Here is a 461,373-nt window from a genome sequence, read left to right as displayed (position 1 = left end):
AACTCATAACCCCGCATGGGGATTCGTAACAATCATCGGCAAAATGGTGTCGCCGAGTTGGGTCATCTCATAACCCCGCATGGGGATTCGTAACGGATTTGCACGCCTTTGCCGATGTCGGCTTGGAGCTCTCATAACCCCGCATGGGGATTCGTAACGAGCCAGCTCAATGGCTCCTCTTGTGCCTTTAATGCCTCATAACCCCGCATGGGGATTCGTAACGGATTTGCACGCCTTTGCCGATGTCGGCTTGGAGCTCTCATAACCCCGCATGGGGATTCGTAACGTTTTGGCACATCCACCAAGACCCGTCCCCCATGATCTCATAACCCCGCATGGGGATTCGTAACCAACCACTTTTAAGACACCCCGAACGCCCGTATCGGCTCATAACCCCGCATGGGGATTCGTAACCCGGTGCAAGCCGTGCCGGGTTTGCAACAGCCAATCTCATAACCCCGCATGGGGATTCGTAACCGATCAAGCAGAATTACTGAGCAACCTGTTTGGCGGCTCATAACCCCGCATGGGGATTCGTAACTTAAATTGATGGAAGCCATTGATATAGTTGATAAGACTCATAACCCCGCATGGGGATTCGTAACAGATGCTTTGGTTGATCCTGCCGGTGCTGAATATATCTCATAACCCCGCATGGGGATTCGTAACTCTTAACCTTGCGGTCAGCCAACACTTCACCGGCGCCTCATAACCCCGCATGGGGATTCGTAACATAACCATGCCCGGTTACATCATGCCGCTTTATTGCCTCATAACCCCGCATGGGGATTCGTAACATGCCCCAACGCCATCGTGTCCGCTAATACGTCAGCCTCATAACCCCGCATGGGGATTCGTAACGGTCACTACATCCGCAGCGGCGTTATTGTCCCAGAGCTCATAACCCCGCATGGGGATTCGTAACAAAGGCACGATTGTTACCAACGAGGAGGAAACCGCACTCATAACCCCGCATGGGGATTCGTAACGGGAGGCACTCGCAACATTTCAGCGACCGCAGGATCCTCATAACCCCGCATGGGGATTCGTAACCAAACGGAAATAGGGAAGTAGCACCCGCGCAATTGCCTCATAACCCCGCATGGGGATTCGTAACAGTGCTTCCAGCCGTCATGTGGCTGAACCAGTTCGCCTCATAACCCCGCATGGGGATTCGTAACCCAACTGCACCGCTTGACCTTCCGGGAATACCGCCGCTCATAACCCCGCATGGGGATTCGTAACCCGGGCAAACTATCGAGATAAAGAATGCCAGCGGAAACTCATAACCCCGCATGGGGATTCGTAACCAGGTGGAAGTCATCAATGATTTCAGCCGCGACGTCTCATAACCCCGCATGGGGATTCGTAACTTCAGGTTGTCGAGTGTTAGCCGGTCACGCTTGACGCTCATAACCCCGCATGGGGATTCGTAACCTGTTGGTTTGCGCCCAAAGCTGCCCGCATCGGTGCCTCATAACCCCGCATGGGGATTCGTAACTTTCGTCCTTGTCGGCTCCAATGTCCCTTAAAAACTCTCATAACCCCGCATGGGGATTCGTAACCGGTTGAATATCCTACTATGTAAGTAATCGCGGAAATCTCATAACCCCGCATGGGGATTCGTAACCCAATTTTATCGGACAAATCGCTATTGTTTTGCACTCTCATAACCCCGCATGGGGATTCGTAACATGTACGAACTAAGCGCGGTCGTATCAATGCTAGTCCTCATAACCCCGCATGGGGATTCGTAACCTGCATGGCGATAACGCCAAGATGCAATTGTCGCTGCTCATAACCCCGCATGGGGATTCGTAACTCCGCGCCAGTTGCGCGGTTTCGTCGGTCGTTAATTCTCATAACCCCGCATGGGGATTCGTAACTACCACTTTTACGCGAAACAGTACCACTTTTACGCCTCATAACCCCGCATGGGGATTCGTAACGCTGAGCTTTTCAGCTTTTCCGTCACGAGATCGTCAGCTCATAACCCCGCATGGGGATTCGTAACCCGTTCCTTGCATCTCCTGCTGGGGGAAGTATCACAGCTCATAACCCCGCATGGGGATTCGTAACCCATAAACAAAAACAACCAGCAGACAGAAAACAACCTCATAACCCCGCATGGGGATTCGTAACCAGAATCAGAACCGCCAACAGGTAGTGAATCAATACTCATAACCCCGCATGGGGATTCGTAACTAAACATAATTAGGAGATTGCATTAAACCGTTTACACTCATAACCCCGCATGGGGATTCGTAACGCCTGATTTCAAGCGGATTTTGGGTGCTTTTGCTTGAAACAGACGACCTAAACATAGCATGAAAATGTGGTGGGAGTTCATCAAACATCAGGGATTTTTGCTTCAGTAGCGAGTGAAGTTGCTACAAAACTGAGAAGTCACGGCGGTGGTCATCTATCGGTGTCTGTTTTAGCTCGCCTTTGCCAGAGCTGCTTTTGGACAAATGATTCACCTCGATATTTTGGCGATTGGCAGCACTGATTTGTGTCACGCGGTCGCCGGGGATCATCAATTGGCTCAATTCACGCCGTAATTTGATTGCCTGCGCATCGGTAATATCGCCGGTGAACACCGAATATTGATCGTGATTCAAATAACGCCGCAACAACTTCTTGAATTTTTCGGTACGCTTGGCTTCGACATCGTAAGTCATCAACATGAACATTCACACCCTCCGCTTAAACGCTTCGTATTCTGCTACGCCCAATACCTCTCGTTCCAACCCCAGTGCCTCACGGTAGATCCATTGCCGGAAACTGTGCCCTTGATAATGCTCTTCCAAACGCAAGGAAAACTGTTCAGCGACATTGCGCCGCCCCGTTTCTGTTAGTAAACACACCGCATCATGTTGCTCGAACCAACTGTCATCCAACATCCGCCGTTGCACCATGCGGAAAATCAACATATCCGTTAACACCGGCTTGAACGGTTCCGCTAGATCAAGACTCAATGAGGCACGCCCATAACCCGGCGAATGCAACACGCTAAATGTCTCTTCCAAATGCGTTTTACTGATTTCATGACGCACCACGGTGTAAACCAACTGATTGAGGAAGGACAATAAGCAATTGATCGGATTATTCGGCGGACGACGTACCCGCTTACCAAAATCCAGTTCCGCATGAATAGCAGGCCATGCCGCGTAATAATACTGGTGTAACTGCCCCTCAATCCCCATCAAAGTATTCGTATCCAAGGCTTTGGGCAGCGTCGTCACCAGCTTTTGCATATCGGCAATGGGCTGCTTTACCGCCTCATTGCCCCGATACTGGTGATAACGCAAATTTGCCAGCATATTATGCGCGGCTCCTCGTACCACCTCACGCGCCACACTCATTCGCCGCTCCGTGTTGAGCAACAATTCTGCTTGCTTGAGTTTCACCTTACCTGCTGGATTGTGATCGTAAGGCTCGAATGCCCCCTTGAAATAACCGTAGTAATCAAACACCGACAAGCGCACCCCATGCTTGCCACACAAACCCAACAAACGTGAATTGAGGCGACTTTCCGCTAACAACACCACATGCGACAATTTTTCAATCGGCAACGAGCGGACTTGATCGCCGACTTTAATTTGCAGCGTATTTTCATGCTGCCTAAGCTGTGCTTCCCGCGAGATAAACAAGGTTTCCATAACGTACTCAGTCAAAACCACAGAAAGCAGCCAACGAACAACTGCTACACAAGCCGATTTTTTTCGCAGCAGGCACTGCGTCTTGCTCCCCCAATTGCGCCAAACGCACCGATGCATCCCACAATGTTTGTAAACGTGCGGCATCCAACACCACTTCGCGCCGCCGCCGTGAACTCAGCACATGCGTAAACGCCCGCCACTGTTTGCCCGTACTGATCGACAACATCAACGCATAAAATGCCGTTTGATTGCTGGAAGCCTCGACCGCACCGCCCGTTCCCTTATTTTCGTACACAATGCATTCATCCCATTCAATCCGATCCGGTGCTAATCCAAACAAACCACGTACCGAATGATCACGCTGATAACTGGCATCGTGTAACGCCGCTCCCGTTTGTACCCGCGTGTACCATTGCGCAAAATTCACCTTATGCAAATACATCCACGCCCGCCGTTCGCACAATTCCACATGCTGGAAGTGCAAACCGTGCAAGTTGAGGTTGTCGACTCGTGCGAGAAAAGCAGGAGCATGTTCCCAGATGAAGGTTTCAGGCATTACCTACGACTCAAATCAGTAGGCTGGTGGTGGAAGCTGATAAATCCGCATCATTGCCCGGTATTAATCCGGTTAGACTCACCAGTAATTCAGCGGCTTTCATGGCTTCAGGGTGATCATCCCACGCCGCTTCTGCGTCCATATCGCGCTGGTTTTGCAAATGGCGTACCCATTCACGTAGCAATCCTGTGCCCGCCTCCAATTCCACGGTGCGTTTGGTATAGGGGACATACACCGTTAGGCGGCGACTGGCGCGATTCTTCTCATCCAACAAGTAATGTTCCAGCTCAAAATGCAGTTGGAAATACAAAGCATCGTTAACGCCGTATTGCCCAGTAATGCGCGTCATAATGTCGGTTTCACGCTCTAACCAAACCCTATCCACCTGTAAACGCCGTCCATCACCTTCGATAACCAATACCCGTGTGCCAATATCGCGTAAGTTCAGGGCTTGGGCAAACAAGCGTTCCCGCCATTGCACAGCGGCTTCACGGTAATAATCATCGGTTTCCAACGCAGCAAACTGTTTCAGCAAAGCATAAAGGTGCTTACTGCTTGACGGTTGGTGCTGTAACAAATGCGCCCGCCGATGTTTATGGCTGCTTTTATGACTCAACAGGACTTGCCAATACAAACCACTCGTATAAATCGCCTGCTGCGGCAATGAACCAAAATACAACGTTTCGCTGGTTTTACCCATTTCAGTGCTGTCGCCATTGAATGACTGTTGGGCTTCTCGACTCAATACTTCGGTCAATTCTCGGATGGAAACGTGTTGGTTTTGGTGGGTGCTTATCCAGCGATTCAGTTCCCGTAACCACGGGTTGCGATCCTCCAAAGCCGTATCCGTGCGTACTACCACGGTTCCATCTTCCCCGCGTCGCGCTGCTCGCCCATAGCGTTGCAGGAAATTCATCGGCGCAAACCCCGGCTCCATTAACATCACATTGGCAGCACGGAAGGTCACGCCCATTTCCACACTGGCGGTAGCAATCAGGACATTGAAATCATCAGGATTTTGCCGCCTCCCGGTATGGAAGCCGTAACCTGACCGGCTATTTTCCCCGCTATCGTCAATACTATTAATGACCAGCACCTTATCAGCCGCAATACCCGCACTTTTCAGTAAACGTACTAACGTGGGCATATCCCGCTTCAATGCAGCCAGTGCATTGTAAATCAGCACCACCTGACGATTATGCGTTACCTCTTCCTTCACCAAAGCAAGTTGTTGTTCCAGTACCGCTGGCATATCCGATAATGCCGCCAAACGCAAACACACATCGCCATGCAATGCCCGCCCGTTAGTCGTAATCACCTCGTGTAATTCCGCTATTTCCGTGTCAGGCACACCCAATTTCAACAAGGTCGGTTTAATATCCAATGGCGTAGCAGACAGTAAACTGACTTTAGCCCCGCCATACCCGGTTGTGCCATGCTCCGTGGGTACGCTGGCAAGTTTGGCGAACAAAGCTGCCAATCCAAACCCTCGCGCTTCAATGGTGTGAAATTCATCGAAGACAATGTGATCAAAATCGTCTAACACATCGAATACGCTTGTACCCGCTTGCCCTTTGTCCAGCCTGTAACGATGTAAAAGCTGGCTGACCACTTCAGGCACGGCAATAATCATTTCTCCACCGGAACGGGTAGTGTCCAATGCCTGCATCTGCCTGATTCGATAACCACGGATATTGTCGATACCTTGTTCACGCAATACCGCTGTTTGGTCTGAACTCCAAACCTGTACCTTTTTCTCGGCAACCGCTACTTGCCAATGCGCGGTTTTCACCAAATCGTCAATCAAGCTGGCAGCAATGTTCTGCGCCAAGCGACGGGTTGGCACAATAAACAAAATACGTTGCTGCTGTAACAATGCTTTTTGGAAAGCGTAAGTCTTCCCCGCGCCTGTGGGTGCATCCACAATCCGCACCCGTCTCGGTTCATGCAGCAAGGCTTGCTGCAACGGCGACAAGCCATTGTCCAGTTGTGCAACACAATGGCGCGTGATGGTTAGTTCCATTGTTGTACCGCCTGAAGTGCATCTTTAACCGGCATTCGTTCAGTCAGTTGCAATCCGTACAGTAAGTAACGCTCGACAGATAACTCATGCCCAAATAACGCAGCCGTGGCAGCATTCAAGCGCACTTGTTCTACTTTGACCGGACGTAAACGCAACATGCCATTGCGATGCAAACCAATGCGGATCACCAGCTCATCCTGACCGCTATACGCGAACGGATCAAAGCCAAACAATGCCCCGGTAAATACCACGCTAGGTGGTACTTCTTGGGTAGTGAAAAAATCTTTCAGGTTCCCTTTTTTCACCACATCCTGAATCCGACGTTTATAACCCGCCTCTTCGGTGAGATTCAGCCGACGAACCACAGGCGATAGCAAACGGGGTTGTTCAGTCATAAGAACAGAGGCTCGCCAAGGCATTGCCTCCATGTCACGGCGGTAATCTTTCGTTGGCAAGCACACACTGGAGCGCATCATGCCCAGTGTTGCGGCTAATCCAAACATTAGTGCCTGATCGCTCACCAATTCCGGCAATGTCGCCGTACCGCCTTGTACCATCAGCGAGTGGTAAGCAAAGGGAGTCAGGGTTTCCGCCTGAATGCCGGTGATAATGGCTTTCATGGCAAGCTCCTATTGAAACCATTGATCAAACAGCTCTGCGACGTGAGGTTGTGCCTGCCGGTACTCTTGCTCCAACGCACTACCACTTTGATTAAACGCGGCGATCAAATCAGTCTGCCATGCTGCCACTTCATCACCTTGAATGACCAGCTCATGGGCAGCTTGCAACAACTCATGCAGGCTGGCTTTCGCTGCAAGCACATCATTACCGTCACGACCTTGCAGTCCACGCAATAGCTCGTAAGGCGAGGTGATTGCCTGTTCAAACTTACCACCATACAGACCTACGACATGAGTACGGATATTGATGCCCGTAACGGAAGTTTGCCCGCCATAACTACCCGCCATCCCGACACTCAATAACAAGTGTTTTAAGCCGATTTCTGGCAATACCTGACCACGGGTACTTAATACCTGCACCATGAGCGTTCCCGGTTTAATAAAATGGCGGGTAAACAGGTTGTCACTGTTCTTTTTACTTTCCGCATCAAACAGTGTGCCATCTTCCATAGCGCGATTATGAAAGGTTTCATCCACGCACTTATCTTTAGGCAACAAACTCAATGCATCGGAATAATTGACAGCGGCACGTACTGGCAACACGCGATTGTCGTAGTTGGCAGAGTCACCAAATACCAGCGTATTCAGATCAAACGCAGCGGATGGATTTTGCCCCTTGTACAAGACGGTTTTGTTTTGCGGCAAACGCCCACCGATACCCAGTGCTCGCAGAATTTGCAACCCACGGTTGCGCTCAATGTATTTAAATTTATTGGGCACAGCACGAACGTACAAATCATCTAGCCATTCAATATCGGTAATTTCCTGCTCCGCATTACGGAATACCACAGGCGCGACCGCTTCGCGGATGAGGACTAAACTGATCGACCCCAGATTTTTTAGCTTAGGGTGAATATAGGTTTTCTTGTCGTCAATCGGGCTTTTGGTGGTTAATGCACTGATGTTTGCTAAATACGGGGCGAGTGCTTTCATAACAAATCTCCTTGTGTCGGTTCGAGGTTGGTAGTGTCTTCAATCAGTGGGGTGGTTTCGTTAATGGCGGTACTACGGAATGCTTGTAAAAAAGCCATGCGATAAACACTGCCCAATAAGCGACGGGTTTTCTGAGCGGGTGGTTTGCCATGCAACACGCCCAGCCAAACCTCGTGAACAAATTGGTGGGCAAAGTCCATACACGCCGCTTCTAGGGATTGTTCCTCACGGTGCTTCTTGGCAGCGGCTTCATCCTTACGTACCAAATTGGTTTCCAATTCACCGGCTATCCCGTGAATCAATGAAGCCGGATCAGATTGCCCAGCACTGCGCAACGCTAACGCACTGTCGAGACAAATTTTAAACACGCGCATTTCTACATTGGTAGATACTTGCCCTATTGGGCGACGTTGAATACGGGTAGCGGCTTGCCCTAGCCGTACTAATGCCCCATCGGAATCTGACATAGCATGTTGCTCCTCTAATTGCTGAAACTCTTTGAAAAGGCGTGCAGCCAATGGCTTCATTGCAGCCGTTTTTGCATTTTGATGTTGCTTTAGCGCATCGTGGGCATGACACCACGCCAAACAAATGGCACTAAAGCGAGTACGCGGGAAGGCATAAAGACCGAGTACGTCGTAACCTAAACCCGGTGTGGAAATCAGTGTTTGTGCCATGTTCAAGGTGGCAATAGCATCGGGGATTTGCTCCAAGCGCAATGCTTGATAGCCAATTAATGCCTTTAACACAGGTGGCATGGCATCAAAATAGAAAAAAGCTTTTTGGGCTGTCGGTAAACCACGAAATACATGAATCGGGCGACCAATACGCAAACAAGCCGAGAGTAGCAAGCGCAACATATTAATCTGATCTTCAGTTTTTTCTGGAATGCGCTCCAAGCGTGCCATACGGTAACGCTGCCGATAGACTTCCAAGCCTTTGTAATGTGCTTTACCCGGTTCAACTTTTTGACGGCTTAAGTCATATACCGACAAAGCAGCGAAAGTCTGCTCATTATTCAGAATCAAAGCACCAAACAAACCCGTCGTGACAGGCGAAGATAACATGCTGGGGACACCAGAAGGCTTGCCACCTTGAATGCTATACACATCGCTTCTCAATTTGTGTTCTGCCAGTGATACATGCCCAATGGGTACTTGTCCGTTTGCGGGAGCAGTAATGGAATCGGGTTTTCCGTCACGCCCGCTAAAAGCGGAAACCTTGACTTCGTACAAACCAAGATTACTGGCTATTAAGGTACTGGCGGGTTCATCCGTAAACAAACAGCGACCGATAACCCCTTCATCATTGGGAAAAGCGCGTTGTTTTGCTAGTAACTGTCCAAAATGCCGCTCGACCGCTTGTTGGACAGCAACACCTTCGCCCTCAAAGAATTGGCTAAACCCGACGGCTTCTTCCGTACCTTCCAACCATTGTTGCAACAAGCCGGTATCACCCCAAATGCGTTGATTTAACGTTGTTTCAACCTCACTCACTGCTGTAACCCACAATGCAACTAATACATAACGTGATTGTTTGTCACCCATGTTTTGCAGCCATTCCGGTAGCGTTGTATCAACAAGCTCCAATAACTGGCGTTCACGTTCCGCATAATCCGGTAAGCCATTTTTCTTGCTGACGGGCAATTTCAAGTTAATCAACAAGGTAAGATGCGCCGCTTTCAACAAGTACTGTTGCGCTGAAAATTCCAAAACATCAGGATCTGGATAAGGTGTACTGGTTTGTCCGCTTACTTTAGGCCAGCGGGGTGCTAAACCAATAATCTTCAGGCAGTCATCCAGCGGCTGTTTAATGGATTCAATCAAACTGTTACTGATACGAAACAGTTGCCCGATGGTGCGGCGTGGTTCTTTTTCCAGAAACGCCTGCAATCCTGCATGATCGGGTTTGCCATTTAATAGCTCAGGCAAACCACGGTTAGAAATGCTGATTTCCAGTTTGAAAGGTAAATGACTGATCAAACGTTTCAGTCCATCTGCCTTAATCTTCTCGGCTTGTGCTTTGGGCAGCAGCATGAACAAACGCCCATCCTGATGTACTTCTAACAAAGGAGGAATGCCCGCAATCCGTTGACAAGCAAAGGATAAACGGCGTTGCAATTCATCCAGTAAAAACGGGTGGTGCGGGTCAAACACATCCAGCGTTTCCCACTGCGACAACAGGACGGAACTAAAACTTTGCTCTTGTTGTAAACGTTGAATAATGGCTTCTAAGCCACCTTGCGCCCCATGCTCTTGCCACAAGCCATCCAACTTATCGGCTAATTTGACGTAGCGTTCGACTGCATGTTTGTAATGACGTGGAGGAGAAACCACCGCAGGATGTCGATAACGCTGGGAATCTTCCGCCTGTTCAATCAAAAAGCGAATTTGATCAGGCGTAAGTACAACCTCCTCACTTGCTAAAAATTCAGTGATACCGTAACGCTTGACCGCCATTTCAACGTGTTCCACCGTCAATTCTGCATCACGTGACAGTTGCAACATCTTGTCGAGATCGTGCAGGAATGCGATGGTCGCCAATACGGTTAAACGTTGACGCAACTCGCGTTCATCCATCTCCGGGTTTTCTAACAACCAATCCAAGGCTGCCAGCATTAATGCCCCGCGCACCACCGATAACAGGTGATCCAGCAGCGTAATATTCTGATTTTTCAGGTAACGCTCGCGTTTGCTTGCGTCATCATCCCAACCACCTTTACCGCTAATGCTCATCAGGTAGATGACACGTGGGTCGATAGACTTTTCAGCGTGAATGGCTTTCTTTAGCTCTTCACCCAAAGGTGCTCCGGCGCGTTCCTTCAGCACATGCTTTTCTAAAATGTCCTGCATGAAACGGCTGTAAATCTCACCCGCCAGCGCATTGGCTCGTTGCATTGCAGTACTCATCGTCCCACTCCTTCTTCCAACAAGCCCAAACACCCAAACCCGCTACGGGTCTTTTCCCCAATTCCCGCATACCATGCCAGTCGTAGATCGTCTTCACTGCCTTGCAGCAGTAACGGGGCTTGCATCCCAATCACAAAACTCTTACGTCTATCCTGAAAAATTTTTAGATTAACCAGCACAGAATGCTTAGGGGTAGCTCGTAAATACAGCGAGTCAGGGTGCAGTTCCAAGTTCACTTCACGCCCAGCAAGAAACGACAATTTACGGTTAATCGTGGCACTCAAGCCCAGTGTCGGCGCATCCAAGCGGTCATGCCAACGCTTGCCTTTGCCTTGATGCGCTTCATCGCTAAGCACCAAAGGTGAATAGCAAATACACCCTAATTGTGTTTGCTGCGGTAAGATCGGGTCAGGTTCTATCTGCACCCGCGCCGCCGCAAAATTGACAAACTCTGCATCCCAACGTCGTTTGGTGATATGTTCGGGTTTGAGGCGTGATAAAATTCGTGCGAGTGCTGGATCAGGGGTGGAAACAACCAAACTGTGAGCAAAACCCTGATGTCCACGATGCCAGCCAAGGGCAGCGAAATTCCACGGTTTGGCTTGATGCCCAATGATGTCGCTGCTGTTTGCACCGGCTTCTACCCAAGCATTAACCAACGCATCATGGATTAAGTCTTGATGAGAATAGACCTGTACAGGTTCGCCCTTGGGAATTTGTAGTCGGATTCGTAACATTGCTTTGTCCTGACGCTATGATTTTGTACAATCATTATCACACCATTTTTACGACCATAGCAAACTTGAATAAGTCATGAATCGCGACACATACAGACGTTTCGTCTACATTGAAACCTGCTTATACTGGGGAGCCGGTATTACCGCCAAAAAACTGGGCGAAACGTTTGAAATTGCCCGCCAGAATGCGCAAGCCAGCATCAGTGCTTACCGCGAATTACACCCCAGTAATATGCATTACAATCCCTCACTGAAGCGTCACGAAGCCAGCACAACTTTCGAGCCGCATTACATCAGTGATAAACCTGAACTGTATTTGAATTATTTACGTGGCAACTACCTCACCAGCCGTTTCTGGAAAGATGAAGACTGGAGTGAACTCTCGATTCACGATGTCGATACCTTATTTCGCCCACATCTGCACACCGATATTACCCGTACCGTGGTGAGTGCTATCCAGAAACAACAAGTCTTGCACTTGTATTATCACGCCAAACGGCAAACCCATTATTTAACCATTGCCCCTAACCAACTGGTCTATGCCAGCCGTCGTTACCATATCCGTGCTTACCATTACGAAGCCAATAAGTTCATTGACTTGGTATTGTCACGCATTCTTGAAGCTAGTGTGTCTGAAGAAGACGATTGGGTGTCGTCGGCGGAAGATAATGAGTGGAATACGTATGTGGATTTGCACTTTAAACCCAACTCCGATTTACCTGAGCAACTACGCAATACCTTGTTGGTTGACTTCCACTTAGAGCAAAATATTTACACTATTACTGTGCGCAAGGCATTGCAAGCTTACGTTTTACGTGAAATGGAACGGCTGGATTGGCAGCATAAGATTCCACTATGGTTTCCCGTACAGAATCACTCACCTAGTGAATAAAACCGCCAAAATATTGCAACTGGTCATCAATTTTACGAAAATCTTGGTGTTTCAAGAAACACAACAAAGAGGTGACAATGACTGAAGAATTGGAAACGTTAAACAAACTGCAAACTCGCCTCAAACAAGAGACACAATGGCGAATCAATGCCACTAAAGTGGCTGAGCGACGTAAAGTGCAGATTGATAAACTCAAGCAAGAATGTGCGGATCTGACTGCGATGTTGAAAATTACCGGTGCAAAATCCAATTATCTGTATGGTGAAATTTTGAAGGCTGAACCCACTTTTCGGCTACCTAAACACCTGCTAGAGTAGCGACTTATTTCGTGGTTCCGAATCCCTAAAATCGAGAAGCCATCCACTGGCACAGCCCGACTGACCAACGAGAAGCCACTATTCAAGGTGGTACGCACGCAGCCCGGAAGCTGCAACAAAAAACCATCCAACCACATCTACCGCCGCCAAGTTGCGCCTACAGGTACACGCGACCAACGGGAGTGCGGCATACAAACGAAGTATTGGCACAGCTCACAGCCTACCGAAAATTGCGGCAACGTCTTTGCGCCTGTCTCTTTACCAAAAGAGACAGGCGCGGGATTCCTGCCGCAACCGTTTGTTTTGTAACAGCAATAAGGTTCATGGCGCAGCGCATAAACCTGCACTAAAACCCTTGGGATGCTGCTAGGGCGACTGATCTTTGATCAATCCGCAGCTTAGCAACCTGCCATGCACTGGGCAGCTACCACGGGTTTTAGCGGGACACTCTGCCAGTAGCAACGCTGGCAACCATCCACTACCGCCGGAAAACCGGAAACGCGATGGGGAGGATACCGACCCTGACAACAGCACTGGCAACATGCCGCCAGACCAAGAAGCATGTAAAAACCGGCTCAACGAGCAAACCACGGCATGGGAGGTGCTTAATCCTCTTTTTCACTCAACAACCAAAAGGGTAGTGGTAGTGGTTTACTTAATGACCAATCTTGAACAGATGGATAACAACAATGGGGAAATACGCATCAACCCGTAACTTTGGCTTTGGTAAATCGCTGGCCTATGCGGGTAAACAAGCCCTCACCGCACGTTACGGTGGTGGACATTTCGGCACAACAGCAGCGCATACCTCACGCTTTGCGCAATTTGCTGACTACACTAAAAGCCTAGGCATCCGTGATGCACAGGATATTAGCCAACAAACACTGGAAAGTTACGGGCAAACCTTAGCCGAACAGGTGCAAGCCGGTGACATGAGTGTGTCTTATGCACAAAACCTGCTATCCACCGCCAATGTCACCTTGTCAGCGATGCGCGGCGACAATGCGATTAGTGTTAGCCCTGCGGCATTAGTGGGCGAACGCTCCCATGTACGCACTGACATACCCGGCGGCATTGATCGGGCAGCATTACAAGCTGCTACCACCAGCATGAAGCAAGCAGGGCTAGAGCGTGCTGCTGCTGTCAGTGAACTGGCACGTGAGTTTGGAATGCGGGAACGTGAAGCCACGCTAGGCAATTTAGGACGCTGGATCAGCGAAGCCAGAAAACACGGCGCAATTAATATCACTGAAGGCACAAAAGGTGGACGCGGACACGAAGTCGACCGCTGGGTTGCCGTCACACCGGCAGGAAGGGACGCACTACAGACAGCATGGAATGCCAGCCCTTCCGATTCCAACAACCTACTGACCAGCCACGAATCCTATATCAGCTTTGTGCGCGGCGAACTGAACAGCGCACGCGAACACATCAAAGAAGCCGGTATCGCGAAATACCATGATTTACGCGCCGCTTATGCCTGTGAGCGTTATGAACAACTCACTGGACACGCAGCACCCGTGTTAACCGAGGGCATCATGACGGCTGATCGGGAAACCGACCTAGCTGCGCGTGAAACACTCACCCAAGAGCTAGGGCACGGGCGGGTAGACGTGGTGGCTTCCTACATTGGTGGACGCAAATGAATATTACCTTGCTCATCGCAGCCGCAATCCCCGGCTCAAAATCCACTATTCATAACCACGTCCAACGGGGGGAAAGGATAGCCACCGCTATTCAACAACGTTACCAAATCAGTACCCCCCACCAATGGCAAGCCAAACATCTGCGTTGGTTTTTGGAAGTACAAACGGCGGGGATGTCCCATGCCAGCCGTTATGATTACTGGCGCACCTGTCGGGCACTTGCTTCGGTTCTGGGGAAATGGCCTGCATGGGAAAACCATTTGCGCGGCAACTGGAATATACACGCAGCCAAGCAACGCGGGGGGAGGCCAGCGAAGCTGGCTAATCGGGTGACGGTTCCATAAGTCCCGATAAAGCATTTCATTCCGTCTTTATCGGCTATGTGGGTCTTGCTGAGTTTGTGTAGGAAATGTAGGAATTTGTAGGAACGCTTTCCTACATGAATAGAATCAACAAGTTGAATAGTTAAAATCAAATAGTTACGAGTGATTTTTTTCGTGTAGGAAGTTTAGGGTAAATGCGTCGAATTATGCCTGCTTGCTCTTGGCTTTGGTGAGTGTTGGCGGTCACATCGGCAGGCTAAAAAGCGGGGTTTTGAACGATAAAAAACGGTAAAAGTACACCGTGAAGTACACCGTAAACGGTGCAGAAACAAAAAAGGGTTGCAGCTTAAATGTTGCAACCCTTTGTATTTGTTGGCTCCTCGAACTGGACTCGAACCAGTGACCCACGGATTAACAGTCCGTTGCTCTACCGACTGAGCTATCGAGGAACTGTCGGTTTGAGGCGCGTATATTATTTAAGAGTTGAGATTACGTCAAGTAATTTTTGCTAAAGCATCGCGTAATAATTTCACACCAGCATCCGGCTTGTGTGCGTTCTCGCTGATGAGCCGCCGAAACGCACGCGCCCCCGGCATTCCTTGAAATAATCCTAGCAAGTGGCGGCTGATATGCCCCAGTGGTACGCCCGCATCAAGTTGCGCCTGCACATAGGGTAACATTGCCAGTAACGCCGCCTGACGCGATTCCAGCGGGGCAGGTGTGCCGTAAAGCAGCGGGTCAACCTGCGCCAGCAGCCAAGGATTATGGTAAGCCTCACGCCCGACCATGACACCATCGACGTGCTGTAAATGCTGCTGGCATTGTTCCAGCGTGGTAATGCCACCGTTAATAATGATTTCGAGCGTGGGGAAGGCTTGCTTGATTTGGTACACCAGATCGTAACGCAGCGGTGGAATTTCGCGGTTTTCTTTGGGGCTTAAACCTTTCAGCCATGCTTTACGGGCGTGGATAATAAATGTCTGGCAGCCTGCTTGTGACACCGTGTCAATGAAGTGGTGTAAATCGGTGTAATCTTCTTGGTCGTCAATGCCAATGCGGTTTTTTACTGTGATGGGAATAGCAACAGCGGCTTGCATTGCACTCACGCATTCCGCAATGAGTTGTGGTTCAGCCATTAAACACGCGCCGAATGCACCTTTTTGCACGCGCTCGCTGGGGCAGCCGACATTCAGATTGATTTCATCGTAGCCGTAATCTTGTGCAATACGGGCGCACTGGGCTAATTCCTGCGGTTCACTGCCACCGAGTTGTAATGCGACGGGGTGTTCTTGCGAATTAAAGCGCAATTGCCGCGCAGGATCGCCGTATAAAATCGCGCCAGTTGTCACCATTTCTGTGTATAAAATCGCTTCTTTTGTAAGCAATCTATGAAAAAAACGGCAATGCCGGTCAGTCCAGTCCAACATTGGGGCTACGGTAAATTTTCGGTTAAGCTTCTTCATATACTATTTTGCGGTATGGGCTTTCGACAACAACACAAGATGTTAAGAGGATAATCTTATGCTGGACATGGATACTATGATTAATTTCCTACTGGGTCTCGCTATTATTGGTGTTCCCGCCTTCGTTTTTTACCGTTTGGGGATGCAAGTCGGCGTTGATAAAGGCGTGCGTCGTCAATTGGTGCGTGAACTGATGGCGAACGGCATTCTCGAAGAAGCAGACATGAGCATTCGAGGCACACGTCACTGACTCAGCCGTAAGCCGCAAGGCGATGCTTCGGCTACGCTCAGCAACCAAGAGAGTGGCACACCGACTCCGCCAGATGAGCGCGGGTCAATGCTGACAAACAGGGCAGAACCAAGTGGAACGTTGGCCTTGGGTGAGGTGACGGATAGGGGTTTGGCAAACGCGACAGGGTTCATCCGCCCGTCCGTAAACCTTCAGCTCCAGTTGAAAATACCCCGGCGACCCATCTTCACGTACAAAATCGCGCAGGGTTGTTCCCCCGCGTTCAATGGCGTAGGTCAAAATCTCGCGGATACTATTCGCCAGCTTGAGGTAACGTTCACGGGATATGCGTCCTGCTACACGGCGTGGGTCTATCCCGGCGAGGAACAACGCTTCGCAAGCGTAAATATTGCCCACGCCGACAACGATGTGAGCATTCATAATGAACGCCTTCACATTCACTGTGCGTGAGCGCGATTGGGTGAACAGGTAATCCCCATCAAATCCTGCCTCTAACGGTTCAGGCCCCAATTCACGCAGCAACGGGTGTTGCTGCACGGGGTCTGCCGTCCATAACAATGCGCCAAAACGACGCGGATCGTGGTAACGCACGATGTTACCGCTGGCAAGCAATAGATCGAAATGGTCGTGTTTACGCGGCAATAGCGTCGCATCGACAATGCGTAAACTGCCCGACATTCCCAAATGGATTAACGCTACCCCAGCAGGTGTGTGCAGCAGGATGTATTTGCCGCGCCGGGTTAATTGCTGCACAGTTTGCCCGACGAGGCTTTGAATGCTGTCGGGAACTTCCCAGCGCAAGCGCGGTTGGCGCACTGTTACCCCGGTGATGGTTTGCCCCAACAGATACGGCTCAATGCCACATCGGGTGGTTTCGACTTCGGGTAATTCAGGCATAAATTCCTTCCATTTCCACCATTAAATCAGCGCGGCATACATCGCCTTGCAAATACAACACGGTCGGTGCGTGCGGCTGCTGGGCTAAATAGCTGTCTAACGCGGCTTGTAGCAAGGGCAGGGTAGCGCGGTCATGCACATACACTTTGAGCTGGGTTAATGCGCCAACGCCGCGCACTGGTAAACCCAAAGTATCATCGCCGTGTTCGAGCAACGCTTCCAGATTGCGCAAGGTTTCGTGAAGCTGTGCGAGCGGATCACCCGTGTGCAAGGTTTCATGCCCGACAATGCTAGTCGTGCCGGAAATGTACAGGTGTTGGGTTTTCCCCCACGCTTTAACCGTAGCGCGTGAAAACGCGGGGCTAACCGGGCCGTATTGCCGTGGGTACAAAAACGCGCTGGTTTGACGCGGGTTTTCCAACTGCATTCCGGCGGCTTGCGCGGCAATAAAGTACAGTTGTAACCCTGCTTGTTGCGTGCCAATCGCGGTGGCTGCGGGTGGGGAATAGGCGAAATTACCGTGTGCGTCGAGTGCATCTTGCCGCCCTAAGCAAAACACTTGGTAACGATTGAGTTCACTTTGTTGCGCGGTAATCGCTGGGAAGTAGTTCCACATCCGCAATAAATACGGGTAGCCGCGCTGTTGCAGCAGTTCAAACACTTGCTGGTAAGCATCCCGGCTGGCTTGGCGAAAATCGCTGAAATCCGCTTCTTCCAACAGTAAATGCCCGAATAGCACCTGATCATTTTCACTATAGGTAATACTGGCGTGTTTGCCGTAGCGCACTGGGGTAGGGCTTAACCATTGCTCAGTACAAGCAACGGCGTTTAACAGCGGTAAACCGATGTTGAAAATCGGGCGGTTAGCATCCAGCGTTGCCGCTTTATCCGCAAAGCCAACCGCAGCTAACAGGTGCAGCCCCTCGTGGAGCTGGGCTGAATTTTTTTCCGCCAACATCGTGATGGAAAACGGCGCGGCGTGGGTCAGGGTAGGTGCTTCTCTCACAGACGTTACAGGGTTAAGCTGAAAACGCCGGATTATGTCACGTTTTGCGGTGTGATGCTGTAAGCGAAATTAGACAGCAAAACCGGACTCACGGATTTTACACAGGGCTTTGAGCACGTCTAAGCGCGTAACCACACCTACCACGCGGTTATCATCCAGCACGGGGTATCGGCGGTAATGGTCGTCCATGAACATTTTTGCCACGTCGAGAATATTATCTTCCGCATCCACGGTGCGAATATCCCGCGACATACGTTCACCCACAGTGCCACGCCAGCCGGAGTGATAGCCTGCGCGTAACGCGGCATCAATGCAGTCGGTGACAGATAGAATGCCCACCAGATTGCCGAGGTTATCGACTACCGCACCACCAAACAGGTTGCGTTCGGTAAAAATGGTGACGACTTCGCGGATGTCTTGGTTTTCGTGCAAGGTCGCCAGTCGGTTGGACATGTAATGGCGTACTGATAAAGAAATCTTCGACATGGTTGGCTCCTCCTGCCAGTGTTTTCGGGTCTTTTATGCCTGCTTACGTGAGGCTTGTTGTTGTGCAAGTTGGCGTTGACGCTTCTCACAAGGATTAGAACAGGAACAATCGCTTTTTTCTATGCCCGGAATGCCAGATAAACCGCCACAGCTTCCTTTTAAGCTACGATTATTGAGCAGCCAGCCAATCGCAAGTCCAATGATTGCCAACCCAAAGATAAGAAATGTTAATAGAAAAACTTTCATGGGTATTTAACCGTTAATCTTAGTAATTTGGAATATTATCATGCTGCACTGCAAAAACATTTCACGTTTGCGAATTTTGCGTTAGTATTAGCACGGGTTAGGCAACTAGCCCATTTCCTCCTAGCGGTTCGGGGTGGGCTTTCCACCCCGCTCTTTCCGATAAGAATCAATTATTTGCACTAAAAAAGTGCTAACCGCCAAAATCATCCAGCAAAATATTTTCTTTTTCCACGCCAATATCCAATAGCATCCTTACGACTGCGGCATTCATCATTGGCGGCCCACATAAATAATATTCGCACTCTTCCGGTGCGGAGTGATCCTTTAAATAATTTTTATAAAGTACATCGTGAATAAATCCGACGTATCCCGTCCAATTATCTTCAGGCTGCGGTTCTGATAAACCCATGTGCCAAGTAAAGTTTGGATTTTCTGCCGCTAACGTATCAAATTCATCCACGTAAAACGCTTCCCGCAAACTCCGTGCACCGTACCAGAATGACATTTTGCGCTTACTTTTCAAGCGGCGTAGCTGGTCGTAAATGTGCGAACGCATCGGAGCCATGCCCGCGCCACCGCCGATAAACACCATTTCATTATCCGTCTTGCGTGCAAAGAATTCACCGTAAGGCCCTGAAACCGTGACTTTATCACCCGGTTTGAGGTTGAAAATGAACGACGACATTTTGCCCGGTGGCAGATCATTCTTACCCGGTGGCGGGGTCGCAATGCGCACATTGAGCATCACAATGTCGTCTTCTTCGGGGTAACTTGCCATTGAATAAGCACGCAATACCGGTTCTTCGACATGCGATTCAATATCCCACAGCTTGTATTTGTCCCAATCGTCGCGGAACTTGGGTGGAATATCAAAGCTGGAATACTTCAAATCGTGCGGCGGGCATTCGATCTGAATATAACCCCCGGCACGGAAGTCGATTTTTTCGCCCTTTGGCAATTCCACCACCAATTCCTTGATGAAGGTGGCTTTATTGTCATTGGAACGCACTGTGCATTCCCACTTTTTCACGCCGAATACGTCTTCAGGCACTTCGATTTTCATGTCCTGCTTGACGGCAACCTGGCAGGCTAAACGTTCACCTTCGGCTGCTTGACGGCGGTTAATGTGGCCTTCCTCAGTCGCCAGTAACGTACCGCCGCCTTCCAGCACTTTTACGCGGCATTGAGCACACGTACCACCGCCGCCACAGGCAGACGACACGAACAAGCCTTTTTCCGCTAATGCGCCCAGCAATTTCGTGCCGGGTTTCACGATCAGTTCTTTTTCGCCATTTACCAGAATGCGAATATCGCCCGTTGCCACCAGTTTGGAACGCGCAAACAAAATGCCGTATACCAAGCCAATAATCATCAGGGTAAACAGGGCTACGCCCAACATAACGGTTGTCATTGCGTGTTACCCCTTATAACTGAATGCCGGAGAAGGACATAAAGCCCAACGACATCAGCCCGACTGTAATAAAAATTATCCCCAACCCTTGTAAACCGGCGGGGACATCGCTGTATTTCAGGCGTTCGCGTACACCCGCCAGCACTACAATGGCCAGCATCCAGCTAAAACCGCTGCCGAAACCGTAGACCACGCTTTCGGTGAAAGTATAATCCCGCTCGACCATGAACAGCGTACCGCCCAGAATCGCGCAGTTGACCGTAATCAGTGGCAAGTAAATCCCCAGTGCCTGATACAACGATGGCACGAATTTATCCATCGCCATTTCCAGCACCTGCACAATCGCCGCAATGATGGCGATGTAGCTGATCAAGCCCAGAAAACGCAGATCCACACCTTGCAGCAAGGCATTTTCCTTGAGGAATACGTTCAAAATCAGGTTATTGGCAGGCATGGTAATCGCTTGAACAATCACCACTGCAATTCCCAAACCCACTGCCGTTTCGATCTTTTTGGAAATGGCGATAAACGTACACATCCCCAAAAAGAACGTCAGTGCCATGTTTTCAATGAAAACAGACTTAACGAAAAGACTTAATAAGGCTTCCATATCAGCGATTCCCCAAGCCGTGTTTCTCATGAATCTTGAAGTCGTGGACTTCCTGCTGTTCCGGGTATTTGGTGCGGATCATCCAGATCAGCAGCCCAATCAGGAAGAACGCACTCGGCGGCAATAGCAGCAAACTGTTGGGCGTATACCAACCATCGTGTTTGGTTAGTGTCAGTATTTCGTAACCGAACAACGAACCTGCGCCAAACAATTCACGCACAAATGCCACACCTACCAAGATAATGCTGTAGCCCAAGCCATTGCCTATCCCGTCAAGGAAACTGATTCCCGGCGGATTTTGCATGGCATAGGCTTCCGCCCGCCCCATCACGATACAGTTGGTAATGATCAAACCGACGAACACCGAAAGCTGTTTTGCGGTACTGAACGCATAGGCTTTCATTAACTGATCGACCACGATAACCAAGGAAGCGATGATGGTCATTTGCACAATAATGCGAATGCTACCGGGCGTGTGATTACGCACCGCACTGATAAAGGCATTGGAAAACGCTGTTACCGTGGTCAAACCGACGGCCATCAGCAGCGCGGTTTTCATGGAGCTGGTCACTGCCAAGGCGGAACAGATACCCAGAATTTGCAGCGTAATCGGGTTATTGCCGATCAGCGGACTGGTTAATACTTTGCGGGCTTCGGGGCTCATACGCCACCTCCCTGAGAGTTGGTACGGAATTTTTGCAGGTAAGAACCAAAGCCGTTTTCACCCATCCAGAAATGCACAAGGTTATCCACGCCCCGGCTGGTTAGGGTTGCGCCGGACAATGCGTCGATTTCATGCACCGCTTTCGGGTCGCCCGCCGGGGCTGCACCTTTCATGACGCGCAAGGCAACTTGACCATCGCTGTTGAACACTTGCTTGTCTTTCCACAAAGCTTTCCAGGCGGGGTTGTCGACTTCGCCACCCAAACCGGGCGTTTCAGCATGTTCGTAGAAACCCATGCCCACCACAGTGTTCGCATCGCCTTTGAGGGCAAGGAAACCGTATAAGGTCGACCACAAACCGTAGCCGTGAATCGGCAAAATCAGTTTTTCCACCTTGCCTTGCGGGTCTTTCACCAGATACACCGTGGCGTATTTGGCGCGGCGTTTGATCGAGGCAATGTCCTGTTCTTTGGTCAGTACCAGGTTTTGCTTGGGGTCAACCGAGGCGGCACGTGCATCGAAGGTATTGGGGTCAATGCCGGATACGTAGTCGCCGGTTTGCAAATCCACCACTTTGGCTTCGATTTGTTTGAAAGCTTCATCGACGGATTTACCGGGTTGATCCAGCCCGGCGATTTGCAGAATGTTCTTTTTCTTGTCCAGCAACTTGTTTTCGTCCTGCACCGGCTTTAAGGCCACGGCTGCGGCGGAAACGGCGACCGAACACACCAGACACAACAGCAACGCTACCCCGTAGGTTTTCACTTTGCTGTCGTTGGGTAAATCTAAAAATTGACGCACGAGTTTCATGATTTAGCCCCCGCATTGGCTGCTTGACGCTTCAGGCGGCGTTTGATGTTGGCTTTCATCACCCCGTAATCCATCAGCGGCGCGAACATATTCGCAAACAAAATCGCCAGCATCATGCCTTCGGGGAACGCCGGATTCACCACCCGAATCAGGATGACCATCACCCCAATCAGCACGCCGTACCACCACCGCCCGGTGTCGGTATGCGCCGCTGTTACCGGATCAGTCGCCATGAAAATCATCCCGAACGCAAAGCCACCCGTGACCAAATGCCAATACCAAGGCATCGCAAACATCGGGTTGGTATCGCTACCAATGGTATTCAGCAAAATCGTCATCATGACCATGCCGAACATCACACCCGACACAATGCGCCAGCTCGCAATCTTGGTGAACAGCAAAAATGCCCCGCCAATCAGGATTGCCAGCGTTGAGGTTTCGCCCAAAGAACCGGGTTCCAGCCCGATAAACGCATCCCACCAGCTCACTGTTACCGCCTGCATTCCACCCGCCGCTGCCGCAGACAACGTGGTTGCGCCGGAATAACCGTCAACCGCTACCCACACCGCATCGCCGGACATAAACGCGGGGTACGCAAAGAACAGGAACGCCCGCCCCGCCAGTGCCGGGTTGATGAAGTTTTTACCCGTACCGCCAAACACTTCCTTGCCAATAATCACCCCGAACAAAATGCCCAAGCCCACCATCCACAACGGAATATCCGGCGGCATTACCAGTGAATACAAGATGGAGGTGACAAAGAAACCTTCGTTGACTTCATGCCCACGCACCAGCGCGAACACCACTTCCGCAATCCCACCCACAATAAACGTGGTCATGTAAACGGGTAGGAAATACAGCAAGCCGTGGAAAAAGTTATCGAAAAAGCTTTTCGGGTCGTAGCCAATCATGTCCATGATCGTGCCGCGCCAGCCTTCCGCGTGTTCCAGCCCCATGCCTTGCATCGCCAGATTCGCCTGATAGCCGGTGTTGAAACACGCCATGAACATCACGGGGAAGGTTGCCAGCCACACATAGCCCATGACCCGCTTCAGATCGAGCGCGTCGCGCACATGCGGTGCGCCGATGGTGCGGTTGGGTGGGCTGTACAGCAGCGTATCGACCATTTCAAACAGGCCGTAATACTTGTGATATTTGCCGCCTTTGGCAAATTTCGGCTCAACCTTGTCGAGCAGGCGGCGTAATTTATCCGTCATCGCTTATTCCCCCTTTTCCAGCATTCGCAGGCAGTCGCGTAACGCGGGGCCGTATTCGTATTTGCTGTGACACACGAAAGTACACAGGGCGAGGTCATCTTCATCGAGTTCCAACGCGCCGAGTTGTTGCGCCATTACCGTGTCGCGTACCAGCAAGGAACGCAGCAATTGCGTCGGCAAAATATCCAGCGGCATGATTGCCTCGTAATTGCCAATCGGCACCATCGCGCGGTGACTGCCGTGTTGCGTGGTTGTCATCGCAAAACTGGCGTGCCGCACATCCGGGCGCAAAAACACATTGAGGATGGAAAACTGCTTGAGCAACGGGTTCAACCAATGCAGGAACAAACGCGGCTGCCCTTCGGCAATCACCGCGACTTGCACGGTGTAACGCCCCAGATACGCACTCCAACCCGCTGCGCGGAAACCTGCCAGCAACGAACCGGCAATCACGCGGCATTGCTGGCAATCGAGTTGCCCTTCCACAATGTCATCGGTGCTTGCGCCCAAACGGGTACGCAGCAAGCGCGGCTTTAATACCGTCGGGCCTGCCAGCGAAATAATGCGTTCCACATACAGCGTGCCGGTGGTGAAGAGCTTGCCAATCGCAATCACATCCTGATAGCCGATGTGCCACACGGTTTTGTGTTCGCTGACCGGATCAAGGAAGTGGATGTGCGTACCGGGTAAACCCGCCGGGTGCGGCCCCGACCAACCGTTGTAACGGATGTGGTTGGCTTCAACACGCGGTATCGTCGCCCCTTCCGCATGATTAACAAACACTTGCGGCGCGAGTTTGGCAATGACTTGCAAACCACTGCGAAACGCTTCTGCCTGTTCGTTAATCACGATCAAGGGGGCGGCTGCCATCGCGTAGGTATCAATCGCGGTCACGAAAATAGAGGAGGGAATGCTGTCCGCTTTAGGGACTTTGCTGTAAGGCCGGGTACGGAACGCAATCCACTGCCCGGAATCCAGCAATTGTTGGCGGATGGTATCCGCATCCAGTGTCGACAATTGCTCAGGGGAATAAGCGGGGAAACTGACCGCCTCTTCCTGCGCATCCAACTGAATGACGACCGAGTTCAGCACCCGCTTCGCCCCACGGTTAATCGCTTTGATGACACCGCCGCCCGGTGAAGTGAAATTAACGCCCGGACTCTTGCGGTCAGTGAACAGAACTTGTCCACGTTTTACCCGATCCCCTTCCTGAACTTGCAAAGCAGGGCGCAAGTCGTGGAAGTCACGCCCCAACACGGCAACCGTCTGGGGGGCAGGGTGTGCATAAACCGCTTGTTCCGGCTTACCCGTAATGGGCAAATCCAGACCTTTTGTGATTTTCATGTGCTGCAACAACGCTCTTGAGGGGAAATGCGCCCGCACCCTAAGCAGACGCTAGAAGTGGTGGATTATCAATAAATGTCGACAATGTTGCAAGCGCACATGGGAAATAATGCGGTTTTTTGGGGTTTTTCGTAAATAGTGTCAGCACTTTAATGGTGCGGGGTTCATCATGACCGTTAATGGCTTGGGCTGAATGCGGATGCACTGCTCACGACACCTAGGCGTTCCACCAAATACAAGGGCAACGACACCAGCTTGTAACTAACATCCTTGCGCTGATTATCGCTGTTCACCACCGCATTGACGGTACTGACCGCAGGCAAACCCGCATCAAACCGCACGGCAAACGGTGCTTGTTTCTCCGCCATAAACTGGTGCAGTGATTTCATGCTGCCACTTGCGCCCGCCTTGACTTCAACCGGGATAATTTGCCCCTCTAGTGCCACCACAAAATCCAGTTCGGCATTGGCAGAGCGGCCTTCCCGCAGCCAGTAAGTCAATTCCCGATTGGGTGATTCCGCCAGCAATGCCTGCAAGTGTTGACCGACGAACTGTTCGGCAATCGCCCCTTCGTTGACCAGCTTGAGGTCATCGAATTGGGACAGCGTGCGCCAATTGAGGCCGCAAATGGCATTCATCAAACCAACATCCAAAAACAGCAGTTTGTAAACCTTTTCTTCAAGGCTGGCTTGTAGCGGCAATCCTGAACAATGGCTGTGAACGACCTTGCTGATGACCCGCGCCATGCACAACAATTCCAGATCTTTTTTGAGGACAGCACTCTGATCTTCCCGCGAGATATTGCTGTATTTAACTTTTACACCCACGTTACGAGCGGCGAAGTTAAAAACATCCAGCATCCGGTTCTGGTCACGGTTTTTGCCGTACTTGGGGAAATCGTCACGGTAGGTTTCAATAATCGAGTTATGAACGTCACTCACTGATTGGTAGCTGCGTGTTTCCGCAAATGCGGCGACCGCTTCCGGCATTCCGCCCACGAAATAGTAGCTGCGCAACAGTTGCAACAGCCGTTGATGTGCTACTTCACCGATCTCGTCGCTCGGTTGGTATTCCGTCACCACTTGATACAGCTTGTCTTCACCCAATGCCAGCAAGAACTCGGAAAAGGTCATCGGCCCCATGTGTAGGTATTGCACCCTGCCTACTGGCATCGAAAACTGGTGTGCAGCCAATACAAATTCCAGCAGTGAACCTGCACACACGAGTGGCAATTGCGGGTGGTCTTCGTAGAAGTAACGCAGGGCAGGGATGGCTTCCGGTACAGCCTGAAGCTCGTCCAGAAATAGCAATGCCGATTCATTGACGGCGGGCATACGCGGTAAGGCTTCGATTTGTTGCAGGATTTGTTCCGGGTCATTGCTGGCAAACGTGCTTGCCAAGGTTGGGTAGCGTTCCAGATTGGCGGTCATCAAGGTCATGTCTTGCTGCGCGGCGAATAATTGCACCAAAGTGGATTTTCCGACTTGTCGTGCTCCCCGAATAATCAACGGTTTGCGGTTTTTATTGTGTAACCAGCGGGTCAGGAATTGTAGCTGTTGGCGTTGCATAAAGGCTTGCCTCAGTCAGGTGATGAGGTCATCACTATAGCACAAATCCACAGTTAGTATGATTTTAGGGGTGTCTTTTCATGTGGTCACCATGATTTTAGGGGTGTGTTTTGATACGAGTGATCAAGCTCTGTCATTGGCGAGTGCTTGATATGAAATATATACTTTATGTATTATACAAATAATCAGTATTTGAGGTAATGCGATGGCAAATTTGCTCACCCCCCGGATTTCCGCCACCGAACTGGCGCGGAATCTCGCTTCCGCCATTGATCAGGTGCGCGTATCCCGCTCCCGCCTGATCATTACGCGCGGCAATCAAGACGTTGCCCAGCTTGTTCCCGTGATTAGCAATGGCGCAACCTTGGCAGACTTGGATAGGTTATTAAAACGCCATAGTCTCAGTCAGGAAGAAAAACGCGCCTTCAGCCAAGACCTGCGCACCATCCGTGAGGCGGCAACATTGCCGACATCAGCATGGGATTAATCATCGACACCAACGTTTTCATTGATGCTGAAAACGGACGGCTGGAATTGGGGGCAATCCCGGTATTGCAAACCGAACCAGTGTTTATTGCGGCGATCACGGTATCAGAACTGCTTGCTGGGGTTAAGCTTGCCAAAACCCCGGAGGAATACATGCACCGGCATACCTATGCCGAAAGCATCCTTAACACCATTCCGGTGCTGGATTTTGATACCGAAGTGGCACGCACCTACGCTGAGTTGTATGCGCAAGCCTTGGGGCAACAGCTGCGTAGTAATTTGAATGTGCATGACCTGCAAATTGCGGCGACGGCGTTGGTGCAGGGTTATAGCATCCTGACTACCAATGTTGATGATTTCAATGGTATTCCCGGTGTGAGGCTGATCAGCCCTTATGCATTGCAGGGGAATACGATTCACGAAGATCAGGCACGTTACGCCCCAAGTTCTTAACATCCTTGAAAAGAAGTCTAAATTTATTGCTATTTGCACGCCTTGGAATGCATAGCCGCCAAGCAAGACAGCAACTACTTCCGCCGATGCTCATAAACCCCATCCCACGAATCCGGCAAGCTTTGCGGAATAAGTGCGGCAATCCGTTGTAAATACATCCCCGCGATATGTTCATCGGGCGATTCAATCAAAATGCGTGCAAACAGTTTCGAGGCGTGTTCCCAGTCGCGACACCAGTAACAGCGCATCGCACGCTCGTGTAATTCGTGCAGGCGTTGCAATGCCGGGGAAAGTTCAGCAATTAAGCCCAGCGGTTGATACAGTAGCACGGTTTCGCGTTTGCCTTTAACCCGTACCCGGTCAATGGTGCGGAAGGTGATGCCTTGGCATTGCGCGGCGGTGTGTTCACTGACCAGAATATCCACCGCGTAAAAGCGCGTGAGGGATTCAATCCGTGCCGCTAAATTGACCGCATCGCCCAGCACTGTATAAGCGCGGCGGTGGTCGGATCCCATGTCACCGACGTTCATTTCCCCGGTATTAATGCCGATGCCGAGTTGTAGCGGGGTAATCCCGAACTGGCGGAATTCGTCGGCTTTGTCGGTGAGCATTTTGCGTAAACCCATCGCACATAATACCGCTTGGCGGGCATGATGCGGTTCGCGTAACGGTGCGTTCCAAAACGCCATGACCATATCGCCGATGTATTTATCAATTGTGCCGCTATTGTGGAAAATAACTTCGGTGGCGGCATTCAGATAGCTGTTGAGTAAATGTTTCAGCGTTTGGGTATCAAGGCGTTCCGCAATTGAAGTGAATTCGTGCAAGTCAGCAAACAGCACGCTCATTTCGCGTTTTTCCCCGGCGAAGGTAATGGCCTGCGGTTGCTCCAGAATACGGCTGATGTGTGCAGGCGGCACGTATTGCCCGAATAGGTATTGTAACTGGTGGCGTGTGCGGTTTTCGCGCAACAGATCGTAAATAACAAATAAGCCGGTCAAAAATACAATCAACACTAAGCTGGGTAATAAATCCAAGCGAATCTGTTGTTCGCGCCATACCCATACATTAGCTACGGTGATGATCAGTGCGAAAAACGTGCCGCCAATGAGCAATTGACGCGGGCCACATTGCGGATACATCAATAAGGTCAATAAAGCGATCGCGCCTAACAGCAGCAATTCAGCAGTAAGCCCCCACGCTGGTTCGTGCAACAGCATACCGGGGTTGAGCAAACCGTTGATGGCATAGGCGTGAATAAACGTTCCCGGCATTTCAGTTTGTATCGGCGTTGTTTTCAAGTCGCCCAGCAAGATGGCAGATGCCCCCACGATGACAATAGCCCCTTCGAGACTGTCGAGGGTATTGTCAGTGTTGCGCATAATATTGGTCGCTGAAATGACCGAAAAGGGTGCTTTACCCGCGTTAAACGGGATTAAAATATTACCCGCCTGATCCGTTGGAATGTTTTTGTTGCCGACGCTAATACCCGCGTAAAAGGTTTGACCAGCCATGCTGGCGGTGTGCAGTTGCCAGTCTTTTTCCATCAAAAAGCGTTGTGCCGCCGCTAAAGCCAAGGATGGATACAAAAAATCGTCGTAAGCTTGGAAAAGCGGTAAACGTCGCGCCATGCCATCGTCACCTAAATAGGTGTTGATGAAACCTTCCGCTTTGCTGGCTTGCTGAAGCAGTGGTGGGTTCGTGGCGTAACCCGTGGGTTCTTGAAAGTTCAACACGTCATCTGGCTGGGGTTTGGCTGTGGCGGGCAATGCGCCTGTGACGAATTTTCCCGAATGAAACAAAAAGCCGGACACAACATCGTATTTGGCAAATGTGGCGGCTAGTTGGCGATCTTCGTCGGTAATGCGTGAGGTGATTGGGCAGTAATCCGCTGTGCATTGACTGCTGGGGGCTGTTTCCACGGGCTGCGGTTCGGTTAAGCCAAAGAGCACGTCGAGCACAATCACGGCGGGTTCTTTGGCGCCGATGCGTTCAATTAAGGTGACGACCCGATCGCGAGTCCAAGGCCAGCGGCCTTCTTGTTTTTGGCTTAATTCGTCAATGTCGATAATGACAATCGGGGTGTTTGGTTCAGCCACGAAGCCTTCACCCAGCCGCAAGCGCAGGTCGTAAAGTGCCATTTCGGCGCGTTCCAGTACGTGTGCAATCGGGTTGGGTGGGGTTGCCAATGCCACGATTAACACAATACTAAACAGCAAGCCGATGAGGATTTCGGGGGTATGTTCTCGGTATTTCTGCCACATCACGCTTTAAATGTGGCACAGATTTGTGAAAACGGCGACGCGAAACTTTACGCAATCGCCGGGTGGAGTGCGATTACCAACGTGGAGGCAGCTTTTTTTCGATTTTAATTTGTTTGTTTTCAATGCGAATGTAACCGCCTTTGCGTAAATCGCTCAAAATCCGGCTAACCATTTCGCGTGACGAACCCACCATTTCTGCAATGTCTTGATGGGTTAAACGCGGCGTGGTTTGGTGTTGCTGCTCGTGGGACTCGGCTTCGCTGAGCAATACCCGCGCCACGCGCCCGTAAACATCCAGCGTCGATAAGGAGCGAATGGTGTCATCCAGTGCGCGTAAGCGTCGCGCCAATACCCGCAACATCGGCAGCAATTGTTCGGGGTACGCTTCCACAAAACGCTTAAAAGCATCTTGGGTCAAACACAATAAGTGGCTTTTGGCGACAGTCATTACCGAGGCGGAACGCGGTTCGTCATCCAGCAGACTGAGTTCTCCGAAAAAGTCCCCGGCATTGAGAAATGCCAACAGGGTTTGGCGACCGTCGGCATCGGTGGCATACACTTTTAGGCGGCCTTCTATAATCAGATAAAGCGAATTGCTGCGCTCGCCTTGGGTAAGAATCACGCTGTTTTTGGCGTAGTGGAAGTCGTGGGTCAGCGTCAGCAGGTGTTCAATTTGTGCTGGGGTAAGTTTTTCAAAGAGCGGGATGTCTGAAAACATAATGCCTTCTCCAATTTGATAGCACAGAGTATGGCATGAATTCCAAAATATGCCATTCGACGGGACGTTTACGCAGTTGATCTGCTGCGCAGGGGGATTTCGCGCAGAAGCTGCAAGGTGAACTATGCTTAATACAGGGTATTGCACGGTGATCTAAATCTAAAGGGAGTTGATTTATGCCAGCAACAGGACGTGAGCAGGCGGGCGTTGTACTTTCCAAGCGTGGAAAAGTAACGGCTAAAGGTGCTGATGAAGAAGCACGGATTCTCAAACGCGGCGATCCAGTGTACGCCGATGACGTGGTGTACACGGTACGCGGAGCCAATGCGCAATTAAAAATGCGCGACCGTAATGTGGTGATGCTACGCGGTGGCAGTAGCTTTCGCGTGAATATGTACCGCCCGCACTACGCGGCGAGCAGTCTGCGTTATGAATACATCAGTGGGGTTTTGCGTGAAAGCCGCCGCGACTCGGTGTTAAGCGGTTTGGGTATCACGGGTTAGGGTGTGCCATTGCAAATCCAAGGTTGAACTTGTGATTTGCAATGGCATTGTCTAAGCTTGTGATTCTACAAGTTAATTAGTTGAAAACTGTCCCATGATAAAGCGCAGTATCGTTCCTGAGTTGCTGGAAAGCAGTAGGGAGTATCCGGTTGTCACCGTATTCGGGCCACGCCAATCCGGTAAAACCGTGCTGACTCAACAGTGTTTCCCGGATAAGCCTTATTACCTACTGGAAGATCCTGATACGCGCCTAGCCGCAGAAACTGATCCGCGTGGGTTCCTTGGGCAAATGCCAAACGGTGCGATTCTGGACGAAATTCAGCGTTTGCCACTGTTGTTATCCTACATCCAAGGTATCGTCGATAAAACCCAGCAACCCGGTATGTTCATCCTGACAGGTAGCCATCAACCGGATTTGCACATGGCGGTTAGCCAGTCACTGGCAGGGCGCACTGCGTTATTAACGCTATTACCGCTGGCGCGGGAAGAGTTACAATAGATTAAAACCGTTTGGAATGCTTTTGATCTCATTTACCAAGGAGCTTTTCCGCGTTTGCATAGCCAACAATTGCAGCCTAATCGCTTTTTTAACGGCTACTTGCAAACCTACGTAGAGCGCGATGTACGAGCTATTTTAAACGTCAAAGACCTCAGCCGTTTCCAGCAGTTTTTAGTGTTGCTGGCGGGGCGTGTTGGGCAAGTGGTGAATTACGCGGCACTTGCTAATGATGTGGGGGTTTCTGCTACCACGATCCAGCAGTGGATTAGCGTGCTGAAAGCTTCTTATATTCTGTTTGAGTTGCCGCCTTTTTTCGCCAATATCCGTAAACGTGTGGTCAAATCACCCAAGCTGTATTTTACTGATACGGGATTGGCTACTTTCCTTCTCGGTATTCAATCCGCTGAACAGGTGGCGCGTGACCCGTTACGCGGCAATTTATACGAAAATCTGATGATTATCGAAATCCTTAAAGCCCATTTGAATCGAGGATTGCGCCCCGAATTGTATTTTTACCGTGACTCTCAAGGAAATGAAGTGGATTTACTCATTCGTCAGCGGGGTGGTTTACTACCCGTTGAAATCAAATCCTCTGCAACTTTTTCCACCGACTTCCTCAAAGGCATTGAAAACTTTCGGGCAGCTTCACCTGACTGTCTGCCGGATGCACTGGTGCTGTATAACGGCGAACAGTCATATCAAGTTAATCAGGTGCGAATTTTTAATGGGATGCACGCCGAATTATTGACTCAAGCATTGGGTGAAACTGTCAGCCGCGCTTTGCAATAAAGCGGGGTAAGTGTCTGCGTTTAGCGGAATTTTCATGCCCAGTGGGTCGAGTTCCCCAATCCGCAAATCCGTACCTTCCGCCAAGGTTTTTACCAAAGCGGGGGGGAATTGCGGTTCTTGAAACAGGCACACCGCCTGACGTTCAGTGATGAGGTTGCGAATGTCTTGCACATGCCGCGCACCGGGCAGGCGCGATACATCCAGTGTTACCGCTCCGGCAAATTTCAGTTCATAGTGGGTATCAAAATGTTGCCATGCGTCGTGAAAAGCGAGGTAAGGCCGTGTTTTTACCGCTGCTAATTGCGCTTTAATGCGTTCGTCGGTGGCGTTAATCTGCTGTACTAACAATGCCGCATTACGCTGGTAAAGTTCACGATTGGGCGGGTCAATTTCGCTTAACGTCTGTGCAATCTGGTGCGTCATGGCAATGGCATTAACCGGGTTAAGCCACACATGCCAATCTTCCCCATCTTTATGGGTTTCGTGTCCATCATCGTGCGCGGTTTCTGCTTTGCGGCGGGCGTGTAAGTGCTGGATGCCTTGTGCTTGAGCTAACGCGACCCGCTGGGTGTCAGGTGCTAAATTGCTTAACGATTTACTTAAGAAATTTTCCAAACCCTCGCCCACGTAAAAAACCGCGCTGGCCTGTTCAAGCAGGCGGCGATCTGATGGTTTAAGGGCGTAATGGTGCGGCGATGCGCCATCGGGTAATAATTGGTGTAACGCAATCGCTCCCTGATCCCCTCCGGCGACGGCGTAAACCAGTGCTTGTACCGGCTTGATAGTGCTGACGACTAGGGGTTTGCTGGCTGTTTCTCGTTGGCACGATTGCAAAACAGGAACACACAACAACAGGAATACCGTTAGAATACGCAGCATTTTTTCACTCTTTAAAACATTAGCAGGCTATGTCTACCACAATACTGGCAAAACTGGCGCATATTGGCTTGAGTTTCGGGCAGCGTGTGATTTTGCATGATGTCAGCCTCGAAGTGTACCCACAACAGGTCATTACGGTGATTGGCCCTAACGGCGCAGGGAAATCCAGCTTATTGCGGGTATTGCTGGGTTTGCAAAAACCCGCGCAAGGCACAGTCTGGCGAATGCCGGGGTTACGCATTGGTTATGTGCCGCAAAAGTTTCAAGTTGACCCCTTATTACCGTTAACCGTCGCCCGCTTTTTGAGCTTAACCCCGCAGCAAGCTAGTCGCGCTGCTATTGAGCAATGCGCGGAAGAAGTGGGGGTATCGCCGTTATTGGGGCAGGCGGTGCAATCGTTGTCTGGGGGCGAATGGCAGCGGGTATTGCTGGCGCGGGCGTTGCTCAACCAGCCGCAAATGTTGGTGCTGGACGAGCCGGGGCAGGGTGTGGATGTGAGCGGTTTAAGCGAGCTTTACCAATTGGTGAATCGTTTGAAACAAACCCATAACTACGGGGTGTTAATGGTGTCGCACGATTTGCATTTGGTCATGGCGGCAAGCGATCAGGTGTTGTGTTTGAACCGCCATATTTGTTGCTCTGGTAAGCCCGAATCGGTGTCGCGTCACCCGGAATATTTACGTTTGTTTGGCGGTTTACCAGCGGCAGGTTTGGGCATTTACACCCACCATCACGATCACCAACACGATATGCACGGTTGCGTGTTACCGCTGCATGAGCAAGGGTGCAAGCATGGATGATTTTATTGTACGGGCGTTATTAGCAGGTTTCGCGGTGGTGCTGATGGGCGGGGTGCTGGGGGTATTCTTGCTGTGGCGGCGCATGGCGTATTTTGGTGACACGTTGGCGCATTCGGCTTTGCTGGGCGTGGCCTTGGGCTTAATGACGGGGATGAATGTCAACGCTTGGATTGTGGCGGTGTGCGTGTTGGCGGCGTTATTAATGCTGTATGTGCAACACACCCCGGCACTCGGCAGCGATACGGTGTTGAGTATTATCGGGCACAGCGCGTTGGCACTGGGAACGGTGGCATTGACGTTTTTACCGGATGTGCGGGTGGATTTAATGGGGTATTTATTCGGCGATATTTTAGCCGTGACCCGCACTGATATTGGGTTAACGTGGGGCATGGCTTTGCTAGTCGTTGTTGCTATGGTGTTTTTGTGGCGACCATTGCTGGCAATTGCAGTACACGCGGAATTGGCGCAGGTCGAAGGGGTGCGCGTGTGGTGGGTTAGCGCGGCTTATATGGTGTTAGTCGCGTTAATGGTAGCGGTGGCAATGAAAGTGGTGGGCGTATTATTGTTGACGGCATTGTTGATTATTCCGGCGGCAGCGGCGCGGCGATTTGCCCGAACCCCGGAACAAATGGCGATATTTGCCGTGGTGTTGGGAGCATTAGCACTCTTGGGTGGCGTGGGAACCTCGCTGCAATGGGATACGCCAACCGGCCCTAGCATTGTGGTGGTTGCCAGCGCGTTGTTTGTGTTGGTGCAGCTTGTACCACGCCGCGATACCTAAGTGATTTACTGCGGATAGGATATTGTGCATCGCACAATAAAGTGTTACAAATTAATGGCTAGGAGTCCATCGTCGGGCGCGTTTTTGCGTCAGGTTGTCTTAAGTCCTTAACTTATGTGGCGTTATTTATGGAAATTACCGCAGTCTATCCCGGAACGTTTGATCCCATTACCAAAGGTCATCTTGATCTCATTAAGCGTGCGCGTAATTTGTGTGCGCATGTCGTTGTGGGCGTGGCTTCCAATCCAAAAAAGAAACCGTTGTTTTCGTTGGAAGAACGGGTTGCTATGATTCAGCAGGAATTGCTTGAGCAAGGGCTGACGGATGTGCGTGTCGCCGGTTTTGAAGGTTTGCTGGTGGATTTTGCCCGCAAACAAAATGCGAAAGTGTTGATTCGCGGAATGCGGGCGGTGTCGGACTTTGAATTTGAATTTCAACTGGCGAGCATGAACCGTAGCCTTGCCCCGGAAGTGGAGTCGGTGTTCCTGATGCCCGGTGAAAGTTTCGCGTTTATTTCTTCCACATTGGTGAAGGAAGTTGCGATTTTACACGGCGATGTGGGGCGTTTTGTTGCACCGCACGTGTTGAAAGCCTTGCAGGGGCGGATTTCACACATCCGTACCGAACGTGGTATCGGGCAAAAAACTGGGGAATTGTAATATTGATAGAAGTTAATGTTATGCTCCCAATCAGCCTGATAGAATCACGCGGAATAAGATTTGAGAGGAACTTTTTATGGCATTGATGATTACTGACGAGTGCATTAACTGTGATGTTTGCGAGCCGGAGTGCCCGAATAACGCAATTTCTGCGGGTGATGAGATTTATGTAATTGACCCTAAGCGTTGCACTGAATGCGTAGGGCACTACGACGAGCCACAGTGCGTGTCGGTGTGTCCGGTGGATTGCATTCCGCTTGACCCAACTCACCCTGAGACTAAAGACCAGCTTCAACTGAAATACGAAAAGCTGATGGCGGAAAGTTAAGCCATCAAGCCGACACGTTCTGCAAAACGCCTGCCCTGTGTGCAGGCGTTTTTGTTGGTGCGTTGGGGTTTGCGTGGTTGTTGCCGGTGGTGAGTAACACCGAAAAACTCAGCAACAAGACTGGCAAGAGACGCACTGATTTCATAGGCGTTTAGTCGCTGGTGCGCTGATAAATGACAGCAAGACTTTACGTTGTGCGTCCAGTAATTGCAGTTGATCACGGTTAACCGCATAAGATTTGGCTTGCGCTAAACGCTCCAAGTAATCGCGTTCCAGTTGATCGCGCTCACCCATGCACGCCATTTTAGTCGCGCCGATGGCTCCTGTACCAAACACCCCGTCGCGGCTGGCGTTGTAACTGCCAAAGAAACTATTGCAGCCTGCGTAACCGTTCATACGATTGCCGTCAAAACTGATGGAAAGCGGGCGTTCGGCATTGATCGTTGCTCCGTTAAGGGTTTTTAACTGCCATTGTGTGCCGTTCAAATTTAAGGTGGCGTGCGGTTTGGTGTTGGCTTCAAGGCTGCACGCGGAAATCACCGCCAAGCCTAATAAGACCAGCAGTAATTGCCCGACCAATGAAGTTAGAAAATTCTTTACCATCACTCATCTCCTCCGATTTGTTGTTATGCTTTATAGAGTGGTAAAACAGCGGAAAGTTTGCATTCAATCATCAGCGGTTTGCTGACGGGATGCAAAATAAAGCAGATAAACTGCGCGGCGATTCGATAAGAGGACAACATCATGGACAAATCCCCACAGCAGGTGTTAAGCCACTTGTTGACGCACACCCAAAGCCTGCAATTGGCTACGTTAAATGCCGAGGGCGAGCCAAGTATCAGTTACGCCCCGTTTGTGCAGGATGAAACGGGTGGTTTCGTGATTTTCATCAGCGGTTTGGCGACTCATACCCACGATTTGCTGCGTCATCCTACCGCTGCCGTGCTGCTGATTGCAGATGAGCAAGCGACCCGCCAAATTTTTGCCCGAACCCGCGTTTCCTACAGTTGTCACGCCAGCGTCATTGCGCGTGATGCGACGGAATTTCCGACACTGCTAGATGCGTTACAGGCGCGTTTCGGCGAAGTGGTCGGGGTATTGCGCGGCTTGGGAGATTTCGTGTTGTTTCGTTTGCAACCGCAGGTGGGACGCTTCGTGATGGGCTTTGGACAAGCGTTTGTGCTGGGTGGCGAAGATTTGCGCGAGTTACAGCCTATTGGCGCGGGAAGTTTGTAATGTTTCTTTTTAAAAAGTTGTTAACAAACAGTCTGATGCCATTAAGTTTGACGGTGCTGCTGTTGGTTGTTGGGCTGTTATTGCTGTGGTTTTCACGGCGGCAGCTCTTGGGTAAAGCGTTGGTGACAATGGGTGTTATGTTGTTGCTGGCGTTAGGTTATGGCTGGGGATTTTCTCCGGCACTTAAGACTTTAGAGCGCGAATATCCACCGGTCGTGGATGCCAGTAATTTGGCAGGGTTAAAGTGGGTAGTGGTTTTGGGTGGTGGCACGTCATCGGATGCTGCGTTACCGCTGGCGACGCGCTTGTCGGATGCATCCTTGGCGCGATTGGTGGAAGGGGTGCGGCTCTATCGGCAAATGCCGGGGGCAAAGTTATTGGTATCGGGCGGTAGTGTGTTTGGTTACGGTTCCGATGCTGATGCAATGCAGGCATTGGCGATTGGATTGGGGGTGAATCCAGCGGATATTGTACTGGATATGGAATCACCGGACACCGAAACGCAGGCAAAGCTGATTCGGACAATGGTGGGTAATGAACGGGTAGTATTAGTGACATCAGCATCACACATGCCGCGTTCGATAGGTTTGTTCGAGCGTGCGGGGGTTGGGGTATTGCCCGCGCCTACACATTATTTGGCGCAAGACAATACCGGATTTAGTCCCACTGACGTGTTCCCTTCACACAAAGGTTTTTTGGAGGCACAGCGAGTCGTCCATGAGGAATTGGGCATGTTATGGGGGCGGTTGCGTGGGCAATAATTCGCAAGGGTTGTGTGACTTTTTTCCTATTGTGTTGCCGCTCTTCGGCGTAATCTGAAGGTGTTGAAACGAAGGAGAATAGTGTGATGAAACCAATATTGTTAACCGCAGGTGTCGTGGCTTTATTGTTTAGCCCGGTCGCCGCATTGGCGGATCAGTGCGCTTACGTTACCCAAAAGCAGGCGCAGGCAGCCGCTGCGTATTTGCCCGCTGGTAAGGCGTTCGTGAATTTTTGTGAGCCGTGCGGTGATACCTTGTTTCCGGCAAAAGACAGTGTGGCTGCGGCGAGTTCTGTGGTGAATGCGTTGCCTGCCAGTACCACGGGGTTGGATCAGGATTACTGGGAACTCCAGATCAATGGGGGGGGCGTGGATTTGGCTTATGTTTACGCCAAGCAGCCTAACGGCACATTTATCAATTTGGCGAAATTAGCGCATTGTCCAACTCAGGGTGTTTGGAGCGCGTATGACGCTAAGGGTCGCAAAATGAAACTGCGTAAATTGCCGGGTTTGCAGCGTTGATGGTTTTGTGGGACGGACGGTAATTTTTTGGGAGTGCATCGCAGAACTTTTCTTGTTATCATCTAATCATAACGACAATGACGGGAGTAGGTGGTGAGTGAGTCGGGAGATGCTAATAGTGGTTTGGAAACCTTACTGTTATTGCATGATGAAATATTTCCTATGGATAACGGTTGGTGGACAAAAATAGAAGCTTGGCAAGTAGTTCCCAATGAGCATATGCCACACGGTATCCGTTATTCACTCACCTTGCATGACCGTCATAATGTCAGAATATTGGGCTATGACAATGCGCATGGAATAAAACCTCAGCGCAAAAAATACGGTGCTAAACGTCAAACTTGGGATCATAAGCACCAGCGTAAAATCGTTGAGCCTTATGAGTTTGAAAGTGCGGCGCAGCTTTTGGAGGATTTCTGGCAAGATGTCAGTGAGATGATGGGAGAAGAATGATGGTAGCTAAAGTTTTAAATGTCGGCGTTATGTCACGGCAGGATTATGTGCGTCGTACCATCGCGATTGCCAAAGGCGAATATATACCCTCACCCGATGAACCTAAAATTTGGTTTGAGTCATTGAAGTCAATGGCGCAAGTGCTGAGTGACGAAAATCAAGTATTGTTAGATGTCATTATCCGTCACAAGCCAGCTTCGCTTACTGAGTTGGAACAGCTCGCACACCGCAAAAAACCCAATCTTTCGCGCACCTTGAAAACATTGGAGCGTTACGGGGTGGTGGAGCTGCGTAAACAGTCAGGTAAACTCATACCCACGGTGAAGGCGACTGATTTTCGGGTGCAATTTGGGTTACACCACGGAAACGCTGCCTAAGCGCGATTTTTCCGCCCTGCTCCGTTACAATCAGCACTACTTATGGAGGTGTGCTGATGTTGGAACCCAAACCCGAAATTACCTACAGCGATTTAATATTTAATCCCATCGGCATCATTTCCTCCCCCTACAAAGAAAAATTCGGTATCCCCCGTCAGCCGGGTTTAGTCACCGAAGCGCAAGCCACACTCACCCTATTGCCGCCCTATAATCAGCCAGAAACGGTGCGCGGTTTGGAGCAGTTTTCGCACGTTTGGGTGATTTTTGTGTTCCACGCTACCCACGATCAGGGTTGGAAACCGACAGTGCGTCCGCCGCGTTTGGGGGGTAATGCGCGGCTGGGGGTGTTTGCGACGCGCTCGACTTTTCGCCCGAATCCATTGGGGTTGTCGGTGGCGAAGTTATCCGCCATTCAGGTGCAGGGGCGTACTATCAGCTTGGTGTTGACAGGGGCGGATTTGCTGGATGGTACGCCGGTATTGGATATTAAACCGTACTTGCCGTATGCTGACGCGCTTTCGCAAGCCAGCGCAGGTTTTGCGCAAGAGACACCGCCAGCAATGCAAGCGGTGAGTTTTAGCGCGTTGGCGAGTGCGCAATGTGAGCAGCAGCAAGCCCGTTGGCAAACCAATATGCGCCGTTTAGTCGAGCAAATTTTAAGTCAAGATCCCCGGCCTTCTTACCAACAGGGGCAACCGCAAGGGCGGGTGTATGCGATGCGCTTGTACGACTTCGACCTGCGTTGGCATTACACCCCAGCGGGTATTGAAGTGCTGGAATTATCCTCCAACTAATACAATTCGATTTATGCTAAAAACTGTTTTTTTGTCTGGGCTACTGTCTTTGTTTACTTGCTCCGCTGTGTTCGCGGCTGACGCGCCCGTGGTGTTGCCGATTCCGGTAACTGCGCCGCCACAACCGGCAGAATTGACCCTGATTCGTCAGCAACACACCACCGGCTTGCCTGATGAAATTCGTGAATGGATGCAGCAAAACGCTATTCCAGAGGCGAATTTGAGCGCGTATATCCGCGATTTGAACGCTAATGGCCCGCTGTTGGCGCATAACGATAGCGTGCCGCGCAATCCCGCATCGACCATGAAATTAGTCACCACTTGGGCAGCGTTAAAATTGCTGGGGCCTGCGTATACTTGGAAAACCGAGAGCTGGTTGCGCGGTGAACTCAACGACGGGGTATTAACCGGCGATTTGATTCTCAAGGGTTACGGCGATCCGTTTTTGACCGATGAAGCGTTCCGCGAAATGCTGCACGATTTACAACTGAAAGGCTTGAAGGAGATTCGCGGTAACTTGGTGGTGGATAACAGCTACTTTAATTTACCCCCGCAAGACCCCGCTGCTTTTGATGGTGAGCCGTCCAAGGTGTATAACGCGCCGCCTTCTGCGTTGATGTATAACTTTCAGGCAGTACGTTTTTTGTTAGAGCCGGACGCGCTGAATAAACGTGTCAAGGTCACACCGTTTCCAACGATTCCCGGTTTACAGGTGGATAATCAACTGAAATTGTCGGTGGGTGGCTGCAATAAAGCGCATTACAAACCGGGCGTGCGCCGCGAAGGCAATGTGGTGAAACTGGTGGGTTCTTACGCCACAGGTTGCGGGCAGAATTTTATTTTGCGGGTATTGTCGTCGCCGGAGGAAAACGTGTTTCACGCTTTTCGGGACGTGTGGCATTCGCAAGGCGGGGTATTTAACGGGCAGTTGCAAACAGGTGCTGTGCAGCAAACTGATGTGCGCTTTCATACCCACGAGTCACGCACTCTCGGCGAACAAATCCGTTTTGTGAATAAATGGAGCAATAACGTGATGGCGCGGCATTTATTCTTAACGACGGGTGCGCGTAGCGGCGGAGAACCTGCTACGCTTGAGAAGGCGCGTGTCGCGATGAGCGGCGTATTAGAGCAGGCTGGAATCAATCTTGATGGCATGGTGGTTGAAAACGGCTCAGGATTGTCGCGTCAAGAACGCATTAGCACCCGTCAGTTGGGGCAGTTATTGGAAGCCGCGTGGCGTGACCCGTACATGCCGGAGTTTATGGCTTCGATGCCGCTGCTGGGTGAAGATGGTACGTTGGCTCAACGTTTTGACGGTACGGAATTGCGCGGGCGCAGCCACATGAAAACCGGCACGCTCAAAGACAGCAGCGCGATTGCGGGTTATATGTTGACCCGTTCTGGTAAGCGTCTGGTAATTGCCCTAGTACACAACGGCTCAGAAGCAGGGCATGGTTTACAAGATGCGCTGTTAAAGTGGGCATTTGAGCAATAAACATCATGAGGACAATGGAGCCGCCCAATGAAAAAAATAGTGTGGGGCTTGTGTTTGATGGGGGTAGCCGCGCCGGTTTCTGCGGCGTTTTTTCAACAAAAAGCGGATGAACAAGCCGAAGCCAAAACTGAATCGCCGGTAAAAGTTAACGTACAAGGCGCGGATGAGGCTTTGGCGGAAAATCTGCGGGCGTTATTGCCGTCATTACGCGCCCTGAAATGCGACTCCCCGACTGATCGGGTAGCGCGTTTTATTGAAGCCTCCGATGAAAAGTTGCAGGAAGCGGCCGAGGCAATGGGGTATTACGATGCGCGTTTTAACGTAACTCCGGTGCGGCAGGCGCAATGTTTGGTGTTAAATGTCGCGGTCGTGCCCGGTGAGCCGGTGAAAGTGACCGATGTTAAGGTGCAAATCAGCGGTGTGGGTAGAGATTTACCCCAGTTTCGCGAGTTAGCTGCCGCGCCGCCGTATCAGGTGGGCGATATATTGATTCACCAAAAATACGAAGATTTTAAAACCAGCCTGAATCGCACCGCGAATAGCTTGGGCTTTTTCGATGCCGAATATGTTACTCGCACTATTGAAGTGAACCCCGATACCCGTCAGGCACAGGTGCGCATCCATTTTGATACGGGCAAGCGTTACCGCGTTGGTAAGGTGGCGGTGCAACAAGACGTGCTGGATGGCAAGCATTTGCAGCGTTTTATGCGGGTGCGTCAAGGCGATACTTACGATGTAGAGGCGATTCGTAAACAACAACAATTGCTGGAAGGCGGTAATTATTACTCGGAAGTGCTGGTTAGCAGTGATTACGAAAAAGCAGTTAACGGCGAAGTGCCGATCAAGATCGAGGCCAAACGCCGCAAGCGTTACAGTTACACCGGAAAAGTAGGTTACGCCACCGACAGCGGAGCGCACACCGAAGCAGGCATGGATATTCACTGGGTCAACGCCAAGGGGCATAAACTCAATACACGCGGTAGCATTGGTCAAACCGAACAGTCGGTGGAGGCCACTTACAAAGTACCGCTGTGGAACCCGGAACACGAATACACCAGCCTTGCGGTCGGTTGGAGGAAAAGCGACAGCGGTGATATTGAAAGCCGTGCTACCAAAGTGGGATTGGATTACAACCGCCGTAATAAAAGCGATTGGCAGCAAACCGTTTTCATCAATTACCTCAACGAAACCACCCAAGTAAAAGGCGAAGCCGCGACCAATGCGCAATTAACCTTGGTCGGTGCACGAGTCAAGAAAACCAAAGTGGATGACACCCCGTTTGCCCGCAATGGCTGGACGCTGGGGGCAGAACTACAGGGGGCGCAACAAGGCGTGTTGAGCGATCAAAGCCTGCTGCAAGCCAAGTTACAAGGCAAACGCTTGCAAACCCTGAGCAATAACGGCAAAGTGATTGTGCAAGCCAATCTCGGCACGACCTTGACCGATGATTTGAATGAAGTGCCAAAGTCGTTACGTTTTTTCGCGGGCGGAGCTAATTCGGTGCGCGGTTATGGGTTCGAGTCTTTGGGTGAAAAAAATGCCGATGGTGAGGTTATTGGCGGTAAGCATTTGCTCACCAGCAGCGTGGAATACGAACATCCGCTGGTCGATAAGTGGAGTGCTGCCGCTTTCGTGGATGCGGGGAATGCGTTTGACGATACCAGTAAACTGACCATGAAAGTGGGGGCGGGTTTTGGGGTGCGTTGGAAATCACCGTTGGGGCCGGTTCGCGCTGACCTTGCCGTGCCGAAAGACGACACCAGTGACGTGCATTTTTACTTCAGTTTAGGGCCTGATTTGTGAAGCGTTGGTTGCACTATCTGTTGATTCACCCCTTGGCGGTGATACTGCTGTTGTTGCTATTTACGTTGGTGGGCGCGGCATTGCTGGCAGTTTCTGGGGGCGGTACGCGCTTGTTAGTCAGTACCTTGCAGCGGGTTGTGCCGGATTTGGTATTGGAAGGCGTGGATGGCGCATTAATCAATCACCTCAATGTACAACGGGCGCAATGGCACGACGCAGGTTCGCAAATCGAGATGCAAGGTGTCGCCCTGCAACACGAAATGGATTTAGGTTCACGCTTAACCTTACGCATCGTGAGTATGCAGGTGGATAAGCTAGTGATTCACTTATCACCCGCAACTCCTTCCGCCACCTCGTCCGTATTTGCCCCGCCAACGGTGTCGTTACCTTTCAATATCAATGCTGAAAACGTCAGTGTTAAAACCCTCGAAATCTGGCAGGGCGATGTGCCGTTGGCTTTTCGCGATGTGCACTTGAAAGGTACTACCCGCGCTGGCGCATTGCATCTGGACACCTTGCAAGCGCAATTCCACGACGCTAACGGCAAGACAGATCTGACGGTGCAAGGCGATTTGGAGTTGCGTAAACCGCACGCGCTGGATTTGAAACTGGCGGTGGATTCCGCCAGCAAAGCGTGGGGCACGGGAACCAGCACCCTGCAACTGGTTGGCGATTGGCAACATTACACCGTCAATGCTAATGCTGATTGGCAATACGCACATTACCCGCGTTATCAGGGCAGTTTACAGGGCGACGGCACGCTCAGTGCGTTGCAAGTAGCGCGGCTACAACTCAATGGCAAAGCCGGGGATGTCACCGTTTCCGGTGCGCTGGACTGGAAAGACGCGTTACGTTGGGATGCAACTCTTACCGGCACCAAACTCAACCCGGAAATTTTTAGTAAAGATATGCCCGGCAGCCTCAATGTGGCGTTGACCTCACAAGGCCAGTGGGCAGCAGGCAAGCCGCAACTCACCTTAGACGTAACCCAGCTACAAGGCCGTTTGCGCGAATACCCGGTAGAAGCCAAAGGCAAAGCCGCGTGGGATGGCAAGCAACTGCAATTGGAAAAAGTCACCGCGCAAGTGGGCAATAACCAATTACAAGCCGAAGGCGGTGTGGGCGAGGTGCTGGATTTACGCTGGAAAATCGACGCAAACAACCTCGCGAATGCGTGGAAAGGGCTGGAAGGCAGTCTCAAAGGCGCGGGCACATTGCAAGGCACGCTGGCAAAACCGCAACTGCAAGCCGATTTAAAAGGCAATAAATTACGCTACCAAGATTACCGTCTGGGGGCGGTGGATGCGCAAATCAGTCAAAGCGGCGACGTGTATACTCTCAAAGCGGATGCGCAAGATTTCCGCAGTGGCGACACGCTGTTGAAAACCCTCAAGCTCGACGGCAAAGGTACGCTGGAAAATCACACCGTCAGTGCGCAATTGGTTCACGCCGAAGGCAAAGCCGAATTTGCCGCAACCGGTGCTTGGCAAAATCAACAATGGCGCGGCACGGTGCAAAATTTAGCATTGCGCAATACCGCCGCAGGCGATTGGACAATGGCAAGCGCGGTCAAGCTCGAAGCATCCGCAACAGCGTTTAATAGCTCTGAAATTTGTCTAGTGAGTCGTGGGTCACGCGCGTGCGGCAAGCCTACGTGGTCGCCTCAGCAGGGTGTGACCTTGACGGGTAAGGTGCAGCAAATCCCGCTACTGATGTTGCGCCCTTGGTTGCCGGAAGGTTTGAATCCTGACGGGTCGGTCAGTGCTGATTACCATTTTGAACAGCGCGGCGGTAAGCCAGTGGCGAACGCTAACGTGCGTTTATCCGATGGCAGCATCACCTTGCGTGGCGAAAAAGGTAAGCCTGAAACCGTGCGTTACAGCAATGCCCGTGCCGATTTAACCTTGAACGATCGGCAATTGGAAGGTAAAGCGCAGGCCGATCTCAGCGGTTATGGCACGCTGCGAGCCGATGGCGGGTTAACCTTGTCGCCGCAAGACGGTAATCATCGTATCAATGCGCGTTTGGCTGCGACTTTGCCGGATATTGCTTGGTTGGAACGCTTCTCGTCGCAAATTGAGCAGTTACAAGGCAATATCACGGCGGATTTGCAAATAACAGGTGCGCTCAGCAAGCCCAATGTGGCAGGTACGGTGCGTTTAGCCAACGGGCAGGTGCATTTGCCCGAAGCCGGGGTAACGTTAGAGGCGATTAATGCGGTGATGCAAGCCAGCGGCAGTGACCGTGCGACATTGACCGGTTCGCTGCGTGCAGGGCAGGGAGTGCTGAATGCCAATGGCACGCTGTCATTAGCCGATTTAGCGCGTTGGCGGGCAGACGTGAGCTTGCAAGGCGATAATCTGAAACTGATGGATACCCATGAAGTACAAGCATGGTTTTCGCCACGTTTACAGTTTCAGGTAAGTCCGGGCAGTGTGGCAGTGACGGGTGATGTGGTTATTCCGCAGGCAACAGTGAATTTGCGTGAAATTCCACCGTCAGCAAGTGTGCGTTCCAGTGACGTGATTATCGTCGGGCGGCGTGCGGCTCCTCGACCCACAGGTGTATTGGTGAAAGATGCGCCGCTGGATATTCAACCGAATGTCAGTATTACCTTGGGCGATAAGGTGAAATTCAACGGTTTTGGCCTAGATGCACGTTTGGAAGGCAAGTTACGGGTCTTGCGCACCCGTCAGGACATTGTGGCAGAGGGCGTGTTAAGCGTGGTTGATGGCGTGTACAAAGCTTATGGGCAAAACCTTGCGATTGAGCGCGGACGTTTACTGTTCAACGGTGCGTTGGATAATCCCGGCTTAGACGTGCGTGCGGTGCGCGAAGTCGATGGTGGCGATATTAAAGTCGGCATGGCCTTGGCGGGTACGGTGCGCAAACCGGAATCGACGCTATTTTCCAGCCCGCAACAAACCCAGAGTGATACCTTGAGTTACTTGTTGACTGGGCGTGCGATGTCAGGTCTCAGTGGTGATCAATCTTCCTTGTTGGTGGATGCGGTGACGCAACTTGGCGTGGCTGGTGGTGAAAGTTTAGTGCAGCAACTCGGCGGCAGTCTGGGTTTGGACGATGTGGGCTTGAACAGTAAAAGCGGTGATATTAGCCAAAGCGAGCTGTCTTTGGGCAAACGCTTGGGACCGCGTTTGTACGTGCGCTACATTGTGAGCTTGTTTGATTCGTTGCAGCGCGTGGCCTTGACGTATCAGGTGAATAAGCGATTGCAGGTGGAAGTGAAGTCGGGCATTCATCAGAGTGTCGATTTGATTTACAAAATTGACACCAATAAAGGCCCGCTTGGCCGTTAATCATGAGTTTTGTGGGGTTGGGTGAGTTTTTTATGCAGTCAGGGCTGGATTTTTGAGGCGTACAGCGATTATGATTGCCGCGTTCCATTGTGATGGTGCAAGGCAGTCAGTAATACCGTTTAGCTGCTCCAAATTAATCACAAAATTCTGCTTTCTCAAGGTTGACATTGGCGGGTGATTCACTCAGAATGTCGTCCTTTCCAGTCGGAGGGGTTCCCGAGCGGTCAAAGGGGACAGACTGTAAATCTGTTGGCTCTGCCTTCGAAGGTTCGAATCCTTCCCCCTCCACCATATTTTATTGGTTTACACGTCCAGCTTGATTCATTCCGTGATCCGGCGTGAGTAGACGGCTTCAGGCGGGTGTAGTTCAATGGTAGAACCTCAGCCTTCCAAGCTGATGGTGTGGGTTCGATTCCCATCACCCGCTCCACTACTGGCTGAGTCGTTAAATGGTTTTGCTCTCATAGCTCAGGTGGTAGAGCGCATCCTTGGTAAGGATGAGGTCGGCAGTTCGACTCTGCCTGAGAGCACCAATTATTCAGAAATGTAACGGGAAGTTATCGGTCATGGCAAAAGGTAAATTTGAGCGTAATAAAACGCACGTAAACGTCGGCACGATTGGTCACGTTGACCACGGCAAAACCACGCTGACGGCGGCACTGACGGTTGTTCAGGCTAAGCTGTATGGTGGTGAATCTAAGGCTTACGATCAAATCGATGCTGCTCCTGAAGAAAGAGCGCGTGGTATCACTATCTCCACAGCGCACGTAGAATATGAATCTGCAACACGCCACTACGCACACGTAGACTGCCCAGGCCATGCTGACTATGTTAAAAACATGATCACGGGTGCGGCTCAGATGGACGGCGCGATTCTGGTTTGTTCTGCTGCTGACGGTCCAATGCCACAGACACGTGAGCATATCTTGCTGTCTCGTCAGGTTGGCGTTCCTTACGTTCTGGTTTACATGAATAAATGTGACTTGGTTGATGACGCAGAGCTGTTAGAGCTGGTTGAAATGGAGCTGCGTGAGCTGCTGAGCAGTTATGACTTCCCTGGTGATGATACGCCAATCGTTCAAGGTTCAGCGCGTCTGGCTTTGGAAGGTGATACGTCAGAAATCGGTGTGCCATCTATCGCACGTTTGATCGAAGCAATCGATACCTTTATTCCAGATCCAGTGCGTGCAGTTGACGGCACATTCCTGATGCCAGTTGAAGACGTATTCTCCATCTCAGGTCGTGGTACAGTAGTTACTGGTCGTATCGAGCGTGGTTTGGTTAAAGTTGGTGAGACCATCGAAATCGTTGGTATCCGCGAAACTAAAGCGACTACTGTTACGGGCGTTGAAATGTTCCGTAAGTTGTTGGATCAAGGTATGGCGGGTGACAATGTTGGTTTGTTGCTGCGTGGTACTAAGCGTGAAGACGTTGAGCGTGGTCAGGTTCTGTGTAAGCCGGGTTCAATCAAGCCGCACACTACGTTTGAAGCAGAAGTTTATGTTCTGTCTAAAGATGAAGGTGGTCGCCATACGCCATTCTTCAAAGGCTATCGCCCGCAGTTCTACTTCCGTACTACGGACGTGACCGGTGCTTGCGAACTGCCAGAAGGCGTTGAAATGGTTATGCCGGGTGACAACGTTAAATTGGTTGTTACGCTGATTAACCCAATCGCGATGGAAGACGGTCTGCGTTTCGCTATCCGCGAAGGTGGTCGTACCGTTGGTGCTGGCGTTGTTTCTAAGATCATTGCGTAAATAGCATCTTGTGTTTTGAAAGAGTAGGGAGTAGTCTCCCTGCTCTTTCTTTCCCTTACAGGGCAATAGCTCAATTGGCAGAGCGGCGGTCTCCAAAACCGCAGGTTGGGGGTTCGATTCCCTCTTGCCCTGCCATCTTTAATAGATGGCTTTGGATAGTGGATTGTAAGTTAACGTTTTTGCAGTGGACTGCCCAAAGTCATACGGCTTCAGGTTTTTGGATAAGAATATGTCAGTAAATACCGAAGAACAGGGCTCCTCACTTGATACGGTAAAGCTCATTGTTTCCCTCGCCCTGCTAATCACAGGTATTGCGGGGTTTTACTATTTTGAGACTTGGCAGGGTGAGGCGGTATCGTTGCTTCTCCGCGTATTAGGTTTGCTTGCTATCGTAGGTGCTGCTGTATTTACAGCATTGAGTACATTGAGTGGTAAGCGGTTGTTAGGCTTTATGAAAGACTCCCGTTTGGAAGTCCGTAAAATGGTCTGGCCTACCCGTGCTGAAACGCTCCAGACAACCCTAATGGTAATGGTGATTGTGCTAGTTTTGGCGATTTTTCTCTGGGGTGTTGACTCTCTGCTTGGTTGGAGTGTTAAAAGCCTGCTCGGTGGAGGTTCCTAATGGCGATGCGTTGGTATGTTGTTCAAGCCTATTCCGGGTTTGAGAATCAGGTAAAACGTTCGCTTGAAGAGCGTGTTATACGTTTTGGATTGCAAGATGCTTTTGGTCAGGCGTTGGTTCCCACTGAAGAAGTGGTTGAGATGCGCGATGGTCAAAAACGCAGAAGTGAGCGTAAGTTCTTTCCGGGCTATGTATTAGTCGAAATGGAAATGAATGACGAAACTTGGCATATGGTAAAGGAAACACCAAAAGTTTTGGGTTTCATCGGCGGTAAAGCAGACAAGCCAGCTCCAATTACGCAAAAAGAAGTCGATAATATTATGCGTCGCGTTGAAGAAGGCGCGGAAAAGCCACGTCCGAAGGTTCTCTTCGATGCTGGCGAAGTGGTGCGTGTAACTGACGGGCCATTTAAAGACTTCAACGGCGTGGTCGAAGAAGCAAATTACGAAAAAAGTCGTCTGTTAGTGGCAGTGCAAATTTTTGGTCGCTCAACGCCCGTTGAGCTTGAGTTCTATCAGGTCGAGAAAGCCTGACTCGGTAGTCACGGGGAGCCGTAAGGCGTTATTACCCATTTATAGGAAAACATCATGGCAAAGAAAGTCATTGCTTTCATCAAGCTGCAAGTTCCGGCTGGTAAAGCAAACCCAAGTCCACCAATCGGTCCTGCACTGGGTCAACGTGGTTTGAATATTATGGAATTCTGCAAAGCGTTCAATGCCGCTACGCAGGGTCTCGAAGTTGGTTTGCCAACACCTGTTGTAATTACAGCATACAGCGATAAAAGCTTTACGTTTGTAATGAAAACAACACCTGCTTCTGTATTGTTGAAAAAGGCCGCTGGCATCCAGTCCGGTAGTGCCAAACCTAACAGCAATAAAGTAGGTAAAGTCACGCTGGCGCAGTTGGAAGACATTGCTAAAGCTAAAACCCCTGATTTGACTGCGGCTAGTTTAGAAGCTGCGGTACGTACTATCGCAGGCACAGCCCGTAGTATGGGTCTTGAAGTGGAGGGTGTGTAAGATGGCAAAATTAACCAAACGCCAAAAAGCAATCGCAGAAAAAATCGACCGCACCAAGTCTTATGTTGTAGCTGATGCGCTTGATACCCTGAAATCGCTGCCACGTGCAAAGTTTTTAGAAAGCGTTGATGTCAGTGTTAACTTGGGTGTTGACCCGCGTAAATCTGACCAAGTTGTGCGTGGTTCTACGGTACTGCCAAACGGCAACGGTAAAACTGTGCGCGTTGCAGTATTCGCACAAGGTGCAAATGCTGAAGCAGCGACGGCTGCTGGTGCTGACATCGTAGGTTTCGATGATTTAGCTGCTGAAATCAAAGCCGGTAAGATGGACTTTGATGTGGTTATCGCCAGCCCAGATGCAATGCGCGTCGTAGGTCAGTTGGGTCAAATCCTCGGTCCGCGTGGTTTGATGCCTAACCCTAAAGTTGGCACAGTAACGCCAGACGTTGCAGGTGCAGTGCGTAACGCAAAATCGGGTCAGGTACGTTACCGTACTGATAAAGCCGGTATCATCCATTGCTCTGTTGGCAATGTTGATTTTGATACTGACAAGTTGGTCGGCAACATCAATGCATTGGTATCCGACTTAATGAAGATGAAGCCATCCACTTCCAAGGGTGTTTATCTGAAGAAAGTTTCTGTATCCACAACGATGGGTACAGGTTTGACAGTCGATAACGCATCACTGTCTTACTAACAGAATTGGGACGGTTAACCTGTCCCTTTCTCCCGTTCCCAAGGATGGGGACTGCCGCAAGGCAAAAAGATATACAGGATGTATGTCGTCAAAGACCGCAGGTGCTTAAAGCCTTAAGCTTAATGGTTCTGCATAATCTGTAGAGAACCTGCGCAGATGGCGTTCCCCGAGTCAGTAAGATGGTTTGGGACGCTGTTTCCTTCGCAAGCCGGATTTCCGGCAAGTGATCGATAAATGGTGGATTATCCGCCAAACCAGGAGTAGATAACGTGGCATTAACACTGCAAGAGAAAAAAGAGATTGTCTCTGAAGTGGCCGCAGTTGCTGCAAGTGCTTATTCTGCGGTAGCTGCTGAGTACCGTGGATTGACCGTAGCTCAACTCACTACGTTGCGTCAAAACGCACGTAAGAATGGGGTGTACCTGCGTGTTGTGAAGAATAATCTGGCGCGAATCGCTGTTAAAGGTACTGCTTTCGAGTGTATCCAAGACGGTTTGGTTGGTCCGTTGGTATTGGCGTTTTCTCAGGAAGACCCAGGCTCAGCGGCACGTCTGATTAAAGACTTCAAGAAAGACAAAGCCCATGACAAGATGGAAGTAAAGTTCGTCGCTATCGACGGTGCTATGCTCCCAGCTTCTGAATTGGATCGTCTGGCGAAATTGCCAACCCGCGATCAGGCACTGGCCACCTTGGCTGCTGTCCTGCGTGCACCGTTGGATAAATTCGCTCGCACTCTTGCTGCATTGCGTGACCAAAAAGCTGAAGCCGCTGGCATTAGCTTAGATTGATTACTGATTTAGGTTTTGGAGAAACAAAATGGCTTGTACTAAAGAAGATATGTTGGAAACGTTTGCCAACATGACTGTAACTGAAATCGTTGACCTGATTTCAGCAATCGAAGAAAAGTTTGGCGTAACGGCTGCTGTTGCTGTTGCTGCTGGCCCTGCTGCTTCTGAAGCGGCTGCGGTAGTTGAAGAACAAACTGAATTCAACGTTGTTATGACTAGCTTTGGTGCTAACAAAATCAACGTTATCAAGGTTGTCCGTGGCGCAACTGGTCTGGGCTTGAAAGAAGCGAAAGACATGGTTGAAGGCGTTCCTTCCGTTGTGAAGGAAGCTGCAAGCAAGGATGATGCTGCTAAGTTGAAGAAAGAACTGGAAGATGCAGGCGCAACTGTCGAACTGAAGTAAGGTTTGTACGTTGCTCTGCGATTAGTTCTGCTACTCGCTACAGGCTGACAAGGCGTTTTGCATTGTCGGCCTTTTCTCGCTTATTAAGCTTGCCTAAAGAACCGGCATGAGTTGGCCGGAGTTCTGATTCCAGAAGAGGAAAGACGATGGGACTGAGTTATACCGAAAAAAAACGAATCCGCAAAGATTTTGGGAAGCGACCACAAATTCTGGAAGTACCCGACCTGCTCACGATTCAGTTGGAGTCCTATCGGCAATTTTTGCAGTTGGACAAGCTGGTTGATGATCGTCGCAGTGTTGGTCTTCATGCGGCCTTTTCCTCTGTTTTTCCAATCGTCAGTTACAACAACTATGTTGCGTTAGAGTATGCTGATTACCGTTTGGCAGAGCCTGTGTTTGATGTGCAGGAGTGCCAATTGCGTGGCTTGACGTTTGCTACGTCGCTGCGGGTGAAATTACGTTTGGTCATTTACGATAAAGATGCCCCTGCGGATGCCAAAGTTATTAAATCCATCAAGGAACAAGATGTTTACCTTGGTGAGTTGCCCTTAATGACAGATAAAGGCACCTTCATTATTAACGGGACTGAGCGCGTCATTGTTTCCCAGTTGCATCGCTCTCCCGGTGTGTTCTTTGAACACGACAAAGGCAAATCTAACTCAGCCGGTAAGCTGCTGCACAGTGCGCGGGTTATTCCTTACCGTGGCTCGTGGTTAGACTTTGAATTTGACCCGAAAGATTCCATTTTTGTGCGTATCGACCGTCGCCGTAAATTGCCTGCGACTATCTTGCTGCGTGCGTTGGGAATGCAAAACGAAGGAATCCTTGATTATTTCTTCGATAAAATTGCTATTCATCTGAGTGATAGTGCCATTGAGATGGAACTCGTTCCTGAGCGTTTGCGCGGTGAATTGGCATCATTCGATATTATGCTGGATGGCGCAGTGTTGGTGGAAACCGGTCGTCGCATTACTGCGAAACACATCCGTCAACTGGAAAAGTCAGGTCTGGCGCGGCTGGTTGTGCCGCAGGACTATATGGGCGGCAAGATTTTAGCGCACAACATTATTGATTCCAGCACGGGCGAATTGTTGGCTAAGGCTAACGATGAAGTGACTGATGCCCTGTTGGAAAAGTTACGTGACAATAGCGTGAAAAGCTTCAGCGTGCTGTACACCAATGAGTTGGATCGCGGCCCGTTTATGTCCAACACCTTGAACATTGATAGTTCAAGCAGTGCATTGGAAGCGCAAATTGAAATTTACCGGATGATGCGTCCTGGTGAACCGCCGACCAAAGAATCGGCTGAAAATCTGTTCAATAACTTGTTCTTCACTGACGACCGTTATGATTTGTCGGCAGTAGGTCGTATGAAATTCAACCGCCGTTTAGGGCGCGAAGAAGCGACTGGTGCGGGCGTGTTGGATCAGGGCGATATTCTGGCGGTGCTGAAAAAGCTGATCGACATCCGTGATGGTCGTGATGACGTGGACGACATTGACCACCTCGGCAACCGTCGTGTACGTAGCGTTGGTGAGATGGCGGAAAATGCTTTCCGGGTTGGCTTGGTGCGCGTTGAGCGTGCGGTCAAAGAACGCCTGACAATGGCTGAAAGCGAAGGCTTAATGCCACAAGAGTTGGTGAATTCCAAACCGGTTTCAGCGGCAATCAAAGAATTCTTTGGTTCCAGCCAGTTGTCACAGTTTATGGACCAAAACAACCCGTTGTCAGAAGTGACTCACAAACGTCGTATTTCTGCATTGGGGCCGGGCGGTTTGACCCGTGAGCGTGCGGGCTTTGAGGTACGTGACGTACATCCAACCCACTATGGTCGTGTTTGCCCAATCGAAACGCCGGAAGGTCCGAACATCGGCTTGATCAATTCCTTGGCGGTGTACGCGCGTACCAATGACTACGGTTTCTTGGAAACGCCTTACCGCAAAGTTATTGACGGTAAGCCGACCATGCAGATTGATTATCTGTCAGCGATTGAAGAATCCAATTACGTTATCGCTCAGGCGAGTGCGGAACTGGATGAAAGCGGCTCCTTGTCTGATGAGTTCGTCTCTTGTCGTCATCGTAATGAATTTACCTTGATGCCTGCGGATAAAGTTCAGTACATGGACGTTTCGCCAAAACAGATTGTTTCTGTGGCTGCCTCGCTGATCCCGTTCTTGGAACACGATGACGCGAACCGCGCATTGATGGGTTCCAACATGCAACGTCAGGCCGTACCTTGTTTGCGTGCGGATAAACCGTTGTGTGGCACAGGAATGGAACGTGCGGTTGCGCAGGATTCCGGTTCAGCCGTTACCGCGCGTCGTGGCGGGGTAATCGACTCTGTGGATGCGAGTCGTGTGGTAGTGCGGGTTAATGACGATGAAGCCAATGAAAAAGGCGGGGTCGACATTTACAGCCTGATCAAATACACCCGTTCCAACCAAAATACCTGCATTAACCAACGTCCGATTGTGCGCGTGGGTGATCTGGTAGCGCGTGGCGATGTGCTGGCTGATGGTTCTTCCACTGACTTGGGTGAACTGGCGTTAGGACAGAATATGTTCATCGCGTTCATGCCTTGGAATGGCTACAACTACGAAGACTCGATTTTGCTGTCTGAGCGCGTGGTTGATGAAGATCGTTATACTTCGATTCACATCGAAGAAATGGCGTGTTTGGCGCGTGACACTAAGTTGGGGCCGGAAGAAATTACGGCGGATATTCCTAACGTTAGCGAAAGTTTGCTGGCGAAGTTGGATGCCTGCGGAATTATCCACGTTGGTGCGGAAGTGAAGCCGAACGACATTCTGGTTGGCAAGGTAACACCTAAGGGTGAGAGCCAACTGACACCGGAAGAAAAATTGTTGCGTGCAATTTTCGGTGAGAAAGCTTCTGACGTAAAAGATACCTCATTGCGCGTGCCAACAGGCATGGCGGGTACGGTTATCGACGTGCGCGTATTTACCCGTGATGGCGTTGAGCGTGATGCGCGTGCCTTAGCGATTCAGGAAGAAGATTTAAAGAAAGTCCGTAAAGACTTACGCGATGAATTGCGTATTTACGAAGCTGACATCTTCGACCGTTTTGCGAAACTGGTGGTTGGTAAAGAAGCCGTGGGCGGCCCCAACCGTTTAACTTCCGGCACAGTGATTACCCAGATGTATCTGGATAATCTGGAGCATAAGGATTGGTTCGCGATTCGTATGCAAGATGAAGACATCAATGTGCAGTTAGAAGCGTTGAGTCAGCAGGTTGACGAGAAGAAAAAGCACTATGAAACGCGCTTACAAAAGCAGCGTGACAAACTGATGGCGGGTGATGATCTCGCTCCAGGTGTGCTGAAAATGGTCAAGGTTTACATTGCGGTTAAACGCCGGATGCAGCCGGGTGACAAAATGGCGGGTCGTCACGGTAACAAGGGTGTGGTTTCACGCATTGTTCCGGTAGAAGACATGCCGTATCTGGAAAATGGTCAAACCGTTGACATCGTGCTGAATCCACTGGGCGTTCCGTCACGGATGAACGTCGGTCAGGTTTTGGAAACCCACTTAGGTTGGGCAGCTAAAGGCTTGGGCGAGAAAATCGGACGCATGATTGATGCGAAAGCACGCATTGACGAGTTGCGCCAATTTATCAGCGAAGTTTACGCTACCGGCGGTAATCCTAACCAAGATCACGTCATTGAAGAAATGACGGATGATGAAGTGATTGCGCTGTCTGCCAATTTACGCAAAGGCGTGCCGATGGCAACGCAGGTGTTTGACGGTGCGGCGGAATCTGAAATTAAAGCCATGTTGCGCTTGGCAGATTTGCCGGAAAGCGGTCAAACCTTGCTGCACGACGGGCGTACTGGTGATGCATTTGAGCGTAAAGTAACCGTAGGTTACATGCATATGCTCAAACTCAACCACTTGGTTGATGACAAAATGCACGCACGTTCAACCGGGCCATACAGTCTCGTTACGCAGCAGCCATTGGGCGGTAAAGCACAATTCGGTGGTCAGCGTTTCGGGGAGATGGAAGTCTGGGCACTGGAAGCTTACGGTGCGGCTTATACCTTGCAGGAAATGCTCACGGTTAAGTCGGATGACGTGAACGGACGTAACAAGATGTATAAAAACATCGTTGACGGCGATCACTACATGGAAGCCAGTATGCCTGAGTCCTTCAACGTGTTGATGAAGGAAATCCGCTCGCTGGGTCTGAATATCGAACTGGAACGGGATTAATCAGCCATGAAAGATTTATTGAACTTCCATAAGAAAGAGCAAGAAACGCAAGATTTCGACGCGATTAAAGTTGGTTTGGCTTCGCCTGAAGTGATCCGTTCGTGGTCGTTTGGTGAAGTGAAAAAACCGGAAACCATTAACTACCGTACTTTCAAACCGGAACGTGATGGTTTGTTCTGCGCCAAAATTTTTGGCCCGGTTAAGGACTATGAATGCTTGTGCGGTAAGTACAAGCGTTTGAAGCACCGTGGCGTAGTGTGCGAAAAGTGCGGCGTTGAAGTAACCCAGACCAAAGTGCGTCGTGAACGCATGGGTCACATTGAGCTGGCAAGTCCGGTAGCGCACATTTGGTTCTTGAAGTCATTGCCTTCCCGTATCGGTTTGATGCTGGATATGACGCTGCGTGACATTGAGCGCATCTTGTATTTTGAGACCTTCGTTGTCACCGAGCCGGGCATGACCACGCTGGAGCGCAACCAGTTATTGAGCGATGAGGCTTATCTGGAAGCGGTAGAAGAATTCGGTGACGAATTTGAAGCCAGTATGGGTGCTGAAGCGGTTTACGCACTGTTAGGTTCTATCGACCTCAAAGATGAAGTCGCTAAGATGCGCGAGGAAATCGCTGAGACTGGTTCCGAAACCAAGTTGAAGCGTTTGGGCAAGCGTCTGAAGTTGATGGAATCTTTCCTCAGTTCTGGCAATAAACCTGAATGGATGATCATGACCGTGCTGCCTGTGTTGCCGCCGGATCTGCGTCCTTTGGTTCCGTTGGACGGTGGGCGTTTCGCCACATCTGACTTGAATGACCTGTATCGCCGCGTTATTAACCGTAACAACCGTTTGAAGCGTTTGTTAGAGCTAAACGCCCCGGACATTATCGTGCGCAACGAAAAGCGTATGCTGCAAGAGTCTGTGGATGCGTTACTGGATAACGGTCGTCGTGGTCGTGCCATTACCGGTTCTAACAAGCGTCCGCTGAAATCTTTGTCAGATATGATCAAAGGTAAGCAAGGTCGTTTCCGTCAAAACTTGTTGGGTAAACGTGTCGACTACTCTGGTCGTTCGGTTATCGTGGTCGGGCCTACGCTGCGTTTACATCAGTGCGGTTTGCCAAAGAAAATGGCGTTGGAACTGTTTAAGCCGTTTATTTTCGGTAAATTACAGCGTCGTGGCTTGGCGACAACGATCAAAGCCGCCAAAAAGCTGGTTGAACGCGAAACGGCAGAAGTTTGGGATATTCTCGCGGAAGTTATCCGCGAACATCCAGTCATGCTCAACCGCGCACCTACCTTGCACCGTTTGGGGATTCAGGCGTTCGAGCCGACCCTGATCGAAGGTAAAGCGATTCAGTTGCATCCATTGGTGTGTTCAGCGTTCAACGCGGACTTCGACGGCGACCAGATGGCGGTACACGTACCATTGTCACTGGAAGCGCAGTTGGAAGCACGTACTCTGATGATGGCGACTAATAACGTCCTGTCACCAGCGAACGGCGAGCCGATTATTGTGCCGTCGCAAGACATCGTTTTGGGCTTGTATTACATGACCCGCGATGCCATCAATGCGAAAGGCGAGGGCATGGTGTTTGCGGATCCGATGGAAGCGCAACGTGCTTATGAAACTGGCAATGCCTCTTTACACGCCAAAGTAAAAGTACGCATTACTGACAGCATCAAAGACGAAGACGGTGAATTGATCAAGCGTACCCGTTTGATTGATACCACGGTTGGACGCTCATTGCTGACCAGTATTATGCCGGAAGGTTTGCCTTTTGAACTCTTCAATACCGTATTGAAGAAAAAAGCGATTTCTAAACTGATTAATGAATCGTACCGTCGGGTGGGTTTGAAATCAGCGGTTATCTTCGCTGACCAACTGATGTACACCGGGTATCGCTACGCGACGCGCTCCGGCGTTTCTTTCTGTTCCGACGATATGATGATCCCTGAAAAGAAAGTCGAATTGTTGGCGGAAGCTGATGCAGCGGTATTGGAAATTCAAAACCAGTTTGCCAGCGGTTTAGTGACTCAGGGCGAACGTTACAACAAGGTCGTTGACATCTGGGCGAGTACCAATGAAAAAGTCGCGAAAGCGATGATGGAAAAAATTGGTAAGCAAGAAGTTGTCGATGCTGAAGGTAAAACGGTTTACCAAGAATCTTTCAACTCCATCTACATGATGGCGGATTCCGGGGCGCGGGGTTCCGCAGCCCAGATTCGTCAGTTGGCAGGGATGCGGGGTTTGATGGCGAAACCGGATGGTTCCATCATTGAAACACCGATTACCTCCAACTTCCGCGAAGGTTTGAGCGTATTGCAATACTTTATCTCGACGCATGGTGCGCGGAAAGGTTTGGCGGATACGGCACTGAAAACCGCGAACTCCGGTTACTTGACGCGTCGTTTGGTCGATGTGGCGCAAGACATGGTTGTTACTATTGATGACTGTGGCACGACCAGCGGTATCCTGATGCGTCCTATCATCGAAGGTGGTGATGTGGTCGAAGCTCTCGCTGAGCGCGTGTTAGGCCGTGTGGTTGCGCAGGATGTAACCAAAGGTGACGAAGTATTGATCCCCGCAGGAACCTTCCTCGACGAAGGCTGGGTCAAGCAGATTGATGCAATGGCGATTGATGAAATCACCGTGCGTTCCGCGATTACCTGTGAAACCCGTTATGGCGTGTGTAAACACTGCTACGGTCGTGATTTGGCACGTGGGCATTTGGTTAACAAGGGTGAGGCCGTCGGTGTTATTGCAGCGCAGTCCATCGGTGAACCGGGTACTCAGTTGACCATGCGTACCTTCCACATCGGGGGGGCAGCGAGCCGGTCAGCAGCGGAAAACAGTATTTGCGTTAAATCTTCCGGTCAGGCGCACCTGATTAACGTCAAGACAGTTCGCAACAAAGAAAACAAACTGGTGGTGGTATCCCGCTCCGGTGAATTGGGCGTTGTCGATGCTGACGGGCGTGATAAAGAACGTTACAAGCTGACTTACGGTGCGATTTTGTCGGTTGACCAATACGCGCAAGTGCAAGCCGGTCAGGAAGTGGCGACATGGGATCCGCATACCCACCCGATTATTTCCGAGGTAACGGGGCGTGTGGATTTCAGCGACTTCATTGATAACGTGACAGTACAAACCAAAGTCGACGAAATGACCGGTTTGGCCTCCATTGAAATCATTGACCCGCGCAACCGTCCTGCGGCAGGCCGCGAATTGCGTCCAACTGTGCGTTTGCTTGACTTGAATGGCGACAGCGTATTCTTTGAAGGCACAAAAATTCCGGTGCAGTACCCACTGCCAGCCGGGGCGATTGTTAGCTCGACGAATGGTGCAAGCGTGCAAGTCGGCGAAGTTATCGCACGTTTGCCGCAAGCGTCCTCTAAGACACGTGACATCACGGGTGGTTTACCACGGGTAGCCGACTTGTTTGAAGCGCGTAAACCGAAAGACGGTGCGATTCTGGCGGAAAAAACCGGCACAATCTCCTTTGGTAAGGAAACTAAAGGTAAGCAGCGCGTCATCATTACCAGTGAAGACGGTGAGCAGTACGAAGAGCTGATTCCGAAATGGCGTAATCTGGACGTGTTTGAAGGTGAAAAAGTCAACCGTGGTGAAACCATTGCTGACGGTGAGCCTAATCCGCACGATATTTTACGCTTGCTGGGTGCGCGTGCGCTTGCAGAATACCAAGTCAAGGAAATCCAAGACGTTTACCGTCTGCAAGGCGTTAAGATCAATGACAAGCACATTGAAGTTATCGCCCGTCAGATGATGCGTAAAGTGGAAGTCATTGATCCGGGTGATAGCAACTTCTTGCGCGGCGAACAGAGCGATTTCTGGCGCGTAGTGGAAGAAAATAAACGTTTGGACAAAGAAGGCAAATTGCGTATTACGTTTGAGCGTTTGCTCATGGGTATTACCAAAGCCTCGTTGGTGACGGATTCCTTCGTATCCGCTGCCTCGTTCCAAGAAACAACCCGTGTACTGACAGAAGCAGCAGTACGTGGAGCGCGTGACGAATTACGTGGCTTGAAAGAAAACGTTATCGTGGGTCGTCTGATTCCGGCAGGAACCGGTTTGGCGTATCACGATGATCGTCGCAGTCAGCGTAATGAGTTTGCTTATGAACGCCCCGCGCCCACTGAAACGATCAGTTTCGGTGAGCCGATGGACATGGATTCCGATTAAGTATCCGGTCATCGTCGGGTTTAAGTGATTGGTACGGAAAACTTTCTTGACATGAGGTTTTCCGACCCCTAAAATCTGTCGTCCTCAAACAGACCGATTTTCGGTCTGTTGTCTTTATGGGGACTAGGCAGGCCAGGCAAGTTCCTCGTGGCAGGTTAGGAGACATTTTAGATTTATGGCAACAGTTAACCAGTTGGTGCGTAAGCCGCGCCAGAGCAAAGTAGAGAAGAGCAAGGTTCCGGCGTTGGAAGCTTGTCCACAACGCCGTGGTGTTTGCACTCGTGTGTACACCACTACGCCAAAGAAGCCAAACTCCGCGATGCGTAAGGTTGCGCGTGTGCGTTTGACCAATGGTTTTGAAGTCACTAGCTATATCGGCGGTGAAGGTCATAACCTCCAAGAGCACTCGGTTGTTCTGATTCGTGGCGGTCGTGTAAAAGACCTGCCAGGTGTCCGCTACCACACTGTTCGTGGCAGTTTGGATACGCAGGGCGTTAAAAACCGTAAACAGGCGCGTTCCAAATACGGCACAAAGCGTCCTAAAAAGTAATTCACAGGTGATATGAGTCATGCCTAGAAGAAGAGAAGTCCCCAAGCGTGTTGTACTGCCCGATCCTAAGTTCGGAAGCCAATTGCTGACTAAATTCATGAATGCCATCATGCAAGATGGTAAGAAGTCTGCTGCCGAAAAGATTATTTACGGCGCATTGACAGAAATTTCTGGCAAGAAAGGCGGTGACGGTATTGAAGTGCTGGAATACGCACTGGATAACGTTCGTCCTGCGGTAGAAGTTAAATCCCGTCGTGTTGGTGGTGCAACTTACCAAGTGCCAGTTGAAGTACGTCCTTCACGTCAAAACGCGCTGGCTATGCGTTGGTTGATTGATGCCGCTCGTAAGCGTGGTGAAAAATCCATGGCTCGCAAGCTGGCAGGTGAATTGATGGATGCTTCTGAAAAGCGTGGTACTGCTGTGAAGAAGCGTGAAGACGTGCATCGCATGGCAGAGGCTAACAAAGCTTTCGCACACTTCCGCTGGTAATGATAAGAGTGACCATCAGTGGCGCGTAGCACACCTATTGAGCAGTACCGTAATATTGGCATCATGGCGCACATTGATGCTGGTAAGACTACTGCTACTGAGCGTATTCTGTTCTATACAGGTGTGTCTCATAAGATTGGTGAAGTGCACGATGGTGCGGCGACCATGGATTGGATGGAGCAGGAGCGTGAGCGTGGTATTACGATTACCTCCGCTGCTACCACTTGCTTTTGGTCGGGGATGGATAAGCAGTTTCCGCAGCATCGGATCAATATTATCGACACGCCGGGGCACGTTGACTTCACGATTGAAGTCGAGCGTTCATTGCGGGTGTTGGATGGTGCGATGTTTGTGTTGTGCGCCGTAGGTGGAGTGCAACCGCAATCGGAAACTGTATGGCGGCAAGCAAACAAATACCATGTGCCACGCATGGCGTTTGTTAATAAAATGGATCGCTCTGGTGCAAACTTTCTGCGCGTTTACGAGCAGTTGAAGAGTAAGCTGAAAGCGAATCCAGTGCCGTTGCAATTGCCGATTGGTGCGGAAGAGCATTTCGCTGGTGTTGTCGACTTGATTCGTATGAAAGCGATCATGTGGGGCGATGCTGATAAGGGTGTCACCTATGAGGCTGTCGAGATTCCGGCTGATATGGTGGCTTCTTGTCAGGAATGGCGTGAGAAAATGGTGGAGGCTGCGGCTGAAGCTGATGACGTGTTGATGGATAAATACCTTGAAGAAGGTGATTTGTCTGCTGATGAGATTATTGCGGGTTTGCGTAAGCGCACCATTAATCTTGAAATTGTGCCAATGACTTGTGGTTCAGCCTTTAAAAATAAAGGCGTGCAGGCGGCATTGGACAAAATCATTGAATTGATGCCATCACCCATAGACGTTCCTGCTATTAAGGGGCATCTGGATGATAAAGCTGAAACCCAAGCTGAGCGTCATGCGAGTGATGATGAGCCGTTTGCAGCGTTGGCATTTAAAATTGCAACGGATCCGTTCGTTGGTACGTTGACATTTTTTCGCGTTTACTCCGGGGTTTTGACATCGCAAAGTGCGGTATATAACCCAGTAAAAGGTAAGCGTGAACGCATTGGGCGTTTGGTGCAGATGCACTCTAACTCTCGTGAAGATATTGATGAGGTTCGTGCGGGTGATATTGCAGCCGCTGTCGGACTTAAAGATGTAACAACTGGTGAAACGCTGTGTGACATGAATCATGTCATCACTTTGGAAAAGATGGATTTTCCTGAGCCGGTTATTGCAGTGGCTGTTGAACCGAAATCACAAGCGGATCAAGAGCGAATGGGAATTGCGCTGAGTAAACTCGTGCAGGAAGATCCTTCGTTTCGTGTTCGCACTGATGAGGAAACAGGGCAGACCATCATCGCTGGGATGGGTGAATTGCACCTAGAGATCATCGTTGATCGGATGTTGCGTGAGTTCAAGGTGGGTTGTACTGTGGGTGCTCCTCAAGTGGCTTATCGTGAAACCATCCGTCAGTCGGTTGAGGTTGAGGGTAAGTTCATTCGTCAATCGGGTGGTCGCGGGCAGTACGGTCATGTGTGGTTGCGTCTGGAGCCTTTGGGTGAAGCTGAGGGTTACAAATTTGAAAACGCCTTGGTGGGCGGTGTTGTGCCGAAAGAATTCGTGCCAGCCGTTGATAAGGGTGTTCAGGAGCAAATGGGTAACGGCGTTTTAGTCGGATTCCCGCTGGTCGATATGAAAGTAACCTTGTTTGATGGTTCTTATCATGATGTCGACTCCAGTGAAATGGCATTTAAAATTGCAGGCTCTATGGCGTTACGTCAGGGTGTTATGCAAGCGGCTCCCGCTTTGTTGGAGCCTGTTATGAAGGTTGAAGTAACAACGCCCGAAGAGTACATGGGTGATGTTATTGGTGATTTAAATCGCCGCCGTGGTGTCATTCAAGGTATGGATGAGGAAAGCGGCAGTTTGGTGGTGCGTGCAGAAGTGCCTTTGGGTGAGATGTTTGGTTATGCAACTGACCTGCGCTCTGCCACACAAGGGCGTGCTGCTTACAGCATGGAATTTGTACGGTATTCGGAAGCGCCTGCGGCTATTACTCAGGCGGTTATAAAGAAAGTAAAAGGTGAGTAACGATGGCAAAGAGTAAATTTGAGCGTAATAAACTGCACGTGAACGTCGGTACAATCGGCCACGTTGACCACGGCAAAACCACGCTGACAGCAGCACTCACTGTTGTACAAGCTCGCAAATTTGGCGGTGAAGCAAAAGCTTACGACCAAATTGACGCGGCTCCAGAAGAAAAAGCGCGTGGTATTACCATCTCGACTGCACACGTCGAATACGAATCCGATACCCGTCACTACGCCCACGTAGACTGCCCAGGCCATGCTGACTATGTTAAAAACATGATCACGGGTGCGGCACAGATGGATGGCGCATTTTGGTTTGTTCTGCTGCTGACGGCCCAATGCCGCAAACGCGCGAACACATCCTGTTGTCCCGTCAGGTTGGCGTTCCTTACGTTGTCGTTTACATGAATAAATGTGACCTCGTTGACGACGAAGAGCTGCTGGAGCTGGTCGAAATGGAACTGCGTGAACTGCTTTCCAGCTACGACTTCCCCGGTGATGATACCCCAATCGTCAAAGGTTCCGCGCGTATGGCGTTGGAAGGCGACCAATCTGATATTGGCGAGCCATCCATTGCCCGCCTGATTGAAGCGATTGACACCTTCATCCCGGATCCAGTACGTGCTGTTGATGGCACCTTCCTGATGCCAGTAGAAGACGTATTTTCCATCTCCGGTCGTGGCACGGTTGTTACCGGTCGTATCGAGCGTGGTCTGGTCAAAGTGGGTGAAACCATCGAAATCGTTGGTATCCGCGCCACCCAAACCACCACCGTTACTGGTGTTGAAATGTTCCGCAAATTGCTGGATCAAGGGATGGCAGGTGACAACGTAGGCTTATTGCTGCGTGGCACCAAGCGTGACGACGTAGAGCGTGGTCAGGTGCTGTGCAAGCCGGGTTCCATCAAGCCACACACCAAATTTGAAGCGGAAGTCTATGTCCTGTCCAAGGATGAAGGTGGTCGTCACACGCCATTCTTCAAAGGCTATCGCCCACAGTTCTACTTCCGTACCACTGACGTAACTGGTGCTTGCGAGCTGCCAGAAGGCGTTGAAATGGTCATGCCCGGTGACAATGTCAAGTTGGTCATTTCCCTGATCAACCCCATTGCGATGGAAGATGGTTTGCGTTTTGCCATCCGTGAAGGCGGTCGTACCGTCGGTGCGGGTGTTGTTGCTAAGATTATTGAGTAATAGTTATGTCTGATCAAAGAATCCGTATTCGCCTGAAAGCATTCGATCATCGTCTGATTGACCGTTCTGCGACTGAGATCGTCGAGACAGCCAAGCGGACGGGTGCGCGTGTCAAAGGGCCAATCCCGCTGCCTACGCGCATAGAGCGTTACACAGTGCTGATTTCACCGCACGTTGACAAGGATGCGCGTGATCAGTATGAGATTCGTACTTACAAGCGTCTGATGGATATTATTGATCCGACTGACAAGACCGTTGATGCCCTGATGAAGCTGGATTTGGCTGCGGGTGTTGATGTGCAAATCAAACTTAACTGATTTGTAAAAAATAGTTTAACGGCGGAATGATTTCTGCTATAGTGCGCGGCTTTCCACGGCTCGACCTAGGTCGAGCCGAGTTTTTCTAAAAGATAGAATGAAAGTTGCTCGGCGTGAGTAATTTTGAAGAGGTATGCAAATGGCTATCGGTCTGCTGGGTCGCAAAGTAGGTATGACCCGGATATACGGTGAAGATGGAGGTTCAACCCCCGTCACTGTGCTTGAGATTGCTGCAAACCGCGTTTCCCAAGTCAAGACGGCGGAGACGGATGGTTATACTGCCATTCAGTTGTCTGTAGGTGAGAAAAAATCTTCCCGTGTTTCTAAGTCAGAAGCGGGTCATTTCGCCAAGGCCGGTGTTCCGGCGGGTACGTTTGTGCGTGAGTCACGTACAAATGATGTCGCTGGCTATGAGTTGGGTTCTGAGCTTGCAGTAACGATGTTTGAAGCTGGTCAGAAGGTTGACGTAACTGGTGTAAGCAAAGGTAAAGGTTTTCAGGGTGTCCTGAAACGTTATCACTTTGCTGGTCAGGATCGCACCCACGGTAACTCTTTGTCGCACCGTGCGCCGGGTTCAATCGGTCAAAACCAAACGCCGGGTCGCGTATTTCCTGGTAAGAAAATGTCAGGTCACATGGGTGCGGTACAACGCACTTCGCAAAACCTGGAAGTTGTGCGTGTAGATGCAGAACGCAATCTGTTGTTAGTTAAAGGTGCTGTTCCAGGTGCTAATAACGGCGATGTGGTTGTCAAGCTGTCGGTTAAGGCATAAGGTGACGGCAATGGAATTACAGGTTGCAAATGGTGGCTCTATCGCAGTAAACGAAGTCGTTTTTGCGCGTGAGTTCAACGAAGGTTTAGTGCATCAGGCGGTAGTGGCTTATTTGGCTGGCGGTCGTTCTGGTACTAAGGCTCAAAAAAACCGCTCTGACGTGAGTGGTGGTGGCGCAAAGCCATTTAAGCAAAAAGGCTCAGGTCGTGCGCGTGCTGGTAGTACTCGTAGTCCTTTGTGGCGTTCTGGTGGCACAACATTTGCTGCTCGTCCACGTAGCTTTGAGCAAAAGTTAAATAAGAAAATGTATCGCGCAGCAATGCGTTCTATTTTTTCTGAACTGGTTCGCCAAGAGCGTCTGGTTGTGGTTGAGGGCTTTGATATTGCTGAGCCTAAGACCAAGTTAATGTTAGCCAAGTTGAAAGAGTACGGCTCAAACGATACATTGCTGGTTTCTGATATTGATGATGTCAATGTTTTGTTGTCATCACGTAACATTCCCTATTGTGAAGTTGCGACAGTTTCTGCTTTGAATCCTGTTAGCTTGGTTGGTCACGAAAAAGTCGTCGTGACGACGGCAGCTATCGAGAAAATTCAGGAGTGGCTGGCATGAGTGCTGAGCGTCTTTATCATATTTTGGTTGCGCCGCGTGTAACAGAGAAGACTGTTGCATCTGCTGAAAAATCAAATCAGTACGTGTTTAAAGTTGCTAAAACGGCAACTAAGCAGGAAATTAAAGAAGCTGTCGAGACTTTATTTGAAGTCAAGGTTGATAAAGTTCGTACTATCAACGTGAAAGGCAAGCAGAAAAACTTTAGCCGTCGTAGCGGTCAGCGCAGCGACTGGAAGAAAGCTTACATAAGATTGGCTGAAGGTTTCTCTCTGGATGCGGCAGCAGAATAAGGCAAGGGTGAATCATGGCAGTCGTTAAGGCAAAACCAACCTCCCCAGGGCGTCGCTTCCAGGTTAAGGTTGTTAACAAGGAATTGCACAAAGGTGCACCTTGTAAGAGTTTATTGGAAAATAAGCGCAAGAGTGGTGGTCGTAATAATACGGGTCGCATTACTACACGTCATGTGGGTGGTGGGCATCGTCAACATTACCGTCTTGTTGATTTTAAGCGTCGTAAAGATGATGTTCCTGCGCGTGTTGAGCGTTTGGAATACGATCCAAACCGTAGCGCGAATATTGCATTGTTGCTGTATGCGGACGGTGAACGTCGCTATATTATTGCTCCAAAAGGCTTGAGTGCAGGTGCTGAGGTTGTTTCCGGTGTTCATGCGCCGATTGCCACAGGTAACTGCTTGCCAATGCGTAATATCCCTGTTGGTACGGTTATTCACTGTATCGAAATGAAGGCGGGCAAAGGTGCGCAATTAGCACGTAGTGCTGGTGCTTCCGTGCAGTTAATTGCGCGTGAAGGTGCTTATGCGACTATCCGTCTGCGTTCAGGTGAGATGCGTAAAGTTCCTATCGACTGCCGCGCTACGATTGGTGAGGTTGGTAACTCTGAGCACGCATTGATTAAGTTGGGTAAGGCTGGCGCAAAACGTTGGCGCGGTGTTCGCCCAACGGTTCGTGGTGTGGTTATGAACCCGGTAGACCATCCGCACGGTGGTGGTGAAGGTCGTACTTCCGGTGGTCGTCACCCTGTTACTCCTTGGGGTGTTCCAACCAAGGGTTACAAGACTCGTAGCAACAAACGCACTGACAATATGATTGTCCGTCGCCGGAACAAGAAGTAAGAGGATTAAACAGTGCCACGTTCACTCAAAAAAGGTCCTTTCGTTGACCATCACCTGATGAAGAAGATCGAAACTGCTAAAGCTGCTAACGATCGTCGTCCAATCAAAACATGGTCACGCCGCTCTATGATCCTGCCAGAATTTATTGGCTTGACGGTAGCGGTGCATAACGGCAAGCAGCATATTCCGGTGCTGGTTAATGAAAATATGGTAGGCCATAAGTTGGGTGAGTTTGCTCTGACCCGTTCTTACCGTGGTCACGTTGCCGACAAGAAGTCGAAGTAAGAGGTAGAGATGGAAGTTGCAGCACATTTACGTTTTGCGCGTATTTCACCTCAGAAGTGCCGACTGGTTGCTGATCAGATCCGTGGCTTGCCGGTGGATAAAGCTTTGAATATTTTAGCGTTTAGCCCGAAAAAGGCTGCTGAAATGCTGAAGAAGGTTCTGGAATCCGCGATTGCTAACGCTGAGCATAATGATGGAGCGGATGTTGATGATTTGCACGTTACTCGTGTTTTCGTTGATCAAGGTCCTACCATGAAACGCATCATGCCACGTGCTAAAGGTCGTGCAAATCGCATCCTGAAGCGTACCAGTCACATTACCGTCGCTGTTGGCGAGAAATAAGGTTTTAGTATGGGTCAGAAAGTACATCCAACCGGCATCCGTCTTGGTATCGCGGCAGACTGGCGCTCCAAGTGGTACGCGGAAGGTAAAGATTACGCCAATTTCTTGTATAAAGACTTGGAAATCCGCACATTCTTGAAGAAGAAGTTGAAAGAAGCTTCTGTTAGCCGCATTCAAATTGAGCGTCCAGCAAAGTCTGCTTTTATTACCATTCACACGGCACGTCCGGGTGTGGTTATTGGTAAGCAAGGTGCGGACATTGAGAAGTTGCGTGCTGAAACTGCTAGTATCCTTGAGCTTAATGTCAACAATGTTAAGTTGAATATTGAAGAAATTCGTAAGCCTGAGCTGGATTCTCAACTGGTTGCAGAAAGTATCGCAAGCCAGCTTGAGCGTCGCATTATGTTCCGTCGTGCTGCAAAGCGTGCCGTAGCAAATGCAATGCGCTTGGGTGCATTAGGTATCAAAGTTTGTGTTGCAGGACGTTTGAATGGTGCGGAAATTGCTCGTACAGAGTTCTTCCGTGAGGGCCGCGTGCCTCTCCATACTTTACGTGCCGACATTGACTATGCAACTGCGGAAGCTCTCACCACCTATGGTATCATCGGTGTGAAAGTTTGGATCTACAAGGGCGAAGTCTTCGACCTGGAACAGAAACAGCAATCTAGCCAAAGCCACGGCCAACAAAGCCAAGGTCAAGGCAGAAAGAAGAAGTGATAGAGGTTTGAGATGTTACAACCCAAGAGAACCAAGTTCCGCAAGCAATTTAAAGGCCGTAATCGTGGTCTTGCTTTGGCGGGAAGTAAAGTCAGCTTCGGTGAATTCGGTTTAAAAGCAACAGAACGTGGTCGTTTGACAGCGCGTCAAATTGAATCAGCGCGTCGTGCAATTAACCGTTATGTACGCCGTGGCGGTAAAATCTGGATTCGTGTATTCCCTGACAAGCCGATCAGCAAAAAACCGCTGGAAGTTCGTCAAGGTAAAGGTAAAGGGAACGTTGAATACTGGGTTGCACAAATCCAGCCAGGCAGGGTTCTTTATGAAATCGAAGGTGTGGCAGAAGAAATTGCACGTGAGGCGTTCCGTCTTGCTGCTGCCAAACTACCGATGAAAACTACATTCGTTTCTCGTCAGGTGATGTGATGAAAGCAGCCGAACTTAAGCAAAAGACAGCAGCCGAGCTGAAAGCGGAATTGCTGGAAAATCTGAAAGAGCAGTTCAAGCTGCGTATGCAAAAAGCCGCTGGTCAGTTGTCGCGTCCTTCCGAAGTGAAGCGTGTGCGTCATCAAATTGCCCGGATCAAGACAGTGCTTGCTCAAAAGCAAGTTGCAGGTGAGTAACGATGAGCGAAGAAGCAAAAGTCGAGCGCAGCTTGATGGGTCGCGTAGTTAGCGACAAAATGGACAAGTCAATCGTGGTACTGATGGAACGTCAGGTTAAGCACGAGATGTACGGTAAGTTTATTAAGCGTTCTAAAAAATATCACGTTCATGATGAAAATAATGAATGTCATGAAGGTGATACCGTACTGTTCAAGGAATGCCGTCCTTTGTCTAAAACAAAGCACTGGACCTTGATCAAAGTTGTTGAACGCGCCCCAGGCCAGGCATAAGGGACGGAGAACATAAATGATCCAGATGCAATCTATTCTGCAAGTTGCAGATAACAGTGGTGCCAAACGAGTTATGTGCATCAAAGTTCTGGGCGGTTCTCATCGTCGTTATGCAGGCATTGGTGACATCATCAAAGTCAGCATCAAAGATGCGATCCCGCGTGGTAAAGTGAAAAAAGGCGATGTTTATAGTGCTGTTATCGTGCGTACTGCGCACGGTGTTCGTCGTAACGACGGCTCTAAGATTCGCTTTGATAACAATGCTGCGGTTCTGCTGAACAATAAATTGGATCCGATTGGTACTCGTATCTTCGGGCCTGTCACCCGCGAATTGCGCGGTGAGAAGTTCATGAAAATTATTTCTCTAGCACCTGAAGTGCTGTAAGACTGCAACGACAGAAGTAGGTGACAAAATGCGTAAGATTCGCAGTAGTGACGAAGTGGTTGTCATCACCGGCAAAGATAAAGGCCGTCGCGGCAAGATCATGCAGGTGTTGGAAGAAGGTAAAATTTTGGTTCAAGGTGTTAACCGTGTTAAGAAACACGTTAAGCCGAACCCAAATGCAGGTGTTCAAGGTGGCATTATTGAAAAAGAAATGCCAATGGATGCCTCAAATGTGATGCTGGTCAATCCTGCCACTGGCAAGGGTGACCGCGTTGGATTCAAGCTCCTGGACGATGGTAAGAAAATCCGTGTCTTTAAGTCCAATGGTGAGCGCGTAGACGCTTAAGGTGTAAAATGTCGAGACTGCAACAGTATTACCGCGATACTGTCGTCAAGGAATTGACGGACAAGTTCGGGTACAAAAATGTGATGGAAGTGCCGAAGCTGGTGAAAATCAGCCTGAACATGGGTTTAGGTGAAGCTGTCGGTGATAAGAAGATTATCGAACACGCAACAGGTGATATGTCAAAAATTGCAGGTCAAAAGCCCGTGGTTACATTGAGCCGTAAGTCTGTTGCTGGTTTCAAAATTCGTGATGGTTGGCCGATTGGCTGTATGCTCACTCTGCGTAGTGAGAAAATGTACGAATTTTTAGATCGTTTGGTTAATATTTCCATTCCGCGTATCCGTGACTTTCGTGGTCTTAGTCCGCGTGCCTTTGATGGTCGTGGTAACTACAACATGGGTGTCAAAGAGCAGATCATCTTTCCAGAGATCGAGTACGACAAAATTGACGTATTGCGTGGTATGAACATTACGATTGCCACCACCGCAAAAACTGACGCAGAGGGAAGAGCATTGCTAGAAGCATTCAAATTCCCTTTCAGACAGCAGTAAGAGGATAAAGATCTAATGGCTAAGAAATCCATGATCGCTCGTGAAACACGCCGGACTGAATCTGTTGCGAAATATGCAGCCAAGCGTGATGCACTCAAAGCTATCATCAGCAATCCAGAAAGCTCTTATGAGTCAGTAATGGAAGCTGTTGAAAAACTGCAAAAGTTACCACGCGATAGTAGTCCAGTTCGCCAAATGACCCGTTGCAGATTAACAGGTCGTCCACACGCTGTTTATCGTAAGTTCGGTTTATGCCGTAACAAATTGCGTGAAGCAGCGATGCGCGGTGACGTTCCGGGTCTCACTAAGGCAAGTTGGTAAGGGAGAGATAATATGAGTATGAGTGATCCTATCGCCGACATGCTGACTCGAATTCGTAACGGGCAGCGTGCTAATAAGGTGAATGTTACTTTCCCTGCCTCGCGGCAGAAAAAGGCTATTTTAGCCGTGCTGGAAGAAGAAGGTTATATTGCGGGTTTTGAAGCGGGTGAAGCCGAAGGCAAGCCTGTAACCACAGTAAAGCTGAAGTATTTCCAGGGCAAACCAGTCATCAGTAGCGTGAAGCGTGTAAGCCGTCCGGGTTTGCGTATCTTCCGTGGTAAAGATGAGCTGCCTAAAGTAATGGGTGGTTATGGTATTGCTATTATTTCCACGTCCAGAGGTGTCATGAGTGATCGCGCTGCCCGTGCGGCTGGTCAAGGTGGCGAAGTCCTCTGTGTGGTTGAATAAAAGGCGGACTTTGACATGTCAAGAATTGCAAAGAAAGTGTTGGATCTGCCTAAGGGCGTAGAGGTCAGCATTAGTGGTCAAAACCTCAATATCAAAGGCAGTAAAGGTGCTTTTGATTTCACTGTTCATGAAGCAGTCGAGGTTTCCCAAGAAGATAACACCTTGAAATTCCGTGCTAAGCAAGAGAATGACTCTAAAGCTTGGGCATTGGCTGGCACAACACGTGCTTTGACCAATAACATGGTAATGGGTGTCAGCCAAGGTTTTGAAAAGAAATTGCAACTGGTTGGTGTCGGCTATCGTGCCCAAGCCCAAGGCAATAAACTTAACTTAAGTCTTGGTTTTTCCCATCCGGTCGTGCATGACATGCCGGAAGGTATTACCGTCGAAACCCCAAGCCAAACAGAAATTTTGGTACGTGGTAGCGATAAGCAGAAAGTTGGTCAAGTTGCAGCAGAAATTCGTGCTTACCGTCCACCAGAGCCTTACAAGGGCAAAGGTGTTAAGTATGCAGATGAAGTGATTCTGCGCAAAGAGACCAAGAAGAAGAAGTAAGGTGACATAGATGGACAAGAGAACATCCCGTATTCGCCGTGGCAAACGCGCCCGCATGAAAATGCGCGAGTTGCGCGTCAACCGTCTGAGCGTACACCGTACTTCCCTGCATATTTATGCACAGGTAGTATCTTCCGACGGTTCTGAGGTTTTGGCCTCTGCATCGACGCTAGATAAAGACTTGCGGACAGGTTTGGAGTATACAGGCAACATCACTGCTGCAACTGCGGTAGGTAAGTTGGTTGCTGAGCGTGCGTTGGCAAAAGGTATTGACTCCGTTGCTTTTGATCGCTCTGGTTTTAAATATCATGGTCGCATCAAGGCACTGGCAGATAGTGCACGTGAAGCCGGTCTGAAATTCTAAGGATTTATCCAATGGCGAAGGCAGAAAATACATCAGCACCATCTGACGGTTTGCAAGAAAAGTTGGTTCAAGTGAACCGTGTTGCTAAGACTGTTAAAGGTGGTCGTATCATGAGCTTCACTGCGTTAACCGTAGTGGGTGATGGTAATGGTCGCGTAGGTTTTGGTTATGGCAAAGCGCGTGAAGTGCCTGCTGCAATCCAGAAAGCTATGGATCAAGCGCGTCGTAGTTTAGTGACTGTTTCTTTGGTAGACGGTACACTACAATATCCGCTCAAGTATGAGCAGGGTGCTGCACGTGTTTACTTACAACCAGCATCTGAAGGTACGGGTGTTATCGCAGGTGGTGCGATGCGTGCAGTACTAGAAGTTGCAGGCGTGCGTAACGTATTGTCTAAATGTATGGGAACTCGCAACGCAGGTAATGTTGTGCGTGCTACTATCGCGGCTCTGGCCTCTATGCAGGATCCTGAAATGATCGCTGCTAAACGTGGTAAGAGCGTTGAGCAGATTAAGGGGTAAGAAGATGACTTCTGCAAAGCAGCTTAAACTCACGTTGGTGCGCAGCCTGAATGGTCGTCTGAAAAGTCACCAACAGTGTGCCCGTGGTCTTGGTATCCGTAGGATTCATAATCCTATCACTGTTATCGACACCCCAGAAAACCGTGGCATGATCAACAAAATTTCCTACATGCTCAAGGTTGAGGAAGCTTAAGATGAAACTGAATACACTACAACCTGATCTGGGAAGCCGTCCTGTCCGTACTCGCGTCGGTCGTGGTATTGGTTCCGGTTTAGGCAAAACGGCTGGTCGTGGACATAAAGGTCAGCACGCTCGTAAAAGTGGCTTCAACAAGCGTGGTTTTGAAGGCGGTCAGATGCCTATGCATCGTCGTTTGCCAAAGTTTGGCTTTACTTCACGCATCGGTCGTCGTACTGCCGAAGTTCGTTTAAGCGAATTAGCGAAAGTTGATGGCGATATGATTGATATGTTGAGTCTCAAAGCAGCAAATGTGATTGATGCTCAAGCTCTGCAAGCTAAGATTATTCTTTCTGGTGCGGTTGATCGTGCAGTTACTGTAAAAGGTCTGGGCGTAACTAAAGGTGCACGTGAAGCAATCGAAGCAGCGGGCGGCAAGATCGAAGAATAACGGACAATAAAACTCATGCGCAAAAACCCGACAGCTTCTCTTGGGGGCTTTGGAAACATGGTCGAAATTCGCCAGCGGTTAGTATTTGTACTGCTGGCGTTGATCGTTTATCGGATTGGTACTTATATTCCTGTTCCTGGTGTAAATCCTGCGGCAATGACGCAGTTTTTTGACCAGAACAACGGTACTATTCTCGGCGTATTCAACATGTTTTCAGGTGGTGCGTTGGAGCGTCTGAGCGTCTTCGCCTTGGGCATTATGCCTTATATTTCTGCCTCTATTATTGTGCAGTTAATGACTACCGTTGTTCCTTTTTTCGAGCAACTGAAGAAAGAAGGTGAATCCGGTCGGCGCAAAATTACGCAATACACGCGTTACGGCACTGTTGGTTTAGCCTTATTTCAAAGTTTCGGTGTTGCCGTGGCTTTGGGTGGTCAAGATATTGGTGGTGGTCAGACGATTGCATTGAATCCGGGTGTGAGTTTCATTATTACCACTGTTGTTACTTTGGTGACTGGCACATTGTTTTTGATGTGGTTGGGTGAGCAGATTACCGAGCGTGGTATTGGTAACGGTATTTCCTTGATTATCTTTGCAGGTATCGTCGCAGGCTTGCCAGCCGCAATTGGCGGTACTTTGGAGTTGGTTAATACAGGTGAACTTTCGCCGTTCTTGATTATCTTGTTGTTGGTTTTGGTCTTACTGGTGACCGCGTTGGTTATCTTTGTGGAGCGCGGTCAGCGTCGTATCACGGTTAACTATGCAAATCGCCAGCAAGGTAGAAAAATGATGATGGGGCAGTCTAGTCACTTGCCTTTGAAGTTGAATATGGCTGGTGTTATTCCGCCTATCTTTGCTTCAAGTATTATTTTGTTTCCAGCGACTTTAGGCCAGTGGTTTGGTGAAGGTGAGGGCATGGAGTGGTTGAAAAACTTCTTCAGTATGCTGCAACCTGGTCAGCCGCTGTACGTAATGTTCTATGCAATGGCTATCGTTTTCTTCTGCTTTTTCTATACGGCACTGGTGTTTAACTCCCGTGAAACCGCTGAGAATTTGAAGAAGGCAGGTGCATTTATTCCGGGTATTCGTCCGGGCGAGCAGACTTCTAAGTACATTGATGGTGTAATGACGCGCTTGACTGCGGTTGGTGCCATTTACATTACCTTGGTTTGCTTACTGCCAGAGTTTTTGATCTTAGGTTGGAATGTGCCTTTCTATTTTGGTGGCACTTCATTGTTGATTATCGTAGTTGTAGTCATGGACTTTTTGTCTCAACTGCAAGCGCATATGATGTCACACCAGTACGAAGGCTTGATGAAGAAAGCCAACTTTAAAGCGCAGACACGCCCAGGCACAGTGCGCTGATTTGAATCACTTGGAGAGTTTTTGTCATGAAGGTTAGAGCTTCAGTTAAAAAATTGTGCCGTAACTGCCGGGTTATCCGCAGAAATGGCGTGGTACGTATCATTTGCTCTGATCCGCGCCACAAGCAGCGTCAAGGCTAGTAAGTTTTTGTCCCGATGCTGTGCGATGGGATTTATGAAATAACCTCTGCTGGTCAGAGGTTATTTGTTGATAATAGCGAAAGGTTCCGGCATAATCGCTGGCTTTTCCGGTAGTCTGGAGAGTTTTTAATGGCTCGTATTGCGGGTATTAATCTTCCTGTCAATAAACACGTGGTAATCGGCCTTACTGCCATTTATGGTATTGGTCGTCCACGCGCGGCGGATATTTGCAAAGCTGCGGACATTGTCCCTAGCACCAAAATCCGTGACTTGACAGAAGAACAAGTTGAGCGCGTTCGTCTTGAAGTAGGCAAATTTATTGTTGAAGGCGATCTGCGTCGTGAAGTTTCCATGAGCATCAAACGTTTGATGGACATGGGTTGCTACCGTGGCATCCGCCACAGACGTGGTTTGCCACTGCGTGGACAGCGCACTAAAACGAATGCGCGTACCCGTAAAGGCCCTCGTCGTCCGATTCGCAAATAAATAGATCGCAGGTAGAGTAAGTAATGGCAAGACAGCCTAAGAAAGGTGCAACTGTTAACCTTCGTAAGAAGGTCAAGAAAACTGTCACAGACGGTGTTGCGCACATCCATGCATCATTTAATAACACTATCGTGACCATCACTGACCGTCAGGGTAATGCACTGGCATGGGCAACCTCCGGTGGCTCTGGTTTCCGTGGTTCACGTAAAAGTACCCCGTTTGCAGCGCAGGTTGCTGCCGAACGTGCTGGTAATGCAGCTAAAGATTATGGTTTGAAGAACCTTGATGTTGAAGTCAAAGGTCCTGGCCCTGGTCGTGAATCTGCTGTCCGCGCGTTGAACAACGTCGGTTTCAAGATCAACACTATCGTGGACGTTACGCCTATCCCGCATAACGGTTGCCGTCCACCTAAGAAACGTCGTGTGTAACGGGAGATAATCATGGCACGTTATATTGGCCCTACCTGCAAACTCAGCAGACGTGAAGGCACTGACCTTTACCTCAAGAGTCGTGGTGTCTCTCTGGAGAAGAAGTGCAAACTGGATAAAGTTCCAGGGCAACACGGCGAAAATAAAGCACGCTTGTCTGACTACGGTGTGCAGTTACGTGAAAAACAGAAAGTTCGTCGTATTTACGGTGTGCTGGAACGTCAATTCCGTAACTACTTTAAAGAAGCGGCACGTCGCAAAGGCTCCACCGGTGAAAACTTGTTGGAACTGTTAGAATGCCGTCTGGATAACGTCGTTTATCGCATGGGCTTTGGCTCCACTCGCGCGGAATCTCGCCAGTTGGTTAGCCATAAGGCAATCAGTGTGAACGGTCAAACCGTCAATATCCCTTCTTACCAAGTGAAGGCGGGTGATGTTGTCGAAATCCGTGAAAAGTCCAAGAAGCAAACCCGCATTCAGGACGCTGTAACTGTTGCAGAACAGATCGGTTTCCCTGCATGGGTTGACGTGGACGGGAAAGCACTGAAAGGCACATTTAAATCTGTGCCAGACCGTAGCGACCTGCCATCCGAAATCAATGAATCACTGATTGTGGAATTGTATTCCAAGTAATCACTGATCAGGTTCGAGAGACCAGTATGACCTCGAAAACAACAGAATTGCTGAAGCCGCGCAACGTTCAAGTGCAAGAGGCAGGTTTAAACACCTTCCGCATTACGCTTGAGCCGTTGGAGCGTGGCTTCGGTCACACGTTAGGTAATGCGTTACGTCGTATTCTGCTGTCCTCTATTCCGGGCAGTGCGATTACCGAAGTACAAATTGCTGGCGTGGTACATGAGTACACCAGTATTGAAGGTGTGCAAGAAGACGTGGTTGAGATTCTGTTGAATCTCAAAAAGTTGGCGATTCGTTTGAATGCGCGTGACGAAGCTACCTTAACTTTGAAAAAGAAAGGTAAGGGCGTAGTCACGGCGGCAGATATTGAACGTGATCACGATGTTGAGATCATTGATCCTTCACACGTTATTGCTCACATTACCAAAGACGATACTGAGCTGGAAATGAGCTTGACCATTACCCGTGGTCGTGGCTATCAACCAGCTTCTGTACGTCGCGGCCCGGATTCTCCAGAGCTGCCATTAGGCACGTTAGTATTGGATGCTAGTTATAGCCCAATCATGCGCGTTGCTTATAACGTAGACAGTGCGCGTGTTGAACAGCGTACTGACATGGATAAATTGGTTTTGGAAATCCAAACCAACGGTTCTGTGAATGCTGAAGAATCCATCGGTATGGCGGCGCAGATTCTGCAACAGCAGTTGGCGGTTTTCTTTGATCTGCGGATTGAAGAGCCTGTACGTCGTGAAGAGTCACAACCAGAAATCGACCCAATTTTATTGCGGCCGGTAGATGATTTGGAACTCACTGTACGTTCAGCTAACTGTTTGAAAGCAGAGAACCTGTTCTATATTGGTGATCTGGTGCAGCGTACTGAAACTGAGTTGCTGAAAACACCGAATCTGGGCAAGAAGTCCCTGACCGAAATTAAAGATGTGCTTGCACAGCATGGTTTGACTTTGGGAACCAAGTTAGATAACTGGCCACCCGCAGGTCTTGATCACCGTGAAAGCAAAGTGGCTTAACCACGGGTTTTGAAGGATATAGAAAATGCGTCACCGTAATACTGGTCGTCAATTAAGCCGCGATAGCAGTGCCCGTAAAGCCTTGCTGCAAGCTTTGACAAATTCACTGCTTCGTCATGAAGCGATCAAGACTACTCTGCCTAAGGCCAAAGAATTGCGCCGTGTAGCAGAGCCGCTGATCACTCGTGCTAAAGAAGATTCTGTACACAACCGCCGTATCGCTTTCTCACGTTTACGTGATAAAGAAATCGTTGGTAAGTTGTTTACTGACATCGGCCCGCGCTTCAAAGAGCGTCAAGGTGGCTATTTGCGTATCATTAAGTGCGGTTTCCGCGCTGGTGACAATGCGCCGATGGCTTACGTTGCGCTGGTTGATGAAGCAGATGCTGGGCAGCAAGCCGCAGCGGAATAATTCCTGCTGTTGCATGTGTTCAGGAAGGCCGACATTGTTCGGCCTTTTTGCGTTTTTAGATGGAGTGCCCCATGCAGGATAATCAACAGGTTGTCGAAGCAGCCAGCTCACGCAAAACAGCCAAAGTCTTTTATTATGGCAATATCCTTTCGGTGTTGATCCCTTTTCCGGTGTTTATTTTGTGGTTTGGTGCGGGTATTTTGGTGTACGCCATGTTCCGTCATCATCCCAATGTACGAGTGGGGTACTATACCCAAATTGCGGCTTATCACTATTACGGTTTGGCGGGTGGCTTGGTTCCGATTTTGACGTTCGCGCCCGGTGATTTTTTTGTGAACTGGTGGTGGGCATTATGGATTGGCTGTATCGTTATTTTATTGCCGCTGTCCATTCGTCAATTGCTGCTGATTAACCGTGAAACATGGCAAGATACGCCTAAGTCATCGCCCCACTGAAGGAATAAAAATGTCTGAATTACGTCACGATTGGCGCATCGAAGAGGTTAATGCCTTATTGGCAATGCCATTCAGCGATTTGATGTTCAAGGCGCATCAGGTGCATCGGGAACATTTTGCCGCGAATCAAGTGCAAATTAGCACCTTGCTAAGTATCAAAACCGGGGCTTGCCCAGAAGATTGCGGTTATTGTTCGCAAAGTGCCAAAAACGATACCTCCTTGGAGCGCGAGAAATTACTGCCGTTGCAAGAAGTGATCGACTCCGCTAAAACCGCACAAACCCAAGGTGCAACCCGTTTTTGTATGGGTGCTGCATGGCGTAATCCTACTGATAAGAACCTTGAGCGCGTCATCGAAATGGTGCAGGCGGTCAAGGGGTTGGGCATGGAAACCTGCGTAACCTTGGGCATGTTGACGGATCGTCAAGCGTCGCGTTTGAAAGACGCAGGTTTGGATTACTATAACCACAACCTTGATACCTCGCCGGAGTTTTACGGCAACGTGATTTCTACACGCACTTACCAAGATCGTCTGGATACCTTGGATCATGTGCGTAACGCCGGTATTAACGTGTGTTCCGGTGGTATTTTAGGTATGGGTGAAACCCGTCAGGATCGTGCGCGTTTATTGCAGCAATTGGCGAATATGAAATTTCACCCTGAATCTGTGCCAATTAATGATCTGGTGAAAATCGAAGGCACGCCATTGTCAGGTGTGGATAAATTAGACCCGTTCGAGTTTATTCGGGTGGTAGCGGCGGCGCGGATTATGATGCCGAAGTCCTACGTGCGCTTGTCCGCAGGCCGCACCGATATGACTGATGAAATGCAGGCATGGTGCTTTTTTGCGGGTGCAAACTCGATGTTTTACGGCGATAAATTGCTGACTACTGACAATCCGGGCGAAAGCCACGATCAGCAATTATTCACGCGCTTAGGCATTCAAACTGAAGCAGGACAGCCGGGCAGCACGTATTTGTGAGGTTATAGTCAATGCATTACCCCCAATCTTTCGATGTCATCGTCATCGGTGGCGGACACGCCGGAACTGAGGCCGCGCTTGCTGCTGCACGTATGGGGCAGCGTACCTTGTTGTTGACCCACAATATCGAAACCATTGGTGCAATGAGTTGTAATCCTGCCATTGGCGGTATTGGCAAGGGTCATCTGGTCAAGGAAATTGATGCGATGGGCGGGGCAATGGCTCACGCAGCCGACCGTGGTGGTATCCAATTCCGCATTCTCAATTCCAGTAAAGGCGCGGCGGTGCGTGCCACTCGCGCCCAAGCTGATCGTATCCGTTACAAATCTGCGATTCGCACTATTGTTGAAAATCAGCCCAACTTGTACCTGTTTCAACAGGCGGTGGATGATTTATTGCTGGAAGGCGAGCGCGTGGTGGGGGTGCGTACCCAAATGGGTTTGAGCTTCACCTCTCGTGCCGTGGTGCTGACTTCCGGGACGTTTCTTGCCGGGAAAATCCACATTGGTTTGAGCAATCATGCGGGTGGACGTGCGGGTGATCCGCCTTCGTTGGCGTTGTCGCAGCGTTTGCGTGAATTGCCGTTTCGTGTGGATCGTTTGAAAACCGGTACGCCGCCGCGCATTGATGCCCGCAGTATCGACTTTAGTAAAATGGAAGAACAACCCGGCGATACACCTACGCCAGTGTTTTCGTTTTTGGGGTGTGCGGATGAGCATCCACCACAAATTTCGTGCTACATCACTTATACCAATACCACGACGCACGAGATTATTCGTGGCGGTTTAGATCGTTCGCCGATGTATACCGGGGTGATTGAGGGGATTGGTCCGCGCTATTGCCCGTCGATTGAAGACAAGGTGGTGCGCTTTGCGGATAAAGACCGTCACCAGATTTTTATTGAGCCGGAAGGCTTAGATACCCACGAAGTTTACCCCAATGGTATTTCCACCAGCTTGCCGTTTGATGTGCAATACGCGCTGGTGCGCTCGATGGCCGGGTTGGAAAACGCGCACATTACCCGCCCCGGTTACGCGATTGAATACGATTTCTTTGACCCGCGTGATTTGAAGCCGACGCTGGAAACCAAGGCGGTGCAAGGTTTGTTTTTCGCCGGGCAAATCAACGGCACAACAGGCTATGAAGAGGCGGCTGCACAAGGTTTGCTGGCGGGTTTGAACGCGGGTTTGTATGCCCAGGAAAAAGACGGGTGGTATCCGCGTCGCGATCAGGCTTACCTCGGTGTGTTGGTGGATGATTTAATCACGCTAGGCACGAAAGAGCCTTACCGGATGTTCACCAGCCGTGCGGAACACCGTTTATTATTGCGTGAAGATAACGCCGATTTGCGTTTAACCGAAGCCGGGCGCGAGTTGGGTTTGGTGGATGACACCCGCTGGGCGGCTTTTTGTGAAAAGCGCGAGGCAATTGAACGCGAACAGCAGCGGTTACGCGCCACGGTATTACAGCCGACGGCAGTGAGTGCCGCAGACAGTCAGCGGGTGTTCGGTGATGTGTTGTCGCGTGAATACAAGTTGTATGACTTATTGCGTCGCCCCAATGTGACTTACGCCGCGTTAACCAGCTTGCCAGCGGTGGGCGAGCCAGTGGCTGATGAGAAAGTTGCGGAACAAGTGGAAATTCAATGCAAATACGCCGGTTACATTGACCGGCAGCAAGAAGAAATTCACAAGCAACGCCGCAACGAGGAAACTCGCTTGCCGGATAGTTTAGACTACGCCTTGGTACGCGGGCTTTCCAACGAAGTGCGCCAGAAGTTGCAAAATCAACGTCCGGTCACGCTGGGGCAGGCGGCACGCATTCCCGGCATTACGCCCGCCGCGATTTCGCTGTTGCTGGTCTATCTGAAAAAGGCGGGATAAGCGTGGAACAGCAGCAACAACTCCAGCATTACCTGCAATTATTACAACGCTGGAACAAGGTTTATAACCTGACGGCGGTGCGTGACCCAGCACAAATGCAAATTGTGCATTTGGACGATAGCTTGAGTGTCGCGCCGTTTTTGCGCGGTGAAACCTGCCTTGATGTGGGGAGCGGTGCAGGTTTGCCCGGTATTCCGTTGGCGATTGTGCAACCACAGCGGCAATTTACCTTGCTGGATACCAATGGCAAAAAAACCCGCTTTATGCAGCAAGCGGTGTTGGAATTAGGTTTAAAAAACGTCAAGGTGGTGCAAACCCGTGTCGAAAGTTGGCAGCCTGAGGTGTGTTTTGACGCAGTTATCAGCCGCGCCTTTGCCTCACTCCATGATTTTGTTACCTTTACCGGCAAACAGGTGTGTGAAGGTGGTATCCTCTACGCCATGAAGGGACGTTACCCCGCCGATGAGTTGGCAGCACTGCCCACCGGTTGGCGCGTCGTGGCGGAGCATCCCCTGCAAGTACCCGGTTTGGATGCGCAACGGCATCTGTTGGAACTACAGCGAGAGTAAACCATGACGCGAGTCATTGCGGTGACGAACCAAAAAGGTGGCGTTGGTAAGACGACTACCAGTGTCAACTTGGCAGCCTCCTTAGCGGCAATGAAGCGGCGGGTGTTGCTGATTGATATTGACCCTCAGGGGAATGCGACGACCGGCATCGGTTTGGAAAAGCACGGGCAGCAGGTATCGTTGACCGACGTGTTGTTGGGGGATGCGCACGTTTCCGAAATTTTACGCAAATTACCCGACAGTTCCTTGCACGTATTACCTGGCTCGCCGGATGTTACCGCAGCTGAAGTTAGTTTGATGACCAAGGAGCGGCGCGAATACCATTTGCGTGAGGCGTTGGCTCCGATTCGTGATAATTACGATTACATTTTGATTGATTGCCCGCCTTCGCTGAATATGTTGACCGTGAATGCACTGGTGGCGGCGGATGGCGTGTTGATTCCGATGCAATGCGAATACTACGCACTGGAAGGTTTGAGCGCGTTGGTGGACACCATTGAACGCATTGCGCAAACAGCGAATCCAGATTTACAAATCATGGGTTTAGTGCGCACTATGTATGACCCACGCAGCAATTTATCGCGGGATGTATCGGATCAGATTAGCGTATTTTTTAAAGACAAAGTTTATAACACCTCAATTCCGCGCAATATTCGTTTAGCAGAAGCCCCCAGCCACGGTTTATCGGCGTTGGATTACGACAAAAGCTCACGCGGCGCATTGTCGTATCTGGCACTGGCGGCTGAAATGTTGCGTAAAGATGTGAGTGCCGCCGCTGGAGTTAATCCATGATTAAGAAGCCGGGGTTAGGGCGCGGCTTGGATATGTTGCTGAGTTCCGCCCGCAGTCAGTCCACTGATACCGAAGACACCGTACTCAAGCGTTTGCCGGTTGAGCGGGTACGCCCCGGTCAATACCAGCCGCGTACCCGGATGGATGCGGATGCCCTGCAAGAGCTGGCAGACTCCATTAAGGCGCAAGGTTTAGTGCAGCCCATCGTGGTGCGCAAACTCAACGGCGGTGAATACGAGCTTATTGCTGGGGAACGTCGCTGGCGTGCGGCACAACTGGCAGGGTTACACGATATTCCGGCGGTGGTGCGTGATATTCCTGATCAAGCAGCGGCGGCAATGTCGCTGATTGAAAATATTCAGCGCGAAGACCTCAATGCCCTCGAAGAAGCGGGTGCATTACGCCGTTTGATTGATGAGTTTGGTTTGACTCACCAGCAAACTGCCGAAGCCGTGGGGCGTTCACGGGTCGCAGTAACGAATTTACTGCGCCTGCTAGAGTTGCAGCCTGAAGTCAAAGCCCTGTTAGATGCTGGGCAGTTTGAAATGGGTCATGCCCGTGCGTTACTGGCTTTACAGGGCGCGAAACAGGTAGAAATCGCCAAGTTGGTGGCACAGCGTCAATTGTCAGTACGTGATACCGAGCGGTTAATCAAGCAAGTGCTGGAAAACACCAATGTGGAAATTCCAGCCTTCAAACCTTCGCCCGATGTGGTGCGCCTTGAGCAGCGTCTGGCAGATACCTTGGGTGCGAAGGTGGCGATTCGCTACAATCGCAGCGGTAAAGGTAAATTAGTGATTGAATACAATAGCTTGGATGAGCTTGACGGCATTCTTGAGCATATTCAGTAAATATTTAGTGGTAAGGTGTTGAAGCGTGCCGTGAATTACTGCACAATACGCGCCTTATTTTCGGATTGGTTTTTCGGGAGAATACCCTTGCCTAACATAGCATCAGCCAAAAAACGTGTACGCCAGAGCGAAAAAAACCGCGTGCATAATCGTCACCTGCGTACCCGTCTGCGTACTCAAGTCAAAAACGTTCTGAAGGCTATTGCTGCCGGTGATCGTGAAGCTGCGATTGCTGCTTTCAATGTTGCTGTTCCAGTGATCGACTCCATTGCGGACAAGGGTATCGTTCATAAGAATAAAGCGGCACGTCACAAGAGCCGTTTGAATGCCCATATCAAAGCACTGCAAGCTTCCGCTTAAATCGCTTTATATCGCAGATACCAAGGCCGGTTATCTTAACTGGCTTTTTGCGTTGTTGGCGATTTCATGTTGAAAATCGGTTTAACAGGTGGTATTGGCTGCGGTAAATCGACTGCCGTAAAGCGATTTCGTGACTTAGGTATTCCCATCGTTGATGCCGACATCGTAGCGCGTGAAGTGGTGCAAGCAGGGCAACCCGCCTTGCAAGCGATTGCCGAGTTATTCGGGGGTGCTGCATTGTTAGCGGATGGCTCGTTAAATCGTGCGTGGTTACGCCAGACAGTGTTTAACGACACAGCACATTTACAGCAGTTGGAAGCAATATTGCACCCGCGTATTCGTGAGGCGATTGTGCGCGATATGACGGCGGCGATGGCGGCGGGTTCGCCTTACGTGGTGGTTGATGTGCCGTTGCTGTTTGAAAAGCATTACGACACCTTGTTTGACCGCGTGTTAGTGATTGATTGTCTGCCTGCGCAACAGCACGAACGTGTTAGCCAGCGTGATGGCAGTACTATCGAGTTGGTTGAGTCGATTATGCAGCGACAAATCCCTCGCGATGAACGTTTATTCCGGGCTGATGATATTATTGAAAATGTCGGTTCACTGGCTGATTTTAATAACAAAATTGACACCTTACACCACAAATACGCAGGAAATACCGCCACTTAGTTGATCTTTTTGTGGTTTTCTTGGTATATAATGGGAACCTTGCTGCGCTTCGAGTATCCTATGGCTATCTACAAGCAACCGTTAAGCGAAGAAATTCGCCGAATGTCAGAACTCCGCATGATTAGTTACGAACAGCCTCTCAATGAAAAAATTCGCCTATTTATGCGTCTTGAATTGTTGATGGCACGATTTCAATATCATGTTTCTGATGACCCCCGCCCTGAAAATACCGTTGCCGCGCTGCACTTGTTGCTGGATTTATACAATCTTTCAGCGCGACAAGATGTCAAAAGTGAAATCCTCAAAGAAATTGACCGCGTAGGGCAGTCCGCACGTTTATTGCTGCGTGACGAAGCTGCGGATGCTGCCAAATTGGATCAGGTCTTAGAAAAGCTCAATCATCACAGCGATGTGTTGTATCAGCAGCGCGGGCAATTGGGTAATCACCTGAAAAATCACGCCTTCTTTAACAGCTTGCGGCAGCGTTCCACCTTGCCGGGTGGTATCAATGGGTTCGATTTGCCATTGTTTAATTACTGGCAAGATCAGGCTATTGCGGTGCGTTTAGAAGATTTGCAGGAATGGTCAGCCCCTTATGAGGCGGCGAACGCAGCAGCGCACGATATTTTGGACATAATCCGCGATTTTGGTGAACGTAGCGATGAAGTGGGTAAGGACGGTTTCTTCCAATCAACTTTGGAAGGGCGTAAACCTTATCAGATGATGCGGGTGGAATTACCCGTCAGCTTGGATTGTTTCCCGGAAATCAGTGCGGGCAAACAACGCTTTACCTTGCGGTTTGTGAATGCGGATATGATGGCAGATCGTGGTAAACAAATTAAGAAAGACATTCAATTTACCTTGGTCTTGTGTAATTTCTAATGCATGAGCGGGATTGTGAAGCAACAAACGGGCGATTAGCCCGTTTGTCGTTTTAGGGGGTTAACGCGACAATGTTTCCCAAATGGGGCGTTTATCGCTACTTGATGGAGGCACAGCAGGCGTTGGTGCGGCAGGTGGAACTACTGCTGGTGGCGTAACCGTGGCGGCAGGTGTTGTTGCTGTAGGTACTGATGTACTCGCCGGTGTTGCCGGACGTTCCGCTGGTTGGCGTTGCAGTTCCGGTGGAATAGCCGTTAAGGGTTGCGCTGGCGGCGGAATCATCGGTGTAGGCACGGCATTTGTCACGACCGGATCAACGATGAGGGTTTCGCGCTTGAGAATAGTGCCATCGTCGTTTTGGACAGTCACTGTCCATGTACCGGGCAAGTTAGGGGAAATGTTTTTGCTGGAATGTACCCGCCAAGGGCTGCCCGTTACCGGGAATTGCAAACCCAATTGAAATGCGCCATCGCGTTCCCAGCGGTGATTAACCACGCGCCCTTGTAAACCCACTAGCTCGGTGAAGTAATACACTTGTTGCCCGGCGTTAATGCGGGTTAACTGATTGGTGGGTTCACGCGCCGCAATCGCCGAAGTGAAAGCTGAACGCGCCACGCCGGGTGCGGTTGTTACCGCAGCGGGTGAAGCCACGGGTGCAGGTGATGCAGTTACGCTGGGTGCGCTTGGAGGTGTAGCCGGTGTGGGTGCGGTGACGGGTGGAATGGGGTTGATCGGTGCATGTTGAAAGGTTTCCGCCCATGCATTAGGGAGCAGCAGGAATACGCACACTAAGCTGCCTAAGGTTTTGTTGGTTATGTTGGACACGAATGCAGTTCTCCGTTACGGATAGTCGTAAGCTGGTTAGTCTAGTGCATTTCTGCCAAGTTCCCCAAAGATTGCGTGTGTGGACTTGCCCCCCGGCGACAGTTACGCTTTACTAGCGCATTTACGGTTATCGGGGCAGGGTCAAGTGATGCCAAAAAAGCAAACGGATGCCGCCGCAGCGGTGCAGCCAGCGAATTTTGAGACGGCGATTGCGGAATTGGAAGCGTTGGTGCAGCGCATGGAAAGTGGTGATTTGACACTGGATGATTCGTTGCAGGCATTTGAGCGCGGGGTGCAGTTAACTCGCCAGTGCCAAAGTGCTTTGAAGGCAGCCGAACAGCGCGTGACCTTGCTCACGGCGGATGGGCAGGAGCGTGATTTCCCAGCATTGGGAGAAGTTTGATGTTAAATGTGCATACGCGCCTGCAAGGTTGGCAAGATCGCATTGAAACGGTATTAGACAGCGTGTTGCCTGCGGCTGCTACACACCCGTCGCGTTTACATGAGGCGATGCGTTACAGTGTGCTGGACGGTGGTAAGCGGATGCGCCCGTTGCTGGTGTACGCAGCAGGTGAGGCGTTAGGCATTGCTCAGGTGCATTTAGATATTCCAGCGGCGGCGGTGGAGTTAATCCACGTGTATTCGTTGGTGCATGATGATTTACCCGCGATGGACGATGACGATTTGCGACGCGGTAAACCGACTTGTCATAAAGCCTTTGATGAGGCGACGGCGATTTTAGTGGGTGATGGTTTGCAGGCGTTGGCGTTTCAATTGTTGGCGGCACACCCGAAACAACACGCATCCCCTGCGCAACGTTTGCGCATGATTGAATTGCTGGCGCAAGCGGCTGGTTCACGCGGTATGGTGGGCGGTCAGGCGATTGATCTGGCAGCAGTCGGCAAGGTGTTGGGCGAAATCGAGCTGGAAAATATGCACATCCACAAAACCGGGGCGTTAATTCGTGCCAGCGTATTGTTGGCGGCTTACAGTCTCGAAGTGGTGGATGCCTTGGCGGTGCAACGCCTTGATCATTTTGCCAAATGTTTAGGGCTGGCCTTCCAAGTGCAAGACGATATTTTGGATGTGGAAAGCGACACCCAAACTTTGGGTAAAACCCGTGGTGCAGATGCCGCCGCAGGCAAGCCAACTTACCCTTCTATTATTGGCATGGCTGCTGCTAAAGCGAAATTACACGATTTACACACAGAGGCGTTGCACGCATTAGAGCCGTTTGGTGATGGCGCACACGCGCTGCGCGAAATAGCTGATTTTACCGTGAAGCGACTACGATGATAAAAACGACGGATACTTACCACAATGCTAACAACCAAAATCCTACCTTGAGGGGTATCGTCAGGTGCTTGAGAAAATAAATGCTCCCGCTGATTTGCGCGAGCTGGGTATAGAGGCGTTACCTGTCTTATGCGATGAGTTACGCCAGTTTTTGTTAACCTCGGTTTCGACCGGAGGTGGGCATTTTTCCTCCAATTTGGGAACGGTGGAATTAACGGTGGCGTTGCATTATGTGTTCAATACGCCGCAAGACCGTTTGGTGTGGGACGTGGGGCATCAGGCTTACCCGCATAAAATCTTGACGGGGCGGCGTGAGCGTATGGATAGCATCCGCCAGCAAGGTGGCTTGGCGGGTTTCCCCAAGCGTTGTGAAAGTGAATACGATACCTTTGGGGTGGGGCATTCCAGCACGTCTATCAGCGCGGCGTTGGGGATGGCGTTGGCAGCCCAGCACAAAGGCGAAGATTACCAAGCGATTGCGGTGATTGGTGACGGTGCGATGACGGCGGGGATGGCGTATGAGGCGTTAAACCATGCCGGTGACTTGGACGCGAATCTACTGGTGGTGCTGAACGACAATGAAATGTCGATTTCACCCAACGTAGGGGCTTTGCGTAAATATTTAACGCGCCTGCTGTCTGGTCGGATGTATTCCACCATGCGTGAAGGTGGCAAAAAAGTGCTTTCCAGCAGCCGTTCTTTATCGAAACTGGCGAAACTCACCGAAGAACACATGAAGGGCATGGTGTTACCCGGTACGTTGTTTGAGGAAATGGGCTTTAAATATTTTGGTCCGATTGACGGTCATGATGTGCAGGAAATGGTGCATGTGTTGCGCAACCTGCAAAAAATCAAAGGCCCGCGCTTATTACACGTGCTGACCCAAAAAGGTAAAGGTTACGAGCCAGCGGAAGAAGACCCGTGCGCCTATCACGGGGTATCGCCGTTTAATTTGGCGACGGGTTTGGTAGCGAGTAACAAGGTTTCAACGCCGACCTATACCCAGGTGTTTGGGCAGTGGTTGTGCGACATGGCGGCACAAGATCCGCGTTTGGTGGGCGTTACTCCGGCCATGTGTGAAGGGTCGGGGCTGGTGGCGTTTGCCGAGCAATTTCCTGAGCGGTATTTCGATGTGGGGATTGCGGAACAACATGCGGTAACGTTGGCAGCAGGGCTGGCGTGTGAAGGCTTGAAACCGGTCGTGGCGATTTATTCGACTTTTTTGCAGCGTGCTTACGATCAGTTGTTGCACGATGTGGCGGTGCAAAATTTACCCGTAGTGTTTGCGATTGACCGCGCGGGCTTGGTGGGGGCGGATGGCCCGACGCATTCGGGTAATTACGATCTATCGTATTTGCGCTGTATTCCCAATATGGTGGTCATGGCTCCGGCGGACGAAGATGAATGTCGGCAAATGCTTTACACCGCGTTTTGTTTAGACGTACCGACGGCGGTGCGTTACCCGCGTGGCAAGGGTGTGGGCATGATGCCGCAAACCGGCATGACGGCGATTCCGTTGGGTAAGGCGTTGCGCTTGCGTAGTGGTGAAGGCATTGCCATCTTGTTATTTGGTTCCTTGTTGGATACCGCGCGTGCGGTGGCTGAATCACTGAACGCAACTTTGATCAATATGCGCTTTGTGAAGCCGTTGGATGAGGCAATGGTGCGCGAATTGGCGCAAACTCACAGTTTATTGGTGACGCTCGAAGACAATGCGGTTATGGGTGGGGCAGGTAGTGCGGTGAACGAATGTTTACACGCGGCTGGCTTAAACGTGGCGGTATTGAATTTGGGTTTGCCTGACAGTTACATTGATCATGCACAGCGCGAAGAGCAATTGGCGGCGTGCGGTTTGGATGCGCCGAGTATTGTGCAGCGGATACGCGCACATCAACCTTGAGGACAGCATTATGCAATACGACATCATCATCGCCGGGGGCGGTATGGTGGGTTCCACCCTCGCTTGTTTATTGGGCAACGCCGGTAAGCGCGTGGCAGTGTTGGAAGCCCATGCACCCGCGCCGTTTGCGGCAACCGACCCTTACGACTTGCGGGTTTCTGCGATTAGCCGTGCGTCACAACGTGCGCTGGTGAATGCGGGAGCGTGGCAAGGCGTGGTGGCGCGACGGGCGTGCGCTTACGAGGCGATGCAGGTGTGGGATGCGACGGGTTCGGGGCAAATCCGTTTTGATGCGGCGGATCTGGGCGAGGCAGATTTAGGGCATATTGTGGAAAATCGTGTGATTCAGTGCGCGTTACTGGATGCGATTCAAGCACTGGATAATGTGGATTTATACTGCCCCGATAAACTGGCGGCATTTGAAGTCGGTGCGGATAGCGTGAAAGTGCAGTTACACAGCGGCACAACGTTACAAGCGCAATTGCTGGTCGGCGCAGATGGTGCGCAATCGAAAGTGCGCCAATTGGCGGGAATCAGTTTAGCAACCAATGATTACGGGCAAAAAGGTTTGGTGTGTGTGGTGCAGACGGAACTGTCTCACCAAGACACCGCTTGGCAACGTTTTATGCCGTCTGGGCCGCTGGCGTTTTTGCCGTTAAGCGATGGCAGCAGTTCAATTGTGTGGACATTACCCGCTGACCGTGCCGATGCGATGTTGCTGCTGAGTGATGCGGATTTTTGCCGGGAAGTAGCGCAAGCGTTGGATTACCGTTTGGGTGAGGTTACGGCAGTCGGGGAGCGTGCGGCGTTTTCATTGCGTGGTCGTCATGCGGAACCTTACATTCAGCCACGCCTTGCTTTGGTGGGCGATGCCGCGCACACGATTCACCCATTGGCGGGGCAGGGCGTGAATCTGGGTATCAAAGACGCGTTGGGTTTAGCTGAACAATTATTAAAAAGCAGTGGCGATGTGGGTAGTGTGGCAGTGTTGCGTGCTTATGAGCGGGCGCGGCGCGGTGATAATGTGTTGACGCAAAAGGCGATGGAAGGTTTCCGCCTGCTCTTTGGGAATACCTTAGCCCCTTGGAAAATACTGCGTAATACAGGGTTATCGTTGGTGAACCGTTTGGATTTTGTAAAATACCAAATCGCTAAACAAGCGATGGGCATTTAACCCGTTTAACTCGGCAGGAGGATGATAATGAGCGTTTTTTCTCGCATAACGATGACTGTGGCGTTGGCTTTAGGTGTACTGTTTGCTCCGGCATACGCGGAAGAAATCACCGTGAAGCAAGGTGATTTAACTCTACGTGGTGAATTGACTTTAGCCGAAGGTAAAACCGCTAAAGACGGGGTGATCTTGATGTTGCACGGCACGCTGGCGCACAACAAGATGGAAATCATGCAATCGTTGAGCGATTTGTTGAAAGACAAAGGCTATAACACCTTGCGTGCCAACCTGAGCTACGCCATCGACAAACGCGCTTCGGATATGTTGGATTGCACCATCGAACACCGTCACCAACACGCCGATGCAGTGGCAGAACTGGAGACGTGGATGCAATGGTTGAAACAACAAGGTGCTACTAAAGTGGCATTACTGGGGCATTCGCGTGGCGGCAACCAAGTCGCATGGTATGCTGCTGAAAAAGATTCAGAGTTGCTGACTAAAGTGATTACTGTTGCGCCTGCCACCGCTGACCCAGAGAAAGCGGCGAAAGAATACGCGGAACGTTACGGCAAACCGCTTGCTGATATTGTTGCGGAGGCTAAAAAATTAGTCGATGCGGGTAAAGGCGATAGCGTTATGGAAGTTCCCGGTTTCGTGTACTGCGAAAAAGCCAAGGCTACCGCAAAAGCAGTGCTGGGTTATTACCAAGATGATGCGCGTTTGAATACCCCAAGTCTGTTACCGAAAATCAAAAAGCCGATGCTGATTGTGATGGGTTCGGAAGACGAAGTGGTGGCTGATCTGCCTGCGAAGTTGGAAGGCGTTAAGCAAGATAATCTCAGCGTAGCAACGGTGGATGGTGCGGATCACTTCTTCCTCGATTTATACGCGGATGAATTGGTGGATAAAGTGACCGAATTCGTTGCTTGGTAATAAATAGCGACTTCATCGCGGAGAGTCTACCGGCTTTCCGCGATACTGACGGTGGCGAGTGTAATGGCCTATAATGCGACGATAACGAAGTTAACGAATGGCCTAATTATGAAACGCTTGCTGCTGACCTGCCTGTTATTGCCTTGGCTGACCGCTTGTAGCGTGTTGCCTTGGTCGTCTGAAGATGCCGATGAAGGCGTTACTCCTGAAAAACCGTTGACCATTCTGGTCATTAACGATGTCTACCGCCTAGATAATTTGCCTTACGTGCGTCATTTGCGTGCCAGTTTGGAGCAATCCGAAGGTGAGGTGTTGATGCTGCACGCGGGGGATTTCCTGTTTCCCTCGTTATTGAGCCAGCGTTACGACGGTGAGCAAATGGTCGACGTATTAAATTACCTCGATGGTGATGGGGCAGCCTTTGATGAGCATATGTTTATTACCTTTGGCAATCACGAATTTGAGAAAGGTAAACTGAAACACGCGCAGTTGCTGCAAAGCCGGATTACAGAATCACAGTTTGCATGGCTGGGAACCAACGTTGAGTTTAAAAGCATTGAACCGGGGCGACAGATGGTGCAAGCCGATAATTTATTGCCCAGTAAGTTAATCACGCTGAATGGGGTCAAGGTCGGGGTATTGAGTGCAACGACGGATGTAAAAGGGGCAGACTACATCCGTCGTTTCATTCCGCCAATGCAGGCGGTGCGCACCACCAGTCGGGCATTGCGCCAGCAAGGGGCGCAGGTGGTGATTGCATTAACCCATTTAACCCTGAAAGAAGATCGTGCGCTGCTGGAACAATTGGGCGATGACGCGCCCGATTTGATTGCGGGTGGGCATGAGCACGACCGTCAAAGTGTGCAAGTTAACGGGCGACGCATTGTCAAGGCCGATGCGGATGCGATGAGTGCTGCCGTCGTCCGTTTAGATGCGGCAAATCCCAAACAGTCATCTGTCACCTTTGTCGATTTGCCGGGTAAATACACCCCAGATGCTGGGGTGGTCGCACGAATTAACCAGTGGGATGCACGTTTTGCCGAAGGTTTTTGCGGTGAAAGAGGTGAATCCAACGCTTGTTTGACCCAAGTGTTGGGGAAAACGGCGGTGGATTTGATCGCTGAAGAATTAACCATTCGCCGCTTTGAAACCAATCTCGGTAACTGGTTGGCAGATACTGCCCGCACCAGTTTTGCCGATCAGGGGGCGCAGATTGCGTTTTTGAATGCGGGTGGAATGCGTTTAAACCAAAATATTCCAGCGGGTGAATTGAACCGTAGACACCTCGATACCTTGTTTGCTTATCCCACCCGTTTGGCGATGATTCGCTTGAGTGGGGCGCAATTGCAAGCAGTAGTGAATCACGCCATCACCGATTGGACGGGTAATGGGCGTTGGCTACAAGTTAGCGGCTTTGCATTTAAGCACAATCCGGCAACCGGTACGGCGGAGCAATTGAGTTTGATCACCCCGCAGGGGTTGCGTCCGATTCAGGCGGACGAAACCTTGCTGGCAGTCACCAACGATTATTTGCTGGATGCCAGTGGTGATCAGGATGGTTATCGGATGTTGGGCGAAAATCTCATTGTTGCCCCCGACCAGCCCCGCCTTGAACTCAAGGACAAAGTGCTGGAAGCCTTGCAGCAGGCAGGGAGTGCGGGCATCGCACCGCGTGTTGAAGGGCGGGTATGCAATGCCAGTAAACCGGGTGTGTGCTTGCTGAAATGAGCGGCATTAAGGCTTTTCTAAGCGTTTAAGCCGCGCTTCCAAACGGTCGGTATCCGCACGCAGGGTATCGACCGCATCCAAATATTGGCGAATTTCCGCATCGGCGGGAACCACTCGCGCCTCTTCCTGCAAATATTCTTGGGTATTTAAACGCATCGCATGGGACGAATCGCCCAGCCAACCTTGGGCATTGCGTACTACTTGACCTAAGTGATGCGCCACAACATCGCCAACGGCACGCGACAGCAGTTCTTCCCAATCCACGTCGATTTCGCGCAAGATCTGACTAAAGTGATTGCCCAATCCCATGTCGCCGTCGATTTTAATACCGTGTTCCAACATGGCTTTACCGGCATCGTTGCTGGCAGACAGCCGCATTAACCCCAAGGCACTACCGTGTATGGTGACATCCGGTGCGGCGGCGTAACGGGTGGTTACACGCACCTGATCAGCCGTGGGCAAAAAGTACAGTTGCACATCCGGGTTGCTGATGTGCAGGCAAATCAGCTTACCTTGTAACGCCTGCAAACGGCTGCGGGCATTGCCGTGTGTTTGGGCATCCAACGCCAGCCATGCATTGAACGCGGTTTCGAGAGTGGCAGTAAGGGCGGCAAACAACATGACTAAATCCTTGTGGGCAGGTTTTAAGGTGAAATCATACTACAGCCACGGGTGTTTTTTGTGAGCTATTGGTGTTTAATAAACGTCCATTTACACCAAAGGCAAGGGAGCGCGTATGAAATACACACTGATCAAGGGTTCTTTTCACGTTGTCGGGTTTTCACCAGATGGCGATTCCATGATGTTTCGGGCGCGTAACGCCGCGCATTGGGAAGCACTTGGTGGTGACAATAAAGACTTGTTTGACACTAAGTTGCAGGCAGGTGAAGGCGCGGTGCAATTGCGTTTGCAAGGTATTGACGCGCTGGAAACCCATTATTCCCCGGAAAGTCCGCCAACGCCCGCTGATGTCAAAGGCAAAGAAACCGCCTTGCAAACCAAACCCAGCCCCGGTGGTTATCATCAACCGCCCGCGATTGCGCAAGCAGCCACCGCGAAATTCATGGAGTTGTTGGGGGTTGGTAAGGCTGAATGGCGGTCGTGGGGTAAAAATACCTGGATCGACAAAGCGTGCTTTATCCGCGATGGACAAGAAGTTTGGGTGAAAGACAAGTTACAAGACGTGATTCCCGGTTACATTGTGACCAGTGAAGTGGAGAAAAACGGGCGACCAATTGCTTGGGTTTTTCCCGGTGACACCGATACCCCGGACGGGACAGATCTCAGTAAAGCCCAATTAGCCGAGCGTCTGAAGCAAAGCGTCAACTACCAATTGCTCAAGGAAGGTTTGGTTTATCCGTATTTCTTTATGACGTTGGCGGGACGATTGCGGGATATTTTGATCAGCGGAACCAAGTTGGCGCAAACCAGTGCGCGACGCAAACAAGCGTATTTGGCAAAAAATCCCCAAAAAGCTGCTACTACTGTGATGCATAATTTGTGGTTTCACGATCAGACGTTGGCGGGAGTGCAAATCACTGACCTGCAACAACTTACTGACAGTTTGCCGATTTACCCGTATTTGTTTCGTAAAGCAGCAAAAACGTGGTATCGCCAGCAGTTGCAGCAATATTGGGATGCAATTCGTGCGGGTAAGCCGTACACCTTTGACAACAAAAATACCCGTTTTGCCGTTAACAAACTGTTGGAAGACGGGAATCCTTACTTGTTTGTGGTGAGCGATCAGGACTTTGTGAAGTTAAGTGAAGTGCTGGAATTGAACGGTGAGCAACTGACTTTGCGTAGTTCGCCGATGGATTGGGTGTTTCTTTCTTAATTTGTGTTGTGGATTTATCCCCAGAATCCGTGAATAACCCTGTGGATAACATTGTGGATGAAGGTATAAGTGGTTTGATCTGAATCAATTTTCCGTGATAGGTTGTTTTTTAATCAGTCGGCTGAGCTTATCGGGTATTAAATCTTTTTGTTCAGCTTTCGTTAAGTTTTCATTCACATTTCGTTCAGCTTGTGACAGAATCAGCCCAACTAGAGACAGATGATGAAAACCCGTGACAGGAAGTCCGAAATTATAAAAAACACAGGAAGTGGTTACGCGGGAACCCAGCCCTTTCCCGCTTTGTCTTTGGTCGTATAACAAAATTAAATCTCTGGAAAGCCCAATTGCACCGTGTGTCCCCTCATGCGGTGCTGGTTTTTTTAAGGGTGTTTGCATCCAAACCTGTTTTCAGTACGTAATACTAAAAAACAGGAGAACCGCATCATGTTGATCAAACGTCCCACCATTTCCGAAGCGCAAGTGACCGATTACGCGATTTACCAACGCCGTCGTGAATTTCTTAAAACCTTGGGTGGTATTGGTTTGCTGAGTGCCGCTGGTTTACCGTTATTGGCGAATGCTGCGACAGATGAAGCTTCCACCCCTTATGATGACATTACCCAATACAACAATTTTTATGAGTTTGGTACGGGTAAGGAAGATCCGGCAAAACACGCCCATTTGTTGAAAACCTCGCCTTGGAGCGTTACCGTCGATGGTGCATGTGCCAAGCCCGGTAAATTAACGTTAGAAGACATCCTCAAGCCACATCCCGATCAAGAGCGCATTTACCGTTTGCGGTGCGTGGAAGGCTGGTCGATGGTAATTCCTTGGTTGGGTTTCCCTTTGGCGGATTTACTCAAGCGTTTTGAACCGACTTCTCAAGCCAAATACGTGCGTTTTGAAACCTTGGTTGACCCAAAGCAAATGCCGGGGCAAAAACGCCAAGTGTTGGAATGGCCTTACACCGAAGGTTTGCGCATTGATGAGGCAATGCACCCGTTAAGTTTTATTGCCACCGGTTTGTACGGTAAGGCGTTGCCGGGGCAAAACGGTGCGCCGCTGCGTTTGGTCGTGCCTTGGAAATACGGGTTTAAAAGCATTAAGTCGATTGTCAGAATCAGCTTTGTGGAGCAAGAGCCGCACACCAGTTGGGGGCGTTCTGCCCCCGATGAGTACGGGTTTTATGCCAACGTAAACCCGGACGTCGATCACCCGCGCTGGAGTCAGCGTAAGGAACGTCGCATCGGTGAGTTTCGTAAGCGCGATACCTTGGCGTTCAATGGGTACGCCGAGCAGGTGGCGAGTTTGTACAGCGGCATGGATTTACGGAAGAATTTCTAATGCAACTACCTGAGCCGTATTTCAGCCGTGGGTTTAAACCGGCAGTATTCGTGTTGGCGTTATTGCCGCTAGCCTTGCTGGGCTGGGGCGTGTGGCACGATACGCTAGGGGCGAATCCGATTGAAACCATTACCCGCAGTTTGGGGGAATGGGGTTTGCGGTTTTTACTGTTGACCTTGTTATTGTCAACCTTGCGTCGTCAGATTGGCTGGGGGCAGGGTTTGCGGTTGCGGCGTATGTTGGGGTTGTTTGCATTTTTTTACGGCACGCTGCACTTGTTAAGTTATTTGTGGCTGGATCAGTTTTTCGACTGGCCGGAAATCGGGTATGACATCCTTGAACGTCCGTTCATTACTGTGGGGATGCTGGCTTTTGTGTTAATGGTTCCGTTGGCGGCGACTTCGTTTAAGGCGGCAATACGGCGGCTGGGACGCGATTGGCAACGGCTACACCGCTTGATTTACCCATTGAGCTTGTTAGGGGTGCTGCACTTTTGGTGGTTAGCCGATAGCAAAGCCCGCACCGACATGCCGCTGGTTTACACGGTGTTGTTACTGGCGTTATTGGGCGAAAGACTGTGGCAATGGCGGCAACAACGGCAGCGGCAACAGCGTTAAATGCACGCTATTGATACTTTATGGCGATTTGTGACATTTGTATGACAAGCGGTCATGATTTTGGCAAAAAGCTTTCTATACTCCTCCCATAGGTTGTGTAACGTAACGGTAACAATGGCGAGGGAGTGTCATCAATGGATACGGACGACAAGGATGTTCGGCGTAAATTCGTGCAGTTTTGGGAGGTATTTTTCCAGAATTCAGCGCAATTCAGAGGTGCGTTAGTTTCAGCGCACTGTTTCTTCGATAAGGTATGGCAGGGTACTGCGTTGTCCCCGGCGTTGACGGAATGCGATGTGAAACATTTGTATCCGTTGGATAGCCGCTTTCCTTATCGCTCAGCACAGGGATTAGCCGTGAGTAATTGTTATTCACGCACGGCAGTCGATTCCCGTGATCAGTTTTTATCAGCACGTTTTCATGCCTTGTTGCCGCAAATTGTGGCGGAATACCGCGATGCATTTATTGATCAACTGCGTTGCGTGCATTTTCTTGGCATGGCGGGGAATGAGGCAATGATGCTTTATCCGTCGCAGCATAAACGCTTGTACGCGGAAAATGTGCAAAGCATCGCGGGCGAAGTGCGTGGTATTCAAGCCGGATTTGGGGATTTTCGTTTTAACGCACCGACACCCGCGAACTTGCCACCTTTGTTAGCAGTGTATGCGAATAAAGTGGAAAGTTTGCTGCAAACTGTGGATGAAACTTCGATTCATTGTTTGGTGAGTTTTGCGCAGTATTATTTTGCGTTATTGCACCCGTTTTATGAGCGGTGTGGGCGCACCAGTGAAGAGCTGATGTACTTGTTGTTTGAGCGAGTGGGCTTTGGTTGGCGTTACATTTCAGCAACCGGAGATCGTTCGTCAAGCTTGGCACACGAGCGCATGACTTTGATCAATCGGGCGGCGGAAGGCTTTAATCGTAAAATTGCCGGTTATTTCGGACTGCCCAGCGAGGGGATTCGCAAAACCCCGGACATTTACCGCGCAGTAACCGCCAAGTATTTCGCACCACAGTACCCCGGCATTTATGCGGATGAGTTACCGCGTCCTTTTTATTACCAACATCCGCAGCAGGAAGTGATTGATGCTTACCATTTTTTGATGGAATCATTGTTGCTGGACGAGATCATGGGATTTTCGTTGCAGCAGCCTTACCCGCACATTATGCGTCTTGGTGAGCATTTGCGCGAAGCCGGGGAGCAGGTGTATCAAGGTTATGCAATGCCATCCGCGTGGGGACGTGAGTTGCATTCAGTGTTGGCGGGGATAGCTGAGTAACAGGCTAGGAAATAAGGCTTTTAGGTTTACAAGGGGAGGGCAAGTGCTTGTTGCGCAACGGGTGCTTGCCGTTTGTCATTAAAAAGTTTCATTTTATCCGAAACGTTTTACAATCATCCTATATAAAAATCAAAACATGCGATGTTTCGAGAGGCAAACAATGATAATGCATAAGCCTTCATGGGCACTTTTCTTGGTGTTGAGCGTTGTTGAATTGGGGCTGTTTTCATCCTACGCAATGGCACAAGAGCCGCCACCAGTGAGTGCTGCTGAAGCTCCCGGTAAACCTTGGCAGGTGTTGACTTACCGTTTGGCGTTAGCGGCTGACGGTAAAACTTATCAAGTTTTAATGAAGCCTACGGTCACACCTAAGCCTGATCTGAGTTTGAGCGGGCAAGTCACTATTAAAGTGCCGCATGAGCCTGCGTTTCAGGTCGCACAGTTGACCAGTGCGGTAAAGGGTGCTGAATGGGTGGAAGCATCACGGGTGAACGCGCCCAGCGAAGATGTTGCACACGACTACATTTCCTTTTCTTTTGTGGGTTTAAAGGGCGGTAGTGCACGCAACTTTGCATGGAAAGCGAATACGGAACAGCTTGTTTTTAGCTTTCAAAATGAGGGCGGTTGCGTCAATGACGTGACCTTGATGGGTAATGCTGATCCATTTAACGTCGCACCTAACTCGGCTAATACCAATCCGGGCAATCATTTTGCCAACTTGGGTTGGGGGGATGTTAGTCAAAACAATTACCAGGGTAATGACGGCGCGATGATTAAGTGCGCTAAATAAGCTAGTGTGATTATGGGTTTGATATTCCTGATCGCTACATTATAAAAATTATCGAGAGAGCTTATCCATGTCGTCCAGAATACTACGCAAGTATCTCGCGCTGAGTGCGTTCACGTTGTTGTCCTTGGGGCAAGCTGCGTGGGCGGAACAAACTTTGGATTACCGTATCCGTTGGGATGTGTACGCTGATCGTTACCGGGTATATATGACCCCAACGAAAACCCCGTCACCTGATCAGTCGTTGACGGCTCAGGTGACGGTGCGTGCGCCACATACTGAGGGGTTAAACCGTTTTGCGGTATCAGATTTGCTGAGTGCAGTCACTAATACTTCATGGTCGGGTGATGGTGATGAGTCGCGGGTGGACGCGCCTAAGGAAAATCCAGATAAAGATTACATGTCCTTTGAATTGACTATTAAAGGCAATAATCGCGGTATTTTTGCGTGGCGTGCGAATCAAGAACAAGAGGTGTTCAGTTTTACCAATGCCGCAGGTTGTATCGGTTTGGTAGAGATTATGCCTGATGACGATCCTTTCGATCCTAACAATATTCCTGGGGGGCAAAATGCAACGAGCACTAATCCCGGTAATCACTTTACCAATATGGGTTGGGGCAGCATGTCGGATAATAACTACCGCAGCGTTGTTGGTGGCCCGGCTGATTGTAGTAAAAGTTTCGACAGCGACAGCGATGGCTTGAAAGACGGAATTGAGGAAATCATTGGTTCTGATCCGCGCAATCCTGATACCGATGGTGATGGTAAAAAAGACGGTGCGGAATACGGCACGGCAGCCCCAGTTGCTGCGGACGCTGATGGTGATGGCAAAAATGATGTGCTGGAATCCACCAAGGTGGATAAAGACAGTGACGGTGTTGTCGATGAATTAGATGCCGATGACAATAATGCTTGCGTGCCTGATCCTAAAGCGGCGAAGTGTGACCAAGACGGTGATGGCAAAACTAATGATGCGGATACCGATGATGATGGTGATGGTGTAGCAGATACGACCGAAGTCGCACTGGGTACAGACCCGAACGATGCGGATTCTGATAATACCAATACCGCATCCGTGAATGAAGGCACTAGTGGCGTTCAACAAGGTAGTTCTGCGGGTGACGATTCTAAAACCGATACCGATGGTGACGGCAAAGCCGATGCCAGCGAGTGTGAGCCGCTATCCGCTGGCAAGTGCAAAGACAGTGATGGTGATGGTAAACCCGATTGGCAGGAATCCGCCATTTTGGACAGCGATAATGACGGGCTGAAAGATGAACAAGACAGTGATAATGCCAATGCGTGTGTTCCAAACCCGAAAGCTGCCAAATGTGACCAAGACGGTGACGGTCAAACCAATGATGCTGACATGGATGATGATAATGATGGTGTCGACGATACGGTAGAGACGGCACTGGGCACTGATCCAAATGATGCAGATTCTGACAATACCAACACCACGCCTGTGAATGAGGGTACTAGCGGCGTTCAAAAAGGTAGTTCCGCTGGTGACGATTCCAAAACCGATACCGATGGCGATGGCAAAACCGATGCGAATGAGTGCGCCCCGTTAGTTGCTGGCAAATGTAAAGACAGCGATGGGGATGGTAAACCCGACTGGCAGGAATCGGCGATTCTGGATAGTGATAATGATGGGATTAAAGACGAACAGGATACTGACAATGCCAATGCTTGCGTTCCAGATCCTAAAGCCGCTAAGTGCGATCAAGACGGTGATGGTCAATCCAATGATGTTGATACGGATGATGATGCTGATGGTGTTGACGATACCGTCGAAGTAGCTTTGGGTACTAATCCGAACGATGCGGACTCTGACAATACCAATACACCAGCCGTTAATGAAGGCATGGGCGGTACGCAACAAGGGGCTTCCGCCGGGGATGATTCCAAAACGGATACCGATGCAGACGGTAAGCCCGATGCCAGCGAATGTGCGCCATTAGTGGGCGGTAAGTGTAAAGACAGCGATGCAGATGGTATTCCTGATTGGCAAGAATCGGCGATTTTAGACAGTGACGGTGACGGTATTAAAGACGAGCAAGACGTGGATAACGCCAATGCTTGCGTGCCTAGCATAAACTCTCCCAAATGTGATCAAGACGGTGACGGTCAAAGCAACGATGTTGATCTCGATGACGATGGTGATGGCGTTGAAGACAGTGTGGAAACCGCGCTGGGTACTGATCCGAATGATGCAGATTCCGACAATACCAATACACCGAGCGTGAATGAAGGTACAACCGGCGTACAAAAAGGCGATTCAGCAACAGATGATTCCAGCACCGATACCGATGGTGACGGGAAAACCGATGCGGCTGAATGTTCACCGTTAGTGAATGGTAAGTGCAAAGACACCGACGGCGATGGCAAGCCCGACTGGAAAGAATCTGCAACGGCGGATGCGGATAAAGACGGTATCAAGGATGAAGTGGATTCCGACGATGCTACCGTACTGGAAGTGAAGTTGCAGTTGAAACTGCTGTTGCAAGGCCCTTATGACAGCACTACGCAAACCATGCTCGATAATTTACGCACGCGCAATTTAATACCAAGCAATCAGCCTTACGTGGATGTTGCCTTTGGTTATACAGGAACAGAAACGGTAAAACCCAGTCTGTTAACCACCACAGGTAACAACGCTCCTGTCGATTGGATATTAGTGGAAATCCGTGATGCAACCACGCCAACCACCATAAAGGCGCGTAAGGCTGTTTTACTACAGCGTGACGGTGATGTGATGGATGCGGCAACCGGGGAAACCACCTTGAGCTTCCAAGGCTTGACTAAAGGAAACTATTACGTGACAGCACGTCATCGTAACCACTTGGGAGTAATGACGGCTGCCCCCATCGCTTTAGCAAACTCACCGATTGCTGCCGTGGATTTTGGGAAACCCAGCACCGCAACATGGGGAACCCACGCGCGTTTGTTAGTGGATATGAATAGAGATGGCACGAATGATGTGGCACTGTTGTGGGGCGGTAATGCGGATATGAATACGCGTGTGGTTGCTAGTGGTCCGATTAATGATACCTCGGTGGTGTTATTTAATGTCTGGAATACGCAAATTGAAAAAGGAAGCGCGGAGCCAACCATTAACTACATTCTGTCCGGCTATCTGTCGACAGACTTTAATCTGGATGGTGATACGATTTATTCAGGGCGGCGTAATGATATAAACGTACTCTTGGCGAATGTGTTATTGCATCCAAAGAATACGGATCTGATTACAAACTTCATCATTTGGCAACAGTTGCCGTAATTGAACCCGCAATGACTGGCCTTTTGATCCAGTCATTGCTTAGATTGACAGATAACAATAATTGAATGGCTGGTAAATACAATGAAAACAACAATAACAAAATTGCTATGTAGCGGGGGCGTGTTACTAATTTTGATGCAGGCGTGGCAACCAGCCTTGGCAGCAGGAGCAGGTGATGGGGTTAAATACCGTATTGCATGGGATGCCACAGACAGCCGTTACCATGTATTCCTGCAACCTACGAGTACACCTTTGCCGGATGAAAGTTACAGCGGTGCGACAGTGACGGTGCGTGTTCCGCATTTGACGGGGGCGGATCGCTTCGCTTTTACGGACAATAGTATCCAGTCTGTTGATAAAACGACATGGACGGTTGAAGAAGTACGCGCAGAAGAAGATGACGGTAGTTGCAGTTCAACGCGCGAGTGCCAGGTCGATAATGCCGACTTCGATTATTTGACGTTCATTATGGATATTAGGCAATTGAATGTTTTTGCCTTGCAGTCGATGCAAGAAGTTGAAGCATTCAGTTTCGCGGCGGCAAGTGGTTGTTTGTCAGGTGTTGAAGTAATGCCTGATGATGATTTATTTAACGTTATGGCAGAGCTTAATAGCCGTAATGTAGCAAACTTCTTTATCAATAAAGGATGGAGGCGTAATGCTAATGATCCCATGTGGACTTCCAATGAAAACCATTATTTAGGCAGTTACGGTGGTGCAGTAAACTGCTCAGAAGACCCGGATGGTAGTGCCGATGATGATAGCGATGGTTTGACCAACGCTGAAGAAGGCACATTAGGCACTGATCCGAAAAAAGCCGATAGCGATAATGACGGTTTAAGTGATCGCGAGGAAGTAAAAGTCACTAAAACGGATCCATTGAAAGCGGATACGGATGACGACGGCAAAAACGACAAAACCGAAGTGGGTTCCGATCTGAACAACCCGCAGGATACGGATAAAGACACTAAAATTGATGCGTTAGAATCCAGTATTCTTGATGCCGACAATGATGGTGTTGTGAACGAGCGTGATGCGGAAGACGGTAATCCAAACAACGATTCTGACGGTGATGGTTATGGCAACATGGAGGAAAAGGTTGCAGGCACTGATCCGTTAGATCCAGCCAGCAAGCCTAGCACATCCACGGACGATGACGCTGATGGTTTGACTAATACGGAAGAAGGCACATTAGGCACTGATCCGAAAAAAGCAGATACCGATGGCGATGGTGAAGAGGATGGCGCAGAGGTGGGTGCTGACATCAACAATCCGAAGGACACCGATGGTGATGAAAAAATTGATGCTTTAGAATCCAGCATCCTTGATGCCGACAACGACGGTGTTATGAATGAGCGTGATGCTAAGGATGGTGATCCAAACAACGATTCTGACGGCGATGGTTATGGCAACATGGAGGAAAAGGTTGCAGGCACTGATCCGTTAGATCCAGCCAGCAAGCCTAGCACGCCCCCACAACCAACTCACATCGCAGTACCGACGTTAACGCAATGGGCGCAAATTGCTCTGGCACTGTTGTTGGGTGGTGTTGCGGCATTACGTGTTTCACGTGCTAATAAGCGTGATTCATAAGCGTTTTAAGGATCGCGTTATTAAGTGAGATTTTGATTTTTGTCAGTAATGTAGCAGAAATTTGTCGTAAAAATACCACTTGCATTGGCTTTTACCAGCACTTACCCTTACGCTTTAAGGGTGGTTAGAGTGCAAGTTTTGCTTAAGAAGATTGTCTTGAAAGTGCTGGATTGGCGTATTTTTATGCGCTGATTTGGTGGTCAGGCTGGATATTTACGAAAACTGTTCTACAATAAAAAATACTTCTTCTAGAACAAGATTGCTGACATTTTGTTGTGTGTATATCGAGTCAACCAAAAGTTGAGGGTGAGTGATGAAATTTTTTAAACGGGCAATCGCGTTATCTGTCTTATTGTTGGCATCTGCTACCGCTGTAGCTGCTACCAGTCAGGTACCCAATTTTTCTTTCCGTGACGTTGACGGGAAACAACACCAGTTTTCTCAGTACCGTGGCAAGTGGGTTATTGTCAATTATTGGGCAACCTACTGCGGGCCGTGCGTGGCTGAATTACCGGCATTAAACAGCATTGCCAAACGTAACAAAGACAAAGTGGTCGTGTTGGGGATGGAAGCAGGCGAAACGCCGACGGACGAGTTGAAGGAATTTGCCACCAGCCGTCACTTAGCATTTCCAGTGGTTCCTACCCAAGATAGCACCATGTTTGCTTTGGGTTTGATTTATGGTGTGCCGACAACGTTTATCGTCGATCCGCAAGGTAAAGTGGTGGATACCCACATGGGTGCGATTTCAGCCAGCCAATTGCAGAATTACATTCGCCAAGACAAGCGTTCTTCCGTCGCTAAGGAAAAAGATGAGTCTTGCCTGACCGGCGTTTGTTAACACGTTTTCGTGTAGTGTGCTCGAAAAACCCGCGTTATTCGCGGGTTTTTTTATGGCTGTAGTGGCTTATTTCAAGCGCAAAGTTTGACCTGCATGGATGGTGTGATCAGGGGCTTGCAGGTTATTCAGACGAATAATGTCTTTCCAGTAAACCCCGGTATTGCGCATAACCTGGAATACGGTGTCACCTTTTTGCACAGTGTAGGTATCACCACCCGCATAAGCACTCGGTGCAGTGGTTGTCGTGCTTGAGCTGGTGGTATTGGTCGTGCCGCCAGTTGGTGTCGTGTAATTGTTCGCACCAGTGTAATCGTAGTAATACGTACCACTGGTACTCGTTTCCAGTGGTTTTGGCGCACTGTAAGCATTGTAGTTGTTCACAGGCGTGCTGCTGGTATACGGATTTGTACTAACAGGCGGGTTGTAAGTGTAAGTATTGCTGGGTGGTGGTGCTACTGTCGCTGTATTACTGCCTGCCATGCAACCATCACCGTGGTGATGCGCTAAACCTTGTGGTGGTAATGTGTGTGTATGCACTTTGCCGCAATGGTTATGGGTAACACCGCCTTGGGGTGCTGTCCGTGTGGTCGTTGCGGTGCTGCGGTTCTGGCTGCCGGGGTATTGCCAGTAAGGGTTGGGGGCGCACGCGACGCTGGTTAAGCCCAGCAGGGAGATAGCGGCTGCCAGTTTCATCTTTCTTTCCATGATTTCACCTTATCACTATTAAATCGGGGGAGGCGAGGACACTCGTGAAGGCGTTTGCTTCAAAGGTTTGGACTTAACTGTAAGAAAAAGTTTCTCAATTGGCAAACATCATTCTCGATTTTCTGTTAATGCCCGCTAATTAATGGAACAAATAACACGGGTTCATGCTGTGTTGTTGAATATTTGTCCGCATCGTCGCGGGTAATGGTTTGTAAAACTTGGCTTTGCCCTTGTTTACCCGTCGGAATAACCAAAATGCCACCAATAGCCAATTGCGCTAATAATGCGGGCGGCACGTTTTCCGGCGCGGCGGTGGCAATAATGGCATCGAATGGAGCTTCGTGTTCCCAGCCCCAACTGCCGTCACTTAAGCGGGTGCGGATATTGCGGTGTCCGAGGTCACGTAGCAAAGCTTGAGTACTGCGGTAAAGCGGTTCAATGCGCTCCACGGTAAACACTTCCGCGACAAGTGCGGCAAGAATCGCGGCTTGATAGCCTGACCCTGTACCAACTTCGAGGATTTTGCGCGGTGTTGGGGTGTTGGCAAGTAACAGCTCCGTCATCCGCGCCACGATGTAAGGCTGCGAAATGGTTTGCCCATAACCAATCGGTAACGCAGTGTCTTCGTAAGCACGGGTCGCCATTGCTTCATCCACGAACAAATGGCGTGGGGTGATGCTAATCGCTTTTAACACAGCTTCGTTACGAATGCCGCGTTCGTATAAACGTTCCACCAAGCGGTTGCGGGTACGTTGGGAGGTCATGCCAATGCCCTGAATGTCGAGTTCACGCTTTGACATGACAAGCCTCCAACCAGCGTTGGGAATCCGCTAATGCCTGATGGCGGGTTAAATCGGCATGAATCGGGGTAATGGAAACGCACTGTTGGCTAATTGCGTGAAAATCCGTGCCGTCACCGGCATCCGCCGCATCACCCGGTGGCCCGATCCAGAAAATTTCACGTCCGCGCGGGTCTTGGGTGCGAATCACTGGCTCAGAACGATGGCGGTTTCCCAAGCGAGTCATGCGCCAGCCGCGTAATTGTTCCAGCGTTACATTGGGGACATTGACGTTTAATATCATGTGACTTTGATCGGGGTAGTTTTGCACGTATTGCAATAACTGTAAGACGACCGCAACCGCCGTGGCGTAATGGCGTTCGGTGTCATGGTGGTGACAAGCCAATGATACTGCTAACGCGGGATGGCCCAAAAAACGCCCTTCCATTGCGGCGGCGACTGTTCCCGAATACAACACATCATCCCCCATATTAGGCCCAGCATTGATGCCGGAAATAACCATGTCAGGGTCATGCGCGTACAATCCCAACCCAAGGTGTACGCAGTCGGTGGGCGTGCCATTCACACTGTAAAAGTTTTCGCCGTGGGTAGTCATCCGTAACGGGTTACGCAGGGTTAAGGAGTTACTCGCGCCGCTGCAATCCCGATCCGGTGCGACTGTGGTAACATGGGCAACATTTAACAACGCTTCACGCAACTGGTTGATACCGGGGGCTAGAAAACCATCATCATTACTGAGCAGTATGTTCATGGGCATTGACGACCTATCGTTATTTCGGGATGAATTGCAGGATGTAACGCCATTACACCCTGTCAATCACGTGCGCCATCATACCCGAAAACCGCCCGCTATACCGCTTAAGACATTGGAAGACGAACAGCAAGTTATTCGCGATATGCTTTCCGATGCTTATGATCCGACCGAGTTACAACCGGGTGATATGCTGAGTTATTACCGCCCCGGCATCCAGCTTAAAGTGTTTCGTAAATTACGTGCAGGGCAATACCGCACCGCTGCGGAATTGGATCTGCATGGTCTAAACGCGCTTCAGGCCAAACAAATGATGCTGGCTTTCTTGCACACGATTCAGCCGGGAATGGGGGATTGCGTGCGGATTATTCATGGCAAGGGCAACCGTTCCGATCATCGTGGGCCGGTGCTAAAAACGAAAATTAATCATTGGTTGCGCCAGCACGACAGGGTACTGGCGTTCCATTCGGCACGTCCGGTGGATGGTGGGACGGGCGCGGTTTATGTGTTGTTACGGCGATGACGCTCAAAGAATATCCGCATAAGGTGGGTTTCAGCGACTATCCGACCACTATCCAGAAATAAAGGTTTATCTAAATCGCCAACTACCGCATAATGCCCGGTTTCCTCTTGACTTTATGCGTCCCATGTCCCCAGAAATAAATACTTCCCCCATTTTCGCCGATTTCGGCCTCGCCGCCCCTGTCCTGCAAGCAGTTCAAGACCTCGGCTATGAAACACCTTCAGCTATTCAGGCTGAAACCATTCCTTATTTGCTGGAGGGGCGCGACGTATTAGGTCAAGCGCAAACCGGCACTGGCAAAACTGCCGCCTTCGCCCTGCCGTTGCTCTCACGTTTGGACATGAGCAAAACCGGGCCACAAATTCTGGTGCTTGCACCAACCCGCGAACTCGCGATTCAGGTGGCTGAAGCGTTCCAGAAATACGCGGGTAAGCTCCCCGGTTTCCACGTTATGCCGATTTACGGCGGGCAGGATTACCGTACCCAATTCCGTCAATTGGAACGCGGCGTGCAAGTCGTCGTCGGTACACCAGGGCGCGTGATGGATCACTTGCGTCGTGGCTCACTGAAACTCGATGGTTTGCAAGCTTTGGTGCTGGACGAAGCCGACGAAATGTTGCGCATGGGCTTCATCGAAGACATCGAATGGATCATGGAGCAAACCCCGCCAACCCGTCAAATCGCGTTGTTCTCGGCGACTATGCCGCCTGCGATTCACCGCATTGCGCAGAGTTATCTGACCAATCCGGCGGAGGTCAAAATCAAGGTTAAAACCACGACGGCGGACACTATTCGTCAGCGTTATTGGTTAGTCAGTGGTTTGCACAAGTTGGATGCACTGACCCGCATCCTCGAAGCCGAGCCATTTGATGCGGTGATTATTTTCGTGCGCACCAAAACGGAAACCGTGGAGCTGGCTGATCGCCTGCAAGCACGCGGTTACAGTGCGGTCGCGCTCAATGGTGATATTCCGCAGAATGTGCGTGAACGTACCATTGATCAGTTGAAGAAAGGCAAAATCGACATCCTGATCGCTACCGACGTTGCTGCACGTGGTTTGGATGTGGAACGCATTAGCCATGTCATTAACTATGACATTCCGACGGATACCGAATCCTACGTCCACCGTATCGGGCGTACCGGGCGTGCAGGGCGTAGTGGTGATGCGATTTTGTTCGTGTCCCCGCGTGAACGTCATTTGCTGCGTGCGATTGAACGTGCTACCCGCAAACCGATTGACTTGATGGAATTGCCTTCCACCGAGATTATCAATAATCGGCGGATTTCACTGTTCAATCAACGGATTACCGATACTTTGGCAGAAGAGGGTTTGGATTTCTTCTCGCAACTGTTGGAAGCTTATGAGCGTGAACACAATGTTCCTGCGATTGAGATTGCCGCAGCACTGGCGAAACTGGTGCAGGGCGATGCGCCGTTGTTGCTTGAAGAGAAGAAAAATCACCCGGCTTATAACCCGGATTCCGCGCGTGAACGTGAGCAGGATCAGCGTAAACCGGGTAAGCGTAAAGCCAATTCGGCCTTTAGCAGCGATGAAGAAACCATTCCTATGGAACGTTTCCGCATTGCTGTCGGGCGCACTCATGGGGTGAAACCGGGCAATATCGTTGGTGCGATTGCGAATGAAGCGGGCTTAGATAGCCGTTACATTGGGCATATCGACATTCAGGACGATTTTAGCTTGGTGGATTTGCCAGCAGGAATGCCGAAAGACATTCTGGGCGATTTGCGCCGCACGCGCGTTGCAGGGCAAATGCTCAATATTGAACCAGCGGGTGAATCGGCTGCGGATTATTCACCAAGCCGTACCAGCGGTGGTGGCGGCGGCGGTCGTCGTCCAGAGCGTGACGGTGGCGGGCGTGGTCGTTCGTTTGGTGGTGGTAGCGGTTCCGCGCCGCCGCGTCGTCGTGAAGCAGGTAAAACGGGTGAACGCCCGGATCGCCGCCCGCGTGCTGAAAAATCTGCTGGCGGTGAGCGTCCACCTAGTCGTCCGAAACCGTCTACGATTAGCAGAAAACCTGCGTCTGATAAAGACAAGGGTAAGCCGAAGCGTAACGATTGATGGTGGATAGTAACGTTATGGTGTTAAGTAACAGTGTCGCCGCTTGGGGAACGCCTGCTTTCGCCGTAACGTTTGCTGCTGAGGTGCAAGCCTTGGATCCCAGCCAGCTACCGCTTCAGGCGGGGCTGGCACACAGCAGTCATGTCAGTGCTGAAACCACGCTTACCGTTTTGGTGATGGAAACTGCCGCTACCGCGACTCAATTGCAAGTCAAGGCCGGTATTTTTTACAGCGGTGTGATTGCCGGAAGCTGTTGTTCAGATGACCCGACCCCCGTGTGTGAGCAGCCGGAATATTGCACATTACGCTTTGAAATTGACCGCGAAACCGCGATTGCGCGGGTCATGTTAGTCGATAACGACAACGCCTAATCAGGCGATTTCTGTTTAATCCACTTGTACCCAATGCGGTAACTCCGCCATTGCGCCGCGCATTGCATGGTGAATCTCCGGGTAATCTGGCGCGAATTGCGTCACTAATGCCCAAAACCGTTTGGAATGATTTAACTCGACCGTGTGGCACAACTCATGGATCATGGTGTAACGCGCCCATGCAGGCGGCAATAACAGCAGCTTGTAATTGAGATTGATATTGCCTTGGTTAGAACAACTTCCCCAACGGCTGCGCTGCCCCTTCACGCTGTAGGCTTGGTAACTCAGTCCGGTTTCCTGCGCTAATTGCGTCAACCATTCCCCTAAACGTTGTTTAGCATAACGTTGTAACCACCGTCGCAATACTTGATGGCATAACGTGTGTTCCTCTATTAAGCCGCTGATACGCAATATCCGCTCAGGCTCGCTGCGTAAGGTTACGCCATTACTGGCTTCTGCTTGATAAATCACCTGAAAGGTTTCGCCCAGTGCCAATAATTCAATGCGTTCGGGTAAATCTTGTGGGGTAGCGGGGGCGATAACTTGAGGCTGCCAGTGTTTGGCAATCCACGCGGCTTTGCTATTGACCCATTCGGTGACGTAATGGTGTGGCGTTGTGGCGGGTTTTACCACGACTAAACCTTGCTGCGCGGAGAGCTTCATGCGTACACAACGCGCCCGCGCCGATGTCTGGATCAGGTAATCCACGCGGCGACCGTCAGCTAGATGGAGATGTGCGGTGTTCATAAGGTGGATTCTACGCGGCAAGCCGCATAAAATCCCCGTTTTGATTCCACTGTTGTGAGCCAGATGAATATTCGCCAACTGCTTGATGATCGTATAACCGCCGCGCTGCACGCCCTCGGCGCACCTGCCAATGTCACCGCCATTGTGAAACCTTCCGCACGCCCGGAATTTGGCGATTATCAGGCCAATGGGGTAATGGCGGCAGCCAAGCAGTTGAAACTGAATCCGCGTGAACTCGCTACCCGCTTGCTGGAAACGCTGGATTTATCCGATCTGGCGGAAAAGCTGGAAGTGGCGGGGCCGGGTTTCATCAATATCCATTTGAAGAATGTGTGGCTGGCAGAAATGCTTGTTCCCTTCGGCTCCGCTCAGGGATCTGTGGCTCGTAGGCTGAGCGAAGTCGAAGCCCAAACCATAGTGATCGACTATTCCGGCCCGAATCTGGCGAAAGAAATGCACGTCGGTCATTTGCGTTCCACCATTATCGGCGATGCGGTGGCACGGGTGCTGGAGTTCCAAGGCCATAAGGTGATTCGTCAAAATCACGTTGGGGATTGGGGAACGCAGTTCGGGATGCTAATTGCGCACATGGTGAGCATGGCGGAACAACACGGTGGAGTGAGTGGTGTTGCTCCGCAATTGGCTGACCTTGAAACCTTTTACCGCGAGGCTAAAAAGCGTTTCGATGATGAACCGCAATTTGCCGATACGGCGCGTGATTACGTGGTGAAGCTGCAATCCGGTGATGCGGAATGTCTGGCTTGGTGGCAGCAGTTTATCGACATTTCCCTGCACCATTGCGAAGCGGTGTATGAGCGTTTAGGCGTAAGTCTGACGCGGGCAGATGTGAAACCGGAAAGTGCTTACAACGCGGATTTAGCACAAGTGGTCAGTGATTTGCAGGCTAGTGGTTTGTTGGTGGAAGACCAAGGTGCGCAGTGCGTTTTCCTTGAGGAGTTCAAAAACAAGGATGGCAGCATTACGCCAATTATTGTGCAGAAAACAGGCGGTGGTTATTTGTATGCCACCACCGATTTGGCAGCATTGCGTTATCGCAGTAGTGTGCTGAATATTGACCGTGCCTTGTATTTCACCGATGCGCGTCAGTCGTTGCATTTTCAGCAAGTGTTTACCTTGGCACGCAAAGCAGGCTTTGTGCGCACTGATATTTCACTGGAACACATGCCGTTTGGCAATATGCTCGGCGAAGATGGCAAGCCGTTTAAAACCCGCACGGGTGGCACAGTGAAATTGGTGGAGTTGCTAACGGAGGCTGAAGAACGTGCTTTCGCGCTGGTGACAGAAAAGAACCCAACATTAGACGAAACGGAACGCCGTGCGATTGCGCATACCGTGGGCATTGGCGCGGTCAAATACGCGGATTTGTCGAAAAACCGTAACTCTGATTACATTTTTAACTGGGAAACCATGCTCAGTTTCGAGGGCAATACCGCGCCGTATCTGCAATACGCTTACGCCCGGATTAAAAGTATTTTCCGGCGTGCGCAATTGGAAACGGGTAATGCGTCAATCGTGCTGCAAGCGTCAGCCGAGCGGGTGTTGGCAGTGAAGTTACTGCAATTTACCGAAGTCACTGATAGCGTGGCGAAAGAAGGTTTGCCCAACCATTTGTGTACCTATTTGTACGAACTGGCGGGTAACTTTATGAGCTTTTACGAGGCTTGCCCCATTCTGAAAGAGGGCGTGGATGCTGAGGTGCGCGACAGCCGCTTGCACCTAGCGCAAGTGACCGCGCAAACCTTGCAAACCGGGCTTGCGCTCTTGGGTATCGAAGTGATGGAACGGATGTAATCACATCGCCTGCAAAGCTGCCAACGTTAACGGATACAACGCCGTTAACGTGGCGATCTCTTCATCAACACCGCTGGAATCGTTTGCTTCACCTTTGTGCTGCAACGATTTACAGATATTTGCCATCGGTTCCGCCCCTAAACTGACGCATGAACCTTTGAGCTTGTGAGCTGCTTGCGCCATTGCCTGCCATTCGCCTTGCGTGGCATGTTGACGGATTTCTGTCAGTAATGGCGGAGTCGTGCTACTAAACAGGCTGATCAGTTTGGGTAAAATAACAGCCGGTAAGCTGCGTAAAGTTTCAGGCGTGAGCAGTTGCATGGTGGTTTCCTGTGGCGATAGCGGTTTTGCTGCACCAGTGTTGCAGTGCGGCTTCCACGGTTTCGGGCAAGATGGGTTTACTAATGTAATCGTTCATACCCGCAGCGAGACATTCCTGTTTGCCGGAGTCCATCGCATTCGCAGTCATGGCGATAATCACCGGTTGGCGATCTGCCGGGAATTCTTCACGGATGCGGCGCGTGGCTTCCAAGCCATCCATTTCGGGCATTTGCATATCCATGAAAATGACGTGATAAGGTTTTTTGCGCAACATCTCAATGACTTCGCGCCCGTTTTCCGCCACGTCGGCTTTGTAAGCCATTTCATCAAGGATGGAGGTGGCGACAATTTGGTTAATCGGATTGTCTTCCGCCAGTAAGATGCGTAATGGCAGGCGTTCACCCAGTTTGTTTTGGGTGATTTCAGGGCGAATGGTGAGTAAATTGAGTTCGCCCAATACCGTCATTAAGCTGTCGAACAAACGGCTGCGGGTAATGGGTTTGGTTAAATACAGATTGTATAATTCGCGCACCGTGTCTTTGGGGTGGCGATCATTCGGTGGCGCAATCAGAATCAATGGTAATGTCTGTTTGTCGTAACGGTTGCGCACGTATTTAGCAAATTCTAACGGCGTATCCCCCGGTAAATTGCTATCCACCAGTGCGATGTCATAAGTGCGCCCGACGGCGATCCAGCCAATCGCATCACTGACAGATTTCACGCTATCCACTTTCGCGCCCCAACCGGAACAAAAGTCGCTCAGTGCCTGACTACTGGCAGGATTGTTTTCCACCACCAAAATGCGTTTGCCGACAATTTCGGGGATATTGGGGTGTAAAAACGGCTTGAGCTTGCCAGCGGCTTGACGGGTTTTGAGGGTGAAGTGGAAATGGCTACCCACACCGAGGGTGCTTTCTGCCCAGATGCGTCCTTCCATCATTTCCACCAAACGCCGTGAAATGGCTAAACCTAAACCTGTGCCTTCGTGACGGTGGGAAAGGGTTTCTTCGGCGCGGCTGAATTGCTCAAAAATGCTTTCCAAGCGTTCTGCCGGAATACCGGGGCCGGTGTCATTGATCTGGAATTCCAGCTCGTATTCACCATCGACTTGGTTGCGTAACATGACAAATACGGTGATTTCACCGCTGTCGGTAAACTTGATGGCATTGCCGAGCAGATTGGTGAGAACTTGGCGCAGGCGCACCATGTCCCCTTCAATAAACAGCGGAATGGATGGCCCCACGGCGTAAGCCAGCTCTAAATCTTTCTCCAAGGCTTTGGAGGTGAGCAGGTTGAGTACGTCTTCAATACAGGCACGGAGTTCGAGCGGTTCACGTTTCAAATCCAGCTTGCCCGCTTCCATTTTGGAAAAATCCAGCACGTCATTAATGACCGTAAGCAAATGTTCGCCGCTGAGATGAATGCTTTCCACAAACTCTGATTGCTTTTTGCTCATCGGCGTATTCATTAACAAACGTGTCATGCCAATGACTCCGTTCATCGGGGTGCGGATTTCATGGCTCATGGTGGCAAGAAAACGTGCTTTGGTTTTCACGGCATCTTCTGCGACGTGTTGTGCGTTGCGGGCGGTTTCCAGTAGTTGTTTGAAAGTGCCAGAGAAATAAGCACGACTGACAAGCAAACTAAGGATTAATGCGGCGGTAAACCAAAGGGTACGGTGTTTGATGGTTTCCAGTCGGGTTGCCATTTGTGCGGTGTTGTCGGTATTGCTGGCGATAGATTGCTGGATTGCCGCTGTGACTTGTTGCGCCATGGCATCGTCCAATGTTTCCAGCTCTTCTATCAGTTCTTGGGCATCGCGGGTGGTGTCTTGGGCATCCTGTGCCAGTTGTTTCCAGTGTCCCGGTGATAAGCTTTCCAGTTCATAAGCGAGTCCAGTCATAATGCCTGTGACTTCTTCAAATTGCGCTTTGAGTTCGGCGTCTGCATTGCTCGGCCATACCTGCAATAGCTGTTCACTTTCTTCTTGTAGTCGTTGGGATAAGGTTTGCAGGTGCGCTAAACCGCTGCGGTCACTGTTGGGGTTGCTGGCGAAGCTGAATAAGGCATCGTTAAGTGTATTAAGTGCGTCACGTTGCTCGTCAATCTGGGTTTCTAACTTGATTTGCTGCTGGAAAGCGTCGTAAGCGGATTGCAGCGATACCGTGGCGTGTTGTTGATTTTGTTGAGCTTTGTTGGAAACGTCACTCAGGCTAAACCACAGCAATACGGCAATGACCCCCAGCAAGAGGATGAGCAGGGCACTGTCGATGAGTTGTAGCAGTCGCAGGTTAGTAAAAAAGCGCATCGGTTTGCCTGTTGGTGTCAGAATTTGAATGTCAGTGTCGATGAGGTGTAGTGACGCTCGTTATCGTCATGGTCGAATACGGCGATTCCACCCTTCACCAGCGTATCGCGCTTGAAATGGACATCATCAGGTTGTTCGGTATTGAGTTTGCGGCTTTGTTCCAAATGCCAGTATCCGTTCTTCCATACACCTTTGGCTTTAATATCCGCCATGCTGGGCAGGAGTTCGGTCTTTGGTAGATATTTTGGCATTAAGTCTTGCTGTTTTTTGAAATAGCGTTTGGTTTCATAAGGTTCATCACCTGCATCGGTCGGGCGTTGGATATAGAGTGCCGAGCCATCAGGCAGGCTGGCTTTATAGGATTCCTGCATCGCTTGTTGGCTGATGATGGTCATTTTGTCGTGAGCAATACCGATGGGGTTGGTGCGACCTGCTTTCCAGTTCCACATATCGGATTTAAATTCTTTGCCGGAAAGCCAATTGGCATCGTAGTTACCTTCCATTGCAAATTCGATGGCGAACCGGTCTTCACGTTGAGAACCTTCAACGTATTTTTGTTTGGTTTCATCCCAGATGTGTGGTTTGTGCAGGGTGTCTTCGGTGCTGTCTTCCCATGTGCTGTAGAAAAATACTTCGTCGCCGAAAATGCCCGCTTTTAGCGTGACAGTTTTGGTTAATTCCGGTTTGCCGAGGTAGGTTAATGAGATTTCAACACCGTTGATGTCTTTCCAGTCATCGGCAACCCCGTCCACTACGGGAGCGGTTTTCAGTGCACCAACGGGAATGGATACGGCAGTCTCTACGGCATAAGCAGGGGTGTTAGCCAAGGTTGCTGCAATCAAGGCAGGCAGAATGAATTTCATAGTCACATTCCCGTTATTGTTTTATTGTCTTTGCCGGTTTTAGGTAAAACAGAATTGGGTGAAACGATAGAGCGGCGGGGGATGAATGGCAAGAATTGCCCGACGAAGTGAAGATTTGATGAGATAAAAAAAAGCCCTGTCAGTTATTCACCGACAGGGCTTTCTAAATAGAAAGAAGGGATTGCAATTATCGGTGCAACTAGCTGTTCTTGCGCTATTAATTCCGCGCTTCCTGCTTTTTGTACAAACTAAGATACAAACTTTTAGAAGTCCATGCACCTATTTTTAGGGTTTATCCCTGCTTCATCAGATAAACGGTTTGCGACTGCGACAGTTGCGACAGTTGCGACACTTCACCACCTGATTTCCCTAAGTGACTGTTTTTAAATGCTTATGATGTTGGCGTATGGTTTGGCTAATGTCGCACAGAGGGTTGCGACAGTTGCGACAGTTGCGACACTTCACCACCTGACTTTCTTAAGTTATTGTTTTTAAATGGTTATGGCTTTTTGGCATAGCCTATCGAGTGTCGCAAGTGAAGTTGCGACAGTTGCGACAGTTGCGACAGTAAAAAGCGGGCATAAAAAAACCGGGTCATTGCCCGGTTTCTGCGGTGGTGAGGATTCACTTAAGCCTTGCGAGGTGTTCCGCTGTTTGGCGGGGTAGTCCGCCGTCGTGTTCCATAATCGCGGCGCGTTCTGCCAGTGCTTCGAGGTCTGGTGATGGTGTTGTGTTCCATTCCAGCCGGTCACGTAAACGTTTACCCTGCCACACTGGGCTGGGTGCGGTTGCGTTGTTTGGGGCTTCCCATACGAGCCAGTCACGTAATGCCATTGCCTACCCTCTCAACAGTGCCGGATTCACATCAATGATGTGCTTACGGCCTTCAATGGTTAACCGGATGCGGTTTGCGTCTTCAAGTTCGCCTAGTGCTTTGTCTAGGTCGTTGCCGTTGCGTACTTTGTTGGGTGCTAACCGCTGGATGTCGCGCCGGGTGATGGTGTCGGTGTGGTTCTGTCGGCAATAGCTGATAAGCCAGTCATCCAACTTAATGGCGTTGGATAAGTCGGTGGGTACGGCAATTTCACCAAAGAACCGGCGTGATTCGTACAAGTGCCAGCTTGCTAAGGTGGTGGCGGCTTCCATTGTTGCCCCGGTGATGGTGTCGAGAACATCCGCACCGTTGAATACATGAAACAAGCCTGCCAGTCGTGCGGCGTTGTCGGCTGATTTGCTGGCAATATCACGGTAATACTCCATGTCACCACCTGCCCTTAATTCAGCTTCTACGCTATTGAAATACTCTAACCAGATTTTCAGCGCGTCGTGGGAAAACTGCAAAGTTGGGAGGTTTTCCAGTGCGCCGTGTTGTGCATTCTGGTACTGGCGTTCGAGTACTTCATGCAACTTGGCATAAAACAAGTTCAGGCTGTTTTTGGGGTGGTTGCGGGTGGCTTCTTCAAGGCTTAGGAAGCGGTTCCCTTGGGTGGATGCAGGCCACGCTAACAGAAAGCGTGCGGCAAAACCTGAACCCCGTGCTATTTCCCCATTGGTTTCGTAAAAGTCACGAATCACGCTAGGCTGTACCGCTAACCCCATCGACAAGCGCACGTTGCGCACGTTAAAGCTGCCGTCTACGCCGCGCCGCTTGATCGACAAGGAACCGCCTTCCCACAGCTTATTCAGGGTGGCAACGTTGCGGGTAATGTTATCGGCTTTCATCCCATGACCACCAAACACCACGCCAGCTTCACCTGACAAAATACCCGCGCTAGGCCATTTATGGGCAAGGTCATAAGCAATGGATTCAGGGGTGGAATCTTCAAACACCATATCAGGGGTGTGAATCGGTTTAGGTTTGGTGGCTTCTGCCAGTTCAAGACGTTCTTGCAGTTCGCGGGTGTTTTCACCCTTGCGCCCTGCTTGGGTAATCGCCTGCTTGATACCGGTGATTTCACTTTCCCATGCGGCTAATGCTGCCCTGCCTTTGATCAAGTCGGTTTCACGTTCTTGCTGTTTTTGATGCGCCCACGTATCCAGCACATCCGAAAAGAAGTTATCAGCCGTGGTTTTACGTTCACCAGATTCACCAATAGACAGCAAATACAGGCTTAAGGGTGACGGTTTCAGGCTGCGAAGGGGTTGCACATTGGCTAACCCTTGTGCCGCTACCGATAGCACGGATAAGGCTGAGTTGGCGGCTAGTGCCGGTGGGCATTTGACGATTTCCACCACTTCACGCACTGCTTGCCCGACAATGCCAGGGAGAGCATGAAGCGGGTATTTCGCGCTTTCTGTGCCAACGATCAAGCTTTCAGGGGTTTCCCAGCCGTTGACGGTTGGCTTTTCGGTACGGATAAAGCCATTAACAACCGATAAGGCTGGTTTGCCCGTGGTTGGAGTCATAGGAGTGGTGTTCATCAGGTGGTTTCCTTGTGTGCGTTGCTTCCCAGCAATGCGGTCAAATCGTTGAAATCGGATAGGGTCAAGGGTGCAGAGTCGGGGAACTCTGGCACGATCAAGCCCACGCAGGGTAAAGTCGCGGCTACTTCCCGCGCTTTGGTTAAGCCGGGGTTGCCCGGTGTTTTGCGGTCATTATCCGCGCATACCGTCAAGGGTGTGTGTGCAAAACGTTGGCGGTAGGCGGTGGCAACAGGTAGCAGGTTTCCCGCATCAAATCCCACTAATACCGGCAAACCATACGCCTGATAAAGGCTTGCACCAGTGGCGTAACCCTCACACAAATACACCCCTTCGGGATGTGTTAGCGAGTCACCAATGAGGTGGAACATACCGCGCTTGGGTGTGCCGGTTAAAAAGCGTTTGGAACCGTCCGGGGTGATGGTTTGGACACTGTGTAACGTGCCGTCAAGGTCACACAAGGGGATTAGTAACAGTTCGCCCAATTGACGGATACCCCATGCCCCAACCTGTTTACGCATAAGGTAAGGGTGTGCGGTGTTGGCGGGTTGGGCAGATAGCCACATTTTGACGGCTTGGCGGTGGGCGTTGGCTGCTTTGGCGGCGCGTTCGGCTTGACGTTGGGCAACCTGTTCTTGTTGTTTGCGTTCAAGCTCTTGGCGTTGTGCACGGCTTAAAGCGTAGAACTCGCTGAAACTATCCCACTTGAAGGTTAAGCCGTTGCGCCAGTCGCCAAAAATGCCAATCATGCCCCAACAAGCTTGGTTATTGTGCATCAGGTGGTATTCATGACAGACATACCACCCTGCTAAATCGTCGGCTTTGCCGTTACAGGAAAAGCGTTCAAGCTTGCCGGTGGCCTGAATGTCATCAGGTGCGTGTTTGATATTTTCAATCATAACTTGCTGAAAATTCCGCAAAATCTCGGCACTTGTCAGCGTTGTAGGTGGTTGTTTTTCAGCAGTTGCGCTATAATTACGGCTCAAATCGTTGAATTTTGAATCGCCTCTGGTGCTGGTAACACTAGGGGCTTTTCTTTGTGTGGTACTCATAAAACATCCTTCATGGATTGCATCCATTGATCTACGTCTGATTCCAACCACTTCGCGGTATTCCCCCAACGCACGCACGCGGGTAGCTCATTTGCTGCTGATTTGCGGTAATACGTTGAACGGCTCATTCCAACCTTTTCGCAGAATTCGCTGATACTTAACCAACGGTCGGTAAAGACCGCATCAGGTTTGGTCTGACGAATCCTGCGCTTGTAGTCGTCAAAGTTGGTAACTCTTAGCTTTCCTCTGTCTATCATTTGCATATCCTTTTCAGGTCGTAAAAGTTGGCAAGGCTTGCGCCCTGCCCGGTGGGGGTTATGCCGCCAAAAGCGCGGCGATTTCCGAATCAATCAATTCGGGTGAAGCATCAGCCGGGAAAAATGCCGTGCCGTGCGTGCTACCAAAAGCGTTTATTTCGTCCATTAAATCGGCCTCTTCCTTGTCGGTTATCCAGTACCCATCAAGCCAGTAATAAATAGGCTTTATTGGTTTGGATGTGTTTTCTATGGTCATGCGTGGGTTCCTCTCCAGATGTACTTTTTACCGCCGTTACGGTAAATCGGGTTTACCTGCATCAGCCCTTCGCGGATCGCACGGCTAAAGAATGCTTTTTGCATATTACTTATGCGGGTGCGGTCGTTGGTTTTACTGCCCGTTTCGGTTGGAGCAATGCGCTTTTGCACCCAATGCCATGTAGGTTCAACAGAGGGTTTACACTCACCTATCCGCACCGCTGCAACCCATTCACCGTAAAGGCTTTCAGTGCCTTCAGAACCCTTAGCTAAGGGTTTGGCCTCAACCACTTCAGAACCCTTAGCTAAGGGTTTCGTGGTGGTTTCCTGAAGTGGTTTTTCAGCCGGTGGGGTAGTGGTTGCATCTAGCGGCATATCCCGGTAATCGCTGGAACCGGTGCGCAATTCATCGCGGTAAGTGTGGCCCGGTACGGCTGGATTAGTGCGTTTGAAGTCCTCACGCGGAATCAATGCGTAGTCGTCCGCCGTCTTGCCTTTGCCGGTGGGGTATAGAATCTCCTGCGGATACTTGCGGCGGTTTTCAGCGTCTTGGTCTTGGTTGGAACGGGCAGGGATAAACCCGAATCCGGGCTTTTCCGCCTGCACTTCGTCGGCCTGCCATTTAAATAGCTTGGCAGTTTGGGGAATAAATCCGAAACCGGTTTTATTGTCAGCGTATGGCGTGCCTTTGGTTCTGATTTCAAAGTCCGCGCCTTGGTCATCCATTGGGACATTTAATGGCTTGTCGGACAAATCAATGGTGCGATTGTCTTTGAAGTCGCCAGAATCGAAGGTCTTACCCGTTGCCCGGAAATACTCACCATTCAAACCTTTCAGCGAGAAACTGTAGGTATCAATGCCGCGTAATGCCCGTGCCTCATTGAATATCGTGGTAATGTGAATCAGCTCAAAAAACAAGGCGGCAATAATGACAATAATCATGGTTCCCGCATCGTTGGACATATCCACCAGTTCAGCCGCGTACTTGGCTGCGGGTAGGGCGTGTTCGTCGCGTTCCTTGCTTAACGCTGCCTGCTTTGCCCCAATTGCTGCGACATTGGCAGTTGCTACGCTTTCCCGTTCGGCCTGCGCTTGCTGTTTCAGGCTGGAAACCTTGGCGGTACTGTTGTCACAGTCTTTCGTCTTGCCCTCTGCCAGTTTGCGCTGGCAAGCCACAAGCTTAAATTCAGCATCAGCGATTAACCCGGCAATTGCCCCAGTGGATGAACTGCCCACGGTGGTATTCAGGATAGCCGCGCCTGCTTTGCTGGTTTCCACCGAATGAAACGCCTTGGCCTGTAGGTTAGAGCTTGCGCTAATCGCCTCGTAGTAAAGCCCACTAATCAACGCAAGGCTGATAATCGCGTGAATGATTACCTGCCCACGGTGGTTGCGCTCTACGCTGTTTTTAGCAATCGCCTTGTAGTTGAAATGCTTTGCCAGCGACAACGCCAGTGGTACAGCAAACACCGTTACCAGTGCCCATGTCATGCCGATAACGTTGGTGTAATTCCCAAAGATGTAATCTTGCAGGTTCCACACCGTCACCCCGGCAAAAATAACGCTGGTGAACGAGAAGTAAATAAAATAGGTGGCAATCGTGAAAACCTTCTGACTGGTTTTAATGCCCTTCAAGTCCTCTTGATGCGTTTCCAGCTTTTGGGTGTTTTCGCTCAAATCTTGCGAGAGGGTATAAGCGTTTGATAGGTTCACATCACACCCCCAACCATGAAATAGCGAATAAACCCGCCAGATAAAACAACCTTAACAGGCTGTTATCCGGTAGCCGCCACATTGATAGGGCGATTGCCAACGATGCAACCACGGGAAAGAACCGATAAATCGTGTAGATGTGGTTGCCATTGCTGGCAATGCTGGCGAAAGCCACGACATACAGCCCGACAAATCCCAGTGCTAGGCCGTTGGTGGCGTGCTTGAAGAGCTTTAACTGCTGAATGGTGTTTAGTGCGTTTCGCATTGTTGCACCTCCTGACTTTCAAGGAAGCGTTTCGCAATTTTTACGTCTATGCACTTTTCCTGCCCCATGAATTCCAATATCTCCACCATGCGGCGCAAGCTTTCCAAGGCGTAACCGTGACGCTCCAACAGGGCAAAGTGCTTTGCTTCCAGTTGGGCAATTTCGGCTTTTAGGTGTTGTTCGTGGTTGCTCATGGATTCACCTCACGCACTGAATAGCAGTGGTTGAAGATGGCGAATTCCTCAAACCGTCCGCGCACCTCTTCCTTATCCGTGCCGGTGAACGTTATCCATTGCGGTTCGGTTTCGGATTCGTCGCGGTAGGCCACGATGATTTTGTATTGCTGGTTCAGGTTAACCATGATTCACCCCCACGGATTCACGCGCTACGCGGCACGCCGCCGCTGCTGCCGTTGCGTCCTTCAGTTGTTCGGTGAGTGCTTTTGCTTGCCCCCACGTCATCACAACACGGGTTTTAGTGGCCCGGTAAAACTCAATGTCGAGTGTGATTATTTCGCCGGTTTGAACGGCTTGAACGGTTGCGCCGCTGTAGGTTTCGCCCAATGGGGGAACGTCGGCACGAAAAACGGGGATAGGTTGGTGTTTCATGCTGAAGCCCTCCCAATTAACCCGTTAAAGGTCACGCGCCCGTGTTGGGTAATGCGGGTGTAACCGTTGGGCAAACGCTCCACGCTGTAAATCGTGCGCGGTGGGCAAGCGGTCGGTTTGATTTCTGTTACAGATTTCAACTCAGCCGGTGGGGTGGATACGGTTGTATCCGGTGTGCCTGCAAAGAGGTCGATTTGATCAAGTTCGCGGCTCATGGCTTCACCTCACGCAATGTCGGCTTGTGGTTCATCACGTTGCGGTTAATCCAACGCGCCCACATGCTGTTTAGGAGGATTTGACGGTGTGCAGGCTTGGCACGTTGCAGGTGAGCGTCAATAACGGCTTGTGCCATTTTCAGACGTTGTTCAAAGGGTAGGGTGTTGGTGATCATGCCTTTTTCCCCTTTGAATGTGCGCGGTAAACCGCATTAACTGCCTGAAACGCTTCAACTGCGCCGGGTGGGATGTCGGCTAGGCGTGAATCCGTCCACTCTTTTTCCTTACGTGCTTGTTCTGCTTGTGCATCGGCTTGGAACTTTGCTTGTGCTGCTTCGAGCATTTTTTCAATACCTTCACATTGCGCCGCAAGGTCGTAATGAAGGTTTCTCAAAACCAGCTCAATATGTGCTGTTTCCATGTCGTCATTCAGCGTGCTTTGATATTCCAAAGCATTGAGAGCAACACCGATTAAGGCCGAGTAGCCATAGATATGGCGGTGAATCTCTTCTAGTTGGTTATGTTCTTGCTTATTCACGCTGCACCTCCCACGCGGGTAGCGGTGCGAATGGTGACGGCTTGCGGGTAGTGGTTCCCGTGTTGGACGGCATGGCCTGCAATCTCAACTTGTAAGCCTTGGCAGTGCAGGAAGTTCGCCAGATATTCGCTGAGGATCGCGCTATCCGCGCCGGGTTTGATACCTGTAACAGTAATCAAGATGTCAGATTCATAGGTCTTGTTTGTGCCGTTAGGCGTTGTGATAACATTAGCTTTCATTTGCTGAGTTCTCTAAATCGTGTCAGTAAATGGGCTGTTTGGGTGTTGACGCACCTTTCAGCCCGGATAAGCCCCGCACCATGCGGGGTTTGTTCGTTATGGCTTACGCCGCGTGTTTCTGTTCTTCTGCCTCCTTTGCTTGTCTCACAATGCGGACAAGTTCCGCGTTCATTGATCTATCGCCAGCCTTTGCCCGTTCCTTCACCCATTGAGAAAGTTCATGATCAAGGCGTACTGGGTACGGTTTTACTCGTTCACTGGTCATTGCTTAAAATCCTATCCTTTTCTATCCAAGTCTATAGATTACAGTAATGGAAAAATGGATACAACTTCTATCCATCATTATCCTTGATAGAAATGGAGTCACGATACAGAATCACGTCATGAGTAAAGAAGATCAACGAATCCACCCATACCCCGTAAGGCTTACCAAAGAACTTAGGGAAAAACTTGATGCCGCCGCGAAAGCAGCCGGTAGGTCGCTGAATGCTGAAATGCTGCTAAGGCTTGAAGCTTCATTCTTGGAGCTATCCGCCGATGAACAACCGCTTACCGCTGTACAAGTCCGGGAACTGATACGGGAAGAACTCACCAAAGCGGGTAAGTAGGGGTTTTTAGGCAAAGCGTTGCTGTAGCCCATATAATGGACTCCTATCAGTCATAAAAATTAAGCAATGAAGCCCGGATGGTTGCCCCTTCCGGTTTTTTGTGTCTGAGTGATTTTTAGCAGGAGAGAAACCGGAAGTTTAGGAATTTTCGGAAATTTCCGAACATTCCACGGTGGCTAGGTAAGCCCTGATTCCCTTGTCTATGGTACTGGTGTCTTTTTTCTCTTCGCCTGCAATTTGTTCGTGTGCGTTATTTTCAGAAAAGTATTCATCCTTGTTTTCACACTCTTGCTTGATTGCTAGTAGACGTTCATACCATTTCTTATACAGGGCAAGTGTGGAAGGCTTTATATTTCTTGATTTGACTTTTTTAGTATCTGTACATTGCTCTAAGTAACTCTTGCAAATATTTGCCCATTCTTTTTCTATCCAACTAATATTATTAAGATCGTTAATGTTAATTACTGCGCAGCCTTTATATTCATTAGCTATTTGAGCATAAGCCATGATTTGTTCTTTAATATCAAACCCACTGAAAAAAGGTTCATCACCAACTAAAATATGACAGTTTGGATTGTGCCAAGGAAATAACACTGGTTTGATTTTTCTTTCAACTATAGATGTGGCTAAGTCATACCTAATGCTAGTACCATCTTCTTCAAATATTTCTCTAAACGGTTCAACAAGCAGTGCGATACTTGAAATTTCCATTTCTTGCTGTACTTTTTTTGATAAAGAAATAAATTCATCTAGAACATTATAATTTGATGCTTCAATTGCATCTATCAATTCAGTCAACTCTGTTTCTCTAATTATTGAAAGAGTTACAGTGTTACTTCTATTGCCAACAGTAATCACTTGAGTGTGATCTTTAATTAGTCCATCTCGTATTCTGTTGTTTCTTTTTACAACTTTTTTATCTTTATCAATAAGGTAATCACAATGTTTATCAGTAAAACCTCTCAACTTCAGCCAAGTTCTTACTTGCTTATAATGACTGTTTTCATTCATACTGCTGCTTCCTGTCAGATCGTCGAAAAATCCATACAGGGAACGCAAAAGGGAAGCCCGCCAGCTTCCCTTTTTTTATTGTTTGTCCCTGACTGCCCGAATGTCGGACAAGCCAAGGCATTTTGCAAGTGTTACAAGATCGTTCTCATAAGTTCGCACCATTCATGGGCAAGGTTGGCACTGTACGCACCGTGGGCAGAACGCGCCCGACGCTCTACGTGTGGGCGGTGATGGTTTGCCCATTATTGGGCTTGACGATAGGTTGTATTCATTGATTTGCTCCATGTCATCACGACATTGATTGAGGTTTAAAACTATCTCGATAAAGATAATGGGGTATAAATCAATAACCCGTTATGCGTCTTTACCTTGTACATCAGGTGATTTTTACCGTCTTGGTAATTAACCACCGTATAATCAGAATGCTCATCCCGTAACGCTTTTAATCGCGCTGCTTTGCAAGCGGTCGGGTAGTCTTGAAAGGTTGAATTTACGATTTCATCCCGAAAAACTTTGTAAACGCCACTACTCACGAATAATGCCCTCGCTGTATTAATGTTGCCGGTCGGTTGCGATAAGCGTTAATCAGTTTCAAGCCTTCGCCCTGCATACCTGCGGTTTCTTCGGCTTTGTCCATATCCGCTTTATTTGTTATCGCATCCACTAACCCCGCCGCTTTTGCCTCTTTCGCGGTGTACCACGTTTCTTCCTGTAGCAGTGCCAATACTTGGCCTTCGGTTTTGCCTAGCCGTCGTGCATACGCGGGGATAACTGCCTGTTCATGCTTTTGCAAAATTTCAGCGTTTTTCTGGTGGTCGGCTGCGTCACCGTAGGTAAAGCCTTGCGCCCGGTGAATCATCACTAAGCCGTTTTCTGCACATTCCACACGATTAGCAGCCAACATAATGACCGAACCAATAGACAGTGCGTAACCCATGATCTTAACGGTGATGAACGCGGGGTGTTGTTTAATCAGGTTATGAATTGGCAAGCCGTCTGCAAAAGAACCACCAATCGTATTCAGGCAGATGGTGATGTTATCAGCCTTGCCTGCTGCATCCAGATCGCGCTTGAATTGGGCAAGGTTGGCAGTGTATCCACCAATCACACCGTACAAATTGATTTCCGCGCTTTTGCCGCTGTCCTTGGCGGTAATGGGATGATTATTAACGGATTTCCCGAACGTGCAAAAATCATCAAGTGAGTTTTTAAAATTACCCATGATCGTATCCTTAAAAGTCCCCGTCGTAATGACGGGGAAATGACCACGATGAAACTGGTTAACGGATTAACAATTGAGAGGGACTATAACCCAAGTCCTGTAACAGGACTCTGACGGTTTCTTCTGGGTTATATCTTGCGTCAAATCGTTTCACGCCGGGACAAATGTTTTCACATCGCTGGATGTAATCCTTAAATGCAGTGATAAAAGCGGCACGGGTAGCGGCAAAAGCAGCAACTTCTACCTGATAATTACGGCGGACTTCCAAAACGTCCAAAGCATTAATCATGCCGGTAATGACATAAATGTATTTAGGGATTTTATCAACCACCAATTGATTTGCATTTTTACGGACTTGAGCAAGGCGTATTTGTCGCGTTGTTTCTGCGTTCTGTTCCTCAATTGCGACAATGGCGGTTTGATTTTCGTTAATGACCGCCGCCGCGTAATTGTCGGTAGAGTCCGTTAATGATTGCTCATATTCAACAATGATTTGATTTTGCGTCTCAATATTCGCTTTGGAATTTTCAACGCCTTGGCGCAAATCTTCCTGCTTGCTTTTCAAGTCCGCCATTATTTGAGGCGATACAAGGTAATCACTGTTTAAGTCATTAACCAGTTGTTCACGTTCACCTGTTTTTTGCTTTGCCGCCCATTTTCGCGGGTGACTGCTGGTTTCAATTTCCATTTCCAGCGCGTAAAACCGTGTAAAGTGGGCTTGCAGTAAGGGATTGGCAAACAACGTTACGTTGTCGGTTTTGATTTCAATCGGGTCAAACATAATACACCACCTTAATTACGAGTAATGGCCTTTTAGCTCTGAAAAATAAACACCAATCCGGTGGTTTTCTGCTTCGAGTTCGGCGATTTTTGCGGTGAGGTCGGCTTGCATATTTGCTAAGGCGGTGTTGTCGTCGGGGTGTAATACCCCATTACGTTTACCATGCTCTGCTTTATTGAGCGCGGCAGTTACTTGGTTCTTGATCGTAGTCATGTCTTATCTCCACGTCATCACGACGTTGATTGATAGGGTAAAAGTTAAAGTCTTGCCACTGGGCGTATTGCATTCATCAAACTTTCGTTTAACTGCATCATTTCGCGGATTTTGTCGGATAGTTGAGCCTGCATCTCAACCAGCGCGGCGCGGTCGTCTTGGCTCAAGTTGCCGCCGCTGTCACGGTGTTTGTCGGCTTGGTCAATGGCGGATTTGATCTGAGCTTGAATGTCGGTCATCGTTTGTCTCCACGTCATCACGACGTTGATATTGTAAAAAATCACATTGTCCAGTCCTTTCCACGGAAAGACCAGAAAAACCGTTTTAGTGTTACTGCGGTGGTGTTCTTGGAATGCCAATTGCCACTTGCTTTTCATCAGATCATGCTATTCACACTCAATAATTTCTGTCATATCGGTGTGAGGGTTTTTTCTATATTTACTTATTAAATTCAATAAGTTACAATTGATAATTAATGTCATTTCCATCTAAAATCGCACTCTTTCTCGCGTATGCCCGCGTCTTTTGAATTAGTGGAATATTGGAAATGTTTTTGGATTGGAAACAGGAAGGTGAACAGCATGTTAATAGCACTAGATTATGACAATACTTGGACGAGTCACCCCGCCGCTTGGCCTGATTTTGTTCATTTGTTCAAAGGCATGGGGTATGAATTTGTCTGCGTCACTTCTCGCGGTGCTACCGCAAAGAATAAGCAGGAACTAAGCCGGACAATAGGTGAGTACATGCCTGTTGTATTTTGCAATCACCAGCCAAAAAGGGAGATTGCACGCCGCTTTGGATTCAGCCCAGACATTTGGATTGATGATCGTCCTGAAACAATACCCCTCATGCCTGAACAATGGTTAGGTAGAAAAAGCTTTTCAGGCGATACCGCTATGCTAGAAATAACTCCCCGCTATGTCCCAGCCGCTTTGCGCAAAATGTGAATGATTTTGTCAATGATGCGGTCTTTTCTAACGCTCATTGCCGCTAGTGATGTGGTGGGCATTAAAAAGCCGCAACGTGTGCGGCTCTGATGGGGTTTGGTTCGTGGTCTTGAGTGGGTTTAAGCGGCTATCAATTGGACTTCATTCAATGCCGCGCCGGTTTCTTGCTGCGCTTGCTTAAATTTCAGCGAGGAATTCGCCGGGGTGAATCGCTGGTAATCCGTTGTCACTTTTCCACCTTGTAATTTAAGCGGCTTGCGCCTCACCTCTTAGGGTGAATTCGGTTTTGATTTCTGCGAAGGGTGAATATATCCGCCCCGCGTCGTCACGCTCTAGTAAACCTATGTCTAGCAGCTTGATTGCGTCTGTGTGTACGTTTTTCACATCGCGCCCCAGTTGCTTGGCTAACTCACGAATGCTCATGGGTTGCTTACCTTGCAAGCGGTTCAGCACATCCCAACGTTTTGGGGTAATGGCTGCGAATAATGCGCCGGGTGTTTCAAAGCTGAACACTTCGCCCTGATAGTTGCCAGTGCTTAACGCATCGTCAAACGCCGCGCCCATTGCCAGCAGATCAGCCGCTAATTCGGGTTCAATTTTAATAATTGCGTATCTCATGGCTTGCCTCTTTCTTTGAGAATGTCCGCTACAAAATCCGACCAAACTTGTGACGGCGTGGTGAACTGATAAGGGGTTTCTGCTTTTTCCATGTTGGTAAACATACCAGTATTAAGGCACGTTTTCACATCTTGGATGTGCTGTCATACCCTGCTTAAAAATTAAGTGTCGCAACTGTCGCAACTGTCGCAGTCGCAATGTGTTTGGGGATGAATAGCCATGTGCTTAGGTACTAAATATTGATAGTAAATATAATAATATTATTAAAATTAATAACTTATATGTTTTTTAAAATGATTAATTATCAACCAATATGGTTATCCTACCCTCTGTCTGTCGCTAAGTGTCGCAACTGTCGCAACTGTCGCAGCATTTTTACTACTGGTGACAATGGGCGTAAAAAAGCCGGGTATGTTCCCGGCTATGGTGATGGTTTGTGTGATTACACCGCTTTGGTTTTGAAGGTGAGAACCTGCCCTGTTGTGGCTCGAAGTTCATCAAGGTAATCCGCCCATGATTGGAGCATATCGCGGCGTTCATCAAGATAATCGGCACGGTTATAAGCCGACCTTATTACGTTATGGTCTTGGTGGGTTAGTTGGCGTTCTATTGCGTCAGCATCCCACATTCTGCGCCCGTCCTTATCCCGCATTTGGTTAAGCAAGGTGGATGCCATGCCCCTAAAGCCGTGCGCGGTCATTTGCCCTTTAAACCCCATCCGCCGTAACGCCATATTCACCGTGGCGCGGCTCATGGGGTTATCGTGGTTGTGTGGCATTCCCTGAAAAACGTACTTCTTACCGCCTGAGTGTTGCTTAAGCTCTTCAAAGATGGCTAATGCTTGGTGTGACAAGGGGATGATGTGTTTCCGCTTGGGGTCGTTATTACGCTTAATCGACATTTTGGCTTTCAGCCGTCTAACTTCGATTGTCCATGTTTGTGCTTCAACGTCGATTTCTGCCCATTCCGCTTCGATCAATTCCCCCGGTCGTAACATCACCAACGCGGATAACTTCAAAGCGCAAATACTGTAAAACTGCCCCGGATAGTGATCTATCGCCCTTAACAGTCTGCCCACTTCCGTTGGTGTGGTGAGTGCCGGGAAATGTTGGGTTTCCTCTTCCTGTTTGAAAAATCCTTTCAGGCTTGCGGTCGGGTCTAGGGTTGCCCTTCCAGTAGCGAAGGCGTAGCGGAATATCTGTCCTATGGTTCCCAATACCCTGATATGGGTGTTGTGGGTAATCCGCTTTGAGATGCGTTCAATGACGCTGATTAGTTCACGCGGGGTAATCTCGGTTATTGGACGTTTACCAATAAAGGGGAACACATCCCGTTCTAGGTAGCTGGTGGTACGGGTGCGGTGGGTTTCTGATTTGTCACTGAGGTGTTTAATAAACCATTCCCGTGCTACCGCTTCAAAGGTGTTGCTGTCTGCTTCACTGTTGGCGTTTTGCAGTTCCTTTTTGTAAATCGCGGGATCTATGCCCCGTGCTAACAATGCCCGTGCTTCGTCGTGGCGTTCCCGTGCGAGTTGTAGCGTTACGGTGGGGTATACGCCGATAGACAGCGTTTTCATGCGCCCTTCTATGCGGTAGTTGTACCGCCAAAACTTACCGGGCTTCCTGCCATTGGTTCCGGTTTTGACGTGTAGGTATAGCCCGCCGCCGTCTGTTAGGTTTTCTGGTCTACCATCGGGCTTGGGTTTGCTGGCCTTAACTTTGGTATCGGTTAGCTTGCGGGATAAGGCTCTAAGGTTGGGTGCATTCACCATTGTTTGTATCCTCTGTGGGGGTAAGTAAGGATACAAACAATAATACAAACTTTGATATGGGATGGAATGACACACAATGGAACACTATGAAACAAAAAAGCCCTTACAGATTGCGGCCTGTAAGGGCTTTTGGTACATCATGGAACACCATGAAACAGTAAGATGGCGGAAAAGAAGGGATTCGAACCCTTGATACGTTACCGTATACACACTTTCCAGGCGTGCTCCTTCGACCACTCGGACACTTTTCCGCAGGATTTTACACAGGGCAAAATCAAGGGCGCAATCGTACCCCACGCTAGGCAGCTTGTAAACTGCGGATTAGAGCGTTACCGCTTAAATATACAGTTGGTCGGGTCAAGTTCGACAGGGGGTGGTGGATGGGTTAGGCTTGTGGCTGGGCTTCTAAGATAAAAATATAACAACATGTCATTCATGCCAAACATTCAATCTTTCTTACGCTGGTGGGGCGAGGGTTTGTACCAAAGCCTGCCCGATGCCGTGCGTAAGTGGTTTCGTAGCGATTTGCCACGCTTGATCTTGCATCTGCGCGATAGCCAGCATGTGGATGTGGCATGGCTGCAAGATGGTAAACAGCAAACCTGTGGGGAACTGGTGTTAGGTGATGCCGTGGCCTCGCTGGATTGCGTTCCGGCAGCGCAACGCCACAAGCCTTATCATGTCGAATTGCGTTTGGGTGCGAGTCAGGTGCTGCACATGCAACGCCATTTCCCTGAAGCGGCCAAAGAAAATCTGCGGCAAGTGGTGGGTTATCAGCTTGACCGTTTAACGCCTTTTACCGCCGATAATGCGTACTTCGACGCGCACCCCCTGCAACACGATAAACAGCGCAAAGAAGTGCTGGCGGATATTCATGTGATTCCGCGCCATTCGGTGACGCAATGGTTACGTCAGTTGGAAGGTTTGGGTGTCAGTAAAGTTGATGTTATTTCGGTGGCGGATACCACCAACCGCGTTAACTTAATGCACGATCAACAGGCGGCACTCAATACAGGTTGGTCGAAAATTCCGTTGTACGCTTTCTTAATCACTCTGGCGTTGAGCTTGCTGGCTCCGTTGGCCTACAAGTACCGTCGGGTGACGCAAATTGATGTTGCATTGAGCGAGTTACGCCAAACATCCGCTGGGCAATTAGAGATTCGCGACAAGTTAATGGCAGCGGAAGATGCCCTGAAGTTTCTGGAAGAAAAGCGCAAAACCTCACCGATTGCGTTGGATGTGGTGGAAAAATTATCCGCTGAAATTCCCGGTCATACTTGGCTCGAACGCCTGAGTCTGGATGGCAAACAGTTGGAAATTCGTGGTGAATCAGGTAAGGCATTAACCTTGATTGACCTATTGGAAGAGTCGGACGAGTTTTCGAATGTGCGTTTTAAATCGCCTGTAACCCGCAATAAAGATAACGGTAATGACCGTTTCCATATCGAAGCAACCTTGGAGGTAGCGCATGTGGAATGAAGGCTTGTTGAAAAAACATCAGACGCTGCTGGCGTGGAGTTTATTGCTGTTGCTGGTGTTAACGCTGCTGGTGATGGTGGTGATTCCGTTGGCGCAAGCTAGTGCTGATTACGGGCAACGCATTGAAAATGGCTATCAACAGTTGGCGCGTTTCCGCCAAATTGCCGAGGCAACCCCAGAGTTTACTGCCGAATACGAGCGGGTGCAGCAACAGGGTTTGGATAAATTGTTTTACCCCGCAGGCATGACCGCCGCGCAAGTCGCAAAAGAATTGCAGAAACATCTGGCAACTGTCATTACCCGCGATAACGGGGTATTGGTGAGTTCCGAAGTGGTGGAAGATCAAGCGGTTTCAGAGCAAGAGCAAGCGGCAACCTACCAGCGCGTCATGGTAAAAGCGGTGTTTCAAAGTAGCCCGGAACTGTTGCGCGAAGTTTTGCATCAGGCTTACCGGGCGCGTCCGCTGATGTTTGTGGAAAGTTTAGACATTAAACCGTTGGATGATAAAAATCCGCAACAACAAACTGTCAAAGCCGAAGTGAAAATTTCGACCTATTGGCGCGGTGGGGAGGTGAGCCATGAGAAAGCTGATTAATCCGCCGATTCAAGCGTTACTGTTAATGAGTAGTGTGGGTTTGCTGGGGTTGGCAGGCTGGAGTTTATTTAACCTCAAAATGCAGGATGAAACTCAGGCGCGCGCCAGCAGCGATGTCAGCGTGAAAATTCCCGATGCGAGCGTATTAGACGCACCTGCGATGGATGCTTACCCGCAAATGGTACAAGCACCGTTGTTTTGGGAGTCGCGCAAAATGCCGGAAGCACCCAAAGTGGAAACCCCTGTGGTGGAAACTGTGCCAGTAGATACCTCGCTACCAGAAGGGCGTTTGATTGGGATTATTGATGTCGGCGATCATTTGTTCGGCATTATGCAGGATGCGGAAGGCAAAAGTACGCACTTGCGCAAGGGCGATAGCTGGGGAGCGTGGAAAGTGACGGGGCTTGATCCTGATCGTTTACTGTTGGCGCAAGGTACTGAGACCCAAGAGATTCCACTGATTGGGGATTTCGCCGTGCCGCAAGAAAATCCGCAGGTGGCGCAGGCTAAAGCGAAAATGTTACAGCAACAAGCAGCGACTAAACCGCCGGTGAATGCTGCCGCTGCTGCACAAGTGGCAGTGGGCGCAAAAGCACCTCAAGCAGGTGTAGTGCCGCCGCCATTGACTCCGCCGCCGGTTGAGCCGGTGATGGATATGGCGGCAACGAATAATGGTTTGGGGCTGCCTTTCCCGGCTGATACGGCGAAACAACCGCCAGCGTTATCGGTGAAAGATGCATTAGAAGCGCGTCAACGTTTGATGGCTTCACGCTGGGGAAGCTTGAGCGGTGATGCGCAAGCCGTGCCGGTTGAGGCCGTGCAGAAAAAGTAGCAGTATTATTTATCCGATAAGCTGTACTTTTTATCCGATAAGAAAAATATTAGTATGACTGGGGCTATGCATCGTTTCGGATTTCCGCAGCGATGTCGCGAGATAAAATAATAAGAATGGGGTTAGCTTGTGAATTACAAGGGCAATATCATTGGGTTGGTTAGTGTGGCGGTCGTCATGTCCGCGTGCACTTCCATTAAAGGCAGCCCAGGCTATCGTGACAACACCAAATCCGGTGGTTTTCAACGCAGTGCCGCAATCAAAGAATTAAACGATGCAACTTACAGCCATCCCGTGCTGCGACCGGCTAGTGCGCCCAAGGTGCAACCTGCGAATTACCAAACTGCCGCACCTGCAACGACAACACCAGCGTGGGATGCAATGCAACCTTCCGCTACTGCGCCTGCTGGCAATGCCAATAAAACCGATGATGTGGAGTTGATCCTCGGTAGTCAGGATTATTACCGTTCCGATGTGAAACGTCCCGCCGTGGCGAGTTCCGGTAAAAGTAAAGGCGGCGAAGGTGTGGCTCTCAACTTTGAACGAGCCAGCATCCGTGAAGTGGTGAAGGTGGTGCTGGGTGATATTTTAAAGCAAACCTACACCGTTGAGCCGGGTGTCGAAGGCGAAGTGACCATCAGTTCCACTGATCCCATTGATCGCGATGCCTTGATTCCAACGTTGGAATCATTGCTGCAAACCCAAGGGGCGGTGCTTTACAAAGATGATACTGGCAACTTCCGGGTGGCTGCGCGTGCGAATATCAAAGGGCGCGGCTTAATGCCTTCCACTGGCTCGATTAAGCCGGGTTACAGTATGCAGGTCATTACTCTGCGCTACATTCCGGCGGCAGAAATGCAGAAAATTCTGGAACCGATTGCGAGTCCCGATGCGTTTGTGCGGGTTGACCCGAACCGTAATATGCTGGTGTTGGCTGGCACGAGTTCCGAGCTGGCTAATTTAAGTGCCACGATTAAAACCTTTGACGTGGATGTGTTGAAAGGCATGTCCGTAGGTTTATACCGCGTTAAAAATGTCGAAGCCGCTATTGTGGCGAAAAATCTTGATGCGCTGTTCGGTGAAAGCGGCAATAGCCCGATGGCGGGTATGATTAAAATCATGCCGATTGAGCACATGAACAGCATTATGATTATTTCTGCGAATCCTGATTACCTCAAAGATATGAAGGATTGGGTGGATCGTTTTGATCAGGTTAGCCCCACCGCAGGGCAGCAATTGTTTGTTTACCATGTGCAAAACGGCAGTGCCGAACATTTGGCAGAAATGCTGAATCAGGTGTTTGGCGGTAAAAAAAGCTCCAGCAGTAAATTGCCGGGTGATGCGAATACCAGCAGCCTTGCACCCGGTTTGACTCCAGCTTCAGTTGGTGCAGATGGGCAACCCGTTGCTGGTGCGGACGCGCAAGGTACGCCAGCGGCTAGTGCCGAACCTGCGAAAACCATGTTGGGTAGTTCCACTGATGGCGGTGTCACCATTAACCCAGATGCTGAAGTGCGGATTGTTGCGGATAAAACCAACAATTCCCTGATGATCATGGCAACTAACGACAATTATCAGCAGATTTTGGAATCGCTCAAGCGCATTGACATTATGCCGATGCAGGTTCAGGTGGAGGCATCCATTATGGAAGTCACGCTCACCGACGGTTTGGAATACGGCTTGCAGTGGTACTTTAGAAATAGTGGCAATACGGTTGGTAGCAACGGTTTAGGACGTGCAGCGGCAACCGAATCGGGTTTTGTGCCACCAACCGGTTTCTCATTTGCTACCAGTGGTGCGGCTTCCAATGTTTTGGGCGTGGTCAATGCTTTGGCACGTGAATCCAAGGTGCGGGTATTGTCATCACCGTCGATTTTAGTATTGGATAATCAAACCGCGTCGATTCGCGTCGGTGATCAGCAACCGATCTTTACTGGCAAGTTGAACGATTCCACAGGTGGTTCTTCGACCACGGTGCAGTACAAGGATACTGGGGTGTCATTGCAAGTGACCCCGCACGTTAATTCCAACGGTTTGGTCAAAATGGATATTCAGCAGGATATTACCGATACCGGCGAAATTGATGCGGCAACCGGCAATCGCAGTTTCTTGCAACGTAATATTAAAAGTAACGTCGCGGTCAAAAGCGGTGAAACCATTGTGTTGGGCGGTTTGATTCGCGACAACAGTTCCACCGGTAAAAATGGGGTTCCCGGTTTATCCAAATTGCCGATTGTGGGCAGTGCTTTCAGTGGTAGCAGCAGCGGCGGCAAACGCACGGAATTGCTGGTGCTGATTACCCCAACGGCGATTAAAGATCAGCGTGATTTGGTGAAAACCGGCGAAGAAATGCGTGAACGGATGCAACGGCTGATGGATGGCGATAAATTCATTCCGCAATTAAGGGGGCAATATGTCAATTAAAGCAGGTGCTTATGCGTTGTGCTTGGGCGCGGCAGTGATGCTGTCGGGGTGTGAGTGGTCGACGGAGGCGCGTATCGCTACAGCGGCGCAACAACGTTGGGACTCCCTGATTTCAGGGGATGCACAAACGGCTTACCACTATTACAGCGATGCATTTCAGCAAACTACCCCGTATGAACACTTTAAAAATAAAGTGCACGGCACGGGGTTGTGGAGTCGCGCCAAGGTTAATGAAGTGAAATGCGAAGCATCGGGCGAGCGTTGTCAGGTTGCTGTTGATGTTACCGTCACCATGAAAATGCGCGGTTTATCAACTCCCGTGGACACGACCGACCGAGTGTCGGAAACATGGGTAAAACAGGGCTGGTTTTCGGACTGGCGGTACGTAAAACAATAGGTGGTCTATCAAACTAATGAATAAGATCACGTATAATTGCATTCAATCAACGATTACTCCGTCAACAATATATAAAAGATAGAACAGGAGGCACGCAAGTGTTCAACAAAAATAAAATCGCCATCAGTGTTGCTGTTGGTATTTTGGGGGTCGCGGGTGTTATGACCAGTGCACAGGCAGTGCATGTTAACCCGGACGGTACGGGGCAAGTTCTGCTATTCCCTTACTACAATGCGCGTGATGGTTACGTAACCAACATCAACCTTGTGAACTCCACCGATCAGACCAAAGCCGTCAAAATCCGTTTCCGCGAAGGGAAGGGTAGCCAGGACGTTATGGACTTCAATATCTATATGTCCCCAGAAGACGTATGGACGGGCAGCATTCAACCGGGTGCAAGCAAAGACGGTAAAACGGTGGGCACAATCAGTACGGCTGACCGCTCTTGTACCTTACCTATTTTGGTGAATTGTAGTGCGGGTGAATGTGCCAGCAAACCACAGCCGTTTACCGGGATTGGGGTCGCGCCGGAAGATACCCGCGAAGGTTATGTCGAAGTCATTGAAATGGGCGTGGTAACGGATGAAACGGTTGCTGCGGGTGTTCTGCACAAAAATGGCACGCCAGCGAACTGTAAAACCGTCGAAACCGCCTGGCAGTACACCGATAAATCACCGTTGAAGATACTCGACAAAAACGATGTGCCGGTGGGTAAATTCGCTAAAGGCGAAGGTATGTCAGCACCGAGTGGCGGTTTGTTCGGCTCTTCAGCCGTTATCAACGTCGGTGAAGGTTCTGCGTTTGCGGTAGATCCTATCGCAATTGATAACTACAGCACGGTTGCACAACACCACCGTCCTGACCACACCGAAGAGTATCTGTTGCCATCACTGGCATCGGGCGACGTGGCTAGCAGTAGCGTAATGATCAATAACGCGGGTGGCGCACAACTGGTGCAAACTACCTGGGGTAAAACGGCTAAAGATACCTGTAAAGATTCGGCGGGTATTAACTGTGGTAGCAACCCTTATCCGATTGCGCATGTATTGTTGGCTCCACACTTGATGAACGAATACTTCCTTGATCCGGCCTTCGGTTACGACGGTCACACGGATTGGGTAGTCAGCTTCCCAATGAAGAAGCACGGCATTCACAACGGTGCACAAGACATTACCGCTACTTTTGAAAACGGTATCTTCGACCGTGAAGAAGGTCGTCCTGTTGCGGTTGCAGGCGGTGAACTGGAGTTTGGTTTCTCACCACCGGCAGGTGGCGGTGTGGATGAGGTGGATCAAACCAGTAAACTGCTGCGTGAAGTTAACGTGTTGAGCTTTAAGTCAACCGCACAAAGTGACGCTGCTTTAAGTCGCACCGTGCTGTCCAGCCCAGTGGCTCAGGACATCAGCGTCGGGCCATTCGTTTACGGTTGGGCACGCTTGTCATTCCCGACTTACGATTTGTCAGCGGGTAATCCAGTGGGTAAAGGCTACGGCGAAACACCAGCCACTTACTCAGCGGGTAGCAGCATCTATAAAGGTGTTCCAGCCCTCGGCGCAGCCTTCGTTGAAGGTAACGTCAGCGAAAATGCGCACGCCCGTTTCGGCGACGCATTACCGCACAAAATCCAACGCGATTAATTCGCGCTTGGGGTACAGGGGTGGGCTTTCCACCCCTGTTTGGTTTTTGGCTTGCTCATTGTGTTGATAACTATGCTGCGTAAATACCTAGCTGCACTATTGTGCGCCATCATTCCCTGCGTTTCAGGAGCGGCGGAACCTACCGTATCGCCTGAAACCTTATTTATCCGTGATACTTTGCTGCAAAAGGGCTTGGCCTTGGGCTTGGATAAAAGTCCCGAACTGGAAAAGCAAGTCGCGGCATTTCGCGAAGAACAAATTGCCCGTTTAGCCTTGAATGCGGCTCTCGAAGAAGGGATGCCGGACTTTACTGCGCGTGCCGAAGAGCTGTATCAGGTGCGTAAAGAAAAACAGTACCAGTTACCGCTACGGTTGCGGGTCAGAGTGCTGGAAAGCAGCTTTGCCAGTGGTGCAGCGGCGGCTGCCCGTAGCCAATTGGAAAACCTGCGCTCGCAAATCCTTGCGGGGAAGCTCGATTTTAAAGCAGCGGTGTTGGCTCACAGCAGCGATCCCGAACGCAAGCTTACCGAAGGCGATAGTCAATGGTTTTCCACCGGACAAAAGTCCGATGTACTGTACGCGGCTGCGGAACAACTCACCCCGGAAAAGCCGTTCAGCGACATTGTGATGGATGAAAACCGTGCCTATTTGCTGCATTACCTTGACCGCAAAGCCCCGGAAGTGCGCAGTTTTGATGAGGTAAAAGCGGAAATCATTAGCGAATTGCAGCAGGCTTACCGCGATACACAACGCAAAGTGGTGATGGAAAAATTCCGCACACAATTCCAGCAACAACTGGATAAAGCCGCACCGCCGCCGCAGGCAGCCGCAATGTGAACACGTTACCCCTAACACTGTTTTGGCAATTACTGCGGCGTGACATCCAAGAGCGTTACACCGGAACGGTCTTAGGTGCGGCGTGGTTGGTGATTCAGCCGTTGTTGATGTTGCTGGTTTACGCGCTGGTGTTTGGCGAAGTATTGCAATTGCGTTTTGGTGAACACCACACCGATGGGCAGTTTGCAGCGTATTTATTCGCCGGGTTAATGGCCTTTAATGCCTTGGCGGAAGTGGTGACACGCGCCCCCGGTTTGCTGGTGGAGCGGCGTGAATTATTGCTGCATTCGGCGTTGTCACCAGCATTGCTGCCGTTGTTACCCGTCGCGGTTTCGCTGGGGTTGGAAGCCATTTCACTGGGCTTATTGCTGGCGTGGTTGCTGATTCATGGGCAATGGCAGCCGTGGGGCTGGGTATTTTATCTGCCGTTTGTTGTCGCCCGCTTGCTGCTGAGTTTGGCTCTGAGTTATTGGCTGGCAGTGTTGGGGGTGTTTTTACGCGATTTGCGTCAATTGATGCCGCCGTTGTTGGGGGTATCGCTATTGATTTCTGCGGTGGTTTACCCGCCGGAATTAGTCCCTGAATCCCTGAAAGTTGGTTTGCTGTTAAATCCGGTAGCGCAATTGGTGCAGGGCTACCGTGACGCACTGCTCGAAGGGCGGTTTCGTTGGGAAACCTGGCTGGGATTAATGTTGCTGGCAAGCGGCTTGTTGTTTGCTGGGCGTTGGTTGTTTCAACGCCTGATGCCGCGTGCGAGGTATGTGCTGTGAGTGCTGCTGTAATTCACTTGCAACACGTCGGGGTGGCTTATCCGCGTTATACTCACCCGCGAGATGCCTTGCTTGAGTGGGTATTGCGTCGCCCGCGTCATACCTTATTCCACGCGCTGCGAGACGTAAGTTTGTCACTGGATGCGGGTGATTCTTTAGGCATTATCGGCGATAACGGCGCGGGTAAAAGCACTTTACTGAAATTGCTGGCAGGCAATCTTGCCCCCACCGCTGGTACGTGTGTTGTGCAAGGCAGGCGTTCTGCTTTACTCGAACTGGGTACGGGGATGCAACCCGAATTCAGCGGAGTGGAAAATGCCCGAATGGGGTTGGCGTTACGCGGTCTAACTCACGCGGAAATTACTGCGAAATTGCCCGAAGTCTTAGCGTTTGCCGAGTTAGGTGAATTTGCGCAACAGCCCGTAAAAACCTATTCCAGTGGCATGGTGGTGCGGCTGGTGTTTGCAATTGCAGCGGTTATTGAACCGGATGTGCTGATTGTGGATGAAGCCTTAGCCGTCGGTGATCAGTATTTCCAGAAAAAATCACTCGACCGGATGCGTGAAATTCTCCGCAATGGCACAACCTTAGTCTTTTGCTCCCACAATTTGTATCAAGTGCGCGAAATGTGCCGCAAAGCTGTGTGGCTGGAGCGGGGCACAGTGCGCCTGTTGGGTGATGCGCAAACAGTCGTGGATGCGTATCAGGATGCGGTGCGAAAGCGGACTCCCGTAGGGGCAGACCTGCGTGTCTGCCCTGATCGGTGCGAGTTGGAGGGCGCACACGTAGGTGCGCCCCTACTGGGTAATGTCACTCTAAACCGTCCTCATTTTCAAACCCACGACCGTTTTGCCGTCACCGTCCAAGCTATCCGTGGCAATCGTCCGCTGTCCGACGTCCATATCGGCATTGTCATTCGCCGCAATGACGACATCCAATGCTTCGGCATCAGCACTTTACACGACGGGGTGCAGATGCAGGATCACGGTAATGGCGTGGTTTCCACACGTTTTGTGATTGAGCGATTGCCGTTACTGTCCGGTGAATATTGTTTGGAAGTCTGGTTAATTGATGCCAGTGGGGTGCATGTGTACGACTCGCGTGAACGTTGCTGCCATTTTCGGGTGCAACAAGCATCGCAGCAGCAGGGCGTAGGTATGGCGTGGTTGCCGCACCGTTGGGAGGTTGTGGTGGAAAGCCCGGAGGTGGCGACTGATGCGGTGGCGGCCTGATACCTTTGCAGTGCGTTACGATGTGTTGTTCCCGTTATATGCGCAATTACCACCCGCGTTGGGCTACCGTTGTGCGGCGATGCAAGCGGGCTTTTTCCGGCGTAAGCGTGTGGCTGAGGCGGGGTTGATCCGTCAGCAAATGCTTAGGGTGTTTCCGCAGGCAACAGCTGTGCAGCTTGAAGAGTGGTTGCAGGATTATTACCGCATGGTGGAGCAAGAAGCTCTCGATACGTGGTATTTGCCGCATCAACCGATTAGCGACATTGTAACATTGCAAGGGTTTGAAACGGTGCAGGCGGCGCGTGCGCAAGGTCAGCGGGTGATTTTAACCGGGGCGCATTTCGGGCGGTTTTGGTTAACTGGGGCGGCGATGCGTGCGCTGGGGCATACCACCGGCACGATTACCCGCGATGGTGATGCGGATAATCGTCACGGGTTGCACCCCGCCGAACACCGTTTTCGCCAGCATAAATTAGCGCGTTTGCAACAGGTGTTGGGTGGTAGTTTTCTAGTGGAAGGCCATGATTTGCGCCCGTTATACCGTGCGCTGGATGCGCATTTGATGGCGTTGATTTTTGATGTGCCGTACCCGCAGGCACACGCGGGAAACGTGACAGTGCCGTTTTTCCAGAGTAGGATTAGCTTGCCTGCCGGTATCTACAGGATTGCAAAAAAAATGGAGGCAGTGGTCGCGCCCTTCTATATGCGTGACCGGGGGAGGGGGCAAGTGGTCGCGGAATTTAGCGCGTTACTTGATCCTCAGCAGTACGATGAATCAGCGATGATGTGCCTGCTTGCCAACCAGCTCGAAACGCGGATTAGGGAAAATCCGGGGCAGTGGTGGCTGTGGGAAGCTTTGCCGCTGTTACAACGGGATGAACAATAATGACGCAAACAGCCACTCATTTGCCGTTGCACGCCAACCATTCTCACAGCCAGATCGTGCGCCGTGTGCCACGTTATGCGCGGGTGTTGGAACTAGGTTGCGCCGATGGCAGTATGTCACGTTTACTGAAACAGCATTGCGAAGCCAGCATTATTGGCGTGGAACAAAACCCCAATACCGCATGGCGGGCAAGGTGTTTTTGCGATTACGTGTTTACCGAGAATTTAGACGACCCGCACAGTTTGGACGCGCTGGAAGGCGAGAAATTCGATGTGATTACGCTGGTCGATGTACTGGAACATTTACAACATCCGCAAGCTTTGCTGCAACGCCTGAAACCGCTGTTGCTGGACGAAGGCTGTCTGCTGTTGTCTGTGCCGAATGTGGCGCACGCTTCGGTACGTTTGGAATTGCTCAAGGGTGATTTTCGTTACGAGTCCAGTGGTATTTTGGATGATACCCACCTGAAATTTTTTACGGCGACCACGCTGCAAACCATTTTAGTGGAGGCTGGGTATGCGGTGCAGGCACTCGATTACACTTGGCATGATCTTGCGGATACGGTGATCAGCGAGCAATTACAGACCTTGGGTATTCATGTTACCCCGGAAGCATTGGCGGCATTTCATACCCCGGATGCAATGGCTTACCAGTTTATTGCCGCAGCGCAGCCGTTACCTGAAGTAGCAGCAACTGCACCAGCAATGTCGTTAAAACCGTTAACTGCCTCTCAAGATACGTGGGCAGGTTTACAACAAGAATTAGCCCAAGCCCGTCAGCAATTGCTGGATGCGCAGGCGGAACTGGGGCGGGTGTATGCGACACGCAGTTGGCAGGTATTGCGGCGCGGTGCGGATGCATGGCGGGGTATTCAGTCGCGGTTCACTCACCCCTGATACACTCAAAAACAGTTAAATTGCAATAATAATAATAGGTTGGAGGTTCGCTCGGTGGCGCAAGTGACAGGTGGTATCAAGGTAAGCATTATTATGCCTGCCTTTAACCATGCCCAGTGGGTTGCGCAAGCCATTGAGTCGGTGTTGGCGCAATCGTTTGGCGCGTTTGAGCTGATTGTGATTGATGATGCGTCCAGCGATGCAACCTGGGACGTGATTCAAGCAGTACGCCATGCCAGTGCTGACGGGCGTTTACAGTGCATTCGCCATGCCAGCAATCAAGGTGCACCTGCTACTATCAACGAAGGTTTGCGTCACGCTCAAGGCGAATACCTCGCCATTATCAATTCCGATGACGTGTGGGATGCGCAACGTTTAGCGCGGTTGCTTAGCGTTGCGGAGGCGGAAAACCAAGATTTCCTGTGTACCGATGTCAGCTTGCTGGATGCGGCTTCGCAACCCAGTGCCGCGCAAGAGCCGCATTGGATGGCGTGGTTTGAAGCCTTGAAGCAAGATTACGCTGCTCATGCCGACCTGTTGACCACGTTGTTACGCGGCAATTTCCTGATTACTACTTCAAACTTTTTCTTTCACCGCCGGGTGTATGCGCAGGTGGGCGAATTTGCTGAACTGCGTTACGTGCATGATTACGACTACGCGCTGCGGGTGTGGGACGCGGGTTTTGCGATGCGCTTTTTAGCGGGGGATGCGTTGCTGGGCTATCGTTTGCACGGCACTAATACCATTCGTGAAAAACCCTTGGCAGCGATTGAGGAAAATACCCGTTTGCTGCTGGGGTGGTTGCCATGTCTGGAATCCGCGTGGAATGCACAACGCTTGCAGGCAGTGCAGGCGCAATTACAAGGTTTGTATCGCTATACCGGCGAGGAATGGTTGACCGCAGTACACTTACGTTTGGTCGCCAAAGAACAGGAATTACTGCCATTGATTGCGGATCGTGATGGCTGGATTGCCGAGCGCGATGCACTGATTCAGCAATTGCAACAACACCTTGCGCAATATCAGCAGTGGCTGCACGAACGTGATGGCTGGATTGCCGAACGCGATGATTTGATTCAACAGCAGGGCGCGTTGCTGACCGAGCGTGAGTTGTGGGTGAGGCAACGTGACCAGTGGATCGACGAGCGCAACGGCTGGATTGCCGAACGCGACAGCTTAATCCGTCAATTACAACAACAACAATTTGAATTGCGTAACAGCCGTGCTTTCCGTTTAGGGGAAAGCGTGTTATCGCCGCTGCGCTACCTGCGCCAGCTTGTTAAGGGGAGTACGTTATGCCTGAAAAATTAGTGGTGCGTGATTGGCAAAAAATCCGCAGTTGGCTGGAACCTCGAATTCAATCCGGGCAAGTCCGGTTAATTTCCCTCGATGTGTTTGATACGTTGCTGGCACGGTGTGTGGAACCGCCGGTTTTAGTGCAACACGCGGTATGCCGTGCTGTCGGTAAACAGGTTGGGATTGCCCCCAGCGTGGTGTGGCAAGCCCGTCAACACGCCGAACAACAGTTACGCGCGGAAGCGGTAGCGGCGGGTTTTGACCCGGAATGCCGTTACGTCGAATTATTGCCGCGCTGGATGGACGAGCTTTTCAAGGAACATGACCCCAGTATCGGGCGGTTTATGTGCCAAACTGAGTTGGCGTTGGAAGATTTGGCGTTACACGTCAAACCCGATGCACAGGTCTTCATGGATTGGGTGCGCGAACAAGGCGTTAAGATGGTGGCGATGTCCGATATGTATTTCAACAGCGACTTGCTGTGTGAATTACTGGGGCGCAAAGGCTTGCTGCACTATTTTGAACACGTTTACGTCTCGGCCGATACGCAAGAAGGCAAGTACACTGGCAAGCTGTTCCGCCGCATGTTGCAAGCGCAAAGCGTGCGTGCAGGGCAGGTGGTACACATTGGCGACAACCCGATTTCCGACCGGCGCGTGGCGTGCCAAGAAGGTTTGCAAGGGGTGTGGCTGTACGAGAAAAAAGATTTACGCCGTCGTGAACGCTTGGCGTTGTCGGCAAGTATGGCGCAACGTGGCGGCATTTGGACAGGGCGGCATTTCTTTGACACGGTACAAACCCGAATTCAGCAAAACGATGGTTTAAACCCACGTAATTTCTTTTTCCGTTATGGGCGTGATGTGTTGGGGCCTGCGTTCAGCGTGTTTATGCAAGGTTTGCACGAACGGTTGCAACGCCAAGTTAACGCCAAACAGCCGGTGGAAAAATTACTGTTTGTGGCGCGTGACGGTTTCTTGTTTGATCAGATGTACCGCAAAACCGCTACCCAAGCCGTGCCATCCGAATACGTGTATTTATCGCGTAAAGTGATTACCGCAGCAGCGACGGCGGACGGTTTGGATCACGAAAAAGCGATTGTGGCGTTTTACAATCCTAAGCAGGAAGGGTTGGCTTCGGTGTGCAAGGTGTACGGTTTACCGGAGCAGCTTTTGCAGCCATTGGCGCGTGAACACGGTTTCAGTAATTTCGCCGAACCGATTCACCAGTGGGACGACACCCGTTTACATAATTTCCTCAAAGATCAGCGGGTGCAAACCATTGTGCGCCGTGTTGGTGCGAAACACCGGGCGTTGCTGGAACGTTATCTGGAGCAAGTCGGCTTTTTTGCGCATCGGCGTGTTGCGTTAGTGGATATTGGCTGGAATGGCACGGTGCAAAAGTTCCTCAAGCAAGCGTTTGGAACGCGGGCTGATTTCCCGATTTTGCACGGTTATTACTTTGCGTTTGTGCCGAAATTGTACGCGGATTTTGGCGAAAACAACCATTGCGAAGGCATTGTGCATGATTCGCGCCGGGGCAATGCGTGCGAACGGATTCCGGCAGAATTTGAGGAAATCTTTGAGCAAGGGGCGCGTTCGTGGGAGGCAACCACGATTGGCTACCGCGATTGCGACGGGCGCATTGAGCCGGTGTTAAAACCCGATAGCGCACCGGATCGTCAGGCAGAATTACGTTGCAATGCGTCGGTAGCGCGGATGCAGGAAGGCATTTTGTGCCATTGGGAGCATTTTCAGGCGGTGCAGCAATTGACCGGATACGCGAGCCAACAATTGTTGCCTTACGTGCATGGCATTTTAGAGCGCGCGGTGGTTTATCCCACCCGCGAAGAAGCACGCGAATTGACCCGCTTGGTTCATACCGAAGATTTTGGGCACGATCACGTCTTGGCGTTGGGGAATCGCGCCTTGGGGATCGGGGATTTATTGCGCCCGCGTCGTTTATTACAAAATATGAAAGTAGCCGCGTGGCGGTATGCGTTGCTGGATAAAATCCCGACAGGATTACCTAACTTTGCCTGTCGCATCGCGTATTTGCACACCGTAGAAAAATAAATCGGGCATTGGGGGAAGGGCGTTATGGTACTTAGTCCGGCTAAGTTGTTTGTGTACGCGCTGGCATTCCGGTTTTCATCCGGGCGCGGGCGGTGTTTTAGTCCCGGTTTTAAAGCGTTGTGTGTGTGGTACGCGCGGCGTGCAGGGGCATTAGTGGCGGATCGTTCCGCGCTAAAATGGTGGCGCGTCAAATGGGAACGGCAGTGAACGCGCCCACCGTACCCGTACAGGTTTTACTGTCAACCTGGAACGGTGCGCGTTGGTTGCCTGCTTTATTGGAATCGTTACAACAGCAAAGTTTTCAAGACTGGCAATTGCTTGTGCGAGATGACGGCTCTACCGATCAAACCTTGCGGATTCTGTTGGAATGGCAGGATCAGTTTCCTGAAAAAGTCGCGGGCATTTTAGCGGATGGGGTAAATCTGGGCAGTACCCGCAGTTTCAGCCGTTTGGTGGAAATCAGCACCGCACCGTTTTTATGTTTTTGCGATCAGGACGATGTGTGGTTCCCGGAAAAACTGGAGGTGCAATACGAGCATTTGCGTCGTCTGCAAGGTGAATACGGGGAACACACGCCGCTGTTAGTGCATTCCGATTTAGCAGTGATTGATCAGCATAAAGAAATCTTGGCGGTATCGTTTTGGGAATCGCGTGATTTTGATGTAACCCAAGATAAACGTGCGTACTTGTTGGATAACGTCGTGACGGGCTGTGCGACAGCGTTTAATCGTGCGGCGGCAACGCTGGCATTTCCCACCCCGCCGCAGGCTATGCAGCATGATCGCTGGCTGGCATTGGTGTGCAGTTGGTTTGGGCAGATTCAGGCAATACCGCATCCGCTGCTGTTATACCGCCAACACGCGCAAAACCAGCTAGGGGCTAGTGCCGGTACGGTGCGTGGGTTGGAAGCGCGGGTGCAGGCATGGGGTGCGCAAGCTGAGGCATTCCTGTGTCGCTTCGGGGATGAGTTAGGGGCAGAAGATTATCGGCATGTCGAAGCTTTAGCCGAGTTACGCCATTTGCGTGGCTGGGAACGGCGGCAACACATTTTACGGCATCGCTTATTCAAACAGCGGGTTTTGGCAAGTTTAGCGTTATTGCTGTTCGCCTGAATCCATTCAAGGATAACCATTAAAAATGACAACAAAAACTTTGCGCCCGGATGTGGCGGTGGTGGTATTGACTCGCAATGCAGGGCGTTTATGGCCGGAATGGATTGGGGCAATCCAGCAGCAAACGGTGGTGGCAGGGCGTTATCTGGTGATTGATTCCCAATCGGATGATGCGACGGTGGCACTGGCGCGTGCAGCAGGGATGGAGGTGGAGTCGATTCACCCCAGTCAGTTTAATCACGGTGGTACGCGCCAATGGGCAGTGGAATTATGCCCGGACGCGGAGCTGCTGGTGTTTCTGACCCAAGACGCGATTTTGAAACAGCCGGATTCACTCGCAGGTATTTTGGCGCATTTTGCAGATTCGCAGGTGGGCATGGCTTACGGTCGTCATTTGCCGCGTGCTGATGCAGATTTGCTGGAACGCCACGCGCGGCATTTTACCTATCCGCCGCAAGCGTCGGTGCGTGATCGTAGCAGCTTTAGTGCAATGGGTTATCGCGCGGCGTTTTCGTCGGATGTTTACGCGGTGTACCGTACCCGTGCTTTACGCAGTATTGGTGGGTTCCCGCAGCATATTATTGTGAGCGAAGACAGCTACGTTGCTGCACGGCTGTTACTGGCGGGGTGGAAATCGGTGTATGCCGCTGATAGCACCGTGGAGCATTCACACACCTACACCTTGCGTCAAACTTTCCGGCGTTATTTTGACGTGGGGGTGTTTCATGCCAGCGAACAACCGTTGATGCGCATGGTAGGAATGCCCGACCGTGAAGCGGGGGCGTATGTGAAATCTTTAATCCGGTTTTTGGCGCGGCGCAATCCCTTGTTATTGCCGTTTGCTGCTTTGCAAACAACGGTTAAGTTGCTGGCTTTCCGTTTGGGGAAGCGACATCAAACCTTGCCTGTGGAATTATGCGGCTTGATCAGTGTGCAAAAATCGTATTGGTTAACTACCTACAATACCCCAACGCACGTTGTACCTGTCACGGGGCGTAGTGCTGCGCTACAGATCGCGCCCTCTGGTGGTGCGTCTTGTGCTTCAGAACTAACTTTATGTGACAAAACAGTGAAAAAATATGTGACAGAATGTTGACAGATAGACGTTAGTTTATTAGAATATTCTCATATTGTTTAACACCGGACTAACACTCCTCCATCCTCCTTTGGTGGTAATTGCGCGGCGTGAGAAAATCTCGCCGCGTTTTTTTTGCCCGTCGTTTAAACAAGACAATTTTTCATGTGGTTGGCAATGTTTATCGCCTTCCCCTTTGGTGGAAGGCATTTTTTTGTCTTGACCTTGGGGAAAGACTTGAGGAACAGCATCGCTTACCCTATAATGCCGCGTTTCTTTGTTCCCTCAACTATTTTGGTTGGGGTGGATCGGCAAAACAGAATTGAAGTGGATAGAGTAAGATGAAAACATTCAGTGCAAAGCCGGCCGAGGTCAAACGCGACTGGTACGTCGTTGATGCCCAAGGCAAGCCGCTGGGCCGCCTGGCTACCGAAGTTGCCCGGCGTTTGCGTGGCAAGCACAAGCCAGAGTACACCCCTCACGTTGATACCGGTGACTACATCGTAATTATCAATGCCGATAAGGTTGCAGTCACTGGCAATAAAGCAAAAGATAAAGTTTATTACCATCACACCGGTTATATCGGTAACATGCGGGCGTTCACATTTGAAAAAATGCAGCAACGTGCTCCGGGTCGTGTTATTGAATTAGCGGTCAAAGGCATGTTGCCTAAGAACCCACTGGGTCGCGCTATGTATCGTAAATTGAAAGTTTACGCTGGCACTGAGCATAACCACCAAGCACAGCAGCCACAGGCGCTGGAATTCTAAGGGTAGAAAGATAATGGCTGAAACACAATACTATGGTACTGGTCGCCGCAAATCCTCAAGTGCTCGCGTTTTCCTGCGTGCCGGTAGCGGTAACATTGTCGTTAACGGCAAACCACTGAATCAATTTTTCGGGCGTGAAACTGGCAGCATGATCGTGCGTCAGCCGTTACACCTCGTGAATATGGTTGAAAAGTTTGACGCTTACATTACGGTTGAAGGCGGCGGTATTACAGGTCAGGCGGGTGCTATCCGTTTGGGCATCGCTCGCGCACTGTTGAAGTACGACGAAACCCTGCGTGGCAATTTGAAAGCTGAAGGCTTCCTCACTCGCGATGCACGTGAAGTTGAACGTAAGAAAGTCGGCTTGCATAAAGCACGTCGCGCGACGCAGTTCTCTAAACGTTAATCACGTTTTCGATCTGTCGATACGAAAAAGCCGCACAGGGCAACTTGTGCGGCTTTTTTCGTTCTGGGGTGTTTTGCTGTCCGTTTTGAGAGCTTGATGTTTTTTAGACATAAAAAAAGCCCAAGTGGTTAAACTTGAGCTTTTTTATTACTTCAGGCTATTGCTAAAGTAAGAATTGGTGCCGGCAATCGGATTCGAACTGATGACCTACTGATTACAAGTCAGTTGCTCTACCAACTGAGCTATGCCGGCTAAGAGAGGCGAATTCTATACAAAGGTTTTTTTCTTGGCAAGTATTTTCCGTTAATCAGTCGATGAACGGTGTTGGAATTTTTTATCTTTAGGATTTCCGTTCTCGCTTGCTTTGTGTCATAAAGACGTGATTACCAAAACTACTTCCCACCAAAGGAGATAATGATGCCGGATAACGCACAAGCGAATGATCCCCAAGCAGGAATCAATACCTTAGGGTTTGCCTCTGTTGCCAAGGAAATGCAGGAAAACTTCAAGCAAGTTGAAGAAATCATGGCAGGTTTCAGCAAAGCGCATGAAGGGATGCAGCTCGATCCCTTTAATCTGAAACAGGCTTACAGTGCTTGGATGGAGGCCGTTACCCAAAACCCCGAAAAGCTCATTGAAACCAATATGGCTTTCTGGCAAAAGTCGATGGAACTGACCCAGCAAGCCATGCAAAGCTTCATGAGTGGTCAACCGGCTGCCAAGGTATTTGAAACCCCTAAATCTGACCGCCGTTTCAGCCATGAAGACTGGGAAAATAAACCTGCATTTGATGTGATCAAACAGACGTACCTGCTGGTTTCTGACTGGACACGCAAAGTCGTTGCCTCCGCTGAAGGCTTGGATGACCACACCGCCGAGCGCGTCAAGTTTTTTACCGAACGCAGTCTCGATGCAATGTCGCCGACCAATTTCGCTCTGACCAATCCGGCAGTGTTGGAAAAAATCCGCAATACCAAGGGCGCGAATCTGGTACACGGTCTGAAAAACATGCTGGAAGATTTGGAAGCAGGCAACGGGCAATTGCGGATTCGCATGACCGATACCAAAGCCTTCAAGCTAGGTGAAAACGTCGCCGTTACCCCCGGTAAAGTCGTGTTCCAGAACAAGATGTTCCAGTTGATCCAGTACACGCCCAGCACTGAAAAAGTCCTGAAACGCCCGCTGTTGATCGTACCACCCTGGATTAACAAGTTTTACATTCTGGACTTGCAGCCGAAAAACTCCATGCTCAAATGGCTGGTGGATCAAGGGCACACTGTCTACGTGATGTCGTGGGTCAACCCCGATGAGACCTATGTGGATACTGGCTTTGAAGACTACATTCACGCAGTTGTCAACGCGATGGATGCAGTGCAATACGATAGCGGCGAATCTGAGCTCAACATGATTGGCTACTGCATCGGCGGCACATTGCTATCGTCCACTTTGGCTTACCTGAAACACCAAGGCGATACTCGCGTTAAGAGTGCCACTTTCTTCACCACCATGCTGGATTTCTCAGAACCGGGTGAATTAGGCGTGTTCATTGACGAGGCCCAAATCAGTACTCTCGAAGCGCAAATGCAGGAACAGGGTTACATGGATGGCAGCACCATGTCAGGCGCGTTCAATCTGTTGCGGGCGAATGATTTGATTTGGTCGTTCTACGTCAATAACTACTTGTTGGGTAATGACCCGCGTCCGTTTGACTTGCTGTACTGGAATTCGGATTCAACCCGGATGCCGGTGAAAATGCACTCTTGGTATCTGCGTAACCTCTACAAAGACAACAAACTGTGCCAACCCAAAGCCCTGAGTGTGGATGGTGTGGAATTGGATTTAGGCACGATTGACGTACCTGCGTGCTTCATTTCCACCATCGAAGACCACATTGCACCTTGGAAATCTACCTATTCCGGTGCGCGGTTGTTTGGCGGCGATGTGCGCTTTATTCTGGGTGGTTCCGGGCATATTGCCGGTATCGTGAACCCACCTGCTGCCAATAAGTACAACTACCGCGTCAGTAACGAACTGCCGGAAAGTGCTGATACATGGTTAGCCAACACGCAAGTGAATGCAGGTTCTTGGTGGCCGGAATGGGATGGTTGGGTACGTGCACTGGCTAACAATGAACAGGTTGATGCACGTCAACCGGGGGCTGGCAAACTCGCAGCGATTGAGAATGCGCCGGGTACTTACGTCAAATGCCGTTTGGGTGAACCGACACCGGTACTTGAACCGACAGTGCTGCCGGATTCGGCCTCGTCGTCACCTATCACGCCTCAGCCCCTTCTCCCTAAAAAAGCGAAAGGAAGTAAGAAAAAATAACTGCTTAGCCCCTCTCTCGCTTCACGGGAGAGGGGGTGGGGTGAGAGGGTTTTCGGCACACTCTGGCTTAATCGCGGGCTTGAAATTTGCGCCCCGCAAACGCCGCCAACATGCCCCGCAAAATATTCAGCTCACTGACCGTTACTTCAGCTCTTCCAAACAGTCGTCGCATCCGCCGCATCAACAAGCGCGGGTTTTCAGGGTCGAGGAAACGGGTTTCAATCATCGACTGTTCCAAATGCGTGTAAAAGCTTTCCATCGCTTGTGAGGGTGCGAGTGCTTCATCTGCGTCAATAACGCCAAGTGAGGGCGTAGGCGAGGAGAGGCGCATGGCGGTAGCGCATTCGTAGGCTAATACTTGGATCGCCATCGCAATATTTAACGACAGAAAATCAAACGCCATCGGGATATGCACCAAGGTGTTGCAGTGATCAAGTTCTTCGTTAGTTAAGCCGGTGCGTTCGCGTCCAAACACCAGTGCGATGGGCTGTGTGACTAAGCGTTCGGCAATAAATTCACCACATTCACGGGCATCCATCTGCGGCCATTGCAGAGTACGTTCGGAACGCGCACTCGCGCCGATAACAATCTGACAGTCGGTTAACGCATCCGGCAATGTCGGTACGATTTTTGCTTGTTCCACAATGTCATTTGCACCTGAAGCCAATGCCCATGTTTCTTGTGAATAGGGTTTGCGTGGTGTCACTAGGCGTAAATCTTTAATACCCATCGTTTTCATGGCGCGTGCCGCTGAGCCGATATTGCCGGGGTGTGAGGTTTCGACCATGACAATGCGCAGATTTTGTAAAGCAGTGTAGGGCACGGGTGGTTCATCCATTCAAGGTTTCGTAAGGTAAGCATTATGCTATAGTCTTTGAGTCAATATGACTAATAAATGAATCGGTTGGAGAGGAGTTTACGAATGCGAAAAATATGTTTACAGCCCACGATGTTGGCAATGCTTTTGACCTTAATACCGGGTTTGGCACGAGCGGAAGAAAGCGGTCTTGATGCTATGTTCGGTACACTGAATGGTTGGTTATCGACCGTTATCTTTTTCGATGTGTTTCCCGGTGAAGCATCCATGCCGTTTATCGTGGCCTGGTTGATTGTAGGTGCGGTATTTTTGACGGTGCGCTTTAGTTTTGTGAATTTGCGGATGATGGGACACGCGCTGGCGGTGTTACGTGGCAAATACAAAACGGCGGATGATAAAGGCGAAGTAACTTCGTTTCAGGCGTTGACGACGGCTTTATCTGCTACCGTGGGGCTGGGGAATATTGCGGGGGTTGCGATTGCGATTTCCATTGGTGGCCCCGGTGCAACGTTTTGGATGATTCTTGCCGGTTTCTTGGGGATGACTACCAAGTTTACCGAGGCAACTTTAGCGCAAATGTACCGCGAAGTGCGTCCTGACGGGCGTTTAATGGGTGGTGCGATGGAATACCTGTCGAAAGGTTTTGCTGAAAAAGGCATGGCTGGTATGGGTAAATTCTTGGCAGTAATGTTTGCGGTATTCACCATTTTTGGCTCATTTGGCGCGGGCAGTGCCTTCCAAGTTAGTCAGTCATTGGGTGCGGTTAAAGATCAGATTCCATTTTTTGCGGAAATGCCGATTGCTTACGGGATTTTGATGGCAGTGTTGACCGGTTTGGTCATTATCGGTGGCTTGCGTCGCATTGCGATGGCAGCAGAGGCGATTGTGCCAACGATGGTCATTATTTACTTGGGTGCGTGTTTCTGGATTATCCTGAGTAATATCGGTGGCGTGCCGGATGCCTTGAGTAAGATCGTGGTTGAAGCATTTTCACCGATTGCCGTGGTTGGCGGGATCGTCGGGGCAATCGTGCAAGGTTTCAAACGCGCGGCGTTTTCCAGTGAGGCTGGTTTGGGTTCAGCGGCGATTGTGCATTCCACTGCATCGGTGAAATACCCCGTGCGTCAGGGCATGGTGGCGTTGTATGAGCCATTTATTGATACCGTGGTGATTTGTACGACAACGGCATTGGTGATTATTTTGACCGGCGTTTATAACTCGCCGGACACTGAAAGCATTCGTGCAGCGAAAGAAGGCGCGGCGTTGACTGCGGTGGCGTTCAGAACCGTGGCGGATTGGTTCCCGATGATTCTTACCTTGTCGGTGTTCCTGTTTGCTTACAGTACCATGATTTCTTGGTCGTACTACGGGGAGCGTTGCTGGGTGTACTTGTTCGGTGAAAAGCTTTCCATCGTTTACAAGTCCATGTTCTTGCTGTTCATTGTATTGGCATCGGTGGCAAGTGCGGCGAATATGTTGGATTTCACCGATTTGCTGGTGTTAGCAATGGCATTCCCGAACTTGATTGGTTTGTACTTGCTCAGTGGTAAAGTGCGTGGTGCGCTGGATGATTACACGGCAAAATTGAAAAGCGGTGAGTTAGATCGCGAAGCCAAGCGTTAACAAAGAACGTATTAAAAGGCGCGTGATCATAGGGTTACGCGCCTTTTAACCATTGCCAAGTCGCTATTCCCGCGAGCGTCATTAATAATGAACCCATGACGTGAATACCGATAGCACTCATGGCGACTAGCATCCGTCCTTGTTGCAGCAATGTGACAATTTCTACCGAAAACGTCGAAAAGGTGGTTAATCCGCCGCAAAACCCCGTGATGATCAGCAGCCGCCATTCGGGTGATAACCCCGGCATTTGCGCAAAATACGCTACTGCCAGCCCCACGATATAACCGCCAAGCAAATTCGCCGCCAATGTACCCACGGGTATGGCAGGGAATAGTGCATTTAATTTGAGTCCTAAACCCCAGCGCAGTACCGCCCCGCAGCCCGCACCGAAAGCAATTGCAAGAATTGGCTTAATCATGCGGCTAGTTTAAAGGACGGTACGTGCGAAAGCACCCCTGGCTTAAGGGTTAACTGCTGGTGAAGGTTCTTGTTGCGTTTCAGCCGCCGGGGGATTAAACGGTGGTGGTTCAGCGTGATCCGGTGCTTGGCGGGGTTCGTCTTTGGGTTTGAGATTGGGGGTTAAATACCCAGCTAATGCACCCATTGCCGCAGAGCCGATGGACAGTAAACCCGCTGGAATTTCCGTTGCGGTGGAGTTAACAAAAGGATAAATGACAGTGCCGAGTGCCACCGCACCTAACACCCAGACAATCGTGCGGTACACCCAGCGGTCTTCTTCGGGCGGGCGCAGTTTGCGCACTTCGTTGAGCAGGATCTTTTTTTGCAGGATGTTAAGCTTTTCATCTTGAATGACGAGCTTAAACAATTCGTTAATGTCTTTTTGGGGGCGCATTGTGGTTTCCTCGCTTGAGCAATTCTCACCATTAAGTATAGGTGAGTTGCCCAAGCGAGGGGTAAAACGGGCAATTATTTAGACGAGCGGTGCATCTTCCTCTTCCAGTTTTTTTGGCTCCAAGCTCAGGCTTGCCATGAAATCGTGCGGGTGTGTGTCATTATTGGTGTCGGTGCGTTTGGGTTGTAACCCCGCTGCAAGATTGATCTTGAGTTTGAGGTTGCTGGCGGAATCGGCATTGCGTAAGGCTTCTTCGAGGCTGATGCGCCCACCGCTGTAGAGTTTGTAAAGGTGGCTATCAAAGGTTTGCATCCCCTGTTCGGCGGACTTTTCCATGATTTCTTTAATGGCGTGAATGTCGCCTTTCATAATCAAGTCGCGGATCATTGGTGTACCGAGCAGAATTTCAATGGCTGCTACGCGCTTACCGTCGATGGTTGGAATCAGGCGTTGCGACACAAAGGCTTTAAGGTTAAGGGATAAATCCATCAGCAGTTGGTGGCGCCGCTCTTCCGGGAAGAAGTTGATAATGCGGTCAAGTGCCTGATTCGCGCTGTTGGCGTGCAGGGTGGAAAGGCACAAATGCCCAGTTTCGGCGAAGGCGAGGGCGTGTTCCATCGTCTCGCGGCTGCGGATTTCGCCAATCAGGATCACATCGGGAGCTTGGCGTAGGGTGTTTTTGAGCGCGTCTTCGTAGCTGTCGGTATCTACGCCAACTTCGCGCTGATTAACAATGGAGCGTTTATGCGGGTGAATGTATTCAATCGGGTCTTCGATGGTGATGATATGCCCATCGGCATTGCGATTGCGGTGGTCAATTAATGCAGCGAGTGAGGTGGATTTGCCCGAACCCGTGCCGCCCACGAACAAAATCAGCCCACGCTTTTCCATAATGACGTTTTTCAGAATGTCGGGTAAACCCAGTTGATCGGCATTCGGAATTTCGGTTTTGATATTACGGATCACCATTGCAATGTGGTGGCGTTGCTTGAAAATATTGACGCGAAACCGCCCAATGCCTTCTTCGCTGATCGCCAGATTCATTTCGGGTTTGTGCGCAAACTGTTGCTGTTGCTCTTTATCCATGAGCGCGTAAGCCATGTCATGCAGCAATTCGGGAGTCATTTTGATTTTGTCGAGAGCTTTCAAACTGCCCTGAAACTTTCCGGCAGGCGGCGCGTCCACGGTCAAATACAGGTCAGAACCATCGCGTGCAGCGAGGATGCGCAGGTAATCTTTCAGTACCATAAGAGGTATCCTTTATTGTTATTGATTGTCTGAATGCATTGTAGCAATAAAATCCGCGTAAGGGGATGCTATGCTAGACAGGTTAGTAATGCGATGGAGTGAGCGAGATGAAAAAGACAATGTTAGCAGCCAGCTTGTGTTTGGCGAGTGGTTTAGCGTTGGCGGAAGGCGAATTGCAGGAGCAAGCCACGTTTCCGTTTACAACAGTGGTTGCACCGTCCACCAAGGTGACGATTGAGCTGGACAAAAACACCGTGAAAGCCACCTTGCCGGGTTGGGACGAGCAGGTGTTATTTGACATTGAGCCGTTGGAAGGCGAAGAGGCAGGGCGTTACCCTGTCGCGCAAGTCGGCGATTTTAACTTCGACGAAATGCAGGATATAGCAATCCAGGACGGCATCGGTTACGGCGGAGTTAATGTGTTTTACCGCGTATTCTTGTGGGATGACAAGGCCAACAAGCTCAAAGAATTCGCAACACCTGTCAGCAATCCGGTGTTGGACGGCGAAAAACAAACGCTGGTTTCCGCGCAGCGCAGCGGCCCGTTGTGGTACAGCACCGAATTCCGCGCTGAAAAGGGTAAATTATACGCGGCGATGGATACCGAAATGATTCCCTTCGGTGACGCGGTATTGGATTACGTCGTCTTTAAAAATGCAGCGGGTAAGGTCACTGGCACGAAAATTGTCGGTGAATCTAGCGACGATCAAGCGGTTGATTACGCCAAAGCAGCTTCCGCCACAGCCACGATTCAAGTGGATAAAGCACCGTTGTACGACAAACCCGATAGCGCGGCAAAAACCAAAATGTACGTGATCAAAGGCGACAAAGTGACCTTGTTAGATTGGAAGGCGAAAGAGGGTGGTTTTGGTGAAGGCTGGTTTTTAATCCGTTATCAAGGCAAAAAAGTCATTGAAAAGTGGCTTGAAAGCAGCAGTCTGAGTCAAGGTTAACCCATGCGTTTAGATCAATTTGTCAGTCAAGCCAGCGGTATTCCCCGTTCCGAAACCCCTAAACTGATTCGGGCGGGGCGCGTAAGTGTTAATGGTGTGGCGTTGCGTAAAGCCTCCACCCACATCGACCCGACGGCGCAGGTGTTGTTCGACGCTGAGCCGTTAAGTTTACCCGGTTCGATTTACCTGATGTTGCACAAGCCCGCTGGGGTGATTAGTGCCACCGAAGACCCGTCACACCGCACCGTGCTGGATTTGATTGACCACCCGCACCGCCACACTTTGCACGTGGTGGGGCGGCTCGACAAAGACACCACGGGCTTGTTGCTGATTACCAACGACGGCGAGTGGTCACATCGGTTGATGTCGCCCAAACACCACATTCCCAAAACTTATTTGGCAAGCTTGGCAGAGCCGCTGACGCAATCCGCAGCCCAGCAATTACGCGATGGGGTGCAACTGCACGGCGAAAAACACCTGACACAGCCCGCTACTGTTGAGGTTTTACCTGAGCAACAAGTGCGGATTACGATCCACGAGGGTAAATACCATCAGGTGAAACGGATGTTCGCAGCGGTGGGTAATCGTGTGGTGGCGTTGCACCGCGAAAGCATCGGCGGGTTACAGCTTGATCCGCAGCTTGCGGAAGGGGAGTGGCGGGTGTTGGATGGATTTGTTCTGTAAGAGTTTCCATAAACCCATGTGGCATTTCTGCAACATATAGACTAAACTTTGTAGCGTATTTGCAAAAAAGCTATTGCAAGACGCTGACAAGGGATGTATAAATACACCCGTCAGATTGAACAAAAATCTCAGATTGAAACAACTTAATGAACAGGACAAACCTTAATAGGAGTCGACTCATGAAAAAATTACTCGCAATCGCAGTTGCTGCTGCACTCGTAGCCCCTGCTGCTGCTATGGCCGATACTACACTGTACGGCAAACTGCACGCTTCCGTTGGCGCAGTTAAAACTACTAACGCTGGTGGCGTTGCAAACGCAAATACATCCGTTAATGCTGTTGAAAGCCACTCTTCACGTTTCGGTATCAAAGGTGCAACTGCGCTGGATAACGGTATGGAAGCTACTTATGGTTTAGAATACGGTATTGACTTAGACGGTGAAGGTTCAGCAGGTACAGGTGTATCTTCGCGCAACACCTTCGTTGGCTTGAAAGGTAACTTCGGTGAAGTTCGTGTTGGTAAGCATGATACTCCAGCCAAGTTAGCTACCGCTGGTTTAGATAACTTTGCTGACACTTATGCAGCAATGGAAAATATTATCGCTACTGATGGACATCGCGTTAACAATGCTGTTGCGTACATCAACAAATTTGGTCCTGTCGGCTTTGCTGCTGCGCATTCTACCAATCCTGTAGGTGCTGAACCTGGTTCTAACGCCAATACAGCAATGATTAACTACAGCAATGGTCCTTGGTACGCTGCTTTAGGCAACACTTCTATCCAAAACGTAGGTAAAACTACTAACGTGGGTTTGGGTTGGAAAGCTGAAGCAGGTCACAATGTTGGTTTGGTTTACGAAGTAGCTAAAGGTGCTACTACTTCTACTGCTGGTACTGAGACTGTAGGTATTCCAGGTGGTGGTGCTAAAGACAAAAACGTTTACTTGGCTGGTGGCTACAAAATGGGTAACGTTACTCTGAAAGCTGGTTACGGTGAGAGCAAACGTAGTGGTGCTGCTCTGGGTTCTAACGGTAAAGAAAAGCAAACTACTGTTGGCGTAGATTACAGCTTGGGTAAAAAAACTGCTCTTTACCTGCTGCATAACGATGACAAAAACACTAACAAAACTGAAACAAGTGCTAACGCAACTCGCGTAAAAGCAACTGCTGTTGGTTTAGTTACTGAATTCTAATCCTGACGGATTGGTTTACAGTTAAGCGAAAAAGCTCCTTCGGGAGCTTTTTTGCGTTTGGGGATTATTCTCTCGTATCATATCGGCACGAAAAGCTACCAAATACGAACGGAGGTTGTATGAAAACCATCGAAGATAAGGAATGGCAATATATTGGTCAATATGCCCGATGAGGAGATTGATCAGCGTGATATCCTGAATACGTTTGAGAGTAAAGCAGGGTCAATATGAATAAACCCAATGCCCGCCAATGCCAACCCTGCACCGCTTGTTGCGATGGTTGGGTGCAAATGAATATCCGTGGTGCGGATGTTTACCCCGGTTGCGCTTGCCCGCACAGTACTGGGAAAGGTTGTAATGATTACGCGAATCGCCCCATTGATCCGTGCGATAACTTCAATTGTGGTTGGGTTATTCCGAGTAGCCCGCTGCCGGAGTGGATGAAGCCGCGCGATGCGAAAGTGGTGGTGTTGTTTAATAAGTTTCAGTGGCAGGGGCTGCCAGTGGATTTAGCCACACCCGTGGGTAAGCGCATTCCGCCGCGTGCATTGAATTGGTTGAAGCAATTTGCGGAGCAGCAAGGTCGTCCGCTGGTGTATTTGGAGCAGGATGGCGACGGGAAATTACGCCGCGAGCAGCAAGCGATTGCTTACGGCCCGCCAGCGTTTCAACAGGAAGTCGCGGCGAAAATGGCGCAAGGCCAGCGTTTGTGGGTGTAGTCACCTTGTTAGTGCTGGTGACTACCGCCGTTTAATCCCAACTGTAGCCGTTGTCGTTGGAGATTTTTTCGCACAGTGCTTCCAGTGCTTCTAGGAACGCTTCTTCGTCATCGGGGGTGATTTCAAAGCTGGAAAAGTCGACATACGTGCCGTTTTCATCTTCGCTTTCTTCCCATTCGTAGTTGTAATCGTCGTCAGTCGTATGTTTGGAACATAACTTGTCGATTTTCTCGACGACTTTTTCGGAATCATCGGTGTAAATATAGAAACCGGTTAAGGTTAAGGCCGCAGTTTCTTCTTCGGAATCATCCTCTTCCTCCTCATCGCTGGCTGCTTCGTCTGTTTCTTCCGTTTCTTCTTCGGAATCGTCGTAGCCTTCAACGCTGAAGTCGTAGTTTTCGTCATCTGCCCATTCATTGCAGAGTGCGTCGAGTTCTTCGAGGAAGGTGTCAGGGTCGTCAAGCGAGAGGTCAAAGTTGGTAATAATCGCGTAAGTGATGCCGTCTTCTTCGCTTTCTTCGTAGTCAAAGTAGAAGGAGTCTTCGTTTTCGTGTTGTTCGCACAATGCTTCTAAGGCAGTTGCGAATTCTTCGACGGATTCGGTAGCGACATAGAAATCAAACAGTTGGATCGAGCCTTCGGAGGCAAAATACGAGCTGTCATCTTCGGATTCGATTTCCGCGCTGAAATCCAAATCCTCAATGGCTTTGACCACCCAAGTGTCGTGCCCGTTTAATGCGTCGTGGATCACGTAGTTGTAGGGGATGTAGCAATAGCCGTTATCACCCCATTCTTGCCCCCACGAGTTACGCACAATAAACATTTTGTCTTTGTCTAAATAACCGACGCATAACATGGCGTGCCAGCCGTGTTCTTCACGCACTTGTTCGGTTTTTTTCGGAACGGGGACGCGCCCGCGATTATCAGTGGCATCGTCGAAAGAGGAAAAGGTGTTCAGGCAAAAGGCAATCGGGTAGCCTTCCGCGAGGGTGTGGCGATACAAATCCAGATCGGTTTCCACGTATTCCGCCTCGGCAATTTTGAAGTTGGCGGCGTGTTCGTAGGCTTCGCTGGCGGGTTCTTCGGTGATGTAAGTTTCGTCGTTAGGCCACAAGTTTTCGTGGCACGCACCGTATTTTTTCAGACCGTCAATCGCCGCTTGCATGGTAGTGCCGTCGTCTTGGTCTTCATCGCCGCATTCCCGGCGGGCGTTGAAGTAAATGAACAAGCGACTGACATCACCGGCTTCTCCCAAGTGGCGTTTGGCGAGGTATTCATAAGCTCCGGCGCAGGCATTGGCGACGCAGCTAAAGCCGACTTGCTCCTCAACATCGGTGAGGTGAGGGCGCAAGTCGACTTTGGGCGGTAGCGGTTTTTCACCAGATCGCCCAATACGGCGGTGTTTGGCATCAGGGGGGACTGTTCCAACGCGGCAGCCGCCGATTTTGGGTTGACGTGGTTTCATTCGCTGTTTTCCTGTTTAGCCTAAATGTGCCAAGGTAATCTTTAACATGCGGCGCACGGGTTCAGCCGCACCCCACAGCAATTGGTCGCCGACGGTGAACGCGGTGATGTATTCCGGCCCTAGGTTCATTTTGCGGATACGCCCAACCGGAACAGTCAGCGTGCCAGAAGCTTGTACTGGCGTCAGACCGTGTAATGTCGATTCCTTATCATTCGGGATGACTTTTACCCACTCATTGTGGCTGGCGATAATGCTTTCGATTTCAGCCAGTGGCAAATCTTGCTTGAGCTTGATGGTGAAACCTTGCGAATGGCAACGCATTGCGCCAATGCGCACGCACTGCCCGTCGACGGGGATGAGGTTCGCCGCCGTTTTGCCGAGGATTTTGTTGGTTTCGGCAATGCCTTTCCACTCTTCCTTGGTTTGACCGTTTTCCCACAGCTTGTCGATCCACGGGATCAAACTGCCTGCCAAGGGTGCACCGAAATTGGCGGTGGAAAGTGTGCCGTCATTCAATTTCGCGGTGACTTTGGTGTCGATGTCGAGAATCGCAGAAGCAGGGTCTGCCAGCAAATCACTGACTTCGCCGTTGAGTTCGCCCATTTGGGTGAGCAATTCGCGCATGTTTTTCGCGCCCGCACCAGAAGCGGCTTGGTAAGTCATGGAGGTGATCCATTCGACTAAACCTTTTTCAAACAAGCCGCCCAAGGCCATCAGCATCAGGGAAACGGTGCAGTTGCCGCCGATGTAATTCTTGATACCGCTTTGCAAGCCCGCGTCGATGACGTTGCGGTTTACCGGGTCGAGTACGATGATTGCGTCATCAGCCATGCGCAGGGTGGAGGCCGCGTCAATCCAGTAGCCATTCCAGCGGGCGCGAAGTGGGGCGTAAACCGCATTGGTGTAATCGCCGCCTTGGCAGGAGAGGATAATATCCATTTCCGCCAGCTTGTCGATATTCATTGCATCTTCCAGCGATTTCGCGCCCATGCCTACGTCAGGGCCGGGTTTGCCGGACTGTGAAGTGGTGAAAAATACTGGCTCAAAGCCCTGAAAATCGTTTTCCGCACGCATCCGTTCCATCAGTACCGAACCGACCATACCGCGCCAACCGACAAAACCTACCTTTAACATCACAAACTCCGTCATTAAATCAAGGGGGGATTTTAGCACTGCGAGAATCCTTAATCCCCCTTAATTTTATCTTCCGAACCATCCAGCAGTTTTTGGATATTCGAGCGATGCCGCCAGAAAATCAGCACGGCAATCACCCCGACACCGAGGGTAAGTTGAGCGTGACCGGTAATCATCCAAAAATACAGCGGTGACAGCGCAGTGGCGATTAATGCCGCCAGTGAGGAAATTTTAAAGCCCTTCGCCATGACTAACCAAGTGGCGACAAACGCTAAACCGCCCCACAGATTCACGCCCAAGAATACCCCGATTGCGGTAGCAACACCTTTGCCGCCTTTAAAGCCGTAAAACACCGGGTATAAATGCCCTAAAAATGCAGCAATACCAATCAGGATCAGCCATGTATAATCCTCAATCCCGAATACGAAACGCGCCAGCACTACCGGAATGACACCTTTTAAGCCATCACCGAGCAGGGTAATCGCTGCGGCTTTTTTACCGCCGAACCGCAGCACATTGGTAGCACCAGGGTTATTCGAGCCTTGGGTGCGCGGATCGGGTAAACCCATGAGCTTACAGGTGACAATGGCGGTGGCAATCGAGCCAAGTAGGTAAGCGAAAAGAATCAGCAAGTAAGGCATGGTGCGTCCTTAAGTTAGGTGAGTTTTATAGTGTGAAGGCATTGTATACCAACATTCAAGGTCAAGGCAGACCCCTCGTTCTCCTCCACGGTTGGGGAATGAATAGCCGCGTCTGGCAACCCGTGATACCCGCGCTGGTGCAACGAGCGCAGGTGATTGCGGTCGATTTACCGGGGCATGGGCTTAGCCGTGATGTGCCAATGGAATCGTTGCAGCAAACGCTGGCGCAACTGACTCCGTACATCCCTGAGAATGCCATTATCATGGGCTGGTCATTGGGCGGTTTGCTGGCGCAGGCTTTGGCTCATGCGTTGTCGGAGCGTGTCGCCGGTTTGATTTTGGTGGCAACTACCCCGAAATTTGTGGCGGATGAAACCTGGCAACCCGCTCTAGCAGTGGAGGTATTAGCAGCCTTTGCCCAACAGTTACAAACGGACTATCAAGCAACGGTAAAGCGTTTTTTCGCGCTGCAATTTCTGGGCATTAGAACCGATACCCGCAGTGTGAATGCGTTGCGCGATAGCATTATGGAACACCCCGCGACGATGCAGGCGTTAGCAGCAGGGTTGGAGTTATTACGCACCTTGGATTTTTCGCAGCAGCCAGTAACCCAGCCGACGCAATGGGTATTGGGGCGGCTGGATAAGTTGATTCCCGCGAGTTTGGCTGACACCCTGCCTGCATTGGGGTATAAGCATGTGGCGTTATTGCCGCAGGCAGCGCACGTACCTTTTGTGACCCACACGGAGCTTTTCATGGAACAGATCGGGGCATTTCTGGATGCATACTAAAGCTACCGCATCCCCTTATTTATTGGATCGGCATAAAACCCGCCTTGGGTTTGAACGCGCCGCGCACACTTACGATGCCAATGCGGTATTGCAACGCGAAATCGGTCATCGCCTCACTGAACGTTTGGATTTGCTGAAAATGCAGCCTGAAACGGTGCTGGATTTGGGGTGCGGCACGGGTGCAATCAGCGAACATTTGCTCAAGCGTTACAAAAAAGCGCGGGTTATCGGGTTGGATCTGGCGTTAAACATGGTGCGTAAAACCCGTGAACGCGGCGGCTGGTTTCGCAAACCGCATGGTATTTGTGCCGATGTGGCGCGATTACCGTTGCGGGCGCAATCCGTGGATATGGTCGTGTCCAATTTAATGCTGCAATGGTGTAATGATTTGCCCGCTGTATTCGGGGAATTGGTGAACGTGCTGAAGCCTGACGGGGTGTTGTTGTTTGCTACTTTTGGCCCGGATACTTTGAAGGAGTTGCGGGCGAGTTGGAGCAAGGTGGATGGCTTTACCCACGCCAGCCGTTTTGCGGATATGCACGATGTTGGCGACGCGCTGTTACAGGCGGGGTTTCGTGATCCGGTGATGGATCAAGAAACGATTACCCTAACTTATTCTGAAGTGCGTGGTTTATTGCGGGATTTGAAAGGCATCGGTGCGAATAATGCCACCCAGGGGCGCAATCAGGGGTTGACGGGGAAGGCGCGTTTACAGGCTTTTTTGCAGGCTTACGAATGCTTTCGTTGGGAGAATGGTTTATACCCTGCGACTTACGAGGTGGTGTATGGTCACGCTTGGGCTCCGCGTTTGTTGCCGAGTCCGTTACCTGAAAAATTTATCCCCATAAGGAAGTTGTAATGCAGGCATTGTTAATCGTGGCGCACGGGAGTCGCCGGGTCGAGTCGAATGAGGAAATTCGTGCGTTAGCGGTACAAGTGGCACAACAATCAGCGCAAACCTATAGCATCGTGGGCAGTGCGTTTTTGGAATTGGCCGAGCCGTCGATTCCCGATGGGATTCAGCAATGCATTGATCAGGGGGCGCAAACGGTGACGGTGATGCCGTTTTTCCTATCAGCGGGACGGCATGTGGTGACGGATGTACCGGCGTTGGTGCGTGAAAAGCAGCAAGAACACCCGCACATTCAGATTCGTATGGCTCCGTATTTAGGGGTTTCGCAATTAATGCCGCAATTGATTGCCCAGTCAGCCGCCAGTGCGTGTGCTTGCACTGGCGACCACTGTACTTATCCGGCGTGTATTACGGGCTGAGATAACTCCAGCCTTGTTCTTGGCGGTCAATAATCCGCGCAATACCTGCCGCAGTTTCTTCGACCCCATCTAGCAAGGCGGGGCGTTTGCCATCCCTAGCTTCAATGGTATCCAGCGTATTACCGCAGGCGGTGAAAGTGACGTTTTGCATCATTAGGCTTTCCACACGTTTGATAAAAGCACTCTTCTCTGTTACTAGCCAAATACCGGGGCCGTAGGCGACTACTTCCATTTCAATATTGTCCATCCCGTAATATTTTTGCAGGTTGACGATATTGGAAAGAATGTGGTCTTGGATGTCCTCTTCCCGTTGGTTGACTTGAATCACAAGCCGGTGTGCTTGCTCTTCCGTTGCGGCTGGTTTCGCACTATCCGCTGCTGGTGCTGGGGTTTCTGCGTAAGCCAGCGGTAAGCAGACGCACATAACCGACACTGCCAAAATATTGGCAGACAAAAAGTTTCTTAATTTCATCGTTTAGTTTCCTCCTAGACGTTCAGACTATAGCAAGGAGGAGGGGGTGGGCGTTTGAGAAAAAGCAAAATAGTTTTAAATAGGCAGGAAAAACAAGAAAGTGGGACACACTCCAAAAAGTCGTGGAAGACTTCGACCTTGAACCAGTGGTTCAAGTGGGTGCAGCGAATGGTCTTCAGGCTTACCGTCTAGCGGTCATGCACACCAGCCAATTACAGCTACTCCCGGGGTAAGAAATTAGGCTCAAGGATAATACCCGTCTCCTCACGATTTCCCCAGAGGTGTCCTTGGATTCATACTATTACATTTTGGGAGGCGTGGGAAGCGTGATAAATGCTTAAAGCTTATGCTTTTCCAACAGGCTGTCGATGCGCTGCTGAAGCTGTTGCAGCTTTTCGAGGGTGTCAGCATCGTTGGCTTGCGTGGTGGCGGAGCCTTGGCGATTGCAATGCATGAGTTCGTGGGCAAGATTGAGTGCAACCATAACCGCAATCCGGTCAGTACCGAGTACTTTACCGGAGTCGCGCACCTTACGCATTTCGCGGTCAACACGGCGCGATGAAGCAATCAGTGCGTCTTGTTCGCCTTCGGGGCAGGCGACCACGTAATCTTTGTCAAGGATGCGCACGGTGACTGGTTTGATGTATTTTTCCATGACTTTAAGTTTACCCGTGCGCTTGATTTTTGAGGCGGTCAATCATGGCTTCCAGTTGGCTGCCTGCTTTATCATTGCGTTGTTGCAATTCGTTGCATTCTTGCACGAGCACTTTTTCGCGTTTTTTTAATTCACTGTTTTCTGAAGACAGTTTTTCAACCAAATCCAGCAGACGCTGGACGCGCCCTTCGATGGAGGTCAGTTGCTCTTTCACGCTAATGTCGGGGGTTTGTGCATTCATGCTAATAATGGTAGTAAAGAGTGCCAAAGGTGGTCAATGATATGATGCAGGTTTTATAGGGAGAATACCGTTTTGAATGATGAATTACCCAATTACGTGGAAATGGAACGCGCGTTAGGGCGGGTGGATGTTGATTATTCCGGCGCGGAGGTGCATGGCATCTGTTGCGGGATGTTAGCGGTTAATCAAGCGATTGATCAGCAGGCGTGGTTAGCACAAGTGGTGGAAGGCGCATCGCAGGATTTTCTGGTGCAAGAAACTCGTAAGTTGTTGCAACGATTGTGGGCAGCAACCCGTCAGCAATTAAACGCGCCGGAGATGGAATTTGCGTTGTTCTTACCCGAAGACGATGATCTCGCCGCGCAAGTTGAGGCGATGCAGGATTGGTGTCAGGGTTTTGGGTTTGGTTTGGCAGCGGCAGGTATAAAGGATATGCAGGTGTTGCCGACGGATTCGCGTGAATGGGCGGAAGACGTGGTGCGTATCGGCAGTGCGGGCGAGCTGGATCTGGATGACGCGGAAGCATCAGAAGATGCTTTGGCGGAAATCATTGAGTATTTACGTGTCGGGGTGCTGATGATGACCGAAGAAATGCAGCCGTTGAAAGCGGCTCCACGGGTACATTGAGGAAGTCGTATGAATAATAAACCTGTTATCCCCAAGGAAGAATTTGCGGCTCGCCGTCGCCGTTTGTTGGAGCGTTTGGGGCAAGATGCGATTGCGGTAGTGCCGTCCGGTGGTTTGAAGGTGCGCAATCGGGATGCGGAATACCCGTTCCGCCAGGATAGTGATTTTCACTATTTGACAGGTTTCAATGAGCCGGAAGCGGTGGCGGTGTTTGTGCCGGGGCGGGAAGCGGGTGAATACGTGCTGTTTTGCCGCGAGAAAGATGAAGTGGCGGAACGTTGGTCAGGATTGCGTGCCGGGACGGAAGGTGTGAAGCATTTGCACGGCGCGGATGATGCGCACCCGATCTGTGACCTCGACAAACTGATGCCGCAACTGCTTATCGGACGTGATCAGGTGCATTACGATCTTGGTGCGAATGCCGACTTCGACCAGCGTATGTTGGGCTGGATCAACCACTTGCGGGCGAAAGCGCGTGCCGGTATCCGTGCCCCGCACGTGATCGTGATGCTGGATCGTATTCTGCATGAGATGCGCTTGTTCAAGTCAGCCGCAGAAATTGCTGTCATGCGTCATGCCGCACAGGTTTCCGCCCGTGCTCATACCCGCGCCATGCAGGTCTGCCAACCGGGTAAATACGAGTACGAAATCGAAGCCGAATTTCTGTATGAATTTCGCCGTGAACGGATGGAGCCTGCCTATACCACCATCATCGGAGGTGGTAAAAATGCCTGCATCCTGCATTACATCGAGAACAATGACGAACTGCGTGACGGCGACCTGCTGCTGATTGATGCGGGTGCGGAATACGAATGCTACGCCGCTGACATTACCCGCACCTTCCCGGTCAATGGCAAATTCAGCCCGGAACAACGTGCTCTGTACCAATTGGTTTTAGATGCGCAAAAGGCTGCTATAGATCAAGCCCGCCCCGGTAAAACATGGGATGATCCGCACCAAGCGGCGGTAAAAGTGCTGGCACAAGGCTTGCTGGATTTAGGCATTTTAAGCGGCACGTTGGAAGAGGCATTGCAAAAACCCGAAGTCGTGGACGGCGAAGCGGCAAAAGAAGAGCCTTACCGCCAGTTTTATATGCACAAAACCGGGCATTGGCTGGGGATGGATGTGCATGACGTGGGCGATTACAAAATCGGCGATGCGTGGCGCACGCTGGAACCGGGAATGGTGCTGACGGTGGAACCGGGGCTGTATATTTCCCCGGCAGATAACGTTGACCCCAAATGGTGGAATATCGGCATCCGTATTGAAGATGATGTGCTGATTACGGTTGATGGCAACGAGGTGCTGACCCGTGATGTGGTGAAAGAGATTGATGCTATTGAGGCGTTAATGGCTTAATAATTACGCAATTTGCATTAAGATGGACTATTTTGATGCAAATTTTGTATTAAAGTGGACTATCTTGGCGCAATAGCCAAGTTGCTACTGTATTCACTGGTAACTCATCGGTGTGACTGAGTGGGTCGGCAACGAGGATCAACCCCGGTTTATGCAGTTGTGCCCCGAAGTGTTCGAGTGCATGAATTTCACGCTGGCGGGTTTTCGCGTCTTCCAGCGAGTAGCTCACCTGATATAGGGTTTGCCCGTCGAAAAAGTCCACTTCGTAAGTATCACGCACATAACTCAGGTTGAGAGCGCGGCGGTTGAGTTCGATAAACACCATATTTTCTAATGCCTGCCCCAGGTTGCGGGTGGGTTTGGTGGCGGTTTGCAGAAAACCGTTGTCGAGCGCGTAAAGCTTTTTTTGCGATTTGATACGTTCTTTGGGTTTGTGATGGAAACGTTCAAGGCGTTTGACCAAGAAAGTTTCCTCGAAATAATCCAAATAGTCGCGCAAAGTTTTGTCGCTAATGCCGAACGTTTGGCTCAAGGTGGTGTAATTGATTTCGCGAGTAGCATTCGTCATTAGGTAAAAAAACAGGCGTTCCAGCGTGGCGGCATTGCGTATCTGGTGGCGTGGCACAATATCTTGGTACAGGATGTTTTGCGCGTAACTGAGTAAAATCGCTTGACGGATAGCGGGCGTAGGTGCGGTAAAAACTTCAAAGAATCCGCCCCATTGCAGGTAGTTGTCGAAGGCTTGCAGGATGGCGATGCGCTGTTGGGTGCGGCTAAGTTCGTCTTGGTGGGGTATTTCCAGATAGCGTAAATATTCGCTGAAAGAAAATGTATCCAGATGAATGTTTAAGCTGCGTCCACTCAACAAGGTATTGAGGTCGTTCGACAGCAGTGATGAGTTTGAGCCAGTCAGGATAAATTTGATATTTCCCGTTTCGTATTTGCTTTTGACAAAGACTTGCCAGTTCTGGAAAAACTGTACTTCATCCAAAAACACATAAACCTTGCCCTGTGGGTTGGCGAGTTGTAAATAGGTGTCGTACAGTGTGTTTAGGTAGGCTGCATTGTGGCGATACTCGATAAACCACGGTTGTTCCAGATTGAGGAACAGAATGTTGGTGGGATGTATGCCTTGCTCCAGCAAATGTTGGATGCCTTGCTTGGCGAGTACACTTTTTCCGCAGCGACGGATGCCACTGATGGTGATAATTTGGCGCAAGGGCAGGTAATCTATCAAGGTTGACAGCCGTTCACGCGGTACAGCCGTATAGTGTTCCCCCTGCCAATGCGGGTTTTGTTCGGTGAGAATGGCCTTGATGGTTTCTGTAGTCATGGAAAGAAGCCTGATATTCAGAAGTATACTTCCTAATATTAGGTATTTTTAGCGAAATAGCAAACACAAGACGGGAGTTCCCATGTTTGATGTCCTAATCGTCGGTGGTGGTATGGTGGGCGCAAGCCTTGCGGTCGCGCTGAAACCGTTGAATCTGAAAGTGGGGCTGATCGAAGCCTATGACTTCGGCGTGGCGGAACAGCCGAGTTACGACGACCGTTCCATCGCGCTATCTTACGGTTCGAGCCGCATTTATCAGGGCATGGGCATTTGGAACACCTTGCAAGCAGGGGTGGAAAATATTCAGCATATCCATGTTTCTGATCGTGGGCATTTCGGCGCGACACGTTTGGAGGCTACGCAGGAAAATGTGCCAGCGTTAGGTTATGTGGTGGAAAGTCGGGTACTGGGTAAGTTGTTGTACGACGAGTTGAACAGCAGCGATATTGAGCAATTTGTGCCTGCGAAAGTGTTTGGATTGGAACAGTCGGCGGATTGCGTGCATGTCAATATTGAGCGCAATGGCATTGCGGATACGTTGCAAACCCGCTTGCTGGTGGTGTCCGATGGCACGAATTCCAGTGTGCGCGATATGCTGGGGATTGGGGTAACGCGCAGCGAATACCACCAGACCGCGTTGATTGCGAACGTGACGACGGCTGAACCGCACCGCAATACAGCTTATGAACGCTTTACTGCGAATGGCCCGTTGGCGTTATTGCCGTTGACGCAGGGGCGTTATTCTTTGGTGTGGACGCATCGCGATGAAGCGGTGGAAGCTACGATGCAGCTTGACGATGCGGCGTTTTTGAGTAAATTGCAGGCGGAATTTGGTTATCGGCAAGGCGTGTTTACCAAAGTGGGGCAGCGTGCGACTTACCCGTTAGTGTTGCAAAAATCGGTGCAGGAAGTGGAGGGGCGTGCAGTAGTGATTGGTAATTCCTCACATGCCTTGCATCCGGTGGCGGGGCAGGGTTTGAATCTGGGCTTGCGTGATGTCGCTACCTTGGCGGATTTACTGGCAACGGCGGCACGCGAAGGCACAGATGCGGGTGCGGCGACGTTGTTGGCAGATTACGAGCAACGGCGCAAACCGGATTATGCCAAGGTGTTACGTTACACCGATTCATTGGTGCGGGTGTTTTCTAACGATTGGGGATTGTTGGGTCATGCGCGGGCGGGTGGTTTGCTGGCGGTGGATCGTATTCCGGCGTTACGTCAGTGGATTTCACGCCAAAGCATGGGGTTAAATTATCGGCAGGCACGTTTGTCGCGAGGTTTGGGATTACGGGTTTGATGGAAACAATAGCGGAAACCTTGGCTGAGGTCGGCTGGGTAATTTTGCCTGATTTTATGCCGCTGGCGCAGGTGCGTGAATTGCGTGCGCAAGCTCAAGCGCAGTGGGAAGCGGGGCAGTTTCATGCGGCGGGTATCGGGCGCGGTCAGGAACTCAATGTGAATGAGGCGGTGCGCAGCGATCAGGTGCAATGGCTGGAACAGGCTGAGTCTGGGGTGTTAGCTGATTACCAAGCACAGATTGAAAGCTTGCGCGGTAACTTAAACCGGATGTTGTATTTGGGGCTGTTTGAGTTTGAGGGGCACTTTGCGGTGTACCCGCCGGGGGCGTTTTACCGGCGACATCTGGATAATTTTCGTGGTACGTCAGCACGGATTATTACCGCGATTTTGTATCTTAATGAAGATTGGCAAGATGCGGATTGTGGGCAGTTACGTTTTTATACCGATACCACCGACGGTGGCGATTACGTCGATATTTTCCCGCGTGCGGGGCAGTTGGTGTTGTTTCGTAGTGCTAAATTTTGGCATGAAGTATTGCCAGCCCGTCGTGAACGTTTCAGTTTGACAGGCTGGCTGCGTACCCGTGGGGATGGGATTTAAGCATTATCTTCCGGTTTGCCGCTGCGTTTGGGGTAGGGGAACAGATGATCCAGTGGCACGATTTTCCCGTCGGGTTGCACAATGCGGCAATGTTGGCGGCGTAAATCACGCGGCTCAGGTACGCCACACGAATGCGCTAAAGTGCTGACTTCATGCACTAAATTGTGGTGGTAATGCGCTACTCGCGTGGCTTTGTCGGCTACTACCAAGCCTTTTTGCAGTTTGGGGTCGTGAGTGGTAATGCCGGTCGGACAGGTGTTTTTGTTGCACTGCATCGCCTGAATACAGCCCAGCGCGAACATAAAGCCGCGCCCGTTATTGATGAAATCTGCACCAGCGCACAATGCCCATGCGACTTGCGACGGATTGAGTAATTTCCCCGCCGCGATAATACGAATCCGCTCGCGTAACCCAAATTTGTAGAGCATATCCACTACGGTTGGCAACGATTCCTGAATCGGCAGCCCGACGTAATCCATTAAACTCATCGGTGCAGCACCCGTGCCGCCGTCCGCACTATCGAGGGTGATGAAGTCGGGGGCGGATTCAATCCCACGCCGGTTGATTTCGTGAAACAATTTTTCCAGCCAGCCATAACCACCGATAACCGCCTTGAAGCCGACGGGTTTCCCAGTCACGTCGCGGATGCGCTTGAGCATATCCAGCAAGTCTTGCTCGTCGTTAATTTCCGGGTGACGGTTGGGGCTGATGGAGGCTTGATGCACCGGAATGCCACGAATTTGGGCGATTTCCGCGCTGACTTTTTCTGCCGGTAAAATGCCGCCTTTGCCCGGTTTCGCGCCTTGGCTGAGTTTCAGCTCAAACATTTTGACTTGGGGAATTGCGGCTACTTCGCGCAGTTTTTCATCGCTAAGGTTGCCTGCTAAATCGCGTACTCCGTATTTCGCCGTCCCGATTTGGAACACCACATCGCAACCGCCGACTAAGTGCGCTTCTGCTAAACCCCCTTCGCCGGTATTTAGCCAGCAGCCCGCTTGCGCCGCGCCGCGTGATAATGCACTGATTGCAGGGTTGGAAAGTGCCCCATAACTCATGGCGGAAATATTAAAAAATGACGGTGCATCGTAAGGTTCGCGGCAATAAGGCCCGATGCGGCGCGGTTGGGTTTCGGCAATGTCAGTATCCAATACCGGGTAGGCGCAGTTAACGAAAATTGTCGTACCAGGGGCGTTCAAGTTAATGCTCGAACCAAACGCCACGGTGTTGTCGATGTTTTTTGCCGCCCGGTAAACCCACGAACGTTGCGCCCGGTTGAACGGCATTTCCTCACGATCCATCGCAAAAAAGTATTGGCGTAAAAACTCGCCCAAATGTTCCAGCCAGTAGCGGAAATGCCCGATAACCGGATAATTGCGCAAAATCGCACTTTTGGTTTGTCTGATGTCATGCAGGTACACGCCAACGCTGAACAGGATCAATGCGCCGACCGCAAAGATGAACAGAGCGGCTAAAAATTCCAGCAATGTGAAGAAAATACTGCCATCCATCGGTTGTTCTCCGGTTATTGTTTTGATCAGGTGGAACTATACAACATCCGTTGTGCAAAGGGATTGGTTGCCTTGTAAATCTGCTACCATCGGGGATAATGCGTTGGCAGGGTAAAGCTTGCCGCGTTTTTATTTTCTTTCACGTTAGATGCTAGACATGAATAGTATTTTACCCGAAAAACCTTACGATGCATTGATCGCTACCATTACCAGCACCTACGATCAAGGGCGTTTGCGAGCGGTACAAGCCGTCAATGTGCAACTGTTGGAAACTTATTGGCAAATTGGGCGGCACATTGTTGAGTTTGAACAAGCAGGCAGTGCGAAAGCGGGCTATGGAAAATCGCTCATTAAGCAGCTTGCGACTGATTTGACGTTACGTTTTGGTAAGGGTTTTAGCCGTAGTAATCTGATTCGTATTCGCCAGTTTTACCTGCTTTACCCAAAAGGTGCGTCACTGCCGCACTTTTTGACGTGGACTCATGTAGTTGAATTTCTCAAGATTGATGATCCCTTAGAGCGTAGTTTTTATGAGCAACAATGCAGCCGTGAACGTTGGTCAGTTAGGGAATTAATGAGGCAAAAAAACAGTGCTTTGTTCCTACGTCTTGCCGCAAGCACTGACAAAGAAGGCATTCTACGTTTAGCACAGCAAGGGCAATTGATCGAACAGCCCGGCGATTTATTACGTGAACCCTATGTGTTTGAGTTTCTGAAAATTCCAGAGCCGTATCGGGTATCGGAATTGCAACTAGAAACGCTGCTTTGTGATCATTTACAACAATTTTTGCTGGAGCTGGGCAAAGGTTTTACCTACGTCGGGCGGCAATACCGCATCACGCTCAATAATACCCATTACAAAGTTGATTTGGTGTTTTATCACCGCATTTTGCGTTGTTTCGTGTTGATTGATCTGAAAATCAACGAAGTGCAACATCATGACATCGGGCAGATGAACCTCTATCTGGGTTACTTCGCCAATGAGGAAAATATTGAGGGTGATAATCCACCGATTGGAATTATTTTGAGCCGTCATAAGGATGAGTTGCTGGTTGAATACGCCACCTATCAAATGAATAGCCAGCTTTTTGTACAGAAATATCAGCTTTATTTGCCAAACGTAGAGGACTTGCGCCGCGAATTGGAACTGACATTGCAGGAGGCAGAAGAATGACGACCACCAACCTCGACCGCCAGCACGTCTGGCATCCCTTTACCCAAGCCCAGACCGCGCCCGACCCAATCCCGATCACTTCTGCCAAAGGTATTCGTTTGTACGCCGAAGACGGGCGAGAATTCCTCGATCTGATTTCGTCTTGGTGGGTGAATTTGCACGGGCACGCGCACCCGACGATTGCCGCTGCGATTGCCAAACAAGCGCACACCTTGGAGCAAGTGATTTTCGCCGGATTTACTCATCAGCCTGCGGCGCAATTGGCGCACGAATTGGTGCAACGCTTACCCGCCGGATTAACCCGCGTGTTTTTCAGCGATGATGGTTCGACAGCCGTGGAAGTGGCGTTGAAAATGGCATTGCAATATTGGCGCAACCAAGGCGAAGCGCAGCGTACCCGCTTTCTTGCGTTTGAAGGCGGCTATCATGGCGATACGGTTGGGGCAATGTCGGTGGGGCGGGGTTCTGATTTTTTCAGCACTTACGGGAGTTTGTTGTTTGAGGTGGGTTTATTGCCTTACCCGCAAACGTGGGACGGCGATGCAGATGTGGTGAGTAAAGAGCAAGCGGCGTTAGCGGTGTTGGATACGTATTTGGCACAACACGGTGAAACTTTAGCTGGGGTAATTATCGAGCCATTGGTGCAGGGGGCTGCGGGAATGCGGATGTGTCGCCCGGAATTTCTGCAACAGTTGGCGGCAAAGTTACGTGCGGCGGGTATTTTGCTGATTTTCGATGAAGTCATGACCGGTTTTGGGCGCACGGGCGCGATGTTTGCGGCGATCAAGGCGCAAGTCATGCCTGATTTGATCTGTTTGTCGAAGGGGCTGACAGCCGGTTTTTTGCCAATGTCAGTGACAGTGGCGAGTGAGGCGATTTATGCGGCATTTTTGGGTGAAAACTTTGATCGTGCGTTGATCCACGGGCATTCGTTTACCGCGAATCCGTTGGGTTGTGCGGCGGCCTTGGCCTCGTTGCAAGTGTTTGAAGATGAGCAAACACTGGCGAAATTACCGCAAATTGAAGCTTGGCATCGGCAGGGATTGGCGCAATTGGCAGGGCATCCGGCGGTTCAGCACGTGCGGGTGACGGGAACGATTGCGGCATTTGATGTGGTCACGACGGATGCAGGGTATACCTCGGCGGTGGGTGCGAAGCTCAAGGCTTTTTTCCACGAGCGTGGTTTGTTGCTGCGTCCGTTGGGGAATGTGATTTATTTGTTGCCACCGTATTGCGTGACCCAAGACGAATTGGCGTTGGCTTACCAGACAATCGGTGAGGCGTTAATTGGGTATTAATTAATCTTTTTGTATAGTTACAGCGCCCATGATGAAGATGAAAATACTAGCGGCTTGGTCATGGACGATTTACCAAAAATAAAAATAAAGCTTGAACGAGGAAACTCATGACTATCGAATACAAACTGATTATGTTGCTTATTTCTGTATCTTTCATCAACCTGCTGCTGGCTTTGCCTGCCATTCATTAAGCGGTGCGCGGCGTGTTGTGGTAGCGTAACACTTTTACGTCCAAGGAACTCGTTATGCGTTGTCGGGTAAAAGTGTGCGGAATCACGTCAGTCACGGATGCGCTCATGGTTGGTGCGGCAGGTGTGGATGCGATTGGTTTGGTGTTTTACCCCAAGAGCAAACGCAATCTGAGCATCACGCAAGCGGCGGAAATTTGTGCCGCCGTCCCTCCTTTTATTACCACCGTTGGCTTATTTTTAGATGCGTCAGCGGATTTCGTGCGCGAAGTATTGGCAGCCGTGCCGTTGGATATTTTGCAGTTCCACGGTTCGGAAACGCCGGACTATTGCCGCCAATTTTCCCGCCCGTACTTAAAAGCAGTGGGCATGAAAGGGCTGGCGGAATCGGGTGGCTTTGCGGCGTATGCAGCGCGTTTTCCTGATGCGCAAGGCTTTTTGGTGGATAGCCATGCACCGGGCGCGGCGGGTGGCACGGGCGAAACCTTTGATTGGACGCAAGTGCCGCAGGATTATCCCAAGCCGATTATTCTCGCTGGTGGTTTGACGGCGGAAAATGTCGCGGAAGCGATTCGCACCAGCCGCGTGTATGCGGTGGATGTGAGCAGTGGGGTGGAATCTGCACCCGGCGTGAAGGATGCGGCGAAGGTGCAGGCGTTTATGATGGATGTGGCACGGCAGCAGGCAACGGATAGAATGCTGGCAATGGCTGAACGTTCAGTAGCGGCTAGTGAAGGTCGTCGTTGGACAAGGGATGAATTGTATGATCGGTAAGGTTTCTTTAACCCATAGTAACCGATGATTGCCCCCACCCCATACTTAGGTTAAATTCCCCCCACATTATCGGGCACACAGGGGCTTTCATGATCACCACCGACACGCACGCGGACGCTTTCATCCAACGCTGGCAAGGCAAAGACGGCTCGGAAAAGGCTAATTTTCAGCTTTTCCTTGGTGAGTTGTGTGAATTGCTGGACGTGGAAAAGCCTCAGCCTGCACTCGGTGATAACGTCTTGAACACTTACGTGTTTGAGCGGCGCATTGATCTGGTTAAGGTTGATGGCAGTTCCAACACCGGCTTTATCGACCTGTATCGACGCGATTGTTTTGTGCTGGAAGGCAAATCGACGGGCAAGAAGTACGGTTCTACCGGATTGGATACGGCTATGAGCCGCGCTCGTAACCAAGCGGAAGGCTATATTCGTAATCTGCCCGCCTCTGAGAAAAAGCCGCCGTTCATGATTTTGACCGATGTGGGGCATGTGATTGAACTGTATGCGGAATTTTCCTGTTCCAATTCAACCTATACCCAGTTCCCTGATAGCAGCTCGTACCGCATCAAACTCGATGATTTGCGTAAGCCGGACATCCGTGCGCGGCTGGCGGCGGTGTGGACTGACCCGCATAGTCTTGATGAATCCAAAAAAGCCGCCAAAGTCACCAAGCAGATTGCGACGCAATTGGCAGCATTGGCGAAATCGCTGGAAGTTGCGCACGCGGCGGAAACGGTGGGTACGTTTTTGATGCGTTGCTTGTTTACCATGTTCGCGGAAGATGTGGAGCTATTACCCAAAGACCGTTTCACGCACTTGCTAGAAAAGCTGTTGGATAAGCCAGAACGCTTTAAGCCAGCGATGGAAAACTTGTGGTTGATGATGGATAAAGGTGGTTATGACAACAGCGAGTTTGTTGAGATTAAACGCTTTAACGGTGGGCTGTTTGCAGGGGCGATGGCACTCGCGTTAGACAAAGCGCAAATCCAGATGTTGCTGAATGCCTCAGCAGCGGATTGGCGTTATGTTGAACCGGCGATTTTCGGGACGTTGTTGGAACGTGCTTTGAACCCGAAAGAGCGGCACAAGTTGGGGGCGCATTATACGCCGCGTGCTTACGTGGAGCGGCTGGTGTTGCCGACGGTGCTGGAGCCATTGCGCCAGCAGTGGAGGGATGTGCAGGTCGAGGCATTGTTGGAAGAGCGTCAAGCAGCGAAGGCGGATAGTAAAGCAAAGAAGCCGAGCAGGGGACGCAAGAATAAGGAAGCGATTGCGAAAATTCGGGCATTTCATCAGCATTTGTGCCATTTGCGGATTCTTGATCCGGCGTGTGGGTCGGGTAACTTTTTGTATGTGACTTTGGAACACCTCAAGCGTTTGGAAGGTGAGGTGTTGAATACGCTGGCGGGTTTGGGCGATGTGCAGGGTTCGCTGGAAATGGAAGGTGTGTCGGTGAGTCCGCAGCAGTTTTTGGGGCTGGAGGTGAATCCACGGGCGGCGGCGATTGCGGAAATGGTGTTGTGGATTGGGTATCTGCAATGGCATTTTCGGGTGCATGGCAATGTGTCGCCTGCCGAGCCGATTTTGCGTGACTTCCACAATATCGAGAATCGCGATGCGGTGCTGGCATATGACGGCGTGGAAAACGTGCTGGATGCGGCGGGGAATCCCGTGACGCGCTGGGATGGGCGCACCTTCAAAACGCATCCGGTGACGGGCAAAGATGTGCCGGATGAAACCGCGCAAGTGCCAGTGTTGCGCTACCTCAATCCGCGCAAGGCCGAGTGGCCTGCCGCCGATTACATCATCGGCAATCCACCGTTTATTGGGGCTGCGCCGATGCGGGCGACGTTGGGGGATGGCTATGTGGAAGCGTTGCGTAAGGCGTGGGTTGATGTGCCGGAATCGAGCGATTTTGTGATGTATTGGTGGCACAAAGCGGCGGAAACGGTACGGGCGAGCAAGGCGCAACGCTTTGGTTTTATCACCACCAACAGTTTGCGCCAGACGTTTAATCGCCGTGTCGTGCAAGCGCAACTCGAAGCCAAAGAGCCGCTGTCGTTGATTTTTGCCATTCCCGACCATCCGTGGGTGGACAGTGGCGACGGCGCGGCGGTACGCATTGCCATGACCGTGGGGCAAGGGGGCGACCTTGCCGGAACGCTGCAAACCGTCACCGCCGAATCCACCACCGACGGCGAAGATGCCCACAACATCGAATTCAAAACCCGTACCGGCAAACTCCACGCCGACCTAACCGCAGGCGCAAACATTGCCGCAGCCAAAGCACTGCAAGCCAATCTTGGTATTAGTTCGCCCGGTGTAAAATTGCATGGTTCTGGTTTTATTGTGACTCGTGAAGAAGCCGCACTATTGGGGTTTGGTACAATTCCGGGTATTGAAAAGCATATCCGCGAATACCGGAATGGGCGTGATATAACCCAAAGTCCACGTGATGTTTTGGTTATTGACTTGTTTGGCCTTGATGCTGATGGTGTCCGGCAGCAGTTTCCATGCTTGTATCAGTGGATTCTTGAACGTGTCAAACCGGAGCGCGATCAAAATAATCGGGCTATTTATCGTGACTATTGGTGGCTATTCGGTGAGCCGAGAAAAGAATGGCGGCGTATGTATGCCAATATAAACTGCTACATTGCGACTGTCGAAACGAGTAAACACCGTACTTTTGTCTTTCTGGACAAAAACATTCTGCCTGATAACAAATTGATAAACCTTGCGATGGATGATGCGTGGTTATTTGGTGTGTTATCGAGTCGAGTTCATGTACGTTGGGCTGATGTAACTGGTAGTCGCTTGGGCGTTGGTAATGATTCGGTTTATGTGAAAACAACGTGTTTCGAGACGTTTCCGTTTCCTGATGCGAGTGACGAGCAGAAGGCGGAAATTCGGACGATTGCCGAGAAAATCGACGCGCACCGCAAACGCCAGCAAGCCGCCCACCCAACCCTGACGCTAACCAATATGTACAACGTGTTGGAAAAGTTGCGTAGCGGTGAAGTGCTGAACGACAAGGATAAAGTGATTCACGCACAAGCCCTTACCAGCATCCTGCAAGAACTCCACGACAACCTAGACCGCGCCGTTTTCGCCGCCTACGGATGGGATGACCTCGCCGCCGAACTCGTCGGCAAACCCGGTGCTACTACGCCACTCCCCGACAAGCCCGAAGCCCAAGCGCAAGCCGAAGAAACCCTCCTTAGCCGCCTCGTTGATCTCAATACCCAACGCGCAGCCGAAGAAGCCAACGGCACAATCCGCTGGTTACGCCCCGACTTTCAAGCACCGGATAAGCAGGCTTCGACTCCGCTCAGCCAACAGGAAGACCTTGCGCTTGCCGACGACGACAGCGGTTCCCATAGCGAAGTCGAAGGGAATATCCCCGCAGCCAAACGTGACTGGCCTAAGCTGTTACGCGATCAAATCAAAATCGTGCGTGAGGAGCTGATTATCGCACCGCGTTCGGTCAAAGCACTCGCCGTCCTGTTCAAACGCAGCAAAATTCCAGATATTGAAAACGTCCTAGATGGCATGGTGGAGTTAGGTGCAATCACCACGGATGGTCAGGTTTATTGGGTGGTGTGAGGAGGTTTTAGTTGACAGTCATTTAGAATGTTGGCTATATTGCCAACATGAAAGCCGAGTTAATTACCCGTTTCCGCGACATATCACCCACTGGTGATGGTATTGAGTTAGTGGTTTGGCGTGTGCCCGAACCTGTGCCTCCGACCACGCACGGCTACAAATACCGTCTGGTTTATATCGTCGGTGGCAAGCGTGTAGTGGGTTTCGATAACGAACGCGGCAAAGGCGATCACTTCCATCTAAATGACGCTGAATATACCTACACATTTACTGGCATTGCCCCCTTAATCGAAGATTTTCTGACGGAGGTAGAAAAATGGAAAAGCGCAAACTGACCATCACATTACAAGCCGATTGGAAAGCTGCCTTACGCGCCGCCGGAAAACTCGCGCAACACACTAGCTATCAGGGCGAAACTCTCAATTTCCAAACCCCTGCGGCATTCTTTTCTCGCCTGACCGAACGCCGTTGGGACATCGTAAACGCCTTGCAACAAGCAGGCTCAATGGGTGTGCGCGAACTTGCTCGCTACGTGGGGCGCGATGTGAAACGGGTACACGAAGACGCACAAGCCTTGGTTGAACTGGGTTTGCTGGAACGTACTGAAAAGGGCGCGTTGCACTGCCCCTTTGCTGATATTCACGTTGATATGCACATTACGCCCGTGAAACAAGCCGCGTAATTGCAGGCTTTAGGTTGCTATGCCAGAATCAAAGCACGCATTCACTGAAAGGGGCGCACCATGTACATACAGTTAAACGAGCAATTCATCGTCGATGAGCGCGGCAGTAAGCAGACTGAAGCTTTACAACGCCCCTCATTACTTGCCTTCCTCGCTGCCTGCGTACCATCAGACCTGGATTTTCCCGATATAGACAATTTGCCACCGCTGGAACTATCAGAACATCAATTTGCCAGTTCATAGTTCAGTTCATAGTGGTGTCTCCCGTTCATATAACCCAACCGCAACATAGCTAGGTTTTACCACTTATGCTAACTTACCCCGTTTTTACGATCTTCTACGTAGGAGCGCGGTAACGTGAAATTCAGCGAATTCAACTGGAATGCCATGCCGGACAAAGCCGGGCATTTTGGCGCATACGGCGGGCGTTTCGTCGCAGAAACGTTGATGGAACCCATCTACGAACTCGAACAAGCCTACGAAAAGCTCAAAAACGACCCAGCCTTTCAAGCCGAATTCGATCGCGACCTCAAATACTACGTCGGTCGCCCCAGCCCCTTGTATCTGGCGGAACGCTGGACACGCGAACTCGGCGGCGCAAAAGTCTACCTTAAGCGCGAAGATCTGAACCATACCGGCGCACACAAGATCAACAACACCATTGGTCAAGCCTTGCTCGCCAAATTCATGGGCAAGAAGCGCATTATCGCTGAAACCGGCGCAGGTCAACACGGCGTAGCCTCAGCCACCATCGCCGCTCGCCTCGGTTTGGAATGCGTGGTCTACATGGGCGCAGAAGACGTGCAACGCCAAGCCCCCAATGTGTTCCGCATGAAATTGCTGGGCGCAACCGTTGTTCCTGTCACCTCCGGCTCCAAAACGCTGAAAGACGCGCTCAACGAAGCGATGCGTGACTGGGTAACGAATGTCGATGACACCTTTTACATTATCGGTACAGTTGCAGGCCCGCACCCATATCCCGCAATGGTGCGCGATTTCCAATCCGTGATCGGGCGTGAAGCGCGTGAACAGATTCTGGAGCAGGAAGGGCGTTTGCCCGATGCGTTGGTGGCTTGTGTCGGCGGTGGTTCTAACGCTATTGGCTTGTTCCACCCCTTCCTCGCGGATGAATCCGTCGCCATTTACGGCGTGGAGGCAGGAGGTGACGGCATCGAAACCGGCAAACACGCTGCCCCGTTGTGCGCAGGCAAACCGGGCGTATTACACGGCAACCGCACCTATTTAATGGAAGACACCAACGGGCAAATCATCGAAACCCATTCGATTTCAGCTGGTTTGGACTACCCCGGTGTCGGCCCCGAACACGCTTGGTTGAAAGACATTGGTCGTGCCAACTACGTGTCAGTGACGGATGCGGAAGCGATGCAAGGTTTCCACGCCTTAACCCGCATCGAAGGCATTATTCCCGCACTGGAAAGCAGCCATGCGCTGGCTTACGCGATGAAACTTGCGCCAACTATGTCTAAAGACCAAAGCATTATCGTCAACCTCTCCGGACGTGGCGACAAAGACATCAACACCATTGCACGGCTGGAGGGCATTACGCTATGAGTCGCATCGCCGCTTGTTTCGCCGCCCTCAAAGCACAGGGCAAAACCGCATTGATTCCTTATGTCACGGCGGGCGATCCGCACCCGTCGATCACCGTGCCGCTCATGCACCGCATGGTGGCTGCTGGTGCAAACATTATCGAACTCGGTGTGCCGTTTTCCGACCCGATGGCGGATGGCCCAACGATCCAGCAAGCGCACGAACGCGCCCTGAAACACAATACCAGCCTGCACGACATCCTTGGTATGGTGGCAGAATTCCGCCAAGCCGATGCCACTACGCCCGTGGTGCTGATGGGCTATTTGAACCCGATTGAAATCATGGGTTACGCCGAATTTGCCAAAGCGGCAGAAGCAGCGGGTGTTGACGGTGCACTGACGGTGGATTTACCGCCGGAAGAGGGCATGGGCGTATTGCCTTTGTTCCGCGAACATGGCATTGACCCGATTTTCCTGTTGTCACCGACCACGCCGGAGCGTCGTATAGCAACGGTGGCGCAAGCGGGCGGCGGTTTCATTTACTACGTCTCGCTGAAAGGCGTGACGGGCGCAAGTACATTGGATGTCGGGCAAGTCGCGCAACACATTGCGCAAATCCGTCAACATACTGATTTACCGTTGGGTGTTGGTTTCGGCATTAAAGACGCGGCAACAGCAGCGGCAGTAGCGAAAACAGCAGATGCAGTGGTCGTCGGTAGTGCGGTCATCAAGTTGATCGAAGCGACACCTGACGATCATGCTGCTATCATGGATGGCATTAGTGATTTGTTAGTATCCATGCGCACTGCGATGGACGCTGGGGTTTAAGGGGTAACACGAAATGAGTTGGTTTGAAAAACTGCGTCTGCCTTCACGCATCCGCACCGATGCGAACAATACTGAAAAAAAGTCGATTCCTGAAGGTTTGTGGCATCAATGCCCAGCGTGTCAGGCGGTACTCTACCGCGCGGAATTGGAACGCAATCTGGAGGTTTGCCCCAAGTGTGACCACCATATGCGCCTTTCCGGGCGGCGGCGTTTGGAAGTGTTTTTGGATGCCGAAGGGCGTGAAGAAATCGCTGCAAACGTTGCCCCGACTGATATGCTGAAATTCCGCGATACCAAGAAATACAAAGACCGTTTGGCTGCGGCGCAAAAGGAAACCGGCGAAAAAGACGCACTGATCGTGATGAAAGGCACGGTGTTGGGTGTGCCGTTGGTAGCTGCTGCATTCGATTTCCGTTTCATGGGCGGGTCAATGGGTTCGGTGGTCGGTGAACGTTTTGTGCGCGGTGCGGAAGCGGCAATGGCGCAAAATATTCCGTACATTTGTTTCGCTGCCAGTGGCGGGGCGCGGATGCAGGAAGCTTTGTTTTCCCTGATGCAAATGTCCAAAACCAGCGCGGTATTGACGCGCCTGAGCGATAAAAGCGTGCCATTTATTTCCGTATTGACCGACCCGACCATGGGTGGGGTATCGGCAAGTTTTGCGATGTTGGGAGATTTACACATTGCTGAACCCAAAGCCTTGATTGGTTTCGCCGGGCCGCGCGTGATTGAGCAAACGGTGCGTGAAAAATTACCAGAAGGTTTCCAGCGCAGTGAGTTTTTGCAGGAAAAAGGTGCGATTGACATGATTGTCCACCGCAAAGCGATGCGCGAAACCATTGCTGAAGTGGTGGCTATGTTGCAACACCGCCCCGCACCCGTTGCACAAGATTTGTCGAGTGCTGCGTGAATACGCTCGACGATTGGTTACGCTGGCAGGAAAATCAATTCTCGTCAGAAATTAAGTTAGGGTTGGATCGCATCCGTAACGTTGCCCAGCGTATGGATTTGCTGACTTTGCCCGTACCAGTGATTACCGTCGGCGGAACCAATGGCAAAGGCTCGACCTGCGCGATGCTAACCCGCATTTTGCAAGTACAGGGTTACTTGGTTGGCACGTACACTTCCCCGCACTTGCTGCGTTATAACGAACGTATCGCGCTTGATGGTAAACCGGCGACTGATCAGCAGATTTGCGCGGCGTTTAATGCGATTGACCAAGCCCGCGATGAGATTGACCTGACGTATTTTGAATTTGGTACGTTGGCTGCCGTTTGGTGTTTTGTGCAAGCCAAGGTTGATGTCATCGTGCTGGAAGTGGGTTTAGGCGGGCGGTTAGACGCTTGTAACCTGTGGGATGCGGATGTCAGTATTCTTACCAGCATCGGTTTGGATCATGTGGACTGGTTAGGTCATACCCGCGAAGCCATTGGTTTGGAAAAGGCGGGCATTATGCGCCCCGGTAAGCCAGTGGTGTGCGGTGATCCAGAGCCACCGGCAACGATTGCTTCGCAAGCCGCAAGTATTGGAGCACAGTTACTGCAATACGGGCGCGATTTCAGCGTGGATAACGTGCCCCAGCCTGCATTGCTGGGTGAGGTACAACGCCTTAATGCGGCGTGCGTGGTAACGGCGTTGCAGCAGGTACAGGCGCGTTTGCCAGTGAGTGAGCAAGCCATTGCTGAAGGTTTGCGCACGGTGAGTCTTTCAGGGCGAATGCAGCAGTTTGCAGGTCAGCCAAACGCCATTTTGGATGTCGCTCATAACCCCCATGCGGCGATTCAGTTAGCAGATTGGTTGAAAAAAAATCCCATTGATGGCAAAACATCCGCGATTTTTTCTATACTAGCAGACAAGGATGTTGCTGGGGTTGTGAAAATCATGGCAGCGCACGTGGATGAGTGGCATTTGGTTCCCCTTGGCGGTTATCGGGCGATAAACCCGACTGATCTGGGTAACAAAATACGCGCTGCTGGCGTGCGTAAAGTGATTTATTTTCACGACGATTTTCCCTCTGCTTGGCAGTTTATTCAAAGCCACGCCAGCACACAGGATCGAGTGGTTGCCTTCGGTTCTTTTCTGGTAGTATCCGGTATGCTGAACGTTCTCGTTAGTTAAGGGCTAAGTCTCGTGTCTTGAGTCCCACAAAGCGCGAATCACAATAGGTTTTTGAGTGTCACACTTTTCTTAAGGAGCAGTAAAACAGATGGACAACAAGGCTACAACCAAACGCATGATTGGCGCAGTGGTACTGGTGCTGGTCGCAGCCCTTCTTTTGGCATGGTTGCTAAAGGGCAAAAATCGTGAAGGCCAAGACATGGCAATGCAGCAGACTGCTGATACCAAACCCATTTTGGGTTTCCCCGGTGCAGTAGACGGCACTCAAAAGCCATTACTGGTGGGTGAAGATCCGAATGCGGCACAAACAGCGCAACAAACGCTTGATCCGGCAGCAGCAGCTACGGCAGCCACCGCCGCTGTCACTGGCATTATTCCAAACGTCAATGTTGAGCCTAATACCACAGGTTTTGACGTGCGCCCGGCCGCTTCTGGCGAAACCCGCCCAGTAGTGGATATTGACGGCAAAGTGAAAGACGGCACAGGCAGCTTAGGCACAGGTAATGCAGCCCCAGCCGCTGCTGGAAGCACTGAAAGCGCGTCAACCACCACTGCGGCTACCACTACTAAGACAGATACCGCAACGAAAGCACCGAGCACTAACGCTTCAGTTAAAGACACCCCAGCGGAAGCTCCGGCAGAAAAGAAGCCTGCCACGCCTAAGCCTGTTTTAGTTAACGAAAAACATGTACCTGCTCCGGTTTCTGCGGAAAGCAAAGCTAAAGAAGATGCTGCGAAGAAAGCAAAAGCTGATGCTGAAAAAGCAGCCGCTGCGAAGTCTTTGGAATTGGCGAAAGGCACAGGCACTGCGGCTGTTACCACACCAGCAAAACCTGCTGCTGCGGCTACCGGTGGTGCATTTGCGGTGCAATTGCTGGCAACCAGCGATAAAGCAAAAGCGGATGCGCTGGCAAAAACGTTCGCTGGCGAAGGTTACAAAACTTCCGTTAACGCCGTGAAGGTGGATGGCAAAACAGTTTATCGGGTAGTTGCAGGCGGTTATGCCGATAAAGTTGCTGCTTCTGCTGCACAAGCTAAAATGAAAACACGTTACTCACAAAATCGTGATGTACAAAATAGCTTTGTAACCAGCAGCAAGTAATCAGTAATCAATGACAGCAGAATATTTAGATATTGGCGTTTTTGTCCTTATCGTGCTCTCCGCTCTGATCGGTTTGATCCGTGGGTTTGTCAAGGAAGCACTTTCCTTGGCAACTTGGGTCGCCGCTTTCGGTCTTTCCATGTTGTATGTGAAACCGTTAGCGGCGGCTTTGCCCTTCGCGGTGCAAAGTGAAGTGGTGCGCATGGGCATTGCTTTTGCCATCATCTTTTTCGGGGTGTTGGTGATTGGAGCCATTATCAATCATCTGCTCAGTACTGCCGTGTCTTCTATCGGTTTGGGTAAGATTGACCATGTTTTGGGTGGTGTTTTTGGCATCGCCCGTGGTGGTTTGATCATTACTTTGCTGGTATTGCTGATGGGAGTGACCGCATTTCCAAAACAATCGTGGTGGATGGATTCGCTGTTCGTCCCTTGGTTTGAAGATGCAGCAGTCGTTGTTAAAGGGATGATTCCAGAGAATTTTTCTAGCTATCTTGAGCGTCCCGCAGTGATTACCCCACCGTAACGGTCATTGCTTTCTGGCAAAATACACAGCCATGCATGGAAGTGCATGGCTGTTTTGTTTTGGCGGGGTTAGAATATGACGTTTTCATGGCACACCAAGGCAAGAATATGTGCGGGATTATCGGAATTATCGGGCATGAGCCAGTCAATCAGGCACTTTACGATGGCCTGACAGTATTGCAGCACCGTGGGCAAGATGCTGCCGGGATCGTTACCAGCGATGGCAGAAAGCTGTATTTACGGCGTGAAAACGGTTTGGTGAAAGACGTGTTTCACGACCGCCATATGCAAATGTTACAGGGTAACATGGGGGTAGGGCATGTGCGTTACCCAACGGCTGGCTCTTCATCCTCAGCGGAAGCACAGCCGTTTTATGTGAATAGCCCCTACGGTATTTCCTTGGCGCACAATGGCAATTTAACCAATGCGCACGTGCTCAAAAAAGAGCTGTATCGCCAAGATCGCCGCCAAATCAATACCGATTCTGACTCGGAAATCCTGCTGAATATTTTTGCGCAAGAACTTTCCCGGCAAAATGCCTTACACGTTACTGCGGAAGATATTTTTGCAGCGGTAAGTGGTGTGCATCGGCGTTGCAAAGGGGCGTATGCGGTGATCGCGATGTTGACCCGCGATGGTGTGGTGGGTTTTCGTGACCCGAACGGGATTCGCCCGTTGGTGTATGGGGTGCGCGAAAGTGCCAAGGGCAAGGAATACATGTTCGCTTCCGAAAGCGTGGCTTTGGATGTGCAAGGCTACCGTTTGGTGCGTGATGTCGAGCCGGGTGAAGCGATTTTCATTAATCTCAATGGGCAAGTTTTCAGCCGTCAATGTGCGGATAATCCGAAATACGCCACCTGTATTTTTGAGTACGTGTATTTTGCCCGCCCGGATTCGATTATCGACAATGTGTTTGTGCATAAAGCCCGGATGCGCATGGGGCGTAAAATGGCTGAACGGGTAATGCGCGAGTGGCCTGATCACGATATTGATGTGGTCATTCCGATTCCTGATACCAGCCGCACTTCCTCACTGGAAATGGCGTATACCTTGGGTGTGCCGTACCGCGAAGGTTTTATCAAAAACCGTTACATCGGGCGTACTTTCATTATGCCGGGGCAGGCCAAACGCCAAAAATCGGTACGCCAGAAACTCAATCCCCTCGCGTTAGAGTTCAAGGGCAAAAACGTGATGCTGGTGGATGATTCGATTGTGCGTGGCACGACTTCCGGTGAAATTGTGCAAATGGCACGCGATGCGGGCGCGAATAAAGTGTATTTTGCTTCCGCATCCCCGGCGATTAAATTCCCGAATATTTACGGGATTGATATGCCCGCAGCGAAGGAACTTATTGCCCACGATCGTACCGAAGAAGAGGTTGCAGCGGCAATTGGGGTAGACCGACTGTTTTATCTGTCGTTGGAAGACCTCGTGCAAGCTGTTAGCAAGGGCAATCCGCGTTTAAAGGATTTCGATTGTTCCGTCTTTACCGGCAACTATGTGACCGGGGAGAACGGCGACTACTTTACTGAATTAGAGGCGTTACGCAATGATGCACAAAAAACCAAGCGTGAAAATGACATGGCTGCCATTGATATTTGCGACAGTGCTTAACAGCGGTGTGGCGATGGCTGAACCGGATGGTATTCCGTTGAACTTACCCAATCAAGCCGAGCAAGCTCCGCAAGCGCAGATGCCGCAGCAAGAATTACCGGGTTTGGCGAACCGTTTCGCGCCAATTCTGGACGATTTGGCAAAGCGTTTCCCGACGTATTCCCGTGAGCGCATTCTGGTGATTGATGCCACTGCGCAGAAAATGTTCCTCGTTGAGCAGGGTAAAGCGGTCAATGAATGGGTGATTTCGACCGCGACCAAGGGATTGGGGAGTCAAAAAGGCAGCGAGCAAACCCCATTGGGCGTGCATCGCGTTGCTGAAAAAATCGGTGATGGCGCGGCTTTAGGTACGATTTTCAAATCGAGGCAAAATACTGGCAAGATCGTTGATATTCTCACCGCTCCGGGCGCGGATAGCCCAGCGGATTACGTGACTACCCGTATTTTGTGGCTGGATGGTTTGGAACCGGGCTTGAATAAAGGCGGTGATGTCGATTCCAAAGAGCGTTTTATCTACATCCACGGTACGGGTGAGGAAGGCAAATTGGGCGCACCGGCTTCACACGGTTGCATTCGGATGCGTAATAAAGACGTGCTTGATTTGTTTGACAGCGTGAAGGAAGACACGTTGGTCGTTATTTCCCGTCAACGTCAGGAATAATCATGCAAGATTTCCCGTGGGAGTTTGAAACCTTAGCGGTGCGCAGCGGGCATGTGCGCACGGCGGAAGGTGAGCATTCTGAAGCTATTTTCCCGACTTCCAGCTTTGTGTTTGGCAGTGCAGCGGAAGCAGCAGCGCGGTTTGGCGGTACGCAACCGGGTAATATTTATGCGCGTTTTACTAACCCCACGGTACGTTATTTCCAAGAACGTTTAGCGGCGTTGGAAGGCGCGGAAAGCTGCGTGGCAACCAGTTCAGGGATGTCGGCGATTTTGGCGGTGATGCTGGGATTGTTGAAAGCTGGCGATCACGTGGTGTGTTCGCGCTCCGTATTCGGCACGACCACGCTCTTGTTGCAAAATATCATTGGTAAATTCGGTGTAACCTTTAGTTTCGTCGAATTAACCGATATGGCAGCTTGGGAAGCCGCGTTGCAGCCGAATACGCGCTTGTTATTTGTGGAAACGCCAGCAAATCCGTTGACGGAAATTGTGGATATTCGTGAATTAGCCGATTTAGCCCATCGTCACGGTAGTTTGCTGGTAGTCGATAACTGTTTTTGCACCCCGGCTTTACAACGCCCGTTGGAATTAGGGGCGGATATTGTAGTGCATTCCGCGACCAAGTATTTGGATGGGCAAGGGCGTGCATTAGGCGGTGCAGTCCTTGGCGATAAAGAGCGCGTGGGCAAGGATGTTTACGCTATTTTGCGCAACGGCGGGATTACCATGAGTCCGTTCAATGCGTGGATTTTCCTGAAAGGCTTGGAAACGCTGTCACTGCGGATGAAAGCGCATTGCGATAACGCCATGCAGTTAGCCCAATGGCTGACCACGCACCCCAACATTGCAGCGGTGCATTACCCCGGTTTGGCTTCGCACCCGCAACATGAGCTGGCGCAACGTCAGCAAAGTGGTTTCGGCGGGATTGTGTCGTTTGTGGTGAATGGCGGGCAGGAAGCGGCCTGGAAGGTGATTGATGCCACGCAAATGCTGTCGATTACCGCGAATTTGGGGGATGCCAAAAGCACTATTACCCATCCGGCAACGACTACTCACGGGCGGTTAACGCCTGAGCAAAAAGCTACAGCAGGGATTGCGGACGGGCTGATACGAGTGTCGGTGGGTTTAGAACATATCCGCGATATTCAGCGCGATTTAGCACGGGGTTTGGGCGAGTGAATCCACGTCAGTGCTTGCTGGAGCTTTACGCCACGGGCTTGGCAGCCGTCAATGGTACGAGCGTGGTGTACCGGGCGTTGTTAGCCCGTGCCGAGCGTAATCCGTGCCATGTGGTGGCTATCGGTAAAGCGGCGGATGCGATGCTGGACGGGGCGCGGCGTTATTTGCACCATGCGTTGCGTTCCGCGTTGCTGATTACTAAACATGGGCACGTCGCGGCGCATACCGCTACCTTGGATAATGTGCAAATCTGCGAGGCAGCGCACCCGGTTCCTGACGAGTCGTCGTTGGCGGCGGGGCAGGCATTGCTGGATTATTTGCAAGCGTTGCCTGCGGATGAGCCGGTGTTGTTTTTGATTTCCGGCGGTACATCCAGTTTGGTGGAGGTATTAGCCGATGGCTGGGTGTTGGAAGGCTTGCAGGCATTGACTAACGAATTGCTGGCAAACGGTGCAGACATCCATGAAATCAATGCGATGCGCCGCAGTGTTTCGCGCATCAAGGGCGGTCAATTGTGGGATTACGTGGGTGAGCGTGCAGTAACGTGTTTGTTAATGTCCGACGTGCCTAATGATGATCCTGAAGTCATTGGTTCGGGGCTATTGTTTCCCGCGCCTTCTGCGCGTGATTTTGACTGGCAAATGGTGGCGAATAATGCTGCGATGCTGGAGGCAATGGCAGCCAGTGAATTGTTTGCTCCCACGACTATTATGCCGGAGTTTCTGGTCGGTGATGTGCTTACCGCCGCTAGTACCTGCGTCCAGCATTTGCTTGATAGCGAACCGGGAATTTATTTGTGGGGCGCGGAAACCACGGTGCAATTACCCGAACAACCGGGACGTGGTGGGCGTAATCAGCATTTTGCCTTGGCAGCAGCGTTACAACTTCAGGATGCGGATGATTGCCTGTTGCTGGTGGCGGGAACCGATGGCACGGATGGGATGACGGCGGATGCTGGCGCGTTGGTGGATAGCGGCACTTGCCTGCGCGGTAATGCGGAAAACCTTGACCCAGTGGCTTGTTTGCACGCGGCGGATGCGGGTACATTCCTCGAAGCCAGCGGCGACTTGATTCACGTTGGCGTGACTGGCACGAATGTGATGGACGTGGTGATTGGCTTAAAACTGTGAAATTAACCGTGATCCTGCTATTCTCTTGAGGAAGAAAAGCCTGTTTTTGTCAAAAAATGACGAAAATTAGCAGTTAATCCGGTTTCTTATAGAGTTTAGGTTATGTTAGTCGAATTTTCAGTCACAAACTTTCGTTCCATCCGCGACAAACAAACGCTCAGCATGGTCAAAGGTAAGGGTAGCGAACACGAAGCAACCCATACCTTCAAACCGACAGCACCGGGCAGTGAAACCTTACTGAAATCTGCCGCCATTTACGGTGCAAATGCTGCGGGGAAATCCAACATCATCAAAGCCCTGTCAATGATGAAACAAATAGTGGTAACTCCCCCGAACGTCGGCGAGAAATTACCTGTCGTGCCGTTTATGTTCGATCCTGTGACCCCACAACAGCCTACCGAATTTGAACTTATTTTCATCACCAATGACGTGCGATACCAATACGGCTTTTCTGCGACGGCTGAACGTATTTGGTCAGAATGGCTCTTCGCCTTCCCCAAAGGTCGTTCGCAACGCTGGTTTGAACGCGAATACGACTCACAAACGAACGTGTACACATGGCACTTAGACGCTAACCTCAAAGGCGAAAAAAAAGTCTGGCGCGATAGTACCCGTGAAAACACCCTATTCTTATCAACAGCAGCCCAACTCAACAGCGAATCGCTCTCCCCTATTTATGTCTATATTAAACACATGTGGGAAGTACTCGATGAATTTCTTTCTGGTTTTTTCAGTGCCAGTACGTTATTCAATCCAAAAACAAAATTATCACTAATTTCCACTCTTAAAGATGCTGATATTGGAATTATAGATATATCAAGCAATGCAAATCCTTTTCTTCTGTTAGAAGGAGAATCGACAGGTGATACGATTAAGCAAGCGATAGATGAAATTAATGTTATTAGGAAAGTTTACGGCCATCAATACGAATCAAAACTAAAAGATGAATCTGATGGAACAAAAGAATTATTTAATTTGGCATTTTATCTAAATGCGGCATTATTGGCTGGAGAATTATTGATTATTGATGAAATCAATGCAAAGCTTCATCCAACATTAGTGTGTTACTTGATTGGATTATTTAACTCCACTGAACACAACCCTAATAATGCGCAGTTAGTTTTTACGACGCATGAAACATCAATATTGGATCAAGATATATTAAGGCGTGATCAAGTGTGGTTTTGTGAGAAGGGCGAAAATCAAGCGACGCGCTTGTATTCACTACTGGATTTCAAACCACGTAAGGGCTACGAGAATTTAGAGGCTGCGTATCTGGCAGGGCGTTATGGTGCTGTGCCGATGATTCAGGCATTGTGAGGGATTGACGTGGCAAAGCGGCAACCAAGGCAAAGAACCGATACGCGCCGGAAAGGGCAATCTCAGAAATCTGCTGGGCAGACTGTCCTGATCGTTTGTGAAGGTACAAAGACAGAGTTGAATTATTTTAAGGAGTTGCGTCGTGAATACAAGCTGCAAGCTGTTCATGCCGTTGAAGTGACCGCAGGCAGTTCCGGTCGAAATGCCAAAAATATTCTGCATGATGCTAAGAAACGCTATAAAGTTTCAAAAGAAAAAGGCGATGCATTTGATAGGGTATATTGCGTATTTGATCAAGATGACGAAATGGGTGCAAATACAGGTTTTCGTGACGTCATTGCAGAAATAGATAAGATGACAGATTTCTATGCCGCATACTCTGTTCCTTCTTTTGAGTTTTGGTTGTTACTTCATTTTCCTCCTTATTCTCGTCCCTCTTGTTTAACACCAAAACAGGTTTTTGATCATTTACAGAAAGTCTATCCTCAATATGATAAAAAACGAGTAGGCATTTTTTTGGAATTACATGATAAGTTAGATCAAGCATTAGGCCATGCTGACCGTTGTAATAAAGAAGCAGAGGAATGTGGGGAAGATAATCCTTCAACTCAGATTCATAACCTTGTTCGCTTTTTACAGGAATTGCGTGATGTCAGATAAAATGCAAAATCTGTATACCGCCGCTTACGCTTGCTTAATGACGGCGGACGTTGATCAAAAACTGGTGTGTGCAACCCAACTTTATGCCGCTTGGCAAGCAGGGCAGCTGGTACGCGATGTTGCGGTGGCGGATGAAGTATTGGCGATTGCTGATCCCGGTCGTCCCCCACGCCCCGAACTGGTTCACCCCAAACAAGTCAAACAGCGCAAATTATCAACCCCGGAAGGGCGGCGAGCTTTGCTCCATGCGGTGGCGCACATTGAATTTAACGCGATTAATCTAGCCTTGGATGCAGTATACCGATTCCGGGAAATGCCGGATGCGTATTATGGGGATTGGTTGCAAGTGGCGGCAGAAGAGGCGTACCACTTCAGTTTATTGCGGGAACGCTTGGCGGCTTTTGACTGTGTTTACGGTGATTTACCGGCGCATAACGGTTTGTGGGAACAGGCGTGTAAAACGGCTGATGACGTGATGGTGCGCATGGCGTTAGTGCCACGAGTGCTGGAAGCGCGGGGTTTGGACGTTACACCGGGGATGATGCAGCGGTTGCAGGAAGTCGGTGACACGGCGACGGTGGACGTGCTGGCGATTATTTTACGCGATGAAATTGGGCATGTGCGGATTGGTTCGCGTTGGTTTCAGTATTGTTGTGAGCAACGCGGGCTGGAGGCGGATGCTACCTTTCGTCGGTTAATTCGTGGTGTGATGCAAACGCCGTTACGCGGGCCGTTTTTCATAGAAGCGCGATTGCAAGCGGGTTTCAGTGCCGAGGAGCTGGAACAGTTGCTGGCAATGGCGCAGGATTGGGATAACGCGCCAGCTTGACGTAACGGTTTAGGTGAACTACATAGTAGTGGCTTATCGCTAATAGAAAATAACAATTAGCAATAGCGCGGTTTCATAGGCTATATCAGCCATTGAAAATTTCACGTTGAAACCGATGTGTGTTTATTAGACGAGGATTGTCTGTGTTAGTGAGTATGTCCGCCGTAAGGCGTTGCGCGACGCTGTTGCTTGTGCCTGCTGCGTTTGCGTTTTCCAGCTCTTCGGCTATTGCCGCCTGTGATCAATACGCCCCGCAAGTGTTACATGCGTTGGCGAATCCTTACCAGTATGAAATTGTTTCTGCTGCCCGATCCAACGGGGTTAACCCTAATCTCCTGAAAGCGGTGATTACTGCCGAAAGCTGTTTTAGACCCAGCGCGGTGTCCAATAAGGGTGCGGGCGGTTTGATGCAATTGATGCCTGCGACAGCACGGCGTTTTGGGGTGGCGAACCGCTTTGATACCAACGAAAATATCCACGGTGGCGCACGTTATTTGCGTTGGTTGTTAACGCGCTACGGTGGCAGCGTGCCACATGCTGTCGCTGCTTACAACGCGGGTGAAGGGCGTGTGGATATGTATGGCACAGCAGTACCGTTTCAGGAAACCCAGATGTACACCCGCCGCGTGTTGAATGCTTACCAGAAATTATCCGGTGGGCAGCGTGCGCAGCAGCCCCAAGTGATTCGTGGCGGAAAGTCCGGTAGCTGTGAAGTCGTTACTCACAGTTTATACACGATTCATGGCAACGAAACCCTTCAGAACGTTGCTAAACGTTATGGGATGAACGTCAGACGTTTGGCTGCTTTGAATAAGATTTCCCGCCCTTACGCGGTTGAACACGGGCAGCGGTTACGGGTTGAGGTGTGCGGGCGTTGGGCAGAAGGCGAGCAAGCTTCGCACAGTAAGTCCGACCGCTCAGCGTTAGCTTCTAAAATTCATGAGCGCGTCGCCAAGCCAGCGGCGAACGCTAAGGACGAGCGTTGGGGATTTGATTTTTAAAGAGACGGCGCGGAGAAACCGCGCCTGATCTCTTATGCCTTCAACCGCTTGTATTTAATCCGCTGCGGGTGCAACTCGTTCCCGTGGCGGCGTTTATAGTCTTCTTCGTAATCGCTGTAATTCCCTTCAAACCACGTCACTTGCGAATCGCCTTCAAACGCGAGGATGTGCGTCGCAATCCGGTCTAAGAACCAGCGGTCATGCGAAATCACCACCGCACAGCCGGGGAAGTTGAGGATCGCTTCTTCCAATGCCCGCAAGGTTTCCACGTCGAGGTCGTTAGTGGGTTCGTCGAGCAGCAACAGGTTGCCGCCCTCTTTGAGCAATTTTGCCAGATGCACGCGGTTGCGTTCCCCGCCCGATAAATCGCACAGGCGTTTTTGCTGGGAATCACCCTTGAAGTTGAAACGTCCGCAATACGCCCGTGACTGAATTTGATAACCGCCAACCGTCATAATGTCGTGTCCGTCGGCAATTTCCTGCCACACGGTTTTATTGGGGTCAAGGTCTTCACGCGATTGATCGACGTAGGCAATTTTGACGGTTTCGCCGACTTTGAATGTACCGGCATCCGGTTGTTCTTGCCCGGTAATCATGCGGAACAGAGTGGTTTTACCCGCGCCGTTAGGGCCGATAATGCCGACAATGCCGCCTTTGGGTAGGCTGAAACTGACGTTTTCGTACAGTAAACGATCACCGAAGGATTTGCTGATGCCGTTGGCTTCAATGACGGTATCACCGAGACGCGGGCCGGGAGCAATGTAAATTTCGTTAGTTTCGGCGCGTTTTTGGTAATCGCTGGAAGAGAGTTCCTCAAAGCGTTGCATCCGCGCTTTGCTCTTGGCGTGGCGGCCTTTGGGGTTGGAACGTACCCATTCCAATTCCTGTTTCATGGCTTTTTGGCGGCCTTGCTCAGACTTGCTCTCTTGGGCAAGACGGTTTTGCTTTTGCTCCAGCCATGAGGAATAGTTGCCTTCCCACGGGATACCTTGTCCTCGGTCGAGTTCCAGAATCCAGCCAGCCACATTATCGAGGAAGTAGCGGTCATGGGTGACAGCAACGACCGTGCCTTGGAAATCTTGCAGGAAGCGTTCCAGCCAAGCCACAGATTCGGCATCCAAATGGTTGGTCGGTTCGTCAAGAATGAGCATGTCGGGGGAAGACAGCAGCAAGCGACACAGCGCGACGCGGCGTTTTTCACCACCGGAAAGCGTGGAAACATCCGCATCCCACGGTGGCAGGCGCAGTGCGTCGGCGGCGACTTCGAGGGTGTGTTCGAGGTTGTGCGCGTCGGACGCTTGCAGGATATTTTCCAAACGCCCTTGTTCGGCGGCGAGTGCGTCAAAATCGGCATCGGGTTCGGCATAGGCAGCGTAAACTTCGTCCAGCCGTGCCTGTGCGTCTTTGATGACTTTTAAGCCTTCTTCGACGTTACCACGCACGTCCTTGCTAGGGTCAAGCTGTGGCTCTTGCGAAAGGTAGCCAATATTAATGCCGGGTTGCGGACGCGCTTCGCCCACAATATCGGTGTCCAGCCCTGCCATAATGCGCAACAGGGTGGATTTGCCCGCGCCGTTATAGCCGAGCACCCCGATTTTCGCACCGGGGAAAAAGTTGAGGTAAATGTCTTTGAGGATGAAACGGTTCGGCGGTACGATCTTGCCGACACCGTTCATGGTGTAAATGAATTGCGCCATCCAAAACTCCCTGTCGCTGATGCTAAAGGGAGGGATTATGCAATATTGGGGCGGGTGGGGGTAGGAGATTATGCAGCTATGGGTAGACGATGTAGAGAGTCAACCACATCACATTGTGGTTTGAATTCTTGCACCGCTTGTTGCAGAACGCTTCTGGCGGCTGCTGGATTTTGAGCAGCGATTAACATTTCAAATTGTTGGACGTAACTTTTCAGTGCATCAATCGAGATCTGATTTTCTTGGGCGCGTAAAATTCGATGATGTTGTGTAGGTAAAACATTATCGCCGATAAGCAATTCCTCATAGAGTTTTTCACCGGGGCGTAAACCCGTAACGCGGATTTCTATGTCACCCTCTGGGTGTTGCTCGTCTCGCACTTGAAGCCCGCTGAGCTTGATCATGCGTTTGGCAAGGTCGTAAATACGCACGGGTTCGCCCATATCCAGTACGAAAACATCGCCGCCTTCGCCCATTGCCCCGGCTTGAATCACCAATTGGGCAGCTTCAGGAATCGTCATAAAGTAACGGATAATTTCCGAATGGGTTAGGGTGATGGGGCCACCTTGGCGGATTTGCTCACAGAAAAGTGGCACGACTGAACCGCTGGAGCCGAGGACGTTACCGAAACGTACCATTGTAAAGCGAGTGGTTTTACTTTCCTCCGCTAACGCTTGTAACAATAATTCTGCACAACGCTTGGTTGCACCCATCGTGTTAGTGGGACGCACGGCTTTGTCGGTGGAAATCAGTACGAAGGTTTCCACGCCGCATTGTTGCGCGGCTTGGGCGGTGCGCCATGTGCCTAGGACGTTGTTACGGATGCCTTCCAGCACGTTGTGTTCGACCATCGGAACGTGTTTGTACGCAGCGGCGTGGTAAATGGTTTGCACGCCAAAGGTGCGTAATATTTGTTGCATCCGCCCGCTATCGGTGACAGAGCCGAGTAACGGAATAACGGGGCAGTGGGTTTCAGTACGTAATTCTTGGTCAATGGTGTAAAGCGCGAATTCGCTTTGCTCAAACAACAACAATTGACTGGGGGATAGTTTGGCAATTTGGCGGCACAGTTCCGAACCGATAGAGCCGCCTGCGCCTGTGACCATGACAATCTTGTCGGTGATATTCGCTTGTAGCAGTTGAGTGTTGGGTGGGATTGGGTCTCGTCCCAGTAAGTCTTCGATAGGTATGTCACGGATGTCGCCCAAGGTCAGATTGCCGTCGACTAGATCTGTGATGCTGGGAAGGGTACGAACTTGGACGGGTAGAGGCTCAAGTGTTTGCAGGATTTCTTTACGACGTGCATGGCTTGCAGAAGGGAGTGCTAGCAGGATTTGTCCTACATCGAGCGATTCGACCAAACTAGGTAATTCATCCGGTGCATGGACTTTTAAGCCCTGTATATTAGCTTTGTGTAATGTGGGATTATCATCTATCAAGGCGACAGGACGGAATTCAGTGCTACTAGATAGGGCAGTGGCAAGTTGCATTCCTGAGTTACCCGCGCCGTAAATAATAATGCGGGTGCGGTCATATTGGCGGTTGTGTAGGCGTTGAAATTGACGGCGCATCCAATAACGGCTACCACCAATCAGCAAAAATGCAGTCCCCCAGTAAATAATGTAAATGGAGCGAGGAATGCCTTCCAAACGTATTAGAGTACTGATGAGGGATAGTGCCATTGTAGATAGCGTGACACCATGCAACACCGCTATCATCGCATCACCAGTAATATAACGGATAATGGCTCTGTATAAACCCAACCGAATGAAAACGGGTACAGCAAACAGTGGTGCAAGAATGAAAAGCCACACACCATCATTGAGTGGCGGTGTCCACGTACTGTAGCGTAATGCAAATGATGCCCAGATTGCAAAAGGAATTAATAGGCAGTCAAGAGTAAGCAAAAGGAAACGTTTTTGCCAACGCGGTAGCTGGAATAGTGGTTTGGAGAGTTTGGTTAGCATCCGGGATTCATGTGCTCATGGAGAATGGAGCAACTATAGCATGGCTTTATGAGGTAGGAGCTATACCTTGATGCGATCTCCCTGACCTTTACCAGTAATGGTTTGCAGAATATAGCGAAAGTAATTACTTAGAGTGAGGGTTTGCAGCATTTGTGCATCGACTTGGGCGAGTTTTTCGGGGGTGGACATATCAATGCCCTGTACTTGGGCGAGACCTGTGATACCGGGGAGAGCAGTGAAGACATTGAGGGATTCACGGGCTACGATGAGTTCATGTTGGTTGGGTAGGCACGGGCGTGGGCCGACCAAACTCATATTGCCCCATAGGACATTCCAGAGTTGTGGTAATTCATCAAGTTTGGTGCGGCGCAAAAAACTGCCAAATGGGGTGATGGCATTGCTGCTGGCAAGGTGGGTGGCGACGGAAGCAGTGCCAACGCTCATGGTACGGAATTTCACCAGTGTGAAAGGTTGTTGGTTACGCCCGACACGGGTTTGGCGGAATAATGGCGAACGAGTATCGAACCAACCTAGGAAGGTCAGCAGCAATAATAATGGTGAGCCGAGGATTAAGCCAACGCTGGCAAAGAAAATGTCGAGCAGGCGGGTCATAATACGTTATCCGTTTTTCTTCATGGGGAATGGGACATCCAGTCCAACTTCACGTCTGACTCTGCGGTAAATATGGTGTACGGCTATTTGTAAACCAACGGATTCCAGCACTAAGGTATCTTCGGCGTAATGAGATTCTAATTGCCAATTGGTGCGGCGGCGATAAACCCGCAAATAGGGTGTTTCCTGCGAAACTACGACGTATTCCAGCAAGGAGGGAATTTGGGTGTAATTATCGAATTTTTCTTTCAGGTCAACCCGCTTGGTTGAGCCGGATAGCACTTCGATAATGAGGATGGGGTTGGTACGGTAATAGGGGTCGTCAGTATTTTCACCACAGGCCGCCATAATGTCGGGGTAATAGGAAAACGGTTTGTCGTCGCGGGTTCTGCCGACCACTTTCATGTCAGATTGCCAGACGCGGCAGGTATCTTTGAGATGAGGTTCTATGCTGGCGAAAAAAGAACCCGCAATAGTGTTATGGGTTTCACTTGCACCTGCCATTGCGTAGATTTCACCGTCAATATATTCGCTGCGAGTATCTACGTCGCGTTCGCCTTCCAGATAGTCATCGAAAGGGATGTAGGTTTGTTTTAAAGCTGGCATTGTCATAGTGTTACCTCGCCCGTGTAAAAATGATGACGTTGCCGATTGTAGCACGCTTTAACGTTGAGATTGTAGGTAGGCTTGCGCGGTTTGGCGGAGGGCTTCATCAACGCTGACTGGGGGATTCCAGCCGAGCAGGTCGCGGGTTTTACTGATGTCAACTTGCAGATTGCCGCATAGACGTTGCGCGATGGCGCGTTTGCCAAGTAGGGTTAGGGTGATTTCGAGGAGTTTTTGAGGGATGGGGAGCAAACGGGTTGGTTTGTCGAGTGCTGCACTCAGGCGTTGCAAAAGTTGGGTGGTGGAAAGGTCTTCTCCGTCACTGACAAGGAAAGTTTGATTGGCTGCGGCGGGATGGTCAATGCAGGTGATGATCAGGTCGATGAGGTTGGGTAGGGCAACGAGGCTGCGGTGGTTGTGGATGCTGCCCAAGGGAAGAGGTATGCCTTGACGTAGCCAGTGCATGAGTTGCAGGAAATTGGCTTTAACTTCGGAGCCATAGACGAGTGGAGGGCGAATAATGACGATTTCTAGGCCGGTTTGTTGGGCGATGGCGCGTAAGCCTTGTTCGGCTTCGTGTTTGGAAAGGGCGTAGGGGTCAGAAAGACCCTCACCCCCAGCCCCTCTCCCAGAGGTAGAGGGGGGAGGGAATGAATGGTGGCTGAGCGTAGTCGAAGCCGTGAAGGGTTGACCAGGTTGGGTGGTTTCGCCGTTGACTTTGATGGAGCTGAGGAATATGAAGCGGCGCACACCTGCTTGGGCTGCTTGGTTGGCTAAATTGAGGGTGGCGGCGGTATTGATGTGGCGGAATGCTGCTAATGGGTCAGCAGCAGAATCTTTCATGATGTGGACGCGAGAGGCTAGGTGAATAATGCAGTCAACGCCCTTGAGTTTATCTAACCAGTGGGTATGGGGGGTGATGTCACCAAAGGTTGTGCGGGAGATCGGATGCGGCGTATAGCCCCGACTGCTGAGTGTTGGGCAAAGTTGTGAGCCGATGAAGCCGGAAGAGCCAGTGACTAGGATGTTCACATTAACTTAGCTTGATGTATTGTTTGGTTTGGGACGTTATTCGCTCATACAGTTGGAGGGTTTTTTGTCCCATTGCTGTTAGTGAAAATTCATTTACTGCGCGTTCTCGCGCCTGTTGCCCTAGTTTTTCACGCAGAGACGGATCAGTGAGTAACTGATTTAATGCTTGAGCGAGTGCTACTATGTCGCTCGGTGGAACGGTTAAACCAGTAACGCCGTGTTGGTTCACAAAATCAACGCCGTTGTTGAGGCGGGTGCTGACAACAGGTTTGGCGCAGGCCATCGCTTCTACTTGGACGATGCCGAAAGCTTCGGCTTGGGAGACAGCAGGCAGGCAGAACACATCACAAGCTTGGTAATAAGCGGGCAGGTCTTCGTCGTTGATTAAGCCAAGGAAATGGATGCGGTCAGCGAGACCTTCTGTTTTAGCGAGCATTTTCCATGTTTCGCTCAGTGGGCCTGTGCCACCAATCAGTAATTGTGTCGATGGTTCCAGTTGGTGCAAGGCTTTGATGAGGATGTCAAAGCCTTTGTAGTACACGTGCCTTCCAAGGGCGAAGATACGTTTTCCAGGAAATTGTTGGATAATTTTGGTGGTTTTGTGGTGAGGGGTTAGAAAGTGGGTGAGATCGAAGCCATAAGGAATGACATGAATAGGTGCTTGGTTAGCAAATTGTGAAAGTATAGGGGAACTATCAATATGAGCAGGCGTTGCAACCGTAATGGCAGATGCTGTTCTTACTGCATGGCGTAGCAAGGGGCGATAAAATCGTAATAAGGTTTTTTGACGAATAACATCAGCGTGCCAACTAATAATACGTGGAATACGGGCGGGAAGTGCCAGCGATGCCAAATGTGACATGGGGTCAGGGAAGTGTAGATGAATCAGGTCAAAGTGATATTGCCTATGTAATTGACGGGCGGTACTGATCAGTGATGGGGAAATAGCAAGGCTGCCATCTAAATTCAGGCTGGGTGTGCGGATGACTGGGAATCCATGCAGGGTGAACTCTGCACGGGTAGCATCACGACTGGGGACAAGGTGAACAAATTCCACATGGCCTTGCAGGTTAGCAAAAAGATGTTCAATGTGTTTTTGCATTCCGCCCGGAATTTCATCGTAGAACCGACCAAAACAGAGGATCTTGATTGAGGAGGGCATGTCGATGTGATGCCTTAAAATTAATATAGGGAAATTGCGCGTTGGTACAGATGGTAGGTGTGTTTGGCGCACTGTTGCCAAGTCAACTCTTGTGCTCTAGCCAAGGCTTGAACCCCTAATTTTTTTTGATATGGTAAATCTTCAGCTAATTGTTGCATAGCAATACTTAGGGCATCAGCGTTTGATGGGGAGATTTTTATGCCTCCTCCAGCTACCACTTCAGGCAGCGAAGAAGCGTCACTAACAATAGGGGGAACAGCACAAGCCATAGCTTCTAACGGCGGTAGACCAAAGCCCTCGTAGACAGAAGGATAAACTAGAGTTGTGGCACCAGCAGTAATCATGGCAAGATCATGACGTGGAATATAACCTAGCAGGCGGATTTCGCCACTATTGACAAGGGAGTTCATGGCGTGCTGAAGCTTGTGGGTATGCCAGCCTTTCATACCCACAATGACTAGGGGATAGTGTTTACGGAGGCTAGATGGTAAAGCTTGGTAGGCAGTTAATGCTAATTGTAGGTTTTTACGTGGCTCAATAGTACCGACTGTGAGGAAATAGGAGTTGTGCCGCAAACCGTATTGTTGAAGCGTTGCCTTTGTTTCAGTATCTGTTTTAGGTGAAAAAGTTTCTTCTACTCCTAAAGGAATGGCTTCAATTCGGGATGGATTAATAGAGAAGGTGCGGACAACTTCTTGTTTGATAAATTCAGAATCAGTGATAATCAGGGTAGCTGTTTGTAATGAACGAGGAAAGTATGCATTTAAAGCCCTCACTCTAGCAGTTGGATGCATTTCAGGGTAATTTAGCCAAGAAAGGTCATGGATTGTAACCACTGAAGGTCCATTAAACGGCATTAACAAATAATTAGGTTCATGGTAGATGTTGAAAGTATGGTCGTTTGCATAGGTACTAAAGTTATATCTGTGCCAGAAACGGCGTAGTTCGTATGCAAAAGGTATAAATGGCTTTATTTTACTAACTAAGTTGCTCTTGGTATGGGAGGGGGATGTATATAGATTCTTACTCCAGCCTGAGCTGTAGAAAAAATCCAGATCGACTTCGCCGAGCTTCATAAGTTCAAGTGCTAGGTTGCGGGTGTATTGCCCAATGCCCGTTAGGGGCGATAATAATGAGGTTGCATTGAGGGCGAGCTTAATCATTTTTCACACTTTCCAACATCCATAGCAATGTCTCCTGCAAGGCGGGGTATACTAGTTTTCCTATGCACGCTTCCAGTTTGCTGGGGGAACCGTACAGATACGGGATTTCGTTTTGGCGTATGAAAGCAGGATTTACCTCAATGGTTGGCTTATGTCCGGTTAAGTTACTCAAAATATCGAAGACGGCTTGGAGATTGACGGCTTTTCCTGAACAGATGTTATAGGCTTGTCCTAATCTGCCAAATTCCAGTAGTTTGATGTAAGCTGAGCAAACAGTTCGCACATCGTTGAACTCCCTTTCTACGTGTAAATTGCCTAGGGCAATCGTGGGGGTGCGCTGGGCAAAATGCCACGTCAGTTTTGGGATGACAAACCGTTTGTCGTGCCCCACTCCTGTATAATTAAACGGGCGGGCAATAACAATAGGCAACTTACTGGCAAACGTGAGTGCCATGTGTTCCATCGCCAATTTACTGGTGGCGTAATGATTTACTGGCGCGGGGCAACTGGCTTCACTGATGGGGGAGGTTGCGCCGCTACCGTAAATATTAGCACTGCTAGTGAGTAAAACCTTATTCAATGTGTAAGGTAAAGCAGCCAATGCTTTAAGCAAGTTGATTGTGCCAAACAGATTAACGCGGTAAATTTCCATTTCATCCGCATGGGTTATCGCACTGATACCCGCCAAGTGGATAACGTGGCTTGGCATAATATTGGTGACTTCCGCTGCGACGGCTTCCGCGTCTATTAAGTTAGCTGTCAAGGCGTATGGGTTGTAGCCAAGTGCCGCAGCGGCGGGGATCAAATGCCGACCAGTGAAACCATTTGCACCTGTCACCAACAATGTTTTCATGTCAGAAAGAGCATCCCTGTTGGACACGGCGCAAATCAGCATCTACCATCATCTTGCAAAGCTCCTCTAAGGTTGTTTGTGGTTCCCAACCTAGTTTTTCTCTGGCATGTGTAGGATTGCCAATTAACAATTCCACTTCAGCAGGGCGGTAGAATTGAGGGTTAACCCGAATAACTGTGTTGCCAGTAGCAGAATCAATACCAACTTCGTTCTCATTGCTGCCCTGCCACTCAATTTGTCGTCCGACGGCTTTGAAGGCCATGTTGACGAAATCACGTACACTCTCTGTGCGGTTAGTTGCCAATACGTAAGTATCGGGTTCTTTGGCTTGCAGAATGCGCCACATGCCTTCCACATAATCCTTGGCGTATCCCCAGTCACGCTTGGCATCCAAGTTGCCGAGTTCCAGCATGTCCTGTTTGCCTAAATGGATGCGGGCTACTGCGTCAGTGATTTTACGGGTCACAAATTCTAAGCCGCGCAAAGGGGATTCGTGGTTAAATAAAATGCCACTAGTGGCAAAAATATCGTAACTTTCACGGTAATTAATAGTTATCCAGTGGGCATAAAGCTTGGCGACACCGTAAGGGCTGCGCGGATAAAAAGGTGTGTTTTCGTTTTGGGGGATTGTCTGAACCTTGCCGAATAGTTCCGAAGTGCTGGCTTGATAGAAACGGATGCTGGAATCGACGATACGGATTGCCTCCAGCAAGTTTAAGGGACCCAACCCTGTAATTTGAGCCGTTGTCATCGGTTGGTCGAAGGATACGGCTACAAAACTTTGTGCTGCGAGGTTATATACTTCTGTTGCTTTGGTTTTTTGTAGCAAACGGATATTTGCACCTAAATCAGTCAGATCATACTCTACTAAGTGAAGGTTAGGGTTAGATCTGATGCCCAGTTCGTCTATCCGCCAAAAATTAGTGGAAGCGGCTCGCCGATAAGTGCCATAGACAGTGTACCCTTTGCCGAGTAGCAAATCTGCTAAATAGGCACCGTCTTGACCCGTAATGCCAGTGATAATTGCAGTTCTAGATATGTGCATGAATTCTGTTCTTGTCAAAAAGGTAAATTAACGTTCACGTAGAGCCATGAATACACTTTCCATAAGTGGGCGGAGTAAATATTCGAGCATACTACGTTCTCCCGTTTTAATGACTACATCAACGGGCATACCAGGGTTGACGCGTTCATATTTGAGTTTAAGCATTTCCGCTGGAGGAACTGAAATGCGTGCTGCGTAGTAAGGTTGTCCAGTATTTTTATCTATTAAAATATCAGCAGATACCCCGGTGGTGATGCCTTCAACTACCGGATTAACTCTATCTAGTGCTACAAAACGCACTAGAGCAGGTTGCCCCTTTGTGACCTGCTCAATTAAGTGAGGCATGATGTGCGCTTCAATAATTAGCGGATCACTTTGTGGCACAAGTTCAAGAATCGGGTCACCAGGGCGGATAACGCCACCATTGGTATGAAAATTCAAACCGACCACAATGCCATCTGTCATTGCTCGAATTTCGGTGCGAGCCAATTCATCATTCAGTGCCGCAAATTTCTCGCTCAAGTTAGCAGTATCGCGTTGAGCTTCTGCCAAGTGGGTTTCGACTTCTTTATGAAACTCTTGGGTAAGCTGGAGCTTTTTCAGTTTAGTTTCATTCAACGCTGAGTGGACACGCCCAATGTCCGCCACGTTACCACTATGTTGTGAGGAAACCTCAGCGGCAGCACGTTCTAATTCAAATATCCGGTTACGTGGTACATAACCCTTTTTATATAATGGGCGCAGGGCTGCTAACTCTTCATTCAGTAGCTTGGCCTGTTCTGTTTTGCTACGTTTTTGAGACAATAACCCTTCCAGTTGTTGCTGCAAACCATCGACAGTCGTATCCAAAATAGATAATTGCCCATCCAGAGCCTGTCGGCGGGTTTTGAACAACGCCGATTGTGTTTCAATGGCTTCCTTAACAATGGGTGTGGTTTTTTCTTGCAGAATGGGGCTGGTCTCGAAATCAGGGCTAGGTTTTCCTAATCGTTCAGCTAATAATCGCAATTCGAGAGCCTTGGCACTGACCAGTTGGGAATGAGTGATTTGCTGCTGTGCTTCAATTTGGATACGCTCCAACCTTATCAAAACATCCCCGGATTTTACTGCATCACCATCCTTAACTAAGATATCTTGGATAATGCCACCGTTAAGGTGTTGGATAGTTTTACGTTTGCTTTCTACTCCTACAGTGCCGGAAGCGGTGACACCCGCATCCAAAGGAGCTAACACAGCCCACAATAAAAAACCAACAAACCCCACCAAAATGAAAAGTACTCCTAAGCGCATGAATGGCTGAGGATTGGAGTCCGGTGCATTATCTTCGGTTTGAGGATCAGTAACTGGCTTGATGAGGGGTTTTGGAGTCATAAAACCACCTTTTTTGACAGGGGTTGGGTTGCCCATGATATTTTCATCCCGCGACAATGGGGTTAGTGCCTGCCACTGATGTAGGTTGGGCAGGGGGTTTGGGTTGTAGTGCTGCTAAAACTTGGTCGCGAGGGCCAAAGGCAGCTACAGTTCCTTCCTTCAGTAGCAACAACGCATCAGCTGCGCCCAATATACTAGGGCGATGAGTAATCAATACCACGGTTGCACTTTGTTGTTTCAAACTCAGGATGGCTTGCAACAAAGCACGTTCTCCAACATCATCTAAGTTGGAATTAGGTTCGTCCAGTACTAACAGGGCAGGGTCGCCATAAACGGCACGAGCTAACGCCACGCGTTGACGTTGCCCACCAGAGAGCATTTGTCCGCCAGTGCCAATGGGCGTGTCATATCCGTTGGGTAGGAGCAGAATCATATCATGCACTCCAGCAAGTTCAGCGGCTTTCAGGAGTTTAGCATTATCTACCTCACCAAAACGGGAAATGTTTTCCGCGATCGTGCCATCAAATAGCTCAATGTCCTGCGGCAAGTAACCAATATGCGGTCCGAGTTCGGACTTGTCCCAATCATGGATGTCAGCCCCATCAATACGCACTTTACCCATTTGCGCGGGCCATACGCCCACCAGTAATCTAGCTAAAGTGGATTTTCCTGAGCCGCTAGGGCCAATCACGCCCAAAACCGTTCCAGCAGGTAAGGTAAACTGGATGCCCCGAAGGACAGCAGCAGCAGCACCAGGAGGCGTGGCCACCAGTCCATCCACCTGCAACAGGCCACGCGGGCGAGGCAAACTGGTGCGAGGAGGATGTTCGGGGTTGCGCTCCAGCAATTCTTCTAACCGTCGATAAGCCCCTTGCGCACTAATCCAAGCTTTCCATGTCGCAATCAATTGTTCAATAGGGGCTAATGCTCTTCCCATTAAGACTGATCCGGCAATAATCATTCCGGGGGTGATTTCGTTCTCAATCACCAACAGGGCAGCCAACCCAAGGATAAGGGATTGCAACGAGATCCGCACAAATTTTGTGGTGGCGGTAATTATCCCTGCTTTTTCACTAGCTTCGGTTTGCAATCGCAGCACTTTGCGGTTGAGTACTGTCCAGCGTTTGCGCACGCCTGCTAACATGCCCATCGCTTCAATCACTTCAGCATTACGCAAACTGCCGTGGGCTTGGCTACCTGCTTGCATAGCTAAATTGTTGGCTTCTGCCAAGCGTTTATGAGTGGCTGATTCATTCGCTAATGCCAATCCAAGTAGAATAAGCACCCCTACTACTACCATAACTCCCATCTGCCAGTGGAACAAAAACACCACTAAAATATAGAGGGGAGCCCAGGGGGCATCAAAGAAGGCAAAAACACCCTGTCCAGTCACAAACTGACGGATATTATTGAGGTCAGACAAGGGTTGCTGTGGATTGCCCCTACTATTACGTAGTTGCTCTACGAAGCTGGCAGCGAATACATGAGGGGAAAATTCTTGATCCAACTGATTGCTCAAACGCACTAATGCCATGCTACGCACCCACTCTAGTGCGGCCATCAGCATAAATAGCCCCATAGTGATAATGGTTAACATCAGCAATGTGGATATGTTCATGCTGACGAGAACCCGGTCGTAGACTTGCAGCATGTAAATGGTCGGCACCAGCATGAGCAAGTTGATGACAGCACTGAATGCTCCGACACTCAGGAAGACTTTGCGATGCGCCTGTAATGCCCGATACAGCACAGAAGTCTCCGATTTGCGATTCATGGACATATTTATTTGTTTAGCCATTTGTCCACCAATACAAGGTCGGCACGTTCCAGCGTACCACAAGATGCTTCAAGTTTGAGGCGGTGAAGAATGTAGTTGTGACGTGCCTGTAGTAGGTCGCGTCGGGCTGAAAAAACTTGCTGATGGGCATTAAGTACATCCAAACTGGTACGGAGGCCAGCCTTAAAACCGCCTTGGGCGGCATCCAGAGCAACTTCACCTGAATGCACGGCTTGCTCTAAGGCATGGGTGCGAGCAATGCTATCGTTCATGCCGTGAAAGGCTTCGATGACGTGGATGTCGCTGTCTAGAGCTGCACCCCGCAGTAATGCATTGGCTTGGTCGCGTCGAGCCAATGTTTCACGGGTGACGGAGTTGACTCTTCCCCCTTCAAAAATCGGCACAGACAACTGTACACCGACAGAGCTAGGATTGTCCCTTAAGTAGCCTAAATCGGTATTGTCCTGCCATTGCCCACTGCCAACCAGCTTTAAGACGGGTAAATGTTGGCTGCGGGCGCGCTTAACCTCGTATTGGGCAACCTCCTTATTTCTGCCAGCCGCGAGGATTTCCAATGAGCTATTGCGGGCTTTGTCCAACCAATGTTGTAACTGATTGGGTTGTGGTGCGGGCATTGGAGCCTGCTCTGCTAACATTGCTACCTCTTTCAGGGATTGTCCCGTCAGTTTATACATAGCCTGTTGGCGGATATGCAACGTATCCAGTGCTTCCATTTCTTCGGCAGTGGCTAAGGCATGGCGTGCCCGTGCCTCATGGACATCGGTGATAGTGGCCTGCCCCGCATCATACATTTGCTGGGCTTGCTGTTGTTGTTCGGCAAATGCGAGCGTTTTGGCTTGTGCTAGGCCGAGAGATGCCGTAGCGAATGAAAGTTCAGCGTAAGCTTGTGCGGTACGCAAAGCCAAATCTTGCTTAGCAATAGCCTGTTCAAGATCCACTTGTACAACCCTAGCGGCTGCTTGCTTGAGAGCCAGGAAGGCTTTGCGATCATAAATAATTTGTGTCAGTGACAATGTGGTGTTTTTATTGTTGTATTCTTTAAGGCTGTCACCAGCCGTAGTTTCTAATTCCCTGCGGGTACGGTTAAGCCCGATTGTGCCACCCAGTTGGGGTAACAAAACAGACCGAGCTTGAGGTAAAGCCTCTACACCGGCTCTATGAGCAGCTTCAGCAGCAGCAAATTCTGGGTCATTGCGCAAGGCAAGATCATAGACTGTGGACAACGAAGGAGCCGCTAAAACCCCTGCACTGGCACAGAGTAGAGTAGTACTCAACCACAGACGTGAAAAAATAAGCATAAAAAAACGAAACTCCGCCAAAACTGTTGGCTATCCTACAAGTGGCGGGAGTATATACGAGATGGTCTCCTTTAGGCAATCAAGCCATCATCGTTGACAATAGTCCGTACAGCGGTCAGCGTTATCGCATCACCAAAGCCCCCCCCCACGGGGTTACTGATGTCGAGGTAAAAGGTTTCTTCCGCTTCCGCCACATTGTCGCCAATAATTTCCACGCCGATGATGGTGTAGGTGCTGCCTGCGGCGATGGTGGCTGTCCCACTCGTGGCAACGTAGTCGTTACCAGCGGTGGCAGTGCCATTGCGGGTTTGGTAAGTGACACTGGCATCAGAGGTTAATGCCGCGCCGAGTGTCAGTAAAAACCAATTGATGTGGTTGCCGCTGCCCTCGGTCGGGTTTTTTTCAACCTCACCTGCATGGGTGGGGACGCGCCCTATGCCAAGGCTGGTATCGCTGAACTGGAGGCTTTCAATATTTTTCAGCGTGTCTGTCCCGCCGCCTTGGTTATTGACCTGAAGCTGACCGGTGCTATTGCCACTGACAGTGTACGCGCTGCGGTTGCCACTAAACACCACGCTGTCAATGCCTGTGCCGCCATCCAATAGATTGTTCAGGGCATTGCCCATGAAGGTGTCGTTGCCATTTCCGCCAATGGCGTTTTCGATTTCAGTGCCAAACGCAATCGCCACATTGTTGCTGGCAGCACTCAATGCACCTTGGTAACTGGTTTGTTTTACCCCCAAAGAGCTAAACTGCCCTGCATTGAGGTTAATGGTTTGTCCCAAGGTTTGGTTGGAAAGGTCGAGAGTGTCTGTGCCGCCCGCATCCCAGAGGGTTTTCAGTTCACCACTGGTATTGCTGACGGTGTAAGTGTCATCGCCAGTACGGGTACTGGTGTTTGCTCCGTATAAATATTGAATGGCCAACAGATCATAAAGCATCGGAGTGCTGGGGCTGACGGTATCAGTATATATTCTTCCTCCGACTGAGGTATAAACATAACCCGCTCCCGTGTAATTGGTGTAAGACATCAGGCTGTACTGGTCGCTGTCTTCCATGCCCGGTAGTCTGGTATTGCTATAATCGCTGTCCTCGAAGGGGTGCTTGAGACCAAGGGCGTGACCTAGTTCATGGATCAGCACTGTAAATCCCCAACTACCGGGGGAGTAGTCTGTGTAAGCAGGATTCAGCCACACATCGCCTGCTTCTATCAGGAAGCCGTAGTCAGACGGCACATACGCCCAAGCACCCGCTTTTTCGATGGCAACCACGGGGCTGAAGGCAACCCGTATGTCGCCCACGTAGCGACCGCTTTCTGTTAGTGGGATAAAGGTAATCCGGGCTACTTCCGACCATTGTGCCAGTGCCAAGCGAAAGGCATTGCTTTGGATATTGTTGAGTGGTGTCCAGCCATAACGGGGTTCATTGTAATAACCGTAACCCGTCTCCCAATAAGCCCCCGTGGTTGGGATACTGTAAGATAAGGCAACCGGACTCCCCGTACTGGTTGACCACTGGGTTCCACCCAACAGGGCATCGATACGGTAATCGTTGGACAGGGTTGTTAGGCTCATACGGGATTACTGTTTCTGGGGTTGGATCCTGTCGAACTTTACACCAGAATCCCCCTTCATAGGAAGGGGGGCTTTGATAGGAAGAGGGGTTAAGCCGCAATTAAGGCAAAATTGACCGTACTGAAGCTTGCATAATCACTTGCAGACATGCCAACAGAGCCGATCAGCGTTACCACATCACCGGATTCAATAGCGGTGTTAGTGCCAGCTGCTGCATCAACGACCATTAATAACATCCGCGAGCTGGTGGTATCGTACATGGACACAAAGGCTTCCGTATTTACGCCCAAACCGGTGATTGTGGCGGAGCCAATGGCAGCATCAAAGGCTGCTTGGGTAGTTAAGCCCGTGGTGGCAATCCCCGTGGTCAGCTTAACAAGATCAAGCCCTGTGGTCATGGCACTGGCAACTGCATTTTGAGCAACATTTTGGATGATACTGGAGCCTGCCGCAACGGTGGAAATCCCAGTATGGAAGCCAGTTCCCGCTCCGCTGTAGTTAGTGTGGGTAGCACTAAGAGACAGGATATCCGTGGTGCTTGCCGAAGCACCAACCGTGAAGTCGCCAATGTATACGGCTTGGCTCAGTGCGGTCGTCAATGTTGCTGATGCCGCATCACCTCGTAGAATGAAAGTATCAAAACCAGAGCCGCCTGTCAGTACGTCACCAGCGGTTGCTGCCGTGCCATTAATAGCATTGGCGATGGTGTCGTTACCCGAACCACCATCAATAATGTCCCCTGTCGTTGAGCCATTCAGTATGTCAGCGTTAACTGTGCCTGTAATGGTGGTGGCACTTGTTCCGGTGCCACCTGCTAATGTCAGTGTGGCAGTGCCGCTCATGCCAGAGGCATTAATCACATCTGAGCGTACCGCGCCTGCAAAAGTAATGTTCTGACTTCCAGTGAGGGTTAGGCTTTGGGTGGTCGCTGTATCAGTGAGGGTAAATTCTGCCCCAAAGTTGTTTGTCCCACCTTGAGAAAGTAGGTTTACTGTTTCAGCACCATTGATTATTACGCCCACGGCTCCAAAGGTATTGCCTGTATTTGTACTGCCAATGTTCATATTCAGGATGTCATTGGTTGCACTACCTGCAATATTGACTGTTAGGCTGGTGTTGCCAGTATAGTGCTGAATATCGAGGCTATTAGTTCCCGCCGCATAGTTTACGATACCACCGCCCGCCATGTTGGCACCAAATTGTAATCCGGTGGCATTAAAATTATTGACGGCAACTGTACCGCTTAAGCCATCACTCAAGCCAATAACTTCAATACTGCTCACGTTGCTTTGAGTCGTTGTAGCGGCTGTTGCTTCGGTATTAGTCAGCATCAGCCGGTCATTGCCTATTCCACCGTTGATGGTATCAGCACTGGTGTATGTGCCATTCATATTGATGACATCATCGGCACTGCCGCCAGTGATTGCCATATTCTGAGTGTTTGCCGCCGCAACCGTCAGCATCAATCTCCCCGTCATGCCGGACGCATTGGCGTTGGTGATGCTAGTATCAAGGAGTGGTAAGGTCAGGTTCTGGCTGCCGGAGAAATTAACCGTGGTCAGCGATGTACCATTGCCATCGGTCAGTCCTGTCAGTACGTTCGCTAAAGAGCCATTGCTTTGAATATTAAGGGTTTCGTAACCACTTGCAGCACTACTGGTTTGCAGGGTCACAGTACCGGCAGTAACGTTACTCAACGCGAGGGTGGCAGCATCAGCAGCACCAGCCAGCTTGCTGTTAATCACTGTTGCCGTAAAGTTACCCGTGCTGTTGGTTATAGCAAAATTGCTGGGTGCAGATTGGATATTCTGGATTGTCAGGTTGTTCGCGCCGGAATTTGACGACTTGATCGTGGTTAAGCTTCCATCAGCGGTGTTAAGGTCAACAGTTACCATTCCCTGTGCTTCAACGTCAAGGATTTCAACGTTTGACAGGCTGCCGACAGTCACACCCCCTGTCACCAGTTGCGCTACCAAGGTATCGGTTCCTGTACCGCCGTTAATACTGTCGCTGTTGTTCCATGTTTGCAGCCGCCCCGCTACAGTGGTCATCAATGTAGCATCAATCGTGTCGTTGCCTACCCCGGCAGTTATATTGTCAATGTTTTCTGTGAGCCTGAATGTTTGACCGATACTCACGGCATTCACCGCATTGCTTACAGCAGTATTAACAGCCGTTGCGGTTGTCGCAGTGGCAAAGCTGGCAGCATCGTCTGTGATGGTTGCCAACCAACTGCGAGCCGAGGCCGCTGCCGCAGTGCCAGCATAGCCAAGGGTTTCGGCGGTCGTATCAATAGCTGCGGTGAATGCTTTAGATGCAGCTAATTTGTTGGCAATGGCGGTAGCATCGGTACCTTGCGCACTGTAAGTCAATTGCAGGGCGATGCTGGCAAAGGTTTCAGTCCCTGCTTGCAGTTTGCTTGCCCAAGCGTTCAGCCCCGCGAGCTCAGCGTTTCGCCCAAATAAATTCAGGTACAGGTTGTTGACAATTTGCGTGTAGCTTTGTCCGGCGTATAGTGCAGCATATTCTGCTGAACCACTGAAACCTGCTGCAATAGCAGCCAGTTGTGTTTGGGTTGCGACGGTAGTACTGGATAGTTTGCTTTCCCAATACTGGAGACCCAGAGGGTCAGCCGGGCGGTTAAAGTAAGCCACATACAGTCGCTGTACGCTATCGGTATTGATTGTTGCCATGATAGAAAGCCCCATTCTATTGTTTTAAACATGATATTGGTGTGTCTCAAGCTTACTATAGAATGAACTTATTGACCTGTATGACTGCTTAATGACTGGCGGTCATGTGGGCTAGGTTTTCAACCCATGCCAGTTGTTGGGGAAGGCAAACGCGCTGGAGGTCGTAGTGGGCTTTGGCAAAAGCCCGTGCGTTTTTCCCCAAAGCAGCCCGTTTTTGTGGGTCGGCAAGCAAGCCACACACGCTTTCGGCAAGTTCCGTCGAGTTAAAAAAGTCAACTAGCAAGCCCGTTTTATTATGTTGGATAGCCTCATGCAGGGGGGGGGTATCACTGGCGACAACTGCGCAACCCGCGCTCATAGCTTCCAAGAGGCTCCAGCTTAGCACAAAGGGGTAAGTTAGGTACACATGCACGGTTGAAATTTGTAGCAGGGGGATAAAGTGCTGGTAAGGGATGTGGCCGAGGAAGCGTACCCGTTGCCAATCTTGATCGCTAATTTGCGGGCGCACTTCGTTGATGAAAAGGTTTTTCCAAGTTTCCTCGCCTGTGGGTTTACTGCCGTAGCTGACAGCATCCCCACCGACAATCAGGATGGTGGCGCGGGGGCGGCGGCGCAGGATTTCTGGCAATGCCCGCATAAAACGATGGTAGCCCCGGCTCGGCTCTAGGTTGCGGTTGACGAAAGTGATCACTTCGTCATGGCGGGTCAGCTTGAGGCTTGTGCCGCTGCCGTTTTGCAGGGTCAGGCTGACTTGGGGGTTGGGGGCGACGGTGTTGGTGTCTATACCGTCATGCACGACGGTGATTTTGCTGCGGAAGGGTTCAGGGAAGGTGCTGGCTTGCCAGTGGGTGGGGGAAATGCCGCTATCAGCAACGGCAAAATGCAACAGGTTGTTGAGGTTTTTTAAGTGCAGCCGACAACCATCCCCTGTGGGGTCGGTGCTGGGAAATTCCGGGTCAAAGCCCGTGTCAGTGCCTTGTGGCAGGTAATAAAACTCACAATAAATGCCGAGTTTGGCAGCGGGCCACACCTCTTTGAGGAATAGGCTTTCCCCCCAGCCGTGGTGCGCAACAATGACAGTGGGGGAGAACCCGCTGGCTTTGAGTTGCAACGCAGCGCGGAAGCAGGCTTCGGCACGGATGGTTTTGGTCTCGAAATCGCTGATCCACGGGTGCACCCCCGGTGTGGAGCCACGGCTGGCGGTGTAAGGCACGATCCGCACCCCTTGCCAAATCTCGGTTTGGGTAGGTTGCAGGGTCATCGCCACAACGTTATGCCCTTGCCGTGCTAGGGCGGGTGCTAGGGCTTTGAATTGGCCGGGAAAGTTTTGGTGGATAAACAGGATGTTCATTGTCAAGGTGATGCCGTTATCGGCAGTGCGAGAGGTTAAGCAGGGAAATGCGCTAAGGCGAGGTCGCGGAGTTGCGCTTCGGGGAGGGCTTGCACACTGGCTAATGCCCAAAGGTCATAATGGGTGGGGCGGCTTCTGCTGGCGATGCTGCTAAATCCAGCGGCTTGCAGGGTGGCGGTCAGCACGGTTTGGGTAAAACCGCAACGGTGCGCCATATAGAGGTTGCCTTGTGCGAGTGCGGGGCGATGCCCGTACAGGATGTCTAGGGGGGTGATTGGCCCTGCGGGGGAGGTGTAAGCAGGTTCAGTCAGTTTGTTTTGCGCAACGAGGGTGCAGACGGATTGGAGATCAGGGCAAGTGATGACAGCAAAGCCATCGGTTGACAAGACCCGTTTGAACTCGGCTAACGCGAGCGGAACTTCGTGGGGGTAAAGGTGTTCAATATTGTGTGACGAGAACACAGCGTTGACTGAGCCATCAGCTACCGCTGCCATATCCGTCATTGTGCCAATAATATCGGGCGCAACAGATGCATCAATGTCAAGGCGCACCTCAACCCACTGCGCGGTGTTAAACCCAGCGGTGGTGCGGTCTTTGCGTTTCTGCCCACACCCAACATGCAAAAATCTTTTCATAAAAGGCTTATTTTTCCAATGAGCTATTTTCGAGAGTTTTTTATTGAAAAACAGAAAAGCCCACCATCAAAGACGGTGGGCTTATTTGGACTACTTGATCAGCTTACGCCTGAATCCCATACCTTGTGGGCAGAGGACTTTAAAGGATTAGCCGATAGCGGTGATATTGCCTCCAGCAAAGGTAAAGCCAGTCGCAGTAGACGTAACACCAGTCAACTGGATAAGCACATCGTTTGCACCAACGCCTGCGACGGCATCAGTTACAAACATATAGCTATCAGCACCTTCTTGCCAAACTACGGCTCTGTTGGCAGCACCACCACTCAAGGCCGCTTCAGCAGCTATTAAGTGTTGTGCAAAAGTAGTGTCAGCAGCGTTGAATGTTAAGAAACCCGCTGCACCAACAGTAGCAACACCCGCAGCCGCTGCGTTAGTTTGAGTACCAACAGCAAGTGCCGCAGCGAAATCAATCACGCTATCACCACCGAGGCGATAGTCAGTAATAGTATCGAACACCGTCGTGCTTGGTGTGGCATTGTCTCCAGGGGTGAATACAAAAGTATCAACACCTGCGCCACCTGTCAGCACGTCCGCGCCAGTGCCACCAGTGATGGTGTCATTACCGTCGCCGCTGGAGATGGTATCGTTGCCAGCACCGCCATTCAGTACGTCAACACCAGCACCGCCACTCAGTACGTCAGCAGCACCACCACCTGTCACGTTTAATGACAATGCAGCATTGGTCAGACCAGCCGTCTGCATATTCAATCCAGTGGTTGCTCCTGCTACAAGAGCATTATCAACCGCATTGATTGTCAGGATTTCATGGGTAGCAGCGATTGTAGCCGCACTAGTACCGTCTGCTGCCGCAGTGCTGTTGACCAAGGCATCAACAATGGCATTGTTCAACTCCAGCGTGCTGCTTACTGCTGTTGCAGTGTCATTCGTGAAGCTGATAACGCCAACGTTGGTGATGTTCGCCAAGTCGCCTGCTGAAACAACAGCCGCATTACGAACTTCCAGAATGTCAATATTCGCACTGTGCCCTGCCGTCGTGCCGGATGTTTGCGTGCCGACCACTACAGATGCTGTTGTTTGGTCTGCACCACCATCAATCACAGATGTGCCGTTGATGTTGACATCAGCGAAGACAAAGCGGTCAGCGGTCATTACTGTGCCAGCCGTAGCACTGGTTTCTTGACCGTTGTAGCTGAAGGCATTGTTAGCTGCCAAAGCGCGAGCATCAATGGTAGCACCCACGTTTGCAGAACCAGCGGCAGTCGTTGAATCATCGTTGTCGTTGATGATGGCGATCATGCTGCCGTTTGCGCCGTTGTTGTCAACCAGCAGGTCAGTCAGTGTCAGGTTGTAGGCGTTGGTTGCCAGCAGCGCATTGTTGCTTGCTACACCATTGCTAATCAGGCGGATGGTTTCCATGCCAGTGACGTTAGTCCACTCGGATGCACCCAAGCTGATAGCAACGCCGTTGCCGTCAATAGCCAAGGTATCGCTACCTGTGCCGCCTGCAACAGTGTCGGAGATAGTCAAGCCAGCACGGGTGTCGGCAAGCATGTCGAAGATAACAGTGTCGTCGCCGCTACCCATGGTGATGCTTTGCGCACCTGTTGCACTGTTGAAGTTGTTGCCAACACGTACAACCACATTGCTGCTCATGGCAGAGGCATTGATGGTTGCAGCACTGAGGCGTTCAGCAGCACCAGCCACAATGTCAGTAACCACGTTAGTATCACCAGTGCTTGCACCAGTCGTGTCGAAACCGAAAGCATTAGCAGTTGCATCCAAGTTCATGAATGTGCCGGATGTGCCGCCTGCCAGTGTGACGCTGGTATAAGCTGTACCATTGCCTTGAGCCGCACCCGCCAGATAGCCGTCAGCAGCCAAAAGAACAGTGTTGGACTCATTGTCGCTGTCAGTCAGGGTCAGGCTGGTCACCGCGTTAGTAGTGCCAGCATCTTGTGCAGTGCTGAAAGCTGAAGTGACACCAGTGCTGTTCAGGGCGCGGTCACTGTCCGTGTACAGTTGGAAGTTGAAGCGGTTGTCGCTGTTCACGCCGTTGGTGATGGTCAGGTTGACCGCTGTTACGCCGTCAGCCACATCCAAGTCAACAAAGTTGTCAGTCAGTGCATTGTTAGCAGCCGCTGGAGCAGCCAGCGTGGTGCTGCCAGAGTGGGCGATGCTGATAGTATTGGCTTCATTCGCGCTCAGGTTAACCACGTTGTAAGTGGTTGTTTCACCAGCTGCGGCAACAAATGCATTGTTGGTATGATCACGCAGCTCAATGGCTTGGTCACCTTCGGCTTCGTCAGCACGTAAAGCTAAAACGTTTGCAAGACCAACGTCATCCGCAGTGTTAAGTATTAAGTCAAGCACCTGCCCCGCCAGAAGTAGTATCAGTGTTCCACAACTGGATGTTCTCAACGCCAGTGACATTGTTGCCAGCGGTATTGAGGGCGATGGTGTCAAGTGTCGCGGCAGTGCCGTTGCTCAGGCGCAGGGTATCAGTGCCAGCACCGGTAGCGATGCTGTCATTAGTGCCGATTTGCTCACTAACGCGGATAGAGTCATTGCCAGTGCCGCTGGTCAGGGAGAATGCGACGTTGCCGTTAGATGCGCCGTCTGGGGTGGCAGTCATCACGCCATTAGCCAGTGTGAAGGTCAAGTTGCCAGTCAAAGCACCCGCCGCCACTGTGGTCAGTGAGCCTGCTACGTTGGTTTGACCGCCGATAGTCATGTTCTGGCTACCGTTGATGGTCAATGTTTGCAGGTCTTCTGCACGTAAAGTGGTGATGGTGTTAGCAGAACCAGAAGAAACCAGCGTCAAAGACTCAATGCCTTGATCCACCGTGCCGTCACTCACGTTTTCTTGCACAGTCAGTGTGGCAACGTTGACGTTGCTCAGTGTCATAGTGCTGGCATCTGCCGCACCAGAAGCCCCGCCGTTAGTGAACAGGAAGGAAACGTTTTGTTGTGCGTTGTTGGAGTCCGTGAGGGACATCGTAGTCGGCACAGCCTTCATGTTGTCAACAGTCGCAGTAGCAATACCATCGCTCACGCGGGTGATATTGACCGCTGTTGGCGCAGTAGAGTCTTGCAGGTCAAGTTCGTTAACCGCGCCAGCACCAGAGCCAGTGAAAGCCACGTTAACGGTTGAGATGCCGCTGAGCTTAGGGGTAACGATCGTGCCTTGCGCGCCTGCGTTCAAGCCATCAATATTGCCTAAAGTGGCATTCAGGGTTGCGTTAACGCCCGCGCCAGTCAGGGTGTCTTCATCTTGCAGTGCGTTGATGCGTGCGTTGCCTGCTGGGGTATAAACCAAGCTGGCATTGAAGACGTTAGCGGTTGCATTGTCTGTGCCGTTGGTGAGGGTGAACGTAGTGCCGTTGGGCGTGGTGCCACCGCCGTCAGTTGAGCCAGCAGCCACAGCAGCAGCTACAGCAGCATTCAACGTGGCAGCAGCCGTTGCAGTCGCCAGTGTCGCTGCATCAGTAACAGTAGCTAACCAGCCGCGTGCGGAAGCAGAAGAACCTGTGCCTGCGTAGCCAGTGATCTCAGCTGTGGTGTCCAGTGCTGCGGTGAACGCTGTAGCTGCGCTCAGTTTGCTGGCAATCGCGGTAGCGTCAGTGCCTTGAGCACTGTAGGTCAGTTGCAGCACTAAACCTGCGAAGGTTTCAGCACCACTGGCTAAACGTGCTGCCCAGTAAACTTCGCCTGCGGGTTCCGCAGAGCGACCGAACAAATTTTGGTAGGCTAACTGAACAATTTGTGCATTGGTCAGGCCGGTATACATATTGCTGAACTCGGTGGAAGCACTGAAGCCACTATGCGCCAAAGTGGTCAGTTCTGCTTGAGTTGCGGCTCTGTCTGCTGGCAACTTACTTTCCCAGTAAGCCAAGCCGACCGGATCTGCCGGGCGGCTGAAGTAAGCTGTATACAGGCGTTGGACTGCATTGGTATTAATACCCATAATTATTTAACTCCAATTTGGTTGAAACAATGGTCTCGACGGTAGTAAGCGTAGACAATCTTTCTCGAAAAGTAAATTGCATTGTTCACTTAACTAAGTACTATTCTAGTACGAATTTAGGTGCATTTTCTAAACATGTCCCTGATGATATTGCATTACATCCTTAGGATCGCCTAGATAATACTGCATCTGTATCCAGATTACAACAACCCGTCCGACTGTCGCTAGATTACAACACTCGCAGATGTTGTCAAGCGATTATGGCAGTGCAAGATTATGTCCACAAGTCTTTGATGGTTTTTTCTGACAAACGTCATTTCTTAGTTATTTCGCGATAATGAGTGATAATCAGTGGGATTTAGCCAATATTGGCTGCCATCTACTAAGGTTTTACCGACAATTGAGCTGTTTTTCCCCCAATCCACCCGACAAGGCTTTTCACGGTGTAGCTGCCAGCCGTGGGCAAATAATAGTTCCACTAACCGCCCTTCGATCGGGCGGCTATGCGTAGCGACCATCAGCGAGCGCACATGGGTATTCACCCAGTCAATCTGATCTTGTAGCAGATCGGCTTCCGCGCCTTGGATGTCAATGTGCATAAAGTCGATTACGCCCAGCCCATCCAACAAAGTGTCTAGCCGACGGCAGGGTATCGCGTTGTGTTTTAGTGTTGTCCCCCGGTAGTCGGTTTCCTCTGCATGGGCACTGGCGGCTGCCCCCATGTCATCCACTGCCGCTTCTGGGAACCAGATTTCGCCGTCATGCGTCCACACCGCGCCGTTAAAGAGGCGGGTGAAACTAGACCCTAGCTGTGCATCTTCCGCAGTGGTGGCAGAGGGGCGTAATTGGTTGGTCACTAAGTGTTGCTGCATGAGCTGGAAACGGCTGGCGGATGCCTCAACCCCCACCAGTTTCAGCTCGGTGATCCCTTGGCGTAAAGCGAGTATACCCGCTAACCCAATCCAAGGCCCCCAGCCTGCGCCAATCTCAACCGCACAAAAACTAGCGTTGCCGCGACTACGCCGGAGCGCATCACATACTGCCACGTACTCGATGCCCTCGGCATGGAAGCCATCGTCCGGGAGTGGCATGGTTAAGCGTTGTAGGTTGAGGCTGCCGGGTTGTACAAAAGGTACACTACTGTATAAAGTCCTGACACCGAATCCGTCGGTGTAACCTGTGGCATCGGTACTGGCAGTAACAGGGGTGTATTGCTCTAATAAGGTGCTATCCCCCGCTTCATAACCGGGGTAGATTTGCAGCGGGAATGCCTCATTGTTGGCGTTATCCGTTAATACACTGCATACTCGCTGGCAGGCTCTTTTGAACACGTGCTTCATCATAGTGTGATATTTCCGATAAGTTGTTGAGTGCTTTCTTGCCAAGTGAGCCAAGGCATCCCTCTCGACTGGGGGGCAAGCCCTGCAACATCTAGGGACAGCCATTGCTGGATAGTCGTCGCTAGGGCTTGTGGTTGCAGGCCATGAAAATAATGGGCGTATGCTCCAGCGACTTCTTGGAATACCGGCAAGTCACGGGCAATGATAGGTAGCTTGTGTTGTGCTGCCTCAATCAGCGGCAGGCCAAAACCTTCCCCTTCGCTGGCGGCGATCAAACAGGTACTGACCGCATAAACCTGTTGCAGGTATTCATCACTGATACCTTCCAGCCAAAACAGGCGTTGACCGCCCTCGGCGTGGCGACGTAGCCGTTCTACCAAAGTATCCACCAGCCAGCCATGCCGCCCCACTACCACAAGGTTGATGTCAGCTTGTTGTTGCCATAACAACTCAAACGCCGCCAAGGTTTGAGCGTGGCCTTTGCGTGGCTCGACTGTTCCAACCATTAAAAAGGTGGGTTTACTGCGTAGCAGTGCTAGTACTTGTGATGCATTGTCGGGTAATCCGTTGCTAGGGAGGCTGTTTTCAATGTCTGCCCCTAAGTGGAAGCTGTGGATGCTAGGCTGAGTCAGGCGGGCTGATGGGTGCTGCTGCAACCAGCCGCGCAGGTCGTTGGCAACGGCAGCAGAAATGCAGTGCAGTCCATCTGCCACGGTGGCAATATTGCCCAGCCAAGCTCCGAAGGTTTCCGCAATGCCTTGTGGCCACCATTTTGGATGCTGCAAAGGCAGGATGTCGTAGACAATAAAGTGGAGGCGCACGCCGCGTTGGCGCATTTGCTGGTGCAGGCTGTGCACGGCAGGGGAAATGTGCAGGTTGAGGTCAAGATCTAGATAAGTGTCATCTTGGCAATAGCCAACTGGCATGTCTTGGCTGCCCCAGTCTTGGGTGCCGATGGCGAGGTTATGGGTAAAGGCATTGGCGTAGCAATAGCCCACGCCATCGAAGTAGATGGGTCTGACAGTTGTGCCGGGGGGGGGGGCTTTGAGAAGCTCCAGCAAGATACTGCGGATGACCCGCTGAATGCCGGATTTGGCATCACGCCGCACCAAGTCGGAGATGTCAACCAGCAGTTGCTGTCCTGTTGGGTTGCCTAAGTTGAAGGCGATGGTTTCGGCGGTTTGCAGCAGGTCGCGCTCACTGGGTGTACCTAGTGCCGGGGGGATGGCTGCAATGGCTTGGATAAGGGCTGTTTCCGTCACAGCTTGGCATTGGCGGCGCGGCGCGGCTGGGGCAAGGGTTTCCAATGCTTGCAAGGCGCGTTGGGCGGTCTTATCCCATGAAAATTGCAGGGCTTGGTGTTGCCCGTGTCTGCGTAATTGTTGCCGGAACTCAGCATCCGTCAAGGCTTGAGCCATTTTTTCCATGATGGATTGGGGAGAATGCGGGTCAAACAAAGCCGCGTCCCAACCAATGACTTCGGGGATGCTGGTGCTGTTAGCACCGATGACTGCTGCTCCACAAGTCATGGCTTCCAAGGCAGGTAATCCAAAGCCTTCGTGTTTGGAGGGGAAGACAAACAGGGTGGCAGCAGTGTACAAGGCGACCAGTTCGGATTCTTCCACGTGACCGGCAAGGATCAGCTCACTATTGGCTAGTCCGGCCTGTTTGCTGTATTGCCGCAGTTGTCGGTCTAAGCCTTCACTGGATTTGCTGGCGATGACCAGTTGGTGTTGACGGCGTAGTGTGGGGGGTAATAAACCGTAGGCGGCGATCAGACCGTCAAGGTTTTTACGCGGATCAAAGCCACCTGGTGCGTACAGGATAATATCGCGGGTAATGCCCAAGCGTTGACGCAACGTCGTCAGCACTGATTCCGGTTCTGGACATGGCTTGAAACATGCGTTGGCAGCGGTTGAGATATTAATGACACGCTCAGGGGAGAGGCTCAGTGTACTGATCGCTTCTTGGCGTGAATGGGCTGAAATCGCCAGCAACATATCCGCTTTTTGGAGTGATTGTAGCTTGCGTTCATAATATTGTCTGCTGCTAACAGTAGACAGGTAGGTGTCGGGGTTCAACCAAGGGATTAGGTCGTACAGCACCACAACTGTACGGAAAGGGGATGCGATTGCGCCAACGGCAGTGCTGGCATCGTCCAAGTAGCCTTCAAACAGGCTGGTGATAAGCACAATATCAGGTTGTAGTTGTTGTAAAAAATGTTCACGGATTAGCTCGGCGGTGTGAGTGCGCCAAGCGTTTCCAAGAGCGTTTTCCGCGATTGGTGTCGGTACGGCAAACAAGCGGATACGTTCTGGTGGGATCAATCCCGCAAATTCCGCACGCAGTGCGTCGATACCTGAGGGGAACGCAGTGTTGAGAGTCAGCCAAATGTCGTGGTTGGTGGTATTGGCAGCGATGGCTTTAGCCAGTGACAGGGAGTAACGCCCGATACCCCGGAAGCGGCTTTCTGTTTGTGCGCCTTGGAGGTCAATGACAATCCGCATCAGGGTTTTCCTCCGGTGCTGATGGCTTGTTTGAGTGCTGCGTAGAGGCGGGCAGCACGGGGCGAAAGCCGTGCTGCTGTTGATATGCCACCACTGATGGGGGGCGGGGCACTGGTCGGCCAGTTACCAAGAGCCTTCGACGACGGTTGTTTGCCGAGCCTAAAGACTGTCTTGATGCGTTGTGCCATTGCTGTTGATTGGCGTAATGGGCGGGTAATGCGCCATGAGCGGCTGTTTATTAGGTTGCGGATATACGCTTCGGCTTGTGCGGCACGGGCTTCGGCTTGTGCGGCACGGGCTTCGGCTTGTGCGGCACGGGCTTCGGCTTGTGCGGTACGGGCTTCGCCTTGATTGAAGACATCTAGGCATAGGGATGAGTTTGCCGTTAGATGGATGTCGTCGAAGACATTGGGCGGTGCGGCGAAGGCCGCTGCCAGTTCCGTGTGTTCTGGTGCAAGGTAAAAGCGGTTTAACCCGTCAAAGTAGGCAAATTGGTAGCCAGCGGTATCCAGTAAGGGTTCCCAAGCAGCATGGTCGGTCTCGGATGAGCCGGGGATGGTGGCTTCTATGACAATGATCCAAGGCCGTAGGGTGGTGCTGTCCCAGCCTTTGAGGATTTGCCCTTCCAGTCCTTCAGCGTCAATTTTTAGCCAGTGGATTTCTTTACCTGCCCAAGGAGCCAAAGCGGCATTGAGCGTGGTACTGGTGACTTGTAGGCACTGGTGGTCGAACCCTCGGGTTGCGTGGTGTTGTTGGGCGTAGGCAGCAACCGCAGTGCTAAGTCCCGTTTCGGGGATGACATTGAGTTCAAGGATACCCTCGCTGTCGGACAGGGCGATTTCCAGTACGGTTTCATCCGGGCGGTCTTGGCGGAGCATTTGCGCATAGGCGGGCACTGGCTCAATGTGGATGCCACGCCAACCGCGTTCGTAAAAGGCTTTGCTGACCGAATCAATGATGGGGTGTTGCGCACCCACATCAACGTAACAGCCTTTTTCAATGTGTTTTAAGGCACGCCAAAGCATGACATCTTCAAAGTTTTGTGCGTAAGAGATAAAGGGCATGGTTATTTTGGAGCGAGGATTATATTCATAAATTCACCATCCTGTATAAAGACCTCGATATCAAGTCCGGCTTGTGATGCAAGGATGGTGCGCGATTTCCCTAGGTAGAAAAACAGGTGGAAGCGGGTAAATTCGTAGAGGTACTCAAAACAGGGGGTCGCATGAGACATTTTCCCATCGCTTTTGAGCAGGCTGCGCATTATGCTCAGCTCGCGTGCTGGGTGTCGTAAATGTTCCAGTACATTGTTGGAAAAAATGCCGTCAAACCGCATGGCGGCGAGTTCTTCCATGCGTGAAATGATATGGGACGAGTGAGTGGTGGCGGAGTTGTGAGGCTCATAGCCGTACACATCCCAGCCTTCTTGCCGTAGTTTTTCGATGGTTTTTGACCATGCCCCGGCTCCCCAGTTGAGATATATCCCATCTTTACGGGGTTGCAGGGCATGGAAAGCCCTGATTTCTTGTGCAGTGGAATCACCCTCGGTAAACAGTTGGTAATGCCATTCGTAGTCCCTTGATAGCTCGGCTTCTGATAGCCGCAGCATTTTTTCATCCCCAAAAATGAGGTCGCATTCGGGGCATTGGTGGCGGGTCAATGTGCCTCCCCCAAAAATGCAGGCAGTCACCCACTCATTGAACGCGCTGACCTCATTGTGGTGACCGCACAATGGGCAAGTCATATGGCTACGGGGGGGGCGTTGCCGCTCAAGTAGGTCAACCATATCCCATTTGACGCTGATTTGGTGGTGTAAAAGTTGCCGCTGGTTCTGGTTTGCCATGATTTTCATGGCTTGAAGCGTTGCTGTTAGTCCGTCAAGCGGTTTTTCTGTGCCTTGCTGTTCCATTAGCCGTTTGAGTGTCGCCTGCCGGATGGCGGTAATGCCAAAGAGGCCAAGGAGCCAGTTGGTGAGTTTAGCCAGCATTATGGGGATTCCTGTGTAGGGTAATGCGTGGTTCGAGCCAAGTACAGCCCGTGAAAATGGGCTTATCGATGTTGACTACTGTGAAAAGCAGTGCCAAGTCCCGCCATTCGTAATTGTTGCCCAAATGCGTTTCGTGATCGGTCAAAGCAGTAGTGATAGAGTAATGCCCAGGGCCTAAATTGGCAGGGAAGGTGAAGTGGTATTCTACTGAGTCCCCTGCATTCACGTCATTCAATGGTTTATCCATGTGATGGGTATTGGTACCATAGATGGTTTGTCCTAGGCGGTCTTTGATCAAATAGCCTACGATCATGCGTGGCAGTGGCTGATGGATTTGTATACTGAGGCATAAGGTTAAGATTTCACCCACGTTGACTGTTTCCACGACCACACCTGCTGCATTCAGCAAGGTTGTCTTAATGACGTTGGCTTCGTTTGTGCCTGAGACAGTTTGTACCCGCCCGTCACGTAGTTGTTTTTGAGTAACCGTTGTGTTTTTGCGTTCGGCTATCAGTGCGTTATAGAAATCCATAATTGTTTCAGGTTCGCCTTCTAGAGCCACGCTGCCTTGATCCAGCAGGATTGCGCGGGTGCAAATGGATTGAATGGCGGCTTTGTCGTGAGAAACAATCAGCAAGGTAGTGCCTGCCTTGGCAAATTGGCGGATACGTTCGAAACTTTTGTGTTGAAAATGGGTGTCCCCAACGGATAACGCCTCATCTACAATGAGTACGTCAGGGCGGTGGGCAGTGGCTACACTGAAGGCTAATCGCATTTGCATCCCACTGGAATAGGTTCGGACGGGTTGGTCAATGTATTCGCCGATTTCGGCAAAAGCCTCAATTTCAGGCATCAGGCGGATGAGTTCCGCCACGCTGTGACCGAGTAATTGACCTGCCATGAGAACATTTTGGCGACCGCTGAAGTCAGGGTGGAACCCCATGCCTAGCTCAAGCAGAGCGGCTACCCGCCCACTTATGTGTACACTGCCAGTGGTGGCTTGCGCTGTGCCTGTAATGAGTTTGAGTAGAGTACTTTTGCCTGCTCCGTTGATGCCGATAATACCCACAGCTTCACCGGGAGAAATAGCGAAATTGATGCCTTGTAATACCCAGTGCAGTTGATGGCGAGGCTTATGGGATGGGAGTATCCATTCAGCCAGCCTCGCCCAGCGATTGGGGTATTGTTTATAAGCTTTTCCGAGATTAGAAACGAGGATATTGCCCATCAGAGTTCATCCACCATTTCGCCGGAATGTTTGCGGAACAGGCGCAATCCTAATAGACAGAGGAGAGTTGCCCAAACGGCTGGATACCATAAAGCCCACCAATTGGGTGCTTGAGCACTGACCAGAACTTGCTGGTATGCACCGATGATAGAGGCCATTGGATTGGCTCGCATAAGGCTTTGTACCGTTTCGGGTAGAATTGAGCTGGAGTAAACAATAGGGGTGAACCAAAACCAGAATTGCAGGAAAATACTGAAAAACTGTCCTACATCCCGGAAAAAAACATTCAGTACCCCCAGTGTCATACCTAAACCAATAGCCAAGGTAATTTGTAGAAGCAGGACGGGAATGATGCCAAAAAAAATCCATCCCGGAAAGTTGCCACTGATGATCAGGAATAGCGTGAATAGCACGAAAATAATGCTGAAGTTCAATACGGCACTGAAAACGACAATAATCGGTAGGCTTAAACGGGGGAAGCTGATTTTTTTCAGCAAGTTGGCGTGCTCTAAAAAGATATTTTGCCCACGTCCTACAATTTCAGCGAATAATCCCCAAGCCAAAATGCCAGCACAGAGATAGATACTATAGGCAAATGCATTATCCACGTTTGGCAGGCGGGTTTTCATTACCTCTGAAAATATGAGCGTATAGATGCTAATCATGGCCAGTGGGTTGAGTATTGTCCATGCTGCACCCAATAAGGAATTTTGGTATTTTAGCCGGAACTCCCGTTTCACGCTTTCTAATATAAATCCCCGATAGTTCCAAAGTGCTGTTGTAATCATTATGGGGGTGTCACCTTACTGAAGTAAGCTTTTGATAAGTTGGGTTTTTTCTGCTACGAGTGCTATGCTGCCACGACCTTCCACATTCAGACGCAGCATGGGCTCGGTATTGGAGCCACGTAAATTAAAACGCCACTCCGCAAACTCCATGCTGAGGCCGTCAGTCATATCAGTAAGTTGAGGCGCATGTTTCAAGAAGTGCTGATGGATTACATTGATACTAGTTTGGGTATCCTGCACTTGAAAATTGATTTCACCACTGCATGGGTAGGCTGCCATGCGTTTGCCAACCAATGATGATAGGGGTTGACCGGTGGTGGATAGCATCTCTGCTACCAACAACCATGGAATCATGCCGCTGTCACAATAGGCAAAGTCGCGGAAGTAGTGGTGCGCACTCATCTCACCACCATAAACGGCATCTTCCAAACGCATCCGCTCTTTGATGAAGGCATGGCCTGTTTTTGATTGGATGGGAATGCCGCCATTTGCCCGTACAATATCAAGGGTGTTCCATGTTAGGCGTGGATCATGGATGATTTTTGTCCCCGGCTGCTTGTGCAGGAACGCTTCAGCCAGTAATCCGACGATGTAATAGCCTTCAATAAACCCACCGTTCTCGTCAAATAAGAAACAGCGGTCAAAATCACCGTCCCAAGCAATCCCCATGTCCGCACCGTGCTGGATGACTGCATTGCGGGTATCTGCCCGGTTTTCGGGCAACAACGGATTGGGGATGCCATGAGGGAATGTGCCATCCGCCTCGTTATGCACTTTGATAAAGGTAATCGGTACTTGCAGGCGTTGGAATTCCATTTCCAGTGCGTCAACTACATGCCCTGCCGCCCCATTGCCCGCATTAACCACCAGTTTTAGTGGCTTAAATTTCTCTAAGTCAACATAACCGAGCAGGTGTTGCACATAATGGGTAAGGCAGGATTGTTGGGTCAGTGTGCCGCGTTGCGTGACAGGTGGAAATTCGTTGGCTTCTGCCAAGCGTTGAACAGCTTTCAGCCCGGTATCACCACTGATGGGTTTTGAACCTTCGCGCACCAGCTTCATGCCGTTGTAGTCTAACGGGTTATGGCTGGCCGTTACTTCGATACCACCGTCCACCCCAAGATGAAAAGTGGCAAAATAAATTTCTTCCGTACCAGTTAGGCCAAGGTCGATGACATTGACCCCTGAATCCATCAAGCCATCAGCTAAGGCAAGCTTTAATGCCTCAGAAGTTAGGCGCACATCACCACCAACCACTACTGTCTTTGTACTCTTCGCCACCCCTAGCCATTCACCATATGCACGTCCAATCCGGTAAGCAATGGCCTCGTTTAACTCACTGCCAAGTTTACCGCGAATATCATAGGCTTTAAAACAAGTCAGTTTATTCATGAGCTGAGTCGCCCGTATTGGTCTGAAAACCGTACAATGTCGTCTTCCCCAAGATAGCTGCCTGATTGAACTTCGATGATTTCTAACGGGACTTTTCCGGGGTTTACCAACTGATGTGTCTCGCCTAATGGGATATAGGTGGATTGATTCTCTGTCAATAGTAAAGTTTTTTCTCCACAGTGAACCTCCGCAGTGCCTTTAACAACGATCCAGTGTTCAGCGCGGTGGTAATGCATTTGCAAAGATAGACGCTCTCCCGGTTTTACCACAATACGCTTAACTTGGAAGCGATGACCGCTATCAATGCTATCATAACTACCCCACGGACGGTTAACTTCTCGGTGAAGGGTTGCCTCTGGGCGATTTTTCACGTTTAATTGGTCAACGATTTTCTTTACATCCTGTACTTGGTCGCGCCTTGCCACCAAGGTGGCATCTTTGGTGTCAATAACCACTAAGTCATCAACACCAACCAATGCGACTAAGCGGTGTTCGGTATGCACTAGGTTGTTATGTGCGTTATGTATCAAGGCATCACCACGTAAAACATTGCCATCTTGATCTTGCTTTCCATCTTCCCAAACGGCTGACCACGCTCCTACGTCATTCCAGCCTGCATCTAGCGGCACAACAACGGCATCCATAGTTTTTTCCATAACAGCATAGTCTACAGAAATGTTGGGACAGGTGGCAAAAGCATCAGGACAGACTCGAATAAAATCCAGATCATGAGCATCCTTCAGCAAGGCTTGCTGGCAGGCACCCAACACCTCTGGTTGCCAACGTGCCAACTCTTCCAGAAACCGGCTGGCGCGGAATAGGAACATACCACTGTTCCATAGGTATTCGCCACTGGCGAGGTAATGTTCGGCCGTGGTAATGTCTGGTTTTTCGACAAAGGCAGCGACGCGGTGAGTACTACCTCGATAAGTGTTTATGGTTTCCCCTTGTTGTATGTAACCATAACCTGTTTCTGGTTTATTCGGAACAATCCCAAAAGTGACCAAAAAGCCATCATTGGCAGCTTGTTGCGCTACTCCGATTGCATGGTGTAAAGCTAATGTGTCACGTATGACGTGGTCGGCCGGTAAAACTAGTAAGTTGGCATCCCTATGTTGTGCGCAAATGTGGAATGCTGCTAGTGCGATGGCGGGTGCTGTATTGCGTCCAATAGGTTCCAATAAAATACCTTGATGGGGCAGGTCACATTCGCGTAGTTGTTCAGCCACCATAAATCGATGTTCTTCATTGCATACAACTACAGGAGCCTCTAGTTCGGTAATACCTTGCAAGCGTAGAATGGTAGACTGAAATAAGGTAAATTCATCAACGACAGGCAGAAATTGTTTGGGGCGATGCTTCCGTGATAAAGGCCACAAACGCGTACCTGAACCACCTGATAAAATAACTGGTATTAATTGATTAATCATTTCCAAATAAATCTCGTGTATAAACCTTAGCAACCACATCCCCCAACGCATCCACCATCCGATTTGCCACAATCACATCGCTCATCTGCTTAAACGCATCCACACTACGAATCACCGCCGACCTGAAAAATGTCTCTTCCTGCAACACCGGCTCATACACCACCACATCAATCCCCTTGGCCTTGATGCGCTTCATAATCCCCTGAATGCTGGAGGCGCGGAAATTATCCGACCCTGCTTTCATAATCAGCCGATAAATCCCCACCACCCGTGGGTTACGGCGAATAATGTCATCAGCAATGAAATCCTTACGGGTACGGTTCGCATCCACAATCGCATTAATCAAGTTTTGCGGCACTTGGTTGTAATTCGCCAATAACTGCTTGGTATCTTTCGGCAGGCAATAACCGCCATACCCAAATGACGGGTTGTTGTAATGGTTGCCAATACGCGGGTCGAGGCACACTCCATCAATAATCTGGCGCGTATCCAACTTATTAGTCGCGGCGTAAGTATCCAACTCGTTGAAATACGCTACCCGCATTGCCAGATAAGTATTCGCAAACAACTTAATCGCTTCCGCCTCAGTCGAGTCAGTAAACAGCGTTGGGATGTCTTGCTTAATCGCGCCTTCTTGCAACAAGGCTGCAAAGGTTTCCGCCCGTTGCGAGCGTTCTCCCACCACAATCCGCGAAGGATGCAGGTTGTCATACAACGCCCGTCCCTCACGCAAAAATTCCGGTGAGAACAGGATATTATCACTGCCCATTTCCGTGCGGATACGCGCCGTATATCCCACTGGCACCGTCGATTTAATCACCATCACTGCTGCGGGGTTAATCGACATCACATCACGAATAACCGCTTCCACTGAGCGCGTATTAAAGGTATTGCTGTGGGTGTCGTAATCCGTTGGTGTCGCAATCACCACAAAGTCAGCATCGCGGTAAGCATCCGCTTTATCCAAGGTCGCACGGAACTGCAAATCTTGGCGTTGCAAAAACTGCTCAATCTCAGTATCCGCGATCGGGGATTGTCCCGCGTTCAGTTGTGCGATTTTCTCCGGCACGATGTCCAGTGCAACTACTTCGTGGTGTTGTGCGAGCAGCATGGCATTGGAAAGGCCGACGTAACCGGTTCCGGCAATGGCGATTTTCATAATTGATTCTTGTGGGAGTGAAGGTCTTCAAATCCTAGGCACGCTACCGCCCTACCGTGTCATTGATGGCATAGGGAAGGCCGAAGAGCGGCGCGGTCATTATTGTCGTTTAAATACCACTTATATAGCAAGTTTATGTTCAGCTTCGGTCTCTATTTCTCAGCACAACTCCTGTTACAATCACTCCATGCTTTATCTACACCAATCCAATCAGTTAGAACACCTTGCGCATCATTTTGCCGCTCTCCAGCGGATTGACCCGTTGTCGCCATTAACCCATGAAATGGTGGTGGTGCAAAACAGCGGCATGGGGCGTTGGTTATCACTACAAACGGCGCGTTTTAACGGTATTAGCGCGAATATCCGCTACTTGTTTCCCGCTGAAATGACGTGGGAGTTATTGCGGGCGGTATTGAGTGATGTGCCGGAAAAAGACCCGTGTGCGCCAGCGAGTTTGCGTTGGCGATTATTGACGGTGTTTTTGCAAGAGCCGGATGAATGGCCGGAGTTAAACCATTATCTCGCGACGGGTGCGGCAGGTGCTTGGCAATTGGCGGGACAAATTGCTAAGGTTTTTGACCAATACCTGTTTTTTCGCCCAGACTGGATTCGGGAGTGGGAAGCGACTTCGACTCCGCTCAGCCAGCGAGGGGATAGCTCCCTGAGCGAAGTCGAAGGGTGGCAACAACGACTGTGGTGGCGTGTTGCTGGTGCGCAAAAACTGCCGCATTGGGTGCGCTTGCAAGCACGTTTCTCCGCCGCTATGCAGCAAGGTGAACACACAGGCTCGCCCCTACCCGCGCGCATTAGCTTTTTTTCTGTGCCGGTGTTGTCGCCCGGTTATGTGCAATTACTGACGCAGGTAGCGCAATACATCGACATTCATGTGTATTTGATGAATCCGAGTATTGAATACTGGGGTGATATTGAGTCCGAAAAGCGGCGGCGCAAACAAAGCCCGGAAGCGCAAGCACTGACCACAGTGGGGAATCCGTTGCTGGCTTCATGGGGTAGGCAAGGGCGGGATTTTCTCGATCAATTGCTCGAAGCCAATGCGGAAATTGACGACACCTTGTTTGTCGAAACCGATGAAACTACCTTGTTGCAACAACTACAAGCTGACATCCTGCATTTGCGGATGCCGGAATCATTGCCACCTGCTAACCATTCTTCTATCGCCTTCCATTCCTGCCATTCTCCCCTACGCGAAGCCGAAGTGCTCTACCAACAGCTTGTAAAATTATTGAGCGAAAATGAGGATCTGACACCCGCCGATATTGTCATTATGATGCCAGATATTGACACTTACGCGCCGTATTTAGAGGCGGTATTTGCCACGGCTGATCCGCCCTTGCCGTATAGCATTGCCGATGGCAGCCCGCGTTTTACCCAAGGAATGCTGAATTTGTGTCAGCAGTTGTTGGGCTTGCCGCAAACCCGCTGCGATGTGGAAAGCGTGCTGGCGTTGCTGGAATTTGAGGAAGTGCGCGAACATCTGGCGATGGATGAAGCGCAAGTGATGCAGTGTCGGGCATGGATGCGGGCAGTCAATGTGCGTTGGGGTGCGGATACGCGGATGCGCGATGCGCAAGGTGGGGCGGTAACGTTGGAGCATACTTGGCGGTACGGCTTGGATCGCTTGTTGCTGGGGTATGCGTTACCGGGGACGGATTTATTCGCAGATGTACTGCCATTTAACGATATTGAGGGTAGTCTTGCGCTGCTTTTGGCGCGGTTGCAACAGCTTTTGGATGCAGTGTTGGGGTTAGCCGCTTGGCAGGGGCAAACCCACCCGCTGGCGGTGTGGGATCAGCGTTTACGTCAAGTATTGCACGCGGTGGTGGGCGAAACTGCCAACCTGTCAATGGTGTGGCAGGCATTAGATCAGCTCAAAAAAACCGTGACGCAAGCCGATTTTGCCGAACCGTTAGCGTGGGAAATCTTTCAAGCGGCGTTGTTGGAACAGTTGGATAAACGCAGCGAAGCGGATGGCTTTTTGGGGCGCGGCATTACCTTTTGCGCGTTGATGCCGATGCGGACTGTGCCGTTTCGTTTCGTGGGCATTATTGGCATGAATGACGGGGTGTTTCCGCGTCGTGATACCCGTGCGAGTTTTGACCGTATGGGGTTGCAAGTGCGACGCGGTGATCGTTTGAAGCGCGATGAAGACCGTTATTTGTTTTTGGAAAGCGTGCTGTCGGCGCGGGAATGGTTGTACATCAGCTACGTGGGGCAAAGTCAGCAGGATAATAGCGAATTGCCGCCGTCGGTGTTAGTTAGCGAATTGCTGGATTATCTGGAACGTTGTGGTGTGACACGCGAAGCGTTAATTACGAAGCATCGTTTGCAGGAGTGGGAGAATACTTTGGGGGCGGGGGGTAACGGCGAAGCTGTATGGGGGGGCGAAAGTTGGCAGTTTCTTCCCTCACCCGACTCTAACTATCGCCAACTCACCCTGTCTGATTTAATCCGTTTTTACCAACACCCTGCGCGTTATTTTTTGCAGGAGCGTTTTGGGTTGCGTTTGGGCGAACGCGATGAAAGTTTGCCAGTACGTGAGCCGTTCGAGCTGGAAAAGTTTAGCGATGCGACCTTGCGGGAGGTGATTTTCCAACAGTTGCGTTGCGGGCGGGCGGCAGAAACCGCCTTGCCGTTGTTGCGGGCGCAGGGCTTATTGCCGCACGGTACGCCGGGTGCGTTGTTATTCGGGCGTGAGGTGATTGTAACTCAAGACTTTTTTGAGCGGGTGCAGCCCTTGCCAGTATTGCAGCAGCAGTCTTTTTATCTGGAGTTGGGTGAGTTCAGTTTGAGTGGGGTGTTGGGGCAGTTGGATAGCAGCGGGCGGCGCGAATACGTGTTGGGTAAATTGAGTTACTGGCAGTGGTTGGAAATTTGGCTACAACATTTGGTGCTGAATGTGTTACCCGAATCCACCTACGGGCGGCACACGCAGGTGTTGGGTGTGGAAAAAGATGTGCAGTTACTGCCCGTCACCGATGCCGCAGCGCAATTGGAGCAACTGCTGGCTTTGTACTGGCGTGGTTTGCAGCAGCCGCTGGCGTTTTTCCCGAAAACGGCGTTTGAAATGGCAAAGCTGGACGCGCCCACCCCCGCGCAAGCAACCACTAAGTGGGAAAGCAGTTACGGTTACGCGGGTGAGGGCGACAAACCTGAATACCGTTTGTTATATCGCCACGAAAATCCGCTCGAAACCCACTGGGACGAGTTTCTGGAAATCACCCAAGGATTGTTTAAAGCGATGTTGAGGCATTCTGCTCCCCTCGCCGTTCCCTGAGCGTAGTCGAAGGGAGGGTGAGGGATAATTTTGCACTAACGCAGCGAAATAACCGGCCAGCCGCGCTCAACCGCAATGGCTCGCAAGGTATCATCCGGGTCAACCGCTATCGGATGATCCACCATCTCCAGCAGTGGTAAATCATTACGTGAATCGCTGTAAAAATAGCTGCCCGCCAAAGTTTCGGTGCGGTTTTCCAGCCATTGCTGCAAGCGTGTCACTTTGCCGTGCTGGAAGCAGGGTGCGCCATCCACTTCGCGGGTATAATGCCCGTTGACGATTTTTGGCTCGGTTGCCAGCAGGTGTTCAATCCCAAACGCGCTCACAATCGGGCGGGTAATAAAACTGTTAGTGGCGGTAATGACCATCAAGGTGTGGCCTTGAGCGCGATGGTGTGCGACCAGCTCTTGTGACTTTTCCGGGAGAATCGGCTCGATCACTTCCGCCATGAATTCGCGGTGTAAGGTGGCGAGTTCTTCCATGCTGCGTTCGCTTAACGGGCCGAAAGAGAACGCGGAATATTCGAGGATGTCGAGTGTGCCTGCGCGGTATTGCCCGTAAAAACGTTGGTTTTCGGCCTCGTAAGCTACGGGGTCAACCAAACCCTTGCTGACAAGGAATTGCCCCCATTCGTAGTCGCTATCCCCACTGAGCAGGGTGTTGTCGAGATCAAATAGTGCCAAAGTCATGGCTCAATGCTCCTGATTAAGGAAAAGTTCCCGATTGTACCGAGTTTCTGTTGCCGTGAAATTGCTGAATGGTGGCGGTTGTGAAAAAATCGGAGCAAGTCAAATTTGGAGTACGAGTCGTGATTGATGAGGAAGGGTTTAGAGCCAATGTTGGCATCATCCTCTGCAATTGCGACGGCAAAGTGTTTTGGGGAAAGCGTCTGGGACAGGAGTCCTGGCAATTTCCGCAGGGAGGGATTGATCGGGGAGAGACACCGACAGAAGCGATGTTCCGCGAGTTATACGAGGAGCTAGGTTTGCTGCGGAATCAAGTCGAAGTAATCGGACAAACCCGTGGTTGGCTGCGTTATCGCATTCCCCACTACATGATCCGCCGTCGCGCGAAGCCATTGTGCATCGGGCAGAAACAGCGTTGGTTTTTATTGCGTATGTTATGCGCAGACCAAGAAGTGAATTTACAAGCGTGTGAAAAGCCGGAGTTTGACCATTGGGAGTGGGTCGATTACTGGCGGCCTGCCAATCAGGTGGTGTTCTTCAAGCGTCGGGTTTACCGGCGTGCGTTGGATGAATTGGCTCCGTTGTTGGGGTAGGGAAGTGCGTGTGAACTAGGGGTAGAGACGCAAAATTTTGCGTCTCTACGGTGAGGCGACTCTTAAAATGGTTTTACAATCGCTAAAATGACGATCACGATCAGCAGCACGCTAGGTGCTTCATTGAACCAGCGATACCAGCGGTGATCACGGGTGTTGGCATCGTTGCGGAATTTAATCATTAAGCGGTAACAAGCGTGGTGATAGCCAATTAGCAGCGCGATCAGCAGCAGTTTGAAGTGAAACCACCCCGATTGAAATAACACCCCACCGCCTTGCACAATCATAATGATACCGAACACCGCCGTAATGACTGCGCCAATCGTCATAATCGCGAATAAACGCCGCTCCATGATTTTAAACAAGGCAAAACTACCGCTGTTTTCCGGCATGGCGTGGTAAACGTATAAGCGTGGTAAGTAAAACAGTCCTGCGAACCAAGTCACCATAAAAATAACGTGAATCGCTTTAACCCATTCGTACATGATTTATCCTTTCAAAAGTTCCAATATTTTCTTTTCCAGTTCGGCATGATCCCACTCGCCGAGGCGTTGCATGGCGATTTTGCCGTCTGGGGCAATCAGGAAAGAGGTGGGTGTTACCCGAACATCAAATTGTTGCGCCAAGGCTCCGGTTTGATCGTAAGCGATGGTGTATTCCATGCCTTTTTGGGTGCGCATGGCTTGAATCGCAGGCATTTCATCGTAAGACATGGCAACCCCAATGATGCGGAACCCGTCATTTTGATGTTGTTGATGTAGGGCTTGTAACGCCGGAATTTCTTTCACGCAACCGGGGCACGAAGTCGACCAGAAGGTGAGTAAATAGGGTTTACCTTTGAGGCTGTCCAGTGGCAGGCTTGCACCCTCCAAAGTTGCCACACTCAGGTTGGCAGGAATGGATTTCAGCCCTTGGTTGGGCATGAGTAAGAAAAAGGCTAATACACCCGCGACGAGGGCGATGATAGCGAGTCCTTTTATGTCCAGTTTCATGGTGTTGTCTCTTGCTACAGGTTGTTAATCATCAAGGTTGGCGCGTATTATACGTGGGATTTTTCGGCCTGATAGAAAAAAGGGTTGTTGTGAGTAAGAAGATTGGTATTGTCGGCGCGACGGGCTACACGGGTGTCGAGTTATTACGTTTATTAGTTAACCATCCTGGCGTAACGCTGAGTTACGTGACTTCGCGGGAAAATGCGGGAATGCGCGTTGATGCGATGTTCCCTAATTTGCGTGGTTATGTGGATTTGACGTTTTCTACGCCGTCCGATGAGCAATTAGCGGAATGCGATTTGGTGTTTTTCGCCACGCCCAACGGGGTAGCGATGAAAAGTGCGCAAGTCTTACTGGATGCCGGTGTTAAGGTGATTGACCTTGCGGCTGATTTCCGCATTAAAGACATTGCGCTATGGGAAAAGTGGTACGGCATGACCCACGCCAGCCCGGATTTGGTGGCAGAAGCGGTTTACGGTTTGCCCGAATTGAACCGTGCAGCGGTGCAGCAGGCGCGTTTGGTGGCAAACCCCGGTTGTTACCCGACCGCCGTGACGCTTGGTTTGTTGCCGTTAGTGGAAAATAAGCTGATTGATCTGCAAGGCATCATTGCCGACACCAAGTCCGGTGCGAGCGGGGCAGGGCGTAAGGCGGAAGTAGCTACTTTATTGTGTGAAGCGGGCGATAGTTTCAAAGCTTACGCGGTTGCAGGGCATCGCCATCAGCCAGAAATTGCGCAAACCTTATCATTAATGGCAGGCTGTCCGATTAATCCTACTTTTGTTCCGCATTTGCTACCCATGATTCGGGGTATTCACGCTACACTGTACGCAATGCTTCAAGAGGGAAGTGTCGATTTACAGCAACTGTACCAAAGCCGTTATGCGGCTGAACCGTTTGTGGATGTCATGCCCGCTGGTTCACACCCCGAAACCCGTTCTGTGCGTGGCGCGAATTTCTGCCGGATCGCGGTACATCGTCCCGGTAACGCCGAGCGTGTTGTGGTACTCTCTGTGATCGACAACCTTGTGAAAGGTGCGGCAGGGCAGGCGGTGCAAAACATGAATCTGATGTTAGGCTTTGCGGAAGATACCGCCTTGCGTCATCCGGGTTTGCTGCCTTGATAATTAAGGGAATAATGAGGCAATACAGTCAGGCATGGCTTTAGAATACAAATTTGAAAATCGCGGTACGGTGCAGGTGCGCCCTACCGGTAGCGATAAGCGCAATCCTTGTTGGTACATGTTAATCGCGGCATTGTTGCTGGTATTAATGATGGCAACATGGTTATTTTTTAGTGGTTATCTGACACCTGTTGACTCCTCTGGGGCGCACGCTGTCACTTTGCGTGGCAAGATGGATGAGCAGGAACGCTTGCTGACTAAACAGCTTACCGATATTAAAGCACTCGAAGATCAGTTGGCGACTGTCAAACGTGAACAGCAAGTGCAGGTTTCCGCTAATGATGAGCTAACCAAGAAATTTGCTGCCGCTTCGGCTGAATTAGCCAGCGAACGCGAAAAACTGGTGTTGTATGAAGGCATTTTGTCACCCTCCGGGTTGGCAGAAGGCTTGCACATCCAGCATTTCGGGGTCAAACCGCGCATGGTTGACGACAAGGGTAAGAAAGTCGAAGGGCTGTACAATTACCACTTGGTGTTATCCAATATTAAGGGCGGCGATACCTCGGTGGATGGCAGTTACAGCATCACCATTAACGGTAAGCAGGACGGCAAAGACGTAACGGTAACGCACAAAGACGTGACCCCGGCAGCCGATAAGTTAGCCACTAAGTTTTCGGTAAAACATTACCAAAGTTTGGAAGGTAATTTACTGTTTCCCAAAGATTTTGTACCCGTGACAGTAAAATTGAAAGTAACCCCTAACACGGGTGATGCCCCGGAACGGCTAACGCGCAGTTACGAGTGGGCAACCTTTAACGATTCCAACGCATCCACGAAAAAGGAGTGATCAAGCATGTTCGGTAAATCTGCCAAAACAGGTGGTTCCAGTAATAGTTCGTCTAGCAACGGTGTTCAAGGCGATCAGAAAATCCGTCGTGCGCAGGTCGATACCCTGATTGGTCGCGGGACGACGATTGACGGCGATTTGCGCTTTTCCGGTGGTTTGCACATCGAAGGCGTGATCAAAGGCAATTTAGCCGCTGATGGCGATGATGCTACTCTGATTCTGAGCGAACACGGTCATATTCAAGGCGAAGTGCGCGTGCCCAGCATGGTACTCAACGGCATGATTGACGGCGATGTGTTCGCCAGCGGTAAAGTTGAGTTGTTTGAAAAAGCACGGATTTGCGGTGACGTTTACTACAACTTGCTGGAAATGGCGGTAGGTGCGGAAGTTAACGGCAAGTTGGTGCGCCAAAAGCCCGATAACGCCAGCTTTGCAGCAAAAGCATCTGCTACGGAATAGTGGCTTTATTGCCCCCTTGCAGCAAGGGTGGTAACGTATCTGCACTATTTAATAAGCAGGAGATATTGGCATGACGGTTGAAACCGCAACCCCTTCCCCGTTGGTATTTACTGACGCGGCGGCAACTAAAGTAAAAGCCCTGATTCAAGACGAGGGCAATGACGCGCTGAAATTGCGCGTATTCGTACAAGGCGGCGGTTGTTCCGGCTTCCAGTACGGTTTTACTTTTGACGAAAACATGAACGAAGACGATACCGCAGTCGAAAATGGCGGCGTAACGTTGTTGATTGATCCGATGAGCTTCCAGTACATGGTTGGTGCAGAAATTGACTACACCGAAGGTCTGGAAGGTGCGCAATTCGTGATTCGTAACCCGAATGCAACCACGACTTGTGGTTGTGGGTCTTCTTTCAGCGCGTAAAGTCGAAGAAAATCCTCGCAGCCCCTTCTTTTGTAAAGGAGGGGTTGTTACGAGCCTTTGACGATTTGAAACGACTTCACCCACACCAGTTCACAAGCCCCACGACCACTATCTTCACGCGAGAGTGAACTTTCCCAACGTCCACCATCAGGCCGCTCCGCATTCACCAGATAGCCCTCAATCGCAATAATGGCTCCCTGTTTAACGCGCTTGATGGCTTTTTCCACGGATTCATCTGCCGGGATCAGGTGCATATTGGCACTTTCGGTTTCAATTTCATGGCGGGGGATGGGGAAAGTATGGGTGCGCCACCAGTAAAAACGCCCGCTCTGGCTGATCTCAATATCCTGAAGAACACGCTCATCCGACATATTTTGCCAGCCCAAGGCCAAATCTACCGGAACCAGATCGGAACCCGCATCCATGCTGTAATCTGCCCGCGATAACACCTTGGCGTGCAGCCGGAATTCAGCCAGTGCCGTGATATGATGAACACCGTGCTGGAATTTCAGCGCAGAATCCAGCTCGCGTTGATAAGGTGCTTCGGTTACGGCGACACCCGGCTCCAGCGTCACCTTACCGTGTCCGCTGAAAAAACCTTTCCAGATAGCTAAGATGCACAACAGTGCCATGAGTACGTGTTTCATGGAGTCATCATTACCCGATACACGACACTTATAAACTTTTGCCGACGATTGGCACGTACACGATTTGGGTAATATTGATATGGTTTAATGGGGATTAATTATCTATACTCGCATAAAGTGAAAGTTTCTGGAATTTTCAATGCAAGCATTAACCGAAAAACTGCTATTCCACCCCTACCGCGAACGCATTCTGGATGAAACCCAGTTAGCACACCTAATGGGGGGCACATCCGCTCGCCGTTATGGTTTGACCAACCGTGCGTTGCAAGCGGGTGAACTGCAACGTCTGATGCGCGGTTTATACGTATTGCCGCAACGTTTCCGGCAAACCCGCTTGCATCCCTTTGTGATTGCCCAACGATTATACCCCACCAGTTACGTATCGTTTGAAACCGCTCTAGCATGGCACGGCTGGATTCCTGAAGCCGTTCATACCGTTGCGAGTGTGACACCGGGGCGTAAAACCTTGCAGTACCAAGCGGATGGTTTCGGGTTGTTTACCTATCATCCGCTGGCATTACACAAGGGTTATTTTCTGGTGCAAGTGGCGCGGATTGAATTGGAAGGACAAGCAGCTCTGCTGGCAAATCCGTTACGTGCTTTGTTGGACTGGGCGTGTTTTCACAAGCAACCTTGGCAAGGCTTGGCGTTTTTGCAAGATAGCCTGCGGATTGAATCGGAATCCCTTGCCCGCATTACTGCGACAGACATCACTAACTTGCGCTACGTTTACAAGCATCAAGCCGTGCAGCACTGGTTAATGCAGTTGTGTGTCGCGTTGCAACTCAACGGGGAAGCTGTCTAATGCTGGAATTGTTACAACAACGTCTTGACCGTTATCAAGCGAAAGACCCGCTGCAAGAAGAGCAGGCATTAAAAGAAATCATGCAAGAGATTGCTCTCTATGCTTTGTGGCAGGCTGGTTTTTTTGAGGTGGCAGCATTTCAGGGTGGAACGAGCTTACGCATTTTGCATCAACTGCCACGCTTTTCCGAAGACTTGGATTTTTTGCTGAAGCAACCTGACCCTGCATTCGCATGGGAAAAGTATTTACAACCGCTATTGGCGGTCTTTGAGCTTTTTGGTTTGCGCCCGGAAGTATTGGATAAAAGCCGTATGGATCAGGCTGTCCGTAAAGCATTGCTCAAGGATGATTCGATTGCCGGTCAACTCAACCTGTCGTTTTATGCAGGACTTGGTAATCCGGCACGCCACTTGAAAATCAAGCTGGAGGTAGATGTGAATCCGCCAGCTGGTTCAGGGTTTGGGTACAGTTATCTGGATTTCCCGCTGGATTTCGAGGTTTGCCATCAGGATTTGGCGAGTAACTTTGCCTTGAAAATTCACGCGCTGCTGTGTCGCCCCTATTTGAAAGGGCGTGATTGGTATGATTTCGCTTGGTATGTCAAGCAAGGCGTTGCGCCCAATCTGCTGCATTTGCAGGCAGCTTTACAACAATCTGGCGCGTGGGCAGGGCAGGGAATCGTGGTAGATACCGCTTGGTTGCAAGCAACACTGACCACCAAAATCAGTACGATTAACTGGAAAAAGGCGGTCAGTGATGTGGAGCGTTTTGTACCGTTATGGGAACGCCCCGCGCTACAATTGTGGAGTGAGCGTTTCTTCCTGCAAAAACTGGCTCACCTGCCGTTTACCCCGTATTCCGCATCCCCGCCGCAATCGCATTAATCGTCCGCAACAACGTCGGCAACCAGGGCGAATCCGTATTCCCTGTTTCTGCCACATACTGCCGATGCCGCTGGATCAGCGTAATCTGGATATGGTTCAACGGGTCAAGGTAAGGGTCGCGGCGTTGCAGTGAATATTGCAGCAACGGCGTTTCTTCCATCAACCCCTTAAGACGTGCCACGCCCAACACTTCCGCCACGGTCAACTCGTATTCGCTACGGATGTCGGCGAAAATCTTTTGCGCACTGTCCTGATCGCTGGCGAGTTCGGCGTATTCCTTGGCGGTATCCATTTCGCCTTTGTACAAGGCCATTTGGGTGTTACTCAGCAAGGAACGGAATGCAGGCCATTGGTCGTACATGCGTTCCAACAGTTTACCGTTGTCGGGGTGCGCAGCACGGAAGGTGCTTAACGCTGTGCCGATGCCGTACCAAGCGGGCAGGGTATGACGCGATTGCGCCCAACCGAATACCCACGGAATGGCGCGGATTGAGCCTTTGTCACGCACTGTTTTTTTGCGGTGTGACGGGCGCGAGCCAATGTTCAGCAAGGCGATTTCCTGCACAGGGGTGGCTTCATAGAAATAGTCCATCAGCCCCGGTGTCCAGTCGGTCAACTGGCGGTATTTTTGTTCGCCGTTGGCAGCAATGCCGCTCATGGCATTGTGGAACTCTTCGGGGTAAGCCCCGCGTTTTTTCAGCAAACCGATGCTGGCTTTCAACAGGCCGCTGGTGCCAACGCCAAGTTCGTACACAGCCGTTTCCACGTTACTGTACTTGGCGGCGAGCACTTCGCCCTGTTCGGTGAACTTTATTTGCCCGTGAACCGTGTCGGGTGGTTGCGCAATAATCGCTTCGTGGGTAGGGCCGCCGCCGCGTCCAACCGTGCCGCCGCGTCCGTGGAACAAGCGGCATTTCACCCCGTAGCTATCGGTGAGGGTAATGACTTCTTTTTGCGCGTTGTACAAATTCCAGTTTGAGGCGAGGATGCCGCCGTCTTTGCACGAGTCGGAATAACCCAACATGACTTCCTGCATATTCCCGGACGCGGACAGGCAAGCGCGGTAGGCTTCGTTTTCCAGCAAGTGGCTCAACACTTCGGTAATGCGCTTGAGGTCGTCGATGGTTTCAAATAGCGGCGAAATCTGGATGTGGCAGAACAGTTGGCGGTTTTCGTCATAGCCCACCAAGCCCGCCATGTGTGCCAGCAACATGACTTCCATAATGTGGCTGGCGTGGTGGGTCATGGAAATGACGTAAGTGCCGAAAATGCCCGCTCCGGCTTCGTTACGCATTTCCAACATGCTGTCGAAAATTTCCAGCGTTTCGGCGGTGCGTTCGCTGAGTTTGGGGCGGTGTGGGATTGGCAAACGCGGGCGCAGAATGAGTTCGGCGAGGATCTCCATGCGCTCGTTTTCGGGCAGTTCCAAGTAGTTATGGCACAAGCCGGAAAGTTTGAGGACTTCCGCCACCGTTTCGCTGTGAATGGTGGATTCTTGACGGATGTCGAGTTTGTACAAACCAAAGCCGCAGGTTTCGGCTAAACGGATCAAGTCTTTGAGTTCGCGCCCTGCAATCACTAAGTCGCCGTGGCTACGCAGCGAGTCGCGAATCAAATACAGCTCGTGGATAAATTCGGAGACATCAGTGTAAGCATCTGCCGATAAATTGGCGTGCCCGTGTTCCAGTCGCGCATTCACGGCCTTGAGGGTTTCGTGCAGCTTGTGGTGCATGATACTCAGCAGGCGGCGGTAGGGTTCTTGCTGGAAACTTTCATGGGCGTAGTGAAACACGACTTCACCAATGCCAATGCGTTGGTCTTCTTGTTGCAAATACGCGGTGAATTCCGGGGTTGGGGTAATGAACTCCAGCGAGTGCGAGAGGATAGAGCGCAATTCGCGCACCCGGCGGGTGTATTCTTCCAACGCGAGTTGCATTTGCATACGGATGGCTTTGCGGGTCAATGCTGGCGTTACAAACGGGTTGCCATCGCGGTCGCCACCAATCCAAGAGCCGAAACGCAGGAAACTCGGCACGGTAATCGCGCCCCAGCCGTAAGCAATCCGCGCGGCGCGTTCGTAATAACGGTACACGATGGGGATTGCGTCGAACAGCGATTCGCGGAAGTAGTACAAGCCGTAGCGGATTTCGTCTTCTACTGTGGGCTTGCGGGTACGCACTTCGTTGGTGCGCCACATGAGCTGAATTTGTGCTTTGAGGTGGCGCACGAGGGATTCGCGTTCGCTGGCTTCGGGGTTATTGTCGAGCTGGTCGATCACGAGGAAGATGCGCCGCTGGATTTCCATCATGGTGCGGCGGCGGGCTTCGGTAGGGTGCGCAGTGAACACAGGTGTATAGCGCATTTGATCCATCAGGAATTGCATATCGGGAGCGGTCATGCCGCTTTGTTGCAATTCCAGCACGGTGCGGCGCACTGAACCTTTCCATAATTGGCTGTCAGCTTTCTGGATTTCACGGCGGCGTTCACGGTGCTGGAAATCTTCTTCGACGATATTACTGAGGATGTAGAAGGTGTTGAAGGAGCGGATTACCTGTTCGAGCATATCCACATCCAGCGCGTCGATGAGGCTCATCAACTCATGGCGGGTGGCATCGTCGTTGCTTTTGCGCAGGCGGATGTAACCCCGACGCAGCTTTTCGACCGTGGTGTAAACGGCTTCCCCTTCCTGTTCTTTAATCACTTCGCCGAGCAGTTCGCCGAACTGGCGGATATTTTCCTGCAACTTGGCAACGTCAAATGGCTTGTCTGTGGTGACATTCATGATGCGTGGTTTCCCCGAATAGTTAATGCACAAATACATGCAAGAAGGAGGCCGAGATTATGCCTTAACTCCTCTGAGCGACAAAGAAACGTGACACTATGATGAAATTTTAGTTTTTTGCTGCGTTGCAACAAAAAAGTCATTGACAGCTATTTCAGATAGCGATATTGTGCACTGCATCAAATGCAGAAACGCATTAAGATTAAACCGAAATTTAGCACTCTAGGAGATATGACATGCAAAACGAAATGATGAACATCGTAAAACAATTCAGTGACAGCGCAATGGCTTCTGCTAAGAAAATTGGCGAACTGAACATGAAGACTTTTGAAACACTGGCTGGCAAGCAAGCTGAACTGGTTAAGTCTTGTGTTGAAATGGGCACTAAGAACGCTGAAGCAGCGACTAAAGTAAAAGACGTTACTGAACTGAACGCACTGCAACAAGACGTTACTCGCACTTGTGGCGAAAAATGGGTTGCTAACATGCGTGAAGCAACTGAAATGCTGACTTCAGTTCGTGACGAACTGACTGCCATCATGGAAGAAGCTGCCAAGTACACTCAAGCAGGTGCTGAGCAAGCTGTAGAAGCTGGTAAGAAAGCTGCTACTGAAGCTGTTGAAAAGACTACTGCTGCTGTTGAAAAAGCATCTGCTGAAGTTGTTGAAATGACTAAAGAAGCTGCTGAAAAGACAGTTGAAGCAACTAAGAAAGCTGCTTCTAAAGCAAAAGCTGCTTAATTTTCAAATAGCTGGGTTGGGGGCGTAACTCCTCCTCTCCTCCTCTCTAGCCCAATCCAGCTACTTCTCTCTTTGCCCGCTTTTTGCGGGCAATTTTTTTTCTGCCATAACACGGAGAACCACATGTTAGCACCTAGCTTTATGGATTCCTTAAAAAAAGCACGCACTTACGGCTTAGGGGAATTCCTAGAAATTATTGGTGAGCTTTCCCAAGAAAGCACCAAAAAAGGCGTGATCGACCGCAAACATAAAGAACTGATTACCCTCGGCATTGCCCTCGCCAAAGACTGCCACCGTTGCATCGACATTCACACCGACGCGGCTATTCGCATGGGAGCAACCGAAACCGAAATGCTCCAAGTGCGTAAAGTGGCACTGTATACCCAAGCCAGCCCAGAATACCGTCAGACGGAATTGTGGCAAGCATGGGCAGGTTCATGGCGCGAATTTTCCTTGAGTAAAGGTTGTATTGATCGCCGTTGCCGCGAATTAGTCGGCTTAGGGATTGCTATCGTCAAGCAAGAAGCGCGTTTAATCGAAATGCACACGCAAGCAGCGATGGAATACGGCGCGACCCCCGAAGAAATCTTTGAAGTTATGCCGATTGCATTGTTGATGGATGGTGCACCAGCACTGTCACAAATCCCCCAATTAGTGCACGCGCTCGATCTGGCGCAAGCGGCGACACAGGCTCAGGCGGCGTAATACTCTGCTCCTTGTTTTGCGTTATGATGTGTGTCTTTCGTGGATACGCTATAGGAACGCACCGCCATGACGACCACTCAATCATCAACCCGCGCTATTTGGGCGTGGGCATTCTACGACTGGGCGAATTCCGCCTTTATCACGACCGTCATGGTGGTGTTTTTCCCCATTTTTTTCCGTGAATACTGGGCTAAAGGGTTGCCGTCGGAGGCGATTACCTTGCACTTGGGTACGGCAAACGCGCTGGCGAGTTTGTCGATTATGTTGCTCGCGCCGTTTTTAGGCACGGTGGCGGATCAAGGCGGGGTGAAAAAGCCGATGATGGCGGGCTTTGTGACGCTGGGGGTGTGCGCTACCTTGGGGTTAACCGTGGTTGGTGAAAGCCAGTGGCAATGGGCGATGTTTGGCTTTGTACTGGCGGTAGTGGGTTTCTTGGGGGCGAATATTTTTTACGATGCCTTGCTGGTGGATGTTGCCGAACGACCGGCGTTTAACCGGGTGTCGGCCTTGGGCTACGGTTTGGGGTATCTGGGCGGCGGTTTGTTATTCGGTTTGTGTGTGTTGCTGACTTTGCATCCCACTTGGTTTGGTTTGCCGGATGCAACGCAGGCGGTGCGCTGGGCATTCGGGGTAACAGCAGTGTGGTGGGCGGTGTTTTCTATTCCGTTATGGCGTTGGGTGCGGGAACGTGCGCCAGCGCAGGCACAGCGTCCGGCTTTCGTGCCATTGCTGCGACTTTCAGGTAAACAATTGTTGGAAACCTTCCGCCATATTCGCCAGTTACGGGTGGTGTGGGTGTTCTTGCTGGCGTATTGGTTTTACATCGACGGGGTGGATACAGTCATTTTGATGGCGGTGGATTACGGTAAATCGCTGGGATTTGCTACCGCTAACCTGATTACCGCATTGTTGATGACGCAGTTTATTGCGTTTCCGGCGGCTTTGGTTTTTGGTTGGTTGGGTAATCGTTGGGGTGCTAAACGTGGGATTTTGCTGGGGTTGGCGGGTTACGTGGTGATTACCCTGATGGCAGTGCGGATGGATTCGGTGTCGCAATTTTATGTGCTGGCGTTGAGCGTGGGCTTGGTGCAGGGCGGGGTGCAAGCGTTAAGCCGCTCATTGTACGCGAGTTTGATTCCGCAGGATCAAGCGGCGGAGTTTTTCGGCTTTTACAATATGTTGGGTAAATTTGCGGCGGTGCTGGGGCCGTTGTTGGTGGGCTGGGTCGGTGTTTTGACGGGTTCGCCGCGCTTAGGTCTGCTGGCGGTATTATTGTTGTTTGGGGTCGGGGCATGGTTGTTATGGAAAGTGCCGTCAGTGGAGCGTTAAAGCGTGAGTGCTTACTGGAATGGTTGGGTTAACAGCGGGTTATTGCTGCTCGACATCCTGATTATTGCGATTTTGATCCCGACGGTGGTGGCACAACGCCGCGAGTCGGGGGCGACATTGGCGTGGGTCTTGGTGATTGTGTTGCTACCGTTCATCGGTTTGCTGGGCTTTTGGTTGTTTGGCACAACACCCTTGTATTTACGCCGCCGCAAACGCCGCAAGGTTGAAGAAAAACTCGCGGATGATTTGGAACGGGTGCAGGCGCACATTCCCCCGGCGTTGCCGATTGCAGGGCTTGCGCCGTCGTTATTGGCCTTGGTGGCAAAGCTGGATGATACCGGCCCGGTGTCCGGCAATGCGGTGGAAATCATGCGTGACGGGGCGCAGGTATTCGCCGCGTTGGAGCGCAGTTTTGACGCAGCTCAACACCATATTCATTTGCTGTACTACATTTGGGAAGCAGATTTCACCGGGATCCGCTTGCGTGAGGCATTGGTGCGTGCGGCGCGACGCGGGGTGAAGGTGCGTTTATTGCTGGATGACGTGGGTTCGCGCCAAGCAAACACGGCTTTTTTCGCGCCATTGGTGGCTGCGGGTGGGCGCGTTGAACGTTTTCTGAAAGTGAATATCCTGAGTCGGCGTTTGAATCTGAATAACCGCAATCACCGCAAAGTGGTGGTGGTGGATGGTTACTTGGGGTTTACCGGCGGAATGAATGTCGGCGATGTATACGCAGGGCGCGGTGAACCTTGGCGGGATTTGCACGCCAGTATTGAAGGCGCGGTGGTGAATAGCCTGCAAGAGGTGTTTTGTCAGGATTGGTTTCATGCAACCGGGCGCAATTTAGTCAATGCGCACTATTTCCCGTCAGTGACAGCGCGGGGCGAGATTCACGCGCAATTTTTGGCAAGTGGCCCGGCGGATGCGCGGTGGCAAACCATTTACACCGTGTTATTTGCGGCGATGAATTTGGCGCAACGGCGCATCTGGATTGAAACCCCGTATTTTGTGCCGGATCGTTCCTTGTTATTGAGCTTGCAAACGGCGGCATTACGCGGAGTAGATGTGCGCTTGTTATTGCCGGGGCGTTCCGATCACCCCTTGGTGTTGTACGCGGGGCGTTCGTTTATCGACGATTTGTTAGCGGCGGGGGTGCGTATCTTTGAATTGCACAGTGCGATGCCGCACGCTAAAGCAGTAACAGTTGACGGCGTATTTGCCACGCTGGGGTCGGCGAATATGGATCAGCGCAGTTTTCGGCTGAATTTTGAAGGCAATCTGTTTTTTTACGGGGAAGCGATTGCCAGTCGTTTGGAAGATGACTTCGTGAGTTTGTGTGCAATGGCTACCGAAGTGACCAGCGTAGAACGCGAAACCTTGAGTCAATGGCAACGCCTAGCGGAAAATTCCGCGCGAATTCTGGCTCCGTTATTGTAACAAGGTAAGGGTATCTAGCCTCACGCGGTTTCTCCCATTAGAATTGCGCCACTTTTATTTATGGGTTTATACAGATGGAATGGTTGTGGGACGTTAATATTTGGAGTGCGCTGGTCACGTTGACAGTGTTGGAAATTGTCTTAGGTATCGACAATATTATTTTCCTGACACTGTTAGTGGCGAAAGTGCCAGAACATCAGCGTGAGTTTGCCCGTCGCTTTGGTCTGTTGGCGGCAATGGGAACGCGGGTGTTGTTATTACTGTCGGTGGCTTGGTTAGCGCGATTGGTGGAGCCGTGGTTTGAAGTCATGGGGCATTCGGTATCTGGGCGCGATTTGGTGTTGCTGCTGGGTGGTTTGTTCCTGATTTACAAGGCCGTTACCGAAATTCACGGCAGTTTGGAAGGCGGCGATGAAGTACACGGCCCCAAACACATTGCTAACGCATTACCGCTGGTGATTGTGCAAATTGCGATTATCGACATTGTGTTCTCACTGGATTCCGTGATTACCGCAGTAGGCTTGGCGGATCATGTCGCGGTCATGGTGGCGGCGATTGTGATTGCGATTGGCGTAATGATGTTTGCGGCAAAACCAATTGGTGAATTTGTGGAACAGCACCCCACCGTGAAAATGCTGGCACTGGCTTTCTTGGTATTGGTCGGGGTGGCATTGGTCGCAGAAGGCATGGGCGAAGAAATTCCTAAAGGCTACCTGTATTTTGCAATGGCATTCTCGTTCGGTGTGGAAATGTTGAATTTGCGCCTGCACAAGAAATCCCAGCCGGTGCAATTGCATCAAATTTACGACGACGAGCGTAAAGCCGCTGAACAAACCACGGAGCAATCATCATAAACAGTCGTTGCAACAACGCCATGAGGCGATGGCGCAGATGGTTCGGGGTGGGGTTGCTGTTGCTCCCCACCCTGAGCGCGGCAGCCGCACCGCTGTGGCAGTGGCAGAGTGATGTCGTCATTCCCGCTACGACAGTGATGGATGTGAAAATCGGTGAGCTGTCCGGGATAGCTTGGGATGCCGACGAACAATTGTTGTACGCGGTGTCAGATCGCGGTGCGGTATTCCATTTCCAGCTAACTTGGGATGGTAATCGTATCAGTGCGGCAGAACCCGTTTACGCCGCGAATTTGCTGGATAGCAAAGGTCAGCGGGTGCGTAAAGGCCGCCGTGATTCCGAAGGTTTAGCAGTACTCAACGCCAATAATGGTAAAGCCGGTGATAGCCAATTACTGATTTCGTTTGAAGGCGAACCGCGCATTATCCGTTTCACCCCCGCAGGACGCGCCATCAAAAACATGGAATTACCGCGCCAATTAGGTGATGTGCGTCAGTTGCGCAAACCCAATGACGGGCTGGAATCGGTGGCCTTTCACTCACGTTATGGCTTATTGACCGCACCGGAAAGCCCCTTGAAAGGTAAACCGCGCACCTTACATACGCTGTATGGGTTAAGCAAAAGCTGGTCATTTAACGCATACCCAGCGGAAAACAGCAGCATTACCGCGCTTGAAACCTTACCCGATGGCAATATGTTAGTGCTGGAACGAGCATGGTCAGGGTTCCCGAATCCCTTAGTGGTCAGCCTGCGTTATCTGGATTTTAAGCAATGCCCCAAAAAAGGCGCGTGCCCGATTCACGATATACAGGTATTTTCCAGCCTCCTCGCGTTGGATAATTTTGAAGGCTTAACCCACGTTGATGGCAACCGTTACCTGATGATCAGTGATGACGGTGGCGGAGATTGGCAGCGCACGCTGTTAACCGCCTTTACCCTTGAGTAAATGAGGCAAACATGAATGGCAAAGTGTCGGTGAAATCACTGATCTGGTTTGGGTTGGGTGCGTTGCTGCTGGTGTTATTAGCGCAACCGTTGTGGCAACGCAGTGACGAAGGCAAGCCGCGTACCATTGCCGCACGCGGGGATTTAGCCGCAGACGAACAAGCCACGATTGATATTTTCAACCAAAACAGCCCATCGGTGGTTTACATTACCACGGTGGATCAGGTGTTAAACATCTGGACACGCGATGTCAGCGAAATTCCCAGCGGAACCGGAACCGGATTCGTGTGGGATGAGTCCGGGCATATCGTCACCAATAATCACGTTATCGAAGGTAAAAAAACCGCGAAAGTGCGTCTCTCGGATCAGCGCGTGTTTGATGCGGTGGTGGTGGGGGCGAGTGCAGAACACGATCTGGCGGTGCTGAAATTGCAAAACACCGCTGATGCGCCACCGCCAGTGACTATCGGCACGAGTGCGGATTTACAGGTGGGGCAAAAAGTTTTCGCTATCGGCAACCCGTTTGGTTTGGATCACAGCCTGACATCGGGGATTATTTCCGCACTGGGGCGCAGCATTGACAGCGGCGAAGAAGGCAGTATGTCCGGCCTAATTCAAACCGATACTGCGATTAACCCCGGTAACTCCGGCGGGCCATTGCTGGATAGTGCAGGGCGCGTGATTGGGGTGAACGTGGCGATTTATAGCCCATCCGGGGCATCGGCGGGGATTGGTTTCGCGATTCCGGTGGACGTGGTGAACCGGGTCGTGCCGCGTTTGGTGAAGGACGGGCGTTATACCCGTCCGGTGTTGGGCATTACCCTTGATGACAGTGTGAGCCGGGCGATTAACCAAAAGCTGGATACCCAAGGGGTTCTGGTGCTGGAAGTGGCTCCCGGCACTCCGGCAGCGGTGGCGGGGATTCGTGGTACGCAAGTCGATGCGCGGGGTGAATTACTGCTCGGCGATATTATCCAAGCGATTGATGGTAAACCCGTTACCAGTGCGGATGAATTAACCATGCTGCTGGATCAATACGCGCCCCGCAGTAACGTGGTGGTGAGTCTGTTACGCGACGGCAAAACCCGCCAAGACGTAACCTTGGTGCTGGATGTGATGCGATGAATCAAATACCTGCGACGTATGCCGCCAATCCTGAGCAGAGTTTAGGGCGGCGTGCGCCCGAGCCTGCGCCGCAATACCGCACGGAATTTCAGCGTGACCGTGACCGCATTATCCATTCCAAAGCGTTCCGGCGGCTGGAATACAAAACGCAGGTATTCGTCAATCACGAAGGCGACTTATACCGCACCCGCTTAACCCACTCGCTGGAAGTGGCGCAAATTGCGCGTTCCGTAGCGCGTAGCATGGGCTTGAACGAAGACCTCACCGAAGCGATTGCGCTGGCGCACGATTTAGGCCACACCCCGTTTGGGCACGCAGGGCAGGACGAGCTGAATGCGTGCATGAGTGCTTATGGCGGCTTTGAACACAACCTGCAATCATTGCGGGTGGTGGATGTGCTGGAAGACAGCTACGCCGAGTTCAGCGGCATCAACCTCACCTTTGAAACCCGTGAAGGCATCCTCAAACATTGCGCTGTAAAACATGCGCAAACGTTGGGCGACGTAGGCGAGCGATTCCTCAACAAAACCCAGCCGACGTTAGAAGCGCAACTCACCAATCTTGCCGACGAAATCGCCTACAACAACCACGACATTGAAGACGGCTTGCGTTCGGGGCTAATCACTTTAGCGCAATTGCAGGATGTGCCGGTGTTCGCCAGCGAATATCAACAAGTGACGCAGGCTTACCCCGCGTTGCAAGGTCGTCGCCTGATCCGGGAAACGTTGCGGCGCATGATTGGCAATATGGTGGTGGATTTAATCGAAAGCAGTCAGGCCGCGATTCGTGCCTCTGGGGTTCAAAGTGTCACGGATGTGCGGGCGCAACCGCTGGCGTTGATGCGTTATGGCGATGATATGCGCCAGCAAAAAAACGTGCTGAAAAAGTTTTTACGCGAAAATTTGTATTTTCACCCCACGGTCTACCGCATGACATGGCGGGCGCGGAAAGTGATTCGGGCGTTATTTGAAGCTTATTGGCAGGATACGCGCTTGCTGACACCAAAATATCAGGCGTTCGCCAAGCAGTACGAAATGCAGGAAGGGGAAGTGGGGCGTGCGCGTGCGATAGCGGACTTTATTGCGGGAATGACCGACCGCTACGCGATGCGCGAATACGGGCAGTTGTTTGATTTGGCGGGGATTCGTTGAGAGTGTTGTTATTGTGCGGCTGTTGTCGAGCAAGAGTCTGTCAAATAAACTGTGTAACACGTTTTTCATAGGGCGGAGAGCGGAACCCGCTCTTCACCGAACATAAGTAAAAAAGTCTGCAAAGCGGGTTTCCAGTGGTGAATGACCGACCACTTTTGCGAGGCTTCGCGTACCGCCAAATACAGGCTTTTGAGGGCTGAACTGTCATTGGGAAAGATGCGCCGGTTGCGGGTAAACTTGCGCAAACTCATGTTCAGGGATTCAATCGCATTGGTGGTGTAAATCACTTTGCGGATCTCCGGCTGGAACTGGAAAAACGGGATGACATTCGCCCAGTTACCGCGCCATAGACGCACGACTGCTTTGTATTTGTTACCCCATTCGGTGTCGAGGGCTTCCAGTTCGTGTTCGGCTTCTTCAGCAGTGCTGGACTGGTAAATGCGCTTGAGGGCAGCGACCACACCTTTGGTATCCTTGGCGGTGACGTAGCGCAAGCTGGCGCGAACCATGTGTACCATGCACAACTGGGTCAGCGTTTTGGGGAAGACCGCGTTGACGGCTTCAGGCAAGCCGTTTAAGCCATCCATGCACGCCACGTAGATGTCTTGTACGCCCCGGTGGCGTAGTTCCGTCAAGACCGATAACCAGAACTTGGCACCTTCATTTTCTGCCAACCAGATGCCCAACACGTCCTTTTCACCGCGTAAGTTGACCGCCAATACCACATGGGCTGATTTATTGATGACCTGCTTATCTTGTTGAACTTTAACGACAATCCCATCGAGCCAGACAATCGGGTAGATATTATCCAGTGCTCGCGTCTGCCACGCTTTAGCTTCGCCCTGAACGGCTTCGGTTACTTCCGCGATCAGCGTATGCGAGATGTCCACCCCGTACAGGCGTTTGATCGTGTCTTCGATGTCGCGGGTGGTCATGCCTTTGGCGTACAGCGTCAGGATGTGTTCTTCCATCCCTGCTAACCGTATTTGGCGTTTTTGTATCAACTTCGGCTCAAAGCTGCCATCACGGTCACGCGGTGTCTCTACCTGCAACTCACCAAATTCGCCTTTGATGGTCTTGTTGCCTTTGCCGTTACGGGTATTGCTGCGCCGTTGCCCGGCTTCGCTACGCTCACCCTTGTCGTAGTTTAGGTGCACATCCAATTCGGCTTCCAAGCTGCGGTTGATCATCCGCTGCAAGAGCTGGCTGTAAAGGTTTTTGACATCAGCAGGCGTTTTGCAATCGCTGAGTAAGTCATCCATGAGTTTCGGGTCGAGGCGTTCCATGTTACTGCTCCTTCTTGGGATTCACGTTATATAGCAGTTACACAGTTCAGTTTACAGTCTCTCGAGCAATTCTATTCCTTGTATTCCCAAGGATTGAATAGCTCTGCTGTGCTTTGTTCCATGTCTGAGGTGTTTCTTGTGGCTATAGTACAGTTATAAGTTAATCCTGAGACGGCTATAAGCCCATCCAAGGTTGGCATTGTTCTTCCAGCTAGTTCCGCTAAACCTTGAATAGAACCCCAGTTAGTCACAACTTTCAAGTCAATGGGGATAATTCGATTTTCAAAGCGTTTTTTTAAATCTTCTTCAACCCATATTTTTAACTTCTTCTTTCTGCTTTGATCGGGATCTTTTTGAATCCCTTTTTGTATCTCACCGAACGTCAATATACTTAAAAATAAATCATCTTCATTTTGGGCTTGTAACCATGAGATAACATTTTTGTTGGGTTCTCTCTTTATTACCTCAGAGATAACACAGGTATCTAGCAGGTACTTCATAGTTCAATATCTCTGGGCATATCTTTATTTCTTGAGAAATCAATCTCACTTTCTGCCAGAGGCGAGTTTCTGAAGAACGACACCAAATCATCTTTTGGCTTAATAAATTTTACATAGTCTTCAAATGAAATGATAACGACAGCATTGCTCCCATGCTTAGTTACAAACTGAGGTCTGTGGTGTATTGCACTATCGACTAATTGGCTGAATTTGCTTTTTGCATCTTGGAGTTGCCATACGTTCTGTTCCATAGCTCTAATCTCACATCAAACTAGACAGACTAGACAGTATTTTCTTTTCTGAATTTTGTCAAGCGTGTGAGGAGTCTATGTGCAGACAACGCCATGTTGTGACGGGCGCGGCGGGGAGTAAGTTGGGTAAAATCGCGGGCTGTCACCGCGTCCGTCGTCGATGTTCTCGTTGGCACTTGGGTTGGTCTCAGTCACAAGATGAATCCATTTCCCCTACCGAGGATGTTGACCCTGAGTGTTGAAATACTGGCATCCGCATTGAAATGATGCGCTGATTACCGCCGATGACAACGAGGTGTTGAGCCGTGATGTGGTGAAAACGATTGCAGGCGTTGAGGCGGTAATGGAAACCAGCACCGATTATCCTTTTATAACTGCCACTCATCACCAAAAATACAGGTGGACGGCAACTTGAACTATATATCATCGCTTAGGAATAGACAAAAAGAAAGGATTATGAATACCATACACACTTTCCAAAACAATGGACTAGATGCCATTAAGAATAGTTCTGAAAAAATAACTAACCGTGCAAAAAATATCAGCTTTGATACACTTTTGAGTGAACAAAGTCACCCACTAAAAACAGAACAAACATCGCTGGCAAAAATTCTTGACACATTAGCTACAAATGTTTTCGGTATAAACAATGCTGAGGCAGGCGAAACCAATAATGGTGTCTTGGGCTTCGATGATGATGGTGTCCCATCCTTTGATGACCAACACCCAGCCTATCATCATTATGTAACCGCTAACTCTTGCTCTAAAACTGAATCTTGGTGTATCCACGATACTGCCGTACAGGGATTGCTACGCTACCCTGCACCGGGTGCATCAGGCGAACCCATCAAAGACGAGCAAACTGGTTTCGCTACCCCTGTTGGTTATGTACGACATGAAGTCTATGACAATGGGGCAAAAGTTTATAACATTACACAAGAAGGAAAACATCTACTTGATCCCGGCATTGTTAAACGCTGGGTCAGTGAATCTCAGGACAGTATTAGCATCAATACCTTTGGTGAGGGCACTGGCAACATGGGAACCCTGAATAATTGGCTGTCTGATCCATTATGGAAAAAAGTCGATAGCAATATTTTCGATTATATGCGCAACCAATCAAGAGATAAATAAATGGGGCTGGATTATCTAATTTATAAGCTGAGTATTCCCGTTCTAATTTTATGTCTTTTACTGCTCGTTAGCTTTCTTTGGATTGGTAAACCTTGGCAGAGCTTTCCCCCCGCTTCCAATCACGTCAGTGTACGTCGCTGTGTATTGGCGATTAGCGGCGCAACGCTGGGGACTTTGTTGTCAATTATATTTTTAGGCGAGTTTGACCTCGGAAACATCATTTATTTATCCATAATATTAATTCCAATCACTTGGGTGGTCAGCATTTTTATGGGCATACCCTCATTCATATTGTTAGCTCGATATGGGCAAGCCACCCTGATGAATATCCTGTTTATAATGGGTGCAATCATCCTGTTATGGTCTGGATTTATTTACATCTATCCCTACAATAATTGGTGTAGTGCGAACACGTTGGCTTGTTTAGGGCGTGAAATGAGCTACGCCATCCCGCTCATTGGGATTCCTAGCTTAGGCTTCGGATTGATGGCAAGATTACCCTTTATCAAACAGATGACTAGTTGAGGCAAGTGAACATAGTCACCATTTGTCGTCGCCAAAGAAAACCTCATCTTTTTAAACGCCTTCAATCGGTGACACCGTTTTTTTTTTGCCCCACGCCAACGACCCAGCTCACCGGAATTTTGTGGAGCGTCAGCGGAACAAAATATCCGTGTGAAGCTGATTGTTATGTGAAATTTAGATAAAGACACGTTTTTCGCTAAGATCTGGAATTAATGAGTTAATGAGTTAATGAGTTAATGAGTTAATGAGTTAATGAGTTAATGAGTTAATGAGTTAATGAGTTAATGAGTTAATGAGTTAATGAGTTAATGAGTTAATGAGTTAATGAGTTAATGAGTTAATGAGTTAATGAGTTAATGAGTTAATGAGCTTGGTAACTGGGTTATCAGTGCCATTAAAAACTAAGTGCTCGCAACGTTTGAATTCAGTGGCTAAATTAGGTTTTTGCGTTCTAAGTAACTAGCTAGAAGTTTCCACGTATAAGATCCTGCTGGTGTAAACTGGTAGTTTGTCACTTAAGAATGTCCGCACCGATGAAATTTGCCCAGCCGATCCCTGAAGAAATCCGCGTGACCTTGCAGGAAATGTATATGAACCACCCTACATTCCGCTGTCGTCAACGTGCGCAAGCAATTTTGTTGAGTACACGCGGCTTTACCCTTGCGGAACTGTGGTCAATCTTGGATGTACGGCGCGATGCCATCAGTGAGTGGCTCGACCGCTGGGAACATGAAGGGCTGCTGGGACTTTACGACCGTCCCCGCTCTGGTTGCCCCCGGATATACACAGAAGCTGAAGTAGCGTTGTTGAAAACCCTAGTGGACGAAGAGCCACGCCAAATCAAGACGGCTCAAACCAAACTGGCTGATCTAACCCAGAAAGTAGCCAGTACCAGCACCTTGAAACGCCTGTTAAAAAAAAGTTCCACTACCTCTGGAAGCGGATGCGTAACTCATTGAAAGATAAACGTGACCCCGTGGCTTTCAAGCGTGAGCAGGAAATTCAAGCATTACTCCACCAGCAAGCGGCGGCTGGCAAGTTGCTTATTTACTACTTCGATGGTTCAGGTTTTACCACAACTCCTTGCGTCCCTTACGGGTGGCAGAAACGGGGGAAACACGCAGGCTACTCACAGCTCAGAGCAAACGCTTGAATGTCTTGGGTTTTATGAGCCTAGACAACGATAGTTTTTTCCACACGGTGGAAGGGCGCGTTGACTCACAAGCTGCCATCGCCGCCTTTAATGCCTTTGCTGACCGTTATGCCGAAGAATTTGCACAAACAAAAATACCTTGCTTGGTTATTCTGGATAACGCCCCGATACAAACCAGCAAAGCCTTTCTTGGTAAACGTGAAGATTGGATGTTGGCGGGAATTTGCTTACATTTTTTGCCAACCTACAGCCCTGAACTCAATCCTATCGAAATACTCTGGCGAAAAATCAAATATGAATGGTTGCCGCTGGATGCCTATAAAAGCTACAAGGACATGAAGGAACTGGTGTTAGCTATACTGGCTGGCTTTGGCGAAAAATACACGATAACTTTTGGATAATTACTTATAAAATAAATATTCTTTTGAATACACTTGAACTGAATAATTAACTAATTCAACGATTTCTCTATCAACCTGCATCGACATTAATCTAGGATACGTACTATAGGTCATAACTGAATAATTAACTAATTCAACGATTTCTCTATCAACCTGCATCGACATTAATCTAGGATACGTACTATAGGTCATAGGTGACGACCATATTACTGCGATGTTTGGCGTAAGCGGTATCAGAGCCTTTACACCAAACAGGCTCTGAGTAGAAGCCCCCACATTTGTATAAAACCCATCGCCAAATATGAATTCATAATCATTGGAAAACAATAGACCCAGCTTCCCTGCTCCTTTTGAGTGTTGAACGAGCATATTGTATTTTTGGTTTATATTTGCAGCTATGAGCAATTTTCTTTCTTTTTTGTCAAGCTCTCCTCTATAGTGCTCAACAAAGGCGGCTTGAGCATTCCTGTATTTAGGTGAGCGGACTATTAACGAAATTAAACACTCTCTAGTAACGTCAAAATTATTATCTTCTATTTGATCAGTAGAAAGAGAAATTTCCGATGCGTTGATGTCTTTGCAGTCTCGTTTAATTGACTCCAGCCACCTAACTATTTTTGGGAATTTTTTATCTGGTTCATCAAAGAAGTGCTCTATTGTTGAGTTCCAAGGGGTGTCAACATCAAACAAGATGTTATGCCCATCTGATATTTGTCCAAATTCTTTCGGTTTTGATGTAACCTCCTTGCCGCTCCAATCGATTCGATGAACTAACCCTCTCTCATCCCCCCAATTTTTTGAGAGACCTTTGGGCCACCAATGATGCTTTTCTCCTTTTATTAATTTCCGTTTGCTCAAGTATATTGCCTATTGATTTTTATAGATCACATAACGTTAAAGCATTTTATGCCGTGTGCGATAGCACCGGGCATACATGTCTTGTTGGACGGAACCGCGTGCTACGGAGTCCCACACTTTATCTATAAGGGGATTGCTTTTACAGCCTTTCGCTACGTTAGCCCATACTGCCCGATTATTTAACACCAACTGCTGCTTTTCCATTGCCTTTTCACCGCCTGCTACCCCGATTGTGGTCAAACATAGCACAGGGTTTGGCGTACACCACCCAGTCCTTGTACATCATCTGAATCCTAAACACGCTACCGCCCTACCGTGTCATAGCGAGACCAGCATAGGGTCGGGTGCGCGTTGTTATGATTGGTGTGCTGTTGTGGGGTGTGGTCAAAGATTGACGACTAATCGGAAATCTAGCACAAGTTAATTCGATTGTTTAGTGATAAATGTGCGCGGTAAGTTTGGATATGAAAAAGCCCTCTAAGTGGTTGCTTAGAAGGCTTAATTTGGTGGAGGCGGCGGGAATTGAACCCGCGTCCGCAAACCCTCCATCTGAAGGCTACTACATGTTTAGTCAGTCGTTTATTTAACCCGATTGCCGCCAACTGACAGGCTGCTCACGAGCTTTCCCAATACTGTTTAGTGGTTTGGCCTTGGGCGAGCCTCCCGCACGATCTTATGATTGGATGATGCCTGAATATTCGTACTGCATAAGCACAGTAGCGATCAGACAGCTATCTACCGGTTATTAAGCGGCGAGAGCGTAAGAGTCGTCGTTTGCGACTATTGTTTGTGACTAGTGTTTAAGTGGTCACCACATCCACTACATGCTCCCCAGACTTTGTGATCCACGTCGAAGCCAAGTCGCCCCCGAAACTGTGTAGCAAAAGCTGTTGAATGCGCGATTATATGCTTCGACACGGTTATTGTCATGCAGTTCCGTCAAGCGGTTGCGGGGTGTGGCTGAATGGTTAGTGGCGTAAGGTGAAGTGGATGTGATTATCCGCGCTGAGTAAGTCGTGTTGAACCAGCCATTGACGCGCATCATCGGCATCTTGGTTGAACCAGTTTGCCGCCGAACCGAGCCGAAAAGTGTAGCCCCACGTATCCATGTCTTGCAGCATTCGCGCACTGCCCATCGCGGGGATGTGCGCAGCTAACAGTATCTGTAAGTAGCAAACCGCGTCTTCTTCATCGGTTTCGCCACCCGCATCGGTGTGTAAGGTGGCGCGGCGTGCGTCATCCATGCAGATGGTGTGGCAGCCTTCGTGGAGTATCGAGTGCAGCGGGGTATCGAGTCTCGCCAACACTTTCAAACCGATGATTCCGGCTTCTTCTTCGTGCCAGTAACTACCGGGAATGGCGGTTGCAGCGGGAACCAGTTCCAGTTGCAAGCCATAGCGGGCGAGCAGTGCCGCGACGGGCGCGACACCGGTATCTTGTAAGCGCAAGACATCGCTCATAGGAAATATTTACCACCAGCACCAATTGCAATGGTAATCAGGCCAATGCTGAGATTGAGGCCAATCAAGGTGCGGATAGAGGAGAGGGCTTTGCCGCCTTCCTGCCAGCGCATTCCGAACACGGCTTGGCGCAATTGACGATACGGTGCGAAGTAAACGTAGGCGAAAATAGCCATCATTAGTAAGCCTAAGCCGTTCATAATGTGGACGAATATTGGCGCGTTAGCCATGCCACCAAACGGGCCTAATAACATCCAGTAACCAGAAGCGAGAATGCTAATGACCGCTAACCATACCCATGGGAAAAAGCGGGCAAAAACTGCCGACCACAGGGTAAGGCGTTGTTGCGGTTCCAGCACCGAAGCGGCGGCTGGACGCAAGGCCATGTAAGCGAAAAACATGCCACCGACCCAAATGACGATGGCAAGAATGTGAAAAGTAAGCGCGATTGACATGGGTTATCCCCTGTAATTTTTAATCGCGCTATTCTACGCGGATCAATGAATGATTACAGTAATTTGAGGCTGCGCAAGGTGGTAACAACCCCTTTTTTCGCCGCTCCAGCTTCTGTTTGTTTATCATCATTGTAGTAGTAATTGGAATAATCATAGCCATAGCTACCACCACGATGCAGTGCCACGCGGTTCAACAGCAACCCTGACAGGCTGGCATTGGCTTGGCGCAAACGTTTTAAGGCGTTGGTGACGGCTGCCATGCGGGTGTTTTCGGCACGGACTGCGATCAAGGTAGTATCCGCCAGTGAAGCTAATACCAATGCGTCTGCCAAGCCTAACACCGGCGGGCCATCAATGAGAATGTGGTCATACTCGGTGCGTGCGGTAGCCAGCAACGCTTTCATGCTAGGTGACGATAACAACTCGGAAGGATCTTCCGGCAGTTTCCCAGCGGGGATCAGGCTCAAATTGCTAAACGCGGTGGCTTGTACCAGTTCGCTGGTATCAATATTGCCTTGCAGGTAATCAGCCAAGCCCGTGGTGGCGTGAACATCCAGAGTGCGATGCAGCGATGGGTTACGCAAATCCGCATCAATCAGCAATACCCGGCTGCCTGCATTGGCATAAGCGCAAGCAAGGTTGGTGGCGGTGGTGCTTTTGCCTTCACCTGCGCACGCACTGGTGACAAACACCACGCTGTTATCGTTGCGCAGTACAAAGCGCATTGCGGTGCGTAATGAGCGGAATGCTTCGGCAACGCTGGACTTCGGTTCTTTGATGGTGAGTTGCGCTAACTGGCTCGGCGTGTTGTTCAATACTTCAGGCACGACACCCAGAATCGCCAGTTGAGAAATGCGTTCCAGTTCGTTGGCATTTTTCACGGTGTCATCCATGAACTCACGCAGGAATGCAGCAGAAATACCTAATAGCATACCCAGCAATGCGCCAAACGAGAGGTTAGTCAGTAAGTTGGGCTTGAACTTTTTCAACGGCACTTGGGCATCGTCAATAATGGCAATATTGTTGGCTGCAATGCCGCCAGCAATGCTGACTTGGTTCAGACGTTTGAATAAGTCTTGGTAGAGTTCCTGATTGATCTCTACTTGACGGCGCAATGTGCCGTAAGCGATGAATTTTTCCTGTTCTTGGATGGCTGCGGCTTTGGCTTTAGCTTCACTTTCAAGAAAAGCTCTTTTATTGTTTTTGAGGTTTTCGATCTCGCCGGGTAATGCACCGCGCTTGACGTTGATATGCATTTCAACTTCGTCTTCGCGTTGGCGAATTTGTTTGCGCAGGTTGGCATTGGGGGCTTTGGCATTCAGTGCTTTAAGATCGTCCAAATTTTTAAGCAGGGTTTGGATGTATGCCACGTTTTCTTGCAAAGCACCTACGCGCTCGGTCATAGGTTTGGTTTTGTCTGAGAGAATAGCGTAGATGCTCTCTTTTTCAGCGAGGTCTTTTTCAACTTTTTGCAAATCTGCCGCCAAATTGTTGAGTTGCAACGAAGTGGTGGTTTCAATTTTATCATTGACGATAATGATGCTGTTTTCTTTGGAGTAGGTATCCAAACGCTGTACGGATTCGTCCAGTTTCGCCTTAGATTCTTTGACACTGGCTTCCAAGTAGGTTTTTGCATCATCAGTGGTATTGATGCGCCGCTCGGTGTTCATCTTTTGGAAGGTGGCAACAACCGCATTGGCGATTTGTGCAGCCTGTTCGGGGTTGGATGAATCGTAGTGTACCAACACTAAACGTGAGGTTTTTACTGGCTCAACACTCAGGTTTTCCAAGAAAGCATTTTCTAACGCGCTGGGTTCTGTTGGTTTGCTGGCGATGCCCAGCCATTGTTTTACGGATGTCAGCGGCGAGGTACTGGATAATTTATCGTCCAGTTTGAGGTCTTTAATGACTTGAGCAGCCAAGGCACGGCTGCGGATCAGCTCAAACTGCGTTTGATAAAAATCGCGGGTGTCGCGAATGTCACCACTGAGTTCGAGGAAGTCGAAATTCATGACCTTGGTGGATTCGCGTTCGATTTGTAGGGTGGCTGTGGCGCGGTAGACGTTCTTAGACCCCAAAGTGAACAATAGGGCTAAGGCTAACGTTGCACCACTCATCACGAGGATCATGCGTTTGTGTCGTACCAGTGTTTTCCAGAACTCACGCAGATCAAGTGTGTCCTGAGGTTTCGCCTCAAGACGCTGGGGATGATTGCCACGATTATGTGAAGTATTGTGTTTGTCTTGTTGCATGGTCGGGTACGTCTAAATATTTGGTAAAGTTTCAGTATTAACGCAGCACGGAAGCATCTAATTAGTTAACAACGTTGCATTAATCAGGATTGTAGCAAGTCTTGTGCCATTTGGCTGACAATCTTGTTGATGAATATGAGCTGAATATTTCATTACTTCCGCCTTCCTAGTTCATTAGCTTGTTAGGTAAGTCTGCCTTTTCGGTGACGGCTCTCACCAGATTTATCGGATGAACTGCCAAATGCATTGATAAAGCGTCTGAATGGGGTCTCAATCCATTGAAAAGACACGATAGCTGCGACAGTTAGTAGGATGATAAACAGGTAAAAATAGCTCGCACTGCCGGTGTCTAACCAGCGACCGACAAGGCTTTCATAAATGCCGTGCAGTGGTTTTTGCAGGATATAGAGCGAAAAACTCGCTTCACCCAGTAATACCAGCCATTGATGACTGAGCCAATCGCGCAATGCTGATGTATTGATCGCCAGTAACACAATAAGGCTAATAAAGAGCGGTGCAATCAGCCCGTTGGTGTAATCCACTGCGATGCCGGTTGTGTTAATGAAGGTTTCGCGCCACGCCAATAGCAGCAGGGTAACACTTAACACGGCTATCAGGCTGATGGCGTTGACACCAGCTTGCGCGAAATACTGAAACTTGCCAAGACGTAACCACACACCTGCAACAAAGCCCATCAAAAAGGTGCTGAGATGCATGACCGGGTGGTAATAAATAAAGTCATGCAACGGGCTAAAAGCTTGATAGCCTGCGGTATTTAGCAAGCTGGTATGGAGAATTTGCGTCACCAGCCATAAGCCCGCCATGCCCAGCGTTAACCAAGGCAAGTGATGGCGTTTAACCACCAGCATTAGCAATGGAAAGCAAAGGTAGAAAAACATTTCCACGGAAATCGACCAGCCGGGCGCGTTTAAGGTCAGCGGATAACCGGGAACCCATGCCTGTAACATGCTCAAACTGAGTGAAACAGTGAGTGCGTCGCTGCCAGCACCGTTAATTTTTGCCCCAATCATGAGTAACAGTGCCAAGACGTAAATAGGGTAAATGCGGGCAAAGCGTGCCAACCAGTAGCGTCCGCCTTTAAAGGGTGCGGTGTTGCCAGGGCGGTAGTAGGCAATTGCCATAATGAACCCGGAAAGCACATAGAAGTAACTGACGGCAATCGGGCCAGCGGCAAGGATCGGATTCAACCAAGGGATATTGGCTGGGAAAATCTGTGCGCCGTAGTGAAAAAAGACCACGCTCAGTGCCGCGATATAGCGGGTAAAAGTGAGTTGCTCCAGTTTCACGGCGACACGCTGGGGTTAGTATGCATTTTTATCATGCAACGTTTTGAATGCAGTGACCAGAATGATTTTAATGTCCAGTCCTAAGCTCCAACGATGAATGTATTCCATGTCATATTCGACGCGCTTTTGCATCTTGAACAGCGTATCAGTTTCGCCGCGCCAGCCGTTGACTTGCGCTAATCCGGTAATGCCCGGTTTCATCAAGTGGCGCAGCATGTACCCCGGAATCAATTGGCGGTACTCCTCATTGTGGGCAACAGCGTGGGGGCGCGGCCCGACAATCGACATATTGCCCTGCAATACATTCAAAAACTGTGGCAGTTCGTCCAGTGAAGTTTTGCGTAAGAACGCGCCGATGCGGGTAATGCGGTGGTCGTTGCGGGTGGCTTGTTTAATGTCACTGCCATTCTCACACACGGTCATGGTGCGGAATTTTAGCACTTGGAACTTTTCCCCGCGTAAGCCGTGGCGTGTTTGTTTGAACAGTACAGGGCCGGGTGAAGTCAGCTTAATAATGGTGGCAATGATCAGCATCAGCGGCGCGACCAGCACTAAAATCAATAGCCCTACCAACACGTCTTCGATGCGCTTAATGAAAGCGTGTTGCGCTGATAAAGGGGAGTCGTAGATACACAGTACCGGTGTATCGGCGATTTCCAGATAGCGGGTATGTATCAGGGTGTTGATGAAATTATCGGGAATTAAGCGGATAGGGGTAATGCTTTCGGATAGTTTATTGATCAGACCTAACGAGGCACTTTGTTGGGTGGCATTAGGTGCGAGATAAATTTGATCCCATTCGCCGTTGCGTGCTGCTTCGATCATTGCCGCCTGATTGCCAATGCAGGCGAAAGAGTCGGGCAATTTTGTGGTGCAGGTGTTGTCTTCTAAATCATAAAAACCGGCGATCTGGAAGCCTGAGTCGGGCTGACGTTCCAGTGATTGCGCAAAGCGAATTCCTTGTTCAGTGATCCCCGCAATCGCAATGGTGCGGTTATTAATGCCTACCCGCTTGAGGCTGGCGAGTAAGGCGCGTAGGGCATAACGGTTGAGAATCAGCAGTGCAGGCGTAACCACCAACCAGCTAATCAGCACGAAACGTGAAAATTCTGCGGAAGTTTTTACGGTGAAAATGACAAAGATCAGGAACAAAAAGGTGGTTAACCAAGTCACAATAATGCGAATGACTTCATCGCGCAGGAAGGGTCTACCACTCCAAGAGGTGTAAATTTCGGTGAAGCGTCCTACAAAGCCGAACAACAGCGATGCACCAAAGCCAGCGGCCCAGTAGCCTTCGATGTTGTATGCTTTGGAGTACAAGGAAGCAAGAATCAGTATACCCAAAATAATGAGGGTATCCGCAATGCGGTAGATGAACTCTGAGCTGATTTTTTTGTCTACCTTAATGTTTTCCATTCAACCGTTATCCTCTGCTGATGACCGCGCCTTAGCCATCATGGATTTTATTGTCACTTTGTTCAGTGCGCACATCATACTAGGCTGTTGTGGGGAAGCAACAGCTTGTGTGAGTATTAACGCGCCACTAACTACGCCAAGGGATGCATCATCCCTTTGTTATTTAAACAAAAAGTAGAAATACAGCCGATTTATGACACTCGGCGGCTGTAAAAACTGCTTTTAAATATAGACCATTTATAGCTTGTCTGTAGCTAAAAACACACAAACGGTCGTATTTTCTCGATCAATTAAAATAATCACTCACCGGCTGCGGTGGTGCGGGAGGTTTGATCTTTCTCCCATTGGTACGTTTGTACATTGCGGTACTGCCATGCGGCCCTCACACGGATAACCAGCGTAATCGCTAGATAGATTAGTACAGGGACGGCTTCCCGGCTGAATAATTTTTCACGCAAAATTCGCGAGTAGGGCTTTTTTTCTGCACAAGTACACAGTTTGGCAGCCGCGAGTTGTTGGTTGCCGAGGCGTGCGCGTGTTTTGATTTTAATCAGCGAACTGAGGTTGCGGGGCGCACTAATAAAAATTTGCGCCCCCGGAATATTACGGCGTTCACCGCGCTCAAATTGGCAACGCACAAAACCGTCATCATTAATTACACTGGGGAATCGCGTGAAACGCTGATGTCCGGCTTGGCTAATCACGTAGCTGCATGTCGCTACCACGCCATCGCGGATATAGGGTAATTGCAGCCAAACTCGGTAAAACTGGCGCACACTCCAAGACGACAAGCGCGTATCAATCATCGGTTCGGGAGCGGCGAGTAAGGTTTTACCGTCCTGCATTGCAGTGCTAATTACTTGAATCGCGTCGGGGGATAAGCGGGTGTCTGCATCAATGTAAAACACCGGCCAACTGGTGATGTATTGCTCGGCTTCATTGAGTGCGTTGACTTTGGAAGGCGTGGCAATATCCAGACAAATGGCTTGTGGGTAATGGGCGCGCACCAGCAGTGCGGTGTCATCGGTGCAACCATTGCAAGCAACGATCAGGGTATCCAAACCGGCTTGATTAACCAAGCTGTCTAAACACTGGCGGATAACCGTGGCTTCGTTATGTGCGGGAACAATGACCGTTGCCATCAGTGGTATCCTTGTAACCAACGGGTGCGTTGCTGAAAAACTTCGCGCCATTCGCTACGTTGTGGTGAGTTTGGAATCAGTGAATGCATCAGGTATTTATTCAGCACGTAACCGTACAGCAAGGCTTTGCACGCCCCACGCTGCCAGGGGGCAATGTGGCGATTAATCAGTTCCACTTTGCCGGTTAACAGTTTCACCATTTTTGCGGCAAGACGATTATGGCTAACACCGCCGTGATGAATAATCCGGGCATCAGGCGTGACCAACGGTTGATAGCCGAGAGCTTGGGCGCGGAGGCAATAATCAGCTTCTTCGGCATACATAAAAAAGCCGGTATCTAAGCCGCCAAGTTGATCCCACAATTTACGGGTGGTGAGGAAAAAGCAGCCGGAAGTAATATCAACCGCTTTAGTGGTGTCGCGCTGCCAGCAACCGTAATTGGCGTGGTTAAACCAGCAGGAACTTTTAAACAGCTTACTCAAGCCCAATGTGCTGAATAATAAATCGAGGAAGCTGGGTTTTGCCCAAGCGTGCTGGCTGTTCAAGGTAAGATCGTTGTTGAGTGTTACCCCGCCCCAAATGCCATTGTCAGGGTGTAATTGCGCAAAATGCAGCAAACGGTCAATCGCAGCATTCAAAATTACGGTGTCGGGGTTGAGCAATAACAGGTATTTACCCCGCGCTACTGCCGCACCTTGTTGCACGCCACCGGCAAATCCGCTGTTATCGGGCGCGGCAATTAAGTGTACTTGCGGAAAATGGGTGCGAATCATGGCTACCGAATCATCGCTGGAGGCATTATCGACCACGATGATTTCATAGCGGGTTAAACGGGTTTCCTGAAGCACGGATTCGATAGCGCGCCGAATATAGGCGGCGGTATTGTACGACACCAAAATAATGCTGAGATCGGGGGAATTCACGCTAATCTCCCGTAAGCAATGGTTTGAATATCGCTGCGTAACACTTTGGCTGGATTACCGCCAACAATGCTACCTGCTGGCACATCTTTGGTAACAACGCTGCCCGCGCCGACGATCACCTGATCGCCAATGGTCACACCCGGTAAGATAATCGAGCCGCAACCGATAAAACAATTGGCTCCAATGCGGGTAACTTGCTCAAAACCACCACCGTGTCGGCGCGTGGCGTAGTCGTGGGCAAGGATAATCGCATCGAATGCCACGTAAGTTTTTTCACCGATTTCCAGACAACGTGGGTTGGTTTTGTCCAAACGGGCTTTAAACGAGATGCGTACATCCGGGGCAATTTTCATCCCGTACAAGGTGCGAAAATACCAAGTCCGTAGCCATAACAGGCTGTCGCGTAGCCATACTAGCCACATAAACACACGCTGGTTAACGAATCGTAGTCTCATGGTTTATTCCATCGCGAGTAATCCCGTGCCCAACTGATTGCGCCAAGGGTAAAAAAGAACATCGGTTGCAACTTGCCAAAATAATCGACGGTAAAGCCAATCAAAATCAGCGAGAAAAACGCCAGTAGCCATGCAGTGACCATCCAGCGCGTATCATCATCGTGTTTGTGCAGTAAATTCAGGGTATTGAACGAGGCATACAAACTGGCGAATAACAACAATCCGGCGGCAAACAGCCCGTGTTGCAATGCCAGTAATAACCAAAAACTGTCAATGCTGTTACCAAACCAACTGGAAATCCAATAAGGGCGCGTCCAATCGTGCAATCCCGGCCCAATCAAGCCGATACCGAGAATCGGGCTTGCGGCAATATCGTCCATGCTGTGTTCCCATTGCAGCAGACGGAAATAGCCCGTGTTAGGGTTAAAGGTCAGGTAAGAAATCAAAATGCCAAAAAAGCCGCGATTGGAAAATGCATTAATCAGCAATGATCCCGCCAAACTTGCGAACAATAGCGCAATCCACAAGCGGCGTGCGCTATTCCAGAACTTCACCAAAACCGCGATACCCGCTTGGAAAATCAGCGACAACAGTGGTGCGGAAGAAAGCGTCAGTAACATCGAGGCAATCAACGCTACCACACTGCTGCCTGTGCCAATGCTCCGCGTTTGCCTAAACCACAAAAACGCAAACGGGAAACACAACGCCAATAAAGACCCGTACAAAATCGGGTGTTCAAACAAACTCGCCGCCCGCATCACGCCATTACGGATGTAATAGTGCATATACAAGCGGAAATCCAAGGAGTCATGCCCGGTTATGTTTTTGGCAATTTCATGCAAGAAACGGTGTTGTGCAAAGGCTTCGTAAGCACTAAAGAGGGTTAAACCTGCCAAAATCAGAACAAACAAGCGATTGATCTGAAAAAAGTTTTCCGGCGTATTGAGGTACATCCGTGCAAGGTAAAACGCGCCGAGGGTTTCAATCGCGTAGATGCCGGTTGACTCGACGGCTTGTTGCAGATCGTGATTGTTCCAAATGCTGGCAAACGCAAATCCCAATAAACCCACGAGCAATATATCAACCAGATCCGCACGCTCCAGTACCATTTTGAAATTAAGCAGCGCGTACACCAACGCTACGCCCAACACCACGCGATAGGGTTCAATCCGAACTGAGCCTGCCATCACGTAAAATTCTACCGGGATGAAAATGGCAATAACGAACAGAATGGCAAGTAGTCTTAGCATGGTGTTCCTTGTGTAGCCGGTTCCGGTTCGCGCAATAAGCGTTTGTGGAAAAACAGGAAAGCGATGGCTCCGGTCATCAATAAATTTGCCACCAATGTAGCCATTGCCGCCCCTTCAATCCCGTAACGCGGAATCAATAATAGGTTTGCGACGATATTGACCAACAACGCCAGCATTAGTAGGCTGTTTAAAAATCTAACCTGTGCGCGGATAATAAACATAAACGAGAAAGTCAAACTCAAGGCACGCACCAATTGCGCCACCAATAAGAGCGCGAGGGTTGATGCGGCTTGGCGGTATTCCGGGCGAAACACTTCCAACAGGATTTCGCCCATGAGCAATAAGATTAGGGTCACAATCCCCAACACGCCCGCGACCAATAAAGTGGCTTGCCAGAAAAAGCGCGGCAAACGTGCGGCTTGGTGTTGTTGAATAGCCAATAAACGCGGGTAAATCGTTGCGTCTAATGCCCCAAGAAAGAACAAACTCACGAATGACAAACGTGCAGCAACGGTAAATAACGCCACATCTTCATTGCTCAGCAGCCAACCAGTCATTAGGGTGTCTGCCCACAACATTAAAAACGAAAAGAACGACACCGGAGCCAGCGGTAACGATTGTCGCAAGACTTCACGGATAGTCAAACTTGGCGGTGATAAGGGTTGGAAGTGCTGCCACCAAGGGCGCAACCAGTAAAATGAGGCAATACCTGCCAACGCCAACGACACCATATACAGCCACAAATAATGCTGTTCGTGTTGAAACCCTTGCCAAAACACCAGCAGCAACAGCATATAGCTAATCGCCGGTAACGAATTTTGCACCAGAATCGACGGTGAAGTGTGGCGCACTGCCTTAAGGAATGCCGCATTCATCATCACCAGATTAAAGGTAACAATGCCCGTGCCAGCCAGCAATAACGCTTCGATTTTGATTAAATCATCAAATAACCAGTGCTGCACCAATGGGGTAAAGACTAGCCACCCCAGCATAAAAATACCGCTGCTCACCATCACCATACGGTAAGCATCGCGTAAATGTTGTGCCTGCACCGCCATCTGTTCCACTGGCAAACGTGCCACATCGCGCACCAACCACTGTTCCACCCCCAAGCGACTGAATAAAGACACACCTGTTACCAGTGTCATCAGCATAAATACCATCCCGGCTTCTGCCATCGGTAAATGCCGGGTGAGGACAATCGCCACCGCAAAATTCAAACCCACACCTGCAAACCGTGCGATGGTCGACAGCAAGCTGATCATGAGTAAGGAGCGCGGTTGCTGATTCATCGGCGAATCGCCTGATCAATAAAATCCGCTAAGGGTTGTAGCCGTGCATCCGGGGTTGCAGTGGGTGGGGTGAGTTGGTGGCGGCGTGCCAGTAACGCGTACAACTCGGCTTGATCGGTAGCAGTGTAAACACCGGGCAATTTACCCATCCAGCTTAAGCCGTCTAATTGGTGATCATTGCGGTGTTCACCGAGGGCGTGCTGACGATTCATCACAATAATTGGCTTGCGATTTTCCAGTGCGGTAATGATATTGCCCATACCAGCATGAGAAATAATCAGGCTGGCAGCTTGCAAGTGCTGGTTAAACGTCTCGGCGGGCATGAAGGCTTCCCCGCGTAAATGCTGCGGTTGGTAGTCACCTTCAGCGGTTTGTGCAATACCCTTGACGGCGTGTTGCCCAACCCATTCATCCACGTAACGGATCAGGCGATCAAACGGAAATTGCGTGCCGACGGTGACGAAAATCACAACACCGCCCCCTTAAACAATACCTGTTGCCCATCGCTCAAGTGTTCCCATTGCGTTAAAAACACATCCGCTTGGTGTTGAATTAAACGCCCCGCCCGTGAGATTTGGCGCACATTGGCAATGCTATCGACCCAAATGGTGCGAATCCGTAACAGTTTGCCTAAACCAATCGCCACCGCACCCGGTGCTGCCCCCGTGGAAATAATCGCTGCTGGACGCTCTTTTAACAAAATCCACAACACTTGCAGCGCACACGGAATCAACCGCCATTTATCATCGGCACTGACATCGGTAATCGAATACAGTTTATGCCCTTGGTGGGTAGCGGCACTATTAAAGCGGGTGCTGGGCATCGCGTAGACCAGTTGGTAACGGTCTTCCAATCGCGCACACACGCGGGTGAGCTGAATCCAATGCCCACCGGGTGAAGAAATTGCCAAGAGTTTGGGCTTGGCGTTCATCCCGGTTTCCTTAAATAAAATGCAGCTTGGTCGCCTTGTTGTGCTGCGTTTAATTCATTGGCACGGGTGGCGAAATCGCGGATCCGTTGCGCATCAAACGGTGCGTTTTGCGGTGCGACGGCGTAAGAACGCGGATCTTGCAGCGGAATATTTTGTTCGTACTGCTCGCTTCCCCAAAACTGGAAGGCATTGGAATCGTAAAGTGTTTGCTCCAGTGTAAAGCCGGTTTGTTTCGCCAACATCTGAATGCTTTGCAGGGAATGCAGGTATAAATGGCGCGGCGCGTCCAGTTGCACCCAATGCACCCCGTAATGCTGCCAAGCAAACGACGATACCGTAGGTACACGCAATAACACCATACCGCCCGGTTTGAGGATGTCGTAAGCCTGTTGCAAAGTGGCTTGTTGCTCCACTAAATGCTCAAACGAGTGGTGGAACATCACCACGTCCCACTGCGCGGTTTCACTGAAAATATCGCGCTTTTCAATGCGTAAACCGTTGCGGTAGGCAATGTCTTCGCGGTTAAACGGGTCAATACCCAGCACTTGGGTAAAGCCCGCTTCATACAGCGACAGTAATAGGTGTCCTGCGCCGCAACCTACGTCCAGCACCCGCATACCTTTGGTGAGCTTGAGCGGACGTAAGCTGGTGAGTTTGTCATTGGGGCTGACAAAATGCAGCAAACGTCCCATTTGGCAGTGCCGCGTTGCTGCCCAAGTATCGCGCATTCGGATCAGGGCTTTTTTCAGCGGATTTACGGATTTTTCCGCATCGCTGTAGGAGTAATAATCTGCCGGATAATAACGCGCCAGATCGGGCGGAATCGTCACAATTTGCAGGCAGCCGCACTGTTTACACTCGAAATAACGGTGTTCATCACGCATTCCGAGCATCATTTCTTTGGCGGTATAAGTGCGGTGTTCGTCAATCGCGCCACAAATGCGACATTCCATCAGGCTTTTTCCCCGTGTGAGCCAAACAGGGAAACACCGTCTTGCCAAAACTCAGGGCGATCCAGATACCAATCCAAGGTTTTTGCCAAACCACTTTGGAAGGTTTCCGATGGCACATAGCCCAGCTCGCGGCAAATCTTGCTGTTGTCGATGGCGTAACGGCGGTCGTGTCCTGGGCGGTCTTGCACGTAAGTAATGTGTTGACGGTGCGGCACGTGCGGGGAATCTGGGAAACGCGCATCCAATAAATCGCACAATTCATGGATCAGGCTTAAATTGGCCTGTTCATTATTGCCGCCAATATTGTAGGTTTCACCGATGCGCCCGTTGCGCATAATCAGATCAATGCCCCGGTTGTGGTCATCCACGTATAACCAGTCGCGAATTTGTTGCCCATCGCCGTAAATTGGCACAGCTTGGCCTTGCAACAAGCGCGAAATCGCTAACGGAATCAATTTTTCCGGGTACTGGTAAGGCCCGTAATTGTTGGAGCAATTGCTGGTAGTGGTTTGCAGCCCGTAAGTATGCTGATAAGCACGCACAATATGATCCGATGAAGCTTTACTCGCAGCATACGGCGAGTTCGGTGCATACGGTGTGGTTTCGGTAAACGCCGGATCAGTCGCGGAGAGCGTGCCGTACACTTCGTCGGTGGAAACGTGGTGGAAACGGTGCGCAAACCCCGGTTTTTCATCCAGCCACACGATTTTCGCGGCTTTCAGCAAGCTGTGCGTGCCATCAATGTTGGTGCGTAAAAATGCATCGGGGCCGTAAATCGAGCGGTCAACATGGGATTCCGCCGCGAAATGCACGATGGTGTCGATGTTTTCTTCACGTAATAACTGCTCAACCAGCGGTTGATCCAGAATATCACCGTGTACAAAACGGAAATTGGTTTGCCCTTCAAGGATTTGCAGGTTTTCGTAACGTCCGGCGTAAGTGAGCGCGTCCAGCACCACAATGCGGGTGTCGGGGTAGCTTGCCAGCCAGTAATGCACAAAGTTTGTGCCGATAAAGCCCGCGCCGCCCGTTACCAAAAGCTGTTTAGGTTGGTAAGTTGTTGTCATTTCAAGATAGCCTGTTGTTGTAATTGGATCAGCATCTCCCGCAGGCGTGACCGCCAGTGTGCGAAGGTGCAATCCATAAGGGTTTCTGTTGCGCGTTTATCCATCACGCTATAAGCCGGACGGCGTGCAGGGGTAGGGTATTCCTCTGTACGCAACGGTTTGACCGGGATTGCCTTGCTGAGTAACCCCAAGGCAAGTGCTTCTTCCTGAATGGCAATGGCGAAATCGTACCAGCTTGCCACCCCGTTATCCGAGCAATGAAAGATACCCTGCGGTTTTTGTACGACGAATGACCATAGCGTATCACTCAAGGTGCGTGTCCAGGTGGGTGTGCCGATTTGATCCGCGACTACGCCCAGTGATTCGCGCTCTGCCATTAAGCGCAGCATGGTTTTGACGAAATTATTCCCGTAAGCCGAATACAGCCAAGAAGTCCGCACAATCGCTGCCGTTGGGCAAATCTGTTGCACCGCGTTATCGCCTGCGAGTTTACTTGCGCCGTAAATCCCTAACGGTTGCGCGACATCGGTGGGCATATATGGGGTGCTTTGCTGCCCGTCAAACACAAAATCGGTGGAAACGTGCAGCAAATACAACCCGCGTTGCTGTGCAGCTTGCGCTAAGTGCGCTGCGGCGTGATGGTTGATGGCGTAAGCGCGTTCCACGTCAGTTTCGGCTTTATCCACTGCGGTGTAAGCCGCCGCGTTAATAATGACGCTGGGTTGATGCTGATCCAGTGCGGCTTGAATTTGCGCAGTTTGGGTAATGTCCAAGCTGCTGTAATCCGTGGCAATTAGCGTTATGTGTGCAGGGCAGGTGGCTTGCAATTCCGAACCCAGTTGCCCGTTTGCACCTGTCAGTAAGATTTTCATGCAAAAGTCTCCGCGTCCTGCCACAGCCTGCCTTCAGCATCTTTAGCGGATACCAGCGGGGCTTGCCCATCGACTAAAGGCCAATCAATCGCCAGCGTCGGGTCATTCCAACGGATGCAAGTTTCGTGAGTGGGATTATAAAAGTCGGTGCATTTATACAAGAAATCAGCGGACTCGCTCATCACATAAAAGCCGTGCGCAAAGCCGGGCGGAACCCACAACATCCGGTGATTTTCATCGGATAATTCCACCCCTACCCATTGCCCGAAACTGGGGGAACTGCGGCGTACATCCACAGCCACATCAAACACGCACCCGCTGGTAACGCGCACCAGTTTGCCTTGGGTTTGCTGCATTTGGTAATGCAGGCCACGTAAAATACCTTGGCGTGAACGGCTGTGATTGTCTTGCACAAAGTGCAAATCCAGACCGAGTTCAGCAAATTTTTGCGAATGCCAGCTTTCCATAAAAAAGCCACGCGGATCACCAAACACCGCCGGTTCAATGATTTTCACATCGGGGATGCGAGTAGTGATAATTTTCATGTTAGTAACCCCGTCAAATAGAGTCCATAACCGCTTTTCATCAACGGTTCGGCTAAACGCAGCAATTGTGCGGCATCAATATAGCCCATGCGCCAGGCCACTTCTTCGGGGCAGGCAATCTTCAAACCCTGACGTTCCTCAATCACGCGAATGTAATTGGAGGCATCCAGCAACGAAGCGTGCGTGCCAGTATCCAGCCATGCGGTGCCGCGTTTGAGCATTTCCACCTGTAATTGCCCACTGGTGAGGTACATTTGATTGAGTGTGGTAATTTCCAACTCACCGCGCGGGGACGGACGCACTTCACGCGCCATTGCCACCACATTATTGTCGTAGAAATACAAGCCAGTGACCGCGTAATTAGAACGGGGTTCTGCTGGCTTTTCTTCAATGGTTAAGGCTTTACCGTGTGCGTCAAATTCCACCACGCCGTAACGTTCCGGGTCACGCACGTAATACGCGAATACCGTTGCACCGCTGGTTTGTTGGGCAACGGCTTGCAGGCGCGAGGAAAGCCCTTCACCGTAGTAAATATTGTCGCCGAGAATCAAGGTGCAGGGCGCATTGCCGACAAATTCCGCGCCGATTAAAAAGGCTTGGGCTAATCCTTCCGGCTTGGGTTGCACCGCGTATTGAATGTTAATGCCCCAATGCGAACCGTCGCCCAACAAATGCTGGAATTGCGGCGCATCTTCTGGGGTGGTAATGATTAAAATGTCACGGATACCAGCCAGCATGAGTACCGTTAGTGGGTAATAAATCATGGGCTTGTCGTAGATGGGCATCAATTGCTTACTGACTGCGCGAGTCAGGGGGTACAGGCGTGTGCCGCTACCACCAGCGAGGATAATGCCTTTACGGTTCTGGTTATTTTGCATGATTGGTTACTTTCTTTGCTGTGTTGGCTTGTGAAGTTACCAATTGTAGACAAACTTACGAAAAAGTCAGCTAATTCCGGCAATCGGCTATTTGCTTAATGTCATCAATCCGATCGTCATGCCACCCTAGAGTGATTGCCAGCGTGTGCTAAACTTTCAACGTCGATAACAATACCGTAATGCGAGGGTTCGTATGGATAATTTAGGTGATTGGCTGGAGCATCTCAAACACCCGATGGTGCTGGCTGGCTTTGTACTATTTGTGTTGGTTGGCTTACTGAAAATGTTCATGGGAAGCAAAGATTTAAGCGCGACCAATGAACGCATACTCCACAAGGGGATGAATTTTGTGTTTATCCTTGGGGTGCTGATTATTGTGGGTGGGTTTGCCTACAGCATTGTGAATGCACCGCCTGCGCCAGCCAGTAGTGCCGCCGCCGCACCCTTGACTACAGGCGACCAAAGCCCCGTTGTTAGTGGTAGCCAAGGGGACGTGAATATCAATTTTGGTGCGCCACCTGTTAAACAATAACTCAATCAGGGGTAAGTAATATGCGTGTTGTTTTGTTATGCAGCACGGTATTGCTGCTTGTCGCGTGCGGGGAAAAAGAGCCTGCTGCTCCCCCCGCACACACCACTGGCAGTCAAAGTGCCGTAGTTAGCGACGTAACCGGCAGCGTCAACATCCAATACAAGGATGAACATTCCGCCGCCGATGTACCTGCCAAAGAAGCTGGCACGAATGGCGACCAAAGCCCCATCATCAATCAAGTCAGCGGCGATGCCAGCGTCCAATACGTCACCAACTTTTACGGTGCAAATGCCGAAGAAGTCAAACACCTGCAAGACGACCTCAAGCTTTCCAAACAAGCCGCCGAAGCCCTGCTAAAAAACCTTGCTGACAAAGACGTGGCGGTGAATAGCCGTACCCAAGAATTTGAACGTCTCGCCCGAAAATACGCAGACTTGCAACACGCATTAGGCGAGGTTGATACCGCAGATGCGCTGAGTCATCAAGCTCAAGCTGCTTTGCAAACTGGTGATTTGGATAAGGCTGAAAAGCTCTTGGAAGCGGCTTACCAGCGCAATCAACAACAAGCCGATAAACGCCTTGGACAGCACACTTTATTATTGGCGCAACTCAGTGCCTTGAAGCTGGAAAACAGTAAATCCATTGAGCGTTATCAGCAAGCGGTAACATTACAGCCTGATAATCGGCAAGCTTGGGCGGAACTTGCCCTGCTGGCTGAACGGGTGGGGGATATAACGCTGGCAGTGAGCGCGTGGCAACAAGTGCGCAAGCAAACCAGCATCAGTAACGAGCCTGCCGACTACTTGAATGCCCTGTTGCATGAGGGCAAAGTCTTGGGTTCGTCAGGTGATTCCACGGGCGCATTGGCTAATTACCAACTTGCCCAACAAACCGCGCAACAATTGCTTGCTGAGTCCCCGCAAAATAGCGCGTGGCAACACAGCCTCGCACAGAGTTATCTCTATAGCGGGTATATTCAGCGTGCCAATGGCGATATGCCTGCGGCACAAACTGCTTACCAGCACAGCGTTGCACTGATTGAGAAATTGGCACAAGCCGAGCCGAATAACAGCCAGTGGCAACGTGAATTGCTCCCGGTTTACAGTGCGGTAGCGGATGTGCAACGTGAGCAAGGCAATGCGCCTGCCGCTATCGACAGTTACAACAAAGCATTGAAAATTGCGCAAGTCTTGGTGGCTGGCGAACCTGACAACCTTGAGCGTCAGCACGATGTGTTGGTGGTGCTTGATCATCTGGGCAAGGCGCAGCAAGCAGCAAACAATCCAACCGCCGCGCTTGAGGTATTCCAACAAGCCTTGGTGATTGGCAAAAAACTTAGCGCAGCCTCCCCAACCCGCACCGATTGGCAGCGCAGTTTAGGGGTAATTGTTAGTAAATTGGGCGAAGTGTCCCTTGTTTTGGGTGATAAGCAGGCAGCGGTGCAACATTTTCAGGACAGTTTGCTGATTACTGAGCAGTTGGTGAAACTTGACCCCAACAACAGCGCGTGGCAGGCGGATTTGGTGATTGATCGTGAGCGCATTGTGCAGGCTCAACAAAGTCTCGCATCAGCTACCGACGCGCCTGCGACTAAGCAAAGCCCGACGTTAGCAGGCATTGAGGGCAAAGCCAGTGTGCAGCAAATTACCACCGCGAATGGGCAGGTATTGCAACAAACTGAGCAAAACCCCGCGCAAACCGCACCGCTAACGGAGGAACTCAAAACCTCTGGCGATCAAAGTGCCATCGTCACGCAGGTGCAAGGCAACGTCACCATCCAGTACGTCACCAACTTTTACGGGGCGGATGAGCAGGCAGTCAAGCAACTGCAAGACAAGCTGCAACTGGACAAGCAACAAGCCGATGCGCTGCTGAAAAACTTGGCGGATAAAAACGTGGATTTAGCCAGTCGTACCGAAGCGTTTAGCCAACTTGCGCAAACCTATGTTGCCTTGCAAGCGCGTTTGGGCAGTTATGCGGCTACCGACGAACTCGCTCAACAAGCCCGCAAAGCCTTGCAAGCAGGGCATTTGGATGTGGCGGAAACCTTGCTGGAAAGGGTTTACGCCCGCGACCAAAAACTGGCAGACCAACAACTGGCGCAACGGGCGTTTGCGCTGGCGGAAATCAGCGAATTAAAGCTGGATTACCCCAAAGCGACGGCGCGTTATCAGGAAGTGACCCAGCGTCAGCCGGATAATTTCACCGCATGGCAAAATCTGGCGTTATTGGCGCAGAAACAAGGCAACACCTCACAGGCATTGCAAGCGTGGCAACAATTGCAGCAAAACGTCAGCCAAACGCTGGAGCCTGCGGTTTACATCACTGCGTTGCTGGGTGAAGGCGATATTTTGTTCTTGCAGGAGCGCAACGCCGAAGCCCTCAAGGTTTATCAAACGGCGGTGACAGCCAGCCGTACTTGGCACGACAAGCAGCCAGACAAAGGGCGTGCCTCAGAATTGCTGGCATCCAGCTTGCTCAGCCTCGGTAAAGTACAGGCCGAAAAAGACCTTGAGCAAGCTCTGAAAACAGTGCAAGAATCTGTCAGTTTGCAGAGGCAACTCCACCAACAAACGCCGACTGACACGGTGTTGCAACGTGATCTTGCCGTTGCGTTGAGCGAGGCGGGTGAATTGTACCGCATCCAAGGTGATGTAACGGCTGCTCGTCAAGTGCATCAAGAGGCACTGGCATTGCGTGAAACATTAGTGGGAACTGCACCCGATAACCGCTTGTGGCAGCGTGATTTGTTCGTGAGCGTGAGCAATATGGCTTTGGTCGAAGGCGCGTTAGGCAATGACGCAGCGGTTTTGCCCTTATTGCAACGTGCGGATACGCTCAGCCAGCAACTGACCCAACGTGACCCCCACAACCGTGAGTGGCAACGTGACCGCTCCATTTTGCTGGAACGTTTAGCAACGGCCTACAGTGCCAAAGCCGATCAGCCAGCGGCGTTGAAAGCCCAGCAGGAAGCTTGGGCAATCACCCAAACCTTGGCAAAACTCGACCCAGATAACCAGCAGTGGCAGCGAGATTTTGTAACGACTGGCGAAACCTTGCGCGAATTTTACCAAGCATCTGACGATAACAAGGCACTTAGCGGGTTGTTGGCGGCAGTGATTCCAGTGCAAAAGCGTCTGGTTGACCTTGAGCCGGATAACCTCGAACAAAAAACTGCTTTGTACCTCAATTACGGGCGTTTGGGTGAAACCCAGCAGTTGCAAAACGATAACCGGGCAGCGTTACAAGCTTACCAACAGGCTCTCGAACTGAATCAACAATTGTCGGCAGCAAAGCCCGACGTGAGTGCTTTTCGTGGGGAAATCGCTACCAACTTAAACCGCATTGGCACGGCACATTTCGCTTTGAAAGATAACGCCAAAGCCTTGGCAGCTTTTGAGGAGGCACTCACACTATTCACCCCCTTGGCTAAAGCCGAACCAGCAGTGGTGGAGTGGCAATTGGGTATCGTCGGCAGCAAGTACCAAATGGCACAAATTGTGGCTGACCAACACGATGCTTTGCTACAAGAGGCCATCGCGATTTTGGAAAAGCTTCAGCAGGAAAAGCGTTTACCGGATGCGTACAAAACCTGGCCTGAGGAAATGCGCAAGGAATTGAAAAAGCCTTCATGAAACGGGAATTTTTTCCCGACCTCCTGCATCAGTTAGACTGTCAGTCTTATAACACCGAATGAGGAGGAACCAACATGAAACAACCCGTACTGCATTGGCTGGGTGGTATCGCGCTGCTGGCATTGAGCTTGAACACTTGGGCAGCCGATAAGCCGATTCATCAAGGCATAGTGGATAACTATAAAGCCGAAAAAGTCTCGGATCATGTTTATGTGATTCACGGCCCCGCAGGGCAGCCCGACAAGGAGAACCAAGGCTTCATCAATAATCCGGGCTTCATCGTGGGCGATAGCGAAGTGGCGGTGATTGACCCCGGTTCCAGTGCTGCGATTGGGCGGGCAGTATTGGCGCATATCCGTAAAGTTACTGATAAACCGATTACCAAAGTGTTTATTACCCATATTCATGGCGATCATTGGTTAGGCAATCAAGCCATGAAAGAGTCCAATGCGGATGCTAAGTTTTACGCCAGCGCAGGTATGATTGAAGACGCGAAAAATGGCGCAGGCGATAGCTGGATTGAAACCATGAATACCATGACCGAAAACGCAACGGCGGGCACGGAATTGGTCATTCCAACCGAAGTGTTAACCCAAGATCAGGCCATCAAAGTCGGCAGCGTTACAGTCAAGGCGCATTTGGTCGACGGTAAAGCACACACTTCCAACGAAGTCATGTTTGAAGTGGTTGAAGATAAATTGTTGTTTACCGGTGACACCATTAGCAACAAACGTTTGATTCTGATGGACGAAGGCAGCTTCCCCGGCAGTGCTAAAAACGCTGAACGTATTGTTGCGATGGGGATGAAAACCATTGTTCCTGGTCACGGTGCAACCGGCGATAACAGCATTGTCACGGCTTATGGCGATTACATGAGCAAAGTCTATGAAGGTGTTAAAGCCTTACGCGATGACATGGAAGCGCACGAAATGAAACCGAAAATTGCTGAAAAACTGACAGCCTACAACGACTGGCACAGCATGGACGATACCCTCGGCAAGCACATTACTGATGTTACGCAGCCCTAAGCACCTGTAGCTCATCAAAAGCGCCCCGAATTGCCTTGGCGTAGAGCTTTGAACGCAAGGCAAAGTGGTTAAGATGCTTGCTGATGGTCAAACACTCCATTTTGAAGACGGCGACGATGGAGGCGAATAAGTGATTCGCTTGTGTTTTAGCGGTGTGGGCAGGGGATTTCGCAAAGGCAGCATTGGATTTGAGCGATTTATGGAAGACCTCGACTTTCCACCGTTTTTGGTAGGTTGTCGTGATTTCGTCCCACTCTGCTGCCAAGCGGCTACAGACCAGATACAAAATGCCGCTGCTGCCGTCTTTGTTCGTAAAGACTTGCCGGGCGAGCTTGACGGGGAAGGTTAGCCCCTTCAACCAGCCCTTGATGGCTTTTTGTTCTGTCCATACCAATTGGTCGAGTCGTGTGTAACGTTTTGCCTTGCTGTCTACTTCGCTCAATGCCACTAATCGGTTACTTTTCAATGCCATAATGAAGTCCTTTTGCCGTTTCTCCTTGATGTGTTCCATATTCTCGGCGGAGGCGAACCAAATGTCGCTCAACACCCATGAAAATGTCAGTTGGTTTTGAATGCAGGTGTCAATCATGGAGCGCATTTGCTCATTTTTGGTGACATCGCTGCACCGCTTTTCTTGGCGTGTATTGATGTCACAGAAACGGAACGGTTTCCGTATCAGTTCAAATGCAACAGGAATGGATGCACCATTGCTATGATATAGACAGTTTAACAAGTTGATTCCCTTGATATTACGCCCTTTGCAGTGGTCGTAATGCCAACAAATTAGATCGTTTTCGTCCATGTAGGGCTTTTCTTGCACCGTATCGTCGATGATCAGGATGCCATCGGCTGATTCGACCTCCCTGACGGTCTTTTTTACCTGTTTCCACAGGTCTTTCGAGGTGTACTCATCTCCCGAAAGAAAACGACTGATCGCATCGTGGCTAATTTCGCCGTCCAATAATTGGGATAAACCCGTTGCTGTGGCGTAGCCAAAGGTCACGGTCAGGTAGTCGGTGTAGAGGTCAAGACGTGTTTGATTCATACCTGAAATATAGTCGAGGAGAGGTCGGACTGCGTAACATCAGCACATTAGTTTGGCAGCACTGGAAGCCGAACAGGAAGATTTCTAAGTTAAGTGACTGCTTGTGTGAGTCTGTCAAATAAACTGTGTAACACGTTTTTCATAGGGCGGAGAGCGGAACCCGCTCTTCACCGAACATAAGTAAAAAAGTCTGCAAAGCGGGTTTCCAGTGGTGAATGACCGACCACTTTTGCGAGGCTTCGCGTACCGCCAAATACAGGCTTTTGAGGGCTGAACTGTCATTGGGAAAGATGCGCCGGTTGCGGGTAAACTTGCGCAAACTCATGTTCAGGGATTCAATCGCATTGGTGGTGTAAATCACTTTGCGGATCTCCGGCTGGAACTGGAAAAACGGGATGACATTCGCCCAGTTACCGCGCCATAGACGCACGACTGCTTTGTATTTGTTACCCCATTCGGTGTCGAGGGCTTCCAGTTCGTGTTCGGCTTCTTCAGCAGTGCTGGACTGGTAAATGCGCTTGAGGGCAGCGACCACACCTTTGGTATCCTTGGCGGTGACGTAGCGCAAGCTGGCGCGAACCATGTGTACCATGCACAACTGGGTCAGCGTTTTGGGGAAGACCGCGTTGACGGCTTCAGGCAAGCCGTTTAAGCCATCCATGCACGCCACGTAGATGTCTTGTACGCCCCGGTGGCGTAGTTCCGTCAAGACCGATAACCAGAACTTGGCACCTTCATTTTCTGCCAACCAGATGCCCAACACGTCCTTTTCACCGCGTAAGTTGACCGCCAATACCACATGGGCTGATTTATTGATGACCTGCTTATCTTGTTGAACTTTAACGACAATCCCATCGAGCCAGACAATCGGGTAGATATTATCCAGTGCTCGCGTCTGCCACGCTTTAGCTTCGCCCTGAACGGCTTCGGTTACTTCCGCGATCAGCGTATGCGAGATGTCCACCCCGTACAGGCGTTTGATCGTGTCTTCGATGTCGCGGGTGGTCATGCCTTTGGCGTACAGCGTCAGGATGTGTTCTTCCATCCCTGCTAACCGTATTTGGCGTTTTTGTATCAACTTCGGCTCAAAGCTGCCATCACGGTCACGCGGTGTCTCTACCTGCAACTCACCAAATTCGCCTTTGATGGTCTTGTTGCCTTTGCCGTTACGGGTATTGCTGCGCCGTTGCCCGGCTTCGCTACGCTCACCCTTGTCGTAGTTTAGGTGCACATCCAATTCGGCTTCCAAGCTGCGGTTGATCATCCGCTGCAAGAGCTGGCTGTAAAGGTTTTTGACATCAGCAGGCGTTTTGCAATCGCTGAGTAAGTCATCCATGAGTTTCGGGTCGAGGCGTTCCATGTTACTGCTCCTTCTTGGGATTCACGTTATATAGCAGTTACACAGTTCAGTTTACAGTCTCGCTTGTGTGGGTATCGGACTATTTTTTCGTGCCGATACCCACTTGTCGTTTCAGCATGGTTTGGGTATCAGGGCTGAAATTTTCCAAAATCGCGGTACGGTCATCATGGCTACGGCTCACGACTTCTTGGTAAAAGAAGATCAGGGCATCCTCACGCGAACCATCGTTTTGCATCATTTCCAGTGCTTGCAAGCCAATCTTGAGCAGTGAAATGTCGGCATCCAGCTTTTCCACCTTGAAATGGTAAAAATCGGATACTTCTTGGCAGATTTCCTTGCTGCGAACTTCCAGAAAGACATCACCTTGTTCGTACTGCATGACCGGAGCTAGCATAATCAGCGTGGATTTAGCAGGTAACAGCTCTAAATTCGGGAAGCGGCTCATGGTCGGAAACGCGGTACGTGAGAAAAACCGCAGATGCTTAATGAAACTGCCACGAAAATATTCAATGTAGCGTGTCAGTATGCTAATTTTTTCATCGTTGCTGTAACGGCTGATCGGCGAGAAAATAAAGCTCAGGTAGGAATCCAGCGTATAAATTTCCGTTTCGGCGTAACCCGGCTGGGCAATTTGCTGAAATCTGGCGGTGTCATGGTCGGTATAAAAAAACGACGAAGGAAAGTGACTGAAGGCTAAAATTCTTCCCTCATTTTCCATATCGCACAGATAGCGGTCAGCCGCCTTGTCCGTTGCAAAGCGTTGCAGACGTATTTCATTTTGGTACAGCCCTTGAAAATGCGGCTTGAGTATCGCGCCTATATCAACATTGAAAACACTCGCATACGCCAGCAGCTCTGGAATATCCAGTGGTGTTTCCTCGCGTTCCATTCGCGAGATGTCAGATTGTTGGATCGTAAAACCGGCACGCATATGCGGCTTCAGCGGTGTTTCCAGCGCGTTTGCCATGTCTGCCTGTGTGTAGCCTTGCGAATCCCTTAACTCCTTCAGTTTGAAACCATTTTGAGGAATATGGGACAGCGTTTTTTTGTTAGCCCTGTTCATTCTTAATTACGTTTCATTGTTTGTTATAAAAGTTCACAGATATGCCATATATTTAGTCAATATGCAATTTTTTCATATCGCATAAGCTGAACGTTAGCTGAATGATAGGAATAACAACTTTTAATCAATAAGGTTAGAATTTGCTCTGAAATAATAATGATCATCACAAACACGGAGCAAATCCCAATGAAAGCAACAGTAACGACAACAAGTGTTTGCCTGCTTAGCGTAATGTTAGCAGGGTGCGTAACGGTGAACGCCGATGCCAGCAATCCCATGCTGGGGCATGGGGTCAAGCCGTTAAATCCCGTTTTATTAACGTATGGGCATACGAGCAACGCGGCTAACTCAAGTGTCGGGCAAGCCAGTTTTGTTAACCCAACGCCTGCACCAGCCCAAGAAACGCAGGCGACAACGGCGCAGGAGCCATTACCAGATGCCGCCAGCACCAGCAGCGTGAGTACAGAAACGCCGGTTGAAGCAGCTTCCACAACAGAGGCAACTTCCCAAGCAAGCATGAAACAATTGCTGGTTAATGGCGCAGTAACGCTGATTGGTAAGTGTATTGAGTCTGGTAATTGCTGGTAGTGGCTGGGGCGTGCTAGGAATCTGCAAGCGGGGTTGGTATCATCCCCGCTTTTCGCATTATTAGCAGATTATCATGGAACTCAACCCCACCTACACCAAGATCAAAGACCTTCAAGGGCGCGTGGACGCTCTGAGGGGGTATCTTTGACTATGAAACCAAACACGAACGCCTAGAAGAAGTCAGTCGCGAACTCGAAGACCCCAAAGTGTGGGATAGTCCGCAACGCGCCCAGGACCTCGGCAAAGAACGTGCCTTACTGGATAATATTGTCGGCGGCCTCGACCGCATGACTGCCGGACTTGCCGATGCCAAGGAGTTACTCGAACTCGCCGAAATGGAAGATGACGAGGAAAGTGCCGACGCGGTGATTGCCGACGTGGAAGGCATTGAAGCAGATGTTGCCAAACTCGAATTCCAGCGGATGTTTTCCGGGCCAATGGATGCGAATAACGCCTTCTTGGACATTCAATCCGGCGCGGGCGGTACGGAAGCACAGGACTGGACAGAAATCTTGCTGCGCATGTATTTGCGTTGGGGTGAGGCCAAAGGCTTTAAAGTGGAGCTGATTGAAGCGTCACCCGGTGATGTTGCTGGGGTGAAAAGTGCCACGATTGGCTTTGAAGGCCCTTACGCTTTTGGCTGGTTGCGCACTGAAACGGGCGTGCATCGGTTGGTGCGTAAATCGCCATTCAGTTCAGCCGGGGCGCGGCATACCTCGTTTGCAGGCGTGTTTGTTTCCCCCGAAGTTGACGACAATATTGAAATTGACATCAATCCGGCGGATTTGCGCATCGACGTTTATCGTGCATCCGGTGCGGGTGGGCAGCACATCAATAAAACCGAATCGGCAGTGCGGATTACCCATTTACCGACCAATACCGTGGTGCAGTGCCAAAGCGGACGTTCCCAGCATCAAAACAAAGACACCGCGATGAAGCAATTGCGTGCGAAATTGTATGAGTTGGAAATGCTCAAGCGCAATGCGGAAAAGCAGGCGATGGAAGACAGCAAATCCGACGTGGGTTGGGGCAGCCAAATCCGTTCTTATGTGCTGGATCAGTCGCGTATCAAGGATTTGCGTACCGGTGTGGAAACCTCGAACACGCAAGCGGTACTCGACGGCAATTTAGATCGATTTATCGAAGCAAGCTTAAAAAGCGGACTGTAATTATGAGCGAACATGAACTTCATCACGACGATAACAAACTGATTACTCAACGCCGCGAAAAACTCGCCGTGTTGCGTGAACAGGGTGTGCCATTCCCTAACGACGTTGTGCGTGAGCATAAAGCCGCCGATTTACAGACGCAATACGGTGAATACGAGAAGCCGTGGTTTGAAGAAAACCCGGTTGAAGTCACGGTTGCAGGGCGCATGATGCTCAAGCGGGTGATGGGTAAAGCCAGTTTTGCGACGCTTTCCGATACGTCGGGGCGCATCCAGCTTTACACCCAGAAAAACGTGTTGGGTGATGCGGTGTTTGAGGCTTATACCCACTGGGATTTGGGCGACATTGTGTGGGCAAGTGGCACACTGTTTAAAACGCAAACAGGTGAGTTGTCAGTCAAGGTGAAGGAAATTCGCTTACTGACTAAATCGCTGCGTCCATTACCGGAAAAGTTCCACGGTTTGACCGACCACGAGCAACGTTATCGCCAGCGTTACATTGATTTGATTATGAATCATGAAACCCGCGATACGTTTGTAATGCGTTCCAAAATCGTCAGTTATATCCGCAACTTCTTTACGCAGCGCGACTTCTTGGAAGTGGAAACCCCGATGCTGCAAGTGATTCCCGGTGGTGCTACGGCGCGTCCGTTTGTGACGCACCATAACGCACTGGATTTGCCGATGTATTTACGCATCGCGCCGGAGTTGTATTTGAAGCGTTTGGTGGTGGGTGGTTTCGAGCGGGTGTTTGAAATTAACCGTAACTTCCGTAACGAAGGGGTTTCGACGCGCCATAACCCAGAATTCACCATGATTGAATTCTATCAGGCGTATGCGACTTACCATGATTTGATGGATTTGACCGAAACCTTGATGCGCGGTATTGCGACTGACGTGGTGGGCAGCAAAGACATTGTTTATCAAGGGGAAAGCTTCGATTTCAGCCAGCCGTTTGCGCGTATCAGTGTGCGTGACTCCATTTTGCATTTCAACCCGACCTTGACGGGGGCGGATATTGATAGCTTGGATGCAGCGCGTGCAGTAGCTAAAGGTTTAGGTATTCCGCTGAAAGACAGCTACGGTTTGGGTAAAGTACAGATCGAGATTTTCGAGAAAACGGTTGAACACCGCTTGATGCAACCGACGTTTATCACTGAATACCCGGCGGAAGTGTCGCCACTAGCGCGTCGTAACGATCAAAACCCGTTCATTACCGACCGCTTTGAATTTTTTGTGGGTGGGCGTGAAATCGGCAACGGCTTCTCCGAGTTGAATGATGCGGAAGACCAAGCAGAACGTTTCATGCAACAAGTCGCGGATAAAGACGCAGGCGATGATGAGGCGATGCATTACGACGCGGATTACATCCGTGCACTGGAATACGGAATGCCGCCAACCGCAGGGGAAGGGATTGGGATTGACCGTCTGGTGATGCTGTTTACTGACGCGCCTTCGATTAGGGATGTGATTTTATTCCCTCACATGCGCCCTGAATAATACTTCATATTGTCTTACCCCGTGTTAAATATAGGTTTTTCACGGGGAACACCCACCTTTAAGCCTTGCTGATACCGTGTAATACACGGTACTTTGTCCGGTACTACCCTAACACCTTGGAGCAAGTACCGTGGGCATTCTCAAAGACGTAGACCTAAAGGCAATTCATCGCGGCGAATCAGTGCCGGACAAGCAAAAGCTAGTCGACGGCGAAGGGCTGTACATCCACCTGAAGCCGCTGAAATCCGGCAAGTTTGGCATGTACTGGCGTTATGACTATCAGTTTGCAGGCAAGCGCAAAACCTTACCCATTGGCACGTATCCACTCATAACCGTTAGTGAAGCACGCAAGACGCACCGTGAGGCACGGGTAGGGCTTACCAAGGGCGTTGACCCAATGGCAATAAAGAGAGCGGCAAAGGTAGCAGAATCAACTTATACCAGCTTTGGAACGGTTGCCCATGCGTGGCTGGAAAATAAAGAGGGGGCGATTAGGGGCAAAAAGAGCATTACGGCTTACTTCAACAATGACATTTTCCCCGTTATCGGCAAAGACACACCCATAAACGAAGTCAGAACCAGCAAGATAACCGAAGCAGTGGAAAGAGTGGCTAACCGTGGGGCGGGGGAACAAGCAAGGCGCGTTGGGCGGTGGTTGTTCAAAATATTCAGGTATGCGAAAACCAAAGGATTCACCGATAACAACCCGGCAGACATTGACCTAAGCGTAATACTCAAGCCCCGCAGGTCAAAGCCACATGCAGCGATTACCAACCCTGAACTATTGGGGCAATTCTTACGGGATATAGGCCATTACCACGGATACTACGCGACAACATGCCTACTTAAATTAGCGGCCTTGGTAATGCTTAGGCCGGGTGAGTTGGTGGCGGCTGAATGGCGTGAAATCGACTTTGAAACAGCGACATGGACAATCGAAGCCAAGCGCATGAAGAACCGGCAGCACATCAAGGCGGAAAACAGGGAAGAAGATTCCCACATAGTACCGTTAAGCCGTCAATCAATCGCAATTTTGAGAGAGCTTGAACAGTACAACACCGGCAGCAAGTACGTGTTCCCAAGTCTAAAAGGCGGTTCAGGGCATATGTGCCGGGATACCATACGCTATGCAATCCGAAATATGGGATATGACAGCGACACTATGACCGGGCACGGATTCCGGGCGACAGCACGGACACTGCTTGAAGATGAATTAGGTTATGACGCAAAGACCGCAGAACGGCAGCTTGCACACAAGGGCAATGACCCGCACAAGGGGGCGTATGACCGGACAAAGCACTTGGATAAAAGGCGCGAAATGCTGCAAGCATGGGCTGATTATCTGGATACGTTACGGGCGGGATAACTTCCACCACCACACAACCAAGGCCGGGAACATACCCGGCTTTTTTGTGCCTCACCGTTGGGGGTTTGATAGCTTGCTAATTTTGCCCGTGTTGCTAATGCTGATACCTGAAAACCTTGCTAATTCTCCTCTGTTTTTCTGCTAATCTTGCTAATCCTGCTAATTTTAGATTAATTCTTAATCAATATTAGGTATAGGTATAAGGTTGATAATTAATCATTATTATATTAATCAATAACTTAACTAATCTATCAACCCATCGTTTTCATGTGGCAGTGCTTGCTAATGCTAATCTTGCTAATCCTGCTAATTTTGGCTTGGTTTTTAGGCAATCAGGAAAAAGCAGGCATTCAACACCCCAACGGCTAACCACCTGAACCAAACCCAACGGCAACGAAACACACGCCAGATATTGAAAAACGAACAAAAGGCGAACATGATAGAATTATCCACTAAAATAGTGGGAAACTACTTTGGAGCTAATCAGATGTTAAGTGAAGGAAAGGGCGGCGGTGAAGGCTCACGGATTACGCAATTCAAGCCAAGACACCCAAAAGCGGGCGGGCGCAAAGCTGGCACGCCAAACAAAACGACGGCAAGCGTGCGGGAGCTGGTAGGGCAACACCTTGAAGCGATTGTGGGCGCATTGCTTGAAATTGCACAAGACAAAGACGCACCTGCAAGCGCACGGGTTGCGGCGTGCAGGGAGTTGTTAGATAGGGCAGAGGGCAGACCGGCGCAACGGATTGAACAGGTAATAACCGAATCAGCGAATTCACAACGCTACAACGACTATGCAACAGAATTACGCTTGAAGTTCATGGAAGAACACGGGAATTAATGCCGCCTAATGCTACCGTTTGTCGGGAACTTTTCGGGGTTTCCGGCACGCTGTAAAGCAAAGTCACCCGCAAGACTTTTACACGCCCCCGCAATACATCGCCATTTCAGGCAATCACGCGCCAAAATACCCAGCTTTTACCCGCCTTGCTGGAAAGAAAACGTTTACAATAATTAGCTTTTTCAATGGCTTACGTCGTAATTCATAACCCTGCATAATGAACACATAGCGCAACGGAACACCGAAACGCTGCAAACCAACCAAAAACTAAGCAGAGGACAAGACAACATGAACGCAATCATTGAAGCATACAAAGCACAAGTAGCGGCCTATCACGCAAAGCATGGGCGGAATTGGGCGCAATGGGCTGACGCTGAATCAGTTTTTGACGCTATCCCATTCGATTGGGAAACGTTGACCGATGAAGAGGGCGAACAGCTTTTTAATGCCGTGTTTGATGAAGTTGAAGCCGCGAAAGCTGAACAGCAATAAGGGGTTAGCAATGAAATCAACACAAGCCACTAAAGCTTTTGCGCAGCAGATCAACGCAATGCACGCAGCCAACGGGTTAACGTGGAGTTCACCAGAAGGGCGGGGATTGGCTGAACAAATCCGGCAATATAAAGCGCGGGTTGTTGCACATCATCGCCGCAATGGTATGACGTGGAAAGACTGGCAGGGCGACATTGTGGCAATGCTTAAAGCCGTTCCGCTTGACCTTGCCAGCATTAACGCGCCGTTTCATGTTCAGGTTGTGATTGATGTGTTCAGCACGCGATTGCTAGGAAGGAGAAAAGCAGCCTAACGCGATATAACAGGCATAAAAAAGCCCGAACCGTTACCAGTTCGGGCGATTCACCCCCAAAGAGGTATCAGTTCCATAAGGGTGAATATGAATGATAGCAATGTGCGCTATGATTTTAAACACTTTGTACAAAATACCACTTGTCTGATTTTATGCGCCAATCATCATGGATGGTGGTAGTTTTTTATACCTTATCAACTAACACAATCGGGCTGATATGAAAGAAAAAGCTATCATGAAAGAAATTGAACAGCTAAAGAAAAGAATGAATGAGCTGTCATTAAGTTTGCGTGAGACCGTACTGGGAGACTTCAAGGGGGTTGTTGATACCTCTGACTCACCATCCGATGAAATGCTTGAAATAAGGCTTTTGCTGTTTGCAGAGAGCGGCAAGATAAAAGGCGGGCAAACCAAGGTTGCAAAATTGCTTGGTGTTGATCGTCAAAGAGTACAGAACTGGCTATCTGATGAAAAAATACCACGCGATTACCTTCAAGCAATAAAGCAGGCTCACCCGTGGTTCAATGATGAATTATTCCTTAAGGGCAACATTGCGGAACAAGAGGAGGCTATTCAATGACAGTCGAAGAGCAACTAAACAAACTCGTTCCCGGATTCAGTCGCATCATGTCAAAGATGGACGATGACGCTAAACAGTTTGCAATCAACCAATTTGCACGCAAGAGCAAGCACACATTCCCCGCGCTGCTTCTTTGGATTATCGGCTTTCACTATGCGTATTACGGCAAGTGGGGTATGCAGGCTTTATTCATTTTCACGGCTGGGGGAATGTTTATCTGGTGGCTCGTTGACCTGTTTAGGCTGTCGGGCATTACCGCGCGATGGAATGAAGCAACGGCGTTAGAGATAGCACAACAAACACGCAATTTGCACGCGCTATAGATATTCAATAACCCGCCCACACCGCACACACCGAAACACCCGCGCACCCTCTAAGGATGCGCGTTGGGGTTACTTTCCAGCCTTCGCCAGTTCCGACTTTACAACATCTGCAACGATTTCCCGCACCTGTTCGGGTGTCGCGTGTGGCGACGTAAGCCCTATTCCTGCCTGTAGCTGGTAAATGATTTCAGCGTTTAGGCTACGTAAGTTTTTTTCAGCCGATACCCTTAAAGCTTCCAGTAGTTCATTCGGTAGCCTGACTTGTGTTTGTGTCACGTTTTCCCTTGCCATTCTCACCACCTTTAGAAAATCAGCATTATGCAACTGTGATAGTTGCAAGTCACAAATGGTAGTGTTACAGTATCTATTGGCTACTATTTCAGTACCAAATCAAGGAATAAATACCATGAAGCAAACACAAGTCAGAATTCCCGCCGATGTTCACCAATGGCTGACAGACCGCGCCAAAGTGAACGATAGAAGCATGAACGCGGAACTAGTCCGCATCTTGAAGGAGGTAAAAGCAAAGGAAGAGGAACAGAAGGCGGCGGCATAGTCCGCAAACAAAAACGCCCCATTACTGGGGCATTCCGGCTGCAAGGTGTTGGAAGCACCAAAACAGCCATTTACTGACCCACTCAATAGGTAACAGTATGCTAAATGATAGCAAAAACATGCCCCAAATGGGCAACACCATTCAGCGGTTAAAGCTCTTCAAGCACGCCACCAACGGCCTAGCACTGGGATTTGTCGGGCTGTATGTCGTGGCTTTCGCCAGCATTGCCAGCAACGGCAACCACATCTACACGATTTATCGGTTCTTTCCCGTGGTTGCATCATTGGCAATCACGCTATCAATGTGGCGGCTACCGGATAACAGCCTATTAAGGTTGTTTTATCTGGCGGGTTTATTCGCTATTTCATGGTTGGGGGTGTAACGATGAACCTATCAAACGCTTATACCCTCTCGCAAGATTTGAGCGAAAACACCCAAAAGCTGGAAACGCATCAAGAGGACTTGAAGGGTATTAAAACCAGTCAGAAGGTTTTCACGATTGCCACCTATTTCATTTACTTCTCGTTCACCAGCGTTATTTTTGCCGGGGTGACGGTGTGGAACCTGCAAGATTACATCTTTGGGAATTACACCAACGTTATCGGCATGACATGGGCACTGGTAACGGTTTTTGCTGTACCACTGGCGTTGTCGCTGGCAAAGCATTTCAACTACAAGGCGATTGCTAAAAACAGCGTAGAGCGCAACCACCGTGGGCAGGTAATCATTCACGCGATTATTAGTCTTGCGTTGATTAGCGGGCTTTACTACGAAGCGATTAGCGCAAGCTCGAACCTACAGGCCAAGGCGTTTCATTCGGTGGAAACCAGCAAAGCAGGCGCGGCTATCCTGAATACCACCGTGGGCAGTTCGTCCACGGGGACTATTGCCGGGTTAATCGCTGATGCTGAATTTAAGCTCGTGGCTTGCCAGCGCAAATTGGCAGAGGGTAAGACGAAAGACTGTGACAACAGTACCGCCAAGGTTTCCAGCCTGAAACAGCAAGCGCAGGCCGAACGGGAAAGCGTAGCAACTGCCAATGTCGCGGCAATTGGGGCAAAGCAGGCAGCGTTAAGCAAGGAACGTGACGAACACGCCCTACCCGCCGCCAAGTACGCGGCTGAACTGGTGGATATGTCCAACGATGCGGGAACCATGATTATTGTCATTATTGCCGCGTTGTTCTTTGAGTTGATCCACATTACCACGATCTTTAATGAGGCACGGGCATTACGCGGCATTGATACCTACAGTTTCTCGCTGAAAGGTTTGAATGGTGAGTATTTCCGGGCAACGGGTAAGACCTTCGATTCTGGCGACTTCAAAGACAATCGCACCATTGATTTGTCCGACAAGCCGTTAAATGTCCCAATGGATGACCAAGGCGCGGACTTTGAAATCAGAACCAAAGGCACGCCATACGCTGACAATAAAACCGGGTTCGGGTTTATTCCCCAAACTGCCAAGTTGTTTAAATGGCAGGCCGACGAAGTGCAGGCGGAAAAGCCCGGATTCGGGTTTATCCCTACCCGTTCCAACCAAGGCCAAGACGCGGCAAACCGTGCAAGGTATCCGCAAGAAATCATTATGCCAATGACCAAACGCCCTACCCCTCACGACTATGGTGCAGTACCGCGTAAGGACTTACAGAACGCCCTACAGACCTCTGTAGTTACAGACACCACCAACCTACAGACCTCTGTATTACAGACCTCTGTAGACGCTTACAGTAAGGCGGAAAGCGCAGCGGCGGGAACTGTCATTAACTGCCCAAATTGCGGTAAGCCGTTCAGGAAAGTTAATAGGTTTCACATCTTTTGCAGTCATTCCAGAAAGAAGCGGGAAGACGGCGGGAATTGTTCGGACGAATGGCATAACAGCCAAGACCCGGCGCGGCTCGAAGCCCTGAAAGCAAAGTCACGGCGGCGGAAAGTGTAAAATGGTTTTTTCAGCATCTAGGGTAGGCCAGAGGTGTTTTATGTGTGATTTGCCTATATATGGCTTCAAGTATGCTGCTGATGATGAAAGCTTTAAGTTAAGCGATATTATTTCAGCCATTAAGATAATTAAGAACGATTTAGTAATAGATGAAGAACTTATAATAAGACTGGCTGAAAAGGATTTCTTTGATTTATGGGAGATAACAAACGGTGGGGAAATACTTATTGCTATGGCAGCCGGATATGGAAAGCCAAGAGAGGAGCAAAATTTACCAAAGCCGACAAGTATTACGATGATAAGAAAGCGTGATGTGATAAAGCTTTGTGACTCGATATTCAAAAGTGATGGGAATTTTGATTCAATTGAAGAAATAGAGCCGATAACGAAGAAAGATAGGATGATTCCATTGAAAGATATTCCTAAATCTATAAAAGAGGCAAAGAAGCCTAGGGTTAGAATGATGCTAACGGCTGCACAAAAATTTCATGATGAAAATGGATGGTATCCTTACGGGCGTGAACTATTTGATATGGGTAAAGATGTTCATGGTTATGACGATTGGGAAACATTCAGGAAAACATTTATCCGGTATTTTTCCGAAGCCGGATAAATCGCCTACCAAATCGGAAACATTCCGACCAAATCGGAAACATCTACTAATAACGCGGCGGGATAAGACAATATAGCGGCACATCAATCTATAAAGGATAAAACTATGGAAACCCTAGAACAAATGCTTACAGATAAAGAAGTTGCTGGCGTGTTGAAACTATCCCGTTCAAGCATTTGGCGGCTGGCACGGGTTGGCAAAATTCCTAAACCCGTGAAGGTTGGATTTAACGCGGCACGCTGGAAGTATTCAGAGTTGAAAGCATTCATGGACGCGGCGGCATGATTCAGGAAACCGGGGGAGGGTATCCCCCAAAACGAGAAAGCCCGCACCGGGGACAAGTCGGGCGGGCTTTTGGAGAATCCACTATTAACGGCGCGGATGCTTTGCATTATGGCATATCACCGGCATTTATTCAGCACGTTCACAAGGTAAAAGCCGTGATTATTCAGCGTATCCGCAGCACTCCAACCACTCGACCACAGCACGACCGGGCGCACCATTGGCGCGGCTGGATTAACCGTTACATTTTCGAGGTGTTGCCATGATACCCAATATGCACGACCTGCAAGCACACACACTGCAAAACATCGGCTATTCATTCGACAACCTGAAAGAGGATGGACAGTGGCACGACGGCGGCGAAGTCCCCAACAAGGGCAAGTGCCGTTACATCGTTATCCAGCACGTTAAGGGTGTGATTGTCCGTTACCACGACCACCGCCAAGGTGAGGCGTATTTCACTTGGAAATCATGGGGAACGGATAACACTCGACTTTCACCCGAAGAATACGCGCAACGTAAGGCCGAAATTGACGCACACAACGCACGCCAGCAAGCGGCGGCGGCATTGGCAAGGGCGCAACGTATCGCCAAACAGCGGCAAACGTGGGCAGCCTCACAGCCTGCTAATCCAGACCACCCGTATTTAGTCCGTAAGCAGGTAGGCGCGTTCGGTATCCGCCAACACAACACCGCCTTGCTTGTGCCTATCCGTGACGTATCCGGGCAACTGCAAGCCCTGCAATACATCTACCCGGCAAAAGTGGAAACCGCAGACGGCGGGAAAACTGACAAGATTATCTTAGGGAGCAAGCGCGGCGGTTTTCACCACATTGGCAAGCCCGAAACCCCAACGGATACGGTTTATGTGTGCGAAGGCTACGCAACCGGCGCAACGTTGCACCAGCTAACCCGGCAATGTGTCGTTATTGCATTCGACGCGGGCAACCTAACCCCAGTAGGGCAGGCGATACGCACCCGCTACCCTGAATCTGAATTAGTGTTTGCTGCTGACAATGACATAGGCGTTAAGGCGGGCAACATTCAAAACCCCGGCGTTCACTACGCCAGACAAGCCGCGATTGCCTGTAACGGCTATGTGCTAACCCCGAACACCACCAACAAGGCCGACTTTAACGACCTGATTAATGAGGCCGCATAACATGGCAGTACCAGCGAAAATCCTACAAATGGCAACCATTGAAAAACCCGCTTATCAGTGGGATACACCCGAACCGCTCACCCAACAAAGCAGCGCAGCACCGTACCCGCTTGACGCACTACCGGGCATTATTGGCGCGGCGGTGCGTGAGGTTGTGGCAATCGTCAAATGTCCGGCGGCACTCGCTGCAAACTCTGCTTTGTCGGTACTGGCGACAGCGTGCCAAGGTGTTGCCAATATCAAACCTAACCCACGATTAAAAAAGCCGTCACCACTTAGCTTGATTATGGTCACAATTGGCGACCCAAACGAACGCAAAAGCGCGGCTGACGACTTCTTTTCTGAGGAAATCGGCGAATGGTGCGACAACAAAACGCAAGAGCTTGAACCAGAACTAAAAGCATACAAGGCTGAATTTGCAAGATGGAATGCCCAAAAGCGCGGATTAGAGAAAGCCATTGAAAGCGCGGAATCCAAGTGCGACCCGGCAAACCTGCAAAAAGGCGAAGAGGCAGGTAAGAAGCTTGTAATGTTGGAACAGAACGAACCCGCAAGAGTTTACGCCCCAAGGATGACAACCAAGGACGCAACACCCGAAGGCATAGCAAACCACCTTAGAAACAAGTGGGCTAGTTTGTGCAACCTATCGGCTGAAGGTGGGGCGGTGTTTGGCGGTCATGGCATGGCAAAAGATAAAGCGATGCGCAACTTTTCGCGAATCAATGAATTATGGGAAGGCGGGAAGCAGGAAGTAACCCGTAGTAGCGATGATGACAGCTTTATTATTACCGGCGTAAGGTTCTCAATGGGCATAGCTATTCAACCCGACCTTATCCGGGAGTTTTTCGAGACAAACGGCAGGGGTGCAACGGGTTCGGGTTTCTTTGCACGTTGGCTCTTGTCCTTTCCTGATACGACGCAAGGCACGCGCTTTGAAGACGTTGAAACCCTGTTAACTGAGGCGCAAACACCAAGCATTGAAGCATTCCGTAAGCAATTGCACGGAATACTTGAACAGCAATACACAAACGGGAAGGGCGGCAAGTTCGACAACCTGCCAACGCTCAAACTCTCCCGTGAAGCACTGGGAATATGGGTTAATTATCTGAATTCTGTTGAACGCGAACTTGTTTCAGGCGGCGATTTTGAAGGCGAAGGCAAGATAGCAGGCAAGAACCCCAACAACGCGGCACGTTTAGCGGGATTGTTCCACCTATTCAACGGCGGCGATGTGCTGGACGCAATCAGCGGCGAAACCATGAGAGCGGCTTGTCGTTTGGCGGGCTGGCACTTGTACGAAGCGCGGCGGTTTTTTGGTGATGTTGCCTTACCTAAAGATGACCTTGAAGCGGTCAAGCTGGATGCGTGGTTAATCGCTGAATGCAAGGCCAATGGTGAACCCAGCATTAGCAAAAGCCGTGTATTGCAGCGCGTAACCCCAGCCAATTTGCGCAAGGCCGACAAGCTGAATAAGGCACTGGATACGCTGGAACGTGCAAACCGCATTCGCCAGATCAAAGAGGGCAAAACCGCAGTGATTGAAGTTAACCCGGCACTGCTGAAAGAGGTGAAGTAATGGCACTTAGAGACTGGCTAAACCCCGATTATGACCCGCTTGCTACCGTAAATCCGGCTAGTTGCTTAAAAAGTGAGCCACAATTAGCAGGATTAGCAACGATTAGCAAACGATTAGCAAGTTCTGCTAATCTGCAACATACTGATTCTATTGACGAAAAATCTAGGATTAGCAGGATTAGCAAGATTAGCATTAGCAACGCGCCAGAACTGAAAAAACAGGGTATGAACCGGCTAGAGGCAGCGGCGGCGGGATTGCCTGTTACTCTTGAAGAATTGGCGGTTTTTTTCGCTGATGACTTGCAAGAGTTCGGGGAGGGCAGAGTAAAACAAGCGGGTATTGTTCAGGCGGTGCGCTGGTACGCTTACCAGTACAAGGGCAGGGAAGAACCCCAACCCGAAGAAATACCAGCGGGAATGGTGCGCTGCACTGACTGCCTGCAAAATCGCTGCACTTACCGGCAGGTTACGCCCTACGGTAATGTGGTTATGCAGAGTTCACCAGCATGGCGGTGGTGTGATGATTACACGGCACGGGTTCACAACCTTGACGACTACCGCAAACGATAGCCAACACCCAACCCCTAAGAGCCGCACCTGATGCGGCTTTTTTACGTCTGGAAGTCAGGAAAGAAACTGTACTAAATATTGAAACATTTAGTACAAACGCGGCTTGTTTGTGTCACCACGTAGCAATGCGGGTTACAGCGTGTCATGTATGTACTAAAAGTTGTACTAAAATAATGTTAGCTATCATCTAGGATATTTAGTACAATAAGGACAAGTTAAGTTACACTGTTGATACAACATAAGGCGGCATAATATGAAAATCGGATACGCAAGAGTTTCAAGCACCGGGCAAGACTATCAAACCCAACTCGACAAGCTGCAAGCGGCTGGATGTGAAAAAATCTTCCATGAAAAGCAAAGCGGGAAAAGTGCAGACGACCGGGCGCAACTGCAAGCGGCTTTAGAGTTTGCCCGTGAAGGTGATGTGTTCGTAATTACCAAGCTTGACCGTCTGGCGCGTTCAATGAACGACCTAACCACCATTACAAGCCAATTACAAAAGAAGGGCGTAGGGTTTGTTGTCACAGACCAGCAGATAGACACCACCACCCCAACGGGAAAGTTACTGTTCAACATTTTGGGCAGTCTGGCAGAGTTTGAACGTGACCTGATAAACGCCAGATGTGACGAAGGGCGCAAGGCGGCTAAGGCCAAGGGTGTGCAGTTTGGACGTAAACCAAAGATGACCGATGAACAGCTTGACACCCTGAAAGCAGACGTTAAGGCCGGTATTCTTTCTATGCAGGCAATCGCAGACAAATATGGTATTGCCCGCAATAGCGTTTACAGGCTGGCAGGTGCAAAAGAGGCGGCATAAGTCACGCCCCCACAATCCAAAAAGAAGCCGGGAAATACCCGGCTTTATTGTTTCTGCTGATACCGTATAACACACGGTACTTTTTTCATTAAATACCGCGTATTTTCTAATTCAGTCTTTGTAAATCAAGTGATTATGCGTCAACAATAAACGCCTCACATGCGTCCTGAATAACTTCGTATTGCCTCACTCTTACTCCCCAGAGTAGTCTTCAGCCATTGAGTTAATTCGTGGCTGGAGTATTCCGTGCACCTCTTCAAGCATTGTTGCCTGTTATTGTTGTTATGCCTGTCGCTAAATGCGGCGGCAGACACCCCGCCCGTTTTGCATCATGTATTGCAGGTAACGCCAGACCTTGCAACCGGTAGTTTACAGGTGGAAGACACCGTGAGCGTGCCGCCGAATTTGCGTACCAACGGTGAATTCGCTTTTGTGTTGGGCGATGCTTTTCAACTCGACATACCATCCGTTACTACCTCTGCTGATCATCATTACCGCATCGCACTTGCACCGGAGCAAACAACGGTGACATTGCGTTACCGTGGCAAATTAACTTCAACTCCCGATTGTGCCTGGCTGACGCAGGCGTGCGTATTGTTGAATCAGCGCGGCGTTTATCTTGATGGTGGTGCGCAATGGTATCCGCAGGCAGCAAATGCCTTACACACTTTCGAGCTGCACGTAACCTTGCCAGAGGGTTGGGTGAGCTTGAGTCAGGGTAAAGCTCTTGCGGATGGTTGGCAGGAAATGCAGCCGCAGGACAGCATTTATTTACTGGCAGGCAAATTCCACGTGTATCAGCAACAAGGCAAACATGCCAATGCGATGGTGTATTTGCAAAGCGATGATGCCGCGTTGGCGCAACGCTATTTGCAGGCAACCGAGCAGTATTTGGCGGAATATTCTGAGCTGTTGGGCGATTACCCTTATGCAAAATTTGCGACGGTCGAAAGCTTTTGGGAAACGGGTTGGGGAATGCCGTCGTTTACGTTGCTGGGTTCGCGGGTGATGCGCTTGCCGTTTATTTTGCATTCGTCGTTTCCGCATGAAATTTTGCATAACTGGTGGGGCAACGGGGTGTATGTTGATGCCAGTCAGGGCAATTGGTCGGAAGGTTTGACGGCGTATTTAGCGGATCATCGTATCAAAGCGAAAGCAGGCGAGGGGACTGAATATCGGCGGTCGACCTTGCAGAAATACGCGGCGTTTGTGGGGCAGGGCGCGGCGTTCCCGTTGCGTGAGTTTCGAGGTCGGCACGATGAAACTACTCAAGCGATTGGTTATGGTAAAGCATTAATGCTGTTTCATGAGTTGCGCCGAGAGGTGGGGGATGCGGCATTTTTTGCGGGTTTAAAGCATTTTTACCAGCGTTATCGGTTTCAATCGGCCACTTTCGGGGATTTGCTGACCGCGTTGGGGGCGGATCAGGCGTGGCAACAGCGTTGGTTAACGGGTGCGAGTGCGGCACGTTTAGCCTTGAGTGCCGTCAGCGCAACGCCACAGGCGGCAGGTTATCGGCTGCAATTTACCTTAACGCAGCAGCAAGGTGGTGAGGCGTTACCGTTGGTGATTCCGCTGCGGGTGAAGTTTGCGGATACTAAAACTGTGCCACACCAAGCGACAGTGACGATGACGCAAACCACGCAAACATTTGAGGTGATGCTCAACGAAAAGCCGCAGCAGTTGGCGATTGACCCGGATTTTGACGTATTTCGTGTGCCGGATGCGGCGGAACTTCCGGCGGCGTTAACCAGTTTATACGCGAAAACGCCAAAAACTTACGTGTTATCGCGTAAAACCGATGCAGCCATGCAGGTGGCGTGGGAGACTTGGTTGGATACCCTAAAAGCGCGTGATAAAGAGCTGAGGGTGCAATACGATGATCAGCCTTTGCCCGAAACTGGCACGTTGGTTTTTTTTGGGCGCGGTTTTTATACCTTGGCGTTGAGCTTGCGGATGGGGCAGCGGGATATTGTCTTGTTGAATGCGAGTAGCGCAACGAGCCTGAATAATTTGCTGAAGAAATTACCGCATTACGGCAAATACAGTTACGTGGTTTTTAATAGTGCCACGGGCGATAATATGGCGAAGGGACAGTGGGATGTGACGGATTCGCCGCTCATGACTACGTTCGGCAATGAATAGAAATTAAGAAAATAGGAGCACCACAATGAGCAGTATCGGTTTGATTGGCCTTGGGGTCATGGGCGCGAATCTGGCGTTAAATTTGAGCGATAAAGGTTACGCACTTAGCGTTTATAACCGCACTTTCGCGCTCACCGAGCAATTCATGGCAGTGCACGCGCAGGGGCGAGCTATCGTAGCGGCGGATAATTTACCAGAGTTTGTGGCTTCATTAACCGCGCCACGGGTGATTTTACTGATGATTACCGCTGGTCGTGCGGTGGATGCGGTGATTGCGCAGTTATTACCGTTGCTTAACCCCGGCGATATTATTATCGACGGCGGCAACTCCCATTACCCCGACAGTACGCGCCGTTGGCAGGAGCTTCGCGCTCAGGGCATTCGCTTTGTGGGCATGGGCGTTTCCGGCGGGGAAGAGGGGGCGCGTCATGGCCCGTCGCTAATGCCCGGTGGTGATGTGGAAGCGTGGCCTGTGATCCGTGAGATGTTTCAAACCGTCGCGGCGCAAGTGGATGGCGTGGCGTGTTGCCAATGGCTGGGCGAAGGCGGGGCGGGGCATTACGTTAAAATGGTGCATAACGGTATCGAATACGGCGATATGCAACTGATTGCGGAAGTTTGTCACCTGATGCGGCACGCGCTGGGGATGGATTACGCGGCAATGGCGGACACCTTCGCGCTGTGGAATCAAGGCCGTTTGGAATCGTATTTGATCGAAATCACCAGCCAACTATTACGCCACAAAGATGCTGATGGTAGCCCGTTGGTGGAGAAAATCCTCGACCGCGCAGGGCAAAAAGGCACGGGTTTGTGGACAGCGCAAGACGCTTTGGAACACGCCGTACCGCTGACGTTGATTGCCGAAGCAGTGCACGCACGGATGTTGTCAGCGCGTAAAGACGAGCGCGTGGCAGCGTCACAATTGCTGGGTAAGCCGACAGAGCCTGTGCCGGAAAACCAGCGGCAAGCTTACTTGGAAGCGTTACACGACGCGCTGTATGCCGCCAAAGTGGTGTCTTACGCGCAAGGTTTTATGTTGCTGCAAACGGCGGCGCGGCAATACGCTTGGGATTTACCTTACGGTGATATTGCTTTGTTGTGGCGAGCGGGCTGCATTATCCGCAGCCGTTTTCTGGGCGATATTAAAGCCAGCTTTGCCCGTGAACCCGTGCCGCAAAGTTTGTTGCAAGACCCGTTTTTTGCCGCCGAACTCCAACAAGCGGAAAGTGGATGGCGTAAGGCGGTGGTTTTGGCGGTGATGCAGGGTGTGCCTGCGCCAGCGTTGTCGTCGGCACTGGCGTTTTATGACGGCTACCGTTGCGCGAATGGTTCGGCGAATATTTTGCAGGCGCAACGCGATTTCTTCGGGGCGCACGGCTATCAACGGGTGGATCGTGATCCGGCGTTGCATTTCCATACGCGCTGGGGCGGGGATGGGGTGGAGGAGCAACTACCATGACCTGCGGTAATATTTCCCACGCCTACGTCATTTTTGGCGCGACAGGCAATCTTGCGACCCACAAATTATTACCTGCGTTGTACCAGTTGCATTGCCAAGGGCAGTTGGCGGCAGATGTGGAAATTTTGGGTTGTGGACGTTCGCCGTTTACCCAAGCGACTTGGCAGGCCGAAGTGCGTGCTAAGTTGGTGGGGTTAGTGGAGGGCGATGCGCACTTGGACGGCTTTATTCAGCGGCTGGATTACTTGGCGGGGAGTTTAACCGACCCCGGATTTTACCAAGCATTGCACACTTGGGTCGGCGATAACGGTTGTGAAAACAATGTGATTTTTTACCTGTCAGTCAGCCCGGATTTGTACGTGGGAGTGACGGACGGGTTGGCGAACGTGGGCTTGTTGCAGGAAACCAGCGGTTGGCGGCGCATGGTGATTGAAAAGCCGTTTGGGTACGATTTACCGTCGGCGCAGGCGTTGCAACGCAGTCTCGAACAGCACCTTAAAGAAGAACAGATTTACCGCATTGACCATTACGTGGGCAAAGCGTCGGTACAAAACTTGCTGGTATTACGCTTTGCGAATGTGATTCTCGAACCGTTGTGGAACCGTCATTACATCGACCATGTGCAAATTACCCACAGCGAAACCGTGGGCGTTGACGGGCGTGCCAGTTATTACGACCGCAGCGGCGGGGCAATGCGTGACATGATTCAAAGCCACTTGTTGCAAGTGTTGGCATTGCTGGCGATGGAACCGCCGGTGTCGCAAACCGCTGAAGCCTTACGTGATGAAAAAGTGAAAGTACTGAAGTCGATTCGCCCCGTCGATGTTTCACAACTGGCGACTCACGCGGTGCGGGCACAATACGCAGGCTATCAGCAGGAAGAGGGCGTAACCGCTGGCAGTCACACCGAAACTTACGCGGCATTGCAGTTGTACGTGGATAACTGGCGGTGGCAAGGCGTGCCGTTTTACTTGCGCACCGGCAAAGGCTTGGCGGAAAAGCGTTCGATGGTATCGGTATGTTTCAAACCCGCACCGGTTTCGTTGTTTCAGGGGCAAGGCGCGTCAGCGTTACCGAATTGGTTAATGATCGGGATTCAGCCAGAAGATGCGGTGCGTATGGAAATTACCGCGAAAGTGCCGGGTTTGGAAATGCGTACTCGCCAAATTACCATGGATGCCAGCGTCAGCAGCCCCGGTGAGCGCAAAGCCGAAGCCTATGAGGAATTATTGCTGGACGTGATTAAGGGGGATCGTGCGTTATTCCTGCGTTACGACGAAGTAACCGCCGCTTGGCAAGTGGTTGACCCAGTAATGCAAGCATGGTCACTGGATGAGCATCCGCCGTTGCAATACCCGTTAGGTAGTTGGGGGCCAAAAGCTGCTGAACGTGTTTTTGGTGACAGTCTCCGCGTTTGGCGGCATAGCTTGGCGTGCAATAACTGCTTGGCAGGGAAAGCTTGATGTTACCCCTTGATACCCGCGTATTGGCGGATGCGCAAGCCGTAGCGGAGCAAGCGTGTGCCTTGATCAGTGTGGCGGCAGCGCAAGCGATTGCCGAACGTGGGGTGTTTCGGATTGTGTTAGCCGGTGGTACAACACCGCAACGGGCTTACGCGCTGTTGGCAACGACCGCGCAGGACTGGGCGCGTTGGCAGGTGTTTTGGGGGGATGAACGCTGTGTGCCAGTAGCTGATCCGCAACGTAATTCGCAATGGCGATGGTCGGGTGCACAACATTTCCCAATTCCCTCCGAGTTGGGGGCGCAAATCGCCGCCACACAATACGCGCAAACCGTAGCGCAGTATCTGCCGTTTGATCTGGTGTTATTGGGCATGGGCGAGGACGGGCATACCGCAAGCTTGTTCCCTGGTGCTGATCTTGCGCAAGGTTTGAGCGTTGCGGTTTATCACGCACCGAAACCACCCGTCGAACGTGTCAGTTTAACCATTGAAGCTTTGCAAGCGTGCCGCCAGCAATTGGTGTTAGTGACTGGCGCGGGTAAAGCGCAGGCGGTGGCGGCATGGCGTGCCGGGGCGACGTTGCCGATTGCCGCCGCCGTGCGTGCTGATGCTTGGGTGTTATTGGATCAAGCTGCCACTTGTTGACAATCAGTATTTTGGCGTGTTGATGCGCCCAGATGTGAAAACTGCATTTTTTTATAAAAAAACTGAATAAAAACGCGACCTGCCTCGAATGCTGCAATGCCGCATCTGGTATAGGGTTTGGTTGTTTTGCTATGCAGCATTGTTGACAATTGGGCAAAAAATAATCGCTCAGCTAGTGGAAATTACCAGCATTACCGTTTTATTATCTGCACTTCCGTCATCTTGAATGTTTGAGAGTGGTTATGCTGACTAAAAATGTTGATGTATTGCTGGTTGGTGCTGGGGCAATGAGTGCGACATTAGGGGTATTGCTCAAGCAATTAAACCCGGCGTTGACAATGAGCATGGTCGAACGTTTGGATGACGTTGCGCAAGAAAGCACCAGTGGTTGGAATAATGCCGGTACTGGGCACGCCGCTTATTGCGAATTAAATTACACCCCACAAAATCCCGATGGCAGCATCAATGCCAGCAAAGCTTTTGCTATCAATGAAGCTTTTGAACAAACCTTGCAGTTTTGGACGCACTTGGTGCGCATCAAGGCTTTGCCTGAGCCACACTTTTTCATTAATCCTACGCCCCACATGAGTTTTGTTTGGGGTGAGGCGAATGTTGCGTATTTGCGCAAACGTTTTGAGGCATTGCGCGATCATCCCATGTTTGAAGGCATGGAATACAGCGAAGACCCGGCAGTATTGCAGGAATGGGTTCCTTTGGTGATGCAAGGGCGTGACCCTGCACAGCCAGTGGCAGGTACGCGAGTTAAGCACGGCTCGGATGTTAACTTTGCCGCTTTAAGCCGCAGCATGGTAGGGCATTTGCAAGCTTCTGAAGGTTTTGAACTGCTATTAAACCATAGTGTCAGCACTTTGGAAAAAGACGCAGCCGGTCATTGGCTGGTGACTTGTCAGGATACCAAAACGGCGACTAAAACCGTCTTTCAAGCTGGTTTCGTGTTTTTGGGGGCGGGCGGTGCGGCCTTACCATTGCTGCAAAAAACCCAAATTGCAGAAAGCCAAGGTTACGGCGGTTTCCCTGTCAGTGGTCAATGGTTAGTCTGCAAAAAGCCGGAAGTGGTGAAACATCATCTGGCAAAAGTCTACGGTAAAGCGTCGATTGGTGCGCCGCCGATGTCCGTACCGCATTTGGATACTCGCGTGATTGACGGTGAAAACGCGCTGTTATTCGGGCCATTTGCCGGTTTTACCACCAAGTTCTTGAAGCAAGGTTCGTTCTTTGACCTGTTTGCCTCGATTCGCCTCAATAACTTGTGGCCGATGGTGAAGGTGGGTTTGAGCAGCATGGATTTAATCCGTTACCTGATTACGGAAGTGTTGCAAACCCGTCATTCGCGTATGAAAGCATTGCGTGAGTATTTCCCCGAAGCGGTTGAAACTGATTGGGAGCTGGCTGTCGCTGGGCAGCGCGTTCAAATCATTAAAAAAGACCCTAAGCTCGGCGGCAAGCTGGAGTTCGGTACAGAAGTCGTGGCGGCGGCGGATGGTTCCGTGGCTGCATTGCTGGGGGCATCACCGGGAGCATCGGTGGCGGTTCCGGCGATGTTGCAAGTCCTTGAAAAATGCTTTCCGCAGCAAATGGCTTCGGCTGAATGGCAAAATACCTTGAAAACCATGATTCCATCTTATGGTGAATCCTTAATCACTGACACTGCGTTACTCCAACGTGTGCGTGCACAAACACTTTCCGTGTTGCGATTGAATACCCTTTAATGCTTATCAGGTTAAGTATTGGCTCAGCTAATACTTAACATTGAATAAAATTTATTGTCGACACTTTGGCGGTCGAATACTATCTAAAAACCATCAATCAACAAGATTGTTGACACATAATTGAGAGATTCGCAAAAAGCGGACACGAACTTTTTTATTTTTTACCGGTTTCGTTCACTTTTATTGATTCTGAGGAACACTACATGACTATGACTCGTGAAGCGCAAATTGCAGCTCTGGAAAAAGACTGGGCAGAAAATCCACGTTGGGCAAGCGTTAAGCGCACTTACAGTGCGGCTGACGTAGTACGCTTGCGCGGTTCTTTGCAAGTTGATCACACGCTGGCAAAGCGTGGTGCTGCCAAGCTGTGGGATCTGGTTAACGGCGGCGCGAAAAAAGGCTACGTTAACGCTTTCGGCGCGATCAGCGCAGGTCAAGCCATGCAACAAGCTAAAGCAGGTCTGGAAGCAGTTTACCTGTCCGGCTGGCAAGTTGCTGCTGATGGCAACACCTCAGAAACCATGTACCCTGACCAATCTTTGTATGCATACGATTCCGTGCCTACTATGGTTCGCCGTATCAACAACACTTTCAAGCGTGCTGACGAAATCCAATGGGGTCGTGGCATCAGCCCAACTGACGAAGGCGGTCTGGACTACTTCCTGCCTATCGTTGCTGATGCAGAAGCCGGTTTCGGCGGCGTTCTGAACGCATTTGAACTGATGAAGAACATGATCACCGCAGGCGCGGCTGGCGTTCACTTTGAAGACCAATTGGCTGCTGTTAAGAAATGCGGTCACATGGGCGGCAAAGTATTGGTTCCAACTTCTGAAGCGGTTGAAAAACTGATTTCTGCACGTTTCGCGGCTGACGTAATGGGCGTTCCTACCGTTATCTTGGCACGTACTGACGCTGAAGCAGCTAACCTGATCACTTCTGACCACGACGCAAACGACAAGCCGTTCCTGACTGGCGAGCGCACTGCTGAAGGTTTCTACCGCGTTAAGAACGGTCTGGAACAGTCCATCAGCCGTGGCGTTGCTTATGCACCTTACGCTGACATGGTGTGGTGTGAAACTGGCAAGCCTGACCTTGGCTTTGCGCGTGAATTCGCACAAGCGGTTCAAGCAGCTTGCCCAGGCCAATTGTTGTCTTACAACTGCTCACCGTCTTTCAACTGGAAGAAAAACCTGTCTGACTCACAAATCGCTTCTTTCCAAGAAGATTTGGCAGCAATGGGTTACAAATACCAGTTCATTACCTTGGCGGGTATCCACGTCAACTGGTACAACACCTTCAAGTTCGCACACGCTTACGCTCGCGGCGAAGGCATGAAGCACTACGTCAACATGGTTCAGGAACCAGAATTTGCTGCGCGTGAAGAAGGTTACACCTTCGTTTCTCACCAGCAAGAAGTTGGCGTTGGCTACTTCGATGACGTTACCACTGTTATCCAGGGCGGTTCTTCATCCGTAACAGCGTTGACTGGCTCTACTGAAGAAGAGCAATTCCATTAAGATTTGATGTTCAGACCGCACGGTTTGAATAAGTAATCTGGAAAAGCCCGACGCTAACAACGTCGGGCTTTTTAATTTCAGCCATTGCAAGGAGATTTTCATGACAGATTTCAAAACAGCCGACCTGCTCGACGACAACGAAGATAAGCCACTGCAAGTGGTACAACCGGGTTTCAATAACTACGGTGGTCGTTCTAAATTTGCAGGTGAAATTGTCACCATCAAGATTTATGAAGACAACTCACTAGTACGTGAACTGGTTGCTGAAGATGGCAAAGGCAAAGTACTGGTGGTGGATGGCGGTGGCTCTACCCGTTGTGCACTGCTGGGCGATATGCTGGCCGAAAAAGCCGTGAAAAATGGCTGGAACGGTATCGTCGTTTACGGTCTGATCCGCGATTCCGTGGATATTGGGCAGATGGATATTGGTGTAAAAGCCCTCGGCACTTTGCCGCTGAAAAGCGTCAAGCGTGGCGTGGGTTTGCGTAACGAAGTGGTGCATTTCCACGACGTGACGTTTACGCCGGGTCAATATCTGTATTCGGATGAGGACGGGATGATCGTGTCTCCCGTTGCGCTATTGGGCGAATAACGGACACGATAACGAATGATGGATGGGGTAGCGACGGGGTAGAGACGCAAAATTTTGCGTCTCTACGGTGGTGTGGTTTATCAACGGCTACTTATCCAGCTGAAAATTCAGTTCGTTACTGTCTTTTTTGGCTGGCTCTGGTGGTTTCGCCGGAGCTTGCCCATCCAGGTTAAACTGTAATTCATTGCTGCCTGAATTTGCCGCTGGTTTGCTGCTGCTTTCCATCTGGAAATTGATTTCTTGACCCTTTGGCGCAGGTGCATGACCCTTATCCAGCAAGGTTGTCACCAACCCCGGTGAGAACATCACGATCAACGTCATGATCATTTGCAGCCCGACCCACGGCAATGCGCCCCAGTAAATATCGCTACTTTTCACCTCTTTCGGCGCAACCCCGCGCAAATAGAACAGTGCAAACCCAAACGGCGGGTGCATGAATGAGGTTTGAATATTCACGCTCAAGGTAATCCCGAACCAGATCAATGCGCCGGTTGCTGCTGCCTGTTCATTGCCGCCAAAACTTGCCAGTAACACAGGGGTGAGAATCTTCTGTGCCACAGGTGCAAGCAATGGCACGAGAATAAACACAATCTCAAAAAAGTCGAGGAAGAACGCGAGGAAGAAAATAAATAAGTTGACGATCAGCATGAAACTGACCCAGCCACCGGGCAAATCCGAAAACAGGCTTTCCACCCAATGCCCGCCATCCACACCTTGGAATACTACCGAAAATGTCGTCGCGCCGATCAGAATAAAGATAACCATTGAAGTAATGCGTGCGGTATTTTTGTAGGCTTGCTTGATCAAACTCCACCATTCAGCCGTACCGCCCAACTGTTTACGCCGCAAATACGCCAGAAATACTGCCCCCATCGCGCCCATTGCGCCCGATTCGGTCGGGGTGGCGATGCCCAGCATGATCGTGCCCAACACCAAGAAAATCAGCACAGCGGTCGGAATAATGCCGCGTAAGGCTTTCTTCCACAGGGCCGAACCTTTCAGGGTAATCTCATTTTCAGGAATGCCGGGTAGCCATTCAGGTTTGATGCGTGTCAGGAAAAAGGTGTAGAGCATGAACAAGCCGATTTGCATGGCTGCCGGAATCCACGCACCCAAATACATGCTGCCCACGTCGGCACTGGCGGTCGGTGTTTTCAACTGGTCAGCCAGAATAATCAGCACCAACGAGGGTGGGACAATCTGCGCAATCGTTCCCGAAGCCGCCAATACGCCCGTGGTGTAGCGCATGTTGTAGCCATAACGCATCATCACCGGGAGTGAAATCATCGCCATCGCAATCACTTGTGCCGCGACCGTGCCAGTAATTGCGCCCAGTACAAAACTCACCAATATGACGGAATAACCCAAGCCGCCGCGTACCCGCCCAAACAATTGTCCCATCGAATCGAGCATGTCTTCGGCAAGGCGGCTACGTTCCAGCACTGCACCCATAAACGTGAAAAACGGTATCGCCAGCAACAGCTCATTGGCAATCACGCTGCCAAAAATTCGCTGCGGAATCGCCTGTAAAAAAGACAGGGTGAAAAAGCCCATTTCAATCGAAATAAAGCCAAAAAACAGCCCGACCGCCATCAGCGAAAACGCCACTGGGAAGCCGACCAGCATAAATAATACCAACCCCGCGAACATCAGCAGGGGCATCATTTCCAAAGTAATCATTGCTCTGGCCTCTCGTAGTGGGTATCAAGCTGGATCTCGCCTTTGAGCGCGGCGAAGCGTTTCACCAATTCCGACAAGCCTTGCAAGACGAGTAAAGCGAAGCCTAGCGGCAGCATGAATTTGATCGGGTAACGCGGTAATCCGCCGGAATTGCTGGAGTGTTCCATAATGTCCCACGAGGGCAAGAACAAGGTTTTCCATGACAGCCACGCGAACAAGGTGCAGGCGGGGAGCAGGAATAGCAGTAAGCCGAAAATGTCGATCCACAAGCGGGCGCGGTCGGAGACATTGCCGTAAATAATGTCAACGCGCACATGACCATTTTGCGCGAGTGTGTAAGATGCGCCCAGCATGACGGCTGCGCCGAACAAGTACCACTGCAATTCGAGTGGCCAGTTGTCGCTGATGTCTAGGCTGTAGCGGAGTAGGGCGTTGCCTGCACTGACGACGCAGGCGAGCAGAATGAGGACGTTGGCGAGTTGCCCGAACTTGGCGTTCATCGCGTCAACGGCGTGGGAGAATTTTAATAGCATGGTGAAGATACCCCCCATCCCCAGCCCTTACCCCCGCAAGGGGGGAAGGGAGTAAGAGGTTTAATTAGAGTTTTTTGGCGAACGCGAACTTGGCGTAGGATTGTTCTGCGACGCTAAACCATTGCGCTTGGTTGTTGCGGAACACTTTCCAGTCGTCGTAGATTTTCTTGAATTTGGGGTTGGATTTGGATTCTTCGTCGTAAGTTTCCAGCGTGGCTTTGAAGCAGGCTTCCATGATTTCGTCACTGAACTGGCGCAATTTCACGTCACCTTGCAGCAAGTTGGCGAGGGCTTGCGGGTTATTTGCGTCGTATTTCGCCTGCATATCGTTGTGGGCGAGTTGGCACGCGGCTTCCCATGCGGCTTTGTAGGCATCAGGCAATTTTTCCCACTGCTCTTTGTTGACGTAGAAGGAGAGTTGCGGGCCTGCTTCCCACCAACCGGGGGTGTAGTAGTTTTTGACGATTTTGGCGAAGCCGAGTTTTTCGTCGTCGTAAGGCCCGACCCATTCCGCTGCGTCAATTGTGCCTTTTTCCAGCGCGGGGTAAATTTCGCCGCCGGGTAATTGCTGCGGCACTACGCCGAGCTTGCTCAGGACGCGCCCTGCAAAGCCACCGACGCGGAATTTCAAGCCTTCCAAGTCTTTGACAGTATTGATTTCTTTGTTGAACCAGCCGCCCATCTGCACGCCGGTATTGCCGCCCATGAAATTGACGACGTTGTATTCGGCGAAGAGTTCGCGCATCAGTTTCATGCCATTGCCGTGCAACATCCACGCGGTTTGCTGGCGTGAGGTTAGGCCGAATGGCACTGCGCAATCGAAGGCGAGGGCGGGATTTTTGCCGAAGTAGTAGTAAGAGGCAGTGTGACCCGCTTCGACAGTGCCGTTTTGGATTGCGTCTAACACTTGCAAGCCGGGAACGATTTCGCCCGCTGCGAAGACTTTTATGGTGAATTTACCGCCAGTGATTTTGGAAAGGGCGGCGGCGAGTACATCGGACGCACCGAAAATGGTGTCGAGTGACTTGGGGAAGCTGGAGGTTAACCGCCAGCTAACGGTGGGTAAGTCGCTGGATGCGGCAGCTTTGGCGGCTTCTTCGGCTAATAAAGTGGCGGGTGCTGCGGCTAAGGCAACGGTGCTGGCGGCAGCGTGTTTGAAGAATGAACGGCGTTCCATGATGTCTCCTCTTGCTAAACTAACGGGTGTAAGGCGCAAAACACTTTTTACTTTAATAAGGTAATGGTTTCAAAAGCATCCATTTCGCCCATGACATTACCAGCGGCATCGTATTGTTTACCAATACTGATACCGACTTTTACTTTCTTGTTTTGGTAATTGGCGGGCATTTCAGCGATTTCGTTCCATGAGTCACACAGTGGTGCGGTGCACAAACCAGAGTGCGCGTCACCTTGTTTATCGGTAATGGTTAAGTAGCAGTTATCGCCACATTCATACGAGGTAATTACGCCTTCCAGTGTTTTACCGGTGCTGCTGGCGGGTGGTTGGGTGTTATTACTGGATTGTTGTTGTGCGGAAAGTTTTTCCAGAAAAGCGTCGAAGGCGTAAGCTTCTTTACCTTGCCACTCGACTTTGACCCATGTGCCGTTGCGCCCGCCGATGAAGTCGGTTTGCTTGGTCGTTGCCAGTACTTTGAGCTTGCCGCCCGTGGGAACATTGCCGAGTTTAGTGCCGGTTACATCGGGCTTGCTGCGAACCACTAAGTTGGGTGTTGCGGTTGCTTTGTACCAGCCCGCTGCTGTTTGGGTACTGCTGGAGGTGGTGGAATCTGCGGCATCCGCAATCATTTCATTTAAGACCGCGATGCGTGAGGTATAAACGGATTTTAAGCAATCCACGTCTTCGCAGGTGTCGCGCTCCATCACTAACCAATCCGTTTGCGCCGCTTTTAAGGCAGATTTCGCGCTGGTGCTGGCAAGGGCTTTTTTGTAGGAAGCGTCGAGTAATTCATCCAAATTCGATAATTGCTTGGTGTTACAGATGGTTTTTTCCGCCCACGTTTTGGCTTTAGCGCAGTTGAAACTGGCAGCAAACGTGCTCTGTAATGGCAGTAAGAGGAGCGCGGTAAGCACGGTCAGGCGTAATGCTATTTTCATTGTAATTCCCTCGGTGTCTGGTTTTGATTAGAACCGACAGAATGCCTGCAAAGCGGGGGGAAGTTCAAGAGGGAATTGTGCGGAAGGGGAGGGAACCCCAGCCTGTCATGTGCTACAGGCTGGGGCGGGGCTTACTTAATTGTTACGGTAATGGTCAAGGTTGCGGTTGCACCATTAGCCAATGTACCAACAGTCCAAATTCCCGTGCCGGAAGTGTATGCACCTTGGTCAGCATTATGGCTGACATAGGTTACGCCCGCAGGCAATTGGTCGGTGACTTCCACGCCCGTTGCGGTATCTGGGCCATTGTTCTTGACCTTGACAGTGTAAATCACGGTATCCCCTGATTTGACACTGCTGAGATTGGCAGTTTTTGTTACTTCCAGATCGGTCATTTTGGGTGTGGGCAGGGTATACCCTACGTCAAACGAGTGATTGTTTGCCCCAGCGGTTGGGATGTCCGCTGCTGTGACGGTCACTTCCCCGGATGCGGGTGCATTCGAGTCAATTAAGGTATTACTGCCTGCAATAGCAGTCGTCAGGTTATACGTCGTGCCAGATACCGTCACACTGGTGGGGAACTTGACGGTATAAGCGGTATTCGGTTGCAACTGGTTAAGGCCGTACTTTTTACTGTCCGTATCTGTCCCCGCTGCATTGGTGAAGTAATACGTGCCATCAGCAGCGGTAGTGGCGGTAGCCAGCTCTGTTGCCCCGGCAAACAATTTGACCTGCACGTTGGGAATGCCGTTTTCACCCGCGTCTTGGATGCCGTCGTTGTCGGTGTCGAGCCAGACCCGGTTGCCGATTTCGATGGGAGCAGGGTCAAGTAACAATTCTATATCGCCTAAACCGCCAGATTTACCGAAATACCCACCCGAGCCTCCGCCATTAGAGCCATCAGCAGAGCCTCTAAAAACCTGATAAGGCATACTGCCACTACCGTTAGCAAGATTCAGGTGCTTAATACCGCCACTGATTAAATCGTTGGGGTCGGCTAAAGTTGCAACGATGCTTCGCCCCGGTGCGATGGCTACACTACCCAGTGCATTAATGACGGGTTGTCCGCCGAAGCTCGCTAAAATATCTCGCATATCGAAAAAGTATCCGCCACCAGGGCCTGCTTCTGCCGTAACACTGTAGTTGGGGAGCGCACCAGTGACACCGCCACAAGTACCGTTGTTTTCCAGAGTCCAGTCAGCACCATTCCAACAGGCTTTTAAGATATGGCTCATACTGGGGCTACTACCACCGGGCATGTAGCCAGCTTCCCATGCACGATTACGGAATGCCAGCACCATGTCTTTTCCGTCAAATACAATATCGGACAGCATGGGCTGATGGGAGGTGATGGGTTGAAATGGAGAGCCTGCGATCAGTGTGTCGCTCCAGTTTTTCCAGAAGCTTTGGCTATTGAAAAACAGGTCGAAGTTTAAGGTCTCTGTGAAGCTACCTGCGCCATTGTATTTTAATACCATTGCGCTGGGGTGTCCGGTTGCAGAAGTGCCTGACTCGTTTGTACAAACTGTGCCGATATAGAGCGTATTCGTTTCATCCATACCTAAACCGAATGGACGAAAGTCATTGTCGGGGCAACTTGCCGGACGGGTAATTTCCCCTAAATCGTTAACGGTGTTAGTGGTATTAGTGGCAACAGCATACAGGTGGCGATTATTGAGGTTGATGACATAGAGCCATTGACCATCCGCAGAAATTTCCATATCGCCTAATGAGCTTTTACCTACGTTGGGCACAGAGGCTGTATCGTAATTGATGGTTGTGTAGTCGCCGGTGAAATCGTGGGTATCTGTGCCCGCATTGGGGATGGTGGCGTGTACATCCACAGTGCCATTATCATCAATGCTGTAAATTGCCCCCACACCGCCGGGACCAAAACCAACAGCACGTTTGTAATAGGCGCTGGCGAATAAGCGTTTATTCTCCCGCTGAAATGCCACCCCTGAGGTCGAGCCTATTTGCTGATGAGTGGCTAATGACGTTGGTAGGATGTAACCGGGGTCTGCGGGTTTACCTGTTGCATTGAATGGAAATTTGACCAATGCTGGGTAAGTCCGATAGTCGCGCCCAGTTGCAACTGCTTGATCGGCAGGGCCAACGATGGCAACGGGCGTTGTAATAAAAATATTCGTATCGGCTTGGGAGTAATCAAGCGGGTTGTTTAACCCTAAATTGACATCCGATGCACCATCATTAACAAATTGTACCGATGTGCCACCTGATGCCCCCGGTTTTAGCCAATCCCCACTCCATGAAAATTCGACACGGTAATCTGCTCTGTTGAGAAGTCCGGTTAGTGTGTAATTACCATTGATGTCAGAGCTGACAGTTGATCCTGCTTGCACACCATTAGCATCAAACGCTTTGATGGAGACCCCAGCCATACCAACTTCATTGAAGTTAGCACTACTATCAAATACACCGTTGGCATTGAAATCACGGAAAACTTTGCCAGAAATATCCGCAAAAGTGACTTGGGGGGCGAGTAGTGTCGCCCCTAATGTTCCTAACCAAAATAGTCTGTAGCGCATCAGTTTCACCTAGTTATTATCATTATGGTGTTCGTATTAGATTTGTTGGTTCGATGAGGTTTAATCCACCGTTACCGCCAATGTTAGGGTCAATGTAGCGCGAGCCGCGACAGTGCCAACATTCCACACACCAGCAGCAAACGTGCCTTGGCTTGGTGTAGCAGTGACCAGCGTAAGACCAGTGGGGAGGCGGTCTTCCACTTTTACGCCCGTTGCCTCTACATCACTATCATTGATCAAGGTGATGGTATAGGTGATAGCGTCTCCGTGGCGCACGGTGGGTTTGCTGACGGTTTTGACCAGCTTGAGGTCGGTTTTCGGTGTGACGCAATTGGCTTGGATAGCTGCTGATGCACTATTGTTGGCAGCCGTCGGATCAGTTTCGGTTAGCTTACTGACGTTGGCTATATTCGCGATAGTGGTACACCCCGCTGCTGGAGGTGTTGTCCCGTATCCTACGTCAAACGAGTAGTTATTTGCCCCGGATTGTGGAATATCACTTGCGTCAACGCTGACTTCACCTGTTGCAGGTGCGTTGGAATCCACTTCCCGGTTGCTGCCTGCACTGGCACTCGTCAGGTTATAGGTGGTTGCGCCGACGGTTGTTGTTGTGGGGAATTTCACCGTGTAAGTGGTATTCGGCACTAACGCAGTTAAACCATAAATATGGCTGGTTGTCGTTGTGCCTGTTGCGCTGCTGAAAGCATATGTACCATCGGCGGTGGTGGTGGCACTGGCGAGTTCCGTTGCCCCTTGCATGAGTTTTACCTGTACGCCTGCAATGCCTGTTTCACCCGCATCTTGTAAGCCATCATTATCGCTATCCAGCCAAACGCGGTTGCCGATTTCGATAGGTGGGATGTCGTTGAGGATTTCAATATCCCCCATGCCGTTGGCTTTGCCTAAACGGTCAGTGATGTACAAATCTTGTGTCAGTGCCCCGGTTGTATTGCTTAACCACGCGACACCGCTTGTCCACGCCATGCCTTTGGGGTTCATCGTCCCCATGGTTACTTTGTTACTACCGGGTAACAAGGCTAACCCTCCTTGGGATTTTTCCTTATGGTCATCAATGTCAGGAGTGGTATTGCCACTCCACCACTGTATTTTTTGGGTATCCCCCAGATAGAATTCACCACCACCGGGACCTTGGTTATTATCTACCCCACCTATTGTCGCATTCGTTCCATCTGAACCGTTGTTTTCTAGGGTGTAAGCCCCTGTTGCAGCATTGTATGATGCTCTTAAAATATCACCTGCGATAGCCACGTCTTCGCTATCATTATTATGCGGCTGGTAATTATCATGACCCCGTTGATGGCCTGTGCGGTCAGCAAAACCCATAATAAGCGAACCGTCCACATCAATTTCTAAGTCTGTGAACATCGGTTGCATTGGTGCAGCAGTGGTATTGGGGTTATTCAACCAAGTTGCCCATTTACTGGGGAATCCAAAAACAGTTGCCTTGTTATAGCTGCCAAAATTAAACACGATGCTATTTGTGCCGGTATTTGGATTCATTTTGATGACTTGGAATGTAACATCATCTTGGTTATTTGATGTCGAGCCATCACACAATGAGCCAATATAAAGCTCGTTGCGGTAGTATTTTAATGCAAAAGGATGGAACTCACCCCCGGTGCAAGTCGGTGGCGTTATTGTGAGTTCTTGTAGCTGCGCTGCCGTTGGTATTTGTGGATTTTTCACATCCCGTAAGTCAATTTTTACGATGTTTTTCTTATAAAGGTTGGTAACAAATAAGTAACGACCATCATCTGATAAGTCCACGTCGCCTAAACTTACACGTCCAACTTGGGCAAAAGCACTCTGGTCGTTAGTCGGTAAAAAATCTCCCCATTGTAGACCACGATCATCGTTGGTCTTTACGTGCAGCGCATCGCTGGTATTGGGGTGATTGGTTTGAATACCCAAGCTATCCAAATCAGCAAAAGGCGTAACGGTGGTATTGGGGAATGTGCCCGCTGGGTCAACCATGTAAATACCACCACTGCCTAAGGTTCCCAAACCGGAATGGCGTTTGAGAAATGCCGCAGTGAAAAGCTTTTTGCTATAAGGCGAGTAAGTAGCACCAAAAACCGTACCGACTTGCTTATTCGCCACTAAGCTACTGACCCCATCAGGTAGCTCCTTTTTAATTGTTCCGTCTGGATTAGTTTTGTAATTACGGTTGCTGTAATTAAAAATAGTCATTACCGGAAGGCTAGGGGATGAACCTGCACCGGCGTTTACTAGCGGATGCCCACCTACTTGATGGGTTACGACGACTACAGGATCGGTATTACCTACATAATCCGTTGGATAGTTCAAACCGAGGTTGGTATCGGTAGTCGGAGCGGTGACAAATTGCACAGCAGGTTTGCTGGCTACAGTTGGGTAGTAACCTGTTGGGAATGCGCCGAACTCCACCCGTGCCGCACCTGTTGCCCCCGCAATGGTATACGAGCCATCCGTCGCTGTTGTCGCAGAACCTAGGACACCACTTGCCCCGTGTGCGGTGACAGTTACGCCCGCAACCCCGATTTCATTAAATGTTGCGGTATTGTCTTTCACACCATTGGCATTGAAGTCACGGAAGACCGTACCGGAAATATCGGCATAGGCAGCGGTTGAGCAGAGTGTCAGGATGATGCTGCCAGCACAGCGTCGGAAATACGATTGGTTACGCATTAAGCCCCCTTTTGAAATGTCATGGCTTATTTTTCTAGTTCAGTCGGTATTGCGCTGTAACATAGCAGCGGCACTCAGAACCTAATCTGAATGCCGCCTTTTTTTGGCTAATTAATTAACAGTTACATTAATAGTCAAGGTTGCGGTTACACCATTAGCCAATGTACCCACCGTCCAAAGCCCCGTACCGGAAGTGTAGGCACCTTGACCCGCATTATGGCTGGCATAGGTTACGCCCGCAGGCAATTGGTCGGTGACTTCCACACCCGTTGCGGTATCAGGGCCATTATTCTTGACCTTGACGGTGTAAATCACGGTATCCCCTGATTTGGCACTGCTGACATTGGCTGTTTTTGTCACCTCTAAGTCAGCACTTGGGGCACTGCTGGAGCAGGTGCTTGGCACGGTAATGGTCACGTTTTCCAGCTTACAGCTTGCGGTCGTATCATCCGTCAGCGTCAAGGCTAAATTCCCACCTGAAATCGGGAAACTATTGGTGGAGGTATGCTCCGTGCCATAACTGCGGTTGGCGTAAGTATCACCACCACTGATGCTGTACGTTGCCCCTACATTTGAACCTGTTGCAGTGATTTTGTAGGTGAACTTGTCGTCGCTGGCGTTACTTGGTGTACCGTTATTATTACAAGTGCTTGTTACCGTTGGCGTATTAATGCTGCACGTTGGGGTATTGCTGGCAACAAAACCAAAATCCACAGCGTGATAATGGTTGCCTGAATCCAGTGTGGTGACATTGGAAATGGCATTAGTGCCAACTAAACCGCCGTCAGAGTTGCGCTCCTCATCTGTTCCTTGAGAAGGTGTAGTCAGTGCTAAGGTGGTTAATGCAGCCTGCTTGCCTGCGCCCGTTACATTCCTAATGGCAATTTGGTATTGGGTATTAGGCAATAATGTGTTCAAACCGTATTTGTGGCTGGCGGTACTTGCCCGTCCGCCTTGGATGTCTGCAATATTAAATCCGCCATTTGCCCCAACAGTGTCATTAGGTGCATTGTTTCCGCTGGTTGGATAGCCGCGTGGATCATTAGAAAAGACATAATAGCCATCAGCATCGGTCAACGTGGTTGCCAATGGTGTTGCACTATTGACATCAACCCCTTGAGTAAACAGTTCAACTTTGACCCCAGCAATGGGAGCTTCACCCGCATCTTGGATACCATTGTTGTTACCGTCTTGCCAAACGCGGTTGCCGATTTCGATAGAGGGTTGTTCACACAAAACTTCCAAGTCGCCCAATGCGCCGTTTTTTCCGCTAACCGGGCGGTTGTCAGGATACTCGAATGAACCCTTTCCACGGTAAAAAGAATAGGCACGCTTACGTTGACCTGCGGTTGCAACATCCCCTAATCCTACGTCTAACCATGTCACACCTGACTCGTAGACTTGGAAAGGATCGGCTATCGTATAAGCCGACTCTTGGAAGCCGGGAACATGGGTTGCCCCACCAAAACCAGCCATCCAATAAGTTGCCCCCATGTCTGATGGCCATTCCTGAAAGAAGTACTGTCCACCATTTGGTCCTTTATTGTTGCCTGCACCTGCGGTTGTTATTCCTCCGCAGGAGCCATTGCTTTCCATACTCCATAGACGGTTGGCAACATCTTGCACACAAGCACGACGTACTGCACCATAACCTGCTCCTTTGCCAGTATCAGCCCCAGTTTGGCGGTAGGCGATAGTCATATTGCCAGTAGGATCAAATACAATGTCGGAAGGGATCAACAGATGGCGTTCATATACATCCTGATCTGAAACATACAGATAATGCAGGCTTGGGGCTGGAGCGAATGTTTTATTTGAACGATCAAAACGACGAACTTCCGTTAATGGAACCCCCCATCCGGTATCACAACGGGTTCCGACATAAATATCGCCTTGATACTCACCTAAACCAAAAGCCTGCTTATCAAAGTAACCTAAGCCATCTGCTAAACAGGCATTGTCAAAGGGGATGGCATAATGTTCAACCTTAGCAGCATCGGCGGCTGTTAACGGATTATCTTGTACTGGCAGGAAATACAAGCTGCGGTTAGCTAGGTTAACCGTGACAATGGATTTGCCATCAGCGGTAACGTCAAGGTCACCAAAAGCAGTCTTCCATACAGCATTAATCAAATCACCACTTTGTTCATCCCGTGTAGTATTACCAGAAGCAATGTATGCACCATCTGGGTCTGTGCCATTACTGCCATCTGAGATCTGTACATAACCAGGGCTGGCAGGTGAAAAGATACCTGTCACGAAAGGGTCTGCTCCGGCGGTTGGCGGCGTAGCAGGAAAAAGAGTGTTAATGTCAGCATACAAACTGGTCGTCGGGGTGGCTGGGTCATTCAGGTTTACCCTATAGATTGCCCCCGTACCGTGAGAACCAAAGCCTGTCCATGTTTTCATGTAAGCAGCCGCAAACAGGCTTTTGGAAGCGGGATGCCACCCTAAACCAAATACACTACCCACTTCTTTTGCCAGCGCAAGATTTTTAATTGTAGGATCATTGGCATCCATATCGGGGGCGTTGTATCCCGTTGGCGTGGTTTGATGAGTAGCAACAGAACCGCTGTTGTAAGGAAATGCAAACAAGTTGGCAACATCATTATTTCCGGCATAGGGGGGATTCGGCGTTTGTTGACCGTAAGCATAACGGCTGGTTGCCAAATCCGGGTTGTTTTGGCAATAACTACTTGCTTCTTTGACCGCAAAGTTAGCTGATGTCGTGTTCGGTGTGACAAATTGGGTGAGGACATTGCCATTCCCATTTTGTGTCCCGACACTGTAGCCGGAGGGAATATATGCTAATTGCAATACACAGTTATTTGCACCAGCGGTAGCCCCAGTGGTGGTTAAGGTAAATTGTCCGCTGGCATCAGTGGTCACAGGACCAAATGTAGTTGTGCCGCTATTGGTTATACATTCCGCACGGACTTGCGCCCCGGCAATCCCCTTATCCACTGCAATATTAATGTCTAGATTATCAGCAAAGTTACGGATTTTGGCGGTGTTGTCCAATTGACCATTCAGGTTGTAGTCGAGAAAGACTTTACCGGAAATGTCAGCGAATGCGGTGGCAGAAGAGCACAGCAGGATGAAACCGCCAGCATAACCTTGAAGTAGTGTTTGGTGACGCATCAAGCCTCCTTAGAGTGTCACAGATTATTTTTATGGATATTACAAAAATAACAGTGGCATTCAGAACTTAAGCTGAATGCCACCTTGCCTTAGGCTGGTTAGTTGACCGTCACATTGATGTTCAAGGTTAACGTTTGTCTGGCGGGAACTGTGCCAACCGTCCAGTCACCAGATGTACTGTTGTAGTTTGCCGTTGCTGGCGCGTGACTAACGTATGTCAGTGCACCGGGCAATTTGTCATTGACGGCAACACCTGTGGCATCCACATCACTTTCATTGCTCAAGGTGATGGTATAAGTCAGTGTATCTCCCTTACGCACTGTGGTTTTACTGGCTGTTTTCACCAGCTTGAGGTCGGTTTTGGGCGTAGTGCAATTAGCTTGAATCGCTACTGATGCGCTATTGTTATCAATAACAGGGTCGCTTACTCCTGATTGAGTGATACTCGCATTGTTGGTGATGCTGGTACAGCCTGTTGGTGGCTGCACGGCACTGTACCCTACGTCAAAGCTATGGTTGTTCGCACCCGCAGTTGGAATGTCGGTGGTATTCACAACCACATCGCCCGTTGCCGCAGCGTTGGAGTCGATTTGACTATTGCCACCTGCGGTAGCCGTCGTCAGGTTATACGTCGTGCCAGAAACCGTCACACTGGTGGGGAACTTGACGGTATAAGCGGTGTTCGGTTGCAACTGCTTAAGGTCGTACTTTTTGCTGTCCGTATTTGTACCCGCTGCATTGGTGAAGTAATACGTGCCATCAGCAGCGGTAGTGGCAGTAGCTAGTTCTGTTGCCCCGGCAAACAATTTGACCTGCACGTTGGTAATACCGCCTTCGCCCGCGTCTTGGATACCATCGTTGTCGGTGTCGAGCCAGACGCGGTTGCCGATTTCGATGGGGGCAGCATCACTTAACAATTCTACGTCACCTACCCCTGCGGCTTTGGCCATCGTACCGGGTTGCAAAGCGGTGTCATAAATAAAGTAACGGCTCGTTGCATTACCTGTTTTATTATTTAGCCAGAATACGCCACCTTGATGGAACTCCGTTGGATCCATGCCGTTTGTTACCAATGTTTCAGAACCGGGCAGAAAAGCTAAACCACCTTGGGCTGTTTCGTTGAAGTTATCTTTTGTATCCGCAACAGGGCCATGTTCACCCCAATAATATTCCTTCTGAGTAATGCCGCCGCTCGTCACTTGTGTGGAAGCTGGTATGGTGGTGCTGCAACCAGTATCTCCGTCATTTAAGTAGCTGTTGTTGGATTTACAGAAGCGTAAAACATCACCCTCACTAGGAAGGCTACCTAAATCTGTGTTGTTACAGTCAGTAGAGTAGTAATTGTTTGGCGCATGACGGAATCCGTTACGGTTAGCAATGCCTACGATAAGTGAGTCGTCTATATCAAACTCAATACCGCTTAAGATTGGGGAATCATTGGAGTAATTACTCCACGATCCCCAGGTCGCAAAGTTAGTACCAGCGTATCCGCCACGGGGATAATTGAGTGGAAAAGAATGCTCTATTCCAAAGCCATTTGCAGCATTATTAGGATCGAAATTTAAGATGTATCCCATTAATTTGGCGGGATCCCAAATACTGATAGAGCCATCGCAGACAGCACCAATATAAACTTTTCCATGATGGTAAGTAACGCCCCAAGGACGTAATTCGCCATCCGCACACGTTTGACCGCTGGGTAAACTGATGTCGTAGCCACCTAAAACATCTGCTGAGGTTGGCGTGGTGGTTGGGCTGGTATTTTGAATAGCGTAGAGCTTTTTATCAGCAAGATTCACCAACCATAGACGGTTATGGTCATTATCCATTGTGATACCGCCAATTCCTATCTGACCGACTTTATTCCAAGTGGCAGCATCATGGGCAGGATCACCGATATTTTTAGCAACACTGTTACACCCCGTTGCTTCGCGCGGATCATCACCAGTGGGGATGCCGATCGTTTTTAAGTCAATATAGTTCAGAGACGTTGCGCCATCGGTTGCAGCCATCGGGTCTGACATATCTATTTTGTAAATCCCGCCCGTGCCCAATGGACCGAATCCAGAATAACGTCTTAAAACAGCCGAAGCGTACAAAGTTTTGGTGCTACGTTGATACGCTACCCCCCATGTCGCACCAATTTGCCCGATTTTCGCTTTTGGAATTGGAACTGGTGATTGACTACTTCTACCGACGCTTTGGGCATTATTTGGGAATGCATACAAGCCAGTTTGAGAAGAGATGTCAACGGCAGCAGCAGGATCGCCATTAATATATTGGGGAATCGCTAGGTAGGGAGCTGCTTGCGAATATTGGTTGGGGTCGTGCAGCGCAAAATTTGCAGTTGCGCCATCCTTGACGAATTGCACGGCTGTGCCACCTGCGGCACTCGGTTTTAACCACTGCTGTGTCCAAGCAAATTCAACCCGGTAATCTGCACCAGTGGTTAAACCAGTGAGGGCGTAATGACCACTTGCATCAGATGTTGCAGTTGCCCCGACTTGCGCACCCGCAGCATTGAATGCTTTGACCGTAATGCCAGCAATCCCCGCATCAGTGATCGCACCGCTGTCTAATGATCCATTAGCATTAAAGTCGCGAAACACTGTCCCGGAAATATCTGCAAGTACCATTTGCGGTACAAATAGCGTTGCCCCCAGCGTACCCAGCCATAGCTGCTTGTAGCTTTTCATGGAATGCCCCTTTATTGTTAGCATAATTTTTCATTATTCTTTGTGATTTTACAGCCTTGACTGGGCTTGCGGTCAAATTAAAACCGAAGAGCGGTCATCTTTTTAATGTCGTGTCGCTTACTCTCCAGACTCTGGCGCAGCACCAAGGAACTGCCACTGATCCTTATCAGCTTGGTAAACAAAGTTGTACGTCCGTTTGCGTGGATTGTTTTCTGCCAATAGCCGAAACCCGAACTCAGTTTCTTTCAATTGCATCAGAAATTGCCCTTGGCGATCCTGCCCGAAGCTGATTTTGCGCACGCTGGTGCTATTGCCGTCGGGTAGTGTTGCCAGCGCGGTTTCGTGGCGTACATCGGCGGTAAAATTACCTTTAGCATCCAACACCACCGAATACACGTCGGAAGAACGCGCAGCCCCCCAATACAATCGCTTCTGTGTTGCCCCATTGAACACCCCAACTCCAATAGCATCGGTACTTTCCAGTTGGCTGACGACATTTTTGCTGGCAATTTCAATACGGTAAATGCGCCCGTTTGCCTGTTTTGCGGTCGAGCCTGCCAAGGAGCTGGCATACAAGCTGTCGGTATCGCAATCGTAAAATAAGCCCATTGTGCCAAACGGATTCGATTGCGACGGCGGCGCAACGGCGGGTAATTCCAGCCATAATGCCATTTCTCCGGTCAACCCATCGACTCGGTAAATGCGGTTTTGTAAGGCTGGCGGATTTTCCGCAAGACTAACTTCGGGGGTGGGGGCAACGTAAATATTTCCCTGCCGATCCCGCGCAAACGCACCAACGTGTCCGGCATCGTCCCAGGTTGGGTGCTGCCAAGTCTGCCCACCTTGAGTTTGCAACAAGCGTAACCCGGTATAACCGCGTTGTTGCGTGTCGATAGCGACCTGCGCCCCCAACCCCGTTTTGGCAATGAAAGGCGGCATCGCCTGACAAGCATTGGTTACGCCCGGTTTGAAATTACCCATGTCCGGTTCGCCACAACCGCTGAGTAAAATCAGAAGTGCGATTAATAAGTAATATTTCTTCATGTTATTTCACCGGTACAAACATCGGCCCCGACCAACAAGGCCAGACTTCCACATTCGCCACCCCGTCTTTAACGCGCGTATCTGCCCAGCAATACTCGCTACCCGGATTACCGTCATTCTTCATTTGCGGCACGTACCACAGCACCACATCTTTATCTTGTAATGGTTCAGCAGGCTCGATGAATTGTTCAGGGCCTTGACGATGATCGCTATTGCAGCACGAACCAATTGTCACGGTATCTTGCTCGCCTTCTTCCGGTTTGTAGGCACTGAAATAAGTAAACGCCTTGTCGCCGCGCCCACCATCACCAAATTGCCCGCGCCCCGGTTCAACGTAATAACCTGCGCCATCGTTGCCCAGCACGCGATACTGGAAGCCTTCGGTAGTTAACTTGCCATCATCTTGCAATCGCCATTGCTCTTTATCCCAAGTTTGCCATTGCTTGCCATCCCATTCCGCCACGTTTTGCGCCGCGCCCGTATCGAGGTCGATGCGCACTACCGGACGGTACATCCCATCCGTGCCACAACCGCGCCCGAAATCGGCTTGCGCCACCCGAAAACGCCCGTCTTTGTAAAATTCAAAGCGTTGCACATAACGGTAATTGCATGGCGTAGGCCAAGGCGGTTGACGAAAATCCTGCACCACCGCGAAACCGACTTCCTGCCCATCTTTTACAATCGGTTCGGTTTTGGGGCCATTGTAAGCAATGACCACCGCCGCACTGAACAAGGGGCAACCAATCGCATCACTGTAACCAAAGCCTTCGCGGGTGGAATAACTCACGTGCCAATCCAGCAATTTGGCATTTTTCAGCACTGTTTTGCCGTTGAAGGTAACGTTGGAAAGCTGTAAACCGTCCGAGCCGGTAATCACGTAATCCATCTTCCAGCCATCTTGCCCCAGCGAATTTACTTTCTCGCAGAAGTTGCGGAAGGTGGTTTCGTTTTCCAAGCTGCGTTCTGTCACCAGGGTTTTAGGGCCGCTGTTGCCCAAATCTGTCCAGCGTGAACCGACCAATTTACCATCGGTCAAATCCACGATTGCCCACAATGCATCATTTTCAAACACATAAGTGGGGGCAACGCACAGGTGATGTGAACGCTCGCACATCGACTCTTGCAATGCGGTCTTGAACTCTTTTTTGTCAGGTTGGCGTTCCCGATCCTGCAAAATGGCCTGAATTTCTGGTGATGCCCCGGCAATAACGCTCGCTAATTCCACCAAATGCGCGGGTAAATCCGGTTGGGCGAAATTTTGGCGACTCACACCAAGCACTTGCTGCTTTGCCGTATCCACAAACGCAATCGTCGAAGCGTTATGGAAATAGTGGTACATCTCCACCCGCCAGCATTCCGTTTGCGCACAAGGTCCGCGATTGCCTGCACTGAAATCACCCGGTAGGGCTTTGCGCACATTCATGATTTCATTGCGTAAAGCTTCGCCTGTTTTGTCATTGCGGGTAAATTTGAGAAAGTCGGGATTAGCGATTGCCAGTTTCTGTGCGGTTTGCGCGGCAACATCCGGCAAGGCTTTGTCGTCCAGTAACAATATCGGCGGGTCGGCTTGTAAGGCAGCTTGCACCCGTTGGAAATACGCAGCCAACTCTGGGATTTGTGACTGCAATTGTTCACGCGGCACTGGCGTTGCCAATTGGCTGGTGTCGGTGAATTTATCAACGGTGGGTAAAATCACCGATTGTGGTTTTTGCTCACCGCAGCCCCCAAGCCACAGTAAAACAAGGCAAAGAATCATGCCTGTATGAATTTTCATGGTCAGCCCTAGAAAGAATAATTTAACCCGGCGGCCACCCCAATTCACGCCCCGCCAACAGGTGTAAATGAATATGGAACACCGTTTGCCCCGCATCCGCACCACAATTCATGGTGACGCGATAGCCATTCTCGGCATAACCCGCTTCCGTCGCAATGTGTTTTGCTGCTAAAAATAGCTTGCCCACCAACGCCGCATCATCTGCTTGCAGGTCATTAATCGTGGCAATGTGTTTACGCGGAATAATCAACACGTGCAGCGGTGCTTGCGGATTAATGTCGTGAAACGCAATGACATCAGCATCTTGATAAGCAATTTTCGCGGGGATTTCACCTGCCACAATGCGGCAGAATAAGCAGTCGCTCATGAGTATTTTCTCCGTCCTTCAAAGGCGTGTGAAAGCGTGCCGCTATCGACGTATTCCAATTCGCTGCCCATCGGTACGCCGTGCGCAATCCGTGATGCCGGAATATTGCGTTTGGCGGCGAGTTCGCTAATGTAATGCGCAGTGACTTCACCTTCAACCGTCGGGTTAGTGGCAAGGATTAACTCTTGCACTTCGCCTTCGTCCAACCGCGCTTCCAGCAAATCCAGCCCAATGTCTTCGGGGCCAATGCCATCCAGCGGTGACAGCCTGCCACCCAGCACGAAATAATAGCCGCGATAACCGGTGGCTTGTTCCACCGCTACGACATCAGACGGATGTTCGACCACGCATAATAACGTAGCTTGGCGTGCCGGATTGGCGCAAATGCGGCAGGTATCGTGTTCGGTCAAGGTGCGGCAACGTGAGCATTGTTTAATCTCACGCATTGCCCGCCCCATCACTTCAGCTAAACGTTCGCCGCTGCGTCGGTCGTTTTCCAGCAAGTGAAACGCCATGCGTTGTGCGGTACGCGCCCCGACCCCCGGCAAACACCGCAGGGATTCAATCAACGCCTTGAGCAGCGACGATTCATTCATGCTTAAAACGGCATTTTAAAGCCGGGAGGCATCGGCATTCCGGCAGTTACGCCAGCCATGCGAGTGCGTGAGGCTTCTTCGAGTTTGTGTACTGCGTCATTAATCGCGGCAGTCACGAGGTCTTCGAGCATGTCTTTATCATCTTCAAACAGGCTGGGGTCAATATTGACGCGCTGGCATTCGTGTTTGCCGTTGATTTGCACCGATACCAAACCACCACCGGATTGCCCGGTTACTTCCATCGCAGCAATTTCCGCCTGCGCTTTCTGCATGTTTTCCTGCATTTGTTGCGCCTGCTTCATCAGGCCGCCCAATCCGCCTTTACCCATCATGGTATGTCTATCCTCAAGTTTTTAACATTAGATGTACAGTTTACTACACTAACTGCCGTTTGTGCGCGGACGGATGCTACCCGGTACAATTACCGCGCCAAACGTTTCCTGTAATTGCTTTACAAACGGGTCATTGGTTATGGCGGCTTCAGCGGCTGCTTGGCGTTCGGCAGCTTCACGTAGCCCGCGTTTTTCCGGGGTTTCCTCAGTTAACACCGTTACCGTGAATTGTAATTGCAGCTCACGCCCGTAATGTTGCGCTAATGCTTCGCTTAATTGCGCAGCAGCGCGAGGGCTTTGCAAGGTCGAGCCACTTTCATCCAGCAACAGAGTGATATGCGTGTCGGTAATGCTTTCCAGCAAACAATGTTGCGCCAATGGCAAGGCCATGCCGGAGAGGTTGAGCTGGGGGAGGATGGTGTGCCAGGTGTTGGGGGAAGCTAAAGGTGGTATGGTTTTAACCACTGTTGTAGAGACGCAAGATTTTGCGTCTCTACCTTGCGCATCTTCGGCAATAGCTTCAACTACAATTTTTTTTTTCTCAACCTGTGTCGAGTGTGGTTGAGATTGACCATCATCCAGCCGGAACGCCAGCATCCGCAGTAACAGCATTTCCAACCCGCCACGCGGATCAGGGGCTAACGGTAAATCACGTCGCCCATACAATGCCATTTGGTAATAAAGCTGCACATCTGCCGGTGACAGCAATTTTGCCAATGCCGCAATATCCTCGTCAGCATCGTCGCGTGTTACCACTTGTTGCACTGCAATGCTGTGTAAGAGCGCAATCAAACTGTCCGCCGCAGCGGTGAAATCGGTAGTAAGCTGCGCCATTTGCGCGACGATACCCAACATCCGCTGCCCGTCATCATCAGCAATGGCTTGCAATAAACCAATCAGGTGTTCGTGCGGTAACAAGCCGAGCATGTCTTGCACGTCGGCTTCACTCACCGCACCGCCGCCAGTCACAATCGCCTGATCGGTCAAGCTCAGCGCATCGCGCATACTGCCATCAGCGGCACGCGCCAACAGTCGCAAGGCGGCTTCGCTGAAGGGAATGGCTTCTTGTTCCAGCACCGTGCTCAAATGCCCGCTGATCATTTCCACCGGCATTCGCTTGAGGTTGAATTGCAGGCAACGCGATAAAATGGTGACGGGTAACTTTTGCGGGTCGGTGGTCGCAAACAGGAATTTAACGTGCGGCGGCGGCTCTTCCAGCGTTTTCAACAGCGCGTTGAAACTGTGCCCGGAAAGCATGTGTACTTCGTCGATCAGGTAAATCTTGAAGCGTCCGCGCGTGGGGGAATATTGCACATTATCGAGCAATTCGCGGGTGTCTTCGACTTTAGTGCGTGATGCCGCATCGACTTCAATCAAGTCAACGTGACGACCTTCGGCGATTTCGCGGCAACTGCGGCATTCGCCACAAGGTTTCGCGGTAACGCCGGTTTCGCAATTGAGGCATTTGGCAAAAATTCGCGCAAGAGTGGTTTTGCCAACGCCGCGTGTGCCGGTAAATAAGTAAGCGTGGTGGAGGCGATTTTCATCCAGAGCGTTCATCAAGGCACGTAACACATGCGCCTGACCAACCATTTGCTGGAAGTCTTGAGGCCGCCATTTTCGTGCAAGAACTTGATAACTCATGGATTGATTTATAGATGCTTTAAGAGTGGAGGCAGCCTGCACCAGCCACATCCTGCGCCCGAATCAATGGCTGTTGCTGCTCCCTTCCGGGCCTGACAAGGTTCACCACCTATCGTCGCGGGAGAACCCATGCAGGCCACCATTGCGAAGAGTGCCGATTATGACGAAATTGCTTGGCAGCTACAAGCTTTATGCAGCATTGCTACAATGCGGGTTATGATCTCGCGTATCTTTGTAGGAGCCACCCACCATGAAATCCATCCAGTTGATTGCTTTCGATCTGTTCGGTGTCGTTATCAGTGACGGGCATTTAGTCACAAACGGGCTATTGCCCTTATTGCCGCACCTTACCAAAGCAGCGGTAAAACCCCATTACGACGCTTACACCAGCGGCAAAATCACGGAAGCCGCGTTTTGGGAAGGTATCGGTGTGGCTATGGATTCACCGATTCGCCAGCATTTCCTCGATAGCTTTGTGCTGGATGCGGAATTAACGCAGGTGGTAACCGCGCTGCAAGGGCGTTACCGTTTGGGGATTTTGTCCAATCTCGGTGCGGAATGGGGCGAAATACTCGACGCACGTTTTGATTTTCGCGCAAATTTTGAGCCGCGTATTATCAGTGGTGAAGTGCAATGCCAAAAACCCGAACCCGCGATTTATCAGGTTTTGCTGCGTGCCAGCGGTATTGCGGGTGAAAACATCGCGTTTATTGATGACCGCCGGGAAAATTTAGCGGTGGCGCATGAATTTGGCATGACCACGATTCACTACCAGCGCGAACCGGATCAGCACCCATTTGAGCCGGATTACACCATCCAGCGTCTGAGTGAAGTTTTAGCGTTGCTGTGCTAGGCTCGAATGCTTGAATAGGATGGATTAAGGCGCATTAATGAGCACAAAAAAAGCTTACGGCAAACCACAACGCTTGAAATTTCCCGCTGCTGAGGCTGAAAACGCATGGCTGGGTTACGCTTTTAACGCTTACTACCGCGCTGATGTGGGTGTCGCCAAAGGCATTCAGCAGGAAGAGCGCAAGGGGCGGAAACTGGCGTGTGCTAAAGGTTGTTCTAATTGTTGCAAGAGCCACACCACGATTCCGATTTTCCCGCTGGAATTACTGGGGCTGTATTGGTATGTCACCAAAATCATGGCTATTGAGACGCGCACTCGCTTGAAACCACAGCTTGCCGGTCATGTGGCGGGGCAGCCTTGCCCGTTTTTGCTGGAGGGCGCGTGTAGTGTTCACCCCATGCGCCCGTTGGCGTGCCGCCATTTCAATGTATTTGGTAAAACGTGTGTGGAAGGTGAGGACGCTTTCTACACCCGCCGCGAAGACGTGTTGACCCCGCTCAAAGCACATCAGGACGCGGCGTATGAGGCGATGTTGCCCTTCCACGGTTTCGTAACCCCGGAGCAACAGCAAACGGCAATGCAGCAGTCGTATGTACAACAGCAAGCGCGGGTATTGCAGGAAATAGACTGGGCGCACTTAGCGGCGCGACTTGGGGTATAAATCAGGCGTTGAAATGTGCGAAATCACCAGAAATAGCCTGCGATTTCAATGCATAATAAGCCTTACCTAACTGCGAGGAACATCCCATGAAAACACGTCTTACCACTTTAGTCATCAGTGCCGCACTCGGCATCGTATCGTCAGTCTGTGCCGCCGCGCCTATTGACAGCATTTACACCAGCTTGAAAACAGAGGCTTGCAAAACCTTGGCAGCCAATGAAAACGAAGGTGGCTCGTACCAAGGTCGTTGCCCCGGCACGGCTGGCTACCAATTGGATGTTCTGGAAGGCGATATTCGCCAATCCATCACCGTGATTGACCCCAAGGGTAACGAGTTTCCGTTGAACTTATGGTCAACCGTTTCCAGCGGCTTTTCAGCAGTCGGTGAAAAAGCCGAATGGCGCGTTGAAAAAATCGCCGCGAAAAAACGCCCTATCGCGTTGATCGTGCGCTTCAATGTCAGCGGAGACCCGGAACACCCCGAAAGAACCACGTCTTATTTGGTGGTGAGTAAAATTACTGCGAATGAAATCTGCGTAACGGATGTGGTTGAACCCAGCAGTACCGCCAACCAACAAGCACGGGTGCTTGCCGATAGCGCAGCGACAAAAGCCTGTAAAACCCCATAAGCATGACAAAAATAGCCTGTCATTGGCGTGATAACGCTGATGCAGGCATACTACACCGCTTGAAAATCCCCACATCTTAAGGAAAGCTATGTTCGAGCGCATCCGTGAAGACATTTACTGCATCTTTGAGCGTGACCCCGCCGCGCGTAATGTCTTTGAAATCATCACCACCTATCCCGGTATCCATGCAGTCATTATCCATCGGGGCAGTCATTGGTTGTGGCGTAGCGGTTTCAAATGGTTGGCGCGGGTGTTATCCAACATAGCGCGATTATTCACCGGGATTGAAATCCACCCCGGCGCGACCATCGGACGACGCTTTTTCATCGACCACGGCATGGGGGTGGTTATCGGTGAAACCGCAGAAATCGGCGACGATTGCACCCTTTATCATGGCGTAACTTTAGGCGGGACAAGCTGGCAAAAAGGCAAACGCCACCCCACGCTTTGCAACGATGTTGTCGTTGGTGCGGGAGCGAAAATTCTGGGGCCGATTACCTTAGCTAACGGCGCACGGGTTGGCTCCAACGCGGTGGTGGTAAAAGATGTACCCGAAGGCGCAACCGTCACCGGCATTCCGGGGCGCATCGTAACCCCGCGTAAACCGCAAGAAAAACGCCGCGAAGAAATTGCCCAGAAAATGGGTTTTGACGCTTACGGCGCAACCCAAGATATGCCCGACCCGGTAGCAAACACCATGAACCGGATGCTGGATCACATTCATTTGATGGATGAGCGCATGGAAAAACTGTGCGAGGAAGTACATCGCCTTGGTGGTAAACTGGAAGTGTTACCGATGCCCGCTTTGTTGCGTGCCGAAGGTTTTAGCAGCGATAAAGAACAAACGCCACCGTCCGTTTGATCAGTCGTTTAAACCCAAATCGAGGGAATCCCCATGACCACAGCACTTAATATCCGTCTTGGCGCGTCTATTTTAGGGGCGACATTGGCTTTGCTGTCATGCAACGTCAGTGCTGATCTCGTTATCCCGGAAGTAGCGGAAGCCCAAAAACGTTTCCAAGACAACCCCGGCATTTTCGACCAGACCGACCAGTATTGCACTGAGAAAACCCTAGATGCAGTCTGCACTTTACCCGGCACTGTTTTTGAAGGTGGCGGTAAGGGGCAATGCAAGCGCGAGTTAACCGACACCAAAATTTCCCTGCAATGCCAACGCACCGAAAGCGTGGAAATCGACCGAAAGATCCCCGATACCTTCAGTATTGACCCACCATTCCCCAGCGTGACCGACCGTTTTTGCGCCAAGAAAAAAGCGCAGGATACCTGTAGCGTCACTCTGAGCCATAACGGTAAGCAAGAAACCTACGACGGCGTATGTGAGGAATCGCGGGATGAGCAAGGCTACCGTTTCCGTCCACAAGTGCGTTTGCTGTTGAGTTGCCAACCTGCCAAAAAAGCTCCAGAGCGGGTTTACACGCCGGTCAGTACCGTAAGGAAGCTATTCTCCCAAGGGTTGTAAGTTGCGCACCCTATGAGCCTGACGCAAGCGGCGGCACTTGGCATTACGTTGGCGGTGGAAGTGCCGTTAGTTGTGCTAATGGCGTACCGCTGGCGTGTGCCTTGGCCGCGTAGTTTGGTTGTCGGGTTGTTGGCTTCCTGCCTAACCCATCCGTTGGCATGGAAAGTGTCTTGGTGGGCAATGGTGTTGTTTCAAACACCTCATTATGTGCGCTGGTTTATTGCGATTGAAACGGGTGTCGTGGTGCTGGAAGCCTTGTTATTCCGTTATCTGTTGCGCGTGAAGTGGCAGCAAGCTTTTGCGGTGTCATTGTTGGCAAATGCTGCGTCAGCTTTGTTAGGGGTGTGGCTATGGCTGTAATGGCGCGTCACTGGTCGAGTCTTTCGGTGTGGGAATTGGCGGCAGTTGGTACGGTGTTAGTGGTGGCTGCCGTGCTTGCGCCATTGCCGCTTTACCTGTTGGCTTTGAGCGTGTTTGGTTTGCCGCATGTGTTGTGGGAATTACGCTGGATACGCCAGACTTACCAAGCACAAATCCCGTCGTGGGTATGGCTGGCATGGTGGGGTGTGCTGGGTTTGCAAGCAGCGGCGCGTTTGGGTTCGTGGTTAGGCGTTGTGTCTGCACCAGTGACTTTGCTGGTGGATTTGCTGACATTGGCGTTGTTGTTTTGGGTGGTTGCGGCACTCGCATGGCGTTGGGGTAGTTTGCGGGCGTGGTTATTGGCGGTGCTTGCTGCGTGTTTGGGTGTGGTTTTGTTGTGGGTGGTCAATAACGGTGATGTGGTTGCGGTGTTGGTGCTGCTGGCGATTATCCATAACTTTACTCCGTTGTTTTTGGTGTCGCAGGGGCAGTGTTTCGCGACGTTTCCGGCTAGATCGGTATTGGCAGGTTTATTCAGTTTGCCGTTGTTGCTGATTGCCGCGCTGTGGTGGTTAGGAATGCCCGCCCCGCATACGGTGGGTTGGTGGATGCCTAGCGAGGCGACATGGTTGCAGCAGCATTTAATCCAAGGGTTTTCGGCGGTATTGTCGGGTGTGGTGTTGGCGCAATGTTTGCACTATTACAGCGTGTTACGGTTATTGCCGACCACATTGCCGATGCCTGCGCCGCGCTGGTGGTTGTTGGGGGCGGTGTCTGCATCAGCTTTGTTAACGCTGTATTTCCTTGCTGATTTTAAGGCGGCACGTCAGTTGTATGCGGTGGCGGCAGGTTTCCATGCTTGGTTGGAATTTCCTTTGATTTTGTTGTTGTTTAGCGGTTTGGGGATAGGGAAGGCGCGTGTTGAGTAATCTAAATGGGATACACAAAACCATAATACTTGACTAGTTTTGTCAGGTATTGTTAGGATGCACTTAGCTTGAATGGAGAGCATCAACATGAAACTGACTACTAAGGGTCGCTATGCGGTGACAGCCATGCTGGATTTGGCCTTGCATAATGGGGATCAACCAGTATCACTGGCAGAGATTTCGGAAAGGCAGGATATATCACTTTCTTATCTGGAGCAACTGTTCGCCAAACTGCGTAAAGCGGGTTTAGTGGTGAGTATGCGCGGCCCCGGTGGTGGCTACCAATTAAACGGTGCGCCGAACACCATTGTTATTGCTGATATTATCAGTGCGGTTGATGAGCACGTTGACGCAACCCGCTGCGGTGGTCTCGGTGATTGTCAGGACAATAAGCGTTGCCTGACACACGATTTATGGATGGATTTGAGTAACCAAATTCGCGTGTTCTTGGCGGATATTACCCTCGCCGATATGACTTCGCGTTTGGAGGTTCAGGAAACCGCCGCCCGTCAGAACAAAAAGCGCATCGACTTTATCTCCCATTCACAATCCCATTAATGCCAGTGTAGGACAAGCCCCCATGAGTGAACTGAACACACCCATTTACTTCGATTACGCCGCAACCACGCCGGTTGATCCGCGTGTTGCCGAAAAAATGATGCAGTACTTGACCCCCACTGGCGTATTCGGCAACCCTGCTTCCAAGAGTCACACTTTCGGCTGGCAAGCAGAAGAAGCGGTTGAAGAAGCGCGCGGTCACGTTGCTGCTTTGATTAATGCTGACACTAAAGAGATCGTGTGGACAAGCGGTGCTACCGAATCCAATAACTTAGCGATTAAGGGTGCGGCGCACTTTAACGAGCGTCGTGGCAAGCACATTATTACCTGCAAAACCGAACACAAAGCGGTGTTGGATACGTGTCGTCAGTTGGAGCGTGAAGGTTTTGAAGTTACCTTCCTTGACCCCGAATCCAGTGGTTTAATTGACCTTGATAAACTCAAGGCAGCGATGCGCGAAGACACCACCGTGGTTTCTATCATGCACGTTAATAATGAAATCGGCGTGATTCAGGATATTGCGGCGATTGGTGAAATGTGCCGTGCCAACAAAACTATTTTCCACGTGGATGCTGCGCAAAGTGCCGGTAAAGTGCCGATTGATATAGAAAAGCTCAAAGTGGATCTGATGAGTTTTTCCGCGCATAAAATTTACGGCCCGAAAGGCATGGGGGCGTTATACGTGCGCCGCAAGCCGCGTGTCCGTATCGAAGCGCAAACCCACGGTGGTGGTCATGAGCGCGGAATGCGTTCCGGCACGTTGCCAACGCATCAAATTGTGGCAATGGGCGAAGCGTTCCGTATTGCCAAGTTGGAAATGAATGCCGAAAATGATCGTATCCTGATGTTGCGTAACCGTTTGTATGACGGTTTAAAAGACATTGAGGAAGTTTACGTAAACGGTGATTTAGAACAACGTGTGGCAGGCATTTTGAATATAAGCTTCAACTACGTTGAGGGCGAAAGCTTGATGATGTCGTTGAAAGGTTTGGCGATGTCGTCGGGTTCGGCTTGTACCAGTGCGAGTCTAGAGCCTAGTTACGTATTACGCGCCTTGGGGCGTAGTGATGAATTAGCGCACAGCTCATTGCGCTTGTCGATGGGACGTTTCAGCACCGTGGAACAGGTTGATTACGCGATTGAACGCATCCGCTCGGCGGTTGACAAGTTGCGTGAATTGTCACCACTGTGGGAAATGTTCCAAGAAGGTATCGACATTAGCAAGGTCGAATGGGTTTCACATTAAGGTTTCTACGAGGTATAGATCATGGCATACGGTGAAAAGGTCATTGACCACTACGAAAATCCCCGCAACGTCGGTAGTTTCAACAAGGCTGATGTCAATATCGGTACGGGCATGGTTGGCGCACCCGCGTGCGGCGACGTAATGAAACTGCAAATCAAGGTTAATGAGCAAGGCATTATTGAAGATGCCAAGTTTAAAACTTACGGCTGCGGTTCGGCGATTGCCTCCTCAAGCTTATTGACCGAATGGGTCAAAGGCAAAACGCTGGAAGAGGCGAAGCAAATCAAGAACACCGATATTGCTGCTGAGCTGGATTTGCCCCCGGTGAAAATCCACTGTTCGGTACTGGCAGAAGATGCTATCCGCACCGCGATTGAGGATTACCAAAACAAGCAGCAGCAAGCGTAAGTAAGCAGGAGACTGACGATGATCACGTTGACTGAAGTGGCAGCATCGCGCGTTCAAAAGTTCATTACCAACCGTGGCAAAGGTTTAGGTTTGCGCCTTGGCGTTAAAACCAACGGCTGTTCTGGCATGGCGTATGTCATGGAATTCGTTGATGAGCTGCAAGACGGCGATTCCGTGTTTGAAAGTCACGGTGTAAAAGTGATTGCCGACCCTAAAGCCTTGGTATATCTGGACGGCACTGAGGTTGATTACACCCGCGAAGGCTTGAACGAAGGCTTTAAATTCACCAATCCCAATGAGAAAGCGCGTTGTGGGTGTGGTGAGAGTTTCACCGTCTGATGTACTTGCAAGACTTCAAACAGGATTACTTCGCACTGTTTGCGATGGAGCGTCAGTTTGAAATAGACGGCGCGGCGTTAATGCAACGTTTTCGCGAGCTGCAATCCCAGTATCACCCTGATCGCGTGGCGACAGGTAGTGATCAGGATAAACGCTTGGCAGTGCAAGTGACGGCGTTTATCAATGAGGCGTATGAAACCTTGCGCCATCCACGGTTGCGGGCGCGGTATTTACTGACGCTGGCAGGTGTGGAAATCAATGATGAGCGCGATACCACGGCTGATCCGGCATTTTTGATGCAGCAGATGGAAATCCGTGAAGCCTTGGAAGAAGCTGAACACGCCGAAGAACCGTTTGAAGTGTTGGATGGCATTGGCACACAAATTCGTCAAATGATTCGCTCCCTTGAAACGGAATTTGCCGCACATTGGGCACTCGCAGCTTACCCAGCGGCGAAAGCAACCTTGTTGAAAATGCGTTTTTACGAACGCCTGCTGGAAGACCTGCGCCAACGCGAAGAGCGTCTGGAAGAAAGCCTCTAGGATTATCATGGCATTACTACAGATTTCAGAACCCGGAATGTCTACTACGGCGCATCAGCATCGGCTGGCGGCGGGTATTGACCTCGGCACTACCAATTCACTGGTAGCAACGGTGCGCAGCGGGCAAGCGGCAACCTTGGCGGATTCCACGGGACGGCACTTACTCCCGTCCGTGGTGCGCTATCAAGCGGATGCGCCAGCGATTGTCGGTGATGCTGCCAAATCAGCGATTACTACTGATCCTGCAAATACCATTGCTTCCGCTAAACGCCTGATGGGGCGCGGGGTTGGCGATGTGAAACAGCTTGGCGGGCATTTGCCGTATGCGTTTGTGAGCGGCGATTCCAGCGTACCGCGCATTCATACAGTGGCTGGTGATGTTTCAGCGGTAGAAGTGTCAGCGGAGATTTTGCGCGCGCTTAAATACCGTGCGGAAGATACCTTGGGTGGCGATTTAACCGGCGTGGTGATTACTGTTCCTGCCTATTTCGACGATGCACAACGTCAAGCAACACGCGATGCTGCCACCTTGGCGGGATTAAATGTGTACCGCTTGTTGAATGAACCGACCGCTGCGGCAGTCGCCTACGGCTTAGACCAAGATGCGGAAGGCGTGATTGCTGTCTACGACTTAGGTGGCGGCACGTTCGATATTTCCGTTTTGCGCTTGCATAACGGTGTGTTTGAAGTGTTGGCGACGGGCGGCGATTCTGCCTTGGGTGGCGACGACTTTGACCACGTGATTGCCGAATGGCTGCTGCAACAAGCGCAGTTAACTACCACTGCTGACCAAAAGATTTTACGCACCGCTTTAGTCGTTGCCCGTGAAGCCAAAGAAGCCCTGACAACGCAAACCAGCGTGCCAGTAGCATTGGGTGCATGGCAGGGTGAATTACAACGCACTCACCTGAATGAGCTGGTTGCACCGCTGGTCAAGAAAACCTTAATGGCTTGCCGCCGCACTTTACGCGATGCCAATCTCAATAAAGAAGACGTGAAAGACGTGGTGATGGTGGGTGGTTCCACCCGTGTATTGTTGGTGCGTGAGCAAGTGGCGGAGTTCTTCGGTAAGCCACCATTAGTCAATATTGACCCAGATCGTGTTGTTGCCTTGGGTGCGGCGATTCAAGCCGATGTATTGGCGGGGAATAAACCCGATTCCGATATGTTGTTGCTGGATGTGATTCCCTTGTCGTTAGGGTTGGAAATGATGGGCGGTTTGGTGGAAAAAGTGATTCCACGCAATACCACCATTCCCGTAGCGCGTGCGCAGGAATTTACCACCTTTAAAGACGGGCAAACCGCCATGTCGATTCACGTATTACAAGGTGAACGCGATACGGTGGAAACTTGCCGTTCCTTGGCGCGGTTTTCGCTGCGTGATATTCCACCGATGGTGGCAGGTGCGGCACGGATTCGGGTGACGTTCCAAGTGGATGCCGACGGTTTGCTCAATGTAACTGCGCAAGAACAAACCACGGGTGTCAGTGCCGGAGTGGAAGTAAAGCCTTCCTACGGTTTAAGCGACAATGAAATCGAAACTATGCTGCGTGATTCCATGGCTTACGCGCGTGAAGACATGGAAGCGCGGCGGTTGCGTGAGCAACAAGTGGAAGCGGATCGTTCAATGGAAGCGTTAGATGCCGCGCTCAAAGCCGATGGCGATACGCTGTTGACCGCTGATGAGCGTCGCCAGATTTTGGTGTTCCGTGATCAGTTAGCGATTTTACGCGAAGGTAGCGATTACCGCGCTCTTGAAGCCGGAATTAAAGCGATGGAAAAAGCGGCTGAGGCTTATGTCGAGCGGCGTATGAATGCCAGCATCCGCGCTGCGATGGCGGGTCATCGTGTTGACGAATTCAAAGGATAATTCCCATGCCTAAACTGATTTTTTTACCGCACGACGACATTTGCCCGGAAGGGGCAGTGATTGACGTTGCCTCTGGCATCAGCATTTGCGATGCAGCATTACAGCACGGCATTGATATTGAACATGCCTGCGAAAAATCGTGTGCTTGCACCACTTGCCACGTGTATATCCGCGAAGGTTTCGATACCTTGGATGAAGCAACCGATTTGGAGGAAGATTACCTCGATAAAGCTTGGGGTGTTGACCCGGATTCGCGTCTGAGCTGCCAAGCTAAAGTGGGTGTGGCTGATTTGGTGATTGAATTACCCAAATACACGATCAATATGGTTTCTGAACACCATTAAGCGCGAGGTGATGACATGGCATTGAAATGGACAGATACGCTGGATATTGCGATTGAATTGTTTGAAAAGCATCCTGATGTTGACCCGCGTTACATTCGTTTTACCGATTTGCACGCCTGGGTTACGGCGTTGGAGGATTTCAACGACGCACCGGATAAATCCAACGAAAAGATTTTAGAAGCGATTCAAATGGCGTGGATCGAAGAAGCAGAATAATTCATGACATCAGGGCGAAGTGCATTCGCCCTGATAGTTGGCTGGGCGTTAACCGCCGTTTTGCTTGGGAGCAGGTGCGTCCGCCGCTGCGACTTTACGCAGTTCGGTCAATTGCTGAATCATCGCTGAGGCGTGATTTTTAAACTGCTGCATTTCCTTCGCCGACATAATGCCCACTTGCGGCAAATCAACACTCACTGGATTTTGCGCTACACCATTCATACGGTATTCGTAATGCACGTGATTACCCGTGGATGTGCCGGTGGAGCCAACGTAACCGATAACATCGCCACGTTTAACGCTGTGCCCAGAACCTAAACCTTGCTTGAAACCGGACATATGCCCGTAAAGCGTGGTAATGCCGTTGATGTGACGCAGCTCAACCACATTGCCGTAACCACCCTGGCGACCTAAAAACTTCACCTGACCATCTGCCGTAGCGTGGATAGGTGTGCCGCGTGGGGCTGCGAAATCCTGCCCTGCGTGCGCTTTACGGAAGCCAAATACCGGGTGGCGACGCATACCGAAGCCGGAACTCATCCGACCGCCAGCAACGGGTGTACGATCAAAGGCAGTGCGCTTCAATTCGGTATCCGCATTCGGGCTGAAGTAATCGGTTTTGCCATCTTCTAAAGTAAAGCGCACCCGTTGTTTGGTGGTTTCGCGATGACTGTATTCAGCCGCTAACACCTTATCTGTGTAAATACTTGCGCCTTGATACTGGTAATCTTCAAAAATTACACCGAGTTTGTCGCCTGCTCTTAAGCCTTTCTTGAAGTCCACATCTTGACGGAAAACGTGTCCTAACTGACGAATCAGCGAGTTAGAAAGCCCCGCTTCTTTGCCATCACGTTGAATCGAATGTTTGACGGTGAATGCGATTTTGGATTCACGAATCTCAAAAACATCCGATTCCCACTTGCCGACGAAACCGTTATCGGTTGATGACACAATGTAAGCGTTGTTTTTGCCCTTGGTGTAGATCAGTTGTTGCAACTGATCGTCTACGACCTGAACCAGCAATGCCGCATCGGGTTTGAGGGTTTCCAGTTCTTGAGCGATAGCAGCGTCTTTCAGCAATGGCTTGGCGAGTTTGCTGAGTTTTAATGCATCTAAAGCCGTTTCTAAGGTATCGCCTTCCACCAGTGTGCGCATTTTCCAGTTACCTTGTTGGGCATCTGGCAAAATATCCATCGCAAAGCCGGAAAATGACTCAGAAGCCACCGCTGGTAAATTCAAATCTTGTAAGACTTGCGCAGGTGAGCCGGATTCAACTTCCGTCAAGTTTAAAACGGACGAGGTTGCATCGGGCGTGCTGATCATGGAGTAGACAGGGATATTGCCCAGTGTTGCCAATCCACAAACAATGAAAAGTGAGCGGCTGGCAATGTAGCGAAGCGGTTTTTTAGGCGAGGTGTGCGGCGATGACTTGGGGGATTTTTTCGGCAAGGAGGGCGCAGATTTCATCTGCTTAGGTTTATAGTCGCCCGGTATCACAATCTCAATGCTGTTGCCTGGCAGATTGTAGCGTTGCATCGCAGTGTTCCAGTCGTCTCGCTTACGCTCTGGATGCGGCTTTCGTCTAAACGTTAACAAATTGTTCACCAATATGTTGCCTATAAAATAACTGATAGACTGACTCTGAATAGCGCAGTTACCAGCATAGCTGTTAAGCTAGGCAGCTTTTTAGGACAAATCCAAGGCATTGTCAATTGCGGAGCAGAGTAGATGGATCATATTGTTGACATTATGAACGAATTGGGGCGCGGAGCTGAAGAAGTCTTAGTCGAAGCTGAATTTGCTGCAAAACTTAAAAAAGGCCAGCCGTTACGTATTAAGGCGGGATTTGACCCGACAGCACCCGATTTGCATTTGGGGCATACCGTACTTATTAATAAGATGCGTCAGTTTCAGGAAGCAGGGCATCACGTCTTGTTCCTTATTGGTGACTTTACCGGGATGATTGGTGATCCGACGGGTAAGTCAGCAACGCGCCCAGCCTTGACCGCTGAACAAGTTCAAGAGAATGCGCAGAGTTACCAAGCGCAAATCTTCAAGATTCTTGACCCAGATAAAACCGAGATTGTCTTCAATTCGACTTGGATGAATCAATTGGGTAGTGCCGGACTCATCCAGTTGGCAGCAAAGCATACTGTTGCCCGTATGTTAGAGCGTGATGACTTTAATAAGCGTTATAAGTCGGGGCAGTCGATTGCGATTCATGAGTTCCTTTATCCTTTAGTACAAGGTTACGATTCTGTCGCGCTGAAAGCCGATGTCGAGCTAGGCGGGACTGACCAGAAGTTCAATCTCCTCGTCGGGCGTGAGTTACAGCGTCAATACGGGCAAGAGCAGCAAACGGTTATCACCATGCCACTGCTGGAAGGCTTGGATGGCGTTAATAAAATGTCGAAGTCGCTGGGTAACTACATCGGTATTACTGACGCACCCAACGATATGTTTGGCAAGATCATGTCGATCTCTGATGAATTGATGTGGCGTTACTTTGAGTTATTGAGTTTCCGCCCGTTGACTGAGCTGGCGCGTCTCAAGCAAAGCGTTGTAGACGGTGCAAACCCACGCGACTTGAAGTTCCTGTTAGCGGAAGAATTAATTAGCCGCTTCCACAGTCCGGCAGCGGCAGCTTCGGCACAAGCAGACTTTATTGCGCGCTTTCAAAAGGGTGCAATGCCTGATGAAATCCCTGAAATTACCTTAACGACCGCAACTGAAACGCTGCCAATCGCCTCTTTACTAAAAGAAGCCGGATTAGTTGGCAGTACCTCAGAGGCATTGCGCATGATTCAGCAAGGTGGCGTGAAAATCGACGGAAATAAGGTCGAAGATCGTAACTTAATGATTCAAAAAGGAATGACTGGCGTATTCCAAGTGGGTAAGCGCAAGTACGCTAAAGTTTTTTTAAAATGAGTTAAAAAAGGGTTAAAAAGGAGTTGACGGTTGAGAAGGGATCCGTATAATGCGCACCTTCTTCAGGGCATAACGGCACTGAAAACGGAAAAGAAATCAATTGCTTAGGTGAAAATAGATTAACTTTCCGAAGTAGCGAAAAAGGTAGAAAAAAGTGCTTGACACTTGATTCTGAAGTCCTTAAGATGCGCACCTCACTCAGGCCGGAAACGACCTGAAAACAGAAAGGAAATCAATCGCTTAAAGTGAAAGGTCTCCGATCTAACAGTTTCTTCGGCGAAGAAAGTTTTTGAAAAAAGTGCTTGACACCAACATCGAAAACGTTATAAGATTCGCCTCCTCGCTGAAACAGTTCAGCGCGACACTTTAAAAAGAGAAGCCAGATAACTTGTGTGGGGGCTTGCGGAAAGTGCATTGAGCACAGAAGCAAGCAACCCAAGAAGTTCACGTTAATTACGTAATTTCGACGGATTGCTCTTCAATTTCAAATGTTTATATAGAGATTGAACTGAAGAGTTTGATCCTGGCTCAGATTGAACGCTGGCGGTATGCTTAAGACATGCAAGTCGTGCGGTAGAAGGCTTCGGCCTTTGAGAGCGGCGGACGGGTGAGTAACACGTGGGAATCTGCCTATTAGTGGGGGACAGCCCAGCGAAAGCTGGATTAATACCGCATACGCCCTACGGGGGAAAGCAGCAATGCGCTAATAGATGAGCCCGCGTAAGATTAGCTAGTTGGTAAGGTAAAGGCTTACCAAGGCGACGATCTTTAGCTGGTCTGAGAGGATGGCCAGCCACATCGGGACTGAGACACGGCCCGGACTCCTACGGGAGGCAGCAGTCGGGAATATTGGACAATGGGCGCAAGCCTGATCCAGCAATACCGCGTGTGTGAAGAAGGCCTGCGGGTTGTAAAGCACTTTCAGTTGGGAAGATAATGACGTTACCAACAGAAGAAGCACCGGCTAACTCCGTGCCAGCAGCCGCGGTAATACGGAGGGTGCAAGCGTTAATCGGAATTACTGGGCGTAAAGCGTGCGTAGGCGGCCTGTTAAGTCAGATGTGAAAGCCCCGGGCTTAACCTGGGAACTGCATCTGATACTGGGAGGCTAGAATGTGGGAGAGGAGAGTGGAATTTCCGGTGTAGCGGTGAAATGCATAGAGATCGGAAGGAACACCAGTGGCGAAGGCGGCTCTCTGGACCAACATTGACGCTGAGGCACGAAAGCGTGGGTAGCAAACAGGATTAGATACCCTGGTAGTCCACGCCGTAAACGATGTCAACTAGCCGCCGGCCTCACTCTAGAGGTCGGTGGTGCAGCTAACGCATTAAGTTGACCGCCTGGGGAGTACGGCCGCAAGGTTGAAACTCAAAGGAATTGACGGGGGCCCGCACAAGCGGTGGAGCATGTGGTTTAATTCGATGCAACGCGAAGAACCTTACCTGGTCTTGACATGTAGTGAACTTAGCAGAAATGTTTTGGTGCCTTCGGGAACACTAACACAGGTGCTGCACGGCTGTCGTCAGCTCGTGTCGTGAGATGTTGGGTTAAGTCCCGCAACGAGCGCAACCCCTGTCCCTAGTTGCCAGCACATAATGGTGGGAACTCTAGGGAGACTGCCGGTGACAAACCGGAGGAAGGTGGGGATGACGTCAAGTCATCATGGCCCTTATGACCAGGGCTACACACGTGCTACAATGGGCAGTACAGAGGGAAGCAAAATCGCGAGATCAAGCAAATCCCAGAAAGCTGTCCGTAGTCCGGATCGGAGTCTGCAACTCGACTCCGTGAAGTCGGAATCGCTAGTAATCGCGAATCAGCATGTCGCGGTGAATACGTTCCCGGGCCTTGTACACACCGCCCGTCACACCATGGGAGTTTGTTGCACCAGAAGCAGGTAGTCTAACCGAAAGGAGGGCGCTTGCCACGGTGTGGCCGATGACTGGGGTGAAGTCGTAACAAGGTAGCCGTAGGGGAACCTGCGGCTGGATCACCTCCTTTACGAGAAACGCTCAAGGCAATCCACAAGCCCCCACACAAGTTTATTCTGGCAGACCAAACAATTACTGCAAGCGCTTTAGTACCGAATACGGGTCTATAGCTCAGTTGGTTAGAGCGCACCCCTGATAAGGGTGAGGCCGGTGGTTCAAGTCCACCTAGACCCACCACTCTTGCATAGTCAAGGTTACATGGGGCCATAGCTCAGCTGGGAGAGCGCCTGCCTTGCACGCAGGAGGTCGTCGGTTCGATCCCGTCTGGCTCCACCATCCCTCACGGGGCACAGCAGTAATTGTTAACACTAGGCAAACCTCGAAAAGTCACTGCAAGGCACTTTATTTTACAACGGTAAAGTGTCTAGCACTGGCTTTTGTCGGTACAACCCTAAAGGGTCGTTCTTTAACAAAACGGAAAAGTAATCAAGGCGAGATTTTTACTGAATGAAAAACTGTAAATCTCAAGAATGATCGTTACGAGAGAATAGGCGCTCTATAACCCTAGTCTGTTGCACAAAAGGTACAGACTGCTCAGGGTTATAGGATCAAGTGACTAAGCGTATACGGTGGATGCCTAGGCGGTCAGAGGCGATGAAGGACGTTATAGCATGCGATAAGCCCCGGGGAGCTTGCAAATAAGCATTGATCCGAGGATTTCCGAATGGGGAAACCCACCACTTTAGTGGTATCCCGCAAGGGAAGCGAACGCAGGGAACTGAAACATCTAAGTACCTGTAGGAAAAGAAATCAACCGAGATTCCCCCAGTAGCGGCGAGCGAACGGGGAACAGCCGAATCTTTATGTTGTAGTGGAAGAGTATGGAAAGGCTCGCGATACAGGGTGATAGCCCCGTACACGAAACGGCATAGAGGACATATTAAGTAGGGCGGGACACGTGAAATCCTGTTTGAAGATGGGGGGACCATCCTCCAAGGCTAAATACTACTGACCGACCGATAGTGAACCAGTACCGTGAGGGAAAGGCGAAAAGAACCGTGGTGAACGGAGTGAAATAGAACCTGAAACCGTGTACGTACAAGCAGTGGGAGCCCTACGGGGTGACTGCGTACCTTTTGTATAATGGGTCAGCGACTTACTTTCAGTGGCAAGCTTAACCGATAGGGGAGGCGTAGCGAAAGCGAGTCTGAACAGGGCGTTCAGTCGCTGGGAGTAGACCCGAAACCGGGCGATCTATCCATGACCAGGTTGAAGGTGTAGTAACATACACTGGAGGACCGAACCCACTCCCGTTGAAAAGGTAGGGGATGAGTTGTGGATAGGAGTGAAAGGCTAATCAAGCTCGGAGATAGCTGGTTCTCCTCGAAAGCTATTTAGGTAGCGCCTCGTGTATCACTCCTAGGGGTAGAGCACTGTTATGGCTAGGGGGCCCTGACCGGCTTACCAACCCATTGCAAACTCCGAATACTAGGAAGTGCGAGCACGGGAGACAGACAGCGGGTGCTAACGTCCGTTGTCAAAAGGGAAACAACCCAGACCACCAGCTAAGGTCCCCAAATTATGGCTCAGTGGGAAACGATGTGGGAAGGCACAGACAGCCAGGAGGTTGGCTTAGAAGCAGCCATCCTTTAAAGAAAGCGTAATAGCTCACTGGTCGAGTCGGCCTGCGCGGAAGATTCAACGGGGCTTAAGCCATATACCGAAGCTGTGGATCATGCGAAAGCATGGTGGTAGAGGAGCGTTCTGTACGCCTGTGAAGGTGAACTGGGAAGTTTGCTGGAGGTATCAGAAGTGCGAATGCTGACATAAGTAACGACAAGACGGGTGAAAAACCCGTCCGCCGAAAGCCCAAGGTTTCCTGCGCAACGTTAATCGGCGCAGGGTTAGTCGGCCCCTAAGGCGAGGCAGAAATGCGTAGTCGATGGGAAACAGGTCAATATTCCTGTACCGGCACTAACTGCGATGGGAGGACGGAGAAGGCTAGGCCAGCAACCTATTGGATGGTTGTTTAAGCGTTTAGGTGGGGTTCTTAGGCAAATCCGGGAACCCTTAACACTGAGGCGTGATGACGAGGCACTACGGTGCTGAAGTGGTTGATGCCATGCTTCCAAGAAAAGTCCCTAAGCTTCAGGTTAGTGCTGACCGTACCCCAAACCGACACAGGTGGGCTGGATGAGAATTCCAAGGCGCTTGAGAGAACTCGGATGAAGGAACTAGGCAAAATGGTACCGTAACTTCGGGAGAAGGTACGCCCCTGACGGTGTTAAAGCTGTTGGGGGCCGCAGAGACCAGGCCGCTGCGACTGTTTATCAAAAACACAGCACTCTGCAAACACGAAAGTGGACGTATAGGGTGTGACGCCTGCCCGGTGCCGGAAGGTTAATTGATGGGGTTAGCGCAAGCGAAGCTCTTGATCGAAGCCCCGGTAAACGGCGGCCGTAACTATAACGGTCCTAAGGTAGCGAAATTCCTTGTCGGGTAAGTTCCGACCTGCACGAATGGCGTAACGATGGCGGCACTGTCTCCATCCGAGACTCAGTGAAATTGAAATCGCTGTGAAGATGCAGTGTACCCGCGGCTAGACGGAAAGACCCCGTGAACCTTTACTGTAGCTTTGCACTGAACATTGAACTTGCTTGTGTAGGATAGGTGGGAGACTATGAAACCGGGACGCCAGTTCTGGTGGAGTCATCCTTGAAATACCACCCTGGCAATTTTGATGTTCTAACCTCGACATAACAGTGTCAGGGACAGTGCATGGTGGGCAGTTTGACTGGGGCGGTCTCCTCCCAAAGAGTAACGGAGGAGCGCGAAGGTGTGCTAATCTCGGTCGGAAATCGAGAGGTTTGTGTAAAGGCATAAGCACGCTTGACTGCGAGACAGACAAGTCGAGCAGGTACGAAAGTAGGTCTTAGTGATCCGGTGGCTCTGAATGGAAGGGCCATCGCTCAACGGATAAAAGGTACTCCGGGGATAACAGGCTGATTCCTCCCAAGAGTCCATATCGACGGGGGAGTTTGGCACCTCGATGTCGGCTCATCGCATCCTGGGGCTGAAGCAGGTCCCAAGGGTATGGCTGTTCGCCATTTAAAGCGGTACGCGAGCTGGGTTCAGAACGTCGTGAGACAGTTCGGTCCCTATCTGCCGTGGGCGTTGGAGATTTGAGGGAAGCTGACCTTAGTACGAGAGGACCGGGTTGGACGAACCTCTGGTGTTCCTGTTGTCACGCCAGTGGCATTGCAGGGTAGCTATGTTCGGACGGGATAACCGCTGAAAGCATCTAAGCGGGAAGCCCCTCCCAAGATGAGATCTCCCTAACCCCTAGAGGGTTCTAAAGGGCCGTTGGAGACTACGACGTTGATAGGCTGGGTGTGGAAGTGCGGTAACGCATGTAGCTAACCAGTACTAATTGCCCGTGAGGCTTGATCCTATAACCCCGAGCGGTCTGCTTGTGGATTTACGGTTTAGTCAGTAAAGTAACAGTTGAACCACGATTATTTTTCCGAATTGGGTTGTGAAGGCCACGGTGGGGATGGAAGTCCTTGCACTTATAAAGCTTCACGTTAACCCGGCCAGTTTGCCTGGTGTCTATAGAGCATTGGAACCACCTGATCCCATCCCGAACTCAGAAGTGAAACGGTGCATCGCCGATGGTAGTGTGGGGCTTCCCCATGTGAGAGTAGGTCAACGCCAGGCTCCAAATCGAAAAGCCCCGTTCACAGTCTTGTGACGGGGCTTTTTTTTTGTCCGAAAGCATTCCGATAATACTCTTCCTATTCCGCGACAATTATCTTGTCCGGTCGGCGACAATTACGGTGGCCGGTTGAGTTGGTAGACTCAGGCGTATTTCTCTAAGGAGAAACCGATGCCTGGATTCCCGACCAATACTCAACAATACAGGCTCTATATGAAACTCCGAGAAGCAGGACTCACGCAAGTGAGTGCCGCCGTTAAGGCTGGCCTTTCCGAACGGACAGGCCGCCGTCTTGAACAACCCAGCCATGTCCCACCCGGCGGACAGCCAGCCCCACGAAGCTGGCGTACCCGTACTGACCCACTGGCGGGTGTTTGGGAAAGTGAGCTGGTTCCCTTACTGCAAGACAACCCTGAACTGTTGCCCAAGACCTTGTGGGAATACGTGTGCCAGCGTTACCCCGACCAGTATGACAGCAAGGTGGAACGCACCTTACAACGCCGCATCAAGGCGTGGAAGCTGCAACACGGCAAACCGCTGGAGGTGATGTTTTTGCAGCACCATGAACCGGGGCAGCAAGGTATTTCTGACTTTACCCAACTCAAGCCCAACGGGATCACGCTCAAGGGGGAAGCGTTTGCCCACCGCTTTTACCATTACCGGCTGGTCTACAGCGGCTGGTGCCACGTGAAGGTCATTTGTGGTGGCGAGAGCTATGAGGCATTGGCAACCGGCTTGCAGGATGCATGGTGGCGCAGCGGCGGCACACCCCGCGAGCACCGTACCGACAGCCTGAGTGCGGCCTACAACAATTTGGTTGAAGAACAGACCCTGACCCGACGTTACGCGGCGTTGTGCCGCCATTACCACGTCAAGGCCAGCCGCAACAACAAGGGCGTTGCCCATGAAAACGGGGCAGTGGAAGCTGCCCACGGGCATTTTAAACGCCGGGTGGCACAAGCATTACTGTTGCGGGGTTCCGCCGATTTTGACGCACTGGCGGATTACCAAGCGTTTGTGGATCAGGTGGTGTTGGTCATCAACAAGGCGTGTCGGACACGCTTTGAGGAGGAGAAGCCGCATTTGCGCCCGTTACCCCGGCAACGCACCAATGACTATGCAGAACACCCGGTTATGGTTTCCAGCAGCAGTACCATCCGCTTCAAACGCATCACTTACACCGTCCCTTCCCAGTGGGTGGGTACGCCATTGTTGTTGCTGGCCTATGACGAACGGCTGGAGTTGTACCACAGCACCGTCCATTTGCTGACACTGCCGCGCTTGTATGCACCCAAAGGCGGCAATGGGCGTTGCGTCAATTACCGCCATGTGATTGATTCGTTGGTGCGTAAGCCTCAAGCGTTCCGCTGTTCACAAATCCGCGATGACCTATTGCCTAACGCCGACTACAAGGCCATCTGGGCGCAGGTGGATGCCACTTTGCCACCCACAGAGGCCAGCCGTTACCTAGTCAAGCTGCTGTATTTGGCTGCCCAGTCAGGTCAAGAGTTGGCCATCGGGCAGTTTGTCATGCAACACCTGCACAGCTCCGCGTTGCCCAGCATTGCGCAGTGCCGTGAGCGGTTCGCCCCGGAAACCCCCAGCGGTGTCCCGCTGATCCAGTCGCATACTGTGCCATTGGCAGCTTACGATGCCCTCTTGGGTGTTACAGGGGTTGCCCATGGCTAGCTTGGAAGCACTGCCCATCTTGTTGAAGGAACTGCGCTTGTCCACCATCGGCAAGTGTTGGGAAGCACTCGCGCAACAGGCGTTGGACGGGCAATGGTTGCCACAACAATACCTTGCCGCATTGTGTGAGGAAGAAGTCAATGAACGCTACCAACAACGCCTGAAACGTTACTTGCACGAAGCCCAGTTACCCGCAGGCAAACGCCTGTCACACTTTGACTTTAGCGCAGTCCACGGCATCAAGGCCAACCAAGTCAAGGCATTGGTCGAGCAACCCCAATGGGTCAAACAGGCGCATAACCTGCTGCTGTTCGGCCCCAGTGGCATCGGCAAAACCCATCTGGCGTGCGGCATCGCCGCAGGCTTGCTGGAAAAGGGCTTCCGCGCCAAATTCTTCAGTGCCACCGCTCTCGTCCAGCAATTGCAGCAGGCCAAGGAAAAACTGTTGCTGGCAGAGATGTTGTTGCGCCTTGACCGTTACGAAGTGTTACTGCTGGATGACATCGGCTATGTCAAAAAGAGCAACCAAGAAACCCAAGTGCTGTTTGAACTGATTGCCCACCGCTATGAAACTGGCTCACTCATCATCACCTCCAATCATCCCTTCAGCGAATGGGGGCAGATATTTGAGGACAACATGATGACCGTCGCCGCCATTGATCGGCTCGTCCACCATGCCACCATTTTGGAATGCCAAGGGGAGAGTTACCGCCGACAATCTGCCATGAACAGGAGGCAAAACTAATCCACTTTCACACGACAACTAACCGGACAAGATAGTTGTCGCCGACCGGACAAAGTAATTGACGCGGCATACTCTTCCGTTTAACGCGCACAATCAAAAGGGCGTGTATCCACGCCCCTCCAATAAATTATCCAGATCAGCGTGCGAAGTTAGTTAACCATTTAGATACACGTTTTAATGTTTGCTGAAACTGCTCGTGTTTGACGGGTTTTGTTAGGTAGGTAGATGCACCAGCGATAACCCCTTGGACTTCATCTAACGGGGATGTTTTGCCGCTTAACATGATGATTGGGGTCTTTTTCATGTTTTTACGTGAGCGCATCTGACGGCAGACTTCGTAGCCATCAATGCCCGGCATGATAATGTCTAAAAATACCAAATCGTACAGTTTACCTTGCGACTTTTCTAAAGCTTCTTCGCCTGTTTCTGCAAATTCCGCTTTAATTTGTGCGTTGCGTAACTCAATTTCTAGTTGCTTACGTATAGCGGCACTGTCATCAACGACTAATGCAAGGTAGAGATAGGAATCTGCTGTTTCGGCTTCTGTTACTACGTCTTCGCAAATCGCTTCCGGCGTAGCATTATTCGCTAATGTTATTGGTTCGGAAACTTCAGTTTCAGTCTTAGCTTGTTCAACTACTTGCTCTGCTTCTACTACTGCTTCAGCTATCGGCGGAATTATTTCTGGTTTGGATATAAGTTCTGGTGTACTGATCGCTTGTGTAATTGTTTCAGGCGGTGACTGCGGAATATGTTCCTCAACTACAGGAGCAGGAATCGTGGCAGTCGGGCGTGATTTGGACAGGGTTGCAGCATCATCTAACATGCGCATCACCCGTGTTACCAGTAAGGGGCGTGCTAATACTAAATCGCAGCCTGCGCTGCCAGCGTCCCCAATACGAATACTGACGGCACTGTGAGTGGGGAGCGGAGTATCATCTGAGGCAACTACAATGTGGGCATCTCCGAGGTTAGCGTGTAATGCATAAGGTTTACCTTGTGAAGCCCCAAAGGTGATTACACGTTGGATGACCGCTTGATCTTTATCCGGTAACTCGAACAGGCAAATGCTAATTTCTTGTTTTGTCGTGGGCATTGGTTGTTTCTCCGTCCGCTTAGGCCGCCAATTGCGTGCTAAGCCACTTCTGTAATTGTGTTTTCAGGGTTTCATGGTCAACAGGTTTGGTTAAGTAACCATCTACTCCAGCTTGTTGAGCCATTTCTCTGTGTTTTTGCGTACTGCGTGACGTTACCATGATGATGGGGACGTGGCGTTTTTCAGGCCATATCCGTACTGCTTGCGTCATTTCTAACCCATTCATGCGTGGCATTTCCAAGTCGGTGAGAATGAGCTCGACTGCTTGTGAATGCAGGTGCTGTAAGGCATCTAAACCATCAACAGCGGTAATCGACCGATAGCCTAATTGTTCAACCATTAAGCTCAGTGATTTACGGTTGCTGAGTGAATCATCAACGATGAGGATGGCTTGACGTGCCGGAGCCTTGTCACTTTTGGTTTGTGCAGTCTGTGTTGATTTGAGTAAGCCGTGTTCAAGGTTACGCAATAAACGCAGTGTATCGAGTACCGGCGCAACTTCACCATTGGCAAGAATACACGCACCACTAACACCCTGTGCCGTGTTTAACCAAGTTGGTAAGTTTTTAACAACGATGTCACGTGGTTGTAAAATGTCGTCAACGTGTACTGCGTAGGTTTTATTTTCGCTGGCGATGATTAGCAACGAATGGCCTTGGGTTAAATCTGGTGCTTCGCTATACCAGCCAAATAAGCGCGCTAATTGTAGTACTTCCAATTTTTGGGTCTGGTGTTCGATGTACCACGTGCCATCTTCACTGATATTGTCGGTTGATGCGACGTATAACACCTGTTGAATGGTATTGCCGGGAATGGCAATCAGGTTGCCAACCGTGCGTACTAATAGCGCGTTAGTGGCAATCAGCGTCAATGGCACTTGAATGTGTACACTCGTGCCTTTTCCTGCTTGGCTGCTGAGGTGCAGTAAACCTTGCAAATCTTCCACCGCACTTTGCACAACATCCATGCCGACACCACGTCCTGAAATGTCGCTAACTTGTTCGCGTGTGGTAAAGCCCGGTTGCAAAATTAAGCGTAACATTTCTGCTTCACTGAGATCTTGGCCTTCTTTTAGCAAATCACGTTCAATCGCACGCCGCCGAATACGCTCAACATCAAGTCCTTGACCATCATCGCTGAGGGTCATGTGAATATGATTGCCTTTTTGCTCAAAACGCAATTCGATGACACCTTCTGCGGGTTTTTGTTGCGCTTGGCGTTGTTCGGGCGTTTCAATGCCGTGGTCGACGGCGTTACGCAGCATGTGTAATAGCGGCGCGGTCAAACCTTGCAAAATATCGGTATCGACTTGTAAGTTTTGTCCGATGATTTTGATATTGGCTTGTTTATTGGTGCGTCGACAGGTTTCGCGCACGGTACGTTCTACCCGTGCGGCAATAGATTGCACGGGAATCAAGCGCGTCCGTAAAATCGTTTCACTGAGCTGACGTTGCAAGCGTTGTTGCTGGTAAACCTGATCCGAAATTTGGCGAATTTGTTGCTGTAAGCTGTAAGTCATTTCACGGCTGTCAGCAACGGATTCGGTCAATAGGTTGGTGGTACTGTAAAGGTCGTTGTAACCTTCCAATTCGAGGTGGTCGAAATCGCTGGCACGGTCGCTGGGTTTAACCAGTTTTAAATTGTTTTGGCGATTCAGCTTGGTTGATTGCTGATCTATGGTTTCGCTCAGTTCATCCAGCATTTGACGGATATGTTCGTCCTGCTGCTGCAATTGCTTGCCAAACTGCAAAGTGCGTTGGGCATTTTCTGCAATTTGACTGGTAGAGGTAATGAGTTCCCCCGCCAAGTTCAGCAAACGTTGAACGGTTTCCATCGGTACGGCGAGGTGAGTACTGCTGCTGCGCGGAATGTCGGCAGTTGGCGCATCTTCTTCGACCAGTTCACCATTGCCTACACCGGCTTGGGTAATGAATTCCGGTAGTACAATGGTATTTTCTGTGAGCAAATCATTGCCAAGTTCATCCGGTGATTCGCTCGCTTCTTCGTCATAAAGGGTTGGCGCGGGTTCGGTGGTAATGCGCTGTTCCCATGCATCCATGTCCGCTAATAGCGTGGCATATTCATCAGGAACCGTTTTGCCTTCTTGCAAATGCTCAAACAAGGATTCTAAACAGTCGGCGCAAGCCCCAAGTGTGTCGCCCAAACCTTGATTTAAGTAGCCGCTGATATTGAGGTCGAGGATGTCTTCAAGACGATGGGTAAAGGCGGTAATGGCTTCCACCCCGACAACCCCGCTGGCTCCTTTGATAGTGTGCGCTAAGCGGGCAGCGTGGCGTTTTTGCTCACTGGTACTGTTACCTTTGGCGATCACATGAATCAGGCGTGCGGCTTCGGCAATTTGCCCGGGTGTTTCCTGTAACCAAGCGTCCAGCAGTTCAGGGTGAATATCCGCATCCCATGCTAAAGGATTTGCACCAGCATCCGAAGTGCCATCGTCGGTTGCGTGTGCCGCTTCATCTTCGTCTTGTTGTGCGTGCAGGGCATCGGTGCGCAAATTGATCAGTAATTGCTGGAGCAATTCCGCCGGAATACTTTCAGGCCATGCTTCGCTGAGTAATTCTGAGCTAATCGCTGGCAGGTGAGAGAGTTCTTCGGGTTCGCGTAACGCAATCGCGGTGAGTTCAATCCAGTTAAATAATTGACCTTCTTGTAACAACTCCAAGATGGCTTCGGGCAGTGTCGCCTGAAAACTGGTGAGAATGCCGTGTATCCATTCTGCTACCTGTTGAATGCCCTGTTTATCAAACATCGCGGCAGTCATGCCTAAACGTTCGTATTCAGCAACGATACGTTCTGCGAGGTCGGCTATGTCTGCTGGATCTTCAACCAGAGGATCCAGCGTCGAAAGCTGGAGAGCAACCTCTTCCAGCTCTTCGGCAAAGGCAATAGTGTCATCCATAGGCTTACGCTTCCAGTTTGAAGACGTTAACCGATTTCACCAAACTCTGACCGTATTCGGCCATGTTGCGGGTCAAACCGGTGAGGGACAGTAACTCTTTACCCGTTGCTTGGGTGGATTCGAGAATGCGCTCAGCGCGGTTTTGCAAGTCCTTACTTACAGCTACCTGTTCGGCGGAAGCGGCGGCAATTTGTTCAACAGAGGTAACTAATTGGTTGGTTGCATCCAATGTTGCTTGCATCTGTTGTGCAGCTTCTTCAGCCAAGGTGGAACCACTGACTACTTGCGCAATGGTGTTATCCATCGTAGCGATGGTGGTGTTGGCTTCCTGCTGAATGTTACGTACCAAGGTGGCGATTTGGTTGGTGGAATCGCGTGAGCTTTCTGCCAAGCGTTGAATTTCTTCCGCGATCATGGAGAAGCCGCGTCCTGCATCACCTGCGGCGGTGGCCTGCATACTAGCATTGAGTGCCAGTACCGTGGTGCGTTCGGACAGGTTATTGATTACGTCAATGATTTGGCTGATTTCTTGGGAACGTTCACCAAGACGCTTTAAGCGTTTGCCGGTTTCTTGTACGGTGTCGCGAATGTTGGTCATGTTTTCCACGCTTCGGGAAACGGTTTCTTGCGCGTGGCGTGTCGTGCTGGACGTGGTATCTGCAACTTGGTTCGCTTGTTGTGCGGAGACTGCAATATCATCCAAACGTTGCAGCATGGATTCCAATTGCGTGGCAGTTTCTTCAGCTTCAGCTTGTTCTGACTGTGCCAGTGCGTTAACGGAAAGTGCGTAACGGTTTACGTCTTGGGATGCACTTTCTACCGAGGTAGCAACGTCACGAACCTGTTTCAAAACATCGGTGGTATCTTCTGCCAATTGGTTAATCGCATCGGCGAGTGGGCCGGTAGCATCTTCAGTTACTTTTGCGCGGACGGTCAGGTTACGTTCGCTCAATTCAAATACCGCATTCAGTAATGAGCTAACTGATTGGTTTAATTGGCGGTGATCACGGTCAATTCGTGCCTGAGTGGCGATACGTTCTTCTACCATTCGGTCAAAGTTTTCACCCATTTCCGCGAGTTCATTATTACCATGTAATTCAACCCTTGCCTTCAAGTTACCAGAGGAAATCTGGCGCATTGTGCTGGTCAGTTTTTCGATGGAGTCGGAAATGGATTGATAAATAAAGTAACCCAAGCCTGCGGAGAGTAATGTCCCCACCAAGATAAGCGCGATGCCAATCGTCAAGAAGGTACTGAGGTTTTCTTGCGCTGATAAGAAGGCGGTTTCAGCTAATTTAATGTCGCGTTCTACTTCTTTGTGGATGCTGTCACGCAGCGGTTTGGTGTCAGCATCAATGTCATTTTGTAGGTAAAGTTCCAGTTTGTTACGGTCTTCTGATTGTAACAAGACTTTACTTTCGTTCATGGCTTTGAACAGTTTTTCGATTTCTGTCAGTGCGTTTAAGGTTTGTTCGTCCTTGGCAGCAATCGTGGTGGCTTTGGCTTGGCGGTACAGGGGTAAGATGTTTTCGCGAACATCGGATTCCAGTTTAGTAACGGTTTTCAGGCCGTCGTCCCATGTCCGGCTGCCAATTTGTACTTCGTGGAGCAGTGCTACGTAATCGCGCTGCATCCGGCGGATAATCTTATTACCCTTGTCGATAGCAGCAACGTTGTTATTAATGTTTTCCAAAGCCGCGCGGTTTTGGTTAAGTGCCGTTACCGCAAAGCTCCCTGTAATAAACAGAATCGCCAAGGGAATGAAAATCAGCATATAGATACGGCGGGCAACCGATAAGTTATTGAAAAAAGAAATTTTCTGAATTGTTGTATTCGCCATAAGTCTATCTCCCTTGGTGATCAATTTGTTTTGGTTTCGCTGGGCTTAACCCAGTTGCGCCATGCAGAATCCGGCATGGTTAGCCATTTGTCCTGAGACAGCACCGTCATTACAACCAGATCAGAACCTTGGTTGTCGTTGCTGAAATCCATATTTAAGCCGCCTAGATCAAAGCTTTGCCCTTTGATTGCCGCCAAAAAATTGCTACGGGTGAGTGGTTTACTATCCGTTTCCAGTTTGCGCAAACCATGTAGCAATAGCTTGCCAACGATATAGCCTTCTTGTGAAACGTAGCCGTATTCCTTACCTAATGCTTGGCGTGCTTCTTGAACAATGGGTAAATCGCTATCCGGTAACGGCACCACCTGCGTCATGACGACCCGGTCGCTTACGTCAAATTTACTGAGTGCTTTGAGAAAGGAATCCGCGCCAGTAAAAGAAACCGCGCTGAAAATCCACGGTTCTGCCTTAGAGTGTGCGTAAGCAACAAAACGGGCAATGGACTCGTAAGTACCAACCGTAACAATCAGTTGGCAGTTTGTACCCTGTTGTTTTTCCCATGCTTTGAGCGAATCGTAACCATCACGCGCAATAAAGGTATTGCGGGCATACACTCCAACCGGGCCTTTATTATTACGGGCAGGCTCTTCGCCTTCCATCGCAAGAATATCGTCCAATGCTTTCAGCGTCGCAGGCTCGCCTTTTGCGTCCTGCAATGCGTCACGAATTCCCATTACGCCAGCCATTCCGTAAGCATCATTTTGGACATACGCACAAACACCACTAGCAGGAATCCCGTGTTGAAGGGCTTTGCTGATGACTGCTTTAGTTTCTTGCACATAACTGGCACGAAAATTCAGAATGTCGCCTTTTCCGGGGCGCAATAAGCCAGCACCAGTAAAAAAGCCAACCGCTGGTATCTTGTGTTGTTCCAATAAGGGCAGGGCGGCTTTGCTGGTCGGTGTGCCTACATTACCGGCGAATGCGAGGACTTTTTGCTCGATAAGTTTTTGAGTGGCTTCGACAGTTTTTTCAGGTGTGTAAGAATCGTTGGCAGCCAGAAAACGCACTTTGCGGCCTGCAACCGTTTGGCCTTCCAGTGCGGCTTCGATACCTGCTTTCATCCCAAGACCTAGACCGCTGGAACGTCCTTCCAGATCCATAACTCCGCCGATCATAATTTCATTATCAGTAACGCCATCTTCAGCGTAGGTTGCGGTGAACGGTAAACTGATACCTAAGGCCAAAAAGCTAAACATCCATGTGGCGGTCAAATCTTTGTATTTATTCTGCATACCTTTCTTCCTTAAAAGTGTGACTAGCGGTTGGTGGTTTGCCGGATTTGTCGTAATAGTCTGCCATGATCGGCTGCCAGCAGCGTTTGTCCATTGTGCTGTAGCGTGTGAGGTATCCAGCTTGGTAAATTTTCCGGGGTGTATTCCGTTAAATCTGCGTCGGAAAGCTTGAGTTGGCGTGGGAAACCATCGCACGTCAAAATAATCGGAGAAAACTGAGGATGCTGAATCAGCAATAATTGCGTTTGATGGGGCGCGGGCTTACCCAGCACGACTTTATGCATATCCATGACGGGAAACAAATCCCCACGCAGGCTCACCAATCCGGCACACCAATCAGGTGCGAAGGGCAGGGCGTGAATCGTCTGTGTGGTTAATACTTCTGCTGTTAGCGTAGCTTCCAATAAAAGGGTATGTGCGCCAATACGGTAACAAAACCGACTGATCAATGGTGCAGACGTTTCGGAAATCGTCGCACCCCTCGCTTGTTGTTCATCTCCCACGCTGGCCTCCTCTTTAATGCCAGAAAGGGTTAATTTTTTTCTTATTTTAGAAGGGTTTTTATCTTGTCAAAGTGCCGCAATTTGCTGCAAGACATCTTCTTCTTTGTAAGGCTTAACGATATAGGCCGTAGCCCCCAGTTTTGCCGCCCATTGTTGATCCACGGGGTTGGACTTACTGGAAACCATAACAACAGGGATATGCTGTGTTGCTGCATTGCGTTTCAATGCGCGGCACGCTTGGTAGCCATCGCCATCATCCATAATAATGTCTAGCATGATCAGGTCAGGTAGTTCTGTCTCTGCTAATGCCTTGGCTTCATTGCCAGACTGCGCGGTTATCACTTGAAAGCCAGCCGCTTCAAGAATGTGTAATAAGTTTAATCGCTCTGTATTGGAATCGTCTGCAATCAATATCTTACGGATGACTGCTGCTTCTTTTTGTGCACTCAACATGGTTTATCCCTTTCAATACTCGGTCACTAATAGTCGCTGTCCTGCGTAATCATTGTCCTGACTGCGTGGCCTAGACAAATTCTTGCCGAACAATGTTTATAGTCAATCAAATCTCATTAAGCAAACTAATTTCTACCGAAAGGTGGATATTGTTGACAGGCTGACGTTTTGCTTGTGATGGCAATATCAGCAGTATGAGGTGCAGGTTGGGGATTGCAGCGATCTTGCATGAAAAAAACCGGGTATAGGGCTTGACGCAAAAGCACGGGCTACGTATAGTTCGCGCTCTTGATTGAGGAATGCTTACATTAAGTGACATGCCTTAACTTTCGTCGGAGTATAGCGCAGCCTGGTAGCGCACCTGTTTTGGGTACAGGTGGTCGGGGGTTCAAATCCCTCTACTCCGACCATTCCCTATTTTTGATCTACAACGCTGCGCCCGTAGCTCAACGGATAGAGCAACGGCCTTCTAAGCCGTAGGTTGCAGGTTCGAGCCCTGCCGGGCGCGCCATTTATGCCCGACAGTGTGAACAGTTTCAGTGGTGGCTGTAGTTCAGTTGGTAGAGCACCGGATTGTGATTCCGGTTGTCGTGGGTTCGAGTCCCATCAGTCACCCCACTTTTCCCTACTTCAAATGTTATACAATGGCACAACTGCTGTGTATAATCGCCTCCTTTATGATTCTAAGCGTCGTTTTTGCTTGGAATTTACCATTTATAGATACGTGCGAGAATGGCGGAATTGGTAGACGCACTGGTTTTAGGTACCAGCGCCGCAAGGCGTGAGAGTTCGAGTCTCTCTTTTCGCACCACCTCTACTTCCTTGAATTTAATGATGAATTGCCCTGCCTCGTGAAATGGCAGGCCCGTAAACGAGGTTTTTACATGCAAGTTTCTCTCGAAACAACTGGTAACATCGACCGCAAAATGACTGTGACGCTCCCTGCGGTACAGATTGATCAAGAAGTTGAGAAGCGTCTGAAAGCGATGGTCGGTCGTGTGCGCATTGATGGTTTCCGTCCCGGCAAAGTGCCTTTTCCTGTGGTGAAAAAACGTTACGCGGATGGCGTGCGCTACGAAGTTGTGGAAAAATTACTCGGTTCGTCCTTCCAAGAAGCGGCAAGCCAAGAAAAATTGCGCGTTGCGGGTTTGCCTGAAATTGATCTGAAAAGCATGATGGAAGAAGGCAAGGATTTGGAATACGTCGCTAGTTTCCAAGTGTATCCTGAAATCACCATTGCTGGTGTTGACACCTTGGCAATTAGCCGTCAGGTTGCGGAAGTGACGGATGCTGATCTCGATAAGATGATCGAAACTATCCGCACCCAAAACCGTGATTGGCAAGAAGTAGCACGTGCTGCGCAAGTCGGCGACATGGTTAACGTTGATTTCGACGGTACTTTGAACGGCGAAGCCTTTGAAGGCGGTGCTGCGCAAGACTATAGCGTTGAATTAGGCGTAGGCCGCATGTTGAAAGACTTTGAAGATGGTTTGGTTGGCATGAGTGCTGGCGAAGAAAAAACCATTGATGTGGCTTTCCCTGATACTTACCATGCAGAGAACCTAAAGGGTCAAACGGCGCAATTCAAGCTGTCATTGCAGCGTGTGCGCGAAGCGGTATTGCCGGAAGTTAACGAAGATTTCATTCAGAAATTTGGCGTTGAGGGTTCATCCGTTGAAAGTTTCCGTGCTGAAGTCAAAAAGAACATGCAGCGCGAACTGGATAACAAGCTGAAAACCAACCTCAAGCAACAAGTGATGGATGGTTTGGCCGCATTACATAATGTGGATATTCCAAAATCATTGGTGCAGGATGAAATCCGCTACGTGCGTGATGAGTTTTCGCAAAATGCAGGCACTTCCGCCGATAATATCCCTGATGAGTTGTTTGCACCGCAAGCCGAACGTCGCGTGAAGTTAGGTTTGTTGGTCGGTGAAATCATTCGTCAACACGGTTTGCAGCGTGATCCTGCGCGTGTTGAAGCGATGCTGGATACCGTGGCAGCGACTTACGAAGAACCTCAAGCGTTGAAGGATTACTACCGTAGCAATCGTCAAGCAATGCAGACTATTGAAGCCGCAGTCATGGAAGAAATGATTGTTGAGTGGACATTGACGCAAGCAACAGTGACGGAAGAAACGTGTGATTTTGATAGCGTGATGAATCCTAGCAAGCAGGCAGAAGCCTGAAAACCTAAGTAGGGAAAGGTAGTTGTAATGTTTGGAAGAAATCCCATAGAGCCAAAAGCTGTCGGTGTACCGATGGTTATCGAGCAGTCGTCACGCGGTGAGCGTGCGTTTGACATTTATTCACGTTTATTGCGTGAGCGTGTCATTTTCTGTGTGGGCGAAGTCGAAGATTACATGGCCAATCTGATCGTGGCACAGTTGTTGTTCCTTGAGTCCGAAAACCCAGAGAAAGATATTCACTTGTATATCAACTCGCCGGGTGGCGTGATTACCGCAGGCATGGCAATTTACGACACCATGAAGTTTATCAAGCCACAGGTTAGTACCTTGTGCATCGGTCAGGCAGCCAGTATGGGTGCGGTGTTGTTGGCAGCGGGTGAACCAGGCAAGCGTTTTGCATTGCCACATTCGCGCGTCATGATTCACCAGCCATCGGGTGGCTCGCGCGGGCAAGCCTCTGATATTGAAATTCAAGCGCGTGAAATTCTCAAAATGCGCGAGGTTTTGAATAAGGTATTGGCGAGTCATACCGGGCAAACTGTCGAGCGTATTGAGCAAGATACGGATCGTGATAATTTCATGGATGCGGCCGCTGCCCAAGCTTACGGTCTGATTGACGAGGTATTGACGGTTCGCTCATAAATCGGAGCTTCCAATTCCCGCCTTTCATCTGAAAACAGCCTGCTTTGTCAGGCTGTTTTCGCGTTTGGGGAGGTGTTTTTTGGGATAAGAGGCGTAAAATACACACGAAAAGCGTAGTGTTCTTGTCATATGGCAAGTTAATTACAATAATAGAGCTTGAAATCATCTGGGCAGACACCAAATAGTCCCCTACGTTCACAATAGCGTGCCATAAGAGTGGCGCAGGATAGAGGTTCTGATGAGCAAAGATAGAAGAGGCGATCACGACAGCGGCAAGTTGCTGTATTGCTCTTTTTGTGGCAAAAGCCAGCACGAAGTACGCAAGTTGATTGCCGGACCTTCGGTATTCATTTGCGATGAATGCGTCGATCTCTGCAACGACATTATTCAAGAAGAAATGCATACGGCACAGGCGACAGACGATAAGTCTAACCTGCCGACACCGCGTGAGCTGAAAGCCAGCCTTGATGAGTACGTCATTGGTCAAGATTTGGCAAAGAAAGTCCTTTCCGTTGCTGTTTACAACCATTACAAACGCCTTCACAAAAAAGGTGGTAAAGATGAGGTTGAATTAGCAAAAAGCAATATTTTGTTGATTGGCCCTACCGGTAGCGGTAAGACCTTATTGGCGGAAACTTTAGCACGTTTGTTAAATGTACCATTCACCATTGCGGATGCCACGACCTTAACGGAAGCCGGTTACGTTGGTGAAGACGTTGAAAACATCATTCAGAAATTGCTGCAAAAGTGCGATTACGATGTTGAAAAAGCCCAGACAGGGATTGTTTACATCGACGAAATCGACAAAATTTCCCGCAAAGCTGAAAATCCTTCCATTACCCGCGATGTATCGGGTGAGGGCGTACAGCAAGCCTTGTTGAAACTGATTGAAGGCACGATTGCTTCTGTACCGCCGCAGGGTGGACGTAAGCACCCACAGCAAGAGTTCTTGCAAGTGGATACCCGTCATATTCTGTTCATCGTCGGTGGCGCGTTTGCAGGGATGGATAAGGTCATCAGCAACCGTACTGAAAAGGGTAGCATCGGCTTCTCCGCCAAGGTCAAGTCACCGGATGAAAAGCGTCGTTTCGGTGATGTGATTAAAGACATCGAAGCAGAAGACTTAGTGCGTTATGGTCTGATTCCTGAATTTGTCGGGCGTTTGCCGGTTGTGGCAACTTTGGAAGAATTGGATGAGGAAGCGTTAATGCAAATCCTCACCGAGCCTAAAAATGCATTGACCAAGCAATACGGTAAGCTGTTTGACATGGAAGGTGCTGAATTAGTATTCCGTGATGACGCGCTGCACGCGATTGCCCGCAAAGCAATGGAGCGTAAAACCGGTGCACGGGGCTTGCGCAGTATTTTGGAAAAAATCCTCCTTGATACGATGTACGACCTGCCTTCCGAAGAAAATGTCAGCAAAGTGGTGGTTGACGAATCTGTCGTCAACGGCGAATCCACGCCTTACCTTATCTATGAAAATGTTGAGCCGCAGCAGGTAGCAGCCGCTGGCGAATGACGTTTACTAATCCCCTCGTAGCCCTTATTCCCTTGAGGAATAAGGGTTGGGGTGAGGGGTTCCCCATATCCACAGTGAGTGATTATTATGGCTAAGACATTAATTGTTCCCGTATTGCCGTTGCGTGATGTGGTTGTTTATCCCCACATGGTTATCCCCTTATTCGTTGGACGTAATAAATCCATCCACGCGCTTGATATTGCGATGGATAACGGCAAACAAGTGTTATTGGTTGCCCAGAAAAGTGCTGAAGTCGACGCGCCTGATCTGAACGACGTGCATACTGTCGGAACGCTCGCGACGATCTTGCAACTACTCAAATTGCCCGATGGTACTTTGAAGGTGCTGGTCGAAGGCTTAGAACGTGCCGAAATCATTGCGATTGAACAAGACGGTGATTTTTCTTCTGCTGAAGTCGAAATTTGCGCCTCACTAGTTAACGATACCCGCAAAGTTGATGCCTTAAGCCGTTCATTGGTGGGATTGTTTGAACAATACGTCAAATTAAATAAAAAAGTACCGCCAGAAATCTTATCGTCGCTGTCTAGTATCGACGATCCCGTGCGTTTGGCGGACACTATCGCTGCGCATTTAGGGCTGAAAATCGCTGAAAAGCAGAAAGTATTGGAGATGCTGGACGTTGAAGAGCGTATTCAATACCTCATGGAATTGGTTGAAGGTGAAATTGACCTGCTTCAGGTAGAGAAAAAAATCCGTGGGCGCGTGAAACAGCAAATGGAGCGTAGCCAACGCGAGTATTACCTCAACGAACAAATTAAAGCCATTCAAAAAGAATTGGGTGAAATGGACGATGCCGCTCCCAATGAAATGGAAGAGCTGGCGCGTAAAGTTGAAAGCGCGGGTATGCCCAAAGAGGCACGCGATAAAGCTGAAGCTGAACTCAAAAAACTCAAAATGATGTCGCCAATGTCAGCGGAAGCGACGGTAGTGCGTAATTACGTCGATTGGTTGGTTGGTTTGCCTTGGAAAAAGAAATCCAAAGTTAACAATAGCCTGCCTGTTGCTGAGAAGGTCTTGAATGAAGACCACTACGGTTTGGATGAAGTCAAAGAACGTATTCTTGAGTTTTTAGCGGTGCAGCAGCGGGTTAAAAAGCTCAAAGGGCCTATTTTATGCTTAGTGGGGCCGCCGGGTGTCGGTAAAACCTCATTGGGGCAATCCATTGCACGTGCAACCGGGCGTAAATTTACCCGGATGGCTTTGGGAGGGGTGCGTGACGAAGCAGAAATTCGTGGGCATCGCCGCACCTACATCGGCTCCTTGCCAGGTAAAATTGTGCAAAACCTGTCAAAAGTTGGTACGCGCAATCCTTTGTTCCTGCTGGATGAAATCGACAAAATGTCGACTGATTTCCGGGGTGATCCGTCTTCTGCCTTGTTGGAAGTGCTCGATCCAGAGCAAAACCACACCTTCTCTGACCACTATTTAGAAGTTGATTTTGACTTGTCAGATGTCATGTTCGTGGCGACTTCAAATAGCATGAACATTCCAGGGCCATTGCTTGACCGTATGGAAGTCATTCGGATACCGGGGTATACCGAAGATGAAAAGCTGAATATTGCCCGCAATTACCTGATTCCAAAACAGATTACAGCGAATGGCTTGAAGAAAGGCGAGCTTTCCATTAGTGATGCGGTGGTACTAGATATTGTGCGTCATTACACCCGTGAAGCCGGGGTGCGTAATCTTGACCGCGAACTTTCCAAGTTGTGCCGTAAAGCAGTGAAAGATCATTTGCTCAATGGCAAAAAGAAAACTGCTATTACCCCACGTAACATTGAAAAATATTTAGGTGTTAAACGCTTTGACTACGGGCGTGTGGATGCGAAAAACCAAGTGGGACAAGTCACTGGTTTAGCATGGACTTCTGTGGGTGGCGATTTGCTGACCATTGAAAGTGCGCTATTACCGGGCAACGGCATGATCAAGAGTACCGGACGCTTGGGTGAGGTGATGAAAGAATCCATCTATGCGGCGGAAACCGTAGTGAAAAGCCGTGCTCGTAGTTTGGGGATTACCCGTAGGTTCTTACGCAAGCACAATGTTCACATCCATGTACCAGAGGGTGCTACGCCGAAAGACGGCCCTAGCGCAGGCATTGGGATGGTGACGGCAATGGTTTCAGCGATGACCCGTATTCCTGTACGTGCGGACGTTGCCATGACCGGGGAAATCACCTTGCGTGGTGAAGTTTTACCTATAGGTGGCCTCAAGGAAAAATTGTTGGCGGCGCATCGTGGTGGTATTAAGTTAGTGCTGATTCCGCGCGAGAATGAAAAAGATTTGGCAGAAGTGCCCGAAAATGTCAAAAAAGGTTTGGAAATTCGTCCGGTAAAATGGATTGACGAAGTTTTATCCTTGGCCTTGGAGCGTGTGCCGGAGGCTTTAGCCGACGACGAAGATTTGGATGATGATGATGTCAGCGCATCACCTGTCGCGGCCTTGGTTTCGTCAGAAGAGGAAGAAACCGCTCCTGCAAGGACACATTGATGCTTTAGCAGGGGAATGAAATGCTCTTGTGTGCGAGAAGTCAGTCATTTTGTTGACATATTTCAGATGTCGCTGGTATAACTGTCGGGCATTATCCGCACTGGGTGGCTCTGCTGATTTTTGAAAGGCAGGAGTGTTTCGGTTTTCTCTTAATAACGAATTCACAAGGAAACATTTTATGAATAAATCTGAACTGATTGACGCAGTATCAGCGAAAGCTGGCTTGACTAAAGCTGATACTGATCGCGCTTTTAAAGCGTTTGTAGAAGTCATCACAGAGTCTATGGCAAAAGGTGAAACCATTGCTTTGGTTGGCTTTGGCACGTTCTTAGTTCGTGAGCGTCAGGCGCGTTCTGGGCGTAATCCACGTACTGGCGAAACAATTTCTATCGAATCTGCGAAAATTCCTGCATTTAAAGCTGGTAAAGCACTAAAGGATGCCGTACAATAGCGCACTTTCCACTGACGGGTAGTTAGCTCAGTTGGTAGAGCGTCGCCCTTACAAGGCGAATGTCGGGGGTTCGAGCCCCTCACTACCCACCATTTTCATCGCGCGGAGCGGTAGTTCAGTCGGTTAGAATACCGGCCTGTCACGCCGGGGGTCGCGGGTTCGAGTCCCGTCCGCTCCGCCAATTCTTCTTAAAAGAGTGCGCCAAGCATTCTTAATCTCGTTTAAAAAATCGCGGAGCGGTAGTTCAGTCGGTTAGAATACCGGCCTGTCACGCCGGGGGTCGCGGGTTCGAGTCCCGTCCGCTCCGCCAATTTTTTATCATTCCTTCTCTCCCAGTCTTCCTGTATGATGCGTTCTTGCGCTCGTGGGGCGTGCGCATAACTTACTCATTCATCAACATTTGAAAAAAACGAACAAAGATCATGCTGCAAACAATTCATGACAAAGCCAAAGGCTGGATTGCCTATGCCATCGTTGGCATTATTACGGTTCCATTTGCGCTGTTTGGTATCAATCAATACTTTGAGGGTGGCGGCAAGCTCGCGGCAGCCGTGGTTAACGGTGAAGAAATAACCGTTCAGGCAGTCCAAAACGCATTGGTGGAAATGAAACAACAGTTTGGTGGGCAATTGCCGCCCGGCATGGACGAGGGCGCGTTAAAAACTGCTGCACTTGATTCTGTGATTAACCAAACCCTGATGCAGCAAAAAATTCGTGATGGCGGTTATCGTGCCAGCAATCAGGAAGTTGCCGATGCGATTGCGGTTATCGAAGTGTTTCAAAAAGACGGCAAGTTTGATCAGCAAACTTACGAAAACTTTTTGAAAATGCAGCGTCGTGATCCTGCTGGTTTTGAAGCACAAGTGCGCACCGACCTGTCTCAGCAGCAATTGCGTGGCTCGATTTTAGATACCGCTTTTTTGCCTAAAGCCGAAATGGAACGTTACGAATCTTTACGTAACCAGCAGCGTGAGTTAGAAACGTTTACGCTGAAAATGGCTGACTTCCAAGCGCAGGCGCAAGTCACTGATCAACAAGTTGCTGATTATTACGCACAGAACAAAGCGGCATTCATGACGGAAGAGAAAGTTCAGGTTGCTTACCTTGAACTCAAACGTGATGATTTGGCTGCAAAAGTGACCGTTGATGAAACCGCTTTACAGCAATGGTTTGACAGCAATGCCGATCACTACGCAAAACCGGAAGAGCGCACCGTGAGCCACATTTTGGTGAGCGTTGACGATCCAGCTAAAGATGCAGCGGCTAAACAACGTATTGATGCTTTGTACGCCGATATTCAGTCGGGTAAACGTACTTTTGAAGACGTGGCTAAAACCGATTCTGACGATAAGAATACCGCAGAGAAAGGCGGCTCTTTGGGTGTGGTGGTGACGGCTGATTGGGGGCCTGAATTTGCTAAAGCCGTCACTGCTTTAGAAGCGGGCAAAACTTCCGAACCTGTCAAAACAGAAGCAGGTTACGAAATTATTCGTGTAACCGCTATTAAGCCAGCAGTAGAGCAAGAATTCGCAGCGGTTAAGGCTGCGGTAGAAACCGATTATCGCAAAGAGCAAGCAGACAAAGCGTTTACCGATGCAGCGGATAAAATGCAAACCTTGGCATATGAAAACGATGGTGATTTAGCACCTGTGGCGACGGCATTGGGTTTGAGCGTGCAGCAATCAGACTGGATGACGCAAAGCCAAGGCCAAGGTGTTGCGGCTGACGAGAAAGTGCGTAATGCAGCTTTCGCGGAAGATGTGTTGAAATCAGGCAAGAATTCCGAAGCACTCGAATTAGCCGATGGTCACGCTGTGGTGTTGCGCGTCATTAATCATGAAGCTGCCGCACAAAAACCGTTGGACGCAGTGCAAGCAGACATTCGTAGTCAATTATTAGCGCAAGCTGCACGCCAGTTAACCGCACAAAAAGGCGAAGCATTGCTGGCTAAACTCAATACCACGCAAGCATGGTCAGCATTGACAGAAGTGGGTGTTGGTAGTGAAACCGCCGTCGAAAAATTTGGCGCAGTGAACCGTACCGATAGCAAATTATCCCCTGAAATCCTACAAAAAGCTTTTGCGATGAGCGCACCTGCGGAAGGTAAAGCAACTTGGGCAAGTGTTGCACTGGGTACGGGTGATTACGTGGTGATCAGCTTAAAAGCCGTAAAAGCAGGTGAAGCGAAAGCAGAAGCTGCGTCCCATGCGATATACGGTCAAAGCCTTGGAATGCGTGAATTGAGTGCGATGTTGCAAGGTTTACGCGAGTCCGCAGAGATTGTGACGCATCCTGAAAATTTATAAACGGTTGGCATGAAAGTACACCTCAAAGCGTTGGGATGCCGCTTAAATGAAGCGGAATTGGAGCAGTGGTCGCAGCAGTTTTTAGCAGCAGGTCACGAAATTGCGCCCGCTTCACAAGATGCGGATGTATTGGTGTTAAACACCTGTGCAGTGACGAGCGATGCATCCGGTAAATCACGGCGTTTAATGCACCGCTTGTATCGCGAAAATCCTGAAGCGCGACTGGTGGTGACAGGGTGTTACGCTACCTTACAAGCGCGGGAAGTCGAATCCGCGCTTGGGGTGGATTTGGTAATCTCCAATGCAGAAAAAGATCAATTGCCTCAGAAAATTATGGAAGCTTTTGAGCTGCCAGTGATGCCTGCAATGGCGATTGAGCCGGGTGAATCGCCATTGTTCTTACGTGGGCGGCATCGGGCTTTCATTAAAATTCAAGATGGCTGTCGTTACCGTTGCACCTTTTGCATCGTGACCGTGGCGCGGGGTGATGAGCGTAGTCGTACCGTTGCCGACATCGTTAACGAAATCAATACACTACATCGCCAAGGTATCCAAGAAATTGTGTTAACCGGTGTACACGTCGGTGGCTATGGCAGTGATATTGACAGTTCCTTATACCATTTGGTGCAAGAGATTTTGCGTGAAACCTCGATTCCGCGCATTCGCTTTGCCTCCGTGGAGCCGTGGGATTTACCGGACGATTTCTTTGCTTTATTCAGCAATCCACGTTTGATGCCACATATGCATTTACCGCTGCAAAGCGGTAGTGACTCGGTATTGCGGCGTATGGCGCGGCGTTGCAAGACCACTGAATTTGCAGATTTAGTGACTGAAGCACGCCGTAGCATTCCGGGTTTTAACGTGACCACCGATATTATTGTGGGCTTTCCCGGTGAAACAGACGATGAGTGGCAACAATCGCTGGCGTATTTATCGACTATTGGCTTTGGGCATATCCACATTTTCACGTATTCAGCGCGTGAAGGCACAAAAGCCGCGCGTTTGCCTGATCCCATCGCGGAAGCGGTTAAGAAACAACGCAGTCAAATTTTACACAGTCTTGCCGATAACTTGAAACGCTCATGGCTGCAACAACAATTGGGGCAATGTGTGCCGGTGCTGTGGGAATACGCTCGCCAAGAAACGGCTGGGCAGAAGCTTTATACCGGCTATACTCCTAACTACTGCAAAGTATTGGTATCAGTACCTGATAATCAAACCTTGGAAAACACCATCACGGCGACACGCCTCAATACGGTAGCTGACGATGGCAGTGTACTTTACGGGAGTTTAGAGTCATGAATTTCAAAGCATTCGGCGTGAGTCTTTGGGTAGTATTGTGGAGCGTGTTGCTCTCTGGTTGTATTTTTTCATCGGAATCACAGCAAGTACGTGAAACCACGGAAAAATTCTGGCAATCGGTGTTAGCTAAAGACATGGAAACCACGAAAACGTTGGTGACATGGGAAAGTGCCCAGTTTTTGGGGTTCTTGAGCGATAACAGCGTTTCTGCCCAACGTTTTGAAACGGGTGAAATCAAGGTTCAGGAAAATATCGCCGAAGTTGCTACGGTGCTTTACGGTGGTGAAAAAGGCGATATGATTATTCCGGTGCGTACTGTTTTGGTACGTCATCAGGAGGTCTGGCTCGTTGACGTGCAAAAAACCATGGGTTCGATGGTGAGCGGTGCGATGGGTGCGGTGGTTGAACAACTCAATACCTTTATGCAAAACGGTTTAAAAGACCTCGATCGCGCATTGTCAGATAACGTTAATCAATTGAATCAAAATCTCAAGCAGGGTATGGATCAGTTACAGAAAGACCTGACCGCTCCGCCGTCAGCCGCACCCCCTGCTCAGGCTCCCACTCCGCCTAGTAACGCTATCTAAGCTTATTTCTTATCCAAAAAAGCCCGCAATCACCGGGCTTTTTTTAATTTCTATTGCATTCAGGAACTATTCAGTTTTATATGTGCTCTTAACTGTATGCCCCTACGGTTGTTAGCGCGTCCCTGATAGTTTGTATGTATGAGCAATGTGCCCCGATTTTGCCTATGCTTATCCGTACAGAGAGGAAATTTACCGTTCTGTCAGCCAGTTAGTGGCGTGTAAATGAAGGAATGTTATGTTGCAGTCACGCATTGGTATCATTAAGTTGATTGATGATTGACTGCAATGCGTGGTTTGAACGAAATAACGAAGCCGGAATGACCCCATGTCTAAACTGATTATTAAGCAAGAATTACCCCCGCCATCGGCGCAAGAGCGGCTAGTCGATATATTGCAGGTTATTTTGCCGATTATTCTGTTGATCATCGCGATTGCCGCAGCGGTTTCCCTGTATGTCGCGCCCGATACTGACAGTCTTGGGCAAGGGCAAGCCAGTTTACCCGCTGCTGCGCGTACCAATAGCTTGCCTAATGCTTATCTTGCGCAAGAGCGTGAGCTGAATGCATTAGCCTTGGCATTTGATGATGCGGTGGAAACACAGGCAGAAAGCCATGCAAAAAATGCGGTGTTGGTGCAAAAAGCCGAAGCACTGTTGTCACACGTGAATGCAATGGATGCTTTGGTCGGAACGCTGACCTTAGATGCGCAAGATAAGCAGGTGTTGCTGACCCGCCATCAATACCAAAAGGATTATTGGGAATCTAAGTTGGTGTTCCATCGTTTGCGTATGGCGCGTTTCACCGCAGATACGCCAGCACCTGTTGCGGTTGAAGCTAAAGAGACACCACCTGCGCCGCCAGTGGTTGAAACACAAGTAACTGAGCCGTCGCCAGCACCTGCCAGTGTACCCGAAGCGGTTACGCCGCCAGCCGCAGCGCAACAGCCTGCCAGCCCGGATAAAGCCGCGTTACCACCCGGTGTGCAATTGCCACCAGGTATGTGTCCGCTGTTTGGCCCCGGTGCAGCAGAGTGTAAAGCGGGTAAGCACTAAGCGGTTACTCTAATCCCAGAATGTCATGCCAGTGTTGTGAGGCAACTGGCGTGACCGACAGGCGATTGCCTTTGCGCACCAAAGGCATCTCCGTCAAGGCGGGATGAACTTTGAGTTCGTTCAGGCTGATGGTGCGTTTTAGTTTGCGTACAAATTTGACATCGACACGATACCAGCGCGGGTTTTCACTGGTGCTTTTGGGGTCGTAGTATTTTGCATCAGGGTTACAAGCGGTGTCATCGGGGTAGCCAGCCTTAGCGATTTCAGCAATGCCTACGATACCGGGCACATCACAATTCGAGTGGTAAAAGAATACCTGATCGCCGACTTGCATCTGATCACGCAGCATATTGCGGGCTTGGTAATTGCGCACCCCGTCCCACGGCTCAATATTGACGCGGGCTAAATCATCAATGCTGAAGGCATCAGGTTCTGATTTCATTAACCAATACTGCACGTTTATCTCCGGTGGTTCATTGTTCTGGTGTAATGCGTTGTACACCAAAATGTCCGCTACTGTCAGCCATACGTTGCGCTAACCAAGGTAATGCGTTCTGCATTTGACGAGTCAATTGCCAAGGTGGATTCACCACAAACAAACCGCTGCCCGTCATACCGAGTTGCTCATTATCTGCACTGGTACACAACTCGATTTGTATAACGTCAGGAATCGCCGCCTGCTGTAACGCGCGTGCCATTTGCCTGACCCGCTGGCGTGTAATGACCGGATACCACAATAAATACGTGCCGGTTGCAAAGCGTTTATGAGCCTTGGCAAGCGCACTGACAACGTTGGCGTAATCTTCTTTTAATTCATAAGACGGATCAATCAGCGTCACCGCACGGCGGGTGACGGGTGGTAATAACCCGATTAATCCTGCAAGGCCGTCTTCTTTACGAATTTGGGTACGTTTATCCGCGCCAAAACCTTGCTTAAGTGCCTGATAGTCGCTGGGATGCAATTCAAACAAGCGTAATTGATCCGCAGGGCGCAATAGTTGTGCGGCTAACCAAGGTGAGCCGGGGTAATGTTGGAGCGTTTGTGCATTACCATTGAGCTGGCGAATCGCATGAAGGTATGACTGTAATTCAGCAGGTGCGTTATTAGCAGCTTGCCACACAGGTAAAATACCGCTCTCGTATTCGCGTGTCCGTTGTGCTGTTGATGCCGACAGTTTGTATGAGCCACTACCTGCGTGAGTATCTAAGTAGAAAAAGGGTTTATCTTTGGATTTGTAATAGTCCAGCGTCAGTACCAGCACCAGATGTTTGATGACATCAGCGTGATTACCCGCGTGAAAAGCATGGCGGTAACTTAACAAGGTTGTGTCCTTCAATGCAGCGTCGGCGTAGCTTAAGAACTACGCCGACGTGTGGGCAAGGTTTATTTTGATGCAGGGCCCGGTGCGGTATTGGTCACGACTGGTGCAGCTTCTGGCGTAGCCGGAACGCTGGGTGCAGTAGTAGCAACGGCTGCGGCTGGCGGTGGCTCAACTGCCGGTGGTGTTGGCGTTGTTGCTGTTACCGTCGGCGCAGGTGTTGCTGGTGTTGCAGTTGCAGTGAATGGTGCCGGTGGCGTTATCACGATAGGGGTGGACTGTGACGCAGGAGCCGGAGCTGTTGGTACGGCTACTGGTGCGACAGGAGCAACAACTGCGGGTGCTGCGTTACTAGGCATTGGCATGGCAGGTGCGAGTGGCGCGGTGGGCGGGATCATTCCCGGTGGTAATAATGGTGCTTGCATCGCATTAAAACGTGGCATGTTATTGCCGCGATTCATGCCCGGAAAGCCAGAATTGCCGTTGTTCCAACCCATGTTAGGAATGCTTGGGCCATTATTCCAACCCATATTCGGCATGGAAGGGCCGTTATTCCAAAATGGCATGGAAGAGCCATTGTTCCAGCCGGGAGTGTTGCCCCATGCTGGGCCATTATTCCAACCCATATTAGACATGGGATTCCAAGAAGGGTTATTACCGCTATTAAATCCCATAGGGCCGTTACCCCATGACTGGTTATTACCCCAGTTCATATTGGGATTCATGTCAAAATTGTCAAAGCCCCAGCCACCCGCTTGCGCAGTACTGGCAATGCTGGCGAAGATAATGCTTGCTACGATGTGTTTCATAGGCTTGTTGCTCCTTTTTTTAAAAATGGTCGCGCTAAACGCGCAACAGGCCGGATAAACCGGCCTGTTAAGTATACCCTTTTTAAGGATAGATTAGTTAGCTGCTGGAGCTGCTGTTGCAGGCCCTGGAGCCGCAGCAGCAGGTGCCGGAGCCATAGGTACAGCAGGAACAGGCATCGGAGCCATCATCGGTTGTGGCGCGTAAGGCATTGGAGCCATCATTGGCGCACCGTAAGGCATAGCAGGGTAAGCAGGGTAGCCATTGTTATTGTTACCCATGAATGGCATACCACCGAAGTTGTTATTGTTACCCATGAACGGCATACCGCCCATGAAGCCATTGTTGCCATAGCTATTGTCTTCTTCGTCAAAGCTATCCATCATTTCTTCCATCCAGTACATTGGAGTCCATTCTGGCCAATCGCTTTCTTCGTAGTAAGGGCCTTGAGGACCCATTTTCCATTCGCCGTTGTTGCCACCGAAAAAGTCAGCGTTTGCAGTAGCGGAAAGAGCCAACAGGCTCAAGCCAATCAATAATTTGTTCATCTCAAAGTCTCCTAGTGCGGTTATCTAGCAGTCAGTCTGTTGGCTGACTATGGATTCAATATATCAGTATATTCTAATATAGTCTAGCACTAAAAATGAAAAAATTGCGTCTCTGAAACGAGTCCATTTAATGGAATATCCCACGGCTGACGTACTAATTTATCAATCGCTTGGAAGTCATAAGCAATCCCAATCAAGGGGGGGCGGGAGGTGTGTAACGTGGCTCTGCGCTTAAACGCAAAGGTACGATCATAAAAGCCTCCACCCATTCCCATACGGGTTCCCGAACGGTCAAAAGCCACCAAGGGGGTAACGACCAAATCCAGCCATCGCGCCGCCCGTTGTTGACGGTAATGCGGTAGCGGCTCAGGAATACGGAAACGATTTAACCGAAAGCGCGTCTGGGCATTCCAGCGAATAAACCACAAACGTTTATCGTGCCGAAACGGTGATAGCACCGGCAGGTAAAATTGTTGCCGGGGCAAGGCATGGCGACGTATGCCGCGCGGATCCGCTTCACCGCGTACTGGTAAATACAACGCAATGTGACGGGCATTACGAAATACCGATTGTTGGCGGAGGTGCCGTGCCATTGAGGCGGCGCATTGCTGCTGCACTTGCGGGGTGAGTGCGGCGCGTTGGCGACGCAATAAACGTCGCTGAATGTGTTCAGGTGTGGATGTTGGCATCCGGTGATTTTAAGCAAAATTGAATGGTAACGTCGCCAATTTTAAACTCTTCGCCCGGTTTAAGCGGTTGCGGTGGTGCGCTGGCGGTATTATTTTGATCCAACGCTTGCAGCACATAGCCGTGATGTGGGGTTAACTCGATTAAATAACGTCCACTTTGCAGATTGCCCAAGGTAATACGCTCTTTGGTGAGCGGAATCACGTAGCCGGTTTTGCGTCCGTCGACGATTTTTAGCCAAGCAGGGTAGTGCGGGTCTAGCAGTTTGGGGTGAATCGTCAGGCGTTGCAATTGCGATTCAATGCCTTGGGTGCTGCGAAAAATAATTTGGTATTTACCCAAGCCGATAATATCGCCATCTTCCAGATAGTGCTGCTCAATGCTTTGGTGGTTGACGTAAGTACCGTTGGTGCTGTTGAGGTCTTCCAAAAAACAATCATCACGCACCCGTGTAATTCGTGCGTGCTGCTGGCTGATGGTGCGATCCGGTAAAGGGATTACATTTTTGGCGTGACGACCCAAGGTGACACTGGTGCTATTGAGTGTCAGCCGCTTGATGATTTGCTTTTCCAGTACCACAACCAGTTCGGGCATGATTAGGCATTAACCTTGCGTTTGTAAAGTTGCGCACTACGCAGCTTAGTTTTTACACGGGTGTATTGTGTACCTTTGGCAGCTTTTTTACCAGTTTGGGTTGTGGCTAAGGTATTGTATTGGTGAGCTTTGCTGCTACCCGCGCGAGGTGAGGCTGCTGGTAAAGCGGCAATCACTTGGGTTAGGCGTTGGGCGTGTTCACGCGGCAAAATAATCCGGTTGGAATAACGTGGCGTGGTAATACCTGTGCGGAAGTACGGATTCAGTGCGGTTAAGCTATCAGCATCCAGCCCCGCTTGCATTGCCGCTTGGCGTAAATTGACAGGCTTGTCGATGCGTAATTGCGCCAGTTTTGCCTCGTTCGGGGTGTCAGCTAAGGCAATCCCGTAGCGTTTGGCATTGCGGGTTAATTCTTTAAACGCGAGTAAACGCGGCACGTATTCACGGGTTTCTTTGGGTAACGACAAGCTCCAGAAATCGGTGGGTAAACCTTTGCTGCGGTTGCGGTCGATTTCACGTTGCACCCGGCCTTCGCCGCAATTGTAGGCGGCCAGTGCCAATAACCAGTCACCGTTGAAATCGGCATTGAGCTTTTCCAGATAATTCAACGCCGCGCCGGTTGCCGCAAACGGATCCATCCGGGCATCGTAATCTTTGGCCTGTTGTAAACCGTAGCGTTTGCCGGTGTCGGGGATAAACTGCCACAAACCTGCCGCGCCAGCGTGCGAGAACACATCGGGGTTAAAGGCACTTTCCACGAAAGGTAATAAGGCTAATTCGGTGGGCAGATTACGCCGGTCAACTTCGTGCACGATCATGTGCAGGAACACACTGGCGCGTTCCGATAGCATTCCTAATTGGCGTGGGTTACGTCCGTACTGATTGACGAAACGTTGTACTTGGGCATTATTGGTGTGGTTAGGGAGTTTGAAACCATGAAAAATGCGTTCCCAAGTATCAAAGTCTTGGTCTAACGAGGCTTGCGTTGGGCTATCGCTGCTGGCCGTGCTGCGGTAACTGGCTTTGCGCACTGATGCGGTAGTGGATGCGGTGCGGGTGTCGAGGGATGCTTTTTGGAGCTTTGGAGTATCAGCCGTCGGTTTTTTAACATTACCAGAGCAGCCGGAGCCGCTGAATACAGCCACCAGAGAGGTCGCGACAAGCGCGTAAGTGCTCATTTTTATCATTGTTTTATCCATTCAGCCCATTGTTGTTATGTCGATCCTGATTCGCCGCTATAATTCGCCCGTGGCGGGATCGTTTTTAATGCTCCCGAATATAATACGTGTTTTGCTAATGAACAAGGAAAAACCGCTGAACGTTACCTCTCCATCACTACCTTCCATTGCGGGCGCGTTGGCGTGCCGTCGCTGGTATGCAACGCCCGTGGGTGCGGCAACCTTGGCGCGGCTGCAAACGCATTTGACCCGGATGACGGCGGATGTGTTTGGTTATTACGCTTTGGAAACCGGCGTATTGGCGGGGCAGCACAGTTTTTTGCAGGATTCACGGATTACCAACCGCTTTGTACTCGGCAGTGTTGCGGGTGAAGTGGTCAATTGCCAAGCGCACCCGGATTATTTGCCGATTACTCCCAGCGATGTGGATTTGGTGGTGGCGAGCCATAGCCTCGATTGTTCGCAGCAACCGTATCAGGTGTTGCGGGAAATTGAGCGGGTGTTAGTCCCTGAGGGGCATTGCATTTTGGTGGGGTTTAATCCCTTGAGTTTGCGCGGTATCGGGCAGTGGCGATATGCAGGGCGGCAACAGCATTTGCCGTGCCGGATGTACAGCTCGCGGCGGGTACACGATTGGCTGGGGGTGTTAGGTTTTGAAGTGTTGGAAACGGTAACGGCTGGCTTTTGGCCCGCATTCGGCGGAGATCGAGTGTTTCAGCACACCCGCTGGTTAGAACGTTTGGGTGATCGTTTTCAACCGGGCGTGGGCAGTGTTTACCTGATCCATGCGCAGAAAAAAGTGTCTAACCGCACCCCGTTATTGCCGTCGCGCAAAGTGGCTCCGGTTTTGAGACCGGGGATTATTGTGAATCCGGGAGCAGGGCGCATTTCAGACAAAAGGCGGGATCATGTCGAATAAAGTGGTGGAAATTTTTACCGATGGGGCGTGTCGCGGCAATCCGGGGCCGGGGGGCTGGGGGGCGTTGCTACGCTATAACGGCACGGAACGTGAACTCTACGGCTACCAAGCCGAAGCCACCAATAATCAGATGGAATTGATGGCTGCGATTCAGGGTTTGGAAGCTTTATCCCGCCCGTGCGAGGTGATTTTAACCACCGACTCGCAATACGTCAGACAAGGCATTACCGAATGGATCGCAGGCTGGAAGCGCAAAAACTGGAAAACGGCAGCGGGCAAGCCGGTAAAAAACCAAGATTTGTGGCAGCGTTTAGATCAAGCCGCCGCGCCGCATCAAGTGGATTGGCGTTGGGTCAAAGGCCATAGCGGACACGATGAGAACGAGCGGGTTGACCAACTCGCCAATAAAGCCATTGATGAGAAAAAAGCATGACACGCCAAATTATTCTGGATACGGAAACCACCGGGCTTGACCCCAAAGACGGGCATCGCATTATTGAGGTCGGCTGTGTGGAAATGATTAACCGCCGCCTGACGGGGAATAATTTCCACCACTATTTACAGCCTGACCGTGCGATTGATGCGGAAGCGGAAGCAGTGCATGGAATCAGCAGCGCGTTTCTTGCCGACAAGCCGCGTTTTGAAAATATTGTGGAAGATTTGCTGGCGTATTTGCGTGGAGCAGAATTAATTATCCACAACGCGCCGTTTGACATTGGGTTTTTGAACCATGAGTTGCAACTGGTTGACCCTGCTTACCAACCGATGAGTGCGTATTGCAGCGTTACCGATACCTTGGTCATGGCGCGGCAATTATTCCCCGGTCAACGTGCCAGTTTGGATGCCTTGTGTAAACGCTACGAGATCAATAACGCCCACCGCACCTTGCACGGCGCGTTATTGGATGCGGAGATTTTAGCCGACGTTTACCTTGCAATGACCGGCGGGCAAGTGAGTTTATTGCTGGGTGGCGAAGACGATAGCAACCGCGATGCTGACGGTGGGGCTGGCATCCGTCGGATTACTGCGGATGTCAGCCGCTTGCGGGTAATTGCCGCAGATGACACGGAATTAGCCGCACATGCTGAGCGTGTTGCGGCGATTACTAAATCGGCGGGTAAGTGTTTGTTTGCGGGGTAATAGCTTGGTAAGCCGCATCAAATGATTCGCCTGCATTCATCCGTTGGATCAGCATTAGCACGCCTTGATTGCCTACCGCTGCCAGCCAATTGCGCACAACATGACCTGCTGCGGTGTAGACTGGGCTAACGCCGATACCGTTAAATTGTCTGCTTTGCACTTGCTGCTGGTAGAAACCGACAGCCCCCGTCCATTGCTGCAAGCTGCGAAGTCCCCGAAGCTCTGGGTAACTGGGGTGGGGCATATTGGCAGTTAGCAGGTATTGCCATGCATTTTCTGAATATTCCGGCTCTTGGCTGATGGCGACTGCCAGCCCTTCATTGAACCACTGCGGTAGTTGCTTCCATGCTGCTGGTGTCATGCGTGTGAACAATTCCACATGTGCCCATTCGTGCGCAATGAAATGCCAGTTTAATCCTGTGGGGGATAACAGAATGCGGTCGTCAAGGGCTTCGGCGGTGGAGCCTAGCGTTCCGCCCAGATGGGTGTAACAGTTGACGGTGACACAGGCGTAAACAGGCGGACGGCTACGCACTGAGCCATACGTGATGCCGATAGCGCGTTCCGCTTCCGCCAGGGTTTGAATCAGGCGGGCGCGGGTCATGCCATCCATCGCCGGTTCGACGTGGATGTTGGGGGCAATGGCTTGTAACCCGGCATCGCTGGCATCGGGCAATGCATTGCAGCCACCCAGCAGCAATGCCAGCAACAGCGTCAGAATGGGTAATTGGCGCATGGTTTTCCCCTTGTAGTTATGCCCGGATTTTCAGTGATGTTATCAGCGTATGGAAGGTTTGACTGGTTGTTTTTCCTTATGACAAATGTGCCATAATTCCGTTCATGCCTTCGCTCTGGAAAAATGCAATGACAAGCCCCCAAGTTTTTCTCAGTTACAGCCGCACCAATCTGGACGCGGCGGTTGCTTTACGTTCCGAGCTGGAAAAAGCCGGGTTTACGGTATTCCGCGATGAAGATTCCATCCGCGCTGGTGATAACTGGATGGAACGCTTGCAATCTGCATTGCAAGGTTGTTCTGCCTTCGTGTTGCTGTACGGGCGCGAAGGGGTGCGGCGTTGGGTGGGGGCGGAGGTGCAATATGCTTTGGGGCGCAACCTTTCCCCGCACGATGATGCTTTGCGCTTGCCGATTTTCCCCATTTTGTTGCCGGAAGGCGATTTGCACAGTTTGCCGCCGTTTTTGAGTCTGTTTCAGATTCAACGCTGGCAACCTGAGCAAGCCTTGCCCGTTACGCTGATTCAGGCAATCCGCGATAAGACTGAACTGCTGGATGATAGCAATACTTTTGAGGGCTGCCCGTATTTGGGTTTGAGTGCGTTCCAGCCGGAACACGCCAACCTGTTTTTTGGGCGGCGCGAGGAAACGCTGGACGCGCTCAAACTGCTCGGCACATTGCGCGATGACGTGCGCCCCGACCATATCCGCGTCGATGGGCAATATTGCCGCTGGCTGCAAATCGAGGGCAATAGCGGTTCGGGTAAGTCTTCACTGGTGAATGCCGGGATGTTGCCGCTGATCCAGCAGGGTATCTTGTGGGCGCGGACGGGCTATGAACACTGGCATATCCTCAAGCCGATGATGCCGGGTGAAAAGCCGCTGCAACAATTGGCGGAAGTGTTGGAACATTCGCTATTAGCAGAGCAACACCAGCGCGACATCGGCAAGCGTTATCAAAGCTTGCTGGCGGATGACAAGGCACTGGCGTTGCGCCTGCGTGATTTCAAGCAAGACGGCAAAGCCTTCCTGCTGGTGGTTGACCAGTTTGAGGAACTGTTCACCTTTTCCGACCCGACCGAAAAACTCGCCTTTGATCGCCAGCTTTACGCCGCGCTGCAAGACAAGGATTGCCCGCTGTTTGTGGTTAGCACGGTGCGTATCGACTTTCTGGAGCATTTCGAGCAATTGCCGTGCCTGAAAGAGCTATATCGCCAGCGTTTGTGCGAGCGGTATTTGCTGCCCACTGTGACGCAACGCGGCTTGCAGGAGGCGATTGAGCAACCCGCACGGCTGGCAGGGCTGGATGTGGGTGCGGTGACAACGGTGATGCTCAACGATGCCAAAGGTGAACCGGGGGCGTTGCCGCTGGTGGAAAACGCCTTGCGGGTATTGTGGGAACAGCGCGAAGGCAACCGCCTCAGTGGTGAGTTGTACCTCCGCAAAGGCGGCATTGCCGGGTTGCTGGAAGAGCAGGCGGATGATTTATTGAAACGGCTCGACAGCGATTTGCCCAAAGGCAGAGCCGACGCATTGGAACTGCTGCTGTCACTGACCCGCATTAATGACGAAGGTCGCCACACCCGCCGTCGTTTGCCCTTGGGGGAAGCGCGATTGGCAGCGGGCGGCAAAAAAGCCGACCCGGTGCGCGGGCAAAAAATCATTGACTACCTGAGCGGCAGGCTGGAACCGGATGGCAGCAACCGCAAGGCGAATGGGAGTTTGCGGCTGCTGACCGTGGTGGGGGAAGAAAGAAACCCATCCCCAACCGATAGCGTACTGTCGGTTGATCTCATCCACGAAACCCTGATCCGCGCCAAAGGCAAGGATGAAGCCAGCGGCAAGCTGGTAGGCTACTGGAAAACCCTCTACGACTACATCGACAAGAACCGCGAACGCGGTTTCTACCGTGACCAACTCGCTCGGCAAGCCAAGGAATGGCAGGGCAAATCAGCGTGGGGGCGTTGGTTCAATCTGGCAGGCTGGGGCGAATTACGCGCCTACCGCAAGCTTCGCCCAGAGCGCGGCAGTGTCGATGAACGGTTTCTGCGCCGCAGCCGTCGCATGGCGTGGGTGCAAGGTGGTGCGCTGGCGTTGCTGCTGGGGTTTGTCGGCGAATCCTATTTGTGGACGCTGAACAACGCGCTGCCACCCGGTTATATGCTCACCCAACAGCAATTCCGGCTGGCAAGTTGGGGCTTGTTGCCTGAACCCTTGCCGGAGATGGTCGAGATTCCATTGCCGGAAGGTGAGTTTCAAGTGGGGGACAACGATGCGAACATTGCACCTTGGCTGGAACAACAAGGTGTTTCTAAAGGGCAAGTGAACATGGGGATTCCGCCTGTTATGGCGACGCTGACGGAGGCGTTTGCCTTGGGTAAATACGAAGTGACCTACGCACAGTACGATTATTACGTGTGGTCGCAACAGAGAGCAGATAACCCACCAGCCTATCCCGGTAATCCGCCCAACGAAAATGCACGCGGGCAACGGGCAGTGGTGAATGTATCGTGGGATGATGCTCAGGGTTATTTGCAATGGCTCAGCATCAAAACGGGTGATGCTTACAGTCTGCCAACGGAAGCAGAGTGGGAATATGCTGCCCGTGCCGAGACAATACCGTCCTATTCACCCTATTGGTGGGGTGAGGAAGTTGGGCAGAACAATGCCAATTGTTTGGGCTGTGGTAGCCAATGGGATAATAAATTTGTCGCACCTGTCGGCAGTTTCAAACCCAATTCATTCGGTCTGTATGACACCGCAGGCAATGTGTGGGAATGGACGTGTTCGGAATGGAAAACGGACTTTGATGGCAGCGAAAGCGAATGTGCGAAGCCTGATGCGGCTTCTAACCGTCGTGTGTCGCGGGGCGGTTCGTGGCTCAACGATACGGTGTTCTCGCGCCCGTCCGCCCGCTTCTGGCTCATCGCAGTCCACCGTGACAGCACTGTCGGTTTGCGTGTTTTGCGTGCATCCAGGACTCCTTGAAGAAAATCCTCCCCCAGCCCCTCCTTTTGCAAAGGAGGGGGGTAAGATGTTTTACCTGATTGATTCTACCGAGTGTTTTTCGGCCTCCCCCTTTGAAAAAGGGGGATTGAGGGGGATTTTCTTCACAGCTCATCGGTTTCCTGACACGCTTCACAAAGAAGCAAGTAAGCTGGAGGTGTTAAAATCCATAACCAAAAACCATGCTTGAATACCATCAACATCTGCGTGATCCCGCCCGCGATCTACGCAAGAATCAAACCGAAGCTGAAAAGTTACTGTGGTCAAAACTGCGTCGCAAACAGTTTTGTGGTGTCCAGTTCTACCGCCAAAAACCCATCGCTGGTTTCATCGTCGATTTCTACTGTGCCGCTGCCAATCTCGTGATTGAACTGGACGGCAAGCATCACAGTGAATGTAACCAGCTTGTTTATGACCGGGAAAGAACCCAGCAACTCGAAGCACTTGAGTTGCGTGTCATTCGATTCAGTAATCAGCTTGTCCTGAATAACCTTGAACTTGTCGTTGCAGAAATACAAACCGTCTTACAAAGTCGTAGTGAAGAAGCCCAACATCAATACTTGCATCACCACGTCGAGTGAATTACCATTTTTGTAATTAAGTAATTCAAGGAGTGCCGCTATGCGCAGCACCATCACTTCCCGTGGTCAAACAGTCATCCCCGCCGAAGTCCGGCGTTTCTTCCACCTTTCCGCTGCGGATCGTCTGGAATGGGTGATTGAGAACAATACCATCCGTGTCATTCCGGTACAGGAAAATCCTATTGACGCTTTCCGGGGCAGCAGCAAGCGTAAAGGCTCTACCGCCCAATTGTTGGCAGATCGTGCTTTTGACCGGGAGCGCGAATGAAACGTTACTTGCTGGATACTTCCGCACTTCTGACCTTGCGTGATGATGAAGAGGGGGCAAATACCGTCGCTGACATTCTTCAACAATGCCAATATGGGCAGGCGAAAGTGTTTGCCTGTTTCATGAGCCAGATGGAAATTCTCTATCGTGTTTGGAAGAATGAGGGGGAGCAGGCTGGGCGACTGGCGTATGAGCAGTGCAAATCTCTGCCTATCGAATGGGTTCGTGAGTCGCCGGAATTGCTGGAAAAGGCGGCGGAATTGAAAGCCACCTGTCGGGTTTCACTGGCAGATGCGTGGATTGCCGTCAGTGCGTTGCTGCAAGGCGCGACACTGGTGCATAAAGACCCTGAGTTTGAAACGGTGCAATGCCAACAACTGGCATTGCCGTACAAACCGTTAAAGATTCACGAAGAACATGGGGATTATCGCCTATAAATTCTCCGCTACCTTCCGCGCTGATCCAAAGTCCGTCTTGCCACTCCCCAACTTCGGAATCTCCGCCAGACTGCGAATCGTTGATGGAATCGCCAATGAATTCATCCCGCCTTCTAATAGCTTACGTTTCACCGCCGCTTCGTCATACGCGCCCGCCATCAGTAACACGATCTTTTCGCCCTTCTTATCATCGGGCAAATTGACCGCGACCAATTCCAGTTCCGCATCGCCCAAAATTTGCCGCACTTGCTGTTCAACGGCAGTCAAGCTCACCATTTCCCCGCCGAGTTTGGCAAAGCGTGAATAGCGGTCAACAATGGTCAGGAAGCCGTCTTCATCCACATGCCCCTTGTCGCCAGTTTTGTACCAGCGTTGCCCGTCGAGTTCGGCAATCGCTTGCGCGGTTTTTTCCGGCGCATTCAAATAACCTTTCATGACTTGCGGGCCACCGATCAGGATTAAGCCATCCGCACCCGTCGGCAAAGTTTCCAGCGTATTCGGGTCAACAATGCGGAAACTCGTCCCCGGCAATGGCAAACCCACAGTGCCTTCGCGATTAGCCGCCTGTACTTTCCAATAGCGCGTATCGAGTTGATCCGGCAAATTCACGCTGGCAACGGGTGAGGTTTCGGTTGCGCCATAACCTTCCAGCAATTTCTTGCCGAAACGGTCGAGGAACAGGCGGCGGACTTCCGGCGCAAGCTTTTCCGCCCCTGCCACCACGTAGCGTAAGGATTGGAACATTAGTGGATGCACGCGCGAATTTTTCGCATACAAACGCAAAAACGTCCCCGTCCCAAACAGTAAGGTTGCCTCATAACGCGCCACACCTTTGGCGATATTCACCGCATCGGTCGGGTCGGGGTGGCACACAATCGGAATGCCTTCCGACAACGGCATCAGGGTACTCGCCAGCAAACCAAAAGCGTGGAACGTCGGCAATGTCCCCATGATCACATCGTTATCCAGCGTATTCAACGCATCTGCCACCTGCCGCGCATTTACCGCCAGATTGCGATGGGAAAGCTCAATGCCCTTGGGCGCACCTTCGCTACCGCTGGAAAACAGAATCGCCGCCGTCGTATCCAAATCAATTTTCGGAATGTACAGCCACTGCAACACGCGGGTTGGCAATAACATCACCATCAACAGCGTCGTCAGCAATTGGTGTTTGGGGATTTCCGCTTTCAAATCTTCCAAAAACGTTAACGGGGTGTCGGGCAATATCGCCGGAATATCAATTCCACGTTCTTTCAGCTTATCCAGAAAACGTTTGGAGGTGTAAACCCGTTGCAAGCCCGCCTGCTGCGCCGCGCTATGGATCGATTCGCTGCTGGCGGTAAAATTCAGATTCACAATGGTTTTACCCAGCGTCAGCACCGCCATATTCGCAATCGCCCCACCCGAGCTGGTGGGTAATAGCAAGCCGATATTTTGTTCCGGGCTAAGCTTTTTAATCAGCACCGCAAAGCGAAACACCGCCGTCATAAAACGGTGATGGCTCAACGGTTCGCCGATCACATCCGCCGCCGCCATACGGAAACTCATGCGTTTTGCCGCCCGCAGCCAGTTAACCGGAATCGGGTCGATCAGGTGCGAATACGCTTCCCACGACGCAAACGACAAATCAAACACCTTCTGTTTCAATTCATGCGCAGGAATGGTTTCCGGCAAGGCTTTGCCAAACGACACCACAATGTCACGCTTGAAACCCGACTGGCGATTTTCGCGCAAAAAGCCGCTGGAACGCGAAAAGCGGCTGCCCCACAAACCGTGCAGGTAAAACGGCACAATCACCGCGCCCGTGCCTTTCACCGCTTTCTCATAACCGCGTTTGAATTCGGACAACTGTCCGGTGCGGCTAATCGTGCCTTCGGGGAATAAACACACCACCTCGCCCGCTTTGAGCATTTCCGTGACTTTTTCCAGCGAATCCGCACTTGCCCCGCTGCTGATGGGAATGACACCGAACCAGTTGAGGAAACCTTTTAAATACCAACGTTCGTAATAGCCTTTTTCGATCACGAAATGCAGTTGGCGCGGGCTTGCCATTTGCACCAATGCCCAGTCAATGAAACTGATGTGATTGCCCAGCAATAACACCCCGCCGGATGCAGGCAGGTGTTCAAACCCCAAGACTTTCAAGCGGTAACGCGCATGAAATAGGCGACTAAACACATAGCGCAGCAACGATTGCGGCATTTGGTAAATGGTATACAACGTGCCCATCACGGTGACTAAACTTAACGCCGTCAGTAATACAGGCGTGTCTAGCCCTAACCACAGCAATAATGCGCAGCTACTGGTAAACAGCAACATGATCAGGGTTTGGGTCAGCACATCAATGCGGCTGGCTTTGGTTTGATGCTCCGGGGTGGCGAGGTAAGTCAACAGGGCTTGCAACGGCATAATGAATAAAGCACCCATAGCACCTAACAAGCTCATGATGCCAACGTATACCGTAGTAGAAAGCGGCAGTCCCAAGGCGAGAACACTGCCCATGACACCTAACGCGCCGACAGGAATCAGCCCTGTTTCAATGTGCGTTTGTGGCAGTGCCGCCATCCGCCAACTGATGAAGACAAAAAAGAACACAAAACCCAGCCAAGGCCAGATTTGTTCTTGCAGCATAAGCAAGGTTAGCGTAATGCCCCAGAATACCCCTTTACCTAAGATCGTGAGCCACAAATCAGGGGGGCGACGCACTGTCTGCCAATCGGCTTGTGTGCAGGACGCGCGCTGATAGTTCACCGCACTGAATACGGCAAAAGCTAGGGTGACTAATAAAATAGCCACAGGTTTCCCCGTCCATACTTGGAGGAGGGAACTAATCAGTAAGGCAGCAATAAAAACCATCAACCCGTAAGTGCGTATAGCTTGCAACATGGGGCATCCTCCTCTTTCAAAATGTCGTTGTTATGGGGATGCAAGATAACGTGCAAGTGGCGCATTCTGCAACGTTTGCAGGAGGAATTACCGTTCTTCTGGTTTCGGTTGGGCTGTGTTGAGTAAAATGCTACCATGCTAATAGCCAATAGATTTCTCTAATGAAATCATAAAAATGGCATAAAAATTTACAAAGTATCTGATGAAATAGGGGCTGCTAATGAAAACGATCAACCAATCACAGGCGTTGCAACGCTCATCCTTCGCTATCGGTGTGTGTGCGGCAATGCTGTTTGTGGGCAGTTCGTCCGCGTATGCACTTGATTCTATGACCTTGCCTGCTGGTGTGCCAAAACCGTCATTTGCCGATAGTTTTGTGGTGATTGATGATGCAGGTAATCCTGATGATAACCGTGTAGGTAACTATGGTGGTGTGGGGTATAAGTACCGCGTCAGTCAGACGCAAATTACCGTGGGCGACTGGGTGGCGTTCCTGAATGCTGTTGACCCGGGTAATTCGATGGGGTTTGGACCGATTGGGGCAAGTTGCGGCAATGACTTCTGTTTTGCGGCGTACACCCACAGTGGCGGTACTTGGAGTGTGACACCGTTTAACGAAGATGGTATGGCGATGTCAGCGGCAGAAGCGGCGAAATTACCGATTGATTGGTTGTCTTTGAATATGGTGGCTCGCTACATGAACTGGTTGGCGACCGGGAATATTAACCAAGGGGCTTTTACCTTCAGTGACACGACCTCTGGCAACGCGACCATTACCAGTTTTGATGCGAACTATCCTGGGCCACGTTTGCCGTTGGAAGACGAGTTATATAAGGCTATGTTCTGGGATAAGGCAAAGCAAGCGTATAACGATTATCCCACTAATAACGTACAGGGAGATGGTACGCCAGTATTGGCTGGAATTGATGCCAGTGGTATTCATAACAGTAATGCGGGTGGCGCATTGATTCCGGGTTATGGTGGCACTAAGCACTATGCACAAGTGGGGCAAGAAACTGGCAACCCGTGGGAAGTGCGTGATACGGCGGGCAATCGCCATGAAACCACCTTAGAGCCTAGTGCACCCACCACGACCATTTTACGTGGCGCAGCGGCATTTGGAGCGGTGTCTGCATCAAAGTATGATTTTCGCGATACTTTAGCGGCAGGCAACCGCTATGTGAGTATCGGTTATCGGGTGTGGATGGGGGTTTCCGCACCTTCTGGGGTGTTACATATCAAAAAAGTGGTGGCAAACGGCACAGATACGCAATCATTCAGCTTCAATCTGGATTGTACGGATAATAATTTCGACAAAAATGGCATCCTTGTTAAACACAATGAAACCTATGAATCCGATGCCATGCCTGTGGGAACACAGTGTACAGTGACCGAAGTTACACCAACGGCTCCAACAGGATTTACCTACAGCGCGGCGCAATACGCACCGGGGCAAACGGTGACGATTGAAGAAAATAATCCGAAAATCGTTACCGTTACTAACACGTTGCAGCCAGTCGCCGCACAGAATGTCGATTTGGAAATCACCAAAGTAGCAGATAAGCCGAATGTCGTATCAGGTGATACCGTGCGTTACACCATTACGCTGACTAACAAAGGGCCGGGAGCAGCGACGGGTGTGGAGGTAACGGATCAGTTGCCAGCCGGGGTTACGTATAGTACTCATGCGACACTTAAGGGTGCGTATGACAAGAATACAGGGGGCTGGACTGTCGGGGCGTTAGCAAAAGATGATGTGGTGACGTTGACGATTGATGTGACAGTCGATTAATAAAAATAGTGGCGGCGTTATTAGAGGGGTAATCGCTTTGTTAAAACAATTAGAGTTTGAATTCAGACGCGTAATAAAAATAGGCTTTTTATTGCTATTTTTGGGTTCGGTATTGACGGCAGTCCGCGATGGGAATGCTGCTTCGTATACGCCGCCATCGGGTGTTCCAACACCTTCATATGCCAATAATTTTGTGGTGGTCGATAATCCGGGTAATGCTGATGATTCGACGGGGTATGGTGGGGTGTCTTACTCCTATATGGTGAGCGCGACTCAGATTACGGTGCAAGACTGGGTTGATTTTTTGAATGACATCGGTGTGACAGGGTCTAATGACCTAGGTTTAGGGCCGATGGATCCTAATCATTCAGATTGTGATAACCCTTGGTGTTATTCGCCTTTTGCCTATTCAGGTGGTAGTTGGCAAGTAACGTCGTTTAACCAAAATGGTATGAGCCTCAGCGCATCGGATGCAGCAAAGCTTCCTGTTGATTGGCGATCGCTAAATAACGTTGCACGTTATCTGAACTGGATGGCAACGGGTAGCATTGACTCTGGGGCCTTTACATTTACTAATAATGGCGGGCCAAAAGGTAACTGGCCAATTGCCTCTTTCAATGGTGCTTATCCGGGGCCGCGCTTACCTTTGGAAGATGAGCTTTACAAAGCCATGTACCGAAGAACAGGGACTACCAATACTTACAATAATTATCCGTTAGGAAGTTCTACTCCTCCATTGGCAGTTTCTGATCCAAACAGTGGGATGCATTATAGTTCCAGTAATGGTTCTGTTGGTGGTGCATTAACGGGGGTGTTTGGGCATGGTGAAGGTGGGCTTTATGCTCAAGTCGGTCAGGAAACTGGCAATCCTTGGGGAATTTATGACTTTGGGGGAAACCGGCACGAAACCACCCTGAATCCCGGTGATACAGCAACAACCATTCTGCGTGGTGCATCGGCATTTAGCAATCTGTCTGACTCACATAAGACAGTACGTCAGAGCTTGGATGCTAGTCGGCGTTACTTGAGTATTGGCTACCGTGTATGGATGGGCGTTACCCAGCCATCAGGCAGGGTTAGTGTCACCAAACAGGTGACTGGGGGTACGGATAGTACGAGAAACTTCACCATTACGTTAGATTGTACAGGCACGTTATACGATAAGACGTTCGTACTTCGGCACAATCAAACCTACACTTCAGATTTCATTCCGCAAGGGACTTCCTGTACGGTCAGTGAGGCAGCACCCTCAGGTGCGCCAGCAGGTTACACTTACGGTACACCGGTTTATAGCCCGGCATCCGTTACGGTAGGGAATGCGACAACGGTAGCTGTTACCGTTACGAATCCTTTGCAAGCGGCTTGTTCCATCAATAGTTTCACAGTCACATCTGCTTGTAATAACAATGGAACAGCCGGAACAGCCGCCGATGATTACCGTACCTTTAGCTTGAATTTATCAGGAACAGGCGTTGCCGCGACCTACAACTTATCGGCCAATAACAGTGGGGTACTGACCCCAACTTCTGGTAGTTATGGAGCAGCAACGAATTTTCGGTTACAAAATGGTTCGGCAGGCAATGGTACGGTTTACACCCTGACCGCGACAGACGCGACTAGTAGCAGTTGTACACGCACGGCGACGGTGAGCGATACGGGTAGTTGTTCGCCGACAGGTACGTTACGGGTGCGCAAAACGGTGACGAATCCTCCGGCAGGATTTACCAGCCCTGATTTCAATATAGCGGTAGATTGCTCGAATAACACTTTCGATCAAAACTTTACGTTAGCGCATGGTGCAACACGCGACATTACCGGGATTCCTGCGGGTACGACGTGTAGTGTGACGGAAACTACGCCATTACCAACCGCACCCGCAGGCTACGAATACGGCACACCTGCGATTGCGCCGAGTGGTGCGCAGACGATTGTGGCGAATACGACAACAGAAATAGTGGTAACAAACCCACTTAATTCGGTGAGTTGCCCGACGATTACCGTCACCCCGAATCCGTTACCGAATGGCACGGTGGGTGTGGCTTACAATGCGAGTCCGTCAGCGAATGCCAGTAGCGGAGGGCCATACACTTATACATGGAGCACTGCCGGATTACCCACAGGAATGAACGTTAATGCGGGAACGGGTGTGGTATCTGGCACACCCAGTGCAACCGGAAATGCAACGGTAACAGCTAGTACCACGGTCGCGGGGCAAACGTGTTCAGGGTCAACACCGTTGAGTGTTACCGCCGCGCCGACGGGTTCATTGAGTGTCACGAAAGCGGTAACGGGTAAGCCCGCCAGTTTCACCAGCCCTGATTTTTCGGTGGTGGTGGATTGTTCCGTGGATAGTTTCGACCAGACATTGACGGTTGCTGATGGTGCTACTGCAACCATTAACAGTATTCCGACTGGCACGACGTGTACTGTGACAGAGCCAACCGTGCCAGCCGCACCCGCAGGTTATGATTATGGCACGCCTGTTATTACGCCCAGTGGTGAGCAGACTATTAGTACGGGCACAACCGTTGCGGTGACGGTGACTAATCCATTAACCCTAAAGCAGGGTAGTTTGCAGTTGGGTAAATCGGTAAGTGGGCAGCCCGCTGGATTTACCAGCCCTGATTACACCTTGCACGTAGACTGTTCAGATAACAGCTTTGATCAGGATGTGCTAATTAAAGCGGCTGAAAACAAAACCATCAGCAATATTCCCCACGGTACAACCTGTACTGTGACAGAACCAACGCAGCCAGCACCGCCAGCAGGTTACAGCTATGGCACGGCGGTGATTACTCCTGCTTCGGTCACGATTGTTGGTGATAGTTCGGTGTCGGTCAGTGTGTTGAATCCATTGGAAGGGAATTGCACGATCAATGCGCCGACGGTAACAACACAATGCTACAGCAACGGTACGAGCAGTACGGCGGATGATACGTTTGGTTTCCGCATCAACACCTCCGGCACGTTTGTTGCCCCCACCTACGATATTCAGGCGGGTACATTGGCGGTGCAAGACGTGCCTTATGGGGTGGAAGCGGGTACTTACGGTAACTTTCTAATCAGTGGTGGTGCGGTGAATGCCACGCTGACGGATAGTAATAAAGCCGCCTGTCAGTTGAATAATGTCGCATTGACGCCACCCGCACCGTGTTCCGCACCACCGCCAACGTGTGCAACTGTGACCAATAAAGCCAAGGTATCTGCCTTAACCGGTACAGATCAAAATCCGGGCAATGATGAAGACGGTGTATCTTTGGGTGCGAACTGCGCGACCCCGCCTCAAATCGACTTGGAATTGGTCAAAACCGCCAGTGTGAATACTATCAAGCGTGGTGACACCTTGGTTTACACCCTGACTTTGACGAATAAAGGCCCGGATGATGCCAATGATGTACAGGTGAAAGATCTGCTGCCAGCGGGATTAAGTTACGTGAGCAGCCAAGCCGAACGCGGCAGTTACGACGCAACCAGCGGTATCTGGCTGGTTGGCAAAGTTGCCAATGGCGTTCCGGTTAAATTAAAAATCACGGTGAGGGCTGACTAATGAAAACACCTTGGATGAAAGCGTGCGCCCTTGCCGGGTTATGCTGGTTAACGTGGGCAAGCCCTGCTATTGCTGCTGCGCCCTGGGTAACGGGTTATTTGCCCGGTTATACCCAAGACGGAGCGGGTAATGCCGCTTACATGGATGATGCCGATTGGGAAATGCTCACTCACGTGGTGCACTTTGCTTCGGAAATTAACCCCAGTACAGGAACATTAACGGATACAGGTAACAGCATCGGCGCGACCAAACGTCAAAAAGCGATAGCGTTGGCGCACAGTAAAAACCGTCCGATATTGTTCAGCGTGGTGGCGTGGGAAAATATCCACAAGCCCGTATTAGCAGATCCGCTCAAGCGTCAAGCTTTGATTGATAGTCTTTTGGCGCGTTTGGATGAGGGTTACGACGGTTTGGATATTGACCTTGAGCCGATTGTCTCGTGGGGGCAAACCGCTAATGCGGATTACGAGCTGTTTATCAATGCGTTGCACACGGCTATGCAGCAAAAGACCTCGGCATTGTTGCAGCGTCCACCGTTATTGGCAGTCGCTGCGGATTACCGCGCCAAGACCGTGCTATCGCATTTACACACCAAAATTGATCAGATCAATATCATGTTTTACAACATGGCAACCCATAACGAAGCCATTACTTGGCATGACGCGGCCTTGTATGACGGCGGTAAAACTTACCCCAGTACCGGCGGTAAAGTGTCATCGGTGGACGGTTACATCAAGCAATTGCTGGATGCGGGCGTGCCCCGCGATAAATTGGGCTTAGGGATGAGTTTTGAAATCCGCATCTGGAAAGGCGGTAGTGGCACAGCTACCGGGGGCGCAACCGCACCGTTTCAAACATGGACGAGCGTACCGCAGGAATGGACAACCGGAACTCCGCTGGAAAGTTATGCGCAATTGATGGATAACCGCTATCAGCAAAGCCAATACCGTTGGGATGATGTGGCGAAAATGGGCTACCTCAGCATTGATGCGGAAAATGATGCGGATGATCAATTCGTATCGTTTAATGATCCACGTGCTGTGGCAGAGAAAATCCAATACGTGAAAAAAATGCAGCTTGGTGGCGCAATGATCTGGCATTTACAACTGGATTACCGCGCCGCAAAAACCGGCAGCAAACGCCGTGAAATCATGCACAGCATTCGTAATGCTTTAGCCACAGGAGCAACCCCTCAATGAAACAATACCGTCAAGGCATCATTGGATGCATGGGTGTGCTGCTCTTATGCGGGGCTGGTTTCGCGCACGCTGCCGCCGACGTGGAAGTTACCAAAAACGTGGATAAAACCCGCGTAGTTAGCAATGACACCGTGGAATACACCATTGTCGCCGCCAACAAAGGTGATGCGGTGGCAACAGCAGTCAGCATTACCGACTTGCTGCCGACGGGTCTGAGCTACATCAGTGACGATGAACCAGCAGGCCAATACACCCATGCCACGGGTGTTTGGGTGGTGGGCGATTTAGCGGCAGGCCAACAAAAAAGCCTGAAAATTATCGCTGTTATAAATTAACAAACCGTTCTTCGGGAATTAATACAGCCCTATCATGACCTGTGGTAGGGTTAAGCCGATTAAAGCATTGTCGGCGTTGAGCGCGTTGGCGTGGTGCAATAACTAAAAAATAAGAGATCCACCATAATGAAAAAAATGACAGGTATGAAACCTCTATTGCTGACCTTTTGTGCGGTCGGTGTCTTGTCCGCGATGAATCAAACGTGGGCAGCAGACGTTGTTACCAACTGCGCTCAAGTGAGCAAAGCTAATGAACAAGACGTTAACTCTACGCCGAGTAATAAAACCGAGGCAGAGTTATTGGCGGGGTTTAACGCCATTCCTAAAACACTGGAAAATGACGAATCCTGCGCTCCGGTGACGATTGAGGCGACTCCTACTTACAGCATCGGCAACCGCGTGTGGATTGACACAGACAATAGTGGTGATGCCACCACTGGCGAGGTTGGTGCGGGTGCTGGCGTTAAACTTATTCTGAAAAACGGTGCAGGTACGCAAGTAGGCAGCCCGACTGAAACCGATGCGGATGGTCGTTACCTGTTTAGTGGTTTGGCAGCAGGTAATTACCAAGTATGTATCCTTGCAGAAAACTTCGCGGCTGGTGGTAAACTGGAGGGCTATTTACCCAGCGATGGCGCGAAGCAGACTGCTGATCCAAACAACATCGTGGATGGTCTTGATAACGGCGAAGATAATGTCGGTGGTATTATTTGCGCTAGTGCGATAGCGTTGGGTGATAATGAGCCAGAGGATGAGCTTGGCTTTACTGGTATAACTGACGGTGATGATGGTCAGGGTACACCGGATAATCGCTCGAATTTGACTGTAGATTTTGGTGTTACACTTCCCCCACCGCCGACCGTCAGTGTTGGTGACACCATCTGGGAAGACGTTGATGGCGACGGTAAACAAGGCGGCGCAACCGATAAGCCACTGGCAGACGTAACTGTTACCCTCAAAAAAGCTGATGGTACTATCGCCAAAGACATCAACGACGCAGCCGTTCTCCCACAAAAAACCGACGTTAACGGCAACTATCAGTTCGTCAACCTGCCTGAAGGTGACTACCTGATCGAAGTCACCAAGCCTGCTGGTTATGACTTCACCAAAGCCAACGAAGGTGCTGACGGTAAAATTGACAGCAACTGTGCCGTCACTGATGGCAAAACCGCAGCGTTCGCGCTGGGTGTTGGTGCTGAAATCAACGACGGCGATGACAACGCCAACAACGACCCAACCCAAGACTGCGGTTTAGTTAAACTGCCTACACCGACCGTCAGTGTTGGTGACACCATCTGGGAAGATGTTGATGGCGACGGTAAACAAGGCGGCGCAACCGATAAGCCACTGGCAGACGTAACTGTTACTCTCAAAAAAGCTGATGGCAGCACTGCGAAAGACATCAACGACGCAGACGTTCTCCCACAAAAAACTGACGTTAACGGCAACTACCAGTTCGTCAACCTGCCTGAAGGTGACTACCTCATCGAAGTCACCAAACCCGCAGGCCACGACTTCACCAAGGTGAACGAAGGTACTGACACCAAAATTGACAGCAATTGCGCGGTCACCGATGGCAAAACCGCACCGTTCGCGCTGGGTGTTGGTGAGGAAATCAACGACGGTGACGACAACGCCAACAACGACCCAACCCAAGACTGCGGTTTAGTTAAACTGCCCACACCGACCGTCAGTGTTGGTGACACCATCTGGGAAGACGTTGATGGCGACGGTAAACAAGGCGGCGCAACCGATAAGCCACTGGCAGACGTAACTGTTACCCTCAAAAAAGCTGATGGTACTATCGCCAAAGACATCAACGACGCAGCCGTTCTCCCACAAAAAACCGACGTTAACGGCAACTATCAGTTCGTCAACCTGCCTGAAGGTGACTACCTGATCGAAGTCACCAAGCCTGCTGGTTATGACTTCACCAAAGCCAACGAAGGTGCTGACGGTAAAATTGACAGCAACTGTGCCGTCACTGATGGCAAAACCGCAGCGTTCGCGCTGGGTGTTGGTGCTGAAATCAACGACGGCGATGACAACGCCAACAACGACCCAACCCAAGACTGCGGTTTAGTTAAACTGCCTACACCGACCGTCAGTGTTGGTGACACCATCTGGGAAGATGTTGATGGCGACGGTAAACAAGGCGGCGCAACCGATAAGCCACTGGCAGACGTAACTGTTACTCTCAAAAAAGCTGATGGCAGCACTGCGAAAGACATCAACGACGCAGACGTTCTCCCACAAAAAACTGACGTTAACGGCAACTACCAGTTCGTCAACCTGCCTGAAGGTGACTACCTCATCGAAGTCACCAAACCCGCAGGCTACGACTTCACCAAGGTGAACGAAGGTACTGACACCAAAATTGACAGCAATTGTGCTGTTACTGATGGCAAGATCAGCGGCATCGCCCTCACTGTTGGTGCTGAAATCAACGATGGTGACGATAACGCCAACAACGACCCGACCCAGGACTGCGGTTTGGTTAAACAAGTCGTGCCTCCAACACCTGTCAGTGTCGGCAACTACATTTGGGAAGATACCGATAAAGATGGTATTCAAGATGCTGGTGAAAAGGGCATTGCGGGTGTTATCGTCACCTTAACCGATAAGAACGGCAACCCCGTTAAAGACCTGAACGACGTAACGGTGGTTGCACAACCTACCGATGTTGACGGTTTCTACCAATTCGACAACCTTCCTGCTGGCGAATACCAGATTGTTGTCAGCAAACCCACGGGTTATGACTTCACCAAGCCTATGGACGGTACTGATACCAAAGTTGACAGCAACTGTGCCGTCGCTGATGGCAAAATCAGCGGCATCATCCTTGCTGCCGGTGCTGAAATTGACGATGGCGACACGAACGCCGACAACGATCCGACCCAAGACTGCGGTTTGGCTCCAACAGTCGCACCTACTTACAGCATCGGCAACCGCGTCTGGATCGACACCAACAACAGCGGCGATGCAAATACGGGTGAAGTCGGCGTAGCTCTCGGCATCAAACTCATCCTGAAAGATGACGGCGGCACAATAGTCGATGAAACTGAAACCGATGCATCTGGTCGTTATCTCTTCAGCGGTTTGGACGCAGGCAGTTACCAAGTGTGCCTCTTGGCAGAAAACTTCGCGGCTGCTGGCAAGTTGGCAGGTTACTTACCCAGTACCGGTGCGAACCAAAAAGAAAATCCTGACATCGGTGGTGACGATAATCGTGGCATCGACGGTGATGACAACGGTGATGATGATGTAACGGGCGATATTTGCGCTAATCTGACCGAACTGAATGATCAGGAACCGCTAAAAGAATTTGGCTTTACTGATAACAATGATGGTGATGACGGCAAATCTACGCCCGATAATAGCTCCAACCTCTCGATTGACTTCGGGGTTGTGCCACCACCGAAGAAAACCGTTAACATCGGTGATTACATCTGGATTGACACCGATAAAGACGGGCTGCAAGACCCTGAAGAGTTACCGTTGAAAGGCGCGGAAGTTACGCTGCTGAATAAAGACGGTTCGCCTGTGGTGATCGACGGTGATATGGCTGTTCCGTCACAAACCACAGATGAGGATGGCAAGTATTTGTTCACTGGTTTGCCAGAAGGCGAATACATCATTAAGGTACAAGCCGAAGGTTACACCCTGACAAAATCCGGCGGTGATGTCGATGCGAATGCCTCGAATACCGACAGCAATTGTGAGGCGGATTTAGGCGGTACTGCACCGTTCAGCCTGATGGCGGGACAGGAACCGGAAGTTGACGGCGATGGTGCTAACGGCAATTTGACGATTGACTGCGGCATGTACCCAACCCCGACTCCGGTAGTCAAACACAGTCTCGGCAACAAAGTCTGGATTGACGACGGTAACGGCACAGCAGCCAACGCCAACAACGGTCAAATGGATGCTGGTGAAAAACCCGTAGTCGACGGCGTGCGTATGGAATTGTGGAATACCGCTGAGCCACCGCAAAACATTGCTAGTCTCACTACCGTCAATGGCTTCTATGTATTCGACAATTTGGAAGCAGGGGATTACCGCGTATGTATTGCTTCTGGTAACTTCGCGGCTACTGGTTTGCTGGCAAATTATACCGCTAGTACCGGTGGTAACGAGCTTGATCCGAACGAGGATGTGGATAAAAACGACAATGGTGACGACGACCTGCAATACGGCATTTGTAACACCAAAGTAATTACCTTGGGCGCAGGTGAGCCAACTGCTGAAGCCGATACTGCCAGCGGTAATCCGGGTGATGATGGTAAGGGTACAGCCGATAACCGTTCTAATCTCACGCTGGACTTTGGTGTTCTGCCGCCACCTGCTGCACCGGAAACGGTCGGTGTAGGTGACAAAATGTGGGTTGACCTTGACGGTAACGGTAAGCAAGATCCGGGCGATCCGGGTTTGGGTGGCGTGACTGTTAAGTTACTGGATAAAGACGGTAAGCTGGTAGCCACGCAGGTGACAAAACCGGATGGTAGCTACTTCTTTGATAAATTGACGGAAGGCGATTACCGCATCGTAGCTATCCCGCCGAGCTTGTATAATATCGTTACTAAAAATGCGGGTGACGTTGACGACAAGCCATTTAATGACGACAGCAACTGCGCGGCGGACGGCTCGACAGCTTTGTTTACCCTCAAAGCAGGTGCGGAACCAACCGATGATGGCGATACTGACGCGAATACCAACCGCAGTGTTGACTGTGGCTTTGTACCACACGTCCAAATCCCAACCGTCAGCGAGTGGGGCTTGGCGATCATGAGTATGTTGCTGGCAACTGTGGCGTTCTTCCGCCGTCGTCGGGAAGATTAACCGCGTCCACGTCCCCTGAGCGTAGTCGAAGGGAACACAACCAAACAAAAGGCCAGCCACGTGCTGGCCTTTTTTTGTGGATGATGCATAGCAAAAAAGTGTAGTATGTAGCCCTTTTCCAACGGCAGTTTTGGGGATTTATGGCAGGCAAAACGCTCTACGATAAGGTCTGGGATGCGCATGTGGTGCGGCAAGAAGCCGACGGCACGGCTCTACTCTACATCGACCGGCACTTGGTTCACGAAGTCACCTCACCGCAAGCCTTTGAAGGGCTGCGTCTGGCTAACCGCCAACCTTGGCGCGTCAATTCAATGGTGGCAGTCCCCGATCATAATGTGCCGACCATCGGGCTGGAACACGGTATTACTGACCCGGTAGCGCGTCTGCAAGTCGAAACATTGGATGCGAATTGCCGCACGTTTGGCATTACCGAATTCAACATTGGCGACATCCGCCAAGGCATCGTGCACGTCATCGGCCCTGAGCAGGGTGCTACCTTGCCCGGTATGACCGTGGTTTGCGGCGATTCCCATACATCTACGCACGGCGCATTCGGCGCACTGGCGCACGGTATCGGCACATCCGAAGTCGAACACGTCATGGCAACCCAATGCCTCATCCAGAAAAAGATGAAAAACATGCTAATCAGCGTGGATGGCAAAGTCGGTGCAGGCGTGACCGCCAAAGACATCGTGCTGGCGATCATTGGTGAAATCGGCACAGCGGGCGGCACAGGTTACGCCATCGAATTCGGCGGCGAAGCGATTCATGATTTGTCGATGGAAGGGCGCATGACCGTGTGCAATATGGCTATCGAAGGCGGCGCACGCGCAGGCATGATCGCGGTCGATGACACCACCATCAATTACGTCAAAGGCCGTCCGTACTCGCCACAAGCTGAAGATTGGGAAGCAGCGGTAGCTGCATGGCAAGACCTGCATTCCGATGCTGACGCGGTGTTTGACCGGGTGATTCGCCTGGATGCTGCGAGTATTCAACCGCAAGTAACATGGGGAACATCCCCCGAAATGGTGTTGCCTGTCGATGGCAAAACGCCAGATCCCGCGAACGAAGCCGATCCCGTCAAAGCCAGTGGCATCCGTGCCGCGCTCAAATACATGGGCTTAGAAGCGAATATGCCGATTACCGACGTGCAAATCGACAAAGTATTCATCGGTTCATGCACCAATTCGCGCATCGAAGATTTACGTGCTGCGGCGGAAATCGCCAAAGGCCGCAAAGTCGCCGCGAATGTAAAACTGGCAATGGTCGTTCCCGGCTCTGGCTTGGTCAAACAACAAGCCGAAAGCGAAGGCTTGGACAAAATCTTCATCGAAGCCGGTTTTGAATGGCGTGCGCCGGGTTGTTCCATGTGTTTGGCGATGAATGCCGACCGCCTCGAACCGGGCGAACGTTGCGCCTCCACCTCCAACCGCAATTTTGAAGGGCGGCAAGGGCAGGGCGGACGCACCCATCTGGTCAGCCCCGCAATGGCAGCGGCGGCAGCGGTCACCGGACATTTCGCGGATGTGAGGACGCTCTAATGGAAAAATTTACTGTACACACCGGCTTGGTTATCCCGCTGGATCGTTCTAACGTCGATACCGATGCGATTATCCCCAAGCAATATTTGAAATCCATCCAGCGCACCGGTTTTGGCCCCACGCTGTTTGACGACTGGCGTTACCTTGAACCGGGCGAACCGGGCATGGATCACAGCAAACGCACCCCGAATCCCGATTTCGTGCTGAATGCGCCGCGTTTTGCGGGAGCTTCTGTATTGCTGGCGCGTGAAAATTTCGGCTGCGGATCGTCACGAGAACACGCGGTGTGGGCGTTGACGGATTACGGTATTCGGGCAGTGATTGCGCCGAGTTATGCGGATATTTTCTTCAACAACAGCTTTAAGAATGGCTTGCTGCCGTTGACCTTGCCTGCTGAAGTGATTGATCAGTTGTTCGTTGAGGCGCAAGCCACCGAAGGCTATCAGCTCACTGTGAATCTGGAAGAGCAGCAAGTGGTCACGCCGAGTGGCGCAGCGTTCGCGTTCAGCATTGACGACTTCCGCAAGTATTGTTTGCTGAACGGTTTGGATGATATTGGGCTGACGTTGCAACATGCTGATGACATTCGGGCGTATGAAGCAAAGCGTAAGCAAACAGCACCTTGGTTATTTTAAGATTTTGATTTATTTGGGTTAGGTTGTTATGACACACAAAATTTTAGTATTGCCCGGTGACGGCATTGGCCCGGAAATCGTGGCAGAAGCGGTTAAAGTCCTCAACGTTTTTACCGCTGAAGGCAATCTGTCGGTAGAGATGGAATACGCCAATATCGGCGGTATCGCTTACGACAAAGAAGGGCAACCGTACCCTGATTCCACCCGTGCGTTGGCACAAAAAGCCGATGCGATTTTGCTCGGTGCAGTCGGTGGCCCTCAATACGACGCGCTGGATCGTCCATTGCGCCCCGAACGTGGTTTACTGGCTATCCGCGCTGATCTCGGTTTGTTTGCCAACCTGCGTCCCGCGATTCTGTACGAAGAATTGGCATCCGCTTCCACCCTGAAACCGGAAGTGGTGGCAGGTTTGGACATTATGATCGTGCGTGAACTGACCGGCGGCATCTACTTCGGTCAACCGCGTGGCATCCGCGTGCTGGAAAATGGTGAACGCCAAGGCTTCAACTCCGCGACGTACACCGAATCCGAAATCGAGCGCATTGCCCGCGTCGGCTTTGAAACCGCGATGAAGCGCAACAAACGCCTGTGTTCCGTCGACAAAGCCAACGTGCTGGAAGTGTGCGAACTGTGGCGCGAAATCGTCGAGAAAGTCGGCAAGGAATATCCCGAAGTCGAACTCAGCCACATGTACGTCGATAACGCCGCGATGCAATTGGTACGTGCGCCCAAGCAATTCGACGTGATTGTGACCAGCAACCTGTTCGGTGACGTGCTGTCTGACGCGGCGGCAATGCTGACCGGCTCTATCGGCATGTTGCCTTCTGCTTCCCTGAATTCTTCTGCGTGCGGCTTGTACGAACCGATCCACGGTTCAGCACCTGACATCGCAGGCAAAGGCATTGCCAACCCGTTGGCAACCATTCTGTCCGTGGCAATGTTGCTGCGTTACAGCCTCAATCGTCCAGAACTGGCTGAGCGCATCGAAGCGGCAGTGAAAACAGTGCTGGCATCAGGCGTGCGCACCGGCGACATTTATACCGAGGGCGACCGCAAGGTGGGTACTGCGGAAATGGGCGACGCGGTTGTTGCAGCTTTACAAGGGTAATCATGGCTAAGACTTATAACATCGCCGTTGTCGGCGCAGGCTCGCTGGTCGGTGAAGCTATTCTCGACTTGTTGGGAAAGCGCAAGTTTCCGTATGCCAAGGTTTACGCGCTGGAATACGAAACCGACGGTGAGCATGATGTCGATTTTGGCAATAGTGGCTTAGATGTTGAAGAGCTGAAAGGCTTTGATTTTTCACAGGTTGAGTTGGTTTTCTTCGCAACCTCTGAAGCATTAGCCTTGCAATACGTGCCGCAAGCGGTAGCGGCAGGTTGCGTGGTGATTGATGACAGTACCGCGTTTCGTTATGACGCGGATGTGCCGTTGGTTGTGCCGGAAGTTAACCCGCAAGCGATTGCTGGTTACACCCAGCGGCGCATCATTGCCAACCCCGGTAGTGGTGTGACCCAATTGCTGATTGCGTTAAAGCCATTGCATGATGCGGCGACGGTTACGCGCCTAAATATTGCCACTTATCAGGCCGTTTCCGGCGTTGGTCGGGAAGGTGTTGATGAGTTGGCACGACAAACGGCTCAATTGCTAAATGCGAGACCTGTAGAGTCTGTCGTTTATCCCAAACAGATTGCTTTTAACTTGTTGCCACAAATCGGGGAGTTCCTCGATAACGGTTACACGCAAGAAGAAATGAAAATGGTTTGGGAAGTGCGCAAGATACTCGATACACCGGATATGCCCGTTAATCCGACCACTGTGCGTGTGCCGGTGTTTTTCGGGCATTCTGAGGTAGTGAATGTCGAATTAGCACAGCCATTAACCACGGCACAAGCAACAGCGATGCTTCGCCAAAGCAGTGCAATAACGGTAATGGATGGCGTGAAATTCGGCGATGTGCCCACCCCTGTGACTGAGGCGGTACATAGCGATTCAATTTATGTTGGACGTATTCGCGCTGATATTTCGCATCCGACGGGTCTAAACTTTTGGGTGGTTGCCGATAATGTGCGCCGTAGTGCTGCATTAAATGCTGTGCAAATTGCTGAAATTTTAGTCCTTAATTACTGGCAAGATGCTGGTTAAGCGGGAATTAATTCGTTGTTAACGACAATACGCCCCAGATATGAAGTACTTTTGTGCAATGTCCGGGGCTGAGCTGGGTGCAAGATTGCGTGCCATAACGTACTGATATATAGTTCCATCTTCAACAAAGAATAAACAGAATCGCTGTTCATCCAGAATAACAAGGGCTTATAAGACATGATCAGACAGGGTGAAACGGGGATACCACTATCGTACCGATACAAGGGGAATTGCAGTGAATAAACAGGCATTGAGCTTAGCTGTATTTATCGCTGGAGCTTATCCTGCGGCCTCCCACGCTTTAGGTTTGGGGGACATTGAGTCCAGTTCTCACCTGAATCAGCCACTCCGCGCTAAGATTGAATTATTGGCCGCTGCTCCCGCTGATGCTAGTAAAATCCAAGTGCGTCTCGCTTCGCCCGATGTATTCAATCGAGTCGGTGTCGCGCGTCCTGATTTTTTAGCTAATCTGAGCTTTACCCCGACTGTTCAAGGCGGTAAACCGGTTATTTTGGTGACTTCTGATTCACCAATGCAGGAACCGTTCGTCAATTTCTTACTGGAAGTCAGTTGGCCTCAGGGGCAGTTGCTTAAAGAATATACCGTGATGTTGGATCCGCCTGTCATGTTGCAACCGGGTAATACGGTTGCTGGCGGGGAAGCCAGTGTGCGTGCCGAGCCTAAAGCGGCGGGCACAGTACGTCGTCAGCAGCAGTCACAACCAGCGGCAGCCACCGCAGCAGCACCTGCACAGCCACGCCAGGCTGCTCTGGCTAATCCGGGCAATCGTACTTATCGGGTCAAGCCCGGTGATACCTTGTTCCGCGTTGCTTCGCGCTTGCAGCAACCGGGTGTGAGCAACGAACAGATGATGGTGGCGTTGTTCCGCGCTAATCCTGGTGCGTTCATTAACCGTAACATCAATAATTTGCGCTCTGGCGTGGCTTTGAAAGCACCGTCTTCTGCTGATGTGGGTAAAACCTCGCGGGCAGAGGCGCGTCGTCAGATTCGCCAACAAAATGCCGAATGGCGTGAGTTCCGTCAAACGTTGGCAAAATCCACGGTTCCTCAAAACGCTACTAACGTTGCTGACAATGGCAAGCCGTCTAAAACCAATCAGCAGCCGAATAAAGCCGCAGAGCCAGCACAAGCCAATAACAAGTCTGATCAGGCACGTTTAGAGGTATTGGGCGCGAAAGACGGCAAGGGTGCGCCTAGCGATGCCGCCGTCGCTGCGGGTAACGCTAAGCTCAGCGAAATGGAGCAACAGCTCTCGTTAGCGCGTGAGTCTTTATCAACTCGCCAAAAAGAAAATGAAGAACTTAAATCACGGGTAGGTGATTTAGAGTCAATGTTGAACAAGAAAAATCGTTTGATTGACTTGCGCAACGAACAGTTAGCCAGTTTGCAAAAACAATTGTCAGATAACGGCATTAAAACCAATCCGTTAGCGGATGCTGGTGCGCCTAGCGACAACAACAATGCAGCAGTTTCGCCGACTACGCCAGCACCTGCGCCGAATGAAGCCGATCAAGGTAAGGATTTGCAAGCACACCTTGCGAACGTTGCCGGTAAAGATGGCGACGCAGTATTGCGCGGTGAGCAACCTGCGGCAAACGTTACACCGCCACCAGCAGACCCGCAGCAACCGGCAACACCACCAGCGGTAGTAACGCCACCAGCGGATGCCGCACCGCAACCTAATGATGCAGCGAATGTACAACCGCCGGTAACAACACCAGCACCGTTGACTCCGCCGCCATTAACGCCGCCAGCAGCTTCTATTACACCACCAGACGTCATTCCGGTTGAGCCGCCGCCGATGAATGCTGAGGTTACACCACCTCCGGCATTTGCTGATCAGCAAGACGATGAAGGTTTGATGGGGCTGTTAACGTCACCACTGGCACTGCAATTGGGCGCGGGTGCATTGGCCTTGTTGCTGTTGCTGTGGTTGTTGGGACGGCGACGTAAAGCTAACACGACCGATGACGGCAGCACGGGTGGTAAACGTAATAAGAAAACCACCTTGAAAGCGGGTATGGATCCGCCAGTCGATCATGTGTTGGACGATGATTTCAGCCTGATGGGCAATACGAATAACGCATCAAATGCGGATTTGTCCGGTAATCGTTTCGCGGCAAACACGGATTCTGATGTGTTTGGCATGGATGAAGGCAGCCCTTGGGGTGATGCGCTTACCCCGGCGAAAACCGATACACAAAGCGTTTACGCTAGTAATCATGAGGCACAACCTGCTGAGTCGCATGAAGAAGATGACTTGCTGACCGAGGCCAATGTTTATATTGCTTATGGCCTGTATCAGCAAGCTGAAAGCGAGTTGAAAAAAGGCATTGAACGCAATCCTGAGCGTTTGGAATACCGCCATAAGTTGTTGGAATGCTATTTCGTGGCGAATAACCGCGAGGCATTTGATCGTCAAGCCGAGCAGTTTGTGGCTTTGGAAGGGCGTAACAAAGATACCTTGTGGAAAGGCATTGTCGAATGGGGTCGTAAAATTAGCCCGGATAATGTGCTGTATCAAAACGCCAGCCATTTCAGTGGTGGTGCAGCCGCTGTGGGAGCCGTGGGTGCGGCAGCCGCAGCAGCGGTGGCTTCAGCAGCTTTTGCGGAAACGAATAGCCACAATTCCATCGCCGATAATTTAAACCTTGACGACGATTTGTTATTGGATGATCGTCACGCGCTTGAGGTTAAGTCTACGCTTGCACCGCAAGCTGTGGTTGAGCCAGAACCTTTGTCAATGATGGAGCCGGATGACTTAGGTGATCTGGATCTGGGTGAGCTGGACTTTGATGACATTGATCTTGATAAATTGCTGCAAGGTGATGAGCGTCCTGCTGCACCGCAAGCGGTTGCGGTCATGCCAACAGCGGCGGAAGTGGCAGCGTTACAGCCTGATCATGATGATTTAAGCCTGCCTGATTTGGATTTGGACTTCGATCAGCCGTTCGATATGGATATGGGTAATGTTGCGCCAAGCGTGTCGGAACAGCCGAATACTCCAGTTGATAACGACAATTTGTTGGATTTCCTCACCGATGGTTTGGATGAGCCGACTGCGCCTGTGGCTAACGTCGTTAATACGCCAGCAGCACAGCCTGCGCTTGCGGCATCGGCAACTAATCTGAACTTGCATCTGGATAATTCCAGCCTGAACCGTATTTTGCCAAAAGATACGTTCTACGCACCAGCGGCTGCCGATGCTGCGGGGGCGGATGAAGATTGGTTGGGTGATATTGACGATGCGTTGTCATTCCTTGATTTCCCGGATGATGAAATCGACTTGCACGAGGCGCATATCAGTACCAAACTGGATTTGGCACGTGCCTATCTGGATATGGGCGATATTGAAGGTGCGCGTAGTACGCTGGAAGAAGTCATGGTCGAAGGCAATGACGATCAACGTCGCGAGGCGGAAGTACTGTTGCATCAGACGGGTTGAGGATTTATCGCTTTCCCGTTATAAAGGCCGGTCTATCCGGCCTTTTTTATGTATTAAACGAACCCATACCCATGAAATTTGCAGCGTGTATTGAATACGATGGAACTCCGTTTTACGGTTGGCAGCGTTTGAGCCACGGCTCAACGGTACAGGCACACGTGGAACAAGCCTTGTCGCAGGTAGCGGCGGAACCGATTAGCGTGGTGTGTGCAGGGCGTACCGATAGCGGTGTGCACGGTGTGGGGCAAGTGATTCATTTTGAAACCACGGCCTCGCGCCCTGAGCGTGGTTGGTTGTTTGGAACGAATGCGCACTTGCCGGATGCGATTGCGATGCGTTGGATTCAGCCGGTAAGCGACGATTTTCACGCGCGGTTTTCAGCACGTTTCCGGCGGTATCGTTACATTATTTTGAATCGGGCGGCTCGCCCTGCGATTTTGCAAGGCCGAGTGTATTGGCAATACGCGCCGCTGGATGCTGACGCGATGCATCAGGCAGCGCAGGCATTAATCGGTGAATACGATTTTTCGAGTTTTCGTGCGGCTGGGTGTCAGGCACGTCATGCGGTGCGTGAAATCATGGAAGTACGGGTGTCGCGTGAGCAGGATTTTATCCACGTGGATATTGTTGCGAATGCTTTTTTGCACCACATGGTGAGAAATATTGTGGGTTCCTTGTTGAAAGTAGGGGCGGCAGAGCGTCCGGTAACGTGGATTGCAACGTTGTTGGCGCAACGTGATCGTACTCTCGCTGGTATGACCGCGCCCGCTGCGGGTTTGTATTTTGTTTATGTGGATTATCCTGAGCATTTTGGGTTGCCAACTACGTACACATTACCTGCGTATCAAAGCTAACACTTGTCATATTTCGTCTATACTCCAAGGCAAGTGTTATTTGGGTGTGACAAGGAGTGTCATTACATGAAACGTAGTGAGGTAGTTGATGCGCACATCAGTGGCGTAATCAGTGGTAATCAACCGGGTGTAACCCGACCGTCGTATTTTTCACGGGCAGTGCCAGTTTATGCGGTAGCAGGAATGCGTCTGTTGGCAATGGCTTTTGATTGGATGTTGCTGGGAGTGTTAAGTTTATTAATGCTGCTGGCGATGGATGCTTCGGTGGCGTACACCTATCGGGGTGATCAACTGACATTGTTGGTCGATATTTTGGTATTGCTGGCGTGTGTACCATTTTTGTATTTTGTCGGGTTCTGGTGCTGGTTTGATGCAACCCCCGGTAAGATGTTGTTGTCATTGCGTATTGTGGATGCCACTACGCTGCAATCGTTAACTGGCTGGCAATGCTTGTTGCGTTATGTAGGGTATGTGCTGGGGGCATTGTCCTTTGGTTTGGGTATGACGGGAATTGTTAATGCGCGTCGTCCACAGGGTTGGCATGACCGTTTAGCGCGTAGTATCGTGATTCAGCAATAGATACCCGCCGCGTTAGCGCGTTGCTGACAGCAGATTCTTCGCGAAAGATGTGGGATACTGGCAGTTTTCGGGAACAACAGGATCCGGCATGGCGCACATCAATCGCAGCGCGTTAGTACCCTACAGTCCAGAGCAAATGTATCGGTTGGTGGACAATATTCCGCAGTACCCGCAGTTTTTGCCTTGGTGCAGAACAGCGGTTGAGCATGAACGCGACGGTGATCAAGTCAAAGCCAGTATTGAAATTGCCAAAGGTGCGGTGAATAAGCGTTTCACTACACTCAACCGTTTACAGGCCAATAAAATCATTGAAATGCGTTTAGTCGACGGGCCATTCAAGCATTTACAGGGCTTTTGGCGATTCGATGAGCTAATGGCTGGCAAGTGCAAAGTGTCTTTGGACTTGGATTTTGAGTTTTCCAACAAAATTTTGAGCATCGCCGTAGGGCCGATCTTTAATCAGGTTGCCAATACTTTAGTGGATTCTTTTGTTGAGAGGGCGAGAAGTGTCTATGGAAAAGCCTGAAACAATGCGTATTGAAGTCGTTTATCCCTTGCCGCATGAACAGTTACTGTTGCCCGCAGAAGTGCCTGGTGGTGCTAGTGTGCGCGAGGGTATTATGGCTTCGGGCATTTTGGGGCGTTACCCCGAATTATCACTGGAAACCTTACACGCAGGTATTTTCGGAAAGCTGACAAAGTTGGATGAAAGCTTGCGTGATCGTGATCGTATTGAAATTTATCGCCCGTTAATTGCCGATCCTAAAGCGGTGCGTAAGCAACGCGAAGCGGATGGTAAGCGCATGAAAAAGGGCGGCGGTACGGATGCGGACGCTGCGGAGGCCGACTGATGCACGGCAGGGTTCCGATGGATCCATCCGGTGTGGGCATTTCCCAAATGGTGTATGCCACGGTTTACATGCCTAAATTCAAGGCTAATCGTAACCGTTTTCCTGCCAGTTGTGTGGATGTTCACGCGACGGCTCAAGCCGCCATTGATGCAGCACAAGGTGATGTTAAACGCTTTCCCGCGCACGTATTAGGCCCTTCCAAATCATCGGAAGGGCAGTATTTATATTACTTGGTGGCGTGGCTGTAGTTGCGCTTGTCCGCCTATTTTGGGGCGTTGGCAGCTTCAGGTTGAGGGTCTTGGCGAATTTCGCGCACTACGCCATTTTGGAAGAATACTGTCACACCGTTACGCTCAATCGCGCCACTGGGTCTTTTCAGGTAGAACACATAGTCCCAACGATTTTTGTGGAAATCATCGACCAGTAACGGTGTGCCGAGGATTGCTTGCACTTGCTCCGAACCCATGCCCGGATGCACCATCGCCAGCTCTTCAGCAGTGATTTTATTGCCTTGCTGGATTTCCATTTTGTATAAACTACAGCCATTGAGCAAGACGCTTGCTAAGGTGAGTGAAATGAGATGTTTTATCATGTTAATCTTGAACCATACAAAGTAAACATGTGTACCATGATAGACTATTAACGACGGAGAGTGCAGGGTGGAAGAGAAGGATATTAAAAGAGCTGGACTAAAGGTCACGCAACCGCGCCTAAAAATCCTTGATTTGCTGAGTAATGCGCGGGATCGTCACCTCAGTGCAGAAGATATTTACAAGATGCTGTTGGCAAATGATGAAGAAATCGGTTTGGCAACGGTTTATCGGGTATTGACCCAATTTGAAGGGGCGGGTTTAGTGTGCCGCCATCACTTTGAAGGTGGGCAAGCAGTGTTTGAATTGGCCTCAGACAAACATCACGATCACATGGTATGCATGAGAACCGGTAAAGTGGTCGAATTTTACGATGAGATCATTGAACAGCGGCAGCGCGAATTGGCAGAAAAGTATAACTTCCGTATTACTGAGCATTCATTGATCCTTTACGGCGAGTTTCTTGACAATAACGACGAAAAGGCGTGAATCACTTTTGCATTTATCAGTCAGACCGGTATAATCCCGCGTTTTACTCAATTGTGGATTTGAGATAGATTTTTATGCCAAGTGTAAAAGTACGTGATACCGAGCCGTTTGAAGTTGCCCTGCGCCGTTTTAAGCGCACTTGTGAGAAAGCTGGCGTTGTAGCCGACGTTCGCGCTCGTGAATTCTATGAAAAGCCTACCTCTGTACGTAAGCGTATGCGTGCGGCTGCTGTTAAGCGCAACCTCAAGCGCATTTCTCGTGACCTGAACCGTCGCGTGCGTCTGTACTAATGAGTCTTAAGGCTCGTATCACCGAAGACATGAAAACCGCCATGCGTGCGCAAGATAAGCCGCGTTTGGGGGTTATTCGTTTGATGTTGGCTGCGATTAAGCAGCAAGAGGTTGATACGCGCACTGAGCTGGATGAACCCACGGTTTTAGCAGTACTCGATAAAATGGGTAAGCAACGCCGTGAATCCATTCGTCAATATACCGATGCAGGGCGCATGGATTTGGCGGATCAGGAAGCTTTCGAGATCGGCGTTATCCAAGCGTATTTACCGCAACCATTGGATGACGCAGCCTTAGCGGCATTGATTCAGCAAGGTATTGAGCTAAGTGGTGCTGAATCGGTGCGTGATATGGGCAAAGTTATGAACTGGCTCAAGCCTCAAGTACAAGGCCGTACCGACATGGGTAAATTAAGCGGGTTAATCAAAGCCCGTCTTGGTGGTTGAGCCTTCCTTCGCTTACAGGGGTGTTGATATGAGCGAACTCAAAAATGACCGTTTCCTACGTGCGCTCTTGAAACAGCCCGTTGATACCACACCTATTTGGATCATGCGTCAAGCAGGGCGTTACCTGCCTGAATACCGCGCCACTCGTGCACGCGCCGGTAGCTTTATGGATTTGTGTAAAAATCCTGAGCTTGCCTGTGAAGTCACGCTTCAGCCTTTAGAGCGTTACGCGCTGGATGCTGCCATTTTGTTTTCCGATATTCTGACCGTGCCCGATGCAATGGGTTTGGGTTTGTATTTTGCGGAAGGCGAAGGCCCGCGTTTCACTAACCCTGTGCAAAGCATGGCGGACATCGAGAAAATCGGTATTCCCGACCCTGAAGGTGAATTGCAGTACGTGATGAATGCGGTGCGTACCATTCGCCGTGAGCTAGATGGGCGAGTTCCATTGATTGGTTTTACCGGTAGCCCTTGGACACTTGCGACATACATGGTCGAGGGTAGTTCCAGTAAGGAATTCGCTAAGGTGAAGGGTATGTTGTACGACAACCCCAAAGCCTTACATTTGTTGCTGGATAAACTTGCTGACAGCATTATCCTTTATCTGAACGCGCAGATTGCCGCTGGTGCGCAGGCTGCAATGATTTTTGATACTTGGGGTGGCTCGTTGACTCCGGCGACTTACCGCGAGTTTTCATTGCGTTATATGCAAAAAATCGTCGATGGCGTGACTCGTGAAAATGATGGTCGTAAAGTCCCTGTCATTTTATTCACCAAAGGCGGAGCGCAATGGCTCGAACCGATGGCGGATACGGGTTGCGATGGTTTAGGTCTGGACTGGACTATTAATATTGCCGATGCTCGCGCTCGTGTAGGCGATAAAGTCGCACTGCAAGGCAATATGGATCCTTGCGTATTGTATGCATCACCCGAAGTCATTCGCCAGCAAGTCGCTGATATATTAGCGAGTTATGGTCAAGGCTCTGGGCATGTGTTTAATCTGGGGCATGGCATTCACCAGCATATTAACCCCGAAAACGTGGCAGTATTGGTCGATGCTGTGCATGAATTAGGGCGGCAATATCACGCCTGATTAAGTAGGGCAGCCACTTTCTTGCGGTCTGCCCGTTTCATCGCTTTACCAGTAACCGGGCTAATCGGGGCTTGGGTAAAGCGGTCATTGTGTGGGAAAATCATCAGCTCCACTTCAATTTCATCCACATAAAAGCGCAATAACGGAAAATACTCTGGCTTTTTACTGCCAAAGCGCACCCGTCGGTCATGGGTTTGAAAGGGTATTTTGTGGTCTTCCAAAAAGAACATGACTTCTTCTGCACTATCCGCGCCCAGCAATAAGGTGACCGCCGAATGTGGACTAGTAATGCCTTCGAGTGCTGCACCCGTGAGATAGGGGTGGTAGGTTTGTAGGAAATCCATCGCTTCTAACGCAACTTCACGGTGTTGTTGCAGCAACTTAGGTTGCGTATCTGCATCAAACAGGCGAATCCGTTCGTGAATTGCGGTTTCAATTTCTTCATTAGTAGGTTGCGCGGTGGGTGTCGATGCGCCCAGTTGTTCTGCTGCGCGCAACTTTGCCAGCCGATAATCACGAAAGCCTTCTTCGTAAATCAAACGAGCCGCTTCTTCCGCAACAAGGTTGCGGAGTTCTTCATTGGGTGTGCGCATTAGAACAGTTGTTCGGGAATTTCGACCCGTTCAGGTGCACGACGCGGCGCAGGTGCTGCTGGCGCATTACCTTGCTGGTTGGGGCGCGGCGGTGCAGCAGGGGCTAAATCACGTTCATTTTGGTATTGGAAACCACCTTGATTAGCCGGAGCAACACCACCTTCTGTATCTTCGCCTTCAACAGGTAAAGCAAGATCAGAATCTTTCAAGTCGAGCGGGCGTTCCCATTCTTTGGATGGCACACCTTCCAGGACGCGATGCATGTAATCAATCCACAATGGTAAGGCTACGTTAGTGGCGGTTTCGCCTTCGCCGAGTTTTGCCATGTCATCAAAACCGAGCCAAGTGACCGTAACGACATTCGGGGTGAAGCCGCAGAACCATGCATCTTTTTGGTCGTTGGTGGTTCCGGTTTTTCCCGCAATGTCTTTGCGATTGAGTACCCGACTAGCACGCGCAGCTGTACCGAATTGTGTTACCCCTTGCAACATACTAACAATTTGGTAGTGGGTGCGTTTGTCGATAATGCGTTCCGCTGCTGGGTATTGCACGCCGTCGGTGGCTGATTCACCCGTGAGTTCAGTGGTTTCCCATACCGGTTTGGTTCCGGTGGTTTTCTCCGTGGTCTTTTTGCTGTCTTTGGTTTTGTCTTTATCGTTTGCTTTCGTGGTTTTTTCGTCAGCAGTTGCCGCGTCTGCTGCTTTGTCTTTGGGCGGTGTTATGGTGCAGGATTCTACATTGTCACCACAGACTTTAATGGGTTTGTCTTCACCCAAGAGATTGCCGGAGCCATCTTTGATTTGTGTGATGAAATGTGGCTCAACCTTATAACCACCGTTGGCGAAACTGGCGTAAGCGGTTGCCATCCCCATCGGCGTAGTCATGCCCGTGCCCAGTGCCAATGTCAGGTTGGGGGGTAAGTCAGCGCGGGGGAAGCCAAACTTGACCGCATAATCAATCGCATAATTTACGCCGATACTTTGTAGTAAGCGAATGGAAACCAGATTGCGTGATTTTGCGAGGGCTTCTGCCAACGTGGTGGGGCCGATGTAGCGTCCACCAAAGTTTTGTGGTTTCCAGTTGCTGCCCGGAATATTAATCGGCGCATCATTGACAACACTGTTAGGGGAAAAGCCTTTGGTGAGTGCCGCAGCGTAGACAATAGGTTTAAAGCTGGAACCGGGTTGGCGTGATGCTTGGGTAGCGCGATTGAATTTTGAATGCAGGAAATCGAAACCGCCCACCACGGAACGAATCGCCCCATCACTGGGATCAAGTGATACCAGTGCACCGCTAATCGTTGGCACTTGGGAAAGTGTCCAAGTGTTTTTGTCTTTGTCGATTTGGCGAATGCGGATAATGTCACCCGGTTTCACCGCATCACTAACGCGCGTAGGGGAAGCACCGCGTTGATCTGAGTTTTTAAACGGACGTGCCCATTTAACGGCATCTAAATCCAGCGTTGCCTTGGTTTCACCTACCAGCAATTCTGCTGATTTGCTATCCGCTCGCAAGACTAGTGCGGCTTCCAACTCGCCAAGTTTGGGGTAGGTCGAGAGCTTGTCGCGTAATTCTTCTTCGCTTTTGAACTCACCTAAATCCAGTTTATCTTCAGCACCCCGATAGCCGTGGCGACGATCGTAAGCCATCAAGGCGTTACGCAGCGATTCTTCTGCATTGGCTTGTTGCTTCGAATCGAGCGTGGTGTAAACGTGGTAGCCTTGGGTATAGGCGTTGGTCTCACCGTAGCGTTTAACGATTTCCGCACGTACCATTTCGGCTAAATACGGTGCGCTAGTTTCGATCGTCGTTTGGTGTACCGTGGCGGTATTGGGTTCTTGCACTGCTGCGTCGTAAGCCACACGGTCGATGAAGTTCAGCTCCAGCATCCGTTGCAGAATGTAATTGCGGCGTATCATGGCGCGTTCGGGGTTCGCAATCGGGTTGTAACGCGACGGTGCTTTGGGGAGTCCGGCAATCATGGCCTGTTGCGCCAAGGTGAGTGCTTCCAGCGATTTACCGTAATACACTTCGGCAGCAGCAGCGACCCCGTAAGCACTTTTCCCTAGGTAAATCTTATTAAGGTAAAGCTCAAGGATTTCGCGTTTGCCAAGTTCCTGTTCCATGCGGATCGCCAGCAGGGTTTCCTTGAGTTTGCGATCCAAGGTTTTATCGGAAGTTAAAAACGCATTACGTGCGAGCTGCATGGTAATGGTACTCGCACCTTGGCTGGTGGAGCCGGTGGAGATCATGCTGTATATCGCCCGCGCTACGCCTTTAAAATCCACGCCGCTATGATCGTAAAAGCGGGTGTCTTCAATTGCGAGAAATGCTTGCTGAAGTTTTTCGGGAACCGCATCCAACTTGACTGGACGGCTGCGCTTTTCACCGTATTCGGCAATCAATTGATTTTCGCGGCTATAAATACGTAACGGAACATGAATGTCAATTTTGCGCAATTCGCTATCAGGGGGCAATTGTGGGGTGTAATAAGCGTAAATGCCGAACAGCCCAATAGCTCCTAAAGTGAGGAGTGCAAAAAAGGATCCAAAAATGAGTTGGAAAAATTTACCGATGAAGCGCATGTTTTGTGTTTTTGGCTAGAATGTTTTGATGATGCCGCGCAGATTCCGTTTGTCTGAAAAGGTGTCCGCCGAGAGTGGCAGAGTAGACTATTTTGTGGTTCGACGCTACCATTGTGCGGTAAATAGGATTAAAAAAATACGACCCACAACTATTAATAATAACAATAACCCGGAAGCTGCCTGTGTTTTCATTTTATTCTCAGAAAGAGTCGCTGCTTGGTTTGGACATTAGTTCTTCTGCGATCAAATTGGTGGAAATGACCCGTAAAGGGCGTGACTACCGCGTTGAGAGTTATGCGGTATGTCCTTTACCAGAAGGTGCCGCCAACGAGAAGGATATTATTGAGCCAGAACCCGTTGGTGATGCTATTCGTAAAGCCTTGCGGGACAGTCATACGGCGCCTGAAGCGTTGTGCGTTGGCGATTCCCACGTCGATGGCTATCAGCAAAATTGTACCCATGTCTGCGTCTATTCCACCCTCGGAAATGGAAGCGCAAATGGCAATGGAAGCGGAACAACACATTCCTTACCCCATGAACGAGGTCAATTACGACTTTGAAGTATTGGGGCCGTCGGCGCATTCGCCTGATGCGGTTGATGTGTTATTAGCTGCAACCCGCTCCGAAAACGTGGAAGTACGAGTCGCGGCGGCGGAATTAGCCGGGTTGACCGTGGAAATTGTTGATACCGAAACCCATGCCCTAGAAAAAGTATTGCGCGTCTTAACCAATGAGCTGGTGCAACACGATACCGTTGCTGTGGTTGATTTTGGCGCGACTATGACGGGCATCAGCGTGTTTGAACAAGGCCGTTTGACGTTTTCGCGTGAGCAATCCTTTGGTGGTCGACAATTAACCGAAGACATTATGCACCGTTACGGTTTGTCTTGGCAGGAAGCGGGTTTGGCTAAAAAAGAAGGCAACCTGCCGGAAAATTACGTCTCTGAAATTCTTGAGCCATTTAAAGAAAATATGGTGCGTCAATTGCACCGGTTTTTACAGTTTTATTACGCTTCCAGCCAGCGTGACAGTGTGGCGCAGGTGTTGATTTGCGGTGGTTGTGCGCGAATTTCCGGGATTGATGAACAGATTCAGGCAGCTATTGGAATGCCCGTGCGCGTGGTCAATCCGTTTACGCGCACCGCATTAGGCCCCAGAGTTAGCCCAGTGCGTTTTACCAATGATATGCAAGCCTTGCTGGTGGCGGCAGGTTTGTCGCTGCGAGGGTTGGACTAATGGCAGGGTTAAACCTCTTACCTTGGCGTGAAAAAGCACGCGAAGCTAAAAAGAAAGAATTTTTCAACGTTTTAGGAGCCACGCTGCTGGGCGCGGTGGGTTTGGTGGTGCTGGGGCATTTCTATATGCAATCGGCATTGGGTTACCAGCAAGAGCGCAATCAAATGCTGGAAACCGAAATTGCGGCGTTGGATGCACAGATTAAGCAAATTGAGGCGTTGGATAAAACCCGCCAAGCGTTGCTGGATCGGATGAAAGTCATTGAAAACCTGCAAAGTACTCGTCCGGCAGTGGTGCATTTGTTCGACGATATGGTGAATGCGTTACCTAAAGGCATGTACCTCGTGAATCTGCAACAGCGCGGCACATTGGTGCAGTTGGAGGGTAAGGCAGAATCTTACGCGCGGGTTTCCAGTTACATGAATCAACTGGATGCATCACCGTGGTTAAGCTCATCTAACCTGAATATTATTTCTACGAATGCCGCTAAAGATGACGGTTTGGCATTGCGTGATTTCAAGCTGGATGTGACGCAATTATTGACGCAAGCTGATCCGAGTAAACCGCCTGAAACCCAGAAAAAACCGGAGGGTGGCTCATGAACCTTAATGAAATTAACAGTCTAGCCGAAGACCCATCGAGCGTCTCATGGTCGGTCAAGGGTTTGGCCTTGGCAGTACTCATGGGGGTGGTGTTGTTTTTGGGTTACAAGTTGGTGATTGTTAGCCAAATCGAAGAGCTGGAAGTGGTTGAGCAAAAAGAACAAGAATTGCGCCAAACCTTTGAAACTCGTCAAAAACGCGCCAGTCAATTGCCGTTATACCAAACACAGTTAGCAGAAATGGAACATGTGTTTGGGGATTTGTTAAAACAATTACCTAGCAATGTGGAAATTCCGGGTCTGATTCTCGATATTTCCGAGAAAGGTTTATCCAACGGCTTGGAGTTGGAGTTATTCGAGCCGACGGGCGATGTATTAATGGATTTCTACGCTGAAAAGCCGATTAAAATCATTGCTAAGGGTAGTTACCGCGAGCTGGCAACGTTTGTGAGCGATATTGCGGGTTTGCCACGTATTGTGACCATTAGCGACATTACTTTGAAGCCGGAAGCGGATACGGATATGTTGCGGATGGAAGCGATGGTGCGTACCTACCGTTATTTGGACGACACGGCGGTTGAGCCAGTCGCAGCACAGGGAGGCGCAGCCGGATGATCAGCTATTCTGGTGCAGCGCGGCTGCCGGTGTTGATTAAGTTTTTAGCGGGTGTCGGCTTGTTATTGTCGCTCTCAGGTTGTAATGATGATACATCGGACTTGAGTAGTTACATGGCAGAAGTGAAAGCCAGAGTACCCGCCCCGATTGAACCGATTCCCGAAATGAAGCCCTATGTGCGTTTTATTTATCCGGGGCATGACCTTAGTCCGTTTGACTCCAAAATTCTGGCTCCTGATAAAGGCCCGCAACCAGAGGGTGTGGTGATGCCTGATGCGAACCGTGTACCGGAATTTTTGGAAGGCTTCCCGTTGGACAGCTTGCGCATGGTGGGTACGGTGTATCAGGGCAAAGATTTGTGGGCCTTGATTCGGATCCCGGACGGTGCGGTGCATCGGGTACGCGCGGGGAATTACCTCGGCAAGAATCACGGTAAAGTCACGAAGGTTGAAGAAATGCGCGTGGCTTTACAAGAATTGGTCGAAAACGGTTTTGGCGGTTACAAAGAACAGGAAAATGCGATTGCACTAACTGATGTGGTTGAGAATAAACCATGATGCAACAACATTTTTCCGCGCTGTCTTACATAAAAGGATTGGCAACATAATGAAAACAATAAAACACGCCGTTGCTATGGCACTCTTTTTGTCATCTGCCTCTGCTGTTGATGTGGCGTTGGCGGCTGGACACCTGTTACAAGCAGTGACAGCACAATCGGTGGCGGCGAATAAAACCGAAGTGCGCTTGGAGTTTGACGCACCGATTACCCCACCCAAGGGGACGATTTTAGAAAATCCGGCACGCTTGGTGTTTGATTTCCCTGCTACTGAGGTTAGCCCATCCAGCCGTCAGAAAACGGTGAATATGGGGCAGATTCAAGCTGTGGAAGCCGCAGGCAATAAAGGCAAGACGCGCGTTGTGGTGCGGATGCAGCAACTGGTGAATTACACGGTGGAAGTGCAGGGCAATGCCATTGTGATGGTGTTTGATGGCGATTGCGTCCCGAATTGTACCCCGCAAGTTGCACCAAGTGCGCCCACTCGTTCTGGGGCAAAAACCAGTGGCGATGGCAAATTCGCAACTTCCGGGAAAGCGACTGCGAGTGTAGTGCCAGAACTGCCGCCAGCGGTGGTTTTACCTGAGCCGCAAAAAGCGTCTGCTGATCCTGATTATAAATGGTATGTGCCACCCGCAGATAATGCCGCGAAACCCGCACCGGTGGTGGTTCCGGTCGCTGAACGGGTTGTCCCTAAAACGGTTGCCGTTCCGCCTGTTGCCGTGGTTGCGCCACCGCCACCGATGCCTGCTCCGGCGGCGATTAATCCGGCTGCGTTACGTGGGGTTGATTTCCGGCGTGAGCCAGAGGGTGGTGCACGTATTGTGCTCGAATTACCATCGGCTGATACCAAAGTTAACGAAGATAAGCGTGGTAATGTCGTAACCGTCTCGATGATGGATGTGGACGTTCCTAAGCATTTGCAACAACGCATGGATGTGCTGGATTTTGGCACACCAGTAACGGAAGTGGACGTGGCGCAACGTGATATGGGGGCGCGTGTCATGATTTCCGCGCGTGAGGGCTTTACCCATCGCACCCAGCGCAAAGGCAATGAATACACCGTGTTCATTGATAAAGCCAAAGTTGTAACCCCGGCTGAGAAATTGGCTTTGGGTGAAAAGAAAAAGAAAAACTTTACCGGCGAAAAGCTTTCCCTCAACTTCCAAGACATTGAAGTGCGGGCGGTACTGCAATTATTAGCCGATTTCACCAATAAAAACATTGTGGTAAGCGATACCGTGCAGGGCAATATCACAGTGCGTTTGAAAGATGTACCGTGGGATCAGGCATTGGATATTGTGCTGGAATCCAAAAACTTAGGAATGCGCGAAAACGGCAATGTTATTTGGGTTGCACCTGCGCCGGAGTTAGAAGGCAAAGAAAAACAGGAAATGGAAGCCCTGAAAGCCAAGCAAGAGCTGGAGCCGTTAGTCACAGAGTACATTGCGATTAATTTTGCTAAAGCCGTCGATCTGGAAGCCTTGATTCACAAGGGTAAAACCGACGATAAACAGTCCTTGTTATCGCCGCGCGGCACAGTATCCGTGGATGAGCGTACCAATACCTTGTTGGTGAAAGATACCATCAGCCAAGTGGAATCCATCCGAGACTTGGTGAAAACATTGGATGTGCCAGTGCAGCAAGTGTTGATCGAATCGCGTATTGTGACCGCCAATGACGAATTCGGTAAAGAGTTGGGGGCGCGTTTCGGCGTAACTCCAAAATGGATCAATAAAGACAGCGTGGGTATCGGTAGCTTGAACGGTTCCGATAAGTACTACACCAGTATTGCGGAAGCAGCAGCGGATGAAACGGGTAAAACGCCTATCACTGTTCCGGGTTTAAGTGACCGTTTGAGCGTCAATTTGCCGGTGACAGGTGCGGCTGGTAAGTTCGGATTCTCTTTATTGTCGAAAGACTTCATGGTGGATTTGGAATTGTCGGCATTGCAGGCGGAAAGCAAGGGTGAAATCATTTCCACACCAAAAGTCATGACCTCTAACCAAACCAAGGCGACTATTGAGCAAGGTGTGGAGATTCCGTATCAAGAAGCTTCCGCCAGCGGTGCAACCAGTGTTTCCTTTAAAAAGGCCGTGTTGAGCATGGAGGTAACGCCACAAATTACCCCGGATGAACACATTTCAATGGACTTGAAGGTTAACCAAGACACCGTGGGGCAAGTATTTGCCGGAGTGCCGAGCATTAATACCCGCGAAATCCAAACCAAAGTGCTGGTTGAAAATGGTCAAACCGTGGTTTTGGGTGGAGTACACGAGGAAGAAAATCTGCGTGATACCACTAAAGTGCCGGTGTTGGGTGATGTGCCAGTATTAGGACGTTTGTTCCGCACCGACAAAAAGAGCAATGACAAACGTGAGTTATTGATCTTTGTAACGCCAAAAATTGTCGATGGTAAGTCTTAAGCTATAATCCGCTTGATTCCCGCGCCCGGTACTGGCATAAATCCCGGATGCAAAACAACATCATTCTGGTGGGTCTGATGGGCGCGGGAAAATCCACCATAGGTCGACAACTCGCCCGGAGACTGAACCTGACGTTCTACGATTCTGATAAGGTAATCGAAGAGCGTACTGGTGTCGGTATCCCCACCATCTTTGAAATCGAAGGTGAAGCGGGCTTCCGTGAGCGCGAGGAACAGATCATTGCCGAATTGACCGCAATGCCCAACATTTTGTTGGCTACCGGCGGCGGCAGCGTCTTGCGTGAAACCAACCGCCAGCACATTAAAGCAGGCGGTTGCGTCATCTATTTACGTGCCAGTGCTGAGCATTTGTTTCAGCGCATCAAGCACGACCGCAGCCGTCCGTTGATGCAAACCAGTCACCCGTTACAGACGTTACGCGATTTGTTGAAAATGCGTGAACCGTTGTATCTGGAAGTTGCCGATTTAATCGTGCCAACCGGTAAGCAGAAAGTGAATGTTATTTTGCGCGATATTTACACCAAACTAAAACAGTTACAGGAAGTTTCCCATGCAAACCCTCCAGCTTGATCTTGGCGAGCGCAGTTACCCGATTCACATTGGTCAAGGTTTGTTGCAACAGCCTGAACTGGTTACGCCGCACATTCGCGGTAAAAGTGCGGTGGTGGTGTCCAATACCACGGTTGCACCGCTGTATTTACAGACAACCGACGCGATGTTGACGGGGTTAAAGCATTCCGCTGCCATTTTGCCGGATGGGGAAGAATACAAAAATCTGGATACGCTGAACCAGATTTATACGCATTTGCTCGAAAACAAAGCGGATCGTAAAACCACCTTGATTGCCTTGGGTGGTGGTGTTGTCGGTGATATGACCGGTTATGCGGCAGCGAGTTACCAGCGTGGGGTGAATTTTATTCAGATTCCGACTACCTTGCTGGCTATGGTGGATTCGTCGGTGGGCGGTAAAACCGGGGTTAATCATCCGTTGGGTAAAAACATGATTGGGGCGTTTCACCAGCCGCAATGCGTGTTGATTGACACCGACACCCTCAATACGCTGGCAGATCGTGAACTCAGCGCGGGCATTGCCGAAGTGGTGAAGTACGGTTTGATTCGTGACCCGGCGTTTTTGACCTGGTTAGATGAAAACATGGACGGTTTGCTGGCGCGTGACCCGCAAACCTTGACCTATGCGATTTATCGCTCGTGCGAACACAAAGCGGAAGTGGTAGCGGCTGATGAGCGTGAATCCGGGCAACGGGCGTTGCTCAATTTGGGGCATACCTTCGGGCACGCGATTGAAGCCAGCATGGGCTATGGGCAATGGTTGCACGGTGAGGCGGTCGCAACAGGGATGGTAATGGCGGCGCAAATGTCGCAGCAAATGGGATGGCTGGGTGCGGATGAGGTGGCTTACGTGCGCCATATTTTACAACGCGCCCGCTTGCCGGTTGACCCGCCAGCTCAGATGAGTGGCGAGGATTTTGCGCGTTACATGTCCGTGGATAAGAAAGTGCTGGATGGCACGTTACGACTGGTATTGATGAAATCGTTGGGTGAATCCATCGTTACGGCTGATTTTGACCCGGACGCGCTTAAACGGGTTTTACAGGGTTAAGCGCGTCCGCCGCTTTATGTCCGCGCCCAAATAACCCGCCCACATCAGCTTTCATCAGGTAAAGCGCAGGCACTAAATACAGCGCGAGGAACGTCGCAAATAAAATCCCGAATCCCAGTGTCACCGCCATTGGAATCAGGAATTGCGCCTGTGTGGTTTTATCCAGAATCAGTGGTGTCATCCCCGCAAAAGTGGTCAGCGAGGTCAGCAGGATAGGGCGGAAACGCGCTACGCCCGCCTCGCGTACCGCTTCTGCGACGGCAAAACCTTCTTTAAGCTTTTGATTGATGCGATCCACCATCACCAGCGCGTCGTTCACCGCCACCCCAAACAATGCCAGCAAGCCAAACATACTGCTGATGCTTAAATCCATGCCCATTAAAGCGTGTCCGCCCAATGCGCCAATAATGGAAAACGGAATAACGCTCATCACCACCAAGGGTTGCGCATACGATTGCAGCGGAATCGCCAGCAAAATGTAAATGGCCAGCAACGCGAAACCCAAGCCCATGATCAAACTGCCCATCGACTCTTTTTGTTCTTTTTGCTCACCTTCCATGTCGTAACTAACTCCCGGATGCGCAGCGAGAGCTTCCGGCAACCAAGCTTTGAGGTCGGCGACGACTTTAGGAATATTGATGCGCCCTTTATCCACGTCGGCGGTAATGTCGATCACACGCTGGCGATTTACTCGCGAAATTTTCGGCGCACCTTGTCCTAATGTGATGTCAGCGACTTCGCTCAACGGGATTTCCGCGCCATCGGTGGTGCGAATCAGCAAATTTTGCAAATCTGACAGCGAGTAACGCTCGTTTTTGGGGTAACGCACCATGACTTTGACTTCGGATTGATCGCGCTGGACACGCTGGGCTTCCGCACCGTAAATAGCATGGCGCACTTGGGTTCCCACCGCGCCCAAGGTCAAACCGAGTTGTTCGGCTTCGGGGCGGATGCGCAATTGCACTTCCTGTTTGCCGCCTTCAAAGCTGTTTTTAATGTCGAATACACCGTCATATTCCGCCATTTTTACTTTGATTTTATCAGCAACAGCCGCCATTTCATCGAAGTCATTGCCGCGTAATTGCACCGCTAACGGGCTGCCGCCCTGCGCGACTTCTGCACGGAAGCTGACTTCCTGTGCACCGGGGATTTGCCCGATTAACTTGCGCCATTCGCCTGTCAATGCGGTACTGCTAATGGTAAGTGTGCGTTGTTCGGGGGCGGTAATTTCAAAGGTAACGCTGGCAAGATGCGATTTCCCCGCACTTTCACCGCGCCTGCCGGATGAGCCAGTTGCTCCCACTGTTACCAGAATATGTTGAATAATGCTCTCGCCGGTGCTGGGTTCGATGTATTTTTTCTGCAACTCTTGTGCGGCTTTGCTCATGCGTTCGGCGTGGCGGGTAGTCACGGCGAGTGGCGTACCTTCCTGCATTTGCAACGTGCCGGTAGCGTATTCACCTTGTACACGCGGGAAAAACGTGAATTTCATCCGCCCACTCATCGGAATAGTGAGTGTCAGAATAAACAACGCGATGAACACGCTGATGACGAGGTAACGCCAATTCAGCGCGGTGTCTAATGATGGGCGGTAAACCCGCTCGATAAAGGTTTCCAGCCCGTGTGAAAATTTACGCTGAAACCGCGTGAACGCGCCGATTTCAGAGTCACGTCGGGTGTGCAAGTGGCGTAAATGCACAGGCAGAATCAGTTTGGATTCAATCAGTGAAAACAGCAGTACAGGAATAACGATCAAGGGAATTTGTGCAAAAATAGGCCCGCGATCCCCAGCCATCATGAGCAGTGGCGTAAACGCTGCTACCGTAGTCATCACCCCGAAGGTGACGGGTACGGTAATTTCCTGTGTGCCTTCAACAGCAGCACGCAGTGGATCATCGTGGCGTTTAACGTGTGAGTAAATATTTTCACCGGTCACAATCGCATCATCGACGACGATCCCCAGCACTAAAATAAATGCAAACATACTCACCAGATTCAGAGTTACCCCCAGTTCTGGCATAAGCCACAATGCGCCTAGGAAACTGATTGGAATCCCCAGCATAATCCAAAAAGCTAAGTCGATACGCAAAAACAAGGTCAATACAATAAACACCAGAATCGCACTTTGTATCGCACTGGAAGTGAGGGTGGATAAACGCGCTTTGATGGTTTTGGAATTGTCGCGCCAGTAATCCAGCGTCGTTCCCGCTGGTAAACTTTCGCTGCGTTTCGCAATGAAATCTTTGATGGTATTTGCCAGCGTAATCGCGTTTTGATCACCAATGCGGTAAACATTGATGAACGCGGCTTTTTGCCCGTCGTATTCGGAATACAGTTCGTCTTCGTTAAAGCCATCATTGATATGCGCAATATCGCCCAGCCGGATGCGCGAACCGTTGGCACTACTGATAACGGTGATATTGGCGAAATCGTCTTGCTTATAAGCTTGCCCCAAACTGCGCACCAAAATGTCACCACCGGTGGTTTTCACCGTGCCACCGGGAATATCGCGCGATGCATTACGAATGGCTTGTGCCACGGTATCCAAGGTAATGCCGTATTCGCGCAACGTCGCTTGCGGTACGCTAATGCTGATTTCAAACGGGCGCACCCCGCCTAAATCCGCTTGGGTAATACCGGGCAGGCGCAGCATTTCATCGCGTACACTTTCAGCTTGCAGGCGCAATTCGGTTTCAGACAGTTTATTGCTGGCAAGTACTACGCTAATGACTTCACGACGGCGCGTAAGCTGTTCTACCACCGGGCGTTCCGCGTCGGCGGGTAAGCGGTTGGTAATGCCATCCACACGGGTTTTGATTTGATTCACCAGTTCGGTGACATCGTGTTGTTTGTCGATTTCGACCCGCAATTGTGCTGAACCTTCCGCCGCGTCACTGAGGATTTCAGTAATGCCTTGCAGGTCGGCAATCGCTTCTTCCACACGCACAATAATGCCTTCCTCAACCTCTTTCGGGGTAGCACCGGGGTAGGCGACGGTAATATTGACAATATCCAGCTCAAATTCGGGAAACACTTCCAACGGAATGCGTTTGAGGGTGGAATACACCCCCATGACCATAATAAACACCATCAGGATATTGGCGGCAACAGGGTTGCGGACGAACCAAGCGATCATGGTTTTGGCTCCTGCGGTGCGTCGGCAGGCTTAGCTTGCGGCTTTTTTTCGCCCGCCACTTGCACAGCCTGCCCATCGGTAGCCTGCGGTAATGGCGTGGTAATCACGCGCTTGTCGTTGAGATCCGCCTCGCTGCGTACCACCATTTCGCTTTCGGTGCTCCACACCAGTTCAATCGGTTGAACCACGACTTTGCCATCTTGCAGCAACAGTATTTCTTTGCCTTGGCGTACTGCTGAACTGGGTAAAACGTACACATTGTTGAATAGTTTGCCCTGGATGGCGGCACTCACGTATTGCCCAATGCGTAATGGCGCACTCACGCCTTCGCGAGCTTCGTAAGGGTTGTCAATGCGGGCAATGACGGTCATTTGACGACTTTTTTCATCCAACGCGGCACTGCTGCGCACCACTTGCCCTTGCCAAGTATCTTGCAGGTTGCCAGCCGTGGGGCGGAAGCTGACTTTGGGCATTAACGCGGCATCCGCCGCTTTATTGCGAAATGCTTCCGGGATATTGAGCAAAGCGTATTGTGCCAGCGATAACGGTAAATGCACTTCCACCGCATCCGTTGCGTAAATCACGCCCAACACTGTGCCGGGGGTAACGTATTGCCCCACGTCAACGCGCTTTTCCTGCACCCGTCCACGGTAAGGCGCGGTAATGCGGGTGCGGTTAAGATTAAGTTTTTCCTGCTGAAGTTTGGCATCGGCGGCATTGATTGCGGCTTGCGCGGCGGCAATGTGCGGGCGACGCGCCGCCAAGTCACTTTGGGGGCGGGAAGCATTGCCATCGAGTAAATTCCAGTCGCGTTGCGCGAGTTTGGCTTGCGCTTGTTGCTCTTGCAGGGTGAGTTGCTTTTGGGCTAGATCTCCCTCTGCAATGGTAATGGCGTTGGTGTAATTGGAAGCATCCAATTTGAGCAGCGTAGCATTTTTGTCGAAATAGCCGCCTTCTTGGAAATCGGCAGAAATTTCCAGCACTTTGCCGGAGACTTCTGCGACTAAATTGGTTTGGGTTTGTGCTTGCACAATGCCGGAAGCATTGACCGTGACCTGATAATCGCGCAGTTTCAGTGGCTGTGCTTCGACAATCACAGGGCGGGCTTCGGACGGTTGCTTTTCTGCTTCCGGGCCGGTAGCGATGAGGAATTTACCAACACCGATACCGACAGCAATAACCAGCAGTGGCAGGATGATTTTTTTGATGTTCATGTGTGCGAACCTGTCCTTTTCCCAAGTGGGGCTATGTTACTGCCGGATTGTGCAAACAGTATGAAAATTCAACCATAGCGTCCGTCAATACGCGGCTTAATCAAGATCGGTGCATAGTGCCACATAAACACGGTAAATGCGGTAATCCACAGCAGTTGTGCCGTTAGAATCCATTCGCCGTAAAATTCCGGTACGAGCCAAACATTCCACACCCGAATAAAAGCCGCGCTAAATAGCACCAAAAACACCAGAATTAAACTGGTGGGCGGTTCCGTGACATTGCGTCCGGTATGCCCCAACGCTACCCGCGCCATCATGCCGATGGTCATCATGCCAATGCCACCGATTGCGAAAGCGTGCAAGGCAATCCAAGGCGAAATACTGACTGCGACGGCTAAAAACTTCAGGAAAAAGCCCAGAACCAGCCAACCATAAGCAAGGTATAACACCCACAACAAGGTTTTTTCCCACAAGTTCGGGTGATACCAGCCAACCATGCGGAAGGCGTGTAACGGCACTTGCGCCAATGCCAGCAAACCGGCGAGGAAGTGCGCGGTAGCATGACCAAACGCCATTGCGATGACATCTGCCACCGCAAACCCTAAAAATAAAATCAGGCTAAAACGGTCAACCCATACATCATTTTTCGCTTCAAACGGGCAGCCGACACCACGCTCAATAAAAAATGGAATGACGCGCCGTCCCATTGTAAAAATCAGTGCCAGAATGGTGTAAAACGCTGCGTATAAACCAACTTGCACACCTTCTGTCCAATAGCCCAATAAACCGAGGTAAAACGCGATATTCGCGGGGATCAGCAACGCCACTTTGCCTACCAAAGCCATTTGCTTCCATTGCTGGGCTTTGATGATTGGGTGCGCCATTTCGTAAGTCAGCCACAGTAAAAACGCGGTATCCACCACCGCAGCCACACTCAATAAACCGGTAAAAGGCAATACCCGCGCTAAAAACCATAGCAAGGCGAGTATCAGCAGTGGTTGTTGGCTAATGGTGGGGCGATTTGTCCAGTTTTTGACCGCAGTCAATAAAAATCCCGCCGCCACGGCTACCGCATAGCCGAAAATCATTTCATGCCCATGCCATACTGTTGCAGGGTAATTGCTCGGTAATAGCAGCCATTTAAAATGGTAGATGCCCAGCCATAACACCATGCCTAATATGGCAAATAATCCGGCAGCGAGGAAAAACGGACGAAAACCGAGGTGATCAAGCGCGTACTTGCCAGTGTAAGGTTTTTCGAGGTTGATGATCATGTGACTTCCTGTCTAGTAAGTGATTTTCAGGTGGTAAGGGCGAAGTTTAGCAGAACTCTTTTAAGCGGCGTAAAAGAAACCCGGTATTATGGGCGTGCTTGGGTTACGAGCGGTGTTTATTCGTCCAATAAAGGCTGGGTATGGAATTATTATTAGCTTTGTTTGTGGTCGCGCTGATTGCCGGATGGGTGGATGCCATCGGTGGTGGTGGCGGTTTATTGTCTATTCCCGCGTTGCTATGGGCGGGTTTTACGCCGTTGGAAGCGTTGGCAACCAATAAATTACAGGCCAGTTTTGGCTCATCTACCGCTACGCTCAATTACACCCGCCACGGTTTAGTGGATGTAAAGGGGCAGAAGTTAACCATTGCATTAACCTTTTTGGGCGCGGTGTGTGGGACGTTATTGGTGCAGCAAATTGATGCGGGCGTGCTGGAAAAAGCTATTCCGGTGTTGTTGATGGCGTTTGCGTTGTATTTTTTATTTTCGCCGAAAATCAGCGATGTGGATCAACAGCAGTCCGTGTCACCGTTAACGTTTGCGCTGGGTGTCGGTTTTACGGTGGGGTTTTACGACGGGTTTTTTGGCCCCGGCGCGGGTACATTTTTTACGATGGGCTACGTGGCATTGTTAGGGTACGGTTTGCCGAAAGCGACGGGAAATACCAAGTTGCTGAATTTCACCAGTAATATTACTTCGCTACTATTTTTCGCGCTGTCGGGGCATATCGTGTGGCTGGCAGGCTTGGTGATGGGAGTAGGGCAGGTGATTGGTAGTTACCTCGGCTCACACATGGCGGTCAAGCACGGTACACGCTTGATCCGCCCGGTGTTGGTTACAGTGTCGCTGTTAGTTTCACTGAAACTGCTGCTTGATTAAGACTACTTCTTTTTCTTCTTCTCGCTTTTCTTGATTTCACGTACTCGCGCCATTTGGCGTTTTTTAGTGTGTTCCTGACGTGGGGTCAAGGTATTGCGCTTGCCTTCATACGGATTTTCACCCGATTTGTATTCAATCCGTACCTGACTACCCACCAGTTTGAGGGTCTTGTGGAAATAGTTGGTCAGGTAGCGCGTATACATATCTGGCACGTAATCGGTGCGATTACCGTGAATAATAATACGGAACGGGTTGCTGCCACCTTGGTGAGCGTAGCGCAATTTAATGCGTTGCCCGCGAGTGAGCGGCGGCTGATGTTGTTGCACTGCCATTTCCAGAATGCGCGTCAAGCGCGGCGTGGGCACTTTGAGCATGGCGGAATCGTAAGCGCGTTTCACCGCCGTATACAGCAAGCCGACGTTGGAGCCGTGCAGCGCAGAGATGAAATACTTTTCCGCAAAATCAAGGAACGGCAGTTTGATTTCAAGCTGTTGCTTGATCCAGTCGCGTTCGTCGGATTCCAGCCCGTCCCATTTATTGATCGCCAACACGAGGGCTTTGCCCGCATCCAATACCAAGCCCAGTAAGTGCGCGTCTTGATCGGCGATGGTGTCGTGCGCATCTACCAGCATGATCACGACGTGGGCGCGTTGAATCGCATCCAGTGTTTTGATAATGCTGAATTTTTCGATGGTTTCATCGACCCGGCTGCGGCGACGTACCCCGGCAGTGTCGATCAGGGTGTATTTTTGCCCGTCACGTTCAAATGGGATGAAAATACTGTCGCGGGTTGTGCCAGGTTGGTCAAACGCAATCACGCGCTCTTCGCCCATAATGCGGTTGATCAGGGTCGATTTACCCACGTTCGGGCGACCTACGAAGGCAATACGAATACTGCCATCGTCTTCTTCGGCTTCTTCGTCATCAAAATCCGCACCCAAGGTATCGAGAACCGTGTTCATCAATACCGTGACACCGCGCCCTTGTACCGCCGCAATTTGAAAAACTTCGGTAAAGCCCAGCGTATAAAACTCGGAAGAGGCTTGATCCGCATCCACACCGTCGATTTTATTGACCAGCAAGAATACCGGCTTGCCCATCACGCGAATGTCTTGCGCAATTTGCTGGTCGGCGGCGGTTAAACCTTGTCTGCCATCCACGATGAATAAAATCGCATCGGCTTCTTGCATCGCTGCGCGGGTTTGCTTTGCCATGTGTTCGTCAATGCCGACTTCTTCACCGCTTAAACCGCCAGTGTCGATCAGCATATAGCTGCGCCCATTAAGGTCGCCAGTGCCGTATTTACGGTCACGGGTCAAACCGGGAAAATCTGCTACCAGCGCGTCACGCGAGCGGGTCAGGCGATTAAAAAGGGTAGATTTACCCACATTAGGGCGGCCGATTAAGGCAAGAACAGGTTTCATTCGACGTATACTGCAAGAAAACAATCGGCGAAGGATACCATGAGCATATGATGATAAACAGTTGCGAATACGGTACAGTTTCGCGCATTGCACAATCTACTAGGAACACTAAAGGATACACTCGATGAGTCACCATAATCATAAAGTCCGTAAAGCCGTTATTCCCGTGGCTGGTTTGGGTACACGCATGTTGCCTGCAACCAAGGCCATTCCTAAAGAAATGCTGCCTATTGTGGATAAACCGCTGATTCAATACGTCGTCAGTGAATGCGTCGCTGCCGGTATCAATGAAATCGTATTAGTTACCCATTCCAGTAAAAACTCGATTGAAAACCACTTTGACACCAGTTTTGAGCTGGAAACCATGCTCGAAAAGCGCGTCAAACGCCAATTGCTGGATGAAGTGCGTTCCATTTGCCCGTCTAACGTTACCATTATGCAAGTGCGTCAGGGGCAGGCCAAAGGTTTAGGCCACGCCATTATGTGCGCCTACCCGGTGGTGGGGAATGAACCTTTCGCGGTGGTGTTGCCTGATGTGATTTTGAACGAATACAGCAGCGATTTGCGTAAGGAAAACTTAGCCGCGATGTTGTCCTTGTACGACGAAACCGGCTACAGCCAGATCATGGTCGAACCCGTGCCGCAAGCTAAAGTGTCTTCTTACGGTATCGTTGATTTGAACGGGCAGGGGTTAGAACCGGGTGAATCTGTGCCGTTAAGCGCGATTGTGGAAAAACCGGATGTTGAAGATGCACCTTCCAACTTCGCGGTCGTTGGGCGTTATGTATTGTCGCCGCATACTTGGGGCTGGTTAAAGCGCACCCCATTGGGCGCGGGTGATGAAATTCAGTTGACCGATGCGATTGGTTTACTGATGCGCGAATACCAAGTAAATGCATTCCACATGACAGGTAAAAGCCACGACTGCGGTTCCAAAATGGGCTATATGGCGGCGAATGTGGAATACGCTTCGCGCCACCCGGAACTGGGAAGTCGTTTCAATGCTTTCTTGAAAGAGTACGTGAAAACGCTTTGACTCCCGCACTGACCCATCCGCTAGATGAGCAACTTGCCGCCTTGCTGCAACGGCTGGGCGGTACGGCGGATGTTGCTGGCTTGCGTGCGCTGGTGAAATACGTCAGTGAGCGCACCCGTAACGGGGTGATTGCCGCACCGTTGGCGGGGTTGCCCGGTGTTGATCCCGCCGCGCTGCAAGCGGATGTGGTGGGTGAACCGGGTGATTACAAACCGATTATTGTGAACGCGACTCATGCGTGGCTTTACCGTTACTGGCAATACGAAGAGCGTTTGGCGACGCAGGTGCGTCAACGTTTGACACAAGGGGAAGGTGTAGCAGGCATTCCCGCGCTGTGGATTATTTCCGGCGGCCCCGGTACGGGTAAAACCACCACGGTAACGCGCCTGATGGCGGATTTACTGGCGCAAGGGGTGCGCTCGGAACGCATTTTGCTGGCAGCACCCACGGGTAAAGCGGCGATGCGAATGCTGGAGTCGATTCGCGATACTCGCGAACGTTTACAATTGCCGGTGGAAATTGCCGAACAGTTGCCGACGCAAGCGCGTACTTTGCACCGTTTACTGGGCTACATTCCCAACCGCGTGGGGTTTCGTCACCATGCGCAACACCCATTGCCAGCGGATGTAGTCATCGTGGATGAAGCCTCGATGATTGATATTTCCCTAATGACGCATTTATTTGAGGCGGTGTCGCCCTCGGCACGGCTGATTTTATTGGGCGATAAAGATCAATTGGCTTCGGTGGAAACCGGGTCGATTTTCCGCGATTTGTGCGAAGCTCCGGCGTTGCAAGCGCATCGTCAGGTATTGCAGCGTAGTTACCGTTTCAGCGAGAGCGATGGGGTCGGGCAGTTAGCGCAGGCGATTCGTGCCGCTGATGAAACTCGTTTGCTGGTCGTGTTAGCCGCAGAGGAATTTCCTAGCGTTTCGTGGGATGAAAGCGGCGAAGGTTTGCAAGCGCAGTGGTTACAAGATGGCTGGCAAGCGTATGTTTCAGCAGTGCAAGCGGGTGATGTGACAGCGGTGTTTCAGGCATTTAACGATTTGCGCATTTTAACCCCGTTGCGCCAAGGTCGTTTGGGTGTGGAAGGCTTGAATCCGTGGGTGGATAACGTGATGCAACGTTTGTTACCCACGCACGCGGGGGCGTTGCGCCCTTGGTATGTGGGCAGGCCGGTGATGGTGACGCAAAACGATTACCGTCAGGAATTGTTTAACGGCGATATTGGGATTGCGCTACCGGATGCGCAAGGCGTGTTGCGGGTGTGGTTTCCGACCGAGCAGGCGGGGGAGTTTCGTGCAGTCGCGCCGATTCGTTTGCCTGCCCACGAAACTGCTTGGGCGATGACGATTCATAAAAGTCAGGGGTCGGAATTTACCCGCGTGCTATTACTGTTGCCGGATGTGGAGGATTCACCGTTGCTGGGGCGCGAATTGCTGTACACCGCTGTGACCCGTGCGAAACAGGGGATTCACGTGATTGCGAGTCGCGCTACGTTGCAACGCGCATTGCAGCAAGTGATGCCGCCTGCCTCGTGTTTGCAGGAGAAATTAACGGTTGTTTAGTCTGCGACCGTTCCCCATACCGCAAACACCGGATCAGACACCGACGTTTCGCGGTAATGAGGATCAGTTTTCGGGCGCGGTAAACCTCGGAGCGATTCGGTGTGTAATTCGCTAAGTTTCCCCGTCTTTAGAAAATAATCCAGCACTAAGCCTTGGCGTTCAAACGGGTGCATTTCCCCCCAAAGGCTAATCGCTTTACTTGGAAACCAGCGCGTAGAAAACACCATAGTGACTTTGCCACCTGCTTGCGTAACCCGTGCTAATTCCTCCATTACTGCTAAAGGTTGGGTGAGGTATTCCACTGATACGCTGCAAATTACCGCATCAAATTGGTCATCCGCAAACGGTAACTGTGGCTGATGGTTGAGGTCATGTACCACGCGCTTGGTTAAGCGCGGGTTTGCTGCTAATTCTGCTGCGTTCATGCCCAAGCCGGTCACAGTCTTGAGGGCTAGAGATTCCGGCAAATGCGATACCCAACTGCTCATTAAATCCAGTACCCGCGTATTCGGGGTTAATAAGCGGGCGTAAAGGGCTGTTACTTGGGCAATCGCAGTGCTATCCAAATGCCTGATTAAACGTGGATTAGTATAAAATTGCGCGTCTTGTGCTTCATCGCCGCGCCCAAACGGATAATCTGCGTAAAAATCCGTGGACACCTTCGGGTAAGGCGTTTGCATTCCCGCGCCATTTTCGGTGATTAAACGCGCTATATCACGCGGCGTATTCGCCCGTTGCGGCTGACTAACAAGCTCTGGCGTATCGCGTAAGTGCAGGGTGAGCGGGTACTGTGCCAGCGGATGATTTAAATCACCATCAAGCGTCAATCGCGTGTCATTGATAATGCGAAAAGGTTGAAACGTATTTGGCGTGCAGTTTAACGCTTGCCAAGCGAAACCCTGCGGATAAAATCGCCCTAACCGAGGTTCGATGCGTAAATGGCGTTGCTGGCTGATGAATTGTGTACGTGGAAATGCCACCCGTCGCAGCGGGTCGTGCGCTGGCACTAATTCCCCGGCAGCAAACTGTGCGTTGCAGCTTTCACCCGCTTTTAGGTCGAGTAATTTTTGTGAAAGTGGTGCAGGAACACTGTCATGCGCTGTATCAATGTTGCTCACAAACAGTCGGTCACAGTGACTGGCAACGGCACTGCGCCATGTCAGAGACACTTCAACGTTAGCAAGCGTGGCAGTTTTCATGGGCTTACCTGAAGAATTGCGTTGAAAAATTGACTTTGCTGTCTTATGTGCGAGGCTATCTTACAGTAACATTACGCACCGCAATAGGGTACAAACGTCCGGCAGCCAATAGCACTTGCCGGGTTTATGGTAAAACGAATACGGTTAGTATCAGTGGATATACAACTTTCAGGGCGCGTCGGGCGCGTCAAACCTTCACCTACACTGGCAATCACTGCACTGGCAGCGCAGCTTAAAGCGTCTGGTCGCGACATTATCGGTCTTGGGGCGGGTGAACCCGATTTCGATACCCCGGATCACATTAAACAGGCCGGGATTGAAGCCATCCAACAAGGTGAAACCCGTTATACCGCCGTTGACGGCACGCCGAAGTTAAAACAAGCGATTATCCGCAAGTTTAAACGCGATAACGGTCTGGATTTCACCGCGAAACAAATTCTGGTGTCGTGCGGTGGTAAGCAAAGTTTTTATAACTTGTGCCAAGCCATGCTGGATGCCGGTGATGAAGTCATTATTCCCGCGCCGTACTGGGTTTCTTACCCCGATATGGTGTTGCTGGCAGATGGAACACCTGTAATCGTGGCGGCTGGGCAGGCGGAAAATTTCAAGTTATCGCCCGCGCAACTCGAAGCAGCGATTACCCCTAAAACCCGTTTGTTTGTGATTAATAGCCCGTCAAATCCTACCGGCGTGGCGTACACCTTCGACGAGTTGGCTGCATTGGGCGAAGTATTGCGTCGTCATCCGCAGGTGTTGATCGCGACGGATGATATGTACGAACACGTGTTGTTTGAAGGCAGAAAGTTCGTCAATATTCTCAATGCCTGCCCGGATTTGTACGAGCGCACCATTGTGCTTAACGGGGTTTCCAAAGCTTATTCCATGACTGGCTGGCGGATTGGTTACGCGGGCGGCCCAGAAAAACTGATCCAAGCAATGAGCATGGTGCAGTCACAAAGCACTTCTAATCCAACTTCCATTTCGCAATACGCAGCAGCAATCGCGCTGGATGGCGATCAAAGCTTCATTCAAACGATGGTGGCAGCTTTTGAACAGCGTCATGCATTTGTATTGCAAGCGTTTAACGCGATGGATGGGGTGGAATGCTTGCCTGCTGACGGCACGTTCTACAGCTTCCCGAATGTGGAAGGCATGATTAAACGTTTAGGCTTAAATAATGACGCGGAATTAGCGAGTTATTTGCTCGATAAAACCGGCGTGGCAGTTGTGCCGGGTTCGGCGTTTGGTTTGGAAGGACATATTCGCATTTCCTTCGCTACCAGCATGGCAAACTTAGAAAATGCACTGGCACGGATCGCTTCCGTTTAAACACGAGTCCATGCGTTTAGGAAATCCTCACCCAGCCATCACTTAACAGGGAATGGCTGGGTGGAGGTGTTTCTTATGCGTCTTCTAGAGCGTAAGGTAAATCCAGCACCTTGACGCTAAATTCACCGAAATGCAGCGGTGTTGCCGCTTCGGCAATCTTCATCACTACCAATGCTTCGACTTCACCATCGGGGTTGAGTGTCGCATTCAGTACGGTGGCGGCTTCCGGGTCATTGGCAGAGGCAATTAACGCGCCCACCGCTGGCACTTTAATGCAATGCGGAATGCCGATTCGGTACATTTGGCGTTTGCTTTTACCCAAATATTTTAACCGCGCGACGATTTCCTGACCGGGGAAACAGCCTTTGGTAAAGCTGACTCCATTGGTCAAATGCATATTAAGCATTTGCGGAACCCATGCTTCCGTACTGGCTTGCGAAACCATCGGCACACCGGAAAGCACGTTGAAATACTCCCAACTGCTGCGCCCGACGCACGCCGAATTCACATTCAAGCGTTCCCAGAGTTTTTTGGCTTCGCTTAATTCACCCAAAATCTTGAAACGCGGAATCGGCGCAGGTTGACGCATAATGGTCAATTGATTGACTTGCACGGTGTCGTAGGCCGCCGCTGGAGCAACGCCAAACAGATCGTGCAAGCGTTGATTACCATCCGGCGCGGCATAACCAAAATGCACCAAGGACGTGCTGGCATCTTCCAGCACGACTTTGGAGCGCATCACATACATCCGCAAGCGTTTCAGCATCGGTTCGAGTAAATCACGCGCAACGCTCAGGTAGTAAACACCCCGGCGTTGCGTGATGAAAAACGTTGCCAATGCCCGACCCTTGGGGGTGCAATAAGCACTGAACTGCGACATGCTTTCAGACACTTGCTTGATGTCGTTGGTTAATTGACCTTGCAAAAAACTCGTCGCATCGTCACCGCTTACGCTGATTAAACCAAAGTGTGAAAGATCACACAGAATCGCGCCTTGCGGTGGGATACGGCGTTCACGTTCAGGGTTGCCGAAGGATACGAGTGAATCACCCGCAAATTCCGCACCGTGACCAATCAGAAAATCTTTCCATTCTGGTTTCATAGCGATTATTTCTTCTCAGCAGGTTTTTCTTCTGCCTTTTTCTCTTCCGGTTTAGCGTCAGCTTTTTTGTCATCAGCTTTAGCTTCTGCCGGTTTTTCTTCAGGCAGGGTGATTTTTACGTCAGCTTTAGCACGCAATTCATCCATATACTTGAGCATTTTTTCCTGCTCCAGTTGGCGTTGTAATTGCGGTTTTACGCTGTCGAATTCCGGTGCTTTCACTTCGCGGCGTTCTTCTAATTTGATGACGTGCCAGCCGAATTCAGTTTGTACCGGCTCTTTCGTTACCGCGCCCGGTTCCATTGCTGCCACCGCTTCTGCGAAAGGCTTCACCATGGAAGCAGGCTTGAACCAGCCTAAATCACCGCCGTTCGCCGCTGATGGGCCATCAGAAGATTTTTTCGCCAAGTCAGCAAAGTCTACTTTGTTTTCCAAATCCTTGATGACACCTTGGGCTTCTTCCTTGGTTTTCATCAGGATATGACGTGCTTTGTATTCGTATTTGTCGCCAGCGGTAATTTGCTTGTCGTAAGCGGCTTTCAGTTCATCATCAGTATGTTTGAAAGAACCTGCTTTTTCCTGTGTCCATGCATTCAACACCAGTTTATCGGTGAAATCTTTCACCTTTTGTTTGATGTCTTCGCGCTCTGCCAAACCGGATTTGTTGGCTTCCTGGCGGGCAAGTTCGGTAATGATCAGGTCTTCCAGAATGGTTTTGTTGTCAATGGTTTCGCCGCCTTGAGTCGAACGCTTGACCATTTCAACGACAGTATTCAGGGTTTCTTTGGAGATAGCTTGACCATTGACGGTAGCGACGTTGGTGTCTTCTGCGTGCAGATTGCTCGCCATTAAGCTAAAACCCAACAGCCCAGAGATCAAGATTTTGTTAGTTTTGATGCGCATTGTTTTAGTTTTCCTCTATTGTTTAAGGTAAGACTTTTTTGAAAGGTTTGACGGTAACTCGTTGATAAACACCAGCGTCCCGGTAAGGGTCGGCTTCTGCCCAAGTTTGAGCGGCTTCCAGCGAGTCGAATTCGGCAATAATAACGCTGCCACTGAAACCCGCTTCGCCAGGGTCGGTAGCATCAATCGCTGGATTAGGCCCAGCAACCAGTAAACGCCCCGCATCGCGTAACGCAAACAGCCGTTCCAAATGTGCCGGGCGTGCGGCTAAGCGTGCGGCTAAGCTGTTTTCAACATCTTCGCCAATAATGACATATAACATAACCCAAGCGTCCTTAACGTTTTGTAACTATTCGGTGTCGTTGGTGGCGTATTTTTGCAGGTACAGCACTTGTGCAATGATAAACACGAAGGTCAGCCCCAATACCCCAAACATTTTGAAATCAACCCAGAAATCTTCACTGAAGTTATAGGCAACAATCAAATTTACAACCCCTACGAATGCAAAGAAACCTGCCCACATCCAGTTTACTTGTACCCAAATCGCCGCAGGCACTTGAATCGCGTTGCCCATCATGCGCTCTGCTAAGGTTTTGCGTGCGCCGACGTACAGGCTGCCGATAAAGGCCAGCGCGAATGCCCAGTTGATAATGCTCACTTTCCACTTGATAAACAGCGCGTCTTTCAGGAATAAGGTGAGCGTGCCAAACACCAGCAATACCGCGAGGGTAATCAGGTGCATCTTCTCGAAACGACGGTGGATGATAAAATACAGCACATTCTGCAATACAGTCGCTAGAATAATTACCAAGGTTGCCAGCAAGATGGCATCTTTGGGTTCAGCTTGATTTAACGACATCAGCGGAAGCTGGTTGGCGGCGGCAATCCACGTAGGCGGCAAGTCACCAAAGAACTTGTAAACGATAAAGAAGAGCGCAACCGGGAAAAAGTCAAACAGGAACTTCATACGTATTGGTATAATCGGTTAAAGTCACCCATTCTAAACGATAATTGAACAATGAGTCAGTATTTTCAAATTCATCCCGAAAACCCCCAGGTGCGCTTAGTACGTCAGGCGGTTCAAATCATCCGCGACGGTGGCGTTGTGGTATTTCCAACCGATTCCAGTTACGCGATTGGCTGTAGCTTGGGTAATAAATCAGCAATGGAGCGTATTCAGCGCATTCGCCGCGTCGACAATAAGCACAATTTCACCCTGATTTGCCGCGATTTGTCAGAAATTTCCACTTACGCGATTGTGGATAATATCAACTACCGTCTGATTAAATCATTAACACCGGGGCCTTATACCTTTATCCTGCAAGCGACCCGCGAAGTGCCACGGCGGTTGCAAAACCCCAAACGTAAAACGGTAGGGGTACGTTTGCCTGAGCATATTGTGACGCAGACCTTGTTGCAGGAGCTTAACGAGCCGTTGATGTCGAGCACCCTGATTTTACCGGGCGAGGATTTGCCGATGATTGACCCTTACCAAATCCGTTTGTCGTTGGAACATCAGGTGGATTTGATTATTGACGGCGGTTTCTGTGGGCATGAACCCACTACGGTGGTCGATTTGATGGAGGCACGCCCGCAAGTGCTGCGCGAAGGCAAGGGCAGTATTGACTGGCTAGTGGAGCATTAAGCATGGATTTTGATCTGAATACCTTTATGTATGGGTTGGCGACTTGGGCGATTCCTGTCCTGTTTGCGATTACCCTGCATGAGGTGGCTCACGGTTGGGTGGCGCATAAGCTCGGTGACAGTACCGCAAAAATGCTGGGGCGATTGTCGTTAAATCCGATTAAACACGTTGACCCGATTGGAACCGTGGCTGTGCCTGCGGTGCTATTGTTGATAAATGCGCCATTTTTATTTGGTTGGGCAAAGCCAGTGCCGGTGAATTTTCGGAACTTGAAAAATTACCGCAAAGACATGATTTTGGTGGCAGCGGCAGGGCCGGGCGCGAACCTGATTATGGCGATTTTATGGATGCTGGCCTTATCATTTTCGGCAAGCTGGATTGGTGATGAGAATATCGCACGCGGTTTCATGGATATGAGCCGTAACGGGGTCGTAATCAATTTGGTGTTGTTGGTGTTTAATTTATTACCGATTCCACCGCTGGATGGCGGGCGCGTATTGTCCGGGGTATTGCCACCGAGTCTATCGCGGGTGATGGATCAGGTGGAGCCTTACGGTATGATTATCGTGGTGGCCTTGCTGTATTTCGGGGTTCTGAGTGCAGTTATGTCGCCGTTGGTGGCTTCATTAGCCGCATTGTTAGGGCACATTTTCCTGTAACTGTTTGTCATTTTTAGTTAAAACACATAACACAAGGTATTAGCGTGAGTAGTACGCCTTCACACAATCAGCGCGTCGTTTCGGGGATGCGCCCAACGGGTTTGTTGCATCTGGGGCATTATCACGGTGTCCTGAAAAACTGGGTGGAAATGCAGCTTAATTACGAGTGCTTTTTCTTTGTTGCCGATTGGCACGCGCTGACAACCCATTACGAAAAACCGGACGGCATTTCCCAACACGTCGAAGACATGGCGATTGACTGGCTGGCAGCGGGCATTAGCCCCAGTTCGGCAACGATGTTTACTCAATCGCACGTGCCGGAACACGCGGAATTGCATTTGTTATTGTCGATGATTACCCCGCTGGGTTGGTTGGAACGTGTCCCGACTTACAAAGATCAGCAGGAAAAACTCAAAGAGCGCGATTTAGCGACTTACGGTTTCTTGGGCTACCCATTGCTGCAATCGGCGGATATTTTGATCTATAAAGCGGATCGTGTGCCGGTGGGTGAAGATCAGGTAGCACACATTGAGCTGACCCGCGAAGTGGCGCGGCGTTTCAACCACCTTTACGGGCGCGAAGTCGGTTTTGAAGAAAAAGCCGAACAAGCCGCCACTAAAATGGGCAAGAAACAAGCCAAAATGTACCGTGATTTGCGCCGCCAATACCAAGAAAAAGGCGATGGCGAAGCGTTGGAAGTTGGGCGGGCGTTACTGGAATCACAGCAAAACCTGTCGTTGGGTGATCGTGAACGCTTGTTTGGTTATTTGGAAGGCTCCGGAAAAATCATCCTGCCTGAACCGCAAGCCGCGTTAACCAAAGCCTCGAAAATGCCGGGATTGGATGGGCAGAAAATGTCCAAGTCCTACAACAATACCATTGCCTTGCGCGAATCACCGGAAAACGTCGAAAAGAAAATCCGCACCATGCCGACTGATCCGGCACGTTGCCGCCGTACTGATCCCGGTGATCCGGCTAAGTGCCCGGTATGGCAGTTCCACGAAATTTACTCCGATGAAACCACCAAGCAATGGGTGCAGGAAGGTTGTCGCAGTGCGGGTATTGGTTGCATTGAGTGCAAACAGCCAGTGATCCAAGCGGTACAAACTGAGCTTGCACCGATTCAGCGACGGGCGGCGGACTTTGAAGAAGATCGTGGGCGGGTGCGCGATATTTTACGTGACGGTGCGGAAGCCGCTCGTCAAGTGGCACGGGAAACCTTGGCCGATGTCATGGAAGCGATGTGCTTTACGCATCATTTGTGATGAGAGAGGGGACGCAAACCGAGATACCACTGGCGATTGTACGTGGTGAGAAAGTCATCACCATGCCCGAGGATTTATACATTCCACCGGACGCGCTGGCGGTATTTCTGGAAGCGTTTGAAGGCCCGTTGGATTTGCTGCTGTATTTGATTCGGCGGCAAAACTTCGATGTTTGCGACATCCCGATTGCGCACATTACTGAGCAATACATCGCCTACGTCGAGTTGATGAAAGAGTTTAACCTCGATTTGGCGGCGGAATATTTGCTGATGGCGGCGATGCTGGCAGAAATCAAATCGCGCTTGTTATTGCCGCGCCAAGCCGCATTGGTGGAAGAGGAAGACGACCCGCGTGCGCAATTAATGCGCCAGTTGCAGGAATACGAGCAGTGTAAACACGCCGCTGCCGAGCTGGACACCTTACCGCGTCTGGAACGTGAGCATTGGGTGACGCATACCACAGCGGATTTTCCGCAAGCTCCGCGCCCGCCGCCGCAAGTGTCGTTACGAGAATTATTGCTGGCGTTTCAGGATGTGTTGAAGCGTGCGGATATGTTTAGCCATCATCAAATCCGCCGCGAACAGTTGTCGATCCGTGAGCGTATGACACACATTTTGAGTTTGTTGCAAGAGCGCGGTTATGTGCCTTTCGTGGATTTATTCAATGTTGAGGAGGGGCGGCGCGGCGTAGTCGTGGCGTTAATGGCGGTGCTGGAATTGCTCAAAGCGCACCTGATTGACGCGGTGCAAGGCGATGAGGCGTATGCGGCATTTTACATACGCCCCGCGAGCAGCGATTATTTTTGACTTTCCAACATACCTAAGCGGGTCAGGACTTTTTTGTAGGTGCTGAGAACTTCGGGCATCAGGGTGCGCTGGATATAGTCCAGCACCCATTTGCGATCACGGGGCCCCACCGCTTCTGCGATGAAATTACCGAACGCCAAACTCATTGAAAAACCCGGTTCCTGCCCGACTTTGCCCCAAGTGGTGTCGGCGTAATCTTCCATGCGCTGATTGAGCTTGTTGATGAACGGGTTGCGGTAATCGCCGGGGCCGCCAAAATCACGCGCATTATCTTGCACATGATCCGCGATTTTCAGCGCGAACATCGTGATCATCGCCGCACGGTCTTCATCATTCAGCACGTCGTGAGCGATGCGGTCGAGGACGTGAATCATGAACGCCATGATTTCTTCCATGATCATCACTCGCTGCATTTGGGTGTCGGTCTGGAAATTCTCGTTCTCGATTTCCACCAGGGTCTGCATCCCGATTTTCCAGGTATTAAACGCCAGCACACTGACGGTATCTTCTAACGAAACTTCACGTTCCTGCTTATTCCACTTGGTTTTCAGGCGTATGCGCACTGGGGGTTCCTCTTTCCAAAACGAATCTGTGCGGCATTATAGGGGCAGCTTGTGCTGCGTGCTACAATCCTTGCAACAGCAACGGATTACAGAAACCCCAGTGATTTTTAGTGATACCACAGCAGATTCGCCCCCCGCACTTGCTGCCAATGCTTTTTGCGTAAACAGATTATCACGCTGGATAAAAATTTGGATGAGTTACAGGTGGTGATTGAGGCGAAAGAGCGGGAGATGAATGCGGTGGTTTATGGGTTGCATGGGTTGACGCGGGAGAATATTGCTCAGGTGGAGCGGGGTTAAATGATGAAGAATGAATTAGAGTATTTGCTGCAAACAGACTTGATTGATACTGTTGAAAATAAATGGGGTAATGAAACTTGGACTATCGTTGATAAAAGATTTCATGAGGAAAATACTTATGGTTGCTTCTCTTGCGCATTTATACCATGGGATGAAATTCATGTTTCACTAGGTAAATATAGCTTTGATTTTTATACAGAGCAGTCTAAGCCAGACTACTGGGTTTCAAAGAAGGATGGGGAGGAATACATTGAGTATGAGTATTTCATGGATTTTGATTCAGTAAAGCCTTTAATCATACATAGAGATTTCTTCGATATAAAACCTGCAAGAATAGAAGTTCTTGAAGAGTTTCGCTTGTTTCATAATTTATATTATGATGATAAGAGTAATAAATATATTAAGATCATTGAAGGCGGTGAGGAGATTGATGCGATTATTATTAATGATGGTGAAATAAAAGTAAAAACAAAGCTGATCATTGAGTTTATATCAATAAAAAATACATGTTTTGTAATGTGCTGTGATAATGGAAGATATTCTCATGAAAGTATTTCTAACTACTCATCTGATCAATGTGATTTTGAAGTTAAAGCAGATAATTTAATATATGCAAGATACATAAGGGATGATGTTTATAGTTCTCATGGATACATCGCTTTTTCACGTTTTTTAGCAAAAAAGGTTATTTATCCTGTTAGTGTAAAAAAAGCCATTAGTTTTTTTATAAAAAAAGAGAAGAATTATCAGGATTTCATTATCGGTGAAAGTACTACCGGTGAAGTCATTAAACATAAGTAATTATCCAAAAGTTATCGTGTATTTTTCGCCAAAGCCAGCCAGTATAGCTAACACCAGTTCCTTCATGTCCTTGTAGCTTTTATAGGCATCCAGCGGCAACCATTCATATTTGATTTTTCGCCAGAGTATTTCGATAGGATTGAGTTCAGGGCTGTAGGTTGGCAAAAAATGTAAGCAAATTCCCGCCAACATCCAATCTTCACGTTTACCAAGAAAGGCTTTGCTGGTTTGTATCGGGGCGTTATCCAGAATAACCAAGCAAGGTATTTTTGTTTGTGCAAATTCTTCGGCATAACGGTCAGCAAAGGCATTAAAGGCGGCGATGGCAGCTTGTGAGTCAACGCGCCCTTCCACCGTGTGGAAAAAACTATCGTTGTCTAGGCTCATAAAACCCAAGACATTCAAGCGTTTGCTCTGAGCTGTGAGTAGCCTGCGTGTTTCCCCCGTTTCTGCCACCCGTAAGGGACGCAAGGAGTTGTGGTAAAACCTGAACCATCGAAGTAGTAAATAAGCAACTTGCCAGCCGCCGCTTGCTGGTGGAGTAATGCTTGAATTTCCTGCTCACGCTTGAAAGCCACGGGGTCACGTTTATCTTTCAATGAGTTACGCATCCGCTTCCAGAGGTAGTGGAACTTTTTTTTAACAGGCGTTTCAAGGTGCTGGTACTGGCTACTTTCTGGGTTAGATCAGCCAGTTTGGTTTGAGCCGTCTTGATTTGGCGTGGCTCTTCGTCCACTAGGGTTTTCAACAACGCTACTTCAGCTTCTGTGTATATCCGGGGGCAACCAGAGCGGGGACGGTCGTAAAGTCCCAGCAGCCCTTCATGTTCCCAGCGGTCGAGCCACTCACTGATGGCATCGCGCCGTACATCCAAGATTGACCACAGTTCCGCAAGGGTAAAGCCGCGTGTACTCAACAAAATTGCTTGCGCACGTTGACGACAGCGGAATGTAGGGTGGTTCATATACATTTCCTGCAAGGTCACGCGGATTTCTTCAGGGATCGGCTGGGCAAATTTCATCGGTGCGGACATTCTTAAGTGACAAACTACCAGTTTACACCAGCAGGATCTTATACGTGGAAACTTCTAGCTAGTTACTTATTCCCACTATGATTGCCACATTGGAAACCATGATCAGTGATCTTCAGCAGGCTGAACGCAATTGAAGACGGTGAAACTATAGCGTCTCACAATCCTTCAACTGAATAATATTCCCCAAGTGCTTGGTCTTCTCGTAATGCCGCTTATCTGCCGTAACAAGTATGGCATCGTTACACATGGCCATTGCATGGAAGACACTATCGTAAATGGAAGGATAGCCGCTTTGTGGATGACCTTGTTGGGTGATTTCGATGGCTTTTTTCATTTCCGCCCGTGTGAGTGTCCGCAATGGCAATAAGTGACGGGTTTGAAAATCCAGCAACTGGCTAACAAAATCAATCGGTACGTGATAGTGGTTAGCTGTGCTGATTACTTCCAAATACAATAAATCCGGTGCTTGCAGATTAAACTCACGATTAGTGGCGCGAGCAAAGAGCACTAACGCCTGTTCGCTATCGGCTTCTTCCAAATACAGCTTGTTGAAAACAGAGGTGTCAATGATCAACGATTTCACGGTTGCGGCTCCGGTTGATGCCTTGCTGCCAAATATTCTCCCCGTTCTTGACGAATATGACGCAAGGTTTCAACCGAGTCGTGATCGACTTTAAAGCGGGTGAGGTTCTGTAACATGGCGAGTGCTTGTTGACGATGCCAGTTCTCCAGAGCTTGCTGGATGGCTTCGGCAACAAAGCGGGCGCGTTCTCCCTTGGGGATGGTGTTGTCCAGTTGATCTTTTAGTGTGTTGTCTATGGTAATACTAATACGCTGCATAGTGCTTACTCCTGAGTAATACTATTAGTGAGTATAGCGTGACATGACTGGCCTATCATCAACGAAACGGCGGAAATCCATCAAAAAACGGGGCAAACCCAAAGTCTGGCTCCGGTAGCTGGAAGCTTTTCAACCATGCTTTAAGATTTTTCACATCTTTAAACTGCCGCAGATCTTGCTGGATACGTTTAATCTCGGCCTGCATCGTTTGAAGGTCTTGCTTGAGTAACATCGCAAGGCGTTTGGGTGAAAGCGGTTCAAACGGTGGAATCTGTACCATCATGCGGATTTGATCTTCTTTGAGCATGACTTCTTCTTGTAATTCAGCCAGTTGGTCACTGAGGACTTTGTTGTAATGCTTGAGGCGTTCGGCACTCAGGCTGCTGAGTTTGCTTTGGTCGATTTGCTCAACCGCGAGCTGCAATTCCAGCAGTTTCAGCAAGTCTTTATTGCCGTAAGCGACGGTCACTTGTTGCATCAATTCGGTTTTGCGTTCGCGTTCTACCGGGTCTTGCTCGCGGTCGGGGTGCAAGGCACTGGTGAGTTGGCGGTAAACGGCTTGGATGGATTTGCTGACATTGGCGGCTTCTTCCGCATCCTTGGCTTCTTTTGCCAGTTGTTTGGCGGATTTTTTGCGTTGGGGGAGGACAGCAGCAGCGGCTTCTGCCTCGGCTTCGCGTTGTTTGACCTTTTCGGCGAGGCGTTCGGCGGTTGCCTGCGGGTTTGTCAGGTCGAAGTCATCGTCGTCTAAGGTTACACCGAATTCGCTTTCGAGCATGGATTTCATGAACTCGTTTGCCATCATTTGTTCTTCTTCCGCTTCGGTATCGTAGTCGCTGGCGGTGTATTTGTTATACATGGCTTTCAATTCGTCGTTGTCGCCACTGCGTAGCAATTCTTCGCAGAGTTCCACGATGAGGTGCGTGAGTTTTTCTTGTTGGTTTTTGGTGAATTTATTGGCGGTGAATTGCTGATCCAGCAGGTGCGCCATTGCCGTTTGCTGTTCCTTCATGCTTTGTTTTAACGGTTCTAATTTGTCGACGGCATCGGTGCGGCAACGCTCGAAGGTTTCCTGCCATTCTGCAAGCAGTTGTTTTTGTGCGTCGATTTTTTTAATCAGGGTGTTGAATTTCTTTTGCGCGGGCGACAATACGGCTTGTGCGGGCGCGGTTTTGATATGAACAACTTTTTTAGCGGGCATGGAGTCTTCCTGACAGGGTTTTGCGGTTAGTGTGGCATTAGGTGCGGCTTTGTTCCAGTATGCTGTGGAGAAATTCAGGAGATTGCGATGATTGAAGCGAATACCCGTGCTTTTCGTGCCGCGACGTTGGCGTTGTGCCTTGGTTCGGCGATGATTTTTGCTAATTTGCATGTGGTGCAGTCGTTGTTGCCGACACTGGCGCAACAATTCCATCTGACGGAATTGGAGGCAAGTTGGAGTTTGACGATTACCATTTTGACGCTGGGTTTATCGTTGTTGGTGTATGGGCCATTGTCGGATGCGATTGGGCGTAAACCGATCATGGTGGTGACGATGGCGGGTGCGGTGTTGACGACATTGGCATTGTCGCAGGTGGAAAGTTACACGGGTTTGTTGGTGTTGCGCGGGTTGCAGGGTTTGTTTTTGGGCGGGCTGCCTGCGATTGCGATTGCGTACATGGGCGATGAATTTACCCGAAAAGCGGTGGTGTTGGCGGTGGGGGTGTATATCAGTGCGAACAGTCTCGGCGGGGTGACGGGGCGCATGGTAGGTGGTTTCGTGGGGGAACATTTCGGTTGGGCGGCGGCGTTTGGGGCAATGGGGGTGCTGAGTGCGGTGTTGCTGGTGGTGTTTGTGTGGCTATTGCCGAAGTCGCAGAATTTTCACCCGAAGCCGTTGCATCCGCTACACATTGCGCGGGATATGGGCGGGCATTTGCGTAATCCGGTATTGCTGGTGGCATTTTTGATTGCGGGCGGTAACTTTATGATTTTCTTGAATCAGTACAGTTACATTACGTTTGTATTGGCGGCTGCACCGTATTATTTGTCGCCGCACGCGCTGGGTTTGCTGTTTTTGACGTATTTGAGCGGCACGTTGGCGGCGGCATTGTCGGGGCGGGTGACGCAGTATTTTTCCGCGCCTGTGGGAATGGGATTGGGGATTGTGTTGTTGATGGGCGGTACGTTGTTGACGCTGATTCCGCACCTGTATGCGATTGTGTGGGGGTTTATGGTGAGCAGTTTGGGTTTTTTCCTGACGCATTCGCTGGCGAGTAGTTGGGTGAGCAATCATGCGTTGCAGGCGCGGGCGAGTGCGTCGTCGTTGTATTTGGTGTTTTATTACATGGGGGCGAGTGTCGGCGGGTTTGTGCTTGCGCCCTTTTGGGCGTGGGAAGGCTGGTTGGGCATTGTGGTGGGGTCGTTGTTGGTTTATAGCCTGACGTTGGGGTGCAGTATGTGGTTATATCGGTGGCAGAAACGGGCAGATGAGCGTAGAGTTTGGGTCTGATTCCTTGTGCCAAATTGGGCGAGTCAGGGGTGATTTTTACTGCTGTGACAATGATTTAAGTTGTATTGATTTAAATCAATTTTGTTTGTGTGTAGAGGCATAGAATGACACTATGAAAACTGTAACCACTTTAATTTTCCTGCTATTTACAACGACACCAAGTTTGGCGGCGGAAGCTGAAGGTGTGCCACCGCCACCTGAAGCGTATTGTAAATGGGAGATGGTCAACTACTCGATTCCAGCGTCATTGTGCGGCTTGAAAGGCGAAGCACCGCGCGGCGAGAAAGTCGTTGCTGATGCGGCTCGCGGGAATTGTTTAGCCTGTCACGAATTGCCGATTAAGGGCGTGGAAGCCTACGGCACGATTGCTCCACCGTTATCGGGTGTTGCTAATCGCTTGTCGGAGGCGCAATTGCGCTTGCGGGTGGTGGATTCGCGCCATTTGAACCCGAATTCGATTATGCCGGGTTTTTACCGAAACCCTAGCCTGATTAATCGCCCCGGCAAAGGCTACGAGGGCAGAACTTTCCTCGCTGCTCAGGATGTGGAAGATGTCATCGCTTACTTGGTAACACTCAAATGATTACACGCACGCTATCGCGCCTGTTGGTGGGCAGTTTATTGTTGCTGGCAGTGTCCGGCTACGCAATGGCGGAAGCCCCTAAACCTGCTAAATCAGGTTATGAATTCGTCAAAGAAGAAACCCGCGCCATGCAGGATGATGAGGTCGAAAACACGGGTTATATTGCGGTTGAGCAAGGGCGCGAGCTGTTTAATCAAAAACCTGCTTCGGGAAAATCATGCGCTAGTTGCCACGGTGAAAAAGGCGAAAAGCTGGACGTGAAAAAACTCGCCCGTTACCCGATTTACGATAAAGCGTTGGGTGGTGTGGTGCGATTGGATGATCGCATTAATATTTGTCGTGAAAAACAATCCGGTGAAACGTCGTTACCCGCATATTCCGCTGAATTAATTGCATTGGAAACGTTTGTGCGTCATTTGGCTATTGGTGAACCTGTCAATGTGCAAACCGATGGTGAAATGGCTGACGTGCTGAAAAAGGGCGAAGAGCTTTATCACATACGGTTTGGTTTGATTGATATGTCGTGCGCCCATTGCCATGATAATTATCCGGGGCAGTTTATTCGCGGGCAAAAGATCAGCCAAGGGCAGGGCAACGGTTTCCCCGCTTACCGTTTGGATACTGGTGAAATGGCGAACCTTGATCTGCGGATTAAGCAGTGTTTGACATTGATGCGTGCCGAACCTTTTGCACCGAATGCGGAAGAAAGTAAGTTGTTGGGGGCGTATATTATGGCACGTTCCAATGGGCTGAAGATTGAAACGCCTGCGATGAGGTATTGATTGTTACGCCGCGAAGTTGCGCAGAAGGCACATGTGGTGCTTCCAAACGTTCAGCCAGTTTCTTTTTGAACTGGGTACGGATAGTGCCATCCAACTTGTGCCATTCTTGCAGGGCACTTTCCTTGAAAGCTAGCTCATAAGTCATCAAGCGTTACCTTGATGCTGGGTTCATTTTCGCGCTCCCTGACTTTTGCCAGCAATTCCAAATTCAGAACTAATAATAGCCTTTTTTGGATGGTTCTGCATCTTCTGGTTAAACTTGGTATCTGCCGTCCATCAGCTTAATAGCACCGATAATGACCAAAACACCTTTGTTTTTTGTTAGGTGACATAGGCTTCCGCCATTCAGGATTACTGGGCAGGCAAAACCTGCGTTTCCAACACCAGAGCAATACCAAGAAGCTTTATCGTGGTCTGAAGGGGAGTCTTTGGAATCTGCCAAAGCTAGGATGGCGTTCGTCCGTCCTTTGGTGGAGGCAATTATCCCGGATATTCAGGGTATTGGGGATAATGCAGCCAAAGCCCAACAATCGTGGAATAATGGGCAATATTTATCAGCAACAGAACATGCAGGTGTTGTGTTGGTCGGCATGGCGGAAAACCTTCCAGCATTGAAAGCAGCCAAGGCAGCAGGGAAAGTCGATAATCTTTTACCAACCCACATTCCAGATGCTACAACACGTGCAGTACAATCTGCGGGTTCAGCAAAGGCGGCAGCAGATATTGCACAGCAAGCTGGACGAGCCAGTGGTGCAGCGGCTGAATTGCGTGTTAATGGGCAGGTATTTACGGATGTTAGTACGGGAGGTGCTGCGCGTGATTTACATCCCAGCGTAAAATCTGGACTTGATCAAGTACCTCTCTCTCAACGTGCACCTTGGCACGGTCATTGTGCAGAAGCAGGCTGTGTAAGCCAAGCATTAGAAGCGGGTGTGAATCCTGCGGGAGGAACAAGTAAGGCAGTCAATATTGGGACATCTGGCAAAGGACACGGAACACCGAAACCAGCCTGCACATCATGCCAACATCTTTTGGATCAGTTTGGAGTCAAACATGATTAATGATGAAATGATTAATCAATACATTGAGCAAATAAAGAGCAAGTTCCCGATAAAAGAACAGCATAGGGAGTTTATGCGGCTTCTCTGCCATTATTTAGCCTCCGTGAATACGCGGCTCCCTGCCGTTGGGCAAGAATCACTAGAAATAGCTCAATCTTATTGGCTTCAAGAGGGGGGGACACCTGAACGAATGGATGCAGCACGTACCCAATGTTGGCAATATTTAGATAACAAGGGAAGCAGCATTGCCATCGGTGACGAAGTTGATACTGCGATGCGGGCAGTTTTGTGCGTATTGTACCCAGTGCCCGCCGATGAAACATTTTCTGTTGAAACAGTGCGTTGGTTTTTCCAACTGCTTAACAGGCTTGGCGATGATCAATCAATTTAATCGACGACACTTAGTGGTAGGGGATACGTGCAACCATTAGACAGTCGAGTAATCCAGTATGCAGAAAGTTACGGTGAATATCAGTTACGCACAAATCGCCGTTTTTGATCCAGCCTTACCCCAACCTTTTAATCATTGGTCTCCAGCACACGCAGCGCAGGGATTTGCTTGGCGAGATGGCAGTGTATCCTTCAGAACACTCAAAGATGTTATGTGCGGCAATATCGTGGTATCTGACGCCGCAACCTTTTCCCCATCACCAAACAGTGTTCGTAGCTTCTTGGTTCCTTTCCGTATACCTGCATCGGGTCAGGTAGAGATTGCCAGCATTGGAGGCAGTATTATTATGAATTTGCCGCAGGGTGAAGTTGCGTTGTATTGCGAAATGTTACCCACCGATATGATTAAGTTTAGCTTTGTGCGGAGAGAGCAAGCAGAGTTTCGGTTGTTACAGGTAGATGATCAACTTTCTCCTAGCTATCCATTGTTGACGACGGCTGAACCTGCGTGAAGTAGGTGGTAGCTGTGGATGAAGCACTTTACCTCACCCACAGCTACAAGATTAGGCTTGCGCAGCCTCAACTAACGCCGTAAACGTCAGCCGACCTTCTTCCACTCCCACCGCAATCGTATCCCCCGGCATAAACTTGCCGCCAAGAATTTGCTGTGCCAGCGGATTTTCAACCTGCTGCTGGATGGCGCGTTTGAGCGGACGTGCGCCGTACACAGGGTCGAAACCAGCTTCTGCCAACAGGTCGAGCGCAGCATCGCTGATCTGGATGCCCAAATCACGGGCTGCCAGACGCTTGCGCAAGTTGTTGAGCTGGATGTCGGCAATCTGGCGAATTTCGGCCTGATCCAGCGGATGGAAGACCACCGTTTCGTCAATCCGGTTGATAAATTCAGGGCGGAAATGCGTGCCAACGACTTCCATCACCGCTGCTTTCATGCGCTCGTAGTTGGCTTCGCCCGACATCTCTTGAATGAGGTGCGAACCGAGGTTGGAAGTCATGATAATGACGGTATTACGGAAATCCACGGTACGGCCTTGCCCGTCAGTCAAACGCCCGTCGTCCAGCACTTGCAGCAGCACGTTGAATACGTCGGGGTGGGCTTTTTCCACCTCGTCCAGCAAGATCACAGAATACGGGCGACGGCGCACCGCTTCGGTCAAATAGCCACCTTCTTCGTAGCCGACATAGCCCGGAGGCGCACCGATCAGGCGGGCAACGGAATGCTTTTCCATGAATTCGGACATATCAATCCGCACCATCGCGTCGTCGGTGTCGAACAGGAAGGTCGCCAACGCCTTGGTGAGTTCGGTTTTACCCACCCCCGTAGGCCCCAAGAACAGGAACGAACCGCTAGGGCGATTAGGGTCGGAAAGCCCGGCACGCGCACGGCGGATGGCGTTGGAAACTGCGACCACGGCTTCGGTTTGCCCGATCACGCGCTTGGCAAGCACTTCTTCCATTTTCAGCAGCTTGTCCTTTTCACCTTCGAGCATTTTGCTGACGGGAATGCCTGTCCAACGCGATACAATGTCGGCAATTTCGTCTTCCGTCACCTTGGTTTTCAGCAATTTGGGCGCTTTGGATTCGGTGTGGGCGGCAGCATCGTCGGCTTGCGCCAACTGGCTTTCGAGTTCGGGGATGCGCCCGTATTGCAGTTCCGCCATGCGTTGCAAATTGCCTGCGCGGCGGGCGGTTTCAAATTCGAGCCGCGCTTGGTCGAGGGCTTCCTTGATGTGGGAAGTGCCTTGCACGTCGGCTTTCTCGCTTTTCCAGATTTCTTCCAGATCGGCGGATTCGATTTCCAAACGATCAATTTCAGCCTGCAAGTCAGCGAGGCGTTTTTTGGATGCGTCATCAGATTCCTTTTTCAAGGCTTCGCGTTCGATCTTGAGCTGAATCAGGCGGCGGTCGAGCTTGTCGATCACCTCCGGCTTGGAGTCGATTTCGACCCGGATGCGGGATGCAGCTTCGTCGATCAGGTCGATGGCTTTGTCTGGCAACTGACGGTCGGTGATGTAGCGGTGTGATAGCGTGGCGGCTGCGACCAGCGCGGGGTCGGTGATTTCCACACCGTGATGCACTTCGTATTTTTCCTGCAAGCCGCGCAGGATGGCGATGGTATCTTCCACCGTCGGTTCATCGACCAGCACTTTCTGGAAGCGGCGTTCGAGCGCGGCATCCTTTTCGATGTATTGGCGGTATTCGTCGAGGGTAGTTGCGCCGAGGCAGTGTAATTCGCCACGGGCAAGGGCGGGCTTGAGCATATTGCCCGCGTCCATTGCGCCTTCGGCTTTGCCTGCGCCTACCATGGTGTGCAATTCGTCGATGAACAGGATGATATTGCCTTCGGCTTTGGCAATGTCATTGAGCACGGCTTTGAGGCGTTCCTCAAAGTCGCCCCGGTATTTGCTGCCTGCCAGCAATGCGCCAAGGTCAAGCGAGAGCAGGCGTTTGCCTTTCATGCCTTCGGAAACTTCGCCGTTGACAATGCGTTGCGCCAAGCCTTCGACCAGCGCGGTTTTGCCTACGCCGGGTTCGCCGATCAACACGGGGTTGTTTTTGGTGCGGCGTTGCAGGATTTGCACCATGCGGCGGATTTCTTCGTCACGCCCAATGATGGGGTCAATTTTGCCCTGTTCTGCGCGTTCGGTGAGGTCGATGGTGTATTTGTCGAGGGCTTGGCGTTGGTCTTCGGCGTTGGGGTCATTGACGGTTTGCCCGCCGCGCATTCCTTCGATGGCTTTTTCGACTGCGCCTTTGGTTGCACCGCATTCACGCAGCAGGTTGCCGAGCGTACCTTTGTCTTCCAATCCGGCGAGGATGAAGAGTTCGGAGGAAATGTATTGGTCTTTGCGTTGCTGGGCGATTTTGTCGGTGACGTTCAGCAGTTTGCTGAGGTCGTTGGACACATGCACGCTGCCTGCATCACCGCCGGACACGGAGGGCATCCGGTCGAGGGCTTCGCCGAGTTTGGAGCGCAATTGGTTGGCGTTGACATCGGCTTTGGTGAGCAAACCGCGTGTGGAACCGCCTTCCTGATCGAGCAGCGCGATCATTAAGTGCGCGGGTTCGATGAATTGATGATCACGCCCTAACGCGAGCGATTGCGCGTCTTGCAGGGCGAGTTGGAACTTGCTGGTGAGTTTGTCCATTCTCATGTGGGCTACCTATTGATTTGGGTTGGACGCGAGTGCGTCGGATGGGACAAATCTTGGGTGGGAAGTGAGGGAATTCAAGGTGGGGCTGTGGATAAGTTTGATGTAGGTCAGTAAATCGGTAGCAAATGGTTAGTGGGCGTGAAAAACACACCATTCGTCTGGCATTCCCACGAAAACGGGTGTTCCTGCCTAAACTGAAAATTGTAAATGAACACCTTTCGTGGATTATTTAAAAAGGAGTTTAAATAATGAAAATGTCCAAAAGATTATTTTATGCGGCAAGTTCGACAGTTATGTCGATAGGTATGATGCTGAGTTCAACTGCGAATGCAAGTGCCTACCAAGGTACTAGTTACACACCATGTGACCAGATCAAGAATGAATTGACAGGTAAAGTCCAGCGGTTGCGCCAGATGGCACGCGATCGTGAGAGCTACGGGGATGCTTACGGTGCGCGGCGTTTGCGCAATACCGCGAATGTGATTACCGCCCATATTGGCAATTTACCTTGTGTCGGCAAGCAAACCTGTTTGTGTGATTGAGTAAATATCCGCCTTAAATTATCGCTTGCCAGTGTGGTCAATCTTGCTCATGCTGGCCTTCTGTCCTAAGCACTTGCGTTCCTACGGTTTTTTTCAATGCTGCGCCGCGTTACACTACGCATCTTTGCACAAGAGCATTCATACCGTCATGACAGCCATGCACCCGATTCGGGAAATCCCTTACAACTATACGTCGTTTTCTGATAAAGAAATCGTGCAACGCCTGCTAGGTGATCGCGCGTGGGAAATCTTGCAAGCACTGCGCGTGAAGCGTGAAACCGGTATTTCCTCGCACATGTTGCTGGAAATCTTAGGGGATATGTGGATTGTGCAGCGTAATCCTTATATCCACGATGATTTGCTGGAAAATCGTCAACGTCGCCAATCGTTACTGGATACCCTCAACGGGCGCGTGGCAACCATTGAAGAGCGTTCCAAGGGCAATGCCTTGACTCTGGAAATGGTGCAATTGGCGCGGGCGGCGTTGGCGCGTTTTGCGGACAGTTTCCGGGCTGAATACGATTTGCGTGAAAAAACCCGCAAGCGTCTGCATAAAATTACCCGCAAAGACAATATTCAGTTTGATGGTTTGGCGCGGGTATCTCACGTCACCGACGCGACGGACTGGCGGGTGGAATTACCCTTTGTGGTGTTAACGCCGGATACCGAAGAGGAAATGGCGGAGCTGGTAGGGGCGTGTATTGAACTGGGTTTGACCGTGATTCCGCGTGGGGGCGGTACGGGTTATACCGGCGGGGCAGTGCCGTTGGATTCGATGAGCGCGGTGATTAACACTGAAAAGCTCGAATTCCTTAGCGAAGTGCAATACCGCAATGACTTACCGGGTGTGGATAAAACCGTGCCGGTGGTGCGCACAGGCGCAGGTTTGGTGACGCGCCGGGTATCAGATTTGGCGGGGAAGCACGGTTTGGTGTTTGCGGTTGACCCGACTTCGCAGGATGCCTCAACCATTGGCGGCAATATCGCGATGAATGCAGGCGGTAAAAAAGCCGTACTGTGGGGGACAACCCTCGACAACTTGCTGTCATGGCGCATGGTTACGCCTGATGCAGATTGGCTGGAAGTGACGCGCTTAAACCATAACTTGGGCAAAATTCACGATCAGGCTCAGGTGCAATTTTCGGTGCAACGCTTCCACGCCGATGGCAAAACCCGCAAAGGTGAGGCGCAGACCCTCGATTTTGAGGGGCGTTATTTCCGCAAGGAGGGTTTGGGCAAAGACGTTACCAATAAGTTTTTGGGTGGTTTGCCGGGGGTGCAAAAAGAAGGTTGTGACGGCCTGATTACCTCTGGGGAATTCATTTTGCACCGGATGCCGGAACAAATTCGTACCGTTTGTCTGGAGTTTTACGGCACGGATTTGCATGAAGCTGTCCCTGCTATCGTTGAAATCAAGGACTATCTGGACGGGCGTGATGATGTATTGCTGTCGGGTCTGGAGCATTTGGATGAGCGTTACGTCAAAGCGGTGAAATACACCCCGAAAGGCGCGCGCGGTTGTTTGCCGAAAATGGTGTTGATTGCGGATATTGTCAGCGATGATGAAGCGGCTGTCGCCAGTGCTGCTGCGGAAGTGGTGCGCTTGGCGAATGCGCGGAATGCGGAAGGTTTTACCGCGATTAGCCCGGAAGCCCAGCGGCAGTTTTGGGCGGATCGTTCGCGCACGGCGGCGATTGCGGCGCATACCAATGCTTTTAAAGTGAATGAAGACGTGGTAATTCCGTTGCGGAATTTAGCGGCTTATACCGAGGGCATTGAAACCATCAATATTCGTCAGTCAATGCAAAACAAGGTGCGCATGATTGATGGTTTGCTGGCGTATTTGGCGGGTGAATTGCCGGAGTTGCGTGCAGTATCAGATTATGAGGCGAGTGCCGAACGCAGTTCCATTTGGGCGAATAAATTAGCGCACGCGGTCGATTATTTACAGCAACGCAAAGCGCGTTGGGAACAGATTTTAGCCAATTTTGACGCGCCTGCTGCTGATCATGCTGATTTGTTGGACGCTACCGCACTGGCAGCACAACGCCCGCAAGATCGGGTGATTGATTTGTTGTTGCGGCGTGATTTGCGGATTTCTTACCGAACGGAAGTGGTACGCCCGTTACAGGATATTTTCGTGGGGCGTGAACTGGAGCCATTGTTGCAGTCTTTGGAAGGTATCCATCGGCGCATTCGTTCCGGGCGTTTATTCGTGGCTTTGCACATGCACGCAGGTGACGGCAATGTGCATACCAATATTCCGGTGAATTCCAACGATTACGAGATGCTGCACGAAGCCGAGCGCGTAGTGGATCAGATTATGGTGTTGGCACGCGCCTTGGATGGGGTGATTTCCGGCGAACACGGGATTGGTTTAACCAAATACCGCTACCTTGATGCGCGTGAAATCGACGAATTTGCCACTTACAAGCACGAGATTGACCCGCAAGGGCATTTCAATAAGGGTAAATTGATGCCAGGTTCGGGTTTGCAGCACGCTTACACTCCATCATTGCGCTTGGTGGAACGCGAAGCTTTGTTGCTGGAACACAATGAGCTGGGGGCGTTAAACACCGATATTAAGGACTGTTTGCGCTGCGGTAAGTGTAAGCCGGTGTGCAATACCCATATTCCTCGCGCTAACTTATTGTATTCGCCGCGTAATAAGATTTTGGCAACAGGGTTAATGATTGAGGCGTTTTTGTACGAAGAACAAACCCGCCGGGGCGTTTCGATTCGCCATTTCGATGAAATGAATGATGTCGCGGATCATTGCACGGTTTGCCATAAATGCTTTAACCCGTGCCCGGTCAATATTGATTTCGGCAATGTCTCAATGCGGATGCGCAGTATTTTGCTGGAGCGCGGTAAGAAAAAGACCAGTCCGGTGACGTGGGCATCCATGCAGTTTCTCAATATGAAAGACCCGGATACCATTAAAATCATGCGGATGGGGATGATTCAATTCGGGTTTACTGCGCAACGTTGGGCGCATAAGTTGGCGAAAAAAGCCGGGATTTTGGGTGATAATAAACGCCCCGCTTCAACTTTAGGCAAACCACCGCTGAAAGAGCAGGTGATTCAGTTCATTAAAAAGCCGTTGCCGAACGGAATTCCGGCGAAAACGACCCGCGCGATGTTGGGTTTGGAAGACAGCAGTGTGGTTCCGATTATCCGTAACCCCACCTTGTCCGGCGATACACGCGGTGATGCGGTGTTTTATTTCCCAGGGTGTGGTTCGGAACGTTTATTTAGCCAAGTGGGTTTAGCTACGTTGGCGATGTTGTACCAAACCGGCGCGACTACGGTATTGCCACCGGGGTATTTGTGCTGCGGCTACCCGCAAAATGCAGGCGGGGATTTGAAAAAAGGCACGCAAATTTCCACGGATAACCGCGTGTTATTCCATCGCGTTGCCAATGCGTTAAGTTACCTCGATATTAAAACCGTGATTGTGTCGTGCGGCACGTGCATGGATCAGTTACTGAAATACGAGTTTGGTAAGATTTTCCCCGGTTGCCGCTTGCTGGATATTCATGAGTATTTGCTGGAAAAAGGCGTGAAAATGGACGGCGTGAGCGGTATCCAATACGTTTACCACGATCCTTGCCATTCCCCCATGAAGCAACTGAACCCGTTGAAAGTGACACAGGCGTTGACCGGTTCCGAGGTGGTACTGAGTGAGCGTTGCTGCGGGGAAGCGGGAACTTTTGCGGTAAGTCGCCCGGATATAGCCAGCCAATTACGTTTCCGTAAAACCGAAAGCCTTAAAGCCGGAGTCAAAGAGTTAACCGGCAGCGATATGGCGCAACCGGGCAAGGTGAAAATCCTGACTTCGTGCCCTGCTTGCCAGCAAGGTTTATCGCGTTACGCTGATGATACTGGCATGGAAACCGACTACATCGTGGTGGAAATGGCGAATCACCTGATGGGTAAGGATTGGCAGAAAAACTTTATTGATACCGCAACCCACGGTGGGATTGAGAAAGTGTTGTTATAATTACTGCCTTTAGGGGGACTGATGCCTTTATCTCAATCGGTGCGTCGTCAGGCGATGCATACCCGTGTGGTGACTTGTAACGGTTATAAACGCGAAGATGGGCTGTGGGACATTGAAGGCCATATGGTCGACACTAAACCGTATGCGTTCCAAAATACGGATAGGGGCGGTTTCATTAATGCCAACGAAGCACTCCACGATATGTGGGTAAGGCTGACATTGGACGATGCGTTTAAAATTCACGCTGTAGAAGCGGTAACAGACTGGTCGCCGTTTAAGGATTGCCCGCAAGTGGCAGCCGTCTTTCAGGGTTTGGTGGGCGTGTCGATTGGTTATGGTTGGAATCGTAAGCTCAAGGAACTGATGGGTGGGGTCAGAGGATGCACCCATTTGACCGAGTTACTCGGCCCTATTGCAACCACGGCTTTCCAAACGATTATGAGCACTCGTTCGGATTATTGCGGCGATTTGGATGGTGCGGCGCAAGAAAAACCGCCGTATTTGGATACCTGCCAGATGTTGCGTGAAGACGGTGAGGTGGTGAAAAAGTATTGGCCTAAGTTTTACCGTCCCAGTTAATCCTATGGTGCGTCGATGGGTGGGTGCTGGGAGCGTTGACGTATCCAGTTCACCGCTTTCAGCACGCCGTTGCGGGTTACGACCCATTTTTCCAGCTCAAACTTGCCGGGGAACATCATAATACTCAGGCCAATCATCATGGTGACTAAGCCTTGCCCCGGCAATACCAGCATGGCAATACCGGCTAATAGCACCGGTAAGCCCAGCAGATTGCGCACGATAGCCCGTGGTTGCAACAATACCTGCCAGCGATGCGCATGACGTGGACGCGTAAAATAATTGCTGGGAATGCGTGCGACAAGCCAAGGTAATAGCAGCAGTGATAAGACAAACGTAGCTACAGAGATTGTGCCGAGCCAAATAAAAAGTGTATCCAAACAAAAAACCCCAACGTAGTGAACGATGGGGTTGATTGTAATCAAGGGTAGCGCAAAAAGCGCATTACCTTTAGTTATCCGGGTTGGCTTTGATTTTGTGAATGCTCAAATCCGCACCGTTGTATTCTTCCTCTTGAGTCAAGCGAATACCCAGCGTGGCCTTGAGAATGCCGTAAACGATGAAACCACCCGCTGTCGCAATTGCAATCCCAATCAGTGTGCCGACGACTTGCGCTCCGAAGCTGACACCACCGACCCCACCGAGTGCTTCTAAACCGAAAATACCCGCTGCAATGCCACCCCACGCACCGCACAAACCGTGCAATGGCCAGACACCCAATACGTCGTCGATTTTTAACTTGTTTTGCGCGAGGGTGAATGTCCACACGAATAACCCACCGGCAACCGCACCAACCACCAACGCACCCAGTGGATGCATCAAATCAGAACCCGCGCACACC

At 50.5% G+C, this 461,373-nt stretch carries 451 protein-coding genes, 16 tRNA genes, 3 rRNA genes, 3 other RNA genes, 1 pseudogene and 1 CRISPR repeat array (2 of these 475 only partly in view); of the genes and pseudogenes, 291 read left to right on the top strand and 183 right to left on the bottom strand.

The features are described 5' to 3' along the window. A CRISPR array of direct repeats spans nucleotides 1-2,269; the repeat unit is 28 nt; unit sequence CTCATAACCCCGCATGGGGATTCGTAAC; it reaches 3,587 nt to the left of the window's first position. 121 nt (nucleotides 2,270-2,390) lie between these two features. From cas2 to J9260_RS14010, 8 genes are read right to left on the bottom strand one after another with little or no spacing between them, the layout of a single operon-like run. Then, nucleotides 2,391-2,693 carry a CRISPR-associated endonuclease Cas2 gene (gene cas2, locus J9260_RS14045; RefSeq protein ID WP_246499458.1) on the bottom strand — a complete coding sequence of 101 codons (303 nt, stop codon included), beginning with the start codon at nucleotides 2,691-2,693 and terminating at the stop codon, nucleotides 2,391-2,393. Continuing rightward, nucleotides 2,694-3,662 (bottom strand): CRISPR-associated endonuclease Cas1, encoded by a 969-nt coding sequence (cas1, locus tag J9260_RS14040; protein WP_210218347.1) that lies wholly within the window; start codon nucleotides 3,660-3,662, stop codon nucleotides 2,694-2,696. Nucleotides 3,663-3,669: 7 nt separating this feature from the next. Next, nucleotides 3,670-4,218 carry a CRISPR-associated protein Cas4 gene (locus tag J9260_RS14035; protein WP_210218346.1) on the bottom strand — a complete coding sequence of 183 codons (549 nt, stop codon included), beginning with the start codon at nucleotides 4,216-4,218 and terminating at the stop codon, nucleotides 3,670-3,672. A gap of 10 nt (nucleotides 4,219-4,228) precedes the next feature. Beyond that, nucleotides 4,229-6,241, bottom strand: coding sequence for a DEAD/DEAH box helicase (locus J9260_RS14030; RefSeq protein WP_210218345.1), 2,013 nt, complete (start codon nucleotides 6,239-6,241; stop codon nucleotides 4,229-4,231). After that, nucleotides 6,232-6,861 carry a hypothetical protein gene (locus J9260_RS14025; protein ID WP_210218344.1) on the bottom strand — a complete coding sequence of 210 codons (630 nt, stop codon included), beginning with the start codon at nucleotides 6,859-6,861 and terminating at the stop codon, nucleotides 6,232-6,234. Before J9260_RS14025 ends, J9260_RS14030 begins: the two co-directional genes overlap by 10 nt. Before the next feature lie 9 nt (nucleotides 6,862-6,870). Continuing rightward, nucleotides 6,871-7,854: a type I-D CRISPR-associated protein Cas7/Csc2 gene (cas7d, locus tag J9260_RS14020; RefSeq protein ID WP_210218343.1), complete on the bottom strand. Its 984-nt coding sequence runs from the start codon at nucleotides 7,852-7,854 to the stop codon at nucleotides 6,871-6,873. Then, nucleotides 7,851-10,763 (bottom strand): hypothetical protein, encoded by a 2,913-nt coding sequence (locus J9260_RS14015; protein WP_210218342.1) that lies wholly within the window; start codon nucleotides 10,761-10,763, stop codon nucleotides 7,851-7,853. Before J9260_RS14015 ends, cas7d begins: the two co-directional genes overlap by 4 nt. After that, nucleotides 10,760-11,500 (bottom strand): CRISPR-associated endoribonuclease Cas6, encoded by a 741-nt coding sequence (locus J9260_RS14010; protein ID WP_210218341.1) that lies wholly within the window; start codon nucleotides 11,498-11,500, stop codon nucleotides 10,760-10,762. The genes J9260_RS14015 and J9260_RS14010 overlap by 4 nt, the downstream gene beginning before the upstream one ends. 76 nt (nucleotides 11,501-11,576) lie before the next feature. Between J9260_RS14010 and J9260_RS14005 the strand changes: the two genes are divergently transcribed. From J9260_RS14005 to J9260_RS13990, 4 genes are all read left to right on the top strand, one after another. Then, nucleotides 11,577-12,392 carry a BrxR family helix-turn-helix transcriptional regulator gene (locus J9260_RS14005; RefSeq protein WP_210218340.1) on the top strand — a complete coding sequence of 272 codons (816 nt, stop codon included), beginning with the start codon at nucleotides 11,577-11,579 and terminating at the stop codon, nucleotides 12,390-12,392. 77 nt (nucleotides 12,393-12,469) lie between these two features. Then, a complete protein-coding gene (locus J9260_RS14000) occupies nucleotides 12,470-12,709 on the top strand; it encodes a hypothetical protein (protein WP_210218339.1) in 240 nt (79 codons plus the stop codon). A 689-nt stretch (nucleotides 12,710-13,398) separates the two neighbouring features. After that, nucleotides 13,399-14,355 (top strand): integrase domain-containing protein, encoded by a 957-nt coding sequence (locus J9260_RS13995; RefSeq protein ID WP_210218338.1) that lies wholly within the window; start codon nucleotides 13,399-13,401, stop codon nucleotides 14,353-14,355. After that, the gene (locus J9260_RS13990) at nucleotides 14,352-14,699 is read left to right on the top strand and encodes a hypothetical protein (RefSeq protein ID WP_210218337.1); all 348 of its coding nucleotides are present in this window, start codon (nucleotides 14,352-14,354) and stop codon (nucleotides 14,697-14,699) included. Before J9260_RS13995 ends, J9260_RS13990 begins: the two co-directional genes overlap by 4 nt. A gap of 352 nt (nucleotides 14,700-15,051) precedes the next feature. On the opposite strand, the gene J9260_RS13985 is transcribed toward J9260_RS13990, so the two are convergent. Together J9260_RS13985 and dusA are read right to left on the bottom strand one after the other, a co-directional pair. After that, a tRNA-Asn gene (locus J9260_RS13985) sits at nucleotides 15,052-15,127 on the bottom strand. Between the two features lie 45 nt (nucleotides 15,128-15,172). Next, nucleotides 15,173-16,141: a tRNA dihydrouridine(20/20a) synthase DusA gene (dusA, locus tag J9260_RS13980; protein WP_210218336.1), complete on the bottom strand. Its 969-nt coding sequence runs from the start codon at nucleotides 16,139-16,141 to the stop codon at nucleotides 15,173-15,175. A gap of 67 nt (nucleotides 16,142-16,208) precedes the next feature. Between dusA and J9260_RS13975 the strand changes: the two genes are divergently transcribed. Beyond that, entirely contained in the window at nucleotides 16,209-16,391 is a 183-nt protein-coding gene (locus J9260_RS13975; RefSeq protein ID WP_246499457.1) for a hypothetical protein, read from the top strand. 84 nt (nucleotides 16,392-16,475) lie between these two features. Here J9260_RS13975 and mutM read toward each other — a convergent pair whose 3' ends face one another. The 11 genes from mutM to J9260_RS13920 form a co-directional block, all read right to left on the bottom strand. Beyond that, nucleotides 16,476-17,288 (bottom strand): bifunctional DNA-formamidopyrimidine glycosylase/DNA-(apurinic or apyrimidinic site) lyase, encoded by an 813-nt coding sequence (gene mutM / locus J9260_RS13970; protein WP_210218334.1) that lies wholly within the window; start codon nucleotides 17,286-17,288, stop codon nucleotides 16,476-16,478. After that, a complete protein-coding gene (locus J9260_RS13965) occupies nucleotides 17,281-18,294 on the bottom strand; it encodes a chorismate transformation FkbO/Hyg5 family protein (RefSeq protein ID WP_210218333.1) in 1,014 nt (337 codons plus the stop codon). Before J9260_RS13965 ends, mutM begins: the two co-directional genes overlap by 8 nt. Nucleotides 18,295-18,363: 69 nt before the next feature. Next, the gene (locus J9260_RS13960) at nucleotides 18,364-18,780 is read right to left on the bottom strand and encodes a CBS domain-containing protein (protein WP_210218332.1); all 417 of its coding nucleotides are present in this window, start codon (nucleotides 18,778-18,780) and stop codon (nucleotides 18,364-18,366) included. 33 nt (nucleotides 18,781-18,813) lie between these two features. Beyond that, the gene (nqrM, locus tag J9260_RS13955) at nucleotides 18,814-19,026 is read right to left on the bottom strand and encodes a (Na+)-NQR maturation NqrM (protein WP_210218331.1); all 213 of its coding nucleotides are present in this window, start codon (nucleotides 19,024-19,026) and stop codon (nucleotides 18,814-18,816) included. Between the two features lie 190 nt (nucleotides 19,027-19,216). Further along, a complete protein-coding gene (gene nqrF, locus J9260_RS13950; protein ID WP_210218330.1) occupies nucleotides 19,217-20,437 on the bottom strand; it encodes an NADH:ubiquinone reductase (Na(+)-transporting) subunit F in 1,221 nt (406 codons plus the stop codon). A 13-nt stretch (nucleotides 20,438-20,450) separates the two neighbouring features. Further along, a complete protein-coding gene (gene nqrE / locus J9260_RS13945) occupies nucleotides 20,451-21,047 on the bottom strand; it encodes an NADH:ubiquinone reductase (Na(+)-transporting) subunit E (RefSeq protein ID WP_210218329.1) in 597 nt (198 codons plus the stop codon). 1 nt (nucleotide 21,048) lies between these two features. Next, a complete protein-coding gene (locus J9260_RS13940; RefSeq protein ID WP_210218328.1) occupies nucleotides 21,049-21,711 on the bottom strand; it encodes an NADH:ubiquinone reductase (Na(+)-transporting) subunit D in 663 nt (220 codons plus the stop codon). Further along, complete coding sequence (locus J9260_RS13935; RefSeq protein WP_210218327.1) at nucleotides 21,708-22,520, bottom strand: Na(+)-translocating NADH-quinone reductase subunit C; 813 nt, start codon at nucleotides 22,518-22,520, stop codon at nucleotides 21,708-21,710. Before J9260_RS13935 ends, J9260_RS13940 begins: the two co-directional genes overlap by 4 nt. Next, nucleotides 22,517-23,737, bottom strand: coding sequence for an NADH:ubiquinone reductase (Na(+)-transporting) subunit B (locus tag J9260_RS13930; protein WP_210218326.1), 1,221 nt, complete (start codon nucleotides 23,735-23,737; stop codon nucleotides 22,517-22,519). Before J9260_RS13930 ends, J9260_RS13935 begins: the two co-directional genes overlap by 4 nt. A gap of 3 nt (nucleotides 23,738-23,740) precedes the next feature. Then, nucleotides 23,741-25,081 carry a Na(+)-translocating NADH-quinone reductase subunit A gene (locus tag J9260_RS13925; protein ID WP_210218325.1) on the bottom strand — a complete coding sequence of 447 codons (1,341 nt, stop codon included), beginning with the start codon at nucleotides 25,079-25,081 and terminating at the stop codon, nucleotides 23,741-23,743. 176 nt (nucleotides 25,082-25,257) lie between these two features. Further along, nucleotides 25,258-26,649: an ATP-binding protein gene (locus tag J9260_RS13920; protein WP_210218324.1), complete on the bottom strand. Its 1,392-nt coding sequence runs from the start codon at nucleotides 26,647-26,649 to the stop codon at nucleotides 25,258-25,260. A 205-nt stretch (nucleotides 26,650-26,854) separates the two neighbouring features. Between J9260_RS13920 and J9260_RS13915 the strand changes: the two genes are divergently transcribed. Then, nucleotides 26,855-27,136 carry a type II toxin-antitoxin system Phd/YefM family antitoxin gene (locus J9260_RS13915; RefSeq protein WP_093066346.1) on the top strand — a complete coding sequence of 94 codons (282 nt, stop codon included), beginning with the start codon at nucleotides 26,855-26,857 and terminating at the stop codon, nucleotides 27,134-27,136. Next, on the top strand, nucleotides 27,127-27,588 hold the full coding sequence (locus tag J9260_RS13910; RefSeq protein ID WP_210218323.1) for a type II toxin-antitoxin system VapC family toxin: 462 nt from the start codon (nucleotides 27,127-27,129) through the stop codon (nucleotides 27,586-27,588). Before J9260_RS13915 ends, J9260_RS13910 begins: the two co-directional genes overlap by 10 nt. 74 nt (nucleotides 27,589-27,662) lie before the next feature. Here the strand turns inward: J9260_RS13910 and J9260_RS13905 are convergent, their stop codons facing one another. Then, nucleotides 27,663-29,852: a CHASE2 domain-containing protein gene (locus tag J9260_RS13905; RefSeq protein ID WP_210218322.1), complete on the bottom strand. Its 2,190-nt coding sequence runs from the start codon at nucleotides 29,850-29,852 to the stop codon at nucleotides 27,663-27,665. Nucleotides 29,853-29,925: 73 nt separating this feature from the next. Beyond that, entirely contained in the window at nucleotides 29,926-30,570 is a 645-nt protein-coding gene (locus J9260_RS13900) for a Crp/Fnr family transcriptional regulator (RefSeq protein ID WP_210218321.1), read from the bottom strand. 176 nt (nucleotides 30,571-30,746) lie between these two features. Between J9260_RS13900 and J9260_RS13895 the strand changes: the two genes are divergently transcribed. The 3 genes from J9260_RS13895 (at nucleotide 30,747) to J9260_RS13885 (ending at nucleotide 32,361) form a co-directional block, all read left to right on the top strand. Continuing rightward, complete coding sequence (locus J9260_RS13895) at nucleotides 30,747-31,073, top strand: FecR family protein (protein ID WP_210218320.1); 327 nt, start codon at nucleotides 30,747-30,749, stop codon at nucleotides 31,071-31,073. A gap of 94 nt (nucleotides 31,074-31,167) precedes the next feature. Then, complete coding sequence (locus J9260_RS13890) at nucleotides 31,168-31,572, top strand: AAA family ATPase (protein ID WP_210218319.1); 405 nt, start codon at nucleotides 31,168-31,170, stop codon at nucleotides 31,570-31,572. Between the two features lie 54 nt (nucleotides 31,573-31,626). Continuing rightward, a complete protein-coding gene (locus J9260_RS13885) occupies nucleotides 31,627-32,361 on the top strand; it encodes an ATP-binding protein (protein WP_210218318.1) in 735 nt (244 codons plus the stop codon). On the opposite strand, the gene J9260_RS13880 is transcribed toward J9260_RS13885, so the two are convergent. Further along, on the bottom strand, nucleotides 32,314-33,240 hold the full coding sequence (locus J9260_RS13880; protein WP_210218317.1) for a zinc ABC transporter substrate-binding protein: 927 nt from the start codon (nucleotides 33,238-33,240) through the stop codon (nucleotides 32,314-32,316). The genes J9260_RS13885 and J9260_RS13880 overlap by 48 nt on opposite strands. Nucleotides 33,241-33,269: 29 nt before the next feature. Here J9260_RS13880 and znuC point away from each other — a divergent pair, with 29 nt between their 5' ends. The 4 genes from znuC to J9260_RS13860 all read left to right on the top strand — a co-directional run bounded on the left by znuC (nucleotide 33,270) and on the right by J9260_RS13860 (nucleotide 35,808). Next, nucleotides 33,270-34,040, top strand: a complete 771-nt coding sequence (gene znuC / locus J9260_RS13875; RefSeq protein WP_210218316.1) for a zinc ABC transporter ATP-binding protein ZnuC — start codon at nucleotides 33,270-33,272, stop codon at nucleotides 34,038-34,040. Beyond that, nucleotides 34,033-34,821, top strand: coding sequence for a metal ABC transporter permease (locus J9260_RS13870; RefSeq protein ID WP_210218315.1), 789 nt, complete (start codon nucleotides 34,033-34,035; stop codon nucleotides 34,819-34,821). The genes znuC and J9260_RS13870 overlap by 8 nt, the downstream gene beginning before the upstream one ends. 128 nt (nucleotides 34,822-34,949) lie before the next feature. Beyond that, entirely contained in the window at nucleotides 34,950-35,480 is a 531-nt protein-coding gene (gene coaD, locus J9260_RS13865; RefSeq protein ID WP_210218314.1) for a pantetheine-phosphate adenylyltransferase, read from the top strand. A gap of 76 nt (nucleotides 35,481-35,556) precedes the next feature. Then, entirely contained in the window at nucleotides 35,557-35,808 is a 252-nt protein-coding gene (locus J9260_RS13860; protein WP_210218313.1) for a YfhL family 4Fe-4S dicluster ferredoxin, read from the top strand. Between the two features lie 141 nt (nucleotides 35,809-35,949). On the opposite strand, the gene J9260_RS13855 is transcribed toward J9260_RS13860, so the two are convergent. Beyond that, the gene (locus tag J9260_RS13855; protein ID WP_210218312.1) at nucleotides 35,950-36,411 is read right to left on the bottom strand and encodes an META domain-containing protein; all 462 of its coding nucleotides are present in this window, start codon (nucleotides 36,409-36,411) and stop codon (nucleotides 35,950-35,952) included. A gap of 141 nt (nucleotides 36,412-36,552) precedes the next feature. On the opposite strand from J9260_RS13855, the gene J9260_RS13850 reads away from it, so the two are divergent. From J9260_RS13850 to zapD, 63 genes and pseudogenes are all read left to right on the top strand, one after another. Continuing rightward, nucleotides 36,553-37,044: a HugZ family pyridoxamine 5'-phosphate oxidase gene (locus J9260_RS13850; RefSeq protein ID WP_210218311.1), complete on the top strand. Its 492-nt coding sequence runs from the start codon at nucleotides 36,553-36,555 to the stop codon at nucleotides 37,042-37,044. Further along, on the top strand, nucleotides 37,044-37,805 hold the full coding sequence (locus tag J9260_RS13845) for a YdcF family protein (protein ID WP_210218310.1): 762 nt from the start codon (nucleotides 37,044-37,046) through the stop codon (nucleotides 37,803-37,805). The genes J9260_RS13850 and J9260_RS13845 overlap by 1 nt, the downstream gene beginning before the upstream one ends. Nucleotides 37,806-37,891: 86 nt before the next feature. Beyond that, entirely contained in the window at nucleotides 37,892-38,326 is a 435-nt protein-coding gene (locus tag J9260_RS13840) for a hypothetical protein (RefSeq protein ID WP_210218309.1), read from the top strand. Nucleotides 38,327-38,419: 93 nt separating this feature from the next. Further along, entirely contained in the window at nucleotides 38,420-38,779 is a 360-nt protein-coding gene (locus J9260_RS13835) for a toxin-antitoxin system TumE family protein (protein ID WP_210218308.1), read from the top strand. Then, nucleotides 38,779-39,156, top strand: coding sequence for an HVO_A0114 family putative DNA-binding protein (locus J9260_RS13830; RefSeq protein WP_210218307.1), 378 nt, complete (start codon nucleotides 38,779-38,781; stop codon nucleotides 39,154-39,156). Before J9260_RS13835 ends, J9260_RS13830 begins: the two co-directional genes overlap by 1 nt. Before the next feature lie 56 nt (nucleotides 39,157-39,212). Next, nucleotides 39,213-39,950, top strand: a complete 738-nt coding sequence (gene tsaA, locus J9260_RS13825) for a tRNA (N6-threonylcarbamoyladenosine(37)-N6)-methyltransferase TrmO (RefSeq protein ID WP_210218306.1) — start codon at nucleotides 39,213-39,215, stop codon at nucleotides 39,948-39,950. 13 nt (nucleotides 39,951-39,963) lie between these two features. Beyond that, complete coding sequence (gene dacB / locus J9260_RS13820) at nucleotides 39,964-41,445, top strand: D-alanyl-D-alanine carboxypeptidase/D-alanyl-D-alanine endopeptidase (RefSeq protein ID WP_210218305.1); 1,482 nt, start codon at nucleotides 39,964-39,966, stop codon at nucleotides 41,443-41,445. Between the two features lie 27 nt (nucleotides 41,446-41,472). Beyond that, complete coding sequence (locus J9260_RS13815; protein ID WP_210218304.1) at nucleotides 41,473-43,248, top strand: autotransporter assembly complex protein TamA; 1,776 nt, start codon at nucleotides 41,473-41,475, stop codon at nucleotides 43,246-43,248. Then, complete coding sequence (locus tag J9260_RS13810; protein WP_210218303.1) at nucleotides 43,245-46,565, top strand: translocation/assembly module TamB domain-containing protein; 3,321 nt, start codon at nucleotides 43,245-43,247, stop codon at nucleotides 46,563-46,565. The genes J9260_RS13815 and J9260_RS13810 overlap by 4 nt, the downstream gene beginning before the upstream one ends. Before the next feature lie 206 nt (nucleotides 46,566-46,771). Next, nucleotides 46,772-46,856 (top strand) — tRNA-Tyr (locus tag J9260_RS13805). Nucleotides 46,857-46,921: 65 nt separating this feature from the next. Beyond that, nucleotides 46,922-46,995 (top strand) — tRNA-Gly (locus J9260_RS13800). 27 nt (nucleotides 46,996-47,022) lie between these two features. Continuing rightward, nucleotides 47,023-47,098, top strand: a tRNA-Thr gene (locus J9260_RS13795). A gap of 33 nt (nucleotides 47,099-47,131) precedes the next feature. Beyond that, nucleotides 47,132-48,322 carry an elongation factor Tu gene (gene tuf / locus J9260_RS13790; protein ID WP_210218302.1) on the top strand — a complete coding sequence of 397 codons (1,191 nt, stop codon included), beginning with the start codon at nucleotides 47,132-47,134 and terminating at the stop codon, nucleotides 48,320-48,322. 59 nt (nucleotides 48,323-48,381) lie between these two features. Beyond that, nucleotides 48,382-48,457, top strand: a tRNA-Trp gene (locus J9260_RS13785). A gap of 94 nt (nucleotides 48,458-48,551) precedes the next feature. Further along, nucleotides 48,552-48,944 (top strand): preprotein translocase subunit SecE, encoded by a 393-nt coding sequence (gene secE, locus J9260_RS13780; protein ID WP_210218301.1) that lies wholly within the window; start codon nucleotides 48,552-48,554, stop codon nucleotides 48,942-48,944. Beyond that, nucleotides 48,944-49,477, top strand: a complete 534-nt coding sequence (gene nusG, locus J9260_RS13775) for a transcription termination/antitermination protein NusG (RefSeq protein ID WP_210218300.1) — start codon at nucleotides 48,944-48,946, stop codon at nucleotides 49,475-49,477. Before secE ends, nusG begins: the two co-directional genes overlap by 1 nt. 54 nt (nucleotides 49,478-49,531) lie before the next feature. Beyond that, nucleotides 49,532-49,963, top strand: a complete 432-nt coding sequence (gene rplK, locus J9260_RS13770) for a 50S ribosomal protein L11 (RefSeq protein ID WP_210218299.1) — start codon at nucleotides 49,532-49,534, stop codon at nucleotides 49,961-49,963. A gap of 1 nt (nucleotide 49,964) precedes the next feature. Further along, nucleotides 49,965-50,660, top strand: a complete 696-nt coding sequence (rplA, locus tag J9260_RS13765; protein WP_210218298.1) for a 50S ribosomal protein L1 — start codon at nucleotides 49,965-49,967, stop codon at nucleotides 50,658-50,660. Between the two features lie 269 nt (nucleotides 50,661-50,929). Next, nucleotides 50,930-51,448, top strand: coding sequence for a 50S ribosomal protein L10 (gene rplJ / locus J9260_RS13760; RefSeq protein ID WP_202718504.1), 519 nt, complete (start codon nucleotides 50,930-50,932; stop codon nucleotides 51,446-51,448). A gap of 28 nt (nucleotides 51,449-51,476) precedes the next feature. Beyond that, a complete protein-coding gene (gene rplL, locus J9260_RS13755) occupies nucleotides 51,477-51,851 on the top strand; it encodes a 50S ribosomal protein L7/L12 (RefSeq protein ID WP_210218297.1) in 375 nt (124 codons plus the stop codon). Between the two features lie 146 nt (nucleotides 51,852-51,997). Then, nucleotides 51,998-56,080, top strand: a complete 4,083-nt coding sequence (gene rpoB / locus J9260_RS13750; protein WP_210218296.1) for a DNA-directed RNA polymerase subunit beta — start codon at nucleotides 51,998-52,000, stop codon at nucleotides 56,078-56,080. Between the two features lie 6 nt (nucleotides 56,081-56,086). Beyond that, entirely contained in the window at nucleotides 56,087-60,274 is a 4,188-nt protein-coding gene (gene rpoC / locus J9260_RS13745) for a DNA-directed RNA polymerase subunit beta' (protein ID WP_210218295.1), read from the top strand. A 175-nt stretch (nucleotides 60,275-60,449) separates the two neighbouring features. Then, nucleotides 60,450-60,824, top strand: coding sequence for a 30S ribosomal protein S12 (gene rpsL, locus J9260_RS13740; protein WP_028489190.1), 375 nt, complete (start codon nucleotides 60,450-60,452; stop codon nucleotides 60,822-60,824). A 19-nt stretch (nucleotides 60,825-60,843) separates the two neighbouring features. Continuing rightward, entirely contained in the window at nucleotides 60,844-61,314 is a 471-nt protein-coding gene (rpsG, locus tag J9260_RS13735; RefSeq protein ID WP_210218294.1) for a 30S ribosomal protein S7, read from the top strand. 18 nt (nucleotides 61,315-61,332) lie between these two features. After that, a complete protein-coding gene (gene fusA, locus J9260_RS13730; protein WP_210218293.1) occupies nucleotides 61,333-63,438 on the top strand; it encodes an elongation factor G in 2,106 nt (701 codons plus the stop codon). Nucleotides 63,439-63,440: 2 nt separating this feature from the next. After that, a pseudogene (gene tuf / locus J9260_RS13725) lies at nucleotides 63,441-64,630 on the top strand (elongation factor Tu). 5 nt (nucleotides 64,631-64,635) lie between these two features. After that, nucleotides 64,636-64,947 carry a 30S ribosomal protein S10 gene (gene rpsJ / locus J9260_RS13720; RefSeq protein ID WP_210218292.1) on the top strand — a complete coding sequence of 104 codons (312 nt, stop codon included), beginning with the start codon at nucleotides 64,636-64,638 and terminating at the stop codon, nucleotides 64,945-64,947. A gap of 139 nt (nucleotides 64,948-65,086) precedes the next feature. Next, entirely contained in the window at nucleotides 65,087-65,719 is a 633-nt protein-coding gene (rplC, locus tag J9260_RS13715; RefSeq protein ID WP_210218291.1) for a 50S ribosomal protein L3, read from the top strand. Nucleotides 65,720-65,729: 10 nt separating this feature from the next. Continuing rightward, on the top strand, nucleotides 65,730-66,332 hold the full coding sequence (rplD, locus tag J9260_RS13710; RefSeq protein WP_210218290.1) for a 50S ribosomal protein L4: 603 nt from the start codon (nucleotides 65,730-65,732) through the stop codon (nucleotides 66,330-66,332). Continuing rightward, entirely contained in the window at nucleotides 66,329-66,622 is a 294-nt protein-coding gene (rplW, locus tag J9260_RS13705; RefSeq protein ID WP_210218289.1) for a 50S ribosomal protein L23, read from the top strand. The genes rplD and rplW overlap by 4 nt, the downstream gene beginning before the upstream one ends. A gap of 14 nt (nucleotides 66,623-66,636) precedes the next feature. Beyond that, nucleotides 66,637-67,464, top strand: a complete 828-nt coding sequence (rplB, locus tag J9260_RS13700; protein WP_210218288.1) for a 50S ribosomal protein L2 — start codon at nucleotides 66,637-66,639, stop codon at nucleotides 67,462-67,464. 12 nt (nucleotides 67,465-67,476) lie between these two features. Next, nucleotides 67,477-67,749, top strand: a complete 273-nt coding sequence (gene rpsS / locus J9260_RS13695) for a 30S ribosomal protein S19 (protein WP_202718495.1) — start codon at nucleotides 67,477-67,479, stop codon at nucleotides 67,747-67,749. Between the two features lie 9 nt (nucleotides 67,750-67,758). Then, entirely contained in the window at nucleotides 67,759-68,091 is a 333-nt protein-coding gene (rplV, locus tag J9260_RS13690; protein ID WP_210218287.1) for a 50S ribosomal protein L22, read from the top strand. Nucleotides 68,092-68,100: 9 nt separating this feature from the next. Continuing rightward, the gene (gene rpsC / locus J9260_RS13685; protein WP_210218286.1) at nucleotides 68,101-68,808 is read left to right on the top strand and encodes a 30S ribosomal protein S3; all 708 of its coding nucleotides are present in this window, start codon (nucleotides 68,101-68,103) and stop codon (nucleotides 68,806-68,808) included. A 12-nt stretch (nucleotides 68,809-68,820) separates the two neighbouring features. After that, complete coding sequence (rplP, locus tag J9260_RS13680) at nucleotides 68,821-69,234, top strand: 50S ribosomal protein L16 (protein WP_210218285.1); 414 nt, start codon at nucleotides 68,821-68,823, stop codon at nucleotides 69,232-69,234. After that, nucleotides 69,234-69,431, top strand: coding sequence for a 50S ribosomal protein L29 (gene rpmC / locus J9260_RS13675; RefSeq protein WP_210218284.1), 198 nt, complete (start codon nucleotides 69,234-69,236; stop codon nucleotides 69,429-69,431). The genes rplP and rpmC overlap by 1 nt, the downstream gene beginning before the upstream one ends. Before the next feature lie 2 nt (nucleotides 69,432-69,433). Next, nucleotides 69,434-69,703 (top strand): 30S ribosomal protein S17, encoded by a 270-nt coding sequence (gene rpsQ, locus J9260_RS13670; RefSeq protein WP_210218283.1) that lies wholly within the window; start codon nucleotides 69,434-69,436, stop codon nucleotides 69,701-69,703. 16 nt (nucleotides 69,704-69,719) lie between these two features. Continuing rightward, nucleotides 69,720-70,088 (top strand): 50S ribosomal protein L14, encoded by a 369-nt coding sequence (gene rplN / locus J9260_RS13665; RefSeq protein WP_210218282.1) that lies wholly within the window; start codon nucleotides 69,720-69,722, stop codon nucleotides 70,086-70,088. 28 nt (nucleotides 70,089-70,116) lie between these two features. Further along, entirely contained in the window at nucleotides 70,117-70,434 is a 318-nt protein-coding gene (gene rplX / locus J9260_RS13660) for a 50S ribosomal protein L24 (RefSeq protein ID WP_210218281.1), read from the top strand. An 8-nt stretch (nucleotides 70,435-70,442) separates the two neighbouring features. After that, nucleotides 70,443-70,985: a 50S ribosomal protein L5 gene (rplE, locus tag J9260_RS13655; protein WP_210218280.1), complete on the top strand. Its 543-nt coding sequence runs from the start codon at nucleotides 70,443-70,445 to the stop codon at nucleotides 70,983-70,985. Nucleotides 70,986-71,000: 15 nt separating this feature from the next. Continuing rightward, the gene (gene rpsN, locus J9260_RS13650; protein ID WP_210218279.1) at nucleotides 71,001-71,306 is read left to right on the top strand and encodes a 30S ribosomal protein S14; all 306 of its coding nucleotides are present in this window, start codon (nucleotides 71,001-71,003) and stop codon (nucleotides 71,304-71,306) included. Nucleotides 71,307-71,318: 12 nt separating this feature from the next. Further along, a complete protein-coding gene (rpsH, locus tag J9260_RS13645; RefSeq protein ID WP_210218278.1) occupies nucleotides 71,319-71,714 on the top strand; it encodes a 30S ribosomal protein S8 in 396 nt (131 codons plus the stop codon). 15 nt (nucleotides 71,715-71,729) lie between these two features. Further along, entirely contained in the window at nucleotides 71,730-72,269 is a 540-nt protein-coding gene (gene rplF, locus J9260_RS13640; protein ID WP_210218277.1) for a 50S ribosomal protein L6, read from the top strand. Between the two features lie 10 nt (nucleotides 72,270-72,279). After that, complete coding sequence (gene rplR / locus J9260_RS13635; RefSeq protein ID WP_210218276.1) at nucleotides 72,280-72,633, top strand: 50S ribosomal protein L18; 354 nt, start codon at nucleotides 72,280-72,282, stop codon at nucleotides 72,631-72,633. Nucleotides 72,634-72,644: 11 nt separating this feature from the next. Then, a complete protein-coding gene (rpsE, locus tag J9260_RS13630; protein WP_210218275.1) occupies nucleotides 72,645-73,154 on the top strand; it encodes a 30S ribosomal protein S5 in 510 nt (169 codons plus the stop codon). 4 nt (nucleotides 73,155-73,158) lie between these two features. Beyond that, entirely contained in the window at nucleotides 73,159-73,347 is a 189-nt protein-coding gene (rpmD, locus tag J9260_RS13625; RefSeq protein WP_210218274.1) for a 50S ribosomal protein L30, read from the top strand. Nucleotide 73,348: 1 nt separating this feature from the next. Continuing rightward, a complete protein-coding gene (rplO, locus tag J9260_RS13620; RefSeq protein WP_210218273.1) occupies nucleotides 73,349-73,783 on the top strand; it encodes a 50S ribosomal protein L15 in 435 nt (144 codons plus the stop codon). A gap of 15 nt (nucleotides 73,784-73,798) precedes the next feature. After that, nucleotides 73,799-75,148 carry a preprotein translocase subunit SecY gene (secY, locus tag J9260_RS13615; protein ID WP_210218272.1) on the top strand — a complete coding sequence of 450 codons (1,350 nt, stop codon included), beginning with the start codon at nucleotides 73,799-73,801 and terminating at the stop codon, nucleotides 75,146-75,148. 26 nt (nucleotides 75,149-75,174) lie between these two features. Continuing rightward, entirely contained in the window at nucleotides 75,175-75,288 is a 114-nt protein-coding gene (gene rpmJ, locus J9260_RS13610; protein WP_002709743.1) for a 50S ribosomal protein L36, read from the top strand. Between the two features lie 129 nt (nucleotides 75,289-75,417). After that, complete coding sequence (gene rpsM, locus J9260_RS13605; protein ID WP_210218271.1) at nucleotides 75,418-75,774, top strand: 30S ribosomal protein S13; 357 nt, start codon at nucleotides 75,418-75,420, stop codon at nucleotides 75,772-75,774. A 23-nt stretch (nucleotides 75,775-75,797) separates the two neighbouring features. Then, nucleotides 75,798-76,202, top strand: a complete 405-nt coding sequence (gene rpsK / locus J9260_RS13600) for a 30S ribosomal protein S11 (protein WP_210218270.1) — start codon at nucleotides 75,798-75,800, stop codon at nucleotides 76,200-76,202. Nucleotides 76,203-76,214: 12 nt separating this feature from the next. Further along, nucleotides 76,215-76,835 carry a 30S ribosomal protein S4 gene (gene rpsD, locus J9260_RS13595; protein WP_210218269.1) on the top strand — a complete coding sequence of 207 codons (621 nt, stop codon included), beginning with the start codon at nucleotides 76,215-76,217 and terminating at the stop codon, nucleotides 76,833-76,835. A gap of 26 nt (nucleotides 76,836-76,861) precedes the next feature. Further along, on the top strand, nucleotides 76,862-77,866 hold the full coding sequence (locus J9260_RS13590; RefSeq protein WP_210218268.1) for a DNA-directed RNA polymerase subunit alpha: 1,005 nt from the start codon (nucleotides 76,862-76,864) through the stop codon (nucleotides 77,864-77,866). A gap of 25 nt (nucleotides 77,867-77,891) precedes the next feature. Further along, nucleotides 77,892-78,278 carry a 50S ribosomal protein L17 gene (gene rplQ, locus J9260_RS13585; protein WP_210218267.1) on the top strand — a complete coding sequence of 129 codons (387 nt, stop codon included), beginning with the start codon at nucleotides 77,892-77,894 and terminating at the stop codon, nucleotides 78,276-78,278. Nucleotides 78,279-78,349: 71 nt separating this feature from the next. Then, a complete protein-coding gene (locus J9260_RS13580) occupies nucleotides 78,350-78,733 on the top strand; it encodes a hypothetical protein (protein WP_210218266.1) in 384 nt (127 codons plus the stop codon). 10 nt (nucleotides 78,734-78,743) lie between these two features. Beyond that, the gene (gene bioB, locus J9260_RS13575; protein WP_210218265.1) at nucleotides 78,744-79,715 is read left to right on the top strand and encodes a biotin synthase BioB; all 972 of its coding nucleotides are present in this window, start codon (nucleotides 78,744-78,746) and stop codon (nucleotides 79,713-79,715) included. A gap of 11 nt (nucleotides 79,716-79,726) precedes the next feature. Next, the gene (mnmG, locus tag J9260_RS13570; protein WP_210218264.1) at nucleotides 79,727-81,598 is read left to right on the top strand and encodes a tRNA uridine-5-carboxymethylaminomethyl(34) synthesis enzyme MnmG; all 1,872 of its coding nucleotides are present in this window, start codon (nucleotides 79,727-79,729) and stop codon (nucleotides 81,596-81,598) included. 2 nt (nucleotides 81,599-81,600) lie between these two features. Then, on the top strand, nucleotides 81,601-82,167 hold the full coding sequence (gene rsmG / locus J9260_RS13565; RefSeq protein WP_246499455.1) for a 16S rRNA (guanine(527)-N(7))-methyltransferase RsmG: 567 nt from the start codon (nucleotides 81,601-81,603) through the stop codon (nucleotides 82,165-82,167). Between the two features lie 3 nt (nucleotides 82,168-82,170). Then, complete coding sequence (locus J9260_RS13560) at nucleotides 82,171-82,959, top strand: ParA family protein (protein WP_210218263.1); 789 nt, start codon at nucleotides 82,171-82,173, stop codon at nucleotides 82,957-82,959. Further along, entirely contained in the window at nucleotides 82,956-83,810 is an 855-nt protein-coding gene (locus J9260_RS13555; protein WP_210218262.1) for a ParB/RepB/Spo0J family partition protein, read from the top strand. Before J9260_RS13560 ends, J9260_RS13555 begins: the two co-directional genes overlap by 4 nt. Before the next feature lie 87 nt (nucleotides 83,811-83,897). Beyond that, on the top strand, nucleotides 83,898-84,170 hold the full coding sequence (rpsT, locus tag J9260_RS13550; RefSeq protein WP_210218261.1) for a 30S ribosomal protein S20: 273 nt from the start codon (nucleotides 83,898-83,900) through the stop codon (nucleotides 84,168-84,170). Nucleotides 84,171-84,236: 66 nt separating this feature from the next. After that, nucleotides 84,237-84,842, top strand: a complete 606-nt coding sequence (gene coaE, locus J9260_RS13545; RefSeq protein WP_210218260.1) for a dephospho-CoA kinase — start codon at nucleotides 84,237-84,239, stop codon at nucleotides 84,840-84,842. A 60-nt stretch (nucleotides 84,843-84,902) separates the two neighbouring features. Next, a complete protein-coding gene (gene zapD / locus J9260_RS13540) occupies nucleotides 84,903-85,724 on the top strand; it encodes a cell division protein ZapD (RefSeq protein WP_210218259.1) in 822 nt (273 codons plus the stop codon). A gap of 60 nt (nucleotides 85,725-85,784) precedes the next feature. On the opposite strand, the gene J9260_RS13535 is transcribed toward zapD, so the two are convergent. Beyond that, entirely contained in the window at nucleotides 85,785-86,549 is a 765-nt protein-coding gene (locus J9260_RS13535; RefSeq protein ID WP_210218258.1) for a DUF2914 domain-containing protein, read from the bottom strand. 79 nt (nucleotides 86,550-86,628) lie between these two features. On the opposite strand from J9260_RS13535, the gene J9260_RS13530 reads away from it, so the two are divergent. From J9260_RS13530 to J9260_RS13505, 6 genes are all read left to right on the top strand, one after another. Then, a complete protein-coding gene (locus J9260_RS13530) occupies nucleotides 86,629-86,952 on the top strand; it encodes an exodeoxyribonuclease VII small subunit (protein WP_407058177.1) in 324 nt (107 codons plus the stop codon). Then, on the top strand, nucleotides 86,952-87,845 hold the full coding sequence (locus tag J9260_RS13525; RefSeq protein WP_210218257.1) for a polyprenyl synthetase family protein: 894 nt from the start codon (nucleotides 86,952-86,954) through the stop codon (nucleotides 87,843-87,845). Before J9260_RS13530 ends, J9260_RS13525 begins: the two co-directional genes overlap by 1 nt. Nucleotides 87,846-87,909: 64 nt before the next feature. After that, the gene (dxs, locus tag J9260_RS13520) at nucleotides 87,910-89,745 is read left to right on the top strand and encodes a 1-deoxy-D-xylulose-5-phosphate synthase (protein WP_210218256.1); all 1,836 of its coding nucleotides are present in this window, start codon (nucleotides 87,910-87,912) and stop codon (nucleotides 89,743-89,745) included. Nucleotides 89,746-89,755: 10 nt separating this feature from the next. Continuing rightward, nucleotides 89,756-90,919 carry a UbiH/UbiF/VisC/COQ6 family ubiquinone biosynthesis hydroxylase gene (locus tag J9260_RS13515; RefSeq protein WP_210218255.1) on the top strand — a complete coding sequence of 388 codons (1,164 nt, stop codon included), beginning with the start codon at nucleotides 89,756-89,758 and terminating at the stop codon, nucleotides 90,917-90,919. Between the two features lie 27 nt (nucleotides 90,920-90,946). Then, nucleotides 90,947-91,849: an alpha/beta hydrolase gene (locus tag J9260_RS13510; RefSeq protein ID WP_210218254.1), complete on the top strand. Its 903-nt coding sequence runs from the start codon at nucleotides 90,947-90,949 to the stop codon at nucleotides 91,847-91,849. 108 nt (nucleotides 91,850-91,957) lie between these two features. Beyond that, complete coding sequence (locus J9260_RS13505; protein ID WP_210218253.1) at nucleotides 91,958-93,577, top strand: bifunctional metallophosphatase/5'-nucleotidase; 1,620 nt, start codon at nucleotides 91,958-91,960, stop codon at nucleotides 93,575-93,577. 6 nt (nucleotides 93,578-93,583) lie between these two features. On the opposite strand, the gene J9260_RS13500 is transcribed toward J9260_RS13505, so the two are convergent. Then, nucleotides 93,584-94,198: a ubiquinone biosynthesis accessory factor UbiJ gene (locus J9260_RS13500; protein ID WP_210218252.1), complete on the bottom strand. Its 615-nt coding sequence runs from the start codon at nucleotides 94,196-94,198 to the stop codon at nucleotides 93,584-93,586. A gap of 115 nt (nucleotides 94,199-94,313) precedes the next feature. Here J9260_RS13500 and J9260_RS13495 point away from each other — a divergent pair, with 115 nt between their 5' ends. Further along, entirely contained in the window at nucleotides 94,314-95,414 is a 1,101-nt protein-coding gene (locus J9260_RS13495; protein WP_210218251.1) for a hypothetical protein, read from the top strand. 84 nt (nucleotides 95,415-95,498) lie between these two features. On the opposite strand, the gene J9260_RS13490 is transcribed toward J9260_RS13495, so the two are convergent. Then, nucleotides 95,499-95,810, bottom strand: coding sequence for a hypothetical protein (locus J9260_RS13490; protein WP_210218250.1), 312 nt, complete (start codon nucleotides 95,808-95,810; stop codon nucleotides 95,499-95,501). A gap of 48 nt (nucleotides 95,811-95,858) precedes the next feature. Between J9260_RS13490 and msrP the strand changes: the two genes are divergently transcribed. The 7 genes from msrP (at nucleotide 95,859) to J9260_RS13455 (ending at nucleotide 105,159) form a co-directional block, all read left to right on the top strand. Then, complete coding sequence (gene msrP / locus J9260_RS13485; protein ID WP_210218249.1) at nucleotides 95,859-96,758, top strand: protein-methionine-sulfoxide reductase catalytic subunit MsrP; 900 nt, start codon at nucleotides 95,859-95,861, stop codon at nucleotides 96,756-96,758. After that, complete coding sequence (locus J9260_RS13480) at nucleotides 96,758-97,375, top strand: protein-methionine-sulfoxide reductase heme-binding subunit MsrQ (protein ID WP_210218248.1); 618 nt, start codon at nucleotides 96,758-96,760, stop codon at nucleotides 97,373-97,375. Before msrP ends, J9260_RS13480 begins: the two co-directional genes overlap by 1 nt. 134 nt (nucleotides 97,376-97,509) lie before the next feature. Then, entirely contained in the window at nucleotides 97,510-98,655 is a 1,146-nt protein-coding gene (locus tag J9260_RS13475) for a Fic family protein (RefSeq protein ID WP_210218247.1), read from the top strand. 166 nt (nucleotides 98,656-98,821) lie between these two features. Beyond that, nucleotides 98,822-99,445 carry a cadherin gene (locus tag J9260_RS13470; protein ID WP_210218246.1) on the top strand — a complete coding sequence of 208 codons (624 nt, stop codon included), beginning with the start codon at nucleotides 98,822-98,824 and terminating at the stop codon, nucleotides 99,443-99,445. Between the two features lie 67 nt (nucleotides 99,446-99,512). Continuing rightward, nucleotides 99,513-102,725, top strand: a complete 3,213-nt coding sequence (locus J9260_RS13465) for a hypothetical protein (RefSeq protein ID WP_210218245.1) — start codon at nucleotides 99,513-99,515, stop codon at nucleotides 102,723-102,725. 120 nt (nucleotides 102,726-102,845) lie between these two features. Beyond that, a complete protein-coding gene (locus J9260_RS13460) occupies nucleotides 102,846-104,318 on the top strand; it encodes an IPTL-CTERM sorting domain-containing protein (protein ID WP_210218244.1) in 1,473 nt (490 codons plus the stop codon). Between the two features lie 313 nt (nucleotides 104,319-104,631). After that, a complete protein-coding gene (locus J9260_RS13455; protein WP_210218243.1) occupies nucleotides 104,632-105,159 on the top strand; it encodes a TlpA family protein disulfide reductase in 528 nt (175 codons plus the stop codon). A gap of 66 nt (nucleotides 105,160-105,225) precedes the next feature. Here J9260_RS13455 and J9260_RS13450 read toward each other — a convergent pair whose 3' ends face one another. From J9260_RS13450 to surE, 3 genes are all read right to left on the bottom strand, one after another. Further along, nucleotides 105,226-105,864, bottom strand: coding sequence for a LysM peptidoglycan-binding domain-containing protein (locus J9260_RS13450; RefSeq protein WP_210218242.1), 639 nt, complete (start codon nucleotides 105,862-105,864; stop codon nucleotides 105,226-105,228). Between the two features lie 125 nt (nucleotides 105,865-105,989). Then, complete coding sequence (locus tag J9260_RS13445; protein WP_210218241.1) at nucleotides 105,990-106,664, bottom strand: protein-L-isoaspartate(D-aspartate) O-methyltransferase; 675 nt, start codon at nucleotides 106,662-106,664, stop codon at nucleotides 105,990-105,992. Beyond that, complete coding sequence (surE, locus tag J9260_RS13440) at nucleotides 106,651-107,415, bottom strand: 5'/3'-nucleotidase SurE (RefSeq protein WP_210218240.1); 765 nt, start codon at nucleotides 107,413-107,415, stop codon at nucleotides 106,651-106,653. The genes J9260_RS13445 and surE overlap by 14 nt, the downstream gene beginning before the upstream one ends. On the opposite strand from surE, the gene J9260_RS13435 reads away from it, so the two are divergent. The 3 genes from J9260_RS13435 (at nucleotide 107,414) to J9260_RS13425 (ending at nucleotide 110,389) form a co-directional block, all read left to right on the top strand. Then, a complete protein-coding gene (locus tag J9260_RS13435; RefSeq protein ID WP_228292262.1) occupies nucleotides 107,414-107,938 on the top strand; it encodes a Smr/MutS family protein in 525 nt (174 codons plus the stop codon). The genes surE and J9260_RS13435 overlap by 2 nt on opposite strands. A 124-nt stretch (nucleotides 107,939-108,062) precedes the next feature. Beyond that, nucleotides 108,063-110,018 carry a DEAD/DEAH box helicase gene (locus tag J9260_RS13430; protein ID WP_210218238.1) on the top strand — a complete coding sequence of 652 codons (1,956 nt, stop codon included), beginning with the start codon at nucleotides 108,063-108,065 and terminating at the stop codon, nucleotides 110,016-110,018. A 17-nt stretch (nucleotides 110,019-110,035) separates the two neighbouring features. After that, complete coding sequence (locus J9260_RS13425; RefSeq protein WP_210218237.1) at nucleotides 110,036-110,389, top strand: hypothetical protein; 354 nt, start codon at nucleotides 110,036-110,038, stop codon at nucleotides 110,387-110,389. A 15-nt stretch (nucleotides 110,390-110,404) separates the two neighbouring features. Here J9260_RS13425 and J9260_RS13420 read toward each other — a convergent pair whose 3' ends face one another. Further along, nucleotides 110,405-111,136 carry a M48 family metallopeptidase gene (locus J9260_RS13420; RefSeq protein WP_210218236.1) on the bottom strand — a complete coding sequence of 244 codons (732 nt, stop codon included), beginning with the start codon at nucleotides 111,134-111,136 and terminating at the stop codon, nucleotides 110,405-110,407. 63 nt (nucleotides 111,137-111,199) lie between these two features. Here J9260_RS13420 and argS point away from each other — a divergent pair, with 63 nt between their 5' ends. Beyond that, nucleotides 111,200-112,948, top strand: coding sequence for an arginine--tRNA ligase (gene argS, locus J9260_RS13415; RefSeq protein WP_210218235.1), 1,749 nt, complete (start codon nucleotides 111,200-111,202; stop codon nucleotides 112,946-112,948). On the opposite strand, the gene J9260_RS13410 is transcribed toward argS, so the two are convergent. From J9260_RS13410 to J9260_RS18915, 18 genes are all read right to left on the bottom strand, one after another. After that, nucleotides 112,949-113,269, bottom strand: a complete 321-nt coding sequence (locus J9260_RS13410; RefSeq protein ID WP_210218234.1) for an Hpt domain-containing protein — start codon at nucleotides 113,267-113,269, stop codon at nucleotides 112,949-112,951. Next, entirely contained in the window at nucleotides 113,250-115,577 is a 2,328-nt protein-coding gene (locus J9260_RS13405; RefSeq protein WP_210218233.1) for a hybrid sensor histidine kinase/response regulator, read from the bottom strand. The genes J9260_RS13410 and J9260_RS13405 overlap by 20 nt, the downstream gene beginning before the upstream one ends. Nucleotides 115,578-115,594: 17 nt before the next feature. Beyond that, complete coding sequence (locus tag J9260_RS13400) at nucleotides 115,595-116,440, bottom strand: ethylbenzene dehydrogenase-related protein (protein WP_210218232.1); 846 nt, start codon at nucleotides 116,438-116,440, stop codon at nucleotides 115,595-115,597. A gap of 624 nt (nucleotides 116,441-117,064) precedes the next feature. Further along, on the bottom strand, nucleotides 117,065-117,274 hold the full coding sequence (locus tag J9260_RS13395; protein ID WP_210218231.1) for a hypothetical protein: 210 nt from the start codon (nucleotides 117,272-117,274) through the stop codon (nucleotides 117,065-117,067). A 3-nt stretch (nucleotides 117,275-117,277) separates the two neighbouring features. After that, nucleotides 117,278-118,861, bottom strand: a complete 1,584-nt coding sequence (locus J9260_RS13390; RefSeq protein WP_210218230.1) for a YfjI family protein — start codon at nucleotides 118,859-118,861, stop codon at nucleotides 117,278-117,280. After that, nucleotides 118,861-119,913: a toprim domain-containing protein gene (locus J9260_RS13385; protein WP_210218229.1), complete on the bottom strand. Its 1,053-nt coding sequence runs from the start codon at nucleotides 119,911-119,913 to the stop codon at nucleotides 118,861-118,863. The genes J9260_RS13390 and J9260_RS13385 overlap by 1 nt, the downstream gene beginning before the upstream one ends. Then, nucleotides 119,910-120,170 (bottom strand): helix-turn-helix transcriptional regulator, encoded by a 261-nt coding sequence (locus tag J9260_RS13380; RefSeq protein ID WP_210218228.1) that lies wholly within the window; start codon nucleotides 120,168-120,170, stop codon nucleotides 119,910-119,912. The genes J9260_RS13385 and J9260_RS13380 overlap by 4 nt, the downstream gene beginning before the upstream one ends. Nucleotides 120,171-120,228: 58 nt before the next feature. Next, nucleotides 120,229-120,426 carry a hypothetical protein gene (locus tag J9260_RS13375; protein ID WP_210218227.1) on the bottom strand — a complete coding sequence of 66 codons (198 nt, stop codon included), beginning with the start codon at nucleotides 120,424-120,426 and terminating at the stop codon, nucleotides 120,229-120,231. Then, nucleotides 120,423-122,138, bottom strand: a complete 1,716-nt coding sequence (locus tag J9260_RS13370) for a hypothetical protein (protein ID WP_210218226.1) — start codon at nucleotides 122,136-122,138, stop codon at nucleotides 120,423-120,425. Before J9260_RS13370 ends, J9260_RS13375 begins: the two co-directional genes overlap by 4 nt. Nucleotide 122,139: 1 nt before the next feature. After that, the gene (locus J9260_RS13365; RefSeq protein WP_210218225.1) at nucleotides 122,140-122,403 is read right to left on the bottom strand and encodes a hypothetical protein; all 264 of its coding nucleotides are present in this window, start codon (nucleotides 122,401-122,403) and stop codon (nucleotides 122,140-122,142) included. Beyond that, nucleotides 122,388-122,597 carry a hypothetical protein gene (locus J9260_RS13360; RefSeq protein WP_210218224.1) on the bottom strand — a complete coding sequence of 70 codons (210 nt, stop codon included), beginning with the start codon at nucleotides 122,595-122,597 and terminating at the stop codon, nucleotides 122,388-122,390. The genes J9260_RS13365 and J9260_RS13360 overlap by 16 nt, the downstream gene beginning before the upstream one ends. Next, complete coding sequence (locus J9260_RS13355) at nucleotides 122,594-122,764, bottom strand: hypothetical protein (RefSeq protein ID WP_210218223.1); 171 nt, start codon at nucleotides 122,762-122,764, stop codon at nucleotides 122,594-122,596. The genes J9260_RS13360 and J9260_RS13355 overlap by 4 nt, the downstream gene beginning before the upstream one ends. Beyond that, entirely contained in the window at nucleotides 122,757-123,011 is a 255-nt protein-coding gene (locus J9260_RS13350; RefSeq protein WP_210218222.1) for a hypothetical protein, read from the bottom strand. The genes J9260_RS13355 and J9260_RS13350 overlap by 8 nt, the downstream gene beginning before the upstream one ends. Further along, a complete protein-coding gene (locus J9260_RS13345) occupies nucleotides 123,008-123,226 on the bottom strand; it encodes a hypothetical protein (protein WP_210218221.1) in 219 nt (72 codons plus the stop codon). Before J9260_RS13345 ends, J9260_RS13350 begins: the two co-directional genes overlap by 4 nt. After that, a complete protein-coding gene (locus tag J9260_RS13340) occupies nucleotides 123,223-123,402 on the bottom strand; it encodes a hypothetical protein (protein WP_210218220.1) in 180 nt (59 codons plus the stop codon). The genes J9260_RS13345 and J9260_RS13340 overlap by 4 nt, the downstream gene beginning before the upstream one ends. After that, the gene (locus J9260_RS13335; protein WP_210218219.1) at nucleotides 123,399-123,764 is read right to left on the bottom strand and encodes a hypothetical protein; all 366 of its coding nucleotides are present in this window, start codon (nucleotides 123,762-123,764) and stop codon (nucleotides 123,399-123,401) included. The genes J9260_RS13340 and J9260_RS13335 overlap by 4 nt, the downstream gene beginning before the upstream one ends. Next, nucleotides 123,761-124,003 (bottom strand): hypothetical protein, encoded by a 243-nt coding sequence (locus J9260_RS13330; protein WP_210218218.1) that lies wholly within the window; start codon nucleotides 124,001-124,003, stop codon nucleotides 123,761-123,763. The genes J9260_RS13335 and J9260_RS13330 overlap by 4 nt, the downstream gene beginning before the upstream one ends. 103 nt (nucleotides 124,004-124,106) lie before the next feature. Further along, on the bottom strand, nucleotides 124,107-124,268 hold the full coding sequence (locus J9260_RS18915) for an Arc family DNA-binding protein (protein WP_210218217.1): 162 nt from the start codon (nucleotides 124,266-124,268) through the stop codon (nucleotides 124,107-124,109). A gap of 46 nt (nucleotides 124,269-124,314) precedes the next feature. Between J9260_RS18915 and J9260_RS13320 the strand changes: the two genes are divergently transcribed. Continuing rightward, entirely contained in the window at nucleotides 124,315-124,611 is a 297-nt protein-coding gene (locus tag J9260_RS13320) for an Arc family DNA-binding protein (protein WP_210218216.1), read from the top strand. Between the two features lie 138 nt (nucleotides 124,612-124,749). Here the strand turns inward: J9260_RS13320 and J9260_RS13315 are convergent, their stop codons facing one another. From J9260_RS13315 to J9260_RS13295, 5 genes are all read right to left on the bottom strand, one after another. Next, nucleotides 124,750-125,622 (bottom strand): hypothetical protein, encoded by an 873-nt coding sequence (locus J9260_RS13315; protein ID WP_210218215.1) that lies wholly within the window; start codon nucleotides 125,620-125,622, stop codon nucleotides 124,750-124,752. Between the two features lie 529 nt (nucleotides 125,623-126,151). Continuing rightward, entirely contained in the window at nucleotides 126,152-126,844 is a 693-nt protein-coding gene (locus J9260_RS13310; RefSeq protein WP_210218214.1) for a head maturation protease, ClpP-related, read from the bottom strand. Between the two features lie 58 nt (nucleotides 126,845-126,902). Beyond that, complete coding sequence (locus J9260_RS13305) at nucleotides 126,903-127,532, bottom strand: hypothetical protein (RefSeq protein WP_210218213.1); 630 nt, start codon at nucleotides 127,530-127,532, stop codon at nucleotides 126,903-126,905. A 108-nt stretch (nucleotides 127,533-127,640) separates the two neighbouring features. After that, a complete protein-coding gene (locus tag J9260_RS13300) occupies nucleotides 127,641-127,838 on the bottom strand; it encodes a hypothetical protein (RefSeq protein ID WP_210218212.1) in 198 nt (65 codons plus the stop codon). A gap of 44 nt (nucleotides 127,839-127,882) precedes the next feature. Beyond that, nucleotides 127,883-128,215, bottom strand: coding sequence for a hypothetical protein (locus J9260_RS13295; protein WP_210218211.1), 333 nt, complete (start codon nucleotides 128,213-128,215; stop codon nucleotides 127,883-127,885). Nucleotides 128,216-128,419: 204 nt separating this feature from the next. Here J9260_RS13295 and J9260_RS13290 point away from each other — a divergent pair, with 204 nt between their 5' ends. Continuing rightward, nucleotides 128,420-128,788 carry a hypothetical protein gene (locus tag J9260_RS13290; RefSeq protein ID WP_210218210.1) on the top strand — a complete coding sequence of 123 codons (369 nt, stop codon included), beginning with the start codon at nucleotides 128,420-128,422 and terminating at the stop codon, nucleotides 128,786-128,788. A 246-nt stretch (nucleotides 128,789-129,034) separates the two neighbouring features. Here the strand turns inward: J9260_RS13290 and J9260_RS13285 are convergent, their stop codons facing one another. The 3 genes from J9260_RS13285 to J9260_RS13275 form a co-directional block, all read right to left on the bottom strand. Further along, nucleotides 129,035-129,406: an HVO_A0114 family putative DNA-binding protein gene (locus tag J9260_RS13285; protein ID WP_210218209.1), complete on the bottom strand. Its 372-nt coding sequence runs from the start codon at nucleotides 129,404-129,406 to the stop codon at nucleotides 129,035-129,037. 442 nt (nucleotides 129,407-129,848) lie between these two features. Then, a complete protein-coding gene (locus J9260_RS13280; protein ID WP_210218208.1) occupies nucleotides 129,849-131,177 on the bottom strand; it encodes a tyrosine-type recombinase/integrase in 1,329 nt (442 codons plus the stop codon). 163 nt (nucleotides 131,178-131,340) lie between these two features. Next, nucleotides 131,341-131,428: transfer RNA gene (locus tag J9260_RS13275), tRNA-Ser, on the bottom strand. 184 nt (nucleotides 131,429-131,612) lie between these two features. Here J9260_RS13275 and J9260_RS13270 point away from each other — a divergent pair. The 18 genes from J9260_RS13270 to rpsI all read left to right on the top strand — a co-directional run bounded on the left by J9260_RS13270 (nucleotide 131,613) and on the right by rpsI (nucleotide 149,893). Then, nucleotides 131,613-132,656, top strand: a complete 1,044-nt coding sequence (locus J9260_RS13270) for a PilN domain-containing protein (RefSeq protein ID WP_210218207.1) — start codon at nucleotides 131,613-131,615, stop codon at nucleotides 132,654-132,656. After that, nucleotides 132,646-133,251 (top strand): type II secretion system protein GspM, encoded by a 606-nt coding sequence (gene gspM / locus J9260_RS13265; protein WP_210218206.1) that lies wholly within the window; start codon nucleotides 132,646-132,648, stop codon nucleotides 133,249-133,251. The genes J9260_RS13270 and gspM overlap by 11 nt, the downstream gene beginning before the upstream one ends. Next, nucleotides 133,235-134,083 carry a hypothetical protein gene (locus J9260_RS13260; RefSeq protein ID WP_210218205.1) on the top strand — a complete coding sequence of 283 codons (849 nt, stop codon included), beginning with the start codon at nucleotides 133,235-133,237 and terminating at the stop codon, nucleotides 134,081-134,083. The genes gspM and J9260_RS13260 overlap by 17 nt, the downstream gene beginning before the upstream one ends. A 129-nt stretch (nucleotides 134,084-134,212) precedes the next feature. Further along, on the top strand, nucleotides 134,213-136,507 hold the full coding sequence (gspD, locus tag J9260_RS13255; protein ID WP_246499453.1) for a type II secretion system secretin GspD: 2,295 nt from the start codon (nucleotides 134,213-134,215) through the stop codon (nucleotides 136,505-136,507). Next, complete coding sequence (locus J9260_RS13250; RefSeq protein WP_210218204.1) at nucleotides 136,497-136,904, top strand: hypothetical protein; 408 nt, start codon at nucleotides 136,497-136,499, stop codon at nucleotides 136,902-136,904. The genes gspD and J9260_RS13250 overlap by 11 nt, the downstream gene beginning before the upstream one ends. A 98-nt stretch (nucleotides 136,905-137,002) precedes the next feature. Further along, the gene (locus J9260_RS13245; protein ID WP_210218203.1) at nucleotides 137,003-138,541 is read left to right on the top strand and encodes a hypothetical protein; all 1,539 of its coding nucleotides are present in this window, start codon (nucleotides 137,003-137,005) and stop codon (nucleotides 138,539-138,541) included. 60 nt (nucleotides 138,542-138,601) lie between these two features. After that, nucleotides 138,602-139,378 carry a peptidylprolyl isomerase gene (locus J9260_RS13240; protein WP_210218202.1) on the top strand — a complete coding sequence of 259 codons (777 nt, stop codon included), beginning with the start codon at nucleotides 138,602-138,604 and terminating at the stop codon, nucleotides 139,376-139,378. Then, nucleotides 139,375-140,148: an ABC transporter permease gene (locus J9260_RS13235; RefSeq protein WP_210218201.1), complete on the top strand. Its 774-nt coding sequence runs from the start codon at nucleotides 139,375-139,377 to the stop codon at nucleotides 140,146-140,148. The genes J9260_RS13240 and J9260_RS13235 overlap by 4 nt, the downstream gene beginning before the upstream one ends. Continuing rightward, nucleotides 140,145-141,380 (top strand): ABC transporter ATP-binding protein, encoded by a 1,236-nt coding sequence (locus J9260_RS13230; protein WP_210218200.1) that lies wholly within the window; start codon nucleotides 140,145-140,147, stop codon nucleotides 141,378-141,380. The genes J9260_RS13235 and J9260_RS13230 overlap by 4 nt, the downstream gene beginning before the upstream one ends. Continuing rightward, entirely contained in the window at nucleotides 141,364-142,266 is a 903-nt protein-coding gene (locus tag J9260_RS13225; RefSeq protein WP_210218199.1) for a lysophospholipid acyltransferase family protein, read from the top strand. The genes J9260_RS13230 and J9260_RS13225 overlap by 17 nt, the downstream gene beginning before the upstream one ends. Further along, nucleotides 142,266-143,162: a class I SAM-dependent methyltransferase gene (locus tag J9260_RS13220; RefSeq protein WP_210218198.1), complete on the top strand. Its 897-nt coding sequence runs from the start codon at nucleotides 142,266-142,268 to the stop codon at nucleotides 143,160-143,162. Before J9260_RS13225 ends, J9260_RS13220 begins: the two co-directional genes overlap by 1 nt. 54 nt (nucleotides 143,163-143,216) lie before the next feature. Continuing rightward, nucleotides 143,217-144,473 (top strand): glycosyltransferase family 2 protein, encoded by a 1,257-nt coding sequence (locus J9260_RS13215; RefSeq protein ID WP_210218197.1) that lies wholly within the window; start codon nucleotides 143,217-143,219, stop codon nucleotides 144,471-144,473. Beyond that, nucleotides 144,458-146,530 carry an HAD family hydrolase gene (locus tag J9260_RS13210; RefSeq protein ID WP_210218196.1) on the top strand — a complete coding sequence of 691 codons (2,073 nt, stop codon included), beginning with the start codon at nucleotides 144,458-144,460 and terminating at the stop codon, nucleotides 146,528-146,530. Before J9260_RS13215 ends, J9260_RS13210 begins: the two co-directional genes overlap by 16 nt. Nucleotides 146,531-146,554: 24 nt before the next feature. Then, nucleotides 146,555-146,737, top strand: a complete 183-nt coding sequence (locus tag J9260_RS13205; RefSeq protein WP_210218195.1) for a hypothetical protein — start codon at nucleotides 146,555-146,557, stop codon at nucleotides 146,735-146,737. Beyond that, nucleotides 146,722-147,642: a glycosyltransferase family 2 protein gene (locus J9260_RS13200; RefSeq protein WP_210218194.1), complete on the top strand. Its 921-nt coding sequence runs from the start codon at nucleotides 146,722-146,724 to the stop codon at nucleotides 147,640-147,642. The genes J9260_RS13205 and J9260_RS13200 overlap by 16 nt, the downstream gene beginning before the upstream one ends. Before the next feature lie 25 nt (nucleotides 147,643-147,667). Beyond that, nucleotides 147,668-148,738: a glycosyltransferase family 2 protein gene (locus J9260_RS13195; RefSeq protein ID WP_210218193.1), complete on the top strand. Its 1,071-nt coding sequence runs from the start codon at nucleotides 147,668-147,670 to the stop codon at nucleotides 148,736-148,738. A gap of 320 nt (nucleotides 148,739-149,058) precedes the next feature. Beyond that, the gene (gene rplM / locus J9260_RS13190; protein WP_210218192.1) at nucleotides 149,059-149,487 is read left to right on the top strand and encodes a 50S ribosomal protein L13; all 429 of its coding nucleotides are present in this window, start codon (nucleotides 149,059-149,061) and stop codon (nucleotides 149,485-149,487) included. Nucleotides 149,488-149,500: 13 nt separating this feature from the next. Beyond that, entirely contained in the window at nucleotides 149,501-149,893 is a 393-nt protein-coding gene (gene rpsI / locus J9260_RS13185) for a 30S ribosomal protein S9 (RefSeq protein WP_210218191.1), read from the top strand. A gap of 176 nt (nucleotides 149,894-150,069) precedes the next feature. Here the strand turns inward: rpsI and J9260_RS13180 are convergent. Then, nucleotides 150,070-150,145: transfer RNA gene (locus tag J9260_RS13180), tRNA-Thr, on the bottom strand. A 165-nt stretch (nucleotides 150,146-150,310) separates the two neighbouring features. Between J9260_RS13180 and J9260_RS13175 the strand changes: the two genes are divergently transcribed. Then, on the top strand, nucleotides 150,311-152,221 hold the full coding sequence (locus J9260_RS13175; protein WP_210218190.1) for a PHA/PHB synthase family protein: 1,911 nt from the start codon (nucleotides 150,311-150,313) through the stop codon (nucleotides 152,219-152,221). Nucleotides 152,222-152,288: 67 nt separating this feature from the next. On the opposite strand, the gene J9260_RS13170 is transcribed toward J9260_RS13175, so the two are convergent. Continuing rightward, nucleotides 152,289-153,059, bottom strand: coding sequence for an RNA methyltransferase (locus J9260_RS13170; RefSeq protein ID WP_246499451.1), 771 nt, complete (start codon nucleotides 153,057-153,059; stop codon nucleotides 152,289-152,291). Between the two features lie 84 nt (nucleotides 153,060-153,143). On the opposite strand from J9260_RS13170, the gene J9260_RS13165 reads away from it, so the two are divergent. Then, a complete protein-coding gene (locus J9260_RS13165; protein WP_210218189.1) occupies nucleotides 153,144-154,661 on the top strand; it encodes an alanine/glycine:cation symporter family protein in 1,518 nt (505 codons plus the stop codon). Between the two features lie 34 nt (nucleotides 154,662-154,695). Here J9260_RS13165 and crcB read toward each other — a convergent pair whose 3' ends face one another. From crcB to J9260_RS13150, 3 genes are all read right to left on the bottom strand, one after another. Continuing rightward, nucleotides 154,696-155,079: a fluoride efflux transporter CrcB gene (gene crcB / locus J9260_RS13160; protein ID WP_210218188.1), complete on the bottom strand. Its 384-nt coding sequence runs from the start codon at nucleotides 155,077-155,079 to the stop codon at nucleotides 154,696-154,698. A gap of 42 nt (nucleotides 155,080-155,121) precedes the next feature. Continuing rightward, nucleotides 155,122-155,514, bottom strand: a complete 393-nt coding sequence (locus tag J9260_RS13155; RefSeq protein WP_210218187.1) for a hypothetical protein — start codon at nucleotides 155,512-155,514, stop codon at nucleotides 155,122-155,124. Between the two features lie 78 nt (nucleotides 155,515-155,592). Further along, nucleotides 155,593-156,762: a PilT/PilU family type 4a pilus ATPase gene (locus tag J9260_RS13150; protein ID WP_210218186.1), complete on the bottom strand. Its 1,170-nt coding sequence runs from the start codon at nucleotides 156,760-156,762 to the stop codon at nucleotides 155,593-155,595. A 107-nt stretch (nucleotides 156,763-156,869) separates the two neighbouring features. Here J9260_RS13150 and J9260_RS13145 point away from each other — a divergent pair, with 107 nt between their 5' ends. From J9260_RS13145 to J9260_RS13130, 4 genes are all read left to right on the top strand, one after another. Further along, on the top strand, nucleotides 156,870-157,715 hold the full coding sequence (locus J9260_RS13145) for an XAC2610-related protein (RefSeq protein WP_210218185.1): 846 nt from the start codon (nucleotides 156,870-156,872) through the stop codon (nucleotides 157,713-157,715). 3 nt (nucleotides 157,716-157,718) lie between these two features. After that, nucleotides 157,719-158,399: a 16S rRNA pseudouridine(516) synthase RsuA gene (gene rsuA, locus J9260_RS13140; RefSeq protein WP_210218184.1), complete on the top strand. Its 681-nt coding sequence runs from the start codon at nucleotides 157,719-157,721 to the stop codon at nucleotides 158,397-158,399. Nucleotides 158,400-158,578: 179 nt separating this feature from the next. Next, entirely contained in the window at nucleotides 158,579-159,592 is a 1,014-nt protein-coding gene (locus J9260_RS13135; RefSeq protein ID WP_210218183.1) for a porin, read from the top strand. A gap of 227 nt (nucleotides 159,593-159,819) precedes the next feature. After that, the gene (locus J9260_RS13130; RefSeq protein WP_210218182.1) at nucleotides 159,820-160,311 is read left to right on the top strand and encodes a hypothetical protein; all 492 of its coding nucleotides are present in this window, start codon (nucleotides 159,820-159,822) and stop codon (nucleotides 160,309-160,311) included. A gap of 31 nt (nucleotides 160,312-160,342) precedes the next feature. Here the strand turns inward: J9260_RS13130 and J9260_RS13125 are convergent, their stop codons facing one another. Genes J9260_RS13125 through plsY form a run of 3 tightly spaced genes read right to left on the bottom strand, consistent with a single transcriptional unit; the run spans nucleotide 160,343 to nucleotide 163,551 of the window. Beyond that, nucleotides 160,343-161,776: a C1 family peptidase gene (locus J9260_RS13125; protein ID WP_210218181.1), complete on the bottom strand. Its 1,434-nt coding sequence runs from the start codon at nucleotides 161,774-161,776 to the stop codon at nucleotides 160,343-160,345. A gap of 15 nt (nucleotides 161,777-161,791) precedes the next feature. Then, nucleotides 161,792-162,910, bottom strand: coding sequence for an aspartate-semialdehyde dehydrogenase (gene asd / locus J9260_RS13120; protein ID WP_210218180.1), 1,119 nt, complete (start codon nucleotides 162,908-162,910; stop codon nucleotides 161,792-161,794). 50 nt (nucleotides 162,911-162,960) lie between these two features. Next, complete coding sequence (plsY, locus tag J9260_RS13115; RefSeq protein ID WP_210218179.1) at nucleotides 162,961-163,551, bottom strand: glycerol-3-phosphate 1-O-acyltransferase PlsY; 591 nt, start codon at nucleotides 163,549-163,551, stop codon at nucleotides 162,961-162,963. A 32-nt stretch (nucleotides 163,552-163,583) separates the two neighbouring features. Here plsY and bioH point away from each other — a divergent pair, with 32 nt between their 5' ends. Genes bioH through J9260_RS13100 form a run of 3 tightly spaced genes read left to right on the top strand, consistent with a single transcriptional unit; the run spans nucleotide 163,584 to nucleotide 165,614 of the window. Next, nucleotides 163,584-164,342: a pimeloyl-ACP methyl ester esterase BioH gene (gene bioH, locus J9260_RS13110; protein ID WP_210218178.1), complete on the top strand. Its 759-nt coding sequence runs from the start codon at nucleotides 163,584-163,586 to the stop codon at nucleotides 164,340-164,342. Beyond that, nucleotides 164,332-165,201, top strand: a complete 870-nt coding sequence (gene bioC / locus J9260_RS13105; protein WP_210218177.1) for a malonyl-ACP O-methyltransferase BioC — start codon at nucleotides 164,332-164,334, stop codon at nucleotides 165,199-165,201. Before bioH ends, bioC begins: the two co-directional genes overlap by 11 nt. After that, the gene (locus tag J9260_RS13100) at nucleotides 165,201-165,614 is read left to right on the top strand and encodes a sirohydrochlorin chelatase (RefSeq protein ID WP_210218176.1); all 414 of its coding nucleotides are present in this window, start codon (nucleotides 165,201-165,203) and stop codon (nucleotides 165,612-165,614) included. Before bioC ends, J9260_RS13100 begins: the two co-directional genes overlap by 1 nt. Here J9260_RS13100 and J9260_RS13095 read toward each other — a convergent pair. From J9260_RS13095 to zapB, 4 genes are all read right to left on the bottom strand, one after another. Then, complete coding sequence (locus J9260_RS13095) at nucleotides 165,604-166,086, bottom strand: DsrE family protein (RefSeq protein WP_210218175.1); 483 nt, start codon at nucleotides 166,084-166,086, stop codon at nucleotides 165,604-165,606. The genes J9260_RS13100 and J9260_RS13095 overlap by 11 nt on opposite strands. A gap of 105 nt (nucleotides 166,087-166,191) precedes the next feature. Further along, nucleotides 166,192-166,371: non-coding RNA, 6S RNA (gene ssrS, locus J9260_RS13090), on the bottom strand. Nucleotides 166,372-166,423: 52 nt separating this feature from the next. Continuing rightward, the gene (locus J9260_RS13085; RefSeq protein WP_320373592.1) at nucleotides 166,424-166,783 is read right to left on the bottom strand and encodes a cell division protein ZapA; all 360 of its coding nucleotides are present in this window, start codon (nucleotides 166,781-166,783) and stop codon (nucleotides 166,424-166,426) included. Then, the gene (gene zapB / locus J9260_RS13080) at nucleotides 166,752-166,982 is read right to left on the bottom strand and encodes a cell division protein ZapB (RefSeq protein ID WP_210218174.1); all 231 of its coding nucleotides are present in this window, start codon (nucleotides 166,980-166,982) and stop codon (nucleotides 166,752-166,754) included. The genes J9260_RS13085 and zapB overlap by 32 nt, the downstream gene beginning before the upstream one ends. 72 nt (nucleotides 166,983-167,054) lie before the next feature. Here zapB and J9260_RS13075 point away from each other — a divergent pair, with 72 nt between their 5' ends. Both J9260_RS13075 and pepP read left to right on the top strand, forming a co-directional pair. Then, on the top strand, nucleotides 167,055-167,609 hold the full coding sequence (locus J9260_RS13075; protein ID WP_210218173.1) for a UPF0149 family protein: 555 nt from the start codon (nucleotides 167,055-167,057) through the stop codon (nucleotides 167,607-167,609). Between the two features lie 9 nt (nucleotides 167,610-167,618). Beyond that, entirely contained in the window at nucleotides 167,619-168,968 is a 1,350-nt protein-coding gene (pepP, locus tag J9260_RS13070) for a Xaa-Pro aminopeptidase (RefSeq protein WP_210218172.1), read from the top strand. Between the two features lie 49 nt (nucleotides 168,969-169,017). Here pepP and J9260_RS13065 read toward each other — a convergent pair whose 3' ends face one another. Beyond that, complete coding sequence (locus J9260_RS13065) at nucleotides 169,018-170,301, bottom strand: ATP-binding protein (RefSeq protein ID WP_246499446.1); 1,284 nt, start codon at nucleotides 170,299-170,301, stop codon at nucleotides 169,018-169,020. 82 nt (nucleotides 170,302-170,383) lie between these two features. On the opposite strand from J9260_RS13065, the gene ubiH reads away from it, so the two are divergent. After that, the gene (gene ubiH, locus J9260_RS13060; RefSeq protein WP_210218171.1) at nucleotides 170,384-171,598 is read left to right on the top strand and encodes a 2-octaprenyl-6-methoxyphenyl hydroxylase; all 1,215 of its coding nucleotides are present in this window, start codon (nucleotides 170,384-170,386) and stop codon (nucleotides 171,596-171,598) included. Then, nucleotides 171,598-172,200 carry a 2OG-Fe(II) oxygenase gene (locus J9260_RS13055; protein ID WP_246499444.1) on the top strand — a complete coding sequence of 201 codons (603 nt, stop codon included), beginning with the start codon at nucleotides 171,598-171,600 and terminating at the stop codon, nucleotides 172,198-172,200. Before ubiH ends, J9260_RS13055 begins: the two co-directional genes overlap by 1 nt. On the opposite strand, the gene J9260_RS13050 is transcribed toward J9260_RS13055, so the two are convergent. Beyond that, entirely contained in the window at nucleotides 172,197-173,708 is a 1,512-nt protein-coding gene (locus J9260_RS13050; protein WP_210218170.1) for an FMN-binding glutamate synthase family protein, read from the bottom strand. The two genes, J9260_RS13055 and J9260_RS13050, sit on opposite strands and share 4 nt — an antisense overlap. A gap of 157 nt (nucleotides 173,709-173,865) precedes the next feature. On the opposite strand from J9260_RS13050, the gene J9260_RS13045 reads away from it, so the two are divergent. The 21 genes from J9260_RS13045 (at nucleotide 173,866) to J9260_RS12945 (ending at nucleotide 195,945) form a co-directional block, all read left to right on the top strand. Next, nucleotides 173,866-174,882: a PDDEXK nuclease domain-containing protein gene (locus tag J9260_RS13045; RefSeq protein WP_210218169.1), complete on the top strand. Its 1,017-nt coding sequence runs from the start codon at nucleotides 173,866-173,868 to the stop codon at nucleotides 174,880-174,882. Beyond that, a complete protein-coding gene (bioA, locus tag J9260_RS13040) occupies nucleotides 174,879-176,180 on the top strand; it encodes an adenosylmethionine--8-amino-7-oxononanoate transaminase (RefSeq protein ID WP_210218168.1) in 1,302 nt (433 codons plus the stop codon). The genes J9260_RS13045 and bioA overlap by 4 nt, the downstream gene beginning before the upstream one ends. A gap of 245 nt (nucleotides 176,181-176,425) precedes the next feature. Further along, nucleotides 176,426-177,142: a phosphoribosylanthranilate isomerase gene (locus tag J9260_RS13035; protein WP_210218167.1), complete on the top strand. Its 717-nt coding sequence runs from the start codon at nucleotides 176,426-176,428 to the stop codon at nucleotides 177,140-177,142. Nucleotides 177,143-177,231: 89 nt separating this feature from the next. Beyond that, entirely contained in the window at nucleotides 177,232-180,744 is a 3,513-nt protein-coding gene (locus J9260_RS13030; protein ID WP_210218166.1) for a class I SAM-dependent DNA methyltransferase, read from the top strand. A gap of 47 nt (nucleotides 180,745-180,791) precedes the next feature. Next, nucleotides 180,792-181,079 carry a toxin-antitoxin system TumE family protein gene (locus J9260_RS13025; protein WP_210218165.1) on the top strand — a complete coding sequence of 96 codons (288 nt, stop codon included), beginning with the start codon at nucleotides 180,792-180,794 and terminating at the stop codon, nucleotides 181,077-181,079. Next, nucleotides 181,061-181,426, top strand: coding sequence for an HVO_A0114 family putative DNA-binding protein (locus tag J9260_RS13020; protein ID WP_210218164.1), 366 nt, complete (start codon nucleotides 181,061-181,063; stop codon nucleotides 181,424-181,426). Before J9260_RS13025 ends, J9260_RS13020 begins: the two co-directional genes overlap by 19 nt. Nucleotides 181,427-181,486: 60 nt before the next feature. Further along, the gene (locus J9260_RS13015) at nucleotides 181,487-181,669 is read left to right on the top strand and encodes a hypothetical protein (protein ID WP_210218163.1); all 183 of its coding nucleotides are present in this window, start codon (nucleotides 181,487-181,489) and stop codon (nucleotides 181,667-181,669) included. A 144-nt stretch (nucleotides 181,670-181,813) separates the two neighbouring features. Then, entirely contained in the window at nucleotides 181,814-182,998 is a 1,185-nt protein-coding gene (trpB, locus tag J9260_RS13010; protein WP_210220793.1) for a tryptophan synthase subunit beta, read from the top strand. Next, nucleotides 182,995-183,804 (top strand): tryptophan synthase subunit alpha, encoded by an 810-nt coding sequence (gene trpA / locus J9260_RS13005; protein ID WP_210218162.1) that lies wholly within the window; start codon nucleotides 182,995-182,997, stop codon nucleotides 183,802-183,804. Before trpB ends, trpA begins: the two co-directional genes overlap by 4 nt. Before the next feature lie 13 nt (nucleotides 183,805-183,817). Then, a complete protein-coding gene (gene accD, locus J9260_RS13000) occupies nucleotides 183,818-184,714 on the top strand; it encodes an acetyl-CoA carboxylase, carboxyltransferase subunit beta (protein WP_210218161.1) in 897 nt (298 codons plus the stop codon). Continuing rightward, nucleotides 184,711-185,922 carry a bifunctional tetrahydrofolate synthase/dihydrofolate synthase gene (gene folC, locus J9260_RS12995; RefSeq protein ID WP_210218160.1) on the top strand — a complete coding sequence of 404 codons (1,212 nt, stop codon included), beginning with the start codon at nucleotides 184,711-184,713 and terminating at the stop codon, nucleotides 185,920-185,922. Before accD ends, folC begins: the two co-directional genes overlap by 4 nt. Nucleotides 185,923-186,010: 88 nt before the next feature. Beyond that, nucleotides 186,011-187,024: an SPOR domain-containing protein gene (locus J9260_RS12990; RefSeq protein WP_210218159.1), complete on the top strand. Its 1,014-nt coding sequence runs from the start codon at nucleotides 186,011-186,013 to the stop codon at nucleotides 187,022-187,024. Nucleotides 187,025-187,034: 10 nt separating this feature from the next. Further along, nucleotides 187,035-187,550: a CvpA family protein gene (locus J9260_RS12985; RefSeq protein WP_210218158.1), complete on the top strand. Its 516-nt coding sequence runs from the start codon at nucleotides 187,035-187,037 to the stop codon at nucleotides 187,548-187,550. 107 nt (nucleotides 187,551-187,657) lie between these two features. Further along, complete coding sequence (gene purF / locus J9260_RS12980) at nucleotides 187,658-189,163, top strand: amidophosphoribosyltransferase (RefSeq protein WP_210220792.1); 1,506 nt, start codon at nucleotides 187,658-187,660, stop codon at nucleotides 189,161-189,163. Next, the gene (locus J9260_RS12975) at nucleotides 189,099-189,824 is read left to right on the top strand and encodes a L,D-transpeptidase (protein WP_246499441.1); all 726 of its coding nucleotides are present in this window, start codon (nucleotides 189,099-189,101) and stop codon (nucleotides 189,822-189,824) included. The genes purF and J9260_RS12975 overlap by 65 nt, the downstream gene beginning before the upstream one ends. A 2-nt stretch (nucleotides 189,825-189,826) precedes the next feature. Then, entirely contained in the window at nucleotides 189,827-191,005 is a 1,179-nt protein-coding gene (locus J9260_RS12970) for an O-succinylhomoserine sulfhydrylase (protein WP_210218157.1), read from the top strand. Beyond that, nucleotides 191,002-192,135, top strand: a complete 1,134-nt coding sequence (locus J9260_RS12965; protein ID WP_210218156.1) for a glycerate kinase type-2 family protein — start codon at nucleotides 191,002-191,004, stop codon at nucleotides 192,133-192,135. Before J9260_RS12970 ends, J9260_RS12965 begins: the two co-directional genes overlap by 4 nt. 102 nt (nucleotides 192,136-192,237) lie before the next feature. After that, nucleotides 192,238-193,455 (top strand): AAA family ATPase, encoded by a 1,218-nt coding sequence (locus tag J9260_RS12960; RefSeq protein WP_210218155.1) that lies wholly within the window; start codon nucleotides 192,238-192,240, stop codon nucleotides 193,453-193,455. A 9-nt stretch (nucleotides 193,456-193,464) separates the two neighbouring features. Further along, a complete protein-coding gene (locus J9260_RS12955; RefSeq protein ID WP_210218154.1) occupies nucleotides 193,465-194,115 on the top strand; it encodes an RloB family protein in 651 nt (216 codons plus the stop codon). Beyond that, a complete protein-coding gene (locus J9260_RS12950; protein WP_246499439.1) occupies nucleotides 194,105-194,944 on the top strand; it encodes a ferritin-like domain-containing protein in 840 nt (279 codons plus the stop codon). Before J9260_RS12955 ends, J9260_RS12950 begins: the two co-directional genes overlap by 11 nt. Nucleotides 194,945-195,099: 155 nt before the next feature. Further along, nucleotides 195,100-195,945 (top strand): transglycosylase SLT domain-containing protein, encoded by an 846-nt coding sequence (locus J9260_RS12945; protein WP_246499781.1) that lies wholly within the window; start codon nucleotides 195,100-195,102, stop codon nucleotides 195,943-195,945. Nucleotides 195,946-195,977: 32 nt separating this feature from the next. Here J9260_RS12945 and ettA read toward each other — a convergent pair whose 3' ends face one another. From ettA to J9260_RS12810, 27 genes are all read right to left on the bottom strand, one after another. Continuing rightward, a complete protein-coding gene (gene ettA / locus J9260_RS12940; RefSeq protein WP_210218152.1) occupies nucleotides 195,978-197,642 on the bottom strand; it encodes an energy-dependent translational throttle protein EttA in 1,665 nt (554 codons plus the stop codon). A 68-nt stretch (nucleotides 197,643-197,710) separates the two neighbouring features. Then, nucleotides 197,711-199,606 (bottom strand): nucleoside-diphosphate sugar epimerase/dehydratase, encoded by a 1,896-nt coding sequence (locus J9260_RS12935; protein WP_210218151.1) that lies wholly within the window; start codon nucleotides 199,604-199,606, stop codon nucleotides 197,711-197,713. A gap of 60 nt (nucleotides 199,607-199,666) precedes the next feature. Next, a complete protein-coding gene (locus J9260_RS12930; protein WP_210218150.1) occupies nucleotides 199,667-200,218 on the bottom strand; it encodes a sugar transferase in 552 nt (183 codons plus the stop codon). A gap of 6 nt (nucleotides 200,219-200,224) precedes the next feature. After that, complete coding sequence (locus J9260_RS12925) at nucleotides 200,225-200,824, bottom strand: Uma2 family endonuclease (protein WP_210218149.1); 600 nt, start codon at nucleotides 200,822-200,824, stop codon at nucleotides 200,225-200,227. Between the two features lie 57 nt (nucleotides 200,825-200,881). Then, entirely contained in the window at nucleotides 200,882-201,856 is a 975-nt protein-coding gene (locus tag J9260_RS12920; protein ID WP_210218148.1) for a UDP-glucose 4-epimerase family protein, read from the bottom strand. A gap of 1 nt (nucleotide 201,857) precedes the next feature. Further along, nucleotides 201,858-203,090: a glycosyltransferase gene (locus J9260_RS12915; protein ID WP_246499779.1), complete on the bottom strand. Its 1,233-nt coding sequence runs from the start codon at nucleotides 203,088-203,090 to the stop codon at nucleotides 201,858-201,860. Beyond that, nucleotides 203,039-204,181 (bottom strand): glycosyltransferase family 4 protein, encoded by a 1,143-nt coding sequence (locus J9260_RS12910; protein WP_210218146.1) that lies wholly within the window; start codon nucleotides 204,179-204,181, stop codon nucleotides 203,039-203,041. The genes J9260_RS12915 and J9260_RS12910 overlap by 52 nt, the downstream gene beginning before the upstream one ends. Then, entirely contained in the window at nucleotides 204,174-205,034 is an 861-nt protein-coding gene (locus tag J9260_RS12905; protein WP_210218145.1) for an NAD-dependent epimerase/dehydratase family protein, read from the bottom strand. The genes J9260_RS12910 and J9260_RS12905 overlap by 8 nt, the downstream gene beginning before the upstream one ends. Before the next feature lies 1 nt (nucleotide 205,035). Next, nucleotides 205,036-206,079, bottom strand: a complete 1,044-nt coding sequence (gene gmd / locus J9260_RS12900) for a GDP-mannose 4,6-dehydratase (protein ID WP_210218144.1) — start codon at nucleotides 206,077-206,079, stop codon at nucleotides 205,036-205,038. Between the two features lie 27 nt (nucleotides 206,080-206,106). Beyond that, nucleotides 206,107-207,486: an HlyD family type I secretion periplasmic adaptor subunit gene (locus J9260_RS12895; protein ID WP_210218143.1), complete on the bottom strand. Its 1,380-nt coding sequence runs from the start codon at nucleotides 207,484-207,486 to the stop codon at nucleotides 206,107-206,109. 7 nt (nucleotides 207,487-207,493) lie between these two features. After that, the gene (locus J9260_RS12890; protein ID WP_246499436.1) at nucleotides 207,494-209,248 is read right to left on the bottom strand and encodes a type I secretion system permease/ATPase; all 1,755 of its coding nucleotides are present in this window, start codon (nucleotides 209,246-209,248) and stop codon (nucleotides 207,494-207,496) included. Then, nucleotides 209,233-210,471 (bottom strand): TolC family outer membrane protein, encoded by a 1,239-nt coding sequence (locus J9260_RS12885; protein WP_210218142.1) that lies wholly within the window; start codon nucleotides 210,469-210,471, stop codon nucleotides 209,233-209,235. Before J9260_RS12885 ends, J9260_RS12890 begins: the two co-directional genes overlap by 16 nt. Nucleotides 210,472-210,617: 146 nt before the next feature. Then, nucleotides 210,618-212,120 (bottom strand): M10 family metallopeptidase C-terminal domain-containing protein, encoded by a 1,503-nt coding sequence (locus J9260_RS12880; RefSeq protein WP_210218141.1) that lies wholly within the window; start codon nucleotides 212,118-212,120, stop codon nucleotides 210,618-210,620. Nucleotides 212,121-212,209: 89 nt separating this feature from the next. Further along, nucleotides 212,210-214,813: a beta strand repeat-containing protein gene (locus tag J9260_RS12875; RefSeq protein ID WP_210218140.1), complete on the bottom strand. Its 2,604-nt coding sequence runs from the start codon at nucleotides 214,811-214,813 to the stop codon at nucleotides 212,210-212,212. Nucleotides 214,814-214,901: 88 nt separating this feature from the next. After that, complete coding sequence (locus J9260_RS12870; RefSeq protein ID WP_210218139.1) at nucleotides 214,902-216,164, bottom strand: glycosyltransferase; 1,263 nt, start codon at nucleotides 216,162-216,164, stop codon at nucleotides 214,902-214,904. Nucleotides 216,165-216,199: 35 nt separating this feature from the next. Continuing rightward, nucleotides 216,200-216,799, bottom strand: coding sequence for a class I SAM-dependent methyltransferase (locus J9260_RS12865; protein WP_210218138.1), 600 nt, complete (start codon nucleotides 216,797-216,799; stop codon nucleotides 216,200-216,202). 147 nt (nucleotides 216,800-216,946) lie between these two features. Further along, nucleotides 216,947-219,190, bottom strand: a complete 2,244-nt coding sequence (locus tag J9260_RS12860) for a beta strand repeat-containing protein (RefSeq protein WP_210218137.1) — start codon at nucleotides 219,188-219,190, stop codon at nucleotides 216,947-216,949. Next, nucleotides 219,183-220,784, bottom strand: coding sequence for a DUF4214 domain-containing protein (locus tag J9260_RS12855; protein ID WP_210218136.1), 1,602 nt, complete (start codon nucleotides 220,782-220,784; stop codon nucleotides 219,183-219,185). Before J9260_RS12855 ends, J9260_RS12860 begins: the two co-directional genes overlap by 8 nt. Nucleotides 220,785-221,104: 320 nt before the next feature. Continuing rightward, nucleotides 221,105-222,127 carry an FkbM family methyltransferase gene (locus J9260_RS12850; RefSeq protein WP_210218135.1) on the bottom strand — a complete coding sequence of 341 codons (1,023 nt, stop codon included), beginning with the start codon at nucleotides 222,125-222,127 and terminating at the stop codon, nucleotides 221,105-221,107. Then, nucleotides 222,124-224,631, bottom strand: coding sequence for a glycosyltransferase family 4 protein (locus tag J9260_RS12845; RefSeq protein WP_210218134.1), 2,508 nt, complete (start codon nucleotides 224,629-224,631; stop codon nucleotides 222,124-222,126). Before J9260_RS12845 ends, J9260_RS12850 begins: the two co-directional genes overlap by 4 nt. After that, a complete protein-coding gene (locus J9260_RS12840) occupies nucleotides 224,631-225,656 on the bottom strand; it encodes an FkbM family methyltransferase (RefSeq protein ID WP_210218133.1) in 1,026 nt (341 codons plus the stop codon). Before J9260_RS12840 ends, J9260_RS12845 begins: the two co-directional genes overlap by 1 nt. Before the next feature lie 41 nt (nucleotides 225,657-225,697). Beyond that, nucleotides 225,698-226,618 (bottom strand): class I SAM-dependent methyltransferase, encoded by a 921-nt coding sequence (locus J9260_RS12835; RefSeq protein WP_210218132.1) that lies wholly within the window; start codon nucleotides 226,616-226,618, stop codon nucleotides 225,698-225,700. Beyond that, nucleotides 226,608-227,846 carry an ABC transporter ATP-binding protein gene (locus J9260_RS12830; protein WP_210218131.1) on the bottom strand — a complete coding sequence of 413 codons (1,239 nt, stop codon included), beginning with the start codon at nucleotides 227,844-227,846 and terminating at the stop codon, nucleotides 226,608-226,610. The genes J9260_RS12835 and J9260_RS12830 overlap by 11 nt, the downstream gene beginning before the upstream one ends. Continuing rightward, nucleotides 227,846-228,634 carry an ABC transporter permease gene (locus tag J9260_RS12825; protein ID WP_210218130.1) on the bottom strand — a complete coding sequence of 263 codons (789 nt, stop codon included), beginning with the start codon at nucleotides 228,632-228,634 and terminating at the stop codon, nucleotides 227,846-227,848. Before J9260_RS12825 ends, J9260_RS12830 begins: the two co-directional genes overlap by 1 nt. 15 nt (nucleotides 228,635-228,649) lie before the next feature. Continuing rightward, complete coding sequence (locus J9260_RS12820) at nucleotides 228,650-230,026, bottom strand: phosphohexomutase domain-containing protein (RefSeq protein ID WP_210218129.1); 1,377 nt, start codon at nucleotides 230,024-230,026, stop codon at nucleotides 228,650-228,652. Then, entirely contained in the window at nucleotides 230,023-231,456 is a 1,434-nt protein-coding gene (locus tag J9260_RS12815; RefSeq protein WP_210220788.1) for a mannose-1-phosphate guanylyltransferase/mannose-6-phosphate isomerase, read from the bottom strand. Before J9260_RS12815 ends, J9260_RS12820 begins: the two co-directional genes overlap by 4 nt. Next, on the bottom strand, nucleotides 231,449-232,615 hold the full coding sequence (locus J9260_RS12810; RefSeq protein ID WP_210218128.1) for a nucleotide sugar dehydrogenase: 1,167 nt from the start codon (nucleotides 232,613-232,615) through the stop codon (nucleotides 231,449-231,451). Before J9260_RS12810 ends, J9260_RS12815 begins: the two co-directional genes overlap by 8 nt. 187 nt (nucleotides 232,616-232,802) lie before the next feature. Between J9260_RS12810 and recC the strand changes: the two genes are divergently transcribed. Further along, a complete protein-coding gene (gene recC / locus J9260_RS12805; RefSeq protein WP_210218127.1) occupies nucleotides 232,803-235,910 on the top strand; it encodes an exodeoxyribonuclease V subunit gamma in 3,108 nt (1,035 codons plus the stop codon). A gap of 35 nt (nucleotides 235,911-235,945) precedes the next feature. Here the strand turns inward: recC and J9260_RS12800 are convergent, their stop codons facing one another. Next, nucleotides 235,946-236,599, bottom strand: coding sequence for a histidinol-phosphatase (locus J9260_RS12800; RefSeq protein WP_210218126.1), 654 nt, complete (start codon nucleotides 236,597-236,599; stop codon nucleotides 235,946-235,948). A 119-nt stretch (nucleotides 236,600-236,718) separates the two neighbouring features. On the opposite strand from J9260_RS12800, the gene J9260_RS12795 reads away from it, so the two are divergent. Continuing rightward, nucleotides 236,719-237,189 (top strand): RNA pyrophosphohydrolase, encoded by a 471-nt coding sequence (locus J9260_RS12795; protein ID WP_210220787.1) that lies wholly within the window; start codon nucleotides 236,719-236,721, stop codon nucleotides 237,187-237,189. 62 nt (nucleotides 237,190-237,251) lie between these two features. Here J9260_RS12795 and hemJ read toward each other — a convergent pair whose 3' ends face one another. Then, complete coding sequence (gene hemJ, locus J9260_RS12790) at nucleotides 237,252-237,674, bottom strand: protoporphyrinogen oxidase HemJ (RefSeq protein WP_246499434.1); 423 nt, start codon at nucleotides 237,672-237,674, stop codon at nucleotides 237,252-237,254. Nucleotides 237,675-237,677: 3 nt separating this feature from the next. Further along, nucleotides 237,678-238,181 carry a TlpA disulfide reductase family protein gene (locus tag J9260_RS12785; protein WP_210218125.1) on the bottom strand — a complete coding sequence of 168 codons (504 nt, stop codon included), beginning with the start codon at nucleotides 238,179-238,181 and terminating at the stop codon, nucleotides 237,678-237,680. An 89-nt stretch (nucleotides 238,182-238,270) separates the two neighbouring features. Here J9260_RS12785 and argC point away from each other — a divergent pair, with 89 nt between their 5' ends. From argC to erpA, 4 genes are all read left to right on the top strand, one after another. Next, complete coding sequence (gene argC, locus J9260_RS12780; RefSeq protein ID WP_210218124.1) at nucleotides 238,271-239,305, top strand: N-acetyl-gamma-glutamyl-phosphate reductase; 1,035 nt, start codon at nucleotides 238,271-238,273, stop codon at nucleotides 239,303-239,305. A gap of 34 nt (nucleotides 239,306-239,339) precedes the next feature. Beyond that, nucleotides 239,340-240,152, top strand: coding sequence for a DUF6776 family protein (locus J9260_RS12775; RefSeq protein WP_210218123.1), 813 nt, complete (start codon nucleotides 239,340-239,342; stop codon nucleotides 240,150-240,152). Between the two features lie 6 nt (nucleotides 240,153-240,158). After that, a complete protein-coding gene (locus J9260_RS12770; RefSeq protein WP_210218122.1) occupies nucleotides 240,159-240,611 on the top strand; it encodes a bactofilin family protein in 453 nt (150 codons plus the stop codon). Between the two features lie 70 nt (nucleotides 240,612-240,681). Next, nucleotides 240,682-241,032 (top strand): iron-sulfur cluster insertion protein ErpA, encoded by a 351-nt coding sequence (gene erpA / locus J9260_RS12765; protein ID WP_210218121.1) that lies wholly within the window; start codon nucleotides 240,682-240,684, stop codon nucleotides 241,030-241,032. A gap of 47 nt (nucleotides 241,033-241,079) precedes the next feature. Here erpA and J9260_RS12760 read toward each other — a convergent pair whose 3' ends face one another. Continuing rightward, nucleotides 241,080-241,679 carry a hypothetical protein gene (locus J9260_RS12760; RefSeq protein ID WP_210218120.1) on the bottom strand — a complete coding sequence of 200 codons (600 nt, stop codon included), beginning with the start codon at nucleotides 241,677-241,679 and terminating at the stop codon, nucleotides 241,080-241,082. Between the two features lie 139 nt (nucleotides 241,680-241,818). Here J9260_RS12760 and J9260_RS12755 point away from each other — a divergent pair, with 139 nt between their 5' ends. Next, nucleotides 241,819-242,484 carry a type IV toxin-antitoxin system AbiEi family antitoxin domain-containing protein gene (locus J9260_RS12755; protein ID WP_210218119.1) on the top strand — a complete coding sequence of 222 codons (666 nt, stop codon included), beginning with the start codon at nucleotides 241,819-241,821 and terminating at the stop codon, nucleotides 242,482-242,484. Next, nucleotides 242,484-243,368 (top strand): nucleotidyl transferase AbiEii/AbiGii toxin family protein, encoded by an 885-nt coding sequence (locus J9260_RS12750; RefSeq protein WP_210218118.1) that lies wholly within the window; start codon nucleotides 242,484-242,486, stop codon nucleotides 243,366-243,368. Before J9260_RS12755 ends, J9260_RS12750 begins: the two co-directional genes overlap by 1 nt. On the opposite strand, the gene ppc is transcribed toward J9260_RS12750, so the two are convergent. Next, nucleotides 243,331-246,150: a phosphoenolpyruvate carboxylase gene (gene ppc, locus J9260_RS12745; protein WP_210218117.1), complete on the bottom strand. Its 2,820-nt coding sequence runs from the start codon at nucleotides 246,148-246,150 to the stop codon at nucleotides 243,331-243,333. The genes J9260_RS12750 and ppc overlap by 38 nt on opposite strands. Before the next feature lie 236 nt (nucleotides 246,151-246,386). On the opposite strand from ppc, the gene J9260_RS12740 reads away from it, so the two are divergent. The 8 genes from J9260_RS12740 to J9260_RS12705 all read left to right on the top strand — a co-directional run bounded on the left by J9260_RS12740 (nucleotide 246,387) and on the right by J9260_RS12705 (nucleotide 254,434). Beyond that, entirely contained in the window at nucleotides 246,387-246,890 is a 504-nt protein-coding gene (locus tag J9260_RS12740) for a phasin family protein (protein ID WP_210218116.1), read from the top strand. A gap of 123 nt (nucleotides 246,891-247,013) precedes the next feature. Continuing rightward, a complete protein-coding gene (locus J9260_RS12735; protein ID WP_246499432.1) occupies nucleotides 247,014-247,595 on the top strand; it encodes a carboxymuconolactone decarboxylase family protein in 582 nt (193 codons plus the stop codon). Between the two features lie 66 nt (nucleotides 247,596-247,661). Then, complete coding sequence (locus J9260_RS12730; protein ID WP_210218115.1) at nucleotides 247,662-248,924, top strand: MFS transporter; 1,263 nt, start codon at nucleotides 247,662-247,664, stop codon at nucleotides 248,922-248,924. A gap of 3 nt (nucleotides 248,925-248,927) precedes the next feature. Next, the gene (cls, locus tag J9260_RS12725; RefSeq protein WP_210218114.1) at nucleotides 248,928-250,361 is read left to right on the top strand and encodes a cardiolipin synthase; all 1,434 of its coding nucleotides are present in this window, start codon (nucleotides 248,928-248,930) and stop codon (nucleotides 250,359-250,361) included. 74 nt (nucleotides 250,362-250,435) lie between these two features. After that, nucleotides 250,436-251,215: a TerC family protein gene (locus J9260_RS12720; RefSeq protein ID WP_210218113.1), complete on the top strand. Its 780-nt coding sequence runs from the start codon at nucleotides 250,436-250,438 to the stop codon at nucleotides 251,213-251,215. Between the two features lie 20 nt (nucleotides 251,216-251,235). Next, complete coding sequence (locus J9260_RS12715) at nucleotides 251,236-252,159, top strand: esterase-like activity of phytase family protein (protein ID WP_210218112.1); 924 nt, start codon at nucleotides 251,236-251,238, stop codon at nucleotides 252,157-252,159. 11 nt (nucleotides 252,160-252,170) lie between these two features. After that, the gene (locus J9260_RS12710) at nucleotides 252,171-253,283 is read left to right on the top strand and encodes a S1C family serine protease (RefSeq protein ID WP_210218111.1); all 1,113 of its coding nucleotides are present in this window, start codon (nucleotides 252,171-252,173) and stop codon (nucleotides 253,281-253,283) included. Continuing rightward, complete coding sequence (locus tag J9260_RS12705) at nucleotides 253,280-254,434, top strand: deoxyguanosinetriphosphate triphosphohydrolase (protein WP_210218110.1); 1,155 nt, start codon at nucleotides 253,280-253,282, stop codon at nucleotides 254,432-254,434. The genes J9260_RS12710 and J9260_RS12705 overlap by 4 nt, the downstream gene beginning before the upstream one ends. Before the next feature lie 65 nt (nucleotides 254,435-254,499). Here the strand turns inward: J9260_RS12705 and J9260_RS12700 are convergent, their stop codons facing one another. The 3 genes from J9260_RS12700 to J9260_RS12690 form a co-directional block, all read right to left on the bottom strand. Beyond that, complete coding sequence (locus tag J9260_RS12700; RefSeq protein ID WP_210217517.1) at nucleotides 254,500-255,720, bottom strand: IS256 family transposase; 1,221 nt, start codon at nucleotides 255,718-255,720, stop codon at nucleotides 254,500-254,502. Between the two features lie 71 nt (nucleotides 255,721-255,791). Then, a complete protein-coding gene (locus tag J9260_RS12695; protein WP_210218109.1) occupies nucleotides 255,792-256,220 on the bottom strand; it encodes a type II toxin-antitoxin system VapC family toxin in 429 nt (142 codons plus the stop codon). Then, complete coding sequence (locus J9260_RS12690; RefSeq protein WP_210218108.1) at nucleotides 256,217-256,471, bottom strand: type II toxin-antitoxin system Phd/YefM family antitoxin; 255 nt, start codon at nucleotides 256,469-256,471, stop codon at nucleotides 256,217-256,219. The genes J9260_RS12695 and J9260_RS12690 overlap by 4 nt, the downstream gene beginning before the upstream one ends. A gap of 456 nt (nucleotides 256,472-256,927) precedes the next feature. On the opposite strand from J9260_RS12690, the gene J9260_RS12685 reads away from it, so the two are divergent. The 4 genes from J9260_RS12685 to J9260_RS12670 all read left to right on the top strand — a co-directional run bounded on the left by J9260_RS12685 (nucleotide 256,928) and on the right by J9260_RS12670 (nucleotide 259,684). Further along, complete coding sequence (locus J9260_RS12685; protein ID WP_210218107.1) at nucleotides 256,928-257,605, top strand: hypothetical protein; 678 nt, start codon at nucleotides 256,928-256,930, stop codon at nucleotides 257,603-257,605. Next, the gene (locus tag J9260_RS12680) at nucleotides 257,606-258,130 is read left to right on the top strand and encodes a hypothetical protein (RefSeq protein ID WP_210218106.1); all 525 of its coding nucleotides are present in this window, start codon (nucleotides 257,606-257,608) and stop codon (nucleotides 258,128-258,130) included. It abuts the gene before it with no gap. 533 nt (nucleotides 258,131-258,663) lie between these two features. After that, entirely contained in the window at nucleotides 258,664-259,089 is a 426-nt protein-coding gene (locus J9260_RS12675; RefSeq protein WP_210217478.1) for a helix-turn-helix domain-containing protein, read from the top strand. A 139-nt stretch (nucleotides 259,090-259,228) separates the two neighbouring features. Beyond that, a complete protein-coding gene (locus tag J9260_RS12670) occupies nucleotides 259,229-259,684 on the top strand; it encodes a transposase (RefSeq protein ID WP_210217479.1) in 456 nt (151 codons plus the stop codon). Here the strand turns inward: J9260_RS12670 and J9260_RS12665 are convergent, their stop codons facing one another. The 19 genes from J9260_RS12665 to rfbA form a co-directional block, all read right to left on the bottom strand. Continuing rightward, the gene (locus J9260_RS12665; RefSeq protein ID WP_210218105.1) at nucleotides 259,685-260,542 is read right to left on the bottom strand and encodes a DUF4238 domain-containing protein; all 858 of its coding nucleotides are present in this window, start codon (nucleotides 260,540-260,542) and stop codon (nucleotides 259,685-259,687) included. It lies immediately after the preceding gene. Between the two features lie 504 nt (nucleotides 260,543-261,046). Further along, nucleotides 261,047-261,411, bottom strand: a transfer-messenger RNA (tmRNA) gene (ssrA, locus tag J9260_RS12660). Between the two features lie 99 nt (nucleotides 261,412-261,510). Continuing rightward, nucleotides 261,511-262,002: a hypothetical protein gene (locus J9260_RS12655; RefSeq protein WP_210218104.1), complete on the bottom strand. Its 492-nt coding sequence runs from the start codon at nucleotides 262,000-262,002 to the stop codon at nucleotides 261,511-261,513. Then, nucleotides 261,999-262,457, bottom strand: a complete 459-nt coding sequence (locus J9260_RS12650; RefSeq protein ID WP_210218103.1) for a CopD family protein — start codon at nucleotides 262,455-262,457, stop codon at nucleotides 261,999-262,001. Before J9260_RS12650 ends, J9260_RS12655 begins: the two co-directional genes overlap by 4 nt. Nucleotides 262,458-262,510: 53 nt before the next feature. Next, a complete protein-coding gene (locus J9260_RS12645; protein WP_210218102.1) occupies nucleotides 262,511-264,709 on the bottom strand; it encodes a GumC family protein in 2,199 nt (732 codons plus the stop codon). 182 nt (nucleotides 264,710-264,891) lie between these two features. Continuing rightward, nucleotides 264,892-266,016 carry an acyltransferase family protein gene (locus J9260_RS12640; protein WP_210218101.1) on the bottom strand — a complete coding sequence of 375 codons (1,125 nt, stop codon included), beginning with the start codon at nucleotides 266,014-266,016 and terminating at the stop codon, nucleotides 264,892-264,894. 15 nt (nucleotides 266,017-266,031) lie between these two features. Then, the gene (locus J9260_RS12635) at nucleotides 266,032-267,432 is read right to left on the bottom strand and encodes an undecaprenyl-phosphate glucose phosphotransferase (protein ID WP_210218100.1); all 1,401 of its coding nucleotides are present in this window, start codon (nucleotides 267,430-267,432) and stop codon (nucleotides 266,032-266,034) included. 299 nt (nucleotides 267,433-267,731) lie between these two features. Next, nucleotides 267,732-268,574 carry a glycosyltransferase gene (locus J9260_RS12630; protein ID WP_210218099.1) on the bottom strand — a complete coding sequence of 281 codons (843 nt, stop codon included), beginning with the start codon at nucleotides 268,572-268,574 and terminating at the stop codon, nucleotides 267,732-267,734. Then, nucleotides 268,574-269,497: a glycosyltransferase family 2 protein gene (locus J9260_RS12625; RefSeq protein ID WP_246499429.1), complete on the bottom strand. Its 924-nt coding sequence runs from the start codon at nucleotides 269,495-269,497 to the stop codon at nucleotides 268,574-268,576. The genes J9260_RS12630 and J9260_RS12625 overlap by 1 nt, the downstream gene beginning before the upstream one ends. Further along, complete coding sequence (locus J9260_RS12620; RefSeq protein WP_210218098.1) at nucleotides 269,494-269,952, bottom strand: acyltransferase; 459 nt, start codon at nucleotides 269,950-269,952, stop codon at nucleotides 269,494-269,496. Before J9260_RS12620 ends, J9260_RS12625 begins: the two co-directional genes overlap by 4 nt. Then, nucleotides 269,949-271,202, bottom strand: a complete 1,254-nt coding sequence (locus J9260_RS12615; protein WP_210218097.1) for an O-antigen ligase family protein — start codon at nucleotides 271,200-271,202, stop codon at nucleotides 269,949-269,951. Before J9260_RS12615 ends, J9260_RS12620 begins: the two co-directional genes overlap by 4 nt. After that, on the bottom strand, nucleotides 271,196-272,494 hold the full coding sequence (locus J9260_RS12610) for an oligosaccharide flippase family protein (protein ID WP_210218096.1): 1,299 nt from the start codon (nucleotides 272,492-272,494) through the stop codon (nucleotides 271,196-271,198). Before J9260_RS12610 ends, J9260_RS12615 begins: the two co-directional genes overlap by 7 nt. Further along, nucleotides 272,491-272,964 carry a glycosyltransferase gene (locus J9260_RS12605; protein ID WP_210218095.1) on the bottom strand — a complete coding sequence of 158 codons (474 nt, stop codon included), beginning with the start codon at nucleotides 272,962-272,964 and terminating at the stop codon, nucleotides 272,491-272,493. Before J9260_RS12605 ends, J9260_RS12610 begins: the two co-directional genes overlap by 4 nt. Beyond that, the gene (locus J9260_RS12600; RefSeq protein ID WP_210218094.1) at nucleotides 272,961-273,425 is read right to left on the bottom strand and encodes a glycosyltransferase family protein; all 465 of its coding nucleotides are present in this window, start codon (nucleotides 273,423-273,425) and stop codon (nucleotides 272,961-272,963) included. The genes J9260_RS12605 and J9260_RS12600 overlap by 4 nt, the downstream gene beginning before the upstream one ends. Next, nucleotides 273,422-274,378: a class I SAM-dependent methyltransferase gene (locus tag J9260_RS12595; RefSeq protein WP_210218093.1), complete on the bottom strand. Its 957-nt coding sequence runs from the start codon at nucleotides 274,376-274,378 to the stop codon at nucleotides 273,422-273,424. The genes J9260_RS12600 and J9260_RS12595 overlap by 4 nt, the downstream gene beginning before the upstream one ends. Next, the gene (rfbB, locus tag J9260_RS12590; RefSeq protein WP_210218092.1) at nucleotides 274,378-275,445 is read right to left on the bottom strand and encodes a dTDP-glucose 4,6-dehydratase; all 1,068 of its coding nucleotides are present in this window, start codon (nucleotides 275,443-275,445) and stop codon (nucleotides 274,378-274,380) included. The genes J9260_RS12595 and rfbB overlap by 1 nt, the downstream gene beginning before the upstream one ends. Beyond that, nucleotides 275,442-276,317, bottom strand: a complete 876-nt coding sequence (gene rfbD, locus J9260_RS12585) for a dTDP-4-dehydrorhamnose reductase (protein ID WP_210218091.1) — start codon at nucleotides 276,315-276,317, stop codon at nucleotides 275,442-275,444. The genes rfbB and rfbD overlap by 4 nt, the downstream gene beginning before the upstream one ends. Next, nucleotides 276,314-276,862: a dTDP-4-dehydrorhamnose 3,5-epimerase gene (gene rfbC, locus J9260_RS12580; RefSeq protein WP_210218090.1), complete on the bottom strand. Its 549-nt coding sequence runs from the start codon at nucleotides 276,860-276,862 to the stop codon at nucleotides 276,314-276,316. The genes rfbD and rfbC overlap by 4 nt, the downstream gene beginning before the upstream one ends. After that, nucleotides 276,859-277,740: a glucose-1-phosphate thymidylyltransferase RfbA gene (rfbA, locus tag J9260_RS12575; protein ID WP_210218089.1), complete on the bottom strand. Its 882-nt coding sequence runs from the start codon at nucleotides 277,738-277,740 to the stop codon at nucleotides 276,859-276,861. Before rfbA ends, rfbC begins: the two co-directional genes overlap by 4 nt. 193 nt (nucleotides 277,741-277,933) lie before the next feature. Here rfbA and J9260_RS12570 point away from each other — a divergent pair, with 193 nt between their 5' ends. From J9260_RS12570 to J9260_RS12560, 3 genes are all read left to right on the top strand, one after another. Further along, nucleotides 277,934-278,272, top strand: a complete 339-nt coding sequence (locus J9260_RS12570) for a hypothetical protein (RefSeq protein ID WP_210218088.1) — start codon at nucleotides 277,934-277,936, stop codon at nucleotides 278,270-278,272. A 20-nt stretch (nucleotides 278,273-278,292) separates the two neighbouring features. After that, nucleotides 278,293-281,907, top strand: a complete 3,615-nt coding sequence (locus J9260_RS12565) for a tetratricopeptide repeat protein (protein WP_210218087.1) — start codon at nucleotides 278,293-278,295, stop codon at nucleotides 281,905-281,907. Nucleotides 281,908-281,981: 74 nt separating this feature from the next. After that, nucleotides 281,982-282,935 (top strand): MBL fold metallo-hydrolase, encoded by a 954-nt coding sequence (locus tag J9260_RS12560; RefSeq protein ID WP_210218086.1) that lies wholly within the window; start codon nucleotides 281,982-281,984, stop codon nucleotides 282,933-282,935. Here J9260_RS12560 and J9260_RS12555 read toward each other — a convergent pair. The 3 genes from J9260_RS12555 to J9260_RS12545 form a co-directional block, all read right to left on the bottom strand. Then, the gene (locus J9260_RS12555; protein ID WP_210217672.1) at nucleotides 282,922-283,980 is read right to left on the bottom strand and encodes an IS701 family transposase; all 1,059 of its coding nucleotides are present in this window, start codon (nucleotides 283,978-283,980) and stop codon (nucleotides 282,922-282,924) included. The genes J9260_RS12560 and J9260_RS12555 overlap by 14 nt on opposite strands. A 139-nt stretch (nucleotides 283,981-284,119) precedes the next feature. Beyond that, nucleotides 284,120-285,340, bottom strand: coding sequence for an IS256 family transposase (locus tag J9260_RS12550; protein WP_210217517.1), 1,221 nt, complete (start codon nucleotides 285,338-285,340; stop codon nucleotides 284,120-284,122). Between the two features lie 79 nt (nucleotides 285,341-285,419). Beyond that, nucleotides 285,420-286,307: a hypothetical protein gene (locus J9260_RS12545; protein WP_210218085.1), complete on the bottom strand. Its 888-nt coding sequence runs from the start codon at nucleotides 286,305-286,307 to the stop codon at nucleotides 285,420-285,422. A gap of 282 nt (nucleotides 286,308-286,589) precedes the next feature. On the opposite strand from J9260_RS12545, the gene J9260_RS12540 reads away from it, so the two are divergent. From J9260_RS12540 to J9260_RS12500, 9 genes are all read left to right on the top strand, one after another. Continuing rightward, nucleotides 286,590-286,991 (top strand): hypothetical protein, encoded by a 402-nt coding sequence (locus J9260_RS12540; RefSeq protein ID WP_210218084.1) that lies wholly within the window; start codon nucleotides 286,590-286,592, stop codon nucleotides 286,989-286,991. Between the two features lie 73 nt (nucleotides 286,992-287,064). Continuing rightward, a protein-coding gene (prfB, locus tag J9260_RS12535; RefSeq protein ID WP_210218083.1) for a peptide chain release factor 2 occupies nucleotides 287,065-288,160 on the top strand; the annotation gives its coding sequence in 2 pieces (ribosomal slippage) (nucleotides 287,065-287,136 and nucleotides 287,138-288,160; 1,095 coding nt in all). 2 nt (nucleotides 288,161-288,162) lie between these two features. After that, the gene (gene lysS / locus J9260_RS12530; RefSeq protein WP_210218082.1) at nucleotides 288,163-289,659 is read left to right on the top strand and encodes a lysine--tRNA ligase; all 1,497 of its coding nucleotides are present in this window, start codon (nucleotides 288,163-288,165) and stop codon (nucleotides 289,657-289,659) included. Nucleotides 289,660-289,789: 130 nt separating this feature from the next. Next, nucleotides 289,790-291,025: a tyrosine-type recombinase/integrase gene (locus J9260_RS12525; protein WP_210218081.1), complete on the top strand. Its 1,236-nt coding sequence runs from the start codon at nucleotides 289,790-289,792 to the stop codon at nucleotides 291,023-291,025. A 487-nt stretch (nucleotides 291,026-291,512) separates the two neighbouring features. Then, nucleotides 291,513-291,866 carry a hypothetical protein gene (locus J9260_RS12520; RefSeq protein WP_210218080.1) on the top strand — a complete coding sequence of 118 codons (354 nt, stop codon included), beginning with the start codon at nucleotides 291,513-291,515 and terminating at the stop codon, nucleotides 291,864-291,866. Between the two features lie 288 nt (nucleotides 291,867-292,154). Then, nucleotides 292,155-292,358 (top strand): hypothetical protein, encoded by a 204-nt coding sequence (locus tag J9260_RS12515; RefSeq protein WP_210218079.1) that lies wholly within the window; start codon nucleotides 292,155-292,157, stop codon nucleotides 292,356-292,358. Between the two features lie 10 nt (nucleotides 292,359-292,368). Continuing rightward, complete coding sequence (locus tag J9260_RS12510) at nucleotides 292,369-292,671, top strand: hypothetical protein (RefSeq protein ID WP_210218078.1); 303 nt, start codon at nucleotides 292,369-292,371, stop codon at nucleotides 292,669-292,671. Nucleotides 292,672-292,906: 235 nt separating this feature from the next. After that, nucleotides 292,907-293,251 (top strand): YdaS family helix-turn-helix protein, encoded by a 345-nt coding sequence (locus J9260_RS12505; protein WP_210218077.1) that lies wholly within the window; start codon nucleotides 292,907-292,909, stop codon nucleotides 293,249-293,251. Beyond that, nucleotides 293,248-293,574, top strand: coding sequence for a TM2 domain-containing protein (locus J9260_RS12500; protein ID WP_210218076.1), 327 nt, complete (start codon nucleotides 293,248-293,250; stop codon nucleotides 293,572-293,574). The genes J9260_RS12505 and J9260_RS12500 overlap by 4 nt, the downstream gene beginning before the upstream one ends. A 69-nt stretch (nucleotides 293,575-293,643) precedes the next feature. On the opposite strand, the gene J9260_RS12495 is transcribed toward J9260_RS12500, so the two are convergent. Further along, nucleotides 293,644-293,865: an Arc family DNA-binding protein gene (locus tag J9260_RS12495; RefSeq protein WP_210218075.1), complete on the bottom strand. Its 222-nt coding sequence runs from the start codon at nucleotides 293,863-293,865 to the stop codon at nucleotides 293,644-293,646. Nucleotides 293,866-293,980: 115 nt separating this feature from the next. Between J9260_RS12495 and J9260_RS12490 the strand changes: the two genes are divergently transcribed. The 17 genes from J9260_RS12490 to rraA all read left to right on the top strand — a co-directional run bounded on the left by J9260_RS12490 (nucleotide 293,981) and on the right by rraA (nucleotide 310,637). Next, nucleotides 293,981-294,130 carry an Arc family DNA-binding protein gene (locus J9260_RS12490; protein WP_210218074.1) on the top strand — a complete coding sequence of 50 codons (150 nt, stop codon included), beginning with the start codon at nucleotides 293,981-293,983 and terminating at the stop codon, nucleotides 294,128-294,130. Between the two features lie 97 nt (nucleotides 294,131-294,227). Beyond that, nucleotides 294,228-294,512 carry a hypothetical protein gene (locus J9260_RS12485; protein WP_210218073.1) on the top strand — a complete coding sequence of 95 codons (285 nt, stop codon included), beginning with the start codon at nucleotides 294,228-294,230 and terminating at the stop codon, nucleotides 294,510-294,512. Nucleotides 294,513-294,514: 2 nt separating this feature from the next. Continuing rightward, complete coding sequence (locus J9260_RS12480; RefSeq protein WP_210218072.1) at nucleotides 294,515-296,068, top strand: DNA gyrase inhibitor YacG; 1,554 nt, start codon at nucleotides 294,515-294,517, stop codon at nucleotides 296,066-296,068. Between the two features lies 1 nt (nucleotide 296,069). Beyond that, nucleotides 296,070-296,681, top strand: coding sequence for a hypothetical protein (locus tag J9260_RS12475; RefSeq protein ID WP_210218071.1), 612 nt, complete (start codon nucleotides 296,070-296,072; stop codon nucleotides 296,679-296,681). A 105-nt stretch (nucleotides 296,682-296,786) separates the two neighbouring features. Then, nucleotides 296,787-296,966 carry a helix-turn-helix transcriptional regulator gene (locus J9260_RS12470; protein ID WP_210218070.1) on the top strand — a complete coding sequence of 60 codons (180 nt, stop codon included), beginning with the start codon at nucleotides 296,787-296,789 and terminating at the stop codon, nucleotides 296,964-296,966. Further along, nucleotides 296,963-297,229, top strand: a complete 267-nt coding sequence (locus J9260_RS12465; RefSeq protein ID WP_210218069.1) for a hypothetical protein — start codon at nucleotides 296,963-296,965, stop codon at nucleotides 297,227-297,229. Before J9260_RS12470 ends, J9260_RS12465 begins: the two co-directional genes overlap by 4 nt. Then, nucleotides 297,226-298,125, top strand: a complete 900-nt coding sequence (locus J9260_RS12460; protein ID WP_210218068.1) for a toprim domain-containing protein — start codon at nucleotides 297,226-297,228, stop codon at nucleotides 298,123-298,125. Before J9260_RS12465 ends, J9260_RS12460 begins: the two co-directional genes overlap by 4 nt. Nucleotide 298,126: 1 nt before the next feature. Beyond that, nucleotides 298,127-299,701, top strand: a complete 1,575-nt coding sequence (locus J9260_RS12455; protein ID WP_210218067.1) for a YfjI family protein — start codon at nucleotides 298,127-298,129, stop codon at nucleotides 299,699-299,701. Next, nucleotides 299,701-300,270, top strand: a complete 570-nt coding sequence (locus J9260_RS12450) for a hypothetical protein (RefSeq protein ID WP_210218066.1) — start codon at nucleotides 299,701-299,703, stop codon at nucleotides 300,268-300,270. The genes J9260_RS12455 and J9260_RS12450 overlap by 1 nt, the downstream gene beginning before the upstream one ends. Before the next feature lie 253 nt (nucleotides 300,271-300,523). Continuing rightward, complete coding sequence (locus tag J9260_RS12445; protein WP_210218065.1) at nucleotides 300,524-301,087, top strand: recombinase family protein; 564 nt, start codon at nucleotides 300,524-300,526, stop codon at nucleotides 301,085-301,087. A gap of 246 nt (nucleotides 301,088-301,333) precedes the next feature. Further along, nucleotides 301,334-303,232 carry a M1 family metallopeptidase gene (locus J9260_RS12440; RefSeq protein ID WP_210218064.1) on the top strand — a complete coding sequence of 633 codons (1,899 nt, stop codon included), beginning with the start codon at nucleotides 301,334-301,336 and terminating at the stop codon, nucleotides 303,230-303,232. A 25-nt stretch (nucleotides 303,233-303,257) separates the two neighbouring features. Continuing rightward, nucleotides 303,258-304,691, top strand: a complete 1,434-nt coding sequence (gene gnd, locus J9260_RS12435) for a decarboxylating NADP(+)-dependent phosphogluconate dehydrogenase (RefSeq protein WP_210218063.1) — start codon at nucleotides 303,258-303,260, stop codon at nucleotides 304,689-304,691. Continuing rightward, nucleotides 304,688-306,154, top strand: coding sequence for a glucose-6-phosphate dehydrogenase (gene zwf / locus J9260_RS12430; protein ID WP_210218062.1), 1,467 nt, complete (start codon nucleotides 304,688-304,690; stop codon nucleotides 306,152-306,154). The genes gnd and zwf overlap by 4 nt, the downstream gene beginning before the upstream one ends. Continuing rightward, nucleotides 306,154-306,798 (top strand): 6-phosphogluconolactonase, encoded by a 645-nt coding sequence (pgl, locus tag J9260_RS12425; RefSeq protein ID WP_246499427.1) that lies wholly within the window; start codon nucleotides 306,154-306,156, stop codon nucleotides 306,796-306,798. The genes zwf and pgl overlap by 1 nt, the downstream gene beginning before the upstream one ends. Before the next feature lie 242 nt (nucleotides 306,799-307,040). Next, on the top strand, nucleotides 307,041-308,528 hold the full coding sequence (mqo, locus tag J9260_RS12420) for a malate dehydrogenase (quinone) (RefSeq protein ID WP_210218060.1): 1,488 nt from the start codon (nucleotides 307,041-307,043) through the stop codon (nucleotides 308,526-308,528). Nucleotides 308,529-308,737: 209 nt separating this feature from the next. Further along, nucleotides 308,738-310,045 (top strand): isocitrate lyase, encoded by a 1,308-nt coding sequence (gene aceA / locus J9260_RS12415; RefSeq protein ID WP_425520118.1) that lies wholly within the window; start codon nucleotides 308,738-308,740, stop codon nucleotides 310,043-310,045. 100 nt (nucleotides 310,046-310,145) lie between these two features. Next, nucleotides 310,146-310,637 carry a ribonuclease E activity regulator RraA gene (gene rraA, locus J9260_RS12410; RefSeq protein ID WP_210218058.1) on the top strand — a complete coding sequence of 164 codons (492 nt, stop codon included), beginning with the start codon at nucleotides 310,146-310,148 and terminating at the stop codon, nucleotides 310,635-310,637. A gap of 87 nt (nucleotides 310,638-310,724) precedes the next feature. Here the strand turns inward: rraA and J9260_RS12405 are convergent, their stop codons facing one another. The 15 genes from J9260_RS12405 to ffs form a co-directional block, all read right to left on the bottom strand. After that, nucleotides 310,725-312,317: a TRAP transporter large permease gene (locus tag J9260_RS12405; RefSeq protein ID WP_210218057.1), complete on the bottom strand. Its 1,593-nt coding sequence runs from the start codon at nucleotides 312,315-312,317 to the stop codon at nucleotides 310,725-310,727. Further along, entirely contained in the window at nucleotides 312,314-312,850 is a 537-nt protein-coding gene (locus J9260_RS12400) for a TRAP transporter small permease subunit (protein WP_210218056.1), read from the bottom strand. The genes J9260_RS12405 and J9260_RS12400 overlap by 4 nt, the downstream gene beginning before the upstream one ends. 64 nt (nucleotides 312,851-312,914) lie before the next feature. Then, nucleotides 312,915-314,027, bottom strand: a complete 1,113-nt coding sequence (locus tag J9260_RS12395; RefSeq protein WP_210218055.1) for a TRAP transporter substrate-binding protein — start codon at nucleotides 314,025-314,027, stop codon at nucleotides 312,915-312,917. A gap of 47 nt (nucleotides 314,028-314,074) precedes the next feature. Next, complete coding sequence (locus J9260_RS12390) at nucleotides 314,075-314,965, bottom strand: SH3 domain-containing protein (protein WP_210218054.1); 891 nt, start codon at nucleotides 314,963-314,965, stop codon at nucleotides 314,075-314,077. Nucleotides 314,966-315,096: 131 nt separating this feature from the next. Continuing rightward, nucleotides 315,097-317,514 carry an SdrD B-like domain-containing protein gene (locus J9260_RS12385; protein ID WP_210218053.1) on the bottom strand — a complete coding sequence of 806 codons (2,418 nt, stop codon included), beginning with the start codon at nucleotides 317,512-317,514 and terminating at the stop codon, nucleotides 315,097-315,099. A gap of 60 nt (nucleotides 317,515-317,574) precedes the next feature. Next, on the bottom strand, nucleotides 317,575-320,202 hold the full coding sequence (locus tag J9260_RS12380; protein ID WP_210218052.1) for an SdrD B-like domain-containing protein: 2,628 nt from the start codon (nucleotides 320,200-320,202) through the stop codon (nucleotides 317,575-317,577). 111 nt (nucleotides 320,203-320,313) lie between these two features. Then, nucleotides 320,314-323,343, bottom strand: coding sequence for an SdrD B-like domain-containing protein (locus J9260_RS12375; RefSeq protein ID WP_210218051.1), 3,030 nt, complete (start codon nucleotides 323,341-323,343; stop codon nucleotides 320,314-320,316). A gap of 98 nt (nucleotides 323,344-323,441) precedes the next feature. Continuing rightward, nucleotides 323,442-326,039, bottom strand: a complete 2,598-nt coding sequence (locus J9260_RS12370; protein ID WP_210218050.1) for an SdrD B-like domain-containing protein — start codon at nucleotides 326,037-326,039, stop codon at nucleotides 323,442-323,444. 117 nt (nucleotides 326,040-326,156) lie between these two features. Beyond that, nucleotides 326,157-327,083, bottom strand: coding sequence for an SMP-30/gluconolactonase/LRE family protein (locus J9260_RS12365; protein ID WP_210218049.1), 927 nt, complete (start codon nucleotides 327,081-327,083; stop codon nucleotides 326,157-326,159). A 1-nt stretch (nucleotide 327,084) separates the two neighbouring features. After that, the gene (locus tag J9260_RS12360; protein WP_210218048.1) at nucleotides 327,085-328,857 is read right to left on the bottom strand and encodes a hypothetical protein; all 1,773 of its coding nucleotides are present in this window, start codon (nucleotides 328,855-328,857) and stop codon (nucleotides 327,085-327,087) included. Between the two features lie 22 nt (nucleotides 328,858-328,879). Then, nucleotides 328,880-329,224, bottom strand: coding sequence for a histidine triad nucleotide-binding protein (locus J9260_RS12355; protein WP_210218047.1), 345 nt, complete (start codon nucleotides 329,222-329,224; stop codon nucleotides 328,880-328,882). Then, complete coding sequence (gene recR / locus J9260_RS12350; protein WP_210218046.1) at nucleotides 329,221-329,820, bottom strand: recombination mediator RecR; 600 nt, start codon at nucleotides 329,818-329,820, stop codon at nucleotides 329,221-329,223. Before recR ends, J9260_RS12355 begins: the two co-directional genes overlap by 4 nt. A gap of 2 nt (nucleotides 329,821-329,822) precedes the next feature. Beyond that, the gene (locus tag J9260_RS12345) at nucleotides 329,823-330,152 is read right to left on the bottom strand and encodes a YbaB/EbfC family nucleoid-associated protein (RefSeq protein ID WP_425520095.1); all 330 of its coding nucleotides are present in this window, start codon (nucleotides 330,150-330,152) and stop codon (nucleotides 329,823-329,825) included. Between the two features lie 48 nt (nucleotides 330,153-330,200). Further along, nucleotides 330,201-331,796, bottom strand: a complete 1,596-nt coding sequence (gene dnaX / locus J9260_RS12340) for a DNA polymerase III subunit gamma/tau (RefSeq protein WP_210218045.1) — start codon at nucleotides 331,794-331,796, stop codon at nucleotides 330,201-330,203. 36 nt (nucleotides 331,797-331,832) lie between these two features. After that, an RNA gene (gene ffs, locus J9260_RS12335) (signal recognition particle sRNA small type) lies at nucleotides 331,833-331,928 on the bottom strand. Between the two features lie 118 nt (nucleotides 331,929-332,046). On the opposite strand from ffs, the gene J9260_RS12330 reads away from it, so the two are divergent. The 15 genes from J9260_RS12330 to iscX all read left to right on the top strand — a co-directional run bounded on the left by J9260_RS12330 (nucleotide 332,047) and on the right by iscX (nucleotide 342,231). Then, complete coding sequence (locus tag J9260_RS12330; protein ID WP_210218044.1) at nucleotides 332,047-332,649, top strand: HAD family hydrolase; 603 nt, start codon at nucleotides 332,047-332,049, stop codon at nucleotides 332,647-332,649. A 37-nt stretch (nucleotides 332,650-332,686) separates the two neighbouring features. Further along, nucleotides 332,687-333,310: a YkgJ family cysteine cluster protein gene (locus J9260_RS12325; protein ID WP_210218043.1), complete on the top strand. Its 624-nt coding sequence runs from the start codon at nucleotides 332,687-332,689 to the stop codon at nucleotides 333,308-333,310. An 86-nt stretch (nucleotides 333,311-333,396) separates the two neighbouring features. Next, the gene (locus J9260_RS12320; RefSeq protein WP_210218042.1) at nucleotides 333,397-333,939 is read left to right on the top strand and encodes a hypothetical protein; all 543 of its coding nucleotides are present in this window, start codon (nucleotides 333,397-333,399) and stop codon (nucleotides 333,937-333,939) included. Between the two features lie 88 nt (nucleotides 333,940-334,027). Then, nucleotides 334,028-334,801, top strand: coding sequence for a serine O-acetyltransferase (cysE, locus tag J9260_RS12315; protein WP_210218041.1), 774 nt, complete (start codon nucleotides 334,028-334,030; stop codon nucleotides 334,799-334,801). 33 nt (nucleotides 334,802-334,834) lie between these two features. Next, nucleotides 334,835-335,419 (top strand): hypothetical protein, encoded by a 585-nt coding sequence (locus J9260_RS12310; RefSeq protein WP_210218040.1) that lies wholly within the window; start codon nucleotides 334,835-334,837, stop codon nucleotides 335,417-335,419. A 12-nt stretch (nucleotides 335,420-335,431) separates the two neighbouring features. Continuing rightward, nucleotides 335,432-335,779: a hypothetical protein gene (locus J9260_RS12305; RefSeq protein WP_210218039.1), complete on the top strand. Its 348-nt coding sequence runs from the start codon at nucleotides 335,432-335,434 to the stop codon at nucleotides 335,777-335,779. Beyond that, the gene (locus tag J9260_RS12300) at nucleotides 335,770-336,708 is read left to right on the top strand and encodes a hypothetical protein (protein WP_210218038.1); all 939 of its coding nucleotides are present in this window, start codon (nucleotides 335,770-335,772) and stop codon (nucleotides 336,706-336,708) included. The genes J9260_RS12305 and J9260_RS12300 overlap by 10 nt, the downstream gene beginning before the upstream one ends. A gap of 87 nt (nucleotides 336,709-336,795) precedes the next feature. Continuing rightward, a complete protein-coding gene (locus J9260_RS12295) occupies nucleotides 336,796-337,266 on the top strand; it encodes an Rrf2 family transcriptional regulator (protein ID WP_210218037.1) in 471 nt (156 codons plus the stop codon). Between the two features lie 22 nt (nucleotides 337,267-337,288). After that, on the top strand, nucleotides 337,289-338,512 hold the full coding sequence (locus J9260_RS12290) for an IscS subfamily cysteine desulfurase (protein WP_281419390.1): 1,224 nt from the start codon (nucleotides 337,289-337,291) through the stop codon (nucleotides 338,510-338,512). 21 nt (nucleotides 338,513-338,533) lie between these two features. Beyond that, nucleotides 338,534-338,920 carry a Fe-S cluster assembly scaffold IscU gene (iscU, locus tag J9260_RS12285; protein ID WP_210218036.1) on the top strand — a complete coding sequence of 129 codons (387 nt, stop codon included), beginning with the start codon at nucleotides 338,534-338,536 and terminating at the stop codon, nucleotides 338,918-338,920. An 18-nt stretch (nucleotides 338,921-338,938) separates the two neighbouring features. Continuing rightward, on the top strand, nucleotides 338,939-339,259 hold the full coding sequence (iscA, locus tag J9260_RS12280; RefSeq protein WP_210218035.1) for an iron-sulfur cluster assembly protein IscA: 321 nt from the start codon (nucleotides 338,939-338,941) through the stop codon (nucleotides 339,257-339,259). Continuing rightward, nucleotides 339,259-339,801 carry a Fe-S protein assembly co-chaperone HscB gene (hscB, locus tag J9260_RS12275; RefSeq protein ID WP_210218034.1) on the top strand — a complete coding sequence of 181 codons (543 nt, stop codon included), beginning with the start codon at nucleotides 339,259-339,261 and terminating at the stop codon, nucleotides 339,799-339,801. The genes iscA and hscB overlap by 1 nt, the downstream gene beginning before the upstream one ends. 7 nt (nucleotides 339,802-339,808) lie before the next feature. Beyond that, nucleotides 339,809-341,671: a Fe-S protein assembly chaperone HscA gene (hscA, locus tag J9260_RS12270; RefSeq protein ID WP_210218033.1), complete on the top strand. Its 1,863-nt coding sequence runs from the start codon at nucleotides 339,809-339,811 to the stop codon at nucleotides 341,669-341,671. Between the two features lie 5 nt (nucleotides 341,672-341,676). Then, nucleotides 341,677-342,015 carry an ISC system 2Fe-2S type ferredoxin gene (fdx, locus tag J9260_RS12265; protein WP_210218032.1) on the top strand — a complete coding sequence of 113 codons (339 nt, stop codon included), beginning with the start codon at nucleotides 341,677-341,679 and terminating at the stop codon, nucleotides 342,013-342,015. A gap of 15 nt (nucleotides 342,016-342,030) precedes the next feature. Then, on the top strand, nucleotides 342,031-342,231 hold the full coding sequence (gene iscX, locus J9260_RS12260) for a Fe-S cluster assembly protein IscX (RefSeq protein ID WP_210218031.1): 201 nt from the start codon (nucleotides 342,031-342,033) through the stop codon (nucleotides 342,229-342,231). A gap of 48 nt (nucleotides 342,232-342,279) precedes the next feature. Here iscX and J9260_RS12255 read toward each other — a convergent pair whose 3' ends face one another. Continuing rightward, nucleotides 342,280-343,767 (bottom strand): M23 family metallopeptidase, encoded by a 1,488-nt coding sequence (locus tag J9260_RS12255; RefSeq protein ID WP_210218030.1) that lies wholly within the window; start codon nucleotides 343,765-343,767, stop codon nucleotides 342,280-342,282. Between the two features lie 192 nt (nucleotides 343,768-343,959). Between J9260_RS12255 and tyrS the strand changes: the two genes are divergently transcribed. From tyrS to istB, 8 genes are all read left to right on the top strand, one after another. After that, on the top strand, nucleotides 343,960-345,159 hold the full coding sequence (tyrS, locus tag J9260_RS12250) for a tyrosine--tRNA ligase (protein WP_210218029.1): 1,200 nt from the start codon (nucleotides 343,960-343,962) through the stop codon (nucleotides 345,157-345,159). 505 nt (nucleotides 345,160-345,664) lie between these two features. Continuing rightward, nucleotides 345,665-347,161: ribosomal RNA gene (locus J9260_RS12245) — 16S ribosomal RNA — on the top strand. A gap of 90 nt (nucleotides 347,162-347,251) precedes the next feature. Further along, nucleotides 347,252-347,328: transfer RNA gene (locus J9260_RS12240), tRNA-Ile, on the top strand. A gap of 23 nt (nucleotides 347,329-347,351) precedes the next feature. Further along, nucleotides 347,352-347,427: transfer RNA gene (locus J9260_RS12235), tRNA-Ala, on the top strand. A gap of 270 nt (nucleotides 347,428-347,697) precedes the next feature. Further along, nucleotides 347,698-350,542 (top strand): 23S ribosomal RNA (locus J9260_RS12230). Between the two features lie 150 nt (nucleotides 350,543-350,692). Continuing rightward, a 5S ribosomal RNA gene (gene rrf / locus J9260_RS12225) occupies nucleotides 350,693-350,808 on the top strand. Together the 16S, 23S and 5S rRNA genes with 2 tRNA genes alongside form the textbook arrangement of a ribosomal RNA operon. A gap of 169 nt (nucleotides 350,809-350,977) precedes the next feature. Further along, entirely contained in the window at nucleotides 350,978-352,495 is a 1,518-nt protein-coding gene (gene istA, locus J9260_RS12220; RefSeq protein ID WP_210218028.1) for an IS21 family transposase, read from the top strand. After that, nucleotides 352,488-353,240, top strand: coding sequence for an IS21-like element helper ATPase IstB (gene istB / locus J9260_RS12215; RefSeq protein ID WP_210218027.1), 753 nt, complete (start codon nucleotides 352,488-352,490; stop codon nucleotides 353,238-353,240). Before istA ends, istB begins: the two co-directional genes overlap by 8 nt. A 136-nt stretch (nucleotides 353,241-353,376) precedes the next feature. Here istB and J9260_RS12210 read toward each other — a convergent pair whose 3' ends face one another. The 6 genes from J9260_RS12210 to J9260_RS12185 all read right to left on the bottom strand — a co-directional run bounded on the left by J9260_RS12210 (nucleotide 353,377) and on the right by J9260_RS12185 (nucleotide 361,347). Next, nucleotides 353,377-354,336 carry a response regulator gene (locus J9260_RS12210; RefSeq protein ID WP_210218026.1) on the bottom strand — a complete coding sequence of 320 codons (960 nt, stop codon included), beginning with the start codon at nucleotides 354,334-354,336 and terminating at the stop codon, nucleotides 353,377-353,379. Between the two features lie 19 nt (nucleotides 354,337-354,355). After that, on the bottom strand, nucleotides 354,356-357,256 hold the full coding sequence (locus tag J9260_RS12205) for a hybrid sensor histidine kinase/response regulator (RefSeq protein WP_210218025.1): 2,901 nt from the start codon (nucleotides 357,254-357,256) through the stop codon (nucleotides 354,356-354,358). A gap of 4 nt (nucleotides 357,257-357,260) precedes the next feature. Next, nucleotides 357,261-359,096, bottom strand: coding sequence for a methyl-accepting chemotaxis protein (locus J9260_RS12200; protein ID WP_210218024.1), 1,836 nt, complete (start codon nucleotides 359,094-359,096; stop codon nucleotides 357,261-357,263). Nucleotides 359,097-359,116: 20 nt separating this feature from the next. Beyond that, the gene (locus tag J9260_RS12195) at nucleotides 359,117-360,391 is read right to left on the bottom strand and encodes an ABC transporter substrate-binding protein (RefSeq protein ID WP_246499425.1); all 1,275 of its coding nucleotides are present in this window, start codon (nucleotides 360,389-360,391) and stop codon (nucleotides 359,117-359,119) included. Between the two features lie 23 nt (nucleotides 360,392-360,414). Continuing rightward, nucleotides 360,415-360,894, bottom strand: coding sequence for a chemotaxis protein CheW (locus J9260_RS12190; RefSeq protein WP_210218023.1), 480 nt, complete (start codon nucleotides 360,892-360,894; stop codon nucleotides 360,415-360,417). Between the two features lie 66 nt (nucleotides 360,895-360,960). Further along, nucleotides 360,961-361,347, bottom strand: a complete 387-nt coding sequence (locus J9260_RS12185; RefSeq protein WP_210218022.1) for a response regulator — start codon at nucleotides 361,345-361,347, stop codon at nucleotides 360,961-360,963. A 333-nt stretch (nucleotides 361,348-361,680) separates the two neighbouring features. On the opposite strand from J9260_RS12185, the gene J9260_RS12180 reads away from it, so the two are divergent. From J9260_RS12180 to J9260_RS12105, 16 genes are all read left to right on the top strand, one after another. Beyond that, a tRNA-Pro gene (locus J9260_RS12180) sits at nucleotides 361,681-361,757 on the top strand. A 25-nt stretch (nucleotides 361,758-361,782) separates the two neighbouring features. After that, nucleotides 361,783-361,858: transfer RNA gene (locus J9260_RS12175), tRNA-Arg, on the top strand. A gap of 31 nt (nucleotides 361,859-361,889) precedes the next feature. Continuing rightward, nucleotides 361,890-361,965 (top strand) — tRNA-His (locus tag J9260_RS12170). A 108-nt stretch (nucleotides 361,966-362,073) separates the two neighbouring features. Next, nucleotides 362,074-362,158, top strand: a tRNA-Leu gene (locus J9260_RS12165). 73 nt (nucleotides 362,159-362,231) lie between these two features. Further along, the gene (tig, locus tag J9260_RS12160) at nucleotides 362,232-363,536 is read left to right on the top strand and encodes a trigger factor (protein WP_210218021.1); all 1,305 of its coding nucleotides are present in this window, start codon (nucleotides 362,232-362,234) and stop codon (nucleotides 363,534-363,536) included. A gap of 27 nt (nucleotides 363,537-363,563) precedes the next feature. Beyond that, entirely contained in the window at nucleotides 363,564-364,178 is a 615-nt protein-coding gene (gene clpP / locus J9260_RS12155) for an ATP-dependent Clp endopeptidase proteolytic subunit ClpP (protein ID WP_210218020.1), read from the top strand. A 238-nt stretch (nucleotides 364,179-364,416) separates the two neighbouring features. Then, nucleotides 364,417-365,700 carry an ATP-dependent Clp protease ATP-binding subunit ClpX gene (gene clpX / locus J9260_RS12150; RefSeq protein WP_210218019.1) on the top strand — a complete coding sequence of 428 codons (1,284 nt, stop codon included), beginning with the start codon at nucleotides 364,417-364,419 and terminating at the stop codon, nucleotides 365,698-365,700. An 87-nt stretch (nucleotides 365,701-365,787) separates the two neighbouring features. Next, entirely contained in the window at nucleotides 365,788-368,211 is a 2,424-nt protein-coding gene (gene lon / locus J9260_RS12145; RefSeq protein ID WP_210218018.1) for an endopeptidase La, read from the top strand. 133 nt (nucleotides 368,212-368,344) lie between these two features. Further along, complete coding sequence (locus tag J9260_RS12140; RefSeq protein ID WP_485129800.1) at nucleotides 368,345-368,662, top strand: HU family DNA-binding protein; 318 nt, start codon at nucleotides 368,345-368,347, stop codon at nucleotides 368,660-368,662. A gap of 16 nt (nucleotides 368,663-368,678) precedes the next feature. Further along, a tRNA-Val gene (locus J9260_RS12135) sits at nucleotides 368,679-368,754 on the top strand. 12 nt (nucleotides 368,755-368,766) lie between these two features. Next, nucleotides 368,767-368,843 (top strand) — tRNA-Asp (locus J9260_RS12130). A gap of 52 nt (nucleotides 368,844-368,895) precedes the next feature. After that, a tRNA-Asp gene (locus J9260_RS12125) sits at nucleotides 368,896-368,972 on the top strand. A gap of 112 nt (nucleotides 368,973-369,084) precedes the next feature. Further along, nucleotides 369,085-370,968, top strand: coding sequence for a SurA N-terminal domain-containing protein (locus tag J9260_RS12120; protein WP_210218016.1), 1,884 nt, complete (start codon nucleotides 369,085-369,087; stop codon nucleotides 370,966-370,968). Nucleotides 370,969-370,977: 9 nt separating this feature from the next. After that, nucleotides 370,978-372,270, top strand: a complete 1,293-nt coding sequence (gene mtaB, locus J9260_RS12115; RefSeq protein WP_210218015.1) for a tRNA (N(6)-L-threonylcarbamoyladenosine(37)-C(2))-methylthiotransferase MtaB — start codon at nucleotides 370,978-370,980, stop codon at nucleotides 372,268-372,270. Further along, nucleotides 372,267-372,857, top strand: coding sequence for a hypothetical protein (locus tag J9260_RS12110; RefSeq protein WP_210218014.1), 591 nt, complete (start codon nucleotides 372,267-372,269; stop codon nucleotides 372,855-372,857). The genes mtaB and J9260_RS12110 overlap by 4 nt, the downstream gene beginning before the upstream one ends. Before the next feature lie 325 nt (nucleotides 372,858-373,182). Next, entirely contained in the window at nucleotides 373,183-373,908 is a 726-nt protein-coding gene (locus J9260_RS12105; RefSeq protein ID WP_210218013.1) for a hypothetical protein, read from the top strand. A 4-nt stretch (nucleotides 373,909-373,912) separates the two neighbouring features. On the opposite strand, the gene J9260_RS12100 is transcribed toward J9260_RS12105, so the two are convergent. The 7 genes from J9260_RS12100 to J9260_RS12070 all read right to left on the bottom strand — a co-directional run bounded on the left by J9260_RS12100 (nucleotide 373,913) and on the right by J9260_RS12070 (nucleotide 379,050). Beyond that, nucleotides 373,913-374,350 carry an EVE domain-containing protein gene (locus tag J9260_RS12100; protein ID WP_246499423.1) on the bottom strand — a complete coding sequence of 146 codons (438 nt, stop codon included), beginning with the start codon at nucleotides 374,348-374,350 and terminating at the stop codon, nucleotides 373,913-373,915. Nucleotides 374,351-374,381: 31 nt separating this feature from the next. After that, nucleotides 374,382-375,230 carry a 23S rRNA (adenine(2030)-N(6))-methyltransferase RlmJ gene (locus J9260_RS12095; RefSeq protein ID WP_210218011.1) on the bottom strand — a complete coding sequence of 283 codons (849 nt, stop codon included), beginning with the start codon at nucleotides 375,228-375,230 and terminating at the stop codon, nucleotides 374,382-374,384. Between the two features lie 62 nt (nucleotides 375,231-375,292). Then, the gene (locus tag J9260_RS12090; protein ID WP_210218010.1) at nucleotides 375,293-376,036 is read right to left on the bottom strand and encodes a hypothetical protein; all 744 of its coding nucleotides are present in this window, start codon (nucleotides 376,034-376,036) and stop codon (nucleotides 375,293-375,295) included. A gap of 93 nt (nucleotides 376,037-376,129) precedes the next feature. Further along, nucleotides 376,130-376,582: a hypothetical protein gene (locus tag J9260_RS12085; protein WP_210218009.1), complete on the bottom strand. Its 453-nt coding sequence runs from the start codon at nucleotides 376,580-376,582 to the stop codon at nucleotides 376,130-376,132. 89 nt (nucleotides 376,583-376,671) lie between these two features. Then, complete coding sequence (locus J9260_RS12080; protein WP_210218008.1) at nucleotides 376,672-377,271, bottom strand: 5-formyltetrahydrofolate cyclo-ligase; 600 nt, start codon at nucleotides 377,269-377,271, stop codon at nucleotides 376,672-376,674. Beyond that, on the bottom strand, nucleotides 377,252-377,863 hold the full coding sequence (locus J9260_RS12075; RefSeq protein ID WP_210218007.1) for an FHA domain-containing protein: 612 nt from the start codon (nucleotides 377,861-377,863) through the stop codon (nucleotides 377,252-377,254). Before J9260_RS12075 ends, J9260_RS12080 begins: the two co-directional genes overlap by 20 nt. Before the next feature lie 2 nt (nucleotides 377,864-377,865). Continuing rightward, nucleotides 377,866-379,050, bottom strand: a complete 1,185-nt coding sequence (locus J9260_RS12070; protein WP_210218006.1) for a transglycosylase SLT domain-containing protein — start codon at nucleotides 379,048-379,050, stop codon at nucleotides 377,866-377,868. Between the two features lie 109 nt (nucleotides 379,051-379,159). On the opposite strand from J9260_RS12070, the gene J9260_RS12065 reads away from it, so the two are divergent. Genes J9260_RS12065 through dnaQ form a run of 3 tightly spaced genes read left to right on the top strand, consistent with a single transcriptional unit; the run spans nucleotide 379,160 to nucleotide 381,100 of the window. Next, nucleotides 379,160-379,960 (top strand): class I SAM-dependent methyltransferase, encoded by an 801-nt coding sequence (locus tag J9260_RS12065; RefSeq protein ID WP_210218005.1) that lies wholly within the window; start codon nucleotides 379,160-379,162, stop codon nucleotides 379,958-379,960. Then, entirely contained in the window at nucleotides 379,950-380,393 is a 444-nt protein-coding gene (rnhA, locus tag J9260_RS12060; RefSeq protein WP_210218004.1) for a ribonuclease HI, read from the top strand. The genes J9260_RS12065 and rnhA overlap by 11 nt, the downstream gene beginning before the upstream one ends. After that, nucleotides 380,390-381,100 (top strand): DNA polymerase III subunit epsilon, encoded by a 711-nt coding sequence (dnaQ, locus tag J9260_RS12055; protein WP_210218003.1) that lies wholly within the window; start codon nucleotides 380,390-380,392, stop codon nucleotides 381,098-381,100. The genes rnhA and dnaQ overlap by 4 nt, the downstream gene beginning before the upstream one ends. On the opposite strand, the gene J9260_RS12050 is transcribed toward dnaQ, so the two are convergent. Beyond that, on the bottom strand, nucleotides 381,066-381,836 hold the full coding sequence (locus tag J9260_RS12050) for a hypothetical protein (RefSeq protein ID WP_210218002.1): 771 nt from the start codon (nucleotides 381,834-381,836) through the stop codon (nucleotides 381,066-381,068). The two genes, dnaQ and J9260_RS12050, sit on opposite strands and share 35 nt — an antisense overlap. Nucleotides 381,837-381,964: 128 nt before the next feature. Between J9260_RS12050 and J9260_RS12045 the strand changes: the two genes are divergently transcribed. Genes J9260_RS12045 through J9260_RS12025 form a run of 5 tightly spaced genes read left to right on the top strand, consistent with a single transcriptional unit; the run spans nucleotide 381,965 to nucleotide 386,124 of the window. Continuing rightward, nucleotides 381,965-384,820 (top strand): nSTAND1 domain-containing NTPase, encoded by a 2,856-nt coding sequence (locus tag J9260_RS12045; RefSeq protein WP_210218001.1) that lies wholly within the window; start codon nucleotides 381,965-381,967, stop codon nucleotides 384,818-384,820. A gap of 46 nt (nucleotides 384,821-384,866) precedes the next feature. Continuing rightward, on the top strand, nucleotides 384,867-385,028 hold the full coding sequence (locus J9260_RS12040) for a hypothetical protein (RefSeq protein ID WP_210218000.1): 162 nt from the start codon (nucleotides 384,867-384,869) through the stop codon (nucleotides 385,026-385,028). Continuing rightward, nucleotides 385,021-385,419, top strand: a complete 399-nt coding sequence (locus tag J9260_RS12035; RefSeq protein ID WP_210217999.1) for an endonuclease domain-containing protein — start codon at nucleotides 385,021-385,023, stop codon at nucleotides 385,417-385,419. Before J9260_RS12040 ends, J9260_RS12035 begins: the two co-directional genes overlap by 8 nt. Nucleotides 385,420-385,459: 40 nt before the next feature. Further along, nucleotides 385,460-385,687, top strand: a complete 228-nt coding sequence (locus tag J9260_RS12030) for an AbrB/MazE/SpoVT family DNA-binding domain-containing protein (protein WP_210217998.1) — start codon at nucleotides 385,460-385,462, stop codon at nucleotides 385,685-385,687. Next, entirely contained in the window at nucleotides 385,684-386,124 is a 441-nt protein-coding gene (locus J9260_RS12025; RefSeq protein ID WP_210217997.1) for a PIN domain-containing protein, read from the top strand. Before J9260_RS12030 ends, J9260_RS12025 begins: the two co-directional genes overlap by 4 nt. Here J9260_RS12025 and J9260_RS12020 read toward each other — a convergent pair. Next, nucleotides 386,119-389,010, bottom strand: coding sequence for an AMP-binding protein (locus tag J9260_RS12020; RefSeq protein ID WP_210217996.1), 2,892 nt, complete (start codon nucleotides 389,008-389,010; stop codon nucleotides 386,119-386,121). The two genes, J9260_RS12025 and J9260_RS12020, sit on opposite strands and share 6 nt — an antisense overlap. 220 nt (nucleotides 389,011-389,230) lie before the next feature. Between J9260_RS12020 and J9260_RS12015 the strand changes: the two genes are divergently transcribed. The 15 genes from J9260_RS12015 (at nucleotide 389,231) to J9260_RS11945 (ending at nucleotide 411,044) form a co-directional block, all read left to right on the top strand. Continuing rightward, nucleotides 389,231-390,802 (top strand): DUF5979 domain-containing protein, encoded by a 1,572-nt coding sequence (locus J9260_RS12015; RefSeq protein ID WP_210217995.1) that lies wholly within the window; start codon nucleotides 389,231-389,233, stop codon nucleotides 390,800-390,802. A gap of 91 nt (nucleotides 390,803-390,893) precedes the next feature. Beyond that, complete coding sequence (locus J9260_RS12010) at nucleotides 390,894-394,349, top strand: DUF5979 domain-containing protein (RefSeq protein WP_210217994.1); 3,456 nt, start codon at nucleotides 390,894-390,896, stop codon at nucleotides 394,347-394,349. After that, a complete protein-coding gene (locus J9260_RS12005; RefSeq protein ID WP_210217993.1) occupies nucleotides 394,349-395,548 on the top strand; it encodes a glycoside hydrolase family 18 protein in 1,200 nt (399 codons plus the stop codon). The genes J9260_RS12010 and J9260_RS12005 overlap by 1 nt, the downstream gene beginning before the upstream one ends. Beyond that, nucleotides 395,545-395,883: a DUF11 domain-containing protein gene (locus tag J9260_RS12000; protein WP_210217992.1), complete on the top strand. Its 339-nt coding sequence runs from the start codon at nucleotides 395,545-395,547 to the stop codon at nucleotides 395,881-395,883. The genes J9260_RS12005 and J9260_RS12000 overlap by 4 nt, the downstream gene beginning before the upstream one ends. 126 nt (nucleotides 395,884-396,009) lie before the next feature. After that, on the top strand, nucleotides 396,010-400,722 hold the full coding sequence (locus J9260_RS11995; protein ID WP_210217991.1) for an IPTL-CTERM sorting domain-containing protein: 4,713 nt from the start codon (nucleotides 396,010-396,012) through the stop codon (nucleotides 400,720-400,722). A gap of 140 nt (nucleotides 400,723-400,862) precedes the next feature. Continuing rightward, nucleotides 400,863-402,266, top strand: a complete 1,404-nt coding sequence (leuC, locus tag J9260_RS11990; RefSeq protein ID WP_210217990.1) for a 3-isopropylmalate dehydratase large subunit — start codon at nucleotides 400,863-400,865, stop codon at nucleotides 402,264-402,266. Continuing rightward, nucleotides 402,266-402,901, top strand: a complete 636-nt coding sequence (gene leuD, locus J9260_RS11985) for a 3-isopropylmalate dehydratase small subunit (RefSeq protein ID WP_210217989.1) — start codon at nucleotides 402,266-402,268, stop codon at nucleotides 402,899-402,901. Before leuC ends, leuD begins: the two co-directional genes overlap by 1 nt. 28 nt (nucleotides 402,902-402,929) lie before the next feature. Next, on the top strand, nucleotides 402,930-404,009 hold the full coding sequence (leuB, locus tag J9260_RS11980) for a 3-isopropylmalate dehydrogenase (protein WP_210217988.1): 1,080 nt from the start codon (nucleotides 402,930-402,932) through the stop codon (nucleotides 404,007-404,009). A gap of 2 nt (nucleotides 404,010-404,011) precedes the next feature. Beyond that, nucleotides 404,012-405,046: an aspartate-semialdehyde dehydrogenase gene (locus J9260_RS11975; RefSeq protein ID WP_210217987.1), complete on the top strand. Its 1,035-nt coding sequence runs from the start codon at nucleotides 404,012-404,014 to the stop codon at nucleotides 405,044-405,046. Between the two features lie 235 nt (nucleotides 405,047-405,281). After that, the gene (locus J9260_RS11970) at nucleotides 405,282-408,512 is read left to right on the top strand and encodes a FimV/HubP family polar landmark protein (protein ID WP_210217986.1); all 3,231 of its coding nucleotides are present in this window, start codon (nucleotides 405,282-405,284) and stop codon (nucleotides 408,510-408,512) included. 71 nt (nucleotides 408,513-408,583) lie between these two features. Beyond that, the gene (truA, locus tag J9260_RS11965; RefSeq protein ID WP_210217985.1) at nucleotides 408,584-409,366 is read left to right on the top strand and encodes a tRNA pseudouridine(38-40) synthase TruA; all 783 of its coding nucleotides are present in this window, start codon (nucleotides 408,584-408,586) and stop codon (nucleotides 409,364-409,366) included. 66 nt (nucleotides 409,367-409,432) lie between these two features. Then, nucleotides 409,433-409,945, top strand: coding sequence for an RDD family protein (locus J9260_RS11960; RefSeq protein ID WP_210217984.1), 513 nt, complete (start codon nucleotides 409,433-409,435; stop codon nucleotides 409,943-409,945). A gap of 88 nt (nucleotides 409,946-410,033) precedes the next feature. Beyond that, entirely contained in the window at nucleotides 410,034-410,471 is a 438-nt protein-coding gene (locus J9260_RS11955) for a type II toxin-antitoxin system RatA family toxin (RefSeq protein WP_210217983.1), read from the top strand. Continuing rightward, a complete protein-coding gene (locus J9260_RS11950; protein ID WP_210217982.1) occupies nucleotides 410,458-410,796 on the top strand; it encodes an RnfH family protein in 339 nt (112 codons plus the stop codon). Before J9260_RS11955 ends, J9260_RS11950 begins: the two co-directional genes overlap by 14 nt. Then, a complete protein-coding gene (locus tag J9260_RS11945) occupies nucleotides 410,796-411,044 on the top strand; it encodes a hypothetical protein (RefSeq protein ID WP_210217981.1) in 249 nt (82 codons plus the stop codon). The genes J9260_RS11950 and J9260_RS11945 overlap by 1 nt, the downstream gene beginning before the upstream one ends. 14 nt (nucleotides 411,045-411,058) lie before the next feature. On the opposite strand, the gene J9260_RS11940 is transcribed toward J9260_RS11945, so the two are convergent. Beyond that, on the bottom strand, nucleotides 411,059-411,388 hold the full coding sequence (locus J9260_RS11940) for an outer membrane protein assembly factor BamE (RefSeq protein WP_210217980.1): 330 nt from the start codon (nucleotides 411,386-411,388) through the stop codon (nucleotides 411,059-411,061). A 67-nt stretch (nucleotides 411,389-411,455) separates the two neighbouring features. Here J9260_RS11940 and fur point away from each other — a divergent pair, with 67 nt between their 5' ends. From fur to hemE, 4 genes are all read left to right on the top strand, one after another. Further along, nucleotides 411,456-411,875 carry a ferric iron uptake transcriptional regulator gene (fur, locus tag J9260_RS11935; RefSeq protein ID WP_210217979.1) on the top strand — a complete coding sequence of 140 codons (420 nt, stop codon included), beginning with the start codon at nucleotides 411,456-411,458 and terminating at the stop codon, nucleotides 411,873-411,875. 74 nt (nucleotides 411,876-411,949) lie between these two features. Beyond that, entirely contained in the window at nucleotides 411,950-412,165 is a 216-nt protein-coding gene (gene rpsU / locus J9260_RS11930; protein WP_028490129.1) for a 30S ribosomal protein S21, read from the top strand. Continuing rightward, on the top strand, nucleotides 412,165-412,611 hold the full coding sequence (locus J9260_RS11925; protein ID WP_210217978.1) for a GatB/YqeY domain-containing protein: 447 nt from the start codon (nucleotides 412,165-412,167) through the stop codon (nucleotides 412,609-412,611). Before rpsU ends, J9260_RS11925 begins: the two co-directional genes overlap by 1 nt. 28 nt (nucleotides 412,612-412,639) lie before the next feature. Then, nucleotides 412,640-413,704, top strand: coding sequence for a uroporphyrinogen decarboxylase (gene hemE, locus J9260_RS11920; protein ID WP_210217977.1), 1,065 nt, complete (start codon nucleotides 412,640-412,642; stop codon nucleotides 413,702-413,704). Here the strand turns inward: hemE and J9260_RS11915 are convergent. Both J9260_RS11915 and J9260_RS11910 read right to left on the bottom strand, forming a co-directional pair. Further along, nucleotides 413,695-414,297 carry a hypothetical protein gene (locus J9260_RS11915; protein WP_210217976.1) on the bottom strand — a complete coding sequence of 201 codons (603 nt, stop codon included), beginning with the start codon at nucleotides 414,295-414,297 and terminating at the stop codon, nucleotides 413,695-413,697. The genes hemE and J9260_RS11915 overlap by 10 nt on opposite strands. Continuing rightward, nucleotides 414,297-416,882, bottom strand: a complete 2,586-nt coding sequence (locus J9260_RS11910) for a penicillin-binding protein 1A (RefSeq protein WP_210217975.1) — start codon at nucleotides 416,880-416,882, stop codon at nucleotides 414,297-414,299. The genes J9260_RS11915 and J9260_RS11910 overlap by 1 nt, the downstream gene beginning before the upstream one ends. Before the next feature lie 257 nt (nucleotides 416,883-417,139). On the opposite strand from J9260_RS11910, the gene J9260_RS18695 reads away from it, so the two are divergent. From J9260_RS18695 to aroB, 8 genes are read left to right on the top strand one after another with little or no spacing between them, the layout of a single operon-like run. Further along, nucleotides 417,140-417,442: a pilus assembly protein PilM gene (locus tag J9260_RS18695; protein WP_246499777.1), complete on the top strand. Its 303-nt coding sequence runs from the start codon at nucleotides 417,140-417,142 to the stop codon at nucleotides 417,440-417,442. After that, nucleotides 417,342-418,118 (top strand): type IV pilus assembly protein PilM, encoded by a 777-nt coding sequence (gene pilM, locus J9260_RS11905; RefSeq protein ID WP_425520094.1) that lies wholly within the window; start codon nucleotides 417,342-417,344, stop codon nucleotides 418,116-418,118. The genes J9260_RS18695 and pilM overlap by 101 nt, the downstream gene beginning before the upstream one ends. Beyond that, entirely contained in the window at nucleotides 418,118-418,720 is a 603-nt protein-coding gene (locus J9260_RS11900; protein ID WP_210217974.1) for a PilN domain-containing protein, read from the top strand. Before pilM ends, J9260_RS11900 begins: the two co-directional genes overlap by 1 nt. Further along, the gene (locus J9260_RS11895) at nucleotides 418,717-419,334 is read left to right on the top strand and encodes a type IV pilus inner membrane component PilO (RefSeq protein WP_210217973.1); all 618 of its coding nucleotides are present in this window, start codon (nucleotides 418,717-418,719) and stop codon (nucleotides 419,332-419,334) included. The genes J9260_RS11900 and J9260_RS11895 overlap by 4 nt, the downstream gene beginning before the upstream one ends. Next, complete coding sequence (locus J9260_RS11890) at nucleotides 419,331-419,891, top strand: pilus assembly protein PilP (RefSeq protein WP_210217972.1); 561 nt, start codon at nucleotides 419,331-419,333, stop codon at nucleotides 419,889-419,891. Before J9260_RS11895 ends, J9260_RS11890 begins: the two co-directional genes overlap by 4 nt. A gap of 49 nt (nucleotides 419,892-419,940) precedes the next feature. Beyond that, the gene (locus J9260_RS11885) at nucleotides 419,941-422,316 is read left to right on the top strand and encodes a type IV pilus secretin PilQ (protein ID WP_210217971.1); all 2,376 of its coding nucleotides are present in this window, start codon (nucleotides 419,941-419,943) and stop codon (nucleotides 422,314-422,316) included. A 47-nt stretch (nucleotides 422,317-422,363) separates the two neighbouring features. Beyond that, on the top strand, nucleotides 422,364-422,906 hold the full coding sequence (locus J9260_RS11880; RefSeq protein ID WP_210217970.1) for a shikimate kinase: 543 nt from the start codon (nucleotides 422,364-422,366) through the stop codon (nucleotides 422,904-422,906). Next, the gene (aroB, locus tag J9260_RS11875) at nucleotides 422,887-423,957 is read left to right on the top strand and encodes a 3-dehydroquinate synthase (RefSeq protein WP_210217969.1); all 1,071 of its coding nucleotides are present in this window, start codon (nucleotides 422,887-422,889) and stop codon (nucleotides 423,955-423,957) included. Before J9260_RS11880 ends, aroB begins: the two co-directional genes overlap by 20 nt. Here the strand turns inward: aroB and J9260_RS11870 are convergent. The 3 genes from J9260_RS11870 to J9260_RS11860 all read right to left on the bottom strand — a co-directional run bounded on the left by J9260_RS11870 (nucleotide 423,935) and on the right by J9260_RS11860 (nucleotide 429,581). Beyond that, entirely contained in the window at nucleotides 423,935-427,093 is a 3,159-nt protein-coding gene (locus J9260_RS11870; protein WP_210217968.1) for an efflux RND transporter permease subunit, read from the bottom strand. The genes aroB and J9260_RS11870 overlap by 23 nt on opposite strands. Beyond that, a complete protein-coding gene (locus J9260_RS11865) occupies nucleotides 427,090-428,307 on the bottom strand; it encodes an efflux RND transporter periplasmic adaptor subunit (protein ID WP_210217967.1) in 1,218 nt (405 codons plus the stop codon). Before J9260_RS11865 ends, J9260_RS11870 begins: the two co-directional genes overlap by 4 nt. A gap of 68 nt (nucleotides 428,308-428,375) precedes the next feature. Continuing rightward, on the bottom strand, nucleotides 428,376-429,581 hold the full coding sequence (locus tag J9260_RS11860; protein WP_246499420.1) for an NnrS family protein: 1,206 nt from the start codon (nucleotides 429,579-429,581) through the stop codon (nucleotides 428,376-428,378). A 140-nt stretch (nucleotides 429,582-429,721) separates the two neighbouring features. Between J9260_RS11860 and J9260_RS11855 the strand changes: the two genes are divergently transcribed. Continuing rightward, the gene (locus tag J9260_RS11855) at nucleotides 429,722-430,459 is read left to right on the top strand and encodes a TSUP family transporter (RefSeq protein WP_210217966.1); all 738 of its coding nucleotides are present in this window, start codon (nucleotides 429,722-429,724) and stop codon (nucleotides 430,457-430,459) included. Nucleotides 430,460-430,461: 2 nt separating this feature from the next. Here the strand turns inward: J9260_RS11855 and der are convergent, their stop codons facing one another. Then, a complete protein-coding gene (gene der / locus J9260_RS11850) occupies nucleotides 430,462-431,883 on the bottom strand; it encodes a ribosome biogenesis GTPase Der (protein ID WP_210217965.1) in 1,422 nt (473 codons plus the stop codon). A 124-nt stretch (nucleotides 431,884-432,007) separates the two neighbouring features. Here der and galU point away from each other — a divergent pair, with 124 nt between their 5' ends. After that, nucleotides 432,008-432,919, top strand: a complete 912-nt coding sequence (gene galU / locus J9260_RS11845) for a UTP--glucose-1-phosphate uridylyltransferase GalU (protein ID WP_210217964.1) — start codon at nucleotides 432,008-432,010, stop codon at nucleotides 432,917-432,919. After that, nucleotides 432,916-434,487 carry an exodeoxyribonuclease V subunit alpha gene (gene recD, locus J9260_RS11840; protein WP_210217963.1) on the top strand — a complete coding sequence of 524 codons (1,572 nt, stop codon included), beginning with the start codon at nucleotides 432,916-432,918 and terminating at the stop codon, nucleotides 434,485-434,487. The genes galU and recD overlap by 4 nt, the downstream gene beginning before the upstream one ends. On the opposite strand, the gene J9260_RS11835 is transcribed toward recD, so the two are convergent. Next, entirely contained in the window at nucleotides 434,484-435,686 is a 1,203-nt protein-coding gene (locus J9260_RS11835; RefSeq protein ID WP_210217962.1) for a methyltransferase domain-containing protein, read from the bottom strand. The genes recD and J9260_RS11835 overlap by 4 nt on opposite strands. A gap of 153 nt (nucleotides 435,687-435,839) precedes the next feature. Here J9260_RS11835 and J9260_RS11830 point away from each other — a divergent pair, with 153 nt between their 5' ends. Then, nucleotides 435,840-437,015 (top strand): pyridoxal phosphate-dependent aminotransferase, encoded by a 1,176-nt coding sequence (locus tag J9260_RS11830; RefSeq protein ID WP_210217961.1) that lies wholly within the window; start codon nucleotides 435,840-435,842, stop codon nucleotides 437,013-437,015. Between the two features lie 73 nt (nucleotides 437,016-437,088). On the opposite strand, the gene ygfZ is transcribed toward J9260_RS11830, so the two are convergent. Genes ygfZ through J9260_RS11810 form a run of 4 tightly spaced genes read right to left on the bottom strand, consistent with a single transcriptional unit; the run spans nucleotide 437,089 to nucleotide 439,986 of the window. Continuing rightward, entirely contained in the window at nucleotides 437,089-438,117 is a 1,029-nt protein-coding gene (gene ygfZ, locus J9260_RS11825) for a CAF17-like 4Fe-4S cluster assembly/insertion protein YgfZ (protein WP_210217960.1), read from the bottom strand. Nucleotides 438,118-438,122: 5 nt separating this feature from the next. Next, complete coding sequence (locus J9260_RS11820) at nucleotides 438,123-439,019, bottom strand: peptidylprolyl isomerase (protein WP_210217959.1); 897 nt, start codon at nucleotides 439,017-439,019, stop codon at nucleotides 438,123-438,125. 22 nt (nucleotides 439,020-439,041) lie between these two features. Further along, nucleotides 439,042-439,341: a YciI family protein gene (locus tag J9260_RS11815; protein ID WP_210217958.1), complete on the bottom strand. Its 300-nt coding sequence runs from the start codon at nucleotides 439,339-439,341 to the stop codon at nucleotides 439,042-439,044. A gap of 27 nt (nucleotides 439,342-439,368) precedes the next feature. Further along, a complete protein-coding gene (locus J9260_RS11810) occupies nucleotides 439,369-439,986 on the bottom strand; it encodes a septation protein A (protein ID WP_210217957.1) in 618 nt (205 codons plus the stop codon). A gap of 51 nt (nucleotides 439,987-440,037) precedes the next feature. Between J9260_RS11810 and J9260_RS11805 the strand changes: the two genes are divergently transcribed. Genes J9260_RS11805 through J9260_RS11790 form a run of 4 tightly spaced genes read left to right on the top strand, consistent with a single transcriptional unit; the run spans nucleotide 440,038 to nucleotide 443,394 of the window. After that, nucleotides 440,038-440,664 (top strand): L-threonylcarbamoyladenylate synthase, encoded by a 627-nt coding sequence (locus J9260_RS11805; protein WP_210217956.1) that lies wholly within the window; start codon nucleotides 440,038-440,040, stop codon nucleotides 440,662-440,664. A 2-nt stretch (nucleotides 440,665-440,666) separates the two neighbouring features. Then, entirely contained in the window at nucleotides 440,667-441,323 is a 657-nt protein-coding gene (locus tag J9260_RS11800; protein WP_210217955.1) for a site-2 protease family protein, read from the top strand. Nucleotides 441,324-441,367: 44 nt separating this feature from the next. Then, nucleotides 441,368-442,588, top strand: a complete 1,221-nt coding sequence (locus tag J9260_RS11795; protein WP_210217954.1) for a tryptophan--tRNA ligase — start codon at nucleotides 441,368-441,370, stop codon at nucleotides 442,586-442,588. Continuing rightward, nucleotides 442,567-443,394 (top strand): segregation and condensation protein A, encoded by an 828-nt coding sequence (locus tag J9260_RS11790; RefSeq protein ID WP_343231183.1) that lies wholly within the window; start codon nucleotides 442,567-442,569, stop codon nucleotides 443,392-443,394. Before J9260_RS11795 ends, J9260_RS11790 begins: the two co-directional genes overlap by 22 nt. Here J9260_RS11790 and J9260_RS11785 read toward each other — a convergent pair. Continuing rightward, on the bottom strand, nucleotides 443,385-443,957 hold the full coding sequence (locus J9260_RS11785) for a hypothetical protein (RefSeq protein WP_210217953.1): 573 nt from the start codon (nucleotides 443,955-443,957) through the stop codon (nucleotides 443,385-443,387). The two genes, J9260_RS11790 and J9260_RS11785, sit on opposite strands and share 10 nt — an antisense overlap. A gap of 156 nt (nucleotides 443,958-444,113) precedes the next feature. Between J9260_RS11785 and J9260_RS11780 the strand changes: the two genes are divergently transcribed. Together J9260_RS11780 and J9260_RS11775 are read left to right on the top strand one after the other, a co-directional pair. Further along, nucleotides 444,114-444,257, top strand: coding sequence for a hypothetical protein (locus tag J9260_RS11780; protein ID WP_210217952.1), 144 nt, complete (start codon nucleotides 444,114-444,116; stop codon nucleotides 444,255-444,257). Next, nucleotides 444,258-445,058: a hypothetical protein gene (locus J9260_RS11775; RefSeq protein WP_210217951.1), complete on the top strand. Its 801-nt coding sequence runs from the start codon at nucleotides 444,258-444,260 to the stop codon at nucleotides 445,056-445,058. On the opposite strand, the gene J9260_RS11770 is transcribed toward J9260_RS11775, so the two are convergent. The 5 genes from J9260_RS11770 to J9260_RS11750 form a co-directional block, all read right to left on the bottom strand. Continuing rightward, on the bottom strand, nucleotides 445,059-445,514 hold the full coding sequence (locus tag J9260_RS11770) for a transposase (protein WP_210217479.1): 456 nt from the start codon (nucleotides 445,512-445,514) through the stop codon (nucleotides 445,059-445,061). Between the two features lie 139 nt (nucleotides 445,515-445,653). Then, nucleotides 445,654-446,079 (bottom strand): helix-turn-helix domain-containing protein, encoded by a 426-nt coding sequence (locus J9260_RS11765; protein ID WP_210217478.1) that lies wholly within the window; start codon nucleotides 446,077-446,079, stop codon nucleotides 445,654-445,656. 157 nt (nucleotides 446,080-446,236) lie between these two features. Then, complete coding sequence (locus J9260_RS11760; RefSeq protein WP_210217950.1) at nucleotides 446,237-446,674, bottom strand: type II toxin-antitoxin system VapC family toxin; 438 nt, start codon at nucleotides 446,672-446,674, stop codon at nucleotides 446,237-446,239. Continuing rightward, nucleotides 446,671-446,931, bottom strand: coding sequence for a hypothetical protein (locus J9260_RS11755; protein ID WP_202717981.1), 261 nt, complete (start codon nucleotides 446,929-446,931; stop codon nucleotides 446,671-446,673). Before J9260_RS11755 ends, J9260_RS11760 begins: the two co-directional genes overlap by 4 nt. A gap of 58 nt (nucleotides 446,932-446,989) precedes the next feature. Next, entirely contained in the window at nucleotides 446,990-448,132 is a 1,143-nt protein-coding gene (locus J9260_RS11750) for a molecular chaperone DnaJ (protein ID WP_210217949.1), read from the bottom strand. An 87-nt stretch (nucleotides 448,133-448,219) separates the two neighbouring features. Here J9260_RS11750 and J9260_RS11745 point away from each other — a divergent pair, with 87 nt between their 5' ends. The 3 genes from J9260_RS11745 (at nucleotide 448,220) to soxA (ending at nucleotide 450,787) form a co-directional block, all read left to right on the top strand. Continuing rightward, nucleotides 448,220-449,422, top strand: a complete 1,203-nt coding sequence (locus tag J9260_RS11745; RefSeq protein ID WP_210217948.1) for an MFS transporter — start codon at nucleotides 448,220-448,222, stop codon at nucleotides 449,420-449,422. Between the two features lie 112 nt (nucleotides 449,423-449,534). After that, entirely contained in the window at nucleotides 449,535-450,005 is a 471-nt protein-coding gene (soxX, locus tag J9260_RS11740; protein WP_210217947.1) for a sulfur oxidation c-type cytochrome SoxX, read from the top strand. Further along, entirely contained in the window at nucleotides 450,002-450,787 is a 786-nt protein-coding gene (gene soxA / locus J9260_RS11735) for a sulfur oxidation c-type cytochrome SoxA (RefSeq protein ID WP_210217946.1), read from the top strand. The genes soxX and soxA overlap by 4 nt, the downstream gene beginning before the upstream one ends. Here soxA and J9260_RS11730 read toward each other — a convergent pair. After that, nucleotides 450,735-450,932 (bottom strand): type II toxin-antitoxin system RelE family toxin, encoded by a 198-nt coding sequence (locus J9260_RS11730; RefSeq protein WP_246499418.1) that lies wholly within the window; start codon nucleotides 450,930-450,932, stop codon nucleotides 450,735-450,737. The two genes, soxA and J9260_RS11730, sit on opposite strands and share 53 nt — an antisense overlap. Nucleotides 450,933-451,215: 283 nt before the next feature. Between J9260_RS11730 and J9260_RS11725 the strand changes: the two genes are divergently transcribed. The 3 genes from J9260_RS11725 to comJ are packed head-to-tail and all read left to right on the top strand — an operon-like array spanning nucleotide 451,216 to nucleotide 452,750. Next, nucleotides 451,216-451,848: a YwqJ-related putative deaminase gene (locus J9260_RS11725; RefSeq protein ID WP_210217945.1), complete on the top strand. Its 633-nt coding sequence runs from the start codon at nucleotides 451,216-451,218 to the stop codon at nucleotides 451,846-451,848. Further along, a complete protein-coding gene (locus J9260_RS11720) occupies nucleotides 451,841-452,239 on the top strand; it encodes a hypothetical protein (RefSeq protein ID WP_210217944.1) in 399 nt (132 codons plus the stop codon). The genes J9260_RS11725 and J9260_RS11720 overlap by 8 nt, the downstream gene beginning before the upstream one ends. A gap of 58 nt (nucleotides 452,240-452,297) precedes the next feature. Continuing rightward, entirely contained in the window at nucleotides 452,298-452,750 is a 453-nt protein-coding gene (gene comJ / locus J9260_RS11715) for a competence protein ComJ (protein ID WP_210217943.1), read from the top strand. A gap of 51 nt (nucleotides 452,751-452,801) precedes the next feature. Here comJ and clpB read toward each other — a convergent pair whose 3' ends face one another. Continuing rightward, complete coding sequence (gene clpB / locus J9260_RS11710) at nucleotides 452,802-455,411, bottom strand: ATP-dependent chaperone ClpB (protein ID WP_210217942.1); 2,610 nt, start codon at nucleotides 455,409-455,411, stop codon at nucleotides 452,802-452,804. Between the two features lie 248 nt (nucleotides 455,412-455,659). Between clpB and J9260_RS11705 the strand changes: the two genes are divergently transcribed. The 3 genes from J9260_RS11705 to J9260_RS11695 all read left to right on the top strand — a co-directional run bounded on the left by J9260_RS11705 (nucleotide 455,660) and on the right by J9260_RS11695 (nucleotide 460,535). Continuing rightward, the gene (locus J9260_RS11705) at nucleotides 455,660-455,953 is read left to right on the top strand and encodes a hypothetical protein (RefSeq protein ID WP_210217941.1); all 294 of its coding nucleotides are present in this window, start codon (nucleotides 455,660-455,662) and stop codon (nucleotides 455,951-455,953) included. Between the two features lie 148 nt (nucleotides 455,954-456,101). Beyond that, nucleotides 456,102-459,956 (top strand): DUF3683 domain-containing protein, encoded by a 3,855-nt coding sequence (locus tag J9260_RS11700; RefSeq protein ID WP_210217940.1) that lies wholly within the window; start codon nucleotides 456,102-456,104, stop codon nucleotides 459,954-459,956. Between the two features lie 21 nt (nucleotides 459,957-459,977). Next, the gene (locus J9260_RS11695) at nucleotides 459,978-460,535 is read left to right on the top strand and encodes a DUF2889 domain-containing protein (protein ID WP_210217939.1); all 558 of its coding nucleotides are present in this window, start codon (nucleotides 459,978-459,980) and stop codon (nucleotides 460,533-460,535) included. Between the two features lie 2 nt (nucleotides 460,536-460,537). Here the strand turns inward: J9260_RS11695 and J9260_RS11690 are convergent, their stop codons facing one another. After that, entirely contained in the window at nucleotides 460,538-460,912 is a 375-nt protein-coding gene (locus J9260_RS11690) for a PGPGW domain-containing protein (RefSeq protein ID WP_210217938.1), read from the bottom strand. Between the two features lie 70 nt (nucleotides 460,913-460,982). Then, nucleotides 460,983-461,373, bottom strand: the end of a protein-coding gene (locus J9260_RS11685) for an ammonium transporter (RefSeq protein ID WP_210217937.1). Its footprint extends 803 nt past the window's final position; 391 of the gene's 1,194 nt are visible here — the last part of the coding sequence; its start codon lies beyond the right edge, outside the window; its stop codon occupies nucleotides 460,983-460,985.

The sequence above is a fragment of the Thiothrix unzii genome (assembly GCF_017901175.1).
In the GTDB taxonomy this organism is placed as follows: Bacteria; Pseudomonadota; Gammaproteobacteria; order Thiotrichales; family Thiotrichaceae; genus Thiothrix; species Thiothrix unzii.
This window is presented reverse-complemented; position numbering and strand designations above follow the sequence as displayed.

Coding starts and splice junctions, on each gene's coding strand:
- clpX (WP_210218019.1), top strand. CDS start 364,417: ATGAGCAAAGATAGAAGAGGCGATCACGACAGCGGCAAGTTGCTGTAT.
- J9260_RS13315 (WP_210218215.1), bottom strand. CDS start 125,622: ATGAATGAAAACAGTCATTATAAGCAAGTAAGAACTTGGCTGAAGTTG.
- J9260_RS13045 (WP_210218169.1), top strand. CDS start 173,866: ATGAATAGTATTTTACCCGAAAAACCTTACGATGCATTGATCGCTACC.
- J9260_RS11865 (WP_210217967.1), bottom strand. CDS start 428,307: ATGAACATCAAAAAAATCATCCTGCCACTGCTGGTTATTGCTGTCGGT.
- coaE (WP_210218260.1), top strand. CDS start 84,237: ATGTTGAAAATCGGTTTAACAGGTGGTATTGGCTGCGGTAAATCGACT.
- J9260_RS12120 (WP_210218016.1), top strand. CDS start 369,085: ATGCTGCAAACAATTCATGACAAAGCCAAAGGCTGGATTGCCTATGCC.
- J9260_RS12445 (WP_210218065.1), top strand. CDS start 300,524: ATGAAAATCGGATACGCAAGAGTTTCAAGCACCGGGCAAGACTATCAA.
- cas1 (WP_210218347.1), bottom strand. CDS start 3,662: ATGGAAACCTTGTTTATCTCGCGGGAAGCACAGCTTAGGCAGCATGAA.
- rpsN (WP_210218279.1), top strand. CDS start 71,001: ATGGCTAAGAAATCCATGATCGCTCGTGAAACACGCCGGACTGAATCT.
- msrP (WP_210218249.1), top strand. CDS start 95,859: ATGTTGATCAAACGTCCCACCATTTCCGAAGCGCAAGTGACCGATTAC.
- J9260_RS13910 (WP_210218323.1), top strand. CDS start 27,127: ATGGGATTAATCATCGACACCAACGTTTTCATTGATGCTGAAAACGGA.
- mnmG (WP_210218264.1), top strand. CDS start 79,727: ATGCATTACCCCCAATCTTTCGATGTCATCGTCATCGGTGGCGGACAC.
- aroB (WP_210217969.1), top strand. CDS start 422,887: ATGCAAACCCTCCAGCTTGATCTTGGCGAGCGCAGTTACCCGATTCAC.
- J9260_RS12760 (WP_210218120.1), bottom strand. CDS start 241,679: ATGAAACACGTACTCATGGCACTGTTGTGCATCTTAGCTATCTGGAAA.
- J9260_RS12735 (WP_246499432.1), top strand. CDS start 247,014: ATGTTAGCACCTAGCTTTATGGATTCCTTAAAAAAAGCACGCACTTAC.
- J9260_RS12100 (WP_246499423.1), bottom strand. CDS start 374,350: ATGAAATCAGAACCTGATGCCTTCAGCATTGATGATTTAGCCCGCGTC.
- J9260_RS12325 (WP_210218043.1), top strand. CDS start 332,687: ATGAGCACAAAAAAAGCTTACGGCAAACCACAACGCTTGAAATTTCCC.
- J9260_RS12810 (WP_210218128.1), bottom strand. CDS start 232,615: ATGAAAATCGCCATTGCCGGAACCGGTTACGTCGGCCTTTCCAATGCC.
- J9260_RS13205 (WP_210218195.1), top strand. CDS start 146,555: ATGGTACTTAGTCCGGCTAAGTTGTTTGTGTACGCGCTGGCATTCCGG.
- J9260_RS12485 (WP_210218073.1), top strand. CDS start 294,228: ATGCTAAATGATAGCAAAAACATGCCCCAAATGGGCAACACCATTCAG.
- rpsI (WP_210218191.1), top strand. CDS start 149,501: ATGGCTGAAACACAATACTATGGTACTGGTCGCCGCAAATCCTCAAGT.
- rplK (WP_210218299.1), top strand. CDS start 49,532: ATGGCAAAGAAAGTCATTGCTTTCATCAAGCTGCAAGTTCCGGCTGGT.
- J9260_RS12685 (WP_210218107.1), top strand. CDS start 256,928: ATGAATACCATACACACTTTCCAAAACAATGGACTAGATGCCATTAAG.
- J9260_RS13420 (WP_210218236.1), bottom strand. CDS start 111,136: ATGAACACCGCACATCTCCATCTAGCTGACGGTCGCCGCGTGGATTAC.
- iscA (WP_210218035.1), top strand. CDS start 338,939: ATGATCACGTTGACTGAAGTGGCAGCATCGCGCGTTCAAAAGTTCATT.
- J9260_RS12305 (WP_210218039.1), top strand. CDS start 335,432: ATGAGCCTGACGCAAGCGGCGGCACTTGGCATTACGTTGGCGGTGGAA.
- clpP (WP_210218020.1), top strand. CDS start 363,564: ATGTTTGGAAGAAATCCCATAGAGCCAAAAGCTGTCGGTGTACCGATG.
- J9260_RS13975 (WP_246499457.1), top strand. CDS start 16,209: ATGGATACTATGATTAATTTCCTACTGGGTCTCGCTATTATTGGTGTT.
- J9260_RS12405 (WP_210218057.1), bottom strand. CDS start 312,317: ATGATTACTTTGGAAATGATGCCCCTGCTGATGTTCGCGGGGTTGGTA.
- J9260_RS12500 (WP_210218076.1), top strand. CDS start 293,248: ATGACAGTCGAAGAGCAACTAAACAAACTCGTTCCCGGATTCAGTCGC.
- J9260_RS13130 (WP_210218182.1), top strand. CDS start 159,820: ATGAATAAACCCAATGCCCGCCAATGCCAACCCTGCACCGCTTGTTGC.
- J9260_RS12975 (WP_246499441.1), top strand. CDS start 189,099: ATGATGCACAAAAAACCAAGCGTGAAAATGACATGGCTGCCATTGATA.
- J9260_RS13815 (WP_210218304.1), top strand. CDS start 41,473: ATGAAAAAAATAGTGTGGGGCTTGTGTTTGATGGGGGTAGCCGCGCCG.
- J9260_RS13350 (WP_210218222.1), bottom strand. CDS start 123,011: ATGAAACACCAACCTATCCCCGTTTTTCGTGCCGACGTTCCCCCATTG.
- J9260_RS12025 (WP_210217997.1), top strand. CDS start 385,684: ATGAAACGTTACTTGCTGGATACTTCCGCACTTCTGACCTTGCGTGAT.
- J9260_RS13305 (WP_210218213.1), bottom strand. CDS start 127,532: ATGGAAATTGAAACCAGCAGTCACCCGCGAAAATGGGCGGCAAAGCAA.
- J9260_RS12945 (WP_246499781.1), top strand. CDS start 195,100: ATGTCCGCCGTAAGGCGTTGCGCGACGCTGTTGCTTGTGCCTGCTGCG.
- J9260_RS12540 (WP_210218084.1), top strand. CDS start 286,590: ATGAAAGCAACAGTAACGACAACAAGTGTTTGCCTGCTTAGCGTAATG.
- rplF (WP_210218277.1), top strand. CDS start 71,730: ATGTCAAGAATTGCAAAGAAAGTGTTGGATCTGCCTAAGGGCGTAGAG.
- J9260_RS13020 (WP_210218164.1), top strand. CDS start 181,061: ATGGAAAAGCGCAAACTGACCATCACATTACAAGCCGATTGGAAAGCT.
- tyrS (WP_210218029.1), top strand. CDS start 343,960: ATGGATCATATTGTTGACATTATGAACGAATTGGGGCGCGGAGCTGAA.
- J9260_RS13290 (WP_210218210.1), top strand. CDS start 128,420: ATGTTAATAGCACTAGATTATGACAATACTTGGACGAGTCACCCCGCC.
- J9260_RS13525 (WP_210218257.1), top strand. CDS start 86,952: ATGTTAAATGTGCATACGCGCCTGCAAGGTTGGCAAGATCGCATTGAA.
- J9260_RS13425 (WP_210218237.1), top strand. CDS start 110,036: ATGGTGTTAAGTAACAGTGTCGCCGCTTGGGGAACGCCTGCTTTCGCC.
- pepP (WP_210218172.1), top strand. CDS start 167,619: ATGAATAATAAACCTGTTATCCCCAAGGAAGAATTTGCGGCTCGCCGT.
- J9260_RS12015 (WP_210217995.1), top strand. CDS start 389,231: ATGAAAACGATCAACCAATCACAGGCGTTGCAACGCTCATCCTTCGCT.
- J9260_RS12690 (WP_210218108.1), bottom strand. CDS start 256,471: ATGGAACAGAACGTATGGCAACTCCAAGATGCAAAAAGCAAATTCAGC.
- J9260_RS12845 (WP_210218134.1), bottom strand. CDS start 224,631: ATGCGGATTGTCATTGACCTCCAAGGCGCACAAACAGAAAGCCGCTTC.
- J9260_RS12850 (WP_210218135.1), bottom strand. CDS start 222,127: ATGATGAAGCACGTGTTCAAAAGAGCCTGCCAGCGAGTATGCAGTGTA.
- J9260_RS12645 (WP_210218102.1), bottom strand. CDS start 264,709: ATGCAACAAGACAAACACAATACTTCACATAATCGTGGCAATCATCCC.
- J9260_RS11775 (WP_210217951.1), top strand. CDS start 444,258: ATGATGAAGAATGAATTAGAGTATTTGCTGCAAACAGACTTGATTGAT.
- J9260_RS13365 (WP_210218225.1), bottom strand. CDS start 122,403: ATGCGAAACGCACTAAACACCATTCAGCAGTTAAAGCTCTTCAAGCAC.
- J9260_RS13320 (WP_210218216.1), top strand. CDS start 124,315: ATGGAAAAATGGATACAACTTCTATCCATCATTATCCTTGATAGAAAT.
- rfbC (WP_210218090.1), bottom strand. CDS start 276,862: ATGAAAATTATCACTACTCGCATCCCCGATGTGAAAATCATTGAACCG.
- J9260_RS13870 (WP_210218315.1), top strand. CDS start 34,033: ATGGATGATTTTATTGTACGGGCGTTATTAGCAGGTTTCGCGGTGGTG.
- J9260_RS12465 (WP_210218069.1), top strand. CDS start 296,963: ATGATTCAGGAAACCGGGGGAGGGTATCCCCCAAAACGAGAAAGCCCG.
- leuD (WP_210217989.1), top strand. CDS start 402,266: ATGGAAAAATTTACTGTACACACCGGCTTGGTTATCCCGCTGGATCGT.
- erpA (WP_210218121.1), top strand. CDS start 240,682: ATGACGGTTGAAACCGCAACCCCTTCCCCGTTGGTATTTACTGACGCG.
- J9260_RS12960 (WP_210218155.1), top strand. CDS start 192,238: ATGTTAGTCGAATTTTCAGTCACAAACTTTCGTTCCATCCGCGACAAA.
- J9260_RS13490 (WP_210218250.1), bottom strand. CDS start 95,810: ATGCAAACACCCTTAAAAAAACCAGCACCGCATGAGGGGACACACGGT.
- J9260_RS12775 (WP_210218123.1), top strand. CDS start 239,340: ATGGCTTTAGAATACAAATTTGAAAATCGCGGTACGGTGCAGGTGCGC.
- J9260_RS14000 (WP_210218339.1), top strand. CDS start 12,470: ATGACTGAAGAATTGGAAACGTTAAACAAACTGCAAACTCGCCTCAAA.
- J9260_RS12475 (WP_210218071.1), top strand. CDS start 296,070: ATGGTTTTTTCAGCATCTAGGGTAGGCCAGAGGTGTTTTATGTGTGAT.
- J9260_RS12195 (WP_246499425.1), bottom strand. CDS start 360,391: ATGCAGAATAAATACAAAGATTTGACCGCCACATGGATGTTTAGCTTT.
- rplE (WP_210218280.1), top strand. CDS start 70,443: ATGTCGAGACTGCAACAGTATTACCGCGATACTGTCGTCAAGGAATTG.
- J9260_RS12950 (WP_246499439.1), top strand. CDS start 194,105: ATGTCAGATAAAATGCAAAATCTGTATACCGCCGCTTACGCTTGCTTA.
- J9260_RS12075 (WP_210218007.1), bottom strand. CDS start 377,863: ATGCCCGAACTGGTTGTGGTACTGGAAAAGCAAATCATCAAGCGGCTG.
- J9260_RS12600 (WP_210218094.1), bottom strand. CDS start 273,425: ATGAACGCCAAGCCCAAACTCTTGGCAATTTCTTCACCCGGTGGGCAT.
- J9260_RS12005 (WP_210217993.1), top strand. CDS start 394,349: ATGAAAACACCTTGGATGAAAGCGTGCGCCCTTGCCGGGTTATGCTGG.
- J9260_RS12985 (WP_210218158.1), top strand. CDS start 187,035: ATGACAGCAGAATATTTAGATATTGGCGTTTTTGTCCTTATCGTGCTC.
- J9260_RS13295 (WP_210218211.1), bottom strand. CDS start 128,215: ATGAAAAGCAAGTGGCAATTGGCATTCCAAGAACACCACCGCAGTAAC.
- J9260_RS11705 (WP_210217941.1), top strand. CDS start 455,660: ATGAAAATGTCCAAAAGATTATTTTATGCGGCAAGTTCGACAGTTATG.
- zwf (WP_210218062.1), top strand. CDS start 304,688: ATGACCTGCGGTAATATTTCCCACGCCTACGTCATTTTTGGCGCGACA.
- J9260_RS13475 (WP_210218247.1), top strand. CDS start 97,510: ATGGATACGGACGACAAGGATGTTCGGCGTAAATTCGTGCAGTTTTGG.
- J9260_RS13410 (WP_210218234.1), bottom strand. CDS start 113,269: ATGCAACTGCTCACGCCTGAAACTTTACGCAGCTTACCGGCTGTTATT.
- J9260_RS11940 (WP_210217980.1), bottom strand. CDS start 411,388: ATGATAAAACATCTCATTTCACTCACCTTAGCAAGCGTCTTGCTCAAT.
- trpA (WP_210218162.1), top strand. CDS start 182,995: ATGAGTCGCATCGCCGCTTGTTTCGCCGCCCTCAAAGCACAGGGCAAA.
- J9260_RS12480 (WP_210218072.1), top strand. CDS start 294,515: ATGAACCTATCAAACGCTTATACCCTCTCGCAAGATTTGAGCGAAAAC.
- J9260_RS13125 (WP_210218181.1), bottom strand. CDS start 161,776: ATGAAACCACGTCAACCCAAAATCGGCGGCTGCCGCGTTGGAACAGTC.
- J9260_RS12750 (WP_210218118.1), top strand. CDS start 242,484: ATGCTGGAATTGTTACAACAACGTCTTGACCGTTATCAAGCGAAAGAC.
- J9260_RS13025 (WP_210218165.1), top strand. CDS start 180,792: ATGAAAGCCGAGTTAATTACCCGTTTCCGCGACATATCACCCACTGGT.
- J9260_RS13375 (WP_210218227.1), bottom strand. CDS start 120,426: ATGACCATAGAAAACACATCCAAACCAATAAAGCCTATTTATTACTGG.
- J9260_RS12210 (WP_210218026.1), bottom strand. CDS start 354,336: ATGCCCACGACAAAACAAGAAATTAGCATTTGCCTGTTCGAGTTACCG.
- recR (WP_210218046.1), bottom strand. CDS start 329,820: ATGAATGAATCGTCGCTGCTCAAGGCGTTGATTGAATCCCTGCGGTGT.
- J9260_RS12770 (WP_210218122.1), top strand. CDS start 240,159: ATGTTCGGTAAATCTGCCAAAACAGGTGGTTCCAGTAATAGTTCGTCT.
- J9260_RS14005 (WP_210218340.1), top strand. CDS start 11,577: ATGAATCGCGACACATACAGACGTTTCGTCTACATTGAAACCTGCTTA.
- J9260_RS12355 (WP_210218047.1), bottom strand. CDS start 329,224: ATGAGCGACTGCTTATTCTGCCGCATTGTGGCAGGTGAAATCCCCGCG.
- asd (WP_210218180.1), bottom strand. CDS start 162,910: ATGTTAAAGGTAGGTTTTGTCGGTTGGCGCGGTATGGTCGGTTCGGTA.
- J9260_RS13340 (WP_210218220.1), bottom strand. CDS start 123,402: ATGATCACCAACACCCTACCCTTTGAACAACGTCTGAAAATGGCACAA.
- J9260_RS12380 (WP_210218052.1), bottom strand. CDS start 320,202: ATGCGTAACCAATCGTATTTCCGACGCTGTGCTGGCAGCATCATCCTG.
- J9260_RS11750 (WP_210217949.1), bottom strand. CDS start 448,132: ATGCCCGCTAAAAAAGTTGTTCATATCAAAACCGCGCCCGCACAAGCC.
- gmd (WP_210218144.1), bottom strand. CDS start 206,079: ATGCACATATCTAGAACTGCAATTATCACTGGCATTACGGGTCAAGAC.
- recC (WP_210218127.1), top strand. CDS start 232,803: ATGCTTTATCTACACCAATCCAATCAGTTAGAACACCTTGCGCATCAT.
- J9260_RS12890 (WP_246499436.1), bottom strand. CDS start 209,248: ATGGCTAAACAAATAAATATGTCCATGAATCGCAAATCGGAGACTTCT.
- J9260_RS11950 (WP_210217982.1), top strand. CDS start 410,458: ATGGAAAAGCCTGAAACAATGCGTATTGAAGTCGTTTATCCCTTGCCG.
- mutM (WP_210218334.1), bottom strand. CDS start 17,288: ATGCCTGAATTACCCGAAGTCGAAACCACCCGATGTGGCATTGAGCCG.
- J9260_RS14010 (WP_210218341.1), bottom strand. CDS start 11,500: ATGTTACGAATCCGACTACAAATTCCCAAGGGCGAACCTGTACAGGTC.
- zapD (WP_210218259.1), top strand. CDS start 84,903: ATGGCTATCTACAAGCAACCGTTAAGCGAAGAAATTCGCCGAATGTCA.
- J9260_RS13455 (WP_210218243.1), top strand. CDS start 104,632: ATGAAATTTTTTAAACGGGCAATCGCGTTATCTGTCTTATTGTTGGCA.
- J9260_RS13310 (WP_210218214.1), bottom strand. CDS start 126,844: ATGGGTAATTTTAAAAACTCACTTGATGATTTTTGCACGTTCGGGAAA.
- J9260_RS18695 (WP_246499777.1), top strand. CDS start 417,140: ATGACCCGTAAAGGGCGTGACTACCGCGTTGAGAGTTATGCGGTATGT.
- gnd (WP_210218063.1), top strand. CDS start 303,258: ATGAGCAGTATCGGTTTGATTGGCCTTGGGGTCATGGGCGCGAATCTG.
- J9260_RS12650 (WP_210218103.1), bottom strand. CDS start 262,457: ATGTCAATCGCGCTTACTTTTCACATTCTTGCCATCGTCATTTGGGTC.
- J9260_RS12460 (WP_210218068.1), top strand. CDS start 297,226: ATGATACCCAATATGCACGACCTGCAAGCACACACACTGCAAAACATC.
- J9260_RS13195 (WP_210218193.1), top strand. CDS start 147,668: ATGACAACAAAAACTTTGCGCCCGGATGTGGCGGTGGTGGTATTGACT.
- J9260_RS12705 (WP_210218110.1), top strand. CDS start 253,280: ATGAATCAAATACCTGCGACGTATGCCGCCAATCCTGAGCAGAGTTTA.
- J9260_RS12020 (WP_210217996.1), bottom strand. CDS start 389,010: ATGTTGCAAGCTATACGCACTTACGGGTTGATGGTTTTTATTGCTGCC.
- J9260_RS13400 (WP_210218232.1), bottom strand. CDS start 116,440: ATGAAATTCATTCTGCCTGCCTTGATTGCAGCAACCTTGGCTAACACC.
- J9260_RS11900 (WP_210217974.1), top strand. CDS start 418,118: ATGGCAGGGTTAAACCTCTTACCTTGGCGTGAAAAAGCACGCGAAGCT.
- J9260_RS13940 (WP_210218328.1), bottom strand. CDS start 21,711: ATGAGCCCCGAAGCCCGCAAAGTATTAACCAGTCCGCTGATCGGCAAT.
- ygfZ (WP_210217960.1), bottom strand. CDS start 438,117: ATGAAACCAGAATGGAAAGATTTTCTGATTGGTCACGGTGCGGAATTT.
- J9260_RS14030 (WP_210218345.1), bottom strand. CDS start 6,241: ATGGAACTAACCATCACGCGCCATTGTGTTGCACAACTGGACAATGGC.
- zapB (WP_210218174.1), bottom strand. CDS start 166,982: ATGAATGCACAAACCCCCGACATTAGCGTGAAAGAGCAACTGACCTCC.
- rfbB (WP_210218092.1), bottom strand. CDS start 275,445: ATGACAACAACTTACCAACCTAAACAGCTTTTGGTAACGGGCGGCGCG.
- J9260_RS13925 (WP_210218325.1), bottom strand. CDS start 25,081: ATGAAAATCACAAAAGGTCTGGATTTGCCCATTACGGGTAAGCCGGAA.
- lysS (WP_210218082.1), top strand. CDS start 288,163: ATGAGCGAACATGAACTTCATCACGACGATAACAAACTGATTACTCAA.
- J9260_RS11955 (WP_210217983.1), top strand. CDS start 410,034: ATGGCGCACATCAATCGCAGCGCGTTAGTACCCTACAGTCCAGAGCAA.
- J9260_RS11820 (WP_210217959.1), bottom strand. CDS start 439,019: ATGCGCATCAAAACTAACAAAATCTTGATCTCTGGGCTGTTGGGTTTT.
- rplX (WP_210218281.1), top strand. CDS start 70,117: ATGCGTAAGATTCGCAGTAGTGACGAAGTGGTTGTCATCACCGGCAAA.
- J9260_RS12390 (WP_210218054.1), bottom strand. CDS start 314,965: ATGAAAATAGCATTACGCCTGACCGTGCTTACCGCGCTCCTCTTACTG.
- J9260_RS12320 (WP_210218042.1), top strand. CDS start 333,397: ATGAAAACACGTCTTACCACTTTAGTCATCAGTGCCGCACTCGGCATC.
- hscB (WP_210218034.1), top strand. CDS start 339,259: ATGTACTTGCAAGACTTCAAACAGGATTACTTCGCACTGTTTGCGATG.
- J9260_RS12070 (WP_210218006.1), bottom strand. CDS start 379,050: ATGATAAAAATGAGCACTTACGCGCTTGTCGCGACCTCTCTGGTGGCT.
- J9260_RS13100 (WP_210218176.1), top strand. CDS start 165,201: ATGCAGGCATTGTTAATCGTGGCGCACGGGAGTCGCCGGGTCGAGTCG.
- J9260_RS18915 (WP_210218217.1), bottom strand. CDS start 124,268: ATGACCAGTGAACGAGTAAAACCGTACCCAGTACGCCTTGATCATGAA.
- der (WP_210217965.1), bottom strand. CDS start 431,883: ATGAAACCTGTTCTTGCCTTAATCGGCCGCCCTAATGTGGGTAAATCT.
- J9260_RS12255 (WP_210218030.1), bottom strand. CDS start 343,767: ATGCAACGCTACAATCTGCCAGGCAACAGCATTGAGATTGTGATACCG.
- J9260_RS13495 (WP_210218251.1), top strand. CDS start 94,314: ATGAAATACACACTGATCAAGGGTTCTTTTCACGTTGTCGGGTTTTCA.
- tig (WP_210218021.1), top strand. CDS start 362,232: ATGCAAGTTTCTCTCGAAACAACTGGTAACATCGACCGCAAAATGACT.
- truA (WP_210217985.1), top strand. CDS start 408,584: ATGAAATTTGCAGCGTGTATTGAATACGATGGAACTCCGTTTTACGGT.
- J9260_RS12990 (WP_210218159.1), top strand. CDS start 186,011: ATGGACAACAAGGCTACAACCAAACGCATGATTGGCGCAGTGGTACTG.
- J9260_RS13830 (WP_210218307.1), top strand. CDS start 38,779: ATGGTAGCTAAAGTTTTAAATGTCGGCGTTATGTCACGGCAGGATTAT.
- rfbD (WP_210218091.1), bottom strand. CDS start 276,317: ATGAAAATCTTACTGACAGGTGCAAACGGGCAACTGGGTTCGGAATTG.
- J9260_RS12300 (WP_210218038.1), top strand. CDS start 335,770: ATGGCTGTAATGGCGCGTCACTGGTCGAGTCTTTCGGTGTGGGAATTG.
- J9260_RS11730 (WP_246499418.1), bottom strand. CDS start 450,932: ATGACTTATGAGCTAGCTTTCAAGGAAAGTGCCCTGCAAGAATGGCAC.
- nqrE (WP_210218329.1), bottom strand. CDS start 21,047: ATGGAAGCCTTATTAAGTCTTTTCGTTAAGTCTGTTTTCATTGAAAAC.
- J9260_RS12630 (WP_210218099.1), bottom strand. CDS start 268,574: ATGGCAACGGTCATTGTTCCCGCACATAACGAAGCCACGGTTATCCGC.
- J9260_RS12040 (WP_210218000.1), top strand. CDS start 384,867: ATGTTTTACCTGATTGATTCTACCGAGTGTTTTTCGGCCTCCCCCTTT.
- J9260_RS12825 (WP_210218130.1), bottom strand. CDS start 228,634: ATGATTACAACAGCACTTTGGAACTATCGGGGATTTATATTAGAAAGC.
- J9260_RS13555 (WP_210218262.1), top strand. CDS start 82,956: ATGATTAAGAAGCCGGGGTTAGGGCGCGGCTTGGATATGTTGCTGAGT.
- J9260_RS12620 (WP_210218098.1), bottom strand. CDS start 269,952: ATGAGACTACGATTCGTTAACCAGCGTGTGTTTATGTGGCTAGTATGG.
- J9260_RS13330 (WP_210218218.1), bottom strand. CDS start 124,003: ATGAAAGCTAATGTTATCACAACGCCTAACGGCACAAACAAGACCTAT.
- secY (WP_210218272.1), top strand. CDS start 73,799: ATGCGCAAAAACCCGACAGCTTCTCTTGGGGGCTTTGGAAACATGGTC.
- soxA (WP_210217946.1), top strand. CDS start 450,002: ATGATTACACGCACGCTATCGCGCCTGTTGGTGGGCAGTTTATTGTTG.
- J9260_RS12720 (WP_210218113.1), top strand. CDS start 250,436: ATGGAATGGTTGTGGGACGTTAATATTTGGAGTGCGCTGGTCACGTTG.
- rpsH (WP_210218278.1), top strand. CDS start 71,319: ATGAGTATGAGTGATCCTATCGCCGACATGCTGACTCGAATTCGTAAC.
- J9260_RS13500 (WP_210218252.1), bottom strand. CDS start 94,198: ATGTTGTTTGCCGCCCTTACTGCCACTCTCGAAACCGCGTTCAATGCA.
- J9260_RS13890 (WP_210218319.1), top strand. CDS start 31,168: ATGATAAAGCGCAGTATCGTTCCTGAGTTGCTGGAAAGCAGTAGGGAG.
- bioA (WP_210218168.1), top strand. CDS start 174,879: ATGACGACCACCAACCTCGACCGCCAGCACGTCTGGCATCCCTTTACC.
- J9260_RS11805 (WP_210217956.1), top strand. CDS start 440,038: ATGAGTCAGTATTTTCAAATTCATCCCGAAAACCCCCAGGTGCGCTTA.
- J9260_RS13850 (WP_210218311.1), top strand. CDS start 36,553: ATGGACAAATCCCCACAGCAGGTGTTAAGCCACTTGTTGACGCACACC.
- J9260_RS11880 (WP_210217970.1), top strand. CDS start 422,364: ATGCAAAACAACATCATTCTGGTGGGTCTGATGGGCGCGGGAAAATCC.
- secE (WP_210218301.1), top strand. CDS start 48,552: ATGTCAGTAAATACCGAAGAACAGGGCTCCTCACTTGATACGGTAAAG.
- J9260_RS11995 (WP_210217991.1), top strand. CDS start 396,010: ATGAAAAAAATGACAGGTATGAAACCTCTATTGCTGACCTTTTGTGCG.
- hscA (WP_210218033.1), top strand. CDS start 339,809: ATGGCATTACTACAGATTTCAGAACCCGGAATGTCTACTACGGCGCAT.
- rnhA (WP_210218004.1), top strand. CDS start 379,950: ATGTCGAATAAAGTGGTGGAAATTTTTACCGATGGGGCGTGTCGCGGC.
- J9260_RS13905 (WP_210218322.1), bottom strand. CDS start 29,852: ATGTGGCAGAAATACCGAGAACATACCCCCGAAATCCTCATCGGCTTG.
- J9260_RS13050 (WP_210218170.1), bottom strand. CDS start 173,708: ATGGATGGCAGTATTTTCTTCACATTGCTGGAATTTTTAGCCGCTCTG.
- J9260_RS12865 (WP_210218138.1), bottom strand. CDS start 216,799: ATGAAAAGATTTTTGCATGTTGGGTGTGGGCAGAAACGCAAAGACCGC.
- J9260_RS12800 (WP_210218126.1), bottom strand. CDS start 236,599: ATGACTTTGGCACTATTTGATCTCGACAACACCCTGCTCAGTGGGGAT.
- J9260_RS12000 (WP_210217992.1), top strand. CDS start 395,545: ATGAAACAATACCGTCAAGGCATCATTGGATGCATGGGTGTGCTGCTC.
- J9260_RS14035 (WP_210218346.1), bottom strand. CDS start 4,218: ATGCCTGAAACCTTCATCTGGGAACATGCTCCTGCTTTTCTCGCACGA.
- J9260_RS13995 (WP_210218338.1), top strand. CDS start 13,399: ATGGGGAAATACGCATCAACCCGTAACTTTGGCTTTGGTAAATCGCTG.
- J9260_RS13030 (WP_210218166.1), top strand. CDS start 177,232: ATGATCACCACCGACACGCACGCGGACGCTTTCATCCAACGCTGGCAA.
- soxX (WP_210217947.1), top strand. CDS start 449,535: ATGAAAACTGTAACCACTTTAATTTTCCTGCTATTTACAACGACACCA.
- rpmJ (WP_002709743.1), top strand. CDS start 75,175: ATGAAGGTTAGAGCTTCAGTTAAAAAATTGTGCCGTAACTGCCGGGTT.
- J9260_RS12030 (WP_210217998.1), top strand. CDS start 385,460: ATGCGCAGCACCATCACTTCCCGTGGTCAAACAGTCATCCCCGCCGAA.
- J9260_RS12395 (WP_210218055.1), bottom strand. CDS start 314,027: ATGGAACGCCGTTCATTCTTCAAACACGCTGCCGCCAGCACCGTTGCC.
- J9260_RS12570 (WP_210218088.1), top strand. CDS start 277,934: ATGGATAATTTAGGTGATTGGCTGGAGCATCTCAAACACCCGATGGTG.
- J9260_RS11815 (WP_210217958.1), bottom strand. CDS start 439,341: ATGTTATATGTCATTATTGGCGAAGATGTTGAAAACAGCTTAGCCGCA.
- J9260_RS12375 (WP_210218051.1), bottom strand. CDS start 323,343: ATGCGTCACCAAACACTACTTCAAGGTTATGCTGGCGGTTTCATCCTG.
- rplD (WP_210218290.1), top strand. CDS start 65,730: ATGGAATTACAGGTTGCAAATGGTGGCTCTATCGCAGTAAACGAAGTC.
- J9260_RS11810 (WP_210217957.1), bottom strand. CDS start 439,986: ATGAAGTTCCTGTTTGACTTTTTCCCGGTTGCGCTCTTCTTTATCGTT.
- J9260_RS12855 (WP_210218136.1), bottom strand. CDS start 220,784: ATGGGTATTAATACCAATGCAGTCCAACGCCTGTATACAGCTTACTTC.
- tsaA (WP_210218306.1), top strand. CDS start 39,213: ATGTTGGAACCCAAACCCGAAATTACCTACAGCGATTTAATATTTAAT.
- J9260_RS13170 (WP_246499451.1), bottom strand. CDS start 153,059: ATGGATGAACCACCCGTGCCCTACACTGCTTTACAAAATCTGCGCATT.
- J9260_RS12050 (WP_210218002.1), bottom strand. CDS start 381,836: ATGCGCCAATTACCCATTCTGACGCTGTTGCTGGCATTGCTGCTGGGT.
- J9260_RS13135 (WP_210218183.1), top strand. CDS start 158,579: ATGAAAAAATTACTCGCAATCGCAGTTGCTGCTGCACTCGTAGCCCCT.
- rpsE (WP_210218275.1), top strand. CDS start 72,645: ATGGCGAAGGCAGAAAATACATCAGCACCATCTGACGGTTTGCAAGAA.
- fdx (WP_210218032.1), top strand. CDS start 341,677: ATGCCTAAACTGATTTTTTTACCGCACGACGACATTTGCCCGGAAGGG.
- J9260_RS12835 (WP_210218132.1), bottom strand. CDS start 226,618: ATGCTGGCTAAACTCACCAACTGGCTCCTTGGCCTCTTTGGCATTACC.
- J9260_RS13930 (WP_210218326.1), bottom strand. CDS start 23,737: ATGACGGATAAATTACGCCGCCTGCTCGACAAGGTTGAGCCGAAATTT.
- rplA (WP_210218298.1), top strand. CDS start 49,965: ATGGCAAAATTAACCAAACGCCAAAAAGCAATCGCAGAAAAAATCGAC.
- J9260_RS12565 (WP_210218087.1), top strand. CDS start 278,293: ATGCGTGTTGTTTTGTTATGCAGCACGGTATTGCTGCTTGTCGCGTGC.
- hemE (WP_210217977.1), top strand. CDS start 412,640: ATGAGCGAACTCAAAAATGACCGTTTCCTACGTGCGCTCTTGAAACAG.
- J9260_RS11695 (WP_210217939.1), top strand. CDS start 459,978: ATGCCTTTATCTCAATCGGTGCGTCGTCAGGCGATGCATACCCGTGTG.
- J9260_RS13285 (WP_210218209.1), bottom strand. CDS start 129,406: ATGAGATACGCAATTATTAAAATTGAACCCGAATTAGCGGCTGATCTG.
- rpsD (WP_210218269.1), top strand. CDS start 76,215: ATGGCACGTTATATTGGCCCTACCTGCAAACTCAGCAGACGTGAAGGC.
- rpmD (WP_210218274.1), top strand. CDS start 73,159: ATGACTTCTGCAAAGCAGCTTAAACTCACGTTGGTGCGCAGCCTGAAT.
- argS (WP_210218235.1), top strand. CDS start 111,200: ATGAATATTCGCCAACTGCTTGATGATCGTATAACCGCCGCGCTGCAC.
- mqo (WP_210218060.1), top strand. CDS start 307,041: ATGCTGACTAAAAATGTTGATGTATTGCTGGTTGGTGCTGGGGCAATG.
- J9260_RS12035 (WP_210217999.1), top strand. CDS start 385,021: ATGCTTGAATACCATCAACATCTGCGTGATCCCGCCCGCGATCTACGC.
- cas2 (WP_246499458.1), bottom strand. CDS start 2,693: ATGTTCATGTTGATGACTTACGATGTCGAAGCCAAGCGTACCGAAAAA.
- ettA (WP_210218152.1), bottom strand. CDS start 197,642: ATGGCGCAATTCATTTACACCATGAACGGTGTCGGCAAGATCGTACCG.
- rpsM (WP_210218271.1), top strand. CDS start 75,418: ATGGCTCGTATTGCGGGTATTAATCTTCCTGTCAATAAACACGTGGTA.
- hemJ (WP_246499434.1), bottom strand. CDS start 237,674: ATGTACGAATGGGTTAAAGCGATTCACGTTATTTTTATGGTGACTTGG.
- dusA (WP_210218336.1), bottom strand. CDS start 16,141: ATGAAGAAGCTTAACCGAAAATTTACCGTAGCCCCAATGTTGGACTGG.
- nusG (WP_210218300.1), top strand. CDS start 48,944: ATGGCGATGCGTTGGTATGTTGTTCAAGCCTATTCCGGGTTTGAGAAT.
- ppc (WP_210218117.1), bottom strand. CDS start 246,150: ATGAATGTCACCACAGACAAGCCATTTGACGTTGCCAAGTTGCAGGAA.
- J9260_RS13220 (WP_210218198.1), top strand. CDS start 142,266: ATGACGCAAACAGCCACTCATTTGCCGTTGCACGCCAACCATTCTCAC.
- J9260_RS14025 (WP_210218344.1), bottom strand. CDS start 6,861: ATGAAAGCCATTATCACCGGCATTCAGGCGGAAACCCTGACTCCCTTT.
- J9260_RS13210 (WP_210218196.1), top strand. CDS start 144,458: ATGCCTGAAAAATTAGTGGTGCGTGATTGGCAAAAAATCCGCAGTTGG.
- rplP (WP_210218285.1), top strand. CDS start 68,821: ATGTTACAACCCAAGAGAACCAAGTTCCGCAAGCAATTTAAAGGCCGT.
- crcB (WP_210218188.1), bottom strand. CDS start 155,079: ATGATTAAGCCAATTCTTGCAATTGCTTTCGGTGCGGGCTGCGGGGCG.
- J9260_RS13175 (WP_210218190.1), top strand. CDS start 150,311: ATGCCGGATAACGCACAAGCGAATGATCCCCAAGCAGGAATCAATACC.
- J9260_RS12710 (WP_210218111.1), top strand. CDS start 252,171: ATGAATGGCAAAGTGTCGGTGAAATCACTGATCTGGTTTGGGTTGGGT.
- plsY (WP_210218179.1), bottom strand. CDS start 163,551: ATGCCTTACTTGCTGATTCTTTTCGCTTACCTACTTGGCTCGATTGCC.
- J9260_RS13155 (WP_210218187.1), bottom strand. CDS start 155,514: ATGCGCCCCCAAAAAGACATTAACGAATTGTTTAAGCTCGTCATTCAA.
- J9260_RS13510 (WP_210218254.1), top strand. CDS start 90,947: ATGAGCGTTTTTTCTCGCATAACGATGACTGTGGCGTTGGCTTTAGGT.
- bioC (WP_210218177.1), top strand. CDS start 164,332: ATGCATACTAAAGCTACCGCATCCCCTTATTTATTGGATCGGCATAAA.
- J9260_RS11700 (WP_210217940.1), top strand. CDS start 456,102: ATGACAGCCATGCACCCGATTCGGGAAATCCCTTACAACTATACGTCG.
- rraA (WP_210218058.1), top strand. CDS start 310,146: ATGACAGATTTCAAAACAGCCGACCTGCTCGACGACAACGAAGATAAG.
- J9260_RS11925 (WP_210217978.1), top strand. CDS start 412,165: ATGAGTCTTAAGGCTCGTATCACCGAAGACATGAAAACCGCCATGCGT.
- J9260_RS13405 (WP_210218233.1), bottom strand. CDS start 115,577: ATGCGCTTTTTTACTAACCTGCGACTGCTACAACTCATCGACAGTGCC.
- rpsJ (WP_210218292.1), top strand. CDS start 64,636: ATGTCTGATCAAAGAATCCGTATTCGCCTGAAAGCATTCGATCATCGT.
- J9260_RS12905 (WP_210218145.1), bottom strand. CDS start 205,034: ATGAAAACATTGTTGGTGACAGGTGCAAATGGTTTCACTGGTCGGCAT.
- J9260_RS13590 (WP_210218268.1), top strand. CDS start 76,862: ATGACCTCGAAAACAACAGAATTGCTGAAGCCGCGCAACGTTCAAGTG.
- purF (WP_210220792.1), top strand. CDS start 187,658: ATGTGCGGGATTATCGGAATTATCGGGCATGAGCCAGTCAATCAGGCA.
- galU (WP_210217964.1), top strand. CDS start 432,008: ATGAGTCACCATAATCATAAAGTCCGTAAAGCCGTTATTCCCGTGGCT.
- J9260_RS12935 (WP_210218151.1), bottom strand. CDS start 199,606: ATGCTAACCAAACTCTCCAAACCACTATTCCAGCTACCGCGTTGGCAA.
- ubiH (WP_210218171.1), top strand. CDS start 170,384: ATGTTTGATGTCCTAATCGTCGGTGGTGGTATGGTGGGCGCAAGCCTT.
- J9260_RS12495 (WP_210218075.1), bottom strand. CDS start 293,865: ATGGCAAGGGAAAACGTGACACAAACACAAGTCAGGCTACCGAATGAA.
- J9260_RS13395 (WP_210218231.1), bottom strand. CDS start 117,274: ATGGCATTACGTGACTGGCTCGTATGGGAAGCCCCAAACAACGCAACC.
- gspM (WP_210218206.1), top strand. CDS start 132,646: ATGTGGAATGAAGGCTTGTTGAAAAAACATCAGACGCTGCTGGCGTGG.
- mtaB (WP_210218015.1), top strand. CDS start 370,978: ATGAAAGTACACCTCAAAGCGTTGGGATGCCGCTTAAATGAAGCGGAA.
- J9260_RS12870 (WP_210218139.1), bottom strand. CDS start 216,164: ATGAACATCCTGTTTATCCACCAAAACTTTCCCGGCCAATTCAAAGCC.
- J9260_RS13145 (WP_210218185.1), top strand. CDS start 156,870: ATGAAAAAGACAATGTTAGCAGCCAGCTTGTGTTTGGCGAGTGGTTTA.
- J9260_RS12785 (WP_210218125.1), bottom strand. CDS start 238,181: ATGAAACTGGACATAAAAGGACTCGCTATCATCGCCCTCGTCGCGGGT.
- J9260_RS12675 (WP_210217478.1), top strand. CDS start 258,664: ATGAAATTTGCCCAGCCGATCCCTGAAGAAATCCGCGTGACCTTGCAG.
- J9260_RS13935 (WP_210218327.1), bottom strand. CDS start 22,520: ATGAAACTCGTGCGTCAATTTTTAGATTTACCCAACGACAGCAAAGTG.
- J9260_RS13855 (WP_210218312.1), bottom strand. CDS start 36,411: ATGGTAAAGAATTTTCTAACTTCATTGGTCGGGCAATTACTGCTGGTC.
- J9260_RS11720 (WP_210217944.1), top strand. CDS start 451,841: ATGATTAATGATGAAATGATTAATCAATACATTGAGCAAATAAAGAGC.
- J9260_RS12345 (WP_425520095.1), bottom strand. CDS start 330,152: ATGATGGGTAAAGGCGGATTGGGCGGCCTGATGAAGCAGGCGCAACAA.
- J9260_RS11860 (WP_246499420.1), bottom strand. CDS start 429,581: ATGATCATCAACCTCGAAAAACCTTACACTGGCAAGTACGCGCTTGAT.
- J9260_RS11755 (WP_202717981.1), bottom strand. CDS start 446,931: ATGCAGCGTATTAGTATTACCATAGACAACACACTAAAAGATCAACTG.
- coaD (WP_210218314.1), top strand. CDS start 34,950: ATGGAAATTACCGCAGTCTATCCCGGAACGTTTGATCCCATTACCAAA.
- J9260_RS11765 (WP_210217478.1), bottom strand. CDS start 446,079: ATGAAATTTGCCCAGCCGATCCCTGAAGAAATCCGCGTGACCTTGCAG.
- dnaX (WP_210218045.1), bottom strand. CDS start 331,796: ATGAGTTATCAAGTTCTTGCACGAAAATGGCGGCCTCAAGACTTCCAG.
- J9260_RS11890 (WP_210217972.1), top strand. CDS start 419,331: ATGATCAGCTATTCTGGTGCAGCGCGGCTGCCGGTGTTGATTAAGTTT.
- J9260_RS12910 (WP_210218146.1), bottom strand. CDS start 204,181: ATGATTAAGCTCGCCCTCAATGCAACCTCATTATTATCGCCCCTAACG.
- rpsC (WP_210218286.1), top strand. CDS start 68,101: ATGGGTCAGAAAGTACATCCAACCGGCATCCGTCTTGGTATCGCGGCA.
- J9260_RS12045 (WP_210218001.1), top strand. CDS start 381,965: ATGACAAGCCCCCAAGTTTTTCTCAGTTACAGCCGCACCAATCTGGAC.
- J9260_RS12370 (WP_210218050.1), bottom strand. CDS start 326,039: ATGAAAAGCTACAAGCAGCTATGGCTGGGTACGCTGGGGGCAACGCTA.
- J9260_RS12365 (WP_210218049.1), bottom strand. CDS start 327,083: ATGAAGAAATATTACTTATTAATCGCACTTCTGATTTTACTCAGCGGT.
- J9260_RS12090 (WP_210218010.1), bottom strand. CDS start 376,036: ATGAAACACATCGTAGCAAGCATTATCTTCGCCAGCATTGCCAGTACT.
- J9260_RS13960 (WP_210218332.1), bottom strand. CDS start 18,780: ATGTCGAAGATTTCTTTATCAGTACGCCATTACATGTCCAACCGACTG.
- J9260_RS11910 (WP_210217975.1), bottom strand. CDS start 416,882: ATGCGCTTCATCGGTAAATTTTTCCAACTCATTTTTGGATCCTTTTTT.
- J9260_RS13560 (WP_210218263.1), top strand. CDS start 82,171: ATGACGCGAGTCATTGCGGTGACGAACCAAAAAGGTGGCGTTGGTAAG.
- znuC (WP_210218316.1), top strand. CDS start 33,270: ATGTCTACCACAATACTGGCAAAACTGGCGCATATTGGCTTGAGTTTC.
- J9260_RS12740 (WP_210218116.1), top strand. CDS start 246,387: ATGCAAAACGAAATGATGAACATCGTAAAACAATTCAGTGACAGCGCA.
- J9260_RS12310 (WP_210218040.1), top strand. CDS start 334,835: ATGACCACAGCACTTAATATCCGTCTTGGCGCGTCTATTTTAGGGGCG.
- J9260_RS13860 (WP_210218313.1), top strand. CDS start 35,557: ATGGCATTGATGATTACTGACGAGTGCATTAACTGTGATGTTTGCGAG.
- J9260_RS13900 (WP_210218321.1), bottom strand. CDS start 30,570: ATGTTTTCAGACATCCCGCTCTTTGAAAAACTTACCCCAGCACAAATT.
- J9260_RS12385 (WP_210218053.1), bottom strand. CDS start 317,514: ATGCGCTACAGACTATTTTGGTTAGGAACATTAGGGGCGACACTACTC.
- rplC (WP_210218291.1), top strand. CDS start 65,087: ATGGCTATCGGTCTGCTGGGTCGCAAAGTAGGTATGACCCGGATATAC.
- J9260_RS13260 (WP_210218205.1), top strand. CDS start 133,235: ATGAGAAAGCTGATTAATCCGCCGATTCAAGCGTTACTGTTAATGAGT.
- rpsQ (WP_210218283.1), top strand. CDS start 69,434: ATGAGCGAAGAAGCAAAAGTCGAGCGCAGCTTGATGGGTCGCGTAGTT.
- J9260_RS14015 (WP_210218342.1), bottom strand. CDS start 10,763: ATGAGTACTGCAATGCAACGAGCCAATGCGCTGGCGGGTGAGATTTAC.
- comJ (WP_210217943.1), top strand. CDS start 452,298: ATGCAGAAAGTTACGGTGAATATCAGTTACGCACAAATCGCCGTTTTT.
- J9260_RS12925 (WP_210218149.1), bottom strand. CDS start 200,824: ATGCCAGCTTTAAAACAAACCTACATCCCTTTCGATGACTATCTGGAA.
- J9260_RS12970 (WP_210218157.1), top strand. CDS start 189,827: ATGCAAGATTTCCCGTGGGAGTTTGAAACCTTAGCGGTGCGCAGCGGG.
- J9260_RS13035 (WP_210218167.1), top strand. CDS start 176,426: ATGCGTTGTCGGGTAAAAGTGTGCGGAATCACGTCAGTCACGGATGCG.
- J9260_RS12295 (WP_210218037.1), top strand. CDS start 336,796: ATGAAACTGACTACTAAGGGTCGCTATGCGGTGACAGCCATGCTGGAT.
- J9260_RS13480 (WP_210218248.1), top strand. CDS start 96,758: ATGCAACTACCTGAGCCGTATTTCAGCCGTGGGTTTAAACCGGCAGTA.
- J9260_RS13280 (WP_210218208.1), bottom strand. CDS start 131,177: ATGGTGAATGCACCCAACCTTAGAGCCTTATCCCGCAAGCTAACCGAT.
- J9260_RS13345 (WP_210218221.1), bottom strand. CDS start 123,226: ATGAGCCGCGAACTTGATCAAATCGACCTCTTTGCAGGCACACCGGAT.
- J9260_RS13150 (WP_210218186.1), bottom strand. CDS start 156,762: ATGGTACTGAAAGATTACCTGCGCATCCTCGCTGCACGCGATGGTTCT.
- aceA (WP_425520118.1), top strand. CDS start 308,738: ATGACTCGTGAAGCGCAAATTGCAGCTCTGGAAAAAGACTGGGCAGAA.
- J9260_RS13225 (WP_210218199.1), top strand. CDS start 141,364: ATGCGGTGGCGGCCTGATACCTTTGCAGTGCGTTACGATGTGTTGTTC.
- J9260_RS12400 (WP_210218056.1), bottom strand. CDS start 312,850: ATGCTATTAAAATTCTCCCACGCCGTTGACGCGATGAACGCCAAGTTC.
- rpsK (WP_210218270.1), top strand. CDS start 75,798: ATGGCAAGACAGCCTAAGAAAGGTGCAACTGTTAACCTTCGTAAGAAG.
- J9260_RS12470 (WP_210218070.1), top strand. CDS start 296,787: ATGGAAACCCTAGAACAAATGCTTACAGATAAAGAAGTTGCTGGCGTG.
- J9260_RS13015 (WP_210218163.1), top strand. CDS start 181,487: ATGTACATACAGTTAAACGAGCAATTCATCGTCGATGAGCGCGGCAGT.
- J9260_RS11975 (WP_210217987.1), top strand. CDS start 404,012: ATGGCTAAGACTTATAACATCGCCGTTGTCGGCGCAGGCTCGCTGGTC.
- J9260_RS12680 (WP_210218106.1), top strand. CDS start 257,606: ATGGGGCTGGATTATCTAATTTATAAGCTGAGTATTCCCGTTCTAATT.
- dacB (WP_210218305.1), top strand. CDS start 39,964: ATGCTAAAAACTGTTTTTTTGTCTGGGCTACTGTCTTTGTTTACTTGC.
- J9260_RS13845 (WP_210218310.1), top strand. CDS start 37,044: ATGTTTCTTTTTAAAAAGTTGTTAACAAACAGTCTGATGCCATTAAGT.
- J9260_RS11945 (WP_210217981.1), top strand. CDS start 410,796: ATGCACGGCAGGGTTCCGATGGATCCATCCGGTGTGGGCATTTCCCAA.
- J9260_RS13355 (WP_210218223.1), bottom strand. CDS start 122,764: ATGGTTAACCTGAACCAGCAATACAAAATCATCGTGGCCTACCGCGAC.
- J9260_RS13390 (WP_210218230.1), bottom strand. CDS start 118,861: ATGAACACCACTCCTATGACTCCAACCACGGGCAAACCAGCCTTATCG.
- J9260_RS12930 (WP_210218150.1), bottom strand. CDS start 200,218: ATGACCCGCCTGCTCGACATTTTCTTTGCCAGCGTTGGCTTAATCCTC.
- J9260_RS12730 (WP_210218115.1), top strand. CDS start 247,662: ATGACGACCACTCAATCATCAACCCGCGCTATTTGGGCGTGGGCATTC.
- J9260_RS12085 (WP_210218009.1), bottom strand. CDS start 376,582: ATGAACAAATTATTGATTGGCTTGAGCCTGTTGGCTCTTTCCGCTACT.
- J9260_RS11800 (WP_210217955.1), top strand. CDS start 440,667: ATGGATTTTGATCTGAATACCTTTATGTATGGGTTGGCGACTTGGGCG.
- J9260_RS12755 (WP_210218119.1), top strand. CDS start 241,819: ATGCAAGCATTAACCGAAAAACTGCTATTCCACCCCTACCGCGAACGC.
- J9260_RS13580 (WP_210218266.1), top strand. CDS start 78,350: ATGCAGGATAATCAACAGGTTGTCGAAGCAGCCAGCTCACGCAAAACA.
- rplV (WP_210218287.1), top strand. CDS start 67,759: ATGGAAGTTGCAGCACATTTACGTTTTGCGCGTATTTCACCTCAGAAG.
- J9260_RS13095 (WP_210218175.1), bottom strand. CDS start 166,086: ATGAAATTAAGAAACTTTTTGTCTGCCAATATTTTGGCAGTGTCGGTT.
- J9260_RS13165 (WP_210218189.1), top strand. CDS start 153,144: ATGCGAAAAATATGTTTACAGCCCACGATGTTGGCAATGCTTTTGACC.
- J9260_RS13895 (WP_210218320.1), top strand. CDS start 30,747: ATGCCAGCAACAGGACGTGAGCAGGCGGGCGTTGTACTTTCCAAGCGT.
- J9260_RS11745 (WP_210217948.1), top strand. CDS start 448,220: ATGATTGAAGCGAATACCCGTGCTTTTCGTGCCGCGACGTTGGCGTTG.
- J9260_RS13270 (WP_210218207.1), top strand. CDS start 131,613: ATGCCAAACATTCAATCTTTCTTACGCTGGTGGGGCGAGGGTTTGTAC.
- istB (WP_210218027.1), top strand. CDS start 352,488: ATGGCTAGCTTGGAAGCACTGCCCATCTTGTTGAAGGAACTGCGCTTG.
- J9260_RS12105 (WP_210218013.1), top strand. CDS start 373,183: ATGTCTAAACTGATTATTAAGCAAGAATTACCCCCGCCATCGGCGCAA.
- J9260_RS12610 (WP_210218096.1), bottom strand. CDS start 272,494: ATGAATCAGCAACCGCGCTCCTTACTCATGATCAGCTTGCTGTCGACC.
- J9260_RS13200 (WP_210218194.1), top strand. CDS start 146,722: ATGGGAACGGCAGTGAACGCGCCCACCGTACCCGTACAGGTTTTACTG.
- J9260_RS12080 (WP_210218008.1), bottom strand. CDS start 377,271: ATGCCAACATCCACACCTGAACACATTCAGCGACGTTTATTGCGTCGC.
- J9260_RS12820 (WP_210218129.1), bottom strand. CDS start 230,026: ATGAATAAACTGACTTGTTTTAAAGCCTATGATATTCGCGGTAAACTT.
- J9260_RS12635 (WP_210218100.1), bottom strand. CDS start 267,432: ATGGAAAACATTAAGGTAGACAAAAAAATCAGCTCAGAGTTCATCTAC.
- rplO (WP_210218273.1), top strand. CDS start 73,349: ATGAAACTGAATACACTACAACCTGATCTGGGAAGCCGTCCTGTCCGT.
- rplR (WP_210218276.1), top strand. CDS start 72,280: ATGGACAAGAGAACATCCCGTATTCGCCGTGGCAAACGCGCCCGCATG.
- nqrF (WP_210218330.1), bottom strand. CDS start 20,437: ATGACAACCGTTATGTTGGGCGTAGCCCTGTTTACCCTGATGATTATT.
- J9260_RS12545 (WP_210218085.1), bottom strand. CDS start 286,307: ATGGCAAACGCGCTGGAAACACCGCTGAAGCCGCATATGCGTGCCGGT.
- J9260_RS12695 (WP_210218109.1), bottom strand. CDS start 256,220: ATGAAGTACCTGCTAGATACCTGTGTTATCTCTGAGGTAATAAAGAGA.
- J9260_RS13465 (WP_210218245.1), top strand. CDS start 99,513: ATGTCGTCCAGAATACTACGCAAGTATCTCGCGCTGAGTGCGTTCACG.
- clpB (WP_210217942.1), bottom strand. CDS start 455,411: ATGAGAATGGACAAACTCACCAGCAAGTTCCAACTCGCCCTGCAAGAC.
- J9260_RS13385 (WP_210218229.1), bottom strand. CDS start 119,913: ATGAGTACCACACAAAGAAAAGCCCCTAGTGTTACCAGCACCAGAGGC.
- rpsG (WP_210218294.1), top strand. CDS start 60,844: ATGCCTAGAAGAAGAGAAGTCCCCAAGCGTGTTGTACTGCCCGATCCT.
- J9260_RS12110 (WP_210218014.1), top strand. CDS start 372,267: ATGAATTTCAAAGCATTCGGCGTGAGTCTTTGGGTAGTATTGTGGAGC.
- J9260_RS11960 (WP_210217984.1), top strand. CDS start 409,433: ATGAAACGTAGTGAGGTAGTTGATGCGCACATCAGTGGCGTAATCAGT.
- rplN (WP_210218282.1), top strand. CDS start 69,720: ATGATCCAGATGCAATCTATTCTGCAAGTTGCAGATAACAGTGGTGCC.
- J9260_RS11895 (WP_210217973.1), top strand. CDS start 418,717: ATGAACCTTAATGAAATTAACAGTCTAGCCGAAGACCCATCGAGCGTC.
- J9260_RS12515 (WP_210218079.1), top strand. CDS start 292,155: ATGAACGCAATCATTGAAGCATACAAAGCACAAGTAGCGGCCTATCAC.
- J9260_RS13435 (WP_228292262.1), top strand. CDS start 107,414: ATGGGCATTGACGACCTATCGTTATTTCGGGATGAATTGCAGGATGTA.
- iscX (WP_210218031.1), top strand. CDS start 342,031: ATGGCATTGAAATGGACAGATACGCTGGATATTGCGATTGAATTGTTT.
- J9260_RS13065 (WP_246499446.1), bottom strand. CDS start 170,301: ATGACTACAGAAACCATCAAGGCCATTCTCACCGAACAAAACCCGCAT.
- J9260_RS11835 (WP_210217962.1), bottom strand. CDS start 435,686: ATGAAAACTGCCACGCTTGCTAACGTTGAAGTGTCTCTGACATGGCGC.
- rpsU (WP_028490129.1), top strand. CDS start 411,950: ATGCCAAGTGTAAAAGTACGTGATACCGAGCCGTTTGAAGTTGCCCTG.
- J9260_RS13445 (WP_210218241.1), bottom strand. CDS start 106,664: ATGTCAAAGCGTGAACTCGACATTCAGGGCATTGGCATGACCTCCCAA.
- J9260_RS13430 (WP_210218238.1), top strand. CDS start 108,063: ATGTCCCCAGAAATAAATACTTCCCCCATTTTCGCCGATTTCGGCCTC.
- J9260_RS12880 (WP_210218141.1), bottom strand. CDS start 212,120: ATGAGCCTAACAACCCTGTCCAACGATTACCGTATCGATGCCCTGTTG.
- J9260_RS13880 (WP_210218317.1), bottom strand. CDS start 33,240: ATGCTGCGTATTCTAACGGTATTCCTGTTGTTGTGTGTTCCTGTTTTG.
- trpB (WP_210220793.1), top strand. CDS start 181,814: ATGCCGGACAAAGCCGGGCATTTTGGCGCATACGGCGGGCGTTTCGTC.
- J9260_RS12450 (WP_210218066.1), top strand. CDS start 299,701: ATGGCACTTAGAGACTGGCTAAACCCCGATTATGACCCGCTTGCTACC.
- istA (WP_210218028.1), top strand. CDS start 350,978: ATGCCTGGATTCCCGACCAATACTCAACAATACAGGCTCTATATGAAA.
- accD (WP_210218161.1), top strand. CDS start 183,818: ATGAGTTGGTTTGAAAAACTGCGTCTGCCTTCACGCATCCGCACCGAT.
- dnaQ (WP_210218003.1), top strand. CDS start 380,390: ATGACACGCCAAATTATTCTGGATACGGAAACCACCGGGCTTGACCCC.
- rplW (WP_210218289.1), top strand. CDS start 66,329: ATGAGTGCTGAGCGTCTTTATCATATTTTGGTTGCGCCGCGTGTAACA.
- leuB (WP_210217988.1), top strand. CDS start 402,930: ATGACACACAAAATTTTAGTATTGCCCGGTGACGGCATTGGCCCGGAA.
- J9260_RS12555 (WP_210217672.1), bottom strand. CDS start 283,980: ATGAATCAAACACGTCTTGACCTCTACACCGACTACCTGACCGTGACC.
- J9260_RS12455 (WP_210218067.1), top strand. CDS start 298,127: ATGGCAGTACCAGCGAAAATCCTACAAATGGCAACCATTGAAAAACCC.
- J9260_RS13515 (WP_210218255.1), top strand. CDS start 89,756: ATGCAATACGACATCATCATCGCCGGGGGCGGTATGGTGGGTTCCACC.
- J9260_RS13990 (WP_210218337.1), top strand. CDS start 14,352: ATGAATATTACCTTGCTCATCGCAGCCGCAATCCCCGGCTCAAAATCC.
- leuC (WP_210217990.1), top strand. CDS start 400,863: ATGGCAGGCAAAACGCTCTACGATAAGGTCTGGGATGCGCATGTGGTG.
- rpoC (WP_210218295.1), top strand. CDS start 56,087: ATGAAAGATTTATTGAACTTCCATAAGAAAGAGCAAGAAACGCAAGAT.
- J9260_RS13840 (WP_210218309.1), top strand. CDS start 37,892: ATGAAACCAATATTGTTAACCGCAGGTGTCGTGGCTTTATTGTTTAGC.
- J9260_RS12360 (WP_210218048.1), bottom strand. CDS start 328,857: ATGAAAATTCATACAGGCATGATTCTTTGCCTTGTTTTACTGTGGCTT.
- J9260_RS12490 (WP_210218074.1), top strand. CDS start 293,981: ATGAAGCAAACACAAGTCAGAATTCCCGCCGATGTTCACCAATGGCTG.
- J9260_RS12840 (WP_210218133.1), bottom strand. CDS start 225,656: ATGCTTTGGCGTGCCTTAAAACACATTGAAAAAGGCTGTTACGTTGAT.
- J9260_RS11885 (WP_210217971.1), top strand. CDS start 419,941: ATGAAAACAATAAAACACGCCGTTGCTATGGCACTCTTTTTGTCATCT.
- J9260_RS12655 (WP_210218104.1), bottom strand. CDS start 262,002: ATGAGCGATGTCTTGCGCTTACAAGATACCGGTGTCGCGCCCGTCGCG.
- J9260_RS12715 (WP_210218112.1), top strand. CDS start 251,236: ATGAGGCGATGGCGCAGATGGTTCGGGGTGGGGTTGCTGTTGCTCCCC.
- rplB (WP_210218288.1), top strand. CDS start 66,637: ATGGCAGTCGTTAAGGCAAAACCAACCTCCCCAGGGCGTCGCTTCCAG.
- J9260_RS12330 (WP_210218044.1), top strand. CDS start 332,047: ATGAAATCCATCCAGTTGATTGCTTTCGATCTGTTCGGTGTCGTTATC.
- rfbA (WP_210218089.1), bottom strand. CDS start 277,740: ATGCAAAATAACCAGAACCGTAAAGGCATTATCCTCGCTGGTGGTAGC.
- rplM (WP_210218192.1), top strand. CDS start 149,059: ATGAAAACATTCAGTGCAAAGCCGGCCGAGGTCAAACGCGACTGGTAC.
- J9260_RS12700 (WP_210217517.1), bottom strand. CDS start 255,720: ATGGAACGCCTCGACCCGAAACTCATGGATGACTTACTCAGCGATTGC.
- J9260_RS12520 (WP_210218080.1), top strand. CDS start 291,513: ATGTTAAGTGAAGGAAAGGGCGGCGGTGAAGGCTCACGGATTACGCAA.
- rsuA (WP_210218184.1), top strand. CDS start 157,719: ATGCGTTTAGATCAATTTGTCAGTCAAGCCAGCGGTATTCCCCGTTCC.
- J9260_RS12875 (WP_210218140.1), bottom strand. CDS start 214,813: ATGGCAACAATCAATACCGATAGCGTACAGCGACTGTATGTGGCTTAC.
- J9260_RS12815 (WP_210220788.1), bottom strand. CDS start 231,456: ATGATTAATCAATTAATACCAGTTATTTTATCAGGTGGTTCAGGTACG.
- J9260_RS12065 (WP_210218005.1), top strand. CDS start 379,160: ATGAACAAGGAAAAACCGCTGAACGTTACCTCTCCATCACTACCTTCC.
- J9260_RS12560 (WP_210218086.1), top strand. CDS start 281,982: ATGAAACAACCCGTACTGCATTGGCTGGGTGGTATCGCGCTGCTGGCA.
- bioB (WP_210218265.1), top strand. CDS start 78,744: ATGTCTGAATTACGTCACGATTGGCGCATCGAAGAGGTTAATGCCTTA.
- nqrM (WP_210218331.1), bottom strand. CDS start 19,026: ATGAAAGTTTTTCTATTAACATTTCTTATCTTTGGGTTGGCAATCATT.
- J9260_RS12510 (WP_210218078.1), top strand. CDS start 292,369: ATGAAATCAACACAAGCCACTAAAGCTTTTGCGCAGCAGATCAACGCA.
- surE (WP_210218240.1), bottom strand. CDS start 107,415: ATGAACATACTGCTCAGTAATGATGATGGTTTTCTAGCCCCCGGTATC.
- J9260_RS13505 (WP_210218253.1), top strand. CDS start 91,958: ATGAAACGCTTGCTGCTGACCTGCCTGTTATTGCCTTGGCTGACCGCT.
- rpoB (WP_210218296.1), top strand. CDS start 51,998: ATGGGACTGAGTTATACCGAAAAAAAACGAATCCGCAAAGATTTTGGG.
- tuf (WP_210218302.1), top strand. CDS start 47,132: ATGGCAAAAGGTAAATTTGAGCGTAATAAAACGCACGTAAACGTCGGC.
- J9260_RS13470 (WP_210218246.1), top strand. CDS start 98,822: ATGCATAAGCCTTCATGGGCACTTTTCTTGGTGTTGAGCGTTGTTGAA.
- J9260_RS13915 (WP_093066346.1), top strand. CDS start 26,855: ATGGCAAATTTGCTCACCCCCCGGATTTCCGCCACCGAACTGGCGCGG.
- J9260_RS13300 (WP_210218212.1), bottom strand. CDS start 127,838: ATGACTACGATCAAGAACCAAGTAACTGCCGCGCTCAATAAAGCAGAG.
- J9260_RS12550 (WP_210217517.1), bottom strand. CDS start 285,340: ATGGAACGCCTCGACCCGAAACTCATGGATGACTTACTCAGCGATTGC.
- J9260_RS13380 (WP_210218228.1), bottom strand. CDS start 120,170: ATGATAGACAGAGGAAAGCTAAGAGTTACCAACTTTGACGACTACAAG.
- lon (WP_210218018.1), top strand. CDS start 365,788: ATGGCTAAGACATTAATTGTTCCCGTATTGCCGTTGCGTGATGTGGTT.
- J9260_RS12200 (WP_210218024.1), bottom strand. CDS start 359,096: ATGGCGAATACAACAATTCAGAAAATTTCTTTTTTCAATAACTTATCG.
- J9260_RS12895 (WP_210218143.1), bottom strand. CDS start 207,486: ATGGGCAACCCAACCCCTGTCAAAAAAGGTGGTTTTATGACTCCAAAA.
- pilM (WP_425520094.1), top strand. CDS start 417,342: ATGTCTGCGTCTATTCCACCCTCGGAAATGGAAGCGCAAATGGCAATG.
- J9260_RS13920 (WP_210218324.1), bottom strand. CDS start 26,649: ATGCAACGCCAACAGCTACAATTCCTGACCCGCTGGTTACACAATAAA.
- J9260_RS12205 (WP_210218025.1), bottom strand. CDS start 357,256: ATGGATGACACTATTGCCTTTGCCGAAGAGCTGGAAGAGGTTGCTCTC.
- iscU (WP_210218036.1), top strand. CDS start 338,534: ATGGCATACGGTGAAAAGGTCATTGACCACTACGAAAATCCCCGCAAC.
- J9260_RS13360 (WP_210218224.1), bottom strand. CDS start 122,597: ATGAGCAACCACGAACAACACCTAAAAGCCGAAATTGCCCAACTGGAA.
- J9260_RS11855 (WP_210217966.1), top strand. CDS start 429,722: ATGGAATTATTATTAGCTTTGTTTGTGGTCGCGCTGATTGCCGGATGG.
- J9260_RS12185 (WP_210218022.1), bottom strand. CDS start 361,347: ATGTTGAGTGCACAAAAAGAAGCAGCAGTCATCCGTAAGATATTGATT.
- J9260_RS12505 (WP_210218077.1), top strand. CDS start 292,907: ATGAAAGAAATTGAACAGCTAAAGAAAAGAATGAATGAGCTGTCATTA.
- J9260_RS12830 (WP_210218131.1), bottom strand. CDS start 227,846: ATGGGCAATATCCTCGTTTCTAATCTCGGAAAAGCTTATAAACAATAC.
- rpmC (WP_210218284.1), top strand. CDS start 69,234: ATGAAAGCAGCCGAACTTAAGCAAAAGACAGCAGCCGAGCTGAAAGCG.
- J9260_RS13450 (WP_210218242.1), bottom strand. CDS start 105,864: ATGGAAAGAAAGATGAAACTGGCAGCCGCTATCTCCCTGCTGGGCTTA.
- rplL (WP_210218297.1), top strand. CDS start 51,477: ATGGCTTGTACTAAAGAAGATATGTTGGAAACGTTTGCCAACATGACT.
- J9260_RS13250 (WP_210218204.1), top strand. CDS start 136,497: ATGTCAATTAAAGCAGGTGCTTATGCGTTGTGCTTGGGCGCGGCAGTG.
- rpsL (WP_028489190.1), top strand. CDS start 60,450: ATGGCAACAGTTAACCAGTTGGTGCGTAAGCCGCGCCAGAGCAAAGTA.
- J9260_RS13055 (WP_246499444.1), top strand. CDS start 171,598: ATGGAAACAATAGCGGAAACCTTGGCTGAGGTCGGCTGGGTAATTTTG.
- J9260_RS11915 (WP_210217976.1), bottom strand. CDS start 414,297: ATGCGCACACCCAATGAAGAACTCCGCAACCTTGTTGCGGAAGAAGCG.
- J9260_RS12615 (WP_210218097.1), bottom strand. CDS start 271,202: ATGCTAAGACTACTTGCCATTCTGTTCGTTATTGCCATTTTCATCCCG.
- pgl (WP_246499427.1), top strand. CDS start 306,154: ATGTTACCCCTTGATACCCGCGTATTGGCGGATGCGCAAGCCGTAGCG.
- cysE (WP_210218041.1), top strand. CDS start 334,028: ATGTTCGAGCGCATCCGTGAAGACATTTACTGCATCTTTGAGCGTGAC.
- J9260_RS11870 (WP_210217968.1), bottom strand. CDS start 427,093: ATGATCGCTTGGTTCGTCCGCAACCCTGTTGCCGCCAATATCCTGATG.
- rplQ (WP_210218267.1), top strand. CDS start 77,892: ATGCGTCACCGTAATACTGGTCGTCAATTAAGCCGCGATAGCAGTGCC.
- cas7d (WP_210218343.1), bottom strand. CDS start 7,854: ATGAAAGCACTCGCCCCGTATTTAGCAAACATCAGTGCATTAACCACC.
- J9260_RS12290 (WP_281419390.1), top strand. CDS start 337,289: ATGAGTGAACTGAACACACCCATTTACTTCGATTACGCCGCAACCACG.
- J9260_RS12595 (WP_210218093.1), bottom strand. CDS start 274,378: ATGGAATGTCGCATTTGTGGCGCGATTGACGAACACCGCACTTATACC.